The organism is Ottowia sp. SB7-C50, assembly GCF_033110285.1.
GTDB lineage: Bacteria > Pseudomonadota > Gammaproteobacteria > Burkholderiales > Burkholderiaceae_C > Ottowia.
On sequence record NZ_CP136995.1, the window covers coordinates 2,320,087 to 2,769,294 of the forward strand.

General features: G+C 67.6%; 413 protein-coding genes, 8 tRNA genes, 1 other RNA gene, 24 pseudogenes and 2 riboswitches (3 of these 448 running past the window's edge). Of the genes and pseudogenes, 234 read left to right on the plus strand and 212 right to left on the minus strand.

What is annotated here, in order from left to right; genetic code table 11:
* Positions 1-7: the 5' end (the start) of a GTPase/DUF3482 domain-containing protein gene (locus R0D99_RS11020; protein ID WP_317748290.1), read on the minus strand. The gene continues 1,388 nt to the left of window position 1, outside the view; the window shows 7 of its 1,395 coding nt (coding positions 1-7); it begins with the start codon at positions 5-7; its stop codon lies beyond the left edge, outside the window.
* Positions 1-1,439, minus strand: partial view of a DUF2868 domain-containing protein gene (locus R0D99_RS11025; RefSeq protein WP_317748291.1) — the 5' portion only. It extends 1 nt beyond the left edge of the window; only the first 1,439 of its 1,440 coding nucleotides appear in the window; it begins with the start codon at positions 1,437-1,439; only part of the stop codon is in view: it crosses the left edge, with 2 bases visible at positions 1-2. The genes R0D99_RS11020 and R0D99_RS11025 overlap by 8 nt, the downstream gene beginning before the upstream one ends.
* Before the next feature lie 144 nt (positions 1,440-1,583).
* Positions 1,584-2,126, minus strand: a complete 543-nt coding sequence (gene ppa / locus R0D99_RS11030) for an inorganic diphosphatase (protein WP_317748292.1) — start codon at positions 2,124-2,126, stop codon at positions 1,584-1,586.
* Between the two features lie 246 nt (positions 2,127-2,372).
* On the opposite strand from ppa, the gene R0D99_RS11035 reads away from it, so the two are divergent.
* Positions 2,373-5,015: a sodium-translocating pyrophosphatase gene (locus R0D99_RS11035; RefSeq protein WP_317748293.1), complete on the plus strand. Its 2,643-nt coding sequence runs from the start codon at positions 2,373-2,375 to the stop codon at positions 5,013-5,015.
* An 82-nt stretch (positions 5,016-5,097) separates the two neighbouring features.
* On the opposite strand, the gene R0D99_RS11040 is transcribed toward R0D99_RS11035, so the two are convergent.
* Positions 5,098-6,279 (minus strand): MFS transporter, encoded by a 1,182-nt coding sequence (locus R0D99_RS11040; protein ID WP_317748294.1) that lies wholly within the window; start codon positions 6,277-6,279, stop codon positions 5,098-5,100.
* A gap of 120 nt (positions 6,280-6,399) precedes the next feature.
* Here R0D99_RS11040 and R0D99_RS11045 point away from each other — a divergent pair, with 120 nt between their 5' ends.
* Positions 6,400-6,936, plus strand: a complete 537-nt coding sequence (locus R0D99_RS11045; protein WP_317748295.1) for a DUF962 domain-containing protein — start codon at positions 6,400-6,402, stop codon at positions 6,934-6,936.
* Between the two features lie 99 nt (positions 6,937-7,035).
* Complete coding sequence (locus R0D99_RS11050; RefSeq protein WP_317748296.1) at positions 7,036-8,469, plus strand: aldehyde dehydrogenase family protein; 1,434 nt, start codon at positions 7,036-7,038, stop codon at positions 8,467-8,469.
* A 72-nt stretch (positions 8,470-8,541) separates the two neighbouring features.
* Here the strand turns inward: R0D99_RS11050 and R0D99_RS11055 are convergent, their stop codons facing one another.
* A complete protein-coding gene (locus R0D99_RS11055; protein ID WP_317748297.1) occupies positions 8,542-8,925 on the minus strand; it encodes a DUF1924 domain-containing protein in 384 nt (127 codons plus the stop codon).
* Between the two features lie 121 nt (positions 8,926-9,046).
* On the minus strand, positions 9,047-9,229 hold the full coding sequence (locus R0D99_RS11060; RefSeq protein WP_317748298.1) for a rubredoxin: 183 nt from the start codon (positions 9,227-9,229) through the stop codon (positions 9,047-9,049).
* A gap of 127 nt (positions 9,230-9,356) precedes the next feature.
* On the opposite strand from R0D99_RS11060, the gene R0D99_RS11065 reads away from it, so the two are divergent.
* Positions 9,357-10,118 (plus strand): SDR family oxidoreductase, encoded by a 762-nt coding sequence (locus R0D99_RS11065; protein WP_317748299.1) that lies wholly within the window; start codon positions 9,357-9,359, stop codon positions 10,116-10,118.
* 203 nt (positions 10,119-10,321) lie between these two features.
* Here R0D99_RS11065 and R0D99_RS11070 read toward each other — a convergent pair whose 3' ends face one another.
* Complete coding sequence (locus R0D99_RS11070) at positions 10,322-10,840, minus strand: TlpA disulfide reductase family protein (RefSeq protein ID WP_317748300.1); 519 nt, start codon at positions 10,838-10,840, stop codon at positions 10,322-10,324.
* Between the two features lie 103 nt (positions 10,841-10,943).
* On the opposite strand from R0D99_RS11070, the gene moaA reads away from it, so the two are divergent.
* From moaA to glp, 5 genes are all read left to right on the plus strand, one after another.
* Complete coding sequence (gene moaA / locus R0D99_RS11075; RefSeq protein ID WP_317748301.1) at positions 10,944-12,083, plus strand: GTP 3',8-cyclase MoaA; 1,140 nt, start codon at positions 10,944-10,946, stop codon at positions 12,081-12,083.
* 194 nt (positions 12,084-12,277) lie between these two features.
* Entirely contained in the window at positions 12,278-12,820 is a 543-nt protein-coding gene (locus tag R0D99_RS11080; protein ID WP_317748302.1) for an MOSC domain-containing protein, read from the plus strand.
* 7 nt (positions 12,821-12,827) lie between these two features.
* Complete coding sequence (gene mobA / locus R0D99_RS11085; RefSeq protein WP_317748303.1) at positions 12,828-13,466, plus strand: molybdenum cofactor guanylyltransferase MobA; 639 nt, start codon at positions 12,828-12,830, stop codon at positions 13,464-13,466.
* A 14-nt stretch (positions 13,467-13,480) separates the two neighbouring features.
* The gene (locus R0D99_RS11090) at positions 13,481-13,999 is read left to right on the plus strand and encodes an N-acetyltransferase (RefSeq protein WP_317748304.1); all 519 of its coding nucleotides are present in this window, start codon (positions 13,481-13,483) and stop codon (positions 13,997-13,999) included.
* 72 nt (positions 14,000-14,071) lie between these two features.
* Positions 14,072-15,418: a gephyrin-like molybdotransferase Glp gene (gene glp / locus R0D99_RS11095; RefSeq protein WP_317748305.1), complete on the plus strand. Its 1,347-nt coding sequence runs from the start codon at positions 14,072-14,074 to the stop codon at positions 15,416-15,418.
* 150 nt (positions 15,419-15,568) lie between these two features.
* On the opposite strand, the gene R0D99_RS11100 is transcribed toward glp, so the two are convergent.
* Positions 15,569-16,540, minus strand: coding sequence for a tripartite tricarboxylate transporter substrate binding protein (locus R0D99_RS11100; RefSeq protein ID WP_317748306.1), 972 nt, complete (start codon positions 16,538-16,540; stop codon positions 15,569-15,571).
* A gap of 87 nt (positions 16,541-16,627) precedes the next feature.
* On the opposite strand from R0D99_RS11100, the gene R0D99_RS11105 reads away from it, so the two are divergent.
* Positions 16,628-17,437 carry an IclR family transcriptional regulator gene (locus R0D99_RS11105; RefSeq protein WP_317748307.1) on the plus strand — a complete coding sequence of 270 codons (810 nt, stop codon included), beginning with the start codon at positions 16,628-16,630 and terminating at the stop codon, positions 17,435-17,437.
* 126 nt (positions 17,438-17,563) lie between these two features.
* Here the strand turns inward: R0D99_RS11105 and R0D99_RS11110 are convergent, their stop codons facing one another.
* The gene (locus tag R0D99_RS11110; RefSeq protein WP_317748308.1) at positions 17,564-19,891 is read right to left on the minus strand and encodes a cytochrome P450/oxidoreductase; all 2,328 of its coding nucleotides are present in this window, start codon (positions 19,889-19,891) and stop codon (positions 17,564-17,566) included.
* A gap of 121 nt (positions 19,892-20,012) precedes the next feature.
* Here R0D99_RS11110 and R0D99_RS11115 point away from each other — a divergent pair.
* From R0D99_RS11115 to R0D99_RS11125, 3 genes and pseudogenes are all read left to right on the plus strand, one after another.
* Positions 20,013-20,340, plus strand: a pseudogene (locus tag R0D99_RS11115) (thioredoxin family protein).
* A gap of 27 nt (positions 20,341-20,367) precedes the next feature.
* Positions 20,368-20,700 carry a transcriptional regulator gene (locus R0D99_RS11120; RefSeq protein WP_317748309.1) on the plus strand — a complete coding sequence of 111 codons (333 nt, stop codon included), beginning with the start codon at positions 20,368-20,370 and terminating at the stop codon, positions 20,698-20,700.
* The gene (locus R0D99_RS11125; protein ID WP_317748310.1) at positions 20,672-20,974 is read left to right on the plus strand and encodes a BrnA antitoxin family protein; all 303 of its coding nucleotides are present in this window, start codon (positions 20,672-20,674) and stop codon (positions 20,972-20,974) included. The genes R0D99_RS11120 and R0D99_RS11125 overlap by 29 nt, the downstream gene beginning before the upstream one ends.
* Positions 20,975-20,996: 22 nt before the next feature.
* Here R0D99_RS11125 and R0D99_RS11130 read toward each other — a convergent pair whose 3' ends face one another.
* Positions 20,997-21,980, minus strand: a complete 984-nt coding sequence (locus tag R0D99_RS11130; protein ID WP_317748311.1) for a LysR family transcriptional regulator — start codon at positions 21,978-21,980, stop codon at positions 20,997-20,999.
* A gap of 384 nt (positions 21,981-22,364) precedes the next feature.
* Here R0D99_RS11130 and R0D99_RS11135 point away from each other — a divergent pair, with 384 nt between their 5' ends.
* Positions 22,365-23,351, plus strand: a complete 987-nt coding sequence (locus R0D99_RS11135) for an MFS transporter (protein WP_317748312.1) — start codon at positions 22,365-22,367, stop codon at positions 23,349-23,351.
* A 201-nt stretch (positions 23,352-23,552) separates the two neighbouring features.
* On the opposite strand, the gene R0D99_RS11140 is transcribed toward R0D99_RS11135, so the two are convergent.
* The 5 genes from R0D99_RS11140 to R0D99_RS11160 form a co-directional block, all read right to left on the minus strand.
* Positions 23,553-24,965 carry a phenylacetate--CoA ligase family protein gene (locus R0D99_RS11140; RefSeq protein WP_317748313.1) on the minus strand — a complete coding sequence of 471 codons (1,413 nt, stop codon included), beginning with the start codon at positions 24,963-24,965 and terminating at the stop codon, positions 23,553-23,555.
* A 342-nt stretch (positions 24,966-25,307) separates the two neighbouring features.
* Positions 25,308-28,394: an efflux RND transporter permease subunit gene (locus R0D99_RS11145; RefSeq protein WP_317748314.1), complete on the minus strand. Its 3,087-nt coding sequence runs from the start codon at positions 28,392-28,394 to the stop codon at positions 25,308-25,310.
* A gap of 73 nt (positions 28,395-28,467) precedes the next feature.
* Positions 28,468-29,832: an efflux RND transporter periplasmic adaptor subunit gene (locus R0D99_RS11150; protein ID WP_317748315.1), complete on the minus strand. Its 1,365-nt coding sequence runs from the start codon at positions 29,830-29,832 to the stop codon at positions 28,468-28,470.
* A gap of 216 nt (positions 29,833-30,048) precedes the next feature.
* Positions 30,049-30,492, minus strand: coding sequence for a ribonuclease HI (rnhA, locus tag R0D99_RS11155; RefSeq protein ID WP_317748316.1), 444 nt, complete (start codon positions 30,490-30,492; stop codon positions 30,049-30,051).
* Positions 30,489-31,274, minus strand: coding sequence for a class I SAM-dependent methyltransferase (locus R0D99_RS11160; protein ID WP_317748317.1), 786 nt, complete (start codon positions 31,272-31,274; stop codon positions 30,489-30,491). Before R0D99_RS11160 ends, rnhA begins: the two co-directional genes overlap by 4 nt.
* 193 nt (positions 31,275-31,467) lie before the next feature.
* Here R0D99_RS11160 and gloB point away from each other — a divergent pair, with 193 nt between their 5' ends.
* Both gloB and R0D99_RS11170 read left to right on the plus strand, forming a co-directional pair.
* On the plus strand, positions 31,468-32,235 hold the full coding sequence (gene gloB, locus R0D99_RS11165) for a hydroxyacylglutathione hydrolase (RefSeq protein WP_317748318.1): 768 nt from the start codon (positions 31,468-31,470) through the stop codon (positions 32,233-32,235).
* Entirely contained in the window at positions 32,235-33,932 is a 1,698-nt protein-coding gene (locus R0D99_RS11170) for a transglycosylase SLT domain-containing protein (RefSeq protein ID WP_317748319.1), read from the plus strand. The genes gloB and R0D99_RS11170 overlap by 1 nt, the downstream gene beginning before the upstream one ends.
* Before the next feature lie 25 nt (positions 33,933-33,957).
* On the opposite strand, the gene R0D99_RS11175 is transcribed toward R0D99_RS11170, so the two are convergent.
* The 4 genes from R0D99_RS11175 to dnaX form a co-directional block, all read right to left on the minus strand.
* Positions 33,958-35,058 (minus strand): ABC transporter substrate-binding protein, encoded by a 1,101-nt coding sequence (locus tag R0D99_RS11175; protein WP_317748320.1) that lies wholly within the window; start codon positions 35,056-35,058, stop codon positions 33,958-33,960.
* Positions 35,059-35,331: 273 nt separating this feature from the next.
* Complete coding sequence (gene recR / locus R0D99_RS11180; RefSeq protein ID WP_317748321.1) at positions 35,332-35,922, minus strand: recombination mediator RecR; 591 nt, start codon at positions 35,920-35,922, stop codon at positions 35,332-35,334.
* Positions 35,923-36,199: 277 nt separating this feature from the next.
* The gene (locus R0D99_RS11185) at positions 36,200-36,535 is read right to left on the minus strand and encodes a YbaB/EbfC family nucleoid-associated protein (RefSeq protein WP_317748322.1); all 336 of its coding nucleotides are present in this window, start codon (positions 36,533-36,535) and stop codon (positions 36,200-36,202) included.
* Positions 36,536-36,565: 30 nt separating this feature from the next.
* Complete coding sequence (gene dnaX, locus R0D99_RS11190) at positions 36,566-38,527, minus strand: DNA polymerase III subunit gamma/tau (protein ID WP_317748323.1); 1,962 nt, start codon at positions 38,525-38,527, stop codon at positions 36,566-36,568.
* 466 nt (positions 38,528-38,993) lie between these two features.
* Here dnaX and ffs point away from each other — a divergent pair.
* An RNA gene (ffs, locus tag R0D99_RS11195) (signal recognition particle sRNA small type) lies at positions 38,994-39,090 on the plus strand.
* 145 nt (positions 39,091-39,235) lie between these two features.
* Here ffs and R0D99_RS11200 read toward each other — a convergent pair.
* The 10 genes and pseudogenes from R0D99_RS11200 to R0D99_RS11245 form a co-directional block, all read right to left on the minus strand.
* Positions 39,236-39,508: a hypothetical protein gene (locus tag R0D99_RS11200; RefSeq protein WP_317748324.1), complete on the minus strand. Its 273-nt coding sequence runs from the start codon at positions 39,506-39,508 to the stop codon at positions 39,236-39,238.
* A gap of 25 nt (positions 39,509-39,533) precedes the next feature.
* On the minus strand, positions 39,534-39,818 hold the full coding sequence (locus R0D99_RS11205) for a nitrogen fixation protein FixH (protein ID WP_317748325.1): 285 nt from the start codon (positions 39,816-39,818) through the stop codon (positions 39,534-39,536).
* A 20-nt stretch (positions 39,819-39,838) separates the two neighbouring features.
* Entirely contained in the window at positions 39,839-41,269 is a 1,431-nt protein-coding gene (gene ccoG / locus R0D99_RS11210) for a cytochrome c oxidase accessory protein CcoG (protein WP_416365875.1), read from the minus strand.
* 184 nt (positions 41,270-41,453) lie between these two features.
* Entirely contained in the window at positions 41,454-41,810 is a 357-nt protein-coding gene (locus R0D99_RS11215; protein WP_317751078.1) for an OmpA family protein, read from the minus strand.
* Positions 41,805-42,710: pseudogene (gene ccoP / locus R0D99_RS11220) on the minus strand (cytochrome-c oxidase, cbb3-type subunit III); the annotation flags it as partial. The pseudogene ccoP and the gene R0D99_RS11215, both read right to left, overlap by 6 nt.
* A gap of 44 nt (positions 42,711-42,754) precedes the next feature.
* Positions 42,755-42,895, minus strand: coding sequence for a cbb3-type cytochrome c oxidase subunit 3 (locus tag R0D99_RS11225; RefSeq protein ID WP_317748326.1), 141 nt, complete (start codon positions 42,893-42,895; stop codon positions 42,755-42,757).
* Positions 42,896-42,918: 23 nt separating this feature from the next.
* Positions 42,919-43,539, minus strand: a complete 621-nt coding sequence (ccoO, locus tag R0D99_RS11230; RefSeq protein ID WP_317748327.1) for a cytochrome-c oxidase, cbb3-type subunit II — start codon at positions 43,537-43,539, stop codon at positions 42,919-42,921.
* 21 nt (positions 43,540-43,560) lie between these two features.
* Positions 43,561-44,997 (minus strand): cytochrome-c oxidase, cbb3-type subunit I, encoded by a 1,437-nt coding sequence (gene ccoN, locus R0D99_RS11235; RefSeq protein WP_317748328.1) that lies wholly within the window; start codon positions 44,995-44,997, stop codon positions 43,561-43,563.
* Between the two features lie 67 nt (positions 44,998-45,064).
* Entirely contained in the window at positions 45,065-45,202 is a 138-nt protein-coding gene (ccoS, locus tag R0D99_RS11240; protein ID WP_317748329.1) for a cbb3-type cytochrome oxidase assembly protein CcoS, read from the minus strand.
* On the minus strand, positions 45,203-47,518 hold the full coding sequence (locus R0D99_RS11245) for a cation-translocating P-type ATPase (RefSeq protein ID WP_317748330.1): 2,316 nt from the start codon (positions 47,516-47,518) through the stop codon (positions 45,203-45,205).
* A gap of 199 nt (positions 47,519-47,717) precedes the next feature.
* Here R0D99_RS11245 and R0D99_RS11250 point away from each other — a divergent pair, with 199 nt between their 5' ends.
* Complete coding sequence (locus tag R0D99_RS11250; protein WP_317748331.1) at positions 47,718-48,161, plus strand: universal stress protein; 444 nt, start codon at positions 47,718-47,720, stop codon at positions 48,159-48,161.
* Positions 48,162-48,284: 123 nt separating this feature from the next.
* Here R0D99_RS11250 and R0D99_RS11255 read toward each other — a convergent pair whose 3' ends face one another.
* The 8 genes and pseudogenes from R0D99_RS11255 to R0D99_RS11290 form a co-directional block, all read right to left on the minus strand.
* Entirely contained in the window at positions 48,285-48,881 is a 597-nt protein-coding gene (locus tag R0D99_RS11255; protein WP_317748332.1) for a LapA family protein, read from the minus strand.
* A 124-nt stretch (positions 48,882-49,005) separates the two neighbouring features.
* Entirely contained in the window at positions 49,006-50,565 is a 1,560-nt protein-coding gene (locus R0D99_RS11260; RefSeq protein ID WP_317748333.1) for a malonyl-CoA synthase, read from the minus strand.
* Positions 50,566-50,591: 26 nt separating this feature from the next.
* The gene (locus R0D99_RS11265) at positions 50,592-51,392 is read right to left on the minus strand and encodes an enoyl-CoA hydratase/isomerase family protein (protein ID WP_317748334.1); all 801 of its coding nucleotides are present in this window, start codon (positions 51,390-51,392) and stop codon (positions 50,592-50,594) included.
* 17 nt (positions 51,393-51,409) lie between these two features.
* On the minus strand, positions 51,410-52,390 hold the full coding sequence (locus tag R0D99_RS11270; protein WP_317748335.1) for a tripartite tricarboxylate transporter substrate binding protein: 981 nt from the start codon (positions 52,388-52,390) through the stop codon (positions 51,410-51,412).
* 33 nt (positions 52,391-52,423) lie between these two features.
* Positions 52,424-53,818 (minus strand): malonyl-CoA decarboxylase, encoded by a 1,395-nt coding sequence (locus R0D99_RS11275; RefSeq protein WP_317748336.1) that lies wholly within the window; start codon positions 53,816-53,818, stop codon positions 52,424-52,426.
* Between the two features lie 42 nt (positions 53,819-53,860).
* A pseudogene (gene lgt, locus R0D99_RS11280) lies at positions 53,861-54,698 on the minus strand (prolipoprotein diacylglyceryl transferase).
* Positions 54,699-54,871: 173 nt separating this feature from the next.
* Positions 54,872-56,731, minus strand: coding sequence for a dihydroxy-acid dehydratase (gene ilvD / locus R0D99_RS11285; protein WP_317748337.1), 1,860 nt, complete (start codon positions 56,729-56,731; stop codon positions 54,872-54,874).
* Between the two features lie 117 nt (positions 56,732-56,848).
* The gene (locus tag R0D99_RS11290) at positions 56,849-57,103 is read right to left on the minus strand and encodes a TIGR04438 family Trp-rich protein (RefSeq protein ID WP_317748338.1); all 255 of its coding nucleotides are present in this window, start codon (positions 57,101-57,103) and stop codon (positions 56,849-56,851) included.
* A gap of 105 nt (positions 57,104-57,208) precedes the next feature.
* Here R0D99_RS11290 and R0D99_RS11295 point away from each other — a divergent pair.
* Positions 57,209-57,521, plus strand: a pseudogene (locus R0D99_RS11295) (c-type cytochrome).
* A 207-nt stretch (positions 57,522-57,728) separates the two neighbouring features.
* On the opposite strand, the gene acs reads toward R0D99_RS11295, so the two are convergent.
* On the minus strand, positions 57,729-59,711 hold the full coding sequence (gene acs, locus R0D99_RS11300; protein WP_317748339.1) for an acetate--CoA ligase: 1,983 nt from the start codon (positions 59,709-59,711) through the stop codon (positions 57,729-57,731).
* Between the two features lie 274 nt (positions 59,712-59,985).
* Between acs and R0D99_RS11305 the strand changes: the two genes are divergently transcribed.
* Positions 59,986-60,579, plus strand: a complete 594-nt coding sequence (locus tag R0D99_RS11305) for a YqhA family protein (RefSeq protein ID WP_317748340.1) — start codon at positions 59,986-59,988, stop codon at positions 60,577-60,579.
* A gap of 30 nt (positions 60,580-60,609) precedes the next feature.
* Here the strand turns inward: R0D99_RS11305 and fumC are convergent.
* Positions 60,610-62,005: pseudogene (fumC, locus tag R0D99_RS11310) on the minus strand (class II fumarate hydratase).
* Between the two features lie 91 nt (positions 62,006-62,096).
* On the opposite strand from fumC, the gene R0D99_RS11315 reads away from it, so the two are divergent.
* Together R0D99_RS11315 and murI are read left to right on the plus strand one after the other, a co-directional pair.
* Complete coding sequence (locus R0D99_RS11315) at positions 62,097-63,647, plus strand: fumarate hydratase (protein ID WP_317748341.1); 1,551 nt, start codon at positions 62,097-62,099, stop codon at positions 63,645-63,647.
* Entirely contained in the window at positions 63,644-64,528 is an 885-nt protein-coding gene (gene murI, locus R0D99_RS11320) for a glutamate racemase (RefSeq protein WP_317748342.1), read from the plus strand. The genes R0D99_RS11315 and murI overlap by 4 nt, the downstream gene beginning before the upstream one ends.
* A gap of 18 nt (positions 64,529-64,546) precedes the next feature.
* Here murI and R0D99_RS11325 read toward each other — a convergent pair whose 3' ends face one another.
* On the minus strand, positions 64,547-65,176 hold the full coding sequence (locus R0D99_RS11325; RefSeq protein WP_317748343.1) for a DUF6806 family protein: 630 nt from the start codon (positions 65,174-65,176) through the stop codon (positions 64,547-64,549).
* A 255-nt stretch (positions 65,177-65,431) separates the two neighbouring features.
* On the opposite strand from R0D99_RS11325, the gene R0D99_RS11330 reads away from it, so the two are divergent.
* From R0D99_RS11330 to R0D99_RS11365, 8 genes are all read left to right on the plus strand, one after another.
* Positions 65,432-66,637 (plus strand): tyrosine-type recombinase/integrase, encoded by a 1,206-nt coding sequence (locus tag R0D99_RS11330; RefSeq protein WP_279817120.1) that lies wholly within the window; start codon positions 65,432-65,434, stop codon positions 66,635-66,637.
* Entirely contained in the window at positions 66,634-67,797 is a 1,164-nt protein-coding gene (locus R0D99_RS11335) for a PDDEXK nuclease domain-containing protein (RefSeq protein WP_167814581.1), read from the plus strand. The genes R0D99_RS11330 and R0D99_RS11335 overlap by 4 nt, the downstream gene beginning before the upstream one ends.
* Before the next feature lie 325 nt (positions 67,798-68,122).
* Positions 68,123-68,629: a RadC family protein gene (radC, locus tag R0D99_RS11340; RefSeq protein ID WP_241349770.1), complete on the plus strand. Its 507-nt coding sequence runs from the start codon at positions 68,123-68,125 to the stop codon at positions 68,627-68,629.
* Between the two features lie 281 nt (positions 68,630-68,910).
* Positions 68,911-69,261 carry a DUF2958 domain-containing protein gene (locus R0D99_RS11345; RefSeq protein WP_019372677.1) on the plus strand — a complete coding sequence of 117 codons (351 nt, stop codon included), beginning with the start codon at positions 68,911-68,913 and terminating at the stop codon, positions 69,259-69,261.
* Between the two features lie 65 nt (positions 69,262-69,326).
* Positions 69,327-69,605 (plus strand): hypothetical protein, encoded by a 279-nt coding sequence (locus R0D99_RS11350; RefSeq protein WP_019372676.1) that lies wholly within the window; start codon positions 69,327-69,329, stop codon positions 69,603-69,605.
* A gap of 709 nt (positions 69,606-70,314) precedes the next feature.
* Positions 70,315-71,139, plus strand: coding sequence for a DUF932 domain-containing protein (locus R0D99_RS11355; protein WP_040435350.1), 825 nt, complete (start codon positions 70,315-70,317; stop codon positions 71,137-71,139).
* Between the two features lie 79 nt (positions 71,140-71,218).
* The gene (locus R0D99_RS11360; protein ID WP_217960704.1) at positions 71,219-73,291 is read left to right on the plus strand and encodes a ParB/RepB/Spo0J family partition protein; all 2,073 of its coding nucleotides are present in this window, start codon (positions 71,219-71,221) and stop codon (positions 73,289-73,291) included.
* Between the two features lie 61 nt (positions 73,292-73,352).
* Positions 73,353-73,559 carry a hypothetical protein gene (locus tag R0D99_RS11365; RefSeq protein ID WP_019372672.1) on the plus strand — a complete coding sequence of 69 codons (207 nt, stop codon included), beginning with the start codon at positions 73,353-73,355 and terminating at the stop codon, positions 73,557-73,559.
* 132 nt (positions 73,560-73,691) lie between these two features.
* Here R0D99_RS11365 and R0D99_RS11370 read toward each other — a convergent pair whose 3' ends face one another.
* Positions 73,692-73,853: a hypothetical protein gene (locus R0D99_RS11370; RefSeq protein WP_180551041.1), complete on the minus strand. Its 162-nt coding sequence runs from the start codon at positions 73,851-73,853 to the stop codon at positions 73,692-73,694.
* Positions 73,854-74,656: 803 nt separating this feature from the next.
* On the opposite strand from R0D99_RS11370, the gene R0D99_RS11375 reads away from it, so the two are divergent.
* Positions 74,657-74,971, plus strand: coding sequence for a DUF736 domain-containing protein (locus tag R0D99_RS11375; RefSeq protein ID WP_019372671.1), 315 nt, complete (start codon positions 74,657-74,659; stop codon positions 74,969-74,971).
* Between the two features lie 36 nt (positions 74,972-75,007).
* Here R0D99_RS11375 and R0D99_RS11380 read toward each other — a convergent pair whose 3' ends face one another.
* From R0D99_RS11380 to R0D99_RS11390, 3 genes are read right to left on the minus strand one after another with little or no spacing between them, the layout of a single operon-like run.
* Positions 75,008-75,883 (minus strand): DNA adenine methylase, encoded by an 876-nt coding sequence (locus R0D99_RS11380; RefSeq protein ID WP_075806994.1) that lies wholly within the window; start codon positions 75,881-75,883, stop codon positions 75,008-75,010.
* A 2-nt stretch (positions 75,884-75,885) separates the two neighbouring features.
* A complete protein-coding gene (locus tag R0D99_RS11385) occupies positions 75,886-77,574 on the minus strand; it encodes an AAA family ATPase (protein ID WP_082394029.1) in 1,689 nt (562 codons plus the stop codon).
* A gap of 37 nt (positions 77,575-77,611) precedes the next feature.
* Positions 77,612-77,908, minus strand: coding sequence for a helix-turn-helix domain-containing protein (locus R0D99_RS11390; RefSeq protein WP_040435230.1), 297 nt, complete (start codon positions 77,906-77,908; stop codon positions 77,612-77,614).
* Between the two features lie 230 nt (positions 77,909-78,138).
* On the opposite strand from R0D99_RS11390, the pseudogene R0D99_RS11395 reads away from it, so the two are divergent.
* From R0D99_RS11395 to R0D99_RS11435, 9 genes and pseudogenes are all read left to right on the plus strand, one after another.
* A pseudogene (locus tag R0D99_RS11395) lies at positions 78,139-78,489 on the plus strand (DUF2958 domain-containing protein).
* Between the two features lie 308 nt (positions 78,490-78,797).
* A complete protein-coding gene (locus R0D99_RS11400; RefSeq protein ID WP_241349761.1) occupies positions 78,798-79,559 on the plus strand; it encodes a DUF2285 domain-containing protein in 762 nt (253 codons plus the stop codon).
* 83 nt (positions 79,560-79,642) lie between these two features.
* On the plus strand, positions 79,643-79,924 hold the full coding sequence (locus R0D99_RS11405; RefSeq protein ID WP_003107109.1) for a helix-turn-helix transcriptional regulator: 282 nt from the start codon (positions 79,643-79,645) through the stop codon (positions 79,922-79,924).
* A 26-nt stretch (positions 79,925-79,950) separates the two neighbouring features.
* Positions 79,951-80,810: pseudogene (locus tag R0D99_RS11410) on the plus strand (replication initiator protein A).
* A 289-nt stretch (positions 80,811-81,099) separates the two neighbouring features.
* Complete coding sequence (gene parA, locus R0D99_RS11415; protein WP_013517157.1) at positions 81,100-81,738, plus strand: ParA family partition ATPase; 639 nt, start codon at positions 81,100-81,102, stop codon at positions 81,736-81,738.
* Positions 81,735-82,007, plus strand: a complete 273-nt coding sequence (locus R0D99_RS11420) for a hypothetical protein (RefSeq protein WP_003111892.1) — start codon at positions 81,735-81,737, stop codon at positions 82,005-82,007. The genes parA and R0D99_RS11420 overlap by 4 nt, the downstream gene beginning before the upstream one ends.
* The gene (locus R0D99_RS11425; RefSeq protein ID WP_317748344.1) at positions 82,004-82,549 is read left to right on the plus strand and encodes a DUF2840 domain-containing protein; all 546 of its coding nucleotides are present in this window, start codon (positions 82,004-82,006) and stop codon (positions 82,547-82,549) included. The genes R0D99_RS11420 and R0D99_RS11425 overlap by 4 nt, the downstream gene beginning before the upstream one ends.
* The gene (locus R0D99_RS11430; RefSeq protein ID WP_317748345.1) at positions 82,546-83,145 is read left to right on the plus strand and encodes a S26 family signal peptidase; all 600 of its coding nucleotides are present in this window, start codon (positions 82,546-82,548) and stop codon (positions 83,143-83,145) included. Before R0D99_RS11425 ends, R0D99_RS11430 begins: the two co-directional genes overlap by 4 nt.
* Before the next feature lie 449 nt (positions 83,146-83,594).
* Entirely contained in the window at positions 83,595-85,580 is a 1,986-nt protein-coding gene (locus R0D99_RS11435; protein WP_317748346.1) for a relaxase/mobilization nuclease and DUF3363 domain-containing protein, read from the plus strand.
* Positions 85,581-85,650: 70 nt separating this feature from the next.
* Here the strand turns inward: R0D99_RS11435 and R0D99_RS17360 are convergent, their stop codons facing one another.
* Positions 85,651-86,118 carry a DUF4148 domain-containing protein gene (locus R0D99_RS17360; RefSeq protein ID WP_088887062.1) on the minus strand — a complete coding sequence of 156 codons (468 nt, stop codon included), beginning with the start codon at positions 86,116-86,118 and terminating at the stop codon, positions 85,651-85,653.
* A gap of 125 nt (positions 86,119-86,243) precedes the next feature.
* Positions 86,244-86,478: pseudogene (locus R0D99_RS11445) on the minus strand (ATP-binding protein); the annotation flags it as partial.
* 2 nt (positions 86,479-86,480) lie between these two features.
* Between R0D99_RS11445 and R0D99_RS11450 the strand changes: the two are divergent.
* Positions 86,481-86,714: pseudogene (locus R0D99_RS11450) on the plus strand (LysR family transcriptional regulator); the annotation flags it as partial.
* A 178-nt stretch (positions 86,715-86,892) separates the two neighbouring features.
* On the opposite strand, the gene cadR reads toward R0D99_RS11450, so the two are convergent.
* A complete protein-coding gene (cadR, locus tag R0D99_RS11455; RefSeq protein ID WP_019372870.1) occupies positions 86,893-87,336 on the minus strand; it encodes a Cd(II)/Pb(II)-responsive transcriptional regulator in 444 nt (147 codons plus the stop codon).
* A gap of 94 nt (positions 87,337-87,430) precedes the next feature.
* On the opposite strand from cadR, the gene R0D99_RS11460 reads away from it, so the two are divergent.
* On the plus strand, positions 87,431-89,671 hold the full coding sequence (locus R0D99_RS11460; RefSeq protein WP_167372733.1) for a heavy metal translocating P-type ATPase: 2,241 nt from the start codon (positions 87,431-87,433) through the stop codon (positions 89,669-89,671).
* Here the strand turns inward: R0D99_RS11460 and R0D99_RS11465 are convergent.
* Positions 89,631-90,851 (minus strand): heavy metal sensor histidine kinase, encoded by a 1,221-nt coding sequence (locus tag R0D99_RS11465; protein ID WP_051001392.1) that lies wholly within the window; start codon positions 90,849-90,851, stop codon positions 89,631-89,633. The genes R0D99_RS11460 and R0D99_RS11465 overlap by 41 nt on opposite strands.
* A 128-nt stretch (positions 90,852-90,979) precedes the next feature.
* Positions 90,980-91,666 carry a heavy metal response regulator transcription factor gene (locus R0D99_RS11470; RefSeq protein ID WP_019372874.1) on the minus strand — a complete coding sequence of 229 codons (687 nt, stop codon included), beginning with the start codon at positions 91,664-91,666 and terminating at the stop codon, positions 90,980-90,982.
* 144 nt (positions 91,667-91,810) lie between these two features.
* Here R0D99_RS11470 and R0D99_RS11475 point away from each other — a divergent pair, with 144 nt between their 5' ends.
* From R0D99_RS11475 to R0D99_RS11575, 21 genes and pseudogenes are all read left to right on the plus strand, one after another.
* Positions 91,811-92,146 (plus strand): DUF4148 domain-containing protein, encoded by a 336-nt coding sequence (locus R0D99_RS11475; RefSeq protein ID WP_040435567.1) that lies wholly within the window; start codon positions 91,811-91,813, stop codon positions 92,144-92,146.
* 661 nt (positions 92,147-92,807) lie between these two features.
* On the plus strand, positions 92,808-94,061 hold the full coding sequence (locus tag R0D99_RS11480; RefSeq protein ID WP_088887058.1) for a TolC family protein: 1,254 nt from the start codon (positions 92,808-92,810) through the stop codon (positions 94,059-94,061).
* 105 nt (positions 94,062-94,166) lie between these two features.
* Positions 94,167-94,721: a hypothetical protein gene (locus tag R0D99_RS11485; RefSeq protein ID WP_075807007.1), complete on the plus strand. Its 555-nt coding sequence runs from the start codon at positions 94,167-94,169 to the stop codon at positions 94,719-94,721.
* A complete protein-coding gene (locus R0D99_RS11490; RefSeq protein ID WP_051001391.1) occupies positions 94,718-95,830 on the plus strand; it encodes an efflux RND transporter periplasmic adaptor subunit in 1,113 nt (370 codons plus the stop codon). The genes R0D99_RS11485 and R0D99_RS11490 overlap by 4 nt, the downstream gene beginning before the upstream one ends.
* Before the next feature lie 9 nt (positions 95,831-95,839).
* Positions 95,840-98,959, plus strand: a complete 3,120-nt coding sequence (locus R0D99_RS11495) for an efflux RND transporter permease subunit (protein WP_088887057.1) — start codon at positions 95,840-95,842, stop codon at positions 98,957-98,959.
* 44 nt (positions 98,960-99,003) lie between these two features.
* A complete protein-coding gene (locus R0D99_RS11500) occupies positions 99,004-99,390 on the plus strand; it encodes a hypothetical protein (RefSeq protein WP_019372880.1) in 387 nt (128 codons plus the stop codon).
* Positions 99,391-99,738: 348 nt separating this feature from the next.
* Positions 99,739-100,639 (plus strand): annotated as a pseudogene (locus tag R0D99_RS11505) (LysR substrate-binding domain-containing protein).
* A 38-nt stretch (positions 100,640-100,677) separates the two neighbouring features.
* Positions 100,678-100,950, plus strand: a complete 273-nt coding sequence (locus tag R0D99_RS11510) for an EexN family lipoprotein (protein WP_094098086.1) — start codon at positions 100,678-100,680, stop codon at positions 100,948-100,950.
* 207 nt (positions 100,951-101,157) lie between these two features.
* Positions 101,158-103,158, plus strand: a complete 2,001-nt coding sequence (locus tag R0D99_RS11515) for a conjugal transfer protein TraG (RefSeq protein ID WP_094098087.1) — start codon at positions 101,158-101,160, stop codon at positions 103,156-103,158.
* A complete protein-coding gene (locus R0D99_RS11520) occupies positions 103,155-103,619 on the plus strand; it encodes a ribbon-helix-helix protein, CopG family (protein WP_094098088.1) in 465 nt (154 codons plus the stop codon). The genes R0D99_RS11515 and R0D99_RS11520 overlap by 4 nt, the downstream gene beginning before the upstream one ends.
* Positions 103,620-103,627: 8 nt before the next feature.
* Complete coding sequence (trbB, locus tag R0D99_RS11525; RefSeq protein WP_317751079.1) at positions 103,628-104,680, plus strand: P-type conjugative transfer ATPase TrbB; 1,053 nt, start codon at positions 103,628-103,630, stop codon at positions 104,678-104,680.
* Positions 104,677-105,060, plus strand: coding sequence for a TrbC/VirB2 family protein (locus R0D99_RS11530; RefSeq protein ID WP_023087424.1), 384 nt, complete (start codon positions 104,677-104,679; stop codon positions 105,058-105,060). Before trbB ends, R0D99_RS11530 begins: the two co-directional genes overlap by 4 nt.
* A complete protein-coding gene (locus tag R0D99_RS11535) occupies positions 105,057-105,329 on the plus strand; it encodes a VirB3 family type IV secretion system protein (RefSeq protein ID WP_182212479.1) in 273 nt (90 codons plus the stop codon). The genes R0D99_RS11530 and R0D99_RS11535 overlap by 4 nt, the downstream gene beginning before the upstream one ends.
* A 15-nt stretch (positions 105,330-105,344) precedes the next feature.
* On the plus strand, positions 105,345-107,789 hold the full coding sequence (trbE, locus tag R0D99_RS11540) for a conjugal transfer protein TrbE (RefSeq protein ID WP_241349749.1): 2,445 nt from the start codon (positions 105,345-105,347) through the stop codon (positions 107,787-107,789).
* Between the two features lie 11 nt (positions 107,790-107,800).
* Positions 107,801-108,541, plus strand: coding sequence for a P-type conjugative transfer protein TrbJ (gene trbJ, locus R0D99_RS11545; RefSeq protein WP_241349747.1), 741 nt, complete (start codon positions 107,801-107,803; stop codon positions 108,539-108,541).
* Between the two features lie 11 nt (positions 108,542-108,552).
* Positions 108,553-108,885 (plus strand): hypothetical protein, encoded by a 333-nt coding sequence (locus R0D99_RS11550; RefSeq protein WP_241349744.1) that lies wholly within the window; start codon positions 108,553-108,555, stop codon positions 108,883-108,885.
* The gene (gene trbL, locus R0D99_RS11555) at positions 108,882-110,261 is read left to right on the plus strand and encodes a P-type conjugative transfer protein TrbL (protein WP_241349742.1); all 1,380 of its coding nucleotides are present in this window, start codon (positions 108,882-108,884) and stop codon (positions 110,259-110,261) included. Before R0D99_RS11550 ends, trbL begins: the two co-directional genes overlap by 4 nt.
* Before the next feature lie 24 nt (positions 110,262-110,285).
* The gene (trbF, locus tag R0D99_RS11560) at positions 110,286-110,990 is read left to right on the plus strand and encodes a conjugal transfer protein TrbF (RefSeq protein WP_103739203.1); all 705 of its coding nucleotides are present in this window, start codon (positions 110,286-110,288) and stop codon (positions 110,988-110,990) included.
* Positions 110,987-111,979, plus strand: a complete 993-nt coding sequence (gene trbG, locus R0D99_RS11565) for a P-type conjugative transfer protein TrbG (RefSeq protein ID WP_167814618.1) — start codon at positions 110,987-110,989, stop codon at positions 111,977-111,979. The genes trbF and trbG overlap by 4 nt, the downstream gene beginning before the upstream one ends.
* A gap of 2 nt (positions 111,980-111,981) precedes the next feature.
* Positions 111,982-113,259, plus strand: a complete 1,278-nt coding sequence (locus R0D99_RS11570) for a TrbI/VirB10 family protein (RefSeq protein WP_317748347.1) — start codon at positions 111,982-111,984, stop codon at positions 113,257-113,259.
* A complete protein-coding gene (locus tag R0D99_RS11575; protein ID WP_058907016.1) occupies positions 113,256-113,498 on the plus strand; it encodes a DUF2274 domain-containing protein in 243 nt (80 codons plus the stop codon). The genes R0D99_RS11570 and R0D99_RS11575 overlap by 4 nt, the downstream gene beginning before the upstream one ends.
* Positions 113,499-114,104: 606 nt before the next feature.
* On the opposite strand, the gene R0D99_RS11580 is transcribed toward R0D99_RS11575, so the two are convergent.
* From R0D99_RS11580 to R0D99_RS11620, 9 genes are all read right to left on the minus strand, one after another.
* Positions 114,105-114,178 (minus strand) — tRNA-Cys (locus R0D99_RS11580).
* A gap of 72 nt (positions 114,179-114,250) precedes the next feature.
* Positions 114,251-114,326 (minus strand) — tRNA-Gly (locus tag R0D99_RS11585).
* 75 nt (positions 114,327-114,401) lie between these two features.
* A complete protein-coding gene (gene lon / locus R0D99_RS11590; RefSeq protein WP_317748348.1) occupies positions 114,402-116,837 on the minus strand; it encodes an endopeptidase La in 2,436 nt (811 codons plus the stop codon).
* Between the two features lie 263 nt (positions 116,838-117,100).
* Positions 117,101-118,366 carry an ATP-dependent Clp protease ATP-binding subunit ClpX gene (clpX, locus tag R0D99_RS11595; protein ID WP_317748349.1) on the minus strand — a complete coding sequence of 422 codons (1,266 nt, stop codon included), beginning with the start codon at positions 118,364-118,366 and terminating at the stop codon, positions 117,101-117,103.
* Positions 118,367-118,566: 200 nt separating this feature from the next.
* Positions 118,567-119,178 carry an ATP-dependent Clp endopeptidase proteolytic subunit ClpP gene (gene clpP, locus R0D99_RS11600; RefSeq protein WP_317748350.1) on the minus strand — a complete coding sequence of 204 codons (612 nt, stop codon included), beginning with the start codon at positions 119,176-119,178 and terminating at the stop codon, positions 118,567-118,569.
* 161 nt (positions 119,179-119,339) lie between these two features.
* Positions 119,340-120,653 (minus strand): trigger factor, encoded by a 1,314-nt coding sequence (gene tig, locus R0D99_RS11605; RefSeq protein ID WP_317748351.1) that lies wholly within the window; start codon positions 120,651-120,653, stop codon positions 119,340-119,342.
* Positions 120,654-120,682: 29 nt separating this feature from the next.
* Positions 120,683-120,770, minus strand: a tRNA-Leu gene (locus R0D99_RS11610).
* Between the two features lie 65 nt (positions 120,771-120,835).
* The gene (locus R0D99_RS11615) at positions 120,836-124,093 is read right to left on the minus strand and encodes an efflux RND transporter permease subunit (RefSeq protein WP_317748352.1); all 3,258 of its coding nucleotides are present in this window, start codon (positions 124,091-124,093) and stop codon (positions 120,836-120,838) included.
* Positions 124,094-124,102: 9 nt separating this feature from the next.
* Entirely contained in the window at positions 124,103-125,272 is a 1,170-nt protein-coding gene (locus tag R0D99_RS11620; protein WP_317748353.1) for an efflux RND transporter periplasmic adaptor subunit, read from the minus strand.
* A gap of 127 nt (positions 125,273-125,399) precedes the next feature.
* On the opposite strand from R0D99_RS11620, the gene hpnC reads away from it, so the two are divergent.
* The 17 genes from hpnC (at position 125,400) to R0D99_RS11705 (ending at position 138,953) form a co-directional block, all read left to right on the plus strand.
* Entirely contained in the window at positions 125,400-126,263 is an 864-nt protein-coding gene (gene hpnC, locus R0D99_RS11625) for a squalene synthase HpnC (RefSeq protein WP_317748354.1), read from the plus strand.
* Positions 126,264-126,324: 61 nt separating this feature from the next.
* A complete protein-coding gene (locus R0D99_RS11630) occupies positions 126,325-127,503 on the plus strand; it encodes a serine hydrolase domain-containing protein (protein WP_317748355.1) in 1,179 nt (392 codons plus the stop codon).
* 36 nt (positions 127,504-127,539) lie between these two features.
* Entirely contained in the window at positions 127,540-128,397 is an 858-nt protein-coding gene (gene hpnD / locus R0D99_RS11635) for a presqualene diphosphate synthase HpnD (RefSeq protein WP_317748356.1), read from the plus strand.
* Between the two features lie 126 nt (positions 128,398-128,523).
* A complete protein-coding gene (gene hpnE, locus R0D99_RS11640) occupies positions 128,524-129,834 on the plus strand; it encodes a hydroxysqualene dehydroxylase HpnE (protein ID WP_317748357.1) in 1,311 nt (436 codons plus the stop codon).
* 19 nt (positions 129,835-129,853) lie between these two features.
* Positions 129,854-129,927, plus strand: a tRNA-Gly gene (locus R0D99_RS11645).
* Positions 129,928-130,104: 177 nt separating this feature from the next.
* The gene (locus tag R0D99_RS11650) at positions 130,105-131,340 is read left to right on the plus strand and encodes a tyrosine-type recombinase/integrase (RefSeq protein ID WP_317748358.1); all 1,236 of its coding nucleotides are present in this window, start codon (positions 130,105-130,107) and stop codon (positions 131,338-131,340) included.
* Positions 131,341-131,440: 100 nt separating this feature from the next.
* Positions 131,441-131,644 (plus strand): hypothetical protein, encoded by a 204-nt coding sequence (locus R0D99_RS11655; protein WP_317748359.1) that lies wholly within the window; start codon positions 131,441-131,443, stop codon positions 131,642-131,644.
* 3 nt (positions 131,645-131,647) lie between these two features.
* Entirely contained in the window at positions 131,648-132,112 is a 465-nt protein-coding gene (locus tag R0D99_RS11660; RefSeq protein ID WP_317748360.1) for a hypothetical protein, read from the plus strand.
* A 344-nt stretch (positions 132,113-132,456) separates the two neighbouring features.
* Positions 132,457-132,750, plus strand: coding sequence for a helix-turn-helix transcriptional regulator (locus R0D99_RS11665; RefSeq protein ID WP_317748361.1), 294 nt, complete (start codon positions 132,457-132,459; stop codon positions 132,748-132,750).
* Positions 132,750-133,637, plus strand: a complete 888-nt coding sequence (locus R0D99_RS11670) for a hypothetical protein (RefSeq protein WP_317748362.1) — start codon at positions 132,750-132,752, stop codon at positions 133,635-133,637. The genes R0D99_RS11665 and R0D99_RS11670 overlap by 1 nt, the downstream gene beginning before the upstream one ends.
* 1 nt (position 133,638) lies before the next feature.
* Positions 133,639-134,745 (plus strand): hypothetical protein, encoded by a 1,107-nt coding sequence (locus tag R0D99_RS11675; RefSeq protein ID WP_317748363.1) that lies wholly within the window; start codon positions 133,639-133,641, stop codon positions 134,743-134,745.
* Positions 134,742-134,957 carry a hypothetical protein gene (locus R0D99_RS11680; RefSeq protein ID WP_317748364.1) on the plus strand — a complete coding sequence of 72 codons (216 nt, stop codon included), beginning with the start codon at positions 134,742-134,744 and terminating at the stop codon, positions 134,955-134,957. Before R0D99_RS11675 ends, R0D99_RS11680 begins: the two co-directional genes overlap by 4 nt.
* Positions 134,958-135,108: 151 nt before the next feature.
* Positions 135,109-136,350 (plus strand): phage major capsid protein, encoded by a 1,242-nt coding sequence (locus R0D99_RS11685; RefSeq protein ID WP_317748365.1) that lies wholly within the window; start codon positions 135,109-135,111, stop codon positions 136,348-136,350.
* Positions 136,351-136,360: 10 nt separating this feature from the next.
* On the plus strand, positions 136,361-136,894 hold the full coding sequence (locus tag R0D99_RS11690) for an HK97 family phage prohead protease (RefSeq protein ID WP_317748366.1): 534 nt from the start codon (positions 136,361-136,363) through the stop codon (positions 136,892-136,894).
* Positions 136,885-138,063, plus strand: a complete 1,179-nt coding sequence (locus tag R0D99_RS11695; protein ID WP_317748367.1) for a phage portal protein — start codon at positions 136,885-136,887, stop codon at positions 138,061-138,063. The genes R0D99_RS11690 and R0D99_RS11695 overlap by 10 nt, the downstream gene beginning before the upstream one ends.
* Positions 138,060-138,467, plus strand: a complete 408-nt coding sequence (locus tag R0D99_RS11700) for an HNH endonuclease signature motif containing protein (protein ID WP_317748368.1) — start codon at positions 138,060-138,062, stop codon at positions 138,465-138,467. The genes R0D99_RS11695 and R0D99_RS11700 overlap by 4 nt, the downstream gene beginning before the upstream one ends.
* 3 nt (positions 138,468-138,470) lie before the next feature.
* Entirely contained in the window at positions 138,471-138,953 is a 483-nt protein-coding gene (locus R0D99_RS11705; RefSeq protein ID WP_317748369.1) for a phage head closure protein, read from the plus strand.
* Positions 138,954-139,339: 386 nt separating this feature from the next.
* On the opposite strand, the pseudogene R0D99_RS11710 reads toward R0D99_RS11705, so the two are convergent.
* The 8 genes and pseudogenes from R0D99_RS11710 to R0D99_RS11745 all read right to left on the minus strand — a co-directional run.
* Positions 139,340-139,570 (minus strand): annotated as a pseudogene (locus R0D99_RS11710) (long-chain fatty acid--CoA ligase); the annotation flags it as partial.
* Between the two features lie 39 nt (positions 139,571-139,609).
* Complete coding sequence (locus R0D99_RS11715) at positions 139,610-140,896, minus strand: heme biosynthesis protein HemY (RefSeq protein WP_317751080.1); 1,287 nt, start codon at positions 140,894-140,896, stop codon at positions 139,610-139,612.
* Between the two features lie 5 nt (positions 140,897-140,901).
* Entirely contained in the window at positions 140,902-141,327 is a 426-nt protein-coding gene (locus R0D99_RS11720) for a uroporphyrinogen-III C-methyltransferase (protein WP_317748370.1), read from the minus strand.
* Positions 141,302-141,898: a uroporphyrinogen-III C-methyltransferase gene (locus R0D99_RS11725; RefSeq protein ID WP_317748371.1), complete on the minus strand. Its 597-nt coding sequence runs from the start codon at positions 141,896-141,898 to the stop codon at positions 141,302-141,304. The genes R0D99_RS11720 and R0D99_RS11725 overlap by 26 nt, the downstream gene beginning before the upstream one ends.
* 142 nt (positions 141,899-142,040) lie before the next feature.
* The gene (locus R0D99_RS11730; RefSeq protein WP_317748372.1) at positions 142,041-142,832 is read right to left on the minus strand and encodes a uroporphyrinogen-III synthase; all 792 of its coding nucleotides are present in this window, start codon (positions 142,830-142,832) and stop codon (positions 142,041-142,043) included.
* On the minus strand, positions 142,829-143,749 hold the full coding sequence (gene hemC / locus R0D99_RS11735) for a hydroxymethylbilane synthase (protein ID WP_317748373.1): 921 nt from the start codon (positions 143,747-143,749) through the stop codon (positions 142,829-142,831). The genes R0D99_RS11730 and hemC overlap by 4 nt, the downstream gene beginning before the upstream one ends.
* Before the next feature lie 56 nt (positions 143,750-143,805).
* A complete protein-coding gene (locus R0D99_RS11740) occupies positions 143,806-144,549 on the minus strand; it encodes a LytTR family DNA-binding domain-containing protein (protein ID WP_317748374.1) in 744 nt (247 codons plus the stop codon).
* Positions 144,546-145,589, minus strand: a complete 1,044-nt coding sequence (locus R0D99_RS11745; protein WP_416365877.1) for a sensor histidine kinase — start codon at positions 145,587-145,589, stop codon at positions 144,546-144,548. The genes R0D99_RS11740 and R0D99_RS11745 overlap by 4 nt, the downstream gene beginning before the upstream one ends.
* Positions 145,590-145,821: 232 nt before the next feature.
* Here R0D99_RS11745 and argH point away from each other — a divergent pair, with 232 nt between their 5' ends.
* Both argH and R0D99_RS11755 read left to right on the plus strand, forming a co-directional pair.
* Positions 145,822-147,261, plus strand: coding sequence for an argininosuccinate lyase (gene argH / locus R0D99_RS11750; protein WP_317748375.1), 1,440 nt, complete (start codon positions 145,822-145,824; stop codon positions 147,259-147,261).
* A gap of 296 nt (positions 147,262-147,557) precedes the next feature.
* Positions 147,558-153,563, plus strand: coding sequence for an alpha-2-macroglobulin family protein (locus tag R0D99_RS11755; RefSeq protein ID WP_317748376.1), 6,006 nt, complete (start codon positions 147,558-147,560; stop codon positions 153,561-153,563).
* 57 nt (positions 153,564-153,620) lie between these two features.
* Here R0D99_RS11755 and R0D99_RS11760 read toward each other — a convergent pair whose 3' ends face one another.
* A complete protein-coding gene (locus R0D99_RS11760) occupies positions 153,621-154,235 on the minus strand; it encodes a GAF domain-containing protein (protein ID WP_317748377.1) in 615 nt (204 codons plus the stop codon).
* Between the two features lie 136 nt (positions 154,236-154,371).
* On the opposite strand from R0D99_RS11760, the gene pbpC reads away from it, so the two are divergent.
* A complete protein-coding gene (gene pbpC, locus R0D99_RS11765; protein WP_317748378.1) occupies positions 154,372-156,726 on the plus strand; it encodes a penicillin-binding protein 1C in 2,355 nt (784 codons plus the stop codon).
* Positions 156,727-156,815: 89 nt separating this feature from the next.
* Positions 156,816-158,213: a glutathione-disulfide reductase gene (gorA, locus tag R0D99_RS11770; protein WP_317748379.1), complete on the plus strand. Its 1,398-nt coding sequence runs from the start codon at positions 156,816-156,818 to the stop codon at positions 158,211-158,213.
* Positions 158,214-158,334: 121 nt separating this feature from the next.
* Here the strand turns inward: gorA and R0D99_RS11775 are convergent, their stop codons facing one another.
* The gene (locus R0D99_RS11775) at positions 158,335-158,934 is read right to left on the minus strand and encodes a DedA family protein (protein ID WP_317748380.1); all 600 of its coding nucleotides are present in this window, start codon (positions 158,932-158,934) and stop codon (positions 158,335-158,337) included.
* A gap of 309 nt (positions 158,935-159,243) precedes the next feature.
* On the opposite strand from R0D99_RS11775, the gene R0D99_RS11780 reads away from it, so the two are divergent.
* A complete protein-coding gene (locus tag R0D99_RS11780; protein WP_317748381.1) occupies positions 159,244-160,407 on the plus strand; it encodes an alpha-hydroxy acid oxidase in 1,164 nt (387 codons plus the stop codon).
* Between the two features lie 608 nt (positions 160,408-161,015).
* Here the strand turns inward: R0D99_RS11780 and R0D99_RS11785 are convergent.
* The 4 genes from R0D99_RS11785 to R0D99_RS11800 form a co-directional block, all read right to left on the minus strand.
* Positions 161,016-161,513 carry an isoprenylcysteine carboxylmethyltransferase family protein gene (locus tag R0D99_RS11785; protein WP_317748382.1) on the minus strand — a complete coding sequence of 166 codons (498 nt, stop codon included), beginning with the start codon at positions 161,511-161,513 and terminating at the stop codon, positions 161,016-161,018.
* Positions 161,514-161,830: 317 nt separating this feature from the next.
* Positions 161,831-164,527, minus strand: coding sequence for a DUF349 domain-containing protein (locus tag R0D99_RS11790; protein WP_317748383.1), 2,697 nt, complete (start codon positions 164,525-164,527; stop codon positions 161,831-161,833).
* Positions 164,527-165,000, minus strand: a complete 474-nt coding sequence (locus R0D99_RS11795) for a hypothetical protein (protein WP_317748384.1) — start codon at positions 164,998-165,000, stop codon at positions 164,527-164,529. Before R0D99_RS11795 ends, R0D99_RS11790 begins: the two co-directional genes overlap by 1 nt.
* A 168-nt stretch (positions 165,001-165,168) precedes the next feature.
* Entirely contained in the window at positions 165,169-169,455 is a 4,287-nt protein-coding gene (locus R0D99_RS11800) for a DUF748 domain-containing protein (protein WP_317748385.1), read from the minus strand.
* Positions 169,456-170,313: 858 nt separating this feature from the next.
* Here R0D99_RS11800 and R0D99_RS11805 point away from each other — a divergent pair.
* From R0D99_RS11805 to nrdR, 4 genes are all read left to right on the plus strand, one after another.
* Positions 170,314-171,144 (plus strand): transglycosylase SLT domain-containing protein, encoded by an 831-nt coding sequence (locus R0D99_RS11805; protein ID WP_317748386.1) that lies wholly within the window; start codon positions 170,314-170,316, stop codon positions 171,142-171,144.
* A gap of 21 nt (positions 171,145-171,165) precedes the next feature.
* Positions 171,166-171,525: a DUF1304 domain-containing protein gene (locus tag R0D99_RS11810; protein WP_317748387.1), complete on the plus strand. Its 360-nt coding sequence runs from the start codon at positions 171,166-171,168 to the stop codon at positions 171,523-171,525.
* A gap of 33 nt (positions 171,526-171,558) precedes the next feature.
* Positions 171,559-171,675: riboswitch (ZMP/ZTP riboswitch) on the plus strand.
* Between the two features lie 34 nt (positions 171,676-171,709).
* Positions 171,710-172,972, plus strand: coding sequence for a serine hydroxymethyltransferase (gene glyA / locus R0D99_RS11815; RefSeq protein ID WP_317748388.1), 1,263 nt, complete (start codon positions 171,710-171,712; stop codon positions 172,970-172,972).
* 106 nt (positions 172,973-173,078) lie between these two features.
* Entirely contained in the window at positions 173,079-173,528 is a 450-nt protein-coding gene (gene nrdR / locus R0D99_RS11820; protein ID WP_317748389.1) for a transcriptional regulator NrdR, read from the plus strand.
* A gap of 27 nt (positions 173,529-173,555) precedes the next feature.
* On the opposite strand, the gene trxC is transcribed toward nrdR, so the two are convergent.
* From trxC to R0D99_RS11845, 5 genes are all read right to left on the minus strand, one after another.
* Complete coding sequence (gene trxC, locus R0D99_RS11825; protein ID WP_317748390.1) at positions 173,556-174,002, minus strand: thioredoxin TrxC; 447 nt, start codon at positions 174,000-174,002, stop codon at positions 173,556-173,558.
* A gap of 15 nt (positions 174,003-174,017) precedes the next feature.
* Positions 174,018-174,362 (minus strand): hypothetical protein, encoded by a 345-nt coding sequence (locus tag R0D99_RS11830; RefSeq protein ID WP_317748391.1) that lies wholly within the window; start codon positions 174,360-174,362, stop codon positions 174,018-174,020.
* Positions 174,363-174,911: 549 nt separating this feature from the next.
* Positions 174,912-175,085, minus strand: coding sequence for a DUF3820 family protein (locus R0D99_RS11835; protein ID WP_317751082.1), 174 nt, complete (start codon positions 175,083-175,085; stop codon positions 174,912-174,914).
* 73 nt (positions 175,086-175,158) lie between these two features.
* Positions 175,159-176,352 carry a PLP-dependent aminotransferase family protein gene (locus tag R0D99_RS11840; RefSeq protein ID WP_317751083.1) on the minus strand — a complete coding sequence of 398 codons (1,194 nt, stop codon included), beginning with the start codon at positions 176,350-176,352 and terminating at the stop codon, positions 175,159-175,161.
* Between the two features lie 140 nt (positions 176,353-176,492).
* Positions 176,493-178,178: an alkaline phosphatase family protein gene (locus R0D99_RS11845; RefSeq protein ID WP_317748392.1), complete on the minus strand. Its 1,686-nt coding sequence runs from the start codon at positions 178,176-178,178 to the stop codon at positions 176,493-176,495.
* Positions 178,179-178,288: 110 nt separating this feature from the next.
* Here R0D99_RS11845 and R0D99_RS11850 point away from each other — a divergent pair, with 110 nt between their 5' ends.
* Together R0D99_RS11850 and nth are read left to right on the plus strand one after the other, a co-directional pair.
* Positions 178,289-178,588 carry an antibiotic biosynthesis monooxygenase gene (locus R0D99_RS11850; RefSeq protein WP_317748393.1) on the plus strand — a complete coding sequence of 100 codons (300 nt, stop codon included), beginning with the start codon at positions 178,289-178,291 and terminating at the stop codon, positions 178,586-178,588.
* 47 nt (positions 178,589-178,635) lie between these two features.
* Entirely contained in the window at positions 178,636-179,280 is a 645-nt protein-coding gene (nth, locus tag R0D99_RS11855; protein WP_317748394.1) for an endonuclease III, read from the plus strand.
* A gap of 50 nt (positions 179,281-179,330) precedes the next feature.
* On the opposite strand, the gene R0D99_RS11860 is transcribed toward nth, so the two are convergent.
* The 23 genes and pseudogenes from R0D99_RS11860 to R0D99_RS11970 form a co-directional block, all read right to left on the minus strand.
* The gene (locus R0D99_RS11860; RefSeq protein WP_317748395.1) at positions 179,331-179,579 is read right to left on the minus strand and encodes a hypothetical protein; all 249 of its coding nucleotides are present in this window, start codon (positions 179,577-179,579) and stop codon (positions 179,331-179,333) included.
* Positions 179,580-179,596: 17 nt separating this feature from the next.
* Positions 179,597-180,469 carry a DUF2189 domain-containing protein gene (locus tag R0D99_RS11865; RefSeq protein WP_416365878.1) on the minus strand — a complete coding sequence of 291 codons (873 nt, stop codon included), beginning with the start codon at positions 180,467-180,469 and terminating at the stop codon, positions 179,597-179,599.
* A 300-nt stretch (positions 180,470-180,769) separates the two neighbouring features.
* Positions 180,770-181,984, minus strand: coding sequence for a PLP-dependent transferase (locus R0D99_RS11870; RefSeq protein ID WP_317748396.1), 1,215 nt, complete (start codon positions 181,982-181,984; stop codon positions 180,770-180,772).
* A gap of 106 nt (positions 181,985-182,090) precedes the next feature.
* Positions 182,091-182,615, minus strand: coding sequence for a phosphoribosyltransferase (locus R0D99_RS11875; RefSeq protein WP_317748397.1), 525 nt, complete (start codon positions 182,613-182,615; stop codon positions 182,091-182,093).
* Positions 182,616-182,817: 202 nt separating this feature from the next.
* Positions 182,818-184,191, minus strand: a complete 1,374-nt coding sequence (locus R0D99_RS11880) for an adenylosuccinate synthase (RefSeq protein WP_317751085.1) — start codon at positions 184,189-184,191, stop codon at positions 182,818-182,820.
* A 67-nt stretch (positions 184,192-184,258) separates the two neighbouring features.
* Positions 184,259-185,420: pseudogene (locus R0D99_RS11885) on the minus strand (ATP phosphoribosyltransferase regulatory subunit).
* A 285-nt stretch (positions 185,421-185,705) separates the two neighbouring features.
* The gene (locus R0D99_RS11890; RefSeq protein ID WP_317748398.1) at positions 185,706-185,891 is read right to left on the minus strand and encodes a DUF2065 domain-containing protein; all 186 of its coding nucleotides are present in this window, start codon (positions 185,889-185,891) and stop codon (positions 185,706-185,708) included.
* Between the two features lie 4 nt (positions 185,892-185,895).
* Positions 185,896-186,783 (minus strand): protease modulator HflC, encoded by an 888-nt coding sequence (locus tag R0D99_RS11895; RefSeq protein ID WP_317748399.1) that lies wholly within the window; start codon positions 186,781-186,783, stop codon positions 185,896-185,898.
* Positions 186,784-186,815: 32 nt separating this feature from the next.
* Positions 186,816-188,111, minus strand: coding sequence for an FtsH protease activity modulator HflK (gene hflK / locus R0D99_RS11900; RefSeq protein ID WP_317748400.1), 1,296 nt, complete (start codon positions 188,109-188,111; stop codon positions 186,816-186,818).
* A gap of 90 nt (positions 188,112-188,201) precedes the next feature.
* Positions 188,202-189,392 (minus strand): GTPase HflX, encoded by a 1,191-nt coding sequence (hflX, locus tag R0D99_RS11905; protein WP_317748401.1) that lies wholly within the window; start codon positions 189,390-189,392, stop codon positions 188,202-188,204.
* 73 nt (positions 189,393-189,465) lie between these two features.
* Positions 189,466-189,717 carry an RNA chaperone Hfq gene (gene hfq / locus R0D99_RS11910; RefSeq protein WP_317748402.1) on the minus strand — a complete coding sequence of 84 codons (252 nt, stop codon included), beginning with the start codon at positions 189,715-189,717 and terminating at the stop codon, positions 189,466-189,468.
* Between the two features lie 144 nt (positions 189,718-189,861).
* Positions 189,862-191,202, minus strand: a complete 1,341-nt coding sequence (der, locus tag R0D99_RS11915; protein ID WP_317748403.1) for a ribosome biogenesis GTPase Der — start codon at positions 191,200-191,202, stop codon at positions 189,862-189,864.
* A 158-nt stretch (positions 191,203-191,360) separates the two neighbouring features.
* Entirely contained in the window at positions 191,361-192,494 is a 1,134-nt protein-coding gene (gene bamB / locus R0D99_RS11920) for an outer membrane protein assembly factor BamB (protein WP_317748404.1), read from the minus strand.
* Positions 192,491-193,168, minus strand: a complete 678-nt coding sequence (locus R0D99_RS11925; protein ID WP_317748405.1) for a tetratricopeptide repeat protein — start codon at positions 193,166-193,168, stop codon at positions 192,491-192,493. The genes bamB and R0D99_RS11925 overlap by 4 nt, the downstream gene beginning before the upstream one ends.
* A 16-nt stretch (positions 193,169-193,184) precedes the next feature.
* Complete coding sequence (gene hisS / locus R0D99_RS11930; protein WP_317748406.1) at positions 193,185-194,492, minus strand: histidine--tRNA ligase; 1,308 nt, start codon at positions 194,490-194,492, stop codon at positions 193,185-193,187.
* 67 nt (positions 194,493-194,559) lie between these two features.
* Positions 194,560-195,811: pseudogene (ispG, locus tag R0D99_RS11935) on the minus strand (flavodoxin-dependent (E)-4-hydroxy-3-methylbut-2-enyl-diphosphate synthase).
* 185 nt (positions 195,812-195,996) lie between these two features.
* A complete protein-coding gene (locus R0D99_RS11940; protein WP_317748407.1) occupies positions 195,997-196,923 on the minus strand; it encodes a helix-turn-helix domain-containing protein in 927 nt (308 codons plus the stop codon).
* Complete coding sequence (pilW, locus tag R0D99_RS11945; RefSeq protein ID WP_317748408.1) at positions 196,916-197,734, minus strand: type IV pilus biogenesis/stability protein PilW; 819 nt, start codon at positions 197,732-197,734, stop codon at positions 196,916-196,918. The genes R0D99_RS11940 and pilW overlap by 8 nt, the downstream gene beginning before the upstream one ends.
* A 5-nt stretch (positions 197,735-197,739) precedes the next feature.
* Positions 197,740-198,891: a 23S rRNA (adenine(2503)-C(2))-methyltransferase RlmN gene (rlmN, locus tag R0D99_RS11950; RefSeq protein ID WP_317748409.1), complete on the minus strand. Its 1,152-nt coding sequence runs from the start codon at positions 198,889-198,891 to the stop codon at positions 197,740-197,742.
* 25 nt (positions 198,892-198,916) lie between these two features.
* Positions 198,917-199,342: a nucleoside-diphosphate kinase gene (gene ndk / locus R0D99_RS11955; RefSeq protein ID WP_317748410.1), complete on the minus strand. Its 426-nt coding sequence runs from the start codon at positions 199,340-199,342 to the stop codon at positions 198,917-198,919.
* Positions 199,343-199,577: 235 nt separating this feature from the next.
* Positions 199,578-201,125 (minus strand): pseudouridine synthase, encoded by a 1,548-nt coding sequence (locus R0D99_RS11960; RefSeq protein WP_317751087.1) that lies wholly within the window; start codon positions 201,123-201,125, stop codon positions 199,578-199,580.
* Between the two features lie 369 nt (positions 201,126-201,494).
* Positions 201,495-201,956: pseudogene (gene scpB, locus R0D99_RS11965) on the minus strand (SMC-Scp complex subunit ScpB); the annotation flags it as partial.
* Positions 201,957-202,127: 171 nt separating this feature from the next.
* On the minus strand, positions 202,128-203,159 hold the full coding sequence (locus R0D99_RS11970) for an RluA family pseudouridine synthase (RefSeq protein WP_416365880.1): 1,032 nt from the start codon (positions 203,157-203,159) through the stop codon (positions 202,128-202,130).
* A gap of 14 nt (positions 203,160-203,173) precedes the next feature.
* On the opposite strand from R0D99_RS11970, the gene R0D99_RS11975 reads away from it, so the two are divergent.
* The 3 genes from R0D99_RS11975 (at position 203,174) to R0D99_RS11985 (ending at position 207,389) form a co-directional block, all read left to right on the plus strand.
* Positions 203,174-203,977, plus strand: a complete 804-nt coding sequence (locus tag R0D99_RS11975; RefSeq protein WP_317748411.1) for an outer membrane protein assembly factor BamD — start codon at positions 203,174-203,176, stop codon at positions 203,975-203,977.
* Positions 203,978-204,513: 536 nt separating this feature from the next.
* The gene (locus R0D99_RS11980; RefSeq protein ID WP_317748412.1) at positions 204,514-205,473 is read left to right on the plus strand and encodes an IS5 family transposase; all 960 of its coding nucleotides are present in this window, start codon (positions 204,514-204,516) and stop codon (positions 205,471-205,473) included.
* A 269-nt stretch (positions 205,474-205,742) separates the two neighbouring features.
* Positions 205,743-207,389: an IPTL-CTERM sorting domain-containing protein gene (locus R0D99_RS11985; RefSeq protein ID WP_317748413.1), complete on the plus strand. Its 1,647-nt coding sequence runs from the start codon at positions 205,743-205,745 to the stop codon at positions 207,387-207,389.
* Positions 207,390-207,570: 181 nt separating this feature from the next.
* Here R0D99_RS11985 and R0D99_RS11990 read toward each other — a convergent pair whose 3' ends face one another.
* Both R0D99_RS11990 and R0D99_RS11995 read right to left on the minus strand, forming a co-directional pair.
* Complete coding sequence (locus tag R0D99_RS11990) at positions 207,571-209,631, minus strand: ATP-dependent DNA helicase (protein ID WP_317748414.1); 2,061 nt, start codon at positions 209,629-209,631, stop codon at positions 207,571-207,573.
* Positions 209,632-209,665: 34 nt separating this feature from the next.
* Positions 209,666-209,869 (minus strand): YdcH family protein, encoded by a 204-nt coding sequence (locus R0D99_RS11995; RefSeq protein WP_317748415.1) that lies wholly within the window; start codon positions 209,867-209,869, stop codon positions 209,666-209,668.
* A gap of 126 nt (positions 209,870-209,995) precedes the next feature.
* Here R0D99_RS11995 and R0D99_RS12000 point away from each other — a divergent pair, with 126 nt between their 5' ends.
* On the plus strand, positions 209,996-210,808 hold the full coding sequence (locus tag R0D99_RS12000; RefSeq protein WP_317748416.1) for a PP2C family protein-serine/threonine phosphatase: 813 nt from the start codon (positions 209,996-209,998) through the stop codon (positions 210,806-210,808).
* Between the two features lie 186 nt (positions 210,809-210,994).
* On the opposite strand, the gene R0D99_RS12005 is transcribed toward R0D99_RS12000, so the two are convergent.
* The 9 genes from R0D99_RS12005 to R0D99_RS12045 all read right to left on the minus strand — a co-directional run bounded on the left by R0D99_RS12005 (position 210,995) and on the right by R0D99_RS12045 (position 223,305).
* Positions 210,995-211,432, minus strand: coding sequence for a hypothetical protein (locus tag R0D99_RS12005; protein WP_317748417.1), 438 nt, complete (start codon positions 211,430-211,432; stop codon positions 210,995-210,997).
* Entirely contained in the window at positions 211,429-212,532 is a 1,104-nt protein-coding gene (gene zapE, locus R0D99_RS12010; RefSeq protein WP_317748418.1) for a cell division protein ZapE, read from the minus strand. Before zapE ends, R0D99_RS12005 begins: the two co-directional genes overlap by 4 nt.
* A gap of 94 nt (positions 212,533-212,626) precedes the next feature.
* Positions 212,627-214,054, minus strand: a complete 1,428-nt coding sequence (gene lpdA, locus R0D99_RS12015; RefSeq protein ID WP_317748419.1) for a dihydrolipoyl dehydrogenase — start codon at positions 214,052-214,054, stop codon at positions 212,627-212,629.
* An 11-nt stretch (positions 214,055-214,065) separates the two neighbouring features.
* The gene (locus R0D99_RS12020) at positions 214,066-215,061 is read right to left on the minus strand and encodes a hypothetical protein (RefSeq protein WP_317748420.1); all 996 of its coding nucleotides are present in this window, start codon (positions 215,059-215,061) and stop codon (positions 214,066-214,068) included.
* A gap of 295 nt (positions 215,062-215,356) precedes the next feature.
* On the minus strand, positions 215,357-216,634 hold the full coding sequence (odhB, locus tag R0D99_RS12025; RefSeq protein WP_317748421.1) for a 2-oxoglutarate dehydrogenase complex dihydrolipoyllysine-residue succinyltransferase: 1,278 nt from the start codon (positions 216,632-216,634) through the stop codon (positions 215,357-215,359).
* A 100-nt stretch (positions 216,635-216,734) separates the two neighbouring features.
* On the minus strand, positions 216,735-219,611 hold the full coding sequence (locus tag R0D99_RS12030) for a 2-oxoglutarate dehydrogenase E1 component (RefSeq protein ID WP_317748422.1): 2,877 nt from the start codon (positions 219,609-219,611) through the stop codon (positions 216,735-216,737).
* A 199-nt stretch (positions 219,612-219,810) separates the two neighbouring features.
* Positions 219,811-221,715, minus strand: coding sequence for a propionate--CoA ligase (locus R0D99_RS12035; protein WP_317748423.1), 1,905 nt, complete (start codon positions 221,713-221,715; stop codon positions 219,811-219,813).
* Between the two features lie 436 nt (positions 221,716-222,151).
* Positions 222,152-222,571 (minus strand): polyhydroxyalkanoate granule-associated phasin, encoded by a 420-nt coding sequence (locus R0D99_RS12040; protein ID WP_317748424.1) that lies wholly within the window; start codon positions 222,569-222,571, stop codon positions 222,152-222,154.
* A gap of 134 nt (positions 222,572-222,705) precedes the next feature.
* Positions 222,706-223,305 carry an isochorismatase family protein gene (locus tag R0D99_RS12045; RefSeq protein WP_317748425.1) on the minus strand — a complete coding sequence of 200 codons (600 nt, stop codon included), beginning with the start codon at positions 223,303-223,305 and terminating at the stop codon, positions 222,706-222,708.
* 267 nt (positions 223,306-223,572) lie between these two features.
* Here R0D99_RS12045 and R0D99_RS12050 point away from each other — a divergent pair, with 267 nt between their 5' ends.
* The 8 genes from R0D99_RS12050 (at position 223,573) to R0D99_RS12085 (ending at position 228,519) form a co-directional block, all read left to right on the plus strand.
* A complete protein-coding gene (locus tag R0D99_RS12050) occupies positions 223,573-224,769 on the plus strand; it encodes a tyrosine-type recombinase/integrase (protein WP_317748426.1) in 1,197 nt (398 codons plus the stop codon).
* A gap of 93 nt (positions 224,770-224,862) precedes the next feature.
* Positions 224,863-225,543, plus strand: coding sequence for a hypothetical protein (locus R0D99_RS12055; protein ID WP_317748427.1), 681 nt, complete (start codon positions 224,863-224,865; stop codon positions 225,541-225,543).
* Between the two features lie 162 nt (positions 225,544-225,705).
* Positions 225,706-225,981, plus strand: coding sequence for a helix-turn-helix transcriptional regulator (locus tag R0D99_RS12060; RefSeq protein WP_317748428.1), 276 nt, complete (start codon positions 225,706-225,708; stop codon positions 225,979-225,981).
* A gap of 431 nt (positions 225,982-226,412) precedes the next feature.
* Entirely contained in the window at positions 226,413-226,622 is a 210-nt protein-coding gene (locus R0D99_RS12065) for a hypothetical protein (RefSeq protein ID WP_317748429.1), read from the plus strand.
* Complete coding sequence (locus tag R0D99_RS12070; protein WP_317748430.1) at positions 226,619-226,906, plus strand: helix-turn-helix domain-containing protein; 288 nt, start codon at positions 226,619-226,621, stop codon at positions 226,904-226,906. Before R0D99_RS12065 ends, R0D99_RS12070 begins: the two co-directional genes overlap by 4 nt.
* A gap of 67 nt (positions 226,907-226,973) precedes the next feature.
* Positions 226,974-227,453: a hypothetical protein gene (locus R0D99_RS12075; RefSeq protein WP_317748431.1), complete on the plus strand. Its 480-nt coding sequence runs from the start codon at positions 226,974-226,976 to the stop codon at positions 227,451-227,453.
* The gene (locus R0D99_RS17365; RefSeq protein ID WP_416365881.1) at positions 227,450-228,037 is read left to right on the plus strand and encodes a DnaB-like helicase N-terminal domain-containing protein; all 588 of its coding nucleotides are present in this window, start codon (positions 227,450-227,452) and stop codon (positions 228,035-228,037) included. Before R0D99_RS12075 ends, R0D99_RS17365 begins: the two co-directional genes overlap by 4 nt.
* Positions 227,968-228,519 (plus strand): SOS response-associated peptidase, encoded by a 552-nt coding sequence (locus R0D99_RS12085; protein ID WP_317748432.1) that lies wholly within the window; start codon positions 227,968-227,970, stop codon positions 228,517-228,519. Before R0D99_RS17365 ends, R0D99_RS12085 begins: the two co-directional genes overlap by 70 nt.
* Here R0D99_RS12085 and R0D99_RS12090 read toward each other — a convergent pair whose 3' ends face one another.
* Complete coding sequence (locus R0D99_RS12090) at positions 228,520-228,987, minus strand: hypothetical protein (protein WP_317748433.1); 468 nt, start codon at positions 228,985-228,987, stop codon at positions 228,520-228,522.
* A 64-nt stretch (positions 228,988-229,051) separates the two neighbouring features.
* Between R0D99_RS12090 and R0D99_RS12095 the strand changes: the two genes are divergently transcribed.
* Positions 229,052-229,192: a hypothetical protein gene (locus tag R0D99_RS12095; protein WP_317748434.1), complete on the plus strand. Its 141-nt coding sequence runs from the start codon at positions 229,052-229,054 to the stop codon at positions 229,190-229,192.
* 206 nt (positions 229,193-229,398) lie between these two features.
* Here R0D99_RS12095 and R0D99_RS12100 read toward each other — a convergent pair whose 3' ends face one another.
* Positions 229,399-230,265 (minus strand): hypothetical protein, encoded by an 867-nt coding sequence (locus R0D99_RS12100; RefSeq protein WP_317748435.1) that lies wholly within the window; start codon positions 230,263-230,265, stop codon positions 229,399-229,401.
* A 147-nt stretch (positions 230,266-230,412) separates the two neighbouring features.
* Here R0D99_RS12100 and R0D99_RS12105 point away from each other — a divergent pair, with 147 nt between their 5' ends.
* Genes R0D99_RS12105 through R0D99_RS12115 form a run of 3 tightly spaced genes read left to right on the plus strand, consistent with a single transcriptional unit; the run spans position 230,413 to position 231,630 of the window.
* Positions 230,413-230,754 carry a hypothetical protein gene (locus R0D99_RS12105; RefSeq protein ID WP_317748436.1) on the plus strand — a complete coding sequence of 114 codons (342 nt, stop codon included), beginning with the start codon at positions 230,413-230,415 and terminating at the stop codon, positions 230,752-230,754.
* Between the two features lie 3 nt (positions 230,755-230,757).
* Positions 230,758-231,213, plus strand: coding sequence for a hypothetical protein (locus R0D99_RS12110; protein ID WP_317748437.1), 456 nt, complete (start codon positions 230,758-230,760; stop codon positions 231,211-231,213).
* Positions 231,214-231,258: 45 nt separating this feature from the next.
* Positions 231,259-231,630: a hypothetical protein gene (locus tag R0D99_RS12115; protein ID WP_317748438.1), complete on the plus strand. Its 372-nt coding sequence runs from the start codon at positions 231,259-231,261 to the stop codon at positions 231,628-231,630.
* 50 nt (positions 231,631-231,680) lie between these two features.
* On the opposite strand, the gene R0D99_RS12120 is transcribed toward R0D99_RS12115, so the two are convergent.
* From R0D99_RS12120 to iscR, 15 genes are all read right to left on the minus strand, one after another.
* Positions 231,681-232,187, minus strand: coding sequence for a hypothetical protein (locus tag R0D99_RS12120; protein WP_317748439.1), 507 nt, complete (start codon positions 232,185-232,187; stop codon positions 231,681-231,683).
* The gene (locus R0D99_RS12125; RefSeq protein WP_317748440.1) at positions 232,184-237,070 is read right to left on the minus strand and encodes an LPD38 domain-containing protein; all 4,887 of its coding nucleotides are present in this window, start codon (positions 237,068-237,070) and stop codon (positions 232,184-232,186) included. The genes R0D99_RS12120 and R0D99_RS12125 overlap by 4 nt, the downstream gene beginning before the upstream one ends.
* Before the next feature lie 12 nt (positions 237,071-237,082).
* Positions 237,083-238,681 carry a hypothetical protein gene (locus R0D99_RS12130; RefSeq protein WP_317748441.1) on the minus strand — a complete coding sequence of 533 codons (1,599 nt, stop codon included), beginning with the start codon at positions 238,679-238,681 and terminating at the stop codon, positions 237,083-237,085.
* A gap of 12 nt (positions 238,682-238,693) precedes the next feature.
* A complete protein-coding gene (locus tag R0D99_RS12135; protein ID WP_317748442.1) occupies positions 238,694-239,485 on the minus strand; it encodes a class I SAM-dependent methyltransferase in 792 nt (263 codons plus the stop codon).
* 146 nt (positions 239,486-239,631) lie between these two features.
* A tRNA-Val gene (locus tag R0D99_RS12140) sits at positions 239,632-239,706 on the minus strand.
* 34 nt (positions 239,707-239,740) lie between these two features.
* On the minus strand, positions 239,741-240,454 hold the full coding sequence (dnaQ, locus tag R0D99_RS12145) for a DNA polymerase III subunit epsilon (RefSeq protein ID WP_317748443.1): 714 nt from the start codon (positions 240,452-240,454) through the stop codon (positions 239,741-239,743).
* 11 nt (positions 240,455-240,465) lie between these two features.
* The gene (gene fdx, locus R0D99_RS12150; RefSeq protein ID WP_317748444.1) at positions 240,466-240,804 is read right to left on the minus strand and encodes an ISC system 2Fe-2S type ferredoxin; all 339 of its coding nucleotides are present in this window, start codon (positions 240,802-240,804) and stop codon (positions 240,466-240,468) included.
* A 14-nt stretch (positions 240,805-240,818) separates the two neighbouring features.
* Positions 240,819-242,678, minus strand: coding sequence for a Fe-S protein assembly chaperone HscA (gene hscA, locus R0D99_RS12155; protein ID WP_317748445.1), 1,860 nt, complete (start codon positions 242,676-242,678; stop codon positions 240,819-240,821).
* A gap of 76 nt (positions 242,679-242,754) precedes the next feature.
* Positions 242,755-243,279, minus strand: a complete 525-nt coding sequence (gene hscB, locus R0D99_RS12160; RefSeq protein WP_317748446.1) for a Fe-S protein assembly co-chaperone HscB — start codon at positions 243,277-243,279, stop codon at positions 242,755-242,757.
* Positions 243,280-243,292: 13 nt separating this feature from the next.
* A complete protein-coding gene (locus R0D99_RS12165) occupies positions 243,293-243,526 on the minus strand; it encodes a hypothetical protein (RefSeq protein ID WP_317748447.1) in 234 nt (77 codons plus the stop codon).
* Entirely contained in the window at positions 243,526-243,849 is a 324-nt protein-coding gene (iscA, locus tag R0D99_RS12170; RefSeq protein ID WP_317748448.1) for an iron-sulfur cluster assembly protein IscA, read from the minus strand. The genes R0D99_RS12165 and iscA overlap by 1 nt, the downstream gene beginning before the upstream one ends.
* A gap of 20 nt (positions 243,850-243,869) precedes the next feature.
* The gene (locus R0D99_RS12175) at positions 243,870-244,223 is read right to left on the minus strand and encodes a hypothetical protein (RefSeq protein ID WP_317748449.1); all 354 of its coding nucleotides are present in this window, start codon (positions 244,221-244,223) and stop codon (positions 243,870-243,872) included.
* 83 nt (positions 244,224-244,306) lie between these two features.
* Positions 244,307-244,696 (minus strand): Fe-S cluster assembly scaffold IscU, encoded by a 390-nt coding sequence (gene iscU, locus R0D99_RS12180; RefSeq protein ID WP_317748450.1) that lies wholly within the window; start codon positions 244,694-244,696, stop codon positions 244,307-244,309.
* Positions 244,697-244,769: 73 nt separating this feature from the next.
* Entirely contained in the window at positions 244,770-245,990 is a 1,221-nt protein-coding gene (locus R0D99_RS12185; protein WP_317748451.1) for an IscS subfamily cysteine desulfurase, read from the minus strand.
* Positions 245,991-246,064: 74 nt separating this feature from the next.
* Positions 246,065-246,598, minus strand: coding sequence for a Fe-S cluster assembly transcriptional regulator IscR (iscR, locus tag R0D99_RS12190; protein ID WP_317748452.1), 534 nt, complete (start codon positions 246,596-246,598; stop codon positions 246,065-246,067).
* A gap of 309 nt (positions 246,599-246,907) precedes the next feature.
* On the opposite strand from iscR, the gene R0D99_RS12195 reads away from it, so the two are divergent.
* Positions 246,908-247,405 carry a BON domain-containing protein gene (locus R0D99_RS12195; protein ID WP_317748453.1) on the plus strand — a complete coding sequence of 166 codons (498 nt, stop codon included), beginning with the start codon at positions 246,908-246,910 and terminating at the stop codon, positions 247,403-247,405.
* Between the two features lie 27 nt (positions 247,406-247,432).
* Here the strand turns inward: R0D99_RS12195 and uvrB are convergent, their stop codons facing one another.
* Positions 247,433-249,517: an excinuclease ABC subunit UvrB gene (gene uvrB, locus R0D99_RS12200; protein WP_317748454.1), complete on the minus strand. Its 2,085-nt coding sequence runs from the start codon at positions 249,515-249,517 to the stop codon at positions 247,433-247,435.
* A 120-nt stretch (positions 249,518-249,637) separates the two neighbouring features.
* Here uvrB and R0D99_RS12205 point away from each other — a divergent pair, with 120 nt between their 5' ends.
* Positions 249,638-250,834 carry an amino acid aminotransferase gene (locus R0D99_RS12205; protein WP_317748455.1) on the plus strand — a complete coding sequence of 399 codons (1,197 nt, stop codon included), beginning with the start codon at positions 249,638-249,640 and terminating at the stop codon, positions 250,832-250,834.
* A gap of 112 nt (positions 250,835-250,946) precedes the next feature.
* Here the strand turns inward: R0D99_RS12205 and dnaB are convergent, their stop codons facing one another.
* The 8 genes from dnaB to tolB form a co-directional block, all read right to left on the minus strand.
* The gene (gene dnaB, locus R0D99_RS12210; RefSeq protein WP_317748456.1) at positions 250,947-252,359 is read right to left on the minus strand and encodes a replicative DNA helicase; all 1,413 of its coding nucleotides are present in this window, start codon (positions 252,357-252,359) and stop codon (positions 250,947-250,949) included.
* Between the two features lie 202 nt (positions 252,360-252,561).
* Entirely contained in the window at positions 252,562-253,014 is a 453-nt protein-coding gene (gene rplI, locus R0D99_RS12215; RefSeq protein WP_317748457.1) for a 50S ribosomal protein L9, read from the minus strand.
* A gap of 13 nt (positions 253,015-253,027) precedes the next feature.
* Complete coding sequence (gene rpsR / locus R0D99_RS12220; RefSeq protein WP_317748458.1) at positions 253,028-253,309, minus strand: 30S ribosomal protein S18; 282 nt, start codon at positions 253,307-253,309, stop codon at positions 253,028-253,030.
* Entirely contained in the window at positions 253,310-253,564 is a 255-nt protein-coding gene (priB, locus tag R0D99_RS12225) for a primosomal replication protein N (protein WP_317751091.1), read from the minus strand.
* A gap of 80 nt (positions 253,565-253,644) precedes the next feature.
* Complete coding sequence (gene rpsF, locus R0D99_RS12230; protein WP_317748459.1) at positions 253,645-254,010, minus strand: 30S ribosomal protein S6; 366 nt, start codon at positions 254,008-254,010, stop codon at positions 253,645-253,647.
* Positions 254,011-254,237: 227 nt separating this feature from the next.
* Positions 254,238-255,047 carry a tol-pal system protein YbgF gene (gene ybgF, locus R0D99_RS12235; RefSeq protein WP_416366000.1) on the minus strand — a complete coding sequence of 270 codons (810 nt, stop codon included), beginning with the start codon at positions 255,045-255,047 and terminating at the stop codon, positions 254,238-254,240.
* A 4-nt stretch (positions 255,048-255,051) separates the two neighbouring features.
* Positions 255,052-255,597: a peptidoglycan-associated lipoprotein Pal gene (gene pal / locus R0D99_RS12240; RefSeq protein WP_317748461.1), complete on the minus strand. Its 546-nt coding sequence runs from the start codon at positions 255,595-255,597 to the stop codon at positions 255,052-255,054.
* Positions 255,598-255,659: 62 nt separating this feature from the next.
* A complete protein-coding gene (gene tolB / locus R0D99_RS12245; RefSeq protein ID WP_317748462.1) occupies positions 255,660-256,961 on the minus strand; it encodes a Tol-Pal system beta propeller repeat protein TolB in 1,302 nt (433 codons plus the stop codon).
* Between the two features lie 174 nt (positions 256,962-257,135).
* Here tolB and msbA point away from each other — a divergent pair, with 174 nt between their 5' ends.
* Positions 257,136-258,932: a lipid A export permease/ATP-binding protein MsbA gene (msbA, locus tag R0D99_RS12250; RefSeq protein WP_317748463.1), complete on the plus strand. Its 1,797-nt coding sequence runs from the start codon at positions 257,136-257,138 to the stop codon at positions 258,930-258,932.
* A gap of 202 nt (positions 258,933-259,134) precedes the next feature.
* Here the strand turns inward: msbA and rng are convergent, their stop codons facing one another.
* The 10 genes and pseudogenes from rng to R0D99_RS12300 all read right to left on the minus strand — a co-directional run bounded on the left by rng (position 259,135) and on the right by R0D99_RS12300 (position 266,886).
* The gene (rng, locus tag R0D99_RS12255; RefSeq protein ID WP_317748464.1) at positions 259,135-260,625 is read right to left on the minus strand and encodes a ribonuclease G; all 1,491 of its coding nucleotides are present in this window, start codon (positions 260,623-260,625) and stop codon (positions 259,135-259,137) included.
* A gap of 60 nt (positions 260,626-260,685) precedes the next feature.
* Complete coding sequence (locus R0D99_RS12260) at positions 260,686-261,285, minus strand: Maf family protein (RefSeq protein ID WP_317748465.1); 600 nt, start codon at positions 261,283-261,285, stop codon at positions 260,686-260,688.
* A gap of 34 nt (positions 261,286-261,319) precedes the next feature.
* Positions 261,320-261,790 carry a 23S rRNA (pseudouridine(1915)-N(3))-methyltransferase RlmH gene (rlmH, locus tag R0D99_RS12265; protein WP_317748466.1) on the minus strand — a complete coding sequence of 157 codons (471 nt, stop codon included), beginning with the start codon at positions 261,788-261,790 and terminating at the stop codon, positions 261,320-261,322.
* A gap of 9 nt (positions 261,791-261,799) precedes the next feature.
* Complete coding sequence (rsfS, locus tag R0D99_RS12270; protein ID WP_317748467.1) at positions 261,800-262,600, minus strand: ribosome silencing factor; 801 nt, start codon at positions 262,598-262,600, stop codon at positions 261,800-261,802.
* Positions 262,601-262,663: 63 nt separating this feature from the next.
* Positions 262,664-263,165: pseudogene (locus R0D99_RS12275) on the minus strand (nicotinate-nicotinamide nucleotide adenylyltransferase).
* Positions 263,166-263,227: 62 nt separating this feature from the next.
* The gene (gene hemF / locus R0D99_RS12280; protein WP_317748469.1) at positions 263,228-264,148 is read right to left on the minus strand and encodes an oxygen-dependent coproporphyrinogen oxidase; all 921 of its coding nucleotides are present in this window, start codon (positions 264,146-264,148) and stop codon (positions 263,228-263,230) included.
* 151 nt (positions 264,149-264,299) lie between these two features.
* A complete protein-coding gene (gene purD / locus R0D99_RS12285; RefSeq protein ID WP_317748470.1) occupies positions 264,300-265,577 on the minus strand; it encodes a phosphoribosylamine--glycine ligase in 1,278 nt (425 codons plus the stop codon).
* 39 nt (positions 265,578-265,616) lie between these two features.
* Positions 265,617-265,961, minus strand: coding sequence for a GIY-YIG nuclease family protein (locus R0D99_RS12290; RefSeq protein WP_317748471.1), 345 nt, complete (start codon positions 265,959-265,961; stop codon positions 265,617-265,619).
* Complete coding sequence (locus R0D99_RS12295) at positions 265,958-266,161, minus strand: hypothetical protein (protein WP_317748472.1); 204 nt, start codon at positions 266,159-266,161, stop codon at positions 265,958-265,960. Before R0D99_RS12295 ends, R0D99_RS12290 begins: the two co-directional genes overlap by 4 nt.
* Complete coding sequence (locus R0D99_RS12300; RefSeq protein ID WP_317748473.1) at positions 266,158-266,886, minus strand: YebC/PmpR family DNA-binding transcriptional regulator; 729 nt, start codon at positions 266,884-266,886, stop codon at positions 266,158-266,160. The genes R0D99_RS12295 and R0D99_RS12300 overlap by 4 nt, the downstream gene beginning before the upstream one ends.
* 73 nt (positions 266,887-266,959) lie before the next feature.
* On the opposite strand from R0D99_RS12300, the gene R0D99_RS12305 reads away from it, so the two are divergent.
* Both R0D99_RS12305 and upp read left to right on the plus strand, forming a co-directional pair.
* Positions 266,960-268,471, plus strand: coding sequence for a DUF853 domain-containing protein (locus R0D99_RS12305; protein WP_317748474.1), 1,512 nt, complete (start codon positions 266,960-266,962; stop codon positions 268,469-268,471).
* A 61-nt stretch (positions 268,472-268,532) separates the two neighbouring features.
* Positions 268,533-269,165: a uracil phosphoribosyltransferase gene (gene upp / locus R0D99_RS12310; RefSeq protein ID WP_317748475.1), complete on the plus strand. Its 633-nt coding sequence runs from the start codon at positions 268,533-268,535 to the stop codon at positions 269,163-269,165.
* A 499-nt stretch (positions 269,166-269,664) separates the two neighbouring features.
* Here the strand turns inward: upp and R0D99_RS12315 are convergent, their stop codons facing one another.
* The 5 genes from R0D99_RS12315 to R0D99_RS12335 form a co-directional block, all read right to left on the minus strand.
* Positions 269,665-271,530 carry a hypothetical protein gene (locus R0D99_RS12315; RefSeq protein ID WP_317748476.1) on the minus strand — a complete coding sequence of 622 codons (1,866 nt, stop codon included), beginning with the start codon at positions 271,528-271,530 and terminating at the stop codon, positions 269,665-269,667.
* Between the two features lie 159 nt (positions 271,531-271,689).
* The gene (locus tag R0D99_RS12320; RefSeq protein ID WP_317748477.1) at positions 271,690-273,816 is read right to left on the minus strand and encodes a TonB-dependent receptor; all 2,127 of its coding nucleotides are present in this window, start codon (positions 273,814-273,816) and stop codon (positions 271,690-271,692) included.
* 104 nt (positions 273,817-273,920) lie between these two features.
* Positions 273,921-274,313, minus strand: coding sequence for a DUF2607 family protein (locus tag R0D99_RS12325; RefSeq protein ID WP_317748478.1), 393 nt, complete (start codon positions 274,311-274,313; stop codon positions 273,921-273,923).
* A gap of 166 nt (positions 274,314-274,479) precedes the next feature.
* Positions 274,480-275,019 carry a peptide-methionine (S)-S-oxide reductase MsrA gene (msrA, locus tag R0D99_RS12330; protein ID WP_317748479.1) on the minus strand — a complete coding sequence of 180 codons (540 nt, stop codon included), beginning with the start codon at positions 275,017-275,019 and terminating at the stop codon, positions 274,480-274,482.
* 24 nt (positions 275,020-275,043) lie between these two features.
* The gene (locus R0D99_RS12335; protein ID WP_317748480.1) at positions 275,044-275,940 is read right to left on the minus strand and encodes a LysR family transcriptional regulator; all 897 of its coding nucleotides are present in this window, start codon (positions 275,938-275,940) and stop codon (positions 275,044-275,046) included.
* A 111-nt stretch (positions 275,941-276,051) separates the two neighbouring features.
* Here R0D99_RS12335 and R0D99_RS12340 point away from each other — a divergent pair, with 111 nt between their 5' ends.
* A complete protein-coding gene (locus tag R0D99_RS12340; RefSeq protein ID WP_317748481.1) occupies positions 276,052-277,239 on the plus strand; it encodes an acyl-CoA dehydrogenase in 1,188 nt (395 codons plus the stop codon).
* Between the two features lie 150 nt (positions 277,240-277,389).
* Here R0D99_RS12340 and R0D99_RS12345 read toward each other — a convergent pair whose 3' ends face one another.
* Both R0D99_RS12345 and R0D99_RS12350 read right to left on the minus strand, forming a co-directional pair.
* The gene (locus R0D99_RS12345; protein ID WP_317748482.1) at positions 277,390-277,944 is read right to left on the minus strand and encodes a hypothetical protein; all 555 of its coding nucleotides are present in this window, start codon (positions 277,942-277,944) and stop codon (positions 277,390-277,392) included.
* 202 nt (positions 277,945-278,146) lie between these two features.
* Positions 278,147-278,617, minus strand: coding sequence for an EVE domain-containing protein (locus R0D99_RS12350; RefSeq protein ID WP_317748483.1), 471 nt, complete (start codon positions 278,615-278,617; stop codon positions 278,147-278,149).
* Between the two features lie 28 nt (positions 278,618-278,645).
* Between R0D99_RS12350 and R0D99_RS12355 the strand changes: the two genes are divergently transcribed.
* The 7 genes from R0D99_RS12355 to R0D99_RS12385 all read left to right on the plus strand — a co-directional run bounded on the left by R0D99_RS12355 (position 278,646) and on the right by R0D99_RS12385 (position 288,297).
* Positions 278,646-279,704 carry a serine/threonine protein kinase gene (locus tag R0D99_RS12355; RefSeq protein WP_416366001.1) on the plus strand — a complete coding sequence of 353 codons (1,059 nt, stop codon included), beginning with the start codon at positions 278,646-278,648 and terminating at the stop codon, positions 279,702-279,704.
* A 102-nt stretch (positions 279,705-279,806) separates the two neighbouring features.
* Positions 279,807-280,457, plus strand: coding sequence for a TetR/AcrR family transcriptional regulator (locus R0D99_RS12360; RefSeq protein ID WP_317748485.1), 651 nt, complete (start codon positions 279,807-279,809; stop codon positions 280,455-280,457).
* A 146-nt stretch (positions 280,458-280,603) separates the two neighbouring features.
* The gene (locus R0D99_RS12365; protein ID WP_317748486.1) at positions 280,604-281,770 is read left to right on the plus strand and encodes an efflux RND transporter periplasmic adaptor subunit; all 1,167 of its coding nucleotides are present in this window, start codon (positions 280,604-280,606) and stop codon (positions 281,768-281,770) included.
* A 621-nt stretch (positions 281,771-282,391) separates the two neighbouring features.
* Positions 282,392-285,592: an efflux RND transporter permease subunit gene (locus R0D99_RS12370; RefSeq protein ID WP_317748487.1), complete on the plus strand. Its 3,201-nt coding sequence runs from the start codon at positions 282,392-282,394 to the stop codon at positions 285,590-285,592.
* 29 nt (positions 285,593-285,621) lie between these two features.
* Positions 285,622-286,296 (plus strand): protein-L-isoaspartate O-methyltransferase, encoded by a 675-nt coding sequence (locus R0D99_RS12375; RefSeq protein WP_317748488.1) that lies wholly within the window; start codon positions 285,622-285,624, stop codon positions 286,294-286,296.
* Positions 286,297-286,467: 171 nt separating this feature from the next.
* Positions 286,468-286,809, plus strand: a complete 342-nt coding sequence (locus R0D99_RS12380) for a rhodanese-like domain-containing protein (RefSeq protein WP_317748489.1) — start codon at positions 286,468-286,470, stop codon at positions 286,807-286,809.
* A 24-nt stretch (positions 286,810-286,833) separates the two neighbouring features.
* Positions 286,834-288,297 (plus strand): TolC family outer membrane protein, encoded by a 1,464-nt coding sequence (locus R0D99_RS12385; protein WP_317748490.1) that lies wholly within the window; start codon positions 286,834-286,836, stop codon positions 288,295-288,297.
* 109 nt (positions 288,298-288,406) lie between these two features.
* Here the strand turns inward: R0D99_RS12385 and R0D99_RS12390 are convergent, their stop codons facing one another.
* The 4 genes from R0D99_RS12390 to R0D99_RS12405 all read right to left on the minus strand — a co-directional run bounded on the left by R0D99_RS12390 (position 288,407) and on the right by R0D99_RS12405 (position 292,570).
* Positions 288,407-289,039 carry an exosortase H-associated membrane protein gene (locus tag R0D99_RS12390; protein WP_317748491.1) on the minus strand — a complete coding sequence of 211 codons (633 nt, stop codon included), beginning with the start codon at positions 289,037-289,039 and terminating at the stop codon, positions 288,407-288,409.
* 12 nt (positions 289,040-289,051) lie between these two features.
* Positions 289,052-289,567 carry an exosortase H gene (gene xrtH, locus R0D99_RS12395; RefSeq protein WP_317748492.1) on the minus strand — a complete coding sequence of 172 codons (516 nt, stop codon included), beginning with the start codon at positions 289,565-289,567 and terminating at the stop codon, positions 289,052-289,054.
* A 73-nt stretch (positions 289,568-289,640) separates the two neighbouring features.
* Positions 289,641-290,975, minus strand: coding sequence for a 3-deoxy-D-manno-octulosonic acid transferase (locus R0D99_RS12400; RefSeq protein ID WP_317748493.1), 1,335 nt, complete (start codon positions 290,973-290,975; stop codon positions 289,641-289,643).
* 206 nt (positions 290,976-291,181) lie between these two features.
* Entirely contained in the window at positions 291,182-292,570 is a 1,389-nt protein-coding gene (locus tag R0D99_RS12405) for a phosphomannomutase/phosphoglucomutase (RefSeq protein WP_317748494.1), read from the minus strand.
* 242 nt (positions 292,571-292,812) lie between these two features.
* On the opposite strand from R0D99_RS12405, the gene R0D99_RS12410 reads away from it, so the two are divergent.
* From R0D99_RS12410 to R0D99_RS12420, 3 genes are all read left to right on the plus strand, one after another.
* Positions 292,813-294,306, plus strand: coding sequence for an AlkA N-terminal domain-containing protein (locus R0D99_RS12410; RefSeq protein WP_317748495.1), 1,494 nt, complete (start codon positions 292,813-292,815; stop codon positions 294,304-294,306).
* Positions 294,307-294,348: 42 nt separating this feature from the next.
* Positions 294,349-294,915, plus strand: a complete 567-nt coding sequence (locus R0D99_RS12415; protein ID WP_317748496.1) for a methylated-DNA--[protein]-cysteine S-methyltransferase — start codon at positions 294,349-294,351, stop codon at positions 294,913-294,915.
* Positions 294,916-294,987: 72 nt separating this feature from the next.
* Positions 294,988-295,875, plus strand: coding sequence for a DMT family transporter (locus R0D99_RS12420; protein WP_317748497.1), 888 nt, complete (start codon positions 294,988-294,990; stop codon positions 295,873-295,875).
* A gap of 4 nt (positions 295,876-295,879) precedes the next feature.
* Here R0D99_RS12420 and R0D99_RS12425 read toward each other — a convergent pair whose 3' ends face one another.
* A complete protein-coding gene (locus R0D99_RS12425; RefSeq protein ID WP_317748498.1) occupies positions 295,880-296,524 on the minus strand; it encodes a riboflavin synthase in 645 nt (214 codons plus the stop codon).
* A 250-nt stretch (positions 296,525-296,774) separates the two neighbouring features.
* On the opposite strand from R0D99_RS12425, the gene R0D99_RS12430 reads away from it, so the two are divergent.
* On the plus strand, positions 296,775-297,737 hold the full coding sequence (locus tag R0D99_RS12430) for an IPTL-CTERM sorting domain-containing protein (protein WP_317748499.1): 963 nt from the start codon (positions 296,775-296,777) through the stop codon (positions 297,735-297,737).
* 1,145 nt (positions 297,738-298,882) lie between these two features.
* On the opposite strand, the gene R0D99_RS12435 is transcribed toward R0D99_RS12430, so the two are convergent.
* Positions 298,883-299,923 (minus strand): phage portal protein, encoded by a 1,041-nt coding sequence (locus tag R0D99_RS12435; protein WP_317748500.1) that lies wholly within the window; start codon positions 299,921-299,923, stop codon positions 298,883-298,885.
* Positions 299,920-301,675: pseudogene (locus tag R0D99_RS12440) on the minus strand (terminase large subunit domain-containing protein). The gene R0D99_RS12435 and the pseudogene R0D99_RS12440 overlap by 4 nt, the downstream one beginning before the upstream one ends.
* A gap of 256 nt (positions 301,676-301,931) precedes the next feature.
* Between R0D99_RS12440 and R0D99_RS12445 the strand changes: the two are divergent.
* From R0D99_RS12445 to R0D99_RS12625, 37 genes and pseudogenes are all read left to right on the plus strand, one after another.
* On the plus strand, positions 301,932-302,939 hold the full coding sequence (locus R0D99_RS12445) for a GPO family capsid scaffolding protein (protein ID WP_317748501.1): 1,008 nt from the start codon (positions 301,932-301,934) through the stop codon (positions 302,937-302,939).
* Positions 302,940-302,985: 46 nt separating this feature from the next.
* Complete coding sequence (locus R0D99_RS12450; protein WP_317748502.1) at positions 302,986-303,987, plus strand: phage major capsid protein, P2 family; 1,002 nt, start codon at positions 302,986-302,988, stop codon at positions 303,985-303,987.
* A gap of 85 nt (positions 303,988-304,072) precedes the next feature.
* On the plus strand, positions 304,073-304,858 hold the full coding sequence (gpM, locus tag R0D99_RS12455) for a phage terminase small subunit (RefSeq protein ID WP_317748503.1): 786 nt from the start codon (positions 304,073-304,075) through the stop codon (positions 304,856-304,858).
* 34 nt (positions 304,859-304,892) lie between these two features.
* On the plus strand, positions 304,893-305,120 hold the full coding sequence (locus tag R0D99_RS12460) for a hypothetical protein (RefSeq protein ID WP_317748504.1): 228 nt from the start codon (positions 304,893-304,895) through the stop codon (positions 305,118-305,120).
* A 9-nt stretch (positions 305,121-305,129) separates the two neighbouring features.
* Complete coding sequence (locus R0D99_RS12465; RefSeq protein ID WP_317748505.1) at positions 305,130-305,612, plus strand: head completion/stabilization protein; 483 nt, start codon at positions 305,130-305,132, stop codon at positions 305,610-305,612.
* 8 nt (positions 305,613-305,620) lie between these two features.
* Entirely contained in the window at positions 305,621-305,953 is a 333-nt protein-coding gene (locus R0D99_RS12470; RefSeq protein ID WP_317748506.1) for a hypothetical protein, read from the plus strand.
* Complete coding sequence (locus R0D99_RS12475) at positions 305,950-306,165, plus strand: hypothetical protein (protein ID WP_317748507.1); 216 nt, start codon at positions 305,950-305,952, stop codon at positions 306,163-306,165. Before R0D99_RS12470 ends, R0D99_RS12475 begins: the two co-directional genes overlap by 4 nt.
* A 10-nt stretch (positions 306,166-306,175) precedes the next feature.
* Positions 306,176-306,643, plus strand: a complete 468-nt coding sequence (locus R0D99_RS12480) for a hypothetical protein (protein WP_317748508.1) — start codon at positions 306,176-306,178, stop codon at positions 306,641-306,643.
* Positions 306,640-306,891 carry a hypothetical protein gene (locus tag R0D99_RS12485; protein WP_317748509.1) on the plus strand — a complete coding sequence of 84 codons (252 nt, stop codon included), beginning with the start codon at positions 306,640-306,642 and terminating at the stop codon, positions 306,889-306,891. Before R0D99_RS12480 ends, R0D99_RS12485 begins: the two co-directional genes overlap by 4 nt.
* The gene (locus R0D99_RS12490) at positions 306,891-307,916 is read left to right on the plus strand and encodes a hypothetical protein (RefSeq protein ID WP_317748510.1); all 1,026 of its coding nucleotides are present in this window, start codon (positions 306,891-306,893) and stop codon (positions 307,914-307,916) included. The genes R0D99_RS12485 and R0D99_RS12490 overlap by 1 nt, the downstream gene beginning before the upstream one ends.
* Positions 307,916-308,137: a tail protein X gene (locus R0D99_RS12495; RefSeq protein WP_317748511.1), complete on the plus strand. Its 222-nt coding sequence runs from the start codon at positions 307,916-307,918 to the stop codon at positions 308,135-308,137. The genes R0D99_RS12490 and R0D99_RS12495 overlap by 1 nt, the downstream gene beginning before the upstream one ends.
* A 6-nt stretch (positions 308,138-308,143) precedes the next feature.
* The gene (locus R0D99_RS12500) at positions 308,144-308,638 is read left to right on the plus strand and encodes a phage tail protein (RefSeq protein WP_317748512.1); all 495 of its coding nucleotides are present in this window, start codon (positions 308,144-308,146) and stop codon (positions 308,636-308,638) included.
* Positions 308,635-309,117, plus strand: coding sequence for a phage virion morphogenesis protein (locus tag R0D99_RS12505; protein WP_317748513.1), 483 nt, complete (start codon positions 308,635-308,637; stop codon positions 309,115-309,117). The genes R0D99_RS12500 and R0D99_RS12505 overlap by 4 nt, the downstream gene beginning before the upstream one ends.
* Before the next feature lie 61 nt (positions 309,118-309,178).
* Positions 309,179-309,775, plus strand: coding sequence for a phage baseplate assembly protein V (locus R0D99_RS12510; RefSeq protein WP_317748514.1), 597 nt, complete (start codon positions 309,179-309,181; stop codon positions 309,773-309,775).
* A complete protein-coding gene (locus R0D99_RS12515; RefSeq protein WP_317748515.1) occupies positions 309,772-310,131 on the plus strand; it encodes a GPW/gp25 family protein in 360 nt (119 codons plus the stop codon). The genes R0D99_RS12510 and R0D99_RS12515 overlap by 4 nt, the downstream gene beginning before the upstream one ends.
* Positions 310,128-310,988, plus strand: a complete 861-nt coding sequence (locus R0D99_RS12520; protein ID WP_317748516.1) for a baseplate assembly protein — start codon at positions 310,128-310,130, stop codon at positions 310,986-310,988. The genes R0D99_RS12515 and R0D99_RS12520 overlap by 4 nt, the downstream gene beginning before the upstream one ends.
* Positions 310,985-311,932 (plus strand): phage tail protein, encoded by a 948-nt coding sequence (locus R0D99_RS12525; protein ID WP_317748517.1) that lies wholly within the window; start codon positions 310,985-310,987, stop codon positions 311,930-311,932. The genes R0D99_RS12520 and R0D99_RS12525 overlap by 4 nt, the downstream gene beginning before the upstream one ends.
* A 21-nt stretch (positions 311,933-311,953) precedes the next feature.
* A complete protein-coding gene (locus tag R0D99_RS12530) occupies positions 311,954-312,442 on the plus strand; it encodes a hypothetical protein (RefSeq protein WP_317748518.1) in 489 nt (162 codons plus the stop codon).
* An 8-nt stretch (positions 312,443-312,450) separates the two neighbouring features.
* Complete coding sequence (locus tag R0D99_RS12535; protein ID WP_317748519.1) at positions 312,451-315,600, plus strand: DUF4815 domain-containing protein; 3,150 nt, start codon at positions 312,451-312,453, stop codon at positions 315,598-315,600.
* A gap of 15 nt (positions 315,601-315,615) precedes the next feature.
* The gene (locus tag R0D99_RS12540) at positions 315,616-316,518 is read left to right on the plus strand and encodes a pyocin knob domain-containing protein (protein WP_317748520.1); all 903 of its coding nucleotides are present in this window, start codon (positions 315,616-315,618) and stop codon (positions 316,516-316,518) included.
* Positions 316,518-317,798, plus strand: a complete 1,281-nt coding sequence (locus tag R0D99_RS12545; RefSeq protein WP_317748521.1) for a hypothetical protein — start codon at positions 316,518-316,520, stop codon at positions 317,796-317,798. Before R0D99_RS12540 ends, R0D99_RS12545 begins: the two co-directional genes overlap by 1 nt.
* Complete coding sequence (locus R0D99_RS12550; RefSeq protein WP_317748522.1) at positions 317,798-318,397, plus strand: DUF4376 domain-containing protein; 600 nt, start codon at positions 317,798-317,800, stop codon at positions 318,395-318,397. The genes R0D99_RS12545 and R0D99_RS12550 overlap by 1 nt, the downstream gene beginning before the upstream one ends.
* Positions 318,394-318,981 (plus strand): hypothetical protein, encoded by a 588-nt coding sequence (locus tag R0D99_RS12555; protein ID WP_317748523.1) that lies wholly within the window; start codon positions 318,394-318,396, stop codon positions 318,979-318,981. The genes R0D99_RS12550 and R0D99_RS12555 overlap by 4 nt, the downstream gene beginning before the upstream one ends.
* Entirely contained in the window at positions 318,978-319,925 is a 948-nt protein-coding gene (locus R0D99_RS12560; protein WP_317748524.1) for a hypothetical protein, read from the plus strand. The genes R0D99_RS12555 and R0D99_RS12560 overlap by 4 nt, the downstream gene beginning before the upstream one ends.
* On the plus strand, positions 319,903-320,535 hold the full coding sequence (locus tag R0D99_RS12565; protein WP_317748525.1) for a glycoside hydrolase family 19 protein: 633 nt from the start codon (positions 319,903-319,905) through the stop codon (positions 320,533-320,535). Before R0D99_RS12560 ends, R0D99_RS12565 begins: the two co-directional genes overlap by 23 nt.
* On the plus strand, positions 320,520-320,897 hold the full coding sequence (locus R0D99_RS12570; RefSeq protein WP_317748526.1) for a hypothetical protein: 378 nt from the start codon (positions 320,520-320,522) through the stop codon (positions 320,895-320,897). The genes R0D99_RS12565 and R0D99_RS12570 overlap by 16 nt, the downstream gene beginning before the upstream one ends.
* Positions 320,878-321,039 (plus strand): hypothetical protein, encoded by a 162-nt coding sequence (locus R0D99_RS12575; RefSeq protein WP_317748527.1) that lies wholly within the window; start codon positions 320,878-320,880, stop codon positions 321,037-321,039. The genes R0D99_RS12570 and R0D99_RS12575 overlap by 20 nt, the downstream gene beginning before the upstream one ends.
* Before the next feature lie 113 nt (positions 321,040-321,152).
* A complete protein-coding gene (locus R0D99_RS12580; protein ID WP_317748528.1) occupies positions 321,153-322,349 on the plus strand; it encodes a phage tail sheath protein in 1,197 nt (398 codons plus the stop codon).
* 25 nt (positions 322,350-322,374) lie between these two features.
* Positions 322,375-322,884 carry a phage major tail tube protein gene (locus tag R0D99_RS12585; RefSeq protein ID WP_317748529.1) on the plus strand — a complete coding sequence of 170 codons (510 nt, stop codon included), beginning with the start codon at positions 322,375-322,377 and terminating at the stop codon, positions 322,882-322,884.
* Positions 322,885-323,002: 118 nt separating this feature from the next.
* Complete coding sequence (locus R0D99_RS12590; RefSeq protein ID WP_317748530.1) at positions 323,003-323,356, plus strand: phage tail assembly protein; 354 nt, start codon at positions 323,003-323,005, stop codon at positions 323,354-323,356.
* An 8-nt stretch (positions 323,357-323,364) separates the two neighbouring features.
* Positions 323,365-323,481 carry a GpE family phage tail protein gene (locus R0D99_RS12595; protein WP_317748531.1) on the plus strand — a complete coding sequence of 39 codons (117 nt, stop codon included), beginning with the start codon at positions 323,365-323,367 and terminating at the stop codon, positions 323,479-323,481.
* A gap of 1 nt (position 323,482) precedes the next feature.
* Positions 323,483-326,257: a phage tail protein gene (locus tag R0D99_RS12600; protein WP_317748532.1), complete on the plus strand. Its 2,775-nt coding sequence runs from the start codon at positions 323,483-323,485 to the stop codon at positions 326,255-326,257.
* 13 nt (positions 326,258-326,270) lie between these two features.
* Positions 326,271-326,711, plus strand: coding sequence for a phage tail protein (locus tag R0D99_RS12605; protein ID WP_317748533.1), 441 nt, complete (start codon positions 326,271-326,273; stop codon positions 326,709-326,711).
* Positions 326,712-326,858: 147 nt separating this feature from the next.
* On the plus strand, positions 326,859-327,497 hold the full coding sequence (locus tag R0D99_RS12610) for a contractile injection system protein, VgrG/Pvc8 family (RefSeq protein ID WP_317748534.1): 639 nt from the start codon (positions 326,859-326,861) through the stop codon (positions 327,495-327,497).
* Positions 327,457-327,900: pseudogene (locus R0D99_RS12615) on the plus strand (class I SAM-dependent methyltransferase); the annotation flags it as partial. The gene R0D99_RS12610 and the pseudogene R0D99_RS12615, both read left to right, overlap by 41 nt.
* A gap of 119 nt (positions 327,901-328,019) precedes the next feature.
* Positions 328,020-328,394 (plus strand): hypothetical protein, encoded by a 375-nt coding sequence (locus R0D99_RS12620; protein ID WP_317748535.1) that lies wholly within the window; start codon positions 328,020-328,022, stop codon positions 328,392-328,394.
* A 455-nt stretch (positions 328,395-328,849) separates the two neighbouring features.
* Positions 328,850-329,455, plus strand: a complete 606-nt coding sequence (locus R0D99_RS12625) for a tyrosine-type recombinase/integrase (RefSeq protein WP_317751093.1) — start codon at positions 328,850-328,852, stop codon at positions 329,453-329,455.
* A 49-nt stretch (positions 329,456-329,504) separates the two neighbouring features.
* Here the strand turns inward: R0D99_RS12625 and R0D99_RS12630 are convergent.
* The 3 genes from R0D99_RS12630 to hrcA all read right to left on the minus strand — a co-directional run bounded on the left by R0D99_RS12630 (position 329,505) and on the right by hrcA (position 330,715).
* Positions 329,505-329,581 (minus strand) — tRNA-Arg (locus R0D99_RS12630).
* A gap of 29 nt (positions 329,582-329,610) precedes the next feature.
* A tRNA-Ile gene (locus R0D99_RS12635) sits at positions 329,611-329,687 on the minus strand.
* A 17-nt stretch (positions 329,688-329,704) separates the two neighbouring features.
* Positions 329,705-330,715: a heat-inducible transcriptional repressor HrcA gene (hrcA, locus tag R0D99_RS12640; protein WP_317748536.1), complete on the minus strand. Its 1,011-nt coding sequence runs from the start codon at positions 330,713-330,715 to the stop codon at positions 329,705-329,707.
* A 26-nt stretch (positions 330,716-330,741) separates the two neighbouring features.
* On the opposite strand from hrcA, the gene R0D99_RS12645 reads away from it, so the two are divergent.
* The 3 genes and pseudogenes from R0D99_RS12645 to rapZ all read left to right on the plus strand — a co-directional run bounded on the left by R0D99_RS12645 (position 330,742) and on the right by rapZ (position 334,365).
* The gene (locus R0D99_RS12645) at positions 330,742-331,638 is read left to right on the plus strand and encodes an NAD kinase (protein ID WP_317748537.1); all 897 of its coding nucleotides are present in this window, start codon (positions 330,742-330,744) and stop codon (positions 331,636-331,638) included.
* A gap of 144 nt (positions 331,639-331,782) precedes the next feature.
* Positions 331,783-333,459, plus strand: a pseudogene (recN, locus tag R0D99_RS12650) (DNA repair protein RecN); the annotation flags it as partial.
* A gap of 72 nt (positions 333,460-333,531) precedes the next feature.
* Positions 333,532-334,365, plus strand: coding sequence for an RNase adapter RapZ (rapZ, locus tag R0D99_RS12655; protein ID WP_317751095.1), 834 nt, complete (start codon positions 333,532-333,534; stop codon positions 334,363-334,365).
* 66 nt (positions 334,366-334,431) lie between these two features.
* Here rapZ and mutY read toward each other — a convergent pair whose 3' ends face one another.
* From mutY to mutM, 3 genes are all read right to left on the minus strand, one after another.
* Positions 334,432-335,472 (minus strand): A/G-specific adenine glycosylase, encoded by a 1,041-nt coding sequence (mutY, locus tag R0D99_RS12660; protein ID WP_317748538.1) that lies wholly within the window; start codon positions 335,470-335,472, stop codon positions 334,432-334,434.
* Entirely contained in the window at positions 335,469-337,376 is a 1,908-nt protein-coding gene (locus tag R0D99_RS12665) for a dynamin family protein (protein ID WP_416366002.1), read from the minus strand. Before R0D99_RS12665 ends, mutY begins: the two co-directional genes overlap by 4 nt.
* A gap of 119 nt (positions 337,377-337,495) precedes the next feature.
* Positions 337,496-338,311: a bifunctional DNA-formamidopyrimidine glycosylase/DNA-(apurinic or apyrimidinic site) lyase gene (gene mutM, locus R0D99_RS12670; protein WP_317748540.1), complete on the minus strand. Its 816-nt coding sequence runs from the start codon at positions 338,309-338,311 to the stop codon at positions 337,496-337,498.
* Between the two features lie 29 nt (positions 338,312-338,340).
* Here mutM and R0D99_RS12675 point away from each other — a divergent pair, with 29 nt between their 5' ends.
* The 7 genes from R0D99_RS12675 (at position 338,341) to pth (ending at position 344,089) form a co-directional block, all read left to right on the plus strand.
* On the plus strand, positions 338,341-340,113 hold the full coding sequence (locus tag R0D99_RS12675) for a tetratricopeptide repeat protein (protein WP_317748541.1): 1,773 nt from the start codon (positions 338,341-338,343) through the stop codon (positions 340,111-340,113).
* Positions 340,110-340,631 (plus strand): outer membrane lipoprotein LolB, encoded by a 522-nt coding sequence (locus tag R0D99_RS12680; RefSeq protein WP_317748542.1) that lies wholly within the window; start codon positions 340,110-340,112, stop codon positions 340,629-340,631. Before R0D99_RS12675 ends, R0D99_RS12680 begins: the two co-directional genes overlap by 4 nt.
* A gap of 1 nt (position 340,632) precedes the next feature.
* Positions 340,633-341,505, plus strand: coding sequence for a 4-(cytidine 5'-diphospho)-2-C-methyl-D-erythritol kinase (ispE, locus tag R0D99_RS12685; RefSeq protein WP_317748543.1), 873 nt, complete (start codon positions 340,633-340,635; stop codon positions 341,503-341,505).
* Between the two features lie 37 nt (positions 341,506-341,542).
* Positions 341,543-341,619: transfer RNA gene (locus tag R0D99_RS12690), tRNA-Gln, on the plus strand.
* A gap of 66 nt (positions 341,620-341,685) precedes the next feature.
* Positions 341,686-342,663 carry a ribose-phosphate pyrophosphokinase gene (locus R0D99_RS12695; RefSeq protein WP_317748544.1) on the plus strand — a complete coding sequence of 326 codons (978 nt, stop codon included), beginning with the start codon at positions 341,686-341,688 and terminating at the stop codon, positions 342,661-342,663.
* A gap of 91 nt (positions 342,664-342,754) precedes the next feature.
* Positions 342,755-343,387: a 50S ribosomal protein L25/general stress protein Ctc gene (locus tag R0D99_RS12700; RefSeq protein WP_317748545.1), complete on the plus strand. Its 633-nt coding sequence runs from the start codon at positions 342,755-342,757 to the stop codon at positions 343,385-343,387.
* An 81-nt stretch (positions 343,388-343,468) separates the two neighbouring features.
* Positions 343,469-344,089: an aminoacyl-tRNA hydrolase gene (gene pth / locus R0D99_RS12705; RefSeq protein WP_317748546.1), complete on the plus strand. Its 621-nt coding sequence runs from the start codon at positions 343,469-343,471 to the stop codon at positions 344,087-344,089.
* Between the two features lie 76 nt (positions 344,090-344,165).
* Here the strand turns inward: pth and R0D99_RS12710 are convergent, their stop codons facing one another.
* On the minus strand, positions 344,166-344,420 hold the full coding sequence (locus R0D99_RS12710) for a YfhL family 4Fe-4S dicluster ferredoxin (protein WP_317748547.1): 255 nt from the start codon (positions 344,418-344,420) through the stop codon (positions 344,166-344,168).
* Between the two features lie 125 nt (positions 344,421-344,545).
* Between R0D99_RS12710 and R0D99_RS12715 the strand changes: the two genes are divergently transcribed.
* The 13 genes and pseudogenes from R0D99_RS12715 (at position 344,546) to R0D99_RS12775 (ending at position 357,009) form a co-directional block, all read left to right on the plus strand.
* The gene (locus tag R0D99_RS12715; protein WP_317748548.1) at positions 344,546-345,514 is read left to right on the plus strand and encodes an ABC transporter permease; all 969 of its coding nucleotides are present in this window, start codon (positions 344,546-344,548) and stop codon (positions 345,512-345,514) included.
* 262 nt (positions 345,515-345,776) lie between these two features.
* A pseudogene (locus R0D99_RS12720) lies at positions 345,777-346,616 on the plus strand (ABC transporter permease); the annotation flags it as partial.
* Positions 346,617-346,688: 72 nt separating this feature from the next.
* Entirely contained in the window at positions 346,689-346,952 is a 264-nt protein-coding gene (locus R0D99_RS12725; protein WP_317751097.1) for a ribbon-helix-helix domain-containing protein, read from the plus strand.
* Between the two features lie 70 nt (positions 346,953-347,022).
* Complete coding sequence (locus R0D99_RS12730; protein WP_317748549.1) at positions 347,023-347,454, plus strand: type II toxin-antitoxin system VapC family toxin; 432 nt, start codon at positions 347,023-347,025, stop codon at positions 347,452-347,454.
* Positions 347,454-348,464 (plus strand): ABC transporter ATP-binding protein, encoded by a 1,011-nt coding sequence (locus tag R0D99_RS12735; protein ID WP_317748550.1) that lies wholly within the window; start codon positions 347,454-347,456, stop codon positions 348,462-348,464. The genes R0D99_RS12730 and R0D99_RS12735 overlap by 1 nt, the downstream gene beginning before the upstream one ends.
* Complete coding sequence (locus tag R0D99_RS12740) at positions 348,464-349,282, plus strand: ATP-binding cassette domain-containing protein (RefSeq protein ID WP_317748551.1); 819 nt, start codon at positions 348,464-348,466, stop codon at positions 349,280-349,282. Before R0D99_RS12735 ends, R0D99_RS12740 begins: the two co-directional genes overlap by 1 nt.
* Before the next feature lie 68 nt (positions 349,283-349,350).
* Positions 349,351-350,838 (plus strand): ABC transporter substrate-binding protein, encoded by a 1,488-nt coding sequence (locus R0D99_RS12745; RefSeq protein ID WP_317748552.1) that lies wholly within the window; start codon positions 349,351-349,353, stop codon positions 350,836-350,838.
* A gap of 117 nt (positions 350,839-350,955) precedes the next feature.
* The gene (locus tag R0D99_RS12750; protein ID WP_317748553.1) at positions 350,956-352,374 is read left to right on the plus strand and encodes an amidase; all 1,419 of its coding nucleotides are present in this window, start codon (positions 350,956-350,958) and stop codon (positions 352,372-352,374) included.
* 147 nt (positions 352,375-352,521) lie between these two features.
* Entirely contained in the window at positions 352,522-353,376 is an 855-nt protein-coding gene (locus R0D99_RS12755; RefSeq protein WP_317748554.1) for a 3',5'-nucleoside bisphosphate phosphatase, read from the plus strand.
* A 71-nt stretch (positions 353,377-353,447) separates the two neighbouring features.
* Positions 353,448-354,071, plus strand: coding sequence for an L-threonylcarbamoyladenylate synthase (locus tag R0D99_RS12760; RefSeq protein ID WP_317748555.1), 624 nt, complete (start codon positions 353,448-353,450; stop codon positions 354,069-354,071).
* Between the two features lie 226 nt (positions 354,072-354,297).
* A pseudogene (locus R0D99_RS12765) lies at positions 354,298-354,967 on the plus strand (site-2 protease family protein).
* 13 nt (positions 354,968-354,980) lie between these two features.
* Positions 354,981-356,294: a tryptophan--tRNA ligase gene (locus R0D99_RS12770; RefSeq protein WP_317748556.1), complete on the plus strand. Its 1,314-nt coding sequence runs from the start codon at positions 354,981-354,983 to the stop codon at positions 356,292-356,294.
* Positions 356,295-356,400: 106 nt separating this feature from the next.
* Positions 356,401-357,009 carry a response regulator transcription factor gene (locus R0D99_RS12775; RefSeq protein ID WP_317748557.1) on the plus strand — a complete coding sequence of 203 codons (609 nt, stop codon included), beginning with the start codon at positions 356,401-356,403 and terminating at the stop codon, positions 357,007-357,009.
* Here the strand turns inward: R0D99_RS12775 and R0D99_RS12780 are convergent.
* The 4 genes and pseudogenes from R0D99_RS12780 to R0D99_RS12795 form a co-directional block, all read right to left on the minus strand.
* Positions 356,919-358,376, minus strand: a complete 1,458-nt coding sequence (locus R0D99_RS12780) for a HAMP domain-containing sensor histidine kinase (RefSeq protein ID WP_317748558.1) — start codon at positions 358,374-358,376, stop codon at positions 356,919-356,921. The two genes, R0D99_RS12775 and R0D99_RS12780, sit on opposite strands and share 91 nt — an antisense overlap.
* 46 nt (positions 358,377-358,422) lie before the next feature.
* Positions 358,423-359,512: pseudogene (aroC, locus tag R0D99_RS12785) on the minus strand (chorismate synthase).
* A gap of 36 nt (positions 359,513-359,548) precedes the next feature.
* A complete protein-coding gene (locus tag R0D99_RS12790) occupies positions 359,549-360,004 on the minus strand; it encodes a GAF domain-containing protein (RefSeq protein WP_317748559.1) in 456 nt (151 codons plus the stop codon).
* Positions 360,005-360,049: 45 nt separating this feature from the next.
* Positions 360,050-360,514: a CBS domain-containing protein gene (locus R0D99_RS12795; RefSeq protein WP_317748560.1), complete on the minus strand. Its 465-nt coding sequence runs from the start codon at positions 360,512-360,514 to the stop codon at positions 360,050-360,052.
* 109 nt (positions 360,515-360,623) lie between these two features.
* On the opposite strand from R0D99_RS12795, the gene R0D99_RS12800 reads away from it, so the two are divergent.
* Together R0D99_RS12800 and R0D99_RS12805 are read left to right on the plus strand one after the other, a co-directional pair.
* Positions 360,624-361,934 carry an O-acetylhomoserine aminocarboxypropyltransferase gene (locus tag R0D99_RS12800; protein WP_317748561.1) on the plus strand — a complete coding sequence of 437 codons (1,311 nt, stop codon included), beginning with the start codon at positions 360,624-360,626 and terminating at the stop codon, positions 361,932-361,934.
* Positions 361,935-361,936: 2 nt separating this feature from the next.
* Positions 361,937-362,740, plus strand: coding sequence for an alpha/beta hydrolase (locus R0D99_RS12805; RefSeq protein WP_317748562.1), 804 nt, complete (start codon positions 361,937-361,939; stop codon positions 362,738-362,740).
* 42 nt (positions 362,741-362,782) lie between these two features.
* Here the strand turns inward: R0D99_RS12805 and R0D99_RS12810 are convergent, their stop codons facing one another.
* Positions 362,783-364,099 (minus strand): YihY family inner membrane protein, encoded by a 1,317-nt coding sequence (locus tag R0D99_RS12810; RefSeq protein ID WP_317748563.1) that lies wholly within the window; start codon positions 364,097-364,099, stop codon positions 362,783-362,785.
* A gap of 191 nt (positions 364,100-364,290) precedes the next feature.
* Here R0D99_RS12810 and R0D99_RS12815 point away from each other — a divergent pair, with 191 nt between their 5' ends.
* A complete protein-coding gene (locus R0D99_RS12815; protein ID WP_317748564.1) occupies positions 364,291-364,692 on the plus strand; it encodes a DUF2069 domain-containing protein in 402 nt (133 codons plus the stop codon).
* A 100-nt stretch (positions 364,693-364,792) separates the two neighbouring features.
* Positions 364,793-366,211 carry an FAD-binding oxidoreductase gene (locus R0D99_RS12820; RefSeq protein ID WP_317748565.1) on the plus strand — a complete coding sequence of 473 codons (1,419 nt, stop codon included), beginning with the start codon at positions 364,793-364,795 and terminating at the stop codon, positions 366,209-366,211.
* 12 nt (positions 366,212-366,223) lie between these two features.
* On the opposite strand, the gene R0D99_RS12825 is transcribed toward R0D99_RS12820, so the two are convergent.
* Positions 366,224-366,703 carry a hypothetical protein gene (locus R0D99_RS12825; protein ID WP_317748566.1) on the minus strand — a complete coding sequence of 160 codons (480 nt, stop codon included), beginning with the start codon at positions 366,701-366,703 and terminating at the stop codon, positions 366,224-366,226.
* A 237-nt stretch (positions 366,704-366,940) separates the two neighbouring features.
* On the opposite strand from R0D99_RS12825, the gene R0D99_RS12830 reads away from it, so the two are divergent.
* Together R0D99_RS12830 and R0D99_RS12835 are read left to right on the plus strand one after the other, a co-directional pair.
* The gene (locus tag R0D99_RS12830; RefSeq protein WP_317748567.1) at positions 366,941-367,210 is read left to right on the plus strand and encodes a type II toxin-antitoxin system prevent-host-death family antitoxin; all 270 of its coding nucleotides are present in this window, start codon (positions 366,941-366,943) and stop codon (positions 367,208-367,210) included.
* On the plus strand, positions 367,210-367,626 hold the full coding sequence (locus tag R0D99_RS12835) for a putative toxin-antitoxin system toxin component, PIN family (RefSeq protein ID WP_317748568.1): 417 nt from the start codon (positions 367,210-367,212) through the stop codon (positions 367,624-367,626). Before R0D99_RS12830 ends, R0D99_RS12835 begins: the two co-directional genes overlap by 1 nt.
* 32 nt (positions 367,627-367,658) lie before the next feature.
* On the opposite strand, the gene R0D99_RS12840 is transcribed toward R0D99_RS12835, so the two are convergent.
* Together R0D99_RS12840 and R0D99_RS12845 are read right to left on the minus strand one after the other, a co-directional pair.
* On the minus strand, positions 367,659-369,311 hold the full coding sequence (locus tag R0D99_RS12840; RefSeq protein ID WP_317748569.1) for a DEAD/DEAH box helicase: 1,653 nt from the start codon (positions 369,309-369,311) through the stop codon (positions 367,659-367,661).
* Positions 369,312-369,739: 428 nt separating this feature from the next.
* Positions 369,740-370,246 carry a MarR family winged helix-turn-helix transcriptional regulator gene (locus tag R0D99_RS12845; protein WP_317748570.1) on the minus strand — a complete coding sequence of 169 codons (507 nt, stop codon included), beginning with the start codon at positions 370,244-370,246 and terminating at the stop codon, positions 369,740-369,742.
* Between the two features lie 100 nt (positions 370,247-370,346).
* Here R0D99_RS12845 and R0D99_RS12850 point away from each other — a divergent pair, with 100 nt between their 5' ends.
* The 4 genes from R0D99_RS12850 to fahA all read left to right on the plus strand — a co-directional run bounded on the left by R0D99_RS12850 (position 370,347) and on the right by fahA (position 374,274).
* Positions 370,347-372,038, plus strand: a complete 1,692-nt coding sequence (locus R0D99_RS12850) for an FAD-dependent monooxygenase (protein ID WP_317748571.1) — start codon at positions 370,347-370,349, stop codon at positions 372,036-372,038.
* Between the two features lie 17 nt (positions 372,039-372,055).
* Complete coding sequence (locus R0D99_RS12855; protein ID WP_317748572.1) at positions 372,056-372,241, plus strand: DUF2783 domain-containing protein; 186 nt, start codon at positions 372,056-372,058, stop codon at positions 372,239-372,241.
* 21 nt (positions 372,242-372,262) lie between these two features.
* A complete protein-coding gene (locus tag R0D99_RS12860; protein ID WP_317748573.1) occupies positions 372,263-372,808 on the plus strand; it encodes a VOC family protein in 546 nt (181 codons plus the stop codon).
* A 149-nt stretch (positions 372,809-372,957) separates the two neighbouring features.
* A complete protein-coding gene (fahA, locus tag R0D99_RS12865) occupies positions 372,958-374,274 on the plus strand; it encodes a fumarylacetoacetase (protein ID WP_317748574.1) in 1,317 nt (438 codons plus the stop codon).
* An 11-nt stretch (positions 374,275-374,285) separates the two neighbouring features.
* Here fahA and R0D99_RS12870 read toward each other — a convergent pair whose 3' ends face one another.
* Complete coding sequence (locus tag R0D99_RS12870) at positions 374,286-374,912, minus strand: hypothetical protein (protein WP_317748575.1); 627 nt, start codon at positions 374,910-374,912, stop codon at positions 374,286-374,288.
* Between the two features lie 62 nt (positions 374,913-374,974).
* Between R0D99_RS12870 and dinB the strand changes: the two genes are divergently transcribed.
* Together dinB and R0D99_RS12880 are read left to right on the plus strand one after the other, a co-directional pair.
* On the plus strand, positions 374,975-376,186 hold the full coding sequence (gene dinB / locus R0D99_RS12875) for a DNA polymerase IV (RefSeq protein ID WP_317751099.1): 1,212 nt from the start codon (positions 374,975-374,977) through the stop codon (positions 376,184-376,186).
* A gap of 73 nt (positions 376,187-376,259) precedes the next feature.
* Entirely contained in the window at positions 376,260-377,096 is an 837-nt protein-coding gene (locus tag R0D99_RS12880; RefSeq protein WP_317748576.1) for an enoyl-CoA hydratase-related protein, read from the plus strand.
* A gap of 73 nt (positions 377,097-377,169) precedes the next feature.
* Here the strand turns inward: R0D99_RS12880 and R0D99_RS12885 are convergent, their stop codons facing one another.
* Positions 377,170-377,436, minus strand: a complete 267-nt coding sequence (locus tag R0D99_RS12885; protein WP_317748577.1) for a SemiSWEET transporter — start codon at positions 377,434-377,436, stop codon at positions 377,170-377,172.
* 83 nt (positions 377,437-377,519) lie between these two features.
* Here R0D99_RS12885 and R0D99_RS12890 point away from each other — a divergent pair, with 83 nt between their 5' ends.
* Positions 377,520-378,521: a PfkB family carbohydrate kinase gene (locus R0D99_RS12890; RefSeq protein WP_317748578.1), complete on the plus strand. Its 1,002-nt coding sequence runs from the start codon at positions 377,520-377,522 to the stop codon at positions 378,519-378,521.
* 21 nt (positions 378,522-378,542) lie between these two features.
* On the opposite strand, the gene R0D99_RS12895 is transcribed toward R0D99_RS12890, so the two are convergent.
* From R0D99_RS12895 to yaaA, 5 genes are all read right to left on the minus strand, one after another.
* Positions 378,543-379,265 (minus strand): GntR family transcriptional regulator, encoded by a 723-nt coding sequence (locus R0D99_RS12895; protein WP_317748579.1) that lies wholly within the window; start codon positions 379,263-379,265, stop codon positions 378,543-378,545.
* Positions 379,266-379,504: 239 nt separating this feature from the next.
* A complete protein-coding gene (gene queF, locus R0D99_RS12900; RefSeq protein WP_317748580.1) occupies positions 379,505-380,359 on the minus strand; it encodes an NADPH-dependent 7-cyano-7-deazaguanine reductase QueF in 855 nt (284 codons plus the stop codon).
* Between the two features lie 2 nt (positions 380,360-380,361).
* A complete protein-coding gene (locus tag R0D99_RS12905) occupies positions 380,362-381,270 on the minus strand; it encodes an alpha/beta hydrolase (protein WP_317748581.1) in 909 nt (302 codons plus the stop codon).
* Between the two features lie 55 nt (positions 381,271-381,325).
* A complete protein-coding gene (locus tag R0D99_RS12910; RefSeq protein WP_317748582.1) occupies positions 381,326-382,174 on the minus strand; it encodes a 2OG-Fe(II) oxygenase in 849 nt (282 codons plus the stop codon).
* Between the two features lie 6 nt (positions 382,175-382,180).
* Positions 382,181-382,954 carry a peroxide stress protein YaaA gene (yaaA, locus tag R0D99_RS12915; protein WP_317748583.1) on the minus strand — a complete coding sequence of 258 codons (774 nt, stop codon included), beginning with the start codon at positions 382,952-382,954 and terminating at the stop codon, positions 382,181-382,183.
* On the opposite strand from yaaA, the gene R0D99_RS12920 reads away from it, so the two are divergent.
* Complete coding sequence (locus R0D99_RS12920) at positions 382,953-383,654, plus strand: pseudouridine synthase (RefSeq protein WP_317748584.1); 702 nt, start codon at positions 382,953-382,955, stop codon at positions 383,652-383,654. The two genes, yaaA and R0D99_RS12920, sit on opposite strands and share 2 nt — an antisense overlap.
* A gap of 7 nt (positions 383,655-383,661) precedes the next feature.
* Here the strand turns inward: R0D99_RS12920 and R0D99_RS12925 are convergent, their stop codons facing one another.
* The 8 genes and pseudogenes from R0D99_RS12925 to R0D99_RS12960 form a co-directional block, all read right to left on the minus strand.
* Positions 383,662-386,241, minus strand: coding sequence for a TRAP transporter permease (locus tag R0D99_RS12925; protein WP_317748585.1), 2,580 nt, complete (start codon positions 386,239-386,241; stop codon positions 383,662-383,664).
* Between the two features lie 145 nt (positions 386,242-386,386).
* Positions 386,387-387,373, minus strand: a complete 987-nt coding sequence (locus R0D99_RS12930; protein ID WP_317748586.1) for a TAXI family TRAP transporter solute-binding subunit — start codon at positions 387,371-387,373, stop codon at positions 386,387-386,389.
* 44 nt (positions 387,374-387,417) lie between these two features.
* Positions 387,418-388,762: pseudogene (locus tag R0D99_RS12935) on the minus strand (aspartate aminotransferase family protein).
* A 125-nt stretch (positions 388,763-388,887) separates the two neighbouring features.
* Positions 388,888-389,118 carry a hypothetical protein gene (locus tag R0D99_RS12940; RefSeq protein WP_317748587.1) on the minus strand — a complete coding sequence of 77 codons (231 nt, stop codon included), beginning with the start codon at positions 389,116-389,118 and terminating at the stop codon, positions 388,888-388,890.
* 39 nt (positions 389,119-389,157) lie between these two features.
* On the minus strand, positions 389,158-389,382 hold the full coding sequence (locus R0D99_RS17370) for a hypothetical protein (protein WP_416365888.1): 225 nt from the start codon (positions 389,380-389,382) through the stop codon (positions 389,158-389,160).
* Between the two features lie 213 nt (positions 389,383-389,595).
* Positions 389,596-390,367: pseudogene (locus R0D99_RS12950) on the minus strand (3-hydroxybutyrate dehydrogenase).
* 104 nt (positions 390,368-390,471) lie between these two features.
* On the minus strand, positions 390,472-391,113 hold the full coding sequence (locus R0D99_RS12955) for a CoA transferase subunit B (protein WP_317748588.1): 642 nt from the start codon (positions 391,111-391,113) through the stop codon (positions 390,472-390,474).
* A gap of 13 nt (positions 391,114-391,126) precedes the next feature.
* Positions 391,127-391,831, minus strand: coding sequence for a CoA transferase subunit A (locus R0D99_RS12960; protein ID WP_317748589.1), 705 nt, complete (start codon positions 391,829-391,831; stop codon positions 391,127-391,129).
* A gap of 82 nt (positions 391,832-391,913) precedes the next feature.
* Here R0D99_RS12960 and R0D99_RS12965 point away from each other — a divergent pair, with 82 nt between their 5' ends.
* On the plus strand, positions 391,914-392,483 hold the full coding sequence (locus R0D99_RS12965; RefSeq protein WP_317748590.1) for a PAS and helix-turn-helix domain-containing protein: 570 nt from the start codon (positions 391,914-391,916) through the stop codon (positions 392,481-392,483).
* 46 nt (positions 392,484-392,529) lie between these two features.
* On the opposite strand, the gene R0D99_RS12970 is transcribed toward R0D99_RS12965, so the two are convergent.
* Together R0D99_RS12970 and pcaC are read right to left on the minus strand one after the other, a co-directional pair.
* The gene (locus tag R0D99_RS12970) at positions 392,530-393,186 is read right to left on the minus strand and encodes an FABP family protein (RefSeq protein ID WP_317748591.1); all 657 of its coding nucleotides are present in this window, start codon (positions 393,184-393,186) and stop codon (positions 392,530-392,532) included.
* Between the two features lie 91 nt (positions 393,187-393,277).
* Positions 393,278-393,664: a 4-carboxymuconolactone decarboxylase gene (gene pcaC, locus R0D99_RS12975; protein WP_317748592.1), complete on the minus strand. Its 387-nt coding sequence runs from the start codon at positions 393,662-393,664 to the stop codon at positions 393,278-393,280.
* Between the two features lie 59 nt (positions 393,665-393,723).
* Between pcaC and R0D99_RS12980 the strand changes: the two genes are divergently transcribed.
* Entirely contained in the window at positions 393,724-394,320 is a 597-nt protein-coding gene (locus R0D99_RS12980) for a peroxidase-related enzyme (RefSeq protein ID WP_317748593.1), read from the plus strand.
* Positions 394,317-395,231 carry an MBL fold metallo-hydrolase gene (locus tag R0D99_RS12985; protein ID WP_317748594.1) on the plus strand — a complete coding sequence of 305 codons (915 nt, stop codon included), beginning with the start codon at positions 394,317-394,319 and terminating at the stop codon, positions 395,229-395,231. Before R0D99_RS12980 ends, R0D99_RS12985 begins: the two co-directional genes overlap by 4 nt.
* 68 nt (positions 395,232-395,299) lie before the next feature.
* On the opposite strand, the gene R0D99_RS12990 is transcribed toward R0D99_RS12985, so the two are convergent.
* The 3 genes from R0D99_RS12990 to R0D99_RS13000 form a co-directional block, all read right to left on the minus strand.
* The gene (locus tag R0D99_RS12990) at positions 395,300-395,722 is read right to left on the minus strand and encodes a thioesterase family protein (protein ID WP_317748595.1); all 423 of its coding nucleotides are present in this window, start codon (positions 395,720-395,722) and stop codon (positions 395,300-395,302) included.
* Positions 395,723-395,792: 70 nt separating this feature from the next.
* Positions 395,793-396,710, minus strand: coding sequence for a DMT family transporter (locus tag R0D99_RS12995; RefSeq protein WP_317748596.1), 918 nt, complete (start codon positions 396,708-396,710; stop codon positions 395,793-395,795).
* A gap of 57 nt (positions 396,711-396,767) precedes the next feature.
* The gene (locus R0D99_RS13000) at positions 396,768-397,550 is read right to left on the minus strand and encodes an SDR family oxidoreductase (protein ID WP_317748597.1); all 783 of its coding nucleotides are present in this window, start codon (positions 397,548-397,550) and stop codon (positions 396,768-396,770) included.
* A gap of 148 nt (positions 397,551-397,698) precedes the next feature.
* Between R0D99_RS13000 and R0D99_RS13005 the strand changes: the two genes are divergently transcribed.
* The 8 genes from R0D99_RS13005 (at position 397,699) to R0D99_RS13040 (ending at position 408,190) form a co-directional block, all read left to right on the plus strand.
* Positions 397,699-399,402: an electron transfer flavoprotein-ubiquinone oxidoreductase gene (locus R0D99_RS13005; protein ID WP_317748598.1), complete on the plus strand. Its 1,704-nt coding sequence runs from the start codon at positions 397,699-397,701 to the stop codon at positions 399,400-399,402.
* A 318-nt stretch (positions 399,403-399,720) separates the two neighbouring features.
* Positions 399,721-400,692: a TRAP transporter substrate-binding protein gene (locus R0D99_RS13010; RefSeq protein WP_317748599.1), complete on the plus strand. Its 972-nt coding sequence runs from the start codon at positions 399,721-399,723 to the stop codon at positions 400,690-400,692.
* Between the two features lie 92 nt (positions 400,693-400,784).
* The gene (locus tag R0D99_RS13015; RefSeq protein WP_317748600.1) at positions 400,785-401,279 is read left to right on the plus strand and encodes a TRAP transporter small permease; all 495 of its coding nucleotides are present in this window, start codon (positions 400,785-400,787) and stop codon (positions 401,277-401,279) included.
* Between the two features lie 149 nt (positions 401,280-401,428).
* The gene (locus R0D99_RS13020) at positions 401,429-402,703 is read left to right on the plus strand and encodes a TRAP transporter large permease (RefSeq protein ID WP_317748601.1); all 1,275 of its coding nucleotides are present in this window, start codon (positions 401,429-401,431) and stop codon (positions 402,701-402,703) included.
* A gap of 192 nt (positions 402,704-402,895) precedes the next feature.
* Positions 402,896-403,009: riboswitch (glycine riboswitch) on the plus strand.
* Positions 403,010-403,065: 56 nt separating this feature from the next.
* Positions 403,066-404,271 carry a glycine cleavage system aminomethyltransferase GcvT gene (gene gcvT / locus R0D99_RS13025; protein WP_317748602.1) on the plus strand — a complete coding sequence of 402 codons (1,206 nt, stop codon included), beginning with the start codon at positions 403,066-403,068 and terminating at the stop codon, positions 404,269-404,271.
* 67 nt (positions 404,272-404,338) lie between these two features.
* Entirely contained in the window at positions 404,339-404,704 is a 366-nt protein-coding gene (gcvH, locus tag R0D99_RS13030) for a glycine cleavage system protein GcvH (protein ID WP_317748603.1), read from the plus strand.
* A gap of 82 nt (positions 404,705-404,786) precedes the next feature.
* On the plus strand, positions 404,787-407,702 hold the full coding sequence (gene gcvP / locus R0D99_RS13035) for an aminomethyl-transferring glycine dehydrogenase (RefSeq protein ID WP_317748604.1): 2,916 nt from the start codon (positions 404,787-404,789) through the stop codon (positions 407,700-407,702).
* The gene (locus tag R0D99_RS13040) at positions 407,699-408,190 is read left to right on the plus strand and encodes a GNAT family N-acetyltransferase (RefSeq protein WP_317748605.1); all 492 of its coding nucleotides are present in this window, start codon (positions 407,699-407,701) and stop codon (positions 408,188-408,190) included. Before gcvP ends, R0D99_RS13040 begins: the two co-directional genes overlap by 4 nt.
* A gap of 13 nt (positions 408,191-408,203) precedes the next feature.
* Here R0D99_RS13040 and R0D99_RS13045 read toward each other — a convergent pair whose 3' ends face one another.
* Complete coding sequence (locus tag R0D99_RS13045) at positions 408,204-408,767, minus strand: DUF2889 domain-containing protein (protein ID WP_317748606.1); 564 nt, start codon at positions 408,765-408,767, stop codon at positions 408,204-408,206.
* A gap of 138 nt (positions 408,768-408,905) precedes the next feature.
* Here R0D99_RS13045 and R0D99_RS13050 point away from each other — a divergent pair, with 138 nt between their 5' ends.
* Both R0D99_RS13050 and R0D99_RS13055 read left to right on the plus strand, forming a co-directional pair.
* On the plus strand, positions 408,906-409,946 hold the full coding sequence (locus R0D99_RS13050) for a P1 family peptidase (protein WP_317748607.1): 1,041 nt from the start codon (positions 408,906-408,908) through the stop codon (positions 409,944-409,946).
* Positions 409,947-409,975: 29 nt separating this feature from the next.
* Positions 409,976-411,340: a TAXI family TRAP transporter solute-binding subunit gene (locus tag R0D99_RS13055; protein ID WP_317748608.1), complete on the plus strand. Its 1,365-nt coding sequence runs from the start codon at positions 409,976-409,978 to the stop codon at positions 411,338-411,340.
* Between the two features lie 57 nt (positions 411,341-411,397).
* Here R0D99_RS13055 and ttdB read toward each other — a convergent pair whose 3' ends face one another.
* From ttdB to R0D99_RS13070, 3 genes are read right to left on the minus strand one after another with little or no spacing between them, the layout of a single operon-like run.
* A complete protein-coding gene (gene ttdB, locus R0D99_RS13060; protein WP_317748609.1) occupies positions 411,398-412,006 on the minus strand; it encodes a L(+)-tartrate dehydratase subunit beta in 609 nt (202 codons plus the stop codon).
* Complete coding sequence (ttdA, locus tag R0D99_RS13065; protein WP_317748610.1) at positions 412,003-412,902, minus strand: L(+)-tartrate dehydratase subunit alpha; 900 nt, start codon at positions 412,900-412,902, stop codon at positions 412,003-412,005. The genes ttdB and ttdA overlap by 4 nt, the downstream gene beginning before the upstream one ends.
* 20 nt (positions 412,903-412,922) lie before the next feature.
* The gene (locus tag R0D99_RS13070; protein ID WP_416366003.1) at positions 412,923-413,903 is read right to left on the minus strand and encodes a Bug family tripartite tricarboxylate transporter substrate binding protein; all 981 of its coding nucleotides are present in this window, start codon (positions 413,901-413,903) and stop codon (positions 412,923-412,925) included.
* Positions 413,904-414,048: 145 nt separating this feature from the next.
* On the opposite strand from R0D99_RS13070, the gene R0D99_RS13075 reads away from it, so the two are divergent.
* The gene (locus R0D99_RS13075) at positions 414,049-414,969 is read left to right on the plus strand and encodes a LysR family transcriptional regulator (RefSeq protein WP_317748611.1); all 921 of its coding nucleotides are present in this window, start codon (positions 414,049-414,051) and stop codon (positions 414,967-414,969) included.
* A 13-nt stretch (positions 414,970-414,982) separates the two neighbouring features.
* Here R0D99_RS13075 and R0D99_RS13080 read toward each other — a convergent pair whose 3' ends face one another.
* Entirely contained in the window at positions 414,983-415,993 is a 1,011-nt protein-coding gene (locus tag R0D99_RS13080) for an asparaginase (protein WP_317748612.1), read from the minus strand.
* 107 nt (positions 415,994-416,100) lie between these two features.
* On the opposite strand from R0D99_RS13080, the gene R0D99_RS13085 reads away from it, so the two are divergent.
* The 3 genes from R0D99_RS13085 (at position 416,101) to R0D99_RS13095 (ending at position 419,177) form a co-directional block, all read left to right on the plus strand.
* A complete protein-coding gene (locus tag R0D99_RS13085; protein WP_317748613.1) occupies positions 416,101-416,439 on the plus strand; it encodes a hypothetical protein in 339 nt (112 codons plus the stop codon).
* 239 nt (positions 416,440-416,678) lie between these two features.
* Positions 416,679-418,577: an ABC transporter ATP-binding protein/permease gene (locus R0D99_RS13090; RefSeq protein ID WP_317748614.1), complete on the plus strand. Its 1,899-nt coding sequence runs from the start codon at positions 416,679-416,681 to the stop codon at positions 418,575-418,577.
* 63 nt (positions 418,578-418,640) lie between these two features.
* Positions 418,641-419,177 (plus strand): peroxiredoxin, encoded by a 537-nt coding sequence (locus R0D99_RS13095; RefSeq protein ID WP_317748615.1) that lies wholly within the window; start codon positions 418,641-418,643, stop codon positions 419,175-419,177.
* 71 nt (positions 419,178-419,248) lie between these two features.
* Here R0D99_RS13095 and R0D99_RS13100 read toward each other — a convergent pair whose 3' ends face one another.
* Both R0D99_RS13100 and R0D99_RS13105 read right to left on the minus strand, forming a co-directional pair.
* Entirely contained in the window at positions 419,249-419,665 is a 417-nt protein-coding gene (locus tag R0D99_RS13100) for a hypothetical protein (RefSeq protein WP_317748616.1), read from the minus strand.
* 177 nt (positions 419,666-419,842) lie between these two features.
* Complete coding sequence (locus R0D99_RS13105; protein ID WP_317748617.1) at positions 419,843-420,367, minus strand: DUF421 domain-containing protein; 525 nt, start codon at positions 420,365-420,367, stop codon at positions 419,843-419,845.
* Between the two features lie 791 nt (positions 420,368-421,158).
* Here R0D99_RS13105 and R0D99_RS13110 point away from each other — a divergent pair.
* Positions 421,159-421,887 (plus strand): zinc permease, encoded by a 729-nt coding sequence (locus R0D99_RS13110; RefSeq protein ID WP_317748618.1) that lies wholly within the window; start codon positions 421,159-421,161, stop codon positions 421,885-421,887.
* A gap of 104 nt (positions 421,888-421,991) precedes the next feature.
* Here the strand turns inward: R0D99_RS13110 and ettA are convergent, their stop codons facing one another.
* Positions 421,992-423,653: an energy-dependent translational throttle protein EttA gene (gene ettA, locus R0D99_RS13115; protein WP_317748619.1), complete on the minus strand. Its 1,662-nt coding sequence runs from the start codon at positions 423,651-423,653 to the stop codon at positions 421,992-421,994.
* 166 nt (positions 423,654-423,819) lie between these two features.
* On the minus strand, positions 423,820-424,143 hold the full coding sequence (locus R0D99_RS13120) for a hypothetical protein (protein ID WP_317748620.1): 324 nt from the start codon (positions 424,141-424,143) through the stop codon (positions 423,820-423,822).
* 651 nt (positions 424,144-424,794) lie between these two features.
* Between R0D99_RS13120 and R0D99_RS13125 the strand changes: the two genes are divergently transcribed.
* Entirely contained in the window at positions 424,795-426,645 is a 1,851-nt protein-coding gene (locus tag R0D99_RS13125; protein ID WP_317748621.1) for a DEAD/DEAH box helicase, read from the plus strand.
* 38 nt (positions 426,646-426,683) lie between these two features.
* On the plus strand, positions 426,684-427,334 hold the full coding sequence (locus R0D99_RS13130) for an NAD(P)H-binding protein (protein WP_317748622.1): 651 nt from the start codon (positions 426,684-426,686) through the stop codon (positions 427,332-427,334).
* A 21-nt stretch (positions 427,335-427,355) separates the two neighbouring features.
* Here R0D99_RS13130 and R0D99_RS13135 read toward each other — a convergent pair whose 3' ends face one another.
* Positions 427,356-427,754, minus strand: a complete 399-nt coding sequence (locus R0D99_RS13135; protein ID WP_317748623.1) for a hypothetical protein — start codon at positions 427,752-427,754, stop codon at positions 427,356-427,358.
* A gap of 206 nt (positions 427,755-427,960) precedes the next feature.
* Between R0D99_RS13135 and R0D99_RS13140 the strand changes: the two genes are divergently transcribed.
* The 4 genes from R0D99_RS13140 to R0D99_RS13155 all read left to right on the plus strand — a co-directional run bounded on the left by R0D99_RS13140 (position 427,961) and on the right by R0D99_RS13155 (position 431,950).
* A complete protein-coding gene (locus R0D99_RS13140) occupies positions 427,961-428,743 on the plus strand; it encodes an SDR family oxidoreductase (RefSeq protein ID WP_317748624.1) in 783 nt (260 codons plus the stop codon).
* Positions 428,744-428,915: 172 nt separating this feature from the next.
* Entirely contained in the window at positions 428,916-429,740 is an 825-nt protein-coding gene (locus R0D99_RS13145; protein WP_317748625.1) for a metallophosphoesterase, read from the plus strand.
* A gap of 86 nt (positions 429,741-429,826) precedes the next feature.
* Positions 429,827-431,359: a class I adenylate-forming enzyme family protein gene (locus tag R0D99_RS13150; RefSeq protein WP_317748626.1), complete on the plus strand. Its 1,533-nt coding sequence runs from the start codon at positions 429,827-429,829 to the stop codon at positions 431,357-431,359.
* A 51-nt stretch (positions 431,360-431,410) separates the two neighbouring features.
* Positions 431,411-431,950 carry a PaaI family thioesterase gene (locus R0D99_RS13155; RefSeq protein ID WP_317748627.1) on the plus strand — a complete coding sequence of 180 codons (540 nt, stop codon included), beginning with the start codon at positions 431,411-431,413 and terminating at the stop codon, positions 431,948-431,950.
* A 131-nt stretch (positions 431,951-432,081) separates the two neighbouring features.
* On the opposite strand, the gene R0D99_RS13160 is transcribed toward R0D99_RS13155, so the two are convergent.
* The 3 genes from R0D99_RS13160 to R0D99_RS13170 are packed head-to-tail and all read right to left on the minus strand — an operon-like array spanning position 432,082 to position 434,989.
* The gene (locus tag R0D99_RS13160; protein ID WP_317748628.1) at positions 432,082-433,113 is read right to left on the minus strand and encodes a TRAP transporter substrate-binding protein; all 1,032 of its coding nucleotides are present in this window, start codon (positions 433,111-433,113) and stop codon (positions 432,082-432,084) included.
* A 29-nt stretch (positions 433,114-433,142) separates the two neighbouring features.
* A complete protein-coding gene (locus tag R0D99_RS13165) occupies positions 433,143-434,465 on the minus strand; it encodes a TRAP transporter large permease (protein ID WP_317748629.1) in 1,323 nt (440 codons plus the stop codon).
* The gene (locus tag R0D99_RS13170; protein WP_317748630.1) at positions 434,462-434,989 is read right to left on the minus strand and encodes a TRAP transporter small permease; all 528 of its coding nucleotides are present in this window, start codon (positions 434,987-434,989) and stop codon (positions 434,462-434,464) included. The genes R0D99_RS13165 and R0D99_RS13170 overlap by 4 nt, the downstream gene beginning before the upstream one ends.
* Positions 434,990-435,262: 273 nt before the next feature.
* Between R0D99_RS13170 and gloA the strand changes: the two genes are divergently transcribed.
* Complete coding sequence (gene gloA / locus R0D99_RS13175; protein ID WP_317748631.1) at positions 435,263-435,679, plus strand: lactoylglutathione lyase; 417 nt, start codon at positions 435,263-435,265, stop codon at positions 435,677-435,679.
* 21 nt (positions 435,680-435,700) lie between these two features.
* Positions 435,701-437,248 (plus strand): CHAD domain-containing protein, encoded by a 1,548-nt coding sequence (locus tag R0D99_RS13180; RefSeq protein ID WP_317748632.1) that lies wholly within the window; start codon positions 435,701-435,703, stop codon positions 437,246-437,248.
* A gap of 236 nt (positions 437,249-437,484) precedes the next feature.
* Here the strand turns inward: R0D99_RS13180 and R0D99_RS13185 are convergent, their stop codons facing one another.
* The gene (locus R0D99_RS13185) at positions 437,485-438,099 is read right to left on the minus strand and encodes an OmpA family protein (protein ID WP_317748633.1); all 615 of its coding nucleotides are present in this window, start codon (positions 438,097-438,099) and stop codon (positions 437,485-437,487) included.
* A gap of 44 nt (positions 438,100-438,143) precedes the next feature.
* Between R0D99_RS13185 and R0D99_RS13190 the strand changes: the two genes are divergently transcribed.
* Positions 438,144-438,785: a gamma-glutamylcyclotransferase gene (locus tag R0D99_RS13190; protein WP_317748634.1), complete on the plus strand. Its 642-nt coding sequence runs from the start codon at positions 438,144-438,146 to the stop codon at positions 438,783-438,785.
* Between the two features lie 16 nt (positions 438,786-438,801).
* Positions 438,802-439,440: a pyridoxamine 5'-phosphate oxidase gene (gene pdxH / locus R0D99_RS13195; RefSeq protein ID WP_317748635.1), complete on the plus strand. Its 639-nt coding sequence runs from the start codon at positions 438,802-438,804 to the stop codon at positions 439,438-439,440.
* A 435-nt stretch (positions 439,441-439,875) separates the two neighbouring features.
* Here the strand turns inward: pdxH and R0D99_RS13200 are convergent, their stop codons facing one another.
* Positions 439,876-440,823, minus strand: coding sequence for an AEC family transporter (locus R0D99_RS13200; RefSeq protein WP_317748636.1), 948 nt, complete (start codon positions 440,821-440,823; stop codon positions 439,876-439,878).
* 274 nt (positions 440,824-441,097) lie between these two features.
* On the opposite strand from R0D99_RS13200, the gene ribBA reads away from it, so the two are divergent.
* The 8 genes and pseudogenes from ribBA to tolA all read left to right on the plus strand — a co-directional run bounded on the left by ribBA (position 441,098) and on the right by tolA (position 447,376).
* Complete coding sequence (gene ribBA / locus R0D99_RS13205) at positions 441,098-442,249, plus strand: bifunctional 3,4-dihydroxy-2-butanone-4-phosphate synthase/GTP cyclohydrolase II (protein ID WP_317748637.1); 1,152 nt, start codon at positions 441,098-441,100, stop codon at positions 442,247-442,249.
* Positions 442,250-442,297: 48 nt separating this feature from the next.
* The gene (gene ribH, locus R0D99_RS13210) at positions 442,298-442,762 is read left to right on the plus strand and encodes a 6,7-dimethyl-8-ribityllumazine synthase (RefSeq protein ID WP_317748638.1); all 465 of its coding nucleotides are present in this window, start codon (positions 442,298-442,300) and stop codon (positions 442,760-442,762) included.
* Entirely contained in the window at positions 442,759-443,265 is a 507-nt protein-coding gene (gene nusB, locus R0D99_RS13215; protein ID WP_317748639.1) for a transcription antitermination factor NusB, read from the plus strand. Before ribH ends, nusB begins: the two co-directional genes overlap by 4 nt.
* Before the next feature lie 122 nt (positions 443,266-443,387).
* Complete coding sequence (locus R0D99_RS13220; RefSeq protein WP_317748640.1) at positions 443,388-444,617, plus strand: pyridoxal phosphate-dependent aminotransferase; 1,230 nt, start codon at positions 443,388-443,390, stop codon at positions 444,615-444,617.
* Between the two features lie 12 nt (positions 444,618-444,629).
* Positions 444,630-445,034, plus strand: a complete 405-nt coding sequence (gene ybgC, locus R0D99_RS13225) for a tol-pal system-associated acyl-CoA thioesterase (protein WP_317748641.1) — start codon at positions 444,630-444,632, stop codon at positions 445,032-445,034.
* Positions 445,031-445,745 (plus strand): annotated as a pseudogene (tolQ, locus tag R0D99_RS13230) (protein TolQ). The gene ybgC and the pseudogene tolQ overlap by 4 nt, the downstream one beginning before the upstream one ends.
* A 43-nt stretch (positions 445,746-445,788) precedes the next feature.
* Entirely contained in the window at positions 445,789-446,169 is a 381-nt protein-coding gene (locus R0D99_RS13235; RefSeq protein ID WP_317748642.1) for a biopolymer transporter ExbD, read from the plus strand.
* Between the two features lie 16 nt (positions 446,170-446,185).
* Positions 446,186-447,376 (plus strand): cell envelope integrity protein TolA, encoded by a 1,191-nt coding sequence (gene tolA, locus R0D99_RS13240; protein WP_317748643.1) that lies wholly within the window; start codon positions 446,186-446,188, stop codon positions 447,374-447,376.
* Between the two features lie 118 nt (positions 447,377-447,494).
* Here the strand turns inward: tolA and dnaE are convergent, their stop codons facing one another.
* Positions 447,495-449,208: the 3' portion of a DNA polymerase III subunit alpha gene (gene dnaE, locus R0D99_RS13245; RefSeq protein WP_317748644.1), read on the minus strand. It continues 1,784 nt past the right edge of the window; only the last 1,714 of its 3,498 coding nucleotides appear in the window; its start codon lies off the right edge, out of view; the stop codon is at positions 447,495-447,497.

Sequence of the window (449,208 nt, forward strand, 5' to 3'; positions counted from 1 at the left end):
CAGTCATGGGCGGATGCTATCCAATTCGCAGCATCCTGCGCTGATTCGACAAGCGCCAGGGCCGAAAAACCTTCTGATTCCAGCCACTGGCGCCAGCGCGGGGCACCGCCCTCGCCCATCGGCCACAGCGCCAGGCGGCCGGCGTGCGGTTGCAGCTCGCGCACGAAGCGGGCGGTGCCGCGGTCGGGGCTGGACGCGGCGTGCACCGCCAGCAGCAGCGCCACCGGGCGCGCCTCGACCAGCCGCGCCATGACGGCCTGGCGCTCGCGCGCGCTGCCGGCAATGCGTTCGAGCAGCACCGCGTCGGCCAGCACGCCGGGCGGGGGCCAGGCGGCTTCGGGCGGCAGCTCGAACCCGATCAGCGCCAGCGAGCCGGGCGCGCCCGGCGCCGCGTGGCGCACGCGCGGCACGTCCGCGCCGCCGGCGGGGCGCTCGGGGTCGATCACCTGCGGCGGCGGCTCCAGCGCGTCCAGCCGCTGCAGCAGGCGCTGCACATACGGGTCGGCCATGTCGAGTGCGCCCAGCTGGCGCGCGCCGGCCTTGAAGCGCTGCAGGCTCAGCGCCAGCAGCAGCAGGCGCGGCAGCAGCCCGTAGACCGCCACGCAGCCCATCAGCCACCAGGCCCATTGGCGCTGCGAGGTGGCATCGCCCCAGGCGCGCACGCCGGTGTCTGCGGCCATCGCATTGCCGACGCTCTGCACCGCCGCCGCGTCCGGCACCGGAAAGCCCAGCAGCGCCGGCAGCGCGCCGGTCACCTGCACAAAGCGCTGGAAGAACGCCGCGCTGAGAATGGTGCTTTCCCACGTCAGGCGATAGGCGTGAAAGGCAAAGCCGAAGGCCAGCGCCGCCAGCATGATGACGAAGGCCAGCGACCAGATGCCGTGGCTGAGCGCCCCGGTCAACCAGCCCAGCAGGCGCTGCCGCTGCAGCACGGCCGTCAGCGACTGCAGCAGTGTGGGTGCGTGCGGCCCGCGTTCCAGCGGCAGGCGCGCCGTCAGCCACAGCGCCAGCCGCCCCAGCCACGGGCCGGCCCAGCGCCCCTGAAACAGCAGCAGCGCCAGCAGCCAGACCGCCAGCATGGCGGCGTGCAGCCCCAGCAGGCTGACGAAGGCGGCGATGGCGTTGATGCTGCGCCCTTCGCCCAGCACGGCGCGCGCCATGCCCAGGCCGGCCAGCGCCATCGCCACGGCCAGCAGCGCCGCCACGCCCCCGCCCAGGCCGCGCCAGCGCGCCAGCTCGGCCGGCAGGCCCAGCCGCTGGCCCAGCAGCCAGCCGCGCTCGGCGATCTGGTCGGCGCGCGTGGACCGGGTGCGAAAGGCCTGCTGCAGCGCCGCCTGGTCGTCCAGCGGGCCATCGGATTCGATGCGCTGCACGGCGTCCAGCACCACGGCGGTGGCCAGTGGCGTGCGGTCGGGGGCGGAGACAGAAGCGGTGGACATGCGTCTAAACGGCAAGGCCCGCATTATCGGCGGCGCAGCGGGCGGGCGCGATTGGCACTATCAAAAAAAGAGCTGCCCGCGCTTTCTGCAAGCGCGGGCAGCCCGTATTTCAACCAGAAAAGACCGCGCCGGCGCGGCCACGGCTCACTTGCCCTGCTGCGCCTTCTTGTAGGCGGCGATGCCGTCGGTGATTTCCTTGCGGGCGGCGTCGGGGCCTTCCCAACCCAGCAACTTGACCCACTTGCCGGGCTCCAGATCCTTGTAGTGCTCGAAGAAGTGGCCGATGGTGTTCAGGCGCGCCGGGCTCATGTCTTCCGGCTTTTCCCAGCGGCTGTAGAGCGACAGCAGCTTGGGGATGGGCACCGCGAGCACCTTGCCGTCTTCACCCGCCTCGTCCTGCATCTTCAGGATGCCGACCGGGCGGCAGGTGACCACCACGCCGGGAATCAGCGGCACCGGGGTGACCACCAGCACGTCCACCGGATCGCCGTCGCCCGACAGCGTCTGCGGCACGTAGCCGTAGTTGGTGGGGTAGTGCATCGACGTGCTCATGAAGCGGTCGACGAAGATGGCCCCGGTGTCCTTGTCCACCTCGTACTTGATGGGGTCGGCGTTCATCGGGATCTCAATGATGACGTTGAACTCGTCGGGCGCCTTGTCGCCGGGGGTGACTTTGTCGAGGGACATGATGCTTTTGTTTCTCGCGGGTTGATGTGGATTAAGACAAATCGGGATTAACCCTGATTTTACTTTCGTGCCCCTTGCACCTTCCGTAATTGTCATGTTTTCCGGCTAAATTCGCGCTGTTGGCCAATCGACCGCCCGTATACGCACAAGAGGGGGCGAGGAAGCAACGCAGTGGAGGGTTCGACTGCGTGGCATTGCTGGCGGTCTGATCCTCCGAAGCGCAACCGCTTTTGTGAGGAGAAATCAATGACAGGCAACTCGGCGCTGATACTGGCGCTCGTCTGCGGGCTGATCGCCGTCGTGTACGGCTTCTGGGCGCGCGGATGGATTCTTTCGCAGGACGCGGGCAATGCCCGCATGCAGGAAATCTCCGCCGCCATCCAGACCGGCGCAGCCGCCTATCTGGCGCGGCAATACAAGACCATCGCCATCGTCGGCGTGGTGCTGGCGATCCTGATCGCCGTGTTCCTCGACCTGACCACCGCCATCGGCTTTGTCGTCGGCGCGGTGCTGTCGGGCGCCTGCGGCTTCATCGGCATGAACGTGTCGGTGCGCGCCAACGTGCGCACCGCGCAGGCGGCCACCAAGGGCATCGGCCCGGCGCTGGACGTCGCCTTCCGCGGCGGCGCCATCACCGGCATGCTGGTGGTGGGCCTGGGCCTGCTGGGCGTGGCGGGCTTCACCTGGTTTCTGCTGGGCAGCGCCGTGCCCACCGACAAGCCGCTGGCCACGCTGCTCAACCCGCTGATCGGCTTTGCCTTCGGCTCGTCGCTGATCTCGATCTTCGCGCGTCTGGGCGGCGGCATCTTCACCAAGGGCGCCGACGTGGGCGCCGACCTGGTGGGCAAGGTCGAAGCCGGCATCCCTGAAGACGACCCGCGCAACCCCGCCGTGATCGCCGACAACGTGGGCGACAACGTGGGCGACTGCGCCGGCATGGCCGCCGACCTGTTCGAGACCTACGCCGTCACGCTGATCGCCACCATGGTGCTGGGCGCGCTGATGGTGACCAACGGCCAGATGCAGGCGGTGATGTACCCGCTGGCGCTGGGCGCGGTGTCGATCGTGGCCTCGATCATCGGCACCTTCTTCGTCAAGGCCAGCCCGGGCATGAAGAACGTGATGCCGGCGCTGTACAAGGGCCTGGCAATTGCCGGCATCCTGAGCCTGATCGCCTTCTACTTCGTCACCGCCTGGATGATCCCCGACAACGCGGTGGCCGCGGGCGGCAGCGTGATGCGCCTGTTTGGCGCCTGCGTGGTGGGCCTGGTGCTGACCGCGGCGCTGGTGTGGATCACCGAGTACTACACCGGCACGCAGTACAAGCCGGTGCAGCACGTGGCGCAGGCCAGCACGACCGGCCACGCCACCAACATCATCGCGGGCATCGGCATCAGCATGAAATCCACCGCCTGGCCGGTGATCTTCGTGTGTATCGCCATCATCGCGTCGTACTGGCTGGGTGGCCTGTATGGCGTGGCGGTCGCTGCCACGTCGATGTTGAGCATGGCCGGCATCATCGTCGCGCTGGACGCCTACGGCCCCATCACCGACAACGCCGGCGGCATTGCCGAGATGGCCGAAATGCCCTCCAGCGTGCGCGACATCACCGACCCGCTGGACGCCGTGGGCAACACCACCAAGGCGGTGACCAAGGGCTACGCCATCGGCTCGGCCGGCCTCGCCGCGCTGGTGCTGTTTGCCGACTACACGCACAAGCTCGACACCTTCGGTCAGTCGATCAAGTTCGATCTGTCCGACCCGATGGTGATCGTGGGCCTGTTCATCGGCGGCCTGATCCCCTACCTGTTCGGTGCCATGGCCATGGAAGCCGTCGGCCGCGCCGCCGGCAGCGTGGTGGAAGAAGTGCGCCGCCAGTTCCGCGAGATCAAGGGCATCATGGAAGGCAAGGCCAAGCCCGAGTACGGCCGCGCCGTTGACATGCTGACCGGCGCCGCGATCAAGGAAATGATGATCCCGTCGCTGCTGCCGGTGGCCGTGCCGATCGCGGTTGGCCTGCTGCTGGGCCCCAAGGCGCTGGGCGGCCTGCTGATGGGCACCATCGTCACCGGCCTGTTCGTCGCCATCTCCATGTGCACGGGCGGCGGTGCCTGGGACAACGCCAAGAAGTACATCGAGGACGGCAACCACGGCGGCAAGGGCAGTGAAGCGCACAAGGCCGCCGTCACCGGCGACACCGTGGGCGACCCCTACAAGGACACCGCCGGCCCCGCCGTCAATCCGCTGATCAAGATCATCAACATCGTGGCGCTGCTGATCGTGCCGCTGGTGGTGGGCATGCATGGCGGCAAAGGCCAGACGGCGGCCGCGCACGCGCCCGCCGCGGCGCAGGTCGGCATGTCTGGCATGTCGGGAATGAGCGGCATGTCGGGTATGTCCGGCATGAGCGGACAGGCGGGGATGTCGGGCATGTCGGGCATGTCGGGCATGAGTGGCATGTCCGGCATGAGCGGTGACGCAGGCGCCGCCGCGGCAGCCGCTGCCGGCGCCGCGGCCGAGCGCTCCGACAACGCGCAGCTGGCCGCCGCCAAGGCCGCTGCCGACGCCGCGGCCGTGATGGTCGAAGGCGACAAGGTGGTGTTCTACTTCGCCACCGGCAAGACCGACGTCGCCGCCGACGCCGACGGCAAGCTGGCCACCGTCGTCGACGGTGTGAAGGCCGGCAAGAAAGCCATCGTCAGCGGCTATGTCGACGCCACCGGCAACGCCGCGCAGAACGCCGAACTGGCCAAGCAGCGCGCCTTCGCCGTGCGCGACAAGCTGAAGGCCCTGGGCGTGCCCGAAGCCCAGATCGACCTGCAGAAGCCGGCCGACATCCAGGCCGGTGCCGGCGCACAGGCGCGGCGGGTGGAAGTGACGCTGCAGTAAGCGGCTTTACCTGCCAGCACAGGGCGCGGACCTTCGGGGCCGCGCCCTTTTTTCATGGCCGGGCGCTGCGCCCTGCCCCGCGTCAGTCGCGCGTCCGCCTCAGCACCAGCAGCGCCATCGACAGCACGCTGAACACCGCGCCCGCGGCAAACGTCGCCTGCGGCCCGATGGCTTCCCACAGCAGCCCCGCCACAGCGCTGGCCACCAGCATCGCCAGCCCGCTCATCAGGTTGAAGAACCCGAACGCCGTGCCGCGCAGGTCGGCCGGCGCGGCCTGCGCCACCATGGCGGCCAGCAGGCCCTGGGTCATGCCCATGTGCACGCCCCACAGGGCCACGCCCAGCAGCAGCCCGCTCCAGTGCGTTCTGATGCCCAGCACCACGTCGGCCACGACCAGCACCGCCAGACCGGCCAGCAGCAGCCCGCGGTGCGACACGCGGTCAGACAGCTTGCCGAACGGATAGGCGGTGACGGCATAGACCGCGTTCATCGCCACCATCACCAGCGGCACCAGCGCCACGGCCACGCCGATCTGCTGGGCGCGCAGCACCAAAAACGCTTCTGAAAACCGCGCCAACGTGAACACCGCGCCCACGCCCACCACCCACCAGTACGCAGCGGGCAGCCGCTTCAGGCTGGCGCGCGAAATCGGGTTGACGCGCCGCTCGGCCGCCGCGCGCGGCGGCTCGCGCACGCCCCACCACAGCAACCCCACGCACAGCACGGCCGGCACGACGGCGACAGCGAACACGGCGCGGAAATCGTTCGCCCACAGCAGCATCAGGCCCACGGCCAGCAAAGGCCCCAGAAAGGCGCCCACCGTGTCCAGCGACTGGCGCAGCCCGAACGCCGCACCGCGCTGGTCCGGCGGCGCGATGTCGGCCACCAGCGCATCGCGCGGCGCGCCGCGAATGCCCTTGCCCACGCGGTCGAGCAGCCGCGCGGTGAAGATCAGCCCCGGCCCCGTGGCCAGCGCGAACAGCGGCTTGGTGGCCGCCCCCAGCCCGTAACCCAGCAGCGCCAGCGGCTTGCGCCGGCCAAAACAGTCGCTGATGACGCCCGAGAACACCTTCAGGATCAGCGCCGTCGCCTCGGCCAGGCCTTCCAGCAACCCGACCAGTGCCACGCTCATGCCCAGCGTGCCTACCATGAACAGCGGCAGCAGCGCGTGGATCATCTCGCTGGAGATGTCCATCAGCAGGCTGACGAACCCCAGCACCCAGATGCCGGTGGGCAGCGATGGACGGCGGGCGGGGGCGGTCATGGCGATGCGACAAAGTCGATGGCGGCGGGCGGGACGCGGATTGTCGCTCGCGCGGGTTGCCCCGCTTGTAGACGCTTCCACAGCCGCCTACCATCGGCCCATCCAGAGGAGACATTCGCCGTGAAGACCCTGACCGACCAGTTGGCCCAGTACGCCGATTACCACCGCGACAAGCGCAACATCGCCACGCACTTCGTCGGCATCCCGATGATCGTGCTGGCCGTGCAGGTGCTGCTGTCGCGCCCGGCGTGGCCGGTGGGCGACTGGACCCTGTCGCCGGCGGTGCTGGCCACGCTGCTGGCCTGCGTGTATTACCTGGTGCTCGACCGCCCGCTGGGCGTGCTGATGTCGGTGCTGCTGGCCGGCGGCCTGTGGCTGGCCGCCGCGCTGGCCGCGCAGCCAACGTCAGTGTGGCTGGCCTGGGGCATCGGCCTGTTCGTGGTGGGCTGGGTGATCCAGTTCGTCGGCCACATCTACGAAGGGCGCAAGCCGGCCTTCGTGGACGACTTGATCGGCCTCATCATCGGCCCCTTGTTCGTGGTGGCCGAAGTGGTGTTTGCCCTGGGCCTGCGGCGCGAACTGCACGCGGCCATCGAATCGCGCGCCGGCCCGGTGCGCAGTGGCGCGCGCCCGGCAGCGGGCTCGGCACGCGGCTAAAGTCCTTTTTTAATAGCATCAAGCGCTGACTGGGCCAGCGCCAGCAGCCGTTTTGATGCCAAACTCAGCGCGCTGAACGTTTTGCCGGACAATGTCCGGATGCAGCTGAATTTCATCGCCAACCAGTCCGTCGCGTCGCATTCCGGGCGCACCTTGCCGGTCATCGACCCGTCTGACGGCCAGCCGTTCGACGAGATCCAGCGCAGCGACGAGCGCGACATCGACGATGCCGTGCGCGCCGCCCGCCAGGGCTTCGAAGGCGCCTGGGCCCAGCTGTCGGCCGCCGAGCGCGGGCGCCTGTTGATGGCGCTGTCGCGCAAGGTGGCCGAACACGCCGACGAGCTGGCGCGGCTGGAGCAGCGCGACTGCGGCAAGCCCACCACGCAGGCCAGGGCCGACGCCACCGCGCTGGCGCGCTACTTTGAGTACTACGCAGGCGCCTGCGACAAGCTGCATGGCGAGACCATCCCCTACCAGGCCGGCTACAGCGTGCTGACGTGGTACGAGCCGCACGGCGTCACCGGCCACGTGATCCCGTGGAACTACCCCATGCAGATCTTCGGCCGCAGCGTGGGCGGCGCGCTGGCGGCGGGCAATTGCTGCGTGGTCAAGCCGGCCGAGGACGCGTGCCTGTCGCTGATCCGCGTGGCGCAACTGGCGGCCGAATGTGGCTTTCCGCCCGGCGCCATCAACATCGTCACCGGCTATGGGCATGAGGTGGGCGACGCACTGGCGCGCCACCCCGGCATCGACCACATCAGCTTCACCGGCAGCCCCAAGGTGGGCACGATCATCCAGCAGGTGGCCGCCGAGCGGCACTGCCCGGTGACGCTGGAGCTGGGCGGCAAAAGCCCGCAGATCATCTTTGCCGATGCCGACCTGGACGCTGCCGTGCCCGTGGTCATCAACGCCATCGTGCAGAACGCGGGCCAGACCTGCTCGGCCGGCTCGCGCGTGCTGATCGAGCAAGCCATCTACGACAGCCTGCTGGCGCGCCTGGGCGAAGCCTTTGAAGCGCTGCGCGTCGGCCCCGCAACGATGGACCTGCACCTGGGCCCGCTGATCCGGCAGAGCCAGCAGCAGCGGGTGTGGGATTTTCTGAGCGACGCGCAGACGGCGCACATTCCCATCGTGGCGCAGGGCGTGGTGGTGGACGAGGCGCCCGACACCGGCTTCTACCAGGCGCCCGTGCTGCTGGCCGACGTGCCGGTCGCGCACCGCATCGCTCAGGAAGAAGTGTTCGGCCCGGTGCTGTCGGCCATGCCCTTCACCGACGAAGACCACGCCGTGCAACTGGCCAACGCCACGCCGTTCGGCCTGGTGGCCGGCGTGTGGACACGCGACGGCGCGCGGCAGTTCCGCATGGCGCGGCGCGTGAAAAGCGGCCAGGTGTTCATCAACAACTACGGCGCCGGCGGCGGGGTCGAGCTGCCCTTCGGCGGCTACAAGTCCTCAGGCTATGGGCGCGAAAAGGGCTTCGAGGCGTTGTACGGCTTCAGCGTGCTGAAAACGGTGGCGGTGCGGCACGGTTGAGAGTGCTACCTATTAAATAGCATACAGCGCTTGAATGACAAGCGCTGCAGGGCGGTTGAGCGGTCATTCCGCTCAATCGGTGCGCGGGCTCTGCGGGGCTTGCTGGCGCGCCGCGCCGATGAACTGTTCCTTGACCAACCAGGCGGCGACGTCCGCCTTTTCGCGCGCCTGACACTCTCGGCCCAGCGTCGCCTGGCAGCGTGCGGCAAACCACTTGTCAAGCTTGACGTGATCGACCGGGCCGTCCGTGTCCAGCTCGAGCGGCGATGCCCCTGCCTCCAGCCGGCCGAGCAACTCACGCCCCCGCGTCGGGTCTGCGCCTGCGCCCGCGTGACGCGTGTATTCGGCCAGCACCGCGCCGGGCGTGGCGTGGATCGAATCGGCCTGCGCGATGGGCAGCGTGGCGCCGGCAAGCGCGATGCCTGCAGCGGCGATGGCAATGAACGGGCGATACATGTCTTCACTCCTTGGATGGTGAACGCTTGAAACTCAAACTGGCTGGACAGCCGTCATGCCGCAAAGCGTGAATGACGAGGCAGTAGGGCAACTTGAAGTCGATGTCTGTCGGATCAATGGCTCAAAGCACCATGCGCTCGAAGTCCTGCTTGCCCACGTTGCATTCGGGGCAGCGCCAGTCGGACGGCACGGCGTCCCAGGGCGTTCCGGCGGCGATGCCGTGGTCGGGCAGACCCAGGGCCGGGTCGTAGACCAGGCCGCAGACCATGCAGACGTACACGGCGGTGTCGATAGCGGTGTTCATGGCGGTTTCCTTTCAGGTGGAAGTGGATGGCACTGCAGTCAGTGTGGCGCCGCCATCTGAAGGCTGGCTGAGCGCGCGGCGCACGCCCTAAACTCCAGCGTTTTCACCCATCGCAAGAGGCTCCGTCATGCGCGTTCCAGGCAAGTCCATCATCGTTACCGGCGCCGGCGGCGGCATTGGCGAAGGCATCGCGCGGCGGCTGGCGGCCGAGGGCGCGCGGGTCATCGTCAATGACATCAACGTGGGGTTGGGCGAAAAGGTCACGGCCGACATCAACGCCGCCGGCGGCCAGGCGCGCTTTGTGGCGGGCGACGTGACGCGCAGGGCCGACTGGCAGGCGCTGGTCGCCGCCGCGCAGGCCTTTGGCGGCCGGCTCGATGTGGTCGTCAACAACGCCGGCTGGACGCACCGCAACCGCCCGCTGCTGGAAGTGAGCGAGGCCGAATTCGACAAGGTCTACGACGTCAACATGAAGAGCATCTACTGGAGCGCCATCCACGGCGTGCCGGCGATGGCGCAGGCCGGCGGCGGCAGCTTCATCAACATCGCCTCCACCGCGGGCGTGCGCCCGCGCCCGGGCCTGACCTGGTACAACGGCAGCAAGGCGGCGGTCATCGTCACCAGCAAGTCGATGGCGGCCGAACTGGGGCCGCAGAACATCCGCGTCAACTGCATCAACCCGGTGTTCAACCCCGACACCGGCCTGTCGGCCGAATTTGCCGGCGGCCCGGTGGACGAGGAGCGCAAGGCCAGGTTCCGCGCCACCATTCCGCTGGGCCGCTTCTCCACCGCGCTGGACGTGGCCAACGCCGCGCTCTACCTGGCCAGTGACGAGGCAGCCTTCATCAGCGGCGTGTGCATCGAGGTGGACGGCGCGCGCTGCGTGTGAGCGCGCGCCGCACCATTTGCATCAAACCCGGTGTTTGCGCTTGCTGGTAGAGCGCCCGCAGCTATTGTTTTTGAAGCATTCTTGAACGCAAAAGTCGCCAAGGTGGCGCAAAGATCGCAAAAAAAAAATTCCGTCAGAAAAGCTTCTGCGACTTTTGCGCTACCTTTGCGCCCTCTGCGTTCAAAAAATCAAGCGGCAGCCCCTCACGCCCACCGCGCCAAGTCCGCCACATCCTCGGCAAACAACTGCCCTTTTTCAGCCTGCACCACGCGGCCATCCTTGCCGCGCACAACGGTGACGGGCAGGCCGTCGGGCTTGGGGAAGGTGCGCGCCACGTCGGGGCTGGTCCACACGGCGGGAAAGGTGTAGCCCTTCTGGCGCAGGTAGCGGGCGGCGTCTTCGGCGCTCTTGTCGATCGACAGCGCCAGCATGCGCAGGCCGCGATCCTTGTGCGCCGCCCACAGCTTCTGCATCTCGGGGCTTTGCTGGGCGCAGAACGGGCACCAGCTGGCCCACCAGTACAGCACCAGCGCGCGGCCGTCGGCCTGCGCCGGATCGAAGCGGCCGCCGTCCAGCAAGGGCACGGCCGCCAGCGGGTAAGGCGCGCCCAGCGCGGGCAGCGGCACGGCGTTTTTCTGCGCGCCGGCCCAGCGCGCCGGCAGCGCCGCGGCGGCAGCGCTGGCTTGCAGCCAGCGGCGGCGGGTGAAGGCGAAGCGGTTCATGGCGATGTCCCCTGCGGCCCGACAGGCGGCCGATGCGGCCCATGGTAGCGCGGCCGATGGCCTTGCCGTGCGGCGGGCAGCGCCGCTTTGGGATAATTTGGCCATGGGCGAACGTGTCATTCCCTTGGTCGATCACCGCACGGTCGGGCTGGCGGTGCCTGCGGCGTCTGCGCCGGCGCCCACCAGCGGGCTGACCGATGCGCGCGGCCGTCCGCTGCGCGACCTGCGCATCAGCGTCACCGACCGCTGCAACTTCCGCTGCAGCTACTGCATGCCCAAGGAAGTGTTCAACAGCGAATACACCTGGCTGCCGCAAAGCGCCCTGCTCTCGTTCGAGGAAATCACCCGGCTGGCCACGCGCTTTGTCGGCCTGGGCGTGCACAAGCTGCGCCTGACGGGCGGCGAGCCGCTGCTGCGCAAGGGGCTGGAGACGCTGATCGCCCAGCTGGCCGCGCTGCGCACGCCCGATGGCCAGCCGCTCGACATCACGCTGACCACCAATGGCTCGCTGCTGGCGCGCAAGGCGCAGGCGCTGCAAGCGGCGGGCCTCAACCGCGTCACCGTCAGCCTGGACGGGCTGGATGACGCCACCTTCCGCGCCATGAACGACGTCGACTTTCCGGTGGCCGACGTGCTGGCCGGCATCGACGCAGCGCGCGCGGCCGGGCTGGGTCCGATCAAGGTCAACATGGTCGTCAAGCGCGGCACCAACGACGACCAAATCCTGCCCATGGCTCGGCACTTTCGCGGCACAGGCGTGGTGCTGCGCTTCATCGAATACATGGACGTGGGCGCCACCAACGGCTGGCGCATGGACGAGGTGCTGCCCTCGGCCAACGTGGTCAAGCTGCTGCAGGCCGAATTCGCGCTGGTGCCGCTGCAGGCCAGCGCGCCGGGCGAAACCGCCGAGCGCTGGGGCTACGCCGGCGCCAACGGCCGGCACGACCCGGCGCTGGGCGAAGTCGGCTTCATCAGCAGCGTGACGCAAGCCTTCTGCGGCGACTGCAACCGCGCCCGGCTGTCGATGGACGGCAAGCTGTTCCTGTGCCTGTTCGCCGGCCAGGGCTACGACCTGCGCGCGCTGATGCGCGGCGGCGTCGACGATGCCCAACTCGACGCCGCCATCGCCGCCATCTGGCAAGGCCGCAGCGACCGCTACAGCGAACTGCGCGCCAGCCTGCCGGCGGATGTGCAGCAGGCGGTGCGGCGGGTGGAGATGAGTTACATCGGGGGGGTGATGTGATCCCCCTGAGTCGCCTGCGGCACCTCGCCTCAGGGGGACAACGCTGACGCCCGGGTGTACCCCGAGCGCGGCGTGCGCGCTTGGCATGCTCCGCGGCCACTGGCGACTTTGATGGAGACGCAGTGCCGTGCGGAGCCCCTCGAACTTGTCGATTGGCCGTAAATTCTCAGAAATCGCTTTTTCTACGGCCATTCATGTCTGCCACCGTCGTCGCTGTCCACCGACACGCTTCGCATAGCTTTTCCAAACCGACAACCGAGCAAATCATGCTGCTGGCTGGCTTGGGTGTTGAAGGCGATGCCCATTGCGGCACCACCGTGCGGCACCGCTCGCGGGTGCGACAAGACGCCACGCAGCCCAATCTGCGGCAAGTGCACCTGATCCATGCCGAATTGTTGGACGAACTGGCCGCACAGGGCTTTCGCGTGGCGCCAGGCGATTTGGGCGAGAACATCACCCCGCGTGACATTGATTTGCTGGCACTGCCGGTGGGCACGGTGCTGCATTTGGGTGAGCAGGCGCGCGTCACGCTCACTGGGCTGCGCAACCCGTGTGCGCAGATCGATGCGTTTCAGGTTGGCCTGCTGGCCGCTGTGCTGGGTCGCGCGCCGGATGGCAGCCTGATCCGCAAGGCCGGCGTGATGGGGGTCGTCAGCGCCGGCGGCCGGGTGTGCGCCGCTGACGCCATTCGTGTCGTGTTGCCCAGCGGGCCGCACCGTCCGTTGGAGCGGGTATAACCCCCGCATGACCGACCCTCATCTGCCCGACACCAGCGCCATCACCGCCCTCCTCCTCGCCGGCGGGCGCGGCAGCCGCATGGGCGGCGTGGACAAAGGGCTGCAGAACTACCACGGCACGCCGCTGGCGCTGCATGCGCTGATGCGGCTGCAGCAGCAGACGCTGGCCCCTAGCGAGGTGATGATCAACGCCAACCGCAACCTGGCGGCGTATGAATCCTTTGGCGTGGACGTGTGGCCCGATTCGCTGCCCGACTTCGCGGGGCCGCTGGCGGGTTTTCTGACCGGGCTGGAGCGCTGCGAGACGCCGCTGCTGCTGACCCTGCCCTGCGACGTGCCCAACTTTCCGCTATCGCTTTGCGAGCGCCTGGCGCAGGCCCTGCAAGCGCAAGATGCCGATATCGCCATGGCCGCCGCGCCCGAGGACGACGGGCAGCTACGCACGCAGCCGGTGTTCTGCCTGCTGCGCGCCAGCCTGCTGGAAAGCCTGGTGCGCTTCACGCACGAAGGCGGTCGCAAGATCGACGCCTGGACCGCGCAGCACCGCCAGGTCGTGGTGCCCTTCAATCTGCCGGGCGACGACCCGCGCGCCTTTGCCAACGCCAACACGCTGTCCGAGCTGCGTGCGCTCGAGCAGCACCGATAACGAAAGGAGACCCCATGCCCGCTGACGTCACCATCCGCCTGCTGACCGACACCGACCTGCCCGCCTACAAGGCGCTGCGCGACGTGGGGCTGCAGCACGACCCCGAGGCCTTCACCAGCGACTTCGACACCGCCAGCCGCCTGCCGCCCGCCACCTACGCCACGCGGCTGGGCCAGCCGCCGCAGGATCACTTCATCCTGGGCGCTTTCGACGCCAGCGGCGCCATGCTGGGCGCCGTGGTGTGCCAGCGCCACGCGCAGCTGAAGAAGCGCCACGAGGCCGAGCTGGTCGGCATGATCATCGCCCCCACCGCGCGCAGCCAGGGCATCGGCAAGGCGCTGCTAAAGGAGTTCGACACGCTGGTGCGCAAGCTGCCGGGGCTGGAGCAGCTGGTGCTGTCGGTCACCGCCAGCAACGCGCACGCGGTCAAGCTGTACGAGAACGCCGGCTTCGTGCGCTACGGCCTGCAGCCGCGCGCCATCAAGGTCGACAACGCCTACCACGACAAGGCGCTGATGATCAAGGAACTATGATTTTGGTAGCTGCATGCGCCCTACCACCAAGCGCTGCAGCCGTTTTTGATTCATGAAGCGCGCTTGGACACCATGAAAACGATCGCCCAGATCGCCGCCGAACTGCAGGGCTACGACCCGCAGGCCCTGCCCGCCGATGCGGTCAACGCCTTTCTGGCCGAGTTGGTCGACCCTGTCACGCAGGTCGAGCGCGTGCCGCTGTTCAGCGCCCTGGGGCGAGTGCTGGCCGAGGACATCGTCTCGCCCATCAGCGTGCCGCCGCACGACAACTCGGCCATGGACGGCTACGCCTTCGACGGCACGCAAGGGGTCGCCGACCAGCCGCTGCAGTTGAAGATCGTCGGCACCGCGCTGGCCGGCCCCGCCTGGCAAGGCGCCGTGGCGCATGGCGAATGCGTCAAGATCATGACCGGCGCCGTCATGCCCGCCGGGCTGGACACCGTGGTGCCGCAAGAATTCACGCAGGTCAGCGGCGACGTCGTCACCGTGCCGGCCGGCGTGGTGACGTGCGGCGACAACCGCCGCAAGCTGGGCGAAGACCTGCTGGCCGGCCGGCCCGCGCTATTGAAAGGCGAGCTGCTGGGCCCCGCCGCGCTGGGGCTGGTGGCCAGTCTGGGCCTGGCCGACGTGGCGGTGATGCGCCGCCTGCGTGTGGCCTATTTTTCGACCGGCGACGAGATCCTGTCGTTTGGCGAAGCGCCGCGCGACGGCGCGGTGTACGACAGCAACCGCTACACCGTGTTCGGCCTGCTGACGCGCCTGGGGGTCGACGTGATCGACCTGGGCGTGGTCAAGGACGAGCCGGCGCTGCTGGAGGCCGCCTTTCGCGATGCCGCGTCGCGCGCCGACGCCGTCATCACCAGCGGCGGCGTCAGCGTGGGCGAGGCCGACCACACCAAGGCCATGATGAAGAAGCTGGGCGACGTCGCCTTCTGGCGCATCGCCATGCGCCCGGGCCGGCCGATGGCGGTCGGGCGCATTCCGCCCTCAGGGCGCCAGGTGGTGGCCGAATCGGCCGCTGGCGCGCATGCAGAAAGCGCGATCAGCTATTTGAACCATAGCACCGGCGCCGTGCTGTTCGGCCTGCCCGGCAACCCGGTGGCGGTGATGGTGACCTTCCTCGCCTTCGTGCGCCCGGCCCTGCTGCGCATGATGGGCGCGCGCCCGCAGACCGATGTGCTGCTGCGCGCCGCCAGCGAAGAGCCGATGCGCAAGAAGCCCGGCCGCACCGAATACCAGCGCGGCATCGTCACCCGCCATGCCGATGGCACGCTGACGGCGCGCACCACCGGCAACCAGGGCTCGGGCGTGCTGTCCAGCATGGTGCAGGCCAACGGGCTGATCGTGCTGGGCCACGCGCAGGGCAACGTGGCGGTGGGCGAGGCCGTGAACGTGCTGATGTTCGACGGCGCGATCTGAGGCGGCCGTCCGGCAACGCCTCTCGTTCCATCCGTCATTCCCGCGCAGGCGGGAATCCACGGCGTATCTGCAGGCGCAGCCGTAGTGGATGCATGGATTCCCGCCTGCGCGGGACTGACGAAAAGCTCGCGGCTGTGACCGCGATCACGCTCAATCCAGCGTGATCTTCAAGTCCTTGATCAGCTTGTGCCAGCGCGTCACTTCGGACTTGAGCAGCGCGCTGTAGTCGGCCGAACTGTTGCCGATGGGCTCGACGCCGAAATCGATCATCTTCTGCCGCGTCGCGGGGTGCTGGATGGCTGCGGCCACCTGTTTCTGCAGGGTGGCCTGCACGTCGGCGGGCAAGCCGGCGGGCCCGACCAGGCCCACCAGCGCGGCGGTTTCGACGCCCTTGAAGCCCAGTTCGGCAAACGTCGGCACGTCGGGCAGCTGCGGCAGCCGCTTGTCGTTGGCCACGGCCAGCGGGCGCACCTTGCCGGACTTGATGAAGCCGGCGCCGGCGGCCATGTCGACCATCATCACGGGAATCTGCCCGCCCGCCAGGTCGCCCAGCGCGGGCGCGGCGCCGCGGTAGGGGATGTGCACCATGTGCAGCTTGGCGGTGTTCTTCAGCATCTCCATCGCCAGGTGGTGCGGGCTGCCGGCGCCGGCCGAGCCGTAGCTGATCTTGCCGGGCTGCGCCTTGGCCTTGGCGATGAAGTCGCGCGCGTCCTTGGCCTCGGAGCCGGGGCCGACCACCAGGATCATGGGGAAGCGGCCCATCAGCGTGATGGGCGTTAAATCCTTGTCGGGGTTGTAGCTCAGCTTGCTGTACAGCGCCGAGTTGAACACCATGGTGCCGTTGTCGGCCGACAGCACGGTGTAGCCGTCGGCCGGCGCGCGCGCGACTTCAGACGCGGCGATGGCGGTGTTGCCGCCCGGCTTGTTTTCGATCACCACGGGCTGGTTGATCTGCACGGACAGCTGCTGGCCGATGGTGCGGGCCAGAAAGTCGGCCCCGCCGCCGGCCGGGTACGGCACCAGCCAGCGGATGGACTTGGACGGGTACGCCTGCGCCGAAGCGGCAGAAGCGCCCAGGGCGAGCGGAAGGGCCACGAGGGCGGCGGTGATCAGTGACTTCATGACGGATGATGGGTGGGCATCAAAACGCGTAATACTACTTCCCATTGCGCAATCGGCGCTCCGGACTTTCACCCATACCCTGCTGCCATGTCGACCCGCGCCCGCCCTGCCCCGCCGCCCACAGAACCCCGCCGCCGCCGCGTGCAGTCGGCCGAAATGGGCATGGGCATTTTGAAAGCGCTGGCCGCGCTGGGCGGCGCCGCCAGCCTGACGGCGGTGGCGCAGGCGGTGGGCGAAAGCACGGCCAAGGTGCACCGCTACATGGCCAGCCTGGTCGAGCAGGACCTGGTGGCGCAGGAGCCGCTGAGCCAGCGCTACTTTCTGGGCCAGGCCGCGATCCACATCGGCCTGGCAGCGCTGCGCCAGTGCGACCCGATCCGCGCCGGCGAGCCGGCCCTGGTGCGCCTGCAGGCCGAACTGGGCGTGACCTGCTTCATCGCCGTGATGGGCAACCAGGGGCCGACGATCCTGCGCATCGAAGAGCCTGCGCTGCCGGTGGTGGTGAACGTGCGCGCCGGCTCGGTGCTGCCGCTGCTGTGGTCGGCCACGGGCCAGGTGTTTCTGGCGCATGCCGAAGGCGGCACGCTCGACGCGCAGATGCTACAGGAATGGGAGCGCGCGACGCCCGCCCAGAAAGCGCTGGTGCCGCGAAAGACCGCCATCGCGGCCTTGCGCGAGCAGGTGCGCGCCCAAGGCTGCGCCAGCGTGCAGGGCCTGCTGTCGGCCGGCATCAGCGCCGTGGCCGCGCCGATTCGTCAGCACACCGGCCAGGTGGCGGCGGTGCTGACGGCGCTGGGCGCCTCGGGCGGCTTTGACGCGGCGCCTGCAGGCCGCATCGCGACACGGGTGCGGCAGGAGGCAGAGGGGATCAGCGCGGCGCTGGGGTTTGTGGGCTGACAAATTCCGGATACCGGACGCGAAGGACGCGAAAACTACGCGAAGGACGCGAAAAAAACCTTTTTTGAATTTTTTGCGTCCTTCGCGAATCCTTCGCGCCCTTCGCGTCCGGCTGTTGTCAGCGCCTCACAACTCCAGCACCAGCTTCCGGCCCGCCGCGCGCGAGCAGCAGACCATCATGCGGTCTTGCGCGTCGCGCTCGCCGCGCGTCAGCACCACGTCGCGGTGATCGACCGCGCCGCCCAGCACGCGCACTTCACACGAGCCGCACAGGCCTTCGCAGCAATCGCTTTGCACGTCGATGTTGGCGGCTTTCAGCGCTGAGAGGATGGTCTGGTCGGCGCGCACGGGCAGGGTGATGCCGGAGTCTTTCAACTCGATGTCGAACGCATGTTCCTTGGTCGGGTCCAGCGTGGGCGGCTCAGTCTGGAAGTGCTCGATGCGCAGGGCGTCGTCGGGCCAGTGGGCGGTGCAGGTTTCCAGCGCGCTCAGCATCCGCTCGGGGCCGCAGGCGTACAGGCGCACATCGGGTTGCGGCGTGGCCAGCAGCGCGGTCAGGTCGGCGCGCTGGCCCTCGTCCCTGGCGTAGATGTGCAGGCGCTCGCCGTGCTCTTCGACCAGCGCACCCAGCAGCGGCATCAGCTTTCGGCTGCGGCCGCTGTAGTGGATGGCGTAGTCCATGCCCAAAAGCCGTGCGCGGTGCGCCATGGCGGCGATGGGCGTGATGCCGATGCCGCCGGCGATGAAGATGGCCTTCCGCGCGCCTTCATCAAAGCGGAAATGATTGCGCGGGCCGCGGATGCGCAGGCGCTCGCCCTGTTTCAACTGATCGTGCACCCAGGTCGAGCCGCCCCGGCTGGCGGCGTCGCGCAGCACGGCGATTTCGTACGCGCCCGCGTCCGCCGGGTCGCCGCACAGCGAATACTGGCGCGACAGGCCGGTGTCGCCGCACTCGATGTCGATGTGCGCGCCGGGCTGCCATTTGGGCAGTGGATGGCCGTTGGCGGCGACGAGACGCAGCAGCACCGTGTCGTCGGTGATGCGCGTGACGCGCTCGACCACCATAGGGCGCGTCACCGTCTGCTTCGAAGGCTCGCCCAGGCGCACCGGCAATTGCTGTTGCAGGATCTCGGGGTTCGCGCGCTCGGGGTTCTGCTCCGGATCCCATTCGACCCACAAATGCTTGGGGCCACGGAAGGACGTGTTGGGCACGTAGTCAAAGCGCTGCTCGGCCAGGCGCATGTGCGGCAGGCGTTGGGTGAACTCTTCCAGAAACACCTGCAATTCGAGCCGCGCCAGGTTCTTGCCCATGCACTGGTGCGAGCCGTAGCCGAAGGTGAGGTGATCGCTGGCGTTGTCACGGCGGATGTCCACGCGGCCGGCGTCGGCAAAGTGCCGCTCGTCGTGGTTGGCCGACGACATCACGATCAGCAACTTGCTGCCAGCCGGAATGGGCACGCCGCCCACCACCGCATCGCGCGTGGCCAGGCGCCGCCATGCGGCGACGGAGCCGTTGTGGCGGATGCATTCCTCCACGGCGCTCGGGATCAGGCTCGGGTCCTCGCACAGCTCGCGCCACACGTCGGGTTGTTGTAGCAGCGACTTGAGCGCGTTGGCGATGCCGTTGGCCGTGGTCTCGTGCGAGGCGACGATGCCGGCCATCATCATCGAGTGCAAGTAGGAATCGGTGACGACCTCCGGATACTCCTTCTGTTTGCGGATGCCGTACTGCATCCAGCCCGGTGCGTCGGGGTTCTGGCGCATTTTTTCCAGAATCTGGCCCGAAAGCTGCCAGAAGTTGCCCACGGCGTGCGCCACCGCCACCTGCTCCTCGGGTTTGGGGCGGCCCCAGGTGTTGACGGTGTGGGCGATGGAGTAGCGGCGCAACTGGTCCATGTCCTCCTCGGGCACGCCCAGGAAATGCAGGCCGATGGTGAGCGGCGCCTCCCACAGCATTTGATCGACCAGGTCGGCGCGGCCATCGTTGATGAACTTATCGACATACTCGCGCGCCACGCGGCGCACCATGGGCTCGTGTTCTTGCAGCGCCTCGGGCGTGAAGGGCTGGATCAGCACGCGGCGGCGCGCCATGTGGGCGGGCTCTTCCTCGTTCACCAGCGTGCGGTTCATGGCGTAGTCGTAGCTGGCCAGCACGGCGTTGGCTTCGTCGCCGGTGGGCGTGATTTTTTCGAGCGCAATCGAGGCGCTGAAGGTCTGGTGGTCGCGGAACACCGCTTTCACGTCGTCGTAGCGCGTGACGACCCAATAGCCCAGCTTGGGCGAATAAAACACCGGCTCCTGCTCGCGCGACCAGCGCACGTACTCGGGCGGGTTTTGCTGGTAGCCGTCTTCGAACGGGTCGAACTCGGCCGCGCCGGCGCTGATGGGGCAGCCGGTGGGGCCTGTCATGGCGGCATGGTCAACGGGGCAGCGGGCGGCTTCGGTGTGGGACATGGCAACGGCATCCAGCAAAAGCGCAATGCTACTCCGCAAAGCGTAATCAGCCAAACGCGTGGACGGGCGGGTGCGGCGGCGTCCGACAGCGCCGCGCCACCGCCACATCGACAATTGCAGCATGCCCTACGTCGCCCAATTCACCCCCGAAACCCTGACCCGCGCCGATGTGGACGCCTCGCGCGGACCGCTGGTGCTGGAATTCGGCACCCCCCTGGTGCGGCTGGTGCAGCGGCGCCCAGCCGCACGTGCGCGCCGCCTTCGAGCAGGCCGGCGCAGAGGTGCCGCACGTGAAGGTGGAAGACGGGCCCGGCCGGCCGCTGGGCCGCTCGTTCAAGGTCAAGCTGTGGCCGACGCTGGTGTTTCTGCGCGATGGGGTGGAAGTCGACAGGCTGGTGCGGCCGCAAGCGACCGCCGCGATCGCCGACGCATTGCAGCGCCTGGCTTGAAAGTGGCTTTGTATATACAATCAATTCGTGTACACAGTCATCGAGACTGCCATATTCCAGCGCTACAGCGCCAGCGTCTGGAGCGCGGATGAATGCGCTGAATTCGTATCGTGGATTGCCGAGAACCCGGAAGCGGGCGACGTCATCGCACAGACGGGCGGCCTGCGCAAAGTGCGCTGGAGCCGCAACGGAATGGGCAAGCGCGGCGGCGCGCGGGTGATCTATTTCAACCGGCTCGAAAGTGGTTGGATCGCCTTGGTCATCGTGTACGCAAAAGCCAAGTTCGACAACCTGCCCGCCAGCGTTTTGAAAACATGGAAGGACGCCATCGATGAAAGCCTCGACCAAAAAACCCCTTGACGCGGAGCAACTGCAGTTCGCGGCCGATGTGGCCGAATCCATCCGCCAAGCCAGGCGCGGCGAATTCGCGGCTGTCCACACGCCTGAAGACATGCTTGAGCGGCGCAAGCCGGGGCGCCCCACGGGCAGCGTGCAGGCGATTACCAAGAAACCGGTTCAGATTCGCCTCGATGCGGACGTGCTGGAAGCCCTGCGAGCAACGGGCGATGGCTGGCAGACACGGCTCAACAACACCTTGCGCGCCAACCTGGTGATGGCGGGCAAGCTGCCGTAACCCGGCTTTCCTTCAACGCTCTTTACCGCTCCCACGGCGGCACCGGCTCGAACTGCGCGGCCAGCGCGTCCAGCAGCACGCGCACCTTGGGCACGCGCGCGCGGCTGGGGGTGTAGCAGGCATAGACGTGGTCGCCAAACGGCGTGTGCGGCTGGTAGCCGGGCAGCACGGCGCGCAGGCGGCCAGCGGCGACGTGGGGCGCGGTCAGGTAGGTCGGCAGGATGGCCAGGCCGTGGCCGGCCAGCGTCAGGTCGAGCAGGCCGTCGGTGTTGTTGGTGCGTACGCGGCTGGTGACGGGCACGGTGTGCTCCTGCCCGTCGGGGCCTATCAGGCGCCAGCGGTTGCCGTCGGTCAGCAGGTAGCTCAGCGTCTGGTGCGCGACCAGGTCGGCCACGTGCAGCGGCGTGTCCTGCGCCGCCAGGTAGGCGGGCGCGGCGAAGATGCCGCGCGCCAGCGTCACCACGCGGCGCACCACGGCGTCTTCGGGCGGCGAACGGGTCATGCGCAGGGCCAGGTCGATCTGCTCTTCGGCCAGGTCGACCAGCTGGTCGGTCAGGATCAGCTCGCAGCTCAGGCGCGGGTGCTGGGCGGCGAGTTGCGGCAGCAGCGGCGCCACGTAAAGGCGCCCAAACGTCAGCGTGGCGCTGACGCGCAGCACGCCGGCGGGTTCGTCGCCCAGGTTGCCCACGGCCAGTTCGGCGGCGGCCACGCTTTCCAGCGCCGCCAGCGCGTGCTGGTGGAACACCTGGCCCGCCGGCGTCAGCGCCAGGCGGCGTGTGCTGCGCTCCAGCAGACGCACCCCAAAGGCGGCTTCCAGCTCGGCCATCTGCTTGCTGACCTGGGCGCGCGTGCAGTTCAGGGCCCGCGCGGCACCGGCCATGCTGCCCGCCTCGACCACCTTGACGAAGGCCTGCCACGAGCCCAGCCACGGCCCGGCACGTGGGTTCGTCACGCGCAGGGCCGAATGCGCGCCCGGCACGATGAACGGCAGGCCTTTGCGCTGCATTGTCAATGAATGGTTGACATAACTGACCGGATTATGGACTGCTTGTGTCGCCAGAAGCGGCCTATGATCCAAGCCTCCGTGTTCAATGCCTCATAGGCCGCTGGCGCCCGCCCCTTGTGCGGCAGGCGCTACAAAAACAAGAGTTTTCCATGTTCAAGAGTCTGAAGAATCAGGGCGCCTTAGGCATCACGCTGGCGGCAGCGGGCATCCTGATGATCACTATGGGCGCGCGTCAGTCCATCGGCCTGTTCGTCGGGCCGATGAACACCAGCACGGGCCTGGGTATCGCCACCATCAGCTTCGCGCTCGCGATTGCGCAATTCACCTGGGGTGCGGTGCAACCCATCGCCGGCGCGGCGGCCGACCGCTGGGGGGCCGCGCGCCGTGTTGATCGGCGGCGTGCTGATGCTGGCGGCCGGCACCGCGCTGACCCCGCTGATGGGCACCGGGCCGGGCCTGATCTTTGCGCAGGGGCTGCTGGTGGCGGCGGGCGCGGGGGCGGGCAGCTTCTCGGTGCTGATCGGGGCGGCGGCGCAGCGCATGCCGGCGGCGTCGCGTGGCTCGGCGTCGGGCGTCATCAACGCGGGCGGCTCGCTGGGGCAGTTCGTGTTCGCGCCGATCGCGCAGAAGCTGATCCAGTTCGTCGGCTGGATGGGCGCCATGTACACGCTGGCCGTGATGGCGCTGCTGGCGCTGCCGCTGATCGGCCGGGTGACCAACGGCGGCAATACCGCGCACACCGTCGCCGCCGCCGATACGGACGGCGGCCTGCGCCGCGCGCTGAAAGAAGCCATGGGCGACCGCAGCTACCTGCTGCTGCACGCGGGCTTTTTCACCTGCGGCTTTCACATCGCCTTCCTGGTCACGCACCTGCCGACCGAGGTGGATCTGTGCGGGCTGCCGCCTTCGGTGGCCAGCTGGTCGCTGGCGCTGATCGGGCTGGCCAACATCGTGGGCAGCCTGGTCACCGGGCACCTGGTGGGCGTGTACCGCAGCAAGATGATTCTGGCGCTGATGTACGCCAGCCGCGCCCTGCTGGTGCTGTGGTACCTGGCCATGCCGCGCGAGCCGTGGGTGTTCTACGTGTTCGCGGTGGGCCTGGGCCTGACCTGGCTGGCCACGGTGCCGCCGACGGCAGGCATCGTGGGCAAGCTGTTCGGCGTGCGCTACCTGGGCACCCTGTTCGGCCTGACGCTGCTCAGCCACCAGATCGGCGGTTTTCTGGGCGCCTGGCTGGGCGGCCTGGCGATCACGCGCTTTGGCAACTACACGTGGATGTGGTGGGCCGACATCGCCCTGGCACTGCTGGCGGCGGTGGTCAACCTGCCGATCCGTGAAGCGCCGGTGCGACGCGCGCCGGCCGCTGCTTGACAATTCATAGCATCAACCGCTGATCTTTCAACGGCTGCAGCGTGTTTGCGCTGGACTGATCCGCAGACCGAACAGCCGGACGCAGAGGACGCAAAAAACTTTTTTTGGCTGTTTCTTTTGCGTACTCTGCGAATCCTTCGCGTCCTCTGCGTCCGGTATTGTGTATTCGGTATTTACGGCGGCCTCCCCGCCCGCCGCCACCTACATCGCCACCCGAAACGCCTTGCCGCTGCGTCCGCGCGGCACGTCGCAGCCGGGCTCGCCCCGCACTTCGATGGGTGCCGCGCCCTGCATTTGCGCGAAGCGCTGCAGGGCCTCGCGGCAGCGCGCTATGGCGGCGTCGGCGTCGGCCCCGCGCAGCGGCACGCGCAGCACCAGCGTCTGCGGGCCCTGCTGGCGCAGCTGAAAGTCGAACACGCCGCACTCTTCCTCGATCACGGTGCACAGCGCCAGCGGCAGCAGGCTCACGGTCTGGCCCTTGCGCGTGGAAGGCACGCGCAGCACGTCGTCGGCGCGGCCGCGCAATTCGATCACCGGCAGCGCCGACCCGCACGCGCAACGCTGGCCGCTGACGGTGACCTGGTCGCCCAGGTCGTAGCGGATGAGCGGCTGCGCCAGGTTGGCCAGGTTGGTCAGCAGCACCGAATGCGACTGCTGGCCGGGCGGCACGGGGCGGTGCTTTTCGTCCACCGGCTCCAGCAGCACCCAGTCTTCGTTGACGTGCAGGTGGCCGTGCGCGCATTCCCAGGCGATGGGCAGGAATTCGGACGCGCCATAGCTGCCGCGCACGGAGGCGTCGAACACGCGCTTCAGGCGCTCGCGCACCGCCTTGCTGAGAAATTCGCCGCCCAGCATGACGCAGCGCGGACGAATGCGTAGCCGGCCGGCCTCGGCCTCGTCGGCCAGCAGCGCCGCAGCCGTTGGGTAGGTGGCCAGCAGCGTCGGCTGGAACTGGTTGAGCGCGGCCACCAGTTCGTCCACCGGCTGCTGCAGGCTGAAGCTGCGCGAGCCTGCGCCCAGCCACGGGTTGACGCGGCGCAGGCGCTCGAAGCTGACGATGCTGGCGAAATGCCCGCCCGTGGCCGTGACCATCGCCGGGCGCTCGGGGCTGCCGAACATTTCCAGCGGGTTGAAGGCGCTCATCCAGCCGCGGGCGCTGCGCGTGGGCGCGCGGTGGCGCACGGCCTCCAGCGCGTCGTACACGGCCATGGCTTGCGCGTCCTGCACAAAGATGCCGGGCTGCCCGCTGGTGCCGGAGCTCTCCCACACCACGTAGCGGCCCAGCCAGGGTTCGCCGGCGCGTGAGGCGTCGGCGGTGAAGTCGCGCAGTTCGTCCAGCCGCAGCAGCGGATCGGTCACCCATTCTTCGAAGCGCGCCATCAGTTCGCGCCGCGTGACGTGCGGCATGCGACGCAGGTCGGCCGTGCGGGGCCGCTGCCCGGCCGTCATGCGCTCGCGGTACAGCGGCGCGGCCTGCGCGGCTTCGAGCAAGCGCAGCAGCCGCTGCTGCTGGCGCTGCGCGATCAGCGCCGGCGGCGCATGCGTGGCGGCCATCACGTCGAGCATGGCGGCCTGCAGGTGCAGAGGGTCGAAAACGGCGTGAGCCCCGCTCATCGCGCCCCCGCCCCGAAAGCCGCGCCGCGCGCGTGCCTGGGCTGATGGCAAAGCATGCTTGTCTCCTTGATTTTGTTCATTGTCGCGCGCACCCCGCCCCGCTGCTGGCAGAAAAGCGCCCGATGCGGCGTCGTCCGCCAGCCATGGCGTGCGCACGGCCCTGTTTGGACTGATCTTGCCAGTTGGGAGAAAGTTCGCCTTGACGCGGGTCAATCAACAAGGAAGGGGTGCGAGCCGGTGGTGCGCGGCGGCCTGCTTTGCCCTGCCCGCAAATCAGGCCCGAATCGGGCCTCAGCGCTCGCCCATGCGGCGGCTTAAGCTATTCAATATATAGCAAACGATTCAACCACCGTGCGCGGGCTCGACATGCGAGGTGTCCACCAGCGTGGTGCGCGCACCCGGCACGGCCTTGCGGGCCAGCAGCGCGTACATGGTCGGCACGACGAAAATCGTGAGCAACGTGCCGATGCTCATGCCGCCCACGATGACCCAGCCGATCTGCTGGCGGCTTTCGGCGCCCGCGCCGGTGCCCAGGGCCAGCGGCACCGCGCCCAGCACCATGGCGCCGGTGGTCATCAGGATGGGGCGCAGGCGTTGCTGGCTGGCGTGCACCAGCGCAGGCAGCATGGCTTCGCCGCGCTGGCGCAACTGGTTCGTGAATTCCACGATCAGGATGCCGTGCTTGGTCACCAGGCCGACCAGCGTGATCAGGCCGATCTGCGAATACACGTTGATCGAGCCGCCCGTGAACTGCAGCGCCAGCAGCGCGCCGATCATCGACAGCGGCACCGAGAACATGATGATCAGCGGGTCGACGAAGCTCTCGAACTGCGCCGCCAGCACCAGAAAGATGAACAGCAGCGCCAGCACGAACACGATGACCAGCGCGCCCTGGCTGGAGCGGAATTCGCGCGAGATGCCGTTCAGGTCGGTGGTGTAGCCGGTCTTGAGCACCTTGGTGCTGGTCTGGTCCAGGAAGGCCAGCGCCTGGCCCAGCGAATAATCGGGCGCCAGGTTGGCGGTGAGCGTGGCCGAGCGGCGCTGGCCGAAGTGGTTCAGCTCGCGCGGCGCCACGCTTTCGCGCACCGTGACCAGGCTGGACAGCGGGATCATGGCCTCGCCCCGGCCGCGCACCTGGATGCGGTCGATGTCTTCGGGCGTGGCGCGGCCGCTGCCGGCGGTCTGCACGATCACGTCGTACTGCTCGGCGTCGCGCTTGTAGCGTGTGACCACGCGGCCACCCAGCATGGTCTCGATGGCGCGCGCCACGCTTTCGACCGGCACGCCCAGGTCGGCCGCGCGCTCGCGGTCGACGTCGATGCGCAGCTCCGGTTTGGACAGCCGCAGGTCCAGATCGGGCGCCACGAAGCCGGGGTTTTTGCTCACTTCGTCCATCAGCTGGCGCATCACGCGGTTCAGGTTGGCGTAGCTGTCCGACGTCTGCACCACGAAGTTGATCGGCCGCTCGCGAAAGCCCTGGCCCAGCGACGGTGGCGTGATGGGGAACGCCGTCACGCCCGCCAGCTGGTTGAACTTGGGTTGCAGCTCGCGCGCGATCTGCAGCGTGCTGCGGTGGCGCTCGTTCCAGTCCACCGCGCGGTACACCACGCTGCCCTGCGACACGGTCGGGTTGCCGATGTTGGCGAAGATGCGGTCGAACTCGGGGTATTGCTCGCCCATGCGTTCAAGCTGGCGCGCGTAGCGGTCGGTGAACTGCAGCGTCGCGCCGTCGGGCGCATTGATGTTGGCCAGCACCACGCCGCGGTCTTCCAGCGGCGACAGCTCCTGCCGCATCTGCGGGTAGATCCACGCAATCGCCACCGCGCAGGCCACCATCACGCACACGACCAGCCAGCGCCAGCCATGCAGCACGCGGCTGAGCAGACGGCCGTAGGCGTTTTCGAGCGCGGTGAGCGCGCGTTCCATGAAGCGGTCGAACCGGCCCGGCTTGGGGTTGTGCTTGAGCAGCAGCGAACACATCATGGGCGACAGCGTGAGCGCCACGAAGCCCGACACCAGCACGGCACCGGCCAGCGCCAGTGCAAATTCGATGAACAGCCGCCCGGTGCGCCCCGGCGTGAAGGCCAGCGGCGCGTACACCGCCACCAGCGTCAGCGTCATGGCAACGATCGCGAAGCCGATTTCCTTGGCGCCGACGATGGCGGCCGCGAAAGGCTCCATGCCGTCTTCGATGTGGCGGTAGATGTTTTCCAGCATCACGATGGCGTCGTCCACCACCAGGCCGATGGCCAGCACCAGCGCCAGCAGCGTGAGCGTGTTGATCGAAAAGCCCGCCAGCGACATCAGCGCAAAGGCGCCGATCAGGCTGACCGGAATGGTAACGATGGGAATGATCGACGCGCGCACCGTGCGCAGAAAGACGAACACCACCAGCGCCACCAGCACGATGGCCTCGACGATGGTGTGATACACCGCGTTGACCGAGTGCTGGATGAACACCGAGTTGTCGTTGGCGATGTCGATCTTGACGTCGCTGGGCAGGTCTTCCTGCAGGCGCGGCAGCATGGCGCGCACGCCCTTCGACAGTTCCAGCGGGTTGGCGGTGGCCTGGCGGATGATGCCGGTCGAAATCGCCGGGCTGCCGTTCAGGCGCACCGCGCTGCGCTCCTCGGCCGGCCCCTCCTCCACGCGCGCCACGTCGCGCATCCGCACGGCAAAGCCGTTCACGCTCTTGATGACGACCTGCTCGAACTGCGCCGGCTTGACCAGATCGGTCTGCGAGGTGACGGAAAACTCGCGCTGGCGCGATTCGATGCGGCCGGCCGGCACTTCCAGGTTGCTGCGGCGGATGGCGTCTTCGACGTCCTGCGTGGTCAGCTTGTAGGCGGCCAGCCGGTCGGGGTCGAGCCACACGCGCATGGCGTACTTGCGCTCGCCGAAGATGCGCACGTCGGCCACCCCGGTCACGGTCTGCAGGCGCGCCTTGACGACGCGGTTGATCAGGTCGTTGATTTCCAGCGGCGAGCGCTTGTCGCTGGAAAACGCCAGCCAGATGACCGGGAACGCATCGGCCTCGACCTTGGCGATGACCGGCTCGTCGATGGCCTGCGGCAGCTTGTTGCGCACGCGCGAGACGCGGTCGCGCACCTCGGCGGCGGCGGTGTCGGCGTCTTTTTCGAGCCGGAAGCGCACGCTGATCTGCGCCTGCTCGGGCCGGCTGATGGACGTGATCACATCCACCGCGTCGATGCCGGCAATGGAGTCTTCGAGCGGCTTGGTGACCTGCGACTCGATCACCTCGGCCGAAGCGCCGGCGTAGCGCACGCTCACCGTGACCACCGGCTCGTCGATCTTGGGGTATTCGCGCACCGCCAGGCGCTGAAAGCTGACCAGCCCGACCAGCAGGATCAGCAGCGACAGCACGGTGGCGAACACCGGGCGGCGAATGGAGACTTCGGCGAGCTGCACGGCGCGGGCTCTCTTCAGCTATTCAATGTATAGCGCCCGGCGAGCGCAGGCAGGCACGGGGCGGCAGAAAGCATCATGAACGGCGCTGCGGCGCGCCGCCCGGCAGCCCGCACGGGCTGGGGCCGGCCGGCGGTTTGACCAGCGGCAACGCGGCCATCGGCCGGGCGCCTGCGCCGCCCTGGGCCTGGGGCGCCGCAGGTGCGCTCGGCGCCGCGCTGGCGGCGGCCGCGCTGGCGGCACTGGCGCCGCTGGCCGGGGCGCGCGCGCCACCGTCCGGCACGCCGGCGCCCGCCAGCCGCACGGTCTGCCCGTCGCGCTGCACGCGCTGGTGCCCGGCGGTGATCACGCGGTCGCCCACGGCCAGGCCGGTGACGATTTCCACCTGGCCGGGCAGGCGGTGGCCGGTCGTCACCGCCACGCGCTGGGTGGTGAAGACCGGCTTGTCGCCCGCGTCGGCACGCGTCAGCCGCAGCACGCTGAGCGAGCCGCCCTGGCTGACGATGGCTTCTTCCGGCACCATCAGCGCCTCGCGCGGGGCGCCCAGTTCGGTTTCGACGCGCGCGAACATGCCGGGGCGCAGCTGCAGCGCGCGGTTGTCGATGCAGCCGCGCACGTTGAGCGCGCGGCCGTTGGCGTCGATCTGCGGGTCGACCGCCTGCACCTGCGCGGCGAAGGCGCGGTCGGGCAGCGCATCGACCTGCACACGGGCGGTCTGCCCCGGGCGCACGCGCGACTGCAGGCGCTCGGGCAGACGGAAGTCGACGAACATGGCCGACATGTCTTCCAGGTTGACGATGTTGTCGCCTTCCTTCAGGTAGTCGCCCACGCTGATGTTGCGCAGGCCCGCCACGCCGTCGAACGGCGCCAGCACGCGCATGCGCGCGGCGGTGGCGCGGGCCAGGTCGAGCTTGGCGCGCGCCACTTTCTCGGCGGCGGCGCTTTCGTCCACCCCGCGCGGGCTGATGAAGCCGCGGCCGGACAGGTCGACGTTGCGCCGATGGTTGGTCTGCGCAATGCCCAGTTCGGCCTGCGCCTGCTGCACCTGGGCCTGCTGCAGCTTGTCGTCCAACTGCACCAGCAACTGGCCGCGCCGCACGCGCTGGCCGTCGCGGAAATTGATCTGCACCACGCGCCCGCCCACTTCAGAGCGCACCAGCGTGCCCTGCCGCGAGCGCAGCGAACCGACAGCATTGACGTCTTCGGCCACCGGCTGCGCGCGCACCAGCGTGGACTCGACCACCACCGGGCCGCCGCCAGCGCCCGCGCCGCCCCCGCCAGCACCGCCGCCACCGCCCTGCCCCGCCGGCCGCGCCGCAGAGGCCGCGGCCACGGGACGCGCTTCACCGCTCGGCCCGCCGCGCTGGAACCACCACGCGCCCGTGCCCAGCGCCACGAGCGCGCCGATGGCAACCAAGGGCACCCACTTAGACCGGGTCATGACCAGCGGCCCCGCGCAGGGACGAAGAACGGCGACGATGCGACAGCATGGGGTGTCAGTGTGTATGCAAAACCGTGATTTAGCCACATCGCCATGCGCCAAGCTGACTGGCAGCCGACCACGGGGGCAACTTCACCTGCGATTTACAAAAAAAAAGTCGGCCACCGGCAGAAGGTGGCAGCGCCCCGGGCCACCCCAGCGCGATCAGCGCCCCTTTCAGCCGCCGGCGCGCGGCACGCCCCGGTTGGCCAGCTGGTCGGCGCGTTCGTTTTCGGGGTGGCCCGCGTGGCCGCGCACCCAATGCCAGTGGATGCGGTGGCCCGCCCCGGACACCAGGGCGTCGAGCTTCTGCCACAGGTCGACGTTCTTCACCGGCTGCCGGGTGGACGTGAGCCAGCCCCTGGCCTTCCAGCCCGCAATCCATTCGGTGATGCCCTGGCGCACGTACTGGCTGTCCAGGTAAAGGTCGATCTCGCACGGCCGCTTGAGCGCGCTCAGGCCTTCGATGACGGCGGTCAACTCCATGCGGTTGTTGGTGGTCATGGTTTCGCCGCCGAACAATTCCTTTTCGTGGCCAGGCGCGCGCAGCAGCACGCCCCAGCCGCCCGGTCCGGGGTTGCCCTTGCAGGCGCCGTCGGTGTAGATCTCGATGCGATTCACGGTGATGATTCAGTATGCGTTGTCGGGGCGGCGCGGTTAGCTACAGAAGCAGGAGCACCCACGGGCACGGGCGCCGTCTTCCAGGCAGCGCCCACCAGCTTGGCGCCGTGCGTGCGCTTGACGGCCACCAGGCAGTAGGCGGCGCCGAACACCGGCCACCAGCGCGCACCGGCGCGGTCCATCCATTCGAAGCGCGCCAGGCCGCGTTCGCTGCGCGCAGCGGGGCGCCAGCAGCCGAAGCTCAGCGACTCCAGTTCAAACTGCAGCAGCCGCAGCCAGTCGCGCAGCCGCCAATGGCTGATGAATTCGTTGGCCTGCGGCAGAAACGGCTGCGCGCTGCCGACCGGCAGCTTGAGTTGCGCGCGCCATTGCCGCAAGCCCCACAGGCTGGCCGGATTGAGCCCCGCAATCGCCACCCGCCCCTCGTGCACCAGCACGCGGTGCACTTCGCGCAAGGTGGCGTGCGGATCGGGGCTGAATTCGAGCGTGTGCGGCAGCACCACCAGGTCGATGCTGGCTTCGGCAAACGGCAGCGCCGTCGGGTCCATGACCAGCGAGGGGCCGACCACGGCCCCATTCAAGCCGTGCTCATCGCCCGCCGGACGCGGCGACGTCGCGGCCAGCCAGCGGTGCGGCATGCGGTTGGCGGCCAGCGCGTCGATGTCGCCCAATCCGACCTGCAGCGCGTGGTAGCCGAACACGTCGGCCAGCGCAGCCTCGAACTGTGCGCGCTCCCAGTCCAGCAGGTACTGGCCGGGCGGCGACTGGAACCAATCGGTCATGCGCCCCCCCTGTGGGGCTGTGCGCCTTGCCCTGGGAGTCGCGACAACGCGGGCGTCCGTTGCAGGTCCGGCCGCGGCCGCGCACCTGCCCTGCAGGCCTTTTGTGGCGGCGCGCTGGGCTTGGGGCCCTGGGGATGTAAAGATGGGTTGCAAGGCTCGGGATGGTGGCAGCGGTTTTTATAATTCGCCGCTCATGGATTTGATTGCGCTTCCCGCTTTTTCCGACAACTACTTCTGGCTGCTGCACAACGGCGCCGATGCGCTGGTGGTGGACCCGGGCGACGCAGCGCCCGTGCAGGCCGCGCTGGCAACGCACGGTTTGCGGCTGTCGGACATTCTAGTCACGCACCACCACGCCGATCACACGGGCGGCGTAGCCGCCTTGCGCGCGGCCACCGGCGCCCGCGTGTTCGGCCCGGCGCGTGAACGTATTCCCGAGCCGTTCACGCCGCTGGCCGGCGGCGACGTGGTGCAGGCCCTGGGCGTGGGCTGGCGCGTGATCGACGTGCCGGGGCACACGGCGGGGCATATTGCCTACTTCGCGCCGGATGTCGACGGCGCGCCGCTGCTGTTCTGCGGTGACACGCTGTTTTCAGGCGGTTGCGGGCGCCTGTTCGAAGGCACGCCCGCGCAGATGCTGGCCTCGCTCGACGCGCTGGCTGCCTTGCCTGCCGACACGCGGGTGTGCTGCGCGCACGAATACACGCTGTCCAACCTGCGCTTTGCGCGCACGGTCGAACCGGGCAACGCGGCGCTGGCGGACTACGAGCGGCACTGCCAGCAACTGCGTGCCGAAGGCCAGCCGACGCTGCCCTCCACCATCGGCACCGAGCGGGCCATCAATCCCTTCCTGCGCAGCCGCGAACCCGCGGTGACCCGGTCGGTGCGCGAGCGCGCGCCCACCGCAACCGACGAAGTGGCGGTGTTCGCCGCGCTTCGCCAATGGAAAAACGAGTTTTGATGAACAGATTCCTAGGCTTGGCGCTGGCCGTCAGCATCGCCCTGGCCGGCTGCGCCGCGCCGGGCACGTCTTCGCCCGGCGCCGATGGCGCGCCCACCCCGGCCGGCAGCCGCACCACGGCCCGCTCGGGCGAGATGCCCGACGTGGCGGTGTCCGAACTGCGCGGCGCCACCGTAGCCCAGCTGGAAGCGCCGGCCGACCTGTGGGACCGCATCCGCCGCGGCTACGCCATGCCCGAGCTGGAAGGCGATCTGGTGGCGCGGCACGAGCAGTGGTACAGCACGCGGCCGGACTACATCGAGCGCATGGTGAGCCGCTCGCGCCTGTACATCTTCCATATCGTTGAGGAGCTGGAGCTGCGCGGCATGCCGACCGAGCTGGCGCTGCTGCCCTACATCGAATCGGCCTTCAACCCGCAGGCGGTGAGCAGCGCCAAGGCGGCAGGCATGTGGCAGTTCATGCCGGCCACGGGGCGCGACTTCCAGCTGCAGCAGAACATGTTCCGCGACGACCGTCGCAACGTGCTGGATTCGACCCGCGCCGCGCTCGACTACCTGCAGAAGCTGCACGACATGTTCGGCGACTGGCATCTGGCGCTGGCGGCCTACAACTGGGGCCAGGGCAACGTCAAGCGCGCCGTCGAACGCAACCGCGCCGCGGGCCTGCCGGTCGGCTACATGGACCTTAACATGCCGGCCGAGACGCGCAACTACGTGCCCAAGCTGCAGGCGGTCAAGAACATCATCGCCAACCCGCAGCGCCACGGCACCGTGCTGCCGCTGATCGAGAATCACCCGTTCTTCGACACCGTCGACATCAAGCACGACATCGACGTGGAAACCGCGGCGCGCATGGCCGAGGTGCGGGTGGAGGACTTCAAGGCGCTCAACCCGTCGCAGCGCAAGCCGGTGATCTTTGCCGCCGGCACGCCGCAGATCCTGCTGCCGTGGAACAACGCTGCCGTCTTCCAGCAGAAGCTGGCCAAGGCCGACCCCGCATCGCTGGCCTCATGGACGGCCTGGGTGGCGCCGTCCACCCTGCCCTCGCGTGAAGTCGCCAGCCGCTTCGGCATGGACGAGGAAGACTTCCGCGAGATGAACAACATCCCGCGCGGCATGGTGATCAAGGCCGGCTCCACGCTGCTGGTGCGCCGCGCGGGCCAGGCCAGCGCCGTGTCGGAGAGCGTGGTCAACAACGCCCATCTGGCCTACACGCCCGAAATCGTGCTCAAGCGCACCAGCGTGCGCGCCCGCAAGGGCGACTCCATCGCGACGGTGGCCGCGCGCTACGACCTGCCGGCGGCCACGGTGGCGGGCTGGAACCACACCAGCGCCCGCGCCGGCCTCAAGCGCGGCCAGGCGGTGGTGCTGTACCTGCCGGTGCGGGCCGCCGCCGCGGCCGCGCGCGAGGGCGTCGAAGCCGCGCGACGCCAGCAGGCCGAAGACCGCCGCGCCCGCAGCAGCGCCACATCCGACCGGCAGCGCGACGCGCGCGAATCGCGGGCCGCCGGCAAGGGCCGGCACGCCAGCGCCAAGGCCGAACCCGCCAAGGCGAGGTCCGCCAAGGCCGCGCCGGGCAAGGGCGAAGCCAAGGCCAGCCGCGCCAAGCCGGAGCCGAGCGCCAAACCAGCGTCCAAGCAAGCGGACAAGCCCGCTGCCAAGGCGGGGTCGAAGGCTGCCGCCAAGTCCAAGCGCTGAACCCGCGCGGGACGGCGCCGATGGATCAGCCGGGCGGCACCCCGGCGCCGATGCCCGACACCTGGAAGCGCTGCTTGGCGCGGCGCACGAAATCGTTGGTGTAGGTGGCACCCGGCGACTGCGGCCGCACGGTGACGCCGGTCGGCGGGTACAGCGCGACGATGCGGTGCGCCACCGCTACGGCCTCCTCGGACACCATGCCGTCGGGCGACATGGCTTCGCGCGCTTTTTCCAGCGCCGCCAGGTAGATGGCGCGGTCGCCGTACATGTAGGCTTCGGGCACGGCGCGCACGATATCGCTCGGCCCGGCGGTCTGCAGCCATTTCAGTGCCCGCAGGATGGCGTTGGCCAGCGCCTGCACGGTTTGCGAATAGCGCACCACAAAGGCCTGCGGCGCATACAGGCAGGCGCCCGGCATGGGGCCACCGTACACGTCGTGCGTGCCGCGCAGCGAGCGCGTGTCGGCCACCACACGAATGTCGCCCCGGAATTCCAGCATGCTGATGACCGGGTCGATGCTGCAGATGGCGTCGACGCGCCCCTCGCGCACCGCCGTCGCGGCCGCCGTGGAGGTGCCCACGCCCACGTATTCGACATCGTTGGGCGACAGCCCGTGCCGCGCCACCACCATCTGCGCGAACCAGTGCGTGAGCGAATCGGGCGCCGACACACCCACGCGGTGCCCCTTCAACTGGGCCAGCGCCTTGACGTCGGGCTGCACGCGCGGGCTGACACCGAACACCACCTGTGGTGCCCGCCCCAGAAAGGCGAACGCGCGGCAGCTGTAGCCACGCTGGCGCAGAAGAATCGGGTGTTCGAGCCCGCCCACCGCCACGTCGGCCCGTCCCTGCAGCATCGATTGCTGCGCCAGACTGCCGCCAGCATGGTCGAGCAGCTCGACATCCAGGCCTTCGTCGCTGAAGTATTTCAACTGCTCGGCAATGGTCAGCGGCAGACAGAACAGCGCCGTCTTGCCGCCGACGGCGATGGTCACCTTGCGCTTGTCCTGCGGTGCCTGCGCGCGTGACGCGCCTGCCGCCGCCGCCGTGGCGGCCGCCACCGTGCGCAGCCAGTGACGGCGCGTCAGCGAGGGGAACAGCGGGTGATGGAATGCAGGATCGAACATGGCCCAAAGCGAACGTCCGACGGTATCCCAAGCCTAGTCTTCAGGGCATCGGCAGCTACCCGCATGGGGTTTCTGTGTAGGGCTGACCGTGCGGTCAGCTGCAGGTCAGGCACGCGCGATGAATGCGGCATGACAGCGGCGTGACAGCGCTGATGCGGCGCACGTGCCGAAGCGTGTTGCGCGGCGCATCGACACCATGCATACAGGCCGCTGAACCGTGCCTTGCGCTTGACTGGATTGCGCAGTCAGCTATTAAAAATGAAGCAAACAGATTTACCGCCGGTCGGCCAGCGCGTGCGCGATGGTGCCGAGATCGACGTATTCCAGTTCACTGCCCGCGGGCACGCCGCGCGCCAGTCGCGTGACCGAGAGGCCGCGGGCCTTCAGCGCCTGCCCGATGACGTGGGCCGTCGCCTCGCCTTCGGCGGTGAAGTTGGTGGCCAGGATCACTTCCTGCACCGTGCCGTCGAGTGCGCGCTCGATCAGTTTCTGCACGCCGATGTCGCGCGGCCCGATGCCGTCCAGCGGACTCAAGCGCCCCATCAGCACGAAGTAACGGCCGTTGAACGCCGCCGTGCGCTCCAGCGCCGCCTGGTCGGCCGGCGTCTCCACCACCGCCAGCTTGCTGGCATCGCGCCGCGGGTCGCGGCAGGTGGCGCAGACCTCGCGCTCGGTGAAGGTGTGGCACAGCGCGCAATGCCGCACGCTCGCCACCGCGTCCTGCAGCGACCGCGCCAACAGTTGCGCACCGTCGCGGTCGTGCTGCAGCAAATGAAACGCCATCCGCTGCGCCGAACGCACACCCACCCCCGGCAAGCGCCTGAGCGCCTGCACCAGGGTGTCGAGGCTGTGGGTGTCACTCATTCTTCGGGTCGGGCGTTGAGCGTTGAGCGTTGAGCGTTGAGCGTTGAGCGTTGAGCGTTGAGCGTTGAGCGTTGAGCGTTGAGCGTTGAGCGTTGAGCGTTGAGCGTTGGGCGTTGGCAGAACCGGCCGCTGTGAGTGCCCTCAGGCGGCCGCGGAGCAGGCCACGCCAGCGGCCGCCCGAGCCGGGGTTCCCCCGGCGACCAGCGGCGTCCCCCTTCCCGCGCGCAGCGCGGCAAAGAAGGGGGAAGCGGCGTCAGCCGCTCAGGGGGATGTGTCTCTAGAACGGAAACTTCATGCCCGACGGCAGCCCCGGCATGCCCGCCGGCATCAGCTTGCCCATCTTCTCGGCCGACAGTTCCTCGGCCTTGCGCACGGCGGCGTTGAAGGCGGCAGCGACCAGGTCTTCGAGCATGTCCTTGTCGTCGGCCAGCAGGCTGGGGTCGATGGTGACGCGCTTGACGTCGTGCTTGGCGGTCATCAGCACCTTGACCAGGCCGGCGCCGGATTCGCCTTCGACTTCCATCAGCGCGAGTTCGTCCTGCGCCTTCTTCAGGTTGTCCTGCATGGCCTGGGCCTGCTTCATCAGGCCGGCGAGTTGTCCTTTGTTGAACATCGGGTTTCCTTCGGGTTCAGATTCAATACATCAAAGCGGCTTGATGCTTCCGGGCACGATTTTCGCGCCAAAGTCGCGGATCATCTCCTGCACGAACGGGTCGGCCATCAGCAGCGCTTCGGCGGCCTTCAGGCGCTGTTCGGCGGCAATCTTGTTGCGGCGCGCCGGGCTGTCGGCCACGGGGCCGATCTCGACCCGCAGGCGCACCGGGTGGCCTGCGTCGGCCAACGCAGTTTGCAGGCGTTCGCGCGCGGCAGACTGGCCGAGCGACTCGCTTTCGACCTGCAAGGTCCATTGTCCGTCGCCGCGCGACGTCAACTGCGATTGCAGCGCCAGTTCGCGCACCAGCGCAGTGATGGCTTCGCGCGCCACCAGATCCTGCACCACGCCGTGCCAGAAATCGCCCTCGGCGCCAGGCACCAGGGTGGGTGGCGCGGCCATCAGCGGCCGGGGCCGCGGCTCCGGCGCATCGGCTGCCTCGCGCACCGTCACCGCTACTATATTTGTAGCATCCAACGCACTATCAGCAAGCGCTGCCGGCAGATTTTCTTCAGAATTCAAGGGTGGCGGCTGCTGATGGACAGGCAGGGGCTGCAACACCGGGCGACCGCGCGCCGGATGAGCCGTCGAGGCATCGATGTCGCGCCTGGCGAGCGTGGGCTCGTCGGCCCGGTCGGCATCGGGCCACAGCCCCTCGTTGCCCTCGTCCCAGTCGTCGGGCGGACCCGCATCTGCTGCGCGATCTATTTGCGCCGGCGGCGCGGGCTGCGGCGCTGGCGGCGGGCTGAGGGCGGGCGTGGGCTTGGCGGGCGCCTGTACCGGCGCCGCCGCGTCGGGCTCAACCCGCTTCAGAGTTTTTTTTTCAGCCGCGGCGCTGGCCTGGGGGGACGCGCCGGCCTTGAACGGCAGCAAGCGCAACAGCACCATCGTCAGGCCGGCATATTCATCCGGCGCCAGCCCCAGTTCAGCGCGGCCATGAATGCACAGGCTGTACAGCAGCTGCGTTTCGTCGGCGGGCATGGCGGCGGCCAGGCGCGCGATCTCTTGCGCGTCGGGGTCGGTCTCGTCCACGGCCACGTCGCCCACGGCCTGCTGCACGGCCATGCGCTGCAGCACGCTGGCCATGTCCTCCAGCGTGTTGGCGGCCGACTGGCCCGCGGCGCGCAGTTGATCGGCCAATTCGACCACCGTGCGGCCGTCGCCCGCGGCCAGTGCATCGATGAGACGGAACACCACGCCGTGGTCCACGCTGCCCAGCATCTGGCGCACCGCGGCTTCATCGAGCCGGCCGGAGCCGAAGGCGATGGCCTGGTCGGCCAGGCTGAGCGCGTCGCGCATGGAACCACGGGCCGCGCGCGCCAGCAGGCGCAGAGAACCAGGGTCGGCGGGCACTTTTTCGGCGGCCAGCACGCTCGCCAAGTGATCGAGCACCGTTTCAGGCGCCATGGGCCGCAGGTTGAACTGCAGGCAGCGCGACAGCACGGTGACCGGCACTTTCTGCGGGTCGGTGGTGGCCAGCACGAACTTGAGGTAGTCGGGTGGCTCTTCCAGCGTCTTCAATATGGCGTTGAAGGCGGTGTTGGTGAGCATGTGCACTTCGTCGATCATGAAGACCTTGAAGCGCCCTTGCACAGGCTTGTAGACGGCCTGCTCCAGCAGGCCCTGCACTTCGTCCACGCCGCGGTTGCTGGCGGCGTCCAGTTCGGTGTAATCGACAAAGCGCCCGGCGTCGATGTCGGTGCACGCGGCGCACACGCCGCATGGCTCGGCCGTGATGCCGCCCTGCCCGTCGGCGCCGGTGCAGTTGAGCGACTTGGCCAGGATGCGCGACACCGTCGTCTTGCCGACGCCGCGTGTGCCGGTGAACAGGTAGGCGTGGTGCAGGCGCTGCTGCGTCAACGCGTTGGTGAGCGCCTGCACAACGTGCTCCTGACCCACCATTTCGGAGAAATTCCGCGGACGGTACTTGCGGGCCAGAACCAGATACGACATGGCCCGGATTCTACGGGGCGAAAGCGGCCGGGTCGGGATTAGAGGACGCACTCCGAAACCGTGCGCAAAACCGGCGAAGACTATCCCCGGCGCGCAAAACGGGCTATGCTGCACCGCAACAGAACATCCGTCGTCTTGTGCGGTGACACTGCGCGCCGTTGAGGAGCGCAGCGCAGCCGCCCACCCTGCCTCATGTCGTATCTATTCGAAGCAACCGACGAAACGCGCCACCCCGCGGCCCGGCCCGACATGCGCGACCGTGCCGCCGCGCTGAGCCAGGCGCTGGCCGACTGCTGCCACCCCCCGCGCCGCGCGCCTGCAGGCCCGGCTGACAGGCCACCTGGACGCCGATCAGCTGGCCCTGCTGCGTGGCGAGGTGCTGAACCTGCTCGCCCTCAGCTTCGGCGCCGCCGAAGCCCAGCGCCGACTGCAGGACGCCGCCCCCCCACAAGCTACAATAGCCAGCGACGGGCCTTCCCGCATGGTGAAGGAGCCAACCGGGTCAGGTGGGGAACCAAGCAGCCCTAACTTTGGAGCCAGTGCCGGGGAAAAGGCTCGTCACCTTATTTGCCAAAAGTCCTTTGCTGACAATGCCTTGGCATGGTCCTAACGCCAGCTTCCTGGCGTTGTAGCACTTGGCTGTAGCACCCGCAGGTGCTACCCGCTAACGCCAGTGCGAATTTTCAGCTTCGATAAGGCGCCACCGGCTCAGGATGGCGTATCGGATGAATCCTGCGGCTGAAGCTGGTTGAGTTCAAACGGCGGCACGGCCAGCAGCACCGTGAGTGCGCTGGAGATCATCATCATGAACCAGAAGATCAGGAACGTGACGGTGTAGATGGCCTGCCTGGACCAGCCGGCTGGCTTGCCGAACAGGGTCAGCATTTCGGGGTCGAGTACCGCAAAGACCATCAACTCGAGCGCGGCCGCCACCAGAAAGGCCGGCCACGCGATCCAGAACAGGCGTTGCTTGGTGATCATGACGATGTAGGCACGGTGGCAGGAATCATTGTCCGGTGCGCGGATCGGCCGGTGGCTGCTGCGGTGGCACCCCGCCGGTGGCAGCGTGGTTGCGCGCCTGCAGGGCCGGCACTGCGGTGGCACCCACCTCGTCGGCGGGTTGCTGTGCGGTGCGGTTGGCGCGCGGCGCGTCGGTGTAGACGGGGTCGGGGTGGCTCACCGCCAGATACAGCGTGACAAAGCCTGCCACCACGACGACCGCCGGGCCGCCCACCACGAGCCACATGTGCGGATACCGCCACCATGGGCCAGAACGCTTGGGATCGGTCATGACTTGAACTCCTGCGGGATTCATCGCGGCACCAGGAACACGGTTTTTTCGTGCACGGTGCCGACATCGGATGCAATGGTGAGCGTGACCGGGTGCGAGCCCGGGCCGGCGGCGTTGTACGGCAGTTGCAGCTGCACAGGCACCCACAGCGAGCCGGCGGCCTCCACGTTCACCGTCGACTGCGACGTGAGCGCAAGGCCCGGCAGGCCTTCCACGCTAAGGCGATAGTCCTGCGGCTGCTCGGTCGCGTTCATGATCTGCACGCGGTACACGTTCTCGATGTTGCCGCCCTGCACGATGCGGGCCAGCGACGCGCGGTCGCGCACCACATCCACCTTAAAGGGCGTACGCAGGTAGATGCTGGCCAGCAAGCCCATGGTGACAGCGGCCAGGATGGCGGAATACAGCAGCACGCGCGGGCGCAGGATGTGCCGGATGATCTCGGATCGGCCCCAGCGCTGCTCCAGCCCGTGCTGCGTCGTGTAACGGATCAGGCCACGCGGGTAGCCGACCTTGTCCATCACGTCATTGCACACGTCGATGCACGCGGCGCAGCTGATGCATTCGTACTGCAGGCCGTTGCGGATGTCGATGCCTGTGGGACACACCTGCACGCACAGGGTGCAGTTGACGCAGTCGCCCAGGCCCATCGCCTTGGGGTCGGCCTTGCGCGAGCGCGCGCCGCGCGGTTCGCCGCGCTGCTTGTCGTACGAGACAATGAGCGTGTCCTTGTCGAACATGGCGCTCTGGAAGCGCGCATAAGGGCACATGTACTTGCACACCTGCTCGCGCATGTAGCCGGCGTTGCCGTAGGTGGCAAAGCCATAGAAGAAGATCCAGAACGTCTGCCAGGGGCCGAGCGTCCAGGCCGCCACGTGGTGGGCCAGTTCACGAATGGGCGTGAAATAGCCCACGAAGGTGAAGCCGGTCCAGAGCCCGACAGCGATCCACGCCAGCTGCTTGGCCGTCTTGCGCAAAAACTTGTTGCCCGACATGGGCGCGGCATCCAGCCGCATGCGGGCGGATCGGTCGCCTTCGATCTTGCGCTCGATCCACAGATAGATTTCGGTGTAGACGGTTTGCGGGCACGCGTAGCCGCACCACTGCCGGCCGGCCACCGCGGTGAACAGAAACAGCAACAGGGCTGAGATGATCAGGATGCCCGACAGGTAGATGACGTCCTGCGGGTACAGCACCAGCCCAAAGATATAGAAGCGGCGCGCTTCCAGGTCGAACAGCATGGCCTGGCGGCCGTTCCACTGCAGCCACGGCATGCCGTAGAAGAACAGCTGCGTGGCCCACACAAAGAACCAGCGCCATTTGGCGAACAGGCCCGTGACGCTGCGGGAATAGATTTTCTTGTGTGCCTGGTACAGGGACACCATGACCTCGTCGTCGGCCACGGCAGCGGCGGACGCAACGGGTTTTTCGGGAGATGCGGGAGTGTTCAAGACGACTTCTCGGGAACGAACATCGACAAAGGACTGCGGTCTCCTCCGGACTCAGTCGCCGCGCAGTCTCGGCGCTGGCGTCCTGTCTCGATTGTATTACTTAAGCCGTTGCGCATATAACGATTCAGCGACAAAAAAGCCGGGCGCGCAATGCGCAGCCCGGCTTTTGCTCAGTGCGAAGTGGTCACATCAGCTTGACTTCGACGCGACGGGCCTGGGCGCCGGCGCCAGCTTCAACGTTGCCCGGCTTTTGCAGGTCGATGCTGCCTTCGTCCACGCCCAGCGCCTTGAGCTGGTCGCGCACGGCCACGGCGCGCTGCTTGGCCAGTTCTTCGTTCTGCGCGGCGCTGCCGGTCGAATCGACATAGCCGCTGACGATGGCCTTCTTGCCCGCCTTGACGCCCGCCACGATCTCGGCCAGCGCCTTGTCGGCGCCGGCCGCCACATCGGCCTTGCCGGTGGCAAAGAAGAACTTGACGATGCCGTTCTCCACGCTGATGGAGGCTGCGTCGGCGGCCGGCGCTGCGGCCGCGTCGGCCACGCCGCCGCCCTTGCCCCAGACGTAGGCGGTGAGGACCTTGAGCTGCTCAGGCGTGAACTTCGATTCCCACGCGGGCATGACACCGGTCTTGCCGTTGTTGATCATGTTCACGATGTGCGCCTCGACGCCAGGGCCGTGCGTGAACACGCCCGTCGTCAGGTTGGGCGCGCCCAGTGCGGGGTTGCCCTTGCCATCGGCGCCGTGGCAGGCCGCGCAGACGGTGAACTTTTCCTTGCCCAGGTTGGCGCGCACGGAATCGTTCGGCGAACCCGACAGGCTCAGCACATAGTTGGCCACGTTGCGCACGTCGTCCGGCGAACCGACCGCGGCAGCCATCGGCGTCATCACGCCCATGCGGCCCTTGGCGATGGTTTCGTGGATCTTGTCCGGCGTGCCGCCCCAGTTCCAATGCTTGTCGGTCAGGTTGGGGAAGCCCTTGCTACCGCGTGCGTCCGAGCCGTGGCATTGCGCGCAGTTGTTCAGGAACAGGCGGTCGCCGATGGCCATGGCCTCGGGGTCCTTGGCCAGCTGCTGCGGGTTCATGCCGGCGAAGCGCGCATACAGCGGTGCCACCTGCTCGTTGCCGCGCGCCACTTCGGCGTCGAACTGGCCGGCCTGCGACCACTTCAGCGAACCCGGATACGAACCCAGGCCGGGATAGAGGTACAGATAGGCAAATGCGAACAGGCAGGTCAGCACGAACAGGCCCACCCACCAGCGCGGCAGGGGGTTGTTCATTTCGCGCAGGTCGCCGTCCCAGACGTGGCCTGTGGTGTTGTCGGCGGCCGTCATGGCCTTGGTCTTGCCGCTGATGACCAGCAGCGCCAGGCACGCCAGGATGCTCAGGATCGTGACGCCGGCAATGAAGACCGACCAGAAGTTGCTCGTGAAGTCGCTCATTTTGGGTATTCCTTAGGCTGCAACGCGGGTTGCGCGGATTTGCATCAATCCTGCTGCTTGAAGGGCAACTGCGCGGCCTCGTCGAAATCGGCCTGGTTGCGGCGTGACCACGCCCATACCACGATGCCGATGAAGACAACGAAAGCCACCACCGTCACGATGCTTCGGAGCAGGTTGATGTCCATGAAAAACCTCGCGTTGCGTGCGTTTACTTGCGGTGAATGCCCAGCACCTGGAGGTAGGCGATGACGGCATCCATCTCGGTCTTGCCCTTGAGTTCCTCGGGCGCCTTGGCGATTTCTTCGTCGCTGTAGGGCACGCCCACGCGACGCAGGCCGGTCATGTGCGCGGAGATGGTCGCTGCGTTGGCGGCGTTCTTCTCCAGCCACGGATAGGCCGGCATGTTGGACTCGGGCACCACGTCACGCGGGTTGTTCAGGTGCACGCGATGCCAGTCGTCGCTGTAGCGGCCGCCCACGCGCGCCAGGTCGGGACCGGTGCGCTTGCTGCCCCACTGGAACGGGTGGTCGTAGACGAACTCGCCAGCCACCGAGTACGGGCCGTAGCGCAGCGCTTCGGCGCGGAAGGGGCGGATCATCTGCGAGTGGCAGTTGTAGCAGCCTTCTCGCTGGTAGATGTCACGACCGGCCAGCTGCAGCGCGGTGTAGGGCTTGAGGCCTTCGATCGGCTGCGTGGTGGACTTCTGGAAGAACAGCGGGACGATCTCGACGATGCCGCCCACCGCCACGGTGAGCAGGATGAGCACGATCATCAGGAAGTTGCTGGTCTCGATCTTGGCGTGACCCGTGGTGGGATGTGCTTGAGCCATGTTGTTTACTCCTTACTGGCTTCAGGCGTGGGCGGCCACGGCCGGAATCTGCACCGGCGTGGCACGGCCGGCAGCCGCAGTCTTGACGGTGTTCCACAGCATGATGAGCATGCCGCCGAGATACAGCAGGCCGCCCAGCAGACGCAGCACATAGAACGGATAGGTGGCCTTCACCGACTCGACGAAGGTGTAGGTCAGGGTGCCGTCGGCGTTGACGGCGCGCCACATCAGGCCTTGCATCACACCGGCAATCCACATCGCGGCGATGTAGACCACGATACCGATGGTGGCGGTCCAGAAGTGCACCTCAACGGCCTTCATGCTGTACATCTGCTTCTGGCCGAACAGGCGCGGGATCAGGTAGTACATGGAGCCCATGGTGATCAGGCCCACCCAGCCCAGCGCACCGGAGTGCACGTGGCCCACCGTCCAGTCGGTGTAGTGGCTCAGCGCGTTGACGGTCTTGATGGACATCATCGGACCTTCGAACGTGGACATGCCGTAGAACGACAGCGACACGATCAGGAAGCGCAGGATCGGGTCGTCACGCAGCTTGTGCCAGGCGCCCGACAGGGTCATGATGCCGTTGATCATGCCGCCCCAGCTGGGTGCCAGCAGGATCAGCGAAAACAGCATGCCCACGCTCTGCGCCCAGTCCGGCAGGGCCGTGTAGTGCAGGTGGTGCGGGCCGGCCCACATGTAGGTGAAGATCAGCGCCCAGAAGTGGACGATGGACAGGCGATAGCTGTACACCGGACGCTCAGCCTGCTTGGGGATGAAGTAATACATCATGCCCAGGAAGCCAGCGGTCAGGAAGAAGCCCACCGCGTTGTGGCCGTACCACCACTGGACCATGGCGTCCTGCACGCCCGCGTAGGCCGAGTAGGACTTCATCGGGCCAACCGGGATCTCAGCGCTGTTGACCACGTGCAGCAGCGCCACCGCCAGGATGAAGCCGCCGTAGAACCAGTTGGCCACGTAGATGTGCTTGACGCGCCGCGTGCCGACGGTGCCGAAGAACACCACCGCGTACGCCACCCAGACCAGCGTGATCAGGATGTCGATCGGCCACTCCAGCTCGGCGTATTCCTTGCCGGTGGTGAAGCCGAGCGGCAGCGAGACCGCTGCGGCGACGATGATGAGTTGCCAGCCCCAGAAGGTGAAGGCCGCCAGCTTGTCGCTGAACAGGCGCACCTGGCAGGTGCGCTGCACCACGTAGTAGGAGGTGGCGAACAGACCGCAACCGCCAAACGCAAAGATCACCGCATTGGTGTGCAGGGGTCGCAATCGACCGTAGCTCAGCCAGGGAATCCCCAGATTCAGCTCGGGCCAGGCGAGCTGGGCAGCGATGATCACGCCGACCAGCATGCCCACCACGCCCCATACCACCGTCATGATGGCGAATTGTCTGACCACTTTGTCGTTATAGACCGTGGCCCGTGTATTGGCGAATGTCATTTCCACCTCTTCCTGATAAAACCTTCAGCAGTATCCCGACTCGTATTATGGTCGCGGTTGACGTACGTCAATCGTGATCGAGAATCCGCTCGCCTTCCCGGTCGACGTCGTCGAACTGGCCACGGTAGATGGCCCACCACAACGCCCCGAGGATAAAGAAAACCAGCACCACCGACAGCGGGATGAGCAGGTAAAGAATATCCATCTAGTGCACCTCGACCGGCTGCGTATCGGGCTTCGACAGCCGCAGCGCATTCAACACCACCACCAGCGAACTGGCCGCCATGCCCAGCCCGGCGGCCCAGGGCGGCATGTAGCCGGCCATGGCCAGCGGAACGCCGACCGCGTTGTAGGCCGCCGCCCAGCCGAGATTTTCTCTCACGATGCGCATGGTGCGGCGCGCCTTGGCGTGGCACATCGGTATCAGCGACAGGCGGTCGCCCAGCACGACGAAATCGGCCTGGGCGCGCGCCAGCGGCACCGACCGCCCGAAGGCAAACGACACGTCGGCGCCCGCCAGCACGGGGCCGTCGTTCAGGCCATCACCGACCATCGCCACGCTGGCGCCCGCCGCCTGTGCGTCGCGCAGGTCGGCCAGCTTGTCGTCGGGCAGGCAGCCGCCGCGCGCGTCGTCGATGCCGGCCAGCTGCCCCAGGCGCGCGGCCGCCTCCGGCCGGTCGCCAGACAGCAGCCGCACCGTGACGCCTTCGCGCCGCAGGGCCTCCACGCTGGCGCGCGCGTCGGGCCGCAGGTCTTCGCGCAGGTGAAAGCTCGCCAGCCACCCGTTCGAGTCGCTCAGATGGGTCGTCGGCCCCTGCGCCGCCAGGGCAGGCACGCCGCAGAACGCGGCTGAGCCCAGCCGCAAGTCGTTGAAGCTGCCATCTGCCTCGGCCACACGGGCCGTGACGCCCTGCCCCATCACCTCGTGCAGGTCCGTCAGCGCCGTCGCCGGGGCCGCGCCTTCGTCGCGCGCGGCGTCGACCATGGCCCGCGACAGGGGGTGAAGACTGGCCTGCGCCATGGCTGCGGCCAGCCCCAGCGCCTGCGCGCGGCCCACGCCCGGCCGAAGGCGCACCTCCTCCAGCACGAAGGCATCGCGCGTCAGCGTGCCGGTCTTGTCGAACACCACCGTGTCCACGTGCGACAGCGTTTCCAGCGCCTGCATGCGGCGCACCAGCACGCCATCGCGCGCCAGCGCGCCGGCACTGGCCAGCATGGCCGCGGGCGTGGCCAGCGACAGCGCGCACGGGCAGGTGACCACCAAAATCGCCACCGCAATCATCAGTGCGTGGCCCGGGTCGCTTGACCACCACCAGGCGCAAGACAGGCCGGCGGCGATCAGCACGAAGATCAGGAACGGCTTGGCCAGCCGATCGGCCAGCAACGCGATCTGCGGCTTGCTGGTGGACGCCTGCTCCATCAGCGCCACGATCTGCGCATAGCGCGTTTCACCGCCCACCTGTTCGACGCGCATGTCCACGGGCGAGGTCAGGTTGTGGCTTCCGGCCACCACGCGCTGCCCCTCGCCCCGCATCAACGGCGTCGATTCGCCCGTCAGCAGCGCCTCATCGGCCGACGTCTGCCCCTTCACCACCACGCCATCCGCCGGAAAGACTTCGCCGGGCAACACGCGCAGCAGGTCGCCCACGCGGATGCGGCGCACCGACACGCGCTCCCAGGCGCTGGCGGTACTCCACCGCTGCACGCTGTCGGGTAGGCGGTGCATCAGGGCTTCCAGCGCGCCTGCCGTCCGGTCGCGCAGACGCAATTCCAGCCAGCGCCCGGTCAACAGGAAGAACACGAACATCGTCAGCGAATCGAAATACACCTCGCGCCCGAACAGGCCGCCGGGCTCAAAGGTGCCGAGCGAGCTGACGACAAAGGTGATCAGCATGCCCAGTGCCACCGGCAAATCCATGCTGACGCGCCGCAGCTTCAGGTCCAGCAGCGCATTGCGAAAAAACGGCTGGCACGAAAACAGCACCACCGGCACCGACAGCACCCACTGCGCCCAGCGCAGCAGGTTGACCAGATCGGGCTCGATCTCTCCACTGGCGGTGAAGTACGTCGGCGTGGCGTACATCATCACCTGCATCATGCAAAGCCCGGCCACGCCCAGGCGCCACTGCATCTTGCGGGTCTCTGCCTGGCGCCGCTCGGTGGCGAAGGCGTCGTGCGCCGGCAGCGGGCGATAGCCGGTTCGCAGCACCGCCTGCATCCAGTCGGATGGCCGGGTGACACCTTCGTCCCACACCACGCGCCCGCGTTGGCTGGCCGCACTCACCTCGGCCTGGCGCACGCCCGGCGTCGCCCGCAGCGCCTGTTCGATGGTGCCGGCGCAGGCGGCGCAATGCATGCCTTCGAATACGACGCTGGATTCCCACAGCCCGGCGGTCCCCGCGTGGGACGACTTTTCAACCGGCCGGCTGAACTCCAGCCACTCGTCGCGTTCGTCCAGCAGCGTCCAGGCGCCCTCGCCCCGCGCCGGCTCCGCGCCAGGTGGCGACGCGAGTGCATCCAAGGCCCCCGCACCCGAAGAAATGACGCTTACAGCTTGCTTCACGGGGGCGACTGTACGCGTTCAGGCGCGTCGCCCATCTTGACGCGCGTCAATAACCCGACCCAGATGCCCTGTTAACTTAGGGTATCGTTCAGTTCGGTGCGTATCCTGGTCCGCAGGCCCGCCGCGCGCCCGTTAAGAATTTTTGAGGAGAACCACCATGTACACCCGCATTCTCGTTGCCACCGACGGCTCCAAGCTGTCCAAGAAAGCCGTCGACAGCGCCATCCAGCTGGCCGCCCTGTGCGGTGCAGAACTGATCGCGCTGAAGGTCGTGCCGCGCTATCCGCAAAGCTACTTCGAGGGCTCGATCCCGCTGTCGGCCGACGACGTGGCGCGGGTCGAAAAGCAATGGGCCGACGACGGCCAGAGCGTGCTCGACGGCGTCAAGAAAGCCGCCGAATCGAAGGGCGTCAAGGTCAAGGCCGTGCTGGCCAAGTCCGACGTCGTGTCCGACGCCCTGATCGCCGGTGCCAAGAAACACAAGGCCGACATCATCGTCATGGCATCGCATGGCCGCAAGGGCGTGAAGCGCCTGCTGCTTGGCAGCGAAACGCAGCAGGTGCTGACCCACTCCGAAATCCCGGTGCTGGTGCTGCGCTGATCGACAGCGGCCTGCTACTGCATTGATAGCTGGCAGCGCCGCCGTAGCGGCGCTGGAGCAGGTTTTTGGTATTGCGCCGCGGGAGGCGCCCGCGTTCAGCGCGGAACCGCGTCGCCCACCGGATCAGCACCCGGCGCCACCGCGGGCGCCTGTGGGGGGCAGCGCCGCCGTCACCGCAGGGCGCACCGTGGCGGGTGCGGGCACGTAGCCTGCCAGGCCTTCGCGCAGGCCCATTTCCAGCCGGTCCACCCGCGAATGCAGGTCGCGGTTATGGGTTTCCACCGCCTGCGCCAGGCGGGTGATCTCGGCATCCACCGGGCGGTCGCGCAGCCCCATTTCGGCGCGGTCGACGCGCGCCAGCGTTTCACGCGTGTGTGTGCCAATGACGTCCGACAGGCGCGTGATTTCCTTGTCCAGGTGCGCGCGCAAGTCGGTGAAGCGCGACGCCTCTGCCTTGTCGGCGAGTTCGCGCTGGGCCGACAGCTCTTTCGCGTGGCGGCGGGTTTCCATCAGCACGGTGCCCTGGGTGTAGGCGATCAGCGCGACGAACACCACGGACAGCAGCGCCATCAGCCCCAGCAGCACCAGGCCGAGCGGCGCGTGAACGTCGGCAAAGCCCAGTGTCAGGTTGGTGGGCGTGGTCATCGCCACCCAGTTCAGGCCGACAAAAATGACGATCGCCGCGCCGATCAGCAACAGCAGCAGAGATTTCAATGACATGGGAAATCCACTCAGGGTCGATGGCAAGGATCACCGGGGCGCGGCAAACCAGCCCCGGCAGCGTATTCGTCCGCAAGTGTAGCCCGCTGTGCGGCGCCGACCTGTCAGCGAACGTCGCCAACGATCACGGCTTGAACAGGCCCTGATAGCGGTCGCGCAGCAGGTTTTTCTGCACCTTGCCCATGGTGTTGCGCGGCAGTTCGGTTTCGACGAAGCAGCGCTTGGGAATCTTGAAATTGGCCAGTTGCGATTTCAGCTGGCCCATCAACGCGTCGCCGTCGAGCTGCGCGCCCGGTTTGGCGATGATGACCGCCACACCGACCTCGCCAAAGTCCGGGTGCGGCACGCCCACCACCGCACTCTCGGCCACGCCCGGCATGTCGTTCAGATAGCCCTCGATCTCGGCCGGATAGACGTTGTAGCCGCCGCTGATGATCAAGTCCTTGCTGCGGCCCACGATGGTGATGTAGCCGCGTTCGTCCTGCTTGCCGACGTCGCCCGTCTTGAAGAAGCCGTCGTCGGTGAATTCCTCTTGGGTCTTTTCGGGCATGCGCCAGTAGCCGCTGAAGACGTTGGGGCCTGCCACCTGGATGCCGCCGATCTCGCCCGCCGGCATGGTGGCGCCGTCGTCACCGCGCACCCGCACCTCGACACCCGGCAGCGGGAAGCCCACCGTGCCGCCGCGCCGTTCGGCCTGCCCGTTGAAACGGCCATCCGCACGGTAGGGGTTGCTGGTCAGCATGATGGTTTCGCTCATGCCATAGCGCTCCAGGATGGTGTGGCCGGTGCGCTCGCGCCACTCGTTGAAGGTTTCGATCAGCAAGGGCGCCGAGCCACTGATGAACAGCCGCATGCGCGCCGCCTGCGCCTGCGTCAGCGTGCTTTCACCCAGCATGCGCACGTACAGCGTGGGCACGCCCATGAACACGGTGGCGCGCGGCAGGTCGGCAATGACGCGCCTGGGGTCGAACTTGCCGTGCCACAGCATCTTCGATCCGTTCAGCAAGGCGCCATGAATGGCCACGAACAGGCCGTGCACGTGGAAGATGGGCAGCGCGTGGATCAGCACGTCGCCGGGCTGCCAGCCCCAGTAGTCCTTCAGCATGACGGCGTTCGACAGCAGGTTGCCATGCGACAGCATGGCGCCCTTGCTGCGGCCGGTAGTGCCGCTGGTGTACAGGATCGCCGCCAGGTCGTTCTCGCCGCGCTGCACCGGCGTCTGCTGGTCGCTGCAATGCGCCGCGCGCTCCAGCAGGCTGCCGGTGCGGTCGTCGTCCAGCGTGAACACGTGGCGCGTGCCCGCCTTGAAAGCGATCTGGCTGACCCACGAAAAATTCTTGCTGCTGCACACCACCACGGCCGGATCGGCATTGCCGATGAAGTATTCGATCTCGGCGCTTTGGTAAGCCGTGTTCAGCGGTAGAAAGACAAAGCCCGCCCGCAGCGTGGCCAGGTACAGCACCATGGCCTCCACCGATTTTTCGACCTGCACCGCCACACGCGGCGCCACCCCGTCAGCCGACTTGGGAATGTCGAGCGACTGCAGCAGGTTGGCGATCATGGCGGTGGCGCGGTCCAGGTCGCGCCACGAATACGACAGGCCGTTGTCGGTTTCGACGGCCACGGCGTCCAGGTCGGCCGGGAAGGCTTGCCGCAAGGCGACGAAGAGGTTCTGGTTCTGCATGGTCAGAGCTTGTAGAAAGAGTCAAATCAGAAGCGCGCGGGGCGCTTTTCAAGAAAGGCGGCGATGCCTTCGCGATGCTCGGCGCTGTCGGCATAGTCGTAGGCGCCTGATACTATATTTTCGATAGCATTATGCGCCATTCCAGCAAGCGCTGGCGGGCTATTCAATAACCTGAACAGCTGCTTGTGCGCGCGCGCCGCGCCGGGTGCCAGCGCCGCCACGCGCAGGGCGCGTTCGCGCGCGTGGGCCCACAACGCGTCGGCCGGTTCCACGCGGTGCAGAAAGCCGCGCGCGTTCATCTCGGCGGCGCCCAGCACGGCCGCTTCCAGCAGCATTTCGCGTGCGGTGGCTTCACCTGCCACGCGCGCCACCAGTTGCGCCTCGCGCGGGGCCATCGGAAAGCCCAGCTTGGCGATGGGCGCGCCAAAGCGGGCGTCGTCCGCCGCCACGCGGATGTCGCACGCGCTCGCCATCTCCATGCCCGCGCCCATGCAGTTGCCCGCGATGGCGGCCACGATGGGCACGTCGCAGTCCAGCATGGCCTGCAGCCCGCCCCAGACGTCTTGTTCGTGAAAGGCGCGCAGGCTGGCTGCGTCGAAGCGAAAGGCCGGGTATTCGGCGATGTCGCCGCCCGCACAGAAATGCGCCCCGTCGCCGCGCAGCAGCACGCAACGCCAGCCGGGGCTGGCCTGGATGCGGCTGAAGACGTCCTTCAGGTCGCGCCACATGGCGCGCGACATGGCGTTGAACTTGCCGTGATGGGCCAGCGTGACGACCGCCACGCGCGCATCGTCGTCATCGGCGCAAAGAAAAACCTGGCCAGACAAGACGGTCAGGCCTTTCCTCAGTCCAGCTTGGCGCCCGACAGCTTGACCACCTGCCCCCACTTGCGGATCTCATCGTGGATCAGCTTGGCGAACTGCGGGCCGGCCACGTTGGGGAATTCGGCGCCCTGCCCCGCCCACACGGTCTTGGCCTCGGGCTCCTGGCAGGCCTTGCGCACGGCCTCGATGGAGGCGGCCTGCGCGTCGGCGGGCGTGCCCTTGGGCGCCCAAAGGCCGTACCAGGTCTGCACGTCGTAGTCGGGCAGCCCCACCTCGGCGGCGCAGGGCACGTCGGGGAAGGCCGGGCTGCGCTGCTTGCCCGCCACCATCAGCGCCTTGATGCGGCCGCCCTTGATGTGGTTGGCCGACGAGCCCAAGCCGTCGAAGGCCATGTCGACGTTGCCGGCGATCAAGTCCTGCAGCGCCGGGCCTGCGCCCCGGTAAGGGATGTGCGTGATGAAGGTCTTGCTCTGCTGCTTGAACAGCTCGCCCGCCAGGTGGTGCACCGAGCCGGCGCCGGCCGAGGCGTAGTTGAGCTTGCCCGGACTGCGGCGGATCAGCTCCATGAATTCCTTGAAGCTGCCGGCATTGGCGCGCCTGGCATTCACCACCAGCACCTGCGGCACGCTGGCCACCTGGATCAGCGGCACAAAGTCTTTTTCGATGTCGTAGTCCAGCTTGGGGTACATGCTGGGCGCCACCATGTGGTGGGCGCCGCCCATGAACAGGTTGTAGCCGTCGGCCGGCAGCTTGGCCGCGACGGATGCGCCCAGGGTACCGCCCGCGCCGCCCCGGTTGTCGATGACCAGCGTCTTGCCCGTCAGCTTGGAAAATTGCGCCGCCAGCGGCCGTGCAAAGGCATCGGTGCCGCCGCCGGCCGGAAACGGCACGACCAGCGTCACCGGCTTGCTGGGCCAGGCGGACTGCGCGCGCAGAAAGCTCGGCAACGTCAGCGACGCAGCGGCCAGAAGGGCGTGACGGCGGTGAATGAGGGTGGTCATGGGCAATTTGTCTCCTGTCGTGGTTACTTCCAACTAGCCATCTTGCAGGCTTTCGACGGCGCTGGATAGGGGGACTTTTCCCTGTGCCAGCAGCGCGCGGTGGCGGTCCAGGCGCTTCAGGTCGTAGAGGTAGTTCACCATCAGCCCGTAGGACTGCCGCAGTCCCTTGGGCGACGGGTCGCCCAGCCAGTTCAGGCGTTCGACCCGCGCGCCGTTGCCCAGGTGAAAGCGCGCCACGGCGTCCAGCGGGCGGCCGTCCGGCGTCAGCTCGCGCGCCAGGTAGCGCGCCGCGCTCGACAGCAGCCAGCGCCGCACGGCCGATTTTTCGCCCAGTGCGGGGACGTCGTCCAGCGCCTTCAGCAGCACCGGCGCCGTCAGTTCGGCCTCGCCCACTTCGCGCGCCAGCGCCTGGCGCGCGCGCGGCGGCAGGTCCTGCAGCAGCGCGCCGGCCTGCTTGCCCAGCCAGCCGCGCAGGCCGGGAATGGGCGACAGCGTGGCAAACACCTTGAGCTGCGGAAATTCGTGCTGCAGCGCCTCGACCACGCGCTTGATGAGCGAGTCGCCAAAGCTCACGCCCCTGAGGCCCGGTTGCGTGTTGCTGATCGAATAGAAGATGGCGGTGGTGGCCTTGTCCAGGTCGGCCGCCTCGGCCTCCTCGTCCAGCAGCGGGGTGATGCTGCCGGCCATCGACTTGAGCAGCGCCACCTCGACGAAGATCAGCGGCTCGCCCGGCAGGCGGGGGTGAAAGAAGCCGTAGCAGCGCCGGTCTTCGTCGAGCCGGTTCTTGGCGTCGGCCCAGCTGCGCACGTCGTGCACCGCCTCGTACTTGATGAGCTTTTCGATCAGCGATGCGGGCGAATGCCAGTCGATGCGCCGCAGCTCCAGAAAGCCGACGTCGAACCAGGTCGAAAACAGATCTTCCAGTTCGGCGTCCAGCGCCAGCAGGCGCTTTTCCTGCTTCAGCCGTGGCAGCAGTTCGGCCCGCATGTCCACAAGAAAGCGCACCCCGTCAGGGAATGCCGCAAAGCGTTGCAGCAGGCGCGTGCGCGGCGATGCAAACGCCTTGCGAAGTCGCACTTCGGCGCGCGCCTCCTCGTCGGTGTTGCGGGCGGCGTCGTACGCGGCGTGCGCGGCCTGGATGGCGGTGGGGTCGGGCGGAAACTGCTCGCTCATGAGCAGCCAGCAGTCCTGCCGCTGCTCTGGCGTGGCGCTGGCGTACCAGCGAGCCACGCCCGCGGCGCGGCGACCGCCTTCGACGTCGCTCACCGTCGGATCGGCCACGTTCTGCAGCTCGCGCAGGGTGCGCCGCAACACGCGCGGCGGCAGCGCCTCGTCGCTGCGGCCCAGCATGGCGCCCAGGCGCTCGCGGGTGGTGCGCAACTGGCGCGACAGCGTGGCTTCGAGGCTGGTGTCTGCTTCGTTATTCATAGCTGCTGACGCTTGTACTGATTGCGGTAAAGGCCAAAAACATCAATGAACCGGGGTCGTCGACGTGCCCCGGCTGGCCCACATCCACAGCGCCGCGCCGGCCACGATCATCGGTACGCACAGCCACTGCCCCATGCTCATACCCATGGCCAGCAGGCCCAGATGCGCGTCGGGCTGGCGGAAGTATTCGGCGACGAAGCGCAGCAGGCCATAGCCGAACAGGAAGGCGCCGCTCACCTGCCCGGTCTTGCGCGGGTGGCGCGCGTACAGCCACAACAGCACGAACAGCAGCACGCCTTCCAGCAGGAACTGGTAGATCTGCGACGGATGCCGCGGCGGGTTGGTGCCGTCAGGCAACGTTGCGCCCGGAAACACCATCGCCCAGGGCAGCGATGGGTCGGCCACGCGGCCCCACAGCTCGCCGTTGATGAAATTGCCCACGCGGCCCGATGCCAGCCCCAGCGGCACGCAGGGCGCGATCAGGTCGGTCACCTGCAGCCAGGGCCGGCGGCGCGAATGCGCCCAGGCGATCATGGCCACGATGACGCCCAGCATGCCGCCGTGAAAGCTCATGCCGCCCTGCCAGATGGCGAAGATCTCCAGCGGGTGCGCAGCGTAATAGGCCGGCTTGTAGAACAGGCAATAGCCCAGGCGCCCCCCCTGCAATCACGCCCAGCACGCCCCAGAACAGCAGGTCCTCGATGTCGCGCCGCGTCCACGGCGCCGGCTGGGTGATGGAAGCGTAGGGTTGGTGCCGCAGGCGCCGTGTCGCCAGAAAGAAGAACAGCGCGAAGGCGACGAGGTAGGTGATGCCGTACCAGTGCACGGCCAATGGGCCGAGCCGGACGGCGATGGGATCGAATTGCGGGTGCATCAGCATGAGGGGATTATGTACAGCCCGCACGACACGGGCCGGGCGTTCCCCTCAAGGTGCACGCCGATTTGGGGTTAGGCGCTCGCCGTGCGCGCACAAGCGCAGATAGCTACCAAAATAGGAGCATGATGCGCAGTCTGAGCGTGGGCGGCCGACGCCATCGGCACCCACGCAGCGCGTCAATCGTCCAGCAGCGACAGATCGCGCACCGCGCCCTTGTCGGCCGACATGGCCAGCTTGGCGTACGCCTTGAGCGCGGCCGTCACCTTGCGGGGACGGGGCGCCACGGGCTTCCAGCCGATCTTGTCCTGTTCGGCGCGGCGGCGTGCGAGTTCTTCGTCGCTGACCAGCACGTCGATGGTGCGCTTGGGGATGTCGATGCGGATGCGGTCACCGTTGCGCACCAGGCCGATGGCACCGCCCGCCGCGGCCTCGGGCGAGCAATGGCCAATCGACAGCCCCGACGTGCCGCCGGAAAAGCGCCCATCGGTCAGCAGCGCGCAGGCCTTGCCCAGCCCCTTGCTCTTGATGTAGCTGGTGGGGTAGAGCATTTCCTGCATGCCGGGGCCGCCCTTGGGCCCTTCGTAGCGCACCACCACCACGTCGCCAGCCTTGACCTGGTCGTTCAGGATGTGCTCGACCGCCTCGTCCTGCGACTCGACCACGTGGGCCGGGCCTTCAAACACCAGCAGGCTGTCGTCAACGCCCGCGGTCTTGACGACGCAGCCGGCCAGCGCGATGTTGCCGTGCAGCACGGCCAGGCCACCCTCCTTGGAAAAGGCGTGTTCGAACGAGCGGATGCAACCGCCCGCGCGGTCGGTGTCCAGGCTGGGCCAGCGCGCGGACTGGCTGAAGGCGACCTGCGTCGGCACGCCGCCCGGGCCGGCGCGGTAGAAGGTCTGCACCGCTTCGCTGGGGGCGCGCGCCACGTCCCATTCGTCGAGCGCCGCGCCCAGCGACGGCGCGTGCACGGCGGGCACGTCGGTGTGCAGCTTGCCGGCGCGGTCCAGTTCGCCCAGGATGGCCATAATGCCGCCGGCGCGGTGCACGTCCTCGATGTGGTACTTGTTGGTGTTGGGCGCCACCTTGCACAGCTGCGGCACGGTGCGCGACAGGCGGTCGATGTCCTGCATGCTGAAGTCGATACCGGCCTCCTGCGCGATGGCCAGCAGGTGCAGGATGGTGTTGGTGGAGCCGCCCATGGCGATGTCCAGCGTCATGGCGTTTTCGAACGCCTTGAAGCCCACGCTGCGCGGCAGCACGCGCTCGTCGTCCTGCTCGTAGTAGCGGCGCGCCAGCTCCACGATCAACTGGCCGGCGCGCTTGAACAAGGCCTCGCGGTCGGCGTGCGTGGCCACCACGGTGCCGTTGCCAGGCAGCGACAGGCCCAGGGCTTCGGTCAGGCAGTTCATCGAGTTGGCGGTGAACATGCCCGAGCACGAGCCGCACGTGGGGCAGGCAGAGCGCTCCACCTCGGCCACGTCGGCGTCGCTTTGCGACGGATCGGCGGCCATCACCATGGCGTCGATCAGGTCGAGCTTGCGGATCTCGATGGTCTTGGTCTCGGGGTTGGCCAGCTTCGCCTTGCCCGCTTCCATGGGGCCGCCGGACACGAACACGACCGGAATGTTCAGCCGCATCGCGGCCATCAGCATGCCGGGGGTGATCTTGTCGCAGTTGCTGATGCACACCATCGCGTCAGCGCAATGGCCGTTGACCATGTATTCGACGCTGTCGGCGATCAGGTCGCGGCTGGGCAGGCTGTACAGCATGCCGTCGTGGCCCATGGCGATGCCGTCGTCGATGGCGATGGTGTTGAATTCCTTGGCCACGCCGCCTGCCGCCTCGATCTCGCGGGCCACCAGCTGGCCCAGGTCCTTCAGGTGCACGTGGCCGGGCACGAACTGCGTGAAGCTGTTGACGACCGCGATGATCGGCTTCTCGAAATCGCCATCCTTCATGCCGGTGGCGCGCCACAGGGAGCGGGCACCGGCCATGTTGCGGCCGGCGGTGGAAGTTCTGGAACGGTAGATGGGCATGGCTGGGTTCGTCTCTTCGAAAAATGATGCCGCCGCGCCTGCAGCAGGCGCAACGACTGGTTGAATTATGTCCGTGCGCCGGCGCGCCCGCAGGGGCCTGCGCCGGGGACGTCGCGGTCAGCGCCTGCGCGGCGCGGCAGGGCGAGCTTTCTGGCCAATGGCCTCGCGCTGGCGATTGATGCGGTCGAGCTTTCTCTGGTCTTCGCGCTCCATCGCCTTGCGCTTGGTATAGCCCGACCAGTCGGCCCAGCTCCACCACGCGGCAGCCAGGGCAAACGGCGCCAGCACCCACCACCACGGCCAATTGGCCACGGGCCCCATCTCCTGCCATTTCAGCAGCACCAACACGATGCCGAGCCCCAGAAAATACATGACGTGTCCTTGATGTACGCCAGTTTTCCGCACTGCCCACGGTCAACCGGCAGGCGTAGAATGGCGTTGAACGACTGTAGCGCAACTATCCCTATGGAGGAACTGATGAAGCGTGTTCTGTTGACTTTCGCCGCCCTGGCCGCTGTGACCGCTGCCGCTCCCGCGATGGCTGACGAAGCCATGGCCAAGGCCAAGAACTGCATGGCCTGCCATGCCGTCGACAAGAAGCTGGTGGGCCCGGCCTACAAGGACGTCGCCAAGAAATACGCGGCCGACGCCAAGGCGGTTGACCTGCTGGCCGCCAAGATCCAGAAGGGTGGCTCGGGCGTCTGGGGTGCGGTGCCGATGCCCCCCCAACGCCAACGTGAACGCCGACGAGGCCAAGAAGCTGGCCACCTGGGTCATGTCGATGAAGTGATCTGAAGCCGCTTCAGGCGCAAGAAAAGCCCGCGATCTTCGCGGGCTTTTTTGTGGGCGCAGGGTGGGTGATTGCGTGCCATTGTTGGCCTGCACGGCGCACGCCATCGTCACATCAGCGCTCCGACTCGGGATTGACCGTTCGCCATAAAAAAGCCGGACGCTGTCCAAGACAGCGTCCGGCGGCTCCCCCCCTCAGGGAATGCGGTCAATAAGTCTGGTCGAGCTGCGTGAGGATCGCTGGGTTTTCCAGCGTGCTGGTGTCCTGCGTGATCTGCTCGCCCTTGGCCAGGCTGCGCAGCAGGCGGCGCATGATCTTGCCGCTGCGCGTCTTGGGCAGGTTTTCGCCAAAGCGGATGTCCTTGGGCTTGGCGATGGGGCCGATTTCGTGCGCGACCCAGTCGCGCAGCTCCTTGGCGATGGCCTTGGCTTCGTCGCCTTGGGGCAGCGGGCGCTTGAGCACCACGAAGGCACAGATCGCCTCACCCGTGGTGTCGTCGGGACGGCCCACCACGGCGGCTTCGGCCACCAGGTCGGTCTTGGCCACCAGGGCGGATTCGATCTCCATCGTGCCCATGCGGTGGCCGGACACGTTCAGCACGTCGTCGATGCGGCCCGTGATGCGGAAGTAGCCACGCTCGGCATCGCGCACGGCGCCGTCGCCGGCCAGGTAATAGCCCTTCAGTTCTTCGGGGAAGTAGCTCTTCTTGAAGCGCTCGGGGTCGTTCCAGATCGTGCGGATCATGCTGGGCCAGGGCTTCTTCATGACCAGAATGCCGCCCGAGCCGTTGGGCATCTCGTTGCCGGATTCATCCACGATGGCGGCAAAGATACCGGGCAGCGGCAGCGTGCACGAGCCCGGCACCAGCGGCGTGGCGCCCGGCAGCGGGTTGATCATGTGGCCGCCGGTCTCGGTCTGCCAGAAGGTGTCGACGATGGGGCAACGCTCACCGCCGATGTTCCGGTAGTACCACATCCAGGCTTCGGGGTTGATCGGCTCGCCGACACTGCCGAGGATGCGCAGGCTGCTCAGGTTCCAGTTCTGGGGGTGCACCTTCTCGTTGGTTTCCGACGCCTTGATGAGCGAACGGATCGCCGTCGGCGCGGTGTAGAAGATGGTGCACTTGTGGCGCTCGATCATCTGCCAGAAGCGGCCGGCGTCGGGATACGTGGGCACGCCTTCGAACACGATCTCGGTCGCGCCCGCAGCCAGCGGGCCGTAGGCAATGTAGCTGTGACCCGTGACCCAGCCGATGTCGGCCGTGCACCAGAAGATGTCTTCGGGCTTGAGGTCGAACGTCCAGTCCATCGTGAGCTTGGCCCACAGGATGTAGCCGCCCGTGCTGTGCTGCACGCCCTTGGGCTTGCCGGTGGAGCCCGAGGTGTACAGGATGAACAGCGGGTGCTCGGCATCCACCATCTCGGGTGCGCATTCGGTCGACTGGCCTTCCAGCATCTGCTTGAAGGTCTTGTCGCGCCCGGCGATCATGTTCACGGCGGTGGGCGTGCGCTCGTAGACGAACACGTTCTTGATGGATTCGCAGCCGCCCATGCCCAGGGCCTCGTCCACGATGGCCTTCAGCGGCAGTTCCTTGCCGCCGCGCATCTGGTAGTTGGCGGTGATCACGGCCACGGCGCCAGCGTCCTGGATGCGCTCTTGCACCGCCTTGGCCGAGAAGCCGCCGAACACGACGCTGTGCGTGGCGCCGATGCGCGCGCAGGCCTGCATCGCCACCACGCCTTCGATCGTCATGGGCATGTAGATCAGGACGCGGTCGCCCTTCTTGATGCCGTGGGCCTTCAGGCCGTTGGCGAACTGGCTGACGCGCGCCAGCAGTTCCTTGTAGGTGACTTTGGTGACTTCGCCGCCATCGGCCTCGAAGATGATGGCGGTCTTGTTCTCGACCGGCGTGCCCATGTGCTTGTCGAGGCAGTTGGCGCTGGCGTTCAGCTGGCCGTCGGCAAACCACTTGTAGAACGGTTTGTTGGATTCGTCCAGCACCTGCGTGGGCGCCTTGGACCACACCACGTTCTCCTTGGCCAGGCGTGCCCAGAAGCCGCTGAAGTCGCGCTCGGCCTCGTCGCACAGCGCCTGGTACGCGTCCATGCCGCTGATGCGCGCCGCCTTGACGGTGGCTTCGCTCGGGGGGAACACGCGGTTTTCGACCAGGGTCGATTGAATCGCACTCATCTCATCGTCTCCTTTATCTTGGGTTCAGGCGGCCGACGCGGGGCCAAAGACCCGCGCATCCTGCGGCGAAGCTCTTACAAAGCACTGACTGGGCTTCGCGCCCACGCTACTCTAACGCCACGTTCACCGGATAGGGGCTCGGCTCGCAATGCGGCAGCCGCACACCCTAATGCCCAACGGGCGCCAGGTCAGCGGATTTCGTACACTCGCGGCCAGCGCAGGCAGCTGCCTGCACCCTGCCCTCCATCCAGCCGCTGCCGGGGAACCTGTCCGCATGAGCACGCCAACGCCGCCCGACAATCCCTGGTCACCCGGTCGCATCGTCCTGAGCAGCCGATGGCTGCAGGCGCCCATGTACGCGCTGCTGATCGCGGTGCAGCTGATTTTCGTGGTGCGGTTTCTGGGCCAGTTCGTGCACCTTGTCCAGGCCTGGTGGGGAGACGCTTCGGCCCTCGCCCACGTGGTGGAAGACATTGGCTATCACGCCGCGACCCCCGTCACGCGCATGACCGGCTTTCTGTGGGTGCTGGCCGTGCTGGAGCTGATCGAGACGGTGCTGGTCGCCAACCTGCTCCAGATCATGATCGTCGGGGGCTTCAGGGTCTACGTCAGCGATATCCCCGTGGCCCCAGGTCGCGAATCACCGGCCTGGGTGCGCCACGCCAGCGTGACCAACCTGAAACTGAAGCTGGCTTTGGGCATCGTGGGCGTCAGCAGCCTGAACCTGCTGGAAACCTTCATCAACGCCGCCAATTACGCAGACCGCGTCCTGTGGGCGCAGGCCGGCCTGCACGTGGTCTTGCTGGTGTCGGCGCTCGTGGTTGCGTGGATCGACCGCATGCACCACCAGATGCACAGCCCTCACTGACCGCACCAGCCGCCTCGGGACGGACGATGGCTACACCATGTCCTGCGGCCGGACCCAGGCGTCGAACTGCTCAGCCGTGACATGACCCGTGGCCAGCGCGGCGTCGCGCAGGCTGGTGCCCTCCTGGTGCGCCTTCTTGGCGATCTGCGCTGCCTTGTCGTAACCGATATGCGGGTTGAGCGCCGTCACCAGCATCAGCGATCGACTCACCAGCTCGTCGATGCGCGCGCGGTTGGGCTCGATGCCCGCCGCGCAGTGGTCGTTGAAGCTGACCATGCCGTCGGCCAGCAGGCGCACGCTTTGCAGGAAGTTGTGCGCGATCATGGGGCGGAACACGTTCAGTTCGAAGTTGCCCGAGGCGCCGCCGATATTGATCGCCACGTCGTTGCCCATCACCTGGGCACACAGCATGGTCAGTGCCTCGCTCTGCGTGGGGTTGACCTTGCCCGGCATGATGGATGAGCCAGGTTCGTTCTCGGGAATGCGGATTTCGCCAATGCCGCTGCGCGGGCCGCTGGCCAACCAGCGCACGTCGTTGGCGATCTTGGTCAGCGCGGCCGCCAGTCCCTTCAACGTGCCGTGTGCGTAGACCAGCGCGTCGCACGACGCCAGTGCCTCGAACTTGTTGGGGGCGGTGACAAAGGGCAACCCCGTCAGCCGCGCCAGTTCGGCCGCTGTGGCTTCGGCATAGCCCTTGGGCGCATTCAAGCCCGTGCCGACCGCGGTTCCGCCCAGCGCCAGTTCGCACAGGTGCGGCAGCGCGGCGCGCACGTGGCGCTCGGCATGGTCGAACTGCGCCACGTAACCTGAGAACTCTTGCCCCAGCGTCAGCGGCGTGGCGTCCTGCAGGTGGGTTCGGCCGATCTTGACGATGCCATCAAACTGATGCGCCTTGTCCGCCAGCGTGGCGCGCAGTTTGACGATGGCCGGCAGCAGACGGTGGGTCAAGGCTTCGACGGCCGCCACGTGCATGGCGGTGGGAAACACGTCGTTGCTCGACTGGCTCTTGTTGACGTCGTCGTTGGGGTGCACGAGGCGCGCTTCACCGCGCTCGCCGCCCAGCAGTTCGCTGGCGCGGTTGGCGATTACCTCGTTGAGGTTCATGTTGGTCTGCGTACCCGACCCGGTCTGCCAGACGACCAGGGGGAATTCGTCGGGATGCTGTCCTGCCAGCACCTCGTCGGCGGCGGCCACGATGGCATGCATCCTGGTTTCATCCAACAACCCTAGCCGCTGGTTGACCACCGCCGAAGCGCGCTTGACCCGTGCCAGCGCATGGATGATCTCGCGCGGCTGGCGTTCGCCCGAGATGTCGAAATTGAGCAGCGAGCGCTGCGTCTGCGCCCCCCCACAAGCGATCGACAGGCACCTCGATGGGGCCGAAGGTGTCGCGTTCAACGCGGGTAGGTCTGTCAGCAGCGGTCATGGGGCAGCCTGTCAAAATGGAGGGTTGAGGCGACGGTATCAGACCCCTGATGTCCCGCCAGCGCCACAGCATTTCACGATAAGGAGCTTCCATGACCGCCATCAAGCAAGACGATCTGATCGAGTCTGTCGCCGCCGCGCTGCAATACATCAGTTATTACCACCCGGCCGACTACATCGAGCATCTGGCGCGCGCCTATGAGCGCGAGCAGTCGCCCGCCGCCAAGGACGCCATGGCGCAGATCCTCACCAACAGCAAGATGAGCGCCACCGGCCACCGCCCCATCTGCCAGGACACGGGCATCGTCAACGTGTTTTTGAAGGTGGGCATGGACGTGCGCTGGGAAGGTTTCACCGGCAGCCTGGACGACGCCATCAACGAAGGCGTGCGCCGCGGCTACAACCACCCCGACAACACGCTGCGCGCCTCGGTCGTGGCCGACCCGCAGTTCGCGCGCAAGAACACCAAGGACAACACGCCCGCCGTCATCGTGACCGAGATCGTGCCGGGCAATACCGTCGAAGTGACCGTGGCAGCCAAGGGCGGCGGGTCTGAAAACAAGAGCAAGATGGTCATGCTCAACCCCAGCGACAGCGTGGTCGACTGGGTGCTGAAAACCGTGCCGACGATGGGTGCGGGCTGGTGCCCGCCCGGCATGCTGGGCATCGGCATCGGCGGCACGGCCGAAAAAGCCGTGCTGCTCGCCAAGCAGTCGCTGATGGACGACCTGGACATGTACCAGTTGCAGGCCAAGGCCGCCAAGGGCGAGGCGCTGTCCGACGTCGAAAAACTGCGCCTGGAGCTGTTCGAGAAAGTCAACGCGCTCGGCATTGGCGCGCAGGGCTTGGGCGGCCTGACGACGGTGCTGGACGTGAAGGTTGCCATGTACCCGACGCACGCTGCCAGCAAGCCAGTGGCCATGATCCCCAACTGTGCTGCCACGCGCCACGCGCACTTTGTGCTGGATGGCAGCGGGCCGGTCTACCTGGACCCGCCCTCGCTCGATCTGTGGCCCAAGGTCGATTGGACGCCCGATACCGAGAAGAGCCAGCGCGTGAACCTGAACACACTGACCAAGGAACAGGTCGCGTCGTGGAAGCCGGGCCAGACCCTGCTGCTGAACGGCAAGATGCTCACCGGCCGCGACGCCGCCCACAAGCGCATCCAGGACATGCTGGCCAAGGGCGAGAAGCTGCCGGTCGATTTCACCAACCGCGTCATCTACTACGTCGGCCCGGTCGATCCGGTGGGCGATGAAGCTGTCGGCCCCGCCGGCCCCACCACCGCCACGCGCATGGACAAGTTCACCGACATGATGCTGGCGCAAACCGGCCTCATCGCCATGGTCGGCAAGGCCGAGCGCGGCCCGACCGCCATCGAGGCCATCAAGAAGCACAAGTCGGCCTACCTGATGGCCGTGGGCGGCGCCGCCTACCTGGTCAGCAAGGCCATCAAGACCGCCAAGGTGGTCGGCTTTGAAGACCTGGGGATGGAAGCCATCTACGAGTTCGACGTGGTCGACATGCCGGTGACCGTGGCCGTCGATGCCGGCGGCACCAGCGCCCACGTCACCGGCCCGGCCGAGTGGGAAAAGCGCATCGCCTCGGGCGAATTCAAGGGCATCTCGGTCGCGGCCGCTTGAGCTTGCCGCGCCACAGCGTCGACCGCGCCGCGCCCATCGGCGTGTTCGACAGCGGCATCGGCGGGCTGTCGGTGCTGCAGGCGCTGCGCGCGGCCTTGCCGGGCGAAGACCTGGTCTACGTGGCCGACAGCGCGCACACGCCGTATGGCGAACGCAGTGACGCGTTCATCACCGAACGCACCAGTGCTATCGCCCGGCACCTGCGCGACGCGCACGGCGCCAAGCTGCTGGTGATCGCCTGCAACACCGCCAGCGCGGCCGCCGCGCACGTGGTGCGGCAGGACAACCCGGGCTGGCCGGTGGTCGCCATCGAGCCCGCGCTGAAACCTGCGGCACACCACACGCGGACCGGCCACGTGGGCGTGCTGGCCACGCGCAGCACCCTGGCAAGCCGCAAGTTCGCGGCCTTGCGCGCGGCGGTCACGTCAGCTCACCAGGAGGTGCGATTCAGCGAAGTCGCCTGCGACGGCCTGGCAGCTTCCATCGAGCGCTGGGCGCAAGGCGGCGACGGCAGCGCCAGCCGCGACCTGCTGGCGCGCTACCTGGGACAGCTGGGCGAACTGGGCGCCGCCGCCCACGCGATCGACACCTTGGTGCTCGGCTGCACGCACTACCCGCTGATTCGAGAGCAGATCCAGCAGCAGTTGCCGCTGGGTGTCGGCATCGTCGACTCGGGCCTGCCAGTGGCCCGCCATGCCCGGCGCCTGCTGCATTCCACAGGGCTGTTGCGCGCCGAGCCGCTGGGCGATGAAGCACCACTGTCGCCGGCATCGCTGCGTCTGCTGGCCACCGGCTCGGTGCACACGCTTCACGCTGCCGCGCAGCGCTGGCTCAGACCGATGGCCGCGCCGCTGCCCGACGTGGAAACGCTGGCGCTCTGACAGCGCCCTGCTGCGCCGTCAGTGCAGATGGCGTGGCCGACGGCCGCTGCCGTGGCCCGACGAGCCACCGCCACCGGGCCCGCGCGGCGGCTTGCCCAGTTCCAGCGAACTGGTCAGCGCCGAATAGCGGCCCTGGAACAGCTTGTCGATCTCGGCCACCACGCCGCCCAGTTCAGCGCCGTCGAAGTGGCGCTCCATCAGCGCCACCACGTCTTCGACCAGCAGGTTGCGCTGCGCCTGCATGATCGCCTCGGGCGTCGGGCCGACGAAGAGCAGCACGAAGTCGTCGCGCGACTCGCGGTTGTCGTCTTCGTCTTCCTCGTCGTATTCGGCGTCGTAGAACGTCACCTCGATCTGCGTGCCCTGGGCCGACAGTTCGTTGAGGTTCATGCACAGGTCGTCGAGTTGGTGGCGAAAATCTTCGTCGCCCTCGAGCGTCCAGCACATCTGCAGCAGGTGCTGGTGCGGGTCAAAGCGAATGCCCGGCTCGTCGTCGTACAGGCTCGCCGCAGCGTCGGCCAATGACCGGGCGCCGATGTACTTCCAGAGGGGCTTGAGGGCGTCCTGCAGGGCGTCGAACCCCACGTCGGAGCGCAGTGTCACGTCGCCATGCACGTGAATCTCGAAGGGTGCTGCTTCATGGCTCATGGCGGTTCCTTAACTGTCTGGTGCCCCGGGCCGGGATCGAACCGGCACGCCCCTTTTCAGGAAAGCGGCGGATTTTAAGCCAGAGCATGGCATCCGCACCGGGCTAACGCTGGACTTGGATGTGGCTTGCTGTAGCAGGTTTTCCGCCAGACCAATGCCTTCGATCATATCCCGGTGCGCGATGCAAACCGCCCCGGTTCTCCTCCGCCTGGCTCCTAGCCGGCCCCTGGAATCGGGGCCTTTCAGGAGCACCTCATGGCAAAGATCAAACTCACCAAGTCCGTCGTTGACACGGCGCAGGCGCAAACCTGCGACATGGAACTCCGGGATACGCTCGTTCCGGGCTTCTTGTGCAAGGTTACACCAACCGGCCGCAAGGTATTCATGGTTCAGTACCGCACGAACTCCGGCGTGCGGCGCAAGCCGGCAATCGGCCAGTTCGGCGAACTGACGGTCGAACAGGCCCGATCGCTGGCGCAAGACTGGCTGGCCGAAGTCCGGCGCGGGGGCGATCCCGGACTCGACAAGGCCGAAGCCCGCAAGGCGCCGACGGTCAAGGAGCTGTGCGGCCGGTTCATGGACGACCACTCCAAGCCGCACAACAAGCCCAGCACGCAGGCCGGCTACCAGTACCAGATTGACAGCTTCGTCATCCCGGCCTTCGGCAGCAAGAAGGTTCATGAGATCACGCGCAACGACATCACTGCGCTGATGAAGCGCATGGAGAAGTCGCCCACCCAGGCCAACCGCGTGCTGTCGCTCGTCCGAAAGATGTTCAACCTGGCCGAACTGTGGGGCTACCGGCCCGATGGCTCCAATCCCTGCCGCCATGTGCCCAAGTACCCGGAAAAGGGTTCGACCCGGCTCATTACCGACGACCAGATGACCAAGCTGTTCGCCTATCTGGAGAAGGCCGAGGCCGAGGGCTTAGAACATCCCATCCACCTGCTGGCCGTCCGGCTGCAATTCGAGTTCGCGGCGCGCATGTCGGAAATCCTGCTGTTGCAATGGGATTGGCTCGACCTGCCCAACGGCCGGGTGGTCTGGCCGGACAGCAAGACCGGCGATATGTCCAAGCCCCTGAGCGCCGAGGCTCGCCGCCTGTTGGAGAGCGCCCCCCACTATGGCGATTCGCCCTACGTTTGCCCTGCGATCCTCGATCACAAGAAGCCGCTAAGCCCCCACTCCTACTATCAGGCGTGGCGGCGCATCCTTGACCGTGCCGGTGTGCCGAAGGTCGGCACCCACGGCATCCGCCACCGCTCGGCGACGGACATTGCCAATTCGGGCGTGCCGCTCAAGGTCGGCATGGCGCTGACAGCGCACAAGACCGTGGCGATGTTCATGCGCTATGTCCACACCGAGGACGATCCTGTGCGCCAGGCGGCCGAGCTGGTGGCGACCCGGCGCCAGACCATCACGAAGGCGCGGCAACGCCAGCCCCAGGAGGCCACGGCATGAGCGCCCGGACGCCCAAAGCAGTAAAAGGCGCTGCCGTGCCTGCCGGCTACGCCGGCATCCACGGCGGCATCGTGGAACTGCTCGATGCCGCCCGCCAGGCGGCGGCGCGCAGCGTCAATGCGCTGATGACGGCCAGCTATTGGGAGATTGGTCGCCGCATCGTGGAGGCCGAGCAACAGGGCAAACGGCGCGCAGGGTACGGCGAACAGTTGATTGCCCGGCTGTCCGCCGACCTGACCGCGCGCTTCGGGCGCGGGTTCAGCCCGGACAACCTGGAGAACATGCGGCGGTTCTTCGCCGCCTATCCCCGGCCGGTGATTTCCGAGGCACTGTCTCGGAAATCGGGCGACGGGCTGCCCGCCGAGAAATCCGAGACAGTGTCTCGGAAATTGGCCTTGGGCGAGCTGGCGCAGGTGTTCACGCTGCCGTGGTCGGCCTACGTGCGGCTGCTGTCGGTCAAGGACGAGCACGCCCGCCGCTTCTACGAGGCCGAGGCGCTGCGCGGCGGCTGGAGCGTGCGCCAGCTTGACCGGCAGATCGGCAGCCAGTTCTACGAGCGCACCGCTTTGTCGAAGGACAAGGCGGCGATGCTGGTCAAGGGCGCTGCGCCTAGGCCGGAGGATGCCGTCAGGCCGGACGATGCGATCAAAGACCCGTATGTGCTGGAGTTCCTGAACCTCAAGGACGAGTATTCGGAATCCGATCTGGAAGCAGCCCTGATCCAGCGGCTGGAGGATTTTCTGCTGGAGCTGGGCGAAGGGTTCACCTTCGTCGGTCGGCAGCGGCGCTTGCGCATCGACCAGACGTGGTATCGGGTGGATCTGCTGTTCTTCCACCGGCGGCTGCGCTGCCTGGTCATCATCGACTTGAAGCTGGGCAGCCTGACCCATGCGGACGTGGGCCAGATGCACATGTATTGCAACTACGCCAAGGAGCATTGGGCGTATCCCGACGAAAACCCGCCCGTGGGTTTGATCCTCTGCGCCGACAAGGGCCACGCGCTGGCGCGGTATGCCTTGGAGGGCTTGCCGACGAAGGTGATGGCGGCGAACTACCGTACCGTGCTGCCGGATGCCGAACTGTTGCAGAAGGAGCTGGAAACCACGCGGCGACTGCTGGAGTCGCGTGCGGCGAAGCAGCTCAAGAAGCTGCCGCAATAGCCGGGCGTCCCGGCGTGCCGCCGTCGGGTTCGCGGGCTGCGCCCCGCGCTTCGTGCCGAATCGCGGCCATTCGGCTTTGACCCCTGACGCCTCCGGCCCTCTCGGGCCTGCGCGCTCCGCTTGCCCCAAAAGCCGACTGTGTGCAGTGGGCGGGTGTGGGCGGTCTTGCTGTTCCCTTCACCGTATCACGGCGTTCTCGCCGTCAAGGGCGGCGCGCGCCATGCGCGCTTGCGTCCTGGCGGCCGTCTGCGACCCCTGACTGCTTGCGCTGCGCCGTGCTGGCGCCGGTTCCGGGCAATTCCGCCCGAGCAACCGGAGCACGATCATGTCGCAACTTTCCCTCTCTCTCGATACTCCGCTGATGGTGCGCGATGGCCGTGGGCGCTATCGGCCGGCGGACGCCGACCAGATTCTGGAAGCCGCGCGCCAGGTCATCGAACAGAAGATGCAGCGCGGCGCCGAGTTCACTTCGCCAGTTGTGGTCAAGGACTACCTGCGCGCCAAGCTGGCCGGCTTCGAGCACGAAGTCTTCGCGGTGCTGTTCCTCGACACGCGCCATCGGCTGATCGACTACGTGGAGATGTTCCACGGCACGATCGACGCGGCCGAGGTGCATCCGCGCGAGGTGGTGAAGCTGGCGCTGCGGCTCAATGCGGCGGCGGTCATCGTTTCGCACAACCATCCGAGTGGGAACCCCGAGCCGAGCGCGGCCGACAAGGCGATGACCGCGCAGCTTCGGCAGGGGCTGGCGCTGGTGGACGTTCGCACGCTGGATCACGTCATCGTCGCGGGAAGCCGTACCACGTCATTCGCCGAGCGCGGCCTGCTTTGACCCTTGGGGGCTTCGGCCCCCTTTTTGCTGCGCCCGGCCGCGCGACTCCGGCCCTCGCGGGCCTGCGCGTGCTGCGCACTTGCCGAAAACCGGGGTGCGTGGAGGTGCGAGAGAGGCGGTCTTGCTGTTCCCTTCATCGTGCCACGGCGTTCTCGCCGTCAAGGGCTGCGCGCCGATGGCGCTTGCGTCCTGGCGGCCGTCGTTGACCCCTGACTGCTTGCGCTGCGCCGTGCCCCGGAAGGGTCGGGCAATACCGCCCGGCATCCTTTCAGGAGTTCACCGTGAACAACGCACTCATCACTGACGAGCAGCGCATCGTGCTGCTGGCCAACGGCCGCGAATCCTTGGAGAACCCGGACTTCGATCCGGCACCCGTGGTCAAGCTGTTTACGCCGGACGCCGGCGCGACCTGGCTGCTGACCGAGATTGATCCCGATGACCACGACCACGCCTTTGGTCTTTGTGACCTGGGCCTGGGTGCGCCAGAAATCGCCTGGGTCAGCCTGGGCGAGCTGGCGACGGTGCGCGGCGGGCTGGGCCTGCCGATCGAGCGCGACCTGTCTTTCCGCGCCGAGAAGCGGTTGAGCGCCTACGCGCGCGATGCGCGGCTGGCCGGGCGGATCGCTGTCTGAGCCGGCCCTCGGAGCGCCGCAAGGCGCTCCTTGCGCTTTTCCAACCTTCGCAGGAGATCAATGCCATGAGCAGCCATCACGACTACATCATCGAAATCACTGCGCAGCACGATGCGCTCAAGCCGTTCGCGCCGGAGAACGGCCAGCCCCTGCGCTTCAAGATCGGCGACGCGGTGATCTACACCAACGAGTTTGGCGCGCAGTTCCGGCGCCGCGTCACCGGGTTCTACCAGCCCACCGGGCTGTCGGGTCTGTACGCGCGTGGTGCGCGCTACCTGCTGGACTCGTCATCGCCGTGGATGCCGGTATCGGAATCCAGCCTGCGCCCTGACGACTCGGCGTGATGCCTACGCGCCCCTTGTGGGGCGCTGCGCGCTTCGCTTGCCTCCAGGGAAAGCCCTGCGGGCTATCCCCGCCGCGCGGTGCTTGGCGCCCCTCAAAGACCGCCGAACCGGCTGCGCCGGATCGGCCAGACCACAGCAGTCGTTGTCGAACCTGTTTCCCCATGACTGACGCATGAGCTTGTGCATCGAGCATTGAATGCTGTGCGTCCCCGGCCAAGAAACATGGCCGGTCGCGCTGTCGTGCGCGCTGCGCATCGAGCCGCCTGCGGCGTCTCGCCCCTTCCGGGCTTCCATCGTTCCCTCGCTCCGCTCGGCTGACGCCTCAGGCCCGGATTCCTAGATCCGGGCCTGCGCGCTTCGCTTGCCGTGCGGTCGGCGTGTGGGGAAGGCCGTTGCCTTGTCCAGCCGTCTTCCCTGACTCCATCACCTTGTCCGCGACTGTAGCCCGCGGCCGTGTGCCGTCAAGGCGCGCAGGGCCGTGTCCTCGCTTCGCTGCGGGCCGCACCAACCCTGCGCTTGCCTCCTTGACGACCCCCGTCCGCGCGCTCCTGACCGTCGCGGGCGATGAACTCAGGAAAGACGGTGGCAACAGGGCCAACCGGGTTCCTCGTGCCGACCGCACCGAACAGCCGAAAGGCTGGGCTTCCGAATCTAGGAATCCGGTGTGCGGTGAACAGCAAACCCTTTTTTCTTTGTCAGGAGAAATGCCATGCAACTCGCATCCCGCTTCGCTTCCCGTTCCCCGGTGCTGCGTTCGGAACGTCCCTTGTCCGACGACCAAATCCGGGCCGTGGCCCCGTCCATCTTCGCGGACGCGCCGCACGAAAGCCGCTCCGAGCGGTACAGCTACATCCCCACCGCGACCGTGCTGCAAGAACTGCGCGGGGAAGGCTTCGAGCCTTTCATGGTGACGCAAACCCGCGTGCGCAACGACGACCGCCGCGACTACACCAAGCACATGATCCGGCTGCGCCACTCCAGCCAGATCAACGGCCGCGAGGCCAACGAAATCATCCTGCTGAACTCCCATGACGGCACCAGCAGCTATCAGATGCTGGCCGGGATGTTCCGCTTCGTTTGCAGCAATGGCCTTGTCTGCGGCGACACCGTGGCCGACGTGCGCGTGCCGCACAAGGGCGACGTGGCGGCGCATGTGATCGAAGGCGCTTACGAAGTCCTGCACGGCTTCGACCGGGCGCATGAATCCCGCGATGCCATGCGCGCCATCACGCTGGACGCCGGGGAATCGGAAGTGTTCGCCCGCGCTGCGCTGGCGTTGAAGTACGACGAGGACAAGCCCGCGCCCATCACGGAATCGCAAATCCTGATGCCGCGCCGCCACGACGACGACCGCCGCGACCTGTGGAGCGTGTTCAACCGCACGCAGGAGAACTTGACCAAAGGCGGCCTGTCCGCCCGCGCCGCGAATGGCCGCCGCCAGACCACCCGGCCCGTGCAGGGCATCGACCAAAGCGTGCGCCTCAATCGCGCCCTGTGGCTGCTGGCCGATGGCCTGCGCCAGTTGAAAGCCTGAATCCCCACGCGGCAGGGGCAGGCAGCAGCCCTTGCCGCTTCTCTCGCTGCTGCATCCCTAACCGCAAGGAGTTATCACCATGAACGCCGTACTCAAAACCGAAGCCGTCGCCATCGAAGCCGCCGCCCCGCTGGAAATGGCCGACCCGTCCAAGAACCTGATTCTGGTTCCGCTCTCGCAGTTGCTGCCGCGCCGCTCCAAGCGCAACGCCCGCAAGATGCCGCGCCTGTCCATCCCCGAACTGGCCGCGAGCATTGCCCGCATCGGCCTGCTGCAAAACCTGATTGTCATCCTCGCCGCCGATGGCGAGCAATACGAAGTCGTCGCAGGCGACCGCCGCCTGACCGCCTTGAAGCTGCTGGCGAAGAAGAAGCGCATCCCCGCCGACTACGAAGTGCCGTGCCTGCTGGTGGCCGATGCTTCCGCCCGTACCGTCAGCCTCGCGGAGAACGTGCAGCGCGAGAACATGCACCCCGCCGACCAGTTCGCGGCCTTCGCCGCGCTGGTCAAGGAAGGCCGGCCCGTCGAAGACATTGCCGCCGACTTCGGCGTGTCCCCGCTGGTGGTGCAGCGCCGCTTGAAGCTGGCGAACGTCTCGCCGCGCCTGATGGCCGACTACCGGGCCGGTGGCGTGACGCTGGAACAGTTGATGGCCTTGACCATCACCGATGACCACGCCGCGCAGGAAGCCGCGTTCTATGGTGCGCCGGAATGGCAGCGCAGCCCGTCCAAGCTGCGCGAGCGCCTGACCGAGCGTGAAATCGACGCCACGCACGCGCTGGTGCGCTTCGTCGGGCTGGACACCTACCGGCAGGCAGGCGGCGGCGTCCGCCGCGACCTGTTCGCCGAAGGCGATGCCGGAACCTACCTCACCGATACCGCAGTGCTGGAAACGCTGGTGCGCGACAAGCTGGCAACGCTGACCGAGGACGTGCGCGCCGAGGGCTGGGCATGGGTGGAGGCCGTGCCGCATCTGGCCTATGAGGAACGGCAGGCGTTCCAAAACGCCCCGCGCCACCGCCGCGAGCCGACCACCCGCGAGGCCCGCCGCATCGCCTCGCTGGAAACCCGCCTCGAAAAGATCGACGCCGAACTGGAAGAGGCCTACCAAGGTGAAAGCAGCGAGGACGAGGCCAAGGCCGAGAAGCTGGAACAGCGGCGCGATCAGGTGGTCGGGGAACTGCAAGACGCGGAGGACGCCTTGCAAGGCTACGCCCCCGAGGTGCGCGAGGTGGCCGGTGCCATCGTCACCATCGACCGCAACGGCGAGGCCGTCATTCATCGCGGCCTGCTGCGCGAAGCCGAGGCCAAGGCGCTGCGCACGCTGGAAAAGCTGCGGCGCGGTTTCGGCAGTGCCGAAGGCGAAGCCGCCAACGACGAGCACGAGGACGCCGACGACGCGCCCAAGGCCGCGAGCCTGTCCGACCGGCTGGCGCAGCGGTTGAGCGCCCACCGCACGGCGGCGCTGCAAATCGAAGTCGCGCGGCATCCGCACGTCGCGCTGGCCGCGCTGGTGCATGGCATGGTGCAGAGCGTCTTGCAACCCGACGCCTACGGCGACGGCCTGCCGCTGGGCGTGCGCCTCACGGCGCAAGACCGGCTAGAAGGCAGGGCCCCGGACTGGCCGGAATCGCCCGCCGCCGTGGCGCTGCGCGAACTGCAAGAGTTGGCGGGCGAAGCCTTGCCGCAGGACAGCGCCGAACTGTTCGCCGCGCTGCTGGCGAAGTCGCAAGACGAACTGGTGCGGCTGCTGGCCGTGTGCGTGGCTTCCACGGTGGACGTGGTAACGCCCCGCGCCACGCCATACCAGCCCGGCGAGGAACTGGCGCAGGCCGTGGGCCTCGACATGGCCGCATGGTGGAAGCCGACCGCAGAAGGCTACTTCAAGCACGTTTCCAAGGCCGTGATTCTGGATGCCGTGGGCGCATTTGCACCGGAATCCGTCACCCGACTGGCGAAACGCAAGAAGGCCGACATTGCCAGCGAAGCCGAGCGGCTGGCCGATGGTACGGGCTGGATGCCCGCCATCTTCAAGGCCGAAGGCCCGCAGCAGGCAGTACGGGAAAGCGCGCAGGAGGCAGGCCCGGAGCAGGACGCACCGGAGGATGCCGAAGCAAGGGCGGATGAACCCGCCGAGGCGCTGGCCGCTTGACCCGCGCCGAAGGCAAGCGCCCCGGCCTCGACCGGGGCGCTTCGCTGGAAGGAGAGGCCCCATGACCCACATCACCAACAGCCGCCCGCGCATGGCGGCGATCTACGCCCCCGGCAAGGCACGCGCCCGCCGCTGGCACGGCGCAGGCGACGTGCGCGGCTACCGCCCGCCCTCGGGCTGGTCGGCTTGCGCCGACCTCACCGACATTCATCCCATCACGGGCCACGCCTTGCCGCGTGCCGTGTGGTGGCTCATCGAGACGAAGTAATAATCGCGTTCAGCACCGCGTCCAGGCCGTTCCGACCTGGACGCGGTGGACGCAAAATCCGGGCGCGGCAGTGGCCGCGCCCGGTGTTCCAAGCGCACAGCCGAATCGGAACGCCGTCGCCATCACCACAGTTCAGGCGGCGGCGTTGACGTGACCGGGCTTCCCGCCCGGCAATACCAGGCCCGCATGGACCTGCAAGCCGAAGCGCCCGCGGTGCGCAGGAATCACCAGCAGTTTTCGGCTTGCCGCGTGCATACCCCGCAGCGTAGGCCGCGCCCATTTCATCAGAGGCATGTCCGCGTTTCCTGTTTGGAAATCTGGAACTGCCTGGGCGTGTCGGCGCACTGCGCCGCCGGGCTTTCGGGCTGCGCCCCGTGCCGACTTCGCTGTCACGGCCATTCGGCTTCAATCCCTCACGCCTTCGCGCCTGCGGCGCTGCGCTTGCCTCCAAGGGAAAGCCCTGCGGGCTATCCCCGCCGCGCGCAGCTTGGCGCCTCTCGATGCGGCCAAACCGGCTGCGCCGGATCGGCCCGGCCAGCGCCCCGCCGCGATGAACGGAGCGCTGGCGACCACGCTGGCGCTTGCTGCGGCAGGTTGTGCAGGTGCGTGCCGTCCTCAACGCTGGCGGTTCCTGCCCATCACGTCACGATGGACGGTTCACGGACAACCCGCCCGGCATCGCTATGGAACTTCCACGCCACGCCTCAAGACCGGCACCGCAAGATGTGGCGGAGGCGTTCTCGCCTGTCGTTGCGGGGCTGACCTGGCCCGCGTCAGCGGGCGAGCCGGAGAAGCCTTCGGGCGGGGATGCCGAGTTGGCCCCATCTCCTTTCGGAGCGGTTCGGCCCAAGGCGTCCTTGTCTCGTTATGAATCCTGGCGGGGGCGCGGCTGCGCCTCGGGCTTCATGGCTGCAACCGTCCGGCGAAAACAATTTCCCCGCCGCTGCGCGGCTTCCTCGCGCAGCAAATTCTTTTCGCCTCCCGGCTCTCCACTGCGTTTCGACCGCAAGCGGTGCAGCCAGCCCGTCCCCCGCCGGCCGGATCACAACAAGGACGCGATGGGCGCGAACCTTGTTCAACCGAAAGGAGAAATCATCATGGCCAACATCGGCACCTTCACCGCAGACAAAGACGGCTTCACCGGCACGCTTCGCACCCTGACGCTCAACGTCAAGGTCAAGCTGGTTCCCAACGACAAGGGGGACAGCGAGAAAGCCCCGGACTTCCGCGTTCAGGCCGCCAGCCACGATATCGGCGCGGCGTGGAAGAAGACCAGCGAGGCCGGGCGGGACTACCTGTCCGTGACCCTCGATGACCCTTCGTTCCCGGCTCCGGTCTATGCCCGCCTGATTGAAGGCGAGGACGGCACGCACGACCTGATCTGGTCGCGCAGCAAGCCCCAAGCGGCGTGACCGCCGCAGCGCCCCGCCCATTGCGGCGGGGCGTTTTTAGCTCACGGCCCTAGTTTGAGGAATGGCTTCATCAGGCACTGTCAAGTTCTGACTGAAGAACATTACCTCATTACCAACATATCGTCTTTGTGCGGTGTAGTTCAGACCATAGCTCAACGATTGGCTCATGCGATACATGGCACAAATTTCTTCCGCGTTGTCATAAGAAACAACCCAAGGCCATTTGAACTTCTTCTGTTGAATGACTTTGGCAATGGCCGCGTGGTCATCATGCTCGTAGTAATTTCGATACAACCCCTTTCCCTTAACGTAGTATGGGGGGTCGAGGTATATCAGAGATTGTTTTGGCAGAAAATCCGAGCAGCGATTCAGAAGGCGCAATGAATCTTCACGATACACCGATATGTCACTCTGTCGCCGGGCGATTTCACGAATGCGTGAAGCAACAACGTCCTTCTTAAATCTAGCATCCAGCTTGTAGTTCCCGTTCTGACTCTTTCCGCCAATGACGCCTGCCTTGAGAATTCCAGATCGATTCGTCCGATTCATGAATAAAGTCGCAAATCCTTTCTCGACTAGGCTGGCAACGCAATCTTCGCGCAAAATGGTTCGCCATCTAAACCATTCTTCAATGGTAATAGGGGTGGATTCGAGTAAATCAAGAAGCTCAGTTGAATGCTTTGTTACAGCAACCCAAAAAGCGTATACGGCAGGATCAGCATCGTTGATATGGATATGACTTGCGTGCCCATGAAAGAGTAGATCAAGTGCAACGCCTGCCCCGCCAGCGTATGGCTCCAAGTAATGCCCTCCCGTGACACCATTCGTTTCCATTATTTTTGCAATGAATGGAGCAAATGGCGCCTTCCCGCCAGGGTAGCGCAGAGGGCTATACAGTCTGTTTGAGAACATCGTTATACCTTTCTTGGCTTAACTTCCAAGGCGGCCAACTTGGTGACGTCCACAGCATACCCTATGCTCATCACACCGTGAACAGCCGTCTTGAAATTTTCCAAGAATTCGTTAATAAGCACTGGATTGTTATCTGCCCAATGCTTCCAAGGATTGTAGGGCTTGGCTCCAGAGGTGAGCAATTTCTGAAATTCGACACTCTTATAAAAACGCTTAAAAACCTCTCTCGGCTTCTTGGTTCCAGTGTATGCAGCCACCCGCTCCTTCACCTCAACAGAATCCCCGTTGATTGAAAACTCGTTCAAAACCTCGCGAGCTGCATTGGTGAAAACATCTCTTGTGAACTGCAAGTCATTTTTCCAAAATGGATGTGCGGCAGGGAGATTGTACAAGTGCTCGAATACAAGTTGGTCAGGCGGGAGATGCCCGGGCAAGAGAGTCACTGTCTTATAGCTCTTCCCTGTAACTTGAGAGCCTTGATCTGCATCCAGACAGACGATGCTTCTTTCCGAGAACTCAGGGATTTTCTTCTGGATCAACTGAAGATAGTTGGAGCATCCGAGTGACACTTCCGACATCGGGTTTGTGAACTTCTTTATTGGCTGCCTGTACAGCAAAGTTGCAAAAAAGTCTTCAGCCTCTTTATCTTCGAAATAGATATTGATGCGAGGCAGTGAAACTCCAGACGATGTATCGATGGTCTTTGTGTTGATGTCTGCACTAATCTGCGCCCATGACCAGTCTTGCATCACCTGGACATTGCCATAGGTGTTGCTCAAATAAATGGTCTTGTACTTTCTTCTGAACTGGCGACTTTGCTCATATGCATACTCAATCAGAACTGGCGAATGCGAAGTCATGACAACTTGAAGATCCAAGTTCTTGCACTCGCGATCAAGCATCTTCAGTAGATTTACTTGTGCAGTCGGAAATAGCCCAGCATCAGCCTCGTCGATTAAAAGCAAACCGCCTTTATAGTCAGCATAATCTTCCTTCAGCTTTCTGAAAGACATCAAGGCCAATATGATCTGGCCTGCATTGTCCTCACCCGCCGAAACAGAGTCTTGGTCGTAGTTCTCCCCGTGCGCCACCGCAGAACTGATTGTTCCATCAGTCCCTGTTGCAAGCGATGCGTTGCGATTGAGAAGTTCGTTCGTTAGCGCAATGAAATCTTTCTTGTGTTGCTCTAGATAATCAAAGTCGCCTAGCTTGTAGTCTCTGGCCGCGATAGGGTAAAGACGCTTCAAGCTAAGAAAAATCACCGGATGAGTAAAATTCCTGCTCGTGTTGCTGCTTCCGGCCGCTGTACTATTATTCCTAACCACAGGCCTGGGTGACTTCCCTCTTTTCATCAGCTCAAGTTTGGCGGTCGCAGCCTGATTTGTATATCCATCAAGCAAATCAATGTTCACGGACATGGAGCCGGGGACATCAAACTTTTCGGATATCCTGAAATGGTCACTGTATTGAGACTTGAACATCCCTCCTGCAATCTGCCGGAATGCAAGGGACTCATCCTTGACGTAATCTTTTTCAAAGCTAAAAATTTGCGCAGCTATGCCCAGTATCGAGGACTTTGATGTGCCATTTTTCCCGCAAACAACAGTGATGTAATCGCCGAACTCAACCGCCACATCGTTCAATGCGCGGAATTTCTCGATTGTTAGCTTTTTTAGTTGAGTCTTAGGCATGGTGTGCGGAGTTTGTTTTTAAGTCCCTTGAAGAAACCTATCTTTGGCCGGAATCATCCACAGCCAATTCTTTGAGTTCCTGTCGAACTAACATTAAAAGGTGATCGGCTTTCTGTTCGCTGTCGCCGGAGTACGCCAAGGTCAGCAACGTGAGCGGGTGGATCTTCATCACTTCGCACAGTTCGGCCAGCTTGTGCAAGGTCGGGCTTTTCAGGTCGCGCTCCAGGGTACTCATGTAGGTGCGGCTAGACACGTCAGAGAACGCTTCCTGGCTCAAGCCGCGCGCCTTCCTGACCGTCTTCAATGCCTTCGCCAGCGAGTAAGTTGTTGCCACCTTGGGTTCCCCACAAATACCAAGATGACACCCCATTGCATCCTATAGAGCTACAATCTATAGTGTTCATTCAATGCCTGTGCTTTTACGGAAATCCGTATCGGCGGGTTCCTGTAGAGCCACGGAACCGCATCCGTGCTTGCGCACGAAGGCGCAAATCCGGTTTCGCGGTTCTGCGCTTCGACGTGGAACCGCGTTCGTGCACCATTGGATTTGTGGGATTGCCGACCATGCCGCAGCCGCTCACCACCGCCCCGGAACGCGCGCAACTGCTCGCCAACGGCGAGGCCCGCGCCGCTGGCCGGGCCATCGACCCGGTGCCCGTGGTGCGGCTGTTCACGCCGGACGCGCATGTGACCTGGCTGCTGGCCGCACTCGATCCCGCCGATGGCGACACCGCCTAGGGACTCATCGACCTGGGAATCGGGATGCCGGCGCAGGGAACCGTCAAGCTGTCCGAGCTGGCCGGCATCGTCGGGCCGCGCCAGCAGCCCGTGATGCGCGACCTCTATTTCCGCCCCACGCGCACGCTGTCGGAATACACCCGGCTGGCCGAGCGCGACGGAGCGATCCCGGACTGAATACGGCTTACTGTGACTTTTTCAGTCTGGTGTCATACCGGGTAAGTCTCAATCGGGATTCTTGCGGCGTAGCCCCACCAGTCTGACCCAAATAGACAGGATGCTTGGCGCGGGTCGCGGCAGGCTGGCTTGTGCAGTGTCCCCGGTCGGGGCGCTGCCGCCGCAGCATTGAGACGAATACCGCAACACATCGGAGCCAATCGGTCTTGACAGCCCCATCCGCCTTTGTAACCCATGACGTTCCGACGAGGGCGATGTAGCGCGTAGTTCTTCCGTGGCGGCGAGTCCTGTTCGCAGGAGGAGACGTCATGGTCAATCCTCATCACCTCGCGCATTGGTATCCGACTGCCGCATACCTGTATGTCTTTTGGCTGGATGCGCTCGCGCTCGCTTGGGAGTACCTGCGCAGGCATCCCGACTACCGGCTCGACTGGCTGCGCCGTCATGGCCGGCCTGAAGCAGCGCATCGCTGGGGCTTGCGCCTGCTGGAAGATCCGATGCTGGATGCGCGTGACGCGCATCCGGCCTGGCTGCCTGGTCATGCCGCCGTGGTGCAGCTCTACCCCGACGCTGATCCGCCGCAGGATGCCACCGCCTTCGCGTTCTGGCGCATCCCCGGCCACAAGCAACTGTTCCACGACGGCAAGAAGCTGGCGCTGATCGCGCGCAGCCCAGGCCATTGCCTGCGCTTTGCGCTGGCGCCCGGCCTGGAAGACGGCATGGCCGTGGCCTATGCCCAACGGAGCGGCACTGCCGCGCCTGTGCGCGGTCATGCACGCGGCGCGACCTTCGCTGCCACCACGCCCAGGCCAACACCTTCCGCGCTGCTGGAACTGCACACCTTGCAGGCGCTCGACGCGACCCTCGCGGGCGCGTCCTTGCGCGATGTGGGCGAAGGACTGTTCGGTGCCGACGCTGTGGCCGATTGGTACAGCGACGGCGGCCTGCGCTCGAAGGTGCGCCGCCTGGTGCGGCGCGGCGATGCGCTGATGCGCGGCGGCTATCGCCACCTAGCACAGCTTCCGCCGCTTGAGAAGGGTCGTTTTGATGTGGACGCAAAACGACCCTGAGTAGAAGGGCCGCGTTTTCTGAGACTGCCTCCATCCGGTCGCGCTGTGTGGCCGGGCGCTTTCAACCGATGGAGGTTCACACCATGCGTCCCGCTCCCTTGCGGCCTGCCGCCACTGTCTCGACCGCTGCCGCGCAGCCCCAACGCTATCTCACCAACGACGAAGCGGCCGAATACCTGCGCCTGTCGCCGCGCACGCTGGAAAAGCAGCGCGTGATCGGTGGTGGTCCGCGCTTTCGCAAGTTCGGCCGGCGCGTCATGTACGCCGTGGCCGACCTCGATGCCTGGGCCGCCGACCGCAGCTTCGAGACGACTTCCGATCCCGAATACGCCGAGCACCACTCGGCCGACAGCCGTGCGCGCTGATCGGCGGTGCGCGGCAGGCCATCGCCATGTCCAGCACCGCGCTGCCATCCCGGCAGCGGCCGTTGCAAGAGCGCGAACAGCTCGACCTGTTCCGCGCCTTGCCGGGCGAAGGCATGGCACCGCGCGACAGCCAGGACTTGATGGCCTTTCCCTTTTCTCGCTGGCGAAGTCGCGGCGCACGGCGCCGATCGACTTCCGCGCCGGCAACGTCACGATCCGCGTGGAAGGCACGCAGGAGCATGGTATCGCCACCATTTGGGATGCCGACATCTTGATTTGGGCCGCCAGTCAGATCGTGGAAGCACGCGACGCGGGCCTGCGCCCGTCGCGGCTGATGCAGGCCACGCCCTACGAGATCCTGCGCTTCATCGGTCGCGGTACGTCGCTGCGCGACTACCAGCGCCTCAAGGCGGCCCTGGATCGGCTGCAATCGACCACGGTGGCCACGTCGATCCGCGAAACCACGGGAAGGCGGCTGCACCGCTTCTCGTGGATCAACGAATGGAAGGAGCTGGCCGATGCCAGCCGCACGCCGCTGGGCATCGAGCTGATCCTGCCGGACTGGTTCTATGGCGGCGTGCTGGATGCGGCACTGGTGCTGACCATCGACCCGGCGTATTTCCGGCTGACCGGCGGCATCGAGCGGTGGCTGTACCGCGTGGTGAGAAAGCACGGCGGCCGACAGCCGGGCGGCTGGCAGTTCGATTTCCGACACCTGTATCGGAAATCGGGCAGCGCCACGCGCTTCTCGGACTTCGCCTACGACCTGCGCGCGCTCGTCGCGCGGCAGTCGCTGCCCGGCTATGTCCTGGGCATCGAGCGGATGCCGGACAACGAGGCCGAGCTGCTGACCTTCCGGCCCGTGCCGCACACGGCACGGGGATAACTCCGGGAGAACCTGTGGATGGAATCGTGCTATCAGGAGTACGGGGTATCGTGCTATCGGGAGTACGCCTATCGTGCTATCAGGAGTACGAATCGCCCGCAAACCCAATAACGGCGCGGGTTTGCGGCCCCTCTAACTTCCCTAACTTAAATTCTCTAACTTTTAGTAGAGAAACGCCGCTGCGGTGGACAACCACCACGCGGCCACCAACGGCAGACAAAACCAGCCACCAGTTGGCAGGTTTTGCAGGCAGATCAACGCCAGGTTTTCCAAGCAGGGAGGCCAGGCCATGATCGTCGCTCTGCTCAACCAGAAAGGCGGCGTGGGCAAGACCACGCTCGCCACACATATCGCCGGCGAGCTGGCGATGCGCGGTCAACACGTCGTCCTGCTGGACGCCGACCCGCAGGGTTCATCGCTGGACTGGACGCAGCGCAGAAGCCAGCAAGGCTTGCCACGGCTGTTCAGCGCCGTGGGCCTCGCACGCGAAACGCTGCATCAGGAAGCGCCGGAACTCGCCAGACGGGCCGATCACGTCGTCATCGACGGGCCGCCCAGAATCGCCGCCTTGGCGCGCTCCGCGCTGCTGGCGGCCGAGCGCGTGCTGATCCCCGTGCAGCCCAGCCCCTACGACTTGTGGGCCAGCGCCGAGATGGTCGCGCTGATCCGCGAGGCGCAGGTGTTTCGGCCTGCGCTACGCGCGGCCTTCGTCATCAATCGGCGCGTCAGCACCACCGTGATCGGGCGCGAAGCACGCCAGGCGCTCGCCGACCAGCCGCTGCCTGCGCTGCGCGCGGAAGTGCATCAGCGCATCGTGTTCGCCGACAGCGTGGCCGCTGGCCGGCTTGCACGCGAGACGGCGCCCGACAGCGCCGCCGCGCGCGAAATCACCGCGCTGGTGGACGAACTGCTGCGGTGGACGCCATGACAGCGAAGCCGCCGCCCCGCGCAAAGCGCGTCGGCATCGGCGCGCGTCCGCCTGCGAATCCGCACGCCGAGGCGTGGATTCGCCAGGGCGACGCCGATGCGCTGGGCAAAGGCGACCTCTACACGGCTCGCCTGACCCTCGACATCACGCCCGCGATGCGGGCGCGCATCAAGGTCTCGGCCTTCACGCAGGGCGTGACCGTGGCCGACCTGCTGCGCGGCCTGCTGGAGCGCGAGTTTCCAGAACACCGCAGGGAGAACACGCCATGACTGCATCCGCTTCGTCTGCCCTCGCGCCTGTTGCCATCGCGGCCACGGCTGCGCTCGCAGCAGCTTCCGGCCAGCCCGCCAGCACGCCGCTGACGCGCGTGGCGCTGGCCTACATCGAGGCCCGCTTCAAGCTCTACCTGCGCTTCGGCGAACCCGCGCGCACGCACCAGCTCGACCGCTGGCGGCGCAGCGCGGTGTTCCTGCCGGGCGCCGTGTTCTGCCGCATCCGCTGGCAGGCCAACGACTATGGCACCGTGCGCTGGCAGCTCATGGTGATGCAGGCTTGCACGCCGCTGGACGTGGCGCAGCGCATCCCTGGCGTGCAGCCGGGCGCGCGCCTGCTGCTACACGCCGAGGGCGACGGGCAAGTTCGCGCTGTGCTGGAACGCATTGACGCCATCGAGGCGCTGGGCATCGCGCCCGCCGCCGTCTCGCCCGCGTACTGGCGCACGCTGGGCAACCGGCTCGCCGCGCGCCTGCCGCTGCCCGAATACACCGCCGAGCGGCACGCCGCCTGGCTGACCGGGAGGGCGCTGTCATGACGCTTCCATCCGCTGCTGCCGGTGCAACCGGCATTCCGCCGCGTCCTTGCTCGCGCCTGTACGCTCGCCTCGTGCTCGCGGGCCTGTCCGCCTGCGGCCTCGCTGCGGTGGCTTGGGCGTCCTTCGTGCATCCGTTGCCGCGTCTGATCTACAACCCGTCCGACAGTGTGGCGGTCGGCTGGTATCGCGTCGATCCGCTGGGCCACGGTGCCGGCTCGCTGCCACGTCCGTTGTCCGTTGGCAGCATCGTGCTGACCACGCTGCCGCCAGAGGCTGCCGCGCTGGCCGCGCAGCGCGGCTACCTGCCGGCGCGCGTGCCGCTGCTCAAGCGTGTGGGTGCGGTAGCTCCGCAGACTGTGTGCATCTTCGATGCGCTGGTCTGGATCGACGGCGTGCCAATGGCCGCCGTGCTGCCCGCCGACCGGCTGGGCCGTCCGCTGCCAGCGTGGCCGCAGTGCCGTCGCCTTGAACCCGGCGAACTGTTCCTGCTCAGTGAGACCAATCCGGCGTCATTCGACAGCCGGTATTTCGGGCCGGTCAGCGCACCCGCCGTGATCGGCGTCGCGCATCCGATCTGGCTGGAGTCTCGCCCATGATGGCCGCCGATTCGCTGCACGTTGCCGTGCATCTCATCGTGCCATCGGACGTGCCGCTCCGGTGGCTCTCCGCATGTCGTCGCGCGTGCAGTGCCAGCGCATCCGCGCTGCACTTCGCGCTGCCTTCCCATGTGCAGGCGTCTTGCCTCGAACGCGCCCAGCCTGCGGCCCTCATCGCGCTGGTTCGCGCGTTCACCGGCGCGCTGGCTGCAAGCAGCGCAGCGCCGCCGGGCCGCCGCTGCACGGAGCGTCAGCGAGGGGCAAAGGCGGAAGGCAAGACAAAAGGGTGCGGCACCTGTCGGCCCGCAAAGCCAGTCTGCACGTGGGGGGTTGCGCGGCACGGAGCGGCTTCGCCGCCGTGCCGCTTGGGGCGCGAAGCCCGCGCCAATGCAGGCATGTCCGCGTGCTTCGCACGACCGGACACGCCAGAGCTTGCAGGGAGCGCAGCCATGACCGACCGCCGCGACGATGATTTCCGCATCCGCCCCAGTGCCCCGAAGAACCGGGGCCAGGGCTTCGTCTCCAAGGTGCTCAAGCAGGCAGGCAGGGCCAGCAGCGGCAAGTCCTCGGTGCGCCGTCCTGGGGCGGCTGGCGGCGCCGGGAGGGGCACCGGCCAGCGGCCCGGCTCGCGCCTGGGACGCGGCCACACGGCAGCGCGCTTCGCGGGGGCGAAGCTCACGCCCATGTCGCGGCGCGTGGCCATCAAGACGCTGCTGGTCAATCAGCAGCGGGCCAGCCCGCAGTCGCTCGCCAAGCACCTGCGCTACATCGAGCGCGATGGCGCGGGCCGCGATGGCGAGCCGGGGCAAGCCTACGGGCCGCAGACCGATGCCGCCGACCTCGAAGCCTTCAAGGAGCGCTGCGCCGACGACCGGCATCATTTCCGCTTCATCCTCTCGCCCGAGGATGGCGCGGAACTGGAAGACTTGCGCACATATACCAGGCACCTCATGGGCCGCATGGAGGCCGACCTGGGCACGCGGCTGGAATGGGTGGCGGTCGATCATTGGAACACCGACAACCCGCATACCCACCTGATCGTGCGCGGGCGCGACGACACCGGCAAAGACCTCGTCATCGCCGGCGACTACATCGCCGATGGCTTCCGTCATCGCGCCGCCGAACTGGCGACCGAATGGCTGGGGCCGCGCACCGAGCTGGAGATCCAGCAGACCTTGACGCGCGAGGTGGATCAGGAGCGGTGGACGAGCCTGGATCGGACCCTCAAGCGCGAGCTGGGTGACGATGGCCTGGTGCATGTCGAACGCTTCAATGAGCCGAGATTGCAGCGCCAGCGCCTGCTGCTGATCGGTCGTCTGCAACGCTTGCAGCGCCTGGGCCTGGCCGACGAGATGCAGCCCGGCACCTGGGCCGTCCATGCCGACGCGGAGAAAACCTTGCGTGCTCTCGGCGAGCGCGGCGACATCATCCGCACCATGCAGCGGGCCATGCGCGGCGAACCGCGCGAACTGGCGGTATTCGAGCCTGGGGACGATGGTCGAACCATTCTCGGCCGCGTGGCCGCGAAGGGGCTGGCCGACGAACTGCGCGACCGGGGGTATCTGGTCATCGACGGCGTGGACGGCAAAGCCCACTACGTCGCGCTCAATGCCCGTGACGAGCTGGCGAACTATCCGACGGGCGCCGTGGTGGAAGTGAAGGGATCGGCTGACGTGCGCGCAGCCGATCGCAACATCGCCGCGCTGGCGAGCGATGGCCTGTACCGCGCCGACCATCATCTCGCCATCGCGCAAGGTCAGGCCACGCCCGACCGCGACCCGCACGAAGTCGTGGCGGTCCACGTCCGGCGCCTGGAAGCCCTGCGCCGAGCGGGCATCGTGGAGCGCGTGGCCGAGGGGCTATGGAAGGTGCCGGACGACCTGCCCGAGCGTGGCCGCCAGTACGACGCGCAGCGCCTGGGCGGCGTGGCCGTGGAGCTGAAATCGCACATACCCATCGAGCGGCAGGCCCGCGTGATCGGCGCCACCTGGCTCGACCAGCAACTGATCGGCGGCGGCAAGGGCCTAGGCGACCTGGGCTTTGGCGGCGAGGCCAAGCAGGCGATGCAGCAACGCGCCGACTTCCTGGCCGAACAGGGGCTGGCCGAGCGGCGGGGGCAGCGGGTGATCCTGGCACGCAACCTGCTGGGCACGTTGCGCAACCGGGAACTGGCGCAGGTTGCCCAGGACATTGCCGCCGAAACCGGCCTGGCGCACCGCCCCACGGCAGACGGGCAGCGTGTGGCCGGCATCTACCGGCGCTCGGTCATGCTCGCCAGCGGACGCTACGCCGTACTCGATGACGGCATGGGATTTAGCTTGGTGCCGTGGCGGTCGGTGATTGAACAGCGGCTGGGGCGGCAGATCGCCGCGACGGTGCGCAGCGGTGGGGTTTCATGGGAAATTGGGCGGCGGCCTGGGCTGTCCCGAGGCTAGTCAGGCCGACCCCAACGATCCCATAAAATGGATTCAACGCAGTCCACTGCAATCCCAACTGGGGGGGCCATCAACCCCGGGAGTAGAAACGCAGGCGAGCATTGCGTTCGGCAGGCGATTCGTTCTGCAATTCGTTGATCACCTGTGCTCGCGTCTTGCCAGAGCCTGCGTCGGGTGTGGGTGTGCCGATCGGGTAATTACTTTCACCGTAGGAAAGGCGGCCTTGCTGCATGGCAGCCTTGGTTTCCGCAATCACCTGTGCTCGCGTCTTGCCAGAGCCTGCATCGGGTGTGGGCGTGCCGATCGGGTAATTACTTTCACCGTAGGAAAGGCGGCCTTGTTGCATGGCAGCCTTGGTTTCTGCAATCACCTGTGCTCGTGTCTTCTCGCTCTTGAAGTGCTCCGGGTGAACGATGACTCCGGTTTCGTTGTTGGCAGGGTGCTCGTATGCGGCCGAAGCCATCCCCGGAAGGCCCAGGGCGGCCACTGCGGCCGCGGCGGCGATCATGGAGGAGAGGGAGAGGCGTTGTTGGGTCATGGTCAAAGCTCCTGACGAGGTTGGATGAAACTTGCATCTCTAATGCCTTGGGCGGGCGTTGAGGAGATGTGTTCATGGTAGAAACCCCTACCCAACAGAACCCAGACAACCCGATGACATTGTTGTCAGCTTCGGGGCTTGGCAACGCGATGCGGAAACACCAGAGCGAAGCAGGTTCGCCCCCTGGCCCGAGGTCGCCGTGACCTGGCCGGCATGGGCCTCGGCGATGGCCCGCGTGATGGGCACACCCAGCCCGGAGCCGTCGGAATCCGGATGGGCCCTGGAAGCATCGGCGCGGTAGAAGCGGTTGAACAGCCGGGGCAGGGTCTTGGCATCGATGTCGGCGCCGGTGCTTTCCACGGCTATTGGCCTATAGGCGCATTCCGTTGGATGAAGTTCTGCGCTTCCCATTGGCATTGGGTGACCCGGCAAACTGCGAAGGGTACGCGCGCCAAGTGGATCACTTCCAGCGCCAACAGACCGCGCTGGAACCGTTGATCGCGCACCGGGTGGCGACATTCGATGTCATGATGACACTGGTTTCCGTAGGGCTGGCCCTGGGACTGGTAGGCGCTGCGCGCATTGCATCCAGCCGCAGCAGTGAGGCCGGTATGCCGGGCATGGCTTGACAAAATCAACGTCGAGTTTTGACGGTGCCATTTCAAACCCTGAAGTCAACGCAATGTCAAGCAGATGTGCTGCAACCGACTCTAGCCCTTGGCCGAACCGCGATGACTGGCCCAGATGGCGACAGTCTATGCGCCGCTGTACCCCTCAGTGCGCGCCATGCACATGACGTCGCCTAGCTAGCTCCGGCCCCGCCGCAGCCGCGGTGTCGAGGCCACTGAGGATGCCGCATTCGGTGACCGCATGCGGTGCGATGCAGCGCGCGCGCAACGCCTTGAGGTCTGCCTCAAGCGCGCGAAGTTCCCGGATGCGCTGCGCGACGTGGCCGATGTGTTCGTCGAGCAACGTGTTGATGTCGCCACAATCCTGCGCGGGTGATTCCCGCAGCGCGAGCAGCGCGCGGATTTCGTCGAGGGTCATGTCGAGGTTGCGGCACTGCCGGACAAATGCCAGCCGCTCGACATGGACCGGCAAGTACATACGGTAGTTGTTTTCGGCACGCGCCGGAGGCGGCAGCAGACCTTCGCGCTCGTAGAAGCGGATGGTTTCAACGGGCGTTCCCGTGGCTTCGGCCAAGATTCCAATCTTCATCAGCAGCCCCTTTCCGCCTGTCTTCAAGGCAGTATGGGCTTGACTCTACACCGACTACAGGGTTTGCAATATGGGAAAGGTTAAAGGATCGTCCATGAAAAACACTCACACTGACCAAGATTATGCGGACGCTCGCAGCAACGATTGCTGCGGCGCCTGCTCCATCGACACGGCACCTATTTCCCGTGTTCCGACCGCCACGCGCGGCCGCAGTTTTCGTATCGCCACGATGGATTGCGCGGCGGAAGAGTCGGAAATCCGCCGAGCTCTCGACGGAGTTCCAGGTATCCGTGGGCTGCGCTTTCAACTCGGCCAGCGGATGCTGACCGTCGATGCTGACGAACCGTCCATTGCGCCAGCGCTGGAGGCCATTCGCAAGGTGGGGTTTGACCCCCAGCCGGTCGTTGCGGCAGGCGCAGGACAGGTGCATTCGGAGGAAGGCGGCCACGATCACGAAGGCGTCCGAGGCCAATTGCCCAAGCTGGCTGCCGCGCTGATCATGGCCATCGCTGCCGAGTTGATCGGGTATTTCGCACCGGAGACCGCAATCTGGCGCGCCGCTGGCCTCGCCGTGGCGGCGGTAGCGATCTGGCTAGCCGGCTTTGATGTCTACAAGAAGGGACTGACGGCCCTGCGGCATGGTCGCCTGAACATCAATGCGCTGATGACTGTCGCGGTGACAGGCGCGTTTGCGATCGGCCAGTGGCCCGAGGCTGCGATGGTGATGGCGCTGTATGCCATCGCTGAGGCGATCGAGGCGCGGGCAGTCGATCGCGCGCGCAATGCGATCAAGGGCCTGTTGGAGATGGCGCCTGAGCAGGCATCGGTGAGGCAAGTCGATGGCAGTTGGACTACCCTGCCGGTGGCCGAGATCGCCGTCAGTGCAGTGCTGCGCGTGAAACCCGGTGAGCGCGTGCCAATGGATGGTGTGGTGCGCTCCGGTCAGACGAGCATTAACCAGGCCCCTGTCACCGGCGAGAGTATTCCTGTCGACAAGACGGCTGGCGATACCGTCTTTGCAGGCACGATCAACGAGTCGGGCACTTTCGAGTTCGAAGTCACGGCCCTCGCATCGGAATCAACGCTTGCGCGCATCATCCACGCTGTCGAAGTAGCGCAATCGACGCGCGCGCCTACGCAGGGCTTCGTCGACCGGTTCGCGGCTGTCTATACGCCAGCCATCTTCGTGCTCGCGCTGGCGGTCGCGTTGCTCGGACCATGGCTGCTGGACTGGACCTGGATGCAGGCCATCTACAAGGCGCTCGTGCTGCTGGTCATTGCCTGTCCGTGTGCGTTGGTGATCTCGACACCGGTGACTATTGTCAGTGGGCTCGCGGCAGCCGCCCGCCGCGGCATTCTCATCAAAGGAGGTATTTACCTTGAAGAGGCGCGCAAGCTCAAGGCGATTGCGCTGGACAAGACCGGCACGATCACCGAGGGCAAGCCGAGGCTGGTGGACTGGGCCGTCGTCGATTCGCAGACGGAGTCGGCGGACGCGGAACACGTCGCCGTGGTGTTGGCCAGCCATTCCGACCATCCAGTCTCGCGCGCGATCGCGGCCGGACTGAAGCCGAATGGCGTCGAAGCGAAGAATTTCACGGCGCTGGCGGGGCGCGGTGCACAAGCAGAGGTCAGCGGCGTGAGCTATGTGCTCGGCAACCACCGTTTGATCGAAGAGCGCGGACAGTGCTCACCGGCGCTGGAGGAACGGCTGAAGCAGCACGAAGAGGCAGGCCGAACCGTCACGCTGTTGGCCAGTCCGGAGCGGGTCATCGCGTTGTTTGCCGTCGCTGACACCATCAAGCCTTCGTCTCGTGAGGCGGTCGCATCGCTGCAAGCGCTGGGCATCACTCCCGTCATGCTGACAGGCGACAACCAAGCCACGGCCACGGCTGTAGCACACGAAGCCGGCATCGAGCAGGCACGCGGCAATCTACTGCCCGAGGACAAGCTGGAAGCCATCAGGGCCTTGCAGCGAGACCTGGGGCCGACCGCGATGACCGGCGACGGCATCAACGACGCGCCCGCGCTGGCCCAGGCCGACATCGGCGTGGCGATGGGTGCGGCCGGAACCGACACAGCAATGGAAGCAGCCGACGTGGTCGTGATGAACGACGACCTGCGACGCATTGCCGAGACAGTGAAGCTCTCGCGATCGACGCACGCGGTGTTGTGGCAGAACATCACGCTGGCGCTTGGTATCAAGGCCGTCTTCCTCGTGCTTGCCCTTTTTGGCGGAGCAACGATGTGGATGGCCGTCTTCGCCGATATGGGAGCCAGCCTGCTGGTTGTGCTCAACGGGTTGCGGCTTCTGGGTGCGGTGCAGAAGGCTTGAAAGGGTCAGGCACCGTGAGTCCGATGGACGTGACGCCACCGTTTGATTCCGCCACGGTCCGCCCTCCGTGCATGCGAGCGATGGCGGCCACGATGGCCAAGCCCAGTCCGTGATTGCGGGCGGCGTTCGACCGCGCTGCATCCGCCCGGTAGAAGCGGTGGAACAGGTAGGGTAGATGTTCAGTCGGAATGGTGTGACCTTGGTTCACCACCCGTAGGGCCACCTCGTCGTCCAGCCGGTCGATCTGCACCAAGATGGTGCTGCGCTGATGCGCGTGCCGGGTTGCGTTGCCGATCAGGTTGGATAGCGCGCGCTGCAGCAGGCGCACGTCGGCCGTGCATGTGGCATCGCCGTCGATACGGACTTGAAGACCGGCTTCCTCGATGGCCGCCTCGTGCAAGTCCACCACCGCGCCCGCAACATCGGCCAGGCTGTCGACGTGTTCGCGGCGGGCCTCGGCTCCGCGGTCGGCCTGCGACAGGAAGAGCATGTCCTGCACGATCATCGACATGCGCTGGAGGTCTTCGAGATGCGAACCCAGTACATCCCGAAGCGCGTCGGCGTCGCGTGCCTTGCGCAAAGCGATCTCGGTGCCTCCCATCAAGGTTGCTAACGGCGTGAACAGTTCATGGGCAACATCGGCATTGAATGCTTCCAATTGTTCATAGGCCTTGTGCAGACGCTTCAGCAACTCATTGACATGGGCCACCAGCGGAACCAGTTCGTCGGGTTGAGCGGAGCCATCCAGAGGCTGGTGCAGGGTATCGGCCTCCAGTGCTTGGATTTGTGCCGAAAGATCGTGTACTGGACGCAGCCCGATTTGCACCAGCGTGAATCCACCGACGGCAATCACCACTGTCCCAGCAAGCGCCGCCGTGACCAGCGTGCGGGCTAAGCGCTCAAGCACGCGATCGTCCTCGCTGGCGTCCAGGATCAGCACCGCCTGGATGGAGGTGGTGCCGTTCGTGGCCTCGAACCGCATGTCGATCGTGCGGTGATCCATTGGAACGGCTGAACTGGCATAAAGAACACTGCCGTCGGCACCGCTCAGGATCACCATCACGTCCTGCTGGCCGACCATGGCGTCATTGAGCTTGTGCGTAAGCGTGTCGTTGTCCAACTCTCCCGCCTCGGCAATGAGATGGCTCACTTGGAGCTGCTTCTGCCGCAGCGTGTCCATCTGCCGCTCCTTGAAACTCAGTGCGGTGACGGTGTAGACGCCCAAGCAGATCAAGGCGAGTCCGGCCAGCGTAAGAAAGGCGAGCCAGCGGGCAAGCCGCCGTCCTAGTGATCCGGCAGGCCGCAGTCTCACGGCTGACGATCTTCGAGCATGTAGCCCATGCCACGGACTGTGTGCAGCAGCGGACGCTCGAAGGGCAGGTCGAGCTTGTTCCGCAGCCGACGCACAGCAACATCGATCACGTTCGTGCCGTAGTCGAAGTTCACGTCCCACACCTGCTCGGCGATCTCTGTGCGCGACAGTACCTCACCCTTGCGGCGCAAGAGTAGCGTCAGCAGTTGGAACTCCTTTGCCGACAGGTCGATGCGCTGGCCGGCCCGAGTAGCGCGCCGCCGCGCCAGGTCCACCTGCAAGTCCCCCAGGCACAGCACCAGCGCATCGGGTGCGGGCGCAGTGCCAGCAACGCGGCGCAGCAGCACTTCGATGCGGGCCACCAGCTCGGAAAAGGCGAACGGCTTGACGAGGTAGTCATCCGCTCCCGCCTTCAGCCCGCGTACGCGATCCTCGATGCGATGGCGGGCCGTCAACATGATCACCGGCGTCTGCTTGCTCTGCCGCAGTGCAGCCAGCAAGCCGAAGCCATCGATGCCCGGCAGCATGGTGTCGAGAACGATCAGGTCGTAGTGGCCGTCAGAGGCCATGTGGAGGCCATCGATGCCGTTGGCAGCCACATCGATCACATAGCCTTCTTCAGAGAGTCCCTTGCGAAGATAGTCCGCGAGCTTGGCTTCGTCTTCCACGATCAGCAGCTTCATGCGCAGCGTTCCTGCTGCGGTCTCTCGCAACCTGTCCAAATTGTCATCTGCACGTTTTACTCCCGTTCGGTGCCGGTTCTTACATTGTGCTCATGCCTTCGGGCATATCGATTTTCTGCAAATCACACTGGAAAGGACCATGCAATGAAACTGACCCATCTTGTCGCCATGAAAGCCATTATCCTGGCCACGGCACTGCCCATGGCGGCCCAGGCCGATTCGCTCTGGCACCCCGCGTCCAATGAGCAGGGCTTCACGTATCACCCCGATCATTTCAAGAGTACCAAGACCCGTGCCCAGGTGCTGGCCGAGGTCGAGGCAGCCCGCAAGGACGGTACGCTCACGCTGATGCAACGTGGACTGCCGGTGCCCATCAAGAGTTCCGCAGCACCGAAGACGCGCCAGCAGGTTGTCGATGAGATGCGTAGCGAAGCACCGGAAGCACAGCGTGCGCGACTGGAACTGTATTCCGGCGGTTGACACTGCTGACACCCGCGCACTCTGCCAGAGTTTGTTTCCATGCCGCCTCGCCTCATCAAAGCGAGCAGCACCTCGCTGGGCATTGAGGTGGCCGGAGAGACACCCCCTCATCGTTGCTCCTGGACTGACATTGCTACTGCTACACTTTCTCCATGCGCCGCTGGCTCGCCATACTTCTGCTCGTACTACTGCCTACCCAGGCAACCTGGGCGGCGGTGGCTGGCTATTGCGTGCACAAGCTAGGCTCCGCGGTGAGCCATCTCGGACACCATGACCATGCTGCGCACGGCCATGCTTCCACGCTCCTCGATGAATCGGATACGACGGTTTCCAGCAGCGATGCCACGCTCGGCGTGAGTCATGACTGCGGGCACTGCCACGGGCAATACGCTGGCATGCTGCTCCGTGTCGAGTCACTGCGATTCGAACAAATACCCAGTCCATCCATCGCGGTCAACGATGAGCCATGTACTGCGTACCACTCCCTTAGACCCGAGCGCCCCAAGTGGTCTCACCTTGCCTGATCGGCGAAGCGGGGTCTTCCTTTTCTGATTCCCGTTCGCGTCCGAACGCCTGCTGACGTGGGCGTTCAGATGTGGCGCGGCCGTATGGTCGCTATTCGCCGGTCTCCCGTGTATCCCCCTCAACACTGGAGCATCGGATGTATCCGAAGACAAAAACATCAATCCGTCTGCGGCAAGCCGTACTTGCCGCTTTCTTGGCCGGCGTGAACGCCGGCGTATATGCCCAACCGGAAGCGCTCCCAGCCAACCTGAAGGACGTCTTCGACGCAGCCTGGGCGCGGCAGCCCGAATCGCAGGCGCTGCTGATGCGCCGTGATGCCGTCCAAGCGCAGCGGCGTGCGGCGGCGGCATGGACGCCCGAGCCACCCGCGCTCGAAATCAGTAACAAGACGGACCGGCTTACGCGCAACGACGGTGCCCGTGAGCTAGAGGCCGGCATCGCCATCCCTCTGTGGCTGCCAGGTGAGCGAAGCAACAGCGGTGCACTGGCAGATGCGCAGACTGCGGCCGTGGAGAGCCGTGTGGAAGCGGCGCGACTGCGACTCGCCGCCACGGTACGTGAGGCCTGGTGGAATTGGGAACGCACGCGCATCGACGCCGACATCGCACGTGGGCAACTGGACAATGCTCGCCGCATCGCCACCGACGTTGCGCGGCGCGCCAAGGCCGGCGACCTGGCGCAGGCCGACCAACACCAGGCCGACGGTGCTGTGGCCGCAGCCGAAGCGGCCGTGGCGCAGGCCGAGGCAGGAGCGACGACGGCGCAGCAGCAATTGAAGGCGCTGACCGGCAGTGTTGCCCTCGCTGCGCCTACGGGTACATCGCCTGCCGAGGTTGAACCCACCTCGTCAGACATGCCAATACACCCTGCACTCAACGAGTTGCAAGACCGTGCCGCCGTGGCCGAGCGCACCGCGGCCCTGGCCGCCAAGCAGTCGCGGGCGAACCCGGAGTTGACACTGTCCACCACGCGGGAACGTGGGGCATTCGGCGAGCGCTACGACCAAGCCATCACGGTGGGCATTCGAATTCCGTTCGGCGCAGGCCCTCGCCACGACAGCCGCGTGGCGGCTGCTCGGGCCGATGCTGTGGAAGCACAGGCCCAATTCGCGCTGGATCGTGCGCGGTTGCAGTCGGAGAGGGAGGCCGCAGAGGTCCGGGTCAATGCGGCACGCACGCAGCTTGCAGCCGCGGAACGCCGCGCCACCTTGGCTCGTGAGACGCGCGGATTCTTCGACAAATCCTTCCGCCTGGGCGAGACCGATCTTCCGACACGGCTGCGCATCGAAGCCGAAGCCACCGAGGCCGAACGGCAGGCGGCGCGCAGCCGCATAGAGCTGGCCTCGGCGATTTCCACATGGCGCCAGGCACTGGGCCTGCTGCCGCAGTGAACGGCAGGATATGAGTGAAATTGGCACCCAGAGCTTATCCATCAATCGTAAACAGCTATTAATAACGCAGCACATCCATCTGGAATCCCATCTGGAACCTTCACCATGAAACTTTCTCCCCTACTGGCGGTGCTCAGCATCGCCACGGCCCTTCTCCTGTCTCCGCTGGCGCGCGCTAGCGAAGGCCATGACCACGGCGACGCGACCCCGGCCACTACTGGCCCCGCGCTCCCACGGTTCATCGCCGTCTCCGACATCTTCGAACTTGTCGGCGTGCTCAACGGCAAGCACATCACCCTCTATCTTGACCGTACCGCTGACAACACCCCGGTGACAGACGCCCAGATCGAACTCGAAGTTGCCGGTGAAAAGTTCAAGGCCGAGAAGCACGAAGATGTTTACGAGGTCGTTCTGACGGCTGAGCCTGGGCCTGGGGTACTGCCGATCACCGCAACGGTCGCCGCAGGCAATGAGGTGGACTTGCTCGCCGGCGAACTCGATCACCACGAAGAAGCGCATACCGATGCTGCCGGGCCTTCCAAGCCTTGGACACCTTATGCGGCCTGGGCCATTGGCATAGTGGCCGCGCTTGCGGCCCTGTTCACCATTGGCCGCCGCATGGTGTCCTCCCGTCAACGCCATGCTGGAGATGCCGCATGACCTCGAAACGCATTTTTCTTGCCATAGCCATCGCTCTGTCGCTGGGTGCAGCCACTCCAGCTTTCGCCGGCGAAGGCCATGATCATGGCGACGCAGCCGCCGCGCCGAACGCCAATGGCCCACAACGCTTACCTGATGGCAGCGTGTTTCTGCCCAAGCCCGCGCAGCGGCAACTCGGCGTGCGCACCTTGCTCACCGAAGAGGCCGAGTTGCCGCGCTCGTTCGAGCTGAATGGCAAGGTGGTGATGGACCCCAACGCAGGGGGCAAGGTACAGCCACTGAATGCCGGCCGCATCGAACCGGGGCCACGAGGTCTGCCAAATCCCGGACAGGCGGTGCGCAAAGGGGAAGTGCTGGCCTATGTCGTGCCCTCGGCCGCGCCGATCGAGCGATCGAACCAGGCCGCGCAACTGGCCGAGCTGCGCGCAGCCAAGAGCCTGGCGGACAAGCGCGTCGCGCGCTTGCAGGAGCTGGCCGACACCGTGCCGCGCAAGGACATCGAGGCGGCCGAGAGCGAGGCACGCAGCCTGACCGAGCGCATCGCTGCTGTGGGTGGGGGACTTGCGACCCGCGAGGTGCTGATTGCGCCCGTCTCGGGCGTGATTGCCTCCGCCAACGCGGTGGCGGGCCAAGTAGTCGATTCCCGCGAACTCATCTTCGAAGTCATCGATCCGGCGCGGCTGCGCATCGAGGCGCTCGCCTTCGATGCGGCGATCAGCTCGGATGTCGGTAGCGCCACGCTCGCCGTCGGCAAGGAGCGCGTGCCGTTGACTTTCGTCGGTGCGGCGCACAGTCTGCGCGAACAGGCATTGCCGTTGGCCTTCCGCGCTGAAGCTGCCGCGCTGTCGGCGCTGGCGGTAGGCCAACCGGTGCGCGTCTTCGTGCAGAGCAAGAGCAAGGTAAAAGGCATCGCCGTGCCGTTGGCCTCGCTGATGAAGAACCCGGCGAATCAGAGCATTGTCTGGGTGAAGACCGCGCCTGAGCGATTCGAGCCCCGCACCGTCACGGCCGAGCCGCTGGACGGTGTGAACGTGGCGATCACGTCGGGCCTGAAGGCCGGCGACCGCGTGGCCACGCAGGGGGCCACACTGATCAACCAGGTGCGCTGAGGAGTCCGCATGTTCAAGTGGCTTCTCGACAACAGCCTGGCCAACCGGATGCTGGTGATCATCGCCAGCGTCGTGCTGATGGCCTATGGCGCCTTCACGCTGTCCCAAACGCCGGTGGACGTGTTCCCGGACCTCAACAAGCCCACGGTCACGATCATGACCGAGGCCGGCGGCATGGCCGCCGAGGAGGTGGAGCAGCTCATCACCTTCCCGCTGGAGACGACGATGAACGGGCTGCCCGGCGTCGAGTCGGTGCGTTCGACCTCGTCGGCTGGCCTGTCTTTCCTCTACGTCACGTTCAACTGGAGCACGGACATCTTCCGCGCGCGGCAGCTCGTCTCAGAGCGACTGTCGGCCATGGAGGAAGGCCTCGCCGAAGGCGTCGTGCCGCGCATGGGTCCGATCAGCTCGGTCATGGGCGAGATCATGCAGATCGCGATTCCCGTCGATCCGCAGAAGATCAGCCCGATGGCGGTGCGCGAGTACGCCGACTGGGTACTGCGTCCCCGACTGCTGTCGGTGCCGGGCGTGGCGCAGGTGATCCCGATCGGCGGCGAGGTACGGCAGTTCCAGGTACAGCCGAACACGGCCCGCATGGCCGAGCTCGGCATCACGCACGATCAGCTCGAAGCGGCGCTCAAGGGCTTTTCTGCCAACACCTCGGGTGGATTTCTGGAGTTGAACGGCCGGGAGTACCTGATCCGCAACCTCGGGCGCACCTCACGCCTGGATGATCTAAAGAACCTTGCGCTCACCGCCAGCCAGGGTCAGCCCATCCTGTTGCGCCAGATCGCCGAGGTGACCTTTGCCGCTGCCATCAAGCGTGGCGATGCCGGCTTCGAGGGCAAGCCGGCCGTGATTTTGGGCATCCAGAAGCAGCCCACCGCCGACACGATCGCCCTGACCAACGCCATCGAGGACGCGCTGACCGGGTTGAAGGCCTCGCTGCCCGCAGGCATGGAAGCGCCTCGCGTTACCTTTCGCCAGGCAAGCTTCATCGAAGCATCGATCACCACGCTTCAAGGCAAGCTGATCGGCGCGTCGGTCTTCGTCGCGGCTATCCTGTTCTTCTTCCTTGGCACACTGCGACCGACGGTCATCGCGCTGACCGCGATCCCCGTTTCGATCTTCATCACCGCCCTGGTCTTCCGCTATTTCGGCCTATCGATCAACACGATGACGCTCGGTGGCCTGGCCATCGCGATCGGCGGGCTGGTGGACGATGCCGTGGTCGGTGTGGAGAACGTGCTGCGCCGGCTGAAGGAAGACCGCGCGAAACACCCCGACAAGCGGCTACACCCGCTCGAAGTTGTGAGCCGCGCGACGATGGAAGTGCGCTCGGCCATCCTCTATGCCACGGTGATCATCGTGCTGGTCTTCATCCCTCTGTTCGCGCTACCGGGGCTGGAAGGCAAGCTGTTCGTGCCGCTGGGCATCGCCTTCATCGTCTCGACGCTGGCCTCGCTGGTGGTGTCGGTGACGATCACGCCGGTGCTGAGCTTCTTCCTGCTGCCACGTATGAAGAACCTCGACCACGGCGACACCAAGGTGCTCGCCTGGCTGAAGGCGCGCTACCGCAACGGCCTGGAGACCGTGCTGGAACGGCCCAAAGCCGCGATCGTCGCGGCGGGTATCGCGGTCGTGGCGGCCACGGCTGCGGTGCCTTTCTTCCCGACGACCTTTCTGCCGCCCTTCAACGAAGGCACGCTGCTGATCGGCCTGCGACTGAACCCCGGCGTCACCCTATCCGAAAGCTCCGCGGTGGCGCGCCAGGCCGAGGTGCTGGTGAGCCAGGTGCCCGAGGTCACGCACGTCGGGCGGCGTAGTGGCCGCGCCGAACTGGACGAACATGCCGAGGGCGTGCATGTGAGCGAACTCGATGTCGGCCTGAAATCGACCGCCGAGCTGACGCGAAGCATGGACGAGGTTCGGGCCGACATTCGCGCGCGCCTGTCCAACCTGCCGGCTGCCATCGAGATCGGGCAACCTATTTCGCACCGCATCGATCACATGCTCTCGGGTGTGCGCTCGCAGATCGCGATCAAGATCTTCGGCGAGGACCTGGATGCGTTGCGCGGGCAAGCTGAGGCCCTGCGGCAACAGCTGGCGGCCATTCCCGGCATCGCCGACCTGCAGATCGAAAAGCAGGTGCTCGCGCCGCAGATCAAGGTGCATATCGACTACGCCGCCGCCGCGCAGTATGGCGTGCCGGCACCGCAGGTACTGACCACGCTGCAATCGTTGGTCGAGGGCGAGAAGATCACGCAGATCGTCGAGGGCGGTCGGCGCTTTGCGCTGGTGGTGAAGCTACCCGAGACCGCGCGGTCAATTGATGGGCTGAACCAGATCCTGATCGAGACGCCGACGGGACGCATACCCCTGTCAAAGATCGCGACGATCGAGGACGGCGACGGCCCCAACCAGATCAGCCGCGACGATGGCAAGCGCCGCATCGTGCTGTCGGCCAATGCGTCAGGCCGTGCGCTGTCGGAGATCGTGGCGGACATTCGCAAGGTCGTGGCTGAAACCAAGTTGCCCGAGGGGTACTTCATCACGCTGGGCGGACAGTTCCAGGCGCAGGAGGAGGCCTCGCGCCTCGTCGGCCTGCTGTCCATCGTGTCGCTGGTGCTGATGTTCGTGGTGCTGTACAGCCGCTACAAGTCGAGCACGCTTTCGGCACTGATCATGGTCAACATCCCGCTGGCATTGGTCGGCGCGGTGATCGGGTTGTGGCTGTCGGGCCAGCCCCTGTCGGTGGCCGCGCTCGTCGGCTTCATCACGCTGGCCGGCATCTCGGTGCGCAACGGCATCCTGAAGGTCAGTCACTACATCAACCTGATGCGCTTCGAGGGCGAGAGCTTCGACAAGAAGATGATCGTGCGCGGCTCGCTCGAACGGTTGAGCCCGGTGCTGATGACTGCGCTGGTCACGGCTTTCGCGCTGGCGCCGCTGCTGTTCGAGGCCGAGCAGCCTGGTACCGAGGTGCTGCATCCGGTAGCCGTGGTCATCTTCTCCGGCCTGATCAGCTCGACGCTGCTCGACACCTTCCTCACACCCGTCTTGTTCTGGCTATTCGGCCGCAAGGATGCAGAGCGGCTGGAAAACGACAAGGATGCCGAGGCGCTGTGACACCCAAACCATCCAATTTTCTTCACTTGCCCGAAAGGAAACCCATGAAAACGCATGCCACCATCGCTGCCATCAGCCTAACCTTCGCCAGCGCGGCCTTCGCCGCTGGCGGCAAGCATGACCACGCCCACGAGCACCAGCCGATGCACGGCGGCGTCGTGGTCGAGGTCAGGGACATGGACTACGAACTCGTCGCCAAGCCCGAAGCGATCCAGCTCCATGTGCGCGACCACGGCAAGCCTGCCGATGTCTCGAAGGCCAGCGCGAAAGTCACACTGTTGACCGGCGCCGAAAAGCAGGAGGTCGAGCTCCAACCGGCTGGCGATAGGCTGCAGGCCACCGGCAGCTTCAAGGTGGGCCCTGGCACCAAGGCCGTGGCGGTCGTCACGGTCAATGGCAAGGCGGCGACCGCCCGCTTCACGCTGAAGTGAAACACCCCCCTGAGTCGCTTCGCACCATCCCCCCTCTCCTGCGTGAGGGGGGACAACGCCGGTGGCCGGCGCAGATCCGGCCACGGCGTTCGCTGACTTGGCCGGCTCCGCGGCCTGCGGACTCCTCTTATGTTTCATGCCCTGCGGGTGGCGCGCAGCGCCATGGAAAACTGAAATGAGTGTAGTGGCTCTGCCAAGTCTCGTCTCCGGCTGGTAGTGCGCGCTCCGCGACTGGCCAGATCACGGCTCGGCTGACGGTGCTGTCGCGCTTTTGCTGCCTTCAGCGCCATGTGTGACGGCGCGTTGCAGAAAAGCAGCGCGCCGTACACAAACTATGGAGTAGATGTCATGGAATTACGACATCTGCGCTACTTCCTAGCCGTGGCAGAAGAACTCCATTTCGCGCGCGCGGCTGAGCGGTTGCACATCGAGCAATCGCCGCTGTCGCGAGCCATCAAGGAACTGGAGGTGGAATTGGGCGCACAACTGTTCGTGCGCACCAGCCGAAGCACGCGGCTGACGCTGGCGGGAAAGCTGCTGATGGAGAGCGCGCCCCGCGTGTTCCTGGCGCTGGAGCAGGCGCGCGAGAGCGTGAAGGCTGGGGCCAATGGCTTTCACGGCCAGTTGCGCATCGCCCTGTCCGATGGCATCACACCTTCACGCCTGCCGGCGCTGCTGGCGCGCTGCCGCGAGGAAGACCCGGAGACCGAGGTTCGCCTGTTCGAGGTGCCGCTGGCCCAGCAACTCAATGGCTTGCGCGATGACCTGTATGACGCGGGCTTTTCGATGGCAGATGAAGTGGGCGACGGCATCATCGTCGAGCCAGCCTGGGAAGACGAGTTGATGGTGGCGGTGCCCGCGCGCCACCCTCTGCTGGCCTACAAGCGGGTGCCGCCGGAAGAGGTGCTGCGCCACCCGTTGGTGCTGGGCGACCCGGCGATCTGCGAGGGCCATGCCCGGCAGATCGATCGCATCCTGCGCAAGCAGGACAGAGAGCCCTTGATCGTGCAGTACGTTGCCACGTTCGACGTGATGATGACCTTTGTTTCGGCCGGCCTGGCTCTGGGGCTGGCCGGTGCAGCGCACATCGGCTCCAGCCGTGAACCGGGGGGTGTTGGGCCGACCGCTGGCGGGGAAGCCACCCCTGCTGACCACCTATCTGCTGCGCCGCGACGCCGAGCCCTCGCAGCCGCTGGCCCGCTTCATCGAGCGGGTGGAGGCCCTGGGGCCGGAGTTACCTGGCCGTTAGCTCACGCCTTGATGCTTCACACCTTGGAGGAACCCGTCATGAACCTGCTCAGGATCACCGCATCGCTTTCGCTGACGGTACTGTTGGCTGCTTGTAGCCGGTCGGAGGCGCCCAAGCCCGCCGACCTCCCGAGCGTAGAGGAGCTGGCCACCGACCCCGTGCGCCTGAAGGAACTGCGCAAGCAGTGCAAAACGGATCGCCCGACGATGGGCGACGTGCTGTGCAACCGCGTTGGCGAGGCCACGAACCAACGCTTCTTCGGCGATGGCAAAGTGCCCTATACGCCGCCGAAGGAGCCACCCAAGTTCTAATCGTCGGCTGGCCGCAACGCGGCCTGCATTTCTTTCTTGATGCGCCGCAGTGCGTTTGTGCACGCGGTGTTTTGACACTATTCGTTCCTGCCTGAAACGATGCTTTTTGCGTCTTCGACCTGTTGACAACGGTCTTTGACCGGCATGCCCGGCGGCACTGATCCTGATGCCTGCGGCACCTCGCTGTGCCGCGATCGGAGGCGGGCAATGCAAGGGACGAACGTGCTGTTCGGTCAGATCGCCGTGGTATTCGGCATCGTGATAGCCGGCGTGTGGGGCGCCACGCAATGGACAGCAGCGGCCCTTGGCTATCAAGTACGCCTTGGCTCGCCCTGGTTCGACTTTCTTGGCACGCCGATCTACCACCCGTGGAAACTGTTTGAGTGGTGGTTCGTTTTCGATGCCTATGCGCCGCGCGTGTTCGACACCGGCGGCGCCATCGCGGGCGGCAGCGGCCTGCTGGCGCTGGTGGTCGCCATCGGCATGTCGATCTGGCGCTCGCGGCAATCGCGCTTGGTCACGACCTACGGCTCGGCCCGCTGGGCGAATGCGGAGGACATTCGCAAGGCCGGCCTCACGCAGTCGACCGGCGTGTTCCTCGGCCAGCACGATCGCCAGTACCTGCGCCACGAAGGCCCGGAACACGTCCTGACCTTCGCGCCCACGCGCTCGGGCAAGGGCGTCGGCCTCGTAGTGCCGACCTTGTTGAGCTGGCCCGAATCCGCCGTCATCCACGACATCAAAGGGGAGAACTGGAGCATCACCGCCGGCTGGCGTAGCCGTTTCAGCCACTGCCTGTTGTTCAACCCCACGGATAGCCGGTCGGCCGCGTACAACCCGCTGCTGGAAGTGCGGCGCGGCGCGCATGAAGTGCGCGACGTGCAGAACATCGCCGACATCCTGGTCGATCCCGAGGGCGCGCTGGAGAAACGCAACCACTGGGAGAAGACCTCGCACGCGCTGCTGGTCGGCGCCATCCTGCATGTACTTTACGCAGGTGAGGACAAGACGCTACGCGGCGTTGCCAACTTCCTGTCCGATCCGGCCAGCCCCTTCGAGCTGACCCTGCACCGCATGATGACAACGCCCCACCTGGGCGATGGCCCGCATCCGGTGGTGGCCTCGGCGGCGCGCGAAGTGCTCAACAAGAGCGACAACGAACGCTCGGGCGTCCTGTCCACGGCCATGTCGTTCCTCGGCCTGTACCGCGATCCCACGGTGGCCGAAGTCACCTCGCGCTGCGACTGGCGCATCGCTGACCTGATTGCAGCCGAGCATCCGGTGTCGCTGTACCTCGTGGTGCCGCCATCGGACATCAGCCGCACGAAGCCGCTGATCCGGTTGATCCTCAACCAGGTCGGTCGGCGATTGACCGAATCGCTCGACGGCAGCGATGGCATCCAGCGCCGCCACAAGCTGCTGCTGATGCTCGATGAGTTCCCGGCGCTGGGCCGTCTGGACTTCTTCGAGACGGCGCTGGCCTTCATGGCGGGCTACGGCATCCGCAGCTTCCTCATCGCGCAGTCGCTCAACCAGATCGACAAAGCCTATGGCCAAAACCACTCGATCCTGGACAACTGCCATGTGCGCGTGACGTTCGCCACGAACGACGAGCGCACCGCCAAGCGCATCTCCGAGACGCTAGGCACGGCCACCGAACTGCGCGCCCAGCGCAACTATGCCGGCCACCGGCTGGCCCCATGGCTGGGGCACCTGATGGTGTCGCGCCAAGAAACGGCCCGCCCGCTGCTGACGCCGGGCGAAGTCATGCAGCTTCCGCCCGACGAGGCCGTGGTGATGGTGTCCAGCGTGGCACCGATCAAAGCCAAGAAGCTGCGCTACTACGCGGACAGCAATTTCAAGCGCCGCGTGCTGCGGCCGCCTGCGCTTGCGGATGGGCAGTACGCCGACGCGCCGCCGTCGCGGCCCGACGACTGGAGCGAGCTGGCGATTCCTGCCGTACCCGCTGCACCTGCCACGGCATCCGCCGATGGCCTGGGGTCCACCGATGACGGTGGCCCGCGCCGTCAGCCCGAACTCACCGAAACCGTCACCTACGACCCCGAGTTGGCCGCGCCCGCGGCCGACCTGGCGCTGCTCGATGACGACGAGGACCTGCCGCTTCCCCTTCTTCGTCAGCTCGATCCGGCCATGCAGCGAACGGCCCGGCTGGCATCCCTCGACCCCAACGACGGAATCGAGCTATGAGCCAACACCGCCTGAATCTCTTTATCCAGCCGGAGCACGCAAAGCGCTTGGACGAGCTGGCCGCCAAGAAAGGCGTGTCCAAGTCGTCCATCGTCGCGGCGGCGCTCGCATCGTGGCTGTCGCCCGATGCCGCCGACCAGCGCGAGGCGGCCATCGCCAAGCGGTTGGATCGCCTATCGCGCCAAGCCGAGCGTCTGGAGCGCGACCAGAACATCCAGATCGAAACGCTGGCGCTGTTCATTCGCTACTTCCTGACCGTCAGCACGCCGGTTCCCGAAGCGCATCAGGAGGCGGCCCGCGCGCATGGCAAGGCGCGGTTCGAGCAGTTCGTCGAACAGTTGGGCCGCCACCTTATGCGCGGGCGCAGTTTGGTGCGTGACGTGGTGGAGGAACTGCACCCCGACCCGATGCGGATGGATGACGCGGCGGCAGTTGCCGAAGCGCGGGAGCGTGCCTCATGAGCGCCCGCATCTCCACTGAAGGGCAGTCCATGACCGCCACGTCGCTCGACCGGCGCATTCAGATGCTGCGCACGGCAATGGGGCCGCTGATCTCTGCCGCGCTGGAGGACCCGGACGTGGTGGAAGTGATGCTGAATCCCGACCGGACGCTATGGGTAGATCGGTTGTCCTCGGGCCGCGCGCCGATGGGCGTGGAGCTGTCCGAAGCGGACGGCGAACGCATCATCCGGCTGGTCGCGGCCCACGTCGGAGCGGAAGTCCATCGCGGCCAGCCGCTCTTATCCGCCGAGCTGCCCGAAACCGGGGAGCGCTTCGAGGGCATCTTGCCGCCGGCCGCCCCGGGGCCGGCCTTCGCCTTGCGCAAGCGCGCCATCGGCGTGATCCCTCTGGAGCGGTACGTCGTCGACAGAATGATGACCAGCGCCCAGGCGGGCTTTCTGGTTCGGGCCGTGCGCGAGCGGCAGAACGTCCTGATCGCCGGTGCCACCAGCAGCGGCAAGACTACGCTTGCCAACGCGCTGCTGGCCGAGATTGCCGCCACGGGCGATCGCGTGCTGGTGCTCGAAGACACGGTGGAGCTGCAATGCGCGGCCCGTGACCACGTGCCGCTGCGCACGCGCGCGGGCGTGGTGTCCATGACCGAGCTGGTGCGCTCGTCGATGCGCCTGCGCCCGGATCGCGTCGTCGTCGGCGAGGTGCGCGGTGCCGAGGCGCTGGATCTCATCAAGGTGTGGGGCACGGGCCACCCCGGCGGCATCGCCACGATCCATGCCGGCTCCGCGCTCGGCGCGCTGCTGCGCCTGGAGCAACTGATTCTCGAAGTGGCGGTGAACCCGCCGCGTGCGCTGATCGCCGAGGCGGTCAACGTGGTGATCCACATCGCCGGGCGCGGGCGCAAGCGCCGCATCGAGAGCATCGCCCGCGTCGTCGGCTTCGATGGCGTGGGCTACCAACTGGCGGACGCGCTGGAAACGCCGTTTCCCGAGCTGCCGCCACTTCCCGATGCCGCACCCGCTGCGGCGACTTCCCCATCCCCTCACTCACTTGGAGAACTGCCATGACGCAGATGATCGTTCCTGCTTTCCGTTTTTCTGCAAATCCGGCTTTGCGTCTTGCGCGGCTGCGCTGCCTGGCCCGCCCTGCGGGGCAAGGGCTGCTGCTGGCCGCGCTGCTGCTGTTCCTGGCCGGAACCGCGCAGGCCGCCGGTTCCTCGATGCCGTGGGAAGGCCCCTTGCAGTCGATCTTGGAGTCGATTCAAGGGCCGGTGGCGCGCATCGTCGCGGTCATCATCATCATCGCCACGGGCCTCGCGCTCGCCTTCGGCGACACGTCCGGCGGATTCCGCAAGCTGATCCAGATCGTCTTCGGTCTGTCCATCGCCTTCGCGGCTTCGAGCTTCTTCCTGTCGTTCTTCAGCTTCTCCGGCGGGGCCGTCGTATGAGTGCCCCCGACACCTTCGCGGACGGCTTCGAGGTACCGCTGCATCGCTCGCTGACCGAGCCGATTCTGCTGGGCGGTGCGCCGCGAACCGTGGCGATCGCCAACGGCACGCTGGCCGCCGCTGTCGGCCTGGGCCTGCAACTGTGGATTCCCGGCGTGGTGTTCTGGATCGTCGGCCATTCTTTGGCGGTGTGGGGTGCGCGCGTTGATCCGCAGTTCATGCAGGTCTTCGCCCGGCACATCAAGCACCGCCCGCTGCTGGACGTGTGAGGGGAGGACGCCGCGATGCTGAACCTCGCCGAATATCGCCAGCGCCCGGCCTTGCTTGCCGACTGGCTGCCCTGGGCCGGGCTGGTCGCACCGGGCGTCGTCTTGAACAAGGATGGCAGTTTCCAGCGCACGGCCCGGTTTCGCGGGCCTGACCTCGACAGCGCGACGCAAGGCGAGCTGATCGCCACGTCGGCGCGGTTGAACAACGCGCTGCGCCGCATGGGATCGGGCTGGGCGCTGTTCATTGAAGCCGAGCGCCGTCCCGCTGCCGACTATCCGCACTCGGAGTTTCCAGAGCCGCTGTCGTGGCTCGTGGACGAGGAACGCCGCGCCACCTTCGAGGACTCGGGCAATCACTTCGAGAGTGGCTATCACCTGACGCTGCTTTACCTGCCGCCGGAAGAATCCCGCGCCCGCGCAGCCAGGATGCTCTACGAGAACACGCCCACGAATGGCGTGGACTGGCGCGAGCGGCTGCAAGCCTTCGTCGCGGAAACGGATCGCGTCTTTGACCTGCTCGACGGCGTGATGCCGGAAATTGACTGGCTCGATGACGCGCAGACGCTGACCTACCTGCACGCGACCATCTCGACGCGGCGCTATCGCGTGGGCGTGCCCGAGGTGCCGTTCCACATCGACGCGCTGCTGACCGACTCCGTGCTGGTCGGTGGCTTGGCACCCATGCTGGGCGACCAGCACCTGCGCGTGGTGTCGGTGCGGGGCTTCCCGACCTCGACCTGGCCGGGGATTCTGGACGACCTCAACCGCCTCGGATTTGCCTATCGCTGGTCAACCCGGTTCCTGTGCCTCGACAAATCCGAGGCGGAGAAAGAACTTTCCCGCCTGCGCCGCCAGTGGTTTGCGAAAAGGAAGAACGTCATCGCGCTGCTGCGCGAAACGATCTTCCAGCAGGAAAGCCCGCTGGTGGACACCGACGCCAACAACAAGGCGGCCGACGCCGACGCTGCCTTGCAGGAGTTGGGCAGCGACCAAGTCGCCTTCGGCTACTTGACGGCGACCGTCACCGTCTTGGACACGGACGCCGCCGTGGCGGACGAGAAGCTGCGCATGGTGGAGCGTGTCATCCAGGGCCGGGGCTTCGTGACCATCCCCGAAACGCTCAACGCCGTGGATGCGTGGCTGTCTTCGATCCCCGGCAACGCCTACGCGAACGTGCGCCAGCCCATCGTTTCGACGCTGAACCTGGCGCACATGATGCCGGTGTCGGCGGTGTGGGCCGGGCCAGAGAAGAACGACCACCTCGACGGCCCGCCGCTGATCGTCACACGCACCGATGGCGCCACGCCGTTTCGCCTCGTGACGCACATCGGCGACGTGGGCCATACGCTGGTCGCCGGCCCGACCGGCATGGGCAAGTCGGTCTTGCTCGCCACGCTGGCGATGCAGTTCCGCCGCTATCGCGGCTCGCGCATCTTCGCCTTCGACATGGGCCGCTCCATACGGGCCACCATCCTCGGCCTGGGCGGCGAGCACTACGACCTGGGCACGGATGGCGAAATCGCCTTCCAGCCGCTCGCGCGCATCGACCGCGAGGGCTACCGCACCTGGGCTGCTGAATGGATCGAAGGCCGGTTGCTGCACGAAGGCGTGGCGGTCGGCCCCGACGAGAAAGCATCCATCTGGTCGGCGCTGGGCAGTCTCGCCGGTGCGCCGGTGGAGCAGCGCACGATGACAGGGCTTTCCGTGCTGCTGCAATCGAACACGCTGCGGCAGGCGTTGTCGCCTTATGTCCTCGGTGGTGCCCACGGCAAGCTGCTGGATGCCGACCATGACCGTCTCGGCATGGCCGACGTGCAGTGCTTCGAGATGGAGGAACTGATGCACAGCAAGGCCGCCGTCATGGCCGTGCTGCATTACCTCTTTGCGCGTTTCGATGAACGCTTCGACGGGGCGCCCACGCTGCTGATCCTCGATGAAGCGTGGCTGTTCCTGGATGACCCGGTGTTTGCCGCGCGTATCCGGCAGTGGCTCAAGACGCTCAGGAAGAAGAACGTCAGCGTCATCTTCGCCACGCAGAGCCTAGCCGACATCAAGGATTCGAGCATTGCGCCCGCGATCATCGAAAGCTGCGCCAGCCGCATCTTCCTGCCCAACCCGCAGGCCACCGAGCCGCAGATTCGCACGATCTACGAGGGCTTCGGGTTGAACTCGCGCCAGATCGAGATCGTGGCGACCGCGCAGCCCAAGCGCGACTACTACTACCAGTCCCGCCTCGGCAATCGCCTGTTCGACCTCGACCTGGGGCCGGCCACGCTGGCCTTTGCGGGCGCTTCCACGCCGCAGGACCAGCGCGACATGGATCGCGTGCTGCTGGATGCCGGCGTAACCGGCTTCGCGGGCGCCTGGCTGCGCCATCGCAGCCTCGATTGGGCGGCCGACCTGCTGCCCTCACTCCCCGGACTTGCGCCGGGTTCCTCTCGTACCGCTGACCACCCATAGGAGAACCAGCCATGAAGACCCATGCGCTTTCCATTTCGCTCGCCGCCGCGTTGTCGCTCTCGCTGTTGACCTCGTCACCAGCGTTGGCCTGGCGCATCGTCTTTGATCCGACCAACTATGTGCAGAACACGCTGACCGCGATCCGCACGCTGGAGCAGATCAACAACCAGATTCGCCAGCTCCAGAACGAGGCGCAGATGCTGATGAATCAGGCGCGCAACCTCGCCAGCCTGCCGTCCAGCGTGGTCGGCCAGTTGCGCGCCAATCTGGCGACGACCGATCGGCTGATCGCCCAGGCCAGGGGATTAGCCTACGACGTAACGAACCTGGATCGGGAGTTCCGGCGCCTGTATCCGGAGCAGTACGCCGCCACCGTGACCGGCGACCAGATGGTCCGCGATGCGCAGGAGCGTTGGAAGAACACGCTCAACGGCTTGCAGACCACCATGCAGATGCAGGCGCAGGTGTCGCAGAACCTGGGCGAAGACGAAAGCGTGCTGGCCGACCTCGTGGGCAAGAGCCAGTCGGCCGAGGGCGCGCTGCAGGCGATGCAGGCCATGAACCAGTTGCTGGCCTTGCAGGCCAAGCAGTCGATCCAAGCGCAGCGGCTTCAGATCACGCAAGACCGGGCTGCCTCGCTGGAGCTGGCGCGGCAGGCGGCGGCCACGGAGCGCGCCCGCGAGGTGCGGCGGCGCTTCCTGGGTGACGGCACGCCGTACACACCGCAGTCCGTAAACTTCTACGGCAACTGACGGAGGCCGCCATGCGATGCGTCCTCGTCCTATGTACCGCGCTGCTGGCCGCTTGCGGCGAGCAGCCGGTCGGCCACCTTGCAGATGCCCTGGCCGCCGATCCAGTGCGGCTCAAGGCGTTGCGCGAACAATGCACGGCCCATCCACGACAGGTCATGCAGGCCACGGGCGAGGACGCTTGCCGCGCCGCCGCCGAAGCCTTCCGGCGGCGCTTCTTTTCCGGCGAGGCCGGGCCAGACGAATACCGGACGCTGGCCGACCTGCCGCCGATCCCGCCCAGCTTCGAGGAATCGGCCGATGGCATCGCGCCGGCCTTGCCTGCCGCACCGGAGGACACGCCATGAATGACGTGACCATCATCGACCAGTTCCTCGCCACATTCGCCGCCTACATCGACTCGGGTTTCGGACTGCTGCGGGGCGAAGTGGCGTTCCTCACAGCCACGTTGATCGTCATCGACATGACGATCGCCGGCCTGTATTGGGCCATGAGCCACGCTACCGGCCAAGGCGAGGACGTGATCGCCAAGCTGCTGCGCAAGGTGCTCTACGTCGGTGCCTTCGCCTACATCATCAACAACTTCAACTGGCTGGCCAGCATCGTGTTCCGCTCGTTTGCGGGATTGGGCATCACCGCCACCGGCTCGGCCATCACGATGGAGAACTTCTTGCAGCCGGGCCGGCTGGCGAAAACCGGCATCGACGCCGGGGCGCCGATTCTGGAGCAGATCGGCGAGATGGCAGGCTTTCCCGAAGTGTTCGTGAACCTCGACCCCATCGTGGTGATGTTCCTCGCGTGGCTGGTCGTGGTGCTGTGCTTCTTCGTGCTGGCAATCCAGCTTTTCATCACGCTGATCGAGTTCAAGCTGACCACGCTCGCCGGATTCGTGCTGGTGCCGTTCGCGCTCTGGAACAAGACCGCGTTCCTCGCCGAAAAGGTCTTGGGCAACGTGGTGGCCTCCGGCGTCAAGGTTCTGGTACTGGCTGTGATCGTCGGTATCGGCTCGGGCTTGTTCGCTCAGTTCCAAGTCCATCCTGCCGAGCCGTCTATCGACCACGCGCTGGTCATCATGCTGGCCTCGCTCACCTTGCTGGCGCTCGGGATCTTTGGCCCCGGCATCGCCACGGGCCTTGTGTCCGGTGCGCCGCAGCTCGGCGCGGGCGCAATGGCCGGTGCTGCTGTCGGCGCTGCCGGCACGGCCGTTGTCATCGGTGCCGCCGCGACGGGCGTGGGTGGCGCCGTGGCTGCTGGCGCGCGCATGGCCCCGGCTGCCGCAAAGCTGGCCGGTAGCGGTGCGCGCGCCGCAACGTCGGCGGCCAGCAGTGCGAAGTCGACGTTTCAGGCCGGTTCCGCCGCCGCTGGCGGCGGCGCAAAGGGCGCGATGGCGGGCTTGGGCAACGTCGCCAAGACCGGCGCGCAATCCGCCGGACGCGCCGCAGCATCCCGTGCTTCCGCTGCCGGGCAGCGGATGGCCGCTCCGTTCCGTGCTGGCTGGAATGGCTCGACGGCCGACACTGGCGCGTCAGTCGGCCAAGCCTCCGCAGGAGAAGCCCCCGCAGGCGGCGCCGCTGCACAGAAGCCGGAACAACCCGCCTGGGCCAAGCGGCTGCATCGCCGCCAGCAACTCACCCACGCCGCGACCACCGCCGCGCACACGCTGCGCGGCGGCGACGGTGGCGGCTCGGGGCAAGGCCCGAGCCTGCGCGGCTCCGACGACTAAAGCGATTCACAAGGAGAACTGACCATGCGATTCAGAAAACCGCAGGTGCGCTACGCCGACACGCCGCAGCCTGCCACGCCGTACCAAGCTGCCGGCCAGGTGTGGGACGACCGTATCGGAACGCCGCGCGTGCAGGCGAAGAACTGGCGGCTGATGGCCTTCGGCTGCCTCACGCTCGCGCTGTTGATGGCCGGCGGCCTGGTGTGGCGCTCGGCGCAGTCCTTCGTGACGCCCTACGTCGTAGAGGTGGACAACGCGGGCCAAGTGCGCGCCGTGGGCGAAGCCGCCACGCCGTACCGGCCCAGCGATGCGCAGACGGCGCACCACATCGCGCGCTTTGTCACGCTGGTTCGGTCGCTGTCCATCGACCCGATCGTGGTGCGGCAGAACTGGCTGGACGCCTACGACCACACCACAGACAAGGGTGCAGCCGTGCTCAACGACTACGCGCGTGTGAACGATCCGTTCGCGCGCATCGGCAAGGAGTCGGTGACGGTGCAGATCACCAGCGTCGTGCGCGCCAGCGATACGTCTTTCAACGTGCGCTGGACGGAACGCCGCTACGTCAACGGCGCCGCGGCGGGCCTGGAGAGGTGGACGGCCGTGGTGTCCATCGTGCTCCAGCCGCCGCGCACCGAAGAACGCCTGCGCAAGAACCCCCTGGGCATCTACGTCAACGGCCTGTCGTGGAGCCGCGAACTGGATTCTTCCGAAGGAGCCAAGCCATGAATGATCTTTTCCGTAAATCCGCCTTGCCGGTGATCTTGCTTGCCCTGGCGGGCTGCGCCACGCAGGGCAAGCCACCGCCGACCATCTCGCTCGATGAGCCAGTGCAGGCCCAGCAGCTACCCGAGCCACCCGCGCCGGTGGAGGTGGTGGCGGTGCCCGAGGTGCTGCCGATGCCGGCGCAGTTGAAGCCATTGCCCGAAGCCGAGGACGCCAAGCCCACGCCGGAGCCAGCCGACGAGAAGGTGCGCGTCTCTCGGGCCAATGCCGAGGCGCGCGTCGCACCCACGCGCGAGGGATACGTCAACGCGATTCAGGTGTGGCCGTTCACCGATGGCGCGCTCTACCAAGTCTATGCAGCCGTGGGCCGCGTGACCGTGATTTCGCTCCAGTCGGGCGAGGAGCTGGTGACGGTGGCCGCTGGCGATACCGTGCGCTGGATCGTGGGCGATACGTCGAGCGGCAGCGGTGCTGACCTGCGCGTCAATGTGCTGGTCAAGCCGATCCGCTCGGGCCTCAAGACCAATCTCGTCATCACCACCAACCGCAGGACGTACCTGCTGGAGTTGGCTTCGACGGAAAAGACGTGGATGGCGTCGGCTTCTTGGGAGTATCCGCGTGACCGGATACTGGCCTTGCAGCGCCAGGCGCAGGCGGCCAGCGCCGCCGCGCCGGTGGACTCCGGCTTGTCGCTGGAAAACCTGCGCTTCCGCTACGCGGTCAGCGGTAGCAACCCGCCGTGGAAGCCGCTGCGCGCCTTCGACGACGGGCAGAAGGTCTATATCCAGTTCCCCGCCGGCATCGCGCAAGGCGAGCTGCCGCCGCTGTTCGTGATCGGGCCAGAAGGCGACGGGCAACTGGTCAACTACCGCTTCCGCTCGCCGTACTACATCGTGGATCGGCTGTTCGGTGCCGCCGAACTGCGCCTGGGCGGGGACAAGGGCGACGTGGTGCGAATCGAGCGCACGGACGGCGTTGCACGGAGGAACTGACCATGAGCCAGGACGACACCCCCGACCTCGCCACGCCGCAGACGGGCAAGGTAGCGCCCGAGGCGGTGGCGCTGCGCGCCCAGCCGCGCCCGGTCACGCGCCTGAACCGGCGCACGCTGGCCATCCTCGCCGGCGGCCTGTCGGTCGCCGTGCTCGGGGCCACGATCTGGTCATTGCAGCCGCAGCGGCGCGGGACCAGCGAGCAGGCCGAGCTTTACAACGTCGATCGCGTCTCGAAGTCCGAAGGGCTGGATGCGCTGCCGACGGACTACTCGAAGCTGCCACCAGCCTTGCCGCCCGATGTGCCCGAGCTGGGGCCGCCGTTGCCCGGCGACCTTGGCCCGGCCATCGTCGCTTCGCAGCAGCCGGTGACACCGGGCTATTCGCCGCCAGGCCATGATCCTGAAGATGCCTTGCGCAAGGAGGCGGACGCGGCGGCGGCCTCGTCGGTGTTCTTCCGCTCGGGCGGCCAAGGGCAGACCGCCGCCACGGTCGCGCAGGCAGCGCCGGGGACTGCAAGCACGCTTGCGGCCTTCGATCCGCTCGCTGCTGGGCCTGCCTCGACGGCGGCCCAGCCCGCCGACCCGACCGCCGTGCAGAACCGGCAAGACCAGAAGGAGGCGTTCCTGAAAGCCGGTTCTACGGAAACCCGCAATTCCGGCAATCTGGCGCTGCCCGCGTCGCCTTATCAGGTGATGGCCGGAACGGTGATCGCCGGCGCGCTGGTGACAGGCATCAAGTCGGACTTGCCGGGCGACGTGATCGGCACTGTGACGGAGCCGGTCTATGACACGGCCACCGGCAAGTTCCTGCTGATTCCCCAGGGGTCACGCGTCCTCGGGCGCTACAACAGCCAGGTCAGCTACGGACAGAGCCGCGTGCAGGTGGTGTGGAACCGGATCATCCTGCCCGACACGTCCTCGCTAACGCTCGACAACCTTGTCGGCACCGACCCGGCCGGCTACGCGGGCTTGGAGGATGACGTGGACTGGCACTGGAACCGCATCTTTGCCGGTGCGGTGCTGACGACGCTGCTTGGCGTCGGCGCAGAGCTGGCCGCGCCGGAGAACCGCCAGGACGGCAACCGCATCGTCATCGCCGGACGTGACAGCGCCCAGGACAGCATCAATCAGGTCGGGCAGGAGATCACCCGGCGCAATATGAATATCCAGCCGACGCTGACCAGCCGGCCCGGCCTGCCGGTTCGCATCATCGTCAACCGGGATCTGGTGCTGCGACCGTACCAGCCGCTGTTCTTCAATCGGGGAACTTCGCAATGAGCACGACCAAGAAGCTGCGGCTCGGGCCACTGCCCAAGATCGAGAACGTCAAGCTGACATTTGCCTGCCCGGCCAGCTTGAAAGCCGACCTTGACCGCTACGCCGCGCTGCACGCGCAGGCATATGGCGAGGCGATCGATGCCGTGACGCTGATCCCGCACATGCTGGAGGCGTTCATGGCGGGGGATCGGGGATTCAAGCGCACACAGCCCAAGAACGGAAAAGCCGCCCCTGCGTGAACAGGGGCGGCTCTGGATTGGTGCCCGAGGCCGGAATCGAACCGGCACGCCTTTCGGCGAGGGATTTTCTTACCACTTCGACTTTCGCCGCCGCCCTGCTCAACGCAGGGCGTTCGTGGTCTGGAGCACGCCTTCACCATAGCCTTGCGGCCGTAGGTGCCCGCCGTCTGCTCTCTACACCTTCCCAAGCGGCAGCTTGGGCTTGGCTCGGCGTTGGCTCGGGTGCAAGAGCATCCAGGGCGTTCGCCGACTTTGACGGGCTTCACTTCGGGCGTTTCCCCCCGAAGGCTCAAATTGTTCAAGTCCCTTGTGTCTACCGATTTCACCACTCGGGCGTAGTGCTCAACGCACTGAAAACACCTACCTCCATCTACTGGCGCCTAGCTGGCCCCTGGCCGTCAAGCCTAGCTGCAAAGCTACAGCTCGGATGCCCGCAAACTGTTGTCACTATTGACCTTCTGGCTCGGTAGTTCTAGCAGAAAGGACTTGACAAAACAGATTTTAAGTCCGCAGTGTCTACCAGTTTCACCACCGGGGCCAAATCCGCATTCTCGCAGGCTGGCGCCGATGCGGCCGGGCCATGCGCAAATTCGTAGACAGAGGGGGTGGAGGCGCGTGGCGGAGTCGAACCGCCCTAGACGGATTTGCAATCCGTTGCATAACCGCTTTGCTAACGCGCCGTGGTTGATACAAAAAAAGGAAGCATAGCTTCCTTTTCTTGCTGCGGCCGGTTTGGTGACCGGCTGCGAATTTGGAGCGGGAAACGAGGCTCGAACTCGCGACCTCAACCTTGGCAAGGTTGCGCTCTACCAACTGAGCTATTCCCGCGTCGTAAGCCTTGCATTGTAGCCTGAAAAAGCGCTGTTTCGCAAGTGCCTTCGAAAAATTTCGAACCGCGTGCGTTCAGTGCTTCACGGCCGCGCCGCGGGTGGTCTTCTTGGCGGCGGCCGGCGCCGCTGCTGCCTCGGCGGGTGTGACGGCGTCGTCGTCGGTCAAAGGCACTGGCTGGCGCTCCAGCGCCACTTCCAGCACCTTGTCGATCCACTTCACCGGCACGATCTTCAGCCCTTCCTTCACGTTGGCCGGGATTTCCTGCAGGTCCTTGACGTTCTCTTCGGGAATGACCACCGTCTTGATGCCGCCACGCAGCGCGGCCAGCAGCTTTTCCTTCAGGCCGCCAATGGCCGTGACCTCGCCGCGCAGCGTGATCTCGCCCGTCATCGCCACTTCACCGCGCACCGGGATGCCCGTCAGCGCGGACACGATGGCCGTGGTCATCGCAATACCGGCGCTGGGGCCATCCTTGGGCGTGGCGCCATCGGGCACGTGGATGTGGATGTCGCGCTTTTCGAACACCTCGTCCTTGATGCCGAGGCCGCGGGCGCGCGAGCGCACCACGGTGCGCGCGGCTTCAACGGACTCCTTCATCACTTCGCCGAGTTGACCCGTGCGCTGCACGGCACCCTTGCCGGGCATCGTCGCGGCTTCGATCGTCAGCAGGTCGCCGCCAACTTCGGTCCACGCCAGACCGACCACCTGGCCGACCTGGTTCTGCTGCTCGGCGCGGCCATAGGTGAACTTGCGCACGCCCAGGAAATCGTTCAGGTTCTCGGAGGTGACCTTGACCTGCGGCTCCATCTGCTTGAGTTGCAGCGCCTTCACCACCTTGCGGCAGATCTTGGACAGCTCGCGCTCCAGCGAACGCACGCCCGCCTCGCGCGTGTAGTAACGCACGATGTCGCGCACGGCCTCTTCCGTCACCAGAAGCTCGTCGTCCTTGACGCCGTTGTTCTTCATCTGCTTGGGCAGCAGGTACTTGATGGCGATGTTGGTCTTCTCGTCCTCGGTGTAGCCCGACAGGCGAATCACCTCCATCCGGTCCAGCAGCGCCGACGGAATGTTCATCGAGTTGCTGGTGGCCACGAACATCACGTCGCTCAGGTCGAAATCGACCTCGACGTAGTGGTCGCTGAAGGTGTGGTTCTGCTCCGGGTCCAGCACTTCCAGCAACGCGCTCGACGGGTCGCCGCGGAAGTCCATGCCCAATTTGTCGATCTCGTCGAGCAGGAACAGCGGATTGCGCGTGCCGACCTTGTTCAGGCTTTGCAGCACCTTCCCCGGCATGGCGCCGATGTAGGTGCGGCGGTGGCCGCGGATTTCGGCCTCATCGCGCATGCCGCCCAGCGCCATGCGAACGTACTTGCGGCCGGTGGCCTTGGCGACCGACTGGCCGAGCGACGTCTTGCCCACGCCGGGTGGCCCGACCAGGCACAGGATCGGCGCCTTGACCTTGTCCACGCGCTGCTGCACCGCGAGGTATTCGAGGATGCGGTCCTTGACCTTTTCCAGCCCGTAGTGGTCTTCGTTCAGCACTTCTTCGGCATAGGCCAGGTCGTGCTTGATCTTGGTCTTCTTGGCCCAGGGCAGGCCAACCAGCACGTCGATGTAGTTGCGCACCACGGTCGCTTCGGCCGACATGGGCGACATCAGCTTGAGTTTCTTCAACTCGGCGTCGGCCTTCTTTCGCGCCTCCTTGGGCATGCGCGCGGCCTTGATCTTGCGCTCGATCTCTTCAATGTCAGCGCCCTCTTCGCCCTCGCCCAGCTCTTTCTGGATCGCCTTGACCTGCTCGTTCAAGTAGAAGTCGCGCTGGTTCTTCTCCATCTGGCGCTTCACACGGCCACGGATCTTCTTGTCGACGTTGAGGATGTCGACCTCGCGCTCGAGCTGCTCGAACAGGTTTTCCAGCCGCTCCTTTACGCTCGACAGATCCAGCACGGCCTGCTTGTTCTCCAGCTTGAGCGGCAGGTGCGCGGCGATGGTGTCGGCCAGGCGGCCCGGCTCGTCGATGCTGGCGATCGAGGTGAGGATCTCGGGCGGAATTTTCTTGTTCAGCTTGACGTACTGGTCGAACTGCTGCATCACGGCGCGGCGCAGCGCCTCGACTTCGGCGTTGTCCTTGTCAGCGCCGTCGGCCTCCAGCGGCGTGACGGTGGCGGTGAAATGGGCTTCGCCGTCCTCGATGTCGGTCACGGTGGCGCGCTGCTGGCCCTCGACCAGCACCTTCACGGTGCCGTCAGGCAGCTTGAGCATCTGCAGGATCGTCGACACACAGCCTACTTCGAACATGTCGTTGACCGACGGCTCGTCCTTGGCGGCGGCCTTCTGCGCCACCAGCATGATGCGGCGGTCGGCGGCCATGGCGGTTTCCAGGGCCTTGATGCTCTTGGGCCGGCCCACGAACAGCGGGATGACCATGTGAGGAAACACCACCACGTCGCGCAGCGGCAGCAGCGGCAGGTCGATGGGGGTGGCGGGCAAGGGCGTGGTTCCGGACATGAAGAATCCTTGAGGTGATCAGCCTGAAAATGGCTGCTCAATCGCCATTTTCAACCCAGTGGCGGGCCTGGCGTGCAAAGTCGGGGTAAATCACGTGCGCGGCGGCCGGCGTATGCGCAGAATGCTACGTTATTGATAGCTTCAAACGCTTGATCCACCAGCGCTGGGGCAATTTTTTCACCCCATCAAATCATCACAAAAGCGTGACCAGGCAAAACCTGGTCCCGCCAGAAAGGCTGGGCGCATGAGCGCCCCGGCAAGTCTCAAGCCTTTTTAGCCGCTTCGCGGTACACCAGCAGCGGCGGCTGGCTGTCCTCGATGGTGTTTTCGTCGACGACGACCTTGGCCACGTTGGCGGTGTGCGGCAATTCGAACATGGTGTCGATCAGCGCACCTTCCAGGATCGAGCGCAAACCGCGCGCACCGGTCTTGCGAGCCAGCGCCTTGCGGGCAATGGCTTTCAGCGCACTGGTACGAATCTCCAGCTCGACGCCTTCCATCTGCAGCAGGCGGCCGAATTGCTTGACCAGCGCGTTCTTGGGCTGGGTGAGGATCTGCACCAGCGCGTCCTCGGTCAGCTCGGCCAGCGTGGCCACCACGGGCATGCGGCCGACGAGTTCGGGAATGATGCCGTACTTGATCAGGTCTTCCGGCTCCACTTCCTGGAAGGCCTCGCTGATCGAGCGCTGCTGCTTGCTGCGCACGGTGGCGCCAAAGCCGATGCCGCTGGCTTCGGTGCGCGCCTCGATCACTTTCTCGAGCCCCGCAAAGGCGCCGCCGCAGATGAACAGGATGTTGGTAGTATCGATCTGCAGGAAGTCCTGGTTCGGGTGCTTGCGCCCGCCCTGCGGCGGAATGCTGGCCAGGGTGCCCTCGATCATCTTCAGCAGCGCCTGCTGCACGCCCTCGCCCGAGACGTCGCGCGTGATGCTGGGGTTGTCGGCCTTGCGGCTGATCTTGTCGATCTCGTCGATGTAGACGATGCCGCGCTGGGCGCGCTCGACGTCGTAATTGCAGCTTTGCAGCAGCTTGCTGATGATGTTCTCGACGTCCTCGCCCACGTAGCCGGCTTCGGTCAGCGTGGTGGCGTCGGCCATGACGAAGGGCACGTCCAGTTGGCGCGCCAGGGTCTGCGCCAGCAGCGTCTTGCCACTGCCGGTGGGGCCGATCAGCAGGATGTTGCTCTTGGCCAGTTCGACATCGCCGCTCTTGGCCTCTTCCTTGTGCTTGAGGCGCTTGTAGTGGTTGTAGACCGCGACCGACAGCGTGCGCTTGGCCCGCTCCTGGCCGATCACGTAGTTGTCGAGATTGGCCTTGATGTCGGCCGGCGTCGGCAGATCGCCCCGCGCGGCGGCGGTGGCGTCCTCGGCGGGCGCTTCCTCGCGGATGATGTCGTTGCACAGGTCGATGCATTCATCGCAGATGAACACCGACGGTCCGGCGATGAGCTTCTTGACCTCATGCTGGCTCTTGCCACAGAACGAGCAGTAAAGCGTTTTCTCGCTGGAAGAGCCCTTCTTTTCGGCCATTGTGTCTAAGTCTCGTGATGGATCGACGCATGATACCCAATCCCTGCGCAGGCAAGCGCCGCGCCGTGCCCCTCTTCAACGCCCGTAATCCAGGCGCGGAGGGACGCGGAGCAGGCCACCCCAGCGGCCGCCCGAGCCGGGGTCCCCCCGGCGACCAGCGGCGTCCCCCTTGGGGGAAGGCGCGTCAGCGCCACAGGGGGTCAGGGTCGGTTCGCAATCACCTGGTCGATGATGCCGTAGTCCTTGGCTTCGTCGGCGGTCATGTAGTAGTCGCGCTCGGTGTCGTGCTGGATCTTTTCCAGCGGCTGCCCGGTACGTTCGGCCAGGATGCGGTTCATCTGCGCCTTGGTGCGCAGGATGTCGCGCGCCTGGATCTCGATGTCGGTGGCCTGGCCGCGCGCACCGCCCAGCACCTGGTGAATCATGACCTTGCTGTTGGGGAGGCTGTAGCGCTTGCCCTTGGCACCGGCCGCCAGCAGGAACGCGCCCATGCTGGCCGCAAAGCCCAGGCACATGGTCGACACATCCGGCTTGATGAACTGCATGGTGTCGTAGATGGACATGCCCGCCGTCACGCTGCCGCCCGGGCTGTTGATGTAGAGCGAGATGTCCTTGTCGGGGTTTTCACTTTCAAGGAACAGCAACTGGGCCACCACCAGGTTGGCGGTCTGGTCGTTGACCTCGCCCACCAGGAAGACCACGCGCTCGCGCAGCAGGCGCGAATAGATGTCGTAGGAACGTTCGCCCCGGCCGGACTGCTCGATGACCATGGGGATGAGGCCGAGATTCTGGGGAGTGTCGTAGTCGCGCATGTGGAAAGTTCCAAAAGGATTGCTGGAGATGCAAATGGGGCCGGAACCCAACGATTCCAAGCCCCATTGTCGCCGCTGCCCCGGCACCGCCCCGTTATCAAGGAAAAACGGCTTGTGCGCTCTGGCAGCCTGCGTGGCTAGCTATCAAATGAGAAGCAAGCTCAGCCCTGCTGGCCCATCAGCTCATCAAAGCCCAACTTCTTCTCGCTGACTTTCGCCTGCTTGAGGACGTGGTCGGTGACGTTGTTCTCGATCACCATGGCCTCGACGTCGGCCAGGCGGCGGTTGTCGGCGTAGTAGTAGCGCACCACTTCTTCCGGCTTTTCGTAGCTGGCGGCCAGTTCTTCGACCTGTGCCTTCAGCTGCTCAGGCGTGGCCTGCAGGTTGTTGGCCTTGACCAGCTCGGCCACCACCAGGCCCAGGCGCACGCGGCGCTCGGCTTCGGGGCGGAAGGTGTCTTCGGGGATCGGCAGCTTTTCGACGTCCTTGATGCCGCGCGACTTCAGGTCGGCACGGGCGTTGGCGATCATGCGGTCGACTTCGGCCCGCACGCTGGATTTGGGGATGTCCAGTTCGGCCTTGGCCACCAGCGCGTCCATCACCGCCTGCTTGTTGCGCTGGTTCAGGCGGAACTTCACCTCGCGCTCCAGGTTCTTCTTGATGTCGCCGCGCAGGCCTTCGACGGTGGCGTCCTTCACGCCCAGCGACTTGGCCAGCTGCTCGTTCACTTCAGGCAGGTGGGCGGCCTCGATCTTGTTGACGGTGACCATGAAGTCGGCCGTCTTGCCGGCCACGTCCTTGCCGTGGTAGTCCTCTGGGAAGGCCAGCGGGAAGGTCTTGCTTTCGCCCACCTTCATGCCGCGCACCGCGTCCTCGAATTCCTTGAGCATCTGGCCTTCGGCCACGACGAACTGGAAGTCCTCGGCCTTGCCGCCTTCGAACGGCTCGCCGTCGATCTTGCCGGCAAAGTCGACCGTGACGCGGTCGCCATCTTCGGCCGGCGCGTCCTTGGCGCGCTGTGCGAAGCTGCGGCGCTGCTTGCGCAGGATGTCGACGGTGCGGTCGATGGCCTCGTCGCTCACGTCGGCCGTGACTTTTTCGACTTCGGCGCCCGACAGCTCACCGATCTTCACTTCGGGAAACACCTCGAACACGGCGTCAAACGACACCTGGCCTTCGGGCGCGCCCTCCTTCTCGGTGATGGTCGGCTGGCCGGCCACGCGCAGCTTGGCTTCGTTGGCGGCGTTGAAGAAGGCCTCGCCCACCTTGTCGTTCATCACCTCGTACTGCACCGAATAGCCATACTGGCGCGCCACCACGCTCAGCGGCACCTTGCCGGGGCGGAAGCCGTCCATCTTGACGGTGCGCGCCAGCTTGCGCAGGCGGGCCTCGACCTCGCTCTGGATGGTCTCGACCGGCAGCGTCAGCGTCATCTTGCGCTCAAGCTTTTCAAGGGTTTCCACGTTCACGGCCATGGTTTTTTCTCTCAGAAGTTGAAGATTCGTGGTGCGCGGGGGGGGGACTCGAACCCCCACACCATTGCTGGCGTCAGGACCTAAACCTGGTGCGTCTACCAATTTCGCCACCCGCGCGACTGCAAATGAATCGGGCGGTTCGCTGCGCAAACCGCCCGACGGAATTTGGCGAACTGACGATTTTACCCTGCGGCGATGGCCTCCGGCGGTGGCACGGCAGCGGGGTTTTCCTGATCCGGCCGCTTGACGCGGAACCACGCCGCGTACATGGCCGGCAGCGCCAGCAGCGTCAGCGCCGTGGCCACAATCAGCCCGCCCATGATGGCCACCGCCATCGGCCCCCAGAACACGCTGCGCGACAGCGGGATCATGGCCAGCACCGCCGCCGCGGCCGTCAGCACGATGGGACGCAGGCGCCGCACGGCCGATTCGACGATGGCGTCCCACGTGGGCACGCCGCGCGCGCGGTCGCTCTCGATCTGGTCGATCAGGATTACCGAGTTGCGCTGGATCATGCCCATCAGCGCGATCACGCCCAGCAGCGCGACAAAGCCGAACGGCCGGTTCAGCGCCAGCAGCGCCGCCGCCACGCCGGCAATGCCCAGCGGGCCGGTCAGAAACACCAGCATGGCGCGGCTGAAAGAATGCAGTTGCAGCATCAGCAGCGTAAAGGTGATGAACAGCATGACCGGCAGGCCCGCCATGATGGACGACGAGCCCTTGCTGCTCTCCTCGACCGCCCCGGCCACCTCGATGCGGTGGGCGGTGTCGCCCGCCTTCGCCCAGTCGGCCTCGAGCGCGCGCAGCGCGGGCAGCAGTTCCGCCGTCACGGTGGCGCCTTGCAGGCCTTCGGCCACTTCGGCGTTGACGGTGATGGCGTAGTCGCGGTTTTCGCGCCACATCACGCCAGGCTCCCAGCTGAACACGGGCTTGGCCACCTGCATCAGCGGAATCGACTGGCCGCTGGCCGTGGGCAGGTAGGCGTTGGCGATGTCGGTGATGGCGTCGCGCTCGTCCAGCGGCTGGCGCAGCACGATGTCGATCAGCTTGTCGCCTTCGCGGTACTGGCCCACCGTGCTGCCGCTGAGCAGCACGCGGCCCGCCTGCGCGATGGACTGGCTGGTGACACCCAGTGCGCGCGCCTTGTCCTGGTCGACTTCGAGCCGCATGGACTTGACGGATTCGTTCCAGTTGTCGTTGACGCCGCGCGTGTGCGGATTTTTCTGCATGACCTCCCGCATCTCGTCGGCGCGCTGGCGCAGCCGTTCGGGGTCGGCGCCGATCACGCGGAACTGAACCGGATACGGCACCGGCGGCCCGTTGGGCAGCAGCTTGACGCGCGCGCGCACTTCCGGAAATTCCTGCGCCAACATCGCCGGCATGGCCAGCCGCAGCCGGTTGCGCGCCGGCAAGTCCTTCGCCACCACGATCAGCTGCGACACGTTGGACTGCGGAAAGATCTGATCCAGCGGCAGGTAAAAGCGCGGCACGCCGGCGCCCACCCACTGCGTGACGCCGGTCACGCCTTCCAGCGCGCTCAGGCGCGCCTCGACGCGCTTGGCAACGTCTTCGGTGGCGGCGAACGCCGTGCCTTCGGGCGACCACAGGTCGACCAGGATTTCGGGCCGGCTCGAATCCGGGAAGAACTGCTGCTGCACCTTGCCCATGCCCAAAATGCCCAGCGCAAACAGCAGCACGGTGGCGCCAATGGTCAACCAGCGGTGCGCCACGCACCACGTCACGGCGCGGCGAAAGGTGTTATAGAACGGGGTGTCGAACAGCTCGTGCGGTTCTTCGGCAACGGGCACGCCGCGGTTCAGCGCCTCAGCGCGCGCGGCCTGCACGTGCGGGGGCACGCGCAGCAGCCACGCGCCCAGCAGCGGCACGAACACCACCGACGCCACCCAGCTGACCAGCAGCGCGATCACCGTCACCGCGAAGATGGCGAAGGTGTATTCACCCGTCATCGACCGGGCCAGGCCAATCGGCAGAAAGCCCACCGCCGTGATCAGCGTGCCGGTCAGCATGGGGATGGCGGTGATCTCGTAGGCGAAGGTGGCGGCGCGGAACTTGTCGTAGCCCTCCTCCATCTTGCGCACCATCATTTCGACGGCAATGATGGCGTCGTCCACCAGCAGGCCCAGCGCGATGATGAGCGAGCCGAGCGACACCTTGTGCAGCCCGATGCCCCAGTACTGCATGGCCAGAAAGGTCACGGACAATACCAGCGGGATGGTGATGCCCACCACCAGGCCGGGGCGCATGTCCAGCGTCCAGCGGCGCCACAGCGGGTGGCTGCCGGGCCGCTTGTGCAGCCCCAGCGACAGAAAGCTCACCGCCAGCACGATCACCACCGCCTCGATCAGCACCTTGACGAATTCGTTGACCGATTCGGCCACGGCATGCGGCTGATCCTGCACCTGCGCCAGCTTCACGCCCACCGGCAGGGTTTTCTCGATCTGCGCCGAGGCTTCGCGCAGCGCCTTGCCCAGCGCAATGATGTCGCCGCCCTTGGCCATCGACACGCCCAGCGCAATGACTTCCTGGCCGTCGTGCCGCACCTTCACCTGCGGCGGGTCGACGTAGCCGCGCTGGATGTCGGCGATGTCGCCCAGCCGCAGCTGGCGCCCGTCGGGGGCGCGGATGGGCATGGCGCGCAACTGCGCGACGTCGTTGAACTGGCCGCCCACACGCACCTGCACCACGTCCAGCGGCGTCTGCACCGCGCCGGCCGATTCAACCGCGTTCTGCGCGCCCAGCTGGCCCAGCACCTGGTTCATGTCCAGCCCCAGTTTGGCCAGGCGCCGCTGCGACGCTTCGATGTAGATCTTCTCGTCCTGCACGCCGAACAGCTCGACCTTGGCGACGTCCTTCACGCGCAGCAGGCGCTGGCGCGCGTCGTCGGCAAAGGCCTTCATCTCGGCCGGGCTGAAGCCGTCGCCCGACAGCGCGTAGATCACGCCGTACACATCGCCGAAGTCGTCGTTGAAGAACGGCCCCTGCACGCCCTGCGGCAGCGTGTAGCGGATGTCGCCCACCTTCTTGCGCACCGTGTACCAGATCTGCGGCACGTCACGCGGCGGCGACGAATCCTTCAGCTGGAAGATGATCAGCGACTCGCCCGGCTTGGAATAGCTGCGGATCTTGTCCGCGTACGGCACTTCCTGCAGCGTGCGCTCAATCTTGTCGGTGACCTGGTCGGCCACCTGCCGCGCGGTGGCGCCGGGCCAGAAGGTGCGCACCACCATGACGCGGAAGGTAAAGGGCGGGTCTTCGTCCTGCCCCAGCTGGAAGTACGCCGCCACGCCCAGCAGCATCAGCACCACCATCAGGTAGCGCACCAGCGATGCGTGCTGCAGCGCCCAGCGCGACAGGTTGAAACCGGCTTTGGGCTCGCTGCGCGCAGCGGCGCCGGCGACGGGCGATGCGTGTTCGCTCATGCGTGGCCTTCAGCGCGATCCGGGCGCGGCGGGGGCCGCAGCCTTGTCAGCTATGCTTTTAGAAGCATCAGCTGCTGATGCAGCGGGCGCTGGACCGTATTTTGGCTGATACACCGTGACTTTCTGGCCAGGGTTCAGCACGTGCACGCCGGTCGCCACCACGCGCATGCCGGGCTTCAGGCCGGCGGCGATCACGGCGTCGTTGCCGTCGGCGCCGGCCACCTGCACGGCCTGGGCGCGCACGGTGCTGCTGGCCGGGTCATACACCCACACGGCGCTGCCCTGCCCCTGCTGCCACAGCGCGCTGGTCGGCAGCTTGATCACTTCGGCGCCCTGCGCACCGCTTTGCTGCGGCACCACGGTGACGGTGGCGCCCAGCGGCGGCGCAGCGCCCGCCAGCGCCAGCTTGACGGCGTAGGTGCGCGTCACCGGATCGGCGGCGGCCGCCACTTCGCGCACCGTGCCCGACCATTGCTCGTCACTGGCCCAGGCGTGCACCGTGGCCTGCTGGCCCAGCCGCATGGCAGCCACGCGGTCTTCGGGCACGCTGAACACGGCGTCGCGCGGGCCGTCCTGCGCCACGCGCACCACGGGCGTGCCGGCGGCCACCACCTGGCCCACCTCGGCGTCGATGCCCGTGACCACGCCGTTGGCGTCGGCCAGCAGGTGGGTGTAGGCGGCCTGGTTGCCCTGGCTGCTGAGCTGCGCGCGCGCCTGGTCCAGCGTGGCCTGCGCCGCCTTCAGTGTGGCGCTGCGGCGTTCGATCTCGGCCCCGCTGATGAAGCCCTGGTCGCGCAGCGACTGGTAGCGCTTCAGGTCGGCCGCGGCCAGGTCGCGCTGCGTGGTGGCGGCCGTGACCTGCGCACGCGCCGCATCGGCCGCCAGCTGGTAGTCGCGCGCGTCCAGCTGGGCCAGCAGCTGGCCGGCCTGCACACGCTGGCCCGGCTCCACCGCCCGGCGCACGATCTTGCCCGCCACGCGAAAGCCCAGCCGCGACTCGACCCGCGCGCGCACGTCGGCCGCATATTCGTAGCCCGCCTGGTAGCGCCCTTCGCCCACGGTGATGAGCTTGACCGCCCGCACCGGCTCCTCGACCGCGGGCGGCTTGCCGCATGCGGCCAACAACAAGGTGGCGAGCACGACTCCGCCCACCTGGGCAATCCGCAGCGATGGCAGCATGACCCTTATCCCGAAATAATTAATGACTGACTGGTTAGTAATCTAAATGAGGCGCGGTGGGCGTGTCAAGTTCGGATTGAGGAGATGCCGCACTGCCACGCGGCGCCCGGGCACAATCGACGCGCCCATGCCACGCGCCGCACCCTCTGCCGCCATCGACCACTACGAGAACTTTCCGGTGGCGTCGTGGCTGTGCCCGCCCCGCCTGCGCCCGCCCATCGCGGCCATCTACCACTTCGCCCGCACGGCGGACGACCTGGCCGACGAAGGCGATGCCTCGCCCGACCAGCGCCTGGCCGATCTGGCGGCCTACCGCGCCGACCTGCACGCGGTGGCAACTGGCCACGCACCCTCGCGCCGCTGGGCGCCCGTGTTCACGCCGCTGACGGCGCAGATGCGCGCGTTCGACCTGCCGGTGCAGCCGCTGGACGATCTGCTCTCGGCGTTCGGACAGGACGTGCGCAAGACGGCCGTGGGCGGCACCTACGCCGACTGGCCCGAACTGCTGGACTACTGCCGCCGCTCCGCCAACCCGGTCGGCCGCCTGCTGCTGCACCTGTACGGCGTGACGGCCGACGAAGCGCTGACCGAAAGCGACGCCATCTGCACCGCGCTGCAGCTCATCAACTTCTGGCAGGACCTGAGCGTGGACATTCCGCGCGGCCGCTACTACCTGCCCCTGGCCGAATGCGCCGCGCACGGCATCGTCATCACCGATGCCGCCCGCCAGTTCGTCGCCCTGCGGCCAGACCAGAATACTACAAATTTAATAGCTGCCTGCGCACACCACGCCAGCGCCAGCATGCAAAAAGGCTTGAAACTGGTGCACCGCATTCCCGGCCGCGCGGGGTGGGAGCTGCGGGCCGTGGTGCAGGGCGCGCTGCGTGTGCTGGACCAGGTCGACACGCTGGGCGCGGCCGTCTTGCGCCAGCGCCCCACCGTGGGCAAGGCCGACGCGCCACGCATCCTGTGGCGCATGCTGTGGATGTGACAGCCGCGCCGGCACCGCGGCAGCACAATGTCCCGTACGCCGTTTCGTGACCGGATAAGCCATGACATCCAGCGCTTTCGCCCCCTTGCACGCTGCCCTGCAACAGCAGGTGGACGCGGGCTTTCTGCCCGGCGTATCGACGGCCCTGCTGCGCGGCCGCGACGTGGTCGACCGCTTCGTCTGCGGCCATGCCGACATCGAGGCCAACGTGCCACTGCGCGACGACCACCTGTTTCGCGTGTTCTCCAACACCAAGCTGGTGACGTCCTGCGCCATCCTGCTGCTGGTGGAGCAAGGCCAGCTGGGGCTGGACGACCCCATCGAGCGCTACCTGCCCGAACTGGCCCAGCGCCAGGTGCTGCGCCCCGGCGCGACGAGCCTGGGCGACGTGGAGCCGGCGCGGCGGCCCATCACGGTGCGCCACCTGATGACGCACACGGCGGGGCTGTCCTATGGCCTGTTCAACCCCGGCGCGCTGCTGAACGACGCCTACCGGCAGGCGCGCGTGCACCGGCCCAGCTTGTCCAACGCCCAGCTGGTGGCCGAGATGGCCGCCCTGCCGCTGGCGTTTCACCCCGGCGAGCAGTGGGAATATTCGCTGGCCACCGACGTGCTGGGCCGGCTGGTCGAGGTGGTTTCGGGGGCGTCGCTGGGTCGCTTCTTCTCGCGCCACATCTTCGAGCCGCTGGACATGGCCGACACCGCCTTCGTCCTGGACGACCGCCAGGCCGCGCGGCTGGCCGTGTTGTATGTGGGCACCGACCGCACCGACCCCACTGTGCCCGGTCTGATGCGGCTGGACGACGTGCCCTACCCCGGCGCCTACCGCACGCCCGGCCTACGCGAAGCCGGCGGCGGCGGCCTGATCTCGTCGCTGGACGACACGGTGCGGCTGCTGCAGGCGCTGATGCCGGGCGGCCCGACGCTGCTGAAGCCCGAGACCGTGGCCGACATGGGCCGCAACCACCTGCCGCCCGGCCTGTGCGTGCGCTTTCCGGATGCGCCGGTGCACCCGGGCCGCGTGTTCGGCCTCGGCTCTGCGGTGCTCGACCACCCCGGCCCGCTCGATCCACCCACCGCGGCGGGCGAAGTCAGCTGGGGCGGCATGGCCGGCACGATGTGGTGGATCAACCCGCGCCTGGGCACCGCCGGCGTGCTGATGACCCAGCGCTACCTGGGCTTTGGCAACGCCTACACGGTGGCATTCAAGCAGCTCGCGTACCAGGGCCTGGCGGCCTGACCGGCGGCGCCGCGCCCCGATGGGACAATGCAGCCCGTGAGCGCCGTCACCCCCGCATCGCCGCAGGACTACGTCCAGCAGAAAGCCGCCGCCTCGGGCAGCAGCTTTTACTACGCCTTTTTGTTTCTGCCGCCACCGCGCCGCGCCGCCATCACGGCGTTCTACGCCTTCTGCCGCGAGGTAGACGACGTGGTGGACGAAGTCAGCGACCCCGGCGTGGCCGCCACCAAGCTGGCGTGGTGGCACACCGAGGTGGCAAAGGCCTTCCAGGGCCAGCCCAGCCACCCCGTGATGCAGGCGCTGATGCCCTGGGTGCCCGAATTCGGCATCGAGCAGCGACACCTGCAGGACGTGATCGCCGGCTGCCAGATGGACCTGACGCAGACGCGCTACCTCGACTTTGTCGCGCTGGAGAAATACTGCCACCTGGTCGCCGGCGTGGTGGGCGAAGTGTCGGCCCGCATCTTCGGCCAGACGCAGCCGCAAACCACCGAATACGCCCACACGCTGGGCCTGGCGTTTCAGCTGACCAACATCATCCGCGACGTGGGCGAGGACGCGCGGCGCGGCCGCATCTACCTGCCGGTCGACGAACTGAAGCGCTTCGATGTCAAGGCGCACGAAATCCTCGACCGCCAGTACTCCGACCGCTTCGTCCAGTTGATGAAGTTCCAGGCCCAGCGCGCCCAGGACACATACGACAAGGCCCTGGCGCTGCTGCCCGAAGCCGACCGCCGCAGCCAGAAACCGGGGCTGATGATGGCCAGCATCTACCGCACGCTGCTGCGCGAAATCGAGGCCGACAACTTCCAGGTGCTGCACCAGCGCATCGCACTGACGCCGCTGCGCAAGCTGTGGCTGGCGTGGAAGATGCAGGCGCTTGGCCGTTTTTGAGGCTTTTCTTGAACGCAAAGGGCGCAAAAGACGCGCAAAAGTCGCAGAATCAAAAGACATGAAGGCTTGCGTTTTGCGTCTTTTGCGCAGCTTTTGCGTCTTTTGCGTTCAGAAGAAAGTTGTTCGATGAAAGTCGCCATCATCGGCGCGGGCTGGGCCGGCATGGCGGCGGCGGTGCGCGCCACCGAACGGGGGCACGACGTCACCGTGTTCGAAGCCGCCCGCACGCTGGGCGGCCGCGCGCGGGGCGTGCCGCTGGCGCTGCCAGACGGCCGCACGGTGATGGCAGACAACGGCCAGCACGTGCTGATCGGCGCCTACCGCGACAGCCTGGCGCTGATGCGCACCGTGGGCGTCGACCCCGACGCCGCGCTGCTGCGCCTGCCCTTGACGCTGCGCTACCCCGACGGCAGCGGCTTGGCGCTGCCCGACCTGCCGCCGCCGCTGGACGCGCTGGCGGGCATTCTGGCGGCGCGGGGCTGGCCGTGGCGCGACAAGCTGGCGCTGCTGCGCACCGCGCAGGCCTGGCGCGCTGCGGGGTTTGCATGCAATCCGCAGCTCACGGTGGCGCAGTTGTGCCACGCGCTGTCGCCGCGCCTGCTCGGCGAATTCATCGAGCCGCTGTGCATTTCGGCGCTCAACACGCCGATGGCCGAGGCCAGCGCGCAGGTGTTTCTGCGCGTTCTGCACGACGCGATGTTCAGCGAACGCGGCGGCTCGCACCTGCTGATCCCGCGCGTCGATCTGAGCGCCCTGCTGCCCGACGCGGCGGCGCGCTGGCTGGTCGGCCGCGGTGGCCGCGTGCTGACAGGTCGGCGCGTCGAGGCGCTGCGCTGGTCGTCGCCGCATTGGCACGTCGACGGTGAGCCATTCGACCGCGTCATCCTCGCCACGTCGTCGTTCGGTGCCGTACGACTGTTGGCCCAGACAGCCCATGTCGCTACACAAGTCATAGCAACTCAGGCAGACGAGTGGTGCGCCAGCGCCCAATTACCGCACCGTCCCATCACCACGGTGTACGCCCAGGCGGCCGACACCGACGCGCCGCTGCCATCGCCCATGCTGGCCCTGCGCTCCAGCGGCCAAGCGCCGGCCCAGTTCGTGTTCCGGCGCGACGCCATCGCGCCCACCGACGCGCCCACCGACGCGCCCACGCGGCTGTACGCCTTCGTGGTCAGCCACAGCCACGGTGACGCCGCATCGCTCGAAGCCGCCGTCACCGCGCAGGCTGCGCTGCAGCTGGGCCTGCGCGTGACGCCGCTGCTCACCGTGACCGAAAAGCGCGCCACCTTCAGCTGCACCCCCGCCCTGAAGCGCCCGCCGGCCGACGTGGCGCCCGGCCTGTCGGTGTGCGGCGACTACGTCGCCGGCCCCTACCCCGCCACACTGGAAGGCGCCGTGCGCAGCGGCCTGCAGGCCGCAGAAGCGCTCCGCTAGAATCCCTGCTCAACCATCGGCGGGCGTCGTTCAATGGCAGGACCTGAGCTTCCCAAGCTCAAGACGTGGGTTCGATTCCCATCGCCCGCTCCATCGGAACATTTCATGACGCACCATGTTCCGTCAAATCCCCAAATAAATCAACGACTTAGGCGAATTTAGCCGCCAGTGGCGTTCATGATGCGCCATTGAATTGCAGTCCGGTTAGGGGTACAACTAGGGGAACGACCCGATTTTTCGGGGGTTTTCCGAAAGTTGTTCCCCTACGCCATGTTGACGAACATCGAGATTCAGAGGGCCACCTGCCCGCCAGGCAAGCGTGTTGCACGCTTCACCGACAGCGGCGGCATGTACCTGGAAGTTTCGCAAGCCGGCAGCAAGCGCTGGTTCTGGAAGTACTACCACCTGGGCAAAGAAAAGCGGCTCGCGCTGGGCACCTACCCAGACGTTTCGCTGAAGCACGCCCGCTTTGCCCGCGACGACGCCCGCAAGCTGCTATCGACCGGGGTTGACCCTGTTCAGCAGCGCAAGGCCGACAAGGCCGTGGCCCGCGTCAGCAGCGCGAACACCTACGAGGCCGTCGCGCGCGAGCTGCACGCCCTGAAAGAACGCGAGTGGAGCGCCGCCTACGCTGGCAAGTGGCTGCGCATGTCCGAGGCGAACATCTTCCCGTTCATCGGCTCGCTGCCGGTGGACAGCATCACCCCGCCGCTGGTCCTGGACACCCTGCGCCGCGTGGAAAAGCAAGGCAAGCGCGAAACCGCCCATTCGCTGCGCCAGTACGCGGGCCAGACGTTCCGCTACGCCATCGCCACGGGCCGCGCTACCAACGACCCCACCGCGCCCCTGAAAGACGCCCTGCAGGCCGTGCTGGTGCGCCACATGGCTGCCGTGCTGACACCGAAGCAGGCGGGCCAACTGCTGCGCGATATCGACATCTACAACGGCAGCCCGGTGACGCGCGAGGCGCTGCTGCTGTCGGCATTGACGTTCCAGCGCCCTGGCGAAATTCGGCAAATGGAATGGGCAGAACTGGACTTCGACAAGGCCATGTGGACGATCCCCGCCGCGAAGATGAAGCGCACCAAGCAGGCCAAGATGAGCGGGCGCCCGCACTACGTGCCGCTGTCGCCGCAAGCCCTGGCCAGCCTGGAGCGCCTGCGCCCACTGACGGGCCACCACAAGTATGTATTCCCGTCCCTGCTGGGCGAAGGCCGGTGCATGTCCGAGAACACCGTGAATACCGCACTGCGCCGCATGGGCTACGACAACGAAACGATGACGGCGCACGGGTTCCGGGCGATGGCGCGCACGCTGATCGCGGAGGAACTGAACGTCGCAGCGGACGTGATCGAAGCCCAGCTGGCCCACGGCAAGGCTGGGCCGCTGGGCATGGCCTACGACCGGGCGCAGTACATGAATCAGCGCCGCGACATGATGAAGAAGTGGGCCAACTACCTGGACAAGCTGCGCAAGGGCGCCGACGTGGTGAAACTGCGCGCGTGAGAAACCGCGATGCCACCGCGCGGCCTATCGGTGGCGAGTGCGGGGCCGGAAGTGGTTGCAACACGACCGACCCCTGACCATCAATCAAAGGAGTGAAGCAATGGCTGAATTGAAGGATACCGCAGCGCGGGACGTGGAGGCCGGAATAGGCCGCCTGCAAGACGAAATCATGGCGCTGGGCCGCTTGATCGGGGGCGTGACCGATAGCCCACTGCGCGCCGCCCTGGTGCGCCTGGAAGGCAATCTGCTGAACATCGGCATGCGCCTGGATCGGGACTGCATGCGACTGGCGAAGGAGGGCTGAGGAATGGACAACCAGAATTTGCCTCAGACGGTCAAGATCGAACAGAGTGGCCGATTCATTGCCGAAACGGACTTCACCGACATGCCTAAGCCTCAGCCGAAGCCGGACGCGATGGAACTAGCGAACCGAGCGGCAGTTGCGATGCACGGGGCCGTGCTGAAGACGCTCGCGCAGAAAGACGAGCGCACTGGCGACGAAGCCATCGATAACGGACGCTTTTTCTGCTATTTCGATTACACGACATGGGAAGCCCATGCGCGCCCGCTGCGCCGCGCTGCCTTTGTCAGAACAGTGGAGCAGCTCATCAAGGATATTCCGCTTGCACAAGACTTTTGGCTTGACTGCGACCAGCTAGAGCGTCTTCACCAAGCCGTCTTGCAGCGAATGGAAAACCGCCGCCAGGCACAAGCGGAAGTGGCCAAGTGGCGAGCGCGCGGCAAGATGCCCGATCAAGTCAGCACGAACTAATTGAATCGCCAGCCCTAGCGCGACGGCGCGAACACCCGTTTCCCTGACGGGCTGGGCTGGCACCTTTCATATTCCGTCAGTGGGTGCTATATTCCGCACCCAAGAACAGCCGGCGAGGCCGTAGCAGATGTGTTAATGGGGCGGGCGCAGCACCCGTTTAGCTCAGACACATCGTAAGTCGTAGCCCTGCCAAATAGTTCAGAAGCGCGAAAAGTCAGACCGCTTGCAACCAGCTTTGCAAGCGCCTTCACCCGAGGAAGGCCCGAGGTCAACGCAGGTATCTGAGCGGCGAAGCGTGCGACGGGTTCACCCGTTGCGTTTGAAACGCTTGGCTGTCACTTCACATGATCCGATGGCCAAGCCTTTACAAAGGCTTCATCGTGCTATCGACAAATCCTTCCATTGAACGCAAGCGCGCGCAGCATCAACCGCTGCATGCAATCCAGATTGCTACTGCGCTATTGAAGATTCAGACCGTCATTGCAATCACGGGCCTGTCTGAGTCCACCATCCGCCGCAAGGTCGCTGCTGGCGATTTTCCAAACCCGATCAAAGACGGCACACGCTGCACACGATGGATAGCTGCCGACGTGTCGGCGTGGTTGAGTGCGAGGGCTGACAGCAAGGCGGTGCAGTAATGGGACGCGGCAAGTCAGCAAAGACGCTCGCGCTGGTTGAAGCTGCGCGGCGCATTCTTGAGGAAATTCAGCCCGCATCGGTTCGCGCCGTGTGCTATCGCCTGTTCATTGAAAAGCTGATTCCCGACATGGGTAAGAACAGCACCGGCAGCGTCAGCAAGCAACTGGTTTGGGCACGCGAGCAAGGCGTGATTCCCTGGGGCTGGATCGTTGACGAAACCCGCGAAGCCGAGCGCGTCAGCACGTGGGCCAACCCCGAGCAGATCATTCGCGCCGCCGTCAACGGCTACCGCAAAGACTACTGGGCCATGCAGCCGCGCCGCGTGGAAGTGTGGAGCGAGAAAGGCACCATCCGGGGCACCGTGGCGCCCGTGCTGAACGAGCACGGCGTGACGTTCCGCGTCATGCACGGCTACGGCAGCGCGACTTCCCTCTACGGCATAGCGCAAGAGACACTGGACAACACCAAGCCGCTGACCATCCTCTACATCGGCGACTGGGATTGCAGCGGCCTGCACATGTCCGAGGTTGATTTGCCGGCAAGGCTGGGCAGGTACGGCGGCGAGGCCACTATCGAGCGCATTGCCTTGGAAGCACGCGACGTGCACGCGCGCACCGAACTGCCATGGTTCCCTGCATCCGACAAGAAGAATGACACCCGCTACGACTGGTTCACAGGCCGCTACGGCCATCGGTGCTGGGAGGTTGATGCACTATCCCCGGTGATCCTGCGCAAGCGCCTGGAACAGCGGATAGACGCCTTGCTGGACATTGAGGCCTGGAATCACGCCATCGAGATTGAACAGGCTGAAACCCAGTCCATGCAGGACTTCATGGGCAGGTTCAAAAGTATTTTGAGTCCTGCCGCGAAATACTCGGGAGCCTGACATGCTCGCACCCGACTTCGCCGCCATCCCCGGCGAATTGCGTGCCCTGCCCCGCTGGGTTGTTTGGAGGAACGACCCACCCAAGGACAAGGTGCCGTACTGCCCGACCGCCGTCAACAGCAGGGCAAGTTCCACAGACCCGACCACCTGGGCGACGTTCGATCAGGCGCGCACGGCCTATGACGAGGGCGGTTATCTAGGCGTCGGCTTCGCACTGAATGGCGACGGCATTGTCGGTATCGACCTGGATAAGTGCGTGAACGACACCACGCCCGCGCCCGCCGCGCTGGCCTTGCTGGATCGCATCGGCTGCGGATATGTCGAGCTGTCACCCAGCGGCACGGGCCTGCGCGGCTTTGGGTATGCCGACCCGCTACCAAAAGGGAAGCGCGGCATCCTTGACGGCCTGAATGTCGAGTTGTACGCCAGCGCCCGCTATCTGACAGTCACGGGCCACCCGCTCGTGCAAGGGCCATTGAAGCCCCTACCCGGCTTTTCTGCTGTCGCTGCCGAGCTGGGCAGTCACCTACAGAAGAGGGCTGATGCAATCCTCTGTAGTCCTCTGTCTTCTTCTGTAGGTATCCCACCTGACACCTTGCCCACGCAGGCGGGCCAGCGCAACGCCTGCCTGTTCAAGTTGGCCCGCTACATCAAGGCGGCGAACCCGAGCGCGACCCGTGCGGAGTTGCGCGCCATCGCTGAAGAGTGGCACGCGCTTGCACTGCCGGTGATCGAAACCAAGGACTTCGCCGTCACGCTGCAAGACTTCGTTTACGGCTTCGACAACGTACAGCACCCTTTTGGACAAACCATGCAAAACATCATCGACAACATCGACGCCACGCCGCTGCCGGCTGGCATTGCGGCCCTTGGCTACGGCGACCGTGGCCACCACCTGGTGCGCTTGTGCGCGGCCTTGAATGCGCACCATGCGCCGGAACCCTTCTTTCTCGGTGCGCGCCAAGCTGGTGAAGTGATCGGCGTGCACTACACCGACGCGAACAAGATGCTGGCGTCATTGGTTGCCGATGGCGTGCTGACGCTGGTGTCCAAGGGCGCGGGCAATAAGGCCAGCCGCTACCGCTTCGCGTGGGGAATGACCGCATGAACAAAGCAATGCAAGCGGCGGCCGTCGCCGCCATCGAATGGAACCGCGCCCGCCTGGTGCGCATCGCCGTCACCAAGCAACACGCCGAGGCGCTGAAGCACTACAGCGTGCCGGCGGTGAACGACGCGCGGCGCCAGGAAACGAAGGCCAAGGCACGGCTGCGGGCGGCCTGCGCAGTGGCCGACCCCACAAGCGTGGTGATCGACGTGTGACCCCTTCATCCGTGGCGAATGTGCAACGACGCAAAACGGCCGTTCGCACCATAAACCACCATGAGCGCGCACCAAAAAACGCCCTGTTGCTATCGTTTCTGAAGTGCGCTACATCTCAGTTCATCTTCATTCTTTGCAAAGAAAGACCACGATGAAACTGAACGACCTGCGCGAAGCCCGCGCCCTGAAAGTGACCGAGATGCGCGCCGTGCTGGCCAAGGCCCAGGGCGAGAACCGCCCGCTGTCTGCCGACGAAACCGCCGCCTTCGACAAGCTGAAGGGCGAGATTCAGGGCTTGGAGGCGCAAGAGCAACGCGCGCAGTTCCTGGAAGATGCCGAGCGCCGCAGCCTGGGCCAGCCTGCCGACAAGCCGCGCGCCGACATGGAAGGCGCCGTCAACGTCACCGACGCCATCCGCGCGCAGATCGAGCAACGCGCCGTCACGGGCGCACTGGCCGAGTTCCAGCAAGAGGCCAAGCGCCAGGGCATCGAGGCGCGCCACGGTGGCGTGCTGATCCCGTCGAGCGTGTTTGAAAAGCGCGCCACGATGACCACCACGGCAAATGCCGCCATCGTGCCCGACGACAACCGCGCCGACCAATTCATCGGCCTGCTGCGCAATTCGACCATCGTGCGCAGCCTGGGCGCCCGTGTGCTGTCCGGCCTGCGTGGCGACGTGGTGATCCCCAAGGCGGCCAGCGCCAGCACCGCGTACTGGCTGAACGAGGGCGACCCGCTGACGGAAAGCAATCCGGGCTACGCCAGCATCCGCATGGAACCGAAGCACGTAGGTGCGCTGACCGCGTTCAGCCGCCAACTGGCGCTGCAAAGCAATCCGGCCATCGAGCAACTGCTGCGCGACGATATCGCCGCCGTGATCGGCCTGGCCGTGGACAAGGCGCTGATTCACGGCACCGCCGCCGCCAAGCAGCCGGTGGGCATCCTGAACGTGTCGGGCGTGCAGACCGCATCCCTGGCGACGCTCGACTGGGCCGCCGTGCTGGCCGTGTTCGAAAAGCTGGCGCTGGTCAACGTCACGCCCAATGCCATCCTGACGCACGCCAAGGTGGCCACCAAGCTGGGCGCCACGCTCAAGAGCACCACCGCAGGCGCCGAATACATCCTGCAAGGCGGCACCGTCAACGGCCTGGCCGCGCACGTCACCAACCAGCTGGATGCCAAGGCAGGCAGTCCTGCCAAGGGCCGCATGATCGTCGGCGACTTCAGCGAAATGGTGATCGGCGAATGGGGCGCCACCGAAGTGCTGGCCAACCCCTACGCCGCTGGCTACTACGAAAAAGGCGACGTTCAACTGCGCATCCTGCACACGATGGATGCCGTGGTGCGCCGCCCCGAAGCGTTCGTGGTGGTGGAAGACCTGGCCATCGCCTAAGGGGCTGCGAATGTTGGAAGTCCGCTCCACTGGCGAGCTGCGCAGCAACGGCAAGACGCTGACCGGCTACGCCGCGATCTTCAACAGCGAGGCCGTTCTGGGCGACTTCGTCGAGGTGATCCGCAATGGCGCCTTTCGCAATTCCCTGCAAAGCGGCACCAACATTCGCGCCCTGTACCACCATCAGGGCGATGCCCTGCTGGGCACCACGCGCGGGGGCACGCTGCAACTGCGCGAAGACACCAAGGGGCTGGCCTTCGAGCTGGCCCTGCCCGACACCACGCATGGCCGCGACCTGGCCATTCTGGTGGATCGCGGCGACGTGGCGGGCTGTTCATTCGGCTTTCGCGTGCGCGATGGCGGCGACCGCTGGGAACAGCGCGGCGCGCAACTGGTGCGCGAGCTGCTCGACGTTGACCTGGTGGAAATCACCCTGACGGCAGACCCGGCCTATGCCGACACCACGGTCGCCCTGCGCTCGCGCCAGGCCATCCGCAGCAACGACACGCGCGCCCTTTGGCTGGAAACCTGTGTATGGGACTGATCGAACGCACCGCCCGCGCCCTGGGCTTTGAACGCCGGGCCACCAATCCGAACGACACCTGGGCCGCCTTCCAGGCCCTGCGCACGGCCAGCATCACGCCCGAGTCGGCGCAGTCCGTGGCCGCCGTCTATGGTGCCGTCGCCGTCATATCCGAGGCCATCGGCACCCTACCGCTGCGCCTGTACAAGCGCGGCGATGACAGCCGCACGCCCGCCGATGACCACGCCTTGCACAAGTGCCTGCACCGCGAGCCGAACGAGCACCAGAGTTCGCAGGAGTTCATCGAATGGATGACCGCTGCCATGCTGCTGCACGGCAACAGTTACGCGCGCGTGATCCGGGGCAACGATGGCCAGGTGCGTGCGCTGATCCCGCTGGCGCCCGAGCGCGTCAACGTGCTGCGCAAGGGGGACGCCATCGGCGGGTTCGACTACACCGACCGCGACGGCAAGCGCGAGCGCCTGCTGCCTGATGAAGTGTTTCACCTGCGCCACCGCGCTGGGCCTGATCCCCTGATCGGCCAGTCACCTATTCAGGCTGCGCGCAGCGTGATCGAGCTGGCGCTGGCCGAATCGCAGCACGGTGTGGCCAACTTCACCAATGGCACCAAGCTGAGCGGCATCATCAAGATGCCCGGCAAGCTGAAGGCCGAACAGCGCGAGAGCCTGAAGCAATCCTGGCAGACGCAGTACGCGGGCGCATCCAATGCGGGCCGCACGCCCGTGCTTGAGGAAGGCGCCGACTTCGTGCCCTTGAGCATGAGCCTTGAGGATGCCGAGTACATCGCCGCCCGACAGTTCAGCGTGCAGGAAGTGGCCCGCATCTTCAAGGTGCCGCCGCCGCTGCTGGCCGACCTGGGCGAGGCCAACTACAGCAACGCCGTGCAGGTGAATCGCTGGTTCGTCACGCACTGCCTGGGCCGCCACATGGCCGCATGGGAAGGCGCCATCAGCCGCCAGTTGCTGACCGATGCGGGCAAGCGCCTGTATTACCCCGAGTTCAGCGCGGAGGGGCTGCTGCGGGGTGACAGCGAAGTGCGCGCCGCGTTCTACGCATCCGGCATCGGGGCCGGCTGGCTGCTGCCTGCCGAGGCCCGCAAGCTGGAAAACCTGCCCGCCATCAAGGCCACCCACTACCGGCCCAATCCGCCACCCAAGGGCGCGGCATGAGCAAGCGCAGCGGACGCGATGCAGACCCGCGCCGCACGCTGCCCTTGAATGGCGCAGCCTGGCAGCGACTGCGCGCGTCCGTGCTGGCCGATGAACCGCTGTGCAGGCATTGCAAGGCCCGTGGGTTGATCGTGCGGGCGACGGACGTTGACCACATGAATGGCGCCGATGACAACCGGCGCGAGTCACTGCAACCTCTGTGCCACGAATGCCACTCGCGCAAGACCGCCGCCGATGAAGGCAAGCGCGTGCCGATGGGCTGCGACGCGCACGGCATGCCGCTTGACCCGAATCATCCGTGGAACAGCGAGCCGCTGCCCGCGCTGCTGCGAAAAATCACCAGCAACCGCCAGGACCAGACCGCCCCCTGTCCATCGAATCATCGCTACCTGCTTAAAAAATAGGCAATGAAGCCCACGCCCCGCCGTCACCGATCGGACAGCGCCAAGGCCGCTGTTCAGGCGCACCAGAACGCCGCACAAGGCCCGCTGGAGCCGCCGGGCTACGTCACCCTGCCCGAGCCGTGCAAACCGTTCTGGCGGGCCATCGTGACCAGCCGCCCGCGTGACACCTGGACGGACAGCGACCTGGTGCTGGCCGCCAATCTGGCGCGCACCCAGCACGCCATCGAATCGGCGCCCGTCGGCAGCGACGAACACGCCAAGCTGACGCGGCTGGCCATGGCCCTGGCGCGTGCCGTTGCCGTGCATCCGACTGCAACCGTGGCCGCCGTCAGCGAAGTGACTGCGCGCGTGCGGCTGCGGTATCGCCCGGGCGTCACGTCAGCGATGCGCGTGAACCACTCGGGCACGCTCTACGGCATCACGCATGTGGCAGACGTGCGCAGCGCCGGGCGTGAGCTGCACTTGATGTGCAAGCGGGTGCAGTAGGTGCACAGACGGCAGGGTGCCAGACCAAAAAGGTGGAAATATTTCCACCTTTTCAGGGTGCAGTAGGTGCGCAGACGGCAGGGTGCCAGACCAACGTCCGGAAAATTTTCCGGACGTTGGTCTGGGTGCAGTAGGTGCGCAGACGCGAGGTGGCCATACCTCAAAACCGTCCGCTCAAGCGGACACTTTTTGGGTGGCGTGAAGCGCCTAAAAAGACATGGGTTCGTGTCCGTCTTCACAGTCCCAAATGCCGGGGAACGGGCAGGGGAACGCGCGTAAACCACATTGAAAAAGTGAGGTTTCATGCGGGTTCAATAGGTTTCTTCGATTCCCATCGCCCCATCGCAACAGGTGATGGCACGCCCGCCGCCACGGTGCACCGGGCGTCACGCGTAGAGCGCCTCGATCTCCGCCGCGTAAGTCTTGTAGATGCTCGAGCGCCGCACCTTCATGGCGGCGGTGACTTCGCCGTCGTCGTGATCCAGTTCCTTGGTCAGCAGGTGAAAGCGTTTGATCTGCGCGACCTGCGCCAGACGGTCGTTGCCCTTGGACACTTCGGCGGCGACAAGCTCCCGCACCTGCGGTAATTCCACCAGCGCGCGGAAGTGCGTGATAGCGCCAGGGCTTGACGCGGTGCGCAGCCAGCCCCGCGACGCTCAACCCCGCCCCTGCGCCGCCTGCTTCCACGCGGCGCTGGCGGCGGGCTGATCGCCCCGCTGCTCGGCCAGTCGGGCCAGCGCGCGCCAGGCGCTGCGCTGCAGGCGCTCGTCGGTCAATGAACGCGTCGCCTGCGTCAGCAGCAACTGCGCCCGGCCCCAGAGGCCGCGGTGCAGGCAGGCCATGCCGGCCAGGTATTGCAGCGTGGGGTCGCGCGGGTTGGCCTGCGCGGCGGATTCGACGCGCGCCAGCCATTCCTGGTCCGACGATTCGCCCGTGGCCACCATGCCGGACTCCAGCACGTCCGCCAGGCGCGCGCGGTGCGCGGCGCTGAAGGATTCGGGCAGGGCCAGCATCTCGTCCCACACCGGCCGCAGCCACTGCCGCGCCAGCGCATGGTCGCCGCCCAGGGCCAGCAGACGCTGCGCGGCGCGCAGCGCCAGTTCGGGCATGGTGCGTTCGGCCGGGTCCAGCGAATGCCACACCGCCTGCAGCTGCGCCGGGTCGTGCGCCTGGCCGATCAATTCGGCGGCCAGGCCGCGCATCAGGCTGCGCGCGGCGCTGGGCGAAAACGCGCCGTGCTTGGCCAGCAGGCGCGCCGTGTCCAGTGCCTCGGCCACGCGGCCCGCCTGACGGGCGGCCTTCAGCTTGATGCGCAGCGCGGCCGTGCGCCGCGTGGCGCCAGCGGGCAATTGCTCCAGACGGGTCAGCGCACCGGCGGGGTCGCGCTGGTTCAGCGCCCAGCCGGCGGCGCGCAGCAGCACGCCTTCGCGCAGCTCGGGCGGCGCGCCTGCGGTGGCCGCGGTATCGAGCGCGTGCCCCAGGTGGGCGTCGCGCGTGGCCTGGTCCTGCAGCGCATGGGCGCTTTCGGCCACCGTCATGTGGGCCAGCGCGCGCAGCGGCAGGGCGTGGGGCAGCGCGGCCGCACCTTCGGCCAGTGCCTGTTCGCGCGCCAACGCGCCTTCGGCGGCCTTGCGCGCGCGCAGAAAGCGCCCGGCGCCGAATTGCGTCATGGCGTCCAGCAGCAGGGCTTGGGTGGCGCGCTCGCGCTGCAGCGCACGCCAGCGACGCGCCTGGCGCGGCAATTCCAGCACCGCCGCCAAGGCGCGCAGGGCCAGATGCAGCAGCACGAACAGGCCGACCAGCAGCAGCAGCGCCAGGTTGACCGACACATCGATCCGGTGCGGCGGCCAGAACACCGTGACCGTGCCCTGGTTCTCGCCCGCAAACAGCGCCAGCGCCACGGCCATGGCAAACAGGCCGATGAGCCACAGCGCGGCGCGCATGGGCACTACCGGCCCCTCGGCGCGTCGGCGCTGCCCACCGCGTTGGCGGCGGCGATCGCGGTGCCCAGTGCGGTCAGCGTGTCTTCAACGCGCGGCAGATCGGCCGAGCGCGTGCCGGCCTGGATCTGCTGCAGCGTGGTGGCGGCCGACTGGGTGCGGCGCGAGGCCGGGTCGAACCAGGCGCCCAGCTGGGTCGACGCCGCCGACAGGTCGCTGCGCACCGCCTCGTACTGCCGCGCCAGCAGCGCCAGGCGCGCGCCGTGCAGGCGCAGCTTGAGGTTTTCGCGCACGAAAAACGCCTGCTCGGGGCTGAGCATGCTGGCTTCGGGCCGCTCCACGCGGCTGACGCGCACCAGGCCGTGGGCCTGATCCAGCACGCTGTGCCACAGCCGCGCCCAGGCGCTTTCAGGCGCCGGGGGGTGCCGCTGCACCGCGCGGCGCCGTACCCGGGCGGGTGCGGCCCACGTCGTTGGCGACCGGCAGGTCGTCCACCTGCCGCAGCAGCAGGTCGATGCGCGCCAGCAGGCCCGCGGCGTCGGGAATGCTGGCGTTCTTCACATGTTCCAGATCGCGCGCCACCGCGCGGGCCACGGGCGCCAGGCGCGGGTCGCTGGAGCGCGTCAGGCGCCGCTCGGCGGTGCGCAGTGCGGCCAGCAGCGGCTCGACACTGCCGGTCAGCTGGGTCTGGTCCTGCGCCACGCGCAGGGCGGCGTCCAGGTCCACCGCCAGGTTTTCGTCGCGCGCCCGCGCCACGCTTTGCACCAGCGCGTCGAGTTGCGTGCGGTAGACCGCCATGTCGGCGACCTTGGTTTCGAGGGCAGCCACCTTGGCGGCCAGGCCACGCGCATTTTCCTCGGCCTGGCGCGCCAGCGTGCGGGCTTCGACCGACTGCGTGCCGGCGTCGGCGCTTTGCCGGGCCAGCTGCTCCTGCATGCCCGACACCTTCTGCCACAGCGCCACGCTGGCCGTCAGCCCGATGGCGGCCAGCAGCCACGCCACCACCAGCCCCGGCTGCAGCCCGGCAGGCCGAGGCGTGGCGTCAAGGCGCGCTGCCGACTGAGCGCCGTTGGCGGGATCGGCCCCGGCGTCCGGCGCCGGCGGCGCGGGGGGGCGCAGACGGCAACGCGGGGGGTCGGCTCGGGCATCATCGAAGCGATTCTATCGACGCGGCCACCGCCTCCAGCGTGGGCCGGGTGTCGTACACCGCGCCAAAACCGGCGGCGCGCGCCGCTTCGCCAATGCGCGGGTGCGTGACCAGCGCGCGCGCGCCGCGCCAGTCCACGCCCGGCTGGCATTCCAGCAGGTTGCCGATGGCCTCCGAACTGCTGAACAGCCACAGCGTGCCATCGCCCGCCGCAGCGCACGCGCGCGCGCCTTGCACCGCATCCAGCTCCGGCGCCAGCCGCCGGTAGGCCGCCACCTGGTCGACCACGGCGCCCGCCGCCGCCAGCTGTGCCACCAGCCAGTCGCGGCCCGCCGCCACGCCGTCCGCCGCCGAGCCGCGCACGATCAGCACCCGCGTGCCGTGCACGGCCTGCGACGAGACGCGCGCCCACAGCGATTCCGAATCGAACTGCGGCGCGTCGGGCGCAGGCGCGTCGATGCGTTCGGCGGGCCAGCCCGCCTTCGTCAACGCCGCCGTGGTGCCGGGGCCGGGCGACCAAGCTCTTGTTTCGATAGCATCCAGCGCAGGTGCGTCAAGCGCCTGAGGCTCATTCGACCCCAAAAACCCCAGCACCGCATTGCCGCTGACGAACATCGCGGCGTGGTAGTCGCCCAGGCGCTGGCGCGCGCGCAGCAAGTCGCCCTGCAGGGGCGCCGGCACGATGTCGATCAGCGGCAGGGCTTCGGCGTGGATGCCGCGCGCGCCCAGCTCACGCGCCCAGCGCTGCGCCTCGGGCGCCGGGCGGGTCACCAGCACGCGCAGCACCGTCAATGCGCCCCGCCAGCCCGCAGATCGGCCGCCACGCGCTGGCCCAGCGCCTCGGCGTCGGCCCCTTCGGCCACGTCGGCGTGGCCCGACGCGGTAACCAGGCGCGGCGCGCCTTCGGGGTCGCCCCAGGCGGCATCCAGTTGCAGCCGTGCGCCGTCCAGCGTGGCGTGGGCGGCCAGCGGCATCGAGCAACTGCCGCCCATGGCGCGGCTGACGGCGCGCTCGGCCCCCACAGCCAGCCAGGTGGCGCGGTCGGCCAGCGGCGCCAGCGCGGCCAGCAGGTCGGCGCGGCCCGACCGCACCTCGATGCCCAGCGCGCCCTGCCCGGCGGCGGGCAGCATGTCATCGGCACTGAAGATGTGGCGAATGCGCTCACCCAGCCCCAGCCGCTTGAGCCCCGCCGCCGCCAGCACGATGGCGGCGTACTGGCCCTCGTCCAGCTTGCGCAGGCGGGTGTCCAGGTTGCCGCGCAGCGGCTCGATGCGGATGTCGCTGCGATTCATTTTTGATAGCATGCTGCGCAGCAATACCGTGCGCCGCAGGCTCGAAGTGCCAATGACCGCGCCCGCAGGCAAATCGGCCGGTGTGGCGCAGGTCGCCGACACCCAGGCATCGCGCGGGTCTTCGCGCGCCATCACGCAGGCCAGCTCGAAGCCCGGCGGCAGTTCCATCGGCACGTCCTTCAGCGAATGCACGGCGATGTCGGCGCGGCCTTCTTCCAGCGCGGTTTCCAGCTCTTTCACGAACAGGCCCTTGCCGCCCACCTTGCTCAGCGTGCGGTCCAGAATCTGGTCGCCGCGCGTAGTCATGCCCAGCAGAGTGACGGCGTGGCCGCGTTGTTCGAGCAGCGCCTTGACGTGTTCGGCCTGCCACAGGGCCAGGCGGCTTTCGCGGGTGGCGATGGTGATCTTCATGGACATGGGCGCCGATGCTACACGGCCGCTGCCGAAGGGCCGCGCGGGCACAAGTGCCCGCCCTACTCCCCCAGCGCCTCGCGCACCGCCGCCACCTGCCGGCGCGAGACCATCAACAGCTCGTCGATACCGGCCAGGCGCACGGCCCAGCCGTCGCCCTCATCCGCGTCGTGGTGGCGCACCAGCGCACGGATGGCATTGCGGGCCACCAGCGCGTTGCGGTGGATGCGCAGGAAGCGCCCCGCAAATCGCTCTTCCAGCTGGCTCAGGCTGCCGTCCAGCAGGTGGCTGGCGTCGGCGGTGCGGACGGTGACGTACTTCAGCTCGGCCTTCAGGTACAGCACCTCGGACAGCGGCACGCGCAGCGTGCGGCCACGCTCGGCGATCAGCAGCCAGTCGGGTGCCGACGGGGCCGCCAGCCCTTGCTTCAACTGCGCCAGCAGCTGCGTTTTTTTTAGCGCCGCCTGCAGACGCGCCAAGCGCACGGGCTTGGTCAGGTAATCGACGGCATCCAAGTCGAACGCCGCCACCGCGTGTTCGGCGTGGGCCGTCACGAACACCACCAGCGGCGCCTGCGGCGCCTGGCGCAGCGCCGTCGCCAGCTGCAGGCCGTCGGCGCCCGGCATGTGGATGTCGAGCAGCGCCACGTCGAAGCGCTGGCGCGACACCAGTTCCATGGCCTGCGCGGCGCTGCCCGCCTCGCCCGCCGCGATGGCTTCGGGCTGGCTGCAGTCGCCCAGCAGGGTGCGCAGGCGCGCACGGGCCAGCGGCTCGTCGTCGACGATCAGCACGCGCAGCGCCGTCATGGTGACAGGGGCACTTCGATGCGTGCCTGGTACACGTCGTTGACCAGCGCCGTGCGAAAGCCGCCTTGCAGGTCGTGCAGCAGGCGCAGGCGGTCGCGCACGTTGTTCAGGGCGATGCCGTGGCCGGCCTCGCCCTGCCCGGCCGGCACGGTGTTGGTGACCTTGATAAGCGCCATCTGCCCGCGCGCCCGCGTGGATATGCGCACCTGCGCGCCTTGCGCGCTGGGCTCGACGCCGTGCTTGACGGCGTTTTCGACCAGCGGCTGCAGGATCAGCGGCGGCAGGCGCGCCCCGTCGGCGCGCTCGTCCAGCGACCATTCGACGCGCAGGCGCTTGCCAAAGCGCACCTGCTCGATCTCGAGGTAGCGGCGCGCCAGCTCGATTTCCTGCCGCAGCGTGGCGCTGTCCTGCCGGTCGGCCAGCGCGTGGCGGAACAGGTCGGACAGGTCTTCCAGCACCGCCTCGGCCTTGGCCGGCTCGTCACGCACCAGGGCAATGGCGCTGTTGAGCGTGTTGAAAAGAAAGTGCGGACGGATGCGGGACTGCAGTTCGGCCAGCCGCGCGGTGGTGGCGGCCGGGGTGCGCCCGCGCACACGCCACATCAGGCCCGCCACCAGCCCGGTCGCCAGCAGCGCGCCGGTGCAGGCGCAGGCCAGCCAGGGCGGGCGGTCTGCCGCGCCCAGCAGCGCCAGCGTGCCGCACGCGTACAAGCCGGCCAGCGCGCCCAGCACCACGCCGGCGCCCATCTGCACCGGCCAGGCCAGGCGCGCCAGGCGCTGCTTCAGCCCGCAGCCCACCACCAGCCACAGCAGCGTGGCCGGCAGCGCACCGGCGGTGACCAGCGCCACGCGCCAGAGCCAATCGACCGGCGTGGCGGCCACGTACATCAGCCCGACGGCGATCACCGCCTCCACATACAGCACGGCGCGCAGGATCACGCCGGCCTGGCAGGCGTCGAACACCAGCACCGGCGCCGGCTGGCGCGGCACGCGCGGCGCCCGGCGCTCGGCGAAGGTCGATAGAATTTGCGAGTCTTTCACGCCCCTCCCTGAATCGCCTTGGGCGCCTTCCCCCTCCAGGGGGACAACGCTGGTCTCCGGGGGAACCCCGGCCACGGCGTTCGCGCAGGGCCTGCGCCGCGGCCTTTCGTCGGTGTGCGTTTCATGCTCGGCGGGTCGTGGTGAAATCCGGTGCAGTTTAGACCGGCAGTCGGCACGCTCGTCCGTCCTGCGGCGCCGTCCGTCGCGCGGCGTCCCATTATTCTCTTTTGCCATGTCCTCCAACCAACTCGACAAGAAATCCGAAGCCTGGTCGGCGCTGTTCAGCGAGCCGATGAGCGAGCTGGTGCAGCGCTACACCGCCAGCGTGTTCTTCGACAAGCGCCTGGCCGCCGCCGACATCCAGGGCAGCCTGGCGCACGCCGACATGCTGGCCGCGCAGGGCATCATTTCCGGCGACGACCTGGCCGCCATCCAGCGCGGCATGGCGCAGATCAGCGCCGAGATCGAGAGCGGCGCGTTCGACTGGCAACTGGCGCTGGAAGACGTGCACCTGAACATCGAGGCGCGCCTGACGCAACTGGTGGGCGACGCCGGCAAGCGCCTGCACACCGGGCGCAGCCGCAACGACCAGGTGGCCACCGACATCCGGCTGTGGCTGCGCGGCGAGATCGACCTGATCACCGGACTGCTGCGCGAGCTGCAGGGCGCGCTGGTCGACGTGGCCGAAAAAAATGTGGACGTGATCCTGCCCGGCTTCACCCACCTGCAGGTGGCGCAGCCGGTGAGCTTTGCGCACCACCTGCTGGCGTATGTCGAGATGTTTGCGCGCGACGAGTCGCGCATGAACGACGTGCGCCGCCGTGTCAACCAGTTGCCGCTGGGCAGCGCCGCCTTGGCCGGCACCACCTACCCGCTGGATCGTGAACGCGTCGCCAAAACGCTGCGCATGGACGGCGTCTGCCAGAACAGCCTGGACGCGGTGAGCGACCGCGACTTCGCCATCGAATTCGCCGCCGCGGCGTCGCTGGTGATGGTGCATATCAGCCGCCTCTCCGAAGAGCTGATCTTGTGGATGAGCCAGAATTTCGCCTTCATCCGCATCGCCGACCGCTTCACCACTGGCTCGTCGATCATGCCGCAGAAGAAGAACCCCGACGTGCCCGAACTGGCGCGCGGCAAGACCGGCCGCGTGGTCGGTCACCTGATGGGCCTGATCACCCTGATGAAGGGCCAGCCGCTGGCCTACAACAAGGACAACCAGGAAGACAAGGAGCCGCTGTTCGACACCGTCGATACGCTGCGCGACACGCTGCGCATCTTTGTCGAGATGATCGGCGGGCAGGTTAACCCGCAGACCGGCGCCAAGGAAGGCGGCATCAGCGTCAACGCCGCCGCCATGGAAGCCGCGGCGCAAAAAGGCTATGCCACCGCGACCGATCTGGCCGACTACCTGGTGAAGAAGGGACTGCCCTTCCGCGATGCGCACGAAACCGTGGCGCACGCCGTCAAGGCGGCGCAGTCGCACGCGTGCGACCTGTCCGAGTTGCCGCTCAAGGTGCTGCAGGAATTCCACCCCGCCATCGAAAAAGACGTGTTCGATTGCTTGAGCCTGCGCGGCAGCCTGAACGCCCGCCACACGCTGGGCGGCACCGCGCCGGCGCAGGTCAAGGCGCAGATGGCGCGGCATCGGGCGCGGCTGGGCGGCACCTGATTTGCTCTGTTATTGATAGCGCTATGCGCTGATGGGTCAAGCGTCAGGCGCGTTTTTGATTGAATCCGGCGCCTCTTGCGCTGAGCAATACGCGCGCAGGCCCCGAGCCGTGCGGCGGGCCAGGCGCGCCACCCCCGTTGCGGCAGGCACCCGGGAGTGCACCCTACCCAGGCCGCGCCGCCCTGCCCGTCCTGCGCAGGCGGTTACGGGCGGTGAAACATCCGTTTGATACCCTCGCAGCACAGCCGACGCTGCCCGCGCAAGCGGCGGCAGCGGCACCTTGCTCTGGAGTTTGCATGCCTCTGGCCTTTTCCGGCGTTCGCCACGCGCTGCGCTGCCCCGCCCAGCCCTTGCGCCTGAGCGCGCTGGCGGGCCTGCTGCTGGCCACGCCGCTGGCCCATGCCTTCACGGTGACCACCTTCAGCCCGCAGGGCGAAGTGTCCCGCGTGCGGCAGGTCACGGCGCAGTTCAGCGAAGCCATGGTCGCCTTTGGCGACGCCAAGGCCCCCACGCCGTTCAAGCTGAGTTGCGACAACGCCGCCGCATCGCGCGGCCAGGGCCGCTGGACCAGCGCGCGCGAGTGGGTGTACGACTTCGAGGCCGACCTGCCGCCCGGCGTGCGCTGCCGGGCAGACGCGGTGCCGGGCTTTCGCTCCACCAGCGGCGGCACGTGGGCGGGGCCGACCAGCCACGCGTTTCAAACCGGCGGCCCGTTCGTGCAGCGCATCGTGCCCGCACCGTCCGAAGCCATCGAGGAAGAACAGGCCTTCGCGATCCGCCTGAACGGCGATGCGACGCCCGAGAGCCTGGCGGCCCAGCTGTGGTGTGCGGTCGACGGCCTGGGCGAACGCGTGCCGGTGCGGCCGCTGGCCGCCGACGCGCGCGCCGCGCTGTTCAAGCACCTGGGCTGGGACAAGGACGCCGAGCGCGCGCCGCTGCGGCACGCCGCCTTCCAGTGCAACCGTAGGCTGACGGCGGGCAGCCGCTTGCAGGTGGTCTACGGCGCGGGCGTGGTCACACCCAGCGGGGTGGCCAACCGCGTTGAGCGGCGCTTCGCCTACCAGGTGCGCGAGCCGTTCAGCGCCAGTTTTTCGTGCGAGCGTGAGAATGCCCAGGCCGCTTGCATGCCGATCCGGCCGCTTGAGTTGCGCTTCAGCGCGCCGGTGCCGCGCCGCCTGGCCGCGCTGGTGCGGCTGCGCAGCGACCGGGTAGAGCATGAGCCGATCATCGACGCCGGCACCGACGCCGACGCGCTGGTCGAGCACGTGCAGTTTCCGCACCCGCTGCCCGAGCGCAGCAGCTTCACGCTGACGCTGCCGCCCGACCTGAAGGACGCCAGTGGCCGCCCGCCGGTCAACGCGACCAGCTTCCCGATGCGCGTGGCGACCGGGCCGATGCCGCCGCTGGCCAAGTTCGCCGCCGCGCCGTTCGGCATCGTCGAGCGCTTTGCCGAAGGGCCGGGCGGCCCCGCCCTGCTGCCGTTGACGCTGCGCTATGTCGAGCCGTCGCTGCAGACGCGCGCGCTGCCCGTCAGTCACCTGCAGCCGCAGGGCGACGCGGAGATCATTGCCTGGTTCACCCGCGTGCAACGCTACGACCAGGCCCTGCTGCCGCGCGCCTGGGCCGCCAAGGACCTGAAGCGCGCGCTGCCGCCCCCGGTGAACGACGACACCAAGGACATGGTGGAGTCACGCACGCTGTCGCTGCTGCAGGGCCGCACCGACGTCAAGACGATCGACGTGCCGCCCCCGCCCAGCCAGGGCGGTGGCGGCGCCGAGCGGCCGTTCGAGGTGGTCGGCCTTCCGCTGGCGCCGGGCTTTCATGTGCTGGAGCTGAATTCGCCCCGTCTCGGCCAGGCCCTGCTCAACCCGAAGTACGGCGCCGAGCGCGCCATGGTGGTGCGCACCTCGGCGCTGGTCACCAACCTGGGGGTGCATTTCAAGCTGGGGCGTGGCGACGCACTGGCGTGGGTGACCACGCTCGACAACGGCCGGCCGGTGGAAGGCGCGCGCGTGCAGGTGTCGGACTGCCACGGCAAGCCGTTGGCCCAGGCCAGCACCGACGCACAGGGCATCGCGCGCTTCAAGGGCCTGTCGCCCGAGCCGCCGCGCTGCTCGCAGGGCGAAGACTTCTACGCCGACTTCCAGCAGGCGTATTTCGTCAGCGCGCGCGCCGACAGCCGCGGCTCGCCCGACATGGCCTTCACATGGTCGTCGTGGCAGCGCGGCATCGAGCCGTGGCGCTTCAACGTGCCCACCAGCAGCGACCCCCAGCCCGACCTGCGCGCGCACAGCGTGCTCGACCGCGTGCTGCTGCGCGCCGGCGAAACGGTATCGATGAAGCACCTGCTGCGCACCGAGACGCCCGGCGGCTTTGGCCTGCCGGCGGCCAACCCGGCCACGCTGGTCATCACCCACGTCGGCAGCGGGCAGGAATTCACCCAGCCGCTGGCCTGGCGCGCCACCGCCACCGGCGGGCGCAGCGCCGACAGCAGCTTTGCCGTGCCCGCCGCCGCCAAGCTGGGCGTGTACCAGGTGTCGATGCGCCTGCCGCGCCGCGCCGGCGCCACAGGGGCCGAAGAAGGTGGCGAAACGGTGCAGACCGGCCAGTTCCGCGTCGAGGAATTCCGCCTGCCGGTGTACCAGGGCAGCATCGCGCCGCAGTCAAAAGACCCGCTGGTGGCCACCGCCAGTGTGCCGCTGCAGTTGCAGGTGGGCTACGTGTCGGGCGGGCCCGCCGCCGGGCTGCCGGTGCGCGTGTCGGCCTTGACCCGCGCGCGCGTGCCGCGCTTCGACGAATACGCCGAGTTCACCTTCGAGCCGCCGCGCGCCCGCGGCACGACGCAGACCGACGGTGACGGCGAAGAAGAAGCCGCCGCCCGCCAGGACCAGCGCGTGGTGGCCGACAAGCTGCCCGTCACGCTGGACCGGCAGGGCCAGGGCCAGGTGACGGTGCCCGATCTGCCCGCCGCGACCCGCCCGCGCGACCTGGTGCTCGAAGCCACCTACGCCGACCCCAATGGCGAGCTGCAGACGCTGCGCGGCAACACGACGCTGTGGCCAGCCGCCGTCATCGCGGGCGTGCGTGCCGAAGGCTGGGTGTCGGCCAGCCAGTCGATGCAGTTGCAGGCGCTGGCGCTCGACCTGAACGGCAAGCCCCAGGCCGGCGTCCCGCTGGACGTGAAAGCCATCGCCCGCATCACCACCACCAGCCGCAAGCGCATGGTGGGCGGCTTCTACACCTACGACAACCGCACCGAGACCAAGGACCTGGGCACCGTGTGCACCGGCACCAGCGACGCGCGCGGCCTGCTGGTGTGCAACGCCAAGCTCAGCCAGCCGGGCGAGGTCGAGCTGGTGGTGAGCGCGCGCGACGCGCAGGGCCGCGTGGCGCAGGCGGCCACGTCGGTGTGGGTCACGCGCCAGGGCGAGCTGTGGTTCGGCGGTGACAACCACGACCGCATGGACGTGCTGCCCGAGAAGAAGCAATACGCCGTGGGCGACACCGTGCGCCTGCAGGTGCGCATGCCGTTCCGCCGCGCGACGGCGCTGGTGGCGGTCGAGCGCGAGGGCATCGTCGAGACGCAGGTGGTGGAACTGCGCGGCGACGACCCGACCGTGAGCCTGAAGGTCGGCGCCGACTGGTCGCCCAACGTCTACATCAGCGTGCTGGCGCTGCGCGGGCGGCTGATCGACGTGCCGTGGTACAGCTTCTTCACCTGGGGCTACCAGCGCCCGCGCGAATGGTGGGACGCGTTCTGGAACGACCGCAAGGAGTACGTGGCGCCGACGGCCATGGTCGACCTCAGCAAGCCGGCATTCCGCCTCGGCATGGCCGAGATCCGCGTCGGCACCGAAGCGCACCGCATCGACATCGCCGTCAAGCCCGACAAGGACAGCTACCCCGTGCGCGCCACCGCGCACGTGACCATCGAGGCAAAGCTGCCCGACGGCCAGCCCGCCGCCCACGCCGAAGTGGCCGTGGCGGCGGTGGACGAAGCGCTGCTGGAGCTGATGCCCAACCGCAGCTGGGACGTGCTCGACGCCATGCTGCAGCGCCGTGCCTGGGGTGTGCAGACGGCCACGGCGCAGATGGAAATCGTCGGCCGCCGCCACTACGGGCGCAAGGCCGTGCCCGCAGGCGGCGACGGCGGCGGTGGCGCGCCCACGCGCGAACTGCTGGACACCCTGCTGCTGTGGAACCCGCGCGTCGTGCTGGACGCGCAGGGCCGCGCGAGTATCGACGTGCCGCTGAACGACGCGTTGACCCGCTTCCGCGTGGTCGCCATCGGCGACAGCGGCACCGGCCTGTTCGGCACCGGCCGCGCCAGCCTGCGCGCCACGCAGGACTTGCAGATCATCAGCGGCCTGCCGCCGCTGGTGCGCGGCGGCGATGCCTTCCGCGCGCTGCTCACGGTGCGCAACACCACGGCGCAGCCGATGAAGGTGCAGCTGACGCCGCGCGCCACGCTGCTGACGCTGAAACCGCAGACTGCCGACGTGCCGGCCGGCGAAGCGCGCGAGCTCGCCTGGGACGTGACCGTGCCGCCCGAACTGGCGGCGCTGCGGTCGGAGCAGATCCTGTGGGAGATCGAGGCGCGCGACGAAACCCGCGGCGCGCGCGACGCGCTCAAGGTCAGCCAGCGCGTGCTGCCCGCCGTGCCCGTCACCGTGCAGCAGGCCACGCTGGTGCAGCTGGACGGCCCGCTGACGCAGGACGTGGCCGCGCCGACGGGCGCGTTGGCCGGGCGCGGCGGCGTGCGGTTGACGCTGCTGCCCCGCCTGGCCGACGGTCTGCCGGGCGTACGCGACTGGTTTGCGCGCTATCCCTATTCGTGCCTGGAACAGAAGGCCAGCATCGCCATCGGCCTGCGCGACGAAAAGCTGTGGCAGCAGACCGCGGCGCAGTTGCCGGCCTATCTGGACGGCGACGGGCTGGCGTATTACTTTCCGCCGCGCGCAGGCACCGAGGACCGCGGCAGCGACATCCTCACCGCCGCCCTGCTGTCATCGACCCACGAGGCAGCACGCCTCAACCCCGCCTTTGCGCTGCCCGACAGCGTGCGGGCGCGCATGATCGCCGGGCTGACGGCGTTTGTCGAAGGGCGCATCGAGCGCAAGTTCTGGTCGCCGCGCAGCGACCTGGACGTGCGCAAGATCGCCGCGCTGGAAGCGCTGTCGCGCCACGGCGCGGCGCGCGCCGCCATGCTGGGCAGCATCACAGTGGCGCCCCACCAGTGGCCGACCAGCGCCGTCATCGACTGGATCAACGTGCTGAAGCGGGTGCCCGGCGTGGCCGATCAGCGCACCCGCCTGCACGAAGCCGACCAGGTGCTGCGCGCGCGCCTGTCGTACCAGGGCACGCGCCTGGCCTTCAGCACCGAGCGCGAAGACCACTGGTGGTGGCTGATGGCCGGCGGCGACGTCAATAGCGCGCGCCTGCTGCTCGCCGTGCTGGACGACCCGGCGTGGAAGGACGACCTGCCGCGCATCGCCAACGGCTTCATCGCGCGCCAGCAAGGCGGCGCCTGGAACACCACCGCCGCCAACCTGTGGGGCAGCCTGGCGCTGCAGGCCTTCGCGCAGGCGCGCGAGTCGGCAGCCGTGTCGGGCACCACGCGCGCCACGCTGGGTGACGCCAAGGAGCAAATCCACTGGTCGCAGGTCGCGCGCGCCAAGCCCGCCGACCCGCAGGGCGCGGCCTCCGCCGGCCCGCGCCTCGGCGCGCCAAGCCAGTACGTCAACAACACCCTGCTGCTGCCCTGGCCACCCGCCAAGGCGCCGCTGACGGTGACGCACGAGGGCAGCGGCAAGCCCTGGCTCACGCTGCAGTCGCTGGCCGCCGTGCCGCTGACGGCGCCGTTCGCTGCCGGCTACCAGATCCGGAAGACCATCACACCGGTCGAGCAGGCCGACAAGACCCTGCCGGCCGGGCAGTATTCGCGCGGCGACGTGCTGCGCGTGTCACTCGAAGTCACCGCCGCCAGCGACATGACCTGGGTCGCCATCACCGACCCGGTGCCGGGCGGGGCCACCATCCTGGGCAGCGGCCTGGGGCGCGACAGCGAGATCGCCCCGCAGAACGAGCGCCGCGACGGCAGCGGCTGGCCGGCCTACGAGGAGCGCAGCTTCGAAGCCTTCCGCAGCTATTACGAATACCTGCCCAAGGGCACGGTGACGGTGCAGTACACGGTACGTCTGAACAACCCGGGCACCTTCCAGCTGCCGCCGAGCCGCGTCGAAGCCCTGTACGCCCCTGAGATGCACGGAGAGGCACCCAACGCGCGCGTGCAGGTGCGGTGACGATTTGCACCTAAAACCATAGCACCCCGCGCTTGACAGGCAAGCGCTGCGGGCCGATCAGGCCATGGACCGTGCGCGCGCGTCCAGCAGCAGCGCGGTCTGCCGCGCCAGCAGTTGCAGTGTGCGCAACTGCACGGGTGAAAATTCACGCGGCAGGGCATCGGCCACCCACAGCGTGCCCACGGGCACGTCCTGCGCCGTGTCCAGCGCCACCGCGGCGTACGAGCGGATGCCCTGCTGCGCCACCGACTTGAGGCGCCCTTCGCTGTCGCTCATCACGGTGATGGAGGCGCCCGGCAGCGCCGGCCCGCGCCATCCCGAGGCCAGCGCCACGGCGCGCTCGGCGCTGACGCCCACACCGGCTTCAAGCCACCAGCGGCCGCCATCGGACAGCGTGATGGCGGCGATCGGTGTCTGGCAGATGCGGGCGGCGGCTTCGGCCACGTAGCGATAGGCGTCGTCACCCCGCGCGTCCAGCGCCGCCAGCCGGCGTTGCTCGGCGGCAACCGGGTCGGCGGGCGCCGCGTCGCTCTCGGTGAGCGCCCACGGCTGGGCCGCGGGCGTATCCGTGACATGGCCGCCCAGCGCCGCGTCGTGGCGCTCAAAGGGCACGGTATCGACCCAGTCGTCCAACCCGGCTGGCACGGCGAGCCCCGCCTCGGCTGTGGCCACTTTTTTCCTGCTGAACCAGCGCAACATGCTTCTTGCCTGCCCTACATGTAACCATCTGTTCTGATGGTCGCCATATTAGCGCTATTAAGCCCTTTGTGTTGCTTTTTGTATGTAGGCCACGCCCGACAATGGGGGCATGGTGGTGCGATGGTCTCGATGGCTGGTCGCCGCGCTGGTGTTGTGCGCGGTGCTGCCGGCGCGCGCCGTGCCGGGGTTTGCCCAAGTGCGGGCCGACTGGCAGGCGTCTGACACGGTGCTGCTGGACCGCGCCGGCCAGCCCATTCACCGGCTGCGCAGCGACGCCAGCGCCCGCCGCGGCGACTGGGTGGCGCTGGCCGACATCTCGCCCGCCCTGCGGCAGGCGGTGCTGTATTCGGAAGACCGGCGCTTTCACGAACACAGCGGCGTCGACTGGCGCGCCGTGTCGGCCGCAGCCTGGGCCAACCTGTGGAACACCCGCACGCGCGGCGCCAGCACGCTGACCATGCAGCTGGCCGGCCTGCTGGACGACGACCTGCGGCTGGGCAGCGGCGGCCGCAGCCTGCGCCAGAAGATCGGCCAGGCCGTGATGGCTACGCGGCTCGAATCCGCCTGGCGCAAGGACCAGATCCTGGAGGCCTACCTCAATCTGGTGCCCTTCCGCGGCGAACTGGTGGGCATCGACGCGCTGTCGCGCACGCTGTTCGCCAAGGCGCCGCACGGCCTGCAGGACAGCGAGGCCGCCATCGCCGCCGCGCTGGTGCGCGCGCCCAACGCGCGTCCCGCGGCGGTGGCGCGGCGCGCCTGCGACGTGCTGCGCGCCATGCGCCCCGGCGCGCCGGCGGACTGCGTGGCGCTGGACATGCAGGTCGAGGCCGTGCTGACCCGCCGCGCCTTTGCCCCCAGCGAAGGCATCGCGCCGCACGCCGCGCGCCGCCTGCTGGCCGCCGCGCCGGCCGACGTGCCCCCGGCCGCGCTGCGCAGCACGCTGGACGGCACGCTGCAGCGCCTGGCACTGGATACCCTGCAGCGCCAGGTGCGTGAGCTGCATGGCCGCAACGTGGCCGACGGCGCCGTGGTGGTGCTGGACAACGCCAGCGGCGACGTGCTGGCCTGGGTCGGCTCCACCGGCCCGCTGAGCGCGGCGGCCGAGGTGGACGGCGTCACTGCGCTGCGCCAGGCCGGCAGCACGCTGAAGCCGTTTCTGTACGCCCAGGCCATCGCCGAACGGCGCCTGACCGCCGCCAGCCTGCTCGACGATTCGCCCGAACAGCTGCAGACCGCCAGCGGCCTCTACATCCCGCAGAACTACGACCGCCAGTTCAAGGGCCCGGTGTCGGCGCGGGTGGCGCTGGCCGCCTCGCTCAACGTGCCAGCGGTGCGCACGCTGGTCATGGTGTCGCCCGACGCCTTTGCCCGCCAGTTGCGGGCGCTGGGCATCCCGCTGAAAGAAGACGGCGACCACTATGGCTACAGCCTGGCGCTGGGCAGCGCCGAGGTCAGTCTGCTGCAGCTGACCAACGCGTTTCGCGCGCTGGCCCGCGGCGGGCAGCTGTGCCCGGTGCGCTTGCGGCCCGCTGGCGCGGCTTCACTCCCTCTCCCGCTGGCGGGAGAGGGCAGGGGTGAGGGCAAGTCAGCGCCGAATACCGCCGCGCAACCCCTCACCCCAGCCCTCTCCCCAGAGGGGCGAGGGAGCAAGACCCCGGCGCACGCGGGCGCGACCGCCTGCACGCCCGCCCTCGACCCCGCCGCCGCCTTCATCGTGGGCGACATCCTGAGCGACCCGAACGCCCGCTCGCGCACCTTCGGCACCGACTCGGTGCTGGCCACGCGCGTGTGGACCGCCGTCAAGACCGGCACCAGCAAGGACATGCGCGACAACTGGGCGGTGGGCTACAGCGCGCGCTACACCGTCGGCGTCTGGGTCGGCAACGCCAGCGGCGCGGCCATGTGGGACGTGAGCGGCACCAGCGGTGCCGCGCCGGTGTGGGCCACGCTGATGCGCCATCTGCACGCGCGTGCGCGGTCGCGCGCCCCCGCGCCGCCGGCCGGCGTGCAACGCGCGGCCGTGCGCTTTGGCGACGGCCTGGAGGCGGCGCGCGACGAATGGTTTGTGGCCGGCACCGAGCAGCCGCTGTTTGCTATGGATTCGAAAGCAGGAATCGCCCGTCCATCCAGCGCTGGCGCACGATTCAACCCCTCATCCGCCGACCAGGCCGCCGTGCCCGCACGCATCACCGCGCCGCAGGACGGCACCATCCTCGCGCTTGACCCCGACATCCCGCCCGCGCGCCAGCGCCTGACCCTGCTGGCCGATGCCGGCGCCGCCTCGCCCGCCAGCCTGCGCTGGTGGATCGGCACGCGCGAAGTCGGCCGCGGCGCGCAGGCCCAGTGGCTGCCCTGGCCCGGCCGCCACGTGGTGCAGTTGCGCGACGCCGCCGGCCGCGTCTTCGACCAGCGCCGGATTGAAGTGCGCGGCGCCGCCGTCAAGACGACCAAGGCGCCGCGTTGAGCGCTGCGACGCATGGGCTCCACCCCGTCCCGGTGGACACGCTCAACCCCTCGCCAGTCAGACGCCGCGCCCTGCCCCACAATGCCCCCATGAACCCACGGCAGACTCACGACTTCGATCTTTTTGTCATTGGCGGCGGCTCCGGCGGCGTGCGGGCGGCGCGCATGGCGGCCACGCGCGGCGTGCGCGTCGGCATGGTTGAAAGCGGGCGCATGGGCGGCACCTGCGTCAACGTCGGCTGCATCCCCAAGAAGCTCTACAGCTACGCCGCGCATTACGCCGAAGCCTTTGTCGAAGCGCGCGGCTTCGGCTGGGAACTGGCGCACGCGCCCTCGCTCGACTGGCCCACGCTGAAGGCGAACCGCGCGCGCGAGATCGAGCGGCTGAACGGCATCTACGACGGCCTGATGGTCAACGCCGGCGTGCAGCGCCTGCAGGGCCGCGGGCGCATCGTGGACGCCCACACGGTGGAGGTGACGGCCGAAGACGGCGCCACCACGCGCCACAGCGCGCGCCACATCCTGATCGCCACCGGCGGCAAGCCACACGTGCCGGGCATCGAGGGGCGCGAGCTCGTCGTCACGTCCGACGACATGTTCGACCTGCCCACGCTGCCCCGGCGGCTGGTGGTGGTGGGCGGCGGCTACATCGGCTGCGAGATGGCCAGCATCTTCCACGGCCTGGGCGCGCAGACCACGCTGCTGTACCGCGGCGAGCAGATCCTGCGCGGCTTCGACGACGAGGTGCGCAACTTCACGGCCGACGAAATGCGCAAGGCCGGCGTCGACGTGCGCGTGCACTGCGACGTGGCGCGCATCGAAGCCGGCGATGGCGGTGTCCGCCGCCTGCTGCTGAGCGACGGCACGCCGCTCGAAGCCGACGTGGTGCTGTACGCCACCGGCCGCCAGCCCAACGTCGAAGGGCTGGGGCTGGCCGAGGTGGGCGTCAAGCAGGCCGACAACGGCGCCGTGCAGGTCAACGCCCACTTCGCCACCCACGTGCGCAGCATCCACGCGCTGGGCGACGTGGTGGGCCGGCTGGAGCTGACGCCCGTCGCGCTGGCCGAGGCCATGGCGCTGGTCGACCACCTGTTCGGCCCCGCGCCCGGCAAGCCGGTGCGCACCATGGATTACGACACCATCCCCACCGCCGTGTTCACCCACCCGCCCGTGGGCACCGTGGGCCTGACCGAAGCGCAGGCGCGCCAGAAGTTCGACGCCATCCGTGTGTTCCGCGGCGACTTCAAGCCGCTGAAGCACACGCTGTCCGGCCGCAGCGAACGCACGCTGGTCAAGCTCATCGTCGACGCCGCCAGCGACCGCGTGGTCGGCCTGCACATGGTCGGCGCCGACGCCGGCGAGATCGTGCAGGGCTTTGCCGTGGCGCTGAAGTGCGGCGCCACCAAGGCCCAGTTCGACGCCACCATCGGCATCCACCCCACCAGCGCCGAAGAATTCGTGACGCTGCGCGAGGTGGCGCGGACCTGAGTTTCCTTCCCTTTTCATAGCTGCTGGCGCTTGCCAGACAAGCGCCAGCGGCCGGAATAGCTTGAATCAGGTGGGTCCTGTGCCCGCACGGCAGGCAAGCCCCGCCCATCGGTCACCCCCATCAAGCGCCCGAATTCCGCTCCTCATTCCCTTCGGCCGCGCGCCGCACACGCCCCCGCCAGCCGCGCCACGCCGCCAGGCCCAGCGCCAGCGCCACCAGCGCACCCAGCACCCAGCCCTGAACCTCGTGCAGGTCGGCCAGCATGGCCTGGGCGGCGGCGCCGAACATCCAGCCGGCGCCCGCGGCCAGAAAACCCCACAGCGACGCGCCCACCAGGTTGAAGGCCAGAAAGCGCGGCCACGGCATGTCGGACATGCCCAGCAGGATCGGCCCCGCCCAACGCATGCCGTACATGAAGCGCATGCCGATCACCACCAGCATGCCCCAGCGCGCCACCAGCCGGTTGAATCGCTCGCGGTAGCGCAGCACCTGCGGCCAGCGCGCCAGCACCTGCGGCCCGCGCCAGCGCCCCACGCTGAACAGCAGCACGTCGCTCAACGCGCCCATTAACGCGCCGACCGCCATCACTGCCGGCAGGTCCAGGTGGCCCAGCCGCGCCGCAAAGCCGGCCAGGATCAACAGCGTCTCGCCTTCCACCAGGCCGCCAAGCACCACCGCCCAGTAGCCGTACTGCGTCACAAATTGCCAAAGGGTATCCATGCATGCCCTATCAAGATGGGGCTGCATTCTGCCGTGGATCAGCAGCCCGGATGTTTCATCGTGGCGACGTCCAGCGCGCCCGGCCGCGGGATGCATGGGTGTGCGGCGTGGCGCAGCAGGGGCCGGGTGCCCCTGCAAGACAGGCCGCGCGCCCAGGCACCCGCCGCCGGGATGCGATGGACGTCGAGTGTTTTGGCCAGAACGAACTGGATTCGACCATTTCATCCACTTTTCACTGCGAAAAGGCCGGCAAAAACACGGCCACGGCGAAATATCCGGGCTAGCATTCGTGTCAGAGGAGACGCCCCCATGACCGACCTTTCCAAGATCTGCTGCATCGAAGACCTGCGCCTGCTGGCCAAGCAACGCGTGCCGCGCATGTTCTACGACTACGCCGACAGCGGCAGCTGGACCGAGAGCACCTACCGCGCCAACCAGGACGACTTCCAGAAAATCCTGCTGCGCCAGCGCGTGGCCGTCAACATGGAAGGCCGCAGCACCGCCACCACCATGATCGGCCAGCCGGTCAGCATGCCCGTGGCCATTGCGCCCACGGGCCTGACCGGCATGCAGCACGCCGACGGTGAGATCGCCGCCGCGCGCGCCGCGCGCAAGTTCGGCATCCCGTTCACCCTGTCGACCATGAGCATCTGCTCGATCGAAGACGTGGCCGAACACGCCGGCAAGGGCTTCTGGTTTCAGCTGTACGTGATGCGCGACCGCGACTTCATCGAGCGCCTGATCGACCGCGCCAAGGCCGCCGGCTGCGGCGCGCTGGTCATCACGCTGGACCTGCAGATCCTGGGCCAGCGCCACAAGGACATCCGCAACGGCCTGTCCACCCCGCCCAAACCCACGCTGGCCAACCTGATCAACCTGGCTACCAAGCCGCGCTGGATCATGGGCATGGCCGGCACGCCGCGCCGCAAGTTCGGCAACATCCACGGCCACGTCAAGGGCGTCAGCGACATGAGCAACCTGGGCGCCTGGACGGCCGACCAGTTTGACCCCAGCCTGAACTGGGGCGACGTCGAATGGATCAAGAAGCGCTGGGGCGGCAAGATCATCATCAAGGGCATCATGGAGCCCGAAGACGCCCGCCTGGCCGTCGACAGCGGCGCCGACGCGCTGATCGTCAGCAACCACGGCGGCCGCCAGCTGGACGGCGCGCCCTCCGCCATCGCCGCCCTGCCCGCCATCGTCGACGCCGTGGGCAGTCAGATCGAAGTCCACATGGACAGCGGCATCCGCAGCGGCCAGGACGTGCTCAAAGCCTGGGCCCTTGGCGCCCGCGGCACCTACATCGGCCGCGCCTTCCTGTGGGGCCTGGGCGCCGCGGGCGAAGCCGGCGTGACCAAGGCGCTGCAGATCATCCACAAGGAACTCGACCTGACCATGGCGTTCTGCGGGCACACGCGGATCGAGACGGTGGATACGAGCATTTTCAGGGCGGGGACTTATCCGGTGGCGTAGCGATGGACACCGAGTTCGCTTACGCGCGTGTGAGTTGACCCATGCACTCAATGTCAAACATCTTGACACTCTGGAGCATTGGTCTGGTTTCGTCCGAAGCGGTGGTCGCATGGGCAGACGACCAGATTCTCAAGTCGGATCATGCGCCTCAGGGATTAAGTGAGCTATCAATTTACGGACCGAAAGCGTGCCTGAGACGACCAGAATTCGATTTTCCTGCTCGTCCATTGAAACTTCCGTTCGAGACGCATTTCTCTGCATTGGCGATAACCGCTGACACCTCATCCGATTCGGTAGCACTTGGCTTGGTCAGGTGGACGGCATATCAGGCGCTCGGTCAGAGCTTTGATGAGCCACTAGTGTCGTTTGGATATCGGCTATTCCATCTCTTGGACGACTGCAACGATTGCGACGGCGCCGTCAATTTGCTAAGACTCGAACTGCCCAAAATGTTCCCACGGTGCCGACAAGTTGCGGGCCCACTTTTGGATTCAGTTCCACGTGAATGGATCTGTTCGCCATCGTTTGAGGACCACGGCTCGTCAATCTGACCTGACCCAATGCGTGTCAGTCTTCGCGCGGCTTTTGGCGGATTCAAACCAACCATCTCACATCCACCGCCGCACGCGCCCCGCATAGCGCGTGAAATGCTCCCCAAAGCGCTCCCGCAGGATGCGCTCCTCGGGCTTGATCTGCAGGGCGTTCAGTACTGCGACAAACAGCGGCAGTCCGACGAACGCGACGGCGTTGCCCAGGTACACCGCCCATCCCGCCAGCACCAGCAGCATGCCCAGGTACATAGGGTTTCGGGTGAAGCGGTAGATGCCGTTGGTGACCAGGGCGCTGGCGCGGTGGGGCGACAGGGGGTTGACGGTGGTGCGGGCGCGGCGGAAGGCCAGCGCGCCGGCCAGCGCGAACCCGCCGCCGGCCAGGGCGATGGACAGGCCCACCACCGTGGTGACGGACCACGGTTGCGCGGGCCAGAGTTGCGCCGACGGCACGCCGCGCGCCAGCGCCCACATGAGCGCGCCGACGGCGAAGTCGATCACCGGCGGCGGGATCTTGTGTTCGTACCAGCGGGATGGGGGCTTGGGGCTGGCGGGCATGGCCCCCTTATCTTAGAGAAGCGCGGCTACATGCGCGTCGCTGGCCCTCACCCCCGCCCCCCGCCTTCGCGGGGGCAGGCTCTCTCCCAGAGGGAGAGGGGGTTTTCGACGGAATGGATCGTTGTCCGTACCGATCGATTGCTTCAGAAACGATAGCTGTCTGCGCGGTTTCAGCGCGGGATGCGGGCTGAATTCACCTTGAATCGCACCGCCGTCCGGGGCGCGTGGACAGCTTCATCGCCGCTGCTGCGCGCGGCACGGCCATCGCGCTGCCGCCGCGCCGCGCTCTCAACGAGCGGGCGCTGGGCGGCGCACGCTCACTTGCGCATCAGCACCTTCAGCGCGTTCTGCAACCGGCGCGCGGTGACTTCGTCGTGCGCCGTCGCCAACACCTTGCCGGCGTCTTGCGCCCAGGTGTCGGCGGGGGCGGGGTCATTGCGGCGGGTGAGCAACTGCAGTTGCAGGGCGCGGCGGGCGTCGAGGTGCTCGGCGGGGGTGGGCACTTCGGCGGCCATTTCGAGGCGCAGCAGCGATTCGTTGGCGCTGCCTTGCGGGGCGGCCTGCAGGGCCTGTGCCCACGCGCCGCGGGTGCCGCCGCTGACGCCACGGCCCAGATCTTGCGCGCTGGGCAGCTGGTCGGGCTGGCGGTCGGCCCAGGCGCCGAGCAGTTGGGTCAGCGTTTCGCCGTGGGCCTGCGCGGCCAGCTTGCGTAGCTGGGCCTGGGCGGCTTCAACGGCGTCACGCTGGGCGCGGAAGGCGGCGTCGCCCAGGCGTGGGCCGCGCGGTTCGCGGTCGTCGCGCGGCGGACGGTCGCCAAAGCGGCCGCCGCCGGGGCGGTCACCGAAGCGGCCACCGCGGTCGCCGCCGGGGCCGCCGCGTGCATCGCGGCCACCGGGGCGACCGCCCGGCCGGTCGCCGAACTTGCCGCCGCGGCCGGCGGGCGCGGGTTCGGCGCGCTTGGCGCCGGGCCGGTCGTCGCCACGCATCGCGATGAGGGGTTTGGCGGGCTTGGGCGCCGGGGCCGGGGCGGCCGATTCGGCGGCATCGGCGTCACCGCCTTCGCCTTCGGGCGCCGGGCTTGCTTCGGTTTCAGTAGCGGCCGGCGCCGTATCGGCGGGCGCTGCAGCGGGTTTTTCGGCCGATGCCGGTGCGGGCGCGGCGGCAGCGGCGGCCTGACCGCGCGTGGCGGCTTCCAGCTGCGCCATGGCGGCGCGGATCTGCTGCGCGTCGCCGCTGGCGTTGGCGGCTTCCAGCGCCTTGGCGGCTTCGAGCACGGCGCGGTCGTGCGCGCTCATGGCGGCGGCGTGCTGTTCGCGCTCGGCGCTCTTGCGGTTGAAGGCTTCGTCGATGGGCTTGCGGAAGGCGTCCCACAGTTTCTGTTCGTGCTTGCGGTCGAGCGGCACGGCCTGCGCCTCGGCCTGCCAGCGTTGCTGCAGGGCGCGCACGGCGTCGATGCGCAGTTGCGGCGCGGCGCCCAGCGCTTCGGCTTCCTGGATCAGCGCCTGGCGGCGCGCGGTGCTTTGCTTCTGCGCGGCTTCCAGCGGCTGCGCGGCGGTGTGGATGGCTTCCTTCCACTGCGGCTGCAATTCGGCAAACTGCTTTTCAGACAGGTGGCCGGCGTTGCGCCAGCGGTCGGAAAACTGGTGGATGCGGCGGTTGATGGCCTTCCAGTCGGTGCCTTCGCCGGTGTGGGCCTGGGCTGCAATGCCAAAGGCCTTGACCTCTTCGATCAGCGCCAGGCGCTGGGCGCGGTGCTCGGCGGCTTCGGCGCGCACCTTGGCCAGCCATTCGTCGACGTGCTTGTGCGCGGCGTTGACGGCGCGGTCGAAGCGCTTCCACAGCGCGTGGTTGGGCGCGCCGCCCTGGTCGGCGGTCTTCCATTCCTCGCGCAGCTTGCGGATGGTTTCCTGCAGCTTGCGGCCGCCCATGGCGGGCACCAGTTCGCCGTCGTCGTCGGCCGGGGCGGCGCGGGCGGCGGCGGCGGCCGGCGCGGCGCCGATCTGTTCGGTGACGGCGGTGGGTTCGTTGGCCTGGGCGTTGGCGGGCGTGGCGCTTTCGTCGGCGGACGGAGCGTCTTTTTGGGCTTCAGCGCCCGCTGCATCTGCGTCGGCAGCTTCTGATTTGATAGCGTCTTCGGCTACGGCGGCCTGCATCGCGCCAGCCTGTTCGGTGGCGGCGGTGGCTTCGTTGGCCTCGGCGTTCTGGGCCAGGGCGTCGGCCGTTGGCGCGGGCGCGGCCGCGGCCGCGTCGATCACGCCGGCCTGTTCGGTGGCGGCGGCTTCGTTGGCGCGGGCGTTCTCGGCCACGTCGGCCGCGGCGTCACGCGGCGACGGTGCAGGCGCGCCCTTGACCTTGCGGCGCACCAGCAGCGCTTCGGCACGGGCCACCAGTTGCTCGCGCAGCTTGTCGGCGCTCCAGCGCTGCCAGCCTTCGAGTTCGCCGGCGCTGACCAGCGCGGCGTGCACGCGCGCTTCCAGCGCGTCGTCGATCAGCCGGCCGTGGGCCTTGAGCGACTGGCGCAGCGCCTGGGTGGCGCTGTTCATGTTCTTGGTGTGGCCGGCGGCGACGGCCTGCTCCAGCAGCATGGCGCCGGTTTCGACGGCCTTCTGCGCGGCGGCGCGCTGTTCGGGGTCGACCTTGGGGCGCGCGGGCTTGGCGGCCTCGGCGGCGGCGGCGGGCGCTTCACCGCGCGCGGCGCGCAGCTCGTCGGCCCACACGGGCACTGGCGGCAGCGGCGCGGCGGGGTCCTGCGCGGCGGCGGTGGCCTGCGCCAGCACGGCGCCAAAGGCGTCCCACACGGCGGTCAGCTGGCCTTGCGCCGACTCCAGCTGCGGCGCGTGGCGCGCGTCAACGCTGGGCCATTGCGGGTCGGCCAGAAGCTGCGCGGCGTGGCCGCGCCACTGCTCGACGTCGGTCTGCAGGCCGGCCTGCTGGGCCTGGGCGTCGGCCAGCGGCTTGGTGGACAGCAATTCGATGCGCTGGGCCAGCAGCAGCGCGGCTTCGCGCTGCACCATCACCTGCTGCTGCAGGTCTTCGACTTCTTGATGCGTTCGACCAGCTGCGCGCGCAGGCTGCTGAGCGGCTCGCGCGACAGCGGTGCGCCGGCCTTGGCGGCGTCGCGCTGCCAGGCCATGGCGTCGGCAATGTTCAGGCGCGCCGACTGCAGCAGCGCGTCGGCCTTGGCCTGCCATTCGGCGGCGACGGCTTCCTGGCCCTTGGCGCGGCGCAGGTCGTCCAGCCGCTCGCGCAGCGCCTTGGCGGCGCCCTTGTCCTTGGCCGACAGGTCCTTGTAGACCTCCTGCATCTGCTCGGGGCTGGGGTCGGTGGCCAGCCAGTCGCGCACGCGCTGGGCACGTTCGCCCGAGGTCGCGGCCGAGAAGACGCCGCCGGTCACGGCGTCGAGCGGGTGCGCTTCGGGCGCCGCCTTGGGCGCAGCGGCCGGAGTCTCGGGCTGCGGGTCTTGTTTGTCGCGTGAAAAGGGGAACATGCTGTGCTGCAAAGGTCAGAGGGTCGCGCGCGGCAGGCCGCGCGTGGGCAGAAAGACGTATTTTCGCCGGGATTTGGGGTCAGCCCCTGTCAGCCGGGGACTTGCCTGCGCACGGGCGTGCAAAGCGGGCGCCGGGGCCGGCCCAAAACGGCGTGGCATTACCGGCGATCAGCGCGCGGCCAGCGTCAGTTCGGCACGCGGCGACCAGGCGGCCGGCGCGGCGCCGCTGGCGGCGTCGGCGGGTACGCTGGCGGCATCGCCGGCGCGCGGCGCGCCCAGGAACAGGCGCTCGGCCGGCAGCTTGCGCGCCGCCAGGTAGTCCTTCACCGCCACGCCGCGCGCCAGCGCCAGCTGGCGCATGGCGTCTTCGCCGACGTCGATCTGCGCCATCAGCAGCGATTCCATCTCGGGCACGCCGATGTCGCGCTGCACGCCGACGGCGTTGCGCGGCTTGCCCGCCAGGTCGGCGCGGCGGTACAGGCGGCGCAGCAGTTGAGGGTATTCGGCGGCGGAGACGGTGGCCTGCGCATCGGGCGCGGCGTCGGCCACGGCGGTTGCGGGCGCCGCATCGGACGCGCTGGCCGCTGGCGCCGACGCAGCGCCGCCCGGCCCCGTGGCCGCGCCACCGGCGCGCCGCTCGGCCGCCACCATGGCCTTCAGGCGCTCGCGCCGGTAGCCGTCGCGCTCGGCCGCCAGGCGTGCGCTGCCCACCACCGTCAGCTTGAGCTGCGGGCGGTCGGCCAGCGCCTTGGCGATCTTGTCGAGCTGTTCGCGCGCCTTGGGCTGCAGCTGCGCGCTGCCGGGCGCGAAGGCGATGCTGCTCATGTCGTCGCCCGCGCTGCCGCCCAGCGCGCGCGCCAGCAGCGTGAAAGGCGCGGTGATGGCCTTGCCGATGATATTGACGATGGCCTTGACGATGATCGGGCCGACCGAGAACTGCGGGTCGTTCAGCGATCCGCTGATGGGCAGGTCAAGGTCGATCACGCCGCGGCTGTCGGCCAGCAGCGCGGTGGCCAGCTTGACCGGCAGGCTGGCCGGCGCGCCGGGCACCGGCTCGCCAAATTCGAGCTGGTTCAGCACCAGCTTGTTGCTGGCCGTCAGGCGGCCGTCGGGCTGCACGACGTAGGCCACGTCCATGCTGAGCTTGCCGCGCTCGATGCCGTGGCCGGCGTACTTCACCGAATAGGGCGACAGCGGCGGCAGTTCCAGATCGGTCACCTTGGCCTGGATGTCGAGTGCCAGCGGCTTGGCCAGCGGGTTGAGCTTGCCGGTGACGGCCAGCGCGGCGGTGCCTTCGGCGCGGCCGGTCAGGTTGAGCTCGGCCATCTGCGGTGCGCCGGCCGGGGCGACGGAGCTGAACGCACCCAAGCTGCCGTTCAGCTCGGTCAGGTCGGCCGAATAGTTGGGGCGGATGAAGCGGTCGGAAAACGCCACGCGCCCGTTGGCCAGCCGCACCGGGCCGAAGCGGATGACGGGTGCGTTGGGGTCGGCGGGGGTAACGTTTTGGGCGCTGGGCGCTGTGGCCACGGCGTTGCTTGCTATCGAAGCAGAAGCGCCCTCGCCGCTCGATTCGCCCGCGGCGGGCATGGTGGATGGCGCTGCGCGGGCCACCGGCGCGGGCGCGGCAGCGGCGGCCGGCGCATCGCCGCCCTTGGACTTGACCACGTCCTGCAGGTTGATGCGCCCGCTGGGGTGGATGATGAGCCGCGCATAGAAGTCCGACAGCGCGGTGTCCTTCACGTCGACCTGCGTGGGCTTGCCCGGCTCCAGCTGCACGTCCAGCCCGGCCAGGCGCAGCAGCTTCCAGCTCAGCAGTTCTTCGCCCAGGCCGCCGGGGCGGCGCGCCGCGGCGGCGTCGGGCGCGATGGGCGCCTGCGAGCTGGCGCCGCGCGCGCTGGCGGACACCGGGCGCGCGGGCGCGGCGGCGGTGGCCACGGTGGTGCCGTCGGCCGCGCGGCGCACGCTGGGCGCGGACGTGGGGCTGGCAGCGGCCGACGCCGCCGTCTGCGTGTTTTCGTCGGCCGCGGTGCCGGGGCGGCTGTGGGTGCGCAGGTCGTGCACGCTGGCGTCGCCGGTGACGCGGGCGCGCGGGCCCTGCGCGGTCTGTGTAAAGGCCAGTTGCCCCTTGAAGCTGGTGTCGGCGCGCAGGATGTCGATGTTGAGCGCGTCGCCAAAGTAGGGCTCGAACGCGTGCACCGGCAGGCGCTCGGCCTCCAGCTGGCCCTGGGCGGACAGCGCGGGCTGCAAGCCGACGTTGCCGCGCCAGGCCACGCGGCCCGGGTCCGTGCGGCCGGCGCCCAGGCGCGCCGACAGGTTGACCGGCATCGGCGTGCGGCTGTCCAGGTCGATGCGCTGGGCATGGACCTGCAGTTGCGTCAGCTCGGCCTGCACCGGGCGCGGCGTGGCGGCGTCGCGCCAGCCGACGGTGCCGCCGGTCAGGCCGAATTCGTTCAGCACCACCTTCCACGGAAAGTCGGTGCGCGGGCCGCTGCGCGGGCGCGGTTTCGCGTCGGCGGCCTTGTCGGGCGCGGGCGCGGCGCTGTCGGGGCGCAGCCAGTCCTGCGGGCTCAGGCGGCCGTCGGCGCGGCGCTCGACCGCCACGCGCGGCGCCTGCACGCCCAGCTTGCCCACGGTGACGGCGCGCGTGCGCCAGTCGAGCAGCACGTCGGCCACGTCGATGCGGTCGATGCTGGCCAGCGGCCCTTCGGCACGGCGCGGGGTGGCCGCGCCCTTGGCGGGCACGGCGGCGGCCGGCGCGTCGGCGAGCATCAGCTGCCGCAGCGCCAGCGTTTCGACGGCCAGCTTGAATTCGGGCGCCAGGTCGCGCACGGGCGCCGGCGCCCACTGCAGGCCGACGTGCGCGTCCAGGTCGCCCGTCAGGTGCGGCACCAGGTGCGGCGCCAGGTAAGGCCCGGCCAGCGCCAGCGGCACGCCGGCGATGCGGGCGTTCAGCTCGGCCGCCTGGCTGCCCAGGTGGCCCTGGAATTCGATCGACGGCACCGACTCGCGCACCGGCGCAGCGGCGGCCGACGCAGCGGCCAGCGGCGATGGCGCGGCAGGTGGGGCGGCGCGGGGCGCCCGGCGCGGCTGCGCGATTTCGGGAATGGGCGGCGTCAGCCCTTCGGTGCCGACCAGCGCGGCCGAGCCGGAAAAATGCACCGGCCTGGCCAGCGGGTAGCCCAGGGTCTGCGCGTTCAGGTCGACTTCGTTCAGCCGCACGCGGGCCGCCGGCACTTCGCCCTGCGCCGTCGTGTCGTCGGTGAAGTCCACCGTGCCGCCGCGCAGCGCCAGCTTGTCCACCGTGACCTGCCACGGCGCAGCGGCCGCCACCGGCGCAGCGGCGCGCGAGGCCGCTGACGCGGGCCCCGATGCAGGCTTCAATGTAGCTTCAGCGCCCTTCCCTGCTGCGCTGGATGCTCCTGAATTGGAAGCATCGGCGTTGACGTCGACCGGCAGCAGGTTGATGCGACCGTCCTTGTCGCGGTGCACCACCAGTTGCGGACCGACCAGTTCGACCGAGGCCAGGTGCACCTGGCGCTCCAGCGGGCGCACGTCGCCCAGGGCGATCTTCAGCGCGTCCCACGCCAGCGCGTCGGCGCCGCGGCCGTCCACCGACTTCAGCCCCTGCAGCGCCAGCGTGCCGGCCAGCCGCAGCGACGGCCGACCCTGCGACTGCACAAAGCCGAGGCGCACGTCGGCGTCCACCTTGCCGCCCTGCAGCTTGATCGGCAGGCCCGCCGGCACATAGCCCAGGTAGGGCGCCAGATCCAGCCCCGACAGGCGCAGCACGGCGTCGGTCTGGCGCGAGGCGTCGAACGGCAGCGCCTGCGCCTGCGAGTCGAACGCGGTGCCGTTGGCGACGAAGGCCAGGCGCGGCTGCACCTTGATCTGGCGTTCGGACGGCAGGTTGCTGATGAAAGGCAGCGCCAGCCGCACATCTCGCACTTGGTGCTGGCGCCCGACCACACGGTCGTCGAAGTCGATGCTGCCGCCGTCCAGGCTGATGTTGTAGAGCGCAAAGCGCGCCGGCTCGCCGTTGTCGGGCGTGGCCGGGCGGGCCGCCAGCCGGGCCAGGATGTCGTCGATGTCGTAGCGCCCGTCGCCCAGGTGCGACAGGCGCACGGCGGGCGATTCGATGCGGATGGCGTCGATCACCGGCGCCAGGCGCAGCACCGACTGCAGTTCGGCGTCGACATAGGCGCGCTTGACCGCCAGTTGCGCCGGCGCGCCGGGCAGGCCGTCGACCGACACGTCGTCGAGCGTGAGTTCCAGCGTCCAGGGCTTGAAGTCCACCCGGCCGATGTGCACGGCGCGGCCCAGCTGTTCGCTCGCGATCTTCTCGCCCTGCCATTTGAGCAGCGGCGGCACCGCCAGCCAGCCCACGCCCCACAGCGCCGCCAGTCCGCCCACGGCGTACAGCGCACGGCGCGCCCAACGGCGTTGGGGCGAAGCCACAGGCCGCGCCGGCGCAGGCGCCTGGGCGACAGCGGGGGCCGCGGGATGATCGGAAAGGGTATGAGGGGAATCGCCGGACATCACTGGAGGGATTGTGCCTGTCACCGAACAACGCCTGGGGCGGCGCGGCGCCGACACGTGCATGCAACAGCTTGCGCAGCAACGAGAAAGCCCGGCATCGAGGCCTGGAGCCTGCCCGCCGGGCTTTCAAGGCAGCGTGACGGTCGTCGTCTCTGTCTGCCCAAGGGCCGCATCGGAAAGCTTGCTGTTTCCGGCTGCGGGAGAAGGCAAGGGATTGCCTTCAATGAATGGCTGGGAGCGATCCCATTCGGTGTATCGGCTACGACCGACGGGTGCCTTTCCAACCGTTTGTCCGGGCAACCCGGACGGCCCCAATGTAGGCCGTGCCGGGGCACAGGGCCAGCCATAAATTTCAATCGCGGCGCGGGGCTTATTGGGGTTGTCAATCGCGCGGCGGCCACCCAGGCGCTGCGTCAACGGGCGGGCCGGCGGGGTGCTACGAAGCCTTGAGCAGGGGCGCGGCGTAGGACTTGTCTTATATCGATATTAGAATTTCAACTCCAAAAATCAGGGTTGACGAGCAATTAAGACGGCTCCTAGAATCGCTGATCCCGACTAATCTAGTGGGAAACCCTGAAGGCGCCGCGCACCCATGCGGACTTTTTCCTGCCTTACAGCCGTTTGCGCGCCAGCTGTCATGGGCGCGGCAGGAACAGATTTCAGGGCTTCAAAATCAAGCTCGACAGCGTCCATCCCCCTCCACCGCCGCTTGTGATGCCCCTGTGCATCGAAGCCTTGGGTGGCAGGCCGACGCCGAGCGCCATGACAAGGAGTGCCATGACGTCGTCTGGAAAACTCGCCGCCCTGGGAAGCGGCATGCGCACCTTCGCCACTGACGTGGCCGAGGGCTTCTTTGAAATCACGCACAACAGCCTGGCCCTGCTCGGCATCGTGGTGGTGGTGGCCGTGTCCCTGCTGGGCGCGCGGCCCGACCTGCGCGACGAAGGCGAGCAGCGGCTGACCGAGTGGCTGACCGCCCGCAAGGTGGCGGCGCTGGGCATCACGCCCGAGCTGGGCGCCATCGAGCGCGCCACCGCCGCCAACCCCGGCCAGCTGCCGCGCGAGCAGGCCAACGTGGCGTTGTGGATCAGCAAGAAATACCGCGTGGCGCCCGAGCCGGTGGCCGCGCTGGTGGCCGAGGCTTACGACGTGGGCCGCGCCAACAAGATCGACCCGACGCTGATCCTGGCCGTGATGGCGATCGAATCCAGCTTCAACCCCTTCGCCCAGAGCACCGTGGGCGCGCAGGGGCTGATGCAGGTGATGACGCAGATCCATTCGGACAAGTACGCCCACTTCGGCGGCCAGTACGCGGCCTTCGACCCCAAGAGCAACCTGCGCGTGGGCGTGAAGATCCTGCAGGAATACATTGGCCGCGCCGGCTCGGTCGAGGCCGGCCTCAAGTGGTACGTGGGCGCCGCCAACCTGGCGACCGACGGCGGCTATGCCGACAAGGTGCTGGCCGAACATGCCCGCCTGAGCCAGGTGGCGCGCGGCCGCACGGTGTCGCCGTTCGACAACAGCACGCCTTTGCGGGCCGAGAACGCGCCCGCGCCGACGGTGCCGGCCAACGCCGGCACCGGCGTCAAGGTCGCAGCGCTGTCCTGACCGCCAGCCGGCCTGCTTGCCATGCGCACCGCTTTCGACATCGTGGTCGGGCTGATTGCGCTGCTGCACGTCTACATCCTGGTGCTGGAGATGTTCCTGTGGAACACGCCGCGCGGGCGCAAGGCGTTTGGCCTGACGCCTGAATTCGCGGCGGCCACGCGCACGCTGGCGGCCAACCAGGGGCTCTACAACGGCTTTCTGGCCGCCGGGCTGTTCTGGGGCCTGAGCCAGGGCGCGGCGGGCGACGGCGTCAAGCTGTTCTTTCTGGGGTGCGTCCTCGTGGCTGGCCTGTACGGCGCGGCCACCGCCAGCCGGCGCATCCTGTTCGTGCAGGCGCTGCCCGCGGCGGTGGCACTGGCGCTGTGGGCGCTGGCCCGCTAAAAGCGCGGCGGGCCGCGCACGTCGGCTAAACTCCGCACCGTGCGCGACTGGCGATAGGCGTCTTCTTCACGACGCCGACGTGGGCCACCACGGGGAAGCGTGCCGCCCGCTGACGCAGCGGGTGATCAGCCGTTCGCCTGGGCAGCCCTTGCTCATCAAGGGACGACCTTCTCGAAGGACTGCCATGTTCAACCGTTCCACGCACACCATCGCCGCCACCGATCCCGCCGTCTGGGCCGCCATTCAGGACGAGCACCAGCGCCAGGAAGACCACATCGAGCTGATCGCTAGCGAAAACTACGCCTCGCCCGCCGTGCTGGCCGCCGCCGGCACGCAGCTGACCAACAAGTACGCCGAGGGCTACCCCGGCCGCCGCTACTACGGCGGTTGCGAGCACGTCGACGTGGTCGAGCAGCTGGCCATCGACCGTGTCAAGCAATTGTTTGGCGCTGAAGCCGCCAACGTGCAGCCGCACTGCGGCGCCTCAGCCAACATCGCCGCCTTCATGGCATTTTTGAAGCCCGGCGACACCATCATGGGCATGAGCCTGGCCGAAGGCGGCCACCTGACGCACGGCATGCCGCTCAACATGAGCGGCAAGTGGTTCAACGTGGTGTCATACGGGCTGAACGCGCAGGAAGCCATCGATTACGACGCGATGGAAAAAAAGGCGCACGAGACCAAGCCCAAGCTCATCATTGCCGGCGCCTCGGCCTATTCGCTCGAAATCGACTTTGCCCGCTTTGCCAAGGTGGCCAAGGACGTCGGCGCGATCTTCATGGTCGACATGGCGCACTACGCCGGCCTGGTCGCCGGTGGCCAATACCCCAACCCCGTGCCGCACGCCGACGTGGTGACCAGCACCACGCACAAGAGCCTGCGCGGCCCGCGTTCGGGCTTCATCCTGATGAAGGCCGAGCACGAAAAAGCCATCAACAGCGCCGTGTTCCCCGGCCTGCAGGGTGGCCCGCTGATGCACATCATCGCCGCCAAGGCGATTGCCTTCAACGAAGCGCTGCAGCCCGAATTCAAGCAGTACGCGCAGCAGGTCAAGAAAAACGCCAAGGTGGTGGCCGACACACTGACCGAGCGCGGCCTGCGCATCGTCAGCGGCGGCACGCAAAGCCACGTGATGCTGGTCGATCTGCGCCCGAAAGGCATCACCGGCAAGGAAGCCGAAGCGGTGCTGGGCAGCGCGCACATGACGATCAACAAGAACGCCATCCCCAACGACCCCGAAAAGCCGATGGTCACCAGTGGCGTGCGCATCGGCACCCCGGCCATGACCACGCGCGGCTTCAAGGAAGAAGAAGCCCGCGCCACCGCCCACCTGGTGGCCGACGTGCTGGACAACCCGCGCGACGAGGGCAACCTGGCCACCGTGCGCGCCAAGGTGGCCGAGTTGACGAAGAAGTTTCCGGTCTACGGGGGGGTGAGCTTTTCTTGAACGCAAAGGCCGCAAAGACGCCGCAAAAGTCGCCAAAAAAACATCCGTGTCTTCCGCGTCTTTTGCGCAGCCTTTGCGCCTTTTGCGTTCAAAAAATCGCTAAGCCATGCGCTGCCCCTTCTGCGCCCACACCGAAACCAACGTGGTGGACACGCGCGTCTCTGACGACGGCGATTTCATCCGCCGCCGTCGCCAATGCGGGCACTGCGCCAAGCGTTTCACCACCTACGAGCGGCCGGACGTCAGCTTTCCGACCATCGTCAAGAAAGACGGTCGGCGCGTGCCTTATGGTCGCGCCAAGCTGCAGGCCTCACTGGACCTGGCGCTGCGCAAGCGCCCGGTCAGCACCGAGCAGATCGACGCCGCCATCGAGCGCATCGAGGAAAAGCTGCTGAACACCGCGGCGCGCGAAGTGCCTTCCAGCCGCATCGGCGAGCTGGTGATGCGCGAGCTGAAAAAGCTCGACAAGGTGGCCTATGTGCGCTTTGCCAGCGTCTACCGCAGCTTCGAGGACATCGACGAGTTTCGCGCGCTGGTGGACGAAGTGCGGCGCTGACCGGCGCCGCGCGGCTTCAGCGCCGCATCAACGCGGCAGGTGCGCGTTGACCCACTGCACGATCTGCGCCGGGTTGGTCATGGCGCCCGGCTGGCGCGCCACTTCCTTGCCGCCAACGAACAGCACCAGCGTCGGAATGCTGCGGATGTTGTAGCGGCCGCCGAGCGCCTGCGCGGCCTCGGTGTTGACCTTGGCCACGCGCACGCGCGGCTCCAGGGCGGCGGCGGCCTTTTCGTAGGCGGGCGCCATCATGCGGCAGGGGCCGCACCAGGGCGCCCAGAAGTCGACCAGCACCGGCACCTGGCTGCGCGTGACGTGCTTGTCGAACGCGGCCTCGTCGTCCAGCGCCACCGGGTGGCCCGTGAACAGCGGCTGCCTGCATTGCCCGCAATCGGGCGCGCTGCCCAACTGGTCGGCCCTGACCCGGTTGGTGGTGTGGCAATGCGGACAGACGATGTGCAGGGGTTCGCTCATGATCGGCTCCAGGGGTCAGCCAGCGGAGGCGGCGTCGGCCGCCGTGTCGGGCGACGCAGGCCGGCGACGCGCCGCCTCGATGGCATCGCGCGCGCTCATTTCGGCGCGCATGGCGGCATCCAGTGGCGAACGGCACAGGCCGGCATCGGCGTAGTGCAGATTCTCGTACAGCGCCGCCGCGGCGGGGCTTTGCTGCAGCAGGGGCTGCCAGTCGGTGTCGGCATCGGCCAGCATGTCGGCCAGGCGCGCGGCGACGGTGCGGTACTGGTGCGCATCAACAGGCTGCTTGCTGGCATCCAGCCGCTCCAGTAGCTGGGCCAGAACGGCAGCGCTTCGGGTGGGGGCTTGCAATGTCTTCATGAGGTGGCAGGTGGGGGCTGGAGGGGGGAATGCAAGATGTGAACTAGGGCGTCGCCTTGGCGGGTGACTATGGTTTTGATAGCCTTTTTGCGCTGGCTCGGTGCGTGCTGCGTTGAGCTGGGGTGATGGATGCGCTGTTGGCCGGGATGTGCGCCCGGCGGCGCAGTCACTTTCTTTTGCTCCGCCAAAAGAAAGTAACCAAAGAAAAGGCGGCCCCACTGGCCGTGTCCCTTCGCTTCGCTGCGGGCAACCTGCGATGCTCGGGCGCGGTGCGGCGCTGCGGAACTCGCTTCGCGCCGTAGGCGCTGCGCTCAGACAGCCGCAGCGAGTCAGAGCACGAAGCGCGGCATGCTGCGCTGCCGCGCCCGCCCCACGCCCTGCGCTTCTCGGCACGGCCAGAGGGGAGTTGAAATCCGCTCGGGCCATCGCTGCGCTCGGCCTGGTGTCTTTCGCCCTCTGGGAGAGGGCGACGGAAAGGCCGCTCAGTTCAAAAATAATAGCTGCCTGCGCTTTGACCGCAAGCGCTGCCGGCCAAAAAGCTGGTGGAATTCACCGCGCCCGCAGCGGATCCAGCAGGCGCCGCAGGCCCGCCTGGTCGACCTCGTGCATCAAGGCCAGCAGGCGACCCACTTCGCCGCGCGGAAAGCCTTTCTTGGCAAACCAGGTCAGGTAGGCACCCGGCAGGTCGGCGATCAGCTGGCCTTTGTACTTGCCGAACGGCATGGCCAGCGTGACCAGCCGCTGCAATTGCTCGGCGTCGGGCGGAGGCGGGTCGGCCGGCAGGTTCACGCGCTGGTCAGCCGAGCGCCTGGGCCAGCCGCGTGACGCCTTCGCGGATCTTGTCTTCACCCACGGTGGCGAAGGACAGGCGCAGCGTGCTGGGGTCGGGGTTGGCGCAGAAGAACGGCGCGCCGGGCACGAAGGCCACGCCCTGCTCGATGGCGCGCTGGGCCAGCGCGGCGCCGTCGGCCAGCTTGCCGCCCGCGCCGGTCAGCCGCGCCCACACGAACAGCCCGCCCTGCGGCGCCACGAAGTCGATCGCGTCGCCCAGTTCGCGCCGCAGCGCGTCGACCATGACGCCCGCGCGCTGGCCGTACACCTGCCGCACGCGCGCCAGCGTGGCAGGCATGTGGCCCGCCTGCAGGTATTCGGCCGCCGTGGCCTGGGCAAAGGTGCTGGTATGCGCATCACTGAACTGCTTGCACATGGTGGCCTTGCCCAGCAGATCGTGCGGCGCCACCATCCAGCCCACGCGCAGGCCGGGCGACAGCACCTTGCTCAAGCTGCCGCAGTGCACCAGCCAGTCACGGCTGCCGGGCACTTCGTGGCTCAGCGCCAGCAGGCTGGGCGGCGGCGGCGCGTCGAAGTACAGGTCGCCGTAGGGGTCGTCCTCGACGATCAGCGTCTGCGTGCGCACGGCCAGTTCCAGCACGCGCTTGCGCCGCTCCAGCGACAGCAGCGCGCCGCTGGGGTTGCCGAAGGTGGGAATGAGGTAGATGAAGCGCGGCTTGTGCTCGGCAATCAGCTGCTCCAGCCGGTCCACGTCCACGCCCTGCCCGTCGATGGGCGCACTGACCAGGTCGGCGCCGTACAGGCGAAAGCACTGGATGGTGGCCAGGAAGGTCGGCCCTTCGACGATGGCCTTGCTGCCGGGGTCGACCAGCGTCTTGCCCAGCAGGTCCAAGGCCTGCTGGCTGCCGGTGGTGACGATCAACTGGTCGGCCGACACGCCCTGCACGCCCTTGGACTGCATGAAGGCGGCCAACTGCTCGCGCAGCGGCGGGTGGCCCTCGGTCGCGCCATATTGCAGCGCCGCGCCGGGGTTCTGCGCCAGCGCCGCGTTCACCGCCGCCTGAATGCCCGCGACGTCAAACATCGCGCTGTCCGGAAAACCACCGGCAAAACTGATGATGCCGGGCTTACCCAGCAGCTTGAACAACTCGCGGATGGCGGAGGTTTCGACGTTGGACAGGCGTTGGGCGAGCGGCAGGGTCATGGCATCAAGGCTAGGTCAAATGCGAATGGCACATTGTCGCCAATTCGGACTGGCGAAGTTGGGGCCGTGCGCACCAGTGCGTCAGTCGCTCATATTTTTAGAGCACGCCACCCGGCGCCGCGGGCGCAGGCTGTTCAGCGCAACGCGCCCGCCAACACCCGCCCTTCGCTCGCCGCCGGTGCTGCCACCCGCAGCAGGCGTGCCAGGGTCGGCGCAATGTCGACCGGCGCCACGCGCTCGGCGCGTTCGCCGGGTTGGACCCACGGCGGCCCGTACAGCAGGATCGGCACATGCGTGTCGGCAACGTGCGGCGAGCCGTGCGTGGCCACGGTGCTGCCGAACATCCAGCCCGGCTGTAGAGCGAACTGCACTTCGCCGGACACATCCCTGTGCCAGGCGCGCCGCATGGCCTCGAAGAACGGCGCGCCCGCGGGGCTGCCGGTCAGCAGCTCGCGCCGGGTGTAGGCGGCCGCGACGCCGGGCTCAGCCAGCAGCAGGCGACGCGCCTCGTCGGCCACCGCGTCCAGGTCCTGCGCGCGGGCGGCGACGGCGGTCTTGTCGATCAGCAGGCTGCTGCCTGAAATGCCCAGCAGCCAGCGGCCGGGGCCGAAGCGCTGCGACAGGCCCGCCTCCAGCTTCTTCTGCACGTCGCCGCTGGACAGGCGGCCGCCGCCCTGCCCGCGCTGCTGGCTGTATTCGGGTGCGGGCGAGAAGCCGTGGTCGGCCGTCAGCACGGCGACGTAGCGGCCGGCGCCCACAGTCTCGTCCAGGTGCCTGAAGAAGTCCTGCAGCAGGCGGTCAAGCTGGATCAGGTGGTCGTGCGACAGGCGCGATTCGGCGCTGAACGCGTGGTTGACGTAGTCGTGCCCAGAGAGGCTGATGCTCAGGATGTCGGGCGCGTCGTCCTTACCCAACTGCTCGCCGGCGATGGCGGCGCGCGCAAAATCCAGCGCCAGCGCATCGCCAAAAGGGCTGCGCAGCAACGAAGCGAAGTACGGGGCGCCGGGCGCCGCGTCGGCATCGGCGCCAAAGCGCATCGGCAGCTTGCCGCCCTTGGGGCCGTACCAGGGCTGGTCGTCGGGCAGGGAGTGCGCGTACTCCGCCTCGGCCAGCGCCAGCTTCCAGTCGGTCTTGAAATAGCGCGACGCGGGCTTGGCGGCGTTGAAGGCCTTCACCCACGCGGGGTGCTCGGCCATGTAATAGGTGCTGCTGGCGAACTCGCCCGTCTCGCCCATGTACATGTAGGCCGTGCCCGACCAGCCCGCCGGCAGGATGGCGCCGCGGTCCTTGCCGGAGATGGCGATCACGCGCGAGCGCGCATCGGCACGCTTCAGCACATCGCCCAGCGATTCGACCTTGAGCCGGCGCGGGCTGGTGCCGTCCAGCGCCTGCGTCTTGTGACCGATGTACTGCGCGGTGGCGTCGGCCGTGTTGTAGACGCGCTCGCCGGTGACCGGGTCGCGCCACTCGTTGCCGATGATGCCGGTGCGATGCGGGTACGCCCCCGTGAGCAGGGTAGCATGGCCCGCAGCGGTGACGGTGAAGGCATGGGCGTAATGCGCGTCGGAATACCACGCCCCGCGGTTCAGAAAACGTGCAAAGCCGTCCGGCGCCAGTTGATGCCGGTAGCCCGTCACCTGACGCATCGGCAGGCCATCGACGACCAGCATCACCACCAGCGCAGGACGCGTGGCTGCCATGGCTGCGGGGTCGGCGCGGCTGGCCGGATCGCTGCCGAGATGGCCACATCCAGCCAGCGCCAGAACGCCGAGGATGAACGCGCCAAACAGGCGCCGGGTGCGGAGAATGCGCGTTGTCATGCGCGCGAGATTACGCCCCGCACCCCTCCACGACAAGCTGCGGAATTCCCTTGAAATCACGCAGCCACCGTGCAGAATGCGCCAACCCTACCCTGGAAAGACACCCGCCCATGATCATCGAAATCGCCGATATCGCCGTGCAGCCTGAAGACAAGGACGCGTTCGCCGAAGCCATTCAGCGCGCCGCTCGCACCGTGCTGGCGCGCTCGCCCGGCTACCGGCGCCACATCATTTTTGCCAGCCACGAAACGCCGGGCCGCTTCGTGCTGCAGGTGGAATGGGACAACCTGGAAGCGCACACCGTCGGGTTCCGGCAGTCGCCAGCTTTCGCCGAATGGCGCGCCATCATCGGGCCGTACTTTGCGCGGCCGCCGCACGTGGAACACTTCGACGTCGTGGTGTCGGGCTGATCGAAGCGTCGACCGCTGCCGCGCCCCGTCCACGCGACAATGCGCGCATGACGCCCGCCCAGATCGACACCTTCTTCGCCACACTGCAAGCCGTCAATCCGCAGCCCGCCAGCGAGCTGGAATACACCAGCGTGTTCGAACTGCTGACCGCCGTGCTGCTGTCGGCGCAGGCGACCGACGTGGGCGTGAACAAGGCGACGCGGCGGCTGTTTCCGGTGGCCAACACGCCGCAGCAAATCCTAAACCTGGGCATCGAACGGCTGGAAGACCATATCCGCACCATCGGCCTGTACCGCAGCAAGGCCAGGCACCTGCTGCAGACCTGCCGCATCCTGGTCGACAAGCACGGCGGCGAAGTGCCGCGCACCCGCGCCGAGCTGGAAGCGCTGCCTGGCGTGGGGCGCAAAACGGCCAACGTGGTGCTGAATGTGGCCTATGGCGAACCGACGATGGCGGTCGACACGCACATCTTCCGCGTCAGCAACCGCACCGGCCTGGCGCCCGGCAACACGCCGCTGGCGGTGGAAATGAAGCTGCTGGAACGCGTGCCGGCGAAGTACATGAACCATGCGCACCATTGGCTGATCCTGCACGGCCGCTATGTGTGCGTGGCGCGCACGCCGCGCTGCTGGCAGTGTGCCGTGGCGGCGTGCTGCGACTATCCCGACAAGACGCCGAATCCGGCTCATTGAAGAGTATCTACGCGGGCCGCCGCTACAGCGTGGTGGACCGCGGCTGCGCGTCAGTCGCCGCCGCCTCCGCCATCGCCGCCTCCGCCATCACCGCCGCCACCATCGCCCGCGCCATCGGCCCCCTCACCCACGGCATCACCAGCGTCCGCTTCGGGTGCGTCGTTGTCCTGCCATCCGCCCTCGCCGTCGGCGCCGGGGTTGGCCTTGCGTTCGGCTTTCTGGCGGGCCTTTTCTTCTTTCTTGCGTTTCTTTTCCAGTTCGCGCTGGCGTTTTTCGTAACCGTAGTTGGGGGTTGCCAAATCTGTTTCTCCGTCGTTCAGGGCACTGTAGCAGGCGCCGGTGCTTCGGCAGGCGCTTGCCAGCGCACGGCGCCGCGGTAGGCGTGCCAGCTGGCATGGCCGAGCAGCGGGCCGATGACGATCAGGCCCAGCCCCCAGGTGGCCAGGCCGATGGCGATCAGCACGGTGATGAGAAAGCCCCACCACAGCATGGTGATGGGGTTGGCGAACATGACGCGGATGCTGGTGATGGCGGCCGAGATGGCGTCGGTGTCGCGGTCCAGGATCATCGGGATCGACACCACCGCGGTGGAATACACCAGCATGGCGAAGATGCCGCCCACCATCAGGTAGACCAGCACGAACTCGATGTTCTCCGGGTTGAAGATGGCCTGCAGCACACCCGTGGTGGACGGCATGCCGGTGTTGAAGAACACGGCAAACACCACCAGCGACGCGCGGCCCCACAGCAGCTCCAGCACGATCAACACCAGCACCAGCATGCCCATGCTGCGGATGTGCTTGTCCCAGCAGGTGAGCGAGGCGCCCAGTTCGGGCTTTATCCCCAGTTCGCGCCGGCGGCTGACCTCGTACAAACCCATCGCCAGAAACGGCCCGACCAGAAGACAGCCCGAGGCGATCGACATCGCGTATTCGGGATGGTTGCGGAACACCAGCGTCAGTACCGCCGCCATCAGCCAGAAGCAGATGCCGTAGAAGATGCCGATGCCCGGCGCCGCCATGAAGTCGCGCCAGCCCTTGACCAGCCAGCGCAGCGGGTCGCTCAGCCCCAGCGGCACCATGACGGCCTGCGGCACGGTGGAGCGCGGCGGCACGTAGGGCTGGTAGGCGGGTGCTTGCGGCGCGGCGGTGGCCGCACCGGGCGCGGATTCGGGGGCGTGGTCGGTCATGCGGACGGCGGTGGCGGTAATGGTCGGTTCCACAGCCAGCATAAGCCAGCGCGCGGCGACATGGCAAGCCGCGTGAACACCCAGGCCGGATGTGCGAGGGGTGAGGTGGTGGGATCACCGCAGGCCGACTCGGCCGTCGTGTCAGCACCACCATGCGCCAAATGAATATCAAAAAAGGCACCAGCGCTTGTCAATAAAGGACAAGTAGCTACTCATTCAATAGCATCAAGATCAGGAATTTATCCCCGCGTCAGCCAGCGCCCCCAGGCGAGCCTGAATGCTCGCCCCCCGTGTGGCGTTTCAAGCCGGCAACGCCTTGGCCATGGCCTGTGCAATGTCCGCCTGCAAGTCCGCCACCGCCTCCAGCCCCATGGAAAACCGCACCAGCGTGCCGCGCGCGAGGTGCGCCGGCCAGCGCTGGCGCATGGCCGCCAGGTCGTACGGCACGACCAGGCTGACCGGGCCGCCCCAGCTGTAGCCCAGCTTGAACAGCTGCAGCGCATCGCAGAACGCGTCAACCTGCGCGGCCGAATAGCGCTCATCGATCATCACGCTGAACAGGCCGGCGGCCGCACCGTTGCCGCGCGCGTCGGCCGCACCGCACACCTGCTGCCAGTGGGCATGCCCGGGCGCACCGGGCAGCGCCGGGTGCAGCACCTGCGCAAAGGCCGGCTGCTGCGCACACCAGCGGGCCAGCGCACGCGCCGCGTCATCCTGCGCGCGGTAGCGCAGCGCGATGCTGGGCAGCGCGCGCAGCACGGCTTCGGCGTCATTGGCGCCCACGCCCAGGCCCAGCCGCATGTGGGTCAGCTTGATCTTCAGGTGCAAGGCCTCGTCGCGCGTGGTCACGCTGCCCATCAGCACGTCGCCGCCGCCGCTGGGGTATTTGGTCAGCGCGTGCGCCGAAATGTCGACGCCCAGGCCCTGCCCGTCCAGATCGAACGCATTGAAGGCCAGGCCCGCGCCCCAGGTGTTGTCGAGCGCGCTGGTCACACCCCGTTCGCGGCACAGCCGCGCCTGCGCGATGAGGTCGGGGAACTCCATGGTCACCGAGCCCGCGGCCTCCAGCCACACCAGCTTTGTCCGCTCGCCGATGCGCGCGGCCAGATCGGCCACCTCCATCGGGTCGTAGAACTGGTGCGCGATGCCGAACGCGGCCAGTTCGCCTTCGGCCAGCGCCTTGTTGGGGCCGTAGGCGTTGTCGGGGATCAGCACCTCGTCACCGGTCTTGAGCAGCGCCAGCGCCACGTTGGCGATGGCCGCCAGCCCGCTGGGCACCAGCACGCACTGCAGGCCGCCTTCCAGCGTGGCGATGCGCTCTTCCAGCGTAAAGGTGGTCGGCGTGCCGTGCAGGCCGTAGGTGTAGCCCTGCTTGTACTTCCAGTCGCGCGAGCGCATGGCCGCGACATGGGGGAAGACGACGGTGGACGCCTTGAACACGCCCGGCTGCGGGGCGGCAAAGCCTTCGGGCGGTTGGTACGGGTGATGGATGAGTTGCGTGCGCGGATCGGTCATGCGGCAATGGTATTGCACACCATCACCCGACGCGCGACCCGCAAGCGGAGTGACTGCGCCGCCGGGCACACGCGCCGGCCGGCAGCGCCTCAGCCACCTCGAAAAATCAAATCTTCCACTTGGCCAGCAGCTTGTCGGGCGTCAGGCTGTCATACGCCTCGAACGGCTGGTGAATCCAGGGATTCGACGGCAGGTCTTCGACCGAATAGTCGGCATTGAAGCTGGAGCAGCCCTTGGTCCAGATCACCGCCGTGCGCAGTTCGGTGATCGGCTCGTAGTTGTTGCGCAGCCGGTCCACCACCGCCTGCAGCGTGACGCCGGTGTCGGCCAGGTCGTCGACCAGCAGCACCTTGCCGGCGATCTGCCCGCGCGGCGTGGTGATGTAGTGCGCGATGTCGAGGTGGCCCTGCTGCGTGCCGGCCTCGGCGCGGTACGAGCTGGTGGACATGATGGCCAGCGGCACGTTGAAGATGCGGCTGAGGATGTCGCCCGGCCGCATGCCGCCGCGCGCCAGGCACAGGATGGTGTCGAACTGCCAGCCCGACTGATGCACCTTGATCGCCAGCTTCTCGATCAGGTTGTGGTATTCGTCGTAGCTGACGTAAAGGTGCTTGCCGTCTTCGGTCAACATCTCATTGCTCCTGATTAAATAGCTGATTGCGCTTGCCCATCAAGCGCTGGCGACTGAATTGACCACATGAACACACGGGCGGCGCAGCCAGCCCGAAGGGGCCGCGGAGCAGGCCATGCTGGAACGCCGTGGAGCGGGCTTGACCCGGCCACTGGCGTTGTCCCCCTGGGGGGGAAGGCGCCGCAGGCGACTCAGGGGGGGTTCATGCCAGAAACGGGTGGCGGACCATGATGGTGTGGTCGCGGTCCGGGCTGGTGGAGATGACGTGCACGGGCACGCCCGTGACGTGCTCGATGCGCTGCAGGTACAGGCGCGCGTTGATCGGCAGCGCGTCGTAGCGCGTGACGCCGACCGTGCTGTCGCTCCAGCCGGGCATGGTTTCGTACACCGGCTGGCAGCGCGCGATGTCTTCGGCGCTGAGCGGCAGGATGTCGATGTGCTCGCCGTCCAGTTGGTAGCCGGTGCACAGCTGCAACTCGCTCAGGCCGTCCAGGACGTCGAGCTTGGTGATGCACAGGCCGGACAGGCCGTTGACCTGCGCGCTGCGCTTGAGCAGCGCGGCGTCGAACCAGCCGCAACGGCGGCTGCGGCCGGTGGTGACGCCTTTTTCGGCACCGACGGTGCTCATGTGATAACCGGGCGTGCCGGGCGTTTCCCAGTCGAGTTCGGTCGGGAACGGGCCGCCGCCCACACGCGTGCAGTAGGCCTTGGTAATGCCCAGCACGTAGTGCAGCATGCCGGGCCCCACGCCCGAGCCCGCGGCGGCGTTGCCGGCCACGGTGTTGCTGCTGGTGACGAAGGGGTAGGTGCCGTGGTCGACGTCGAGCAGCGTGCCCTGCGCACCTTCAAACAGCAGGTTGGCGCCGTGCGCGTGCGCTTCATTCAGCTCGCGCGAGACGTCGGCCAGCATGGGCTTGATCTGCTCGGCCTGCTGCATGGCTTCGGCGTAGATCGGCTCGAACTGCAGCTCGCCGTTGTTCAGGTAGGGCTTGAGCGTGTCGTTGAAGGGCAGTGTGGCCGAGCCGAGCAGGCCCGTCAGCACGAAGTTGTACAACCGGATCAGCTCGCGCAGCTTTTCGGCAAAGCGCTCGGGGTGTTTCAGGTCCTGCGCGCGCAAGGCGCGGCGGGCAATCTTGTCTTCATACGCCGGGCCGATGCCGCGACCGGTGGTGCCAATCTTCTCGCTGCCGCCGCTTTCGCGCGCGGCTTCGCGCGCCACGTCCAGCACGGCGTGGATGGGCAGGATCAGCGGGCAGGCTTCGCTGACGCGCAGGCGGTCGCGCACCTTCACGCCGGCCTTTTCAAGCCCCTCGATCTCTTCCAGCAGCTTGGCGGGCGACAGCACCACGCCGTTGCCGATGTAGCACGTGACGCCCGGCCGCATGATGCCGCTGGGAATCAGGTGCAGTGCCGTCTTGACGCCGTTGATGACCAGCGTGTGGCCGGCGTTGTGGCCGCCCTGGAAGCGCACCACGCCCTGCGCGCTTTCGGTCAGCCAGTCGACCAGCTTGCCCTTGCCTTCGTCACCCCACTGGGTGCCGACGACGACAACGTTGCGTCCGGTGGTGGGTTTCATCATGTGTCCAGGTTTCCTGTTGATTGCTGTGCCGGCGCGCGCACGGTGCGGCGCACGGGCACGGTGTTCATCCGACGGCTTGCACCACCCACTGGCCGCCCGCGTCGACCAGTTCGCGGTCGCAGTCGAACTCGTCGATCTCGGTCTGGCCGGGCAGCACGCAGACCACGGTTTCGCCGCGGCCGCGCAGGGCGCGCACGGCGGCATCCAGGCCGGGTGCGTCGCCCCACGGCGCGCGGATGGCGGCGCGCAGCGGCCGCGCGTCGGCCACGCGCACCAGCTGCTTCAGATCGAGGCTGAAGCCCACCGCCGGCCGCTCGCGGTCGAGCTTGTGACCAAACACCGCGCCCACGCCGTCGTAGCGCCCGCCGCGCAGCACGGCGTCGCCCGCGCCCTGCGCGTAGACGGCAAAGCGCGCGCCGCTGTAATAGCCCCAGCCGCGCGCGTCGGCCAGGTCGAAGCTGGTGCGCACGCCCTCCAGGCGCGACGCCAGCCACTTCAGATTCGATAGCGCATCGCGCACGGCTGGCATGGGCGGCAGGGCTTTTTCTGCCTCGTCCAGCACGTCGGCGCCGCCATACAGGCCGACCAGCGCGCGCAGCCCCGTGCGGGCCGTATCGGGAAAGGTTCGCGTCACGCGGGCCAGTTCGCTCGCGTCCTTGGCGGCCAGCGCGTCGTGCACCTCGGCCAGCAGTTGCGGGTCGACCATGACGCCGGCCAGCAGCGCCCGAACGATGCGCACGTCGGCCATGTCGACCGACAGGTGGTCGACGCGCGCCGCCTTCAGGCAGTCGAGCGCCAGGGTGAGGATTTCAAGGTCGGCCTCGCGCCCGGCGTGGCCGTAGATTTCGGCGCCGAACTGCAGCGGCTCGCGCGTGGCGTGCGGGCGTTCGGGGCGGGTGTGCAGCACGGGGCCGCAATAGCACAGGCGGGTGACGGCCTGGCGGCCCAGCAGGTGGGCATCGATGCGGGCCACCTGCGGCGTGGTATCAGCGCGCAGGCCCAGCGAGCGGCCCGACAACTGGTCGACCAGCTTGAAGGTCTGCAGCTCCAGCGCTTCACCGGTACCGGTCAGCAGCGAGTGCAGGTGCTCGATCAGCGGGGGGGATGACCAGCTCGTAACCGTAGCTGCGTGCGGTGTCGAGCAGGTCGCGGCGGAGTTCCTCGATATGCCGGGCCTCTGAGGGCAATACATCGGCGATGTGATCCGGCAGAAGCCAGGCGGACATGGCTGGGGCAGCTTTCGCAGGGCTGTTAAAAACGTGATTCTAAAGGGTTCCCCCTGTGGCGCTGCGCGCCTTCCCCCGAAGGGGGACAACGCTGGTGGACGGGACAAGCCCGTCCACGGCGTTCCGGGGTGGCCTGCTCCGCGGCCGCCTGGCGGGCTTGCTGCGCAGCCCTGGTGGGGAGGCAGGGCCGAAGCCGCGCCGCTGATACACCAGCCGAACTGCCCCGCGGCCAGCCGTTGACCTTGCTGCGCAGCCCTAGGAGGGGAAGGACCCGAGCCCCGCCGCTTACACCAACCAGAGCAGCAGCAGGCCTCCGCCCACGGCCAGCAGGCCGAAGAAGCGCAACTGCCCGTCCTGCAATTGCATCAACTGGCTGAATGCCCGGCGCCAGGCGTTGGGCGCGACGAAGGGCATCAGGCCCTCCAGGATCAGCGCCAGCCCGAGCGCGGCCAGCAGCGTGTCGCTGTCCATGGCGTCAGCGGCGAGCGGGGCCGTTGCGCATGTTGCGGAAGAAGTCGGACGACTGCGGGTCGACCACCAGCACGTCGCCCTTGTGGCCGATGCTGGCCTTGTAGGCGTCCAGGCTGCGGTAGAACTCCGCGAATTGCGGGTCGCGGCCGAAGGCCTCGCCGTAGATGCGGTTGGCCTCGCCATCGCCCTGGCCGCGCACCTTCTCGGCGTCGCGGTAGGCATTGGCCACGGTCACTTCGCGCTGGCGGTCGGCGTCGGCGCGGATCTGCTCGCCTTCGGCGGCGCCGGTGGAGCGCAGTTCGTTGGCCACGCGCTTGCGCTCGGCTTCCATGCGGCCGTAGACCGACGCGGTGATCGATTCGACGTAGTCGGCGCGCGTGATGCGCACGTCCACGATGTCGATGCCCCAGGGCTTGGCGCCCTTGACGGACTCGGTCACCTCGCGCTTGACGTCGGCCATCAGCGTTTCGCGGCGGGTGGAGATCAGCTCGCGCACGGTGCGGCGGTTGATCTCTTCCTGGAAGGCGTTGCGCACCACGCGGTTGAGTTGCATGGCGCCGGCGTTCTCGTCCAGGCCCACGTTGCGGATGTAGGCCTGCGGGTCGGTGATGCGCCAGCGCACGTACCAGTCGATGACCACGCGCTGCTTCTCGGCGGTCAGCATCGGCTCGGTGTCCATGCTGTCCAGCGTCAGCAGGCGCTTGTCGATGTAGCTGACGTTCTGCAGCGGCGGCGGCAGCTTGAAGTTGAGCCCCGGCTGCGTGATCACCTTCTGGATCTGCCCGAGCTGATAAACCACGCCGAACTGGCGCTGGTCGACCACGAACATGGTCGATGCCAGCAGCGCCAGCAGGATGAGGACGGTGGTTCCGATGAATCCGATTCTGTTCATGGGTGTACTGACCTGTTCTGCCTCAAGGGCGCTCAGCGGCTCTCGCGCTCGCGGCCGCGGGCGTTTTCACGCGCGCGCGCATCGGCGGCGGGTGCGGGCGCGGCGGGGGCCGGGGCGGGTGCCGCCTGTGCAGGCGCTGCTGCTGTGGCGGCACCCGCGGACTGCATCACCTTGTCGAGCGGCAGGTACATCAGGTTGCCGCCCGCGCGGCTGTCCACGATGACCTTGTTGACGCCGCTGTAGATGGATTGCATGGTGTCCAGGTACATGCGGTCGCGCGTGACCTGGGGCGCCTTCTGGTATTCGGCCAGCACCGAGCTGAAGCGCTGCGCATCACCCTCGGCCTGCGCCACGATGCGCGCCTTGTAGCCTTCGGCCTCCTGCGTCAGCCGCGCCGCGGTACCGGCTGCGCGCGGCACCACGTCGTTGGCATAGGCCTGCGCCTCGTTCTTGACGCGTTCGCGCTCCTGGCCGGCCTTCAGCACGTCGTCGAACGCGGCCTGCACCTGCTCGGGCGGACGCACGCCGCCCTGCTGCATGTTGACCGCCACCACTTCGATGCCGACCTGGTAGCGGTCGAGGATCTTCTGCATCAGGTCGCGTACGCGCGGCGCGATCTGGTCGCGCTCGTCGGCCATGGCGTTGTCCATGGTCATCTTGCCGACCACTTCGCGCACCGCGCTTTCGGCGGCCTGCACCACGGCGTCGTCCGGGCTCTTGCTTTCGAACAGGTAGGCGCGCGCGTCGTTCAGCCGGTACTGCACGGCGAACTTGATCTCGACGATGTTCTCGTCCTGCGTCAGCATGGCCGACTCGCGCAGGCCGGTCGACTTGATGACGCTGTCGCGGCCGACGTCGACCGATCGGATCTGCGTCACGCGCACCGTCTCCTGGCGCTGGATCGGCCAGGGCATGCGCCAGTTCAGGCCGGCGTTGCGCACGCCGTCGAACTTGCCGAAGGTGGTCACCACCGCCTGCTCGCCTTCGCGGACGATGAAGATGCCGCTGGCCAGCCACACCACCAGCGCCGCCGCCGCGATCATGCCGACGCCGATGCCGGCGCCCTTCATGTCGGGCTGGAAGCCCCCGCCGCCCGACGCGCCGTTGCCCGGACCCCGCCCGCGCCCGCCGCCGAACAGGCCGGTCAGCTTGCGGTTGAAGTCGCGCCACAGCTCGTCCAGGTCGGGCGGCCCCTGGTGGGGGCCGCCGCGCGCCGGCTCGGGCGGTGGCGGAGGGGGGCGGCCGCGGCGGGTCGGCCGGGCGCTGGTCGTCGGGGCGCGAAGCGCCCTGCTCCGACGCGTCGTCGCCACGCCCCCAGCGCGGATCATTCAGATTGAACATGCCCCGGATGCGGCGCGGCCAGTGGGCCACCCGCAGGGCGCTCGTGCGGTCTTTCATTCGTTGGCTCGGAAGAAGGCTTAACCCGGATTGTGCCCAATCGGCACCGCCGCCCCGTCCGGCACGGGCCGGGGCACGTCGGCGCGCGCGGCCTGGGCGCGTGCAGCCAGCTCGGCGCGCAACAGCGGCAGGCCTTCGCCCGTGCGTGCGCTGACGAAGATGCGGGCACACTCGCGCCCGTCCAGCGGCAGGGTATCCTGCAGCACATGCGGGCGCCGCGCCGGCTCCAGGCCGTCCAGCTTGTTGAACACCAGCACCTGCGGCACGTGGTCGGCGCCGATTTCGCGCAGCACGCGCTGCACTTCGTCGATCTGTTCGGGATAGGTAGGGTTGGCCGCGTCCACCACGTGCAGCAGCAGGTCGGCGTCGGCGGCCTCGTGCAACGTGGCTTCGAACGCCTCGACCAGCCCGTGCGGCAGGTCGCGGATGAAGCCCACCGTGTCGGACAGCGACACCGAATGGCCGCCGCCCTGGCTGTCGCCCAGATAGAGCTGGCGCGTGGTGGTGTCGAGCGTGGCAAACAGCTGGTCGGCCGCATAGGCGCGCGCCTTGACCAGCGCGTTGAACAGCGTGGACTTGCCGGCGTTGGTGTAGCCCACCAGCGAGATGCTGAACGTTTCGCGCCGCTCGCGCTGGCGCCGCTGCGTCTGCCGCTGGCGCTTGACCTTGTCGAGCCGGTCCTTGGTGCGCTTGATGGCGTCGCCGATCATGCGGCGGTCCAGCTCGATCTGCGTTTCACCCGGGCCGCCGCGCCCGCCGATGCCGCCCTGCTGGCGCTCCAGGTGCGACCAGCGGCGCACCAAGCGCGTGCTGAGGTATTGCAGGCGCGCCAGTTCGACCTGCAGCTTGCCCTCATGGCTGCGCGCGCGCTGCGCGAAGATTTCGAGGATGAGCAGCGTGCGGTCGTTGACCGGAAGGCCGATGGCGCGCTCGAGGTTGCGCTGCTGCACCGGGCTCAGCGCCTGGTCGAACAGCACCTCCTGCGCCCCTTCGGCTTCGGCCAGCAGGCGGATTTCCTCGGCCTTGCCGCTGCCGACGAACAGGGCCGCATCGGGCGCCTGCCGCTTGCAGGTGAGGCGCGCCACCGGCTGCAGCCCGGCGGTTTCGGCCAGTTGGCCCAGTTCGTCCAGCTCGTGGTCGAAATGCGGGGCGCCAAAATTCACGCCCACCAGGACGGCGGCGGTACGGTCAGGGTGGACAGCAGGGGGCAAATCGGTGGGCGTCAGGTGGCTTTATGCTACTTTTTAAATAGCTGGATTGGCAGGCAGGGTATGCGCTGAGGGTTTATTTGCTTTCAGAATCGGCCGCATCGCCAGCGGCGGAGAAATTCACTGCACGGCCCGGAACGATGGTCGAAATGGCGTGCTTGTAGACCATTTGGGTGACGGTGTTGCGCAGCAGCACCACATATTGGTCGAAGGATTCGATCTGACCCTGGAGCTTGATGCCGTTGACCAGGTAAATGGACACCGGGATGTGCTCACGACGCAGGGTATTCAGAAACGGGTCTTGTAGAAGTTGCCCTTTATTGCTCACGATATTCTCCGTGTTTCTCGGATGGTTGAAGGGGGTGGAAGTTACCACATGGGGGTGCCCATGCACCGCTTCAAGGCGCGGAAACCCACCCTACAGGGCAGATTGGCGAAACTGGCCTACAAAAAGGCCTCGCCCGGCAAGGACTTATGACTCTTTGTCGGCGTAAGGGTTCCGCGACGACTTCATTTCGACGCGCAGCGGCGTGCCGGTCAGGTCGAAGGCCTTGCGGAAGCGCCCTTCCAGGTAGCGCTTGTAGGTGTCGGTCACCCCTTCCAGCGAATTGCCGTGCACCACGATGACCGGCGGGTTCATGCCGCCCTGGTGGGCATAACGCAGCTTGGGCCGGTACATGCCGCTGCGCTTGGGCTGCTGGAACTGTACCGCCTCCTGCAGCAGGCGGGTGAGCTGCGGGGTCGGCATCTTGCGCATGGCGGCCTTGTGGGCGCGGCCGATCGAGCCCCACAGCGGGCCCAGGCCCTGGCGCTTGAGCGCCGAGATGAAGTGGATTTCGGCAAACTTCAGGAACGCCAGCCGCGTCTCGATGGAGCGCTGCACCAGCTCGCGCTGGTAGGCATCCACCGCGTCCCACTTGTTGACGGCCAGCACCACGGCGCGCCCGGCGTCCAGGATGAAGCCGGCGATGTGCGCGTCCTGGTCGGTCACGCCCTGCTCGGCGTCCAGCAGCAGCAGCACGACGTTGGCGGTTTCGATGGCCTGCAGCGTCTTGACGACCGAGAATTTCTCGATCGCCTCGAACACCTTGCCCTTGCGGCGCAGCCCGGCGGTGTCGATCAGCTCGAATTTCTGGCCATTGCGCTCGAACTCGACCGAAATGGCGTCGCGCGTGGTGCCCGGCAGGTCGAAGGCGACCAGCCGCTCCTCGCCCAGCCAGGTATTGATGAGGGTGGACTTGCCGACGTTGGGGCGCCCGGCCACGGCCAGGCGGATGGGCGCGTCGGGGTCTGGCTGGGGTTCTTCCTCCGGCTCCGGCAGATGCAGCGTCTCGAGCGCGGCCTCCAGCATGCCGCGCACGCCTTCGCCGTGCGCGGCCGACACGGCAATCACCTCGCCCAGGCCCAGTTCGTAGAACTCGGCCAGCTGTGTGCCAGCGCGCATGCCTTCGGCCTTGTTGGCCACCAGCAGCGTCGGCTTGCCCAGGCGGCGCAGGTAGTTGGCGATGTCGTGGTCCTGCGCCGACAGGCCGTCGCGCGCATCCACCACGAAGATCACCACGTCGGCCTCGGCCACGGCCTGGCGCGTCTGCTTGGCCATCTCCTTGAAGATGCCGCTCTCGGCCGTCGGCTCGAAGCCGCCGGTGTCGATGACGATGTATTCGCGGTTGCCCAGGCGCCCCTGCCCGTAATGGCGGTCGCGCGTCAGCCCGGCGTAGTCGGCCACGATGGCGTCGCGGCTCTTGGTCAGCCGGTTGAACAGCGTGGATTTGCCCACATTGGGCCGCCCCACCAGCGCGATGACAGGTTTCATGGACAGGAGTTTCCCACACCGCAAGGCCGCGAAGCAGGCCGCCCTATATCAGAGGGCCGCGGAGCAGGCCATGCCAGAACGCCGCGGAAGGGCTTGGCCCGCCCGCCAGCGTTGTCCCCCTTCGGGGGAAGCCGGCCACCGGCCGGCACAGGGGGAGCTTAATCTGGCGCGAAGCCGTACACCGCGCCATTGCGCGTGACGACGATCAGCGTATTGGCCGCCATCACCGGCGTCGCGGCGATGCCCGAGCCATCGGTCGCCATGCGGTTGAGCGGGCTGCCGTTCTCGCGCGACAGCAGGTGCACCAGACCGGTGTCGTCGCCCACCACCACCGAGCGGCCCAGCACCAGCGGGCCGGTCAGCCGGCGCCAGCGCAGATGTTCGGCCGACCAGGCGCGGTCGCCGGTGTCAGCGCGCCATGCCAGCACGCGGCCGTCGGATTCGGCGCCGTAAACGCGTTCGCCGTCGCCCGCGACGCCGGTGGCGCCGCTGGCGGATTTGGTCCAGCGCACGTTGCCGCTGGCGGCGTCGACGCAGCCCACGGCGTTCTGGAACGCCCGGGCGCACAGCACATTGCCCTGGCGGCTGACGCCGCCCACCAGGTCCACCAGCCGTTCGACGTCGTTGGTGCCGCGCGCGGCGGCCAGGGGCGCTTCCCAGCGCACGTTGCCGTTGTCGGGGTCAATGCCCACCATGCGGCCGGCCAGGCCCGCCACCAGCGTGTTGCCGACGGCCTGGAGCATGCCGGCCTGACGCAGCACCAGCGGCTCGGCCGGGCGGTCCAAGTGCCACAAGCGCGCGCCGTTGCGGGCGTCGTAGGCGCTGAGCGAGCGGTCGGCCCCCAGCACGAACACGCGCCCACCCGCGACCAGCGGCGCGGTGTAGCTTTGCGTGGCCAGCAGGCGCCGCCAGGTTTCGCGGCCGCCTTCCAGCGCCACCACCTGGTTGTCGCGCGTGACGACCGCGCTGACGCGGCCATCGCTGCCGACGCCGCCGGTCAGCGGCGCGCCCGCGTTGGCGCGGCCCAGTTCACGGCCGCTGGCGGCGTCCAGCGTCACCAGCGTGCCGTCGCTGCCCGCCAGGGTAACTTGCGTGCCCTGCACGTTGACCTGCAGCGGGAAGCCGACGGTCGGCACACGGGCCAGCCAGGCCTGGCGCACGCCGACCAGCGCCACATTGGGCGGCAATTCGGCCGGCTGCGGCCGTGCCGAGCCGGTGGCGCAGCCCGCCACCACCGCCGCGGCCAGCAGCGTCGCGGCCAGCGTCAGGCCTCGCGTGCGGCCGCCCTTCATGACGCGGCCCCCGCCTTGACGCCGCCGGCGTCGGGGTCGATGCCCAGGGCGTTCAGCTTCATGCCCACCAGACGGCGGTAATCGCCACTGTCGGCCGTCAGGCCCTGGTAGGCCTTGCCGAACTCGGCCACGGCCTGGTCGCGCTTGCCCTGCAGCAGCAGCACGTCGCCCCGGCGGTCGGCCGCCAGCGCGGTGAAGGCGGGCGGAAAGCTGTCCGACAGCACCTTCAGCGCCTCGTCGTAGGCCTTTTCGGCCAGCAGCAGCGACGCCAGCCGCAGGCGCGCCACGGCACGCAGGCCGTCGTCGGGCGCCTTGTCGGCCACCCGGCTCAGCGCGGCCTTGGCGTCGGCGGGTTTGCCTTTCTCTTCGAGCACCTTGGCGCCCAGCAGGCCGGCCTGCGCGGCGTAGGCGGTGCCGCCGTACTTGTCCTGCATGTCGGTCAGCGCGCGCTGCACGCGCGTGACGTCGCCCGCCTGCGCGGCGCGGTCGACCTCGTCGTACATCACCGCGGCCAGGGCGGCCTGGCGGCGCTGCCAGTACTGCCAGCCGTTCCAGGCGGCGTAGGCGGCCAGCACGGCAATCAGCACCCAGGTGATGAGGTTGCCCCACTTGTTCCAGAAGTGTTTGAGCGCGTCGAGCTGTTCCTGCTCTTCAAGGTCGAGATGGGTGGCCATGCGTAGTCTGTGTCGGTTAAGCGGTCGATTTTAGGATGTCGCACCAGAGCGCGGGGTTGGCCAGCGCCTGGCGCGTCTGCGCGCCCGCGCCGTCGCGCAGCGATTTGACGGTGACTTCGCCCGCGGCCAGCTCGTCGGCACCAAAGACGAGGGCAAAGCGCGCGCCGCTGGCGTCGGCTTTCTTGAACTGGCTTTTCATGCTGCCCATGCCGTCGCCCGGGCCCGCGTGCATCTGCACCGCCACGCCCAGCGCGCGCAACTGCGTCAGTAGGCGCATGGCCTGCGGCAACGCGGCGGCGTCGGGGATGACGGCATACGCGTCGGGCTGCGGGTCGAGCGTGTGCACGCCCTCTTCCTTCAGCAGCTCCAGCACGCGCTCGACGCCCAGCGCCCAGCCCACGGCCGGCGCGGGCTTGCCGCCGATCTGCTCGATCAGGTAGTCGTAGCGCCCGCCGCCGCAGATGGTGCCCTGTGCGCCCAGGCTGTCGGTGACGAACTCGAACACCGTCAGGTTGTAATAGTCCAGCCCGCGCACCAGCCGCGGGTTGATGCGCCATTCGACGCCGCTCGCAGCCAGGATGGCCTGCACGGCCTCAAAGTGCCGGCGCGACGCTTCGCCCAGGTAGTCGATCAGCTTCGGCGCGCCTTCGACCAGCGCCTGCATGGCCGGGTTCTTGGTGTCCAGGATGCGCAGCGGGTTGCTGTGCAGGCGGCGGCGCGCGTCTTCATCCAGTTGGTCGACGTGCGCCTCCAGGTAGGCGATCAGCGCCGCGCGGTGCTCGCGCCGCTCGTCGGGCTGGCCCAGGCTGTTCAGCTCCAGCCGCCAGTTCTGGATGCCCAGTTCGCGCCACAACGCCACCGCCAGCAGAATCAATTCGGCGTCGACTTCCGGCCCGCCAAAGCCCAGCGCCTCGGCGCCGATCTGGTGAAACTGGCGGTAGCGCCCGCGCTGCGGCCGCTCGCGGCGGAACATCGGGCCCATGTAGTACAGGCGCTTGCCGCCTTCGTACAGCAGGTTGTGCTCGGCCACGGCGCGCACCAGGCCGGCCGTACCCTCGGGGCGCAGCGCCAGGTGGTCGGCGCGGCCGTGCTGGTCGGCGCGGTCTTCAAAGGCGTACATCTCCTTTTCGACGATGTCGGTCACCTCGCCCAGCCCGCGCGTGTACAGCTGCGTCTGCTCCATGATCGGCAGGCGCACGTTGCGATACGCATGCTCGGCCATCACCCGGCGCACGATGGATTCCAGCCATTCCCAGCTCGCCGATTCGGGCGGCAGGATGTCGTTCATGCCCTTGATGGCGGTGATCTGCGGAGCTCTTGACATTCAGCGAATACTATCCATTTGATAGCTGCATGCGCTTGTCCATCAAGCGCTGCAGCGTATTTTTATATCAGATTTGCGTCGCGCCAAAGCGCTCGGCGATGTAGCGCTCGACGATGGCGTGGAACTCTTGCGCAATGTGCTCGCCGCGCAGCGTCATGGCCTTCTGGCCGTCGATGAACACGGGCGCGGCGGGCGCTTCGCCGGTGCCGGGCAGGCTGATGCCGATGTCGGCGTGCTTGCTCTCGCCCGGGCCGTTGACGATGCAGCCCATCACCGCCACCTTCAGCGTTTCGACACCCGGATACTGGCTGCGCCACACCGGCATCTGCGCGCGCAGGTGGTCGTCAATCTGCTTGGCCAGTTCCTGGAAGGTGGTGCTGGTGGTGCGCCCGCAACCAGGGCAAGCGGTGACGCTGGGCACGAAGATGCGCAGGCCGAGCGACTGCAAAATTTCGCTGGCAATCACCACTTCCTGCGTGCGGGCTTCGCCCGGCTGCGGCGTCAGGCTGACGCGGATGGTGTCGCCGATGCCCTCCTGCAGAAGGATCGACAGCGCCGTTGCCGACGCCACCGTCCCCTTGGTGCCCATGCCCGCCTCGGTCAGGCCCAGGTGCAGCGGATAGGTGCAACGGCGCGCCAGTTCTCGGTAGACCGCTATCAAATCCTGCACACCGCTGACCTTGCAGCTGAGGATCACCTGCTCCGGCGCCATGCCCATCTCGACCGCCTGGCGGGCCGAGCCGATGGCGGACTGAATCAGCGCCTCGTACATGACCTGGCGCGCTTCCCACGGCTGGGCGCGCGCGGCGTTCTGGTCCATCAGGCCGGCCAGCAGTTCCTGGTCCAGGCTGCCCCAGTTGACGCCGATCCGCACCGGCTTGTCCCACTTCAGCGCGGCCTCGATCATCTGGCCAAACTGCACGTCCTTCTTGGCGCCCTTGCCCACGTTGCCGGGGTTGATGCGGTACTTGGACAACGCCTGCGCGCAGTCCGGAAAATCGGTCAGCAGCCGGTGGCCGTTGTAATGAAAGTCGCCGATCAGCGGCACGTCGATGCCCATGCGGTCGAGCTGTTCGCGAATGTAGGGCACCTGCGCCGCCGCCTCGGGCGTGTTGACGGTGATGCGCACCATCTCGCTGCCGGCCAGCGCCAGTTCTTTCACCTGAATGGCCGTGCCCACCGCGTCCACCGTGTCGGTGTTGGTCATCGACTGCACCCGCACCGGCGCGTCGCCCCCCCACGGTGACCACACGCTGGCCCCACACCACCCGCCCTTGCAGCGAGCGGCGCGGCGCCGGATGCGCCACGGCGATGGGCATTTCGGCGTCAGACTTCATAACAGACTCCAACTCCACAGCGCCGCGACCACACCACTCAGGGCTGCGCAGCAAGCCCTTTCCCATGGCCGCGGAGCAGGCCACGCCGGAACGCCGTGGAGCGGGCTTGGCCCGGCCACTGGCGTTGTCCCCCTGGGGGGAAGGCGCCGCAGGCGACTCGGGGGGGGTCATTTGACTTGAAAACGAGAAACCGTCGTCCTGCTCAGCGAGCGGTGATCGAACGGCTCGCCGCGCACGGCCACATCGACCGCGTCCTTGCGGCCGATGGTGACGGACAGCGGCACGTCGCCGCTGACACCCAGGGCTTCGCCCGCGGCCAGCGCGCGGTTGATCAGTTGCTTGCCCGCCGCGTCGCGCACCGTGACCCAGGTCTCGGCCTTGGCGGTGAACTGCAGCAAATCCCCCGCGCCGCTGGCGGCCGCCGGGGCAGCAGCCGCCGCCGTTGCGGGTGCGGCGCCCGTTGCCGGGGCGGTCTGCTCGGCCGACGCGGCGCCCGCAGGCATCTCGGCCGGCGTCGGTTCGGCCGCCGGCGCCGGGGGCGCGGCGTCGCGCGACGCTTCTTCGGTGACCGGGGTTTCGGCCGGCGCGGGCGCATTCAGCTGGATCGGCAGCGTCGGCAGCAGCCACAGCGCGGCCGCGCCCAGCACCAGGGCGGCCACGCCGATCAGCAGCGGGCGCGAGAACGGGTTGCCCAGCATCGGCGTCGGCCGGTCGCCGGTGCGGCGGAACGGCTGGTTGATGTTCTGCGTCGGCGGCCGCAGGCCCGGCGCGGACACCGGCATGCGTTCCAGCACCGGGGCGGGGTCGGCCCCGAAGGCGCGGCAGATGGCCGACGCCAGCCCGCGCGCGAAGGTGGTGTCCGGCAGCAGGTCGAGCCGGTCGTTTTCCAGTGCGTCCAGCTTCTGCGGCGACACCTTCATCGCGCTGGCCAGCAGCACGGGGTCGACCCCCGCGGCCTCGCGCATGCGGCGCAGCATGGCGCCGGCGGTCGTCGCCGGTGCAGCGGCGCCGGCGGTCGTCGCCGGTGCAGCGGCGCCGGCGGCCATGGCCGGCGCGGCGTCTGTGGGTTGGACATCGGCGTTGCGTTCACTCATCGAAAGCGCCCCGTTCATAGTTCAGCAATTCGGGCGACTGGGGGAAGCGGCGGCGCAGTTGCGCGGCCAGTTGCTCCATCGCCTGGCGGTTGTTGATGCGCCGTTCCACCTTGATGCCGAGCCACAGCGATTCGGCATTGGCCAGCTCGCTGTTGTTCAGCCGCCGGATGTAGAACTGCGCGCGCGAATAGTCACCCCGGCGGTACAGCAGTTGCGCCAGGTTGAAGCCGGTCACCGGGTTGGCGGCGTCCAGCTCGTAGGACCGCATCAGCGTGGCTTCGGCGCGCTCGGGCTGGCCGGCGCGCGCCTCGCAGATGCCCTGGGTCATCAGCGTGCGGGCGCGGTCGCGGTAGGTGGGCACCGCCACGGCGCGCTGGAACCAGGGCACCGCGTCGGCAAAGCGGCCGGCCTGGCAGTGCAGCCAGCCCACGTTGTGCATGGCCGAGGCATCGCGCGGGTTGAGCGCGATGGCGCGCTGGAAGTGCGACAGCGCCATCGCGTCGTCGCCCAGCGCCATGTAGATCAGGCCGCCCAGGTTGTACGCATCGGCGTAGTTGGGGTCGGCCTGCAGGGCTTTCTTCTGCTCGTCCAGCGCGACCACGTGCTGCCCGTTTTCGTAGTAGCTGGTGGCCAGCATCAGGCGGGTGCGCGCGCGCTTGCGCACCTCGGTCTCGTCGGACGCGGTCTGGAATTCGGGCGGCACCTCGGTCAAGCCAGGGCCGGCGCTGCAACCGGCCAGCCAGGGCGCAAGGCCCAGCGCACCCAGCGCCAGCAGCGCCGACGCCCACCAGACCGGACGGGGAGCAAACATGGTCATCAAGCCCCTTTCGTGGGCGCCAGGGCCGACACGGGATGCAGCACCACCGTGCGCTGGCGCGCAATGCGCTCGTGCACGCGGGTGCGGTCCTGCACGTCGCCCGCCAGCTGGCCGCACGCGGCGTCGATGTCGTCACCGCGCGTCTTGCGCACCGTGGTGACGATACCGGCATCGTTCAGCAGCTTGCCAAAGGCCATCACGCGCGCCATGGGCGAGCGCGTCAGCCCCGACTGCGGGAACGGGTTGAACGGAATCAGGTTGAACTTGCAGCGCAGGCCGTCCTGCCCATGGCGGCGCACCAGCGCGATCAGGGCCTGCGCATGCTCGGGCGAATCGTTGACGCCGTCGAGCATGCAGTATTCAAAGGTGATGAAGTCGCGCGGCGCCGACGCCAGGTAAGCCGTGCAGGTGCGCAGCAGTTCATCGATGGGGTATTTGCGGTTAAGCGGGACCAGGTGGTCGCGCAGCCCGTCGGTGGGTGCATGCAGCGACACCGCCAGCGCCACCGGGCAGTCGCGCGCCAGGCGTTCGATCATGGGCACCACGCCCGAAGTCGACACCGTCACACGCCGGCGCGACAGGCCGTAGCCGTGGTCGTCGAGCATGGTGCGCAGCGCAGGCACCAGCCGGTCATAATTTTGTAGCGGCTCGCCCATGCCCATCATGACGATGTTCGAGATCACGCGTTCGTCGGTCTTGAGGTGCTGCCGCAAGAAGTGCTCGGCAAACCACAGCTGGGCGACGATTTCGGCCGTGGTCAGATTGCGGCTGAAGCCCTGGTGACCAGTGGAGCAAAAGCGGCAGTTGACCGCGCAACCCGCCTGAGACGACACGCACAGCGTGCCGCGGTCGTCCTCGGGGATGAACACGGCCTCGACGGCATCACCGCCGCCGACGTCGAACAGCCACTTGATGGTGCCGTCCTTCGATTCGTGCTGGGTGATGACGGGCAGCGCCGTCACGGTGGCGCGGCCGGCGAGCTTGTCGCGCAAGGACTTGGCCAGATCGGTCATCTGGCCGAAGTCGGCCACGCCGCGCTGGTGAATCCAGCGGAACAGTTGCGTGGCGCGAAAGCGTTTTTCGCCCAGCGATTCGCAGAACGCAGTCAACCCGTCGAGGTCGAAATCGAGCAGGTTGACGGACGTGTTCATGCCAGCGGGCCAGTGCCGCGTGCGATCAACGCGAGTAGATCGCCAGGCCGGGGAAGAAGAAGGCCACTTCCACGGCAGCGGTTTCCGGCGCGTCAGAGCCGTGCACGGCGTTGGCGTCGATGCTGTCGGCAAAGTCGGCGCGGATGGTGCCCTTGTCGGCCTTCTTGGGGTCGGTGGCGCCCATCAGTTCGCGGTTCTTGGCAATGGCGCCCTCGCCTTCCAGCACCTGGATCATCACCGGACCGGAGATCATGAAGCTGACCAGGTCCTTGAAGAAGGGGCGCTCCTTGTGCACGGCGTAGAACTGCTCGGCCTCGCGCTGCGACAGGTGCTGCATGCGGGCGGCGATGACCTTCAGGCCGGCAGCCTCGAAACGGGCGTAGATCTGGCCGATGACGTTCTTGGCGACGGCGTCGGGCTTGATGATGGAGAGGGTGCGTTCGGTAGCCATTTTTGAGGAGTTTCCTGAAGTTTTATGAAACGCGTCTGCCGCGTTGGGCAAAGCCATTGATTTTAACCGGCGGCAGCGGCCGGCGCAGGCCCTTGGCATGACCGGCACCGGGCGCCTGCACGCGGGCCGCGCCGCACGGGCCCGACATGGCGGGCACCCCGCCCACGCCCGGTCTACCAATATTTTCAGCCGCCAGCGCTGGCTGGACCAGCGCATGCAGCTATCAAAAAATGAGTCAGCGGCTGCGCCCGCCGCGCGAGCCGCCGCCCCGCGGGCCGCCGCTGCCGCGGGGTCCGCCCGAGCGCGGACCGCCCGCCGGTCCTGCCCCACCCGGCCCCCCGCGCCGGCCGCCGGGGCCGCCGCGCGCGGCGTTCTGCCGCTGGCGCTGGAAACTGTCGGCGCCGATGTAGCCCTGCGAGGTCTTGAGCGGATCGGGTTGCTGGCTGCCGCCGCTGCCCTGCCCGCCACCGGGGCCACGGCGGCGCGGGGCGCTGCCGAACGGCCGCGGCGCATCGTCCTGCGGGCGGGCGCCGGTCACGTTGGGGCGCGGGCCGCTGCCTTTGCCGCGATCGCTGCGCGCGCGGCGCGGCTTGTCCTGCGGCAGCGGGCGCGGCTCGGGCGCGCCGCGGATCACGCGCTCGGGCGTGCCCGAGGCCTCGCCCAGCGCGCGGATGTCGCGCTCGCCCAGGTCCATCCACATGCCGCGCCGCAGGCCGCGCGGCAGCATCATGGCGCCGTAGCGGATGCGGATGAGCCGGCTGACCGCGTGGCCGACCGATTCGATCATGCGGCGCACCTCGCGGTTGCGGCCTTCGCTGATCGTCACGCGGTACCACTGGTTGGCGCCCTCGCCCAGGCCTTCTTCCTTGATCGAGCTGAACTGCGCCATGCCGTCGTCGAGCGGCACGCCGTCCAGCAGGCGCTGCTTTTCGTCGTCGCTTAAAGGCCCCAGCACGCGCACGGCGTATTCGCGCTCCAGCCCGAAGCGCGGGTGCATCAGGCGGTTGGCCAGCTCGCCCGAGTTGGTGAACAGCAGCAGCCCTTCGGTGTTCAGGTCCAGCCGGCCGACCGACTGCCACTTGCCCTGCCCCGGCTGCAGGCGCGGCAGCTTGCGGAACACGGTGGGGCGGTTCTGCGGGTCGTCCATGGTCACGACTTCGCCCACCGGCTTGTGATAGGCCAGCACGCGCGCCGGCGGCGGGGCGATGCGCACCTTGATCGGCCGGCCATTCACCTTGACCGTGTCACCGAACTGGATGCGCTGGCCCACGTGCGCCGGCTGGTTGTTGACGCTGATGCGGCCTTCGAGGATGAGCTGCTCCATCTCCAGGCGCGAGCCCAGGCCCGCCTGCGCCAGCACCTTGTGCAGCTTGGGCGTGTCGGCCTGCGGCAGCAGCACGCGCTTGGCAAGCCCGGCCGGCGCATCGGCCTCGACGTCGAAGCGGCCGGACAGCACGTCGTCGATGGCGACCGGGGCGTCGGCTTCGGCAGCGTCGGCTTCGGCAGCGTCGGTGACCGTCACATCGGCCGTAGCGTCCGTGGTGTCCGTGGCGTCGGCAGCAGCCTCAGGCAGCCCGGCCGGCTGCGCCACGGCAGGATCTTCGGTCGCGGTGGCGGCGGCCACCTCGGGCGCGGCCTGCACGGACTCATCCGCTATCTTTTCAGAAGCATCCGGCGCAGTATCAGCCTGCGCTGGCGTCGGTTTTTTTCTTGAACGCGCCGGTCGAGCCGGACGGTCTTCGGGTGCGCTGGGCATCGGGTCGATCGGCTCGTCGGTGTTCATGGTGCGGGGCTCTCTGGAGGCACGGCGCCGGGGGGGCGCGTCAGGATCGGTGGTTGATCCGGCGGTTTCGGGGGCGGGCGGCGGGGCTGCGTCCACGTCGTCTTGCGCGGCGGGTGGCAGCGCGTCTGGCGCGTGTTCGATGGCGGGCGTTTCACCCTTGTCGGGCAGCACCTCAGCGGCGTGGGGCGCGGCGTCGGCGACGGCCGCGTCGGCGTACGCCTCGGCAACCGTCACTTCGGCGGCGGTCGCGGTATCCGCGGCCACGGGCGCCTCGTCAGGCGCCGGGCCCAGCGCGTCGAACATGCTGGCGGCCTGCTCGGCGGGCGATTCCAGCATCGGCAGCTGGTCCAGCGATTCCAGCCCCAGGTCGTCCAGAAACTGGCGGGTGGTGGCGTACAGGCCGGGCCGGCCCACCGTCTCGCGGTGGCCGATGACCTCGACCCAGCCGCGGTCTTCCAGTTGCTTGATCAGCTGCGAATTGACCGTGACGCCGCGAATGTCCTCGATGTCGCCGCGCGTCACGGGCTGGCGGTAGGCGATGATGGCCAGCGTCTCCAGCGTGGCGCGGGTGTAGCGCGGCGGCTTCTCGGGGTGCAGGCGGTCCAGGTATTCGCGCAGCTCGGGCCGGCTCTGAAAGCGCCAGCCGGTGGCCACCTGCACCAGTTCGACCCCGCGCAACGCCCAGTCGTCCTGCAGCTCGGCCAGCAGGCCCTTGAGCGTGTCGGGCCCCACTTCGTCGGCAAACAGCACGCGCATGTCGCGCAGCGGCATGGGCAGCTGCGCGCAGATCAGCGCGGTTTCGAGGATGCGTTTGGCTTCGGCGGAAGTCATAAGAAGTCGGTCGCTTCCGAATCAAGAATGAGGGTCGAACGCGCGGGTCAAGGGATCACGCCTGGCCAGCAAGCGGAAAACGGCGTCAAGCCTGGATGAAGCGGCGCCACCAGACGGCGGTGCCGGACGTTTCGGGATCGCCGCGCAGCGGTGGCCGCGCGCGTCACTTCGTCATGCGGGCATTGTAAGGCCCCAGTCCGCCAGCGCCGCCGCCAGGTCGGCGGGCAGCGGCGCCTCGAAAGCCAGCGGCTCGCCGGTGATCGGGTGCTGGAAAGCCAGCCGCCGCGCGTGCAGCGCCTGCCGCTGCAGCCCGGCCGCCGGCGCGCCGCCGTACAGCGCGTCGGCCACCAGCGGATGCCGCAGCTGCGCCAGATGCACCCGGATCTGGTGCGTGCGGCCGGTGCGCAGCGCGCAGCGCAGCAGGCAGCCGTGCTCTGCATTTTGCAGCAACTGAACGCCGGTCTGCGCGGGCTTGCCGGCATTTCTGTCCAAATCGACGACGGCCATGCGCAGCCGGTTGCGCGGGTCGCGGCCGATCGGGGCGTCCACTTCGCGCTCGGCCGGCCCGGTCCATGGCCGGTGGGCCAGCGCCAGGTATTCGCGCGTGACGCGCCGCGCCGCAATGGCCGCCACCAGCGCGTCCATGGCCGGGCGCGAGCGCGCTACCACCATCAGCCCGCTGGTGTCGCGGTCCAGCCGGTGCACGATGCCGGCGCGCGGCAACTGGCGCGCCCGTTCGTCGCGCGCCAGCAGGCCGTTGAGCAGCGTGCCGCTCCAGTGGCCGGGCGCGGGGTGCACCACCAGCCCGGCGGGCTTGTCGATGACGGCCAGGTGCTCGTCCTCATGCACCACGTCCAGCGCCATGGGCTGCGGCACGAAGGCCTGGCTCATGGGCGTGGGGCGCAGTTCAATGTCGATGCGGTCGCCCGCGCGCAGCCGGTGCGCCGGCTTGGCCACGGCGCGGCCGTTGACCTGCGCCGCGCCCGCTTCCACCAGCTGGCCCAGGTAGCTGCGCGAAAACTCGGGCACCAACGCCGCCAGCGCGCGGTCCAGCCGGTCGCCATGGTGGCCCGGGGGCACCTGCAGGGCGCGCGATTCGGCTTCGGCGGCGGTGTCGGCGGTTTCGTCGTCTCCGTCGACCGCGGCAAGGGCCAGCGCCTGCGCAGAAGGGGTGGCCGATATAATGGGTCGAGCTTGATTCAAGAGGACTGCGACTGATGCAACGTGCCCGATTATCAGCCGCCGGCGCTGCCGTTCTGGCGCTTGCCGTGCTGCTGTCGGCGTGCTCGTCCAAGCCGGTGGACAAGACCGCCGGCTGGAGCCCCAACCGCATTCACGCCGAGGCCAAGGACGAACTGAAGTCCGGCGCCTACGACAAGGCGATCCCGCTGTACGAAAAGCTGGAAGGCCGCGCCGCCGGCACGCCGCTGGCGCAGCAGGCCCAGCTGGACAAGGCCTACGCCCAGTTCCGCGACGGCCAGCGCGCCGAGGCGCTGGCCACGCTCGACCGCTTCATGCGCCTGCACCCGGCCAGCCCCGCGCTCGATTACGCCCTGTACATGAAGGGCGTGATCAACTTCAACGACAACCTGGGCCTGTTCTCCTTCCTGTCGCGGCAGGACTTGTCCGAGCGCGACCAGAAGGCCGCCAAGGAAGCCTTCGAGTCGTTCAACGAACTGGTCACGCGCTATCCCGATTCGCGCTACGCACCCGACGCCCGCGCGCGCATGCGCTACACCGTCAATGCGCTGGCGCAGTACGAAGTGCATGTGGCGCGCTACTACTACACGCGCGGTGCCTATGTGGCCGCCGTCAGCCGTGCGCAGCAGGCGCTGGCCGACTACCGCGACGCCCCGGCGCTGGAAGAAGCGCTGTACATCCTCACCCAGTCCTACGACAAGCTCGGCATGACCGAACTGCGCGACGACGCCCGCCGCGTGCTGGACCAGAACTACCCCAACAGCGTCTACTTGGCGCGCGGCCTGCGCGGGCGCGACAAGCCTTGGTGGCAACTCTGGTGACAACCCCCTGAGCGCCTGACGGCGCTTCCCCCTTCTCTCGCTGCGCTGCGCTTCGCGGGAAGAGGGACAACGCCAGCGGGCGGGCCAAGCCCTTCCGCGGCGTTCCGCGCTTGGCGTGCTCCGCGGCCTGTCGACTTGCTACGTATTCAATAGCTTCATGCGCTGACTGGGCAGGCGGTGGAACAGGATTTCCTGTTTCGCTTCAGTCGCCCAACGAAGCTGTTTCTGCCGCCCGACAGCACCGCGCCAGCGGGGTCAGCCGCGTCGTGCGGGCGCTTGGCAACCCCATGGACTACTTCGGCTGCACCCTCCGCCGGCGCCAGGTTGCGCCTGGGTCGCTCGGTCAAGGTATCGCCGCTACTAACCCGTTGCCTGACAAAGACTGCTTGTTGCGGACTTTCTTGGCATGTCGGCGCCAATTGTTCATAGCCCCCTGGTTGGGGCCTTGCCTACCGCACTCACCACCGCTAAGGAAGGTCTGCGTAATTCGTCCTGCGATGTGCTGAGCGTTGCGATTTCGAGCCACAATCGCCGCCATGAAGCAAGCCGAGCTGGGTCTGAACCTGACCACCAAGCGCACGCGCAAGCGCGAGTTCCTGGCGCAGATGGAACGCGTGGTGCCGTGGGCGGCGTTGGTGGAACTGATCGCGCCCTACGCACCTGAAGGCAGACGGGGTCGCCCGCCCTTTGCCGTGCAGACGATGCTGCGCATTCACTTCATGCAGCAATGGTTCGGCTTGAGTGATCCAGCCATGGAAGAAGCGCTGCACGACGTGCCGCTGTTTCGCGAGTTCGCGGGCCTGAACTGGGATACGGCCGTACCCGACGAAACCACGATCCTTCGATTCCGCCGCCTGCTCGAAGACCACAAGCTCAGCGCCCAGATCCTGGCGCTGGTCAATGAACTGCTGGGCGCCAAGGGCCTGCTGCTGCGCGCCGGCACCGTGGTGGACGCCACGCTGATCGCCGCCCCGAGTTCGACCAAGAACGCCTCGGGCCAGCGCGACCCGCAGATGAAGCAAAGCAAGAAGGGCAACCAGTGGTATTTCGGCATGAAGGCCCACATCGGTGTGGACGCCGACTCAGGCCTTGTGCACACCGTGCGCGGCACGGCGGGCAGCGTCAATGATGTGGTTGAGGCCAACACCTTGCTGCACGGCGAGGAAGTGCAAGCCTGGGGTGATGCCGGCTACCTGGGCGCCGACAAGCGGCCCGATGCCAAGGCCGGCGTGCGCTGGAACATCGCCATGCGCCCGGGCAAGCGCAAATTGCTGGATCACGGCCGCCTGAAAGACGAGTTGACCGAGCAACTCGAACGCATCAAGGCCAGCATCCGGGCCAAGGTCGAACACCCGTTTCGGGTGATCAAACGCCAGTTCGGCTATGTGAAGGTGCGCTATCGGGGCCTGGCCAAGAACACGGCGCAACTGCACACGCTGTTTGCGCTGTCCAATCTGTGGATGGCGCGCAAAGCCTTGATGGGCCTGCAGGCATGAGTCCGCCTGCAGGTGGCCGAAAGGCCTCAAAACCGGCCCTCGACGGCCGCGATGTCACTACGCAGCGGCTCGAAGCAGCATCTCAGATCGATTGGACGCCATCAGCACATCTCAATGTGCATTGCGCAGAGCTTCCCTAATATGTAAACCATACGCCTAATTATTTAGACTAAAGCATTAGTTTTGCAGCGTCCCGGCGCTGTTCAACGCCCAGTTTCAAGCTCAGTGCGCCCCGCCGTGGTGCACCAACCGTCATGGAGTCCCAGGTCATGTTCAGCAAGTTTAGATGGATCGCAGGTTGGGTCGTGGGCGCCTGCCTTGCGCTGGCTGGCGCGCAGGCGCAGGCAGCGACCCTGAGTCATGCGGTCTCAACGCCGGTGTCGAGCCACGCCGGCTCACGAACCGAGCCGACGCCGCCTGACTGGTGGACCGGAGGACAACGCGTCTTCATTCCAACCCCCATCAATCAAACCTTGGCCGTGCCGCAATTCAACCCTGCACTGGGCACATTGACAGCGGTGCGCATCAAGACGCGCGCAGCGTTACAAGGCACCATCATCTTGACGCTTGGCTCCACAGGCGGCAATGCAATGGAAACCCTCACCGGAACGTCGACCGGCAGGTTGCTATTCACGCTGCCGTCCATGCCCCAGACGACGTCATCGCCTGTCTTGACCTTTACCGCGGATTTGGCGCCCAACACCGGAGCCACGTCGCCCGATTTGGTGGGCGATGCACCAGACTACCAACTGACCACCGTGCCATCCAGCTCCTTCGCAGCCTACCAAGGGTCTGGAACCTGGAACGCCATTGTGTCCGGCGGCGCTGCACTTCAAGTGGATGACGCCAACCAGACAGGTCAATCAGGAGGCGGCCAGGTAACGCGTGCGTGGGGCGCCGTCGTTGTGGAGTATGACTACACGCCCACACCCATTGACCTGACCCTGGCCAAGACGCTCACTTCCAACGGCCCCTACGTGGCTGGCAGCACCGCCACTTTCAAACTGGTGGCCAGCAACCTGGGCCCCGGCACGGCGCAGCCTGCCATCGTCGTCAAGGACACGCTGCCCACCGGCCTGCAGTTCGTCAGCGCCACCGGCACCGACTGGACTTGCGGCGCCGCCGGCCAGGTCGTGACCTGCACCCGCAGCAGCACGGCGACCGCATTGGCCAGCAGCGCCGAGGCCAGCCCGATCACCGTCACTGCCACCGTGGCCGTGGGCGCCAGCGGCGCGCTGACCAACGTGGCGTACGTAGCCCCGGCCGCCGATGAAACCGCCACCGAATCGAACCAGGCCAACGGCTACGACGACGGCAATCCCGCCACCGGCTCCAACAACGACGCCTCAGCCGCGATCACCGTGACGCCGTCCATCGACCTGACGCTGGCCAAGACCCTGACATCCACCGGCCCCTACGCCGTGGGCAGCACCGCCACCTTTAGCCTGGTGGCCAGCAACCGGGGTCCGGATACGGCGCAGCCGGCCATCGTGGTGCAGGACACACTGCCCACCGGTCTGCAGTTTGTCAGTGCCACCGGCACCGACTGGACCTGCACCAACGCCGGCCAGGTGGTCACCTGCACGCGCAGCGCCACGGCAGCGGCCCTGGCCAACGGCGCAGTTGCCGATGCCATCACGCTCACCACCAAGGTGGCGGCGGGCGCCAGCGGCACCTTGACCAGCACGGCTTATGTGGCACCCGCGGCCAACGAAACGGCCATCGAAACCAATCTGGCCAAAGGCTACGACGACGGCAGCCCGCTGACAGGATCGAACAACGATGCGTCGGCGGGTTTGACGGTGGCCGCCGTGACGCCGCCCGCCCCGGTGCCAACGCTGAACGAATGGGCATTGATGCTGCTGGGCCTGCTGGCCTGGGGCACCGCCGCCCTACGGTTGCGGCGCGGGGTGTGACGACCGGTGCAGTCGCGCCGGGGACGACTTTGACGCGCGACTGAGTCTGGGTGCATGGGGTGTGCCTGGTGGGTTCCCGCGTTCACGGAAATGGCGGGAAGACGCGGGAACGCCGGAGGAGCCATTCAATCGCTGCTCAATCCACCATCCCATTTGCTCCTGAAAAAATAGCTAGCTGCGCTTACCGGACGGGCGCTGCAGGTCGATTTATTGCCGAATCATTGTCGACCGGTGCTGGCGCAGCGCGCAACGCGCCTAGTGCGGCATCGAATTCGGCCTGGCTGGTCAGACGCCGCATCGGGGGCAGCGCGGCCAGCAGGCGGCGGCCGTAGCCCATTTGGGTCAGGCGGGTGTCGCAGATGACCAGCAGGCCGGTGTCGGTTTCGCGGCGGATCAGGCGGCCGGCGCCTTGCTTCAGGGCCACGGCAGCTTCGGGGACCGAATAGTCGGCGAAGGCGCTGCGGCCCTCGGATTCGATGCGGCGGCAGCGCGCCTCGACCAGCGGATCGCCGGGCGGCGGAAAGGGCAGCTTGTCGATGACGACCAGTTGCAGCGCGTCGCCCGGCATGTCGATGCCTTCCCAGAACGAAGCCGAGGCCACCAGCACGCAACCCGGCCGGCCGCCCGCGCTACCGGCGCGAAAACGGTCCATCAGCACGCGCTTGGGCAGCTGGCCCTGCACCAGCACTTCGACGCCCGAACTGGGCGGAAAGCGCTCGGCGAGCGATTCGCCGATGCTGCGCAGCGCGCGCAGCGTGGTGGTCAGCACCAGGGTGCGGCCGCCCAGCCGGGCCGCCGCGTCGCCGGCCAGCCGCGCGACATGCGCGCTGTGGGCGGGGTCGGCCGGGCGCGCGATGTGCGCGGGCACGTACAGCGCGGCCTGGCGCGCGTAGTCGAACGGGCTGCCGATGCGCAGCACCTGGGCCTGCTGCAGCCCGCACGGCTGGGTGAACCACGACAGCCGCTCGTCGTCGCCCAGCGTGGCCGACACGAACACCCAGGCGCGCTGGCGTTCGCCCTCGGCCGGCGCGGCCAGCAGGCGGGTCCGCACGGCGTCGGCGATGTCGAGCGGCGATTCGATCAGGCGCAGCGCCTGGCCGACGTCGACCCAGCGCACCAGCGCGACGTCGCACGGCGCGCCGAAGCGCTCGGCGCGGCCGGCCAGCAGCAGCGCGCGTTCGTGCAGGCGCACGAAGTCGGGCGCCAGTTCGCTCACGGTGTCGAGTGCGTCGCCGGCCTGCAGCAGCGCCTGGTGCAGGCGGCTCAGGCCGGCGCGCCATTCAGTGGGGTCTACGCCGTCGGGCGCCTCGTCGGTCCAGCGCAGGCGGGTGGCGCCGCGCACGCTGCCGGCGGACAGGCGCAGTTGCCGCGCCGCCATTTCGACGCCGCCGGCCAGCGCCGTCCAGTCGCACAGGCCGCGCGCCTGTTGCAGGCCGGCGCCCAGCAGGTCGCGGGCAAAGTCCAGCAATTGCCCGGTGGCTAGCTGCTGGCCCAGAAACTGGATACCGGTCTCATTGAGCTGGTGCGCCTCGTCGAAGATGGCCACGCGCACGGTGGGCAGCAACTCGGCCATGCCGGATTCGCGGATGGCCAGGTCGGCAAAGAACAGGTGGTGGTTGATGACCACGACGTCGGCCGCCATCGCTTCGCGCCGCGCCAGGTTGACGTGGCAGGCGCGAAACTGCGGGCAGTCGGCGCCCAGGCAGTTCTCGCGCGTGCTGGTGACCAGCGGAATGAGGGGCGACCGCTCGTCCAGCCCCGGCATTTCGGCCAGGTCGCCGGTTTTTGTCGTCTTCGACCAGCGCTCTACTTTGGATAGCGCGTGATAAAGGTGTGGCGCGGGCAGGTCGCCGCTGTGGGCCGCCAGATCAAGCCGGTGCAGGCACAGGTAGCTGGCGCGCCCCTTGAGCAGCGCCATGCGCACCGGCACGCCCAGCGCGCGCGCCAGCCGCGGCAGGTCGCGGCCGAACAGCTGGTCCTGCAGCGTCTTGGTGGCAGTGGACAGCAGCACGCGCTCGCCCGACAGCAGCGCCGGCACCAGATAGGCAAAGGTCTTGCCCACGCCGGTGGCGGCTTCGGCCACCAGCACGCCGCCCTGCTCGATGACCTGGGCGACGGCCAGCGCCAGCTGCGTCTGGCCTGCGCGGGCATGAAAGCCCTCGGCCGCCTGGGCCAGCGGGCCGGTGTCGGCAAACTGGGCGCGCACGGCGTCGGCCAGGGCGCCGTGGTCCGGGTCGCTCATGGGCGTGTGCGGCGCAGCGCGGAGGGTGGCCGGTTCATGCGGGCTCGCGCGGGTCGAGCGCGGCTTCCAGCCGGGCGATGTGGTCGCGCAGGGCCAGCCGGCGCTTCTTCATGCGCTGCAGGGTCAGCTGGTCCAGCGGCGTCTGGTCGGCCAGGCGGTCGATGATGGCGTCGAGGTCGGCGTGCTCGATGCGCAGCGCGATGAGCTGGCGCTGGGGAGAGTTGAGATTGGCCGTCACGGATAAGATGCAGAAACTGTGGGCGCGGCACCGCGTTCGTCGCCGGGCGGGGGGATGAATCAGGGCGCGCGCCCGTTCAATAATACGGTGTCGCCGCCTTGCGGCCACCACCACGGGATCCAGCGCATGAAAAACGGCTATCGACTGAGTGCGGCCACCGGCCTGCACAAGGGGGATCGCGCCTATCAGCAGGATCAGGTCGCCCTGTGGGCACACCCGCGCGTGGCCGGCTGCGTGATGGGCGTGGTGGCCGACGGCATGGGCGGCCGCACCGGCGGGCGCAAGGCGTCCGACCAGGTGCTGATGACGGCGCGGCAGCTGTTCGACCACTATGCGCCCGAATCCAACGACGCGCCGCAGCTGCTGCGCCAGATGGGGCTGCAGGCGCACCTGGTGATCAAGCTCACGGCCATCGCCGCCGAGCAGGAGCCGCACAGCACCATGGCGGCCTTCCTGGTGCAGCCCGGCGGGCAGTGCCATTGGGTGCATACCGGCGATTCGCGGCTGTACCACTTCAGGGGCAATACGCTGATGCGTCGGACCAAGGACCAGTCGTTCGTGCAGTCGCTGGTCGACAAGGGCGAGCTGACCGAGGAAGAAGCCGCCGGCAACCCGCGCTCCAACGTGCTGGTGAGCTGCCTGGGCACCGAGGCCGACCCGACGCTGGAAGTGGACGGTACGCCGCGACTGCACGTGGGTGATTCGCTGCTGGCCTGCAGCGACGGCCTGTGGCACTACTTCACCACGCAGGAGCTGGGCATGGTGCTGCACTCGCTGCCGCCGCGCGATGCCAGCCAGTTTCTGGTGGAAAAGGCGCGTTCGCGCGCCATGGGGCACGGCGACAACCTGTCGCTGGCCATCGTCAAGATCGAGCCGCTGGCAGACGGCAAGCCGGCCGGGGCGACGGCGACCGCGGCCGCTGCCACCACGCGCCACTAGGAGTTTGGGCGGCAGAAGGCGTCGAAGCGAAACGTGCGAAAAACGAGGATAGCGTGGTGGTGCCGACAAGCCCATAGCCGAGCTATGGGCGCAGAAGGTAGCACCGCGATGGACCGTTTTCTCGCGCGTTGCAGCCGACGCTCCTTCTGCCGCGCAGACTCCTAGCTGCAGCGCCGCCACGCCCTGTCAGGGCTGCGCGGTCGACTTGGGCGTCTGCTTGTCCTGCAACTGGCGCAGGCGCGCGGCGGTGCGGCGCTGGCGTTCGACTTCGTTCAAGGCCAGTTCTTCCTGGCGCAGGCGGTCCAGCACGCCACGGCGCTGCACGCGCGCCTGGCGCACGCAGGCGTTGACGGCAAAGCGCTGCCAGCAGGCCTTTTCGTCGGCTTCGAAGCGCTGCACGGCAACCCGACGCTCGGCCTCCATGCGCGCGCGCTGGGCGTCCAGCCAGGGCTGCAGCGCGGCGGCGTCGCTGTCGGGCGGTGCGGTGGCGGCCAGCGCGCGTGCGGCGGCGGCATCGGCCGCGCGCACGTCGGCGCGCGGATCGGGCGGCGGGCCGGACTGGCAGGCCGCCAGCACCAGCGCGCAGGCGACGGGCAGGCACAGGCGAAAGGACAGGCGCTTCATGTCAGCTGAGTATCCACCGTGCGGTGCTCCAGCGCCAGGTATTCCATCGAACGCATCTCGTTCAGCCGGCTGACGGTGCGCGGAAACTCGTGCACCAGCGGCCCTTCGGTGTACAGCAGTTCGGGCGCGACTTCGGCCGACAGGATGAGCTTGACGCGCCGGTCGTACAGCACGTCGACCAGCCAGGTGAAGCGGCGCGCCTCGCTGGCCATGCGCACCGGCATGTGCGGCACGTCGGACAGCAGCACGGTGTGGAACTGGCTGGCGATCTCGAGGTAGTCGTTCTGCGAACGCGGGCCGCCGCAGAGCTTGCGGAAGTCGAACCACACCACGCCACCGGCGCGCCGGCGCGCCGTGATTTCGCGCGCCTCGATGTGCAGCACGACGTCGTCGTCGCGCGCGTTGGCGGCCAGGCTGTTGAAGGCCTCGTTCATCGCCGCGTCGGCCTGCGGGCCCAAGGGCGTGTGGTAGAGCTCGACCTGCTCGAGCGCGCGGCGCCGGTAGTCGGTGCCGTTGTCGACGTTGACCACTTCCATGCGCGCGTTCAGCAGGTCGATGGCCGGCAGGATGCGGTCGCGGTGCAGGCCGCCGGGGTACAGGTCGTCGGGCTTGAAGTTGCTGGTGGTGACAAAGCCCACGCCATGGTCGAACAGCGCCTGCAGCAGGCGGTGCAAGATCATGGCGTCGGTGATGTCGGCGACGTGGAATTCGTCGAAGCAGATCAGCTTGAACTTGGCCGCCATGCGCTTGCCCAGTTCGTCCAGCGGGTTGACGGTGCCCTGCAGCCCGGCCAACTCGCGGTGCACCTCGCGCATGAATTCGTGAAAGTGCAGCCTCGTCTTGCGGCGGATCGGCACGGCGTTGAAGAAGCAGTCCATCAGGAAGCTCTTGCCGCGCCCCACCCCGCCGTACATGTACACGCCCTTGGGGACGGGCGGCTTGCGGATCAGCTTCTTGAAGGCGTTGGAGCGCTGGCTCTTGTAGACCGTCCAGTCGTCGGCGCAGCGCTGCAGCGCGGCCACGGCGCGCAACTGCGCCGGGTCGCTCTGATAGCCGCGCGCGGCCAGTTCGGCTTCGTAGGCTTCGCGCACCGCACTCATGCCGCCCGCCATTCGCTATCCAATTGATAGCTTAAAACGCTTTCTAAATAAGCGCCCAGGCCATTTTTCATGCCGAAAACCGCGTCGTCACCGCTCAGAAGTTGAGCGTGCGCTTGTCCACTGCCAGCGCGGCTTCCTTGGTCGATTCGCTCAGGCTCGGGTGGGCGTGGCAGATGCGGGCAATGTCTTCGCTGCTGGCGCGGAAGGCCATCGCCACGCAGGCTTCGGCGATCAGTTCGCTGGCCATGGGGCCGACCATGTGCACGCCCAGGATCTCGTCCGTGGCCGCATCGGCCAGGAACTTGACCATGCCCGTGGTGTCGCCCAGCGCGCGCGCGCGGCCGTTGGCCATGAAGGGGAAGGTGCCGGCCTTGTACTTCACGCCGTCGGCCTTGAGTTGCTGCTCCGTCTTGCCCACCCAGGCGATCTCGGGGCTGGTGTAGATGACCCACGGCACCAGGTTGAAATCGACGTGCCCGTGCTGGCCGGCGATGCGTTCGGCCACGGCCACGCCTTCTTCTTCGGCCTTGTGCGCCAGCATGGGGCCGCGCACCACGTCACCCACCGCCCACACGCCGGGCAGGTTGGTGCGGCAGTCGTCATCGACGATCACGTCGCCGCGCTCGCCCAGCTTCAGGCCCACGGCCTCGGCGTTCAGGCCAGTCGTGTTGGGCACGCGGCCGATGGAGACGACGAGCTTGTCCACGTCGAGCGTCTGCGCCTCGCCTTTGGCGTTGGTCCAGGCCACGCTGACGCCCTTCTTGCCCGACTTGATCTCGCCGACCTTCACGCCCAGTTCGATCTTCAGGCCCTGCTTGTCGAAGGCCTTCTTGGCTTCCTTGGCGATCTGTTCATCGACCGCACCCAGGAAGGTGGGCAGCGCTTCCAGCACGGTCACTTCCGCCCCCAGGCGGCGCCACACGCTGCCCATCTCCAGCCCGATCACGCCGGAGCCGATCAGACCGAGCTTCTTGGGCACCGCGCCCAGGCGCAGCGCACCATCGTTGCTGAGGATGTTTTCCTCGTCGAACGGCGCACCCGGCAGCGCGCGCGCATTGGAGCCGGTGGCGACGATGACCTGCTTGGCCGTCAGCGTCTCGGGCTTGTCGCCGGCGACGGCGATTTCGTAGCCGCCATCCACCGCCTTGACGAACGAGCCGCGGCCGTTGAAATACGTCACCTTGTTCTTCTTGAACAGGTACAGGATGCCGTCGTTGTTCTGCTTCACGACGGCGTCCTTGCGGCCGATCATCTGGCCCACGTCCATCTTCAGGTTGCTCAGGCTGATGCCATGCTCGCCGAAGTGCTTGGCCGCGTGCTCGAAATATTCCGAGCTTTGCAGCAGCGCCTTGGACGGAATGCAGCCCACGTTGGTGCAAGTGCCACCCGGTGCGGGCTTGCCGTCGGCGGTCTTCCATTCGTCGATGCAGGCGACGTTCATGCCCAGCTGGGCTGCGCGGATGGCCGCGATGTAGCCGCCGGGGCCGGCGCCGATGACGATGACGTCGAATTTATTCATCACATTGCTCTCAGTTAATCACATTCAGCTCGCCACTCTTCAATGACGGCCACAGATATAGGATCGTCTGCAGCCATCGACTTTCTTGCATCCAAGATTTTTCGATGAAGACAAACCGCAGCTTTTGGTTCCTTACAGCTCTCCATCGTATCGTCGCGATACCATTTTTCCGAACTCAATGCATTCAATGACTTGTCAGTAGGGTTTGACATTATGAAATTGAAACATGCTGTCTGTGACGCCGACGGATCAGACTGGTGCGAGGCTCCGCTGGAGCCAATATCAACATCTCGCTTTGCATCTTCGTCAACAAGTTCACAATTATTGTAGTCTACAGACTGTTCTTTATTATCTGACAGCATTTTGTAAGATAGCTTCAATGAACCGTCTGCATTTCGAAAAACTTCATAATCTGTATACCAACCGAAATACCGCCGAAATTCATCGAACCGTCGACTCACCAGATAATTATTCCCAAAAAATTTAATCCTTATATTATTTGAATATAACTCCTTCAATGAAGATTGACGCATCGAATTAAGCTCTCGAATTCCCGGGCCGCCTGGTTTTCTAGGGTCAAAGGCATCAACAGCCATCTCAAGCATCGTCTGCTCGTCAAAACCGGACGAAGTTTGAAGGGTTTTCAAACGGCTACCAACCAACTCAACTTTTTGACGCATTAGTAGAAGAGGTTTGCCGGGATCACTATTTTCGGTATAAAAAAGCCCATCCTTGGCGTATAAAAATAATTGCCGACCAGATTCACCAGGGATCGCACAGGCCAGACGCAGCCCTTGAAATAAATGCCAATCGAGAGGGATTTTTTCTTCCTCAACATTTTTCTTCCCCGATGCTTTATGTGACGAATCGCTTGTCAGCGGCGAATCGGCACCGCCTGCAGTCGGAATGTTTGTTGAAAACGTCGACACGCCTTCCTTATCTCTCCCTAAATAAGCAGACAAGATTACAACAACAATCCCAAGCAAGACAGCCTTTTGGCCATTATTCATGAAAGCTCTCCAGGTCATCAGAAACCTGACGGATAGCGGCCATTACGTGAGGGATATCTTGGCAAGCCACATGAACCGGGAGCTTAAACATAAGCTCCCGGCGCGCGTCGTCAAAAGACTCTTCCTGGCCATATTGAAGCAAGATCGTAATAACACGATGTAGCTTATCGTCCTGCCACATTACATCGCCGCCAAATATACGGTAGTTAACGGCACGGTCTCCCAAACCATGGCTCGCTGGTACGAGCCTATGGACGATCTCCCTCACATAAGTGCTTCCAGACATGTCAGACGTTCAGATATCGAACAGCAGGCGCGCCGGGTCTTCCAACGCTTCCTTCATCGCCACCAGCCCCAGCACGGCTTCGCGGCCGTCGATGATGCGGTGGTCGTAGGACATGGCCAGGTAGTTCATCGGGCGCACCACGACCTGGCCGTTTTCGACCACGGCGCGGTCCTTGGTGGCGTGCACGCCCAGGATGGCCGACTGCGGCGGGTTGATGATGGGCGTGGACATCATGGAGCCGAACACGCCGCCGTTGCTGATGGAGAAGGTGCCGCCGGTCATTTCTTCAATGCCCAGCTTGCCGTCGCGCGCCTTGCTGCCGAATTCAGCGATCTTCTTCTCGATGTCGGCAAAGCTCATCTGGTCGGCGTTGCGCAAAATCGGCACCACCAGGCCGCGCGGCGAGCCGACGGCGATGCCGATGTCGAAGTAGCCGTGGTAGACGATGTCGTTGCCGTCCACGCTGGCGTTGAGCACCGGGTATTTCTTGAGCGCGTGCACGGCAGCTTTCACGAAGAAGCTCATGAAGCCGATCTTGACGCCGTGCTCTTTTTCGAACTTGTGCTGGAAGCGCTTGCGCATGTCCATCACCGGCTGCATGTTCACTTCGTTGAACGTGGTGAGGATGGCGTTGGTGCTTTGCGATTGCAGCAGGCGCTCGGCCACGCGGGCGCGCAGGCGGGTCATGGCGACGCGCTGCTCGGGGCGGTTGCCCAGGTCGGGCGCGGCAGGGCTGGCCACTTGCGGCAGTGCGCTGGTGGGCGCGCCGGTGGGGATCTGGGCGGGTTTCGCGGCGGCCGCAGCCTGCGCACCACCGGATTGCAGCGCGCCCAGCACGTCGCCCTTGGTCACGCGGCCGTCCTTGCCGGTGCCGGCCACCGAGCCGGCGGCCAGCTGGTTGTCGGCCATCAGCTTGGCGGCGGCGGGCATGGCGATGTCGCCCTTGCTGCCGCCGGCAGCGGGTGCGGCAGCCGCGGCCGGCGCGGCGGCGGGGGCGGCAGCGGCCGGCGCAGCCGCGGGTGCCGGGGCGGCGGCACCGGCCACGCCCTCGGTGTCGATGCGGGCCAACAGCTGGTCGGCCACCACGGTGGCCCCATCGCCCTGCACGATCTCGGCCAGCACGCCAGAGGCGGGCGCGGGCACTTCGAGCACGACCTTGTCGGTTTCGACTTCGATCAGGATTTCGTCGGCGGTGACGGCTTCACCGGCTTTTTTCTTCCACTGCAGCAGGGTGGCTTCTGCCACGGATTCGGACAGTTGGGGGACCTTGACTTCAACGATGGCCATTTGAGTTCTTCCAATTCTTGTGAGATATGGGTCGGCGTTCGGTGGCGAACGAGGGCGGGACCAGGCGCTGCATGCCAGCGCCGTATGCCCGCCCGCTTGCTTACTTCTGCAGCACGAAGCCCTTGATGCGGGCGAAGGCGGCGTCGATCAGGGCCTTTTGCTGGTCCTGGTGCAGGTGCGCGTAGCCCACGGCCGGCGATGCCGACGCGGCGCGGCCGGCGTAGCCCAGCTTCTGGCCCGGCAGCATGTTTTCGTGGATGTTGTGCTGCACGAAGAACCAGGCACCCTGGTTCTGCGGCTCGTCCTGGCACCACACGATCTCGGTGGCGTTGGAGAAGCGCTTGACCTCGGCCGAGAACGCCTTGTGCGGGAACGGGTAGAGCTGTTCGACGCGGATGATGGCCACGTCCTCCAGGCCTTTTTCCTCGCGCTTCTTGGCCAGGTCGTAATACACCTTGCCCGAGCAGGCGATGATGCGCTTGACCTTGGCGGCGTTCTTCAGCACGGCCTCGTTGTTCTCGGCAATGATGGTCTGGAACTGGCCGCTGGTGAACTCGCTCACGGGCGAGGTGGCGTCCTTGTTGCGCAGCAGGCTCTTGGGCGTGAAGATGATCAGCGGCTTGCGCAGGTTGCGCACCATCTGGCGGCGCAGCACATGGAAGATCTGGCTCGCCGTGGTGGGCTGCACGACCTGCATGTTGGTGTCGGCGGCCAGCTGCATGAAGCGCTCGAGGCGCGCCGACGAGTGCTCGGGCCCCTGCCCTTCGTAGCCGTGCGGCAGCATCAGCGTGATGCCGTTGATGCGGCCCCACTTGACTTCGCCCGAGGCGATGAACTGGTCGATGACCACCTGCGCCCCGTTGGCGAAGTCGCCGAACTGCGCTTCCCACACCACCAGGGTGTTGGGGTCGTTCGAGGCGTAGCCGTATTCGAACGCCAGCACCGCCTCTTCGGACAGGATGGAGTCGATGACGACGAACTGCGCCTGGCCCTCCGACACGTTCTGCAGCGGAATGTAGGTGCCGGTGTCCCACTGCTCGCGCGCCTGGTCGTGGATCACGGCGTGGCGGTGCGTGAAGGTGCCGCGGCCGCAGTCCTCGCCCGACAGGCGCACCGGGTAGCCGCTGGCCACCAGGCTGGCGAAGGCCATGTGCTCGCCCATGCCCCAGTCGACGTTGATCTCGCCGCGGCCCATGGCAGCGCGGTCTTCAATGACCTTCTTGACCAGCGTATGCGGGGTGACGCTGGCGGGCAGCGTGGTGATGCGCTCGGCCAGGCGCTTCCATTCGACCAGCGGAATGTGCGTGTCGGCGGCGTCGGTCCACTTCTTGTTGAGGTACGGCGACCAGTCGACGGCGTACTTGCTCTTGAAGTTGGACAGCACCGGGTCGACCGTATGGCGGCCCGCGTCCATGGCGGCGCGGTAGGTCTTGGCCATGTCGTCGCCCAGCGTGTCGCCCAAACCCTGCGCGGCCAGCTTGTCGGCGTACAGCTTGCGGGTGCCGGGGTGCGCGCCGATCTTGCGGTACATCAGCGGCTGGGTGAGCATGGGGGTGTCTTGCTCGTTGTGGCCCAGCTTGCGGAAGCAGACGATGTCGACCACCACGTCCAGGCCAAAGGTCATGCGGTATTCCAGCGCCAGCTGCGACGCCAGCACGACCGCCTCGGGGTCGTCGCCGTTGACGTGCAGCACGGGCGCCTCGACCATCTTGACCACGTCGGTGCAGTAGGCCGACGAGCGCATGTCGCGCGGGTCGGACGTGGTGAAGCCGATCTGGTTGTTGATGATCAGGTGCACCGTGCCGCCGGTGGTGTAGCCGCGCGTCTGCGCCAGCGCCAGGGTTTCCTGGTTGACGCCCTGGCCGCCGAAGGCGGCGTCGCCGTGCACCAGCACCGGCAGCACCTGCTTGCCCTTGGCGTCGCCGCGGCGGTCCATGCGGGCGCGCACGCTGCCTTCGACCACGGGGTTGACGATTTCGAGGTGCGACGGGTTGAAGGCCAGCGACAGGTGCACCGGGCCGCCGGGGGTGGTGATGTCCGAGCTGAAGCCCTGGTGGTACTTGACGTCGCCCGCCGGCAGGTCTTCGGGCGCAGTGTGGTCGAACTCGGCAAACAGCGTGCCGGGCATCTTGCCCAGCGTGTTGACCAGCACGTTCAGGCGGCCGCGGTGCGCCATGCCGATGACGATTTCCTGCACGCCCTGCGAGCCGGCGCTCTGGATGATCTCGTCGATGGCGGCGATGAAGCTTTCGCCGCCTTCGAGCGAGAAGCGCTTCTGGCCGACGTACTTGGTGTGCAGGAAGCGCTCCAGGCCTTCGGCGGCCGTCAGGCGTTCAAGGATGTGCTTCTTCTTGTCGGCGGCGAAGCTGGGCTTGCTGCGAATGCTTTCCAGCTTCTGCTGCCACCAGCGCTTTTCGGCCATGTCGCTCGTGTACATGAACTCGACCGCCATGGTGCCGCAATAGGTTTCGCGCAGCGCGTTGAGCAGCTCGCGCAACGACATGCGGTCCTTGCCGAAAAAGGTGTTGCTGGTGTCGAAGACGGTCTCGAGATCGGCGTCGGTGAAGCCGTAGTACGCCGGATCCAGCTCGGGGATGTTGGGGCGCTCGCTGCGCTTGAGCGGGTCCAGGTCGGCCCACTGGTGGCCGACGGTGCGGTGCGCGGCGATGAGCTGCTGCACGGCGGTGCGCTTGCGGCCCATCTCGGCGTCGGCGTTGGCCATGACGACCTTGGTGCCGCCCGCCTTGGCGCGCTCGGCAAAGGCGTTGATGACGGGCAGGTGCGGCACGTCGCGTGCGGCGCTGCCGTCCACCGCGGGTACGTGCTGCAGGGCATCGAAATACTCACGCCACGAATCCGGCACGCTGCCGGGATTGGCGAGGTAGTTTTCGTACATCTCCTCGACATACGGCGCGTTGCCGCCGAAGAGGTAGGTGTTGCCCTGGTAGGTTTGATAGACGGATTTCGTCTCGCTCATTGCTTCGCTGACCTTTCACCCCCCCTTAAGGAGGCTCAAGCTGGTGAAAAAACCTTCCGCGTCACGGCTGAACCGGTTGGCGGACGCGACTGGCTGGGAAGGGCCGGGTACTTCGCAAGGTCGGATTGTGCCACCGAACCCTGACACGGGCGTGACCGGGGCGAATGCCCCCGGCCCCGCGCCACGCAAACACAAAGGCTTACGCCTTGCCGGCGACCATGTCCTTGATCTGCTGCAGCGCGGCAGGGTCTTCCATAGTGGTCAGGTCGCCCGGGTCGCGGCCTTCGCACACCGCCTGCACGGCGCGGCGCAGCAGCTTGCCCGAACGCGTCTTGGGCAACACCGACACGAAGCGCACGCGGGCCGGGCGCGCCACGGCGCCCAGGCTGCCGTCAACGATCTTCATCACCTCGCCTTCCAGCTTGAGCATGGCGGCTTCGTCGTCCAGCTGCGTGGCGTCCTTGAGCACCGCGAAGGCCATGGCGACCTGGCCCTTGAGCTGGTCGGCCACGCCCACCACCGCCACTTCGGCAATGTTGGGATGGCTGGCGATACTTTCCTCGATCTCGCGCGTGCCCAGGCGGTGGCCGGCAACGTTGATCACGTCGTCGGTGCGGCCCAGGATGAAGTAGTAGCCGTCTTCGTCGCGGATGGCCCAGTCGAACGTGCTGTAGACCAGCTTGTTGGGCACGCTGGACCAGTAGGTGTTGATGTAGCGCGCGTCGTCGCGCCACACGGTCTGCAGGCAGCCGGGCGGCAGCGGGCCTTCGACGGCCAGCACGCCCTTCTGATTGGCGCCTGTCAGCTCGGCGCCGGTCTGGTCGTCGAGCAGCTTGACGTCGTAGCCATAGACCGGCTTGCCGGGCGAGCCGAACTTGCTGGGCGCCTTTTCGACGCCGTTGCAGATGGTCAGGATCGGCCAGCCGGTTTCGGTCTGCCAGTAGTTGTCGATGATCGGCTTGCCCTTGAGGCCTTCGCTGATCCACTGCGCGGTCGGCTCGTCCAGCGGCTCGCCGGCCAGGAACAGCGCGCGCAGGCTGGACAGGTCGTATTTCGTCAGGTATGCCGGGTCCTGCTTCTTCAGCACGCGGATCGCCGTGGGCGCGCTGAACATCACGGTCACCTTGTATTTTTCGACCAGCTGCCACCAGATGCCGCCGTCCGGCCGCACCGGCGTGCCTTCGTACATCAGCGTGGCCATGCCGCCGATCAGCGGGCCGTAGATGATGTAGCTGTGGCCAACGACCCAGCCAATGTCGCTGGTGGAGAAATAGGTTTCACCCGGGTTGCCGCAGTAGATGTACTTCATCGACGCGGCCAGCGCCACCGCGTAGCCGCCGGTGTCGCGCTGCACGCCCTTGGGCTTGCCGGTGGTGCCGCTGGTGTACAGCGTGTAGCTGGGGTGCGTGGCATCGACCCATTCGCACGGGACCTGGGTGTTCAGGTTCTTTTCGCGCAGCGCGCCCCACAGGTGGTCGCGCCCGTCGACCAGGTTCATCGGCGCCAGGCCGCGGTCGACCAGCAGCACCGCCGCCGGCTTGTGCTTGGCCAGGCCGATGGCCTCGTCCAGCAGGTGCTTGTAGGGCACCGGCTTGCCGCCGCGCGAACCCGCGTCGGCGCTGACGATCACCGTCGGTTCGGCGTCGTCGATGCGGGTCGACAGCGAGCCCGACGCAAAGCCGCCGAACACCACCGAATGCAGCGCGCCGATGCGCGTGCAGGCCAGCATGACAAACGCGGCCTCGGGGATCATCGGCATGTAGATCAGCACCCGGTCGCCCTTCTTGACGCCCAGTTCCTTGAGCGAGGCGGCCATGCGCTGCACTTCGGCGTGCAGGTCGCGGAAGGTGTAGACCTTTTCCTGGTCGGTCTCGGTCGACACGAAGATCAGCGCGGGCTGATCGGCCCGGTCCTTCAGGTGGCGGTCGACCGCGTTGTGGCACAGGTTGGTGGTGCCGCCGACAAACCACCTGGCGAAGGGCGGATTGCTGTAGTCGCACACCGTCTGCGGCGGCGTCTGCCATTCGATGAGCTTGGCCTGCTCGCCCCAGAAGGCGTCACGGTCCTCGATCGAGCGACGGTGGAAATCGGCGTAACTGGTCATCTTTGTCTCCTGAATTCTCGTGCTTGACCGCACCCGCGCCAGCGCGACGCAGGTGATGAACTTGCCTGCGTCGAACTCCTGAATTCATAATTATGGCGAGTACGCCCTTGCGAAAAACTGACTCGCAAGGGCCATCAGCGGCCCAAAGCCCGGCCAGCCCGGATATTTCATCGTGGCGACGACCAGTGCGCCCGGCCGCACGCCCAAGCAACCGCCGCCGGGATGCGATGGGCGTCGGGTGTTTTTGCCAAGGACGGACTGGATTCGACTATTTCATCAGCGTTTTCGCTGGCAAAAGCCGGGCAATCTGTGGATTTGGGCGGTCTGCGGCGTTGCAAATCCTCGCCATAGCCCACGCTATGGCTGCGGTTTGCGCCGTGTGCAGCCCATCCCAAACCACAGCGCCAGCCTCCGCGGCGACTTATTCAGCGTCGTCTTAGCGCGCAGCGCGGCCCAGGCGGCGCGCATTGGCCACCGCGCGCCGGCGCACCGGCGTCATGCCCTGGTGCATGACGTCAAGCATCGACGCCATCAACCGTTGTTGCGCGCCGGACGAAAGGTGCTGCAGGCTGGGCGGATTCATCCAGCCGCCCATGGCCACTTTCCACCAGGTTTGTGTCCACCACAGGGCAAACTGCTGCTGGGCGGCCAGCGCCTGCCAGGACATGGCTGCCCAGCTTTCGTGGAAGGCGGCCACTTTTTCGGCGCCCATCAGGTAAAACTCCTGCTGGTCGCGGCCGCTGGGCATCACGCCGGCGCCCAGCATGCGGCCCACGCGATGCGCGATCACTTGCGGCACCGCGCCGACCATCTGCGCCGTGTCACGGCCCAGGCGCCTCTGTTTGCCAGTCACCATCTCGAAAACTCCCTTGATCGGCGGCGCTCTGGCCGCGATTAGCTACAAATAAAATAGCATTCAGCCCGCTGATGGCGAGCGCCATGGCCTGAAAACACCTGAAAACCGGGAATGGCGAACACGCAGCGCGCCGCCTACTTGATCAGCGCCTGCCAGGCGCGGAATTGCGGGTGTTCACAGTCGCGCAGCCATTCAAAGCCGACCATCTCGGTCGTCACCAGTTCGCAACCCGCGCCGGCCAGGCGGTCGTAAGCGGCGTCGCGGTTGCGTTCGGTGCGCGAGCCGCAGGCGTCCGTCACGACGCACACGTCCCACTCGGCCTCCTGCAGCATCAGCGCCGTCTGCAGCAGGCACACATGCGTTTCGCAGCCTGCGATGACGACGGTGCCGCGCTCCGGCGCGTCCTGGGCGGGTTTCTGCAGATGGCGGGGCAGGCTGCGCGCATTGCCGCGCGGCGCGGGCGCCGGCGGTGCCAGCAGCGGCTGCAGTTCTTCGGCGCCGCTGAAGGCCATCTTGGGGACGATGCGATCGCACAGCGCCGCCAGCGCTGCTTCGGTGCCACCCAGCTTGGCGGGGTTCTGCTCGGTCGCCCACACGGGCACCTGCAGCGCGCGCGCCAGTTGCGCCAGCCGCCGGGCGTTGGCCAGCACGGCAGACGCATCGTGAATGGCGGGCATCAGGCGGGCCTGATAGTCGATCAGCACCAGTTGGCAGTCGTCGGCGTCGAGCAGCATGTGTTCTCCGATGACAGCGGCGCAGACGCCCGAAGCGGGGCCGCGCCGCAATAAAAAAGGCTCCGATGTTTGCAGCACCGGAGCCTCTGGATCTGGTGGGTGATGCAGGGTTTGAACCTGCGACCCCTGCCGTGTGAAGGCCGGGCTACGATGGTTCTTAGCGGATGTTGATGGCGCATTTCCCTCTGAGCACTCCTTCATAGTCCATCAAAATCCACCTATAATTTTCCGTACTCTCTCCGTACTTTCCGTACAAGGAGCAAGCGGATGCCGATCATCAACACAGTCGCCGGTCGCGACAAACTCAAGCCGCGGCGCGAGCCGTATTGGCACAAAGTCAGCACCGGTTGCTTTCTCGGGTTCCGAAAACAGTCGCAGTCTACCGCAGGCACGTGGGTGGCCCGGTGGCGCGACGACACAGGCAAACAGCAATACCGCGCGCTGGGTGCCTTTGACGACCTGCCGCCCAATGCCCGCTTCGATGCCGCGATGCGGTCAGCCAACCAATGGTTGACCCATGTTGCTGGGGGTGGCAGAGCGAAGGAAGTCACCGTCAAGAATGCTTGCGAGCGTTACGTTGCACACCTTCGGGCCGAGAAGACAGCCGATGCCGCCGACGATGCCGACAAGCGGTTTCAGCGCCACGTCTACACCCAGCCGATTGCCGCGATCGCCATGGACAAGCTGCGCCCGATCCACGTCGACACCTGGCGCAAGCGATTGCAGGACGGGCCAAAACTGGTGGCCGGTCGCAAGCCAGCCAACCAATCCGCCAGCCCCAAAGACCCGAATGCCAAGCGATCGGCGGCCACGCTCAACAGGGACATGACCTGTCTGCGCGCGGCCCTCAATCTGGCATATCGCGACCAGATTGTGTTGAGCGATGCCGCTTGGTCGGTGAAGCTGCTGCCGATCAAGAAAGTGGGCGGCCGGCGCACCCTCTACCTTGACCGCGACCAACGCCAATCCCTCATCGACCACATGGACGCCGATCTTGCGCAGTTCGCCCGCGCCATGAGCAATGTGCCGCTGCGACCGGGCGCCCTCGCCGCCCTGACCGTCGGCCGCTACGACAAGCGCCTGCGCGCCCTGCACGTGGGCAGCGACAAGGCCGGCGCTGATCGCTCAATCGTACTGCCCGCAACCACGGCCGCACAGTTCGAGCAGGCGGCAGCCAGCAAACTGCCGGGCGCCCTGCTGTTCACGCGGGGAGACGGCGCGGGATGGGACAAGGACAAGTGGAAATGGCCAGTCAAGGCCGCTGCGGCCGCAGCCGAGCTACCTGCTGAAACCACGCTCTACACGCTGCGGCACTCCGTCATCACAGACCTGGTTGTGGCCGGCGTCGATCTATTCACGGTAGCCAAGCTGGCCGGAACCAGCGTGCGGATGATCGAGGAACACTACGGGCATTTGCGCAGCGATGTCACGGCATCCGCCCTGGAAAAAGTAGCACTCAACTAACCAAATTTGCCGGCCCTAGGCTGATCCCCGAACACCCGTTTCCCCGACGGGCTGGGCCGGCAACCTATCGTTTAAGGGGGCGTGGGGACGCGCATGGACAAGGAAAGTTTGTACCTTCCGTGGAAGTTTGTCGACTTATTCACCGCCGAAGAAGCCGTGGCGTTGGTGGCTGGCGCGGTTGGGGTTCCCGAAGACGAACGGGCAAGGCGCATGTCGCCAGTTCGTCGGAGGATGGAGCAAGACCACACCCTGGGCGTCAGAACCTTTGCCCATGGTTTCCTTTGCGGTCCGAACGACACCCTTATCGACCGTGAAGACTTCGACCCGCCTACTCACCAGTACCTACTCAGTGACAGGCTGATCGAGTTGCTTGTTGCGACACCAACCACATACAGCGCCCTCACTGACCTATGCTGGAAAATTGAAAAATCCTTCGAAAACTGCCGTTTCAGCCGCGACGAGATAGTTCGATGGCTGCAGGCTAACGAGTTGCAGAGTGCATTCGATTTTGGGAAGCACGAACCCGACGCCGAAGCGTCACCGACATCGGCGCTGCCCGATGCAACCGACCTCAAGGCGCAATACGCAGCGGTCGCGTCAAACCGTGAGCAGCGCCGTCAATTCCTGACCGAGCTCAAGAAAACGCTGAAATCAGACGAAAAGGTCGGCAATGCCATCGGCATCACCCGCCAGGCCGTCGCCAAGCAACTGCGTTCCTCTGGTGCAGCCGACCACCACAAGAACGACCCGTTCGCCCGAACCGCACCGCGCTAACGGTTGCGCGGTTGCGGCAACCGGCGCAACCATAACAATCCATAACAGTCACAAGTGCTTCCAGCACTGAATTCACTGCTATCGTTTTCATAGGCAACCAGGTTGCGTATTGCGGCAACCGGACATTGCTTGGTGCAATTGCTCCCACATCAGGAGCACCCAATGTCCACCACCGCCAACAACCCCCGTAAGCCACGCATCCGCACGCAGTCCATTGATGTGCTGCGCATCCCCGACGCGCTGGTGCGCGAGCCGATCGTGATCGAAGCCTCTGGCCTGTCGGGCTCGACCATTTACCGCGAAGTCCTCGCTGGGCGCTTCCCGCCGCCCCGCCGCGTCGGCAACTTGAAGCTGTGGGTAGCGAGTGAACTGACCGACTGGCTCAAGGCTCAGGCGGAAGGCCGGGCTTGGACCCCGACACAGCGCGCCGCGGCTTGAAGGGGCGCCATGTCGCCCACCATCCACTGCGCGGGCCGGTCCCGCCAGCCACGCGAGCTACGCCTGCCCGAACAGGCCGCGCCGATCAACCCCGCCAGCGCGCGGGACTTCCATCACCGTTGCAGCGCAGGACGTGCTTCACGGTGCTACCAATACTGGAGCACCAGAATGAGGCACCAAAAAGAGAAAGCGCCGCGCGGTGGGCAAACCGGCGGCGCTTGGGATAGAACTAAACAGAGCAAGAACAGGGACTCTGCCATGCGCGGCACGCGCCGCGCAAGCGACCAGGACTACCCCGCCGGCCTGCTGGCCGGGGCGTGCACATGCCGGCTGACCGCGCCGCGGCTATGCCCGGAGTGCTCGCACACCGCCAACTATGCGACGGAGGTCACCATTCGCCGCGCTGCATGGCGGGCCTGGGGAGTGCCAGCATGACAGCGCCGACCGAAGCCACCGGTGTCGATAAGGTGTTCGCCACCCTGCGGGCCGAACTCGCCTTGCGCGGTCACCAACTGCTGCGCGTTGACCGTCGCCCCAAGGTAGACACCTTCGTCGTGACGGCTTGGGGTCACTCGCGCGAGTTCAAGACGCTCGATCAGGTCGCCGCCTTCCTCGAAATCGTAGGAGGGCCCCGGCTATGAGCTACAAGGTCGTGAAGCTAGTGTTCGACGGCTACATCGGTCCCGGTGGCAGCGACATGCTGGTGCTCGTGGCCATGGCTGAGTGGTGCAGCGACGATGGGCGCTGCCATCCCAGCATCGAGTCAATCGCCAAGAAAGCCAGGCTCAGCCGGTCACAAGCCCAGCGGGTGGTGCGTCGGCTGGTTGATGCCGGATGGTTGACCGTCATCGGCAACGCGGCCGGTGGCGCCCCCCGGATCGACCTGCCGCTACCAGGTCGCAATCGAACGGCTTGCGACGGGTAGCGTCGGTGCTACCCCTACGGGTCGCACTGATGCGGCCCCTACGGGTAGCGTAGATGCGACGGGTAGCGTGTATGCGACGGGTAGCGCCGGTGCGGCAGAGGGGCCGCATGGGTGCGGCGAGACGGGTAGCGCCGGTGCTACCCAGACCGTCATAGAACCATCAGAGAACCGTCAGAGCAAGGTCGGCCAGGGCAAGCCTGACCGACTGCCGCCGTGTCCGGTTGAAAAAATCAAGGACGCCTACAACGCCATCCTCCCCGAGTTGCCGCAGGCGGAAACGCTGGCAACCGCGCGGCGGCGGATCATCCAGAACCGTTGGAACTGGGTGCTGAGCGATAAGCGCGGGAACGGTACTCGGCGCGCAACCACGGCGGCCGATGCCCTCAGGTGGTTTGAGGGGTTCTTCACTCGCGCCCGCGAAAACGACTTCATCATGGGTCGAACCGCGCGCGGTGCGGGGCACGAGAACTGGCAAGCCGGCATCGACTACCTGCTGAGCGACCGAGGCTTAACGCAGGTCATCGAGAAAACCGGGAGGTCAGCATGACGGACACGGCGCAGCTTCAAGTCCCGCCCAACTCGGTCGAATCGGAAGCCAGCCTGCTCGGCGGCCTGCTGCTCGACAACCGTGCGCTCGAACGGGTCGACGACTTGCTGACGGAAGCCGACTTCTACCGCCACTCACACCGACTGGTTTTCGCGGTGCTTGCCAAGCTGATCCCTGCAGGCAAGCCGGCCGATGTGGTCACGGTGTTCGAGGCGTTGCAGCGCCAAGGCGAGGCGGATGAGGTGGGCGGCCTGGCCTACCTCAACTCGTTGGCCCAGTACCTCCCCAGCGCTCACAACATCCGCCGCTACGCCGAGATCGTGCGCGAGAAATCGATCCTGCGCCAGATCGTCGGCGCGGCCGAGCAGGCGCGCGCGTTGGCGTTCTCTGACACCGTGCCGGCGCATGCCATCGAGCAGGCGTTGAGCCTGTTTGGCGGCATCGAGGTCCGCCACGGCGCGCGCGAGCCGCAGCGCGTCGATAGCCTGAGGTCGTTTTCCCGCGCGGCCGTGGCGTGTTCATCAGGCGTGCCGTCCACGACCCCGGCTATTCGCGCGAGTTGGTCGCCGGGCAATGGGGTCTGATCCCCCACTTCGCCAAGGCGGCCAAGCTGCCATACAGCACCAACAACGCCCGCAGTGAGGAACTGGCGGCCAAGCCGACCTACCGCACGCCGTGGGCCAAGGGCCAGCGCTGCATCATCCCGGCGCGCAGCTTCGACGAACCATGCTGGGAAACCGGCCGCAATGTGTGGTGGCGCTTTCGACGCGCCGACGGCATGCCGTGGGGCTTGGCCGGGCTGTGGGCTACGTGGACGGATCACGCCACTGGCGAGATTCACGAGAGCTACACAATGTTGACCATCAACGCGGACGCACACCCGCTGATGAGCCGCATGCACAAGCCCGATCCGAAACTGCCGCACTACCAGCAGGACAAGCGCAGCGTGATCCCGATCGATCCCGAGAACTGGGATGCATGGCTGACGTGTGCGCCGGCGCAGGCCGTTGACCTGCTGCGCATACCGGCCGATGACGTGTTTGTTGGCGAGCCGGTGTCCGCCTGATCAGGCAGCGCCCAGCGGCAACAGGACCTTGCCGTCGTTCGACGCCGCCATCGGCCGTACCGCGCGAGTGCGCCCTTCCGCAGCCAGCGCCGCCGTGCCAGCGGCAAAGGCGTCCGCGTAGCAGTCAAACACGTCACCGGCCGCGTGCTGGGCATAACCGCCATCGGCCAGGGCGCGCAGCAGCAGCCAGCGATACCGGCGACCATCCGCCTGCACCACGCGCACGGCCAGGTCGGTTACTGGCTGGCTGAAGGCATCTTCCGCGTACTCGGCCACGTCATCCGCCATGGCGGCCAGTTCGTCGGGCGTGAACGCCTGGGCGGCCAGCTCGGTGATCTCGCGCAGCTCATGCACGGGGACGAAGCCATCGCCGCCGCGCAGGTGCTCGCCCGCCATCGTGAACAGAATCAAGCGGCGCGCGGCCTCATGCAGGGCAGTCATTCGGACAGGTTGAGCAACAGCGTTCATGATCGCGATCCTTCAGTGAATACTGTATATTTGCACAGTATTCCATTTGCCGTCAAGACACGTCATGCCCAATCCCGCCATGAAGTCCAGCGCCCCTGCGGATGGGGTTGGCGGGGCTGAAACCAGCGAACAGGAGCCGGTCGATCTGCATCACCTGCAGGGCCGGCTGTGGCAGGTGTATCGGTCCAGAACTGGTGCCAACTAGGTGCTGATCCAGCACGTGACGCTGGCGGATGCCTACCGGACGGCGTACCCGAAGTCGAAGGCATGGTTGGATAAGTCCGCGCACAAGAAGGTTTCCGCCCTGTGCTCCGATGTCAAGGTTCGGTCAAGGGTGGACGTTCTGCGCGAGCGGTCGGAAGTCGCTGCGCCGCGGTGGGGAAGTCGAGTTCAGGCAGGCGTGGTGGTGCCTTAGTCTGATGTCGCGCCCAGAACGAGGGCACGCTCCGTGTACTTGATGTGCAACGCGCGAAGCTCCGCCTCAATTGCGTGAATCCGTGAGAGCTGTGCGAAAAGACCGTCGCTTGACATGTCTGTGTAGTTGTCCGCCTTGGTTGACCTGACTGAGCCAGCAGCAAGAACAATTTCCCTTTGCAAGTCGAAAACGTGGCGACGCAGGTCGGCTGGTGCAGCAACGAATGCGAGGGCGCGTATCGTAAGTTCCAAGTCGTCAAAAATGTCGTCTGGCATGAAAGCTGCGCGACCACTCTCTGTAAAGGTGCGCTCCCTCCGGTAAGAGTTGTTTATCAACGCCCCCATGTGCATGACAGTGCGCTGGCAAAACAACAGGCAAGCTTCAGCGTGAGCTAATTCCTGTTCAGCCCGTTCTTGTTGCTTGAGCAACATTGCCTGCTTGTTCTGATACCAAGCAACGCCGACCGCCACCAGGATGGCGCCGACCGAACCAACTGCCTGAACCCAAGCTGCAGGCTCCTTCGAAAACAAGGACCACACAGCAGGCCAGCCTGGATAAATCGCGAGCACGATCCCGGCAAAGGTGGAAACAAGCAAGAAGGCACCGAGCCATGCAGCGCCATCCCAACCTGTCTTCGCTTTGTTGTCGAGTGCGGTCATCTTGTTGGAAGAAATCATAAAGTGGACTGCGACTAGGCTTGCAAAAGCCCGAATATAGTAATACGATATTGAGCAATGAACAGTGATCGAATCGGCAAGACTCGGGGACGCAAACCTTTGGCGCTTGATGACGATACCGTGATCTTTTCCATGCGTATGACTTCTGGTCAGCGCGAGAAGCTGGACAAACTGGGCGGTGGGCATTGGGTGCGCGATCGCATCGACCGGGCCAGACTGCCGGACGACAAAACCGCCAAGCCCCGCGGCGGACCGAGCGGGGCAAAAAGGCGGGGCCAGTAGGTGTTGCAGCACCGACCAGCCCCTGACCATCATCAAAAAAGGACTTTGAAAATGGCTACCAAGAATGTAACTGCACGAGCGCCTGAGGCCGACAAAGCCACGCTGAGCTTGGACACCTGCCCAGTGGCTAACTGGGGCTCCAAGACTCCGGCATCAGTGCTCAATTCCGAAGCAGGAATGCCGGAAGCGCTGTCCTGGCTGCATACCCAAGTCGGCGAGATCAACAGCCTGTTGTGGGGCTTCATCCAACTGAACGATGCGGACGCCGAGGCCAGCATGGCGCCGCCGCTATGTCACTTCATCGAGGGTCGCACTACGGTAATGCTGAGCGTACTGGAGCGCCTGCGCGAGACGCTCGGGAACAACGCGCGCGGCGCGACGGTGGGAGGCTGAACAATGGACGCCCATGTGAACACGCCCGAGGCTGGGCGCACCACTGCCCAAGACTTTGGCTCATTCGATACGCCGATCAAGTGGATGCCCCTGATCGGCCTGCCCGACGGCACATCGCTCGTGCTGCCGTGCCAGGACTCGCACGCTGCGGCCATCCTCGCCGCCGATAACGAGGCCGACGCGCGGCTGGCCCAAGGCTCACCGGTGGCATGGACGGGTGCCCGGCGCCACATCGAAGCAGGCGACTTTTCCGACCCGCGCGTGATGCTGACACGCCCCGGCGATCCCCGCTGCGGCCGGCTGTGGCGCGAGCACGAAACCGGCTTCGAGCAGGGGAGCGACGGCCCCACGCTCCTGGTCATTGGCCGCCAGGCCGACGATGCTCAACTGGCTCGCATGGCACAGCGCTTTGGCGTGCCACTGACGCAGTTGCAGGCGTTCCGGGGAGCGCAGTCATGAACGCCAATATGGCAATTGCGCCCCCCTCTGACGCCGGTCCAGACCATGCCCGCAGACGGCCTGAAGGGCCGCGCGGTGTTTGAGGGCCGCTACTGCGAATACGGCGAATACATCAGCGCGGACGACGTGGTGCTGGCCAACTTCGACCGGCGGAGCGTGACGACAGGCGGCGGCCTCTACGTGGTCCAGTCGATCAAGGATGGTCAACCCGCATGGACGGGCTGCCGGTACATGATGCGCCAATTGTCCGGCATCGTCGTCAATGAGGATGGGCGCAAGAACTGGCAGCACGCAGCCGACCTGGACGCCACGAAGTGGGTGGTGGTCGGCACGGTGGAGGCGGTCTACCGGCCAAGACATTACGCCGACCATGACGTGTTGTCCGACTCTCGGCAGCGCGTTCCAGCCAAGGTCTGACCGCCACCCCAGCGGCCCGAATTGGTGAAGTCGTTGAGGGTCGGCGGTTCCTACACCGGGACGAACCCGACGCCCTGAGACTCGCCCCGGCGCTCCAGCTCCTGGCGTGCCTTGACGATTTCTGTCCGCTCGCTGCAGTCGTGCGCTGGCAACTCCCTGGCCGCCAGCGCGTGCAGCTTGGCCAGGCGCTCGGCCTGCGCATCCGCGCGGGTGGGCGGCGCCACGCTGGGCGCCGCGGCCGCTGCCGGCTCGGGCAGTTCGCGAGTAAGGCCCAGCACCTTGAGCCCGGTCACGTGCTCGATGCGGCGGGCCAGGTCGTCCTGACTGCGGGTGACGACCACCAGCGGGCGGAACATTTCCTCGAACTTGACGATCATGCGCATGGCGCGCGGCAGGTTGGCGAAGGCATTGCGCTGGCTGGCCTGGCTGAACTCGTAGCCGGCGTCCGCGCCGCTGGAGAACATGTCCGGCCGCAGGGTCGCCGCGATCTCGCCCGACAGGACGGCGAAGCCGCAGGCGGCCATTTGCTGGTTGACGTAGGTAACGGCTTTGCTCATGGTTGGCTCCTTTGCTTCTGAGCGTCGCGGGCTTGCTTTACCGCGTTCTTGATGAAGTCGTTGCGCTGCCGGATCAGATCGTCCAGGCGCTCGCGCTTTTCGTCGGGCGTCAGCACTTCCGAACGCCGGACCTCGCGCATGTCCTTGTTGATGCCCGACAGTTCCTTGTTGGCGTGCTCCAGGGCGCCAGCCTCGCCGGCCAGTGGTCCTTTTTCCTTGGCGTCGGCCATGTGAGACAGCCCCAGCTTGTCCAGCTCGCGCAGGGTGCCGCGCAGGCGCTTGGCCTCGGTCAGCATGTCGTAGAACTCGGTTTCGTAGCGGGTGCCGCGGGGCGGATCGTCGGTGTAGAAACGCCGCAGCACGGGCAGTTCGTCGGTGCGCTTGGTCGGCAGCCGGTCGCCAAAGAAGGCCTTGTCGCTGAGCTGCAGGCCGTACAGCGCCCAGGTGTTGAAAAACCCCCTCAGCAGCGCCTCGCTGCGTGCCGGGTTCACCTGCGCCCACTCGGGCAGGTTGGCCGTGGCCATGCCGGCTGCGCGCAGGGTTTCGCTGGTGGTCGGCTTGGCGCGCAGGAACGGCTGCAAGTCCTCCATGCCGGGCGTCTCGATCGGCGCCTTGGTGAAGGCGTTGCGGTTGGTCGCCTGCTCGTACAGCGGCGCCACAAGCTGAGGCATGTAGTTGAAGTTGAACGTCGCGGCCAGGATGCGCGCGAAGTCCTTGCCGATGCCCTGCGGGTCGGCCTTGATGATCGCTTCAGTCGAGCGTTCGGCCAGCGAGGCCATGGCGCCGATCTCCCAAATTTTGGGGTAGCGGAAGTGTTGGTCGCCGACGAAGAAGTGCCAATGACCGTCGCGGTCCCAGTCCGGCATGTCCTGATACTTCGGGTTGTCCTTGTTGAGCAGGTACAGCGCCGAACTCATGAGCGCGACCATGCCTGACTTGGTGGCAATGGCGCCCCGGTTCGGGTCGTGCGCCAGGCCGCGCACCAGGCGATCCAGCGACGTGATCGCAGGGCGCAGGAACATCACCGTGTCGGTCATGAAGCCCAGTGCGCGGCTGTCTCCCCGCATGGCGAAGTCCGTGCTGATCTCGCGCGCCAGGTAGGCGGCGTGGCGCGGGTGTTCGCCGGCCTGGATGGCCCGGCTGTACTCACCCAGGCGCGTGCTGGTTTCAAAGGCGTCGGCCAGCGTCTCCACGAAGCCCATCAGCTTGTCAGGCGCGTCGAGCACCGTGCGCATGTCGATGCCCTGCTGCTTGTAGAACCGCTCCAGCCGGGTCTTGAAGCGGCCTTCCTCCAGGTAGATGCTGGACAGGCCGCCGCCGTTGGCGATGAAGTCCTTGTACAGCGGGTCGTTGGTCAGCCGCATCCGCATGCCCTTGAGGCTGTCGAGCACCGGACGGAAGCCGGCGCGGCTCATGACGCCCGCCTGGATGGTGTCGCGGGCGATGTTGGCGATCATGAAGTCGGGCGTCAGCGTGATCGTGGTCTGGCCGATGCGCTTGGGCAGGCTCAGCCACTTCATGACCCAAGGCTGGTGCGGCCGGTCGATGCTGTCCAGCGCGCGCAGCAGGATCGGGTCGGCGACCTCGTACCAGACGGGCTTTCCGTTCTTGAGCACGGCCACCACGTTGCTGCCGGCGGGCGGCGTGTTGTTCTGCATGACCTCGATCAGGCCGGGTGCGTCCTCGAAGGTCTTGTGCAGGCTGTCGATCACCGCCTTGGCCTGCGGGTCGGCCTTGTCCAGTCCCATGGCCTTGGCCATGCTGTCGATCACGGCGTCCTTCGGCAGCCGCGTCGGCCGCGACTCGGGCGGGATGCGGGTCATGAAGCGCCCGCCGCCGGCGCCGTCCCGCTCGGCCAGTTCGGCGATCTTCATGCGCGCCTCGTTCTTCACCGCCTTGTCGATCAGCATCGCGGCGTTGCTGGTCATGTTGCCCAGGATGTCGCGCAGGTTCTCGGTGCCGCCGGTCAAGGCCTTCACGCCCGACCAGTCGCCGGGCTTGACGCGGCCCTGGCCAGGCTGGCCGATGCGGTGGAAGGGCAGGTACTGCGTGCGCTGCCACTGCGCGCGCGCCTCGGCGTTGATCACGCCCTGAGCCTCGGCGAAGTCCAGGATGGCGCCGTTCCACTGCTGGTACTTGGTGAACGCGGCGTCGAATTCAGGCGTGCGCAGGCTGAGCATGGCGTCGATCTCGCCGCGCGTGAACAGGTGCTCTCGCCCCTGCTTCATCAGTTCGTCGGCCGACTTGCCCACGAAGTACAGCAGGCCGTCGTCCAGGTTGCCGGCGATGGGCTTGAGGATTTCTTCCAGCCCCTGGCCTTTCCACGAACCCGAGCCGTCGGCGTTCTTCACCGGCGCGCCGTAGCGCAGGGCGCCGTCGGCCATGCTGGCGGATGCGCGCGCCAGGCGGGCGGATTCGTAGGCCCCGGCCGGCGCGATCTTGCCGCCCGACAGTTCCCGCTCCATCCGATAGACGCCGTGCAGGTCGTCGGTAATGGCTTGGCGAAAGGCGTCCCAGCGGCTGTCCATGGCGTCAGACAGCGGGCGGTGATCGCCGATCTTGCTGCGCGCGCGGTCGAGCGCGTCCTGCGCGAACCATTCGCCCATGCCTTGGCGCGCCTTCTGGATCGCCGGGCCGTACTTGTGCGTCTGCACGAAATCATCGAACCAGCGCGAGAAAGTCGGCGCCTTGGCTGCGGCCACGTCGGGCTGCGTCATGTACAGGCGCGTGAACTCGGCAAACCCCTCGTACACCTTGCCGTTGTCGTAGCTGAGTGCGCGCAGTTCCTTGTTGATCATCTTGGCCTGCGGGCCTTTCAGCCACGCCTCGCGCACGGCCGGCACGCGGCTGTCGATCAGGTGCGCCATCTCATGGGTGGCAACCTCAAGGTCGGCGTGCCGCTTGACGCGGACGGTTTCCGTTGCGGTGTTGAAGGTGCCCAGGGTCTTGCGACCACGGACGCGGCCGGTGTAGATGCTGGTTCCCAGCTCCTTGGCGAACGGGACCAGAATGTCCTCGCGTCGAATGGGCTTGGCGCGCGCCTTGCCGCCAGTGCCTGCATCCGCCATGCCGCCGCCTGGCGTGCCTGGGCGGGTCACGCTGTCATCGATCAGGCCGACGTAGTTGGCGCCTGGCCCCATGTTGACGGTGCCGCGCTTCGGCAGCACGTCGCCAGCGTCCGGCACGGAAAGGGCCGCGCGCTCCGGCGCGACCTCCGACGTGACCCTTGGCGCTTGTTCAGGCGGCCAGGCCGGCGCCGACCGCGGGCCGGCGGTTTCATCGGCCAGCGTCAGGCGCGCCAGCGATGGCGTCATGCCCGGCTGCTGCATCAGTTCGGCGTAGCGCGGGTTGCCGTCGAGCAACTGCACGTGCGACGTGCCGGTGATGCCGTCGTGCACGCCGTCGGCGGTGGTGACGGCGCGGCGCTCCAGGGCATCGGCCGCCGCGCGGAAGGACGTGGCCTCGTCGGGCACGCCTTGCGCGGCCATCTCATCCGCTGCTGCGCGGACCCGCGCCGCCTCGCTGCGGTAGCCGTCCACCCTGCGCATGGGGTCGGCGATCACGGTGTCGATGTTGTCGACCAGGTTCTGCGCGATGACGTAGGTTCCGCGCTGCTCGGGCGTGAGCTTGGTTTCCATCAGGTCGATGGGCGGCGCGTCGGGCGCCAGGCCTTCCGGCGCCAGCAGTTCAGGCGCCATCGCGTCGGGCCCGTCGCCCGTCAGGCGCGGCTCGCTGGCGTCACGCGGCGGGCGTGGGATGGGCTGGGCATCGTCCAGCGGCACGAATCCGCCACGCGGTTCGCTGCCGCGCGCGACGGGGCGACCGGCGCGACGATCCCAGTTGGCAATCGTGTCGGCGACGGTCTTGCCCCTGAGGTACTGATTCGCCGCCAGTTGCTTGGCCGTCAGCAGTTCGGCGATGGGCGTGTCCGGCGCGGCGCGCGCGATGCGTACAGCGGCATCGGGACCGAAGTGGTGCGCCGCGTACATCGTCTGGTTGGTGATCTCCACACCGGCCGAGCGCAGCGCCGCGGCGTTGCTGGTGTCCAGGGCGCGTGCCATCTGGCCGGATTTCGCCGGATCGGCGCGCAGGGCCAGCAGTTCCTGGGGCGCCAGGCCAGCGGCCCAATCTGGTTTTGCCTGCTCCACGGTGCGAAGCCAGGTGCCTGCGGTGAACTGATCGGGGCCGTAGGCCGTGCTGCGCGGGTTCTTGGCGGTCGCGCTGCCGCCAGATTCCAGGGTGCGCCGGTAAGCGTGATAGTCGGCAGCGTCGAACCGCGGCGACGGCGGCGCAGCGCGACCGGCCGCCTTCCGGCCCAGCATGCCCGGCGCGACCATCGGCAGCGCCTGAATGGCGGTGTCGACCACCGTGGCAGCCACGGGGCTGCCGGTGGCGTCCAGCGTCTTGCCGCCGGCCCAGTGCGCGCCCTCGGCCAGCTTCTCGAAGGGGTAGGCCACGATGCCGGCGCCTCGCTGGCCCATCTCGCCGCGCGGCTGATAGGTCAACGCCTCGCCAACCGACTGCACCACATCAGCGCCGCGCCTGTCGGTCAGCCCGAGCTGGTGCGCGGCCTCGGTGGCCAGCCCTGCCAGGCCGGCGACCGGCTGCGACACGCCCATGCTGCCCAGGTTCAGCGCGACTTCGCCGAGCGCAGTCAGCGGGTTGTTGAGCAGGATGTTTCGCAGCACGCCGGGTTTGCCGGGTGCCGGAGCGGCGCCGCCGCCTTCGGCGACTGGGACGAAGCCGGGCTGTCTGCCCGTTTCGGCCGCCGGCGCCTGGGGCTCCAGCTCGGCAAGCGGGACGAAGCCGCGGCGTGCAGCCGGCGGAGAGGGTTGCGCCTCGATGGTGTCGCCATCGATCTCGGAGAGAGGAATGAAGCCCATGGCGTTCCCCGATCAGCGGTAGTAGCCCATGAGCTTGCCGCGCGAATCAAGGACTTCCACGCCCCGGTCGGTGGACTGGCCAAGCTTGTATTTGTTCATGCTGGCGTCCGAACTGAACCGCTTGGCCAGTTCCTGCCGGGCGCGGGTGGCCGCGTCTTGCTGCTGGCGCAGCGCGGGGCCGCGCGGCGCGGTGTCGAAGGTGTCGTCCTCGCCGATCTTGCGGCGGTTGGCCAGCGCTGCCTGTCGCGCCAGGCCAGGGTCATAGTTGGGGTTCTCGCGCCCAATGTTCGTGGCCTTGCTAGTGCGGCGCCGGATTTCCTCGAGCGAAAGCCCGTTGATCGCCTCGCGCGCGGCGTCGATTTCAGCATTGCTGCGTTGCTGTGCTGAAGTCAGTGGACGGTCGGCAGGGTTGCCGCGGGCGTCGAGTTGGCGGGTCAGCCGCTGGTCGGCCGCGTCAATGCCGCGCTGCGCGCGCCGGTCGGCGGCTTCGATCTGCTGCGCCGTGCGGGCGTCGCGCCGGTCCTCCATGGCGTCACGGCCGACCTGGCGCTGGGCCTCCAACACCTGCTGCCGCTGCAACTGTGCGGCTTCGGCCGTGCGCTTGGCGCCCTGGTTTGCGTAGAACTTCACGGCCTCATGCGGCGCCAGAAAGACAGCGGCCTGGCTCAGCAGGTCGTCAGTCGGCTGCGTCACCGTCCCGAGTTCCTGACCATCCGCCCCGTACTGCGTCACGGTCATCGTGTTCGGTTCGCGGCCGGGCTGAAGCTTGACCGTGTTGCCGTCCCTATAAAGCTGCCTGTTGTAAAGGTTCTCGAATGACTGCAGCGCGCCTCGCGTGTCGCCAATGGAGAACTTGCGCACGCCGTCGGTCCAGCCCCGTGCGTAGTCGCGGCCCTCTTGGGTATCGAGAAACTTCTGGTATGCCTGAGCCTGATCCACCTTGCCCTGGCGCAGCAGCACGTCGATCACCTTGGGGGTGCTGGTCTTGAGGTAGTAGTCCAGGGACGAGTCATTGGCGACCCGCTTGGCAATCTGGCCGTTTGTGGAAGCGGTGGCTTGCTCAATGCCACCCACAGCGCCTGCGCCGGGCGCCGTCATCTCGGGCGCGCCGCGCAGGGCCTGCTGCAGCTCGCGGCGGTCGGCGTCTTCGCGTTCGGACTTGTCCAGTGCCAGCGAAGCGCTGGCCGCCCGCATCGGATCGGTCAGGGCGCCGGCCTCGATGAGCTTGCGCGCGCGCATGGCGCCGACCTGGCCGGCGGTAAGGGCGCCAGCGGTGCGCTCGCCCAGGAAGTCGGTGACCGTGTGGCGGCTGATGACCTGGCTGGGCATGACGCCCTGGCCCTGGCCGGGGTTCTCCGCAGTCGGCGTTGCCGTGTAGTTGCCTTGGGCGTCGGTGCCGATCTGGTACAGCGGGTTGCCCAGCACGTCCTTGGCGTTGGCCAGTGCCTCCAGCTTCCGGCCGTCCTCGGCGGTGTAGCCCTGCATCTGCTCTGGCTTGGCCTTCAGCGCAGCGTCGATGGCCTGGTCCTGCTGAATCTGCCGGCCGACGCTGTAGCCCTTGATGCCACCGGAAATCAGGCCGGTGATAAAGCTGATGTTCGCTCGCCCCATGGTGTAACTCCTTCAAGTGATTGATTCGTCGCGGCGCAGCACCATGACCATGGGCCGCGTTCCGCCAAAAACTGCATCGAATTCCGCCTGGCTGCACAGCTTCAAGACCGCGTTGCTGACTTGCGCGGGATGCCACCTGAACTGCAGCGTGAGCCCTGCTTGGCGCGCGGTGCGGGCCGTGACCTGCCACGGCCAGGCCGTCGAATGGCAATGCGCCGCCATCAACGCGTTGTCGCCGCTGACGCGCTCCATGTCGAAGATGAAGACCTGGCCGCCCGGTCGGAGCACGCGCGCAGCCTCGCGCAGCGTCTGCAACCAGTCCGCGGTGTGGCAGATCGAGAAATTGAACATGACCACATCGAAGGACTGGTCATGCACCGGGATCGCCTCGAAGCCGGCCAGCAGCTTCGGCATGTCGGCTGGCGCCAAGTCGAGTTGGTACTGGCTGATGTTCAGCAGCGTGAAGCTCAGGTCGGGGCGCTGGTCGCGCATCAGGCGCGCGACCTCGCCGATGCCGCAGCCGGCATCCAGGATGCGGGCGCCCTGCGGCGGGTCCATGTGCTCCAGCAGGATTGCGCAGTGCTCGGCGTCGGTGTCGGCGAGCATCCACATGCTGAGGATGCGCAAGCCGCGCTCGAAAACGGCGACCGACGTGGCCCGGTCGATGGCGTGAACTAGCTGGGAGTTGGGTTGCATGGCGCGGATTGCGCCACATGGGGATCGAAATGCGGAAGGATCGATTGATTCCTCATGCTCGGCGGAATCATGCTCGTGGGCGGTCTGATGATGGCCCTCAACAACCAAGAATCCGCTACAAGGCGATCAGGTACGTGGACTGAAGCGAGGCTGGCGCTGAACGGCTTTTCCGTACTTCTTCCGTACCGGAAACAAAAACGCCCGCTAAGTTAGCGGGCGCTACCGCTGCAAGGCGCAGCGTATATAGGAATTCTTGGTGGGTGATGCAGGGTTTGAACCTGCGACCCCTGCCGTGTGAAGGCAGTGCTCTACCGCTGAGCTAATCACCCGTTCTCGCACTCTGGCGAAGGATGGAATTATATATCAATTCGTCGCTTCGGCCGCGCGCCATACCGTCTTGCCGCCGCTGGCCTTGTCGATCTGCGCCAGCACGTCCTGGTGGGCGGTCAGTTCGCTGGCGTTGGCCTGCAGCACGGGCAGGTCGAACACGCGCAGGTCGATGCGAACGCCTGTGGCGCCCTGCTCGCCCACATGGCCCAGGTCGATCAGCAGCGCTTCCTGCCCGCGCGTGAGGTTGATGTAGACGTCGGCCAGCAGTTCGGCGTCCAGCAGCGCGCCGTGCAGCGTGCGACCGGAGTTGTCGACGCCCAGGCGGTCGCACAGCGCGTCCAGGCTGTTGCGCTTGCCGGGGTACAGCTGCTTGGCCATGGCCAGCGTGTCGGTGACCTCGCCAACCACGCTGGTGAAGGCACCGCGGCCCAGGCGCTCCAGCTCCTTGTCGAGAAAGCCGACGTCGAAGGCCGCGTTGTGGATGATGACTTCGGCGCCTTCCAGGTAGCGCAGGATCTCGTCGGCCACCTCGGCAAACTTGGGCTTGTCGCGCAGGAACTCGTTGCTGATGCCGTGCACCTTCAACGCGTCCTCATGGCTGTCGCGCTCGGGGTTGACATAGAAGTGCAGGTTGTTGCCGGTGAGCTTGCGGTTCACCAGTTCGACGCAGCCGATCTCGATGATGCGGTCGCCGCCCTCGGCGGACAGCCCGGTGGTTTCGGTGTCGAGAACGATCTGGCGCGACATGCGGGGGGCTTTCAGTGGTTTTCGCGGGCGTGGTTGATCGAGTAGCGCGGAATCTCCACCGTCAGGTCTTCCTTGCCCACGATGGCCTGGCACGACAGGCGCGACTGTGGCTCGAGCCCCCAGGCGCGGTCCAGCAGGTCTTCCTCTTCTTCTTCCGGCTCCTCCAGCGAATCGTAGCCTTCGCGCACGATGCAATGGCAGGTGGTGCAGGCGCGGCTCATCTCGCAGGCGTGCTCGATGGAGATGTTGTGGTCGAGCAGTGCCTCGCAGATCGAATCGCCGGTGTTGGCCTGGATCTCGGCACCCTGCGGCGCGTATTCGGGGTGCGGAAGTACTTTGATGATGGGCATGCGGTGTGCGGTCCTCAGATCGATTCGACGGACTTGCCGGACAGGGCCTTCTGGATGCCGGCGTTCATGCGCGCGGCGGCAAAGGCTTCGGTGCCGTGCGCCAGCGCTTCGGTGGCGGCCTCGATCGCCGCGGCTTCGGTGCTGTTGGCGGCAATGCCGCGCAGCGACAGCATCAGCGCGTCAATCTCGGCACGTTCGTGGGCCGACAGCAGCGCGCCATCGGCGTCCAGCGCGCTCTGAGTGGCCATCAGCATGCGGTCGGCGTCCACCCTGGCCTCGACCAGCGCGCGCGCCTTCACGTCGGCGTCGGCCGTGGTGAAGCTGTCCTGCAGCATGCGCGCAATCTGCTCGTCGCTCAGGCCGTAGCTGGGCTTGACGTCGATCTGCGCCTCGACGCCGCTGACCTGTTCGCGCGCCGAGACGTTCAGCAGGCCATCGGCATCGACGGTGAAGGTCACGCGGATGCGCGCCGCGCCCGCCGCCATGGGCGGCATGCCGCGCAGCTCGAAGCGCGCCAGGCTGCGGCAGTCCTGCACCAGGTCGCGCTCGCCCTGCACCACGTGCAGCGCCATCGCGGTCTGGCCGTCCTTGTAGGTGGTGAAGTCCTGCGCCATCGCCACCGGAATGGTCTGGTTGCGCGGCACGATGCGCTCCACCAGCCCACCCATGGTTTCGATGCCGAGCGAGAGCGGAATCACGTCCAGCAGCAGCAGATCGCCCGCGGCGTCATTGCCCGCCAGCTGGTTGGCCTGGATGGCCGCGCCCAGCGCCACCACTTCGTCGGGGTTCAGGTTGATGAGCGGCTCGCGACCGAAGAAGTCGGCCACCGCGCGCCGGATGACGGGCATGCGCGTGCTGCCGCCCACCATGACGATGCCCTGCGTTTCATCGGGCTTCAGGCGCGCGTCTCGAAACACGCGCCGCAGCGTGGCCACGCAGCGCGTGGTCAGCGCCGCGGTGGCGGCCTCGAAGTCGGCCGACCTCAGGTCAAATCGGACTTCGCCGCTCGACAGGCTTGCGTGGAATGCTACGTTTTCTGAAGCGCTCAGTGCTTCCTTGGCGCGCCGGGCGGCTGCCTGCAGCGCGGCACGGTCGGCGGCGGTGGCCACCTGCGCGCCGGTGCGCGCCACCACCCAGTCGGCCAGGGCGGCGTCGTAGTCGTCGCCGCCCAGCGCCGAATCGCCACCGGTGGCGATGACTTCGAACACCCCCTGCGTCAGCCGCAGGATGGAGACATCGAACGTGCCGCCACCCAGGTCGAACACGGCGTAGATGCCCTCGGCCGCGTTGTCCAGCCCGTAGGCGATGGCGGCGGCCGTCGGCTCGTTGATGAGGCGCAGCAGTTGAATGCCGGCCAGTTGCGCCGCGTCCTTGGTGGCTTGGCGCTGTGCGTCGTCGAAGTAGGCCGGTACGGTGATGACGGCACCGTGCACATCATCGCCAAAGGTGTCTTCCGCCCGGTAGCGCAGCGTGGCCAGGATCTCGGCGCTTATCTCGACCGGTGACTTTTCGCCGGCCACGGTCTGCAGCGCCACCATCCCGGGCCGGTCGAGCAGCTGGTACGGCAGCTTGTCGCGCCCGATGATGTCGGCCAGGCCGCGCCCCATCAGGCGCTTGGCCGATGCGATGGTGTTTTCGGCGTCGGCCGGTTCGGCCTGCAGCGCGTCGTAGCCGATGCGCCGCCCGCCGCCCGCCAGGTACCGCACCACCGACGGCAGCAGCACGCGCCCCTGCTCGTCCGGCAGGCATTCGGCCACGCCGTGGCGCACGGCAGCGACCAGCGAATGCGTGGTGCCCAGGTCGATGCCCACCGCGATGCGCCGCTGGTGCGGGTCAGGCGATTGGCCGGGTTCGGAGATTTGAAGCAGCGCCATACGACAGGAAATTCAATCAGCCAGCCCGCGTGTGGCGCGGGCTTCAACCGTCCGGGGTGGTGGGTGAACAAGGCGTCTACGACCCCTGTTCAAGTGTCTCACGCCGGCGGTCGACATCGCCCGCCAGCTTGTCCAGGAACATCAACGCGCGCACCGATTGCGCCGCCGCGGGCCAGGCCTGCTCGGCGTCGATCTGGTGCGCCAACTGCGCCAGCATGTCGCGCTTCAACTGCGCGGCCTGCGCGTCGATGGCGTCCAGCGCCGGCTCGTCGCGCGCGTCTTCCAGCTGCTCGCGCAACTCCATCTGCTGCATCAGAAAGGCGGGCGGCATGGCCGTATTGCTTTCGGCGCCGATGGGCGCGCCGTGCAGCTCGCACAGGTAGGCGGCGCGCCGTTGCGGGTCTTTCAGCCGCCGGTAGGCCTCGTTGACGCGCGCCGACCACTGCGCGGCCACGCGCTGCGCCGCGGCGCCTTCGGCGGCAAAGCGGTCGGGGTGCACCTGGCGCTGCAACTCCTTCCAGCGTGCGTCCAGTTGCGCCGCGTCTTGCGCGAAGCGGGCGGGCACGGCAAACAGTTCGAAGTCGGTGGACTGGAGGTTCATGGTGGGTGGCAGCTCAGGCCGCGTGCAGCGCCGGACGCAACATGCCGCGCGGCAGTTCGGCCAGGGCTTCGGGCGGCGCGTCCACGTCCCAGGCGTCGAGGCAGCAGCCACAGCCCAGGTCATCGAAGCGCCGGATGCGCGGGCCCCAGCGCTGAAACCAGGCGTTCAGCGCGCGCACTTCGCGCTCGTTGTCGATGGTGACGCTCACGCGGGCACGCGCGAGCTCGGCAGCCGGCGCGGGCGCCATCAGACGCGGAAGCTCTCGCCGCAGCCGCAGCGGTCGCGCTCGTTGGGGTTGTTGAACTTGAAGCCCTCGTTCAGGCCTTCGCGCACGTAATCCAGCTCGGTGCCGTCGATGTAGGCCAGGCTCTTGGGGTCGATCATCAGCTTGACGCCATGGCCTTCGAACAGCACGTCCTCGGGCGCCACCTCATCCACGTATTCGAGCTTATAGGCCAGGCCCGAGCAACCGGTGGTCTTGACGCCCAGGCGCACGCCCACGCCCCTGCCCCTTTTGGCGAGGTATTTGGTGACGTGCCGCGCTGCGGCTTCGGAGAGAGTGACGGCCATGGTGTGTTTTCTTCGATCGATCAGTTTCCGCGCAGGGCGATGGTCAGCAGCACGACGGACGCAACCACCGCCAGCAATTGGTGCGGCTCGCCGCCCTTGAGGTACATCAGCTCGCCTTCGGCCAGCCGCATCTTGGGCCGCGGGTCGGGCTCGCCCACTGCGTGCGAGATGACCTGCAGGCAGCCTTTAAGGCACTGCAGCGTGATCTCGCCGTCCACGCGGTGGTCCGACATGCGGTATCCCTCGGGCATCAGCAGCTGGATGACTTCCAGGTCGCGGCTCTTGAACAGGGCGCGTGATTCAAACCCCGACGGAAGCGCCCCTTCGTGCAAGACGGTTTGCGCCTGCCCGGGCAGAAGATGTTGTTGTGCCATGTCCTACAGCCTCCTTGCAAAAAACGCGTTGAACCCTCGGGCGCCGATGCGGACGGCGCCCCCAAAACCTGAAAGACGACGCGTCAGGCGGCGACGTGCTTCTTCTTGTAGTCCTCGACCGCCGCCTTGATGGCGTCTTCGGCCAGGATCGAGCAGTGGATCTTGACAGGTGGCAGCGCCAGCTCTTCGGCGATCTGGCTGTTCTTCAGTTCGGCCGCCTGGTCCAGCGTCTTGCCCTTGACCCATTCGGTCACCAGCGAACTGGAGGCGATGGCCGAGCCGCAGCCGTAGGTCTTGAAGCGCGCGTCCTCAATCACGCCGGTGCTCGGGTTGACGCGGATCTGCAACTTCATCACGTCGCCACAGGCCGGCGCGCCGACCATGCCGGTGCCCACGCTGTCGTCGCCCTTGTCGAAGCTGCCGACGTTGCGGGGGTTTTCGTAGTGGTCTAGAACCTTGTCGGAATAAGCCATGGTGTTTGCTCCTTTTTTGATAGCTGTCTGCGATTGATGGACAAGCGCCAGCGGGCAATTCAATTCAAAAATGTCAGTGGGCGGCCCACTGGATGGTAGACAGGTCGATGCCGTCCTGGTGCATTTCCCACAGGGGGCTGAGCTCGCGCAGCTTGGCGACGTTTTCGCGGATCGTCTGGATCGCGTAGTCGATGTCTTCCTCGGTCGTGAAGCGGCCGATGGTGATGCGCAGGCTGCTGTGGGCCAGTTCGTCGCTGCGGCCCAGCGCCCGCAGCACATAGCTGGGCTCCAGGCTGGCGCTGGTGCAGGCCGAGCCGGACGACACCGCCAGGCCCTTGACGCCCATGATGAGCGATTCGCCTTCGACGAAGTTGAAGCTCATGTTGATGTTCTGCGGCACGCGCTGCGTCGGGTGGCCGTTGAGAAACACTTCCTCGACGTCCTTCAACCCTTCAACAAGCCGGTGGTGCAGCGCCCAAGCCTTTTCGTTGTCCTGCGCCATTTCTTCCTTGGCGATGCGGAAGGCCTCGCCCATGCCGACGATCTGGTGCGTGGCCAGGGTGCCGCTGCGCATGCCGCGCTCGTGTCCGCCGCCGTGCATCTGCGCCTCGAGCCGCACGCGCGGCTTGCGGCGCACGTACAGCGCGCCAATGCCCTTGGGGCCGTAGCTCTTGTGGCTGGCCAGGCTCATCAGGTCGATGGGCTGGCGCGACACGTCAATGGCGACCTTGCCGGTGGCCTGCGCGGCGTCAACGTGGAACAGCACGCCGTGCTCGCGGCAGATCTTGCCGATGGCGTCCACGTCCTGCACCACGCCGATCTCGTTGTTGACCAGCATGACGCTGGCCAGGATGGTGTCGGGGCGGATGGCTGCCTTGAACTTGTCCAGGTCGAGCAGGCCGTCCTGGTTGACGTCGAGGTAGGACACCTCGAAGCCCTGGCGCTCCAGCTCGCGCATGGTGTCGAGCACGGCCTTGTGCTCGGTCTTGACGGTGATCAGGTGCTTGCCCTTGCCCTTGTAGAACTGGGCGGCGCCCTTGATGGCCAGGTTGTCGGACTCGGTCGCGCCGCTGGTCCACACGATCTCGCGCGGGTCGGCGCCGATCAGGTCGGCCACCTGCTCGCGCGCCTTTTCGACCGCCTTTTCGGCTTCCCAGCCCCAGGCGTGGCTGCGGCTGGCCGGGTTGCCGTAGTTTTCGCGCAGCCACGGGATCATCGCGTCGGCCACGCGCGGGTCAACCGGCGTGGTCGCGGCGTAGTCCATGTAGATGGGGAAATGCGGGGTCTGGCTCATGACAAATTCCGAATCGCTGATTTTTCTTTATTAAAAGGGCGCCTGCCGCAAGCGGAGCAAGCGTGCAATGCTATTTATTTGGTGGTAATTCCGCCCAGGGCGAAGACCGAATTGGGCGCGTTCACGCGGATCGGCTTGACCACCGGCGCGGTGGAAATGGCGCGCTTGGCCGCAGGCTTGTCCTCGATCTCGATGCCGTTGGCGTGCTGGTCGTCCACCAGTTTCTGCAGCGTGACGGATTCGAGAAATTCGATCATGCGCGCGTTGAGCGACGTCCACAGGTCGTGCGTCATGCAGCGCCCGCCTTCGCCGTGGCAGTTTTCGCGGCCACCGCAATGGGTGGCGTCCAGCGGCTCGTCGACCGAGGTGATGATGTCGGCCACGGTGATGTCCGCCGCCTTGCGGCCGAGCGAGTAGCCGCCGCCCGGCCCGCGCGTCGATTCGACGAGATCGTTGCGGCGCAGCTTGCCGAACAGCTGTTCCAGGTACGACAGCGAGATCTGCTGGCGCTGGCTGATGGCGGCCAGGGTCACCGGACCGTTGTCCTGGCGCAGGGCCAGATCGATCATGGCGGTGACCGCAAATCGTCCCTTGGTGGTGAGGCGCATGGGGGTAGCTCCTTGCTATGTGGGGGTTCGAAGCCAGGCGGCTGGATGTCTTTTCAGTGCGCCGCCTAATTTCCGAGTGTTTTGATCAAGTATACACCAAAGCCCCCCAAAAGTCAGGGGGCATCGGCCGAAAAGCGCACGCAGGCGCTGGTGTACGGCCGCGGTCTTGCTTGTCCTACAGCGCTTTCAACCACCGCCGACGCACGGCGTGAAACCCGGTGCCTACAGTCACCTCGTGAACCGGCAGTCGCCCCTTTTCAGGCGGCGCCGGCCAACGAGCACTGTCACACTGAAACCGAGGAAATCATCATGAACGCTACCCAACCCACCCTGTTGCGCGCCACCACGCTGGCCGCCGCCATCGCACTGGCCGCCAGCCTGGCCGCCTGCAACAAAAAGGACGAGCGCACGGCCGGCCAGCAGGTCGACTCAGCCATTGCCAAGAGCGAGCAGGCCGCCAAGGACGCCCAGGCCAAGGCCGCCGACGCCGCGCAGGAAGCCAAAGTGGCTGCCAACCGCGCCGGCGCCGAGATCAAGCAGGAAGCCAAGGAAATGAAGGCCGACGCCAGCGCCGCCATCGCGCGTGCCGGTGACGCCGCCAGCGACGCCACCACCACCGCCGCCGTGAAGGCCAAGCTGGTGGCCGACACCGAACTGAGCGCGCTGCAGATCAACGTCGACACCAAGGACGGCGCCGTCACCCTGACCGGCCCGGCCCCCAACGCCACCGCCAAGGCGCGCGCTGAAACGATCGCCAAGTCGGTGAAAGGCGTGGGCACGGTGCACAACAACCTCACAGTCCACTGAAGCGGGTGGCGGGCAGCGCGCGGCGGGTCAGGCCGCCGCGCTGCTTTCGCCAGCGGCGCCGAAGACGCGATTCTTCAGCAGCGCCAACTGGTCACGCACGCGCGCGGCCTGCTCGAATTCGAGATTGCGCGCGTGTTCCAGCATGAGCTTTTCGAGCCGCCGCATTTCCTTGCCGACGTCCTTTTCAGACATGGCGGCCTGATCGCTATGGGCGACGGCACGCGCCCGATCATCTTCGCGTCCTGACTTGTCGCCGTAGACGCCATCGATCAGGTCACGAACTTCCTTCACGATGCCGCGCGGCGTGATGCCGTGCTCGGCGTTGAACGCGATCTGCCTAGCGCGGCGACGCTCGGTTTCGCCGATGGCCTTCTTCATGGACTCTGTGACGCGATCCGCATACAAAATGGCCTTGCCGTTGACGTTGCGTGCGGCGCGACCGATGGTCTGGATCAGGCTGCGTTCAGCGCGCAAAAAGCCTTCCTTGTCCGCATCGAGGATTGCCACCAGCGACACTTCGGGTATGTCCAGTCCCTCGCGCAACAGGTTGATGCCGACCAGCACGTCGAACGCACCCAGCCGCAGGTCGCGGATGATCTCGACCCGCTCGACCGTATCCACGTCGGAGTGCAAATAGCGCACCTTCACGCCGTTGTCGGTCAGGTACTCGGTCAGCTGCTCGGCCATGCGCTTGGTGAGCGTCGTGATCAGCACGCGCTCGCGCTTCTGCACCCGGTCACGAATCTCCTGCAGCACGTCGTCCACCTGGTGCGTCGCGGGGCGGACTTCGACCTCGGGGTCGACCAGACCCGTGGGCCGCACGACCTGCTCGACCACATTGCCGGCGTGCTGCTTTTCGTAGTCGGCCGGCGTGGCGCTGACGAACACCACCTGGCGCATGCGGCGCTCGAATTCATCGAACTTCAGCGGCCGGTTGTCCAGCGCAGACGGCAGGCGAAATCCGTATTCGACCAGCGTGGTCTTGCGCGCCTTGTCGCCGTTGTACATGGCGTTGAGCTGGCCGATCATCTGGTGGCTTTCGTCCAGAAACATGAGGGCGTCGCGCGGCAGGTAGTCGGTCAGCGTGGCCGGCGGATCGCCCGGCTGCGCACCCGACAGGTGGCGTGTGTAGTTCTCGATGCCCTTGCAATGGCCCAGCTCGCTCAGCATCTCCAGATCGAACCGGGTGCGCTGCTCCAGCCGCTGGGCCTCGACCAGCTTGCCTTCGCCAACGAAGAATTTCAGGCGCTCGGCCAGTTCCAGCTTGATCGACTCCACGGCGGACAAGGTCTTTTCGCGCGGCGTGACGTAGTGGCTGCTGGGGTAGATGACGAAGCGCGGCACCTTCTGCTGGATGCGGCCCGTGAGCGGATCGAACAGGCTGATGCTCTCGACCTCGTCGTCGAACAGCTCCATGCGCACCGCCAGCTCGCTGTGTTCGGCCGGAAACACGTCGATGGTGTCGCCGCGCACGCGAAAGCTGCCGCGCGAAAAGTCGGTGTCGTTGCGCTGGTACTGCATGCGCACCAGTTGCGCAATGGCGTCGCGCTGGCCCTGCTTGCCGCCCACCTTCAGGATCATCCGCATCTGCAGGTAGTCGTCGGGCGCACCGATGCCGTAGATGGCCGACACCGTTGCCACGATCACGGTGTCGCGCCGCTCCAGCACGCTCTTGGTGGCCGACAGGCGCATCTGCTCGATGTGCTCGTTGATCGCGCTGTCCTTCTCGATGAACAGATCGCGCTGCGGCACGTAGGCCTCGGGCTGGTAATAGTCGTAATAGCTGACGAAGTACTCGACCGCGTTGCGCGGAAAGAATTCGCGGAACTCGCTGTACAGCTGCGCCGCCAACGTCTTGTTGGGCGCGAACACGATGGCCGGCCGGCCCAGCCGCGCAATGACGTTGGCCATGGTGAAGGTCTTGCCCGACCCTGTGACGCCCAGCAGCGTCTGGAACGATTCACCGTTTTCCACCCCCTCCACCAGCGCATCGATCGCAGCTGGCTGGTCGCCAGCGGGGGGATAGGGCTGGTAAAGCTGGAAGGGCGAGTCAGGAAAGCTCAGGAATTGGCCGGCGGGTGTCGGCGCAGAGGCCGCTGCAAGGGTAGGCATAAAAAAACGGATCGGGGCAGGCCGTTAAAATTCAAGGGTTTGGCCCCAGCGTAGCGCATGCCGAGTGTCTTGCGCCGCTTTCTCCACCTTCACCCCTTTCATCCCACAGGATTGACCGCCATGTCCTTGTTTTCCGCCGTCGAACTGGCCCCACGCGACCCGATTCTGGGCCTGAACGAACAGTTTGCCGCTGATACCCATCCCAACAAGGTCAACCTGGGGGTCGGCGTGTACTTCGACGAAAACGGCAAACTGCCGTTGCTGGCCTGCGTGCAGGCGGCCGAAAAGGCGTTGATGGACACGCCCAAGCCGCGTGGCTATCTGCCCATCGACGGCATTGCGGCCTATGACAATGCCGTCAAGAAGCTGGTCTTTGGCGCCGACTCCGACGTCGTCAAGCAGGGCCGCGTCGCCACCGTGCAGGCACTGGGCGGCACCGGCGGTCTGAAGATCGGCGCCGACTTCCTGAAGAAGCTCAGCCCCCAGGCCAAGGTGCTGATCAGCGACCCGAGCTGGGAAAACCACCGTGCGCTGTTCACGCAGGCCGGCTTTGACGTCGGCACCTACCGCTATTACGACGCCGCCCGCCGCGGCCTCGACTTTGACGGCATGCTGGCCGACCTGAAAGCGGCCGCGCCCGGCACCATCGTCGTGCTGCACGCGTGCTGCCACAACCCCACGGGTTACGACATCACACCCGACCAATGGGCGCAGGTGATCGACACCGTCAAGGCCGGCAGGCTGACCGCCTTCCTCGACATGGCCTACCAGGGCTTCGCCCAGGGCATTGCCGAGGACGGCGCGGTGGTTGGCCAGTTCGTGACGGCGGGGCTGGACGTGTTCGTGTCCACCTCGTTCAGCAAATCGTTCAGCCTGTACGGCGAACGCGTTGGCGCGCTGTCGGTGGTCTGCGCTTCCAAGGAAGAGGCCGACCGCGTGCTGAGCCAGCTCAAGATCATGATCCGCACCAACTACAGCAACCCGCCCACGCACGGCGGCGCGGTGGTGGCGCTGGTGCTGGACGACCCCAAGCTGCGCGCGCAGTGGGAGGACGAACTGGCCGGCATGCGCACCCGCATCAAGGCCATGCGCCAGGCGCTGGTCGATGGCCTGAAGGCCGCAGGGGTGAAGCAGGACATGAGCTTCATTACCACGCAGGTCGGCATGTTCAGCTATTCCGGTCTGTCGAAAGACCAGATGGTGCGCCTGCGCAATGAGTTCGGCGTCTACGGCACCGACACTGGCCGCATGTGCGTGGCAGCGCTGAACGAGAAGAACATCCAGCACGTCTGCCAGTCGATTGCCAAGGTGATGTGACGCCCTTGTGGGCATGAAAAGGCCGCGACGCGTCGCGGCTTTTTTACACCCTGTTTGCTATACAATTTATAGCTTCATACGCTGATCAATCCAGCGCAAACGGCCTTATTGATTAAAAGTCGTCGCCGCTGCCGCCCATCGCCAGGCTCTCGAATCGCGTCAGCGGCTTGAGGAAGGCCAGCTTCACGGTGCCCGTCGGGCCGTTGCGCTGCTTGCCGATGATGATCTCGGCGACGCCCGGCTCGCGCGATTCCTTGTTGTAGTAGTCGTCGCGGTAGATGAACATGATGATGTCGGCGTCCTGCTCGATGGCGCCCGATTCGCGCAGGTCGCTCATCATGGGGCGCTTGTCGGTGCGCGTTTCGACACTGCGGTTGAGCTGCGACAACGCGATCACCGGGCATTGCAGTTCCTTGGCCAGAGCCTTGAGGCCGCGCGAGATTTCGCCCAGCTCGGTGGCGCGGTTCTCGTCGCCGCTGCTGCTGCCGCTCATCAGCTGCAGGTAGTCGACCACGATCAGGCCCAGCTTGCCGCATTGGCGCGCCAGGCGGCGCGCGTTGGCGCGCAGTTCGGAAGGCGTCAGGCCCGGTGTTTCGTCAATATGCAGGCTGACGTTGCGCAGCCGCTCGATGGCCTCGGTCAGGCGCGGCCATTCCTCGTCGGTCAGCTTGCCGGTGCGCAGGTGGCCCTGGTCGATGCGGCCGATGGAGCCGACCACGCGCACCGCCAGCTGGGCGGCGCCCATTTCCATCGAGAACACGGCCACCGGCAGGCCTTCGTTCAGCGCCACGTGTTCGGCGATGTTGATGGCGAACGCCGTCTTGCCCATGGACGGGCGCGCGGCCAGCACCACCAGGTCGCCGGGCTGCAGGCCTGCTGTCATGCGGTCCAGATCGATAAAACCCGTGGGCACGCCCGTCACGTCGTTCGGGTTGTCGGCCATCTCCTGCACACGGTCGAGCAGCTGCACCACCAGGCTGTCCATGGCCTGGAAGCCCTGCTTCATGCGCGAGCCTTCTTCGCCGATCTTGAAGATCTTGCCCTCGGCCTCGTCCAGGATCTTGTCCACCGCCCGCCCCTGCGGGTTGAAGGCGCTGGTGGCGATCTCGTCGCTGGCCGACACCAGCTTGCGCAGGATCGAGCGCTCGCGCACGATCTCGGCATAGCGCCGGATGTTGCTGGCGCTGGGTACGTATTGCGCCAGCGAGTTCAGGTACGCCAGGCCGCCGATCTCGTCGCCCTTGCCCTGGCGCTGCAGTTCCTCATACACCGTGATGACGTCGGCGGGCTTGGTCTCGTTGATCAGCTTGCCGGCCGCAGCGTAGATCAGGCGGTGTTCGTAACGGTAGAAGTCGCTGTCGATCAGCACATCGCCCATGCGGTCCCACGCGCCGTTGTCCAGCAGCAGGCCACCCAGCACGCTGGATTCGGCCTCGAGCGAATGCGGAGGAATGCGAAGCTGCGCAACCTGGCGGTCGACAGGCTCGTCCTCGCGCGCATCGGAAAAGGGATAAACAGCGGCCATGCAATCGGTAGGCTACGTGAGCCTGAGTCAATAGGCAATGTTATGACGAGGATGAGCACACGCCTGTGCACAAGCCTGTGCGCAAACCCTGTACATCCGGTGAGGAACAATCTTTTACGCCGGTCAGCGCCGTGCCAATGCGCGGCGCAAAAAAACCGGCCCAGATGGGCCGGCTTGGCGATACCAGGAAAGACGGAGTCGATCAGGCCGTTTCGCCGTAGACCGACACGGTGATCTCGGTGTCGACGTCGGTGTGCAGCGACACGTGAACCGTGTTGTCGCCCACCATCTTGATCGGGCCGTTGGGCAGGCGAACCTGCGACTTGTGGACGTCAAAGCCCTGCTTCTTCAGCTCGTCGGCGATGTCGTGGTTGGTGACCGAGCCGAACAGGCGGCCGTCAACGCCGGCTTTCTGCGTCAGCTTGATGGTCTGCCCGTTGAGCTTCTCGCCCACGGCTTGCGCGGCGGCCAGCTTTTCGGCGGCCTGCTTTTCCAGTTCGGCGCGGCGGGCTTCGAATTCGGCCTTGGCGGCCTCGGTGGCGCGGCGGGCGCGACCCGAGGGGATCAGGAAGTTGCGGGCGTAGCCGTCCTTGACCTTGACGATCTCACCCAGGTTGCCGAGGTTGACGACCTTGTCCAGAAGAATGACTTGCATGGGGATCTCCTTGTCAGACGCGGTGCTGGTCGGTGTAGGGCAGCAGCGCCAGGAAGCGCGCGCGCTTGATGGCGGTGTTCAGCTGGCGCTGGTAGATGGCGCGCGTGCCGGTCAGGCGCGCGGGCACGATCTTGCCGTTTTCGCTGATGAAGTCGCGCAGCGTGTCGACGTCCTTGTAGTCGATTTCTTCGACGCCGGCGACGGTGAAGCGGCAGAAGCGCTTGCGCTTGAACAGCAGCGACTGGTTGTTGCGCTTGGGGCGCTTGTCCTTGTTGAATTTCTTGAACGTGGCCATTTAAGAGGCTCCTTGAAATTGATCTTGCTGAAAATCCTGGATGTGGAGCACCACATGCTTGCCGTTGCGCGGACTGGCCAGAAAGCCGGTGAAGCACCAAAGTGACCCCACCGCCTGCGAGCCGAGCCTTTCGGCCACCGCGCCGAGAGCCACTGCCCTCAACGCCGCCTTGACCTGCCGGGGGCTTCCGCCCTCCTCGACCTGCGACTCGTGTTCGAGTCTGGCATCGAGCGCCGGTACGCCGGCGGGGGTCATACGCAGGGCGCCGATCTCGACGATGCGGGCCGTCAGGCGAGTCTGGTTCACCTCGGCTCAGGCATGCCGCGCCAACGGCTTCAGTTGGTGGCTTCCGCCTGCTGGGCCTTGCGCGCTTCTTCGCGCTCGACGGTCTTCATCATCGACGACGGGCCGGTGTCGGCCTTTTTCTTCTGCACCGTCAGGTGGCGCAGCACGGCGTCGTTGAACTTGAAGGCATGTTCCAGCTCGGCCATCACGGCCTGATCGGCCTCGATGTTCAGGCACAGGTAGTGCGCCTTGGCCAGCTTGTTGATCTGGTAGGCCAGTTGACGGCGGCCCCAGTCTTCCTGGCGATGGATCTTACCGCCACCGGCGGTGATCATGCCCTTGTAGCGCTCCAGCATGGCCGGAACCTGCTCGCTCTGATCCGGGTGGATCAGCAAAATGATTTCATAGTGACGCATTGACTCTCCTTGTGGATGAGAAAAGCCGCCCCCGGCGTCGGATCGGGGTGCGGCAAGGGAACTTAGCATTATACGGTTTTGAACACCGGCATGGTGGGCCAACGAATCGAACGGCCGCGGAGCAGGCCATGCCAGCGACCGCCCGAGCCGGGGTTGCCCCGGCGACCAGCGGTGTCCCCCTTCCCGCAGAGAGAAGGGGGAAGGCGCGTCAGCGCCTCAGGGGGATGTCACTTCAACCTGCTCAGCCGCTCGCGCCCGGCCTGTGCGGCCTCGGACTGCGGATAGGTCTTGACCAGCGATTCGAGCGTCGCCCGGGCAGCGCGCGTGTCCTTCAGCTCGATCTGGCAGTTGGCAATCGACAGCATGGCCTCGGGCGCGCGCTGGTGGTTGGGCGACGCCGTGAGCAGCGAGCGGAAGTTGGTGATGGCTTCCTTGTAGTCGCGCGTGGCGTACTGCGCATTGCCCAGCCAGAACAGCGCCGACGGCGCCAGGCTGCTGCGCGGATGGCGCTTGATGAAGTTGGCAAAACCCGTCTGCGCACCCTTGAAGTCGCCGGCGCGGAAGACTGCCAGGGCGGCGTCGTAGTCCTGCTTGTCGCCCACGCTGGCGGCCGCATCCGAGCCCGGCAGCGTCGGCGCGGGCGGCGGCGGTGCCGCGGCAGTTTCGGTGGCAGCGCGCGTGCTTTCGGCGGTTTCAAGCCGGCGCACGCGGTCCTCCAGCGCCTGTTGCTGGCCGGTCTGTGCACGCTTCAGTTCGCCGATGTCGCGCGTGAACTGCTCTTCCTGCCCACGGCCGCGCGCCAGTTCGCCCCGCAGCGATTCGATTTGCTGCTGCAGGTCGAGCAGGCTGCGGCGCATCTGCGCGTTTTCCTCGACCAGGCGGTTCTGGGCCGCGACCGACTGGTCGAAGCGCTGGCGCAGATCCAGGATGGCCTGGCGCGCCTGATCGTCACCGAACAACTGGGCCTGCGCGCCCTGCGCGGCCAGGCAGGCCAGCGCAAGGACGGCGCCGCGAAAGAGAGCGGTCGGGTTCACGATGCGATCAGCGGTAACGGATCTCGACACGGCGGTTCTGCGCATAGGCATCTTCGCTGCTGCCGGCCACGGCCGGCTTTTCTTCGCCAAAGCTCACGGCCTCGATCTGCGCGTCGGTCGCGCCCACCAGCGTCAGCGCGCGGCGCACCGCTTCGGCACGCTTCTGGCCCAGGGCCAGGTTGTATTCGCGGCTGCCGCGCTCGTCGGTATGGCCTTCCACCGCCACCGTGCGGCCGCGGTTGGCCTGCAGGAAGCGCGCGTGCTGGTCGACGATGGCCTGATACGTCGGCTTGACGGTAAAGCTGTCGAAGTCAAAGTAAATGACCCGCCCCACGCCCGCCGGGCCAGCCGAATCCACGCCGCCGGAACCGGCCTGCACCTGCGTCACCGTGCTTTGGCCCGCGCCCTGGCCGACCCCGGCCTGACCGGCGCCCTGGCCCGTGGCCGTGGCATCGGTGCCCGTGCCCTGGATCGGCGGATCGAGCTTGACGTTGGATCCGCAACCGGCCAGCACCAGCGACAGTGCGGCCACCATGAAATAACGTTTGACCATGTTATTCACTCCTGATCTAAAAACAAAAACCTGAAGCCGCGGGATGTGCGGCTCCCCTTCATTCAACGCTGGAACGGCCCCCACGAGGGTTCGCGAATATCGCCGCCCCTGCCTGCCAGGCGCGCCTTGATCTTGCCGTCCACCGTGGTCGTCATCAGCGCCTCGCGGCCGCCCTGCCGTGTGGCGTAGACGATGAGACGGCTGTTCGGCGCAAAGCTCGGGTTCTCGTCTTCCGCCGTGTCGGTTACCGCAGTCACGTTGCCGGAAGCCAGTTCCATCACCTGCAGCTTGTAGCCACCGGTGCGCGACACATAGGCCAGATAACGCCCATCGGGACTGACGGACGGCGACACGTTGTAGGCGCCGTTGAAGGTGACGCGCTGCGCCGCGCCGCCGCTGGCCGACATGCGGTAGATCTGCGGCGCACCGCCACGATCGCTGACGAAGTAGATGGTGCCGCCGTCGGGCGAAAAGGTGGGCTCGGTGTCGATGCTCTGCGACTGCGTCAGCCGGCGCGGCTCGCCGCCACTGGCGCTGATGAGGTAGATCTGCGAGCCGCCGTCGCGCGACAGCGTCACGGCCAGGCTGCGCCCGTCCGGCGACCACGCGGGCGCGCTGTTGGAGCCACGGAAGTTGGCCAGCAGGCGGCGGCGGCCGCTGGCCACGTCGTGCAGGTAGATGACCGGCTTGCGCGATTCAAACGACACGTAGGCCAGCTGCGAGCCATTGGGCGACCAGGTGGGCGAAATGATTGGCTCCGGGCTGCCCAGCGCGGCCTGCGCGTTCTCGCCGTCCGAATCAGCCACCCACAGCGTGTAGCGGTCGCCGGCCTTGGTGACGTACGCCAGCCGGGTCGAGAAGATGCCTTTTTCGCCCGTCAGCTTTTCGTAGATGTAGTCGGCGATCTTGTGTGCGGCCAGGCGCAGATCGGCCTGCGGCACCACGTAGCCCTGGCCCCCCAGGTCCTGGCCCTTGACCACGTCCCACAGGCGAAAGCGCACGTCGAAGCGCCCGTCTGCCAGGCGCGTGACGCTGCCACCCGCCAGCGCATCGGCCGCGCGCTGGCGCCAGACGGACATGTCGGGGCGGCTGGTTTCGTCCATCGCCTGTCCAGCGCTGTCCACGGGGCGGAACTGGCCACTGCGCTCCAGGTCAGCGCGAATGATGGCGCTGATCTTCTGCGGTGACGCGTCTTCGCCGCGAAAGGGCACCAGCGCAATGGGCAGTTGCGTCAGGCCAACGCCCGACACCTCCACGCGAAACTGCGCGAACGCCGGTGAAAAAGGGGCGGCGGCCAGGGCGGCTACAAGGCCGCGGCGCTGCCAGCTGGAAGGGGTATTGCGTCGAGGGGAATCAAATTTCATATCGAAGTGCTGGGGGCCAGCCGTGTGCTGCCACCGGGTCGATAGACTCCGGCAATGGTAACAAGCTTGACTGTGGCGCCGTTTCAATCTGTGAATTGGTGGGCGCGCCGGCGCATAAGTTCCCTGAGCCAGGCCGCTTCGTAGAATCGCCCGGCCGCCCGCACCGCCTTGCCGATGAACGCCCCCCGCACCCAGCCGCCCGACTCTCCCTCCGCGCAGAAGCCGCTGCGCATGCGCCTGGCCCGGCTATGGACGTACTTTCGGGAATACCGGCTGGGCTGGGTCATCGCGCTGGCGGGCACGCTGATCAGCGCGTTGACCGAAGCCTCGGTGCCGGCCCTGCTCAAGCCGCTGCTGGACGACGGCTTCACGCAGGGCACGCTGCCGATCTGGGTGGTGCCGGTGGCCATCGTGGGGCTGTTCGCGCTGCGCGGCATTGCGCACTTTGGCAGCCAGTACGCCCTGGCCCGCATCGCCAACGAAGGCATGGTCAAGCTGCGGCGGCAGTTGTTCGACCGCCTGCTCAGCGCCGATTTGTCGCTGTTTGCGCGCCAGAGCGCCAGCCAGTTGGCCAACACCATCGTCTACGAGGTGCAGACCGGCACCACCATGCTGGTGCAGTCGCTGCTGAACCTGGGGCGCGACAGCTTCTCGGTCATTGCGCTCATGGCCTACCTGCTGTACCTTAACTGGTCGCTGACGCTGATCGTGCTGGTGCTGGTGCCCATCGTCGCGCTGATCATGCGCACCATGTCCAAGCGCATGTACCGCTACACCCGCATGTCGCAGAGCACCACCGACGAACTGGCCTACGTGGTGGAAGAAAACGTGCTGGCCCACCGCGTGGTGCGCCTGCACGGCGCGCAGGCGCAGCAGGCCAGCCGGTTCGATGCGCTCAGCCGGTCGCTGCGCAGCCTGTCCATCAAGGCGACCAGCGCCTCGGCGGGGGCCATGCCGCTGGCGCAAATGGCGGCGGCGGTGGCGTTGTCGGTGGTGATCGGCATCGCGCTGCACCAGGGGCAGAGCAGCACCGGGCGCGGCATCACGGTGGGCGGCTTCGTGTCGTTCATCGGCGCCATGCTGATGCTGATCCAGCCGCTGCGCCGGCTGACCGACGTGGTCGGCCCCATCACGCGTGGGCTGGCGGCGCTGGAACGCGGGCTGGACCTGATGGACCAGGTGAAGCCCGAAGCCGGCCCGCCCGACCGCGCCGCGCCGGTGCCGCGCGCGCGCGGCGAACTGGCGCTGCGCGACGTCACCGTCACCTATGCCGAAGGCGCCACGCCGGCCATCGACAACCTGAGCCTGCACGTGGCGGCGGGTGAAACCGTGGCGCTGGTCGGGCCGTCGGGCTCGGGCAAGAGCACGCTGGTCAACCTGTTGCCGCGCTTCGTGCTGCCGACGTCGGGCCAGGTACTGCTGGACGGCACGGACATCGCCACCTGGCCGCTGGCCGCGCTGCGCGCGCAGTTCGCGCTGGTCAGCCAGGACGTGACGATGCTGAACGACACCGTGGCCGCCAACGTGGCGCTGGGCGCGCCGACCATCGACCGCGACCGCGTGCAGCAATGCCTGCAGGACGCCAACCTGGCCGCGCACGTGGCCACGCTGCCGCAAGGCATCGACACCCTGCTGGGCCACAACGCCACGCAGCTGTCGGGCGGCCAGCGCCAGCGCCTGGCGATTGCCCGTGCGCTGTACAAGGACGCGCCCGTGCTGCTGCTGGACGAAGCGACGTCGGCGCTGGACACCGAAAGCGAGCGCCTGGTGCAGCAGGCCATCACGCGCGCCATGGCCGGGCGCACCACACTCGTCATCGCGCACCGCCTGTCCACCATCGAACACGCCGACCGCATCGTCGTGATGGCGCACGGCCGCATCGTCGAGCAGGGGACGCACGCGCAACTGGTGGCGACTGGCGGCCTGTACGCCCGCCTGAACCACACGCCGCCCGCCCCGGCCAGCCACTGAAGCTACAAAATAAATAGCTGCATGCGCTTACCCCAAAAGCGCCAGCGACCGATCTAACAAAAAACCAGTGGCTGCGCAGCAAGCCACCCTAAAAGGCCGCGGAGCAGGCCCCGCCAGAACGCCGCGGAAGGGCTTGGCCCGCCCGCCAGCGTTGTCCCCCCTCCCTCCGGGGGGAAGGCGCCACAGGCGCCACAGGGGGGGATCAAAGCAACACGATGTCGTACTGGTCCGGGCCGAGGGCGCCCTCGGCCTGCAGCGAAATCGGCTTGCCGATGAAGTCCGACAGGCCGGCCAGGTGCGTGCTTTCCTCGTCCAGCAGCATGTCGATCACGGCCGGCGCAGCCACCACGCGGAATTCCTTCGGGTCGAACTGGCGCGCCTCGCGCAGGATCTCGCGCAGCACGTCGTAGGCCACGGTGCGCGCGGTGCGCACGCGTCCGGCGCCCTGGCACTGGTCGCATGGCTCGCACAGCAACTGGGCCAGCGATTCGCGCGTGCGCTTGCGCGTCATCTCCACCAGCCCCAGCGGCGAGAAGCCGCCCACCTGCGTCTTGACGCGGTCGCGCGCCAGCTGCTTGCGGAACTCGGCCAGCACCGCCTGCTGGTGCTCGGCCTGCCCCATGTCGATGAAGTCGACCAGGATGATGCCGCCCAGGTTGCGCAGGCGCAGCTGGCGCGCAATGGCCTGCGCCGCTTCCAGGTTGGTCTTGAACACCGTGTCGTCGAAATTGCGCGCACCGACAAAGGCGCCGGTGTTGACGTCGATGGTGGTCAGCGCCTCGGTCTGGTCGATGATGAGGTAGCCGCCCGATTTCAGGTCGACGCGGCGGCCCAGCGCCTTCGTGATTTCCTCGTCGACCGAATGCAGGTCGAAGATCGGCCGCTCGCCCTTGTAGTGCTGCAGGTGCGCCGCGGCGGCGGGCATGAATTCGCGCCCAAAAGCCATCAGCGCGTGAAACTGCTCGTTCGAATCGATGCGGATGGTCTGCGTGCGCTCGCCCACCAGGTCGCGCAGCACGCGCTGCAGCAGGTTCAGGTCTTCGTGCAGCAGGCTGGCGGGCGGCTGGCGGCTGGCGGCGTCGCGGATGCGCGACCACGCCTTGCGCAGGTAGGCGATGTCCTCGGCCAGTTCCTGGTCGGACGCGTCCTCGGCATTGGTGCGCAGGATGAAGCCGCCCGTCTTGCCGCCTTCCACGCCCACCGCGGCCAGGGCCTGCACCCGCACGCGCAATTCGTCGCGCAACGCGGCCGGAATCTTTTGCGACACGCCGATGTGATCGTCCTGCGGCAGAAACACCAGCATGCGCCCGGCAATGCTGACCTGCGTCGACAGGCGCGCGCCCTTGGTGCCGATGGGGTCCTTGACCACCTGCACCATCAGCGTTTGGCCCTCGAACACCTGCTTTTCGATGGGACGCAGCGGCGTGGCGGCGCGGCTGGCCGACAAGCTTTCGCCTTCCAGCGGCTTCTGCCACAGATCAGCCACGTGCAGGAAGGCGGCGCGCTCCAGCCCGATGTCGATGAATGCCGACTGCATGCCCGGCAGCACGCGCGCCACCTTACCCAGGTAGATGTTGCCGACCAGGCCGCGCTCCAGCGCGCGCTCGACGTGCACTTCCTGCACCGCGCCGTGCTCGACGACCGCCACGCGCGTTTCCTGCGGCGACCAGTTGATGAGAATATCTTGCTGCATTTTCAATAGCTTTCTGCGCAGCATGGGCGTGCGCTGGAGCCCCAAAGGTATCGCAAACGGTCACGCATCGCGCAGCACGCCGGCCTGCCGCAGCAGCCGCGCGGTTTCGAACAGCGGCAGGCCGACGATGCCGCTGTGGCTGCCGCTGATGTGTTCGACAAAGGCCGCCGCCTGGCCCTGAATGGCGTAGGCACCGGCCTTGCCTTCCCATTCGCCACCGGCGATGTAGGCCGCGATGTCGCGCTCGTCCAGCGGCGCAAAGCGCACGCGCGAATCGCTCACGGCCTCGTGCCGCGCATCGCCCGCCTGCACCGCCACCGCGGTGATGACGCGGTGCGTCGCGCCGGCCAGGCGGCGCAGCATGGCCGCGGCGTCGGCGGCGTCGGCCGGCTTGCCCAGGATGTCGCGGCCCAGCGCCACGGTGGTGTCGGCGCACAGCACGGGCGCGGGCGGCCACGCGCGTTCGCGCAGGCGCCGCACGGCGTCGTCGAGCTTGAGGCGCGTGACGCGCCGCACGTAGGCGGCCGGCGCCTCGCCGGGGCGCACGGCTTCCAGCGCTTCGGCGGCGTCGGCATCGTCGGGCAGCAGCAGCGTGTAGCGCACGCCCAGCTGGTCCAGCAACTGGCGACGACGCGGGCTTTGCGAGGCGAGGTAGATCATGGGGCGGGGTGGGACGCGGGCTCGCCCATCGCCCTCATTCTCGGTGATAGGGATGCCCTGCGTTCACCGACCACGCACGGTACAACTGCTCGACCAGCAGCACGCGCACCATGGCGTGCGGCAGCGTCAGGTCGGAAACGCGGATGCGCTCGTCCGACGCCTGCAGCAGGAGCGGATCGAGCCCGTCCGGCCCGCCGATCAGCAGCGCGACGTCGTCGCCCGCCATCTGCCACTGGCGCAGGCGCGCGGCCAGCGCCACCGTGGTCAGCGACGTGCCGTGCTCGTCCAGCGCCACCACGCGGCAGCCGCGCGGCACCGCGGCCTCGATGCGCTGGCGCTCGGCCACGCGCACCTGATCGGTCGTCTTGCCGCCGACGCGCGGCTCGGTCTTGACCGCCTTCAGCTCGATCTTGAGTTCGGGCGGAAAGCGCTTGGCGTAATCGTCCCACGCGGTCTGCGCCCAGTCGGGCACGCGCAGGCCGACGGCGACGACGGCGAGCTTCATGGCCGCCGATCAGCGGCCGGTGCGCGGGGCCGGCTTTCTGGCGGTCTTCGCAGCGGCTTTGGCGGGCGCCTTGGCCGGTGCGCGGGCCGCGCTCCGGGGCGCCGGCGCCGCAGCGCTCTTGGCCGCGCCGCGCGCCGAAGGCTTGTTGACGACCACGGTCTGCAGCGCCTCCGACGTGCTGCGCTTGCGCGGCGTCGCCGGGCGGGCACGCGTGGCACCTGCGCCGGCTGCCGCGCGCGCGGGCGCCTTGGCCACGGCCTTGCGGGCAGCCGTCTTCCTGGCGGGCGTGCCGGCCGTTGACTTCTTCACCGGCGCCTTGGCCGGCGACTTGCGGGCGGCGGACGGCGTGGCGGCGGCCTGCTCGGCGGCGGGCTTGCGGGGTTTGGCGGCGGCCTTGTCGGCAGCGGCCTTGTCCTTGGCCGCGCGCTTGGCGGCCACGCGGGCGGCGGGGCCTTTCAGCCGCACCGGCTTTTCACCCCAGATTTCTTCCAGGTTGTAGTACTGGCGGATCGGCGGCTGCATGATGTGCGCCACGGCCGGGCCGCAGTCGACGATGATCCATTCGCCGTTTTCCTCGCCCTCGATGCGCGGCTTGGCAAAGCCCCCGTCGCGCACCTTGTCGCGCACGCTGGCGGCCAGCGCCTTGGTCTGGCGGTTGCTGCTGCCGCTGGCGACGATCACGCGTTCGAACAGGGGCGACAGGTGCTCGGTGTTGAACACGCGGATGTCCTGGGCTTTGACATCTTCCAGGCCATCGACAATGGCGCGCTGGAGTTTCTGGATGTCTTTCTTGGCGGCGGATTCGCTCATCAGGCTGGGGTTTGGTAGAGGTGGTGGCTGGCAATATACCCGGCGACGGCGGGCGCAACCAGATCATCGATGGGCTGGCCCGCCGCCACGCGGCGCCGCACGTCGGTGGCGCTGTGCGGCATGGGGGGGCAGGCTCAGCACCCGCACACGCGCCGGGTCGGGCGGCAGGCCGGGCAAGGGGTTTTGAGGGTTGAACAAGCCTTCAGCGCCCGACAGACCTGCGCGGACAGCTATTGATACGATAGCAATCTGCACGATATCAACGGCCCGCCGCCAGGTATGAAAGGCCGCGGCCTGATCGGCCCCGATCTGCAGAAACAGCGCGGCGCCGGGGTATTGGGCGCGCAGTTCGGTCAGCGTGTCGATGGTGTAGCTGGGGCCCTGGCGCAACAGTTCGCGGTCGTCGACGAAGGCCTTGGGCACATCGGCAAAGGCCAGCCGGCACATGGCCAGCCGGTCGGCGGCCGGGCTGAGGGCGCGCGTCTTGTGCCAGGCGTCGCCGGTGGGGGGCGATGTGCAGGCGGTCGAGCCGCAGCTCGTCGATGGCGGCGCGCGCCAGCGCCACGTGCGCGTTGTGCGGCGGATCGAATGCGCCGCCGAACAGGCCGATGCGTTGCAGCGGCGCGTTCAAACCCAGTCCCGCGGCTTCAGGAAGCGATCGGTCAACGCCGCCTCGGGCGAGCCCGGCAGCGGTTGATGCTGGTATGCCCAACGTACCAGCGGCGGCATCGACAGCAAGATCGATTCGGTGCGCCCGCCCGACTGCAGGCCGAAATGCGTGCCGCGGTCCCACACCAGGTTGAATTCGACATAGCGGCCGCGCCGGTACAGCTGGTGTTCACGCTCGCGCTCGCCCCAGGTCATGCCGACGCGGCGCTGCACGATGGGGACGTACGCATCCAGAAACGCATCACCCACCGAGCGCATCAGCGCAAAGCCGTTGGCCGCGCCGCCTTCTGAAAAATCGTCGAAGAAGATGCCGCCGATGCCGCGCGGCTCATTGCGGTGTTTGTTGAAGAAATACTCGTCGCACCAGCGCTTGAAGCGCGGGTACTTGTCGTCGCCAAAGGGCGCCAGCGCATCGCGGCACACGCGGTGGAAATGCGTGCAGTCTTCGTCGAAGCCGTAGTACGGCGTCAGGTCCATGCCGCCGCCAAACCAGCACACCGGCTCGGCGCCCGGGTCGCCGGCGGCGATCATGCGCACGTTCATGTGCACCGTGGGCACGTAGGGATTGAGCGGGTGGAACACCAGCGACACGCCCATGGCCTCGAACGGCGCGCCGGCCAGCTCGGGCCGGTGCTGCGTGGCCGAGGGCGGCAGCTTGGGGCCACGCACGTGCGAAAAACCCACGCCCGCGCGCTCAAACACCGCGCCGCCTTCCAGGATCTTGGTGATGCCATCGCCCTGCAGCGCCTCACCCGGCGGCTTGGTCCACGCGTCGGTCAGGAACTTCGCCTGCCCATCGAGCGATTCGAAGGTGTCGGTGATGCGTGCTTGCAGACCGACGAGATAGTCGCGTACAAGGTTCGTCTCAATGTCCGCCATTCACACCCTCATCTCTTGCAAAGGCCGCGCAGCAGGCCACGTGCAATGGCCGCGGAGCAGGCCACGGTGGAACGCCGTGGAGCGGGCTTGGCCCGGCCACTGGCGTTGTCCCCCTCAGGGGGAAGGCGCCGCAGGCGACTCAGGGGGAACGTCATTTCATCGCCCGGTGGCCAATGTCGCGCCGATACTGCATGCCGTCAAAGTGAATGCCGCGCGCCGCGTCGTACGCCTTGACCTGCGCCTGCTTGACCGAATCGGCCAGCGCGGTCACGCACAGCACGCGCCCGCCCGACGTCCTGACTTGATCGCCCTCGGCCACCGTGCCGGCGTGGAACACCACCACCTCGTCGGTCGGCTTGGGCAAGCCGGTGATCAGATCGCCCTTCTTCGGATTCAGCGGATAACCGCCGGCCGCCAGCACCACGCCCAACGCCACGCGGCGGTCCCACTGCAGTTCCACCTCGTCCAGCTTGCCGGACGTGGCGGCCATCATCACGTCCACCAGGTCGGACTTCAGCCGCATCATGATCGGCTGCGTCTCGGGGTCGCCCATGCGGGTGTTGAATTCCAGCGTCTTGGGTTTGCCCTCGCCGTCGATCATCAGGCCGGCGTAGAGAAAACCGGTGAACGGAATGCCGTCCTTGTCCATGCCGCGAATCGTGGGCAGGATGACGTCGCGCATGGCCCGTGCGTGCACCTGCGGCGTAACCACCGGCGCGGGCGAATACGCGCCCATGCCGCCGGTATTGGGGCCCTGGTCGCCGTCCTTCAGGCGCTTGTGGTCCTGGCTGCTGGCCATGGCAACGACGTTCTTGCCGTCGCACATGACGATGAAGCTGGCCTCTTCGCCCTGCAGGAATTCCTCGATCACGACGCGCGCACCACCGGCGTTGTGCGCCACGCCCAGCGTGTTGCCGCCCAGCATGTCGTCGATGGCCGCGTGCGCTTCATCTTTGGTAGCAGCCACCACAACCCCCTTACCGGCTGCCAGGCCATCGGCCTTGACAACGATGGGCGCGCCCATCCTGTCCACGTAGGCGTGCGCGCCCGCCGGATCGCTGAAGGTCTCGTACGCCGCGGTCGGAATGCCGTGGCGCTTCATGAAGTCCTTGCTGAAGGCCTTGGAGCTTTCCAGCTGCGCCGCCGCCCTGGTCGGCCCGAAGATGCGCAGGCCATGGGCGCGAAAGTCGTCCACCACGCCCGCGGCCAGCGGCTGCTCTGGCCCGACCACCGTCAGCGCGATCTTCTCGGCCAGCGCCCAGTCGCGCAGCTTGCCCAAGTCGGTGATGGGCACGTTCTTCAGGTTGGGCGCCGTACCCGTTCCGCCGTTGCCGGGCGCGACATAGACCTGCTGCACCTTGGGCGATTGCGCCAGCTTCCAGGCCAGCGCATGTTCACGGCCGCCACCGCCGATGACGAGAATTTTCATGAGGAGTGTTTTCTACCAAGGGTCAACGCAAAAAAGCCGTCATTCCCGCGAAGGCGGGAATCCATGCGTTTGCGCACCACCCAACGCTTCATCGTATAGGTCCTGCCAGTGCGGGTTGCCGGCCCACTGGGCAGAGGGTTGTTCGATCAACCGGATTTTCCACTCGCGGTTCCACTTCTTAAGCTGCTTTTCGCGCGTGATGGCGTGGGTCATGTCAGCGTGCCGCTCAAAATACACCAACCGATGCAAGGCGTACTTGCGTGTGAAGCCGTCGATAAGATCCTGTTTGTGCTGCCAGATGCGCTGCGCCAGATGAGACGTCACGCCGATGTACAAAGTCCCGTGAAACGCGTTCGCCGGGATGTACACGGCAGGCTGCTTCATGGTTGATGCACATGGATTCCCGCCTTCGCGGGAATGACGTCCGTGTGCCGCTCGACCAGCGCCTTGCTGGCCGCCGGCTGGGGCGCGCATTGGGCGGCGTTGAATCCGGCCGACACCGCCCCGCCGCTGAAGCACCAGGCCACCTCGCTGCCGCCGCCGCAGCCGGCCAGCCACAGCGTGGCCAGCACGGCCAGCTTCACGCTTCCTCCACGTTGGCGTTGTGGAAGACGTTCTGCACGTCGTCCAGGTCTTCCAGCACGTCCAGCAGCTTCTGCATCCGGGCGGCGTCTTCGCCGGCCAGGTCGATGTTGTTTTCGGCGCGCATCGTCACCTCGGCCAGCTCGGGCGTCAGGCCGGCGGCTTCCAGCGCGGCTTTGACGGCTTCGAACTGCGCCGGATCGGTCAGCACTTCGATCGCGCCGTCGTCGTCGGTGATGACGTCGTCGGCGCCGGCTTCCAGCGCGACTTCCATCACTTTTTCTTCATCGGTGCCCGGCGCAAAGAACAGCTGGCCGACGTGCTTGAACTGGAACGCCACCGACCCTTCGGTGCCCAGGTTGCCGCCGTACTTGCTGAAGGCGTGGCGCACCTCGGCCACGGTGCGCACGCGGTTGTCGGTCATGGTGTCGACGATGACGGCGGCGCCGCCGATGCCGTAGCCTTCGTAGCGGATTTCTTCGTAGTTCACGCCTTCGAGGTTGCCGGTGGCCTTGTCGATGTTGCGTTTGACGGTGTCGGCCGGCATGTTGGCGGCCTTGGCCTTTTCAATCGCCAGGCGCAGGCGCGGGTTGGCCGCCGGGTCGCCGCCGCCGGTGCGCGCTGCCACCATGATTTCGCGCACCACGCGGGTCCAGATGCGTTGCCGCTTTTCGTCCTGCCGGCCCTTGCGGTGCTGGATGTTGGCCCATTTGCTGTGACCCGCCATAACTCTCTGCCTCTGACTTGACTATCGGGATAATCAGATCATTCTACTTTTCGCACCCCACGCGCACCCTGACATGGCCGATCCCATCCTCATCGCCCAGCACGGCGACATCCAGTGCTTCATCCTTCCGGGCCTGGCCAACCGCCACGGCCTGATCACCGGCGCCACCGGCACCGGCAAGACGGTGACGCTGCAGAAGCTGGCCGAATCGTTCAGCGCCATCGGCGTGCCGGTGTTCATGAGCGACGTGAAGGGCGACCTGACCGGCATCAGCCAGCCCGGCAGCATCGGCGGCAAGCTGGCCGGCATCCTGAAGGAGCGCGGCCTGCCCACGCCCGAGCCGATGGCCTGCCCCACCACGCTGTGGGACGTGTTCGGCGAGCAGGGCCACCCGGTGCGCGCCACCGTGAGCGACATGGGCCCGCTGCTGCTGTCGCGCATGCTGGACCTGAACGAGACGCAGGCCGGCGTGCTCAACCTGGTCTTCAAGATCGCCGACGACAACGGCCTGCTGCTGCTGGACATGAAGGACCTGCGCGCCATGCTCACCTACGTGGGCGACAACGCGAAGAACTTCACCACGCAGTACGGCAACGTCAGTACCGCCAGCATCGGCGCCATCCAACGCGGGCTGCTGACGCTGGAAAGCCAGGGCGGCGACAAGTTCTTTGGCGAGCCGATGCTGAACCTGGACGACATGATGCAGACCGTGTCGGGCAAGGGCGTCATCAACATCCTGAGTGCCGACAAGCTGCTGCAGTCGCCGCGCCTGTACGCCACCTTTTTGCTGTGGATGCTGTCCGACCTGTACGAGCGGCTGCCCGAAATCGGCGACCCCGAAAAGCCCAAGTTCGCCTTCTTCTTCGACGAGGCGCACCTGCTGTTCAACGACGCGCCCAAGGTGCTGCTGGAGCGCATCGAGCTGGTGGTGCGGCTGATCCGAAGCAAGGGCGTGGGCGTGTACTTCGTGACGCAAAACCCCATCGACGTGCCCGACACCGTGCTGGCGCAGCTGGGCAACCGCGTGCAGCACGCGCTGCGCGCCTTCACCGCGCGCGACCAGAAGGCCGTGAAGGCCACGGCCGAAACCATGCGCGGCAACCCCAACCTGGACATCGAGACCGCCATCACCGAGCTGGCCACCGGCGAGGCGCTGGTCAGCTTCCTCGACGAGAAAGGCCGGCCCGGCGTGACGCAGCGCGTGTACGTCATCCCGCCCGGCAGCCAGATCGGCCCCATCACCGACGCGCAGCGCGCCGACCTCGTCAAGAGCTCGCTGGTGGCCGGCACGTACGAACAGACGGTCGATCGCGAATCGGCCTACGAAATGCTGGCCCAGCGCGGCGCTCAGGGCAGTGCCGGCGCCCCAGGTCAGCCCGGTGGTGCAGCGCCCGCGCCGCAGGACGGTGGCCTGCTGGGCCAGGTCGGCAACGTGGTCAAGGAAGCCATGTTCGGCCGCACCGGCCCGCGCGGGGGCCAGTACGACGGCCTGGTGCAGAACGTGGTCAAGGGCGAGATGCGCCGCATGGGCCGCGAGCTGCTGCGCGGCGCGCTCGGCAGCCTGCTGGGCGGCAAGCGGCGATAAACCTGATTAGCCCCCAGCGCTTGTCCCCATTGCGCAATCAGCTACTTAATCAATAGCAACCATGACACCGCAAGTCCACCACGTCACCCACCCGCTGGTGCAGCACAAGCTGACACTGATGCGCAACAAGAACGCCAGCAGCACCACCTTCCGCACCTTGCTGGGCGAGCTGGCCATGCTGATGGCGTACGAAGTCACGCGCGACATGCCCACGCAGCTGGTCGAGATCGAGACGCCGCTGGAAAAGACGCTGAGCCCCATGATCGACGGCAAGAAGGTGGTGTTTGCCAGCATCCTGCGCGCGGGCAACGGCATGCTGGACGGCCTGCTGCGCGTGGTGCCGAACGCGCGCGTTGGCCACGTCGGCCTGTACCGCGACCCCGAGACGCTGCAGGCCATCGAGTACTACTACAAGATGCCCGCCGACATGGCCGAACGCGACGTGATCGCGGTTGACCCGATGCTGGCCACCGGCCATTCGGCGGTGGCGGCCATCGACAAGCTGAAGGCCGCCGGCCCGCGCTCGATCAAGTTCCTGTGCCTGCTGGCCGCGCCCGAAGGCATTGCCACACTGCACGCCGCGCACCCGGATGTGGCGATCTACACCGCCGCCATCGACCGCCAACTGAACGACCACGGCTACATCCTGCCGGGGCTGGGGGATGCGGGGGACCGCATCTTTGGGACGAAGTAAGTCCCCCCTGAGTCGGCCTGCGGCCGCCATCCCCCAGGGGGACAACGCTGGCGGCCGGGCAAAGCCCGCTCCGCGGCGTTCGCGTGTGGCCTGCTCCGCGGCCGCGGGAAGCGGGCTTGCTGCGCAGCCCGGGGGTGAGGCTCCCGCAGTGGTGGGAGCGAGGTGTGGAAGCTCCTGTTTTTATAGCTGGTTGCGCTTGACCAACGGGCGCTGGCGGCTTTTTGTATTGAAAAGTTGCGCGCTTGCGGCGCCAGAAATTCAGGAACAAGGGTCTTGTCGATCTCAACGCGACCTGACCGCGCTCGTCGTCTCTCATCGTCATTCCCGCGCAGGCGGGAATCCATGCATCCACCGCAGCGCACGTGCCACGCACGTGTGGATTCCCGCCTTCGCGGGAATGACGATTTTTGAAGCCCTTTTTTGGCTGTTCTTTCGCGTCCTTCGCGCACCCTTCGCGTCCTTCGCGTCCGGTTTTTGGACTTGAAGTGAGGCGCCCGGATCACCGCCCCATCACCCGCTGCATCGCGCGATACAGGGCATCCGAACCATGCCGTGCGTTGGCGGGGTCCAGCGCGAAGGGGTTGACGGGCGGCTCGGTGCGTGCGCCGGTCGCTGGCGGTGGGTGGACGAAGAAGGAGAACGTGCGGGCGCCGTGGGCGCGGTGGCGGTCCAGCACGGCGCGCAGTTCGGCGGCGTCCATGGCGCGCAGCGGGTGGAATTCGGTCACGCTGTAGCCGGGCTGGCGCGACCGGGCCAGCCAGTCGAAGAACGAGTCGTCGTAGGTCGCCTCGCCATACAGGTTGATGCCCAGCTGCACCTGGCCGAAGGGCAGCAGCGAGGCGTCGGACGCGAAGCGCGTGCCGTCCCAGCCGGCTTTCTCGGCCGGGTAGATCTGCTGTGTGCGGCGCGGCACATCGGCCAGGCAGGTGCCGGCCAGCAGGCGGTCGAAATGCGCCAGGTAGCGCACCACCTGCTGCCCGCGGAAGGCGTGCCACAGCGGCACCAAGGGGTTGTAGAACACGGCGCGCTGGTCCTGCGGCGCGTCGATCCAGAACTGCACTTGCGCGCCCGGCGCGGCCATCGGCGGCAGCGGCTGGCGCACCGGCACGGGCGTGGGCGTGGCCTGGTCGCGCGCCATGACGGCGACGTGGCGCGTGGCTAGGTGGCGCAGGCGGCCGCCCTCGCCTTCCAGCGCGATGTCGAGGCGGTGCAGGCCCGGCGACTGGTCGGCAAAGCGCAGGTCGTAGCGCCAGCCGACCTTGGCGGTGCCCAGTTCAGGCCGCGCATCGCCCACGTCCTGCCGCACGAAGCGGGCCGGCACGCGGCCGACTTCCTGCCCGTCCAGGTAGACGCGCACCCACGGCGTTGCACCGGCGGGCAGCGCGGCATCGTGCGCCCAGCCGCCCACGGCCAGCGTGCCGGCGGCGGCATCGTCGATGTGCTGCCAGAAATGGTCGAGCCGCTCGCGCCGGATGTCCCTGGACGGCGGTTCGACCGCGTCGAACGACGCAAAGCTGGCACCGCCCAGATAGGCGTTGAGCGCCGCCACGCTGCCGAAGCGCTGGCGCAGAAAGTCGCGGAAGCCCGCGCGCGAGGTGTCTGAGTAGTCGGTCAGCACATACGGCCGGCCGTAGCCCATGCCGGCCTCGAAGTCCGGGTACAGGTGGTGCACTTCGCCCAGCAGGTTGACGCCGGCAATGCGCTGCCGCGCGGCGGCGGGCAGCGCGCACACCCCGTCGACCACGGCGCGAATCGCCTCGTCGCGCCGTTGCGTCACGGCGTTGTCGGTGCGCGCGATGCTCCACGGGTACAGCGGCCAGCCCATGTATTTTTCGACCGGCAGCGGGCCTTGCGGTGTGTGGGCCAGGTTGGCGGCATCCTGCGCCAGCACCGGCTCGATGGGCGCGCTTTCCGAGAAGTGGGTCGAAAACAGGTACAGCACCACCGGCCGCTGCACGCCCTGCACGGTGTTGGCGATGCGGCGCACCGCCTGCGCATCCACCGCCCAGCCGTTGCCCTGCGGCTCGAACAGGTTGAGCAGCGGCACCAGCAGCGTGTAGCCCATCTCGAAGCGCCCGTCGGCGCTGCGCTGCGGCCCCAGCGCCTGCAGCGTCGATTCGACGCGCGCGGCGGCCGAGCCTTGCGCGCCAGTGCAGGCGGCCTCCAGCGGCGCGTGCGGCGGCGCCATTTCCAGGCAGTCGCTCAGTTCGCCGATGGCGGGCGCCAGCAGCAGCGGGCGCTGGCCGCCGCGCCACAGCCAGACGCTCAGCGCGACCGCCGCCAAAAAAATCGCCAGCGCGCAGGCGGCAATCAGACCGTCCAGTCCGCGCCAGTGGCGGGTCGGTGTGGGGGGTTGTGAATTCATGAGGCGGTCACCACGGCAACGGCCACTGGCCACTGAACAGCAGAACAGTGACGGCGCCGTGCAAGGCATTGTCGCCGAACGACCTCGCGTCGAGAGCGTGGTGCAGCGGAAGGCGGCCAGCTATATTATCAATAGCATTTTGCGCTTATCTGTCAAGCGCTACGGCCAGATATCCCTCATTCGCGCCGCCCTCGCCCACGACCGAATCAGAACAACGCCTGCACCCCCCAGGCGCACGCTGCGACCCGGCAGCGGCGCTTTCGGGAACGCCGTGGTCGTCAGCACCGACGTGGCGCTGTAGGCCAGGCGGTCGGTGAGGTTGTCGACGCGCGCGAACCACTGAAGCTGCGCCTGGCCCAGTTTCTGGCGATAGGTGACGGCCGCGTTCCACAGCGTGTACGCGCCCGTGGCCAGGTCGCCCAGCGGTACGCGGTTTTGCGCCGCCGCGTGGTCGACACCGATGCGCGCGCCCCACGGCCCCTGTGCCCAGCGCAAGGTGGCGCCGATGCGCGCGGGCGCGATGCGCGGCAGCGGCTGGCCCGCGCTCAGGTTGGTGGCGCGCAGCAGGTCACCGCGCAGGTCGAGATCCAGCACCGACGCCGTCGAACGGCCTGCCGCACCGGACTCGCCCCACAGGCGCACGGTGCCGCTGGCCTCCATGCCGATGAAGCGCGCCCGCACGCCGGTGTAGGCGAACTCGGGCAGCGCCTTGTCGCCCTCGCCCACGGTACGGCCGGTGCCCATCAGGGCGATGTAGTTGGAGAAATAGGCGGCGAACGCGTTGATGGCGAAGCGATGGGGCCCGTCCTGCCACTTGGCGCCCACCTCCACGCTGGTCGACTTTTCCGGCGACAGCGCCGGGTTGCCGGTTTCCCACGCCGCGGTGGCCACGTGCGGCCCGTTGGCGAACAGTTCGTAGTCCTTGGGCGCGCGCTGGGTGTGGGCCAGGTGGCCGGTCAGGTGCCACTGCGGCGCAACGGGCACCAGCGCGCCCAGCGCCGCACTGGCGGGCGTGAAGACGCGGTCGCCCGGCACAAAGCGGTCTACATCAGGGCTGCCGGGCGAGCTGACGCGAACCCGTTCGGCGCGCGCGGCAAAGCTCAGCTGGCCCCAGCCGGTGGCCAGTTCTTCGTGCGCGAACAGGGCCGCCGCGCGCGTGCGGCTGGGCGGCACGAAGGCTTCTTCGCCCTGGGCGGACAGGCGCGCACCCTCCCACTGCAAGCCCCACACGCCTTTCAGGGCGCCCAGCGGGCGGTGGCGTGCCTCCAGCCGCAAGTCGGTGCCGCGCTTGATGAACACCGTGCCGGGGTCGGCGCCTTCGTATTCGGTGTGGCGGTAGTCGCCATGGCTCAGTTGGCCCTTCAGGCTCTCAACCCAGCCGTCGGGCAGCCGCACCAGGCCTTCCAGCGCCAGCCGTGTCGAACGCATGCCGATGGTGACGGCGTCTTCGGCCACGGTGCCGTAGTCGCTGCGGTAGCTGGCTGCGGACAGGCCCAGGTAACCACGGTCGAAAAACACCGACCCGCCCACGGCGCCGCCCTGCGCGCGGTTGGCCGAATTGCAGATGCGCCACGCCAGCGCAGGCGCGCCGGGCTTGCCGCAGGCCAATGCGCGCGGCACCGCGACGTCGCCGCTGCCGCGCGAAAAAGCGTCGACGTGCAGCGCATAGCGGTCCGTGCCACCTTCCAGCAGCGCCGCGGCGGCGCCTTCGCGGCCGCCGGTGGCGTAGGACGTGTCTGCGCGGCCGGTGAAGCCGTTGATGGGCGCGGTCGGAATGCGGTTGTCGACCAGGTTCACCACGCCGCCCATCGGGTTGCCGCCGTACTGCAGCGCGGCCGGCCCGCGCAGCACGTCGATGCGCTCCACCGCCAGCGGGTCGATGGGCGCGTTGTGGTCGGGGCTGAGCGCCGACACATCGACGCTGGCGCCCGTGTTCTGCAGGATGCGGACGCGATCGCCGTCCAGGCCGCGCATCACGGGTCGCCCCGCATGGGGGCCGAAGTAGCTGCTGGCCACGCCGGGCAAGCCATTCAGCGTGTCGCCCAGGGTGGCATTCGACTTCAGCAGCAGTTGTTCGCCCGCCAGGCGGGCGGCGGGCGGCGCGGCCTGCGCGGCGCCCGGCGATGTGCCGGTGACGGTGACGTCGGCCAGCGTCGGGGTGTCGTCATCATGAGGCGGCGACGCGCCAACCGCGGCCTGGGCCATGGCCAGGGGCGCGACCACGGCGGCGCACAGCGAAATGGCCGCACCACGGGCGGCGCGGCGAGACAACGCAAAGGGGTTCATCGACGAAGAATCCAGTTGGGAAAGCAGCGCGCCCTCGGGCACGCGGGCCGGCCACGCGCTGCCCGGACTGGCCGGGGCAGCACGTGGCGGAAAAGCGTGGGAAGTCAGCCCCGCGCAGGCGGTGCGCGCGCGTCGAAATGCGGCAGCCTGGGGGCGACCCCTGCGCTCGGCACCCAGCGCGGCGGGCTTTGCCGTGCGTCGCAGACGGGTGCTGGCAAGGCGGGCTGCGCCGCGGCTTGATCGCCGTGGCTCGCCTGGTCAAACATCTGGCAGTCGCCGCCGCTGTGGTGGGTGTCAAACAACCCCACCCATGCGCCCGCCCGCGCTGCCCCGTGCACGGCCGGCGCACCCGCAAGGCCCCGCTCGGGCGCGGATGACGCCACGGCCGCCACAGGTGCGCGGGCATGCAGCACCGCGTGCAGCACGCCCAGCCCCTGCGTGCCTAGCAGGGCGATCAGCAGCAGGCCAAACAGCCATCGATGGGGGCGCACGCGCATGGCCGCACTGTAGCGGATGGGGGCCGGCGCGACGCGGCGCGAATGGGCGCCTGAGCGCAACGATCTACCGCACGAGCGCGCCGCCTTGCGCGCCAGTAGCTTCTCTATCTATAGCAATCCACGCGCTTGGATTCAGGGCTGGCGCCCGATCAAGCGCAAAAAAACGTCAGGCCTTGGCCAGGTCGCGAAACGTCTTGCGGAACTTGGCCACCTTGGGCGCCGCCACCGCCATGCAATAGCCCTGGTGCGGGTTCTTCTCGAAGAAGTCCTGATGGTAGTCCTCGGCCGCAAAGTAGTGCTGCAGCGGCAGCACCTCGGTCACGATGGGGGCGCCAAACAACTTGTCCTGGCTCATCTCGCGGATCAGGTCGTCGGCCACCGCCTTCTGTTCGGGCGTGGTGAAGTAGATGCCGCTGCGGTACTGCGTGCCCACGTCGTTGCCCTGGCGGTTGAGCGTGGTGGGGTCGTGTGTGACAAACAGGATTTCGAGCAACTGGCGCGTGCTGACCTGCGCCGGGTCATAGGTCAGCTTGACCACTTCGGCGCAGCCGGTGCGGCCGGTGCAGACCTGCTCGTAGGTGGGCGCGGTTTCCTGGCCGTTGCTGTAGCCGCTTTCCACGTCCAGCACGCCGCGCACTTCCTTGAAGACGCTTTCGGTGCACCAGAAGCAGCCGCCGGCCAGCACGATGGTTTGTGGGTTGCTCATGTTCATGACTCCTTGATCGCCATGCTACCCAGCTTCCGCGACCTGGCGCACCTGGTCCAGAAACAACCCCAACGCCGGCTGGTCGCGCGCGGGGTTCCACAGGCAGCGCGTCTCGTAGCGCGGCAGCGCGCCATGCGGGTCTTGCACCGGCACAAAGGCCGCGCCCGACAGACCCGCCTGTTGCAAGGCCGCGGGCACCAGCGCCACCGCCAGGCCCTGCGCCACCAGCGACACCACGCTCAGCCAGTGCTGCAATTCGTGCAGCGGCTGCGGGTTGAAGCCCGCCGCCTGGCACGCGCCCACGATGCGCGCGTGGTAGTCGGGCGACACGGTGCGCGACACCAGCGCCAGCGGCTCGCCCGCCAGCGCGGCCAGCGGCAAGGCGCGCCGCCGCGCCAGCCGGTGCGACGCCGGCGCGCAGGCGACAAAGGGCTGGCTGGACACCAGCAGCTGCGCCAGCCCGGCCGGCGCGTGCGACACGTGGGCAAAGCCGGCGTCCAGCCGCGCGTGCTGCAACTCAACCACCTGCGCGCTCGAACTCAATTCGCTCAGGCTGAACTGCAGCCGCGGGTATTGCGCCTGAAAGCGCCGCAGCATCTGCGGCAGGCCGCGGTACAGCATGGTGCCGGCAAAGCCGACCGACAGCCGCCCCGCCTGTCCGCTGGCCGCGTCGCGCGCCGCGTGCAGCGCCTGTTCGGCCTGATCGAGCGCGGCCTGCGCCGCCGGCACCAGCGCCTGGCCGGCCGCCGTCAGCTGCACGCCGCGGCTGTTGCGCAGGAACAGCGGCGCGCCCACGTGCGCCTCCAGTTGCTGGATCGCCACCGTCAGCGGCGGCTGGCTGATCGACAGCCGCCGCGCCGCCCGGCCAAAGTGCAATTCAGCCGCCAGGGCCAGGAAGTAGCGCAGGTGTCGCAGCTCCATGTATAGCTATTTCATATCGTCAAATCGTTGATTGATATTAGACAGCGAATCATGGCGGCGGCACAATGGTGCGATTCCCCATTCAACCCTTACGTACACGGAGACACGCACATGGCCACCTCGAAAGCCGGCTTCAACTGGGAAGACCCGTTCCTGCTCAGCCAGCAACTGACCGAAGACGAGCGCCAGGTGCAGGAAGCCGCCCGCGCCTACTGCCAGGAAAAGCTGCTGCCGCGCGTGCAGATGGCCTTCCGCAACGAAACGACCGACGTGTCCATCTTCCGCGAGATGGGCGAACTGGGCCTGCTGGGCCCCACCATCCCCGAGCAGTACGGCGGCGCTGGCCTCAACTACGTCTGCTACGGCCTCGTGGCGCGCGAGGTCGAGCGCGTCGACAGCGGCTACCGCAGCATGATGAGCGTGCAAAGCTCGCTGGTCATGGTGCCCATCAACGAATTCGGCACCGAGGCGCAGAAGCAGAAATACCTGCCCAAGCTGGCCACCGGCGAATGGATCGGCTGCTTTGGCCTGACCGAACCCAACCACGGCAGCGACCCCGGCAGCATGATCACACGCGCCAAAAAGGTCGATGGCGGCTATTCATTGAGCGGCGCCAAGATGTGGATCACCAACAGCCCCATCGCCGACGTGTTCGTGGTGTGGGCCAAAGACGATGGCGGCCAGATCCGCGGCTTCATTCTTGACAAAGGCATGAAGGGCCTGAGCGCCCCCGCCGTGCACGGCAAGGTCGGCCTGCGCGCTTCCATCACGGGCGAGATCGTGATGGACGAAGTGTTCTGCCCCGAAGAAAACGCCTTCCCCGACGTGCGCGGCCTGAAAGGCCCGTTCACCTGCCTGAACAGCGCGCGCTACGGCATCGCCTGGGGCGCGCTGGGCGCGGCCGAAGACTGCTACACCCGCGCGCGCCAGTACACGCTGGACCGCATCCAGTTCGGCCGCCCGCTGGCCGCCAACCAGCTCATCCAGAAAAAGCTGGCCGACATGCTGACCGACATCAGCCTGGGCCTGCAAGGCTGCCTGCGCCTGGGCCGCATGAAGGACGAGGGCATCGCCCCGGTCGAACTGACGTCGATCCTCAAACGCAACAGCTGCGGCAAAGCCCTCGACATCGCCCGCCAGGCACGCGACATGATGGGCGGCAACGGCATCAGCGACGAATTCGGCGTGGCGCGCCACCTGGTCAACCTGGAGGTGGTGAACACCTATGAGGGGACGCATGACGTGCATGCGTTGATTCTGGGCAGGGCGATTACGGGGATTGCGGCGTTTGCGAATTGAGTCGGACAGCTTTCCCTAGGGAAAAGATCTGCGAACGTTTGTTTTATTGATCTGCAGTTAACGTAAGGGTAACCGGCGACTGGCGCCAGGAACTCGCCCGGCGCGCGGACGCCGCACGGCGTCCGTGTTGACCGACCAAGTTAGGATGCTTCACCACTGCGCCTGCGCGATTTGACGATAGTCCCTCAGTGCCATACCGATCAGCCTCTGCGCCTCCTCAGCGCTCTCCGCAATGCTGTTCAAGTCTGCCAAGGTTTCATGATCAAAAGTCGTCGCTACGGCACCCTTCTTGGTCTTGGTCTTCATCCTTGTCATGGTGCCTTCGGGCGCCACGTAACCAGAACCGAGAAACCAGTGGCTATGCACCACTTGGTTCCGCCGCTCCTCGACCTCTCCAGCCATCTTCAGTCCCTTCTCGAGCAAGTCTGCTGTTTCGGCGAATAGCTGGTTAAGACATACTTCAGATTCAGGCTTCACCGGCACGATTTTTTGCAGCGTGAAAACCCCTGGTAGAGCGGCTGCAAGGCGGACTGTCACTCTAAATGGGAGTTCTGCGACCATCGCATACGTGAGCTGCCCTCCCGGCGTTTCCAATTGATTGTTCATCAATAGCGTCAACTCACTTTTCAACGTCGCTTCCAAGCTTTGAAACGCGACAATCATCCTGCCAATTGCCAAGCAATGAGCGTCGTGGGTAGAGCCCATAGGGCGTTTCGTGCGACCTAAATTGGTTTATCTAGCATAAACGCGAGATAACTAGAAGCACTGCACGATCGACAAAAACGACGAATCTCGTTGAGGAAGCTCGCTCAGGAAATTCACGCTGTCTTATCGGATGTCCGCACAGTTTGACGAGCATTCCGTTATGCAGCCGGATAGTCGACAGTACACCTAAAGGGCAACTGCGCTACCGCCCCAGCAAGCCCTTGATCGCCGCCCACTCCTTCTCCGTCACCGGCGTAATCGACAACCTATTTCCCCGCTGCAACACGCGCATCTCGGCCAGTTCCGGCATCTCACGCAGCTCCGCCAACCCCAGCACCCGCGTCTTGCGCAGCGCCTGCACGTCCACCAGCTGCCAGCGCGGTGCCTCGGGCTTTGACTTCGGGTCGTAGTACGGCGAATCGGGATCGAACTGCGTCGGATCGACGCGCGCTGCCGAGGCCACGCGCGCTATCCCCGCAATGCCCGGCTGGGCGCAGCTGGAGTGGTAGAACAACACCCCATCGCCCACGCGCATGTCGTCGCGCATGAAGTTGCGCGCCTGGTAGTTGCGCACGCCGGTCCAGGGCACGGTCTGGTGGGGCGCGGCGAGGGCGTCGTCGATGGAGCACTCGTCGGGCTCGGACTTCATCAGCCAGTATTGCGGGGCGGTCATGCCGAGCATTGTGGCGCGGGCGGCGACAATGCCGCGCATGTCCGCAACGCCACACCCTTTTGACACCCTGACGCCCGACTTCGTGATGGACGCGCTGGCCAGCGTCGACCTGGTGGGCGATGGCCGGCTGATGGCGCTGAATTCGTACGAGAACCGCGTCTACCTCGCGCACCTGGAGCCTGGCACGCCGCTGGCCGACGCGCACGCGGCGGTGGTGCTCAAGTTCTACCGGCCCGGCCGCTGGAGCGCGGCGCAGATCGAGGAAGAACACGCCTTCGCACACGAGCTGATGGCGGCGGAGGTGCCGGTGGTGGGGCCGCTGGTGCTGGACGGGCGCACGCTGCATGCGCACGACGGCGCACTGTTTTCCGTCAGCCCGCGGCGCGGCGGGCGCACGCCCGAGCTGAGCGACGGCGAGACGCTGGAATGGATCGGCCGCTTCATCGCGCGGCTGCACACGGTGGGTGTGCGGCGCGGGTTTGCGCAGCGGCCGGCGGTGGACGTGGCCAGCTACGGCACGGAGCCGCGCGACTGGCTGCTGGCACACGGCGCGCTGCCGCTGGAGGTGGAGCGTGCGTGGGCCGACATCAGCCAGCAAGCTATCGATTGCATAGCTGACTGCGCTGATTGGACAAGCGCTGGAGGCCAAAAACCTTCTGAATCCGGCGCGGTGGCCACGTTGCGCCTGCACGCCGACTGCCACCCCGGCAACATCCTGTGGACGCCGGCCGACCAGCCCGGCGGCGGGCCGCATTTTGTCGACCTGGACGACTGCCGCAGCGGGCCGGCGGTGCAGGATTTGTGGATGCTGCTGCCCGGCGAACGCGCCGAGCGCCAGCGCGCGCTGGTGGCGCTGCTGGACGGCTACGAGCAGATGCGCGAATTCGACCGCCGCGAGCTGGCGCTGATCGAACCGCTGCGCACGCTGCGCCTGATCCACTACAGCGCCTGGGTCGCGCGGCGCTGGGACGACCCGGCGTTTCCGGCGGCGTTTCCGGACTTCGGCACGCCGGACTACTGGCGCGGGCAGATCGACACGCTGGTCGACCAGATCGAAGCCATGCAGGCACCGCCGCTGGTGGCTTGAGCGCCGCGTCGGCCGCGCACCCCGCCGGCCCCGCCCCTTTCAGGGCCACCGACCTTGACGACGCCCACCCGACTGCTTATATTACTAACCAGTCAGTCAGTAATGGATACGATCACGCCCCCGCCCCCCGCCACGCCCGGCAAGCGCGCGCGCCGCAAGGAAGCCCGGCCCGGCGAGCTGCTGGAAGCCGCGCTGGCGCTGTTTGTCGAAAAAGGCTACGCCGCCACGCGGGTGGAGGAAGTCGCCGCGCGCGCGGGGGTTTCCAAGGGCACGCTGTTTCTGTACTTTCCCAGCAAGGAAGCGCTGTTCAAGGCCGTGGTGCATGAAAACGCCAGCCGGCACCTGCAGGACGCCTTCCGCGAAGTGGCCGGCTACACCGGCAGCAGCGCCGAGCTGCTGCGCGAGGTGATCCACCGCTGGTGGAGCCAGTACGGCGGCACGCCCGCCGCCGGCCTGACCAAGCTGCTGATGAGCGAAGCGGCCAACTTTCCCGACCTGGCGCAGTATTACCAGGACGAAGTCGTGCGCCCCAGCCACGAACTGCTGCGCCTGATCGTGCAGCGCGGGGTGGAGCGCGGCGAATGGCGTCCGGTGGACCTGACGCTGGCCGCGCAGCTGATCGTGGCACCGCTGGTGCAGATGGTGACCTGGCGCTTTTCGATGGCGCCGATCTGCCCCGCGGCGCTGATGCCCGAGCCCATGGCCCTGCTGGACATGCACGCCGACATGGTGGTGCGCGGACTGAAGCGATGACGCTGCCGAGCCGCTGTGCGCCGTGCGGCGCGGCCCGCCGATGTCTGCAAGCCTGCGGCGCCAGCGGCGGGTGGGCGGGCAGCGCTTTCCGATACGCTCCGTTCTTTGCGTCGGCGGCAGCGCTCTGCCAGAATTGATTCCTATCCATGAGTTCCACCACCCGCCGCACGCTGACCGTCGTCCTGGTGCTGCTGGCGCTGGCTGCCGCCGTTGCGCTGGGCTGGCGCGGCTACAGCGCTCGCCAGGCCGCCAAGCAGGCGCAGATTGCACCCACCAAAGACCCCGTCATTGAGCTGGGCGCCATCGACCTGGCCACCGCGCAGGTGCGCGAGCTGACCAGCGGGCTGCCCATTACCGGCTCGTTGAAGGCGGTGAACACCGCCGTCGTCAAGGCGCGCGTGCCGGGTGAACTGCAAGGCCTGACGGTGCGCGAAGGCGACACCGTGCAGGCCGGCCAGGTGATCGCCCGCGTCGAAGCCACCGAATACGCCGAACGCCTGCGCCAGGCCCAGCAGCAGGCCGACGCCGCGCGCGCGCAGGTCGACATCGCCCAGCGCCAATACGACAACAACGCCGCGCTGGTCAACCAGGGCTTCATCTCCAGGACGGCGCTCGACAACTCGCTGGCCAGCCTGAACACCGCCCGCGCCAACCTGCGCGCGGCCCAGCACGGCGCCGAAGTCGTGCGCAAGTCGCTGTCCGACACGGTGCTGCGCGCGCCGATTGCAGGGCAGATCTCGCAGCGCCTGGCCCAGCCCGGCGAACGCGTGGCGCCCGAGGCGCGCATCGTCGAAATCGTCGACCTGAGTCGGCTGGAGTTGGAAGTCGCCCTGAGCCCCGCCGACGCCGGCGCAGTGCGCGTCGGCCAGCCCGCGTCGCTCACCATCGAAGGCGTACCGCAGCCCGTGAACGCCAGCGTGGCGCGCATCAACCCCAGCGCCCAGGCCGGCAGCCGCAGCGTGCTGGTCTACCTGAGCGTGGCTACCCAGCCCGGCCTGCGCCAGGGCCTGTTCGCACAAGGCCAGCTGGCCACCGAAACCCAGCGCGCCCTGGCCGTGCCGCTGAACGCCGTGCGCACCGACAAGCCACTGCCCTACATCCAGGTGGTCGACAACGGCCGCATCGCGCACCGCACCGTGCAGATGGGCGCGCGCGGCGAAGTCGACGGCGAAACCTGGGTGGCCGTGCAAGGCGTGACCGACGGCGCGCGCGTGCTGCGCGGTGCCGCCGGCGTGCTGCGCGAAGGCACCCAAGTCAAGCTGGCCAGCCCCGCCGCGCCCGCCAGTGCGGCGCAGAACGGCGCGCGGCCATGAACCTGCCGGTGATGGCATTGGGCGGTGGGTGGGCGTCGGCCGTAGGGCGGGCACTGGTGCCCGCGTGGACGTCCAAGGCGGGCACCAGTGCCCGCCCCGCGGCTTGGTCATCAAAGCGCAGGCAGCGATGCTTTTTGAATTGGGCCGCCCTCACCCCTGCCCTCTCCCAGAGGGAGAGAGAGCAAAGACCACCGCGCGAAGCAGCGGCGCCGATCCATTCAGGGCCGAGCGCAGCGATGGCCCGAGCGGATTTCAACTCCCCTCTGGCCGTGCCGAGAAGCGCAGGGCGTGGGGCGGGCGCGCAGCGAAGCATGCGCGCTTCGTGCTCTGACTCGCTGCGGCTGTCTGAGCGCAGCGCGAAGCGCGAAGCGAGTTCCGCAGCGCCGCCCCGCGACCGAGCATCGCAGGTTGCCCCGCAGGGGACACGGCCAGTGGGGCCGCCTTTTCTTTGGTTACTTTCTTTTGGCGGAGCAAAAGAAAGTGACTGCGCCGCCGGGCGCACATCCCGGCCGACAGCGCCGCCAACGCCCACACACGCTACCACTTTAATAGCTATCAGCGCTCACCCATCAAGCGCTAGCACCCGAATTAGCTTGAAGCTCCAAGCCGCCTGACCCTACCATGTGGTTCACCAAAGTCAGCCTGCACAACCCGGTGTTCGCCACCATGGTGATGCTCGCCTTCGTGGTGCTCGGCCTGTTCTCGCTGCAGCGCCTGCAGGTCGACCAGTTCCCCAACATCGACTTCCCCGTCGTCGTCGTCACCACCGACTACCCCGGCGCCTCGCCCGCCATCGTCGAAAGCGAAGTCACCAAGAAGATCGAGGAAGCCGTCAACTCCATTGCCGGCATCAACGCCCTCACCTCGCGCAGCTACGAGGGCATGTCCCTCGTCATCATCGAATTTCAGCTGCACATCAACGGCCGCAAGGCCGCCGACGACGTGCGCGAAAAAATCGGCCAGGTGCGCCCGCTGCTGCGCGACGAAGTCAAGGAGCCGCGCGTGCTGCGCTTTGACCCGTCCAGCCGCGCCATCTGGTCGCTGGCGGTGCTGCCCGACGAGCGGCCGGGGCAAAAGCCGCTGTCCGCCACCGAACTCACCAACTGGACCGACCAGGTGCTGAAAAAGCGCCTGGAAAACGTGCGCGGCGTCGGCGCCGTCAACCTGGTGGGCGGGTCCAAGCGCGAGATTCACCTCTACCTGCAGCCGCAGGCGCTCGAAGCGCTGGGCGTGACGCCCGACCAGGTCATGCAGGCCGTGCGCGGCGAAAACCAGGACCAGCCGCTCGGCCCCGTGCGCACCCGCGCGCAGGAACTGACGGTGCAGCTCGAAGGCCGCGTGGAGCGGCCCGAGGACTTTGGCCGCATCATCGTTGCCCGCCGCGGAGGCTCGCCCATCTACCTGAACCAGGTCGCCACCGTGCAGGACGGCGCGCAGGAGCAGGAATCGCTGGCGCTGTACAACGGCCAGCGCACGCTGCTGGTCAGCGTGCAGAAGGCGCAGGACGAAAACACCATCCAGGTCGTCGACGGGCTGAACCAGGCCATCACCGCGCTGCGGGCCGAGTTGCCGCCCGGCGTCCGGCTGGAGCCTGTGACCGATCTGTCGCGCCCGATCCGCGTGGCGGTCACCAACGTGCGGCAGACGCTGTTCGAAGGCGCCATCCTCACGGTGCTGATCGTGTTCCTGTTCCTCAATTCGTGGCGCAGCACGGTCATCACGGGGCTGACGCTGCCGATCTCGATCATCGGCACCTTCTTCTTCATGCAGCTGTTCGGCTTCACGGTGAACATGATCACGCTGATGGCGCTCAGCCTCTGCGTGGGGCTGCTGATCGACGATGCCATCGTGGTGCGCGAGAACATCGTGCGGCACGCGCAGATGGGCAAGAGCAGCTTCGCCGCCGCCATGGAAGGCACGCAGGAAATCGGCCTGGCGGTGCTGGCCACCACGCTGTCGATCGTGGCGGTGTTCCTGCCCATCGGCTTCATGGAAGGCATCATCGGCAAGTTCTTCCACGAATTCGGCCTGACCATCGTGGCGGCGGTGCTGATCTCGATGTTTGTCAGCTTCACGCTCGACCCGATGCTGTCGTCGGTGTGGCACGACCCGAGCGTGCACGCCCACGGCCGGCCCGCCGGCCCGCCCGTCACCCTGTACGACAAGACCATCGGCCGCGTCACCGACTGGTTTGACCGCGCGACCGACCGCATGGCCGAAGGCTACCAGCGCATCCTGCGCTGGGCGCTGGCGCACAAGCTGCTGACGCTGCTGATCGCGGGCGCGATCTTCGCGCTGAGCGTGGCGATGGTGCGGCTGCTGGGCACCGAATTTGTGCCGCAGGCCGATTTCTCGGAGACCAACGTCGCCTTCTACACGCCGCAGGGCTCGTCGCTGCAAGCCACCGAAGCCAAGGCGCGGCAGGTCGACGCCGTGATCCGCAGCTTCCCCGAAGTGCGCTACACGGTGACCACCATCAACAGCGGCAACGCCACCGGCAAGACCAACGCCAGCCTGTACATCCGCCTGGTTGACCGGCACGCCCGCACGCGCGATGCGCAGCAACTGGCGTCCGCCATGCGCGAGCGGCTGCGCGCGGTGCCGGGCATCACCGTCACGCAGGCCGGGCTGCTGGAGCCGGTGGGCGGCCAGAAGCAGATCGAGTTTTCGCTGCAGGGGCCGGACCAGACCGAGCTGGAGCGGCTGGCCCGCCCGCTGATGGCGGACCTGCGCGCCATCCCCGGCCTGGTCGACCTGGATTCGAGCAGCAAGCCCGACAAGCCGACGCTGGAAGTGCACGTGCGGCGCGAGGCGGCCTCTGAACTGGGCCTGTCGACCGCGCAGATCGCCGCACCGCTGCGCACGCTGGTGGCCGGCACCACGGTGGGCAACTGGCGCGCGCCGGACGACCAGACCTACGACGTCATCGTGCGGCTGGCGCCCGAATCGCGCACCACGCTGGCCGACCTGGAAAGACTGCCGCTGACCGCCGGCGCCAACGCCGACGGCACGCCGCGCATCGTGCGGCTGAACCAGGTGGCCACGCTGACCGAGGCCACCGGCACCAACCAGATCAACCGCCGCGCCATGCTGCGCGAGATCCAGATCACCGCCAACGTGCAGGGCCGCACCTCGGGCGAGGTATCCGGCGACATCCGCACGCTGCTCGACAAGGTGACCTTTCCGCCCGGCTACGGCTTCACCTTCGGCGGCGCCACCAAGAACATGCAGGAGTCGTTCACCTACGCGCTGCAGGCGCTGGCCATGGCGATCATCTTCATCTACATGATCCTGGCCAGCCAGTTCAAGAGCTTTTTGCAGCCCATGGCGCTGATGACCTCGTTGCCGCTCACGCTGATCGGCGTGGTGCTGGCGCTGCTGATGTTCGGCAGCAGCATGTCGATGTTCTCGATCATCGGCATCGTCATGCTGATGGGCCTGGTGACCAAGAACGCCATCCTGCTGGTCGACTTTGCCATCCGCGCGCGCGAAGGCCGCGCCGGCGAAACCGGCCACAGCGAGCCGCTGGCGCGCGAACCGGCCCTGCTGGCCGCCGCGCGCGTGCGGCTGCGGCCGATTTTGATGACCACGCTGGCCATGGTGTTCGGCATGGTGCCGCTGGCGTTTGCCGTCAGCGAAGGCTCGGAGCAGCGCGCACCCATGGGGCAGGCGGTGATCGGCGGCGTCATTACATCGTCGCTGCTGACGCTGGTGGTGGTGCCCGTGGTGTACTGCTACCTGGACGACCTGGGGCAATGGCTGAAGCGCCGTTTCGGCGTCGCACCTGCGGCGTCAGGGTCGGCCGATAAAATGAAAGGTTGACTGGTGAAGAACCGCCTGGAGAGTCGAGAATGAACGTCGAACAAGCCCGCTTCAACATGATCGAGCAGCAGATCCGCCCCTGGGACGTGCTCGACGCCCACGTGCTGGACCTGCTGGCCGTGGTGCGGCGCGAGGATTTCGTGCCCGCCGCGCACCGCGCCCTGGCCTTTGCCGACCTGGAAATCCCGCTGAAGGCCGGCGATGGCGCGGTGGCCGCCGAGCAAGTCATGCTGGCGCCGCGCGTCGAGGCCCGCATGCTGCAGGACCTGCAGGTCGCCAAGCACGAAAAGGTGCTGGAGATCGGCACCGGCAGCGGCTTCATGGCCGCGCTGCTGGGCCACCGCGCGCAGCGCGTGCTGACGCTGGAGATCGACAACGAACTGGCCCGCACCGCCCACGCCAACCTGCAGCGCGCCGGCGTGCTGAACGTGGAAGTGCGCGCGGCCGACGGCGCCAGCGCCGACCTGTCGGCCGACGGCCCGTTCGACGCCATCGTGCTGTCGGGCTCGGTCGCGCACGTGCCCGAACGCCTGCTGGACCTGCTCAAACCGGGCGGCCGCCTGATGGCCGTGGTGGGCGAAGACCCCGTCATGCGCGCCACCCTGGTGCGCCGCGCCGAGTCGGGTCTGGTGTCGACCCAGGCCTGGGACACCGTCGCCCCGCGCCTGCTGGGTTTTCCTGAGCCGTCCCGCTTCCATTTTTGAAGCACCCTATGGCCGCCACGTCTCGCCGGCGCCCGCAGCGCTTGATCACGGGTGTGGCGCCCCTGGCGATGCTGGCGCGCGACCACGCTGCGTGGTCGTCGATCTGCGGCCAAACGACCGAACGGTCTTGTCCCGTGCCCGCAGCGCAACGCGCCACAGGGAAGCCCACGCATGATTGACCAAGTGTCACCGCGCGACCTGCCCCGCTGGCTGCAGGCCGCCGCCGACGTGGGCACGCCCCTGCTGCTCGACGTGCGCGAGCCCGCCGAGTGGGCGGCCGCCAGCGTGCGCCCGGACGGCACCGAACTGCTGCAATTGCCCATGCACCTTGTCCCGGCGCGGCTGCATGAGCTGGACCCGGACCGTCCCGTCGCCGTGCTGTGCCACCACGGCGGGCGCAGCATGCAGGTCGCCATGTTCCTGGCCCAGCACGGCTTCGACCGCCTGGCCAATGTGGCAGGCGGCATCGACGCCTGGTCGCTGCAGGTCGATCCGACCGTGCCCCGCTACTGACCGATTTTTCCAAAAAGGCTATCCATGTCCCTGCCCGCGCTCCGCCCCCTGGCCTCCCTGGTCGCGGCCCTGGTCCTGACGGCTGCCGCGCCCGTGCGCGCTCAGTCGCTGTTGCAGCTGTACGACGCCGCGCAGGGTTACGACGCGCCCTTTCAGTCGGCGCGCGCCAACGCGCTGGCGGCGCAGGCGCGCGCAGACCAGGCACGCGCTGGCCTGCTGCCGCAGGTGGGCCTGCAGGCCGGGGCGCAGCACAACTGGCTGAACAACAACCTGGCCGGCAACACTTCGAGCAAGTCGTACAACGTGTTGAACGCGTCGGTGGTGGGCTCGCAGCCGCTGTTCCGCCCGGCCAACCGCATCACCTGGGACCAGGGAAAGCGTGCGGCCGAAGCCGCGATGGTCCAGCTGTCGGGCACCGGGCAGGATCTGGTGGTGCGGCTGTCGCAGGCGTATTTCGACGTGCTGGCGGCCCAGGATTCGCTCAGCGTGGTGCGTGCGCTCAAGGCCGCGGTGGCCGAGCAGCTGGAAGCCGCCAAGCGCAATTTCGAAGTGGGCAACGCCACCGTCACCGACAGCCGCGAGGCGCAGGCGCGCTTTGACCTGGCCACGGCGCAGGAGATCGCGGCCGAGAACGACCTGCGCGTCAAGCGGCTGGCGCTGGACCAGCTGGTGGGGCTGGTCGGCACGCGGCCTCAGCCGTTGGCGCAGCCCATCGTGCTGCCCAAGCCCAGCCCGGACGACGTGAATACCTGGGTCAGCTGGGCCATGGACCAGCACCCGGCCGTCCAGCAGGCGCGCATGGCGCTCGACATTGCCCGCATGGAAACCGCCAAGGCCAAGACGGGCCACCTGCCCACGGTCGACCTGCAGGTGAGCGCCGGCCAGAACCGCTACCCCGACGGCAACCCGACCGTCTCCGCGGCGCCCACCACCAGCTTTCGCAGCAACGTCGCTTCGGTGGGCGTGGCGCTCAACTGGCCGCTGTTTGCCGGCTTCGCGGTGCAGAACCGGGTGCGCGAAACCCTGTCGCTGGAGGACAAGGCCACCGCCGATCTGGACAACGCGCAGCGCACCGTGGCGCAGGCCACGCGCGCCGCCTTCTTTGGCGTGCAGTCCGGCCTGGGCCAGGTCGCGGCGCTGGAAGCGGCCGAGCGCTCGAGCCTGACGGCACTGGAAGCCAACCAACTGGGTTATCAGGTCGGTGTGCGCATCAACATCGACGTGCTGAACGCCCAGAGCCAGCTCTATCAGACCCGGCGCGACCTGGCGCGTGCGCGCTACGACGTGCTGGTCGGCCTGCTGCGCCTGAAGCAGGCCGCCGGCATGCTGGTGCCTGCCGACCTGCTGCCCATCAACCAGATGCTGATTGCGGAAAACGCTGTAGTGCCTGCCACGGCCACGACAGTGCCGGCGCCCGCTCCTGCGGCCAGCGCACCGGCAGCTGCCAAGAGCCGCCCGAGCCGCGCCAGCCGCGCCGACCGCCGGTGAAGTGACTCGCGGGCGCGCCGCGCCCGCGCATCGGCAACGCCCAACCTGCGATGAAAGTCCGCTCTTGCCCTTGCCAGAAAAGGGGGCAGACGCTATTGAAAGAGGAGCTTCAGCGCTCCACCGTCGGCGCGTGGGCGCGCTGCTCGGGTGATTCGGCCAGCGCGGCTTCGAGCCACAGCGCGGCCACGAAGCGCTTGTTGAACAGCAGCCACAGCATGATCGGCGCCACCGGTGTCAGCATGAGAAAGCCAAACTGGTAGCCGTACGCGATCAAGTTCTTGGCCCACATGGAATACTGAAGATATGCGGCTCCTGATTGGCCCGACAGCAGCACCACGTCACGCAGCCACTGAAAGCAGATGCCCCAGGCCTGCGCCGGAATCAGCAGCACGCTGCCGATCAGGCCCTTGAGCCACCAGCGTTCGGTGCGCGATGCCAGCAGCATGGCCCACAGCAGCACCAGCCCGTAGCCGTAAGTGGGGTAGCTCACCTCCGGCGCCAGTTCACCAAAAACATCGCCCCGCGGCCCCTGCATGCGCACCTGCACCAGCGTATGCAGCACGCCCTGGACGCCGACCTGTTCGAAGCTTTCAACCCACGGGAAGAACGCCTTCATCAGCGTGCCCGCCAGCCAGATGGGCGGCGTGGCCAGCCAGCGGGCGGCCCAGTACCACAGCGGCAACAGCGCCGCCAGCCAGACAATGGCCAGCAGCAGGAAGCGTCCGATCAGTGTCGCGCGCATGGGTCAGCCACCTTATGAGGCGGGGGCGGCCTGCACCGCCGGCTTGGGATCGTGGCGCGCCACGAAGCGCATCCAGAGCAGCCAGACCACCAGCACGTCCAGCATGATGAGCGCCTGCCACATGTAGAGGTGGGCAAACTCGAACACCTTGAAATTCCACTGGCCCAGGAAGAACAGACTGACCACCCGCAGCAGGTTGACGAACTGCACCGCCAGAAAGCCCAGGCCGATGCCCCACAGCTTCATCTTCCAGCTGGAAGGAAACGCCAGCATCGCCGCCACCAGCACGATCGTGGCTTCGACGCCGTTGCAGCCGGGCTCGATCGAGACGCCGAAGCCGGTCTTGGCGCTTTGCAGCACACGGCCGTACGAAATGACCGAGGGGTCGAAGAAGTGCACCACGCCCGCACTCATCTTGGCCACCAGACCAGTCCACGGATCGACCACGGCCTGTTGCACGGGGTTGAGCATCTCCACCCCGAACAGCACGGCCTGGATGACGAGAAATATGGCAAAGAAGCGGAACATGGGTCGATTCGTGTCAAAGGGCGCGACGGCCTCAAGGCGCCACTCTATCAGGCTCACGCCCGCAATTGGGCTTTCAGTCTACTGATGGCGGCGCGCCGCCTGCCCGCAGCAGCGCTGCCAGCGCATCGGCTGTGCGCCGGGCCGCGCCACGGTGTTCGGCCGCAAACGCCAGCCCGGCGCGCCGCATGGCATCGCGGCGCGGCGCATCGGCCAGCAGCTGGCGCGCAAGCATCAAGCCTTCGGCCAGATGAGCCACCCGGTGCGCGGCGCCCGCCGCCTCGGCCCATTCCGCCGCCTGCGCAAAGTTGAACGTGTGCGGCCCCATCACCACGGGGCAGCCGCAAGCCGCCGCTTCAATCAGGTTCTGGCCGCCGAGTGGCGCAAAGCTGCCGCCCAGCAGGGCCACGTCGGCCAACCCGTAATACAGCGCCATCTCGCCCAGCGAATCGCCAATCCACACGTCGGCCGACAGAGCCTCGTCCGGCGGCACGCCCTGCCAGGCGCTGCGGCGCCCCACTCGCCACCCGCGGTCGGCGGCCAAGCGCGCAACTTCGTCGAAGCGCTGCGGATGGCGCGGCACGATGAGCCACAGCGGCGCCGTGAAAGCTATGGATTGTGTAGCGCCCTGCGCTTTGCTGGCAAGCGGTGGCGTGCCCGTCAGCCCCAAAAACTCTGCCTCTTCGCCCTCGCGCGAACTGGCCAGCATGACGACCGGGCGCGCGCCCAGCGCGGCACGCCAACCGCTGGCCTGCGCCCGTTGGGCCGCGTCGGGTTGCGCGTCGAACTTCAGGTTGCCCTGCACGGCGACATGCTTGACGCCGATGGCGCGAAGCCGCGCCGCGTCGGCCTCGGTCTGCGCGTACGCAGCCGACAGCGCCCCATAAGCCGGCCGCAGCAGCCAGCCGGCCCGCTCGGCACCGCGCAGCGACCGGGCCGACAGGCGCGCGTTGACCAGCGCCAGCGGCACATTGCGCGCCCGGCAGGCCGCGATCAGGTTCGGCCAGATCTCGGTTTCCATCAGCACGCCAAGGTCGGGGCGGAAATAATCGACAAAGCGTTGCGTGGCGCCGCGCGAATCCCAGGGCTGCCAGACCTGCACGTCGCCGGGCTGCAGCAGCTTTTGCCCTTCGGCGCGCCCGGTCGCGGTGCCGTGTGTGAGCAGCAGGCGCATGCCGGGCAGGCGCTCGCGCAGCGCGGTCAGCAGGATGGCGGCCGCGCGGGTTTCGCCCAGCGACACGGCGTGAATCCAGATCAGCGGACCAGCGCCCTCAGGCCGCGGCGTGGCGTAGTGGCCAAAGCGCTCGTCCACCGCATGCAGGTAACCCGGCTCTGCCACGCCGCGCCGCGCCAGCTTGCGCCGCAGCAGGGGTTGGGCGGCCCAGGCGGCCAGGCTGTAGAGCGTGCGCACTGCGTTCGATAAAGAGCTTATGACCGGACCGTCATTCCCGCGCAGGCGGGAATCCAGAGGCGCTTGCTACGGTGGCTGCATGGATTCCCGCCTGCGCGGGAATGACGATGGAGCGGCACAGCTTCAAGCGGATGTCTTTCGGACCAATATACAAAAATGATAGCTGCTGGCGCTTGATGCATCAGCGCTGGCACCTGTTTTTATGCTCAATGCGCCGAAGCGCCCAGTTGCGCATCGGGCTTCACGCGCCGCAGCAGCGCCAGCATGTCGGCCTCGATGCGCTTCAAGGCCGCATCGTCCTGCCCCTCGAAGCGCAGCACCAGCACGGGCGTGGTGTTGCTGGCGCGGATCAGGCCAAAGCCGTCGGGCCAGTCGACGCGCAGGCCGTCGATGGTGCTCACCTGCGCCGGCGCTTTGAAAGCCTCGGCCGCCAGGCCTTGCAACTCAGCCGCCAGCCGGTGCGGCTCGCCCTCGGCGCAGGCCACGTTCAACTCGGGCGTGCTGTGGCTGGTGGGCAGCGCGTTCAGCACGGCGCTGGGGTCGGCGTGGCGGCTCAGGATTTCGAGCAGACGGCAGCCGGCGTAGGTGCCGTCGTCAAAGCCGTACCAGCGCTCCTTGAAGAAGATGTGGCCGCTCATCTCGCCGCCCAAGGGCGAATCGACCTCTTTCATGCGCGCCTTGACCAGCGAGTGGCCAGTCTTGAACATCAGCGGCACGCCGCCCGCGGCTTCAATGGCCGGCGCCAGGCGCTGCGAGCATTTCACGTCGTAGACGATGGTGCCGCCGGGTACGCGGCTTAGCACGTCCTGCGCGAACATCATCATCTGGCGATCAGGGAAGATGTTCTGCCCGTCCTTGGTGACGATGCCCAGCCGGTCGCCATCGCCGTCAAAGGCCAGGCCCAATTCAGCGTCCGTTTCTTGCAGCGCGCGGATCACGTCGCGCAGGTTGTCGGGTTTGCTGGGGTCGGGGTGGTGGTTGGGGAAGTGGCCGTCGACCTCGCTGAACAGCTCGATGACTTCGCAGCCGATGGCACGAAAGATCGATGGCGCGCTGGCTCCGGCCACGCCGTTGCCGCAGTCGACGACGACTTTCATCGGCCGCGCCAGCTTGATATCGCCCACGATACGCTCCCGGTACGCCGGCAGCACGTCGTGCGTGCGTGCGCTGCCGCCCGCGCGGCGCTGCCACGATTCGCCTTCGATGGTGCGGCGCAGCGCCTGAATGTCGTCGCCGTAGATCGCGCGGCCGGCCAGCACCATCTTGAAGCCGTTGTCGTCGCGCGGGTTGTGGCTGCCCGTCACCTGGATGCCGCTGCTGCACAGCGTGTGCGCGGCAAAGTACAGCATCGGCGTGGTGGCCAGGCCGATGTCCATCACCTCAACGCCCGCGGCGACCAGCCCGCGGATCAACGCTGACGAGAGTGACGGGCCGGACAGGCGGCCGTCGCGGCCCACGGCCACCGTCTTTTCGCCCAGCGCCATCGCCTGCGTGCCGAAGGCCAGCCCCACGGCCTCGGCCACCGGCTCGTTCAGCGTGGTCGGCGTGGTGCCGCGGATGTCGTAGGCCTTGAAGATGCTGGGGGTGACTTGCATGGGCAGAGATTGTAGGGATCGCTCTGGATGGCAACGGCCGACGAACAGCCGTACGCGAAGGACGCAAAGGATTCGCGAAGAACGCGAAAGAAAACCTTTTTTTTAGATTTGTCTTTTTCGCGTCCTTCGCGTGATCTTCGCGTCCTTCGCGTCCTTCGCGTCCGGCTGTTGATTCAAGCGCCTCCCGATCACCATGTCCGAAAACGGCGAGTCAACGCACGCCCGAAACCTATCATGGCGCCATGCCCTCGCCCACCGCGCCCCTCGACGCCGACGCCTGCTACCGCGCCGTGGCGGCGCACGACGCGCGCTTTGACGGCGCGTTCTTCATCGGCGTGACCTCCACCGGCATCTACTGCCGCCCGGTGTGCCGCGTGAAGACGCCCCGGCGCGAGAACTGCCGCTTTTTCACCCACGCCTCGCAGGCTGAAGGCGCCGGCTTTCGCCCCTGCCTGCGCTGCCGGCCCGAGTTCGCGCCGCAGACGCTGGCCTGGTCGGCGCAGGACGCGTCCGCCCTGCTCGCCCAGCACGCCGCGCGCCTGCTTGATTCACCCGACGCCTGGGGAGACGACGTGCCCAGCGTGGCCGGGCTGGCCGCGCGCCTGGGCGTGAGCGACCGCCACCTGCGCCGCGTGTTCGAGGCCGAGCTGGGCGTGTCGCCCATGGACTGGCTGCAAACGCGCCGCCTGCTGGCCGCCAAGCAACTGTTGGCCGACACGCGCCTGCCCATCGCCCAGGTGGCGCTGGCGGCGGGTTTTGCCAGCCTGCGCCGCTTCAACGCCGCGTTTGCCGCGCAGTACCGCATGAGCCCGACGGCGTTGCGCCGCGATGGCAGCGCACCGGCGCCGGGCGACGGCATTGTGGTTACTTTGGGCTACCGGCCCCCGTACGATGTGCGCGAGATGCTTCAATTTTTGCAGCAACGCGGCATCGCAGGCGTGGAGCAGATCGATGTCGCAGCCCACACGGTGGCGCGCACGCTGCGCCTCGATGACAACACCTGCGGCTGGGTCGCCTGCCGCTTCGAACCCGATCAGCACCGCGTGCAGGTGCGCGTGGCCGAGGCGCTGGCGCCGCAGCTGCCGCGCGTGCTCGCCCGCGTGCGCGCCTGGCTCGATCTGGACGCCGACCCGGCGGCCATCCACGCCGTGCTGGGCGCGGACTTTCCCACGCTGGCGGGCCTGCGCGTGCCGGGCACGCTGGACGGCTTTGAGCTGGCGGTGCGCGCCGTCATCGGGCAGCAGGTCACGGTGGCGGCGGCGCGCACGCTGACGAGGCGGCTGGTCGAGCGCTTTGGCGCCGCGTTGGCAACGCCCATCGACGGACTCGCGCGGCTGTTCCCCACGCCCGCCGCGCTGGCCGCCGCCAGCGGCGACGAACTGGGCCAACTCGGCCTGGTGCGCCAACGGCAGGCGGCCATCCAGGCGCTGGCGTCGGCGGTGAGCAGCGGCCAATTGAACCTGCACGCGGGCGTCGATGTGGCCGCGACCATGGACGCGCTGAAGACCCTGCCCGGCATCGGCGACTGGACGGCCGACTACATCGCCCTGCGCGCGCTGCGCTGGCCGGATGCCTTTCCGGCCGGTGACGTGGCGCTGCAAAAAGCGCTGTCACCCGATGGCCAGCGCCTGAGCGCCCGCGCCGCCCAGTCGCGCGCCGAACGCTGGCGGCCCTGGCGCGCCTACGCGGTGGTGCGCGCATGGCAATCACCACCCACATCACTATCAACTTCATAGCTGCTCGCGCAATCCAGACAAGCGCTACAGGGGTTTTTCCATATGATCCAACATCTCCACACCGTGCACACCCTCACCGCCACGCAGCTGGGCGACCTGCTGCTGGCCGCCACGCCGCAGGGCCTGTCGGGCGCCTGGTTCACCGAAGGCCAGCGCGGCGTGCCAGCGTGGCACAACTGGGGCGCGCCCACGCACGGCCACTCGCTGCTGGGCCAGGCCGCGCGCGAGGTGGCCGAGTACTTCGCCGGCCAGCGCCAGCGCTTCGACGTGCCGCTGGATCTGTCAAGCGGCACCGCGTTTCAGCAAAGCGTGTGGCGCGCGTTGCTGGACATTGCGGCCGGCGATTCGCAAAGCTATGGCCAGGTGGCCGCGCGCATCGGCCACCCCGCCGCCGTGCGCGCCGTGGGCACCGCCGTGGGCGCCAACCCCATCAGTGTGATCGTGCCCTGCCACCGCGTGCTGGGCAGCACCGGCACGCTGGCCGGCTACGGCGGCGGCCTGGGCCGCAAGGTGGCGCTGCTGCGGCGCGAAGGCTGGCAGGTGAACGCACCCGCCGGCGCCGAGCCCGCATCCACGCTGCGCCCGCAGCGCGTGGTCGTGCGGCGCTGATGTCACGCACGCATCAATCGGCCATCGATTTCTCATCATGCCGCCGACCGCGCGGCCGCATACTCCTCGCCCATGTCCGCCGCCATCGCCGCTGAATTTCTTCTGCTGGCCGCCCTGTGGGGCGCCTCTTTCCTGTTCATGCGCCTGGGCACGCTGGAATTCGGCCCGCTGCCGACGGCCGGCGTGCGCGTGGTGATTGCCTCGCTGGCGCTGCTGCCGGTGATGCTGTCGCGCGGGTTGTGGCCGCAGTTTCGCCAGCACTGGAAGCCGGTGATGTTGTGCGGCCTGATCAACTCCGCCATCCCGTTTGCGCTGTTCAGCTTTGCGCTGCTGTCGATCAGCACCGGCCTGTCGTCGATCCTGAACGCCACCGTGCCGCTGTTCGGCGCGCTGGTGGCCTGGGTTTGGTTGGGCGACAAGCCGGGCACTTCGCGTACCGTGGGGCTGGTCATCGGCTTCATCGGCGTGGCGCTCTTGGCCAGCGGCAAGGCCAGCTTCAAGCCCGACGCGTCGGGCGCCGTCAGCGCGTGGGGCATCCTGGCCTGCCTTTTGGCCACCATCAGCTATGCCTTCGCGGCCAGCTTCACGCGGCGCTACCTGTCGGGGCTGAATTCGCTGATGGTCGCCACGGGCAGCCAGATCGGCGCCGCGCTGGGGCTGGCGCTGCCCACGCTGTGGATGTGGCCGGCGCAGCCGCCCAGCCTGAAAGCCTGGGGGGCCATGCTGGCGCTGGGCATTCTGTGCACCGCCGTCGCCTACGTGCTGTTTTTTCGCCTGATCGAGCGGCTGGGGCCGGCGCGCGCAATCACCGTCACCTTCACCATTCCGGTGTTCGCGGTGTTTTATGGCGTCACGCTGCTGGGCGAAACGGTGACGACGTGGATGGTGTTCTGCGGCGTGATCGTGCTGTGCGGCACGGCGCTGGCGACGGGGTTGGTCAAGCTGCCGCTCGACCGTTGACTCTTTATTTGATAGCTGCCGGCGCCCTGTCCACGCCGACCGACAGCATTCTTTCCACATAACGGGCCATCAGGTCGACCTCCAGGTTGACAGGCGCACCGGCCGCCAGCGCGTGCAGCGCCGTGTTCTGCACGGTGTGCGGAATCAGGTTGATGCTGAATTCGCAGCCCGTGGCGTGATCGGTCACCGAATTCACCGTCAGGCTGACGCCATTGACGGTGATCGAACCCTTGTACGCCAGGTACTTGGCCAGCTCGCGCGGCGCCAGGATGCGCAGCTCGACGCTTTCGCCCACCGGCGCGAAGTGCGTCACCTGGCCAATGCCATCGACGTGGCCCGACACGATGTGCCCGCCCAGGCGATCGTGCGCGCGCAGGGCTTTTTCAAGATTGACCGGCCCCGTGCGATCCAGCCCCGCCGTGCGCGCCAGCGATTCGGCCGAGATGTCGATGGCAAAGCGCCCGGCGGCGGTGTCGATCTGCGTGGCCGTCATGCAGGCGCCATTGAGCGCAATGCTGTCGCCCAGGCCCACATCGTCCAGATAACCGGCAGGCGTCTGGATGACCAGTTGCTTGCCGTGCGCACTGCTGGCGCCCAGATCGCGCACTTCGGCGATGCGGCCAACCGCCGTAATGATGCCGGTGAACATGAAAAAAACCCCGCAAATAAATGGATGCCGAAGTTTCGCATGAAGCCAAGGGTGCGGCGGGCTGGCCAGGCAGTGGGACGAAAGCTTGCACAAGTCCTTGTCGCTATTGATTTTTGTCAGACAGCGCACTGGGTTGTGCTGCAGGGCCACATCACACTGCCCGCCATCCGCCGAAACGGGGTGTGGCTCTGCGCATGCCTCGCCTTCATAATCAGTAAGTTATCTTTTTCGCTTCCCAGGAGGGCCAATCATGAGCTGGTGTATGTCGATGGCAGGCCGCATGAAAGCCGCTGCTTGGGGTGCTGGCCGTCATCTTGGCCTTGCGGGGACGCTGATCTGGGCAGCGCTGACGCCCGCCGAATCGTTCGCGCAGGATGGAACGTCGGCAATTTTTGGCGACGCGGCCATCTCCGTGATGTTCATAGGGGACGTGGATGTCACAGGCAATGGCGATCCACCCGGAGTGCCCTTGAGCGGCGGCCTGGCCCTGACCTGCGCAAACGCGTCGGCCAGCGCGGCCCAGCTCAACTCGGGCCGCATTGATCCTCCAGGTGGGCCATTCTTGCCGGGGCTTCAGGCGACGAATTTTTATGAGGATGTGAACTTTCTGAACACCTACGGTGGCATGGACAACCTGCTGCCGTTCCGCGACTTCGATATCGAAGGTGCCGCTGCGCGCTTGGCCCCCGCCGCATGGACAACCGGCGACACCCGCGTCTGGGCCGATGCGCCCGCCGGATCGCGCTGGATTTACCCGCTGTTCGATGGCGAACCGGCACCCACCGGCCCGGAGACGCTGGCCTCCCTGTACTTCGGTGGCTGGTACATCCCGACCGCGGAAGAGGCCCGCAAGATGCGCGTGCAACTGACCTATCGGGCCGACGATCGATTGGTGGCGGTCTATCTCAACGACCTGCTGAAGCGCAACAACTTGCTGGCGACGCCCATCACGCGCGACACCTCCAGCGTCGGCACCCAACCCGGCGTGGTCGAGCTCAGCGGCTTTGTGCAAGGCGTCAACCTGCTGAGCCTAGTGGTCCACAGCACGCAAGGATCCAACCAGGCCGCCAACTACCAGGGCATTGCCGTGGCGTTTGACGCGTACTGCTACACGCCGCCGGCGACAGTCAATACGATGTCCGAATGGAGCTTGATGCTGCTGGGGCTGCTGGCGGCGGGGCTGGGCATGCGGCACGTGCGGCGACGAATCTGAACAAACGGTCTATCGCGCTTCGGAGAATGGCCGCCGTGTCTTCTAACCGCGCCTCTATGGGACAACCCAAGATCTATGGGACAACGCCAAGAAAAAAGGACTCAGCCTTGTGAGCTAAGTCCTTGATTCATAAGAATAAAATGGCGCGGCTGGCAGGATTCGAACCCACGACCCCTTGGTTCGTAGCTTCGCCGTCGAACCCAAGTCGTTGATTTTTCAGGCCGTCCATCGGCCCGGCGTCACGCTTTGTGCACTGTCCAGCACCGTGCACGAGTGAAGACTCACGCAATTCTCACGCAGGCTGATCCGCGCCTGCCGCCGACGATCCCACCCTGAACACGCCGCGTACAAGCGAGGCTGCGACCTTGAGCCCGCCAACTTGCCTCGATGCGCGAGAAGGCGCCATGGCGCGCCTCGTAAAACGTCAGCGCGCCCAAAACACATGGGGGATCGGGAAAAGCCTAATTTCCCTAATCGACATCACAAAACATCAATTTAGCTTTCTGCGACAACGACTTACGACGCAAACTAAACCCTGATAATTTCCTAATATTGACCTAATTGGATCAGGGTTGTAGTGGCTGATCTGGAGCCCGCTGTAGACCCATACAAATCAACAACTTACGCTCATATCAGGGTTTGCATCAGGAAAAATCAGGGTCTGACCTAATAGAGAAAGCTAGGCTGGGCGCGGCCTGGCGGCCCTTTTGGATGGTCCATCAGGGAAATTAGGCTTTTCCCGACCCCCCACCCATACCTTGACCGCACCTGGCCTGCCCGCACACCCGAGGACAAGCCCGCACCCATGAATACTTTCGACCCCACGAACCCCGCGGGCGCGGCGGGGTCACGACCGCGCGCCGGGGGCTGGGGGTGGGGTGGCGGCGGCGATGGATCGGGGGCTGGGTGCCGGCGGGGGTGGCGCGCAGGGACGTGGCTGGGGCTGCGCAGGCGGGCGCTGGCGGGGTGATCGGGCGCGGAGACGGGGCTGGGTGGCCAGGGGGGTGCTGTCGGGCCGCCACGGGGCTGCTGGCGCGCCTGTGCGGCGCGCAGCAAAAAGGCCCCATCGGGGGCCTTTCGTGCTTTGATTTTTATAGCTGCTTGCGCTTATCCATCAAGCGCTACGGCCTTATTTGTCTAGCCAGTCATCCACCCAGCACGGCGTCTTTCCCTGCGCCGCTGGCCGCCTCGCCGGGTAGGCTGTAGGGCCTGAAGCTGATCACCTCCGCGCCTAGCCAGTCGTTGAGGGCCAGCATGCGCTGCTGGATGGGCTCCACCTCGTTCTTGAAGAAGACCTGCGCCGCCGCCCCGATGCTGCCGAAGCCGCCCGTATTGTTGGGCACGATGCCCAGCAGCTGGGGCGGCACGCGGTGCACTGCCAGCACGTCGTCACGGCTCACGTTCTTGATGTTGAGGAAGTCGTCCTTGGCCGCCACCTCGCCGACCGGGATCAGCTGCACCCCGTCTTTTTTTCCTTCGGGGCTGTAGAGGAACAGGTTCCTGAAATTTCCGACCCCTTTGCTTTCCTTGAGCGCCTTGCGAATCGCATCGATGTCGTCCTGCTGCTGCGCCGGGTCGGTGATGTACAGGATGAAGCCCGCATGGCTGCCGTTGTTGTAGTACCGGCGCCGAAACAGCGTGGCCGACTCGTTCAGCAGCGCCGACTGCAGCGCCGCCAGGTACTCCGGCAGCCCGTACACCTCCTGGTTCACCTCCTCCTGGCGCAGGTGCCACACCGACCCGCGCGCAAATTCGTGCTCCTGCTGCCAGCCGCGCACGAAGTAGTAGCGGTCCAGATCCTGCCCTCGCCGCGTGTATTTGGCCAGGCTGTGGCGCAACGCCAGCGGCCGGCCCAGCCGGTTGTCCACCCGCTCAAGATAGGCGTTGCCAAACACCAGCCAGTCCAGCGTGAAGGCCGCAAAGGCCTCGCGCGACAACAACGGATGCGGCTCGAATGTGCTCACCAGCATGTTGCGCTTGAAGTGGACCGCGCTGGCGTGGTGCCCGTTCGCGCGCAGCGTGCGCGCCAGATCCTCCAGCGGCACAGGCGTCTCATACCAGCGCCCGTTGAACCACGATTCCACGTAGTCCAGCACCTCGCGGCTGTCCAGTACTGGAACCGGGTCACCAAAGGTGAAGCCCTGCAGATTCGCCGGTTGCTTGCTATCAATTTTGTCGTCGTTCATGACATCTCCATGATGTTTGCCTGCCCGCCGGGTTGACCGTCCAGCGGCTCGTTGTCCAATGCATGCATCACCGCCCAGGCCAGGTCGGCGTGCCCCGTTTTCTCGTTGCGCCCCGCGTCGTAGGTCACCCCCCCGGCCGCTGCCCGTCAGCACCCGCTTGATGCTCAGAAACGCGTGCGCCATCTCCACCCAGCCCGCGTCAAACTGCAGGCGCCTGGCCGTGATCACGCTCTTGGCCTTCAGCACCAGGCGCGTCTTCACCTCCACGTTGTAGGTGTAGGCCCGCGCCTGCGGAAAGAACTTGCGCACCAGCTGATACACCCCCTGGCCAATGCCCGTCGTGTCGATGCCCATGTACGCCACGTAATAGCGCTGCGTGATCTTCTTGATCGCCTCCGCCTGCGCCTCGAAGTCCATGCCCTTGAACTGGTGCCGCTCCAGCACCCTGAACACCCCGCCCGGCCGCATCGGCGGCGCCACCACCACGCAGCCCGCCGTGTCGCCCGTGTGGCTCGGGTCATAGCCCAGCCACACCGCGTTGAAGCCGTAGGGCCGCGCCGCGAACGGCTTCACATCGCCCCACTCGTCCCAGCTGTCCACCATGCAAGGGCGCAGCTCGCCCAGCGGAAACACCGAATACGTGTCGTCGATGAACCCGCACATCAGCAGGTTCTCGTACTCGTCCGGCGTGTATTCCAGCCGCAGCTCCTCCAGGTCGAACAAGTCGCACCCACCCGCCACCGCATCCTCGATGGTCACGATGTGCCGCCAGATCCGGTCTGCCCCCGTGTGCCCCGGCGCCAGCCACGTGTGGCTGGTGTCGATCGTCACCTGCTGCTCCTTCGGCCGCCGCCGGTTGAAGCGCTCGCCCGACCACAGCGGGTAAGCCTCGTGCGTGATCGATGACGGCGTGCTGAAGTACGTCTTGCGCCACTTCTTGTGCAGCGCCATCGCGCTCGCCACCTTGTTCAGCTCCTCAAACCGCATCGACCAGAAAAACTCGTCGAAGTAGAAGTCGCCGTGATAGCCCTGCGCCGTCCGCGCGTTGTTACCCAGAAAGTACAGGTGCGCCCCATTCGCCAGCACGATCGGGTCGCCCGACAGCTCCACCCCGCACGCCTCGAAAGCGAACTGCTGGATGTACTGCTTGAAGATGTGCGACTGCGCCTTGCTGGCCGACAAAAAAATCTGGTTGTGCCCCGTCTCGATCGCCTTGGCCAGCGCCTCGCGCGCAAAGTACCAGGTCGCCCCGATCTGGCGACTCTTCAGGATCATCCGCGTGCGCTCATCCCGGTTCTGCCGCCACAAATGCTGGTACTGAAACAGCTCGTCTCGAAAAGCCGTCTGCAGCTGCTCTACCTGCGCATCGGTGAAGTGGTTGCGCTCCTTGTGCCGCACCCCCGGCTTGCCCTTGCCCTTGTTCTCGCGCGCCGGGTTCAGGTCACTCTCGCGCCCCGTCGCCTCGTACTTGTCGATGCGCGCCATGCGCTCCAGCTGCCGCCCCAGCAGATCAATCTCCTTGAAGTCCGTGCCTGATTTCTGGGTCTTGTTGACCAGCTGCACCATCCGTACTTCAATCTGCGCTGCCACCCGGTCAATGGGCCGCGCATCGTCCCACCCATCGCGGCTCTTCCAGCTCTGAACGGTCTGCTTGGCCAGGCCAAACAGGCGGGCGATCTCGGTCACTCGCCAGCCTTGCCAATACAGCGCGCGCGCCTGCACCCGCTGCGCGTCGGCCGGCAGAAGTGGCATGGCGTCCGGCGTCACCTCGGTGGCCGGCGGCGCCTCATCGATGGCGGTGGGCGGTGCGTCCGCGTGCGTACTCACGCCGCGAGTGTCCCGGCCCGCCCCCGCCAGACGCTCCCTTTTTTGCAGCCCCACCCACCCTTTGCACTGTAGAGCCGCGTCACACATACGCAGTGCATTGAGCGTGCGCGTTGGGGCGGCGACCATGCACCCGTCACACATCAGGCGCCGCGGCGCTGGAGCAACCACCGAGACCACCCCGATGAAAAAATCGATCTTCACCGCCCTGGCATTTGCCATCACCCTCGCCATCGGCTTCGGCACCGCCGCCATGGCCGGCCACCCCGTGCCGGGCGACCTGCTCGGCGCCGCGCTCTCGCCCGACGCGCTGCACGGCCTGGGCCTCGCGGGCGCCCTGCCGCTGGCCATCGGCAAAACCAAGGCCTTCCGCGTCGCCACCGAAGGCGCCACCACCGACGGCCGCCGCATCGAGCGCAACTGGATCGAGCAGATGGCCAAGAACTTCGACCCCAAGAAGTACGGCGCCCGCGTCTGGTTGGAGCACTTCCGCGGCATCTTCCCTGACGGCCCCTTCCGCGCCTACGGTGATGTCACCGCTGTCGAAGCCCGCACCGTCGAAGACGGCAAGCTCGCCCTGTTCGCGCAGATCGACCCCTCGCCCGACCTGGTCAAGATCGTCAACGACCAGAAGCAGAAGGTCTACACCAGCATCGAAGTCAACCCCAAGTTCGCCGACTCCGGCGAGGCCTACCTCGTCGGCCTGGCCGTCACCGACAGCCCCGCCAGCCTCGGCACCGAGATGCTGCAGTTCGCCCAGCAGCACCCCAACGCCAACCCGCTCACCAAGCGCAAGCAGGACACCGGCAACCTGTTCACCGAAGCCGTCGAAACCGCCATCGAGCTCGAAGCCGACGACACCACCGGCGCCGATGCGCAAGCCTTCAGCGACCGCATCAAGGGCATCGTCGCCAAAGCCTTCGGCCGCCAGAAGGCCGGCGCCGACCAGCGCTTCACCGACATCGCCCAAGGCCTGGACGAGCTGGCCACCGCCATCACCGAACAGTCGACCAACCAGGCCGCCGCTTTCGCTGAACTGCAAGACGCGCACGACCAGCTGGCCACCGACTTCGCCACGCTGAAGAAGGCCCACGACGACCTGCTGGCCCAGCTCGACCGCATGCCCGCGCAACAGCACACCCAGCGCCCCACCGCCCACGGCGGCGCCGGCAACGTGCTCACCGACTGCTGATCGACCCCGCCAACGCCGCCCACCCCAACACCCCCGAAGGACCACCATGCATCCGCAAACCCGCCAGGCCCTCAACGCCTACTTCACCCAGCTGGCCCAGCTCAACGGCGTCTCCAACGTGCACGAAGCGTTCAACGTCGCCCCCAGCGTGCAGCAGAAGCTGGAAAACAAGATCCAGGAGAGCAGCGCCTTCCTGTCCAAGATCAACATCATCGGCGTGCGCGAAATGTGGGGCGACAAGCTCGGCCTGGGTGTCAGCAGCCCCATCGCCAGCCGCACCGACACCAACACCAAGGACCGCCAGACCCGCGACGTCCACACGCTCGATACGCGCCGCTACACCTGCGTTCAGACCAACTACGACACGCACCTGCGCTACAACACCATCGACAGCTGGGCCAAGTTCCCCGACTTCCAGGCCCGCGTCCGCGATGCCATCGTCAAGCGCCAGGCGCTCGACCGCATGACCATCGGCTTTCACGGCGCCAGCGCTGCCGCCGACACCGACCTGGTCGCCAACCCGCTGCTGCAAGACGTCAACATCGGCTGGCTCAAGCACATCGAGGTCGACGCCCCGGCCCGCGTGCTCACCGGCGGCGCCACCGCCGGCAGCGTCAAGGTCGGCGCCACGGGCGACTACAAGAACCTCGACGCCGCCGTGTACGACAACATCCAGCTGCTCGACCCCTGGTTCCGCGAAGACCCGGGCCTGGTCGCCGTCATGGGCCGCGACCTGCTGCACGACAAGTACTTCCCGCTGGTCAACACCACGCAGCCGCCCACCGAAACGCTGGCCGCCGACCTGGTCATCAGCCAGAAGCGCATCGGCGGCCTGCAGGCCGTCGCCGTGCCGTACTTCCCGGCCAACGCCATCCTGATCACCCGTCTCGACAACCTGTCCATCTACTACCAGGACAGCGCGCGCCGCCGCAACCTCATCGACAACCCCAAGCGCGACCGCATCGAGAACTACGAAAGCTCCAACGACGCCTTCGTGGTCGAAGAGTACGGCGCCTGCGCCCTGGTGAAAAACATCACCCTGGTCTGACCGCAGACCGCCTCGCCGGCACCCTCGTGACCCTCAAAGCGGTGCCGGCGCGCACCGCTTTTGTTTTTTCTCAAGGACCGACCGCATGCCCGACAGCACCCATCCAGCCCGCCCCCTCAGCCCCGCGCGCGCCCACCTGCAGCGCATCGCCGCCAGCCAGGCCGCCGCCCCGGCCCAGGCCAGCGCGGCCGGCAGCGAGCATGAATTGCTCATGGCCCAGCTGTACGAGCACACCCGCCAGCTCAAGGCCATCAAGTCGGTCGAAAAGAAGATCGAAGCCAAGCGCGAATTCGTCGCCGCGTACGACACCTATCTCGGCGGCGTCATCGAAGCCGACCACGGCGGTGCCGACCCCATCGTCACCACCCTGCTGGTCTGGAACATCGACGCCGGCCGCTACGAAAGCGCCCTGGCCATCGCCGAATACGTGCTCCAGCACAACCTGCAGCTGCCCGACCAGTACCAGCGCGACGTGCCCACCCTGCTGGCCGACGAATTCAGCACCGCCGCCCTGACCGGCGCCATGCCTGCCGACCAGCAACAGGCCCTGCTCGCCAGCGTCGGCCAGATCACCGATGCGCGCGACATGCCCGACCAGGCCCGCGCCAAGCTGCACAAGGCCATGGGCTACGCCCTCATCGGCAAGCACGGCAGCGCCGAACCCGACCTCGACCAGGTCAGCGACGACCACGCCCGCACCGCCGAATTCCACCTCTCGCGCGCCCTCACCCTCAACCCCCAGGCCGGCGTGAAAAAAGACCTGGAGCGCCTGGCACGCCGCCTGAAAGGCGTGCCCGCCTCCACCCCTGCGGACCCCCGCCCGGGCGGCCCGGTGGGCGATGGCGCCGGCGCGCAAGCGCCCAAGGCCTGACCCCACCGGCCACCGCCCACCCCGAGGAAACACCGTGATCCACGAAGAGCGCTCCGACCTGTGGCTGGTGCACTGCACCGGGCGCCCCACGCAGAACAGCACGCACGGCAGCGAATTCGCCGCCCACGCCACCGCGCAGCGGCTGGCGCGCCAGTGGCCCGGCCACACCTTCACCGTGTTCAAGGGCGTCACTGCCTACACCGCCGACCGCGGCCCCCGGCCAGAACCGCCCAGCGCGCCCCCCGGCACCCAGCACTTCTGACCCCCGCCCATGTCCTTCATCGCCACCGCCCGCCCGCCCGAGCCCGCCACCGAGCTGTACGTCGACGGTGACGGCTGGTATCCCGCCCTGTCGCCCGACGACATTCGCGCCACCTGCCGGCTCGACGGCACCGTCACGCCCGCGCGGCTGCAGCACGCCACCCTGGCCGCCGTCGCCAGCGTGCAGGCCGAACTGGCCGCCTGGCGCGCCGCGCGCGAGCTCGAAGGCTGCGCCAGCCTGGCCGCCGTCCCCGCGCCCCAGCTCAACGGCGAAAGCATCAAGTGCCACCACTACCGGCGCGCCGTCTACGCCTGCCTGCAGGCCGACCTGGCCGAGGCCTACCGCGAGATCGACACCACCCCCAGCGCCATCGGCAAGACCGAACGCGTCATCGACCACCTGCAGGCGCGCATCGGCGAACACCGCCGCGCCATGCGCTGGGCCATCAGCGACCTGCTGGGCATCCGCCGCACCACCGTCGACCTGATCTAAAGCGCGCCATGCCCCTGTACACCCACAAGCGCGGCACCACCTTCAGCATGGCCAGCCCGCTCGATCTGCAAGTCAACGGCCAGCGCCAGCTTGACTTCACCGGCTGGCAGGCCCACAGCCAGGTGCGCGCCCCCGGCGGCGTGCTGGTGGCCACGCTGGTGGCCAGCATCACCAGCAGCCCCACCGGCCCGCAGATCACCCTCACCTCGCCCGACCACACCGCCAGCTGGCCGCGCGGCCCGGTGCAGATCGACGTCATCTTCACCACCCCCGCCGGCGAACGCATCGCCAGCGCCACCGCCGAATTCGCCGTCATCGACGGCCCCACCCGACTGCCATGACCGCACCCGTGCTGCGCCTCGCGCCCACCCACCAGGCCACGCTGTCGCTGCTCAGCCCCAGCGGTGCGCTGGCCATGTCCGCCGCGCCGCAACCCGCCATCGCCGCCCAGCTCGCCCCGATCTATCGCGGCGACCCCGGCCCCGCCGGCGCACCCGCACCCGAGCCCGACCTGCCCGACCTGACCGTCATCTTTGACAACAAACTCATCTGAGGGACCGACCATGAGCCTCGCCCAGCGCCTGACCGACCTGGCCACCCGCATCGCCACCGAAGCCAAGGCCCTGCGCACCCTGGTCAACGGCAACGCCGCCGACCTGAGCGCGCTGACCACCACCAGCAAGACCAACCTGGTCGCCGCCCTCAACGAGGTCAAGTCGCTCATTCCCAGCGGCACCGCCACCATCGCCGACGGCTCGACCGGCGCCGCCACCACCTGGTCCAGCACCAAGATCAACGCGCAGATCAACCTGGCCATCACCAACCTGATCAACGGCGCCGGCACCAACAGCGACACGCTTAAGGAGCTGGCCGACCAGATCGGCGCATTGGCCCAAGCCGACAACGGCCTGGTCAACTTCACCGCCGCGCAGACACTGAGCGCCGCGCAGAAGACGCAGGCCTGCAGCAACATCGGCATCGGCGAGCCCGAAACCGACTTCGTCGCCACCTTCAACGCGGGCCTGCAATGAGCCTGGCGTCGCGCATCAACGACGGGTTCGCCGCCGTACGCAACAAGCTCAACCTCATGGTGCCGCGCCTGCTGCCCGCGGGCGGCAGCGCTGGCCAGGTGCTGACCAAGTCCTCGGCCGCGGACTACGCCGCCGGCTGGGCCACGCCCGCCAGCGGCAGCGGCGGCACCAGCACCAGCCGCAACGTCGACGGCGGCAGCGCCACGCCCGAGCCGCGCTCCGGCAGCGTGAACGGAGGAACCGCCTGATGGCCGACACCATCCAGCTGCGGCGTGACACCGCCGCCCAGTGGGCCAGCAAGAACCCGGTGCTGGCCGCTGGCGAGCCCGGCCTGGCCACCGACACCGGCGCGCTCAAGTTTGGCAACGGCGTCAACGCCTGGAACACCCTACCCGCCTTCACCGGCGGCAGTACCGGCCTGTCCCTCGCGCTCACCGGCACCACCGATCCCGGCACCTCGCCAGCCGGCACGCTCACCGTGTACGCCAAGGCGGCGGCGCAGCGCATGCTGCTCAAGATCGTCGGCCCCAGCGGCCTCGACACCAGCCTGCAGCCCATCCTGGCGCGCAACAAGGTGGGCATGCTCACCCCGCCAGGTAACGCGGCAACGGTCACAACGATGGGCGCCTACACCGCGCCCACGGCCGTTGGCACCGCCACGGCGCGCAACGTCAGCACGGCCAACCTGTTCGGGCGCATGCGCCGCCTGGGCTACGTGTCTGCCGCCACCGCGGGTTCGCTGACCTCGCTTCGCGTGGCGGTTCCGCAGATCACGGTGGGCGGTGCGCAGGCGGCCGGTTTCTTCAAGATCATCCGCTTCGGCGTCTCCGATGCCGCGGTGGTCAGTGGCGCACGCATGTTCGTCGGGGTGTCGTCCAACACGGGCGCCGCCACCAACGTCGAACCCTCCACGCTCACCAACTCCATCGGCGTAGGCGAAGGCGCGGCCGACACCAACCTGAAGATCTTCTACGGCGGCGCCACGGCCCAGCCGCCCATCGATCTGGGCCCCAGCTTCCCCACCGCCACCACCAACACCGACGTCTACGAACTGGTGCTGTTCGCCCCGCCCAAAACCGCCGACGTGTACTACGAAGTCAACCGCCTCAACACGGGCGACAGTGCATCCGGCCTGCTGCTCAACGGCGGCGGCGTGTCACTGCCCGGCACCACCACGCTGCTGACCTACCTGCAGGCCTGGCGCTGTAACAACACCACGGCCGCCGCCGTGGGTCTGGACATCATGAGCGACTACATCGAGACGGACTATTGATGACCGCCACCACCCGCACACTCACCGTGCGCGCCCTGCAGCACGACACCGTCGACCTGCTGTGCTGGCGGCATCTGGGCCGCAGCGGCGGCGCCACGGAAGCCACCCTGGCCGCCAACCCTGGCCTGGCCGCGCTCGGCCCGCACCTGCCCACCGGCCATGAAGTCGTGCTGGTGGTGCCAGCCCAACGCACCCGCGCGCTGGTGCAACTCTGGGACTGACCCGCCATGCTCAAGCCGCCCCAGCTGCGCCAGCACCTCAGCAGCGCCGTGCCCGATCTGGCGCGCGACCCTGAAAAACTCATCGTCATGGCCAACGCCGGCCGCATCATCAACACCGGCACCCAGGCCCTCAGCTTCGAATACGCCTACACCCTGCAGCTGTTCGTGCTCGACTACGCCGGCCACGCCGACGCCATCATCGTGCCCCTGCTCGACTGGGCGCGCCGCCAGCAACCCGAGCTGTTCGACAACCCCGAGCTGCGCCAGCGCGGCATCCGCTTCAGCGTCGAATACCTCACCACCGACACCGTCGACCTGGCCATCGAACTCGACCTGACCGAACGCGTGCTCGTGCGCCCCCGCGCCAACGCCCCCGAAGGCGCGCTCGACGCCATCCACGTGCCCGAGCCGCCGCCCGCCGGCGCCGTGCTGCAGGCCGAACGCTGGCGCCTGTACCTGCGCGACCAGCAGCTTGCCGAATGGCACATCGAGCCGCGATGAGCGACGACCTGCACGCCCTCGAAACCTGGCTCGCGCCCCTCATCGAGCGCCTGTCCGACCCCCAGCGCCGCAGCCTGGCGCTGCGCATCGCGCGCGAACTGCGCCAGGCGCAATCGGCCACCATCGCCAGCCAGCGCGCCCCCGACGGCACCCCCTTCGAGCCGCGCAAGCGCCCCCACAACCGGCCCGATCCGCGCGCCCGCCGCAACGCCCGCGGCCAGATACGTCGCGCCAGCCAGGGCATGTTCTTGCAGCTGCGCAAACCCAAGCACTTGCGCGCCATCGCCACCCCACTGGAGGCCGTCGTCCAGTTCGCCGCCCGCAGCGAACGCATCGCCCGCGTGCACCACTTCGGCCTGCGCGACGCCGTGCAGCCCGGCGGACCGGTCTACCCCTACCCCGCGCGCCCCCTGCTCGGCCTCACCGACGACCAGCGCCAGCGCATCCGCGCCCTCGCGCTCGACCACCTGCGCCTGTAGTCGCCCGCGCTACAGCCGGCGCCGCTCGCGTTCTCGCGCGCGCGCGGCCACCATCGACCGGGTGGATGCCCCCATCGATCAGCACGAGAGTCCCTACGAGTCGCAACGCCGCGCCGACAACATCGTGCGCGCCGGCGTCATCGCCGAGGTCGAGTTCGACCCCTGGCCTCAGTGCAGGGTGCAAATCGCCGGCAACACCACCGGCTGGATGCCGTGGATGGCCATGCGCGCCGGCGGCGAAGAGGCCAGCTGGTGGGCGCCGATGGAAGGCGAACAAGTCCTCGTCTTCGCGCCCGGCGGCGACCTCAACGCCTGCATCGCCCTGCCCGGCATCTACTCCAACCAGATGGGGCCGCCCGCGCGCCATCCCAACCAGTTCAGGCTCCAGTGGAACGACCTGGAGTACATGGAGCACCACCAGAAAAAGCTCACCATCCAGTTGCGCGACGAGCTCGAAATCATCGTCGGCACCGGCGCGCAGAAATCCATCCTGCGCATCACCGGCTCCACCATCCGGCTGTCCACGCCCGAAGCCTCGCTGGACATCAGCAACATCGTGCGCGTCACCCCCGACGTGATCGCCGGCGCCACCCGCCTGCGCGAACACCTGCACACCGGCGTATCGCCCGGCAACGACTTGAGCGGCCCGCCTCCATGAACCGCGCCACCGGCCAGGCCCTCAGCGGCGTCGCCCACCTTACCCAGAGCGTCGCCGACATCCTGCTCACACCCATCGGCAGCCGCGTCATGCGCCGCGGCTACGGCTCGCTCGTGCCCGAACTGGTCGACCAGCCCGACAACGCCGCCACCCGCCTGCGCCTGCGCGCCGCCGTCGCCGGCGCCCTCATGCGGTGGGAGCCGCGCCTGCGCGTCGAACGCGTGCAGATCAGCCCCGACCCCGCCCGCCCCGGCCGCGCGCTGGTGCTGGTCGAAGCCACCCTGCTCACCCTGCTTGCGCCCGGCGCGCGCCCCCTCACCCTCAGCGTGCCGCTGCAGACCGGAGCCGCGCCGTGACCCTGCCCCTGCCCGATCTCACCCAGCTGCCCGCCCCGCAGGTGCTGGAGCCGATCGATTTCGAATCCATCAACAGCGCGCACCGCGCCGACCTGCTCGCGCGCTACCCCCAGGCCGCCGACGTGCTGGCGCTCGAATCCGAGCCGCTCGCCAAACTCATCGAGGCCCACGCCTACCGTGAGCTGCTCTACCGCCAGCGCGTCAACGAAGCCGCGCGCGCCTACCTGCTGGCCTTTGCCACCGGCGCCGACCTGGACCACAAAGCCGCCTTCTACGGCCTCGCGCGCCTGGGCGGCGAAGACGACGAACACCTGCGCACCCGCATCCAGCTGCGCGTGCGCGCGCTCGCCGGCAACGGCACCGCCGAGCACTACGAACTGCTGGCCCTCAGCACCAGCCCCGACGTGCGCGCCGCCCGTGCACGCCAGCCCGCGCCCGGCCAGGTGCAGCTCATGCTGTGGCTGCACGATCGGCCCGGCATGGTGCCCGAGGCCGTGCGCAGCGCCGTGCAGGCCGTGGTGGACGATGGGCGCCACCGCCCCGTCGGCGTGCCCGTCACGGTCAGCCTGGCGCGGCCCCGGCCCATCGACATCACCGCCCGCCTGCAGCGCGAGCAGGGCGCCCCGGCCAACCTGGTGGCGCAGCTGCAGGCCGCGCTGCCCGCGCTCATCGATGCGCAGGCCGCCATCGGCCGCAGCCTGCCGCGCAGCTGGATCACCGCGCGCCTGCACGTCGCCGGCATCGCCAGCGTGACCTATGTCGGCGCGGCCACACCGCCCGAGATCACCGAACTGGCCTTCGACGAAGTCGCCGCCGCCGGCACCGTGCAGCTCATCGACGCCGGGGTCGCCCCATGAGCACCGCCGAGCTCACCGTGCTGCCCCCCAGCGCCAGCGCGCTCGAGCGCGCCGTGGACCGCAGCGCGCCGCACTGGCAGGCTCTGGCCGAGGCCGTGCGCCCCGGACCGGGCGATCACCCCGCCGCCTTCCTGCCGTGGCTGGCTACCGAGTGGGGCCTGGCCGAATTCGCGCCGTACTTTGAAGACACGCCTGCGCTCGTCAGCGCGGCGCTGCCCTGGCTGTTCGAGCGCGGCGCCGGCGCCGGCGTGCTGCGCGCCCTGGGCTGGGTCGGCTTTCCCGATGCCGCGCTCGACGAAGACGGCGCCTGGCTGCACATCGACCTCGGCCGCACCGCCACCGCCACCGAACTGGCCCGCGCCGTGCACGTGGTGCGCGCCAGCCTGCCGGCGCACGTGCATTTTTATCGGGTGTTCTGGCAGTACGACCTGCGCCATCTGCGGCTCGACCACGGCCGCCCGCTCGACAACGCGCTGCTCGACGACGACTCCGGCGTCTGGGTCCATTTCGAGCGCGGCCAGCCGCTCAAGGCCAGCTTCGGCCACCGCCACATCCAGGCCCCACCACCGGCCGCCGCGCGCCAGCTGCCCGGCCTGCAGGTGCACCTGCGCAGCGTCAAGCTCACGCACGACGACCGCATGCACCTCGACAGCTGGCGGCTCGACAGCCACCTGCTGGTCGACAGCTTTGGCGGCGTCTGCGCCGTGCTGCGCGGCGACGTGCCCACGCCCACTCGCGGCGCGCCGCTGCTCACTTACGGCCTCGCCCACGTGGCGCGCAGCGCACCCGCCAGCGACCACACCCGCGCCACCGGCGGCGCCCAGGCGCTGCGCACCGGCCACGTGCCCTCGGCCCTGCCTCGCTCCGGCCGCTGGCTGGGGCGGTGGGACCAACGCTGCTGGCGCATCAGCATTCCGGGCCGCCGCGCGGCCCTCACCGAGTAACGAAACGGAGAGCCCCACACCATGGCAGCCACCCTGCAAGAATCCGGCCGCATCGGCCTCGCCATCGCTGTTGCCAGCCAGCCGCTGCACCTGGCCTGGGGCCGCGGCAGCCCAGCCTGGGACAGCACGCCCGAAAGCCCGCCCGGCAACGCCAATGCGCTCACCGACGAGATCGGCCGCCGGCTGATTTCCGACATCGGCTACGCCGAGCCATCGCCCACCGGCGAGATCGAGCTGCCCTCGGGCGAACGCTACGCCCGCGTGCCCGGCCCCACGCCCTACGTGCACGTGCGCGTCACCTTCGACTTTGCCGATGCCGAGGGCGAAACCATCCGCGAGCTGGGCCTGACCATGGGCGCGCAGACCGCCGCCGGCTTGCCCGCTGGGCAGCGCTATTTCAGCCCGTCGCAGGTCACCGCGCCGGGCCGCATGTACATGATCGAGCGCGTGGGCTTCTTCGTGCGCAGCGGCGCCGTGCGCCAGTTCTTTGAATACATCCTGCCGTTCTGAGGCCCGCCATGACCTCCCAAATCTACAACCGGTTTGACCCGGCCAAGAACTACAACCGCCACCTGTTCCGCGCCGACAAGGTGCTGCAAAGCGCCGAGCTCAACGAGCTGCAAAGCAGCGTGCACCAGCGCCTGCGCGGCGTGGCAGACGTGCTGTTCAAGGAGGGCGACATCGTTCGCCAGGCCGGCATCAACGTCAACCGCGACACCGGCGCCACCACCTGCGAATCCGGCGCGCTGTACCTCGACGGCGCCGTGCGCGGCGTGCCCCCGGCCAGCTTCACCATTGCCGTGCTCGGCATCGTCCACGTCGGCGTCTACCTGCTGCGCACCACCATCACCGAACTGGAAGACCCCGCGCTGCGCAACCCCGCCGCCGGCACCCGCGGCTATCAGGAAGCCGGCGCTGCGCGCGAGCGCATCGACATCACCTGGGGCTTTCACGGCGACGGCCAGCCGGGCGATTTCTTCCCGGTCTGGACGGTGGAAGACGGCATCGTCCAGCACAAGGACGTGCCGCCCAACCTCGACATGGTCACGCAGGCGATTGCGCGCTACGACCGCGACTCCGCCGGCGGCACCTACATCGTGCGCGGGCTGGAGCTGGTCGCCGCGCCCGACCTGAACAGCGGCGAGCAGGTCTACATCCTGGGCGAAGGCGCCGCGCGCGTGCTCGGCAAAAACCTCGAGCTGTCGGCCTCGCGCCGGCTGGTCTACAACGCCCAGCCGGATCTGGACTTTGTTGACAGCGAGCCGCACCAGTCCGCCGGCACCGCCACCCAGCGCTTCACCTTTGGCCGCACGCCGGTCTCGGGCACGCCCACCGTGCGCTACACCGCGCGCAAGACCGTCACGCTGGCGCACGGCGGCTTCAGCGGCGCCGCCGACCCACTGCCCGACGCGTCCGTCATCGTGGTCGAGCAGGTCAAGCAGGGCGCCACCATCTACGCCGCCCCGGCCGACTACAAGCTCGCCGCCGGCCAGATCGACTGGAGCCCCGAGGGCGCCGAGCCTATCCCCGGAAGCAGCTACGAGGTCACTTACCTCTACATCCGCACCCACGCCGCCGACGATGTGCAGGGCGACAGCTTCGCCGTCACCGGCGCGCTGGCGGCCACGCAGGTGCTGGTGAGCTACCACCACGCGCTGCGCCGCTACGACCGCCTGTGCATCGACGCGCAGGGCCGTGTGGAATGGATTCGCGGCAACCCCTCGGCCTGGTCGCCCACGCGCCCGGCCGTGCCCGGCCACATGCTGGCGCTGGCCAGCGTCATGCAGACCTGGGACCTGCGCCGCCGCGTCATCGCCGACGGCGTGCGCGTGGTGCCCATGAACGAGCTGGCCGACCACCGCGCCACGCTCGACGCCATCCTCGAAGACCAGGCCGAAATCCGCCTGGCCGTCGACATTGCAGGCCGCCACAGCGGCATCAAGAAAGGCCTGTTTGCCGACCCCATGCTCGGCAACGGCATGCGCGACGCCGGCGTGCCGCAAACCGCCGCCGTGCTGGGCCGTGCGCTGCGCCTGCCCATGACGGTCGACGTGACGCAGATCGGCCAGTCCATCAGTGAACGCCAGAGCCCGGCCCACACCCACCTGGTGGTGCTGTCGCAGCCGCTGCGCACCGGCTCGATGAAGGTCAACCCGTACAGCGCCTTCGACCCGCTGCCCGCCGACGTCGTGCTGGCCCCCGCCATCGACCGCTGGGTGCAAACCATCGACCAGTGGGCGCCCACCGTGCAGACCGTGTTCCTGCGCTGGGGCGACGCGCGCGCCGAAACGCTGGGCGACGACGAGGTGATCCGCGAAACCCGCGAAACCGTGCGCGGCACGCGCGCCGCCGAATTCCTGCGCCAGATCGACATCGAATTCACGCTCGGCTTCAAGTCGGGCGAAGCCATCCTGTCGCTCACCTTCGACGGCCTGCCGGTCAACCCCCACCCCATCGGCGGCGGCAGCCTCATCGCCAACACCCAGGGCCGGCTGCGTGGCAAGTTCACCATTCCGGCCAGCGTGCCCGCCGGCACCAAGCTGGTCGAATTCGTGGGCGACAAAGGCAGCCGCGGCACCGCGCTGTTCACCGGCACCGGCACCCTCATCGAGCGCGAGCTGCAGCAGGTGCTGCTGCGCCAGCCACCCCGGCAGCCGGTCGACCCGCTGGCGCAGACCTTCATGGTCGACCGCCCGCGCCACATCACCGGCGCCGACCTGTGGTTCGCCGCGCGCGGCACCACCGACGCCATCGTGCAGCTGCGCGAGGCCGAAGCCGGCTTCCCCACCCAGCGCGTGGTGGCCGAACGCCGCGTCACCCCGGCGCAGATGCTGCTGGGCGGTCAGGCCACGCGCGTCACCTGGCCCCCGGTGCTGCTCACGCCCGAGCGCGAATACGCCCTGGTCGCGCTGTCCGACGACGCCACCACCGCCCTGGCCGTGGCCGAGCTCGGCGCCTGGGACGCCACCGCCCAGCGCTGGGTCACCAGCCAGCCCTACCAGGTCGGCGTGCTGCTGTCGTCCAGCAACGCCAGCACCTGGACGCCGCACCAGGACCGCGACCTGGCCTTCAGCCTGCTCGCCGCCGACTACACCCAGACCGAGCGCAGCATCGATCTGGGCAGCGCCCAGGTCACCGACGCCACCGAGCTGCTGGTGCAGGCCATGGTGCACCAGCCCAGCGCCGCCTGCAGCGCGCTGATGGTGCTCACGCTCGACGACAACAGCCAGTACACCGTCGCCCCCGGCCAGCCCGCCCAGCTGCCACTGCGCTACACCGGCGCGGTGCACGTGCAGGCCCGCCTGCGCGGCGACAGCACCCTGGCCGCCACGCTGGAGCCCGGCATCCAGCTGCTGGCCGCCTCGCTGCAGACCAGCGGCACCTACGTCAGCCCGTTCATCACGGCCGGCGGCAGCGTGCGCGTGCGCGTGCTGTTCCAGGCCGATCTGCCGGCCGGCAGCGCGGTGCAGGTGCACGCGCAAGACGACGCCGGCGGCGCCTGGACGCTGGTGCCGTTCCAGGAAACCCTGGGCGCCACCGTGGGCAGCGTGGAGCTGGCGCACGAGCTGGCCAATTTCAACGCCGCGCGCCTGCGCGTGCGCCTGACCCTCACCGGCAGCCACACCGCGCGCCCGGTGCTGCGCAACCTGCGCGTGGTGGTGCTGTAACCCGAGCCGATTGCCATGCCCACCAACGACACCACCCAACACCTGTCGCTGCCGCTGCCGCATCCGGACAACGAGCTGGAAGACGATGTGCTGCGCCTGCGCGACGCGCTGTCGGCCGTAGACCTGGCATTGAAAAGCCTGATCGATGGCCTGGCGCTGCGCGCCACCAGCGTCGCGCTGGGGCAGGTCAACACCAGCCTGCAGCAGGCCATCACGCTGCTCAGCAACGGCACCACCGATGCGCTGAATGCGCTCGACGGCCGCATCGACACGCTAGAGGCCAGCAGCATCTTCACCGTCAACGGCAAGTCCGCCACCGAACACGCGCTGACGCTGCAGCCCGCCGACATCGGCGCCATGGCCACGGGTCAGGACGGCTGGGGCGGCACCGGCCTGAACACAGTCACCGACTGCAGCGCCGCGCCCGCGCGCAACCTGCGCTTCACCGGCACCGGCCTGGCCAACGCGCCCGGCACCGGCGCCTGGGTCATCGACCAGGTGCTCTACAACACCGACTGGCGCATGCAGCTGGCGGTCGGCGCCAGCGCCGGCAATGCGGGCCGCGTGTTCCTGCGCCAGCGCGTCAACACCACCTGGCGGCCCTGGGTGCGCCTGGGCCAGCAGAGCGAGGACTACGTCGACATCAGCGCCGACGGCGTCATCGACTGCCAGGCCGGATCGGTGTTCTACCTGGCGATGAGCGGCAACCAGACGCTGACCATCATCAACCCGCCGCCCGCCGGCGCCGGCTACCTGGGTTTGCTGGAGATCGCCTACACCAGCGGCGCGCTCACGCGGCCCGCCGGCTCCACGCTGTCGGGCACGGCGCAGATGCTCAGCGGCAAGCGCTACCTCATGCCCTTCAACCGCTCGCAGGCCGGCGTTTGGCAGTTCGTGCTGACGCAGGAGTTCAACTGATGCGCCAGCGCGCCATCTTCATGGCGGCCCGGCAAAGCCCCATCAGCTACGTCACCAGCGTCAACGGTGGCGCGCTGTCCGCCGGCAGCACCAGCGTCACCGTGCCCGCGCACGCCGTGGGCGACCTGCTCATCGCCTTCGGCGCCAGCACCGCCGGCATCCCCGCCACCCCGGCGGGCTGGACGTCGCTGGCCACCGTCAGCAACACCGGCGGCCTGTACGGCCGCGCCGTCTACAAAACCGGCAGCGGCAACAGCGAGACGGCCACCTTCACCTCGGCCGGCGGCAACAGCGCGGGCGCATGGTCGTCGGCCATCGTGCTGCGCGGCGTCACCGGCATCGGCGCCGTGGCCGTCACGCAGAACAACTTCACCACCTCGCAGAGCGTCACGCTGCCCGCGCTGACGCTGCAGGACACGTCGGGCCAGAGCGCCGTGCTGTGCGCGCACGCTGCGTCTCCCCTGACCGGAGCGGGCGGTGAAATGCGTCTGCTGAATGGCTTGGGCCTGCTGCGCGGGCCGACCAGCTGGCCGGCGCTAACGGCATCCATTGCGCCCTACACAGCGCGCCCTATCGGTTACGCCATCGAGCTGCGCGGCGCCGCGCTGCCGGTGTGCGGGCAGGCGGTTTTCACCGCCAGCGGCACTTGGACACCACCCCCGGGCGTCACCAACTTCAGCGCTGTGGCCGTGCAGCGCGGCGGCGCGCAGGGCGAAGCCAATGCCAGCAAGATCACCGTGGGCGGCACCGTGGTGCTGCGCGCGCTCAACGGCAGCCGCGTGGGCCAGGGCGGTGGCGATGGCGGGTTGGGCGGCGCATCGCTGCTGGCCAGCATCGGCTCGTCGGGCGGCTACCCCGGCGGCGGCACCGACACGGACTACGGCGGCGGCGGCGCGGGCGGCTACGCGGGCAACGGCGGGCGCGGCGGGCGCAGCGGGCAGGGCATCGCCCCAACGGCCGGCAGCGGCGGCGGCGGCGGCGGCGGCGACTCGGACGGCACCGGCCCCGGCAGCGGTGGCGGGGTGGGCCTGTACGGCCAGGGCGCCAGTGGCGCGGCGTCCAACGGTAATGGCGGCGACGGCTCTCCCCCCGGCCCTTTTTACGGCGTCGGGCTGGGTGCCGCCTTCGGCGGAGACGGCCGTGGCGGCGCGCTCGCCTGGGCCAACGACATTGCCTGCACGCCCGGCGTGGGCGTGGCGGTGCAGGCCATTGACGGCGGCGCCGTCCGAATCATCTGGGGCGGCGGCCGGTCGTTCCCCTTCAACGCAGGAGACGCCTGATGTTTGTCAAAACCGAAACCGGCGCGGCCATGACCGCCGCGCAGATCATCGCGGCACACCCGCTCACGCTGTTCCCCACGCCCTTCGCGCCGCCCGATGGCTATGCCCCGCTGGCCGACATCGCCCCGCCCGCGCACGACCCCGACACGCAGCGGCTGGAGCCGCTGGCGCCGGTGAAGGTGGGCAGCGTGTGGGAGCCGCGCTGGCAGGTGGTCAACCGCCCGGCGCAGACTGTGGCCGAGGAGCTGGCTGCGGCCAAGGAGGCCAAGAACGCCGAGATCAACGCGGCCCGGCTGGCCGCCAACACCTCGACCTTCGCGCACGCCGGGAAGGTGTTCGCGTGTGACCAACTCAGCCGCTCCGACATCGACGGCACGAATGGATTTGTGACGCTGTACGGCGCACTGCCGCCGGGCTGGCCGGGCGGCTGGAAGGCCGTGGACAACACCTACCTGCCGATCAACGACGTGGCTGCGTGGAAAGATTTCTACACCTCGATGTTCGCCGCCGGCGCCGCCAACTTTGCCAAGGCGCAGACGCTCAAGGCCAGCCTGGACGCCGCCACCACGCTGGCGCAGGTGCGGGGGATCGTCTGGTGAAAGCGGCGTTTTACATCGGCACGCGGTCGGGCCTGAATGGCATCGGCAGCGTGGTCACGCGCTTCCGCCTGTCGGGCTTCGACGGCCTGACCGGCAAGAACGCGCCCATGAGCCAAATCAGCCACTGCGAACTGGTCATCGAGCCCCACGACGGCGTCGACGACTTGATGCCGCGCGATGGCCTGACGATGCTGCCCACCGCCGCGCCCATGGGCGGCGCGCTGTGGCTGGCCGGATCGTCGGCCACCGACGTCATGCCGCCCTGGAGCCCGCGCCGCGCCGGCGCGCGTGGCGGCGTGCGCTTCAAGCGCATCGACGTGTCCGACCGGCGCAAGTGGCTGCTGGTCGAGCTGGACCACCTACCGCCCGAGCGCAAGCGGCGCGCGGTGCAGTGGATGGTCGATCACCAGGGGGCGCTGTACGACTGGTGGCTGATCGGCGGCTTCGTGGTGTTCATGCTGCCCGACGCGCCCGACCGCTATGTGTGCCACGAGGCCCTGGGGGCGGCGCTGGGCATCGCCGAGCCGCGACGGCTGCCGCCGCCGGCGCTGTGCGCCGTGCTGGACTGGAGGGTACGGCCGTGAACGTGCACCAGATCTCGCAGAACGTGCGCATGCACTCACCGATGTGGGCGCTGCGCCTGTTTGTCGGCGTGTCCACCCTGGTCACCTTCTACCAGGCCACCATGGCCGAGTCGTCGCTGAACTACCGCGCGCTGGTGGCGGCCGGACCGGCGGGCTTCTGGGTGGCGGGCGTGTTCGCGGCGCTGTCGTTGACCGTCATCGCCGACGTGCTGGTCAACGACCTGCTGCCCGAGCGCTTTCACCTGCGGCCGGTCATTCGGCGCCGCTGGTGGCTGTTCTTGCTGATGGCCGTTGGTCAGCTGGGCGTGGGCCTGGTGGTGGTGCGCTACGACGACGACGCCCCCCCACCTGCTGGCGCGCCTGCTGGCCGACGCCTGCTTTGCCGCGCTCACCGCCTGGCTCGACGTATTTCGCAGGGGCGATCAATGACGGTGCGCCAGCTGCTGCTGCTGGTCAGCCTGATCACGCTGTGCCTGTTCCCGCCGCTGCTGGTGTCGGCCGCGCAGGCCGCGCACACCTTCGACGAGGTCACGCAGCGCCTCACCTTCAGCTACGTGCTGGTGCTCACCCTCATGGCCACGCTGTCGGGCGCGGCCGCGCTGCTGTACCGGCTGCGGCAGGAGCTGCGCGACGCCGGCGACGGCGTGATCAGCCGGCCCTGGCTGTTCGTCTGCACGAACATGCTCAGCGCCTGGGTGGCCTCTGTGCTGGCGGTGGCGCTGGCGCAGTCGCAAAACGCCGGCGTGTGGACCGAGATCGGCATGGTCATCAGCGCCAGTTTTGGCGGCGCGCGCGTGATCGAGGCGGTGGCCGAGCGCTACTTCGGCCCCATGAGCAACATGGGCCGCGAGCGCCTGGTGCAGCGCGGCATTGAACCCCGGGGCGGCACCGGCCGCTTCACCCGCGACGAGGAGCGAGACGATGACACGACACCTGAGCGCTGAGCAGTGGGCCGAGACGCTGATGGACTGCGGCGTGCGCACCAGCACCGCCGACGACTGGGCCGAGCCCTTCGCCAACGTGATGCGCGCGCTGCACTGGAGCGATGCGCGCGATCTGCCCAACTTCCTGGCCCAGGTGCTGCACGAAAGCGGCATGCTGCAGCGCCTGGAAGAAGGCCTGAGCTACAGCGCCGAGCGCCTGACGCAGGTATGGCCGCGGCGCTTCCCCACACTGGCCAGCGCCATGCCCTATGCACGCAACCCGCGCGCGTTGGCCAACCGGGTGTATGGCGGGCGCATGGGCAACAGCGCGCCCGACGAGGGCTGGCGTTATCGCGGGCGTGGCCTGATCCAGATCACCGGGCGCGACAACTACGCACTGGCCGAGCAACTGACCGGCATGCGCCTGCTCGACGTGCCCGAGCTGCTGTGCGAACCCGAGCCCGCGCTGATCGCCAGCGCCGCCTGGTGGGAACACAGCGTGCCCGACACCGCCCTGGGCGACGTGCGCCGCGTCACGCGCTACGTCAACGGCGGCGACAACGGCCTGGCGCACCGGCAGCAGCTGACCGAGCGCGCCATCGAGGCGCTGCAGTCGTGGGAGCCGGCGTGATCGGCGCCGCCGCACTGGCGTTCGTGACCGGCGGCAGCTGGACGCGGCTGACCGCCACGCTGCTGACCGGCATGGCCATCGGCGGCTGGGGTGCGTGGCAAGTGCAGGGCTGGCGCGCCGCCAGTGCCGAGCTGCAGCGCACGCAGGCCGCGCAAGAGCAGCACAGCAAGAACGAAAAGCGCCGCTACACAGCCAGCGACAGCTATCAAAAGGAGAGCGCCAGTGATCGCATCGTCTACCAGACCCGCACGCGCATCGTGCGCCAGGTGGTTGAGCGCCCTGTGTATCGCCACATCTGCCTGGACGCTGACGGCGTGCAGCAAATCAACGATGCCATTGCCGGTGTCGCCCCCGCCCCCTGACCTGGCCGCGCCGTGCGAGCCGCCGCCGCGGCTGGAGGGGCTGACCGGCGCCGCCGTGATGACCTGGGCGCTGCCCACGGTGCAGGCCTGGCGCGAGTGCGCGCGGCGGCAGCAGGCGCTGGTGCAGGCCTGGCCGCAATAGCCAGGGGCTGCGCGTAGGGCGCCGGGCTACAGCGGGGCGCGCTGGCGTTGCCCGCCCGCGCGTGCGCCAATAGCCCGGACGGCGCCCGCGCGGCGCGCCCCTTCAGGAGCCCCATGACCACCACCAGCTACCACCACGGCGTTCGCGTCATCGAGACGTCGGAGGGCGTGCACCCCATCCGCATCATCAGCACCGCCGTGATCGGGCTGGTGGCCACGGCCACCGACGCCGATGCGACCTACTTCCCGCTCAACACGCCGGTGCTGGTGACCCGCATGAACGAGGCCATCAGCAAGGCCGGCACCAGCGGCACGCTGCACACCGCGCTGAGCATCATTGCCGACCAGGTGCGCCCCATGATGGTGGTGGTGCGCGTGGCCGAAGGCGCCGGCGCCGATCCCGAGGCCAAGCAGGCCGACCAGACCGCCAAGGCCATCGGCTCGGCCGTGGACGGCGTCTACACCGGCCTGCACGCGCTGCTGACGGCGCAGGCCCGCCTGGGGGTGACGCCGCGCATCCTGGGCGCACCGGGTCTGGACACGCAGGACGTGGCCAGCGCGCTGGTCGGCGTGGCGCAGAAGCTGCGCGCCATGGCCTACATCAGCGCGCACGGCGCACTGACCACCAGCGCCGCCATCACCTACCGCGGCCACTTCGGTCAGCGCGAGGCGATGGTGATCTACCCCGACTTCCAGCGCTTCAACGTCACCACCAAGGCCGTCGAGCCGGCGCCCGCCGTGGCCTTTGCCCTGGGCCTGCGCGCGCGCATCGACCAGGAGCAGGGCTGGCACAAGACGCTGTCCAACGTGCCGGTCAACGGCGCGGTGGGCATCACGCTGCCGGTGCACTGGGAGCTGCAGAACGTCGACACCGAAGCCAACATGCTCAACGAGGCCGGCGTCACCACGCTGATCAACCGGCAGGGCTACCGCTTCTGGGGCAGCCGCACCTGCAGCGAGAACAGCGACTTCGCCTTCGAGAGCGCCACGCGCACCGCGCAGGTGCTGGCCGACAGCATTGCCGAGAGCCACTTCTGGGCGGTCGACAAGCCGCTGCACCCCAGCCTGGTCAAGGACATTCTGGAGGGCATCAACGCCAAGTTCCGCGAGCTGCGCAACCTGGGCTACATCCTCGACGCGCGCGCCTGGTACGACGAAACCGTCAACACCACACCCACGCTGAAAGACGGCAAGCTCACCATCGACTACGACTACACACCGATCCCGCCGCTGGAAGACCTGACCTTCCGCCAGCGCATCACCGACCGGTACTTCGCCGACTTCGCCGCGCGGCTGGCCACCGGCAACTGAGACGCACACTTTTTAGGAGCAACCGATGGGCCTGCCACGCAAGCTGAAAAACTTCGCGCTGTTTGTCGACGGCGTCAACTACATGGGCGAAGTGCCCGAAATCACGCTGCCCACCCTCAGCCGCAAGCTGGAGGAGTACCGCGGCGGCGGCATGAACATGCCGGTCGAGCTGGACTTCGGCATGGAGAAGATGGAAATCGAGTGGACCGCCGCCGGCTGGATCAAGGACCTGCTGGCCAGCTGGGGCACGCCCAAGCACGACGCGGTGCTGCTGCGCTTTGCCGGCGCCGTGCAGGCCGACGACCGCGAGGACGTGACCGCGCTGGAGATCGTGGTGCGCGGCCGCCATTCCGAGTTCGACCCCGGCAGTGCCAAGGCGGGCGAAGGCACCGAGATCAAGCTCAAGAGCGCGTGCAGCTACTTCAAGCTCACCGTCGACGGCCGCGTCGAGGTCGAGATCGACGCCGTGGGCATGACCGAAGTGGTGGGCGGCACCGACCGCATGGCGCAGGTGCGCGCCGCGCTGGGTGTCTGACGCATCGTTTGTCTCCGCCGGGGCGATTGCTTCCCTCCTTCCTCCTCACCCCCGGCCTTCGGCGGCGCCGTCGCTCCATGCGGACGCGCCGCCCTTTTTTTGTTGACTGGACATCGCCATGAGCAAGACCGCCGACACCCCTGCCAAGACCGACGCCGCGCCGCCCGCGGCTGACACACCCGCGCCTGACACCGTGACGGTGACGCTCGACGAGCCGATCCCGCGCGGCGATGCCGCCATCACCCGCGTGGCGCTGCGGCGCCCGCGCGCGGGCGAGCTGCGCGGCCTGAACCTGGCGCAGCTGCTGCAGATGCAGACCGACGCGCTGCTGACGCTGCTGCCGCGCATCACCCAGCCCACGCTGCTCAAACACGAGCTGGAGGCCATGAACCCCGCCGACCTGATTCAGCTGGGCGCCGAGGCCACGGGTTTTTTCTTGACGAGGGCGCAGGCGGCATCCCTGCCCGAGTAGAGGCGGCCATGGCCGACATCGCCATCGCCTTTCACTGGCGCCCGGCCGACATGGACGGCATGCACCTGGCCGAGCTGATGGACTGGCGCGAGCTGGCGCGGGCGCGCCTGGAGCCGGAGGCATAGGGTGGCCGACGACCTGCGCCTGCGCGTCATCCTGGACCTGGCCGATCGGGCGCTGGCGCCCCTCAAGCGCCTGAGCCAGGGCGGCAAGGGCCTGGCCGATCAGTTGCGCGTGGCGCGCGGCGAGCTGCGCCAGCTTGAGGCGCAGCAGCAGGCTATCGGCCAGTTTCGCGCGCTGGGCCAACAGTTTCGCGCCAGCGCCGCCAACGCGCAGGTGCTGCGCCAGAAGCTGGCCGCGCTGCGGGCACAGACGCCCGCCAACGCCACCGAGGCCAAGGCCCTGGCCACGCAGATTGGCGCGACCGAGCGCGCGCTGCACAAGGCCAACACCACCGTCGACCAGCAGTCGCAAAAGCTGGCCGGCCTGCGCGAGCGCATGCGCGCGCTGGGCATCCGCAACGTGGCCGCCGAAGAGGCCACGCTGGGCCAGCGCATCGGCGCCACCAACCAGCGGCTGGACGAGCGGCGCAACAAGCTGGCGGCGCTGAACAAGCTGAACGCGCAGTACGGCCGCACGGCCATGAAGGTGGGTGCGGCCGTGGGCACCGGCTACGCGATGCGCACCGCCGGCAGCACGCTGGTGCAGACCGCCGCGACGCCGCTGGCGCAAGGGCGCAAGTACGCCAACGAGATTCTGCAAATCCAGTCGCTGGGGCTGGACGACGCCGCCACCAAGGGGGCCATCAGATACGCCGAGGCGATGAAGACCTACGGCACCAGCACGGTGGACAACCTGGGCCTGATGAAGGACGCGCTGACGGCCTTTGCCGACACGCACCACGCCGAGATGGTGATGCCGCTGCTGACCAAGATGAAGTTCGCGAACGAGGCCGTGTACGGCGCCGACAAGGGCGCCGACAACGACAAGAAGTTCATGGACATGCTGAAGGTGATCGAGATGCGCGGCGGCCTGGCCAACCAGCAGGCGTTCGAAAAGCAGGCCAACATCGTGCAGCAGGTGCTGACGGCCACCGGCGGGCGCGTGGGGCCCGAAGAGTGGCTGAACGTGATCAAGACCGGCGGCCTGGCGGCCAAGGGCATCAACGACGCGGCGTTCTACTACCAGCTGGAGCCGCTGGTGCAGGAGATGGGCGGCCACCGCGTGGGCACGTCGCTGATGAGCGCGTACCAGAACGTCTACCAGGGCAAGACCACCAAGCGCTCGGCCATGATGCTCGATGAGCTGGGCCTGATCGCCGACAAGACCAAGGTCAAGCACGACAAGGTGGGCCAGATTTCGCAGCTGGGCGTGGGCGCCATCAAGGGCAGCGAGCTGTTTCAGACCGACCAGTTCGCGTGGATGGAGCAGGTGCTGCTGCCGGCGCTGGCGGCCAAGGGCAAGACCAGCGACAAGGATGTGCTGGACGCGATGGGCGGCATCTTCAGCAACCGCAACGCGGCCAACCTGTTCGCCACCATGTACCAGCAGCGCGATCAGATCCACAAGAACGCGCGGCTGAACGCCGGCGCGGCCAACGTCGACGCGCTGTACAACCTGGCCAAGGGCAGCAGCGCCGGCGCCGAGCTGGACCTGCTGAAGAAGCGCGACGACCTGTACCAGCGCCTGAGTACGGCGGCCATGCCGGCCTACGTGGCCGCGCTGGAAGCGGCGACGGGCGCCATCGAGCGCATGAACCGCTTCGCGCAGGCCAACCCGGGCCTGACCAAGGCGATGGCGGTGGGCTTCGGCGCGCTGGCCGTCAGCATGCTGGCCATCGGCACGGTGCTGATTCCGCTGGCGCTGGTGGTGGGCAAATTCATGCTGCTGCGCTACGTGCTGGCGCGGCTGAGCATCACGCTGCCGGTGTTCGGCCTGCTGGGGCGCGGCATGGCCTTGCTGGGGCGGCTGGGCACCAGCGCCTTCGGCCTGCTGGCGCGTGGCGCGGCGGTGCTGGCGCCGGCGCTGTGGGCGCTGGCCAAGGCGGCGCTGGCGTTCGTGCTGACGCCCCTGGGCGCGGCGCTGGTGCTGCTGGCCGGCGCGGCCTACCTGGTGTGGCGCAACTGGGACGGCATCAAGGGCGGGCTGGCGATCATCTGGCAGCAGATCAAGGACGGCGCGCAAAGCCTGTGGCAGTCGATCAGCGATGCGGGCACGCGCGCCTGGAGCTTTCTGGTGGACTTGAAGGGCCGCTTCGTGAGCGCCGGCGCGGCGCTGATGCAGGGCCTGGTGTCGGGCATCAGCAATGGGCTGGGCGCGGTGCGCGACACCATTTTCAGCGCTAGCGAACGCGTGGTGAGCTGGTTCAAGGACAAGCTGGGCATCAAAAGCCCCAGCCGCGTGTTCATGGCGCTGGGCGAGTTCATTCCGGCCGGCGCGGCCATCGGCATCGAGCGCGGCAGCCCGCGCCTGCAGGCGGCGGCGCTGACCATGGCCGAGCTGCCGGCGTTGGGCATGGAGCGCCGCGGCTCGCGCCTGCGCGCCGCGGCGGCCGCGCTGATGGCGTTGCCGGCGCTGACGCTGCCCACGCTGGCGCCGGCCGAGCCCGCGCAGGCCCCGGTGCGCGCGGCGGCGGCGCAGGCCGCGGCCCCCGATCGCCCGCTGCCCAGCGTGCAGCCCCTGCGCCCGCTGCGCGCGCCCGCGGCGCAGCCCGACGATGCGCCGGGGCCGGGCGGCGCTGCCGGCGCGCACACCTTCAACGCCGGGCCGATCACCATCACCATCAACGCAGCGCCGGGGCAAGACGCGCACGCCATTGCGCGCGCGGTGGCGGCCGAGCTGGACCGGCGCCAGCGCCGCCGTGGCGCCGACGTGCGGGCGCAGCTGTCGGACATCGATTGAGGAGGGCCGCGCGATGATGATGGCGCTGGGGCAGTTTCTGTTCTCGCTCAACGAGCTGGCCTACCAGGAGCTGCGGCGCCAGAGCGCCTGGCGGCACCCGAGCAATTCGCGCGTGGGCGCGCGCCCGGCGCGGCAGTACGTGGGGCCCGGCGACGAGACCATCACGCTCAGCGGCGTGCAGGCGCCCGAGTTCGCGGGCCGGCGCGAGGCGCTGGCCGACCTGCGCGCCATGGCCGACACCGGCAGCGCGTGGGCGCTGGTGGCCGGGTCGGGCGAGGTGTTTGGCGCCTGGGTGATCGAGTCGGTCAACGAAACCGGCACGCTGTTCATTGCCGAGGGCGTGCCGCGCCGCGTCGAGTTTGATCTGCAACTGGCCCGCGTGGACGACGAGCAGGCCGACCCCGAAGGCGGCGCCGGCGGCGACGATTACGACTTCTGGGACTGGTGGCTGTGACCACGCCCTACCAGCAGCCCGACTACCTGCTGACGCTGGGCGGGCTGGACATCACCCCGCGCGTCGGATCGCGCCTGATCAGCCTGCAACTGGACGAAAGCCGCGGCGACGAGGCCGACCAGCTGGAGCTGTGCCTGGACGATGCCGATGGCCGGCTGGCCCTGCCGCCACTGGGGGGGCGAGCTGCAGCTGCAGCTGGGCTGGCGCGGCGAAGGCCTGGTGGACAAAGGCACCTTCGTGGTCGACGAAGTGGAGCACCTGGGCGCGCCCGACCAGATCATGCTGCGCGCGCGCGCCGCCGAGCTGCGCAGCAGCCTGCGCCAGCGCGGCCAGTACAGCTGGGACAAGAGCACCGTGGGCCAGGTGGTGGCCGAGGTGGCCGCGCGCAGCGGCCTGCGTGCCAAGGTGCACCCGCAGCTGGCCGCGCAGGCGCTGAAGCACATCGACCAGACCAACGAAAGCGACATCCACTTCCTGACGCGGCTGGCGCGGCTGCACGACGCCGTGTGCACAGTGAAGAAGGGCACGCTGGTCTTCATGCCCATCAACAGCGCGCACAGCGCCAGTGGCCAGGCGCTGGACGAGCTGACCGTGACCCGCGCCGCCGGCGACCAGCACCGCTGGCACGCGGCCGACCGCACCGCCTACACCGGCGTGAAGGCGCAGTACTACAACTACCGCGACGCGCGCGTCAACGAAGTGCGCACCGGCGACCGTCCTCGATCCCTGCTGTGGCAGTCGAATGATGTGGTTCGACAAGGCCAATCCAAGCGTGCTGTTTGGTGATCGGCGCAGCGAAGCCATCACCGTCACCGACAACTCGCGCGGCAATGCGAGCGGCACACGCACCATCGTCATTGAGCCGGACACCTTGCTCGACTTTCGTGCGCTGCCGTTCCCCGACGAGAGCTTTCATCTCGTCGCCTTCGACCCGCCCCACTTGATCACGGCCGGCCCCAAGAGCTGGCTGGCCGCGAAGTACGGCAAGTTAGGTAACGACTGGCGGTCCGATCTCCGCGCGGGCTTTGCAGAATGCTTTCGCGTGCTGCGGCCTCACGGCGTGCTGGTGTTCAAGTGGGCCGAAACGCAGGTGAAGGTGCGCGACGTGCTGGCGCTGACACCGCACCAGCCGCTGTTCGGCCACACGGCTGGAAAAAGAGCTGGCACGCACTGGCTGGTGTTTTTGAAGGCGGGGGGGCGCCTCATGCTGACCCCTCAATTCCTCCTGCCCATCCACGGCGAGCTGATCATCGGCCTGTTTGCCGGCGATGCGAACTACATCAAGACGGGGTGTGAAAGGCTGGTGGCATGACCGAGCGCCGCGGCTACAACCATGGCGCCGCCATCAAGTACCTGGGCATCGGCCGGCGCAGCTTTGAGGCGCTGGTGCGGCCGCACCTGACGCCGGTGCGCATCGGCAACAGCCTGATCTTTGACCGTGTGGACCTGGACCAGGTGATGGACCGCTTCAAGTCGGGCGAATTGCCGGACGGGAGCGAGGCCGACCACAATGGGGGCGGAAACGGGTGGCCCACCACTGAGGAAGGAGCATTCAAATGGGCCGAAAAACGCCGGGCATCACGCCCGAAATCAACGGAACCTGGTCGGTCGACAAGATATGGCGGGGTCGCCGACTTCGCCAGCGTGGCTTCGTCAGTCATGAAGAGGCGCAGGGCTGGCTGATTGCCCAGCTGCAGGCGCTGCGCGCGGAGGTGCTGCACGGCGCCCCGCGCGCTTTCACTTTCAGCGAGGCCGCGGCGCGCTATTTGACCGACCACCAGGACAAGGTGTCACTGGAAACGGAGGTCTACATGCTGAATTCGGTCATGCCGTTCATCGGCGGCCTGGACGTGCGGGCCGTGCACGACGACACGCTGCGCGGCTATGTGGCGCATCGGCTGAAGCGGGGGCGCAAGCACAAGACGATCAACCTGGCGCTGGCGGTGGTGCGGCGCATCTTGAACCTGGCGGCGACGAGCTGGCGCGATGACCGTGGCCAGCCGCTGCTGGCCAGCGCGCCGCTCATCACGCTGCTGCCGCTGGTGGGGCACCAGCGCCCGCCTAGGCCCATCACGTGGCCGGAGCAGCGGCGGCTGATGCCGCTGCTGCCCTACCATCTGGCGCGCATGGCGTTGTTCATGCTGAACACGGGGGCGCGCGACGACGTGGTGTGTTCGCTGCGCTGGGCGTGGGAGATCCCGGTGCCCGAGCTGGGGGTGTCGGTGTTCGAGGTGCCGGCGCGCCACGTGAAGGGTCGCCGGCAGGCGCGCGTACTGGTGTGCAACGCGGTGGCGCAATCGGTCATCGAGGCGGCCCGTGGCCAGCACGCGGAATTCGTCTTCGTCTACCGGCGCGAACGGCGCACGAGGCATGACCTGCCGCCGACGATGGCCTATCGGCCGGTGGAGGCGATGCTGAACACGGCCTGGGTCAACGCGCGCAAGAAGGCCGGTCTGGGCGATCTGCACGTGCACGACCTGCGCCACACCGTGGGTATGCGCCTGCGCGAGGCCGGCGTGGGCCCGCAGACCATCAGCGACGTGCTGTGGCACTCGACCACGTCAACGACCGCGCACTACTCGCTGGCGCAGCTGGTCGAGCTGCACGGCGCGCTGACGAAGATCGAGCAGCCTGCCAGCGGCTGGAACAAGACGCTGCTCACCCTGCGCCAGGAGGCCGAACAGGCCCGCCTTCGCCAAGTGAGTCACCCAAAAGTCACCCACCACACCCAGCGCATCGCCTGATCGCGCAAAGAAAAAGCCTTGCAACCCATTGAATTGCAAGGCTTGAAGATGGCGCGGCTGGCAGGATTCGAACCCACGACCCCTTGGTTCGTAGCCAAGTACTCTATCCAACTGAGCTACAGCCGCGCGAAGCCCGTAATTCTAACACACAAAAATGGTAGGGCGTGCTGGGCTCGAACCAGCGACCAAGGGATTATGAGTCCCCTGCTCTAACCAACTGAGCTAACGCCCCGCGCGAAACCGTCGATTCTAGGGCTTGCCCGAGCTCAGCGCGTTGCTGACGAGGCGCGAGGTGATGTCGACGATCTGGATCATGCGGTCGTACGGCATGCGCGTGGGGCCGATGACGCCCAGCGTACCCACCACGTGCCCGTCCACCTCGTAGGGCGCGCTCACGACCGACAGGTCTTCCATCGGCACGGTCTGACTTTCGCCGCCGATGAAGATGCGCACGCCCTCGGCCTGGCTCGACACGTCGAGCAGACGAATGAGCTGCGCCTTTTGTTCGAACAGATCGAACGCGCGGCGCAGCTGGTTCATGTCGCTCGAGAAGTCGGTCACCGCCAGCAGGTTGCGTTCGCCCGAGATGACAACTTCGTCCTGCGCCTGGCTCATGGCCTCGCTACCCAGTTGCACGGCGGCGTTCATCAGCTTGGCGATCTCGCCGCGCAGGCTGTCGACTTCCTGCCGCAGCCGCAGGCGCACCTGCTCGATGTCCATGCCCGAAAAGTGCGCGTTGAGGTAGTTGGACGCCTGCTGCAGATCGGACGCGCTGTAGTCATCGTCGGTGAACAGCACGCGGTTCTGCACGTCGCCGTCGGGCGCGACGATGATGAGCAGCAGGCGCCGCTCGGACAGACGCAAAAATTCAATATGCCGGAATGCCGACGAGCGGCGCGGCGCCATCACCACGCCAACAAACTGCGACAGGTTGGACAGCAACTGCGCGGCGTTGGCGATGACGCGCTGCGGCTGGTCGGCGGCCAGCGCGGGTGTCGCCAGTTCGGGCTGCGGCTGCGCGGTGAGCATGGTGTCGACGAACAGCCGATAGCCGCGCGAGGTGGGGATGCGGCCGGCCGAGGTGTGCGGGCTGACGATCAGGCCCAACTCTTCCAGATCGCTCATCACGTTGCGGATGGTGGCGGGCGAAAGGTCCAGCCCCGATGCCTTGGACAGCGTGCGAGACCCCACAGGCTGCCCATCGGCGATGTAACGCTCGATCAGGGTCTTGAGCAGCAAGCGAGCGCGGTCGTCGAGCATTCAAATCATTATGATGTAATTTGCCGATGAGCCTTCAATTTCGCCGCGTTGCGCTGGTCGGCAAGTTTCACGATGCCGCCTCGGGCGCCATCGCCGAATCCACCCGCGAGTTGATCGCAGAGATCGCTGCCTTTCTGGTGCAGCAGGGGTGCGACGTCACGCTGGCCGAGCGCACGGCGCAGGCCACTGGCATCGACACCTACCCCGTGCGCGATGTGGCCGGCATCGGCAACGAATGCGACCTGGCGGTGGTGGTGGGCGGCGACGGCACCATGCTGGGCATCGGGCGGCAGCTGGCGCGCTACGGCACGCCGCTGATCGGTATCAACCAGGGGCGCCTGGGCTTCATCACCGACATCGCGCTGAACGAATACCGCCAGACGCTGCCGGCCATGCTGACCGGCGAATATGAGGAAGACCACCGCAGCCTGATGCTGGGCCGCGTGATGCGCGACGGCGAAAGCGTGTTCGAGGCCTATGCCATGAACGACGTCGTGGTCAACCGCGGCGCGGTCGCCAGCATGGTCGAGCTGCGGGTCGAGGTCAACGGCCACTTCGTGGCCAACCACCGCGCGGACGGCATCATCGTAGCCACGCCCACGGGCTCGACCGCCTACGCGCTGTCGGCGGGCGGGCCGCTGCTGCATCCGCTGGTGCCTGCGTGGGCGCTGGTGCCGATTGCGCCGCACACGCTGTCCAACCGGCCCATCGTGGTGGCCGATCCGGTCGAAATCGCGATCGAGATCGTGTCCGGCAAAGACGCCAGCGCCAGCTTCGACATGCAATCGATCACGTCGCTGCACCATGGCGACCGCGTGGTGGTGCGCCGGTCGGACTACCGCGTGCGCTTTCTGCACCCCAAGGGCTGGAGCTATTTCGACACCTTGCGGCGCAAGCTGTTGTGGAATGAGGGTGGGGTGTGACACCCCCCCTGAGTCGGCCTGCGGCCGCCTTCCCCCCAGGGGGACAACGCCAGCGGCCGGGCGAAGCCCGCTCCGCGGCGTTCCGGCGTGGCCTGCTCCGCGGCCGTCTGACTTGGATGAGTGCGGCGTGCACTCAAAAATGACATGGCATTGCGACATCTGAACCTGCGGGACTTCGTCATCGTGCCGTCGCTCGAGTTGTCGCTGACCGGCGGCTTCACGGCGCTGACGGGTGAAACCGGCGCTGGCAAGTCGATCCTGATCGACGCGCTGCAACTGGCGCTGGGCGACCGGGGCGACGCGCTGTGGGTGCGCGAAGGGCAGCCGCGTTGCGAGATCGGCGCCGAATTCGACACGCCGGCCGACGCGCGTGCCTGGCTGCTGGACAACGGCTTCATCGAACCCGACACCGATGCCGACACTCTGTTGCTTCGCCGCACCATCGATGCCGCTGGCAGAAGCCGCGCGTGGATCAACGGCTCGCCCGCCACGCTGGCGCAATTGCGCGAGCTGGGTCAGCGGCTGGTCGACATCCACGGCCAGCACGCGTGGCAGAGCCTGACGCGCCCGGCGTCGGTGCGCGCGCTGCTCGATGCCTACGCGGGCGTGGATACGCGCCCGCTGGCCGCCGCCTGGCAGGCGTGGCGCCAGGCCGAAAGCGCACTGAAAAGCGCAAGCGCCGCGCAGGACAGTCTGGCGCAGGAGCAGCAGCGCCTGGCGTGGCAGATTGGCGAACTGGACAAGCTGGCGCCGCTCGACGGCGAGTGGGATGAACTCAACCAGCGCCACGCGCGCCTGTCGCACGCGCAAGCGCTGATCGACGCCGCCCAGGCCGCCAGCGCCGCGCTGGAAGGCGATGACGGCGACGGCGGCGCCCTGCCCGCGCTGGCGCAGGCGCAACAGGCGCTGGAGGCCGAACGCGGCATCGAGCCCGAATTCGCATCGCTGCTCGACGTGCTGGACGGCTGCGTCGCCCAGGCGCGCGACGTGGCGCACAGCCTGCACACCTACCTGCGCCGCGCCGATCCCAACCCCGATCAGCTGGCCGCGCTGGACGAACGCCTGGGCCAATGGATTGCGCTGGCCCGCCGCTACCGGCGGCAGCCGCAGGACCTGTTCGCCACGCTGACCGAATGGCGCGCCGAGCTGGCCCGGCTGGACAGCGCCGCCGACCTGGCTGGCCTGCAGGCTGCGGTCGATGCCACGCACGCCCAGTACCTGAAAGCGGCGCAGGCCGTCTCGCGCCAGCGCGCGCAGGCTGCGCCGCGGCTGGCGGCGTCGGTGACGGCGGCCATGCAGAAGCTGGGCATGCAGGGCAGCCGGTTCGACGTGGCGCTCGACGCCCTGCCCGACGCCGCGCAGCACGGCCTGGAAAACGTGGTGTTTCAGGTTGCAGCGCACGCGGGGTCTACGCCGCGCGCTATCGACCGTGTAGCGTCCGGCGGTGAACTGTCGCGCCTGGCGCTGGCCATTGCGGTCACCACCAGTGAACTGGGCAGCGTCGGCACGCTGGTGTTCGACGAAGTCGATTCCGGCGTGGGCGGCGCGGTGGCGGCCACGGTGGGCCGCATGCTGCATCAACTGGGCCGCGACAGGCAGGTGCTGTGCGTCACGCACCTGCCGCAGGTCGCCGCGTGCGCCGACGCGCACCTGCTGGTCAGCAAGCGCACCGGCGACGATGGCGCGCCCGTCAGCGAACTGCACGCCGTCAGCGGCGAGGCCCGCACGCGCGAAATCGCCCGCATGCTGGGCGGCGAACACATTTCAGACACCACGCTGGCGCACGCGCTGGAAATGCTCAGGCCGCCTGCGTCGCAAGGCGACACCACGCCGCGCGCCGCCCCCCCCGAGAAAGGCGCGCTCGTGAGCGTCGAACTGATCGTCATCACCGGCATGTCGGGCTCCGGCAAGTCGATTGCGCTGGGTGCGCTGGAAGACGCGGGCTACTACTGCATCGACAACCTGCCGCCCGAGTTGCTGGAGCCGTTTGTCGCGCTGGAAAACGAGCGCCGCACGCGCAAGGTGGCCATTGCCATGGACGTGCGCAGCGGCGAGTCGCTGCCGCAGCTGCCCCTGCTGCTGCACCGCCTGCGCGACCGCGGCATCGCGCTGCGCTTGATCTTTCTGGACGCGAACGACGAGACGCTGGTGCGCCGCTTTTCTGAAACGCGCCGGCGGCATCCGCTGTCGCAGCCGGTGGTGGGCGATGCCCAGCGCGCGCTGCTGCAGACCATCCGGCAGGAGCGCGAACTGCTGGCCGACCTGCGCGACCGCTCGCTCGTCATCGACACCAGCTTCCTGCGGCCGTCCAAGCTGCTGGCCACGGTCAAGGATCTCATCGCCGCGCCGGCGTCGCACCTGACACTGGTGTTCGAATCCTTCGCCTTCAAGCGCGGCATCACGCTGGACGCGGACTACGTGTTCGACGTGCGCATGCTGCCCAACCCGCATTACGAAGCCGATCTGCGCCCGCTGACGGGGCGCGACGCGCCGGTCATCGACTACCTGTCACGCCAGCCCGAGGTGCAGCTGATGCTCGACCAGATCGCCGACTTTCTGCGCACTTGGCTGCCCGCACTGGCACGCGACCATCGCAGCTACGTGACGGTGGCCATTGGCTGCACGGGCGGGCAGCACCGGTCGGTGTATCTGGTGGAACAGCTGGCCGCGATGTTCGGCGCCGACTGGGTGACGCTGCGCCGGCATCGCGAACTCGAGGACCGCTAGGAATCTTGACAATTTCGGCCTGCTGCGCTTGCAGGACAAGCGCCGGCAGCTATTTAAATAGTAGCATCATGCGTTCGACTGCAGAAACACCCGTATCGGTGCCGGCAGGCCCAGCGCGCCCCATTCACCGGGCGCGAACCACGCCCCCTCGCCCGCCAGATCGTGCAGACCGACGCGGGCACTGACGACGTGAATGTCCAGATCCCGGTGCGTCAGCACGTGGCGAAAGCCCGCGTGTTCGACCACGGTGCCTTGCGCGGCGGCGTTCAGGCTGCCGAGCAGCTGGTCGCGGTCTTCATGTACCGGCAGGCAGTACAGGCGCGCCCAGAAGCCGCGCTCCGGCCGCTGCTGCAGCCACACGCGGCCCTGCACATCGTGCGCATGCAGCAGCCACAGCGTGGCCTGGCCGCGCACGGTGCGCCGCGTGCGGACCGGATAGCGCGCCGGGTCGCCCTCGCGCGCCGCCACGCATTCGCCTTGCAGCGGGCATATGACGCAGGCGGGCCGGGTGCGCGTACACACGGTGGCCCCCAGATCCATCAGGCCCTGCGTGTAGGCAGGCATCGTGCGGTGCAGGTCGGTGCTGGGCAGCAGGGCTCCGGCGCGCTGCCACAGCTCGCGCTCGTGCGCGGCCACGGCCAGATCGGCATCAAAGCCCAGGGCGCGCGTCAGCACGCGCTTGACGTTGCCGTCCAGGATGGCCGCGCGTTCGCCAAAACAGAACGCCGCAATGGCCGCTGCGGTGGAGCGGCCGATGCCGGGCAGCGTGGCCAGCTCGGCCGCCGTGCGCGGAAACGACCCGCCGAACCGCGCCATCACGTCGCGCGCGCAGCGGTGCAGGTTGCGCGCCCGCGAGTAATAACCCAGGCCGCTCCACAAGCCCAGCACCTGGTCCTCATCGGCCGCTGCCAGGCTGGCGACGTCGGGAAAGCGGTCCAGAAACCGCGGGTAGTAGGCCAGCACCGTGGCCACCTGCGTCTGCTGCAGCATGATCTCGGACAGCCACACCCGATAAGGGTCGCGCGTGCCCTGCCAGGGCAGGTCGTGCCGGCCGTGGCGCTGCTGCCATTCGACGACGCGGCCGGCAAAGCTGCTGCCGCGCGTCACGCCGCCACGGTCTCCGGCCGATCTTCGGCCAGCACCGCCGTGGCGTCTTGCCGCAGGTCGCGGCTCAGCATCTGCAGCCGGTGTTCTGCCACGTCCAGCGCCGCTTTCTGCTCGGTGATTTCGCCGATGCGCCGCTCCAGCCCGCTGGCCGCGTCCTGGATGCGCTGGATGGCCTCGATGCGGCGGCCGTAGGCGCGGCGGCGCTCGCGCATCTGGGTGTCCAGCTGGCCCGACATGGACTTGTTCCACAGCTCGATTTCGCCCAGCGCCGCCTCGAAGATCGACCGCACGCGCGACAGCAGCGCGCGCACCAGCCGTTCGGCAAATTCGGGCCGCGCCAGCTGCACCATGTTGCCCACGCCCAGGTATTGCAGGTGGCTGCGCTCGACCGCGTCCAGATCCTTTTCGAACCGGTCCATGGTGGGCGGCTCGGTCACCTGCAGCGAGAAGCCGAAGTCCGTGTTGATCTGGCGGAACGACGTGGTCAACATGGCGTGGATTTCGCCTTCGAGCCGCTGCACTTCTCGCAGCACCTGGCGCAGGTTGTCGAACCCCTTGCCATACGCCTTGCGCAGGCCGAACTTGACGCCCGGCTCGCGCAGCGCCGCGCCCAGCCCCGCCAGCTCGCGCTTGATCGACGCGCTGCCCAGCATGCGGAACAGCTGTCGCAGCAGCCGCAAATGCACCGACCGCACCGCCAGCACGCTGGCGGCGCTGCGGTCGAATTCGCTCTTTTCGCGCTCGACGCGCAGGCGCATCTGGCGGATCACCTGGTGGTTCTTGCCGCGCAGGCCTTCAAGCTCGAGCACCTGCTCGGCCACCTCGCGCCGGCGTGCGGCCAGGATGCGCTCGGCCTCGGTCTGCACGCGCGCAACGCTGGCGCCGATGGTGCCCACCAGCATGGTCTGCCGCGCGCCCAGCACTTGCTGGCCCAGCAGCTGCTCGAACTGCGGCAGGCGGCTGTGGGCCAGCAGGGCCTCGTCGTCGCGCACCTTGGCCAGCAGGCCCTTCTGCGCCGACAAGGCCAGCACCTGGCGCGGCTCCAGCGCCAGCGTTTGCGCGGTTTCGGCGCACTGGCGGGCGATCTGGCGCTCGACATGCGCAGGCGAACTCAATTCGTCCCACAGCGTGTCGATCTTGTTCAGCACCACGAAGCGGCTGCCCGCGCTGCTTTCCATGGTGGCCAGGTGTTCGCGCCAGATGACGAGGTCGGACTTGGTGACGCCCGTGTCCGCGCCCAGGATGAACACCACCGCCTGTGCCTGCGGGATCAGGTTGACGGTCAGCTCGGGCTCGGCGCCGATGGCGTTCAGCCCCGGCGTGTCCAGTACCACCAGCCCCTGCCGCAACAGCGGATGCGCCATGTTGATGAGCGCGTGGCGCCAGCGCGGCACCTCGACGGCGCCGTGGGCATTCACCGGCGGGTTGTCCCAGGCGCGGTCGTCGTGCCAGAAGCCCAGCGCCCGCGCGTCGTCCTGCGTGACGTGCACCACTTCCGAGACCTTCTGCATCGCCTCGGCCAGTTGGGCCGGGTTGTTCATGTCAAGGTCGACGCGGGTCCACTTCTCGGGCGCCAGCCGCCATTCAAGCAAGGTCTGCGGCTGCAACCGCGTCTCGATGGGCAGCAGGCGCAGGCACGGCGGCAGCGAAGCTTCGTAGCCCAGCTCGGTCGGGCACATGGTGGTGCGGCCGGCACTGGCGGGCATGATGCGGCGGCCATAGCCGGCAAAGAACACGGCGTTGATCAGCTCGGACTTGCCGCGCGAAAACTCGGCCACGAAGGCGACCATGACCTTGTCGGAGCGCAGCAGGTCGGTCAGGCGCTGCATGCGCTCTTCGCCGCCGTCGTCAAGCAATTGCTGTTCGCGCAGCCAGTCGGCCAGCACCTTCACGCGCAGGCGCATCTCGCGGCGCCACGCACTGTGCCAGTCGAACTGCTCGTTGAAACTGTGCCCCGCCACCACGCTGCTCCGTCAATTCGCGGCCATATTACACGCGACGTCCGCCGCGCCAGCCTTCGGCGTCAGGCGCGCTGGCAGACCGGGCAGAAAAACGTCGAGCGCTGGCCCTGGCGGATCTGCCGCAGGGGCGTGGCGCAGCGCAGGCAGGGCTGGCCGGCGCGGCCGTACACCGAGGCTTCGGCCTGGAAGTGCCCGCTTTCGCCCGCGGCGTTGGAAAAATTGCGCAGCGTGCTGCCACCGCGCTCGACCGCGCGCCCCAGCACTTCGCGGATGGCCGCGTGCAGGCGGTCGGCCCGTGCGCGCGACAGGCGGTCGGCGCGCGTCGTGGGGCGGATGCCCGCCAGGAACAGCGCCTCGGACGCATAGATGTTGCCCACGCCCACCACCACGTCGCCCGCCAGCAGCACCTGCTTGATGGGCGCACGCCGCGTGCGCAGCCGCGCATGAAACGCCGCGGGATCGAACGCGTCGCCCAGCGGCTCCGTGCCCAGCGACGCCAGTAATTTTTGCGCCGGGTCGCTCTGCAGGTCGGCAGACCACACCACCGCGCCGAAGCGCCGCGGGTCGTTCAGGCGCAGCGTGCCCTGCGTGGTCACCAGGTCGAAATGGTCGTGCCGGCCGGGCGGCGGCAGGTCGCCACGAAAGCTGAGGCTGCCCGACATGCCCAGGTGCATCAGCAGCACGCCCTGGTCCAACTGCAGCAGCAGGTATTTGCCGCGCCGGTCGACGTCCTGCACGGTCATGCCCGCCAGTTGCCGGGGGTCCAGCCCCAGCGGCCAGCGCAGGGGCAGGCCCGCCCTGGCATCCAGAATACGGGCGCCGCGGATGTGCTGCGCAAAACTGCGCCGCGTGACTTCGACTTCGGGCAATTCAGGCATGGCTGCCCTGCCCTGATGGGTGAACGCGCATGATTTATTATGGGTCGATGAAGATGTTTCACCGCGTGCTGGGGGGTTGGACGCTGGCGCTGGCCGCGTTCCATGTGCCGGCCCAGACGCCGCCCGCGCCCCCAGCGGCCGCCAAGGCTGCCGCTCCTGAGCAGTCGCCGCTGACGGCGCGTCTGCTGTATGAATTGCTGATCGGCGAGATGCTGTTTCGCCAGGGCGACACGCAGAACGGCGCAGCCTATGTGCTGAGCGCGGCCCGGCGCACCGGCGATGCAGAGCTGTTCAAGCGCGCGGCGCAGATGGCCATCCAGTCGCGATCCGGCCCCGCTGCGCTGGAAACGGTGCGCGCCTGGCGCGACGCCCACCCCGACACCGTCGAAGCCGGACAGTACGAGTTGCAGGTGCTGATCGCGCTGGGTCGCGTGGCCGAAACCGAAGTGCCGCTGCGGCAGTTTGTATCCACCTTGCCCGAGTCGGACAGGCTGTCCTTCATCACCGCGCTGCCGGCCCTGTACCAGCGCGTTCCCGACAAGCCCGAAGCCGCCCGCGTGGTCGAGCGTGCGCTGGCCGACGTGATGCGCACGCCCACGCTGGCGCCTGCGGCGTGGACCACCATTGGCCGCCTGCGCCTGCAGGCGGGCGACAAGGCCGGCGCATTGGCGGCAGCCACGCTGGGGCACAACGCCGGCACGCAGTCTGAATGGCCGGCGCTGCTGGCGCTGCAGTTGATGGCCGATGGCGAAACCCGCGCGGACGCGCTGATTCAGCGTTATCTGAGCCAGGCCGACGCCAAGCCGGAAGTACGCATCGGCTACGCACGCGCGCTGGTCGAACGCGGCCGCCCTGCCGACGCGCACCGCCAGCTCGACACGCTGATCCGCCGCTCGCCCGACGCGCCCGAAGCCTGGCTGGTGCGCGGCGCGCTGTACGCCGACGAGCGCAAGGACGCCGAGGCGGAAGCCGACCTCAAGCACTACCTGGCGATGGTGGACAACGCGGGGCGCTCCCCCGGCGGCCAGCCGCCGGAAGGCCGCGACCACGCCCGCATGATGCTGGCGACCATTGCCGAGCGGCGCGGCGACCTGGCCGGTGCCGAACGGCTGCTGGGCTCCATCGACTCGCCCGAGCGCGCGTTGACGGTGCAGGTGCGCCGCGCGCAGTTGCTGGCGCGCCAGGGCAAGCTGGACGAAGGGCGCCAGGCCATCCGCGGCGTGCCCGAGCGCAGCCCCGACGACGCACGCCTGAAGCTGCTGGCCGAAGCCCAGTTGCTGCGCGACAATCAGCAGGCGCAGCAGGCCTACGACCTGCTGAGCGCCGAGCTGAAGAAGAGCCCCGACGAGGAAAGCCTGCTGTACGACGCCTCGATGGCCGCCGAGCGTGCGGGCCACCTCGACATCATGGAAGAGTTGCTGCGGCGGCTCATCCAGCTGAACCCCGACGCCGGGCACGCCTACAACGCGCTGGGCTATTCGATGGCCGATCGCGGCGTGCGCCTGCCCGAAGCCAGGAAGCTGATCGAGAAAGCCGTGCAGCTGTCGCCCGACGACGCCTACATCCAGGACAGCCTGGGCTGGGTGCACTTCCGCATGGGCAACGTGCGCGAGGCGCGCAAGATCCTCGAAGCCGCATACAAGAAGCGGCCCGACGCCGAAATTGCCGCGCACCTGGGCGAGGTGCTGTGGACGCTGGGCGAACGCGAGCCCGCACGCAAGATGTGGCGCGAGGGCCTGCGCCTGGACGCCGACAACGAGACGCTGCAAAAGACGCTCAAGCGCTTTCGGGTGACGCCGTGACGGCATGGCTGTCGGGCACGGGGCGCCGCGCGGCGCTGCATCGGGTCAGCCTGGCCATTGCTGCTTTATTGATAGCTGGATGCGCTACTTCACCCAGGGCTGGCACGGGTTTTGATGCTCAAACCGAGCAGTGGAGGGGACGCCTGGCGCTGCGGGTCGAATCCGAGCCGCCGCAATCGTTTTCGGCCGCGTTCGCGCTCAGCGGCAATCCGCGTGCGGGCGAACTGACCCTCACCTCGCCCATCGGCAGCACGCTGGCCGTCATGCAATGGCAGCCGGGCGAAGCGCTGCTGCGCCAGGGCGAACAGACGCGCCGCTACGACTCGATCGACGAGCTGGCGCAGGAGGTCACCGGCACGCCGCTGCCGGTGCTGGCGCTGTTCGGCTGGCTGCGCGGCGAGCCGCAGTCCGTGCCCGGCTGGCAATCCGACCTGAGCCGCCTGCCCGATGGCCGGTTGTCGGCGCGCCGGCTGATGCCGCTGCCCACGGCGGAACTGCGCGTGGTGCTGGACCGATGAGATGCGCGCGATCCACGACGTGCCCGCGCCGGCCAAGCTGAACCTGTTCCTGCACATCACCGGGCGGCGCGCCGACGGCTATCACCTGCTGCAATCGGCTTTCATGCTGATCGACTGGTGCGACACGCTGCACTTCGAACGACGCGCGGACGGGCAGGTCACGCGGGAAGACCTGGGTGCGCCGCTGCCGCCGGACGACCTGATCGTGCGGGCCGCGCGCGCGCTGCAGCAAGCCACGGGCTGCACCCAGGGCGCCCACATCGGCGTGGACAAGCGCATTCCGGCGCAGGCCGGCATGGGCGGCGGCTCGTCGGACGCAGCCAGCACGCTGATGGCGCTCAACCGCCTGTGGAACCTGCGCCTGCCGCGCGCCGAGCTGGCGCGCATCGGCCTGACGCTAGGGGCCGACGTACCCTTCTTCATCCACGGTCGGCACGGCTGGGTCGAAGGCATCGGCGAGCGCATTCAGCCGTTGATGCTGCCCCCGGCACGCTTTGTCGTCGTGAAACCGCCGCAGGGCCTGGAAACCGTGGCGATTTTTCGCGCGCCGGATTTGAAACGCGACAGTGAGCCTGCTATACTTGCGGGCTTTACTGCAGACCCGTACGGCTTTGGCCACAACGACCTGCAGCCGGTTGCCGAGCGGCTTTGTCCGCAAGTGGCCGAAGCCATTGGGCGCTTGTCGCACCTCGGCCTCGACGCAAGGATGACCGGCTCGGGCAGCGCGGTGTTCGCTCAGTTCAATGAAGCCAAGCACGCCTCTGTGGCCGCCGGACTTCAGGCCCTGATGAACGACGCGCCGGACTGGCAAGTGCGCTTGTGCAGCAATCTGGAACACCATCCGCTGGTCGGCTGGGTTCCAGGCGACGATTGAAGGTGGTCCGCCAGGCAGTAGGGCTGGTCACCGGCGTAGGGGAGTCGCCAAGTTGGTTAAGGCACCGGATTTTGATTCCGGCATGCGAGGGTTCGAGTCCTTCCTCCCCTGCCAAACCTGTTTCGCCGGGTGCGCTGCGCCTGGCACTGAGCCGCACTTCAGTGACACGCCGGAAAGCGCATGCAGCCGTCCCACAACCCCGATTTTCTGGTGTTCACCGGCAATGCCAACCCGGCACTGGCCGCTGAAATCGCAAGCCACCTGAACATTACGCTTGGCGCCGCCGACGTCGGCCGCTTCTCCGACGGCGAAGTCACCGTCGAGATCAAGCAGAACGTGCGCGCCCGCGACGTGTTCGTGGTGCAGTCCACCTGCGCGCCGACCAACGAAAACCTGATGGAACTGCTGATCATGGTCGACGCGCTCAAGCGCTCGTCGGCCGAACGCATCAGCGCCGTCATCCCCTACTTCGGCTATGCCCGGCAGGACCGTCGCCCGCGCTCGACGCGCGTGCCGATCAGCGCCAAGGTGGTGGCCAACATGCTGCAGGCGGTGGGCGTGTCCAGCGTCATCATGATGGACCTGCACGCCGACCAGATCCAGGGGTTCTTCGACATCCCGGTCGACAACATCTACGCCTCGCCGGTGCTGCTGGGCGACTTGCGGCAGAAGAACTACGACGACCTGCTGGTCGTCAGCCCCGACGTGGGCGGCGTGGTGCGCGCCCGCGCGCTGGCCAAGCAGCTCAACTGCGACCTCGCCATCATCGACAAGCGCCGTCCCAAGGCCAACGTTAGCGAAGTCATGCACGTCATCGGCGACATCGACGGTCGCAACTGCGTCATCATGGACGACATGATCGACACGGCCGGCACGCTGGTGAAGGCGGCCGAAGTACTGAAGGAGCGCGGCGCCAAGAAGGTCTATGCGTATTGCACGCACCCGATCTTCAGCGGTCCCGCCATCGAGCGCATTGCCCAGGGCACGGCGCTCGACGAAGTGGTGGTGACCAACACCATTCCGCTGTCCGACGCTGCCATGCAGTGCAGCAAGATTCGCCAGCTTTCCGTGGCGCCGCTGATCGCCCAGACGATCCAGCGCATCGCCCGCGGCGAATCGGTCATGAGTCTGTTCCAGGAGCAGGACAACCTGTTCTGACGGAACACGCGGATCGCCCGGCAATCCGGCCGCGCGGTCTTTTTCAACCGGGGTCGCACTGGTCGCGGTCGGCCCATCAAGGAGTATTGCCATGAAATTCGTCGCCTTCGAGCGCGCCAAGCAGGGTACGGGTGCGAGCCGCCGTCTGCGCAATGCCGGCAAGGTGCCGGGCATTGTCTACGGTGGTGAGGGTGAGCCCCAGCTCATCGAACTGGACCACAACGCCCTGTGGCAGGCCATCAAGAAGGAAGCCTTCCACTCGTCCGTGCTGGACATGGAACTGGCCGGGAAGGTCAGCAAGGTGCTGCTGCGCGATCTGCAGGTTCACCCGTTCAAGCAGCAGGTGCTGCACATCGACTTCCAGCGCGTGTCGGCCAAGCAGAAGATCCAGCTGAAGGTGCCGCTGCACTACAAGGGCGAGGAAGAGTCCAACGCCGTCAAGTTTGACAAGTGCCTAGTCAACCACATCCTCACCGAACTGGAAGTGTCGTGCCTGCCGGCCGACCTGCCGGAATCGATCGAGGTCGACCTGTCCAAGCTGGAAAAAGGCGCCACGCTGACGCTGAAGGACATCACGCTGCCCAAGGACGTCGAGCCCGTGCTGCGCGGCCACACCGCTGAAGACACCGTGCTGGTGTCGGTGGTCAACCCCGCCGCCGAAGAGACTGACACGCCTGCCGACGCCGCCCCTGCGGCCGACGCCAAGCCTGCCGACAAGAAGTAATCCGGCCCGGCCATCCTCTGGCGCTCACGGCCCGCTTCGGCGGGCCGTTTGTTTTTTGTCGACCACGGATAATCCGCACCCATGATCAAGCTCTTCGTCGGCCTGGGCAACCCCGGCGCCGAATACGAAGCCACGCGCCACAACGCGGGCTTCTGGTGGATCGACCAGGTCGCGCGCCAACTGGGCGTGCGGCTGGTCGCCGAACGCAGCTATCACGGGCTGATGGCGCGCACCCAGGTGCGCGGGCAGACCGTGTGGCTGCTCGAGCCACAGACCTTCATGAACCTGTCGGGCAAGTCGGTGGGCGCGCTGGCGCGCTTCTACAAGATCGCGCCCGAGCAGATCCTGGTGGTGCACGATGAACTGGACCTTTCGCCCGGCCAGGCCAAGCTGAAGCGCGGCGGCGGCCACGCCGGGCACAACGGGCTGCGCGACATCCACGCCCAGTTGGGCACCGGCGACTACTGGCGCCTGCGCCTGGGCATCGGGCACCCCGGCGACCGCGCGGAAGTGGTGGGCTGGGTGCTGCGCAAGCCGCCGGCGGACGAACTGGCGCAGATCGAGACGGCCATCACGCGGTCGGCCCAGGCCTTCGAGCAGCTGGTGATGGGTGAAATGGAGCGCGCCACGGTGCAGATCCACACCGACAAGCCGCCGCGCGCCAAGCCGCCCAAGCCTGCCGCGGAACCGCCCGCCGACTGACGCAACGGCAAGCTACAAAAACAATAGCTTCCAAAACAGTCAGCAAGCGCGCAGACGGCCAGAATCCTGTTAAACACTACATCTTGGCCGACTGCAGCAGGCGGTATTTCTGCATCAGCGCGTCCTTGCTTTCGACGCGCTGCGGGTTGACCGGGATGCATTCCACCGGGCACACCTGCACACATTGCGGCTCGTCGAAGTGACCGACGCATTCGGTGCATTTGTTCGGGTCGATCACGTAGATCTCCGGCCCCATCGAGATCGCGTCGTTGGGGCATTCGGGTTCGCAGACGTCGCAGTTGATGCACTCGTCGGTGATCATCAGCGCCATGGCACAGCTCCGGCAGATGGAAACAATGGCACCGATTATCCCGCCCCGCCGCGCAACCGCCCCGTCGCGCCCTCAATGACGTTACCCGATGTGTTGATAATGCCGCGCAGCACCCCGCCCCGCGCATGAGCTACTTTCTCTTCAAACGCATCTTCACGCTGATCGCCACGCTGGCGGCCACCAGCGTGATCGTGTTCGCGGTGCTGGAGGTGTTGCCAGGCAACGCCGCCCAGGTGCTGATGGGACCGGACGCCGACCCCGCCGCCGTGGCCGCCAAGGCGACCGAGCTGGGGCTGGACCAGCCAGCGCTGACGAGATATTTCGGCTGGATCGGCGGCCTGCTGCGCGGTGACATGGGACTGTCGTACACCTACGGCTCGCCGGTGTCTGAGCTGATTCTGGAACGTCTGCAACTGACCGTGCCGCTGGCCGTGCTGGCCATGCTGCTGACCACGGCCATCGCGCTGGCCGTGGGCGTGTACGCCGCGGCGCGCCACAACAGCGCCGTCGACGTCGGCCTGATGTCGATGGCGCAGGTCGGCATCGCCATTCCCAACTTCTGGTTCGCCATCCTGCTGATCCTGCTGTTTTCGGTGAAGCTGCAGTGGTTTTCGGCTGGCGGCTTCGACGGCTGGTACTTTGAAGACGGCGTCTGGCTCGGGCTGTGGGAGGGACTGAAGGCGCTCATCCTGCCGGCCGTGGCGCTGGCGGTGGTGCAGGCGGCGATCCTGGCGCGCTTCACGCGGTCGGCGGTGCTGGAAGTGCTGCGCGAGGACTTCGTGCGCACCGCGCGCGCCAAGGGCCTGAGCCACCGCGCCACGCTGTGGGGCCACGTGCTGCGCAACGCCATGATCCCCGTCATCACGGTGATGGGCCTGCAGTTTGCCGAGCTGTTGGCCGGCACCATCGTGGTCGAAAACGTCTTCTACCTGCCGGGCCTGGGGCGCCTGATCTTCCAGAGCATCGCCAACCGCGACGTGATCGTGGTACGCAACTGCGTGATGCTGCTGGCGGCGATGGTGGTCATCGTCAACTTTGTGGTCGATGTGCTGTATGCGGTGATCGATCCGCGGGTGAAGGCCAGTGAGATATGAGGCGGTCGAAATTCAAAACAGCCGGACGCAGAGGACGCAAAGGTTTCGCAAAGGACGCAAAAGAAATACCCAAAATTTGTTTGAAGCGTGTTGCGATGACCTTGCGGCAAGTCATTGAGCGACAGCGTTTTTTTTGGAGATCGCGCACCGCGGGTCAACAGACCAGGCATGTTCGCCGCCTCCCATTCAAATTGTTGAGGGCTTTCTTCGCGTCCTTCGCGAAACCTTTGCGTCCTTCGCGTCCGGCGGTTGAGTGTTTCTCATGAACAGCCACACCGCCCCCGGCTTCTGGCAGCGCGCGCGGCAGCACCCAGGCTTCGTCATCGGCGGCGTGCTGTCGCTGCTGCTGTTGCTGGCCGCCGCCTTGTCGTATGTGGGGACGCCCTACTCCGTCTACGACGTCGACATGGACGCCAAGCTGCTGGCGCCCGACGCGCGGCACTGGCTGGGCACCGACGCGTTCGGGCGCGACGTGGTGTCGTTGCTGCTGGTGGGCGCGCGGGCGTCGATTCTGGTGGGCGTCATCGCCGTCGGCATCGGGCTGGTGGTGGGCACGGGGCTGGGGCTGCTGGCGTCGGCGCGGCGCGGCTGGGTTGAAGAGACCATCATGCGCGTGTCGGACTTCGGCTTCGCCTTTCCGGCCATCCTGTCGGCCATCATGCTCACGGCCGTGTACGGGCCGGGCATCGTCAACGCCATCATCGCCATCGGCATCTACAACATCCCGACCTTCGCGCGCATCACCCGCGCCGCCGCCAACAGCGTGTGGAGCCGCGACTACGTGCTGGCCGCGCGCGCCAGCGGCAAAGGTCCGTGGGCCATCACCTGGCAGCACGTACTGCCCAACATCCTGCCGGTGCTGATCGTGCAGGCCACCATCCGCTTTGCCATTGCCATCCTGGCCGAGGCCGCGCTGTCGTACCTGGGCCTGGGCACACAGCCCCCACAGCCCAGCTGGGGCCGCATGCTGGCCGAGGCGCAGACGCTGATGTTCCAGGCGCCGCTGCTGGCGGTGTGGCCGGGCCTGGCGATTGCGCTGTCGGTGCTGGGACTCAACCTGCTGGGCGATGGCTTGCGCGACCTGCTCGACCCCCCGGCTTCAGCGGCGGGGCTGATGCTTGAAATGTCCGCCGATCTTGGTAATATCATGCGTATTACCGATGGAGCAATGCCCATGACCGCCACCGTCAAACTTCCGCCCGATCTGGAGCAGGCGCTGCGCCAGCGCTGCGCGGCCGAGGGCCGCAGTCTCAGCGATGTGATGCGCGATGCGCTGGTGGCCTACCTGGCCAGCACGCCGGCCAGCGCGGCATCGGCGTTTGCGCTGGGCGCCGATCTGTTCGGCCGCCACGCCGGCCCGGCCGACCTGGCCACGGCGCGCCGCCAGCATCTGGCCGACGCCTGGGGCGACAAGCACGCCCGCCGCGGCACCCATTGACGCGCCACCACCGCCATGAGCACCCCCCGCGTCCGCCCCGCACGCCGCCGAAGCGCCGGCGCAATACGGCGTGGCGCCGCAGGGCCAGGTGCTGGTGGACAGTGGCCCGTTGCTGGCGCTGTTCAATGCTGCCGACCATTGGCACGCACGCGTCGTCGCCTGGCTGCAGGCGCACCCAGGGCTGGCGCTGGTCAGCACCTGGCCCGTGCTGACCGAGGTGTGCGCCCTGCTGGCGCGCCGCGTACACAACCAGGCCGCGCTGGACTTTCTGCTGTGGGTCGAACGCGGTGGCGTACAGGTCGACGCGCCCGGCGACGGCAGCCTGGCGCAGATGCGCCGCATCGCCCAGCGCTTTGCCAGCCTGCCGCTGGACCTGGCCGACGCCTCCATCGCCGAGGCGGCAGAACGCCGCGGCATTCGCCGCATCGTCAGCATCGACGCCGATTTCGACGTCTACCGTGACGCGCGCGGCAAACCCCTCACCAACCTGCTGCGCGCCTGATGCCCTTGCTCGAAGCCCGCCACCTGCGCGTCGACCTGCACACCCACCGCGGCACGGCGCCGGCCGTGCGCGACATGGGCTTCGCGCTGGAGCGCGGCGACACGCTGGGCCTGATCGGCGAATCGGGCTGCGGCAAGTCCATGACCGCGCTCGCCCTGATGGGCCTGGCGCCCGACAACGCCATCGTCAGCGGCAGCCTGACGCTGGAGGGGCGCGAGCTGATCGGCCTGCCCGACCGCGACTGGCGCGCGATTCGCGGCTTTCGGCTGGCGATGATCTTCCAGGAGCCGATGACCGCGCTCAACCCGGTGCACCGCGTCGGCGCGCAGATCGCCGAGCCGCTGCGCCTGCACCAGCACCTGTCGGCCCATGCCGCGCGCGAAAAGGCCATCGCCCTGCTCGACCGCGTCGGCATTCCCGACGCGGTGCGGCGCGTGGACAGCTTTCCGCACCAGTTCTCGGGCGGCCAGCGCCAGCGCATCATGATTGCCATGGCGCTGGCGTGCGAGCCCGACGTGCTGATCGCCGACGAGCCAACCACCGCGCTCGACGTGACGGTGCAAAAGCAGATCCTGGCGCTGATCCGCGAGCTGGTCGACGAGCGCGGCATGGCGCTCATCCTGATTTCGCACGACCTTGGCCTGATTGCGCAGAACGTGAAGCGCATGCTGGTGATGTACGGCGGCAGCGTGGTTGAAAGCGGCGCCTCGGCCGAGGTCTTTGCCCGCCCGGCACACCCCTACACGCGCGGTCTGCTGGCCGCGCGGCCCAGCCTGGCGAACCGCCTGGTCGCGCACCGCAGCGAGCGGCTGCCCACCATTGCCGGCAGCGTGCCCGACCTGTTCAGCCTGCCGCCCGGCTGCCCGTTTGCGGGCCGCTGTGCCTACACCGAAGCCGCCTGCCGCACCCAGCCGCCGCCCGTGGTGGCGCTGCCCGGCGACCACCGGTTCAGCTGCCGGCGCGCCGACGTGGTGCTGGGCACTCCTGAATCGATAGCTGAAGACTCTTGATGGACCAGCGCGAAGGCCCTTTTTTGCTTGAAATCCGCGACGTCACGCGCCGCTACACGCTGCCGCGTGAATCGCTGTTCAAGCCGCCCGCAGCGGTCGACGCGTTGCGGGGCGTGTCCCTCAACGTCACCGCCGGGCGCAGCATGGGCATCGTCGGCGAATCGGGGTCGGGCAAGAGCACCCTGGCGCGCCTGGTGATGGCGCTGGAGGCGCCCACGTCCGGCACCGTGCTGTTCGAGGGCCGCAACCTGCACGCGCTGCCGCCCGATGAACTGTGCGCGGCGCGGCGCGACTTCCAGATGGTGTTTCAGGACCCCTACGGCTCGCTCGACCCGCGCCGCCCCATCTGGCGCACCGTGGCCGAACCGGCCGCCGCGCTCGAAGGCGCCACGCGCGCCCAGCAACGCGAGCGCGCCGCCGCCACGCTGGAATCCGTGGGACTCTCGGCCGACGCCCTGGACAAGTACCCGCATGAATTTTCCGGCGGCCAGCGGCAGCGCATCGCCATCGCGCGGGCGCTGGTCACCCGCCCCAAGCTCATCGTCGCCGACGAGGCCGTCAGCGCGCTCGATGTCTCGGTGCAGGCGCAGGTGCTCAACCTCATGGCCGACCTGCGCGACGAGTACGGCGTGACCTTTCTCTTCATCAGCCACGATCTGGCCGTGGTCAGCTACCTGTGCGCCGACGTGGCGGTGATGAAGGGCGGCCTCATCGTCGAGCAAGGCCCCGTGCGCCAGGTGCTGAGCGAGCCGGCACACGCGTACACGCGCACCTTGCTGGAATCGGTGCCCCAGCTTGTCGCCCCCACGGCCGCCTGAGGCGTTACGGACGCTGCGCTACCATGCGCAGCGTCCTGTCCCGACCCCCCCCAAGGAGAGCCTTGAAGATGAAACGCCGCGATTTCGCCCTGACCCTGCCCGCGCTGGCTGCCATCAGCCACCTGCCTGCATTCGCCCAATCGCGCAAGGACGCCGTCGTGGTGGGCATGACGCTGGAGCCGCCGGGGCTGGACCCGACGGCCGGCGCCGCGTCGGCCATCGCCGAGGTGACGCAGTACAACATCTTCGAGACGCTGACCAAGATCAACGCCGACGGCAGCGTCACCCCGCTGCTGGCCGAGCGCTGGGAAGTCTCGCCCGACCTGCGCACCTACACCTTCCACCTGCGCCGTGGCGTCAAGTTCAGCAACGGCGAGCCGTTCAACGCGCAGACGGTGAAGTACGCCTTTCAGCGCGCCGCGGGCGAAAAGAGCACCAACAAGGACAAGCGCACCTTTGCCGCCATGGAAAGCGTGCGCCCCATCGACGACCACACGGTGGTCGTCATCAACAAGGAGCCGGACCCGGACTTCCTGTTCTACATGGGCCAGGCCACCGCCATCATGGTCGAGCCCAAGAGCGCCGACGGCAACGCCACCAAGCCGGTGGGCACCGGCCCGTACGTGCTGGACAACTGGTCGAAGGGCTCGTCCATCGTGCTGAAGGCCTCGCCGGCCTACCGCAGCCCGAGCGCCATCAAGATCAAGCGCGCTACCTTCCGCTTCATCAGCGACCCGGCGGCGCAGGTGGCGGCCGTGCTGTCGGGCGACGTGGATGCGTTCGTGCGCGTCACCCCGCGCGGTGCGGCGCAGTTCAAGGCCAACCCGCGGCTGCAGACCATCGTCAGCGGCTCGCGCGCCAAGACGGTGCTGGCCATCAACAACGCCAGGAAGCCGCTGAACGACGTGCGCGTGCGCCGCGCCATCAGCATGGCCATCGACCGCAAGGCCGTCATCGCCGGCGCGGGCGACGGCTTTGGCGTGCCCATCGGCAGCCATTACGTGCCGGGCGCGGCGGGCTACATCGACACCACCGGCGTCAACCCGTATGACGTCGAAAAAGCCAAGGCGCTGCTGAAAGAAGCCGGCGTGACCACGCCGCTGGAACTGTCGCTGGTGCTGCCGCCGCCGCCTTACGCGCGCCAGGGTGGCGAGGTCATCGTGGCGCAGCTGGCCAAGATCGGCATCGTCGCCAAGGTGCAGAACGTCGAATGGGCGCAATGGCTGGCCAACACCTATGGCGGCCCCAAGAACTACGACCTGACCATCATCAGCCACGTCGAGCCGTTCGACCTGAACAACTTCACCAAGCCCGACTACTACTGGGGCTACAACAACCCCAAGTTCAACGAGCTGTTCAGCAAGATCAAGGTCACGCCCAACGTGGCCGAACGCAACAAGCTGCTGGGCGACGCGCAGAAGATGCTGGCCGATGACGCCGCCCTGGCCTGGCTGTACCAGCCGCAATGGGTCACGGTGGCCAACCGCCGGCTCAACGGCCTGTGGAAGGACATGCCGATCTTCGTCAACGACCTGTCGGCGATCAGCTGGAGTTGATCGCATGAAACCGCGTTCACTACAAATTGTGTAGCGAACTTCTCAAACCATAAGCGGGCTACGGGCCGATTTCTTTCGTAGAATCGGCCCGTTGCCATTTGCCGGACCGGACACACCATGAGCACTGCGCTGCACGATCTTTCTGCCCACCAGTTGCTGTCGGGCTACAAGGCACGCGACTTCTCGCCCGTTGACGTGACCCAGTCGGTGCTGGCGCAGATCGAGCGTTGGGAGCCGCACATTGCCGCCACCTACCTGCTGCGCCCCGAGGCCGCACTGGCACAGGCCCGCGCCAGCGAAGCGCGCTGGCTGAAAGGCGCGCCGCAAGGTTCGCTGGACGGCGTGCCCGTCACCATCAAGGACAACATCGCCACCCAGGGCGACCCCACGCCGCTGGGCACCCGCGCGGTCACGCTCACCCCCGCGGCCGCCGACGCACCACCCGCCGCCCGCATGCTGGAAGCCGGCGCCGTGTTCGTCGCCAAGACCACCATGCCCGACTACGGCATGCTGTCGTCGGGCCTGTCCACCTTTCACCCGCTGTCGCGAAACCCATGGGACGTGGCGCTCACGCCCGGCGGCAGCAGCGCCGGCGCAGGGTCTGCCGCCGCGGCGGGTTACGGGCCGCTGCACATCGGCACCGACATCGGCGGCTCCATCCGCCTGCCGGCCGCCTGGTGTGGCGTGGTGGGCCTGAAGCCCAGCCTGGGCCGCGTGCCGATCGACCCGCCCTACATGGGCCGCGCCGCCGGCCCCATGACGCGCACCGTGGCCGACGCCGCACTGATGATGCAGGTGCTGAGCCTGCCCGACGGCCGCGACCACATGAACCTGCCGCCGCAGGCCATCGACTGGTCTGCCGCCTGGACGCAGGACAAACCCCTGAAGGGCGTGCGCATCGGCCTGCTGCTGGCCGCCGGCTGCGGCCTGCCGGTCGAGCCCGCCATCGAAGCCGCGGTGCGCCATGCCGCTCATCTTTTTGAAGCGCAAGGCGCCGTCGTCACGCCGGTCAGCCCGTTCATGACACCTGAACTGCTGGACGGGCTGGACCATTTCTGGCGCATGCGCTCGATGGTCGACATCGACGGCCTGACGCCCCAGGCGCGCGCCGCCGTGCTGCCCTGCATTCGCGAGTGGGCCGACAGCGCGCGCGGCATGAGCGGCGCCGACGTGTTCCGCGCCTACACCGCCACGCAGACGGTGCGCACCGCCACCACGCGCGTCATGCAGGGCTTCGATTACCTGCTGTCGCCCGTGTCGCCCAACGCGCCCGCGCCCGCCGAATGGCCCAGCCCCACCAACGACCCGCTGCGCGGGCTGGACCACATCGGCTTCACCGTGCCCTTCAACATGGGCGAGCAGCCCGCCATTTCGGTCAACTGCGGCTACATGGATTCGCCCGCCACCCCCGGCGCCGTGCTGCCCATCGGCCTGCAGATCGCCGGCCAGCGCTTCGACGACCTGGGCGTGCTGCAGATGGCGCGGGCGTTTGAGCAATTGCGCGGGCCGCAACGAGAGTTTCCACATCCCCCCTGAGTCGCTCACGCGCCTTCCCCCCAGGGGGACAACGCTGGCGGCCGGTGCAAGCCCGGCCGCGGCGTTCCCGCACGGCCTGCTCCGCGGCCTTCCGATGTTGAGAAAGCGCCGCCTGCAAGGTCATGCCGTGCTTCGTAAAATGGCCTGGTGACCTTCCCCCTCAACCCCGACCTGCACTGCCACTCCACCACGTCCGACGGCACGCTGACGCCTGAGGAACTGGCGGCGCGCGCGGCGGCGAATGGCGTGGATTTGTGGGCGCTGACCGATCACGACGAAGTGGGCGGCCAGCAGCGCGCGATGGACGCCGCCCGCGCGCACGGCATCAGGTACCTGACGGGCGTGGAGATTTCCGTCACCTTTGCCGACGTCACCGTGCACATCGTGGGCCTTGGGTTCGACCACACTGACCCGCGCATGATGGAAGGCCTGGCCGACACGCGCGATGGGCGCGGCCCGCGCGCTATCGAAATGGGTGCGCAGCTGGCCAAGGTGGGCATCCCCGGCGCCTACGAAGGCGCGCTCAAGTACGTGGGCAACCCGCGCCTCATCTCGCGCACGCACTTTGCGCGCTTTCTGGTCGATACCGGCGTGTGCCGCGACACGTCGGAGGTGTTTCGCAAGTACCTGACCGAAGGCAAGCCCGGCTACGTACCGCACCGCTGGGCCCGCCTGGGCGATGCGGTGAACTGGATCACGCAAAGCGGCGGCGTGGCGGTCATCGCGCACCCGGCGCGCTACAAATTCACGCCGAATGAGGAGTACGCCCTGTTCTCCGAATTCAGGCAGCACGGCGGCCAAGGTGTCGAAGTGGTCACCGGCAGCCACACCGCCGCCGAAGCGCTGCGCTATGCCGACATGGCGCGCGAATTCGGCCTGGCCGCCTCGCGGGGCAGCGACTTCCACAGCCCGGACGAGAGCTACACCGACCTGGGCAAGCTGCCGCCGCTGCCGCCCGACCTGACACCGGTCTGGTCTATGCTGGCCCAGCGCATACATTGATGTTTTCAGTCTTTTTGGCCGCTCGCGTTGGTCTGTAAAGCGCAGGTTGCTACTTTTTTGATAGTATTTTCATGGCCCAGCATTTCAGCGTCCACCCCGACAACCCGCAGCCACGCCTGTTGAAGCAGGCCGCGGCGCTGCTCGCGCAGGGCGGCGTGCTGGCGGTGCCCACCGATTCGAGCTACGCGCTGGCCTGCCAGCTGGACGACAAGGCCGCAGCCGACCAGTTGCGCCGCATCCGCCAGGTGGACGACAAGCACCACCTGACGCTGCTGTGCCGCGACCTGCGCGAACTGTCCAGCTACGCCCGCGTGGACAACGCGCAGTTTCGCCGCCTGAAAAACGGCACGCCGGGGCCGTTCACCTTCATCCTGGAAGCCAGCAAGGAAGTGCCGCGCCGCGTCAGCCACCCGCAGCGCAAGACGATTGGCCTGCGCGTGCCTGAACATCCCGCGCTGCAGGCGCTGCTGGAGCTGCATGGCGCGCCGCTGCTGGCGACCACGCTGATCCTGCCGGACGACACCGAGCCGCTGAACGACCCCGAGGAAATCCTGACCCGGCTGGACAAGCAGATTGCCGGCGTGATCGACGCTGGCGCCTGCCCGCTGGAGCCCACCACGGTGGTGGACCTGAGCGGCGACGTGCCCGAAGTGCTGCGCCGCGGCCGGGGCGACCCCGCGGCGCTGGGACTTTGAGGCGGCTGCCCTGAAAACCTTTGAACGCAAAGGGCGCAAAGACGGCGCAAAAGTCGCCAAAAAGTCACTTCAAGGTTTCTGCGATTTTTGCGAAGCCTTCGCGCCCTTTGCGTTCAAGAATCTGCATCAAAAACCATAGCGGCTCGCGCTGGATGCACAAGCGCCAACGCCGATTCAACCTGAATTTCGCACGGCCCCAGCCCGTGTCTGAGACAATCCTGCCCTCATGGATTTCGCCAACATCATTCAAACCATCGCCATCTACGCCCTGCCGGTGCTGTTCGCCATCACCGTGCACGAGGCGGCGCACGGCTACGTGGCGCGCCATTTCGGTGACGGCACGGCGGCCTTCATGGGGCGGGTCACGCTCAACCCGCTTAAGCACATTGATCCGATGGGCACCATCGCGATGCCACTGTTTCTGTACCTGGTGACCGGCGGCGCGTTCCTGTTCGGCTACGCCAAGCCGGTGCCGGTCAACTTCGGCGCCCTGCGCAACCCGCGCCGCGACAGCATCTGGGTGGCGCTGGCGGGGCCGGGCTCCAACCTGGTGCAGGCGCTGGGCTGGGGCGCGCTGCTGTACGTGCTGCGCGGCGCGGGGGGTCGAAGAGCGCTTCTTCCTGGAGATGTGCCGCGCCGGCGTGCTGGTCAACGTGATCATGTTCGTGTTCAACCTGTTCCCGCTGCCGCCGCTGGACGGCGGGCGCGTCCTCACCAGCCTGCTGCCGCCGCGCCTGGCCATTCCGTTCAGCCGCATCGAGCCGTGGGGCTTTTTCATCGTCATGGGGCTGATCGTGGCCGGCGTCATCAGCAAGCTGTGGATGCTGCCGCTGATGTCCGTCACCTTCCGTTTCATCGACCTGCTGCTGTCGCCGCTGGCGGCGGTCTTTCGCTAGTTTTCTGGTTTTCATGAGCGCTCAACAACCCCTTCGCGTCCTCACCGGCATCACCACCACGGGCACGCCGCACCTGGGCAACTACGTCGGCTCGATCCGCGCCTCGGTGCGCGCCAGCCAGCAGCCGGGCGTGCAAAGCTTTTACTTCCTGGCCGACTACCACGCCCTCATCAAGTGCGACGAGCCAGCGCGCATCCAGCGCTCGACGCTCGAGATCGCCGCCAGCTGGCTGGCCGCGGGCCTGGATCCGGAGCGCGTGACCTTCTACCGCCAGTCCGACATCCCTGAAATTCCCGAGCTGACGTGGCTGCTGACCTGCGTCACCGGCAAGGGCCTGCTCAACCGCGCCCACGCCTATAAGGCGATGCTGGACAAGAACGCTGCCGCCGGCGCCGACCCCGACAGCGACGTCACCGTCGGCCTGTTCATGTACCCGGTGCTGATGGGCGCCGACATCCTGATGTTCAAGGCGCATCAGGTGCCGGTGGGGCGCGACCAGATCCAGCACATCGAGATGGCGCGCGACATGGCCGCCAGCTTCAATCACCTGTATGGCGAGCATCTGGTGCTGCCCGAGGCACTGATCGACAGCAACGTGGCCCTGCTGCCCGGCCTGGACGGCCGCAAGATGAGCAAGAGCTACGACAACACGATCGCCCTGTTCGGCCCGCGCGAGTTGATGCGCAAGCAGATCATGGGCATCGTGACCGACTCGCGCGCGCCGGGCGAACCCAAGGACACCGAAGGCTCGGCGCTCTACCAGATCTACCGCGCCTTCGCCGACGACGCCGAAGCCGCCGCGTTTGCGCAGGCGTTTGCCGACGGCATTGCCTGGGGCGACGCCAAGCAGCAACTGTTCGAGCGCATCGACCGCGAGATCGGCCCCATGCGCGAGCGTTACCAGCACCTCATCGCCCACCCGCAGGAGGTCGAAGACCTGCTGTTGGCCGGCGCCGCCAAGGCGCGCGCCATCGCCACGCCGCTGATGCGCGAGCTGCGCCACGCCGTCGGTTTGCGGCCTTTGCAGGCCTCTGCGCAGACCCCGAGTGCGCAGGCAGCTACCAAAACTGCAGCATCCAGCTTCAAGCAATACCGCGAGTCGGACGGCCTCTTTTATTTCAAGCTGGTCGACGCCAGCGGCCAGGTGCTGCTGCAAAGCCGCGGCTTCGAATCGCCCCGCGAAGCGGGCCAGGCCGTCAAGCGGCTGCAGACCGAAGGGGCTGCTGCGCTGCCTTCCCTGGCCGCACACATCGACCTGCACGCCAGCCAGCCCGAGGCGCAAATCCAGAATGCGCTGGCGCGCCGGCTGGATGCAACGGAAATGTGACTTTTTTTACAACATTCGTTGAGACGTAGCCCTCGGTTCGCAAGAACCTTGATGGACTTCCGGTCTAACTGCGGCCAAAATATAACCAGTTCTTAGGAGTTGCGTTTTGGCCATCTATGTGATTGACGACCATCCGTTGATGCGGGAGGCCATCGTGATGCTGCTGCGTCGCGTCCGCCCAGAATCGGATCTGGTGGAGCTTTCGAAGCTGTCCGAACTCAACCGCGCGATAACGGCACGAGGAGCGCCGGATCTTTTCTGCCTGGATTTGGGATTGCCAGACACGCTGGGCGTATCGGGGGTCAAGCTGCTGAAGAGCCTTTACCCGGACGTGCCTCTGATGGTCATCTCTGCCGAACCGGCCTCATCCGCTGAAGAGGCCTGCCGCGAAGCCGGCGCCGATATCTATATCGAGAAATCGGCCGGCGCAGGTGAAATCGCTAATGCCATGCGCACCATGCTGCTGCCCGACAACCCGCATGACGAACTCGAAGAAGGTCAAACTGTCGTGGGCATCGCCAAGCTGTCCAAGCGCCAGAAGCAGTTGATCGTGATGCTGGACAAGGGCTTGTCCAACCGCGACATCGCCGAAACCCTGGGCATCAGTGAACACACCGTGAAGGTTCACCTGTGGCGGCTGTTCCGCCGCCTGGGCGTCAAGAGCCGGACGCAGACACTGCACTTCGCCCGGGTGAACGGCCTGCTGACGAGCTGACGGCCGCCGGCAGCGCGAGGGGGGGCGCTCAGGCGAAACACCGAACCGCGCCCCTCGCGGGACTTCAGCGAGACTTCGTAACCCATGCGCTCCGACAGGCGGCGCACAATGGTTAGCCCCAGGCCAAACCCCTCCGCCGACCTGCCATCCGTGGTCACCTGATAAAACTCGTCGAATATGCGCTGCTGCTCCCGCGCCGCGATGCCAGGTCCCGTGTCCCATATCTCGAACACGATCCGGTCGGCCCGCTGGCGCGCCGCCAGCAGCACGCCACCGCGCGCTGTGTAGCGAATGGCGTTGGCCAGCAAGTTGCCGACGATGCGCCGCAGCAGGATCGGGTCGGACTGCAAGGCTGCCTGAACCGGCCGGGCGCGCAAGGTGAGGCCCTTGTCCTCCGCCATCGGAGCGAACTGCGCCATCAGTTCCTCGAACAGTTCCCCCACGTTCACCGTCTGCACCTTGACCAGGTACTGGCCGGTATCGAGTTTGGCCAGTTCGAACATCGAGTCGAACAAGGCGTTGATGGCCCGGGTCGACCGCTGGATCTTGGGCCGCAACTCATCCGCCAGATCGGGCTCGCTGCTCAGCAATTCCGAATAGATACCGAGCGCGCTCACCGGCTGCTTCAGGTCGTGCGCAGCGCCCGCCATGAACCGGTCCTTGAAGCGCAGGGTGTCTTCCACCGCGCGCTTTTGCTCCTGCAGCGACTGGATCAGCATGGCGTTCTGGTAGGTCAGCTCGATGTTCTTGCCATAGACCTCATTCAAGTATTTGGAGATACGCAACAACAGCAGCCAGTAGCCGCCCAGCGTCAGAGGAAACCAGACTTCGACGACGTGGCGACGCGCCTCCGGCCAAATCAACATCGCCAAGGCCACTGAAGCCAGGATCCCGCCCAGATAGGTCAGCAGGAAGATTCGGGTCATGCGCAGGTGTGCCGACATCCACGCAATGGCCACGCCGCCCACGCCGGCAATCAGCATCCAGCACACCACCTCGGACTGCGGTGGCAACCGGCCATAGAACGCCAGTGGCCACACGCCCCAGCCGATCGGATTCACTATCCAGAACCATAGGCGCTCGCGCACATACGTGAGTTGCTCGCCCACCGGGCCGTGCTCCCGCACGCGCGCGTAACCCCGCAGGAAAACCACCCGAAGCAGGGCCACGGTGATCGACACGCACAGCACCCCGAACAGGACCCACGGCGGCACATGGCCCCAGCACAACAACGTAAGCGCCCCCAGCACCACCATCGCGGGCCACTGCGAGGCCTCCATACCCGTCATCAGGTTGGACAGACGCGTGCCCTCCACCCAGTCCGCCTGCGATAGGCCCTTGACTGACTCACACAACCGATCCGGCATAGTACTTATATTCTAGTCGCTCAGACTATACATACGATAACCGCTTTCAGTCGACTCGACGAGTCTCCAGGGCCACATCGCCGCACTGCGCACGCAGGCGCAGCGCGTGCTCCATCACCACCAGCGCCAGCAGCGCTTCCAGGATGGGCGTGGCGCGGATGCCCACGCAGGGGTCGTGCCGCCCCTTGGTGATCACCTCGACCGGTTCGTCCGCCAGGTTGACCGATGCACGCGGCACCAGGATGGAACTGGTGGGCTTGATGGCCACGGCCACTTCCAGGTCCTGCCCGTTGCTGATGCCGCCCAGCACGCCGCCATCGTGGTTGCTGGCAAAGCGGCCGCCCGGCAGCAGGCTGTCGCCATGCTCGCTGCCCTTGCGCGCCACGCTGGCGAAGCCGTCGCCGATCTCCACGCCCTTGACCGCGTTCAGCCCCATCATGGCCTTGGCGATGTCGGCGTCCAGCCGGTCGTACAGCGGCTCGCCCAGACCGACCGGCACGCGCTGCGCCGTCACGCGCAAGCGCGCGCCACAGCTGTCGCCCGACTTGCGCAGCGCGTTCATGTAGTCCTCGATGGCCGAGACGTCGGCGACGGGGGCAAAAAACGGGTTCTGGGCCACGTGCGCCCAGTCCTCGAAGCCGATGGCCAACTCGCCCACCTGCGTCATGCAGCCGCGGAATGTGGTGCCGTACTGCTGGTGCAGCCATTTGCGGGCCACCGCGCCGGCGGCCACCGTGGGGGGCCGTCAGGCGCGCCGACGAGCGCCCGCCGCCGCGCGGATCGCGCAAACCGTACTTGCGGTGATACGTGTAGTCGGCATGGCCTGGGCGAAAGGTCTGGGCGATGTCGCCGTAGTCCTTGCTGCGCTGGTCCTGGTTGCGGATCAGCAGGCAGATGGGCGTGCCGGTGGTGAGGCCCTGGTAGACGCCGGACAGGATTTCGACCTGGTCCGGTTCGTTGCGCTGGGTGACGAACTTGCTGGTGCCAGGACGGCGGCGGTCCAGTTCGGGCTGGATGTCCGCCTCGGACAGCGCCATGCCGGGCGGGCAGCCGTCGATCACGCAGCCAATGGCCGGCCCGTGGGATTCACCAAAATTCGTGACGGCAAACAGGTTGCCAAGGGTATTGCCGCTCATGCGCGCGATTATCGCCACGCGGCATGGCGCACGGTGTCAGGATGACGGAAGAAAGCGCGGCAACAGCAGCGCCGCCTTGTTGAGAAACGCGTACTCGTCCTCCGACACCGGCGCGCGGTCCTCGAAGTCGAAATGGCACAGCGTGCCTTGCAGGTCGTCGCCCCGGTGCGTCAGCGGCAGGCCGATGTAGCTGCCCACCACGCCCTGGTAGACATGTCCGTTCAGGCGCTCATCCTGCGCCGTGCACGCGGTCGAAAAACCGCCGTCGCGCAAGACAAACTGGCAGAAGCTGTCGACCAGCGGCACCGCCTTCAGGCCCTCGGGCAGCACTTCGTTCAGCTTGTCGAACAGGCCGACGCTGTGGAGCGTGCCGTCGCGCAGACGGTACACGCCCGTGAAGCGGTGCGGCACGCGCTCGTTCAGAAAGCGCAGACCATCGGCCAGACCGCCCTGTTCCAGCTGCGCGCGGAAAGTGTGCAACAAGTTGTCCATCGCACCGATTGTCGCAAATGCGGCGCAGATGCCGCGCCGCCGCCGTCAGGGCAGGTTGGGCTCGGCCTTGCCGTCGTCTTCCGGCCAGTCGCGGATGTAGGCCTTGAGCATGCGGTTCTCGAAGTCCTGCCGGTCGACCACCGTCTTGGCGACGTCGTAGAAGCTGATCACGCCCTGCAGCATCTGCTTTTCGATCACCGGCAGGTAGCGCGCGTGGTGGTCGACCATCATGCGGCGCACCTCGTCCAGCTCGGTCTCCAGCGTGCAGATCAGCGGGCCGGGGTTCATGGCGCGGTACACCGACGTGTTGCCGAAGCTGCCGCCGTTGCGTACCGCCGCCTGGATCACTTCGCGGAACGTCAGGATGCCCACCACGCGCTCGTGCGACATGACCACCAGCGAGCCGATGTCCTTCTCGGACATCACCTCTGCGGCGTGCGCCAGGCTGTCCTCCGGGGTGATCGTGTAGAGGACGTTGCCCTTCAGGGCCAGGATATCGCGGACTTTCATGGCGGGGACATTCTCCGATGTCGCTCAGGGCGAATCTGCCGGCGAATATAGCCCACAATAAGATCGGTTCGCGCCCGCGCGGCGCCCTCTTTCACCCCCAGGAGTTCCCATGCCCGGCTACGCCGACCCCGGCTTCGACACGCTCGCCGTCCACGCCGGCGCGCAACCCGACCCCGCCACCGGCGCGCGCGCCGTGCCGATTCACCTGTCGACCTCGTTCGTGTTCGAGTCCAGCGACCACGCCGTGTCGCTGTTCAACCTCGAGCGCTCCGGCCACGTCTACAGCCGCATCAGCAACCCCACCAACGCGGTGCTGGAGCAGCGCGTGGCGGCGCTAGAAGGCGGCATCGGCGCCATTGCCACCGCCAGCGGGCAGGCCGCGCTGCACCTGGCCGTGGCCACGCTGATGGGCGCGGGCGGCCACATCGTCGCCAGCACCGCGCTGTACGGCGGTAGCCAGAATTTGCTGCACTACACGATGCGGCGCTTCGGCATCGAAACCACCTTCGTCAAGCCGGGCGACCTGGACGCCTGGCGCGCCGCCATCCGCCCCAGCACGCGGCTGCTGTTTGGCGAAACGGTGGGCAACCCGGGCCTCGACGTGCTGGACATCCCTGCCGTGGCGCAGATCGCGCACGATGCGGGCGTGCCGCTGCTGGTCGATTCGACCTTCACCACGCCCTACCTGCTCAAACCCTTCGACCACGGCGCCGACCTGATTTATCACTCGGCCACCAAGTTCCTGTCCGGCCACGGCACGGTGATTGGCGGCGTGCTGGTCGACGGCGGCAGCTTCGACTGGGACAAGTCCGGCAAGTTTGCCGAACTGACCGAGCCTTACGACGGCTTCCACGGCATGGTGTTCAGCGAAGAAAGCACCGTCGGCGCCTTTCTGCTGCGCGCACGGCGTGAAGGCCTGCGCGACTTCGGCGCTGCCCTCAGCCCGCACAGCGCGTGGCTGATCCTGCAGGGCATCGAAACGCTGCCGCTGCGCATGGAAAGGCACATCGCCAACACCGAGCGCGTGGTGCGCTTCCTGGCCGAGCAGCCCTTTGTGGCGCGCGTCGGCCACCCGCTGCTCGAATCTCACCCGAGCCACGCGCTGGCGAACAAGCTGCTGAAGCACGGCGCCACGGGTGCCGGCAGCGTGTTCAGCTTCGACCTGAAAGGCAGCCGCGAACAGGGCAAGAAATTCATCGAAACGCTGAAAATTTTCAGCCACCTGGCCAACGTGGGCGACTGCCGCTCGCTCGTCATCCACCCGGCCAGCACCACGCACTTCCGCATGAGCGACGAGGCGCTGGCGGGCGCGGGCATCGGGCCGGGCACGATCCGGCTGTCGATCGGGCTGGAAGACCCCGACGACCTGATCGACGACCTGAAGCGTGCGCTGAAGGCCGCCGAGAAAGCAGGAGCCTGACCATGCGCATCCAAGTCAACGGCCACCCCGTCTACGCCTACACCGGCGGCAAGCCCATCGACCCCGCCAAGCCCACGGTGGTGTTCATCCACGGCGTGCTCAACGACCACAGTGTGTGGATTCTGCAAAGCCGCTGGTTCGCGCACCACGGCTGGAACGTGCTGGCCATCGACCTGCCGGGCCAGGGCAAGAGCGGCGGCCAGCCGCCCCAGACCGTGGAAGAAGCGGCCGACTTCCTGCTCGCCCTGCTGGGCGCGGCCGGCATTGCGCAGGCGGCGCTGGTCGGCCACAGCTTTGGCTCGCTCATCGCGCTCGAGGCCGCGTCGCGCGCGCCCGCCCACGTGAGCCATCTGGCGCTGGTGGGCACGGCGTTTCCGATGCCGGTGTCGCCGGCGCTGCTGGACGCCTCCGTCAAGGCGCCCGAAAAGGCCATTGCCATGGTCAACACCTTTTCGCACAGCACGCTGTGCCCGCCGCCGTCGTCGCTCGGCCCCGGCACCTGGCTGTACGGCGGCTCGCGCGCGCTGATGCGACGCATGCTGGCCAGCAACGCCGAGACCAACGTTTTCTACACCGGCTTCAAGGCCTGTGACAACTACGCAAACGGCACGCAGGCCATGGCGGCGGTGCATTGCCCCACGCTGTTCCTGGTCGGCCGCCACGACCAGATGACGCCGCCCAAGGCCGCCAAGGCGCTGGCGCAGCACGCGCGCCTGGCCAAGGTCGTCGAGGTGGACGCCGGTCACGCGCTGATGACCGAAGCGCCCGACGAAGTGCTGTTTGCGCTGCGCGACTTTCTTGAGTAGGGCGAGCACGGGTGCCCGCCCTGCTTCGACAAGGCGCTGGCTTCAGGCGCCTGGTTTGCTACTTTTATGAGAGCTACTCGCGCTTTCCCTGCCTGCGCTGAAGCCCTTTTTCTCTTGTAGAACTTCGCCCTTGGGCGGCAAGATGTCGGCCACGGTCATGTCGGCCAGCAGCTTGTGCTCCCACCAGCCGGTGAGCGCCTTGTCGGGCTTGAGCAACAGCCTTTCCACCAGCGGCCGCAGCGGCTGATTGGGCGGGTCGAACAGCAGCACGTAGCGCGGCTCCTCGTTCTCGGTCTGCGTGCCCAGCTCGCCAACCCAGTCAAGTTGTTGCAGCGCGCCCATCACGGGCGACAGCTGCAGCGTGTCCACCTTCAGCCAGTGGGCCAGTTGCGGCAGCGTGAGGCCGCGCGTGGCCGTGTCGCGCACGCGGGACAGTGATTGCAGCACCTCGGTGGCCAGCTGAAAGTCCCACCCCGGCCCGCCGCCGCGCCGCGCCACGCCACTCAGCAGGCTGGGCAGGTAGGCGGCGATGACGGCGCCAAACAGCACGATCAGCCACGACATGTAGATCCACAGCAGCAGGATAGGCACCGCCGCAAATGCGCCGTAGATGAGCGAATAGGTGGGAATGCGCGACAGGTACAACCCCATGCCCCACTTGGCCAGCGCCAGGCACACCGCGGCGAACAGGCCGCCGGCCAGCGCGTGCTTCCACTTGACGGGCGTGTTGGGCACGAAGCGGTACAGCAGCGTCAGGCCCACCGTCATCAGCACGAACTGCACCGTGTCCAGCGCCAGGTTGACGCCGCCGCCGATGTCGGGCAGCCAGCCGCGCGAGGCCGTCAGCACGTACGACGAAATGGCCAGGCTGGCACCCAAGACCAGCGGGCCGAGTGTCAGCGCGGCCCAGTAGATCAGCACGCGCTGGCCCAGGGGCCGCTGGGTGGTCACGCGCCAGATGTCGTTGAGCGTGTGGTCGATGGTCAGCACCAGCGACACGGCGGTGAAGGTCAGCACCGCAAAGCCGGCCAGGCCCAATTCGCTGGCCTTGCTGGCGAACTGGGTCAGGTAGTCGAGCACGTTGCGCGAAATGCTTTGCGGAATGAGGCTGTCCAGCAGCCACTGCTCCAGCGCGTCGCGCAGCTGGCCGAAGATGGGGAAAGCGGTGAACACCGACAGCACCACGGCAAAGAACGGCACCAGCGCCAGCGTGGTCGTGAAGGTGAGCGAGCTGGCCGTCAGCCCCAGGCGGTCCTGCTGAAAGCGCTCCCACAGCGTGGCGGCCGTGGACAGCACGGGAAAGTCCGTCACGTCGGTGACGAAGGTCTTGGCGCGCGACTGCAGCTTCTCCAGGTTCATGCTCTTATGATCCTGCAAACGGCGGTCGTATGCCCCGGCGCGATGTGCGTGCCAGCCACGGCGCCACGACACCGCAGGCGGCTGCCTGCCAGCACGCGCAAGGGGCATGGCGCCCTCCAAGCCAGATCATCAGACACCATAAACGCTTGCTGCCATCCTGAATGAAGCGGTCCACCGCCGCCTGCAGGATCATGCCACCGACCATGCCCACCGCCGCCTTGCCCAATACGCCTTCTGCCGCCGCGCTGACCACGCGCGCCATCGCCGTGATCTGCCTGCTGGCGCTGTTCGGCCTGTGCCTGGCGTGGGAGCTGTGGCTGGCGCCGGTGCGTCCGGGCGGATCGTGGCTGGCGATCAAGAGCCTGCCGCTGCTGCTGCCATTGCCGGGTCTGCTGCGGCTGCGCATGCTGACCTACCGCTGGACCTCGCTGTTCGTCTGGCTGTATTTCGTCGAGGGCGTGGTGCGCGCCACCAGCGACCGCGCGCCGTCGTCGTGGTACGCGCTGGGCGAAGCGGTGCTGAGCGTGCTGCTGTTCGCCGCCTGCGCCGCGCACGTGCGGCTGCGCCAGCGGCAGGCGCGTGCGGCCGGGTGAACGGCGGCGCTCCGCATCACCCTGGGCATGTGAACTTCTGAACAAATCGGCCCCCAGCGCTTTGCTGACCTGCGGGAACAGCTATATTTTTAAGAGCAACATGACATCCCAACCCACCCTTCTCGACCGGCTGCGCCAGGCCGTCGGCGCCGACCACGTGCTGACGGGCAACGGCCTGCTCGGCTACGAACAGGACTGGCGCCAGCGCGCGCGCGGCCGGGCGCTGGCGGTGGTGCGGCCGCGCACCACCGAAGAAGTCGCCGCCGTGGTGCGCGCCTGTGCCGCGCACGGCACCGCCATCGTGCCGCAGGGCGGCAACACCGGCCTGGCGGTGGGCTCGGTGCCCGACGACAGCGGCACGCAGGTGCTGCTGAGCCTGCGCCGCATGGACCGCGTGCGCGCCCTCGACGCCGCCAACCTCACCGTCACCGCCGAGGCCGGCTGCATCCTGCAGAACCTGCAGGCGGCGGCCAGCGACGCGGGCTTTCTGTTTCCGCTCAGCCTGGCCGCTGAAGGCAGTTGCACGCTGGGCGGCAACCTGGCCGCCAACGCGGGCGGCACGCAGGTGGTGCGCTATGGCAATGCGCGCGAGCTGTGCCTGGGGCTGGAGGTGGTCACCGCACAGGGCGACATCTGGCACGGCCTGAGCGGCCTGCGCAAGGACAACACGGGCTACGACCTGCGCGACCTGTTCATCGGCAGCGAGGGTACGCTGGGCATCATCACCGCCGCGACGATGAAGCTGTACCCGCAGCCCGCCGCGCAGCTGACCGCCTGGGCCGCCGTGCCATCGATGCAGGCCGCCGTCGATCTGCTGGGGCTGGCGCACCGGCACCTGGGCGCGGGGCTGACGGGCTTTGAGGTGATGAACCAGTTCGCGCTGTCGCTGGTCGACAGGCACTACCCGCAGCAGCGCGTGCCGCTGTGGCGCGAATCGCCCTGGTGCGTGCTGCTGGAAAACTCCGACCACGAAAGCGAGGCGCACGCGCGCGAACAGTTCGAGCGCCTGCTCGAAGCCGCGCTGCAAGCCGGTTGCGTGACCGACGCCGTGGTCGCCGAAAGCCTGTCGCAGGCGCAGGCGCTGTGGCACATCCGCGAGAGCATTCCGCTGGCGCAGGCCGAAGAGGGCCTGAACATCAAGCACGACATCAGCCTGCCGATCTCCCGCATTCCCAGCTTCGTCGAAGCCACCGACGCCGAACTGGCGCGCGCCATTCCCGGCGTTCGCCTGGTCGACTTCGGCCATCTGGGCGACGGCAATCTGCACTACAACGTGCAGGCCCCCGCAGGCGCCGATGCCGCCGCCTTTCTGCGCGACGAAGAAGACCGCATCAACACCCTGGTGTTCGACGCCGTGGCGCGGCATGGCGGATCAATCAGCGCCGAACACGGCATCGGCAGCCTGAAGGCCGCCAAGCTGCCGCACTACAAGTCACCCGTGGCCTTGCAGATGATGCGCGCGATCAAGCAGGCACTGGACCCGCAGGGGATCATGAATCCGGGGCGGGTGCTGGGGTGAGATCAGACAGGGTCAGGACAACAGCGAGGCGAGGCGTTTCTCCAGGTCCGGCAGGTCCTTGCGTCCTTCTCGGGTGAGCACCATCGCCTCTCGCCACGCGTCAAAGTGCTGACGCAGTTGGTCCAGCTGCTCGCATGCATCAATTTGTTCCACAAGGCTTGAACAGGCCGAGCCGAGAAACGTCCGCAGCGTACCGCTCATGAAATTGCGGGCCGTATGGACTCGCTTGACGTCATCCGCGGGCGCTGGCGTTGCGGCGGGTGCTGGCGCTGTCGCGGGCGCCAAGCGCAGAGTGATAAACCCTTCTGCCAGCAGCTTCGCCACCACCTGCGTGTGATCGTCATGGGGGACGAGCCGGGCCACTTCGCCCAGCGTACGCCGTCCGTCCAGCATGATCAAGGTCTGCCGATCGCGGCGCGACAGACCATGAGCGCGCTCGACCATCTCTTCCAGCCCTTTTGGCGTCTTGGCGTAGATATCACCCGCATCCATGCCAGTCTCCTGTGCGTTACGGGAAACATACTACGCTACCAATCCCACGTTACACATGCCTCCAACGCTGGCTGCCGCACAATAAGTCAAATCACCTGGGGCCTTGCTGATGATGCGCGCCATCCAGCAGGTGCTGGACCCGACGGGATCATGAATCCGGGGCGGGTGCTGGCTTGCACCCGAGGCCGGGGCGCTATATCATATCGATCGTTATGGTCAATATGATTTGAGGTTACTATGATCACCGAAGTCAGCGCCGTGACCTTTCGCCAGAATTTGGGCGAAATGCTCAACCAGGTGCAATACCGCAACGACAGCATCGTTGTCAGCAAGGACGGCAAGCCGGTGGCTGCGCTGGTGGACGCCGAACTGTTCGCCCGCATCCGCCGCATGCGCGAGCGCTTTGACGCGCTCAGCCAGCGGGTGGCCGACGCCTACGCCGACGTTCCGCTTGACGCAGGGTTGGCCGAAATCGACCGCGCGGTGGCCGAGGGACGGCAACGCTGATGGCCAACCTGCGGGTGGTGCTGGATACCCATGTGCTGGTGTCCGGGTTGGCCTATCCGGCCAGTACCCCGGGGCGCATCGTCGCCGCCTGGCGACAGGGGCAGCTTGATGTGGCGCTGTCCCATTTCATCCTCGACGAGATGGCGCGCGTGCTGCCTCGCCTGCCGCGCATCCGCCTCAGCCCGGCAGAACTGCGCGATCTGGTCGACAGTTTCATGTTTCTCGCCGACGTGGTCGATGTCGATGAGATCACGCCCGATCCGGCCCTGCGCGACGACTATGACCAGCCCGTGCTGGCCACCCTGCGGGCCGCCAGCGCGAATTACCTCATCACGGGCGACAAGGACTTGCTGGCGTTGGCACCGCGCTACCCGGTCATCACGCCGGCCGAATTCTGGGCACGTCACGTCGGCTGACGCCGGTGTGCGCCGCCTGAGGAACCAAGGCGTCAGCGGCCGCTCTTGGCAGCATAGGGCTTGGCGCGCGGTGCCCCCGCACGCGCCGCCGGGCGCGGGCCGCTGGGGCGGGCAGCAGGCTGGAAGGCGCTCTCTTTTCGATAGCTTTCTGCGCTCTTGGGACGGGCGCCGAAGGCCGATTTTTCCTTGAAACCACCGCCGATCATGCGGGGGCCGCGCGGCTCGCCGAAGTCACGCCGGGGCGCGCCAGGACGGCCACCGGGGCGGCGGCCCGCCCCACCTGCGCCCTTGCGGGCCGGCGAGCGCTGCTCCTGGATCGGCGGGAAGAACTTGGTCGGCTCCAGTCCGTCGATGGTGAGCGGGCGGAAGTGCTGCTGCGTGTAGGCCTCGATGTCGGCCAGGCGGCGGCGGTCGCGAATCTCGGCCAGCGTGACGGCCAGGCCGTCGCGGCCCGCACGGCCGGTGCGGCCGATGCGGTGGGTGTAATCCTCGGCCTTCATCGGCAGGCCGAAGTTGATCACGTGCGTGATGGTCGGCACGTCGATGCCGCGCGCGGCGACGTCGGTGGCCACCAGGATCTGTACGCGGCCGTCGCGCAGCGCGCCCAGGCGGCGGTTGCGCACGGCCTGGCTCAGCGCGCCGTGCAGCGATACGGCGGCAAAGCCGGTTTGCTGCAGTTCCTCGGCCAGCGATTCGCATTCGATCTGCGTGCAGGCAAACACGATGGCCTGGTCGATGCCGGGGTCGCGCAGCCAGTAGTCGAGCAGGCGGCGCTTGTGTTCGGGGCTGTCGGCCCAGTACAGCTCTTGCCGGATGTTGGCGTGGCTTTGCTGCGGCGTATCGACCTGCACCTTCTGCACCTTGCTGCCGCCGTCGTGCATCACGCGCAGCGCCAGTTGCTGGATGCGCGGCGCGAAGGTGGCGCTGAACATCATGGTCTGCTGGCGTTGGGCGGTCAGCTGGTGCACTTCGGCCAGCGCGTCGGCAAAGCCCAGGTCCAGCATGCGGTCGGCCTCGTCCATCACCAGAAAGCGCACCTGGTCGAGCTTGATCTGGCCGCTGCTGGCCAGGTCGAGCAGGCGGCCCGGCGTGGCGACGACCAGGTTGGCGTTCTGCAGCCGGGCGATCTGCATCTGGTACGGCATGCCGCCCACGATGGTGGCGATGCGCAGGCCGCGGCAGTGCTTGACCAGGTCGATGGCGTCGGCCGCCACCTGCTGCGCCAGTTCGCGCGTGGGGCACAGCACCAGCGCGCCGGGCACGGCGGGCTTGAAGTGGCGCGTGTCGAGCGGGCTGCGGCGGCGCGGCTTCTTGGGCGCGGGCTCGCCCGCGGCCAGCGCGGCGGCGACCCTGGCGTCCCAGGCGGCCTGCTCGCGCGCGGCTTCTTCGGCCTGCATGCCCAGCAGCGTGTGCAGCACGGGCAGCAAGAAAGCCGCCGTTTTGCCGCTGCCGGTCTGGCTGCTGACCATCAGGTCGTTGAAGCCTTCGGGATGCGGCTCGAGCGCCAGCGGAATGGTGCGCTGCTGCACGGCCGTGGGCTCGGTAAAGCCCAGGTCGGCAATGGCTGCCAACAGATCGGGCGCCAGGCCCAGGGCGGCGAAGGGGTTGGGGGTTGCTACGGTTTCGGTAGCTGTGGGCGCTTGTGAATCAAGCGCGAACGCGGTATTTTCCTCATAGGAGGCCATACGATCTCTCTGCTTTCCCGGCGCGCAACGCCAACGCCCAATCAACGGCGGCTGGCACGACACGTCAGATGGGGCGTCACATGACGACGCCCGGGTTTCATGAATCGACACCCACCATCTGACTGCTCGGGCGTTCAGCGTGCCGTGAAGTGACGGCGCACGAAACCCGGGAAAAGCAAGGCTGGCCCAACAGGCCGGCCGCGCTAGAGGATCAAGGCCACCGAGGGCGGCAAGTGATCGGAGTGATCTGCCGGTCGCGGTGGCCGCATGCAAGAAGGAAGATGCGGCTGCTTAAATTCACGCGGCAGGCCAAGGCCGTTTCACGTGAACTGCGCATTGTCGCACGTTCGACGTTTTCGCGCAACGACGCGCGACGCGGAACCCGGCAACGACCGCCTCGTATCGACTGGCGAACCCGCCACGCGGCCTCACCCGCCTTGTTGCGCGACGTCGCGCGCATGGGCCACCAGCCGCGTCAGGATGCGGTCGAACTGCGCGCGTTCGGCGTCGCTGAGGCAGGCCACGATCTGCTGGTTGCGCGCCTCGATCACCGCCATCAGCCGCCGCCACAGGCGCTGCCCCTCGGGCGTGAAGCGCAGCACCACCCCACGCGCGTCGGTGGCGCTGGCGGTCTTTTCGACCAGGCCCTTGTCGACCAGCGCCTGCGCGGCGCGGCTGGCCTGCGCCTTGTCCACGTTGGCGCGCTGCGCCAGGTCCTTGACCGACAGCGGCGCGAACGCACCCACCGCCGACAGGCAGCGCCCTTCGCCCAGGGGCAGGCCGGTGGCCGCCAGGTAGGCGTCCTGCGTGACCTTGTCGGTCAGCTTCTGCAGCGTGTGCAGCCGGTGCGTGAACGAGTCGGGCAGCGGCGTGCGCACGCGAGTGCGGCGAGCAGTAAGGGCGTCGGCAGCGGCGGGCCGGTCAATGGGGGGCATGGCATTCCTCGGGCGTCGAAATGGTTGCGCGCGCAACCAATTCAATGAATAATAGCGCAATCACGCGAAGCTGCCGTCGCGGCCACCCTCCGGAGACATCTTGCATCAGCCCACCACCGAACCGCGTCCGTCGATCTACTACGACTACCAGGTGCACGCGCCCTGGCTGCCGTCGCAGCACGGCGCGCAGCCGCGACACAAGGTCGTCATCGCTGGCGCCGGCCCGGCCGGCATGGTGGCGGCGCTGGAGCTGGCCCGCCACGGCGTGCCCAGTGTCATCGTCACGTCCGAACTGCAGGTGTCGCAGGGCAGCCGCGCCATCGTGTTCACACGCCGCTCGATGGAGATCCTGCAGCAGGTGGGCACCGCGCAGCGCATGACCGAGAACGGCCTGCCCTGGCGCTTCGGCAATTCCATCTACCAGGGCCAGACCGTGTTCCGCATGGAGGCGCCTCACGACGCCGACGACCGCTTCTTCCCCATGCTGAACATCCAGCAGCAGTACATGGAGGAATACCTGATCGACGCCTGCGCCGCCAGCCCGCTGATCGACTTCCGCTGGGGCAACAAGGTGACCGGCGTCGAGCAGCGCAGCAACCACGCCCGCGTCACGCTCGACACGCCCGAGGGCGAATACGTGCTCGAGACCGACTGGCTCGTCGCCGCCGACGGCGGGCGCTCGGACATCCGCACCCTGCTGGGGCTGAAGATGGAAGGCGCGTCGTACGAAGGCCTGTTCGTCATCGCCGACATCCGCATCGACCTGCCCTTCCCTACCGAGCGGCTGGCCTTCTTCGACCCGGTGTGGAACCCCGGCAACACCATCCTCATGCACCGCGAGCCGCACGGCATCTGGCGCGTCGACTACCAGCTGCCGCCGGGCGAATCGCCCGAGCAGGCGCTGCGGCCCGAATCGCTCAAGGCCCGCATCGACGCCCAGCTGGACATGATCGGCTTTGGCGGCACGCCGTGGGAGATGGACTGGTCGTCCGTCTATTCGGCCCGCACGCTGACGCTGCCCGACTACGTGGTCGGCCGCGTGCTGTTCACCGGCGACGCCGCGCACCTGCTGCCGATCTTCGGCGTGCGCGGCGCCAACACCGCTTTTCAGGACGCGCAGTCGCTCGGCTGGCATCTGGCCTACGTCGTCAAGGGCCTCGCGGGCCAGCGCCTGCTGGCCAGCCACAGCACCGAACGCGTGGGCGCCGCGCGCGAAATCATCGACGAAGCCGGCAAGAGCACGCGCTTCATGGCCCCGCCCACACGCGGCTTTCGCCTGCTGCGCGACGCGGTGCTGTCGCTGTCGCGCACGCAGGCCTTCGTGCGGCCGCTGTACCACTGGCGCACCTCGCGCCCACATGAATACACGCACTCGGCGCTCAACAGCGCCGGCGACGACAACGCGCTGTTCACCACCGGCCCGGCACACGGCGCGCCGCCGCGCAACGTGCGCCTGGGCGCCGACGACTTTTTGCTCGACCACCTGGGCGGCGGCTTCGACCTGCTGTACTTCACCGACGCCGATGCCCTGCCCCTGCCGCTGCAACAGGTCATCACCGCGCAGCGCGCGCGTGGCGTGGCGGTGCGCGTCACCGCCGTCGGCGCGCCGCATCCGGTGCAGGGCGCCGACCTGACGCTGGCCGACGCCGATGGCCGCCTGCGCGAACGTTATGGCATCGGCGCCAGCGGCGGCGCCTACCTGCTGCGCCCGGACCAGCACGTGTGTGCGCGCTGGCTGACGCTGGACGCCACGCGCCTGCAGGCCGCGTTCACACAGGCCCTGCCGCAATGAGCCCCGGAGACACCCCCATGCCCACCGCCCTCAGCATTCCCGACCTCGAATCCGTCTACGACCTGCTGGCCCGCGCCATCGACCAGGCTGGACCGGAGAAGTCCGAACTGTTCCTGGTCAAGCTCGCCCTGCTCAACGCCGACGCGCTGGGCGCGCACGACACCGTGCAGCGCCACATTCAAGCCGCGCTGCAAGACCTCTGACATCACTCCAAGGAGACACCCATGGCCCTCATCGAAAAAATCCACCACGTCGCCTACCGCTGCAAGAACGCCAAGCAGACCGTGGAGTGGTACCAGAAGTACCTCGACATGGACTTCATCCTGGCGATTGCCGAGAACGAAGTGCCCTCCACCAAGGAGCCGGACCCGTACATGCACATCTTCCTGGATGCGGGAAATGGCAACGTGCTGGCCTTCTTCGAGCTGCCCACCCGCCCCGAAATGGGCCGCGACCCCAACACCCCCGCCTGGACGCAGCACCTGGCGCTGAAGGTGGATTCGGTCGACACCATGATGAAGGTGAAGGCCCGGCTGGAAGCCGATGGCATCGAGGTCATCGGCCCGACCGACCACACCATCTTCCAGTCGATCTACTTCTTCGACCCCTCGGGCCACCGTCTGGAACTGGCAGCCAATACCTCGACGCCCGAAATGGACAAGGAGCTGGACCGCGTCAAGTGGGACATGCTCAACGAGTGGGACCGCACCAAGAAGGCGCCCGAGCACGCGCGCTGGATGCATGATGGGAAGGGGCTCACCACCCCCTGAGTCGCTGACGCGCCTTCCCCCTCTGCTGCGCGAGGGGGACAACGCCGTGCCGTGCACGGCGTTCGCCGGCATGGCCTGCGCCGCGGCCTTTTCGACATGAGGCGCTGGCCGCTGTAGCAACACCACCCGTTTTCGATCAAACTTGACGCATGACACCACTGAACGAAACCCACGATCCGAAACTGACCAGCTGGGTGGCCGCCGCCAACGACGGCCGCACCGACTTTCCTATCCAGAACCTGCCGTTCGCCATCTTCCGCCGTCAGGGCAGCAGCGAAGCCTGGCGCGGCGGCGTGGCCATTGGCGACCAGATCGTCGACATGGCCGCTGCCGTGCAGGCCGGGGTGTTCAGCGGCGACGCGCTGGCGCCGGCGCAGGCGGCGGCCGAATCCACCCTCAACAGCCTGATGGGTTTGGGGCCGCAGCGCTTGTCCCATCTGCGCAAGGCGCTATCAAAAGCATTGCAAACCGGTTCAGCGAAAGAAGCCGCCCTGAAGACCTGCCTGGTGCCGCAGGCCGACGCCGAATACACCGTGCCGGCGCGCATTGGCGACTACACCGATTTCTACACCTCGGTGCACCACGCCACCAACATCGGCAAGCAGTTCCGCCCCGACAACCCGCTGCTGCCCAACTACAAGTGGGTGCCCATCGGCTACCACGGCCGCTCGTCCAGCATCGCCATCTCGGGCCAGTCGTTTCCGCGCCCGCGCGGCCAGACCATGCCGCCGGGCGCTGAGTCGCCCAGCTTCGGCCCCTGCAAGCGGCTCGACATCGAGCTGGAACTGGGGGTGTTCGTCGGCGCCGGCAACGCGTCGGGCGAGCCGATCGACATCGCCGACGCCGAAGACCACGTGTTCGGCATCGTGCTGCTCAACGACTGGTCGGCGCGCGACATCCAGGGCTGGGAATACCAGCCGCTCGGCCCCTTCCTGTCGAAGAACTTCGCCTCCACCATCTCGCCCTGGGTCGTGACGACCGAGGCGCTGGCCCCTTATCGCGTGCCCGCCGTGGTGCGCCCTGAAGGCGACCCGCAGCCGCTGCCCTACCTGGACTCGGCCCACAACCGCGACGCCGGCGCGTTCGACATCCAGCTTGAAGCGCTGATCGAAACCCCCGCGCTGCGCAGCGCCGGCCAGCCGCCCGCGCGCCTGTGCCTGACCAGCTACCGCCACGCCTACTGGACGGTGGCGCAGATGGTCACGCACCACACCGTGAACGGCTGCAACCTGCAGCCCGGCGACATGCTGGGCTCCGGCACGCTGTCCGGCCCCACACTCGACCAGGCCTGCGCGCTGATCGAACTGACCAGCGGCGGCAAGAACCCCGTGCAGCTGCACGGCGGCGAGCAGCGCACCTGGCTGGAAGACGGCGACACCGTCATCCTGCGCGGCTGGTGCGAAAAACCCGGCGCCGCGCGCATCGGGTTTGGGGAGTGCGTGGGGACGGTGCTGCCGGCCAGGTAAAGGCTGGCCGATCAGCCTCTGCGGGCGCGCGCTTCCAGCCACCACAGCCGCGCCAGCATCCCCATCATCCCGATGGAGCCGGTCGCGGCGACCAGGGCCAGCCACAGCCAGACGTTCATGCCTTGTGCGCGCAGCCGCGGCAATGCCAGCGCCCACACCGCGCTGGCGGCCAGCAGCAGGTCGAACCAGATCTGATTGCCCCACAAGCCACGGGCACTGTGCTCGGGCCAGAACCCCAGCGCCCCTTCGCGCGCGCCGGCCACCATCGAAAAGACCAGAAACAGCGCGCTGATGAGGGCGGGAATCACCCATGCCCCGTCGCGAAGGCCGCGATCCGACGTGCGCAGCGTCAGAACCGCCGCCCCCAGCACGAACGCCAACCCGGCAAGCAGCGCCAGCACACCGGTCAGCTGACGGGACGTTTCCATATCGACTCCTCTGTCTGTGGGTTGGAACGCGTCGGATGCTACAACGCGCGTCAAGGCGACGCTGAACAAGTCGCAGCGGAGGCTGGCGCTGCGGTTGGGGACGGAATGCAAGGCGCAAGTCGCACCCATAGCGTGGGCTATGGGCCAGGATTGGCAACGCCGCACACCGCCCAAATCCACCGATGCCAGCGCCGAGAGGGGCGTGTTCATCGCGTTGCCTTAAGCTTTCGCGCGTGTCTGCCCCCGCCCTTCGCCGCATCGCCCACCTCGACATGGACGCCTTCTACGCGTCGGTCGAGTGGCTGCGCTATCCGCAGCTGAAGGGCTTGCCGATGGTGATCGGCGGCGGGCGGCGCAAGGAGGACGACCTGATTGGCCGGCTGAATGTCGAGCGGCCCGAGCGCACCTGGACGGCCGCCGATCTGGCGGAGATTCCGGTCGACTTCTTTCCGCTGCTGCGCGACTACGTGGGCCGGGGCGTGATCACCACCGCCACCTACGCGGCGCGGCCGTTCGGCATCGGCTCGGCCATGGGGTTGATGAAGGCGGCCAGGCTGTGTCCGCAGGCGATTTTGCTGCCGGTGGACTTCGACGAATACCGCCGCTATTCGCGCGCCTTCAAGGCGGTGATCCGCGACATCGCGCCGGTGATGGAAGACCGCGGCGTGGACGAGGTGTACATCGACTTCACCGACGTGCCGGGCGGCCAGCGCGAAGGCGGGCGCGTGCTGGCGCGGCTGATCCAGAAGAGCATTGCCGACGCCACCGGCCTGACCTGCTCGATCGGCGTGGCGCCCAACAAGCTGCTGGCCAAGATGGCGAGCGAATTCAACAAGCCCAACGGCATCAGCATCGTGCACGACGGCGACCTGCAGACGCTGATCTGGCCGCTGCCCTGCCGCAAGATCAATGGCATTGGCCCCAAGGCAGACGCGCGGCTGCAGGCCCACGGCATCCAGACCATCGGCGACCTGGCGGCGCGCGACCAGGCCTGGCTGGTCGAGCACTTTGGCCGCAGCTACGGCGCCTGGCTGCACGACGCCGCCTGGGGGCGCGACGCGCGACCCGTGGTGACCGAGAGCGAGCCGGTCAGCATGAGCCGCGAAACCACCTTCGACCGCGACCTGCACGCCGTGCGTGACCGCGCCGAGCTGGGGCGCATCTTCACACGGCTGTGCGAACAGGTGGCGGGCGATCTGCAGCGCAAGGGCTACGTGGGCAAGACCATCGGCATCAAGCTGCGCTACGACGACTTCAGGATCGCCACGCGCGACCAGACCGTGGCCGAGCCCACGGCCGACGCGCGCCGCATCCGTCAGGTGGCCGGCCAGTGCCTCAAGCGCGTGCCGCTCGACAAGCGGCTGCGGCTGCTGGGCGTGCGGGTGGGCTCACTGGCCAAGGCGGATGCGGCGCGCGCCGAAGATTCCACGTCCCACGCCGATCTGCCGCTTTTCCAGCAAGCGCCGGCAGCTACTGAAAACTGAGCATCCAGGCGCCGCGCGCGCAGCGTCGCCGGCGCGACTGGTGGCCACGGCGGCCAGCCTCTACAGTGCGGGCATGAACACGCCCGCCCTCACCTGCTTTCAGTTTTCCATCACCAACCACGTTGCCCACCTGGTGCTCAGCCGCCCCGAGGCGATGAACACGATGGGCCCGGTCTTCTGGCGCGAGCTGGACGGCGTGCTGGCCTCGCTCCACCAAGGCAACGCCGCGCGCGCGCTGGTCATCTCCAGCACCGGCAAGCATTTCTCGGCCGGCATGGCGCTGGACGTGTTCGGTGGCGCCATCCACCTGGACGACGCCAGCCCCGAAGGCCGCGCCGCCATCGCCGACCTGCTGGCCGGGCTGCAGGCCACCTTCACGCGGCTGGAGACGCTGCGCATTCCGGTGATCGTCGCCATCCAGGGCGGCTGCATCGGCGGCGCGGTGGACATGGTGACCGCCGCCTGCATCCGCTACGCCACGCAGGACGCGTTTTTCTGCATCCAGGAAATCAACATCGGCATGGTGGCCGACGTCGGCACGCTGCAGCGCTTGCCCAAGCTGGTGCCGCTGGCGGTGGTCAAGGAGCTGGCCTACACCGGCCGACGCCTGTCCGCCGAGGCCGCACGCCAGTATGGGTTGGTGAACGCCGTGTTTGATTCGCCCGAAGCGTGCCTGGCGGCCGCCCTGCAGTGCGCGCAGGAAATCGCCGCCAAGCCGCCGGTCGCCATCTGGGGCACCAAGCAGGTCATCCACTACGCGCGCGACCATTCGGTGGACGACGCGCTGCGCCAGATGGGCTGGGTGCAGGGCGCGATCTGGAGCAACGCGCACGTGCGCGAAGCGGTGACGGCGATGAAGGACAAGCGCGAGGGGCGCTTTCCGCCGCTGGCCGAACTGCGGGATTTCTAAGCTTTTTGCAGCGCCAGCGCTTGCTGAGACAGCGCGAGCAGCTATCTTTTTTTGAAGCATTTGCGCCGCGCCGTCAGCCCGCGCCGCGGCCGAAACGCAGCTTCATCACGGTGATGGCGCCGGTCAGCACCACCATCACCGCGTTGGCCACCACCAGCGGCATGTCGCCACGCAGCCAGCCGTACAGCAGCCACAGCGCCAGGCCGATGGTGATGATGACGTAGGTGGGCAGCGAGATGCCCGACACGTCGCGCGTGCGCCAGGTGCGCCACACCTGCGGCACGAATGACGATGTGGTGAAACCCGTGGCCACCAGGCCCAGGATGTCCAGTGCGTTCAAGCGCCTCTCCTCCGTTGTTTGGGTGACGCATTCTGGCGGAAGGCTGGCATGCTTGTCGCATTTCAACGGCATCATTCGGCCACATGCTTTCAGCCTCCGCCCCTCGCGCCTTTGTGCTCGGCAACTTCGTGCTGGCCTGCTGCTGGCACGTCGGGCGGCAGCCGATGCCGGGCGAAACGCTCGAGGCCGACCACTTCCACGCCGAGCCGGGCGGCAAGGGGCTTAACGTCGCCATCGGCCTGCGGCGGCTGGGTGCCGACGTGCAGACACTGATCGGCTGCGGCCAGGACCGGGCGGCTGATGCGCTGCTGGCGCTGCTGACTGCCGAAGGGCTGCCCAACAACCATGTGCACCGGCTTCCGGGCGCATCGGGCTGGGGGTCGGGCCTGATCGGCGCCGACGGCCACAACAGCATCGCGGTGTATCTGGGCGCCAACCGCCTGCTGACGGCAGAGCACGCCCATGCCGCCCGTGGCAGCATTGGCGCATCGCAACTGGTCTACGGGCAGTTCGAAACTTCGCTGGCGGCGGTGGAGGCGGCCTTCGCCATCGCCCACACCCACGGCGTGCCCACGGTGCTGAACCCATCGCCCTGGCGCACACCGCCGCAGGCGCTGGCCGCCACCACGCACACGCTCATCGTCAACGCGGTGGAAGCCGCGGCCCTGCTGAACCTGTCGGGCGACCCCGTGCCGACGGCCGCGCAGGCGACGCAGACGGTAGCCGCGCGCCTGCCGGCGCTGGGCGGCGCGTGGCCGGCGCTGCGCCGGCTGGTGATCACCCTGGGCGCCGAAGGCGCGCTGGGCATGGAGCGCGCGGCGCAGGCAGAACCGTGGCGCGCCTGGCACGCGGCTGCGCCGCGCATCCAGGCGGTGGACACGGTGGGCGCGGGCGATGCCTTTGCCAGCGGCTACTGCACCGCCGTGCTGGCTGGGCAGCCGCTGCCGGTGGCGCTGGCCTGGGGCAACCTGTGCGGCGCGCATGTGGCGGCGCAGCGGGGCGTGCTGACCGCCCTGCCCGGCGCGGCATGGCTGCACCAGGCGCTGGCGGGCACCGTGGACGGCGCCGTACCGCTCTCCATTTAAGAGCGGTTGGCGCTGACTGCGTCAGGGCTGCAGCTGCATGCGGTACACGTACGCGTCGCCGCGGAAGGTACCTTCGACGTATTCGACCAGCGCACCGGCCAAGTCGCGCGTGGTGCGCTTGAACAGCAGGCAGGGCTGCGGCGTGTCAAAGCCGAAGGCAGCGCCCTCGGCGTCGGACGACAGCACCGCTTCGACCGTCTGCTCGGCACCGCCCAGCTGCACGCCGCAGGTCTGGCGCAGGCGCTCGTAGGCCGAGCCGCCGCCGTCCCAGTCGGCCATGGCGGGTGCGACGGTCAGGTCGTACCAGGCCAGTTCGCGCGTCATGGGCACGCCGTCGGCTTCGCGCACACGCTCGATGTGCAGGAACTGCGCGTTGGACGGGCGCTGGAAGATCGACGCAAGGCGGCGGTCCATCACCACTTCGCACACCAGCAGCGTGGTGGAGGCGAACTTGCCCAGCTCCTGCATTTCCTCGGTAAAGCCTTTCAGGCGGCCGAGCAGCGGCTCGACGCGCGCGGCCGGGCGGCGCACCACGCTGCCGGCGCGGCCACGGCCGCCCACGCGCTGGTCCTGGCGCAACTGGTCGTAGCTGCGCTTGACGGTGGAGCGACTGACGCCGAGGGTTTCAGCCAATTCGCGTTCGGGTGGCAGGCTGGCGCCTTCGCGCACCGTCCCCGAAGTCAGCAGCTCGTCGAGCTGCGTGTAAAGCTGGCGCCACAGGGGCTCGGGCGCCCGCGTATCCAATTGGAGTGTCGAAAAACTACTTGACATAAGACTGGGCCTGGCAAGCCTCAAAAAAACTACGAAAGGGCCGCACGACCCGCCCCCCCAAAAAGGGGTTTGCGCGGGAGGCGGGATTATGCGCCAAAGCCCCCTGAAAGCCCATCACCTAGGTTACACCCCGTGCAGGACATCACAGTTTCAAGGTATTTATGCGCTGGCGGGCCAGAAAGCCCGGCGGTGCCGCCCAAGCCGCCTTGGCGTCACTGCCGCGCAGTGCGCACGGGCGCCGGCGCCGGGCCGGGGTGGCTGGTGCGCCAGGGGTTGATGTCGAGCCCCCCACGGCGCGTGTAGCGCGCATACACCGACAGCTTGAACGGCCGACAGCGCTGCCAGAGGTCGGTAAACATGCGCTCAACGCAGTGCTCGTGAAAATCGCTGTGGTTGCGAAAGCTGACGATGTAGCGCAGCAGCCCGGCCTGGTCGATCTGCGGGCCGGTGTAGCGGATCTGCACGCTGCCCCAGTCGGGCTGGCCGGTGACGGGGCAATTGCTTTTCAGCAGGCGGCTGGTCAGTGTTTCTTCAACCGGCTGCTCATCGAACGCGGCGCTCAGGTGCTCGGGCGCGGGTGCGTCGTAGTGGTCGCACTCGATGTCCAGGCGATCGAGGTTCAGGCCGTCCAGTTCGCCCACCGCCTCGCGGTCAAAGTCGTCCGGCGCGATCAGCCGCACCCCCGCCGACGCCTGCAGCGGCCCGCCCTGCCACAGCGCCGCGCTGACGTCCGCCTGCAGGCGGCGGCGCACCTCGTCGGGATCGGCGATGCGCGTGCCGCTAAAGCTGCCCAGGTACAGCTTGAACGACTTGCTTTCGATGATGTGCGTGCTTTCGCACGGCACCACGATGTGCGCAATGGCCACCTGCGGCTTGCCGCGCATGTTGAGCCACGACAGCTCGAACGCCGTCCACAGGTCGGCACCGAAAAAACCCGGCTGGCCGGTAATGCCCAGTTGGGCCCGCTGCGGCGCGCGCGGGATCGGAAACAGCAACGACGGGTCGTACTGGTCGGCGTAAGTGGTGTGGCGGCCGAGGGGAGAGTCGGCGGGCGATGCGAAGGACATGGTCAAGCCTTGGCCACGGGCGAAGCGTGGAGAGGGTGTTCGCGCAGGAACGCAAGCAGGCGCGGCTGCAGGCGGTCGCACACGGCCGGCTCCAGCAGGTGGGCCATGTGGTCGATGGCCTCGAAGCGCGCCCCGCGAATGCGGCGCGCCGTGTCCTGGCCGCACGCCAGGGGCACAAAGGGGTCATCGCGCCCATGCAGCACCAGCGTGGGCGCGCTGATGCGGGCCAGCTCGGCCGCGCGGCCGGTGTCGGCCATCACGGCCGCCAGCTGGCGCAGGTTGCCCACCGGGTGGTAGGCGCGGTCGATGGTGGCTTCGATGAAGGGCCGCAACTCGGCCTCGGGCACGGGATGCGTGGGGCTGCCGACGACGCGAAAGAAATCCAGGTAATAGCGGATCACGGCTTCCCGGTCGCGGCTGCGCGGCTTGGCCAGCAGCACCTTCAGCACCTGCGGCTGCAGGCCCGGCAGGCCGCGCGCGCCGCTGGAGCTCATGATGCTGACCAGCGAGCCGACGCGCTCTGGCCAGCCGATGGCCATGCGCTGCGCGATCATGCCGCCCATGCTCATGCCCACCACGTGGGCGCGCGCCACACCCAGCGCGTCCAGCACGCCGATGGTGTCCTGCGCCATGTCAGCCAGGGTGTACGGGGGTTTGGGGCGGCCGCCCAGCGCCAGCCGCAGGCCATGCCAGGCCAGGTTGGGCCGCCCCAGTTCTGTCAGGTATTGCGACAGGCCCGCGTCGCGGTTGTCGATGCGGATCACGCGGTAGCCGGCCGCCGCCAAAGGCGCTGTGATCTGGGGCGGCCAGTGGATCAGTTGCCCGCCCAGGCCCATGAGCAGCAGCACCGGCTCGCCCGCGCCGCCCGAGTCCTCGACTTCCAGGCGCAAACCGTTGGCGGTTACCTGCATGGCGACAAACCGATGCCTTGGTCCTTCACCCCCGCGCGGGCGGGCGCGGCGCCGCTCACTTGAACTCGCCTTCGCGCAGCCATTTGGTGGCGATCCACTTCTCGCCCGCGATGACGGGGGCGCCGCCATGCAGCGTCTTGGTGCTGGGGTGGGCGCGCTCGTAACTGAAGAACACCGCGTTGCCGCGCTTGGGCGCGACTTCGAACAGCGCGTTCGGGAAGGTGGTGCCGCCGCCTTTTTCGGGCTCGCTCAGGTACATCACCACGGTGCCGACGCGCTGGCCGCCCCGCTTGAGGATGGTCGGCGTGCCCGGCTCATGGGGGTCGAAGTAGTCGTAGTGCGGCTTGTATTCGGTGCCGGGCACGTACTGCAGCACCTGGATGCCCTCGCCGTTCTGCACCGGCCAGTTGACCAGCCGCGCAATGCGCGCCTCGATGGTCTTGACCAGCTCGTTCTCGCCCCGCTGGAAGAACATGCCCTGGCTGGTGCGGTCGGCGTTGACTTCCTCGCCGCCGGTCTTGGTGGCCACCGTCAGCGAGCGGCTCATGCGCGGCCGCGCCGCGGCGATCAGCGCATCGCATTCCTCGTCCGACAGCAGGCCGCCGAACACGACCACGCGCGGCGAGCCCATCACGCTCAGCACGGCCACCTGGCGGTCGCCGCCGTCCAGGTACAGGGGCGATTCGTCGACGTCCGGCTCGGGCACCGGCACGGCGGGCGGCAGGCCCTGCGCGGCGGCCTGTTCGTCCAGATGGCTGCGCAAGGTGGATTCGAGCGCGTCCAGCGCCACGTCCTCGTCCCAGCCGGAGGCCTTCATCGACTCCAGCACGCTTTCGGCGCTGTGGCCGGCCTGCGCCTGGGCGACGATCCACTGCCGCAATTCGGGGGTGATCTTCTGTGTCATGTGCGGTCAGCCCTTTCGGCGGAATACCAGGCGGTCCGGCTCGGACGCGGCCGGCGCGAAAGCGTATCGTTCCAGATCAAAGCCGCGCAGGTCCTCGGGGCGGTCCACGCGGTGCTGCGCGGCGTAGCGCGCCATCAGGCCGCGCGCGCGCTTGGCCAGGAAGCTGATGACCTTGTACTGGCCGCCCTTGTAGTCCTCGAACACGCAGTCGATCACGCGCGCCTTCAGCGCCTTGCGGTCGACCGCCTTGAAGTATTCCTGCGATGCCAGGTTGACGAGGATGGGCACCGGCTGGCCCGCCATCTGCTGGTTCAGGTGGTCGGCGATGCGCGTGCCCCAGAACTGGTACAGGTTGGCGCCGTGGTCGGTCGCCAGGCGCGTGCCCATCTCCAGCCGGTAGGGCTGCATGCGGTCGAGCGGGCGCAGCACGCCATACAGGCCGCTCAGGATGCGCACGTGCGCCTGCAGCCAGTCCTGCTCGGCGGCGCCCAGCGAGCGCACGTCCAGCCCGCCGTACACATCGCCATCGAAGGCGAACACGGCCTGGCGCGAATTGCGCGCCGTGAAGCGTGGGCGCCACGCCTCATAACGCGCCACGTTCAGGCTGGCGAGCGGGTCCGACAGCTTCATCAGCTCGGCGATCTGGCGCGGTGACTTTTCGCGCAGCACCTCGATCAGCGCGGCGGACTGGCGCGCAAAGAGGGGCTGCGTGTGCGGCACGTCGGGCGGTACCGGCGTCTCGTAGTCCAGCGCCTTGGCGGGCGACAATACAAACAGCATGCTGCCGATTTTGTACCAAGACGACGACCTGGTCGCCATCGACAAGCCCGCCGGCCTGCTGGTGCACCGCACCGGGCTGGACGCGGGCGAGACCCGCTTCGCCGTACAGCTGCTGCACGCGCAGATCGGCCGGCCGGTGTGGCCCGTGCACCGGCTCGACAAGGGTACCAGCGGCGTGCTGCTTTTTGCCCTGAGCGCAGGCGCAGCCAGCGCAGCACGCTCTGTTTTTGAGAGCAACCAGGTCACAAAGACCTATCGCGCCATGGTGCGCGGCTGGCCGCCGCCCGCCGGCCTGATCGACCACCCGCTGCGCCGCCTGCCCGACGACGCCCGCGCGTCGGCACGCGCGCTGGACGTGCAGCCCGCGCGCACGCGATTTCGCACCCTGGCGCAACTGACGCTGCCCCTGCCCTACGGCGACCACGCCGAAACGCGCTGCGCGCTGATCGAACTGACGCCGCTGACCGGCCGCCGCCACCAGTTGCGGCGGCATTGCAAGCACATGGCGCACCCCATCGTCGGCGACGCCACGCATGGCAAGGGGCCGCTCAACCGCGCGCTGGCCGGCTGGCTGGGCCTGCAGCGGCTGTGGCTGCACGCGCTGTCGCTTGAGCTGCAGCACCCGCTGACCGGCGCGCCGTTGCGGATCACTGCGCCGCCGGGCAACGAATGGCAGCGCTGGCCGCTGCCGCTACCGTAATAGGGCCTCAGGCGTGCGCGAGGCCCTCGCGCCGCATGCGCTGGCCCTGCAGCCACCACACCAGCGCTGCCAGCAGAAAGCCGGGCAGGAAGAACCAGTACTTGGTGGGCCGGTCGGTGGGCACCTGCACGTGGCTGACTTCCCAGCCCGGCTCGAAGCCCGAGCGCTTGGCCTGCGAGCCGAACTTGACGGTGCCCACCTGCATGTCGCTGCCCAGCGGCACCAGCGCCAGGCCGGCGTCCGACAGGCGCTTGCGGCCGTCCGGGCCCTTGTCGCCCAGTTGCACCGACACCGTCTTTTCGACGTCTTCGCCTTCGAGCGTGGTGCCTTTGATCTGCAGCACCAGCGTGCCGGCATCGGGCAGATCCTTCGCCACGTCATACACCTGCGTGGCGGGCGCGCTGCGGTATTCGGGCGCGATGCGGTCCATGAAGAAGCCGGGGCGAAACAGCATCACCACCGACAGCGTGAGCAGCGCGAATTCCCACCACTTCAGCTTGATGCGGAACCAGTTCATCGTCAGCGCCGCAAACACCAGCATGGCGACCGAACAGGCAGTGACCACCAGGATCAGTTCACCCCAGCCATGCACGTCAATCAGCAGCAGTTGCGGGTTGAAGATCCAGATGAAGGGCAGGATGACGGTGCGCAGCGCGTACAGCGCGCCCTGGATGCCGGTGGCAATCGAATCCTCGCCCGAGATGGCCGACGCGGCAAACGTGGCCAAGCCCACCGGCGGCGTGATGTCGCCCATGATGCCGTAGTAGAAGACGAACAGGTGCACCGCGATGAGCGGAATCACCAGCCCCGCCTGCGCGCCCAGTTCCACCGCCACCGGCGCCATCAGCGTGGCCACCAGCACGTAGTTGGCCGTCGTCGGCACGCCCATGCCCAGCACCAGGCACACGAAGGCGATGAACAGCAGCATCAGCATCACGTTGCCGTGGCTGACGAACTCGACGAACTCCGTCATGCGCAGGCCCAGCCCGGTGAGCGTGATGGCGCCGACGATGATGCCCGCCGTAGCCGTCGCCACGCCAATGCCGATCATGTTGCGCGCGCCATCGTTGAAGCCCTGCACCACCGAATCCGCCCCCTGCAGCCAGGCGCCGGGCGTCTTGACGCCGCGGAAGAAGTCGATCAGCGGACGCTGCGTGAGCATCAGCACGATGAGCGAGGTGACGGCCCAGAAGGCCGACAGCGACGGCGACATCTCCTCCACCATCAGGCACCAGATCAGCACGCCGATGGGAATCAGGTAGTGCAGGCCCGCGCGCACCGTGGGCCAGGTTTCCAGCGGCCGGGGGTTGTTGACGTCGATGTCTTCCGGCAGGTCGGGGCAACGTGCGGCCTCGCGCAGCGCGTACAGGTACATGGCCAGCAGCGTGCCGCCGACGGCCCAGGGTGCCGCGGCGCCCAAGGTGCTCTTGAAGAACTGCAACGCGTAATACAGCACGCCGACGACCATGAGCGTGCCGCTGATGCCGATCAGGTTGCGCAGCACGCGGTCGCGCCAGCTGCGCGCTACGCGTGAGGCGACGGGCTGCATGCCCATCTTCAGCGCCTCCAGGTGCACGATGTACAGCAGGCCCAGGTACGACAGCGATGCGGGCAGAAACGCGTGCTTCACCACGTCGGAATACGGAATGCCGACGTACTCCACCATCAGGAACGCCGCTGCCCCCATCACCGGCGGCATGATCTGGCCGTTGACGGAACTCATGGTCTCAATGGCGCCGGCCTTTACGCCGCCGTAGCCGGCCTTCTTCATCAGCGGAATGGTGAAGATGCCGCCCGACACCACGTTGGACACCGACGAGCCCGAGATCATGCCGTTGAGCGCCGACGACACCACCGCCACCTTGGCCGGCCCGCCGCGCATGTGGCCTAAAGCGGCAAAGCTGACCTGCATCATGTAGTTGCCGCCACCCGCGCGGTCCAGCAGCGCGCCGAACAGCACGTAGACAAAGATGGTGCTGGCCGACACGCCCAGCGCAATGCCGTACACGCCCTCGGTCGTCAGCCACATGTGCGAAAGCAGGCGGTTGAGCGACGCGCCCTTGTGCGACAGCACTTCGGGCAGGTAGGGACCGAAATAGCAGTACGCCAGAAAGCACAGCGCCAGCAGGGCCATGGGCCAGCCGACGGCGCGGCGCGTGGCCTCCAGCAGCAGCAGCAGGCCCGTGGTGGCGACCACGATGTCCATCCCGGTCGGCTGGCCGGGTCGCGTGGCCAGCTCCCGATAAAAGAGCATCAGGTAGGCGCCGGCAAAGGCGCCGACGATGGCCAGCACCCAATCCAGCGCCGGCACGCGGCGGCGCGGCGACGACTTGAACGCCGGCCAGGCCAGGAACGCCAGCGCCAGCGAAAACGCCAGGTGAATCGCCCGCGCCTCGGTGTCGTTGAGGACGCCGAAGCCCAGCGCAAACGGCAGCGGCGACGCGTACCAGTACTGGAACAACGCCCAGGCCAGCGCCAGCGTGAAGATGACCCTGGCCGTGGCGCCGCTCGGCTTGCGGCCGCCGGTGTCGGTGTCGGCCACCAGTTGTTGCAAGGCTTCGGGAGCTTTTTCGATGTCGGTGGCCATGTCGAATCCGTCGTCTACTATCGATTCAATAGCTGCCCGCGCTTTTCCCGATGGCGCTGGCGGGCTTTGGAGCGGGTATCGGCCACCACGAAAAAGGCGAAGTCACCTTCGCCTCTTTTGTGGGTGGCCTGGCGCCATCGCAGGCTTACTTGATCCAGCCCTTTTCCTTGTAGTAGCGCGCGGCGCCGTCATGCAGCGGCGCGCTCAGGCCGTTCTTGACCATGTCCTCGGGCTTGAGGTGCGCCAGCGCCGGGTGCAGCTTCTTGAACTCGTCGAAGTTGTCGAACACCGCCTTGGTCACGGCGTAGATGGTGTCGGCCGGGGTCTTGGCCGAGGCCACCACCGTGGCCAGCACGCCATAGGTGTTGGTGGCCTGCGGGTTGTTGGGGTACAGGCCGGCCGGGATGGTGACCTTGGCGTAGTAAGGCTTGCCTTCGACCAGCTTGTCGACCGCCGGGCCGGACAGCGACACCAGCCTGGCGCCGCAGCTGGTGGTCGGGTCCTGGATGTTGGCGCTGGGGTGGCCCACGCCGTAGAAGAAGCCGTCGATCTTGCCGTCGCACAGCGCGGGGCCGTGCTCGTCGGCCTTCAGTTCCGACGCCAGCGAAAAGTCGCTCAGCTTCCAGCCCATGCCGCCCAGCAGTTCTTCCATCGACGCGCGCGTGCCCGAGCCGGGGTTGCCGACGTTGAAGCGCTTGCCCTTGAAGTCCTCAAACTTGCCGATGTTGGCTTCCTTGCGCGCCACCACGGTGAAGGGCTCGGGGTGCACGGCGAACACGGCGCGCAGATCGCCCACCGCGCCGTCCTTGGCAAACTGGTTCAGGCCCTTGACGGCGTTGAACTGCACGTCGGACTGGGTGAAGCCCAGGTCGAGTTCACCCGCCTTGATGGTGTTGACGTTGAACACCGAGCCGCCGGTCGATTCGACCGAGCAGCGAATGCCGTGCTTGGCGCGGTCCTTGTTGACCAGGCGGCAGATGGCGCCGCCGGCCGCGTAGTACACGCCGGTCACCCCGCCGGTGCCGATGGTGACGAACTTCTGCTGCGCGGCGACCGGCGCCGTCCACAGGGCGGCCGAAGCGGCGGCCACCAGGGCCAGGGTCTTGAAAGCGGGTGCGAAGCTCATGCGCATGTCACTCCTAGATGAAACGGTTGAAAGACACAAAGCCTGCCCGGTCAACCCTGGGCGAGCGCCGTATCCACGGCGTCGGCCAGCCGGTCGACGATCTGCACCAGTTCAGCTTCCCGGGTGATGAACGGCGGCGCCAGCAGGATGTGATCACCATAGCGGCCATCCACCGTGCCGCCCATGGGATAAACCAGCAGCCCGCGCGCAAACGCCGCCGCCTTGACCTTGGCATGCAGGCGCCGTGCCGGGTCGAACGGCGCCTGGGTGGCGCGGTCCTGCACCAGCTCGACACCCCAGAAGAAGCCACGCCCGCGGACGTCGCCCACCTGCGGATGATTGTTGAACTTTTCGGCCAGCAGCGCTTGCAGGACGGGCGCATCGCGCTGCACTTTCTGTAGCAACCCGTCGCGCTCGATGACCTGCTGCACCGCCAGCGCCGCCGCGCACGCCACCGCGTGGCCCAGGTAGGTGTGTCCGTGCTGAAAGAAGCCGCTGCCCTGCGAGAACGCGTCGACGATCTTCTTCTGCGCCAGCACCGCGCCAATCGGCTGAAACCCCCCCACCCAGCCCCTTGGCGATCGTCATCAGGTCGGGCACCACGCCTTCCTGCTCGCACGCGTGCAGCGTGCCGCAGCGGCCCATGCCGCACATCACCTCGTCCAGGATCAGCAGCACGCCGTGCTTGTCGCAGACCTCGCGCACCGCCTTGAAGTAGCCAGTCACCGGCACCAGTACGCCGGCGGTGGCGCCGCCCACGGTTTCGGCGATGAAGGCCAGCACCTTGCCGGGCCCGACGCGCTGGATGGCCTCGTCCAGCTCCTGCGCCAGCCGCTGGCCGTACTGCTCGGGCGTCTCGTCTGCACGCTGGTCGCGGTAGGGGTAGCACGGCGCGACGTGCGTCACGTCCATCAGCAGCGGCGCAAACTGCGCGCGGCGCCAGGCGTTGCCGCCCACCGCCAGCGCGCCCAGCGTGTTGCCGTGGTAGCTCTGGCGCCGGGCGATGAAGTGGCTGCGCTCGGGCTGGCCGATTTCCAGGTAGTACTGGCGCGCCATCTTCAGCGCCGCCTCCACGGCCTCCGAGCCGCCGCTGACAAAGTAGGCATGGCTCATGCCCGCCGGCGCCGTGCGCACCAGCTGGTCGGCCAGTTGTTCCGCGACCTTGGTGGTGAAGAAGCTGGTGTGCGCGTAGGCCAGCCGATCGATCTGCGCATGCATCGCCGCCAGCACGGCCGGGTGGCCATGCCCCAGGCACGACACCGCGGCGCCGCCCGAGGCGTCGATGTAGCGCTGGCCGGCGGCGTCCTGCAGCCACACGCCCTCGCCCTTGACGGCGACCGGCGGGGTGGACAGAAGACTGCGATGAAAAACGTGCGTGCGTGGCGTGCTGCTCATTCGACGGGCCTTCAGCGCCTGCGTCGCCAACCCGCGGGCGAACGCGTCAGACGCCTGGCAAGGCTAGCACGCGACGGCTGGCCGAGGCAGCCGCGAAAACACCCACTGTGGGCGGCAAGGGCGCGTCAGTAGCGGCGCGGCAGCGGCCGCTGCTCCACGTCGACGCGGCCGTCGGCCCATTCGGTGATCACCGTTTCCAACGGCCTTGGGCGCGGGGCCCGCACCGGCACGGCGCGATCCGCCACGGGCGCGCGCTGCCACACCTGCTCGGCATTGGCCGGTGCGACGACGGCGATGTCACGGCCGACCACCGCATAAGGCGTGCGGGCGCTGGCGGCAATGTGCACGTGGGTCAACAGCGGCGCGGTTGACGGGGCTCTCGTCGATGGCGTCACCTACTCGGCGACGGTCACGTCAGAGGCGCAGCCGTCGGGGGTCAGCGTCACGCGGCCGCCGTCCGGCACCGTGACGGCCTGCGCCGCGCTGGCCGGTGCCTCATCGGCCCGATGCACGATCTGGCCCTCGGCGTCGTGGACGGTGTAGCAGGCGGCGCCGGCCTGGGCAGCACCCAGCACCATCGCGGCGATGAACAGCAGGCGGAATGTGGGCGGCGGTGTCATGGTCGGCTCCCCGGCGCCCCGTGGATGGCGATCCAGTGAACAACGCGCCATGCCGCTGATGTTCGTCACGCTGCGCCGCCGCCGATGCCAGCCGCGTTTGCGGCAGCGTGTCGGCCGGCGCCGACAATGGGCGAAAAAAAACGCCGGCAGCTACTATTTTTGTAGCTTCCAGCGCTTTATGGGCCTGCGCAACAGGCCGATTCGGATTGAAATTTACTGCGCCGTCCAGCCACCATCGTTGGCCCAGGCCTGGCCGCGGATGTTGTTCGCCGCATCGCTGCAGAAGAACGCCGCCATGCCGCCCAGCTGCTCGGGCGTGGTGAACTGCTGCGACGGCTCTTTTTTCGCTCAGCAGCTCGCGCGTGGCCTGTTCCACGGTGATCTTGTCCTTCTCGGCGCGCGCGTCGATCTGCTTTTGCACCAGCGGCGTCAGCACCCAGCCGGGGCAGATGGCGTTGGCGGTGACGCCGGTGGTGGCGAGTTCCAGCGCCGTGACCTTGGTCAGGCCCACGATGCCGTGCTTGGCCGCCACGTAGGCCGACTTGTCCTTCGACGCCACCAGGCCGTGCACCGAGGCGATGTTGATGATGCGGCCCCAGTTCTTGTCGACCATGTGCGGGATCGCCAGCCGCGTGGTGTGGAAGGCAGACGTGAGGTTGATCGCGATGATGGCGTCCCAGCGCTCGGTGGGAAAGTCGCGAATGCTGGACGTGTGCTGGATGCCGGCGTTGTTGACCAGGATGTCGACGCCGCCGAACTGCTCGGCCGCGAATTTCATCATGGCCTCGATCTCGGCCGGCTTGCTCATGTCGGCGCCGTGGTATTCGGCCCGCACGCCGTGCGCGGTAATCTGCGACTTGGGGCCTTCCACGTCGCCAAAGCCGTTCATCACGATGTTGGCGCCCTGCTTGGCCAGCTCGATGGCGATGCCAAGGCCAATGCCGCTGGTGGAGCCGGTGACGAGGGCGGTCTTGCCTTTCAGCATGCTCATGGGGTGTTCTCCTGTTGTCTGCACAAATGAAAAAGCAGGGCGACGCGCGTGCGGCGAACCCTGCTTGTGGTGAAACGGTGCCAGTGGCTCCGGTCGGCTTACTTGATCAGCGGCACGCCGGTCTTGGACTGTGCTTCTTCCAAGGTCACGCCATCGGCCAGTTCGGTCACCTTCAACCCGTCGGGCGTAACGTCGAACACGCCCAGGTCGGTGATGATGCGGTCGACCACGCCCACGCCCGTCAGCGGCAGCGTGCACTGCGGCAGGATCTTCATGTCGGTGGTGCCGTCCTTCTTCTTGGCCACGTGCTCCATCAGCACGATGACGCGCGCCACGCCGGCCACCAGGTCCATGGCGCCGCCCATGCCCTTGACCATCTTGCCGGGAATCATCCAGTTGGCGAGATCCCCCTTGTCGGTCACCTGCATGGCACCCAGGATGCTCAGGTTGATCTTGCCGCCACGGATCATGGCGAAGCTGTCGTGGCTGCCGAAGATGCTGCTGCCCTTGATGGTGGTCACGGTCTGCTTGCCGGCGTTGATGAGGTCGGCGTCCACCTCGTCCTCATACGGGAAGGGGCCGATGCCGAGCATGCCGTTTTCGGATTGCAGCCACACCTCGACGTGATCCGGCACATGGTTGGCCACCAGCGTGGGAATGCCGATGCCGAGGTTGACGTAAAAGCCGTCCTGCAGTTCTTTGGCCGCGCGCGCGGCCATCTGGTCTTGGGTCCAGGCCATAGTTCGTGTCTCCTTAAACTTTGCGGTCGCGCGTGGTGAGCTTTTCAATGCGCTTTTCGGGCGTCGGGTTGTGCACGATGCGGTGCACGTAGATGCCCGGCAGGTGCACGTCGTCCGGCGCGATTTCGCCGGTGGCGACAATGCGCTCGACCTCCACGATGCAGATCTTGCCGGCCATGGCGGCGGCGGGGTTGAAGTTGCGCGCCGTCAGGTTGAAGCGCAGGTTGCCGCTCTTGTCGGCCACGTCGGCCTTGACCAGCGCCACGTCGGCCACCAGCGAGCGCTCCATCACATAGGTTTCGCCGTCGAACTCGCGCAGCTCCTTGCCCTCGGCCACCAGCGTGCCGACGCCGGTCTTGGTGAAGAAGGCGGGAATGCCGGCACCACCGGCGCGCAGCTTCTCGGCCAGCGTGCCTTGCGGGGTGAATTCCAGCTCCAGCTCGCCGGCCAGGTACTGGCGCTCGAACTCCTTGTTCTCGCCCACGTAGCTGCTGATCATTTTCTTGATCTGGCGCGTTTCCAGCAGCTTGCCGAGGCCAAAGCCATCGACGCCGGCGTTGTTGCTGATGGCGGTCAGGTTCTTCACGCCCGAATCGCGCAGCGCTTCGATCAGCGCTTCGGGAATGCCGCACAGGCCGAAGCCGCCGACGGCCAGCAGTTGGCCGTCCTTGACGACGCCCTTGAGCGCCTCGGCGGCCGAGGGGTAAATCTTGTTCACAGGCAATGTCTCCTCAAGAAAAAATGGGGGCCACGGGACAACCCTGAACCATACTACGTACCCGATTACGTAGTATTTCGTAATGGACATCCCTGCCGCACCCGACTACCGGCTGGCGTTTCAGCTGGCGCCGGTCGGCCTGATCCTCTCGCGCGAGCGGCACATCGTGGACTGCAACGAGCGCGTGTGCGAGATCTTCGGCGCCGCGCCCGACCAGCTGATCGGCCAGAGCTTTCGCATTCTGTACCCCAGTGCCGACGAATACGAGCGCATCGGCGCGCGCATGGCGCCCATCCTCAACCGCGAGGGCGTGTACGCCGACAACCGGGTGATGAAACGCGTGGGCGGCGCGCAGGCGGGCCAGGCCTTCTGGTGCCACGTGACGGGCCGCGCCATCGACCGCGCCGCGCCGCACGCGGCCGGCATCTGGACGTTCGAAGACCTGAGCGCACAGCGCCCGGTGACGGCCGCGCTGACCCCGCGTGAGCGCGAAGTGGCCGCGCATCTCACGCGCGGGTTGACCAGCAAGGAAATCGGCCGCGCGCTGTCGCTGAGCCACCGCACGGTTGAAGTGCACCGCGCCCGGCTGATGCGCAAGTACCAGGCCAGCACGGCGGCCGAGCTGGTGCAGAAGCTGATGGGCGGCTTGTAAATACAGCTGCAGCAAGGCGGAGCGCAGGCCCCTAGCCCGTTGCCTGCTATGTTTTCTGTTGCGCCGCCGCCAGCGCCAGCGGGTTGGGCGTCGGCTCGGCGATCCTGGTCAGCACGTTGTGGTCGGTGTGCGAAAACGGCGCGGCCTGGCCCGCGATCTGCATCGTCGTTGTCTCGTCGTACCACCAGGTGCCGTCGGCACTGAAGCCGACCTTGATGCGGAACTCGGTGGTCTTGAAGGCGTGGTCGAGAAACGGGTTGGAGCAAATGCCGAAGGTCGGGCTGCCCAGCGTGGCCACCACCTCGAATTCGTTGGCGTCCGCCGCCGCCGTGCCGCCCGCCATCGCCGTCTGCCCGCGCGGAATCGTCAGCGTCTGGATCACGGTGCCCGTCGCCGGCTCCCACAGCCAGTAGCCAACCTGGTCGTGGTAGGTCTTCACCTGGTCTGGCTTGGTGATATGAATGTGATAGCGCAAACCGTAGAACAGCTGCGGGCCGTTGGTCTGCGGGTCAATCGGCTGCAGCTCCACGCGGCCGACGAAGGCCTGCAGCTTGGGGCCGCCCGCCTTGGGCTTGCGGTCCATGCCCTGCGCGCCCTGCCACACGCCGGCCATGCGCGTGAGTGGCCCCAGGTTGGCCAGCGTGTTCGGATCGGCCTGGGGCTCGGTGTAGATGTCGGTGGGGAACGGGTGAGCGGGGTTCACGGTAACGCCTCCTCGCGGCATGGTTAACTACTGATTTGATAGCTGCTCGCGCTTGATGGGCAAGCGCTCGGGGCAAAAATGGTTCAGCACATCAAGCTCTTGCGCCGTCCACCACTTCAGCGGCGCTGCGGTAGGCCTCCACCGCGCACGGCACGCCGCAGTAGATGCTGGCGTGCAGCAGCACCTCCTGGATCTGCTCGGGCGTCACGCCGTTGTTCAGCGCGCCGCGCACGTGGCCCTTCAGCTCGTGCTGGCGGCCCAGTGCAATCAGCATCGACATCGTGATGAGGCTGCGCGTCTTCAAATCCAGCCCCGGCCGCTGCCACACGTCACCCCAGGCGTTGCGGGTGATGTAGTGCTGCATGGGCTCGGTAAAGGGCGTCATGCCGCCCAGGGCGCGGTCGACGAAGTCGTCGCCCATCACCTGGCGGCGGGTCTTGAGGCCGGCTTGGAAGTCGGGGTCGTCGGGCAGGTTCATCGCGGGCTCCTTGAATCGCATAATGGGTTTCAACACCCACCCATTCTGAAGGAGACCGCATGAGCCGCTACCCGATGGCCGACATCCACACGCTGCCCGACGACATCAAGGCCAAGGTGCTCGAAGTGCAGTCCAAGGCGGGCTTCGTGCCCAACGTTTTCCTGGGTCTGGCGCGGCGCCCGGCCGAGTGGCGCGCCTTCTTCGCCTACCACGACGCGCTGATGGACCCCGAGAGCGTGGGCCGCAGCAGCAACCTGACCAAGGGCGACCGCGAAATGATCGTCACCACCACCAGCGCGGCCAACCAGTGCCTGTACTGCGTGGTGGCGCACGGCGCGCTGCTGCGCATCTACGAAAAGAAGCCGCTGGTGGCCGACCAGGTGGCCGTCAACTACCGCAAGGCGCCCGACATCACGCCGCGCCAGAAGGCGATGCTGGACTTCGCCATGAAGGTGTGCGAGCGCTCGCATGAGATCAACGACGACGACTTTGCGCCGCTGCACGCGCACGGCTTCGACGACGAGGACATCTGGGACATCGCGGCCATCACGGCGTTCTTTGGGCTGTCGAACCGCATCGCCAGCTTCAGCGGCATGCAGCCCAATCCCGAGTTCTATCTGATGGGCCGCATCCCCAAGGAGAAAAAGCCCGCATGACGGCCGCCGCCGCCCTGGAGCCGCTGCGCTTCGGCCCGGTGCGCGTGTACCTGGGCGCCAAGTCGGGCAAGTACCCCGACGGCAACCAGGTCATTGTGCAGGGCACCGACACGCGCGTGGCCTTCGACACACCGCTGGTCGCGCAGCACATCGGCACCGACCTGCAGGATGCCGACCTGATCGTGCTGGGCCATGTGCATGAAGACCACATGGTCGCGCTGGGGCGCCTGTCGCACGTGCCGGTGCAGGTGCACCACGCCGACCTGGCCGCCGCCCAGTCGTGGGACGGCCTGGGCCGCCACTACGGCTATGCGCCGGCGGTGCTCGCGCAGGTGCGCGAATTGATCGAACGCGACTTCAGCTACCAGCCACGCCCCGACGCCACCGGCTACGCCGACGGGGCGCTGTGGGATCTGGGTGGCGGCGTGCGCGTGCGCGCGCACCACCTGCCCGGCCACACCGCGGGCCACTGCGCGCTGGTCGAAGAATCCAGCGGCGTGGCCTTCATCGGCGACATCGACCTGACCGGCTTTGGCCCCTATTACGGCGATGCCACTTCAGATCTGACGCAGTTCCAGCACAGCCTGCAGCGCGTGAAAGACCTCGACGCCCAGGTCTGGGTCACCTCGCACCACCGCGGCGCGCTGACCGACCGCGCGGCTTTCCTGCAGGCGCTGGCGCAGTTCAGCGCCAAGATCGACGAACGCAGCGAGCGCCTGCTGGGCTGGCTGCGCGAGCGCCCGCACACGCTGGACGAAATGGCGCAGCGCCGCCTGCTCTACCCGCCCGGCGCCGACCTGCCCTTTGTCGACAGCGCCGAGCGCCGCAGCATCGGCCTGCACCTGGCGCAGTTGCAGCAGGCGGGCGCGGTGCGCGCGCGGGGCGATGGGGCGTACGAAGCGGTGGCTTGATGGGCAGGCATCAGAAACGAATCGCTTGACTGTCGCGCCCCGCGGAAATGGCCGGAGAAAGCGCGCCCTTAGTCGCCCACCACGCGCCGCAGCCAATCCGGCAGCGGCGCCGATTTCTGCTTCGGGAAGTCAACCCACACGATGGTCGCGCCGCCGGTGGAGCAGATCACGCCGGGCTGGTCGGTGCGCTCCAGGGTGTGCCAGCTGTCGATGGAGGTGCGGCCGACGTCGCTGACGAAGGTCTTGATGAGGATGTCACCCGGGTATTCGAACTGCCGCATGAAGTTGCAGAACGCGTTGACGATGACGGGCCCCTCGCCGCCGGGGTTGGGCTCGAAGCCGATCGAGGTGAACCAATCGATGCGCGCGGTTTCCATGTAGCGGAAGTAAACCGCGTTGTTGATGTGACCCATTGCGTCCATGTCGCCCCAGCGGATGGGAATGGTCATCTCGAACACGAGTTTCTTCTGATCAGGGATGTCGATGCGCATGGGGTTTCCGGTGGTGTGATGGCTTGAGCTGCACGCGGACTTTAGCGCGGCCGGCGCTTTCGGCGGCGGCTCATCGGTGCGCCTTGATCGACGCCAGGATGCCCGCGGTGAACAGCGCCACCGCCGCCCACTGCAGCGCGCTGGGCCAGCGGTGGTCCCACAGGAAGGAGTACAGCAGCGCGAACAGCGTTTCGCTCACGATGAGCTGGCCGCACAGGCTGGCGGACAGGCGCTGGCTGGCCAGGTTCCACAGGATGGTGGCGAGCCAGCTGGAGCCGAAACCGATGGCCAGCACGACCAGCGCGAACAGCGGCCAGCCGGGTTGCACCATGAGTTGCGGCAACGGCGTGCCCAGGCCCAGCGCCAGCCCCACGCCGCCCAGGCCCGTGGCCACGCCCAGCCAGTTGGCCCAGTCGGTCGCGCCAATGTCGGGATGGCGCCGCAGCCACGCGGCGTTGAGCAGCGAAAACGCCGTCCAGCACATCATGGCCAGCACGGCCAGCCCGATGCCGCGCCAGTACGTCGACTGGGCTGCTGCATTTTGAATAGCAGCTGACGCTTGATCCACCGGCGCCAGCGAGCCTTTTGCCATGAAGACCAGCCCGGCCAGCGTCAACGCCAGCCCCGGCACCAGCGCGGCCCAGCGCAGGCCGCTCGGCTTGCCCAGCAGCATGACCCAGATCGGGATGGTGCCGACGATGAGCGCGGGCATTTCGGTGCCGGCGTCGCGAATGGCCAGCACCAGAATCCAGTAATACCCCGTGAAGCCCAGCACGGACAGCCACAGCGCCCCCCAGGCCTGGCGCCAGGTGGGCCTGCGGGCGCGCCGCATCGACGCCGCCAGCACGGCGACGGACACTACCCCGTAAACCACGAAGCGCCCCGCCGTGAGGTCGATGCCCGCAAAGCCGCTGACCATGCGCGGCGCCACGAACACCAGGCCCCACAGCGCGCCCGCGGCCAAGCCGGCGAGGATGCCGGTCAGCATGGGCTTGCTACAACAAAAGGAGCTTGCTGCGCTTGCTGGTCAAGCGCTGGCGCCGCATCAGACACCAAATCCGTCGTCCGCCGCGATGATGGCGCCGTTGAGAAAATGGCTCTGGTCGGACGCCAGCATCATCAGCACCGCGTCCAGGTCTTTCGGGTCACCCACGCGCTTGCGCGGCAGCATGTTGACGAGCTTCTGGCCGGCTTCGGTCTGCCAGTGGTGGTGGTTGATCTCGGTGTCGATGTAGCCGGGGCAGATGGCGTTGACGTTGATGCCAAAGCGCCCCCACTCCAGTGCCATGGCCTTGGTCATCTGCACCACGGCGGCCTTGCTCATGCAGTATACGCCGATCTGCGGCAGCACCTTCAGCCCGGCCATCGACGCGATGTTGATGATTCGCCCGCCGGTAAAGCTGCCCGGCGCGGCGCCCTTGGCGCGGGCGATCATGCGCTTGCCGACTTCCTGCGCGACGAAGAAGGCGCCCCGCACGTTGGTGTCGAAGATGAAGTCGTAGTCGTCCTCGGTCACGTCCTGAATGCGCTGGGTGGTCGACACGCCCGAGTTGTTGACCAGGATGTCGATGGAGCCCATCTCGGTCTCGGCATGCGCCACGGCGGCCTTGATCGACTGCACATCGGTCACGTCGCACTCCACCACATGGGCGTCGCCGCCATCGCCTTCGATGCGGGCGCGCAGGTCTTTCAGCTTGTCGAGACGGCGGCTGGCCAGCACCACGCCGGCGCCCGCGCTGGCCAGCGTGCGTGCAAACTGCGCGCCCAGGCCGCCCGAAGCGCCCGTGATGAAGGCCACGCGGCCGGACAGGTCGATGCTGTAAGTCATGGTTCTTTCCTCCGGAAAATTCTGCGGCGCAGGCTGGCGCCAATGATGCGCGGCACGTGCATAAAATCAGTCACGCACCCGACACGCGCGCCTGGCGCGGGCCCCTTGCCATGTCGGCCATTATTTCAAACACGATGAGAGGCAGCCCATGACCCCCGACGAAATCATCCAGCAGTACGGCCCGCGCGAGGCGATGGAGTACGACGTGGTCATCGTCGGCGCCGGCCCGGCGGGGCTGTCGGCCGCCATCCGCATCAAGCAGCTGGCGGCCGAAAAAGGGCAGGACGTCTCGGTCGTGGTGCTTGAAAAAGGCTCCGAGCCGGGCGCGCACATCCTGTCCGGCGCGGTGATGGACCCGAAGGCGCTGACCGAGCTGATCCCCGACTGGCAGGCCAAGGGCGCGCCGCTGAACCAGATCGTCACCGACGACGCCTACGTCTTCCTGCGCGAAGACGGTGGCGGCACGCGCGTGCCCAACATGGCGCTGCCGCCGTTTGCCGACAACCACGGCAACTACATCGTCAGCTTGGGGAATGTGGTGCGCTGGCTGGCCGCGCAGGCCGAAGAACTGGGCGTGGAAATCTTCCCCGGCTTCCCGGCGGCCGAGGTGCTTTACAACGACGATGGCAGCGTGAAGGGCGTGGCCACCGGCAACTTGGGGCTAGGCAAGGACGGCGAGCCGACCGAGAACTTCCAGCTGGGCATGGAACTGCACGGCAAGTACACGCTGTTTGCCGAAGGCTCGCGCGGCCACCTGGGGCGGCGGCTGATCGAGCGCTTCAAGCTAGACGCCAACAGCGACCCGCAAAGCTACGCCATCGGCATCAAGGAACTGTGGGAAATCGACCCCAGCCGCCACACGCCCGGCTTCGTCATGCACACCGCCGGCTGGCCGATGGACGAGCACACCTACGGCGGCGCGTTTCTCTACCACGCCGAGGACAACAAGGTGTTCTGCGGCTACGTGGTCGGCCTGAACTACAAGAACCCGTACATGAGCCCGTTCGAGGAGTTCCAGCGCTGGAAGACCCACCCGCGCGTCAAGTGGTACTTCACCGACGACGCCGGCAACGTCAACGCCAAGCGCATCAGCTATGGCGCGCGCGCCATCACCGCGGGTGGCGTGCTGGCGTTGCCCAAGACGGTGTTCCCGGGCGGCGCGCTGGTCGGCTGCGACGCGGGCTTTCTCAACGTCAGCCGCATCAAGGGCAGCCATGCCGCCATCAAGACCGGCTCGATGGCCGGCGAAGCGGCGTACAACGCCGTGGTGGCGGGCCGCCAGCACGACGAACTGGCCGCCTACCCCGAAGCCTTCAGCAACAGCTGGCTGGCCGCCGAACTGAACAAGGACCGCAACTTCAAGAACTGGTTCAAGAAAGGGCTGACCACGGGCACGCTGATGAACGGGCTGGAGCAGATGGTCTTCCGCGGCCACGCGCCCTGGACGCTGCACCGCACCGAGCCCGATCACGTGCAGCTGAAGCCCGCCGCCGACTGCCAGCCCATCACTTACCCCAAGCCCGACGGCAAGCTGACCTTCGACCGACTGTCGAGCGTGTTCGTCAGCAACACCAACCACGAAGAAAACCAGCCCGCGCACCTGACGCTGAAAGACCCAACGGTGCCGGTCAACATCAATCTGGCCAAGTTCGCCGGCCCCGAAGGCCGCTACTGCCCGGCGGGCGTGTACGAATTCGTGCCCGATGAGTCGAAGGGTGGCAACGCCCAACGCCTGCAGATCAACGCGCAGAACTGCGTGCACTGCAAGACCTGCGACATCAAGGACCCGACGCAGAACATCGTGTGGGTGACGCCAGAAGGCGGCGGCGGACCGAACTATTCGGGCATGTAATCCCGTTCCTCGGGGTAAATGAAGGCGAAGCGCTTGACAGCACTGCGCCTTCAGCTCTTTTTACGATAGCAATCGAGCGACATCCAAGCGCTTGCCACGCCATGCGCCAAAGGCTTTTGCCCCGCCTCGCACACCCTGTAAAAGCGGCACCCAACACGCCTGCGCCCGCACGTGCCAACACGATGACGACGGCACGCACCTGCGCGACTCCCCATGCGCGAAAACCCCGAGGCGCGGGCTTGGACGAACGCCCATAATGGCCCGCTCTCAGGCCTCGACAGGCGGCCTTTCGTTGTCCAAGATTTCAGGAGCTTCACGATGAAATTGCACCAACTTGTGCTCGGCATGGGCCTGGCCTTCGGTCTGATGGCGGGCGCCGCGGCGCAGACCACGATGAAGATCAGCATCTCCACCTCGCAAAGCTCGCACCAGGGCATTGCCATCGACACCTTTGCCAAGGAAGTCGAAAAGCGCACCAACGGCCGCTACAAGGTGCAGACCTTCTACAACGGCGCGCTGGGCGGCGAGCGCGAGTCGATTGAGGCGGTGCAGCTGGGCACGCAGGAACTGGCGTTCAGCTCCACCGGCCCGGTGCCCAACTTCGTGCCCGAGACGAAGATTCTCGACGTGCCCTTCCTGTTCCGCGACAAGGCGCATGCGCGCGCCGTGCTCGACGGCCCGATCGGGCAGGAGCTGCTGACCAAGTTCGACGCCAAGGGCTTCAAGGCGCTGGCCTGGGCCGAGAACGGCTTCCGCCACATGACCAACAGCAAGCGCGACGTGAAAGAGCCCGCCGACCTGAAGGGTCTGAAGATGCGCACCATGGAAAACCCGGTGCACGTGGCGGCCTACAAGGGCTTCGGCATCATCACCACGCCCATGGCCTTCCCCGAAGTGTTCACCGCGCTGCAACAGGGCACGGTGGACGGGCAGGAGAACCCGCTGTCGGTCATCATCTCGGCCAAGTTCGACCAGGTGCAGAAACACCTGTCGCTCACGGGCCACGTGTACTCTCCCTGCATCTTCGTGATGAACAAGGGCGTGTTCGACAAGCTGAGCGCCGCCGACAAGCAGGCCTTCATCGAAGCCGCCCGCGAAGGCACCAAGGCCAACCGCGCCAAGGTGGACGAGGACGACACCAAGGGCGTGGCCGACCTGCGCGGCAAGGGCATGACGGTGATCGACAACATCGACAAGGCCAAGTTCGTGGCCGCACTGTCCAGCGTCAACGCCCAGTTCGAAAAAGACTTCGGCAAGGCCAACCTGGACCGCATCCGCAACTACAAGTAAGGCGGACCGTCCGGATTGCTATTGTTTGAATAGCTGAAAGTGCCCGTCAGCCCAGCGCGACGGGCTTTTTTTATGGAAGCCATCGGTTTGACATGAAAGCCCTGCTCCTGTCCCTTGAAAGCTGGACCACGCGCGTCGCGATGGCCCTGGCCTGCCTGATGCTGGCCATCGCCTCGACGCTCGGCGTGTTCCAGATCATCACCCGCTTCGTGCTGGAGCAACCCGCCGAATGGAGCGAAGTGTTGATTCGCTTCAGCCTGATCTGGATGGTGTTCCTGGGTATTCCGATGGCCTTTCGGCAAGGCGCCATGGTGAGCGTGGACGCGCTGTACCGCGCCGTGCCGACCGGCGCCAAGCGCGTGCTCGACCTGGTGGTGGCGCTGGCGGCGCTGGCGCTGATGCTGGTCATTCTGTGGTGGGGCTACGACTATGCGGTGCGCGGCAGCGTGCAGTCCATGGCGGGACTCGAATCGCTGTCGATGTTCTGGGCCTACGTCGCCATGCCGGTGGGCGCCCTGTTCTCGATCCTGGGCATCGTGGCCAACTACCTCGACCCGCGACGGATGGAACTGGAGACTGCGCAGTGATGACGCCCACCCCCCGAAGCGCGCTTTGCGCGCCTCCCCCTCAAGGGGGCGCACGCAGCGGCCGGGCCAACCCCGCTCCGCGCGTGCACTCGAAAGGCCGCGCGCACCGCGAGCCCTCTGATCGAATTGCAAGTCCGGGAGCGCCGCGCATGACCACAGCCATGCTCATCACCATGATGCTGGGCTTTGCGCTCAGCGTCTCGGTTGCCGTGTCCATCGGGCTGGCGTCCATCGTCGGCATTCAGGTGACCAACGCCAACATGTTGCTCTCCGCCAAGGAGATGTTCAACAGCATCAACAAGTTTCCGCTGGCCGCCATTCCGTTCTTCATCCTGGCCGGCAACCTGATGGAAACCGGTGGCATTTCGCGCCGCCTGGTCGAATTCGCCAAGAGCATCGTCGGCGGCGTGCAGGGCGGCCTGCCGATGACCTGTGTGCTCACCTGCATGATCTTCGCCGCCGTGTCGGGCTCGTCGGTGGCCACCACGTTCGCGATTGGCGCCATCCTGATCCCAGCGCTGATCAAGCACGGCTACCCGACGTCGTGGGCAGCGGCGCTGCAGGCCACCAGCGCCGAACTGGGCGTGATCATCCCGCCGTCGATCCCGATGATTCTTTACGGCGTGGCGGCCGAGGTGTCGATTGGCGAACTGTTCATCGCCGGCTTTGGCCCCGGCATCCTGATCAGCGGCGCGCTGATGCTGTTCGTGTGGGCGTACTGCAAATGGAAGGGCTGGGGCAAGACCGACGGCGACGGGCGCCTGGGCTTTTTTGCCGCCACCCGGCAGGCGGCGTGGGCGCTGCTGATGCCGATCATCATTCTGGGCGGTATCTACGGCGGCATCTTCACGCCGACCGAGGCGTCGGCCGTGGCCGTGTTCTACGCGCTGGTGGTGGGCATGGGGGTGTACCGCGAAATCAGCGTCAAGGATCTGGTCGCCGTGTTGCGCAAGTCGGTGGTGTCGTCGTCGGTGATCATGTTCATCATCGCCAACGCGGGGCTGTTCGCCTTCCTCATTACGCGCGCCGGCGTGCCCGACGCCATCGGCCACTGGCTGGAAGATGTGCTGAAGAACCCCGCCATGTTTTTGCTGGGTGTGAACGCGGCGCTGTTCGTGATCGGCATGTTCATCGAGACCAGCGCCGCCATCATCGTGCTGGCGCCCATCCTGGCGCCGGTGGCGCAACGCTTCGGCATTGACCCGGTGCACTTCGGGCTGGTGATGGTGGTCAACCTGGCGCTGGGCATGATCACCCCGCCGTTCGGCGTGAACCTGTTCGCGGCCTGCACGGTGGCGCGCATCTCGCTCGACAAGATCATCCGGCACCTGGTGCCGTTTGTGTGCGTGGTGCTGGCGTGCCTGATGGTGATCACCTACGTGCCGGCGCTGTCGCTGGGATTGCGCGACCTGGTGTATAGATAAAACTCCCCCCTGTGGCGCTGGGGCGCCTTCCCCCAGGGGACAACGCTGGCGGCCGGGCCAAGCCCGCTCCCCGGCGCTCTCGCGCGGCCTGCTCCGCGGCCATTTGTCATGGCAGAATCGGGTGTCGTCAGGAGAGAGCGCCGTCACACGCGCCGCCGAAGGCTGAACGCTCAGGCAAAAGGACTGGCACAACACAATTCTGCTGGAGAGAGGCCGCGGCATACGCCAGGCGGCCCACCGAAGGGGCAAGGCCGGCGCGGTTGGCGCGGGTTGAATCTCTCAGGTAAAGAGGACAGCAGGGTTCCGCGCCCGGACTTGCTGGCCGGGCAATGCCTTTGACAATGCATTCGAGGAGCCCTGCCATGTCCGCTGCCGACACCGAACTTCAAAAAACCCCGCTGCACGATCTGCACGTCGAACTCGGCGCGCGCATGGTGCCGTTTGCTGGCTATTCGATGCCGGTGCAGTACCCCGCCGGCCTGATGGCCGAGCACAAGCACACGCGCGAAGCGGCCGGCCTGTTCGACGTGTCGCACATGGGGCAGATCAAGCTGGTGGGCGCCGATGCCGCCGCCGCGCTGGAAAGCCTGATGCCGGTGGATGTCATGGGCCTGGGCGTGGACAAGCAGCGCTATGGCCTGCTGCTGACCGACGAAGGCACCATCATCGACGACCTGATGTTCGTGAATTGGGGCGATCCGGCGCAGGCCACGGGCGAAAGCCGCCCGCGCGCCTCGGGCGAGCGCGAGGGGCCGCAGCTGTTCCTGATCGTCAACGGCGCCTGCAAGGCCGGTGACATCGCGCACCTGCAAGCCCGCATCGGCGACCGCTGCCAGGTGCTGCCGATGCCTGAGCGCGCCCTGCTCGCGCTGCAAGGCCCCAAGGCCGTCGATGCGCTGCAGCGCCTGGTGCCCGGCGTCGAGCAACTCGTCTTCATGACGGGCGGCGCCTTTGCCTGGAACGGCACCGACCTGTACATCACCCGCAGCGGCTACACCGGCGAAGACGGCTTCGAGATTTCCATCCACGCATCACAGGCCGACGCCTTTGCGCGCGCACTGCTGGCGCAGCCTGAAGTTGCGCCCATCGGCCTGGGCGCGCGCAACAGCCTGCGCCTGGAAGCGGGCCTGTGCCTGTACGGCAACGACATCGACACCACCACGACCCCCATCGAGGCGGGCCTGAACTGGGCCATCCAGAAGGTGCGCCGCACGGGCGGCGAACGCGCGGGCGGCTTTCCGGGCGCGGACAAAGTGCTGCCCTTCATGCAGGACGCCGCAGGCAACCCGGCCGCGCAAAAGCTCGGCCGCAAGCGCGTGGCGCTGATGGCCCAGGATCGCATCCCTGTGCGTGAACACATCGAACTGCAAGACGCCGCCGGCCAGAAAATCGGCGAAACCACCAGCGGCCTGCTCGGCCCGAGCATCGACCGGCCCATTGCGATGGGCTACGTCACGCCCGAGCATGCCGCCGTCGGCTCGCCCGTGATCGCGCTGGTGCGCGGCAAGCCGGTGCCGATGGAGGTGGTGACCACGCCCTTTGTCCCCAATCGCTATCACCGCGGTTGATTGTTGGCCAAATCGGCTTGCAGCGCCCGCCCCACTTGCGCAATCCACTCTTTTTTTTGGAGCAACCATGACCATCAAATACACCGAAGACCACGAATGGGTCAAAGTCGAGGGCGATATCGCCATCGTCGGCATCACGCAGCACGCGCAGGATGCGCTGGGCGACGTGGTGTTCGTCGAATTGCCCGAAGTGGGCAAGACCTACGGCCAGAAAGACACCGCCGGTGTGGTGGAGTCCGTGAAGGCCGCGGCCGACGTGTACATGCCGGTCAGCGGCGAAGTGGTTGAGGTGAACCAGGCGCTGGCCGACGAGCCGAGCCTGGCCAACAGCGACCCGGAGGGCGCGGGCTGGTTCTTCAAGGTCAGGCTCACCCAACCCGACCAGGTGGCGGCGCTGATGGACGAGGCCGCCTACAAGGCTTTCGCCGCCTGATTTTCTTTCGTCATCGTGCAGGGCTTGGGGGCGCATCGATGCCGGTGCGCCCGGCCCGAGGTTTTGTCTGGAGCAGCTCGACATGTCCCACCCCCTCTCTCTGGCTCAGCTGGAAAACGCCGACGAATTCGTCCGCCGCCACATCGGCATCACGCCCGAGGACGAGCGCAAGATGCTCGCCGTCATCGGTGAAACATCGCGCCAGGCGCTGGTCGAATCCATCGTGCCGCGCAGCATTGCGCGCCAGACGCCGATGGATGTGCCGCTGGCAGCCACAGAGGTCGATGCGCTGGCCGAGCTGAAGGCCATCGCGGCCAAGAACCGCCACGAGATGAAGAGCTTCATCGGCCAGGGCTATTACGGCTGCCACCTGCCGGGCGTGATCCTGCGCAACGTGCTGGAAAACCCCGCCTGGTACACCTCGTACACGCCTTACCAGGCTGAAATCAGCCAGGGCCGCATGGAGGCGCTGGTCAACTTCCAGACCATGGTGGCCGACCTGACGGGCATGGACATTGCCAATGCCTCGATGCTGGATGAAGCCACCGCCGCGGCCGAGGCCATGACGCTGGCGCGCCGCAGCGTCAAGGCCAAGGGCTCGGTGATCGTCGTCAGTGGCGACGCGCACCCGCAGACCATCGAAGTCATGCAGACGCGCGCAGCGCCGCTGGGACTGACGGTCAAGGTCGCCAACTCGCAGCCCGAGTGGGACGCGGCCATCGCCGCCGACGACTACTTCGCCGCGCTCATCCAGTACCCCTGCAGCAGCGGCTGGCTGATGGACTGGAGCGGCGAGTCGGACAAGATCCACGCCAAGGATGCCGCCGTCATCATGGCCAGCGACCTGCTGGCGCTGACGCTGCTGAAGTCGCCCGGCGAAATGGGCGCCGACATCGTGGTCGGCAATTCGCAGCGCTTCGGTATGCCGATGGGCGCGGGCGGCCCGCACGCCGCCTTCATGGCCTGCAAGGACGCGTTCAAGCGCAGCCTCCCGGGGCGCCTGGTGGGGGTCAGCGTGGACGTGCACGGCAAGCCGGCCTACCGCCTGGCGCTGCAGACGCGCGAGCAGCACATCCGCCGCGAAAAAGCCACCAGCAACATCTGCACCGCGCAGGCGCTGCCGGCCATCGTCGCCAGCATGTATGCGGTGTACCACGGGCCGCAAGGCCTGAAGCGCATCGCCGAACGTGTGACGCGCCTGGCCAGCATCTTCACCGCCGGCATGCAGGCGCTGGGCTTCAGCGCCACGCACCACGATTCGGGCTTCGACACGGTCTGCTTCAAGACCGATGGTGCTACCGATAAGATAGCTGCACGCGCAGTCCAGATGGGCGTCAACCTGCGAAAAGCATGGGATTTCTACCTGTGCGTGTCGTTCGACGAGACCAGCACGCGCACCGACGTCGAACGGCTTTGGACGATCTTCGGCGACGGCCAGCCGCAGCCCGACTTCACGCAGCTGGAAGGCAGCGCGCCGGCGCTCATTCCAGCCGCGCTGCGCCGCACGTCTGCCTTCATGACGCACCCGGTGTTCAACAGCCACCACAGCGAAACCGGCATGCTGCGCTACATCCGCCAGCTGTCCGACAAGGACCTGGCGCTTGATCGCAGCATGATTCCGCTGGGCAGCTGCACCATGAAGCTGAACGCCACCAGCGAGATGATTCCCATCACCTGGCCCGAATTCGCCAACGTGCACCCCTTTGCACCGGCCGACCAGTTGCAGGGCTACCGCGAACTGGACGAGCAGCTGCGCCGCTGGCTGAGCGCCATTACCGGCTATGCCGACGTCAGCCTGCAGCCCAACGCCGGCAGCCAGGGCGAATACGCCGGCCTGCTGGCCATCCGCGCGTGGCAGCAGGCGCGCGGCCAGGGCCAGCGCGATGTGTGCCTGATTCCCAGCAGCGCGCATGGCACCAACCCGGCCAGCGCGCAGATGGTGGGCATGAAGGTTGTCGTCACCAAATGCGACGACAACGGCAACGTCGACCTGGCCGACCTGAAGATCAAATGCGAGCAGCACGCCGACAAGTTGGCCTGCATCATGATCACCTACCCCAGCACGCACGGCGTGTTCGAAACGCATGTCAAAGAGGTGTGCCAGCTGGTGCACCAGCACGGCGGCCGCGTGTACCTGGACGGCGCCAATATGAACGCCATGGTCGGCGTGGCCGCGCCGGGCGAGTTCGGCGGCGACGTCAGCCACCTGAACCTGCACAAGACCTTCTGCATCCCGCACGGCGGCGGCGGCCCCGGCGTCGGACCGGTGTGCGTGGTCGAAGACCTGGTGCCCTATCTGCCCGGCCACCAGACGGCGGGAGATGCTCGCAAAATTGGAGCAATCAGCGCAGCCCCGCTGGGCAACGCCGCGGTGTTTCCCATCTCGTGGATGTACATCCGCATGATGGGCGGTGCGGGCCTGACGTACGCCACCGAGGCAGCGATCCTGTCGGCCAACTACATCAGCAAGCGGCTGAAGGACCACTACCCCACGCTGTACGCCAGCGCCAACGGGCATGTGGCGCACGAATGCATCCTGGACCTGCGCGGCCTGAAGGACACCAGCGGCGTGATGGCCGAAGACGTGGCCAAGCGCCTGGCCGACTACGGCTTTCATGCGCCGACGCTCAGCTTCCCGGTCGCCAACACGCTGATGGTGGAGCCGACCGAAAGCGAGACGCTCGAAGAAATCGACCGCTTCATCGACGCTATGATCGCCATCCGCGAGGAGATTCGCCGCGTCGAGCGCAGCGAGTGGCCGCAGGACGACAACCCGCTGAAGAACGCCCCGCACACCGCCGACAGCCTGCTCACCGCCGACTGGCCGCACCCCTATCCGCGCGAAGTCGGCGGCGCGCTGACCGGTCGGCTGCCGGGCAGCGTGAAGTACTGGCCGCCGGTCGGCCGTGTCGACAACGTGTACGGCGACCGCAACCTGTTCTGCAGCTGCGTGCCGGTCGAGGCGTTTGCCGACGAGGCGGTCGACGCCGCCGCATGAGCGTGGCGCCGCCGGTCGTCCGCGCGGTCGACTACCGCGACGAAGCCCATCGCACGGCGCTCGTCGCGCTGCTGGACGCGTATGCGCGCGACCCCATGGGCGGCGGCGTGCCGTTGCCGGACGACGTGCGGTCGCGCCTGTGCGACGACCTGGCGACCCTGCCCGCGGCCGCCAGCTTCATCGCCTGGCAAGGCGATGCGCCCGTTGGCCTGGCCAACACCTTCGAGAGCTATTCCACCTTCAAGGCGCGGCCTCTGCTCAATGTGCACGACCTGGTGGTGCTGCCGGCCCACCGCGCGCGCGGCGTGGGCCAGGCGCTGCTCGCGGCGTGCGAAGCCCACGCGCAGGCGCGCGGCTGCTGCAAGCTCACCCTGGAAGTGCTGAGCGGCAACCAGCGCGCGCTGCGCAGCTACCAGCGCTTCGGTTTCGCGCCCTATGTGCTGGACCCCGCCGAAGGCGAAGCCGTGCTGATGCAGAAGTGGCTGTAGGGCCCCTGCAGCGCTACTTGTCCCGCGGCGGCGCCGGCTGCGGCTGCAGCCGATAAAACCGGGGATAGCGGCGGGCCACCACCGGCCCGTTGAAGTCCCACGTCACGCACTTGCCCAGGTGCGGCGGCGGGTGCTCGGGATCGATTGGCACCACGCTCTGCACCATGGTCTGGAACGCGGCGGTGGCCATGTTGAACAGCAGCTCGCGCAGGTGGGCGCAGCCTTCGATGCCGCCCAGGTGCTGCTCGATTGAACGGCGCCAGCCGCGTGCCAGCTGGCAGCCCACCATGCGCTGCATCGGCGCCATGGCCTTGGGGCACGGGTCGTGCGGCACATGGTCCATGGCCACTTCGATGGCGTGCACCACCGTGTCGTCGTCCACCGTCAGCCGGATCGCCATGCCGTGGATCGGTTCGCCCGCCGCCCAGTCGCCCTCGCCGGCAATGGTGAAGGGTACGGTCTTGCTGTCGTGCAGTTCGGCCTCGATGTCCCACAGGCCGTCGGCACGGCGATAACCGCGGAAGACGGTACGACGATCATGCAGGTGGGTGCGTGGAGCAGGTGAAGAAAGCGGCACGGCGTAAACCCCGCGACGAAACGCGGGCAAGAAGCTGACCCGCCCATTGTCGCGGCTTCGCGCGCCCGTTGCCGGGGCGGGCGCAGGCACCGCGCCAGCGGGCGCTAACATGCCGCATCACCACTTTGCACGACACGCATGCCCCGCCAATCCGCTTCGCCCGCCGCCGCGCGCACCGCCCTGCCCTACCCCGGCAGCATCACCCAAGTGCGCGGCATCGAGGTCGGTCACTTCACCGACACGCGCCGCCCCACCGGCTGTTCCGTGGTGCTCGCCCGCGCCGGGGCATCGGGCGGCGTGGACGTGCGTGGGGCGGCACCCGGCACGCGCGAGACCGATCTGCTCGACCCGGCCAATCTGGTGGGCGTGGTGCACGCGGTGCTGCTGTCGGGCGGCAGCGCATGGGGGCTGGACGCCGCCAGCGGCGTGATGCGCTGGCTTGACGAACAAGGCGTGGGCCTGTACGTCGGCAGCGCGCCGGGCCAGGTGGTGCCCATCGTGCCGGCGGCTGTGCTGTTCGACCTGCACCTGGGCGACGCCCGCATCCGCCCTGGCGACACGGCGGGCTACGCGGCCTGCGACTCCGCCAGCGATGAGCCGCTGCAGGGCAACGTCGGCGCGGGCGCGGGCGCCACGGTGGGCAAGCTGTTCGGCATGCCCTTCGCGATGAAGGGCGGCATCGGCACCGCTTCGGTCACGCTGGACGGCGTGACCGTGGGCGCGCTGATCGCGGTCAACGCGTTGGGCGACGTGGTCGACCCCGCCACGGGCACCCCGATTGCCGGCGCGCGCACCGAAGACGGGCAAGGGCTGCGCGGCAGCGTGTCGGCGGTGCTGGCGGGCGACGCGCCGCTGTCGCTGCTGGCGGGCGTCAACACCACCATCGGCGTGGTTGCCACCGATGCGCCGCTGAGCAAGGCCCAGTGCCAGCGCCTGGCCGGCGCGGGCCACGACGGGCTGGCCAGGGCCATTCGCCCGGTGCACACCATGAGCGACGGCGACACGCTGTTCGCGCTGGCCACCGGCATGTCGGGCGGGCTGGATTTCAATGTGCTGTGCACGATGGCAGGCGAAGCCGTGGCGCGCGCCTGCGTCAATGCGGTGCGCGCGGCGCAGGGCATCCAGACCGACACGCTCAACCTGCCGTCTGCTACTGATTTAATAGCTGCCTGCGCTTGATGTATCAGCGCCAGAAGGGTTTTTGATTCATGATCGGACCGATCCGTCGCACCCTCACGCTGATCGTGCTGTCGGTGCGCGACATGCTGGCTTCGGCCGGCCCGGTGGTGTTGCTGGCCGTGGGCGTGCTGGTGGCCGCGTACTGGTGGCTCGACCCGCAGCCGCCCAAGACAGTGACGCTGGCCACCGGCCCCGAGGGCAGCGCGTATGCCGAATTTGGCCGGCGCTATGCGCAAGCGCCGGCCAGGAACCGCATCGAGGTCAAGCTGACCACCACCGAAGGCTCGCGAGCCAACCTGCAGGCGCTGCGCGCGGGCCAGGCCGACGTGGCCTTCGTGCGCGGCGGCAGCGCCGATGCGGCGGCCGATGGCGAGGCGGGCATCACCTCGCTCGGCGCGCTGTTCTATGAGCCGCTTTGGGTGTTCTATCGGCCTGCAGCGCTTGCTGGACAAGCGCGAGCAGCTCCTAAATCAGAAGCAAACAAGCCCGTGACCACGCTGGGCCAGCTGAAGGGGCTGCGCGTCAACATCGACCAACCCGGCAGCGGCGTGCCCGAAATCGTGCAGCGCCTGCTGCAGGCCAATGGCATGGACGCCAGCGCGCTCGTCACCAGCCAGCTACCGCCCGCCGCAGCGGCCGAGGCGCTCCTGGGCGGCTACCTGGACGCGCTGGTGCTGGTCACCGCGCCCGAATCGCCCGTGGTCGAGCGCCTGCTGCGCGCGCCCGGCGTGGCGCTGATGGACGTGGCGCAGGCCGACGCCTATGCGCGGCGCTTTCCCTTCTTGCAGCCGGTCACGCTGCCGCGCGGCGTGGTCGATCTGGCGGCCGATATTCCGCCGCACGACGTCAGCCTGCTGGCCACCACCACCTCGCTGCTGACGCGCGAGCAGACCCACCCCGCGCTGCGCCAGCTGTTCGCGCAGGCGGCGCAAGGGCTGCACAGCGGCGCCGGCTGGTTCCACCGGGCGCGGGATTTTCCGAACACGCGCACCAGCGAACTGCCCGTCAGCCCCGAGGGCGACCGCGCCATCAACGGCACGCCGCCTTTCTGGCAGCGCTACCTGCCGTTCTGGGCCAGCAATCTGCTGGAGCGCATGTGGCTGGTCATCGGCGGCTTGATCGTGCTGCTGCTGCCCTTGAGCCGCGTCGTGCCGCCGCTCTACACCTTCCGCGTGCGGCGGCGCGTGTTCCGCTGGTACGCCCGGCTGCGCACCATTGAGGCCAAGGTGGACGAAGGCCTGGGCGAGCGCAACGAGCTGCTGGACGAACTGGACGAACTCGACCGCGTGGCCAACGGCATCACGGTGCCACTGGCGCATGCCGAAGAGCTGTTCGCGCTGCGCAACAACATCGACGCCGTGCGGCGCCGCTTGCTGGCCAAGCGGCCGGCGTAGCGCGGCACGCAAAAAAAGCCCCGGCGATGCGGGGCTGGGCGCATCGGCGCGGCGCGCCTATTTGATGAAGCGGATCTGCTGGTTGATGCGCTCCAGGATGGGCTTCTTCTTCTCGTTGAAGATCTTCTTGTTCTCCTCAATCAGGTTGCGGCCCTTGGTGTCGATGGAGATGATGAGCGGACCGAATTCCTTGACCTTGTTGATCCACAGCGTCTCGGGCATGCCCAGGTCCTTCCACTCGGCGCCCTCGATCTTTTCGACCTGCGTGGCCGCCAGCACGGCGCAACCGCCGGGAAAGATGGCGTGCACGGCCTTGTTCTCGACGCAGCCTTCCTGTGTCTCGGCCCCCATGCCGCCCTTGCCGACGATCAGCTTCACGCCGGTCTGGCGGATGAAGTCCTTCTCGAACTTTTCCATGCGCATGCTGGTGGTGGGGCCAATGGACACCATCTCGTATTCGCCGTTGTCCTTCTGCCGCACGATGGGCCCGGCGTGGAAGATCGCCCCGCCCTTCAGATCCACCGGCAGCTCGCGCCCCTGCTCGATCAAGCGGCGGTGCGCCACGTCGCGGCAAGTGACCAGCGTGCCGGTCAGGTAGACCACGTCGCCGGCGTTGAGTGCTTCCAGATCTTCGTCCCGGATGGGTGTGGTGAGAATTTTTTTCACAGCTTGAACCCCTGGTGCGAGATGACTTCCCATGTCATGTCCGATTTGATCTTGATGCGCCCGCGCCGGTGCGCCCAGCAGCCGGTCGATACCGCCACGCCAATGGTCGAAGGGTGGCGCGCCGACGATTCGATGTTGACGCCCATCACGCTGTTGTTGCCGGTCAGGCCCTGCGGGCCCAGACCCAGCTCGTTCAGGCCGTCGGTCAGCAGTTGCTCCATCAGCGCCGCGTTTTCGTTGGGGTGGCTCGACGTGACCGGGCGCAGGATGGCCTTCTTCGACAGGCGCGCCGCGGTCTCGGCCGATGTGGACACACCCACGCCCACCAGCAGCGGCGGGCAGGCGTTGACGCCGCGCGAAGTGATGACGTCGAACACGAATTCGGCCACCCCCTCATAGCCCTGACCCGGCATCAGCACCGTGCCCTTGCCCGGCAGCGTGCAGCCGCCGCCGGCCATGTAGACGTCGATCGTCACGCTGTCGTCGTTCGGCACGATCTCCCAGTCCAGCCACGGAATCTTCGAGCCCGTGTTGGTGCCCGTGTTCTTCTCGACGAAGGTCTCAACGGCGTTGTGGCGCAGCGGGCCGTCGCGCGTGGCTCCGGCCGTGGCTTCCTGCAGGATTTCTTCCAGTTCGCCCAGCAGCGGAAAGTTGGCGCCGGCGGTCAGGAAGTACTGGATGACGCCGGTGTCCTGGCAGCTCGGGCGGTCCAGCTTGTCGGCCGCTTCCTGGTTCTGGCGCATCGATTCATACACCTCCTTGGCCAGGAAGTTGACCTCCTTCTCGCGCAGCTCGCCCAGTTTCTGCGTCACGTCGGTTGGCAGGCGCTTGCCGATGTAGGCGGTGAATTTGGACATGACATTCGTCAGGTCCGCGACGGCTTGTTCCTTGTTCATGCGGGTGCTCCGTGCCAGCGTCATTCAACGGTGATGTTGCCGGCCTTGACCAACGCACCGAACTTGGCGGTTTCGGCCTTGATCTGCGCCGCCATCTCGGCCGGCGTGTTGCCCACCGGCTGCGCGCCGATGTCGTCCATGCGCTTTTGGAAGTCGGGCGAACGGATGATCCGGGTGGCCTCGGCGCTCAGGCGGTCCAGCACCGGCCGGGGCGTGCCCGCGGGCGCCAGCACGCCGAACCAGGTGCCGATGTCGAAATCCTTCAGGCCCGCCTCCTGCAGCGTGGGCACGTCGGGCAACGCGGGAGAGCGCCTGGCCGTGGTCACCGCCAGCGGGCGCAGCTTGCCCGCCTTGATGTGGGGCAGCACCGGCGTGATGGTGTCGAACGACATGAGGATCTGGCCGCCCAGCAGGTCGGTGGCGAGCGGCCCGCTGCCCTTGTAGGGAATGTGCTGCAACCGGGCACCGGTTTGCTGCTGGAACAGCGTGCCGATCATGTGCTGCGCCGTGCCATTGCCGTTGGAGCCGTAGCTGGCATCGTCGGGCCTGGCCTTGATGGCCGCAACCAGTTCGTTCACCGTCTTGGCGGGGGTCCTGGCCGCGTTGACCACCAGCACGTTGGGCACCATGGCGATCACGGTGATCGGCTCAAAGCTCTTCTGGAAGTCGTACGGCAGCTTCTTGTACACGCTGCTGGCGATGGTGTGGTGCACCGCGCCGATCAGCAGCGTGTAGCCGTCCGGCTTGGCCTTGGCCACCGCATCGGCGCCAATGGTGGCGCCCGCACCGGGCTTGTTTTCCACGATCACCGGCTGGCCGATGGCGGGCGACAGGCGTTCGGCCAGCGCGCGCGCCAGCACGTCGGTGGTGCCGCCGGCCGGGAAGGGCACAACCAGACTCACGGGCTTGGTCGGCCAGGCCTGGGCCTGTGCGACAGGGGCCGCGCAGGCCAGTGCCAGCGCCGCCACGTGCAGCGCGGAGCGTCGGTTGAAGGGGGCGATGTCCACTGGCATGTGTCTCCTCGTGAGGTGAATGGCTGGAATGAGCCGACTCTAGGAGAGCGATGCTTGTTCGTATCGGTCAAAATCTCAAACCAGTGTTGACTTCAAGTTAACAATCTGACGCACCCACGATGCAAGGACCAGCATGAACCCCGCCATCCAGCCGGCCGATCTGGGCTTTTTCTCGGCGCTGGCGCGCGCCGGCAGCCTGAGCGCCGCCGCGCGCGATCTGGGCGTGACCACCGCCGCCGTCAGCCGCCACCTGGCGCAGATGGAAAAGCGCCTCGGCGTTCAGCTGGTCAACCGCACCACACGCCGCATGGGCCTGACGCCCGAAGGCGAGGTGTATCTGGAGCATGCACGCCGCATCCTGGGCGACATCGACAGCCTGGGCGAGCTGCTGGGCGGCGCGCAGTCGTCACCGCAGGGGCTGTTGCGTGTCAACGCCACGCTGGGCTTCGGGCGCAGCCACATCGCGCCGCTCATTTCGCGCTTTGCACGGCGCTTTCCGCAGGTGGAAGTGCAGTTGCAGCTGTCGGTCAATCCGCCGCCGATCACGGACGACGCGTTCGACGTCTGCATACGCTTCGGCACGCCGCCCGACGCCCGCGTGATCGCGCGCTACATCGCGCCCAATCGCCGCCTGCTGTGCGCCGCGCCCGCCTACCTGAAGCGCCACGGCATACCGCGCACCCCGAGCGAACTGGCGCGCCACGCCTGCATCGGCATCCGCCAGGGTGAAGAAGCCTACGGCCTGTGGCGCCTGAGTCCCGCCAAGGGACGCGCCGGCCGCGCCGAGTCGGTGAAGACGCGCGGCCCGCTCAGCACCAACGACGGCGAGATCGCCGTCAAATGGGCGCTGGACGGCCACGGCATCCTGCTGCGCGCCGAATGGGACGTGAAGCCGTTCCTGCAAAGCGGCCGGCTGGTGCAGGTGCTGCCGCAGTACGTGACGCCCGACGCCGACATCTACGCCGTGTATCCACAGCGCCACCAACTGGCGGCGCGCGTGCGCGTGTTCGTCGACTTCGTGTCGCAGGCCTTTGAGCAGCTGGCGCCCGCCTGAGGGCGCGGCTTTTTCAATACCGGTCGAAGATCGCCTGCACGCCAGAAGGCGCTGACGTGCGCGTGAGCGCCAGCGCCGCCAGCAGGCGCGCGCGCGGCGGGTTCTGGTCGTCCGTCACCACGCTGCCGCAGGCGTCGTCGTCGAAGTTGGCGTTGCGGATGACGGCCCCGGCGCCCACGCGCGAAGCGCGCACGACCAGCACGCATTGGGCGCACAGCGCGGCCAGCACGGGCTTCAGGTAAGCGGGCACCGTGCCGCCGCCGAAGCCCGCGTGCACGATGGCGCGTGCGCCGGCGGCCACCCACGCGTCGTAGATGTCGCGCCGCATCTGGCCGTGGCTGGTAACCACGCCGACCAGCGGCAACGTGTCGATGGCGGCGATGTCGAATTCACTCGACATGGTGTGCGGCCGCGCCACCGCGCGGTACCACCGCGGCGCGCCCTCCACCACCGCGCCCAGCGGACCGTGCGGCGACGCAAATGCGTCCAGCCGCATGGCGTTCACCTTGGCCACGTCGCGCGCGCTGTGCACCTCTTCGTTCATCACCACCAGCACGCCGCGCCCGGCCGACGAGGCATGCGCCGCCACGGCCATGGCGTGCAGCAGGTTGGCGGGGCCATCGGCGGCCAGCGCGGTGCCGGGCCGCATGGCGCCGGTCAGCACGATGGGCTTGGCGCTTTGCACGGTGAGATGCAGGAAATAGGCGCTTTCCTCCATCGTGTCCGTGCCATGCGCGACCACCACGCCGTCGATGTCGTCGCGTGCACACAGCGCCGACACGCGGCGCGACAGCGCCAGCAGCTGCTCGTCGGTGAAGTCGGCCGAATCGATCTGCATCAGCTGCTCGGCCTGCAGGTCCGCCACCTGCGCCAGGGCGGGAATGCGGTCGATCAGGTCGCGGGCCGTCACCACGGCCGACTGGTAGGCCGCCGACGTGGCGCCCGCCTGCGCCGGGGCCGCGCCGGCAATGGTGCCGCCAGTGCCCACCAGGGCAATGCGCGGGCGTCGTGCATGTGTCGTCATGGGGGTGGATTGTCGGGCACAGTCCGCACGGCCCGTTGGCGACCAGCCTTGCCAGCGGCCGGCGAAGCTCATTACACTCCGATACAGACTTGTCTGGGCCCTTCGAAATGACGCACCCGCTTTCTTCCGTCCTGCTGATCGCCGGCCTGCTGCTGGGCGGCAGCGCGCTGGCCGCGCCCAGTGCGCAAAACTCCGATCTGGTGCCGCCCAACTCGCCCCTGAAGCCGCTGGGCTTCCCCGACGCGGGGCAGTTCAACCCCAACGACGATGGCGCGCTGCAGGGCCTTGCAGCGACCCGCGTGGCGCCGGCCGCCGCCACGTATTACCCGCCGGTCATCGTGCTCGACGTGCCTGCGCCGCGGCCCTATGCGCTGGTGGCCGCGCCCACGCTGCCTTGCGCGCCGGCCTATTGCCCGCGCCTGCGTCCGCGCCGCGACCGCCACTGACAGCTTGCCGATGCAGGCGCCTTGCGTCCGCACGGCCCGCTGACACGCCGCGCCCTTGACGCGTTCGTGTTCTCCCCTCGACCTGACCGCCGCGCTGCTCAACCCGGCGTGAACTGATCCGACTCGGCTTTTCCGCCTACGTGGCGCAAAGGCGGTTTTCCGACAACCGCCGCGGCAGCACCTGCTTAAGCTCAGTGACATTCAGTCACATCGTCACGCGGCCGGGTCCGGTGAACGCCATGAGTCAGATCGAACACAACCCCGACGCCACGCCACAGAACCCCGCAGCGCCCGTGCAGACCGGCACGGTACCGCCCGCACGCGACCGCCAGCGACCCAGCTTCGACTTCTTTTCGCCCCACGTGTGGCGCCGCTTCTGGGCGATTGCGTCGCCGTACTGGCGCGAGGGCGAGCGCCGCAAGGCCTGGGGGTTTCTTATCGTCTTGATCGTCATGCTGCTGGCCGAGACGCAGATCTCGGTCATGCTCAACAACCAGGCGGGCGAGATGACGTCGGCGCTGGCCGCGCGCGATGGCGACCGCTTCTGGCACGCCATCATGATCTGCCTGATCGTGGTGGCGGTGTTCGTGCCCACGCGCTCGCTCTACTACTTTGTGCGCGACACGCTGGGCAACCACTGGCGGCGCTGGCTGTCCGAGCGGCTGCTGGGGCGCTACTTTCACAACCAGCGCTTCTACGAGCTGACGGGCGACAACAGCATCGACAACCCCGACCAGCGCATCGCCGAAGACGTCAACACCTTCACCCAGCGCTCGCTGTACTTCCTGCTGATCGGGCTGGGCTCGCTGATGCAGCTGGTGGCGTTCAGCTGGGTGCTGTGGCAGATCTCGCACATGCTGGTGTACGTGCTGGTGGTGTACACCGCGGTCGGCACGTGGCTCACGGTGAAGGTGTTCGGCGCGCCGCTCATGCGCCTGAACTTCTTTCAGCTCAAGCGCGAGGCGGACTTCCGCTTCAGCCTGGTGCGCGTGCGCGAGAACGCCGAATCCATCGCCTTCTACCGCGGCGAGCAGGCCGAGCTGAAGCAGGTGCGCGGCCGCTTCAAGGGCGCGCTGCGCAATTACCAGCGCCTGCTGCGCCAGCAGCTCAACCTCAACTTCTTCCAGCAAGCGTATAACCAGATCGCCATCATCCTGCCCAACATCCTGATCGCCAACCTGGTGCTGTCGGGCGACCTGGAAGTGGGCCAGGCCATCAAGGCGGCGGGCGCCTTTCTGGCGGTGCTGGGCGCGGTGTCGATCATCATCGACAACTTCGAGGGCCTGTCCCGCTTCACCGCCGGCATCGAACGCATCCACGGCCTGCTGACCGCGCTGCCGCCCAAGCCGGGCGAAGCCAGCGAAGTCGCCGCCGCCGAGCCCGCGCCGCTGCCGCGCCGGCGCCGCCACACCATCCAGACCAGCGAGGCGCCCACGCTCAGCCTGCAGGGCGTCACCCTGAACACGCCCGACGGCAAGCGCGAGCTGGTGCGCGACCTGAGCTTCACGCTGCAAAAGGGCGATGGCCTGCTGATCGTGGGCGAAAGCGGCAGCGGCAAGAGCTCATTGCTGCGCGCCATCGCAGGGCTGTGGCGCGCGGGCCAGGGCAGCATCCGACGCCCGCCGGTGGCCGACAGCATGTTCCTGCCGCAGCGGCCGTACATGCAGGTGGGCAGCCTGCGCAGCCAGCTGCTGTACCCGCAGTTCGACCGCGACATGGACGACGAGACGTTGCTGCAGGCGCTGCGCGACGTGAACCTGCCCGAACTGGCCGAACGCAGCGGCGGGCTGGACGCCGAGGTGGACTGGGCCAAGACGCTGTCGCTGGGCGAACAGCAGCGGCTGGCGTTTGCACGCGTGCTCATCACGCAGCCGCGCTTCGTCATCCTGGATGAAGCCACCAGCGCGCTCGACCGCAGCAACGAGGCGCGGCTGTACCAGCGCCTGCTGGACGCCGACGTGACACTCATCAGCATCGCCCACCGCGCCGCTGTGCTGGACTACCACACGCACGTGCTGGAGCTGACCGGCGGCGGCCGCTGGCAGCTGCACGAGGCCGAGCACTTCAACTTCGATGAGGGCGATGTCGCCGCTCCTGTGCCCGAAGCGGGTCCGCAACCCTTGCCCGCGAGGGCGTGACGCACGTCCCTCGCATGGCAGCGCTAATATCGTGCCGCTGCGCCCACCCGGCCGGAGACTGCCATGACCCGCCTTTCCTTGACGCTCTTGCTCGCCGCCAACTTGTTTCTGCCCGCCGCCGCATGGGCCGCGTTGAAGCCCGGCGATGCCGCGCCCCCGTTCAAGACACCCGCCGCCCTGGGCGGCCAGGCGTTTGACTTCGACCTGGCGGGTGCGTTGAAGAAAGGCCCGGTAGTGCTCTACTTCTTTCCGAAGGCCTTCACGCGCGGCTGCACGGTCGAGGCCAACGCCTTTGCCGAGGCCACGCCCCAATTCGCCGCCGCCGGCGCGACCGTCATCGGCATGTCGCACGACGGCATCGACACGCTCAAGAAGTTCTCTCGCGAGGAATGCCGCGACCGCTTCGCCGTCGCCTCCGACCCGGACGCGCGCACCATCAAGGCCTACGACGCCGGCTCGCTGATGCCCGGCATGGCCAGCCGCATCTCGTACGTCATCGGGCAGGACGGCAAGGTCGCGTTCACGCACGAAGGCAGCAACCCGCTGCGGCATGTTGAAGAAACGCTGAAGGCGGTGCAGCAGCTCAACCGCCGGCGCTGAGCCCGGCTTTGGGAAAAATCTCGCGCGATGCGCTGCAGGCGCTTCGGATGATGCTACCGATTAGATAGCATTCATGCCGTCGGCGCGGCGCCCATCTGGCGCCAGGTGTCGATACAGTGCGCAGCCAGCGCGGTCACCCAGTCCGGCTCGGCCGGCACAAAAGCCAGCCCCAGCCGCGGGCTGACCAGAAAGCCCGCACGCGCGAACACATCGCCGTCGTGCGCCTTCACGTACGTCGCCAGGCGACCGAAGGGCACGTCGGCCACGGTGCCCTGCCCCACCAGGTACAGCATCGGCGCACGGCGCGTCACCTCTTCCAGCCGGCCGGTGCTGTCCTGAAAGCGGAACACCACGTCGCCGTAGTCCAGCGCGGTCAGGCCGATCGGGTCGTGGTCCACCCGCGGCGCCGGGCCGCGCGCACGCTCGATGTCGGCCCGCCGGGCGTCGAACGGCGTGTCGTCCACGCGATGAAACGGCTCCAGCCTCATGCGGTGTCGCTCGCCGCTGGATCGTGGCGCAACGCTCGCCGTTCCAGCGATGCGTGCACGGTCACTCGACCGGCAACGGTGCGAGGGTGAGCGCTGGCACAGCGGGCGATTTCAACAAAAAAACCCTTCCAGCGCTTGTCGATCAAGCGCGTGCAGCTATCCAATAAATAGCATCCTTCAGGTGCCCGCATCGTCCCTCGCCTCCGGCGCAGGCGGCGGCAGGCCGCGCGACGAATCGCGGTTGCGCAGCACCACGGTGATCTGGCCGTTGGTTTCGATGGTGGCGCGTTCCACCTCGTGCGTGTGCAGGCAACCGGCGGCGCGCAGGGCGGCGTGCACGTCGTCGGTCGTCAGGCGCTCGCCGCGCAAGGTGGCTTCGTCCAGCGTGCCGCCGCGGATCAGTACCTGCGGCTTGCCGTCGATCAGCCGCGCCAGCCGGGGGTAGCGCCAGGTCAGGTGCGCCAGCAGCACGTGGCAGCCAATCAGCGTCAGCGCCGACACCAGGCCGCCGAGCAGCGAGTTGTCGCCCGCGTTCATCGAGTTCTGCACCGCGTTGGACAGGATCAGCAGCAGGATCAGGTCGAACGGGTCGTACTGCCCGATCTGCCGCCGCCCCGTGATGCGCAGGAAGAACAGCAGAAACACATACACCACGACGCCGCGAACGACGAATTCCCACCAGGGCACGGACATGGCAAACATACGGGCCGACTCCACACGGATGAAGCCGCCATTGTGGGCCCGCGCCGTGTCGCCGCGGGCCGCGCGGCCCGGCGTCTGACACGCGGCGTGCATGTCCGCCCACACGCCTCACGCGTTGCCGGCGCGCAAGATCAGCGGACCACGGGCGGCCCACCCCGCGCCGCCTTCACCTGAAGGAGTCCGCCATGTCCCTGTCTGCCCGCCCATTGACGTTTGCCCCCGCGCTGATCGTCGCGGCCGCCCTGCTCGGCGCCTGCGGCCAGAAAGACGCCGCCACCCCGTAAACCCCCGCGCCGGCGGGCGAGGCCCTATCCAAGGCCATCGAAGCAGAAGGCGCCGCCAAGGGCGCGGCCGCCGCCACCCAGGCGGCCGCCAGCGCCGCGCAAGACAGCGCCGCCACCGCCGGCGCCGCCAATGCCGATGCCCGAAGCGCCGCCGATGCGGCCGCTACAGCCGCGGCCGCCGCCGCGTCAGCCGCCAGCCACGCCGAGTCGGCGACCGCGGCAACCGCGCCGTCGGCGACCGCGAGCCAGTGACGCTAGAAATCGTCATCTAGGAAAAATCGTGATCTGACCCCGTTTTCCTGGTGTGACCCCGATTGGTGCCGCAAAGGGATTGGTCAGCGTTGACAGTCCGCGGCGACGAGGCCGTAGCGAATTCATCACCCCATCGGCGGCGCTGTGCCGTCGCGCGGTCAGCGCACCGTAATGCAGGTGCCACGGGTGCCTGCACGCAAGCCGGCCTTAAGCCAGGCGGTCTAGATTGCGCCCATCGCTCCCGCCGTTCCATTCATGCTGTCACAAACCCAATTCATGTACATGGCCGTGCCGGCGCTGGTGGCGCTGGGCGGAGGCGTGCTGGCGCTGGTCTGGAATCCTTCGCATCAGGCGCGCAGCCTGGTGCAGCACTTCGCCGCCGGCGTGGTGCTGGCGGCACTGGCCGTCGAACTGCTGCCCGAAATTTCGCGCGAGCACGCGCCGCCCGCCGTGCTCATCGCCTGCTTCGCGCTGGGCAGCCTGTTCATGTACGGGCTCAAGCTGTGGACCGAACACATGGAGCACCAGGACGCGCTGCGAGGTGGCAGCGCCGTCGCGCTACCGCGTGGTCTGCTGGCCGCGACGCTGATCGACATCGCGGTGGACGGTTTCATCATCGGCGCGAGTTTCTCGACCGGCGGCAGCACCGGCCCCATCCTGGCCGTGGGCTTGTCGGTCGAATTGCTGTTTCTGGGGCTGGCGCTCGCGTCCGAGCAATTGCGCGGCTGGCGCATCGTGGCGCTGTGCGCGGTGCTGGGGGCCGAAGTGCTGCTGTTCGCGCTGCTCGGCAACTGGCTGCTGGCGGGCGCATCGCACGCCGTCATCGGCGGCGCGCTGGCCTTCAGCGCCGCTGCCCTGCTCTATCTGGTGACCGAAGAACTGCTGATGGAAGCACACACCGTCAGTGAACGACCCATATCGACGCTGGTGCTGTTCGCGGGCTTTCTGGCGTTCTGGACGATTCAGTTGCTGGGCGGCGAATAGGGCTCGGCCCGGTTGCTACAAAAACGCAAGCGCGCCCGGCGCGATGAATGGGCGCTCGGGGCGTGATTCGCCCACAGCCTCATCCATCGGGCGAGCGATCCGGGTTACTTCAGCGCCTTGTAACGCACCCGGTGCGGCCTTGCGCCGTCTTCGCCCAGGCGCTTGACCTTGTCGGCTTCGTACTCGTGGAAGTTGCCGTCGAAGAAGACCCACTTGCCTTCGTCCTCGGCCGCCAGGATGTGCGTGCAGATGCGGTCGAGGAACCAGCGGTCGTGGCTGATGACCATGACGCTGCCGGCGAATTCGAGCAGCGCGTCTTCCAGCGCGCGCAGGGTTTCGACGTCGAGGTCGTTCGACGGTTCGTCCAGCAGCAGCACGTTGCCGCCCTGCATCAGCGTCTTGGCCAGGTGCAGACGGCCGCGTTCGCCGCCTGACAGCATGCCAACCTTCTTCTGCTGGTCCTGCCCGTTGAAGTTGAAGCGGCCGGCGTAGGCGCGGCTGGGCATCTGGAACTTGCCGACGGTGATGATGTCCAGCCCACCCGAGATGTCTTCCCACACCGTCTTGTCGGACGCCAGCGCGTCGCGGCTCTGGTCGACGAAGGCCATGCGCACGGTCTGGCCGACCTTGATTTCGCCGCTGTCGGGCTGCTCCTTGCCGGCGATCAGCTTGAACAGCGTGGACTTGCCGGCGCCGTTGGGGCCGATGATGCCGACGATGGCACCGGCTGGCACCTTGAAGCTCAGGTCGTCGATGAGCACGCGGTCGCCAAAGCTCTTGCTGACGTTCTTGAACTCGAACACTTCGTGGCCCAGGCGCTCACCGACGGGGATGAAGATCTCCTGCGTCTCGTTGCGCTTCTGGTATTCGTAGTCGCTCAGTTCCTCAAAGCGGGCCAGGCGCGCCTTGCTCTTGGCCTGGCGTCCCTTGGGGTTGGCGCGCGCCCACTCCAGTTCCTTCTTCATGGCCTTGGCGCGGGCGTCTTCGCTCTTCTGTTCCTGCTTCAGGCGCGCCTCTTTCTGCTCCAGCCAGCTTGAATAGTTGCCCTTGTACGGAATGCCGTGGCCGCGGTCCAGTTCCAGAATCCACTCGGCCGCGTTGTCCAGGAAGTAGCGGTCGTGCGTGATGGCGACCACGGTGCCGGTGAAGCGCTTCAGGAAGATTTCCAGCCACTCGACGGATTCGGCATCCAGGTGGTTGGTGGGTTCGTCCAGCAGCAGCATGTCGGGCTTGGACAGCAGCAGCTTGCACAGCGCCACGCGGCGCTTTTCGCCGCCCGACAGCTTGCCGATGACGGCGTCCCACGGCGGCAGGCGCAGCGCGTCGGCGGCAATCTCCAGTTGGTGCTCGCTGTCGGTGCCGGCGGCGGCAATGATGGCTTCGAGCTTGCCCTGCTCTTCGCTCAGGGCGTCGAAGTCGGCGTCTTCTTCGGCATAGGCGGCGTAGATTTCTTCCAGCCGCGACTTGGCGGCGTTGACTTCGCCCATCGCCAGTTCCACTTCCTGGCGCACCGTGTTGTCGGGGTTGAGCTGCGGCTCCTGCGGCAGGTAGCCGATGTCCAGGCCGGGCATGGGGATGGCCTCGCCCTCGATCTCCTTGTCGATGCCGGCCATGATCTTCAGCAGCGTGGATTTGCCCGAGCCGTTGAGGCCCAGCACGCCGATCTTGGCGCCCGGAAAGAAACTGAGCGAAATGTCCTTCAGGATCGCACGCTTGGGCGGCACGATCTTGCTGACATGGTTCATGGAAAAGACGTACTGGGCCATTCGTTTACTCTTGAATTGATAGCTGTCCACGCAGCAGCAACCAGCGCTGCAGGCCGAATAGACATGAAAAACGGGAGCGGTGGCGGCGTCCATGCCCGCGGGGGCGGGCGGCGCGCCGGTCAGCAGCGATTATCGGCGCTTGCCGCGGCGCACGGCGCGCGGCCCTTCAGGCGCCGGGCGGCGGCGCGGGCGCATCGCCCCCATCGCCCGTGGCGGGCGGCACCACCAGCAACGCGCCCAGGGCCGGCGGCAGGTAGCTGCGCGTCAGCCAGTCGGGCAGCGGCGCCCAGTCGGCCCAGTCGGTGGTGCCCAGCACGATGTGCAGCCCGCGCAGCCAGCGGTGCAGGCCCACGCGGCTGAGCAACAACTGGCGCTGCCCCGCCGACGTGTGAAACGCCAGCACCGCCTGCACGCCGTCGTCGCGCAGATCGACCTGCGTGCACAGCACGGCGCTGGCCAGCTCCGGCGCGTCGCTGGCTTCGCGCCCCATCTGCAGCGCACGCGCCGGCTCGCCGGGCTGCGCACGGTTGAGCGACGCGTCGTGGTCGGCCGCGGCCCGCTCGGCGGGCGGGCGCGTGTCGGCGTCGTGCGCGCCGGGGGGGCGCTTTTTCCAGCGCGGTGGCCACCAGCTGCACGATGCCGCGCGCCATGCGCCGGGTGATCCAGATGCGCTGCGGCCAAGCGGTGCAGCTGATCCACACGCGGTCTTCGCCCGCGTGATAGCCGAAAGTGGTCGAAGCGGTCATGGGGCCCATCAAAAAAAGGTGTCGGCGCCCTAAGAGTCTGCGCGGCAGAAGGCGTCGAAGCGAAACGCACGAAAAACGAGGACAGCGTGGTGATACCGACCAGCCCATAGCCAGGCTATGGGCGCCGGAGGTAGCGCCGCGATGGACCGTTTTCTCGCGCGTTGCAGCCGACGCATCTTCTGCCGCGCAGACTCCTAGCCGGCTGCGTGCGATAATAGGCTTGCTTGCGGGCCACCAGTTTTCCGCAAGCCAGCCCTTCCGCTGGGGCGCCGCCGGCCACCCTTGGCCCACACGCCCACCCAAAGAAGAACCCGCTGCAGCCTTCAACTGGCCCGGCCCTTGCCGGATCAGGCCCGCAGCTCAGGCGCCGACGAGAGACCGGCGCATCCACTTTGATGAACTTTGACCAACTGAACCTGGCCCCCGCCATTCTGCGGGCTGTGCAAGAGCAGGGCTACACGACGCCCACCCCCATCCAGGCGCAAGCCATTCCCGTGGTGCTGGAAGGCCACGACCTGCTGGCCGGCGCACAGACCGGCACCGGCAAGACGGCCGGCTTCACGCTGCCGATGCTGCAGCTGCTGTCGGGCCGGCCGGCGCGCCAGCCCGGCGCCATCCGCGCGCTGGTGCTGACGCCCACGCGCGAGCTGGCGGCGCAGGTCGAGGAATCGATCCGCGTCTACGGCAAATACCTCGACCTGACGTCAACCGTGATCTTCGGCGGCGTCGGCATGAACCCGCAGATCAACCGCATCGCGCGCGGCGTCGACATCCTGGTGGCCACGCCGGGCCGCCTGCTGGACCTGGAAGGCCAGAACCACATCGACCTGTCCAACGTCGAGATCCTGGTGCTGGACGAAGCCGACCGCATGCTGGACATGGGCTTCATCCACGACGTGAAGAAAGTGCTGGCCCTGCTGCCCAAGGACAAGCAGAGCCTGCTGTTCAGCGCCACCTTCAGCGACGAAATCCGCGAGCTGGCCAACGGCCTGCTCAAGTCGCCCAAGAGCGTGCAGGTCACGCCGCCCAACACCACGGTCGAGCGCATCGCGCAGGTGATCTACCCCGTGGGCCGCAACCGCAAGAAAGACGTGCTGGCGCACCTCATCGGCGAAAACGACTGGAGCCAGGTGCTGGTGTTCACCCGCACCAAGTTCGGCGCCAACAAGGTCGCCGACTTCCTGAACGACAAGGGCATCAAGTCCATGGCGCTGCACGGCAACAAGAGCCAGAGCGCCCGCACCCAGGCACTGGCCGAGTTCAAGACCGGCGACCTGCGTGCGCTGGTTGCTACGGATATTGCAGCGCGCGGCATCGACATCGACGAGCTGCCGCACGTCGTCAACTTCGACATTCCCAACGTGTCGGAAGACTACGTGCACCGCATCGGCCGCACCGGCCGCGCCGGCGCCAGCGGCGAAGCCGTCAGCCTGGTCTGCATGGACGAGGAAGGCTTCATGCATGAAATCGAGCGCTTCACCAAGCAGCAGATCCCGGTGCGCGTGCTGGACGGCTTCGGCCCCGAGGAGGGCGAGCGCGCCGAGCCCATCGCCATGGGCCGCCAGACGCTGTGGGGCGGCCTGGGCAAGCCGCCCAGCCGCGAAGTAATGGCCGCCGCGGCCCGCGCCGCGCGCCAGGAGATGATGCAGCGCATCCGTGAAAACAAGGCCGGCCAGGGCCCGCGCGGCGCAGGCCGTGGCCCGCAGCCGGCGCGCAAGCCCCAGCCGCAGCGTGCCGCTGCCGATGGCCTGCCGCCGGTGGACGGCGCCGTCGAACTGGGCGCCGACGGCCTGCCGATGAACGGCGGGGCCGCGCAAGGCGATCGCCCGTCCGGCGAACGCAACGGCCGCAACCGCAACCGCCGCCGTGGCCGCGGCAACGGCGCCGGCCCCAACGGACCGGGCGCCGGCCAGCAGCCGCGCCCGCAGGCATCGGCCCAGCCACGGCCCACGCGCGAATTCGGCTTTGACGACGAGGACGAGCGCGACATCGACCATCTGCCGCGCCACATCGACCCGCTGCAGACCAACCTGCACGGCCGCCGCAACCGGCCGCAAGGCCCCAGCCACGGCGCCGTCGGCCAACCCGACCCGATGCGCACCAGCATCGACCTGATGGGCAAGGGAGGCGGCGGTGGCGGACGCAATCGCAACCGCGGCGGTGGCGGTGGCGGCGGTGGCTACGGCGGCAACCGCAGTGGCGGTGGCGGCGGTGGCAACCGGCGCGGCGGCGGCTACGGCCGCTGATGCTGTCCTTCGAGCCTTGATCTGATCGCCGCGCAGCCGTGACGGGCAAGACCGTGCTGCTGGCCGGCGCGACCGGCCTGGTCGGCCGTGAGTTGCTGGCCGCCCTGCTGGCGGACCCGGCCGTCGCGGCCGTGCATGCACTGGGGCGCCGCGCGTTGGACGTGCAGCACCCCAAGCTGACGTCGCACGTGGTGGATTTTGCGGCGCTGCCGTCCTTGCCCCGCATCGACGAAGCCTATGTCGCGCTCGGCACCACCATCAAGGTGGCGGGCAGCCAGGCTGCCTTCCGCGCCGTGGATCTGGATGCCGTCACCGCGGTGGCGCGCGCCGCTCAAAGCGCCGGCGCTACCAAATTAGGAATCGTCAGCGCCATGGGCGCCGACCCGTCGTCGCGCGTGTTCTACAACCGCGTCAAGGGCGAGATGGAGCAGAAGGTGCGTGCGCTGGGCATCGACACCACCGTGTTCGCGCGGCCCTCGCTGCTGGAAGGCGACCGCGCCTCGTTGCAGCAGCCCCGTCGCCCGGCCGAGCGCTGGCTGCAGGCGGCCATGCGGGCGCTGCGTCCCGTCACGCCCGCCAACCTGCGCGCCATTGCCGCACGCGATGTGGCGGTGAGCTTGATCGAAGCCTTGCGCACGCGGGCGCCGGGCGCGCACGTGCTGCTGTCGGGCGCGCTGCAGCGCCGCTGAGCGGCCCCAGAAATCGCGTCGTCAGGCGCGCACGAACAGCGTCACCAGCGGCTCATCGCCCAGCAGGCGGCTGCGGTGGCCGTGCCGCGCGGCGTCGAAGGTCGCGCCCGCCGGCAGCGTGTCGTTGGAATAAAAGCCCTCCCCCGGCCCGAACACGCGCACGCTGTCGTCGCGCAGGCCGATTTCCATGCGCCCCTGCAGCACCAGCAGCCATTGCGGCGTGGTGGTGCAGTGAAAGTCGCTGGCAAAGCCCGGCGGGCTGCGCCGCATCTGCCAGCCGCCGGAAGGCGCCAGCGCCGACAGCCGCGTCATCGGCGTGCCTTCGGTCAAGGCCACCGGCCGGTCGCGAAAGCGCGCCACGCCATCGACGTCGGTGTACAGCTCAGGCAGGGTCAGCGCGGTGTCGGTCGAAGCAATCATGGTGGCCGATGGAGGACGGAAGGCGCCGAGCGTAGCGCACCGCGCGCCCTGTGCGCCGCTCACCATGGCAGCGCATGGGCGGCAAGGGTGCGATGATGGTGGCTCTGCGTCTGTCTGCAGTGCGCCCATCGCTTCAATATTGATAGCTAAAGGCGCTGATGCATAGAGCGCACCGACCGTTTTTGACATTAATTTTCTTTTGCCGAATGAACGCCTCGCCCTCCCCCATCTCCTTCGGCCTGCAGGGCCGTGTCGTCATCGTCACCGGCGGCTCGCAGGGCATCGGTGAAGCCTGCGCACGCCGCTTTGCGCGCGAAGGCGCGCACGTGGTCATCGCCGACGTGGCCGACGAGCGCGGCCGCGCGCTGGCGGGCGAACTGGGCGCCCGCTACGTGCATTGCGACGTGGGCGACAAGGCGCAGGTCAACGCGCTGGTGGCCGACGCGCTGCAGGCCCATGGCCGCATCGACGTGCTGGTGAACAACGCGGGCATCTTCCGCGCGGCGGATTTCCTGGACGTGACCGAGGAAGACTTCGACGCCGTGCTGCGCGTCAACCTGAAGGGTGCCTTCCTGGTGGGCCAGGCGGTGGCGCGCGAAATGGCGCGCACGGGCGGCGGCAGCATCGTCAACATGAGCAGCGTGAACAGCGTGCTGGCCATTCCCAACATCGCCAGCTACAACGTCAGCAAGGGCGGCATCAACCAGCTGACGCGCGCCATGGCGCTGGCCCTGGCGGACCAGGGCGTGCGCGTCAACGCCGTCGGTCCCGGCACCATCGGCACCGAACTGGCGGCCAAGGCCGTGCTGACCAGCGAGGAAGCCCGAAACAAGATCATGATGCGCACGCCCCTCAAGCGGCTGGGCGAGCCGAGCGAGATCGCCGACGTGGTCGGCTTTCTGGCCAGCGACGCGGCCAGCTACATCACGGGCGAGATCATCATGGTGGACGGCGGCCGCATGGCGCTGAACTACACGGTGCCGGTGTAACGCCGGGCGCGCGGCGGCCAGGCGGGCGCCGCGCAACGCCCAAGGCGCGGCCTGGATGACACACCGACCGCCCGCGCCGCGCGGATTCTTCGATGCAGTGAGAACTTTCGCACACTGTGGGCGCGCACAGCGCGGCAGACGGTGTCGAGTCCGCCCACAATGGCGGCTTCTCATGCTGATCGCCCACCTCACCGACCCGCACATCGGCCTGGACCCTGGCCCGCTGGCGGGCCGACTGGCACCGGAAGCGTCGCTGCGCCGCGCGCTGGCGCATGTGCGCAGTCTGGGCACGCCGCCCGATGTGCTGCTGCTGTCGGGCGATCTCACCGAATCGGGCCGCGAGGCAGACTACGGCACGCTGCGTGCGGCCTTCGACGAAGAACTGCCCGGCCATCAACAGGGCCTGCCCCGCGTGCTGGCCGTGGCCGGCAACCACGACCTGCCGGACCGCGCCCGCCATTGGCTGGGCGACTGGATGCCGCTGCCGGCCGATGCGCCTGCCGGGGTGGCCTGCGTGCAGGCCGAGCGCGGCGGCGTGCACTTCATCGGGCTGGACACGGTGGTGCCCCGGCAGCCCCACGGCGAACTGTGCGCCGCCCAGCTGGACTGGCTGGCACGCACGCTGCGCGCGCTGGCGGGGCAGCCGGTGGTGCTGTTTTTGCACCACCCGCCGCTGACGGCCGGCATGGCGGCCATGGACGAATGCGGCCTGCGCACGGGTCGCGACGCGCTGGCGCGGCTGGTAGCCGAGCATGGCGGCGTGCTGCTGATCGCGGGCGGGCATCTGCACCGGCCAATCCTGGGGGCGCTGGGCGGCGCGCCGGTGGTGGTGGCGCCGTCCACCTCGCACCAACTGGCGCTGGACCTGCGGCCGGGCGCGCCGCTGGCGCTGCAGCTGGAGCCGCCGATGATCGGCCTCTACCGCTGGACACCGCAGGACGGCCTGGCCTGCCACTTCAGTCACGTGCAGCCGTTCGACGGGCCGTATCCCATCTGACGTCGCCGCGCGCAGCCCCGCGCGCACCCCCCGCAACCCGATTCCCGCAGAATCGACAGCGCCGCCACATCACACAAGGACACCGCATGAGCCTGGCCCACCTGCTGACGCGCCAAGCCCGCCAACGCCCGGACGCGCCCGCCATCCTGGAAGGCCGCCGCGTGCACGCCACCCACGGCCAATGGGCTGCGCGCTGTGCGGGCATGGCGGCGCGCCTGCGCGACGCGGGGTTGCAGCCGGGTGACCGCGTTCTCATCTTCGCCCGCAACCACCCGCGCTATCTGGAGGCGCTGTGGGGCCTGTGGTGGGCCGGGGTGGTGGCCGTGCCCGTCAACGCCAAGCTGCACCCGCGCGAAGTGGAATGGATCGCCGCCGACTGCGGCGCGCGCTGGGCCTTCGTGACGGCCGACGTGGTGCCCGCACCGCTGGCGGGCATCGAGCGGCAGATCGACCTCGAATCGCACGAAGCAACCGCGCTGCTGGCCGAAGCACCCGACGCCTTCGCCGTGCCGGTGACCGAGCGGACCTTGAGCGACACCGCGTGGCTGTTTTACACCAGCGGCACCACCGGCCGCCCCAAGGGCGTGATGCTGACGCACCGCAACCTGATGACCATGGGCATGGGCTACCACGTGGACGTCGACGCCGTGTCGCGCGACGATGCCATCGTGTACGCCGCGCCGATTTCGCACGGCGCGGGCATCTACGCCATACCGCACCTGATGGCGGGCGCGCGCCACGTGGTGCCCGCATCGGGCGGGGTCGATCCGGCCGAGCTGTTCGCGCTGGGGCGCAAGGTCGGCCCGCTGTCGCTGTTCGCGGCACCCACCATCGTCGGCCGGCTGGTCGACGAGGCAGAGCGGCAAGCCCTGTCGGCTGATGACTGCGCGCAGTCCTTCAAGACCATCGTGTACGGCGGCGCGCCGATGTATGTGGCCGACATCCAGCGCGCGCTGCGCGTGATGGGCCCGCGCTTCGTGCAGATCTACGGCCAGGGCGAAACGCCGATGGTCGGCACCTTCCTGTCGCGCGCCGACCTGGCCGATGCGGCGCACCCGCGCTACCTGCAGCGCATCGCCAGCGTGGGCGTGGCGCAGACCCCCGTGCAAGTGCGCGTGACCGACGCGGAAGGACGGGACATGCCGCTGGGCGAGGTCGGCGAAATCGTCGTCAAGGGCGACAGCGTGATGGCCGGTTACTGGGGCAACCCCGACGCGACCGCGGCAGCGGTGAAGGACGGCTGGCTGTTCACCGGCGACATGGGCGCGCTGGACGCCGACGGCTACCTGACGCTGAAGGACCGCAGCAAGGACCTCATCATCAGCGGTGGCAGCAACATCTACCCGCGCGAGGTGGAAGAAGCCCTGCTGCACGCCCCCGGCGTGGCCGAGGTGGCGGTGGTCGGCGAGCCCGACCCGCAGTGGGGCGAGAACGTGGTCGCCTTCGTCGTCGCGCAACCCGGTGCGGCGCTGACCGAGGCCGCGCTGGATGCACACTGCCTGGCCCAGATCGCCCGTTTCAAGCGCCCCAAGCGCTATCTGTTTGTGAGCGCGCTGCCCAAGAACAACTACGGCAAGGTGCTGAAGACCGAGTTGCGCGCGCGACTGCACGCCGGCTGAAGGCCGCGCACAATGCGCGCTTCGCCAGACCCACCCTTCTCCGAAAACGACATGACCCACAACCACCTCGACCAATGGCTCGCCGACGAAAAGGCCGTGCTGGAGCGCATTGCAAAAGGCCCCGGCCCGGGCGTTGCCCGCATGGACCAGATCGCCGGCATGACCGGGCTCGAACTGATGCAGGCCATATTGGACGGCAAGCTGCCCTACGCCGCCATCGCCAAGACGCTGGATTTCGGGCTGGTGGAGGTCGGCAAGGGCCGGGCGGTGTTCCAGGGCACGCCGGGGCCGCAGCTGTTCAACCCCATGGGCACCGTGCACGGCGGCTGGTTTGCCACGCTGCTGGATTCGGCGCTGGGCTGCGCCGTGCACACCATGATGCCGGCCGGCCGCGCCTACACCACGGCCGAACTGGGCGTGAACCTGGTGAAGGCCCTGACGCCCAAGGTGCCGCGCGTGCGCGCCGAAGGCAAGGTGATCCACTGCGGTCGCCAGCTGGCCACGGCCGAGGCGCGGCTGGTGGGGCCGGATGGCACGCTGTACGCGCACGCCACCACCACCTGCCTGGTGTTCGATCTGCCGACGGCCTGAGCGCGACGCTGTTTTGCTATATTTACGATAGCTGTTCGCGCTTTCCAGGCTTGCGCTGCAGGCCGAAAAATCATAAAAAAAGCCGCTGCACCCGCAGCGGCTTTTTCTTGCGCGGGCACTGGGCCCGCCGGTCACTTGGGCGCGTATTTCTTCAGCAGCGCCTTGGCTTCCTCGATCAGCTTCTTGCCGTCGCCGCCCTTGGCCGCCACGTCCTTCAGCCAGATGTCGTCGACGCCGGCGGTCGCCTTTTCCCAGCGCGCCAGTTCGTCCTTGCTGATGACGGCGATGGTGTTGCCGCGGTCGCGCGCCAGCTTGGAATAGGGCTCGACGATCTTGTCGAAGCCTTCCTCGCCCGCCCAGGCCGAGGCGGCCAGGCCGGAGTTGTCGTCGATCACCTTCTTCAGCTTGGGCGACAGGCCGTCGTACTTGGCCTGGTTCATGCCAAAGATGAAGATGGTGTTGGCAAAGCGCGGCGAGCCGAGCGGCGCATCCAGGTGGTACTTGACGATCTCGTGCAGCTTGGTGGCGGGGATGGCTTCCCACGGCACCAGCACGCCGTCGACCACGCCCTTGGACAGCGCGTCGGCCACCTGCGGCAACGGCATCTGCACCGGCGTGCCGCCCATGGCCGCCATCATGCGAGCGCTGATGCGGGTGGCGGTGCGGATCTTCTTGCCCTTCAGGTCCTCCAGCTTGGTGATGGGCATGTTCGAATGCATCACGTAGCCTTCGGTGGTGTGCATGAACAGGGGCTTGATGCCCTTGAACTCGTCCAGCGCGTGCTTCTGCGTGTATTCCCACAGCGCCTGCGAACCCTGCTTGGCGTTGACGGCCATGAAGGGCAGCTCGAACACCTCGGTCTTGGTGTAGCGGCCGGCTGAATAGGTGGGCACCGACCACACGATGTCGGCCACGCCGTCACGCACCTGGTCCAGCAGCTGCGGCGGCGTGCCGCCCAGCTGCATGGCGGGGTAGATCTGGCATTTCAGCTCGCCGCCGGATTCCTTCTCGACCTTGGCGCACCAGGGCGCGATGATCTTCTGGTGCGAGCTGGAGCCCGAGGGCAGGAAGTGGTGCACCTTGAGAATGGTTTGGGCCGAAGCGGCGCTGCCGGCAAAAGCCAGCGCGGCGGCCACGGTCAGTCGGGTCAGGATGGATTTCATGTCAGTACGTCTCCTAGAAAAAAGCGGAATCAGGTCAACAGCCGCACCAGCCAGAGCGTGATGCCAGGGAACAGGATCAGCAGCGCCAGGCGGATGAAATCCCAGGCCAGGAAGATCATCACGCCCTTGTAGGTCTCGACCATGGGCACGTCCTTGGCCAGCCCGTTCATGATGTACACGTTCAACCCCACGGGCGGAAAGATCATGCCGATGGCGCACACGGTGAGGATCAGCACACCGAACCACAGCGCCTTGTCGGACACATTGAGCCCGTAGAAGTCGAGCCCCATGATGACCGGGAACAGCACCGGCACCGTCAGCAGGATCATCGACATCTCGTCCATCACGCAGCCGAGGATGACGTAGAAGATCATGATCGCCGCCATCACCACCACCGGCGGAATGGCGGCGTGCGCGATCACGTCGGCCAGCTGGTTGGGCAGCTGCGACAGCGCCAGCGAGGCGTTGATCATGTCGGCGCCGATGAAGATCATGAAGATCATGCCACTGGTCACCGCCGTGGTGCGGATCGACTCGATGGTCTTTTGCAGCGTCAGCTGGCGCTTGAGCAGCGAGATGACGAAGGTGAGCGTGGCGCCGATGGCCGCGCCCTCGGTGGGCGTGAAGATGCCGCCGTAGATGCCGCCGAACACCGCCACGAAGATCAGCGCGATGGGCCACACGCCGCCGGCCGCCTGGGCGATCTCGCTGGCGCTGGCGGCACGCGCGTCGGGCGCGTGCTCGGGCCTCAGGCGCACATAGATGGCCACCACCGCGATGTAACCCGCCGCCGCCAGAAAGGCCGGCACGTAGGCGGCCAGAAAGGTCTTGGTGATGTTCTGCTCGGTCAGGATGGCGTACACCATCAGCGTCACCGAAGGCGGCAGCAGCACGCCCATGGTGCCGCCGGTGGCCAGCGCCGCCGTGGCCAGGCGGCCGGAATACGCGATGCGCCGCATTTCGGGATAGGCCACCTGGGCGATGGTGGCGGTGGTGGCCACGGTCGAGCCCGAGATCGCCCCAAACGCCGCGCAGGCCAGGATGGCCGCCATCGCCATGCCGCCCTTGAAGCGCCCGAGCAGCGCGTTGGCAAAGTCGAACAGCGCCTTCGACAGCCCGCCGTTGACGGCAAAAGCGCCCATCAGCATGAACAGTGGGATGACCGACAGGTCGTACACCGACACACGGCCATACACCGCGCCGCGCAGGTGCGCCATCAGCGGGTCCCAGCCCGACAGCAGCACGTAGCCCACGGCGCCGGGCACGAACATGGCGATGGCGATGGGCACGCGAATCGCCATCAGCACCAGCATGGCGCCGAACAATGAAAGGCCGATGGCCATGGTGCTCATGTAGCGCTCCCCGGCTCGGTGTCGCTGGCGGTCCAGTACTTGAAGGCCTGGTAAAGCCCCACCACGGTGCACAGCACGAAGCCCGGCACCATCAGCGCGTACGGAATCCACAGCGGCAGGTTCATCAGCATCGACGCTTCCTGGTTCTCATGGCTCATCACGCTGCCGGCGTAGACCCGCCAGGCGATCAGCGCGGTGCAGCACGCGTACAAAAAGGCGCCCAGCCCGTCCATCCAGCGCTGGGTGCGCGGCGCGGCGTTGGCGGTGAAGAAGTCGACGATGATGTTGGCGCTGCGAAACTGCGTATACGGCAGGAAGGTTGCCACGCACACCGCCAGCCCCAGCTGCACCAGCTCAACGTCGCCCAGGATGGGTGAATTGAAAAACGTGCGGCCGATGACGCTGACCACCGTCATGGCGGCCATGCCGATCAGCACCACGCCGCCGATGACGGCACAGATGTCGCACAGCACGTGCAACAGGCGGCCCACCGGGCCTTCGCGCATTCGCAGATCGGCGCTCATGGACGGCCGCCTTTGCCGAACGCGCGCCCTACGCCCGGTCTGGGCGCGGCCACCTCAATGCCCGTGCCGCTTGGCACCAATGGCTTGTCACCCATGGGGCTGGTCTCCTCAGTTCGCTCATCACGGCCCCGAGTCTGTCAGCGCGCCCGCGCGCCGGCTACAGGAGCTTCCCTCAATGCATCATGATGCATCTTCGGGCTCCATTGTAAGCAATATGCTGCATGAATTGCGGCGCGCACGCCATTGTCACGTGCGGGCGGCACAATGGACCCCATGCGAATCCTTCACACCATGCTGCGCGTGGGCGATCTCCAGCGCTCCATCGACTTCTACACCCAGGTGCTGGGCATGCAACTGCTGCGCCGGTCCGAAAACCCCGAGTACAAGTACTCGCTGGCCTTCCTTGGCTTTGACGGCGGCAACCCCGGCCAGGCGGAGATCGAGCTGACCTACAACTGGGGCACCGACCGCTACGAAATGGGCACCGCCTACGGCCACATCGCCATCGGCGTGCCCGACGCCTACGCCGCGTGCGACCGGATCAAGGCCGCCGGCGGCCAGGTCACGCGCGAAGCCGGCCCGGTCAAGGGCGGCACCACGGTAATCGCCTTCGTGACCGACCCGGACGGCTACAAGATCGAGCTGATCCAGCGCGGTGACGATGCCGGCACCGGCCAGGGCCTGCGCTGACCTGCGTGGCGGGATGAAGCCGTGAGCCGTCGCCCCCGCGCCCCGCTGGCCACGCCGTCCGCCGGCCACGACACCGAAATCGAGCTCAAGCTGGCGCTGCCGGGCGCGGACGCGCGCACCATCGCCGCGCAGGTGGCTGCCCTGCCCCTGCTGGCCAGCCTGCCTGCGACCGAGCAAACGCTGCGCAACATCTACTACGACACCCCGGCGCAGGACTTGCGCCAGCACCAGTCCGCCCTGCGCCTGCGCAGCCAGCGCCAGGGCAAGGGCAAGGCGCGCTGGCTGCAGACTTTCAAGACGGCGGGCGAATCCGCCGGCGCCTTCAGCCAGCGCGGCGAATGGGAAGCCGCGGTGCGCGCCGGCCAGCCCGACCCGATTGCCCTGCAGGCCACGCCCTGGCCCGCGCTGGACCCGGACGGCACGCTGCTGCCGCAGCTGGCGCCCTGCTTTGAAACCGACAGCGCGCGCACCCTGCGCCTGTACACCGCCGACGACGGCAGCCGCATCGAGGTGGTGCTGGACATCGGCGCCGTGCGCGCGGGCGAGGCGCACGCAGCGCTGTGCGAGCTGGAACTGGAGCTGCTCAAGGGCCCGCCCGACGCGCTGTTCGCGCTGGCCGACCACATTGCCCAGCATCTGCCGGTGCTGCCCGCCCCGCTCAGCAAGGCCGAACGCGGCTGGCGCCTGGTCGATGGCACGCTGCAGCAGCCGCGCCGTGCGCGAAAGCTCAATCTGGCACCCGACGCGCCGGTGCTGGACGCAGCGCAGGCGGTGCTGGGCGAGATGCTGGGCCAGTTCGTCGAGAACCTGGGTGGCATCGTCGAATCCGACGGCCCCGAGCTGGTGCACCAGGCGCGCGTGGGCTGGCGGCGCTGGCGCAGCGCGCTGTGGCTGTTCAAGCCGCTGCTGGCCGAACCGCACCCCGCGCCCGACACGGCCGCGCTGCGCCCGCTGCTGAACGCACTGGGCGCCATGCGCGATCTGGACGTGGCCGCACTGGAAACCCTGCCGCCGTGGGCCAACGCCTTCGTCGCCGGCAGCGCCGAGCGCGCGCAAAACTGGCAGACCATGGAGGCCGCCCTCACCGCCGAGCGCCGCATCCGCCGCGCGGGCCTGCTGGCGGCGCTGCAATCCCCCGCCACGGGGCGCGCCCTGCTGGCGCTGGAGCGCTGGTTGCACGCGCTGCCGCAGGCCGCCTGGACGCCGGACCTGGCTGGTCGCGGCATAGGCGACTGGTCGGCCGCCCGCACCCGGCGCCTGCGTGCGCGCCTGGCCGCCGAGGTGCACGAACTGTCCGCCGCCGACCTGGACACCGCCGAAGGCGTGGAGCACCAGCACAACGTGCGCCTGCTGGCCAAGCGCACCCGCTACGTGCTGGAGGCCCTGCGCGCCGTGCTGCCCAAGCAGCGCACCCGCCGCTGGCAGGACGAGGCGACCGATCTGCAAACCCGCATCGGCGCCGCGCGCGACCTGATGCTGCTGGCCACGCTGCTGGAGCCGCTGGGTATCGATCCGTCCATCCTGGGCTTTCTGCGCGGCGTGGCGGCGGCGCGTGCGGCGGATGCGTGAGCGCCTGATTCAGCAATAAAACGCGTGCCTGCGCTGGCCAGACAAGCGCATTCAGCTATCATTAATGAAGCAAAACGACACGCGTCGGCCCGCGGCGTCGCTGCCTGCTTGACGCGCCAGGCGCTGACCTGCGCGCTCAAGCCCGTCGCCGCACACACAAAAAAGCCCGGGCACGCCGGGCTTTGATGCGCTGACAGGGCCGCGGGCGATGCCTCGCCGCGCGGCAGGGGCGGCGCTTATTCCAGCGTCACTTCCACGCGGCGCGCCTCGGCGTTGCTGCCGGTGGCCGTGGTCACCACGGGCTTCTTCAGCTCCATCTTGTCGTCGCCGATACCCAGCGCCGACAGGGCGCCGCGCACGGCCAGCGCGCGCTGCTTGGCCAATTCCTCGTTCTTGGCCGGGTCGCCCGTGGCGTCGTGATAGCCGCTGATGACGGCTTTCTTGCCCGCCGCCACGCCCTTGACCACGTCGCCCAGCGCCTCGGCCGCGCCCGGAGCCAGGTCGGCGCTGCCGCTGCCGAAGTAGAACTTGACCACGCCGTTTTCGACCCGGACGCTCGGGCCGTCCGCCACCACCGCGGCAGACGCCGCACCCGTGGCCGTCGCCGGCACGCCACCCGCCGGGGCCGTGGCACCCGCCGCCAGCCCGGCAGCCGCACCGCCGGCAGCACCGGCCGCGCCCGCCAGGCCTGCCGTACCGGCCGTCGCCCCGCTGGCCGTTGCGCGCGCGCCGGACGCGCCCTTGCTGGTGTGGTGCAGCGCCACGCCAATGCCCAGGCTGATGGCCAGCAGGATGATGCCTGCCAGCACCGCCAACACGATTCCACGTTCTTCGTTGTCTTGATCGCTCATGAGTTCGCTCCAAATGAATGGGTGCAATTGTATAAAGTCCCGCCATGCCGCCCGACCGCGCCTCTGCCTTCGCGCCCTACACCGCCCTGCGCCCGCCCGGACGCGACCCCGAGCGCATGCTGGCGCAGGCCCGCGCCGACTGGCATCGGCACGCGGGCGCGCACCCCGACCTGTGGGTGTTCGGCTATGCGTCGCTCATCTGGCGGCCCGACTTCGACTACACCGAACGCCACGCCACGCGCATCCACGGCTGGCACCGCGCGCTGGCCATGTGGAGCCGCGTCAACCGCGGCACGCCCGAGCGGCCCGGCCTGGTGTTCGCCCTGCTGCCCGGCGGCAGCTGCCAGGGCGTGGTCTACCGCATCCCCCGGCACGACGCCGACGCCGTGTTCGACACCCTGTGGGCGCGCGAAATGCCCAGCGGCGTGTACGACCCGCGCTGGCTGCCCTGCGCCACGCCGCACGGCACGGTGCCGGCGCTGACGTTCACGCTCTCGCGCCGCAGCCCGTCCTTCACCGGCGAGCTGGCGCCGGAGCAATACCGCCACATCTTCCGCCACGCCACGGGCCGCTATGGCACCACGCTGGACTACGCGCGCCAGACGCTGCACACGCTGCGCGAACACGGTATCCACGACCGGCGTCTCAGCGCGCTGCTGGCGCTGGCGGACGACCCCGACGCCTGACCTTCACACTGCACCCATGACCCAAGACATCGCCCACCTGCGCAAAAGCTACGAGCGCGCCGAACTGTCCGAAGACGCCAGCCACGCCGACCCGATGCGTCAGTTTGGCCAGTGGTTTGACGAGGCGCGCCAAAGCGAAGTGCCCGAGCCCAATGCCATGACCCTGGCCACCGTGGCCAGCGACCTGCGGCCCAGCACGCGCATCGTGCTGATCAAGGACTTCGACGAGCGCGGCATCGTCTGGTACACCAACTACCAGGGCCGCAAGGGGCTGGAGCTGGCCGGCAACCCGTACGCGGCGCTGCAGTTTCACTGGGTCGAACTGGAGCGCGTGGTGCGCATCGAGGGCGTGGTCGAGAAGGTGAGCGACGCCGAAAGCGACGAATACTTTGCCAGCCGCCCGCTCGACAGCCGCATAGGCGCCTGGGCCAGCCCGCAAAGCCAGGTCATCCCCGGCCGCGCCTGGCTGGTGGCCGAGGCGGCCAAGTACGGCGCCAAGTTTCTGCTGAACCCGCCGCGGCCGCCGCACTGGGGCGGCTATCGGCTGAAGCCGGATCGGTGGGAGTTCTGGCAGGGACGCAAGAGCCGGTTGCATGACCGGCTGCAGTACCGGCGCGAGGGCGACGGCTGGATTCGAGAGCGCTTGTCGCCTTAAAAATGATAGCTGCATGCGCTTGTCGGGCGGGCGCTGGAGACCGATTGAACGCGGAATTCTTGAACGCAAAGGGCGCAAAGGTTTCGCAAAAGGCGCAAAAGATTTCTTGAGGTGAACGGGCCGAGCGCAGCGATGGCCCGTGCGGATTTCAACTCCCCTCTGGCCGTGCCGAGAAGCGCAGGGCGTGGGGCGGGCGCGCAGCGCAGCATGCGCGCTTCGTGCTCTGACTCGCTGCGGATGTCTGAGCGGCGCGCCGCAGGCGCAAAGCGAGTTCCGCAGCGCCGCCCCGCGCCCGAGCATCGCAGGTTGCCCCGCAGGGGACACGGCCAGTGGGGCCGCCTTTTCTTTGGTTACTTTCTTTTGGCGGAGCAAAAGAAAGTGACTGCGCCGCCGGGCGCACATCCCGGCCAACAGCGCACCCAACCCAAACCCCACCTACCGCAACACCGCCATCACCACCGAAATCGTCCCCACCGCCATCACCGTAGACACCGCCACGCTCGCCGTCACCAAATCCTCCGCCTTCTTGTACCGCTGCGAAAACAAGAACACGTTGGCCCCCACCGGCAGCGCGGCGGCGACCACCATCACCTTCATGGGCACGCCCGACAGACCCAGCGCCCACGCCGCGGCCCACATCAGCAGCGGGTGGATCACCGTCTTCAAGAACGAGATGGCCAGCGCGCCCCTCAGGTGGCGCCCGATCGCCGTCTGCGCCAGCGTCACGCCGACCAGCACCAGCGCCACCGGGCCGAACGCATCGCCCAGCAGCTTCAACGGCCGCTCCACCACCGGCGCCAGCCCCCAGCCGGTCAGCGAATACAGAAAGCCCGCGATGATCGGCAGCGGCACCGGGTGCAGCACGGCGTTCTTCACGGCCTGAGCGACGGTGACGGCGATGTGCCGCGAAGGCGCGGCGCCGCTGGCGACCTGCTCACGCGCCACCAGCAATTCGAGCACGATGGTCGCCAGCGTCAGCAGCACCAGCGCGTGCATCGAGATGAGCGTGAACAGGTGGACCAGCGCGGCTTCGCCATAGGCCAGTTGCACCAGCGGCACGCCAATCATCAGCGTGTTGCTGAAGATGGCCGCCAGCGCGATGACGGCAGAGCGGCTGCGCAGGCCCTGCACCAGCAGCAGGGCAAAGAACATCGCGCCGGCGACCAGGTAGTACAGCGCCACGGAACGCAGGTCCAGCCGCTCCAGGTGCGCGGTCGCCATGGTGCGAAACAGCAGCGCCTGCACCAGCACCAGGAACACCAGGTTGGACAGGTCGCGCACGCCCTCGCCGCGAATCAGCTTGAGCCGCCCGGCCACAAAGCCGATGCCGATCAGCAGCACAACCGGCAGCAGCGATGAAACGACGGGGTGTTCGAGCGTCATGGGCGGGCCGATTATGCGGCGGCGCGGCGGGCGGCGCGGTCGCGTGGTTTTGCAAGTCAAATCGGCCGTTTGCGCTTGACAGACAAGCGCAATCAGCTATCAAAATAAAAGCAATGCGCAAGCCGCCAACCACCGCCCGCCACCCCGCCGGCAGCGGCGGGCGCCGCAAAGCAGGGATAATCCCGCTTTTGCCGACGCGGCCCCCGCGCGGCGCCGTTCTTTACAGGTGTGCCCCTCGGCGCACGGCGGCGCCTTCGCGGCGCCCAGCACTGTGATGAACGCCCTGCCCACCCCCAACGCTCCCGCTTCCTGCGCGATTTCGCCGGTCGAAGAGATCGTGGCCGAGCTGCGCGCCGGCCGCATGGTCATCCTGGTCGACGAGGAAGACCGCGAGAACGAAGGCGACCTGATCCTGGCCGCCGACCACGTGACGCCCGAGGCCATCAACTTCATGGCGCGCTTTGGCCGCGGGCTGATCTGCCTGACGCTGACGCGCGAGCGCTGCGAGCGCCTGCGCCTGCCGCCCATGGTGGCGCGCAACGGCACCAAGATGGGCACGGCCTTCACCGTCAGCATCGAGGCCGCCGAAGGCGTGACCACCGGCATCAGCGCCGCCGACCGCGCCCGCACCGTGCAGGCCGCCGTGGCGCCCAACGCCTGCGCCGAAGACCTGGTGCAGCCGGGCCACATCTTTCCGCTGCAGGCGGTCGATGGCGGCGTGCTGATGCGCGCCGGCCATACCGAGGCCGGGTGCGACCTGGCCGCCATGGCCGGCTGCTCGCCCTCTGCCGTGATCTGCGAGATCATGAAGGACGACGGCACCATGGCGCGCCTGCCCGACCTGCAGCAGTTCGCCGCGCAGCACGGGCTGAAGATCGGCACCATCGCCGACCTGATCGAACACCGCAGCCGCACCGAATCGCTGATCGGCAAGATCGCCTCGCGCCCGCTGCGCACCGTGCACGGCGAATTCGTGGCGCACGCCTACCGCGACCAGCCCAGCGGCGAACTGCACCTGGCGCTGGTGGTGGGTCAATGGCAGCCGCAGGACGTGGTGCCCGTGCGCGTGCACGAGCCGCTGTCGCTGCTGGACGCGCTGGAAGTCGACCGCGGCATGCATTCGTGGAGCGTGGACGCCGCGCTGCGCCGCCTGCAGCAGGAAGGGCGCGGCGTGGCCGTGTTCCTCAACTGCGGCGAAAACGCCGACCAGCTGCTGGCGCAGTTCACCGGCGTTGCGCGCGTGTCGCACGCGCCCGAAAGGGGCCGCATGGACCTGCGCAGCTATGGCGTGGGCGCGCAAATCCTGCGCGACTGCGGCGTGCACCGCATGCAGCTGCTGGGCACGCCGCGCCGCCTGCCCAGCATGGCCGGCGGCTACGGACTGGAAGTGACCGGCTACCTGTCGCCCGCCGAGCCGCGAGCCTGAAGTCGTCCGTCACCCGCAACCACCACCCCTTTCCTGGAAATTCACCCGATGCTCGACGCCGACAAAGGACAAACCCCCACGCTCGATGGCAGCCGGCTGCGCGTCGGCATCGTGCAGGCGCGCTTCAACGAAGGCATCACGAATGCGCTGCACACGGCTTGCCTGGCCGAGTTGACGGCGCTGGGCGTGCGCCCTGAAAACATCACCCACCTCACCGTGCCCGGCGCGCTGGAAGTGCCGTCGGCCCTGCAATGGCTGGCGCGCCGTGGCGACGTCGACGCGCTGGTGGCGCTGGGCTGCATCATCCGCGGCGAAACCTACCACTTCGAGCTGGTCGCCAACGAGTCGGGCGCCGGCGTCACGCGCGTGGCGCTGGACAGCGGCATCCCCATTGCCAACGCCATCCTCACCACCGAAGACATGCCGCAGGCGCTGGCGCGCCAGGTCGACAAAGGCTGCGACGCCGCGCGCGTGGCGGTGGAGATGGCGCTGCTGAAAGCGAGCCTGGCATGAGCACGGCAAAGAAGGCCGCGCCGGGCAGCGCCGGCACGCGCAAGTCGTCCACCAAGTCACCGCGTTCGCGCGCGCGAGAATTCGCGCTGCAAGGCCTGTACCAGCACTTCGTCGGCGACAGCGACGTGGCCGCCATCGACCCGTTCACGCGCGAGCTGCAGGGCTTCGCCAAGGCCGACGCGGTGCATTTCGACGCCCTGCTGCACGGCTGCATCGACCTGAAGGACGACCTGGACGCGCTGATCGTGCCACTGCTCGACCGCGACCTGGGCCAGATCTCGCCCATCGAGCACGGCTGCATGTGGATCGGCGCGTATGAATTTTTGAAATGCCCCGACGTGCCCTGGCGCGTGGTGCTCAACGAATGCATCGAACTGGCCAAGGACTTTGGCGGCACCGACGGCCACAAGTACGTCAACGCCGTGCTCAACGGCCTGGCCCCGAAGCTGCGGCCGCACGAAGTCGAGGCCGACCGCGCCAAGCTGCGCCAGGCCAAGGCCTGACGCCGCTGGCCGCACCACGGGCGGCGCGGCAGCGGCCTGCCCGCAAGATTTCAAGCCTTTCTTGCCGCTGGCGCTTGCCCCATCTGCGCCAGCAGCTATTGAATCAGGAGTATCCTGACGCCATGAGACTCTCCGCACGCGCCCAGCGCATCGAGCCGTTCTACGTCATGGAAATGGCCAAGTCGGCCGCCGCCATTGCGCGCGAAGCCGCTGGCTCCGACAAGCCGATGATCTACCTGAACATCGGCGAGCCCGACTTCACCGCGCCGCCGCTGGTACAGGAAGCGGCCGAAAAAGCCATTCGCGACGGCCGCACCCAGTACACCCAGGCCACCGGCCTGCCCGCGCTGCGCGAGCGCATCAGCGACTGGTACCGCCAGCGTTTCGGGCTGGACGTGCCGGCGCGGCGCATCGTGGTCACCGCCGGCGCGTCGGCCGCGCTGCAGCTGGCTTGCCTGGCGCTGGTCGATGCGGGCGACGAGGTGTTGATGCCCGACCCCAGCTACCCGTGCAACCGCCAGTTCGTCAGCGCCGCCGAAGGCCGCGCGGTGCTGATTCCGTCCACGGCGGCCGAGCGTTTTCAGTTGAGCGCGGGCAAGGTGCACGACGCCTGGGGCGCGCACACGCGCGGCGTGCTGCTGGCCTCGCCGTCCAACCCCACCGGCACCTCGATCCACCCCGACGAGTTGCGGCGCATCCACGACGTGGTGGCCGAACGCGGCGGCATCACCGTGCTGGACGAGATCTACCTGGGCCTCTCTTACGAAGACACCTACAGCCACAGCGCACTGGGCCTGTCGGACCAGATCATCAGCATCAACAGCTTCAGCAAGTACTTCAACATGACCGGCTGGCGCCTGGGCTGGCTGGTGGTGCCTGACAGCATCGTGGATGTGGTCGAGCAGATCGCGCAGCACCTGTTCATCTGCGCCAGCACGGTGTCGCAATACGCGGCGCTGGCCTGCTTCGAGCCGGACAGCCTGGCCGAATACGAGCGCCGCCGCGCCGAGTTCAAGGCGCGGCGCGACTGGTTCGTGCCGCAGCTGAATGCGCTGGGCCTCACGGTGCCCGTCACGCCCGACGGCGCCTTCTACGCCTGGGCCGATTGCAGCGCCGCATGTGACAAACTGTTCGGCCCACACAGTGCCGCCCGCTCCGAATACAATAGCGGCATGCAGACTGCGGGCAGTTGGGATTTCGCGTTCGAGCTGATGAAACGCGCGCACCTGGCGGTGACGCCGGGGCGCGACTTTGGCCATGCCGACACGGCGCGCTACATCCGCTTTTCGACCGCCAACTCGATGCCCCAGTTGCAGACGGCCGTCGGCCGCCTGCGCGAGGTGTTGGCGTAACCGGCCGGGCGGATGGCGTTCGAATTCCCGATCCGCATCTACTGGGAAGACACCGATGCCGGCGGCATCGTGTTCTACGCCAACTACCTGAAGTTCTTCGAGCGCGCGCGCACCGAATGGCTGCGCAGCTTAGGGCTAGACCAGCGCGCGCTGCGCGAGCAGACGGGCGGCATGTTCGTCGTCACCGAATCGGCCGTCAAATACCTGCGTCCGGCGCGGCTGGACGATGAACTTATCGTCACCGCGCGGCTCGAATCCTGCGGTCGTGCGGGCATCTCGATCCTGCAGCAGGCCTTTCTGAAAGGGGCCGATCGCACGCTGCTGTGCGACGGCCGCGTGCGCGCCGGCTGGGTGGATGCCACCGCCATGAAACCGGCGCGCATGCCCGCCGCCATCCTAGAAAAGTTGAATCCATGAACCAGGACATGTCCATCATCCAGCTGGTGCTGCACGCCAGCTTCGTGGTCCAGATCGTCATGCTGATCCTGCTGGCCGGCTCCATCGCCAGCTGGGCGGCCATCTTCCGCAAGCTGCGGGCCATCAAGGGCATCCAGGCGCACAACGAGGAATTCGAGCGCGACTTCTGGTCCGGCACCAGCCTGAACGACCTGTACGCCACCGCGGCGCAGAACGCGCGCCACGGGGGGGCCCATGGAACGCATCTTCGCCAGCGGCATGCGCGAATATCAAAAGCTGCGCGAGCGCCGCATCGCCGACCCGGGCACCCTGCTGGACGGCGCGCGGCGTGCGATGCGGGCCAGCTTTCAGCGCGAGATGGACGCGGCCGAGGTCAACCTGTCGTTCCTGGCGTCGGTGGGCTCGGTCAGCCCTTACGTGGGCCTGTTCGGCACCGTGTGGGGCATCATGCACGCCTTCATCGGCCTGGGCGCGCTGCAGCAGGTGACGCTGGCCACCGTGGCCCCCGGCATTGCCGAGGCGCTGGTCGCCACCGCGCTGGGCCTGTTCGCCGCCATTCCTGCCGTGGTGGCCTACAACCGCTTCGCGCGCGACATCGACCGCATCGCGATCCAGCAGGAGACCTTCATCGAGGAGTTCTCCAACATCCTGCAGCGCAACCTGGGCGTGCAGGCCACCACCCCGCATTCGGCCACCCCCACCGGGTACTGACGCCATGCCCAACGTCTCATCCCGTGGCCGCGGCCGACGCGCCATGAACGAAATCAACATGGTGCCCTTCATCGACGTGATGCTGGTGCTGCTGATCATCTTCATGGTGACCGCCACCGTCATCACGCCGGGCGCCATCAACATCCCGCGCGCCGGCCAGTCCAGCAAGGCGCCCGACCAGCCGGTGACGGTGATGATCGACGCCGCCGGCGCCGTGAGCGCCGATGGCGGCAAGAACGGCCCCGACCTGAAGGGGCGCAGCGAAGGCGACATCTTTGCCGCCATCAGCGACGCCGCCAAGTCCAACCCCGACCTGGCCGTGATGGTGGCGGCCGACAAGGACATCGCCTACCAGAAGGTGATCGACGTCACCACCCGGCTGCGCCAGGCCGGCGTCGGCCGCGTCGGCCTGGCCGTCCGTTGAGGCCCATTCGCCCGGCATGAACGCTGTCGCCATCGAACGCAACGAATTCGCGCCACCGCCAGCCGGTGGCGTGGGGCGCGCCGTGGCGCTGGCGCTGCTGGCGCATCTGTTGCTGATCCTGGCGCTGACCTGGGGCCTCAATTGGCAGCGCGAGGCGCACGACGAAGCGGTCGAGGCCGAGCTGTGGTCGCCCTCGGTGCAGCGTGCCGCGCCCAAGGCCGCGCCGCCACCTCCGCCACCGCCGCCGGCACCAGCCGTCGAACGCACGCCACCGCCGCCGCCCAAGCCACAACCGGCACCCAAGCCCGAACCCGTGGTCAAGGCGCCGCCGCCGCCCCCGCCGCCCAAGCCGCAGGTGGACGAGGAACGCGACGCCGAGATCGCCCTGGCGCAGAAGAAAAAGCAGGAAGAAGCCCGCAAGGCCGCCGTCGCCAAGCGCGAGCAGGAACGCCGCCGCGAACAGGAGCGCCGCGAGGCCGAACTGGAAAAGAAGCGCGAAGCCGAGCTGGAGAAAAAGCGCGAGGCCGAACAGGAACGGCGCGAACTCGCCCAGAAGAAAGCCGCCGAGGAAAAGCAGCGCAAGGCCGACGAGCAACGCAAGCTGGCCGAGAAGAAGAAGGCGGAAGAAGCCGAGCAGCGCAAGCTGGCCGCCGCCGAAGCCAGGAAGAAGGCCGAGGCCGAAAAACGCGCCCTGGCCGAGGCCGAACGCAAGGCCGAAGCCGACGCCCGCGCCAAGGCCACCGCCGACGCCAAGGCCAAGGCCGCCGCAGAAGCGAAGGCCCGCAGTGCGGCCGACGCCCGCGAGTCCAATGAGCGCCGCAAGGCCGAGCTGGCGCGCCTGTCCAAACTGGCAGGCACCGGCGACACGGACGGCGGCAGCGCCGCGGGCAAGGGCAAGGCCGCGGGTGGCGCAGACGGCGGCGCCGAGCGCGAAGCCGGCCCATCGGCCAACTACGCCGGCCGCATCCGCGCCGCAGTGCGGCCCAACATCGTGTTCACCGAAGACGTGCCGGGCAACCCGGTGGCCGAAGTCGAGGTGCGCACTGGCCCCACCGGGCAGATCATCAGCCACCGCATCACCAAATCCAGCGGCGTCAAGAGCTGGGACGACGCCGTGCTGCGCGCGCTCGACCGCACCGAGAAACTGCCGTCGGACAACGGCCGCTACTGGAACCCGATGCTGATCACCTTCCGGCTGCGGGGCTGACGACGTGCCACACCGGCGCGACCGGTCAGCGCCCGATTGCTATAGTTTAGATAGCTTTCTGCGCAATCCCAGAAAGCGCAAGCGGCCTTTTTGATTCAAATTCTGACGCGCGCCGCCATCACTCATAGACGATGGCCGCGCGCCCTTCATCGGCCTGCGCCATCCAGCTGGCCAGGGCCGCATCGCTGGGGAAGAACCGGGCTTCGTCGCCCAGTTGCAACTGGGCCATCACGCCGCCCTTTTCTGCCCGGCGCTCCACCAGCAGGCGCACCGGCAGGCCGCGCAGCAGGTCGCCGTGCTCGGTGTGTTCGACCTGCGGCGGGTATTCGGTCAGCAGTCGGCGCACGTCGGGCGACGGACCGTTCACCGCCACGCGCAGGAACTTGCCGAAGCGGCAGCGTGCGGTGGGCAAGTCCCAGATCTGCGTGATGTTGAGCTGCATGCCGCCCGAAAAGCGATCGGGCATGGCCTTGGCCATGACGACGATGAACTCGTCGTCCTTCAGCAGGTTGCGGTGCTGCTGGATCAGGCCTTCTTCGGCACGGGCGTCGATGCTGGCCGACTTGTCGTCCAGCTTGAACAGCGCCAGCCGGCCGCGCTGGCCGTTGATGACGCGGAAGTCGCCCACGATGCCCGCCAGCAGTTGCGGCTCGCGGCTGTCGACCAGGTCGTCGATGCGCCGCTTGACGAACTGGCGCACCTCGCGCTCGACTTCGTCAAACAAGTGACCCGACAGGTAGAAGCCGATGGCCGTCTTTTCAAGCGACAGGCGTTCCTTGACGCCCCACGGAATGACGTTGGGCAGCGCCGGTTCCTGCGCGCTGGAGCCATGGCCGTCGTCCATCAGGTCGAACAGGCCGCCCTGGTTGGCGTTGGCTTCGTTGGCCGCGGCGTAGTCGAAGGCCAGGTCCAGCGCGGCGGCCAGCGCCGCGCGGTTCATGTGCAGCGCATCAAACGCGCCAGCGCGAATCAGCGCTTCGACCGTGCGCTTGTTCACGCGCGTGCGGTCGATGCGGCGGCAGAAGTCGAACAGGCTGGTGAACGGGCCACGCTCATCGCCCGCCGCACCGCCGCCGCGGCCTTCGCGCGCAGCGACGATGGCTTCGATGGCCTGCTGCCCCGTGCCCTTGATGGCGCCAAGGCCGTAGCGGATCAGCGTGTCGCTGACGGGCTCGAAGCGGTAGCCGCCGCGGTTGACGTCGGGCGGCTCGAACGTCATGCCTTCACGCAACGCGTCCTGGTGCAGCACCTTCAGCTTGTCGGTGTTGTCCATCTCCACCGTCATGTTGGCGCAGAAGAACTCGGCCGTGTAATGCACCTTCAGCCAGGCCGTGTGATAGGCCAGCAGCGAATAGGCGGCGGCGTGCGACTTGTTGAAGCCGTAGCCGGCGAACTTCTCCATCAGGTCGAAGATTTCGTCGGCCTTGCCTTCGCTGATGCCGTTTTTGGCCGCACCCTCGCGGAAGATCAGGCGGTGCTCGGCCATCTCCTCGGGCTTTTTCTTGCCCATGGCGCGGCGCAGCAGGTCGGCGCCCCCCAGGCTGTAGCCGCCCAGGATCTGCGCGGTCTGCATCACCTGTTCCTGATAGACCATGATGCCGTAGGTCTCGCTCAGCATGTCGGCCACCAGCGGGTGCGGGTATTCGACCGGCTCGCGCCCGTGCTTGCGCGCGACGAAGCTGGGAATCAGGTCCATCGGGCCGGGGCGGTACAGCGCGTTGAGGGCGATCAGGTCTTCGAGCCGCGTGGGGCGCGCGTCGCGCAGCATGCCCTGCATGCCGCGGCTTTCAAACTGGAACACGGCTTCGGTGCGGCCGTCCTGGAACAGCTTG

Excerpts from the sequence above, each read along its gene's own strand:
- ppa (WP_317748292.1), bottom strand. The coding sequence starts at position 2,126 with ATGTCCCTCGACAAAGTCACCCCCGGCGACAAGGCGCCCGACGAGTTC.
- R0D99_RS11035 (WP_317748293.1), top strand. The coding sequence starts at position 2,373 with ATGACAGGCAACTCGGCGCTGATACTGGCGCTCGTCTGCGGGCTGATC.
- R0D99_RS11040 (WP_317748294.1), bottom strand. The coding sequence starts at position 6,279 with ATGACCGCCCCCGCCCGCCGTCCATCGCTGCCCACCGGCATCTGGGTG.
- R0D99_RS11050 (WP_317748296.1), top strand. The coding sequence starts at position 7,036 with ATGCAGCTGAATTTCATCGCCAACCAGTCCGTCGCGTCGCATTCCGGG.
- R0D99_RS11055 (WP_317748297.1), bottom strand. The coding sequence starts at position 8,925 with ATGTATCGCCCGTTCATTGCCATCGCCGCTGCAGGCATCGCGCTTGCC.
- R0D99_RS11060 (WP_317748298.1), bottom strand. The coding sequence starts at position 9,229 with ATGAACACCGCTATCGACACCGCCGTGTACGTCTGCATGGTCTGCGGC.
- R0D99_RS11065 (WP_317748299.1), top strand. The coding sequence starts at position 9,357 with ATGCGCGTTCCAGGCAAGTCCATCATCGTTACCGGCGCCGGCGGCGGC.
- R0D99_RS11070 (WP_317748300.1), bottom strand. The coding sequence starts at position 10,840 with ATGAACCGCTTCGCCTTCACCCGCCGCCGCTGGCTGCAAGCCAGCGCT.
- moaA (WP_317748301.1), top strand. The coding sequence starts at position 10,944 with ATGGGCGAACGTGTCATTCCCTTGGTCGATCACCGCACGGTCGGGCTG.
- R0D99_RS11080 (WP_317748302.1), top strand. The coding sequence starts at position 12,278 with ATGTCTGCCACCGTCGTCGCTGTCCACCGACACGCTTCGCATAGCTTT.
- mobA (WP_317748303.1), top strand. The coding sequence starts at position 12,828 with ATGACCGACCCTCATCTGCCCGACACCAGCGCCATCACCGCCCTCCTC.
- R0D99_RS11090 (WP_317748304.1), top strand. The coding sequence starts at position 13,481 with ATGCCCGCTGACGTCACCATCCGCCTGCTGACCGACACCGACCTGCCC.
- glp (WP_317748305.1), top strand. The coding sequence starts at position 14,072 with ATGAAAACGATCGCCCAGATCGCCGCCGAACTGCAGGGCTACGACCCG.
- R0D99_RS11100 (WP_317748306.1), bottom strand. The coding sequence starts at position 16,540 with ATGAAGTCACTGATCACCGCCGCCCTCGTGGCCCTTCCGCTCGCCCTG.
- R0D99_RS11105 (WP_317748307.1), top strand. The coding sequence starts at position 16,628 with ATGTCGACCCGCGCCCGCCCTGCCCCGCCGCCCACAGAACCCCGCCGC.
- R0D99_RS11110 (WP_317748308.1), bottom strand. The coding sequence starts at position 19,891 with ATGTCCCACACCGAAGCCGCCCGCTGCCCCGTTGACCATGCCGCCATG.
- R0D99_RS11125 (WP_317748310.1), top strand. The coding sequence starts at position 20,672 with ATGAAAGCCTCGACCAAAAAACCCCTTGACGCGGAGCAACTGCAGTTC.
- R0D99_RS11130 (WP_317748311.1), bottom strand. The coding sequence starts at position 21,980 with ATGCAGCGCAAAGGCCTGCCGTTCATCGTGCCGGGCGCGCATTCGGCC.
- R0D99_RS11140 (WP_317748313.1), bottom strand. The coding sequence starts at position 24,965 with ATGAGCGGGGCTCACGCCGTTTTCGACCCTCTGCACCTGCAGGCCGCC.
- R0D99_RS11150 (WP_317748315.1), bottom strand. The coding sequence starts at position 29,832 with ATGACCCGGTCTAAGTGGGTGCCCTTGGTTGCCATCGGCGCGCTCGTG.
- R0D99_RS11160 (WP_317748317.1), bottom strand. The coding sequence starts at position 31,274 with ATGACCGATTGGTTCCAGTCGCCGCCCGGCCAGTACCTGCTGGACTGG.
- gloB (WP_317748318.1), top strand. The coding sequence starts at position 31,468 with ATGGATTTGATTGCGCTTCCCGCTTTTTCCGACAACTACTTCTGGCTG.
- R0D99_RS11170 (WP_317748319.1), top strand. The coding sequence starts at position 32,235 with ATGAACAGATTCCTAGGCTTGGCGCTGGCCGTCAGCATCGCCCTGGCC.
- R0D99_RS11175 (WP_317748320.1), bottom strand. The coding sequence starts at position 35,058 with ATGTTCGATCCTGCATTCCATCACCCGCTGTTCCCCTCGCTGACGCGC.
- recR (WP_317748321.1), bottom strand. The coding sequence starts at position 35,922 with ATGAGTGACACCCACAGCCTCGACACCCTGGTGCAGGCGCTCAGGCGC.
- R0D99_RS11185 (WP_317748322.1), bottom strand. The coding sequence starts at position 36,535 with ATGTTCAACAAAGGACAACTCGCCGGCCTGATGAAGCAGGCCCAGGCC.
- dnaX (WP_317748323.1), bottom strand. The coding sequence starts at position 38,527 with ATGTCGTATCTGGTTCTGGCCCGCAAGTACCGTCCGCGGAATTTCTCC.
- R0D99_RS11200 (WP_317748324.1), bottom strand. The coding sequence starts at position 39,508 with ATGATCACCAAGCAACGCCTGTTCTGGATCGCGTGGCCGGCCTTTCTG.
- R0D99_RS11205 (WP_317748325.1), bottom strand. The coding sequence starts at position 39,818 with ATGACCGATCCCAAGCGTTCTGGCCCATGGTGGCGGTATCCGCACATG.
- R0D99_RS11225 (WP_317748326.1), bottom strand. The coding sequence starts at position 42,895 with ATGGACATCAACCTGCTCCGAAGCATCGTGACGGTGGTGGCTTTCGTT.
- ccoO (WP_317748327.1), bottom strand. The coding sequence starts at position 43,539 with ATGGCTCAAGCACATCCCACCACGGGTCACGCCAAGATCGAGACCAGC.
- ccoN (WP_317748328.1), bottom strand. The coding sequence starts at position 44,997 with ATGACATTCGCCAATACACGGGCCACGGTCTATAACGACAAAGTGGTC.
- ccoS (WP_317748329.1), bottom strand. The coding sequence starts at position 45,202 with ATGGATATTCTTTACCTGCTCATCCCGCTGTCGGTGGTGCTGGTTTTC.
- R0D99_RS11250 (WP_317748331.1), top strand. The coding sequence starts at position 47,718 with ATGTACACCCGCATTCTCGTTGCCACCGACGGCTCCAAGCTGTCCAAG.
- R0D99_RS11255 (WP_317748332.1), bottom strand. The coding sequence starts at position 48,881 with ATGTCATTGAAATCTCTGCTGCTGTTGCTGATCGGCGCGGCGATCGTC.
- R0D99_RS11260 (WP_317748333.1), bottom strand. The coding sequence starts at position 50,565 with ATGCAGAACCAGAACCTCTTCGTCGCCTTGCGGCAAGCCTTCCCGGCC.
- R0D99_RS11270 (WP_317748335.1), bottom strand. The coding sequence starts at position 52,390 with ATGACCACCCTCATTCACCGCCGTCACGCCCTTCTGGCCGCTGCGTCG.
- R0D99_RS11275 (WP_317748336.1), bottom strand. The coding sequence starts at position 53,818 with ATGAATAACGAAGCAGACACCAGCCTCGAAGCCACGCTGTCGCGCCAG.
- ilvD (WP_317748337.1), bottom strand. The coding sequence starts at position 56,731 with ATGCCCATCTACCGTTCCAGAACTTCCACCGCCGGCCGCAACATGGCC.
- R0D99_RS11290 (WP_317748338.1), bottom strand. The coding sequence starts at position 57,103 with ATGTATTTTCTGGGGCTCGGCATCGTGTTGGTGCTGCTGAAATGGCAG.
- acs (WP_317748339.1), bottom strand. The coding sequence starts at position 59,711 with ATGAGTGCGATTCAATCGACCCTGGTCGAAAACCGCGTGTTCCCCCCG.
- R0D99_RS11305 (WP_317748340.1), top strand. The coding sequence starts at position 59,986 with ATGAGCACGCCAACGCCGCCCGACAATCCCTGGTCACCCGGTCGCATC.
- R0D99_RS11315 (WP_317748341.1), top strand. The coding sequence starts at position 62,097 with ATGACCGCCATCAAGCAAGACGATCTGATCGAGTCTGTCGCCGCCGCG.
- R0D99_RS11325 (WP_317748343.1), bottom strand. The coding sequence starts at position 65,176 with ATGAGCCATGAAGCAGCACCCTTCGAGATTCACGTGCATGGCGACGTG.
- R0D99_RS11330 (WP_279817120.1), top strand. The coding sequence starts at position 65,432 with ATGGCAAAGATCAAACTCACCAAGTCCGTCGTTGACACGGCGCAGGCG.
- R0D99_RS11335 (WP_167814581.1), top strand. The coding sequence starts at position 66,634 with ATGAGCGCCCGGACGCCCAAAGCAGTAAAAGGCGCTGCCGTGCCTGCC.
- radC (WP_241349770.1), top strand. The coding sequence starts at position 68,123 with ATGTCGCAACTTTCCCTCTCTCTCGATACTCCGCTGATGGTGCGCGAT.
- R0D99_RS11350 (WP_019372676.1), top strand. The coding sequence starts at position 69,327 with ATGAGCAGCCATCACGACTACATCATCGAAATCACTGCGCAGCACGAT.
- R0D99_RS11355 (WP_040435350.1), top strand. The coding sequence starts at position 70,315 with ATGCAACTCGCATCCCGCTTCGCTTCCCGTTCCCCGGTGCTGCGTTCG.
- R0D99_RS11360 (WP_217960704.1), top strand. The coding sequence starts at position 71,219 with ATGAACGCCGTACTCAAAACCGAAGCCGTCGCCATCGAAGCCGCCGCC.
- R0D99_RS11365 (WP_019372672.1), top strand. The coding sequence starts at position 73,353 with ATGACCCACATCACCAACAGCCGCCCGCGCATGGCGGCGATCTACGCC.
- R0D99_RS11370 (WP_180551041.1), bottom strand. The coding sequence starts at position 73,853 with ATGCCTCTGATGAAATGGGCGCGGCCTACGCTGCGGGGTATGCACGCG.
- R0D99_RS11375 (WP_019372671.1), top strand. The coding sequence starts at position 74,657 with ATGGCCAACATCGGCACCTTCACCGCAGACAAAGACGGCTTCACCGGC.
- R0D99_RS11380 (WP_075806994.1), bottom strand. The coding sequence starts at position 75,883 with ATGTTCTCAAACAGACTGTATAGCCCTCTGCGCTACCCTGGCGGGAAG.
- R0D99_RS11385 (WP_082394029.1), bottom strand. The coding sequence starts at position 77,574 with ATGCCTAAGACTCAACTAAAAAAGCTAACAATCGAGAAATTCCGCGCA.
- R0D99_RS11400 (WP_241349761.1), top strand. The coding sequence starts at position 78,798 with ATGGTCAATCCTCATCACCTCGCGCATTGGTATCCGACTGCCGCATAC.
- R0D99_RS11405 (WP_003107109.1), top strand. The coding sequence starts at position 79,643 with ATGCGTCCCGCTCCCTTGCGGCCTGCCGCCACTGTCTCGACCGCTGCC.
- parA (WP_013517157.1), top strand. The coding sequence starts at position 81,100 with ATGATCGTCGCTCTGCTCAACCAGAAAGGCGGCGTGGGCAAGACCACG.
- R0D99_RS11420 (WP_003111892.1), top strand. The coding sequence starts at position 81,735 with ATGACAGCGAAGCCGCCGCCCCGCGCAAAGCGCGTCGGCATCGGCGCG.
- R0D99_RS11425 (WP_317748344.1), top strand. The coding sequence starts at position 82,004 with ATGACTGCATCCGCTTCGTCTGCCCTCGCGCCTGTTGCCATCGCGGCC.
- R0D99_RS11430 (WP_317748345.1), top strand. The coding sequence starts at position 82,546 with ATGACGCTTCCATCCGCTGCTGCCGGTGCAACCGGCATTCCGCCGCGT.
- R0D99_RS11435 (WP_317748346.1), top strand. The coding sequence starts at position 83,595 with ATGACCGACCGCCGCGACGATGATTTCCGCATCCGCCCCAGTGCCCCG.
- R0D99_RS17360 (WP_088887062.1), bottom strand. The coding sequence starts at position 86,118 with ATGACCCAACAACGCCTCTCCCTCTCCTCCATGATCGCCGCCGCGGCC.
- cadR (WP_019372870.1), bottom strand. The coding sequence starts at position 87,336 with ATGAAGATTGGAATCTTGGCCGAAGCCACGGGAACGCCCGTTGAAACC.
- R0D99_RS11460 (WP_167372733.1), top strand. The coding sequence starts at position 87,431 with ATGAAAAACACTCACACTGACCAAGATTATGCGGACGCTCGCAGCAAC.
- R0D99_RS11465 (WP_051001392.1), bottom strand. The coding sequence starts at position 90,851 with ATGGACACGCTGCGGCAGAAGCAGCTCCAAGTGAGCCATCTCATTGCC.
- R0D99_RS11470 (WP_019372874.1), bottom strand. The coding sequence starts at position 91,666 with ATGAAGCTGCTGATCGTGGAAGACGAAGCCAAGCTCGCGGACTATCTT.
- R0D99_RS11475 (WP_040435567.1), top strand. The coding sequence starts at position 91,811 with ATGAAACTGACCCATCTTGTCGCCATGAAAGCCATTATCCTGGCCACG.
- R0D99_RS11480 (WP_088887058.1), top strand. The coding sequence starts at position 92,808 with ATGTATCCGAAGACAAAAACATCAATCCGTCTGCGGCAAGCCGTACTT.
- R0D99_RS11485 (WP_075807007.1), top strand. The coding sequence starts at position 94,167 with ATGAAACTTTCTCCCCTACTGGCGGTGCTCAGCATCGCCACGGCCCTT.
- R0D99_RS11490 (WP_051001391.1), top strand. The coding sequence starts at position 94,718 with ATGACCTCGAAACGCATTTTTCTTGCCATAGCCATCGCTCTGTCGCTG.
- R0D99_RS11495 (WP_088887057.1), top strand. The coding sequence starts at position 95,840 with ATGTTCAAGTGGCTTCTCGACAACAGCCTGGCCAACCGGATGCTGGTG.
- R0D99_RS11500 (WP_019372880.1), top strand. The coding sequence starts at position 99,004 with ATGAAAACGCATGCCACCATCGCTGCCATCAGCCTAACCTTCGCCAGC.
- R0D99_RS11510 (WP_094098086.1), top strand. The coding sequence starts at position 100,678 with ATGAACCTGCTCAGGATCACCGCATCGCTTTCGCTGACGGTACTGTTG.
- R0D99_RS11515 (WP_094098087.1), top strand. The coding sequence starts at position 101,158 with ATGCAAGGGACGAACGTGCTGTTCGGTCAGATCGCCGTGGTATTCGGC.
- R0D99_RS11520 (WP_094098088.1), top strand. The coding sequence starts at position 103,155 with ATGAGCCAACACCGCCTGAATCTCTTTATCCAGCCGGAGCACGCAAAG.
- R0D99_RS11530 (WP_023087424.1), top strand. The coding sequence starts at position 104,677 with ATGACGCAGATGATCGTTCCTGCTTTCCGTTTTTCTGCAAATCCGGCT.
- R0D99_RS11535 (WP_182212479.1), top strand. The coding sequence starts at position 105,057 with ATGAGTGCCCCCGACACCTTCGCGGACGGCTTCGAGGTACCGCTGCAT.
- trbE (WP_241349749.1), top strand. The coding sequence starts at position 105,345 with ATGCTGAACCTCGCCGAATATCGCCAGCGCCCGGCCTTGCTTGCCGAC.
- trbJ (WP_241349747.1), top strand. The coding sequence starts at position 107,801 with ATGAAGACCCATGCGCTTTCCATTTCGCTCGCCGCCGCGTTGTCGCTC.
- R0D99_RS11550 (WP_241349744.1), top strand. The coding sequence starts at position 108,553 with ATGCGATGCGTCCTCGTCCTATGTACCGCGCTGCTGGCCGCTTGCGGC.
- trbL (WP_241349742.1), top strand. The coding sequence starts at position 108,882 with ATGAATGACGTGACCATCATCGACCAGTTCCTCGCCACATTCGCCGCC.
- trbF (WP_103739203.1), top strand. The coding sequence starts at position 110,286 with ATGCGATTCAGAAAACCGCAGGTGCGCTACGCCGACACGCCGCAGCCT.
- trbG (WP_167814618.1), top strand. The coding sequence starts at position 110,987 with ATGAATGATCTTTTCCGTAAATCCGCCTTGCCGGTGATCTTGCTTGCC.
- R0D99_RS11570 (WP_317748347.1), top strand. The coding sequence starts at position 111,982 with ATGAGCCAGGACGACACCCCCGACCTCGCCACGCCGCAGACGGGCAAG.
- R0D99_RS11575 (WP_058907016.1), top strand. The coding sequence starts at position 113,256 with ATGAGCACGACCAAGAAGCTGCGGCTCGGGCCACTGCCCAAGATCGAG.
- lon (WP_317748348.1), bottom strand. The coding sequence starts at position 116,837 with ATGTCCGGAACCACGCCCTTGCCCGCCACCCCCATCGACCTGCCGCTG.
- clpX (WP_317748349.1), bottom strand. The coding sequence starts at position 118,366 with ATGGCCGAAAAGAAGGGCTCTTCCAGCGAGAAAACGCTTTACTGCTCG.
- clpP (WP_317748350.1), bottom strand. The coding sequence starts at position 119,178 with ATGCGCGACTACGACACTCCCCAGAATCTCGGCCTCATCCCCATGGTC.
- tig (WP_317748351.1), bottom strand. The coding sequence starts at position 120,653 with ATGGCCGTGAACGTGGAAACCCTTGAAAAGCTTGAGCGCAAGATGACG.
- R0D99_RS11615 (WP_317748352.1), bottom strand. The coding sequence starts at position 124,093 with ATGAGCGAACACGCATCGCCCGTCGCCGGCGCCGCTGCGCGCAGCGAG.
- R0D99_RS11620 (WP_317748353.1), bottom strand. The coding sequence starts at position 125,272 with ATGCTGCCATCGCTGCGGATTGCCCAGGTGGGCGGAGTCGTGCTCGCC.
- hpnC (WP_317748354.1), top strand. The coding sequence starts at position 125,400 with ATGCCACGCGCCGCACCCTCTGCCGCCATCGACCACTACGAGAACTTT.
- R0D99_RS11630 (WP_317748355.1), top strand. The coding sequence starts at position 126,325 with ATGACATCCAGCGCTTTCGCCCCCTTGCACGCTGCCCTGCAACAGCAG.
- hpnE (WP_317748357.1), top strand. The coding sequence starts at position 128,524 with ATGAAAGTCGCCATCATCGGCGCGGGCTGGGCCGGCATGGCGGCGGCG.
- R0D99_RS11650 (WP_317748358.1), top strand. The coding sequence starts at position 130,105 with ATGTTGACGAACATCGAGATTCAGAGGGCCACCTGCCCGCCAGGCAAG.
- R0D99_RS11655 (WP_317748359.1), top strand. The coding sequence starts at position 131,441 with ATGGCTGAATTGAAGGATACCGCAGCGCGGGACGTGGAGGCCGGAATA.
- R0D99_RS11660 (WP_317748360.1), top strand. The coding sequence starts at position 131,648 with ATGGACAACCAGAATTTGCCTCAGACGGTCAAGATCGAACAGAGTGGC.
- R0D99_RS11665 (WP_317748361.1), top strand. The coding sequence starts at position 132,457 with ATGATCCGATGGCCAAGCCTTTACAAAGGCTTCATCGTGCTATCGACA.
- R0D99_RS11670 (WP_317748362.1), top strand. The coding sequence starts at position 132,750 with ATGGGACGCGGCAAGTCAGCAAAGACGCTCGCGCTGGTTGAAGCTGCG.
- R0D99_RS11675 (WP_317748363.1), top strand. The coding sequence starts at position 133,639 with ATGCTCGCACCCGACTTCGCCGCCATCCCCGGCGAATTGCGTGCCCTG.
- R0D99_RS11680 (WP_317748364.1), top strand. The coding sequence starts at position 134,742 with ATGAACAAAGCAATGCAAGCGGCGGCCGTCGCCGCCATCGAATGGAAC.
- R0D99_RS11685 (WP_317748365.1), top strand. The coding sequence starts at position 135,109 with ATGAAACTGAACGACCTGCGCGAAGCCCGCGCCCTGAAAGTGACCGAG.
- R0D99_RS11690 (WP_317748366.1), top strand. The coding sequence starts at position 136,361 with ATGTTGGAAGTCCGCTCCACTGGCGAGCTGCGCAGCAACGGCAAGACG.
- R0D99_RS11695 (WP_317748367.1), top strand. The coding sequence starts at position 136,885 with ATGGGACTGATCGAACGCACCGCCCGCGCCCTGGGCTTTGAACGCCGG.
- R0D99_RS11700 (WP_317748368.1), top strand. The coding sequence starts at position 138,060 with ATGAGCAAGCGCAGCGGACGCGATGCAGACCCGCGCCGCACGCTGCCC.
- R0D99_RS11705 (WP_317748369.1), top strand. The coding sequence starts at position 138,471 with ATGAAGCCCACGCCCCGCCGTCACCGATCGGACAGCGCCAAGGCCGCT.
- R0D99_RS11715 (WP_317751080.1), bottom strand. The coding sequence starts at position 140,896 with ATGCGCGCCGCGCTGTGGCTCATCGGCCTGTTTGCCATGGCCGTGGCG.
- hemC (WP_317748373.1), bottom strand. The coding sequence starts at position 143,749 with ATGTCCATGAAGATCACCATCGCCACCCGCGAAAGCCGCCTGGCCCTG.
- R0D99_RS11740 (WP_317748374.1), bottom strand. The coding sequence starts at position 144,549 with ATGACGGCGCTGCGCGTGCTGATCGTCGACGACGAGCCGCTGGCCCGT.
- argH (WP_317748375.1), top strand. The coding sequence starts at position 145,822 with ATGTCCTCCAACCAACTCGACAAGAAATCCGAAGCCTGGTCGGCGCTG.
- R0D99_RS11755 (WP_317748376.1), top strand. The coding sequence starts at position 147,558 with ATGCCTCTGGCCTTTTCCGGCGTTCGCCACGCGCTGCGCTGCCCCGCC.
- pbpC (WP_317748378.1), top strand. The coding sequence starts at position 154,372 with ATGGTGGTGCGATGGTCTCGATGGCTGGTCGCCGCGCTGGTGTTGTGC.
- gorA (WP_317748379.1), top strand. The coding sequence starts at position 156,816 with ATGAACCCACGGCAGACTCACGACTTCGATCTTTTTGTCATTGGCGGC.
- R0D99_RS11775 (WP_317748380.1), bottom strand. The coding sequence starts at position 158,934 with ATGGATACCCTTTGGCAATTTGTGACGCAGTACGGCTACTGGGCGGTG.
- R0D99_RS11780 (WP_317748381.1), top strand. The coding sequence starts at position 159,244 with ATGACCGACCTTTCCAAGATCTGCTGCATCGAAGACCTGCGCCTGCTG.
- R0D99_RS11785 (WP_317748382.1), bottom strand. The coding sequence starts at position 161,513 with ATGCCCGCCAGCCCCAAGCCCCCATCCCGCTGGTACGAACACAAGATC.
- R0D99_RS11790 (WP_317748383.1), bottom strand. The coding sequence starts at position 164,527 with ATGGTGCAGCGCGAAGCCGCGCTGCTGCTGGCCCAGCGCATCGAATTG.
- R0D99_RS11795 (WP_317748384.1), bottom strand. The coding sequence starts at position 165,000 with ATGTTCCCCTTTTCACGCGACAAACAAGACCCGCAGCCCGAGACTCCG.
- R0D99_RS11805 (WP_317748386.1), top strand. The coding sequence starts at position 170,314 with ATGACGTCGTCTGGAAAACTCGCCGCCCTGGGAAGCGGCATGCGCACC.
- R0D99_RS11810 (WP_317748387.1), top strand. The coding sequence starts at position 171,166 with ATGCGCACCGCTTTCGACATCGTGGTCGGGCTGATTGCGCTGCTGCAC.
- glyA (WP_317748388.1), top strand. The coding sequence starts at position 171,710 with ATGTTCAACCGTTCCACGCACACCATCGCCGCCACCGATCCCGCCGTC.
- nrdR (WP_317748389.1), top strand. The coding sequence starts at position 173,079 with ATGCGCTGCCCCTTCTGCGCCCACACCGAAACCAACGTGGTGGACACG.
- trxC (WP_317748390.1), bottom strand. The coding sequence starts at position 174,002 with ATGAGCGAACCCCTGCACATCGTCTGTCCGCATTGCCACACCACCAAC.
- R0D99_RS11830 (WP_317748391.1), bottom strand. The coding sequence starts at position 174,362 with ATGAAGACATTGCAAGCCCCCACCCGAAGCGCTGCCGTTCTGGCCCAG.
- R0D99_RS11835 (WP_317751082.1), bottom strand. The coding sequence starts at position 175,085 with ATGCCGTTCGGCAAGTACAAAGGCCAGCTGATCGCCGACCTGCCGGGT.
- R0D99_RS11845 (WP_317748392.1), bottom strand. The coding sequence starts at position 178,178 with ATGACAACGCGCATTCTCCGCACCCGGCGCCTGTTTGGCGCGTTCATC.
- R0D99_RS11850 (WP_317748393.1), top strand. The coding sequence starts at position 178,289 with ATGATCATCGAAATCGCCGATATCGCCGTGCAGCCTGAAGACAAGGAC.
- nth (WP_317748394.1), top strand. The coding sequence starts at position 178,636 with ATGACGCCCGCCCAGATCGACACCTTCTTCGCCACACTGCAAGCCGTC.
- R0D99_RS11865 (WP_416365878.1), bottom strand. The coding sequence starts at position 180,469 with ATGACCGACCACGCCCCCGAATCCGCGCCCGGTGCGGCCACCGCCGCG.
- R0D99_RS11870 (WP_317748396.1), bottom strand. The coding sequence starts at position 181,984 with ATGACCGATCCGCGCACGCAACTCATCCATCACCCGTACCAACCGCCC.
- R0D99_RS11875 (WP_317748397.1), bottom strand. The coding sequence starts at position 182,615 with ATGTTGACCGAAGACGGCAAGCACCTTTACGTCAGCTACGACGAATAC.
- R0D99_RS11880 (WP_317751085.1), bottom strand. The coding sequence starts at position 184,191 with ATGAAACCCACCACCGGACGCAACGTTGTCGTCGTCGGCACCCAGTGG.
- R0D99_RS11890 (WP_317748398.1), bottom strand. The coding sequence starts at position 185,891 with ATGGACAGCGACACGCTGCTGGCCGCGCTCGGGCTGGCGCTGATCCTG.
- R0D99_RS11895 (WP_317748399.1), bottom strand. The coding sequence starts at position 186,783 with ATGAACAGAATCGGATTCATCGGAACCACCGTCCTCATCCTGCTGGCG.
- hflK (WP_317748400.1), bottom strand. The coding sequence starts at position 188,111 with ATGATCCGCGCTGGGGGCGTGGCGACGACGCGTCGGAGCAGGGCGCTT.
- der (WP_317748403.1), bottom strand. The coding sequence starts at position 191,202 with ATGAAACCTGTCATCGCGCTGGTGGGGCGGCCCAATGTGGGCAAATCC.
- bamB (WP_317748404.1), bottom strand. The coding sequence starts at position 192,494 with ATGAAGGGCGGCCGCACGCGAGGCCTGACGCTGGCCGCGACGCTGCTG.
- R0D99_RS11925 (WP_317748405.1), bottom strand. The coding sequence starts at position 193,168 with ATGGCCACCCATCTCGACCTTGAAGAGCAGGAACAGCTCGACGCGCTC.
- hisS (WP_317748406.1), bottom strand. The coding sequence starts at position 194,492 with ATGTCAAGAGCTCCGCAGATCACCGCCATCAAGGGCATGAACGACATC.
- R0D99_RS11940 (WP_317748407.1), bottom strand. The coding sequence starts at position 196,923 with ATGAGTGAACGCAACGCCGATGTCCAACCCACAGACGCCGCGCCGGCC.
- pilW (WP_317748408.1), bottom strand. The coding sequence starts at position 197,734 with ATGTTTGCTCCCCGTCCGGTCTGGTGGGCGTCGGCGCTGCTGGCGCTG.
- rlmN (WP_317748409.1), bottom strand. The coding sequence starts at position 198,891 with ATGAACACGTCCGTCAACCTGCTCGATTTCGACCTCGACGGGTTGACT.
- ndk (WP_317748410.1), bottom strand. The coding sequence starts at position 199,342 with ATGGCTACCGAACGCACCCTCTCCATCATCAAGCCCGACGCCGTCGCC.
- R0D99_RS11960 (WP_317751087.1), bottom strand. The coding sequence starts at position 201,125 with ATGAACACCGACGAGCCGATCGACCCGATGCCCAGCGCACCCGAAGAC.
- R0D99_RS11975 (WP_317748411.1), top strand. The coding sequence starts at position 203,174 with ATGCAACGTGCCCGATTATCAGCCGCCGGCGCTGCCGTTCTGGCGCTT.
- R0D99_RS11980 (WP_317748412.1), top strand. The coding sequence starts at position 204,514 with ATGAAGCAAGCCGAGCTGGGTCTGAACCTGACCACCAAGCGCACGCGC.
- R0D99_RS11985 (WP_317748413.1), top strand. The coding sequence starts at position 205,743 with ATGTTCAGCAAGTTTAGATGGATCGCAGGTTGGGTCGTGGGCGCCTGC.
- R0D99_RS11990 (WP_317748414.1), bottom strand. The coding sequence starts at position 209,631 with ATGAGCGACCCGGACCACGGCGCCCTGGCCGACGCCGTGCGCGCCCAG.
- R0D99_RS12000 (WP_317748416.1), top strand. The coding sequence starts at position 209,996 with ATGAAAAACGGCTATCGACTGAGTGCGGCCACCGGCCTGCACAAGGGG.
- R0D99_RS12005 (WP_317748417.1), bottom strand. The coding sequence starts at position 211,432 with ATGAAGCGCCTGTCCTTTCGCCTGTGCCTGCCCGTCGCCTGCGCGCTG.
- zapE (WP_317748418.1), bottom strand. The coding sequence starts at position 212,532 with ATGAGTGCGGTGCGCGAAGCCTACGAAGCCGAACTGGCCGCGCGCGGC.
- R0D99_RS12020 (WP_317748420.1), bottom strand. The coding sequence starts at position 215,061 with ATGAATAATGGCCAAAAGGCTGTCTTGCTTGGGATTGTTGTTGTAATC.
- odhB (WP_317748421.1), bottom strand. The coding sequence starts at position 216,634 with ATGGCCATCGTTGAAGTCAAGGTCCCCCAACTGTCCGAATCCGTGGCA.
- R0D99_RS12030 (WP_317748422.1), bottom strand. The coding sequence starts at position 219,611 with ATGAGCGAGACGAAATCCGTCTATCAAACCTACCAGGGCAACACCTAC.
- R0D99_RS12035 (WP_317748423.1), bottom strand. The coding sequence starts at position 221,715 with ATGACCAGTTACGCCGATTTCCACCGTCGCTCGATCGAGGACCGTGAC.
- R0D99_RS12040 (WP_317748424.1), bottom strand. The coding sequence starts at position 222,571 with ATGGTGACTGGCAAACAGAGGCGCCTGGGCCGTGACACGGCGCAGATG.
- R0D99_RS12045 (WP_317748425.1), bottom strand. The coding sequence starts at position 223,305 with ATGCTGCTCGACGCCGACGACTGCCAACTGGTGCTGATCGACTATCAG.
- R0D99_RS12050 (WP_317748426.1), top strand. The coding sequence starts at position 223,573 with ATGCCGATCATCAACACAGTCGCCGGTCGCGACAAACTCAAGCCGCGG.
- R0D99_RS12055 (WP_317748427.1), top strand. The coding sequence starts at position 224,863 with ATGGACAAGGAAAGTTTGTACCTTCCGTGGAAGTTTGTCGACTTATTC.
- R0D99_RS12060 (WP_317748428.1), top strand. The coding sequence starts at position 225,706 with ATGTCCACCACCGCCAACAACCCCCGTAAGCCACGCATCCGCACGCAG.
- R0D99_RS12065 (WP_317748429.1), top strand. The coding sequence starts at position 226,413 with ATGACAGCGCCGACCGAAGCCACCGGTGTCGATAAGGTGTTCGCCACC.
- R0D99_RS12070 (WP_317748430.1), top strand. The coding sequence starts at position 226,619 with ATGAGCTACAAGGTCGTGAAGCTAGTGTTCGACGGCTACATCGGTCCC.
- R0D99_RS17365 (WP_416365881.1), top strand. The coding sequence starts at position 227,450 with ATGACGGACACGGCGCAGCTTCAAGTCCCGCCCAACTCGGTCGAATCG.
- R0D99_RS12090 (WP_317748433.1), bottom strand. The coding sequence starts at position 228,987 with ATGAACGCTGTTGCTCAACCTGTCCGAATGACTGCCCTGCATGAGGCC.
- R0D99_RS12095 (WP_317748434.1), top strand. The coding sequence starts at position 229,052 with ATGCCCAATCCCGCCATGAAGTCCAGCGCCCCTGCGGATGGGGTTGGC.
- R0D99_RS12100 (WP_317748435.1), bottom strand. The coding sequence starts at position 230,265 with ATGCCCACCGCCCAGTTTGTCCAGCTTCTCGCGCTGACCAGAAGTCAT.
- R0D99_RS12105 (WP_317748436.1), top strand. The coding sequence starts at position 230,413 with ATGGCTACCAAGAATGTAACTGCACGAGCGCCTGAGGCCGACAAAGCC.
- R0D99_RS12110 (WP_317748437.1), top strand. The coding sequence starts at position 230,758 with ATGGACGCCCATGTGAACACGCCCGAGGCTGGGCGCACCACTGCCCAA.
- R0D99_RS12115 (WP_317748438.1), top strand. The coding sequence starts at position 231,259 with ATGCCCGCAGACGGCCTGAAGGGCCGCGCGGTGTTTGAGGGCCGCTAC.
- R0D99_RS12120 (WP_317748439.1), bottom strand. The coding sequence starts at position 232,187 with ATGAGCAAAGCCGTTACCTACGTCAACCAGCAAATGGCCGCCTGCGGC.
- R0D99_RS12125 (WP_317748440.1), bottom strand. The coding sequence starts at position 237,070 with ATGGGCTTCATTCCTCTCTCCGAGATCGATGGCGACACCATCGAGGCG.
- R0D99_RS12130 (WP_317748441.1), bottom strand. The coding sequence starts at position 238,681 with ATGGGGCGAGCGAACATCAGCTTTATCACCGGCCTGATTTCCGGTGGC.
- dnaQ (WP_317748443.1), bottom strand. The coding sequence starts at position 240,454 with ATGTCGCGCCAGATCGTTCTCGACACCGAAACCACCGGGCTGTCCGCC.
- fdx (WP_317748444.1), bottom strand. The coding sequence starts at position 240,804 with ATGCCCATCATCAAAGTACTTCCGCACCCCGAATACGCGCCGCAGGGT.
- hscA (WP_317748445.1), bottom strand. The coding sequence starts at position 242,678 with ATGGCGCTGCTTCAAATCTCCGAACCCGGCCAATCGCCTGACCCGCAC.
- hscB (WP_317748446.1), bottom strand. The coding sequence starts at position 243,279 with ATGAACCTCCAGTCCACCGACTTCGAACTGTTTGCCGTGCCCGCCCGC.
- R0D99_RS12165 (WP_317748447.1), bottom strand. The coding sequence starts at position 243,526 with ATGGCGCCCGCGCCGGCTGCCGAGCTCGCGCGTGCCCGCGTGAGCGTC.
- iscA (WP_317748448.1), bottom strand. The coding sequence starts at position 243,849 with ATGGCCGTCACTCTCTCCGAAGCCGCAGCGCGGCACGTCACCAAATAC.
- R0D99_RS12175 (WP_317748449.1), bottom strand. The coding sequence starts at position 244,223 with ATGGCACAACAACATCTTCTGCCCGGGCAGGCGCAAACCGTCTTGCAC.
- iscU (WP_317748450.1), bottom strand. The coding sequence starts at position 244,696 with ATGGCTTATTCCGACAAGGTTCTAGACCACTACGAAAACCCCCGCAAC.
- R0D99_RS12185 (WP_317748451.1), bottom strand. The coding sequence starts at position 245,990 with ATGAGCCAGACCCCGCATTTCCCCATCTACATGGACTACGCCGCGACC.
- iscR (WP_317748452.1), bottom strand. The coding sequence starts at position 246,598 with ATGCGCCTCACCACCAAGGGACGATTTGCGGTCACCGCCATGATCGAT.
- R0D99_RS12195 (WP_317748453.1), top strand. The coding sequence starts at position 246,908 with ATGAACGCTACCCAACCCACCCTGTTGCGCGCCACCACGCTGGCCGCC.
- uvrB (WP_317748454.1), bottom strand. The coding sequence starts at position 249,517 with ATGCCTACCCTTGCAGCGGCCTCTGCGCCGACACCCGCCGGCCAATTC.
- R0D99_RS12205 (WP_317748455.1), top strand. The coding sequence starts at position 249,638 with ATGTCCTTGTTTTCCGCCGTCGAACTGGCCCCACGCGACCCGATTCTG.
- dnaB (WP_317748456.1), bottom strand. The coding sequence starts at position 252,359 with ATGGCCGCTGTTTATCCCTTTTCCGATGCGCGCGAGGACGAGCCTGTC.
- rplI (WP_317748457.1), bottom strand. The coding sequence starts at position 253,014 with ATGCAAGTCATTCTTCTGGACAAGGTCGTCAACCTCGGCAACCTGGGT.
- rpsR (WP_317748458.1), bottom strand. The coding sequence starts at position 253,309 with ATGGCCACGTTCAAGAAATTCAACAAGGACAAGCGCCCCAAGCGCAAC.
- priB (WP_317751091.1), bottom strand. The coding sequence starts at position 253,564 with ATGACCCCCGCCGGCGTACCGGCGCTCGATGCCAGACTCGAACACGAG.
- rpsF (WP_317748459.1), bottom strand. The coding sequence starts at position 254,010 with ATGCGTCACTATGAAATCATTTTGCTGATCCACCCGGATCAGAGCGAG.
- pal (WP_317748461.1), bottom strand. The coding sequence starts at position 255,597 with ATGGTCAAACGTTATTTCATGGTGGCCGCACTGTCGCTGGTGCTGGCC.
- tolB (WP_317748462.1), bottom strand. The coding sequence starts at position 256,961 with ATGAAATTTGATTCCCCTCGACGCAATACCCCTTCCAGCTGGCAGCGC.
- msbA (WP_317748463.1), top strand. The coding sequence starts at position 257,136 with ATGAACGCCCCCCGCACCCAGCCGCCCGACTCTCCCTCCGCGCAGAAG.
- rng (WP_317748464.1), bottom strand. The coding sequence starts at position 260,625 with ATGCAGCAAGATATTCTCATCAACTGGTCGCCGCAGGAAACGCGCGTG.
- R0D99_RS12260 (WP_317748465.1), bottom strand. The coding sequence starts at position 261,285 with ATGATCTACCTCGCCTCGCAAAGCCCGCGTCGTCGCCAGTTGCTGGAC.
- rlmH (WP_317748466.1), bottom strand. The coding sequence starts at position 261,790 with ATGAAGCTCGCCGTCGTCGCCGTCGGCCTGCGCGTGCCCGACTGGGCG.
- rsfS (WP_317748467.1), bottom strand. The coding sequence starts at position 262,600 with ATGAGCGAATCCGCCGCCAAGAAAGACATCCAGAAACTCCAGCGCGCC.
- hemF (WP_317748469.1), bottom strand. The coding sequence starts at position 264,148 with ATGGCGGACATTGAGACGAACCTTGTACGCGACTATCTCGTCGGTCTG.
- purD (WP_317748470.1), bottom strand. The coding sequence starts at position 265,577 with ATGAAAATTCTCGTCATCGGCGGTGGCGGCCGTGAACATGCGCTGGCC.
- R0D99_RS12290 (WP_317748471.1), bottom strand. The coding sequence starts at position 265,961 with ATGAAGCAGCCTGCCGTGTACATCCCGGCGAACGCGTTTCACGGGACT.
- R0D99_RS12300 (WP_317748473.1), bottom strand. The coding sequence starts at position 266,886 with ATGGCGGGTCACAGCAAATGGGCCAACATCCAGCACCGCAAGGGCCGG.
- R0D99_RS12305 (WP_317748474.1), top strand. The coding sequence starts at position 266,960 with ATGGCCGATCCCATCCTCATCGCCCAGCACGGCGACATCCAGTGCTTC.
- upp (WP_317748475.1), top strand. The coding sequence starts at position 268,533 with ATGACACCGCAAGTCCACCACGTCACCCACCCGCTGGTGCAGCACAAG.
- R0D99_RS12315 (WP_317748476.1), bottom strand. The coding sequence starts at position 271,530 with ATGAATTCACAACCCCCCACACCGACCCGCCACTGGCGCGGACTGGAC.
- R0D99_RS12320 (WP_317748477.1), bottom strand. The coding sequence starts at position 273,816 with ATGAACCCCTTTGCGTTGTCTCGCCGCGCCGCCCGTGGTGCGGCCATT.
- R0D99_RS12325 (WP_317748478.1), bottom strand. The coding sequence starts at position 274,313 with ATGCGCGTGCGCCCCCATCGATGGCTGTTTGGCCTGCTGCTGATCGCC.
- msrA (WP_317748479.1), bottom strand. The coding sequence starts at position 275,019 with ATGAGCAACCCACAAACCATCGTGCTGGCCGGCGGCTGCTTCTGGTGC.
- R0D99_RS12335 (WP_317748480.1), bottom strand. The coding sequence starts at position 275,940 with ATGGAGCTGCGACACCTGCGCTACTTCCTGGCCCTGGCGGCTGAATTG.
- R0D99_RS12340 (WP_317748481.1), top strand. The coding sequence starts at position 276,052 with ATGGCCACCTCGAAAGCCGGCTTCAACTGGGAAGACCCGTTCCTGCTC.
- R0D99_RS12345 (WP_317748482.1), bottom strand. The coding sequence starts at position 277,944 with ATGGGCTCTACCCACGACGCTCATTGCTTGGCAATTGGCAGGATGATT.
- R0D99_RS12350 (WP_317748483.1), bottom strand. The coding sequence starts at position 278,617 with ATGACCGCCCCGCAATACTGGCTGATGAAGTCCGAGCCCGACGAGTGC.
- R0D99_RS12355 (WP_416366001.1), top strand. The coding sequence starts at position 278,646 with ATGCCGCGCATGTCCGCAACGCCACACCCTTTTGACACCCTGACGCCC.
- R0D99_RS12360 (WP_317748485.1), top strand. The coding sequence starts at position 279,807 with ATGGATACGATCACGCCCCCGCCCCCCGCCACGCCCGGCAAGCGCGCG.
- R0D99_RS12365 (WP_317748486.1), top strand. The coding sequence starts at position 280,604 with ATGAGTTCCACCACCCGCCGCACGCTGACCGTCGTCCTGGTGCTGCTG.
- R0D99_RS12370 (WP_317748487.1), top strand. The coding sequence starts at position 282,392 with ATGTGGTTCACCAAAGTCAGCCTGCACAACCCGGTGTTCGCCACCATG.
- R0D99_RS12375 (WP_317748488.1), top strand. The coding sequence starts at position 285,622 with ATGAACGTCGAACAAGCCCGCTTCAACATGATCGAGCAGCAGATCCGC.
- R0D99_RS12380 (WP_317748489.1), top strand. The coding sequence starts at position 286,468 with ATGATTGACCAAGTGTCACCGCGCGACCTGCCCCGCTGGCTGCAGGCC.
- R0D99_RS12385 (WP_317748490.1), top strand. The coding sequence starts at position 286,834 with ATGTCCCTGCCCGCGCTCCGCCCCCTGGCCTCCCTGGTCGCGGCCCTG.
- R0D99_RS12390 (WP_317748491.1), bottom strand. The coding sequence starts at position 289,039 with ATGCGCGCGACACTGATCGGACGCTTCCTGCTGCTGGCCATTGTCTGG.
- xrtH (WP_317748492.1), bottom strand. The coding sequence starts at position 289,567 with ATGTTCCGCTTCTTTGCCATATTTCTCGTCATCCAGGCCGTGCTGTTC.
- R0D99_RS12405 (WP_317748494.1), bottom strand. The coding sequence starts at position 292,570 with ATGCAAGTCACCCCCAGCATCTTCAAGGCCTACGACATCCGCGGCACC.
- R0D99_RS12410 (WP_317748495.1), top strand. The coding sequence starts at position 292,813 with ATGCCCTCGCCCACCGCGCCCCTCGACGCCGACGCCTGCTACCGCGCC.
- R0D99_RS12415 (WP_317748496.1), top strand. The coding sequence starts at position 294,349 with ATGATCCAACATCTCCACACCGTGCACACCCTCACCGCCACGCAGCTG.
- R0D99_RS12420 (WP_317748497.1), top strand. The coding sequence starts at position 294,988 with ATGTCCGCCGCCATCGCCGCTGAATTTCTTCTGCTGGCCGCCCTGTGG.
- R0D99_RS12425 (WP_317748498.1), bottom strand. The coding sequence starts at position 296,524 with ATGTTCACCGGCATCATTACGGCGGTTGGCCGCATCGCCGAAGTGCGC.
- R0D99_RS12430 (WP_317748499.1), top strand. The coding sequence starts at position 296,775 with ATGAGCTGGTGTATGTCGATGGCAGGCCGCATGAAAGCCGCTGCTTGG.
- R0D99_RS12435 (WP_317748500.1), bottom strand. The coding sequence starts at position 299,923 with ATGAACGACGACAAAATTGATAGCAAGCAACCGGCGAATCTGCAGGGC.
- R0D99_RS12445 (WP_317748501.1), top strand. The coding sequence starts at position 301,932 with ATGAAAAAATCGATCTTCACCGCCCTGGCATTTGCCATCACCCTCGCC.
- R0D99_RS12450 (WP_317748502.1), top strand. The coding sequence starts at position 302,986 with ATGCATCCGCAAACCCGCCAGGCCCTCAACGCCTACTTCACCCAGCTG.
- gpM (WP_317748503.1), top strand. The coding sequence starts at position 304,073 with ATGCCCGACAGCACCCATCCAGCCCGCCCCCTCAGCCCCGCGCGCGCC.
- R0D99_RS12465 (WP_317748505.1), top strand. The coding sequence starts at position 305,130 with ATGTCCTTCATCGCCACCGCCCGCCCGCCCGAGCCCGCCACCGAGCTG.
- R0D99_RS12470 (WP_317748506.1), top strand. The coding sequence starts at position 305,621 with ATGCCCCTGTACACCCACAAGCGCGGCACCACCTTCAGCATGGCCAGC.
- R0D99_RS12475 (WP_317748507.1), top strand. The coding sequence starts at position 305,950 with ATGACCGCACCCGTGCTGCGCCTCGCGCCCACCCACCAGGCCACGCTG.
- R0D99_RS12480 (WP_317748508.1), top strand. The coding sequence starts at position 306,176 with ATGAGCCTCGCCCAGCGCCTGACCGACCTGGCCACCCGCATCGCCACC.
- R0D99_RS12485 (WP_317748509.1), top strand. The coding sequence starts at position 306,640 with ATGAGCCTGGCGTCGCGCATCAACGACGGGTTCGCCGCCGTACGCAAC.
- R0D99_RS12490 (WP_317748510.1), top strand. The coding sequence starts at position 306,891 with ATGGCCGACACCATCCAGCTGCGGCGTGACACCGCCGCCCAGTGGGCC.
- R0D99_RS12495 (WP_317748511.1), top strand. The coding sequence starts at position 307,916 with ATGACCGCCACCACCCGCACACTCACCGTGCGCGCCCTGCAGCACGAC.
- R0D99_RS12500 (WP_317748512.1), top strand. The coding sequence starts at position 308,144 with ATGCTCAAGCCGCCCCAGCTGCGCCAGCACCTCAGCAGCGCCGTGCCC.
- R0D99_RS12505 (WP_317748513.1), top strand. The coding sequence starts at position 308,635 with ATGAGCGACGACCTGCACGCCCTCGAAACCTGGCTCGCGCCCCTCATC.
- R0D99_RS12515 (WP_317748515.1), top strand. The coding sequence starts at position 309,772 with ATGAACCGCGCCACCGGCCAGGCCCTCAGCGGCGTCGCCCACCTTACC.
- R0D99_RS12525 (WP_317748517.1), top strand. The coding sequence starts at position 310,985 with ATGAGCACCGCCGAGCTCACCGTGCTGCCCCCCAGCGCCAGCGCGCTC.
- R0D99_RS12530 (WP_317748518.1), top strand. The coding sequence starts at position 311,954 with ATGGCAGCCACCCTGCAAGAATCCGGCCGCATCGGCCTCGCCATCGCT.
- R0D99_RS12535 (WP_317748519.1), top strand. The coding sequence starts at position 312,451 with ATGACCTCCCAAATCTACAACCGGTTTGACCCGGCCAAGAACTACAAC.
- R0D99_RS12540 (WP_317748520.1), top strand. The coding sequence starts at position 315,616 with ATGCCCACCAACGACACCACCCAACACCTGTCGCTGCCGCTGCCGCAT.
- R0D99_RS12545 (WP_317748521.1), top strand. The coding sequence starts at position 316,518 with ATGCGCCAGCGCGCCATCTTCATGGCGGCCCGGCAAAGCCCCATCAGC.
- R0D99_RS12550 (WP_317748522.1), top strand. The coding sequence starts at position 317,798 with ATGTTTGTCAAAACCGAAACCGGCGCGGCCATGACCGCCGCGCAGATC.
- R0D99_RS12565 (WP_317748525.1), top strand. The coding sequence starts at position 319,903 with ATGACACGACACCTGAGCGCTGAGCAGTGGGCCGAGACGCTGATGGAC.
- R0D99_RS12580 (WP_317748528.1), top strand. The coding sequence starts at position 321,153 with ATGACCACCACCAGCTACCACCACGGCGTTCGCGTCATCGAGACGTCG.
- R0D99_RS12585 (WP_317748529.1), top strand. The coding sequence starts at position 322,375 with ATGGGCCTGCCACGCAAGCTGAAAAACTTCGCGCTGTTTGTCGACGGC.
- R0D99_RS12590 (WP_317748530.1), top strand. The coding sequence starts at position 323,003 with ATGAGCAAGACCGCCGACACCCCTGCCAAGACCGACGCCGCGCCGCCC.
- R0D99_RS12595 (WP_317748531.1), top strand. The coding sequence starts at position 323,365 with ATGGCCGACATCGCCATCGCCTTTCACTGGCGCCCGGCCGACATGGAC.
- R0D99_RS12605 (WP_317748533.1), top strand. The coding sequence starts at position 326,271 with ATGATGATGGCGCTGGGGCAGTTTCTGTTCTCGCTCAACGAGCTGGCC.
- R0D99_RS12610 (WP_317748534.1), top strand. The coding sequence starts at position 326,859 with ATGGCCGGCTGGCCCTGCCGCCACTGGGGGGGCGAGCTGCAGCTGCAG.
- R0D99_RS12620 (WP_317748535.1), top strand. The coding sequence starts at position 328,020 with ATGACCGAGCGCCGCGGCTACAACCATGGCGCCGCCATCAAGTACCTG.
- R0D99_RS12625 (WP_317751093.1), top strand. The coding sequence starts at position 328,850 with ATGCTGAACACGGGGGCGCGCGACGACGTGGTGTGTTCGCTGCGCTGG.
- hrcA (WP_317748536.1), bottom strand. The coding sequence starts at position 330,715 with ATGCTCGACGACCGCGCTCGCTTGCTGCTCAAGACCCTGATCGAGCGT.
- R0D99_RS12645 (WP_317748537.1), top strand. The coding sequence starts at position 330,742 with ATGAGCCTTCAATTTCGCCGCGTTGCGCTGGTCGGCAAGTTTCACGAT.
- rapZ (WP_317751095.1), top strand. The coding sequence starts at position 333,532 with ATGTCGGGCTCCGGCAAGTCGATTGCGCTGGGTGCGCTGGAAGACGCG.
- R0D99_RS12665 (WP_416366002.1), bottom strand. The coding sequence starts at position 337,376 with ATGCGCCTGCGCGTGAAGGTGCTGGCCGACTGGCTGCGCGAACAGCAA.
- mutM (WP_317748540.1), bottom strand. The coding sequence starts at position 338,311 with ATGCCTGAATTGCCCGAAGTCGAAGTCACGCGGCGCAGTTTTGCGCAG.
- R0D99_RS12675 (WP_317748541.1), top strand. The coding sequence starts at position 338,341 with ATGATTTATTATGGGTCGATGAAGATGTTTCACCGCGTGCTGGGGGGT.
- ispE (WP_317748543.1), top strand. The coding sequence starts at position 340,633 with ATGCGCGCGATCCACGACGTGCCCGCGCCGGCCAAGCTGAACCTGTTC.
- R0D99_RS12695 (WP_317748544.1), top strand. The coding sequence starts at position 341,686 with ATGCAGCCGTCCCACAACCCCGATTTTCTGGTGTTCACCGGCAATGCC.
- R0D99_RS12700 (WP_317748545.1), top strand. The coding sequence starts at position 342,755 with ATGAAATTCGTCGCCTTCGAGCGCGCCAAGCAGGGTACGGGTGCGAGC.
- pth (WP_317748546.1), top strand. The coding sequence starts at position 343,469 with ATGATCAAGCTCTTCGTCGGCCTGGGCAACCCCGGCGCCGAATACGAA.
- R0D99_RS12710 (WP_317748547.1), bottom strand. The coding sequence starts at position 344,420 with ATGGCGCTGATGATCACCGACGAGTGCATCAACTGCGACGTCTGCGAA.
- R0D99_RS12715 (WP_317748548.1), top strand. The coding sequence starts at position 344,546 with ATGAGCTACTTTCTCTTCAAACGCATCTTCACGCTGATCGCCACGCTG.
- R0D99_RS12725 (WP_317751097.1), top strand. The coding sequence starts at position 346,689 with ATGACCGCCACCGTCAAACTTCCGCCCGATCTGGAGCAGGCGCTGCGC.
- R0D99_RS12735 (WP_317748550.1), top strand. The coding sequence starts at position 347,454 with ATGCCCTTGCTCGAAGCCCGCCACCTGCGCGTCGACCTGCACACCCAC.
- R0D99_RS12740 (WP_317748551.1), top strand. The coding sequence starts at position 348,464 with ATGGACCAGCGCGAAGGCCCTTTTTTGCTTGAAATCCGCGACGTCACG.
- R0D99_RS12745 (WP_317748552.1), top strand. The coding sequence starts at position 349,351 with ATGAAACGCCGCGATTTCGCCCTGACCCTGCCCGCGCTGGCTGCCATC.
- R0D99_RS12750 (WP_317748553.1), top strand. The coding sequence starts at position 350,956 with ATGAGCACTGCGCTGCACGATCTTTCTGCCCACCAGTTGCTGTCGGGC.
- R0D99_RS12760 (WP_317748555.1), top strand. The coding sequence starts at position 353,448 with ATGGCCCAGCATTTCAGCGTCCACCCCGACAACCCGCAGCCACGCCTG.
- R0D99_RS12770 (WP_317748556.1), top strand. The coding sequence starts at position 354,981 with ATGAGCGCTCAACAACCCCTTCGCGTCCTCACCGGCATCACCACCACG.
- R0D99_RS12780 (WP_317748558.1), bottom strand. The coding sequence starts at position 358,376 with ATGCCGGATCGGTTGTGTGAGTCAGTCAAGGGCCTATCGCAGGCGGAC.
- R0D99_RS12790 (WP_317748559.1), bottom strand. The coding sequence starts at position 360,004 with ATGGACAACTTGTTGCACACTTTCCGCGCGCAGCTGGAACAGGGCGGT.
- R0D99_RS12795 (WP_317748560.1), bottom strand. The coding sequence starts at position 360,514 with ATGAAAGTCCGCGATATCCTGGCCCTGAAGGGCAACGTCCTCTACACG.
- R0D99_RS12800 (WP_317748561.1), top strand. The coding sequence starts at position 360,624 with ATGCCCGGCTACGCCGACCCCGGCTTCGACACGCTCGCCGTCCACGCC.
- R0D99_RS12805 (WP_317748562.1), top strand. The coding sequence starts at position 361,937 with ATGCGCATCCAAGTCAACGGCCACCCCGTCTACGCCTACACCGGCGGC.
- R0D99_RS12810 (WP_317748563.1), bottom strand. The coding sequence starts at position 364,099 with ATGAACCTGGAGAAGCTGCAGTCGCGCGCCAAGACCTTCGTCACCGAC.
- R0D99_RS12815 (WP_317748564.1), top strand. The coding sequence starts at position 364,291 with ATGCCACCGACCATGCCCACCGCCGCCTTGCCCAATACGCCTTCTGCC.
- R0D99_RS12820 (WP_317748565.1), top strand. The coding sequence starts at position 364,793 with ATGACATCCCAACCCACCCTTCTCGACCGGCTGCGCCAGGCCGTCGGC.
- R0D99_RS12825 (WP_317748566.1), bottom strand. The coding sequence starts at position 366,703 with ATGGATGCGGGTGATATCTACGCCAAGACGCCAAAAGGGCTGGAAGAG.
- R0D99_RS12830 (WP_317748567.1), top strand. The coding sequence starts at position 366,941 with ATGATCACCGAAGTCAGCGCCGTGACCTTTCGCCAGAATTTGGGCGAA.
- R0D99_RS12835 (WP_317748568.1), top strand. The coding sequence starts at position 367,210 with ATGGCCAACCTGCGGGTGGTGCTGGATACCCATGTGCTGGTGTCCGGG.
- R0D99_RS12840 (WP_317748569.1), bottom strand. The coding sequence starts at position 369,311 with ATGGCCTCCTATGAGGAAAATACCGCGTTCGCGCTTGATTCACAAGCG.
- R0D99_RS12845 (WP_317748570.1), bottom strand. The coding sequence starts at position 370,246 with ATGCCCCCCATTGACCGGCCCGCCGCTGCCGACGCCCTTACTGCTCGC.
- R0D99_RS12855 (WP_317748572.1), top strand. The coding sequence starts at position 372,056 with ATGCCCACCGCCCTCAGCATTCCCGACCTCGAATCCGTCTACGACCTG.
- R0D99_RS12860 (WP_317748573.1), top strand. The coding sequence starts at position 372,263 with ATGGCCCTCATCGAAAAAATCCACCACGTCGCCTACCGCTGCAAGAAC.
- fahA (WP_317748574.1), top strand. The coding sequence starts at position 372,958 with ATGACACCACTGAACGAAACCCACGATCCGAAACTGACCAGCTGGGTG.
- R0D99_RS12870 (WP_317748575.1), bottom strand. The coding sequence starts at position 374,912 with ATGAACACGCCCCTCTCGGCGCTGGCATCGGTGGATTTGGGCGGTGTG.
- dinB (WP_317751099.1), top strand. The coding sequence starts at position 374,975 with ATGGACGCCTTCTACGCGTCGGTCGAGTGGCTGCGCTATCCGCAGCTG.
- R0D99_RS12880 (WP_317748576.1), top strand. The coding sequence starts at position 376,260 with ATGAACACGCCCGCCCTCACCTGCTTTCAGTTTTCCATCACCAACCAC.
- R0D99_RS12890 (WP_317748578.1), top strand. The coding sequence starts at position 377,520 with ATGCTTTCAGCCTCCGCCCCTCGCGCCTTTGTGCTCGGCAACTTCGTG.
- queF (WP_317748580.1), bottom strand. The coding sequence starts at position 380,359 with ATGTCCTTCGCATCGCCCGCCGACTCTCCCCTCGGCCGCCACACCACT.
- R0D99_RS12905 (WP_317748581.1), bottom strand. The coding sequence starts at position 381,270 with ATGCAGGTAACCGCCAACGGTTTGCGCCTGGAAGTCGAGGACTCGGGC.
- R0D99_RS12910 (WP_317748582.1), bottom strand. The coding sequence starts at position 382,174 with ATGACACAGAAGATCACCCCCGAATTGCGGCAGTGGATCGTCGCCCAG.
- R0D99_RS12920 (WP_317748584.1), top strand. The coding sequence starts at position 382,953 with ATGCTGCCGATTTTGTACCAAGACGACGACCTGGTCGCCATCGACAAG.
- yaaA (WP_317748583.1), bottom strand. The coding sequence starts at position 382,954 with ATGCTGTTTGTATTGTCGCCCGCCAAGGCGCTGGACTACGAGACGCCG.
- R0D99_RS12925 (WP_317748585.1), bottom strand. The coding sequence starts at position 386,241 with ATGGCCACCGACATCGAAAAAGCTCCCGAAGCCTTGCAACAACTGGTG.
- R0D99_RS12930 (WP_317748586.1), bottom strand. The coding sequence starts at position 387,373 with ATGCGCATGAGCTTCGCACCCGCTTTCAAGACCCTGGCCCTGGTGGCC.
- R0D99_RS17370 (WP_416365888.1), bottom strand. The coding sequence starts at position 389,382 with ATGACACCGCCGCCCACATTCCGCCTGCTGTTCATCGCCGCGATGGTG.
- R0D99_RS12955 (WP_317748588.1), bottom strand. The coding sequence starts at position 391,113 with ATGGCCTGGACCCAAGACCAGATGGCCGCGCGCGCGGCCAAAGAACTG.
- R0D99_RS12965 (WP_317748590.1), top strand. The coding sequence starts at position 391,914 with ATGGACATCCCTGCCGCACCCGACTACCGGCTGGCGTTTCAGCTGGCG.
- pcaC (WP_317748592.1), bottom strand. The coding sequence starts at position 393,664 with ATGAACCTGCCCGACGACCCCGACTTCCAAGCCGGCCTCAAGACCCGC.
- R0D99_RS12980 (WP_317748593.1), top strand. The coding sequence starts at position 393,724 with ATGAGCCGCTACCCGATGGCCGACATCCACACGCTGCCCGACGACATC.
- R0D99_RS12985 (WP_317748594.1), top strand. The coding sequence starts at position 394,317 with ATGACGGCCGCCGCCGCCCTGGAGCCGCTGCGCTTCGGCCCGGTGCGC.
- R0D99_RS12990 (WP_317748595.1), bottom strand. The coding sequence starts at position 395,722 with ATGCGCATCGACATCCCTGATCAGAAGAAACTCGTGTTCGAGATGACC.
- R0D99_RS12995 (WP_317748596.1), bottom strand. The coding sequence starts at position 396,710 with ATGCTGACCGGCATCCTCGCCGGCTTGGCCGCGGGCGCGCTGTGGGGC.
- R0D99_RS13000 (WP_317748597.1), bottom strand. The coding sequence starts at position 397,550 with ATGACTTACAGCATCGACCTGTCCGGCCGCGTGGCCTTCATCACGGGC.
- R0D99_RS13005 (WP_317748598.1), top strand. The coding sequence starts at position 397,699 with ATGACCCCCGACGAAATCATCCAGCAGTACGGCCCGCGCGAGGCGATG.
- R0D99_RS13010 (WP_317748599.1), top strand. The coding sequence starts at position 399,721 with ATGAAATTGCACCAACTTGTGCTCGGCATGGGCCTGGCCTTCGGTCTG.
- R0D99_RS13015 (WP_317748600.1), top strand. The coding sequence starts at position 400,785 with ATGAAAGCCCTGCTCCTGTCCCTTGAAAGCTGGACCACGCGCGTCGCG.
- R0D99_RS13020 (WP_317748601.1), top strand. The coding sequence starts at position 401,429 with ATGACCACAGCCATGCTCATCACCATGATGCTGGGCTTTGCGCTCAGC.
- gcvT (WP_317748602.1), top strand. The coding sequence starts at position 403,066 with ATGTCCGCTGCCGACACCGAACTTCAAAAAACCCCGCTGCACGATCTG.
- gcvH (WP_317748603.1), top strand. The coding sequence starts at position 404,339 with ATGACCATCAAATACACCGAAGACCACGAATGGGTCAAAGTCGAGGGC.
- gcvP (WP_317748604.1), top strand. The coding sequence starts at position 404,787 with ATGTCCCACCCCCTCTCTCTGGCTCAGCTGGAAAACGCCGACGAATTC.
- R0D99_RS13040 (WP_317748605.1), top strand. The coding sequence starts at position 407,699 with ATGAGCGTGGCGCCGCCGGTCGTCCGCGCGGTCGACTACCGCGACGAA.
- R0D99_RS13050 (WP_317748607.1), top strand. The coding sequence starts at position 408,906 with ATGCCCCGCCAATCCGCTTCGCCCGCCGCCGCGCGCACCGCCCTGCCC.
- R0D99_RS13055 (WP_317748608.1), top strand. The coding sequence starts at position 409,976 with ATGATCGGACCGATCCGTCGCACCCTCACGCTGATCGTGCTGTCGGTG.
- ttdA (WP_317748610.1), bottom strand. The coding sequence starts at position 412,902 with ATGAACAAGGAACAAGCCGTCGCGGACCTGACGAATGTCATGTCCAAA.
- R0D99_RS13075 (WP_317748611.1), top strand. The coding sequence starts at position 414,049 with ATGAACCCCGCCATCCAGCCGGCCGATCTGGGCTTTTTCTCGGCGCTG.
- R0D99_RS13080 (WP_317748612.1), bottom strand. The coding sequence starts at position 415,993 with ATGACGACACATGCACGACGCCCGCGCATTGCCCTGGTGGGCACTGGC.
- R0D99_RS13085 (WP_317748613.1), top strand. The coding sequence starts at position 416,101 with ATGACGCACCCGCTTTCTTCCGTCCTGCTGATCGCCGGCCTGCTGCTG.
- R0D99_RS13090 (WP_317748614.1), top strand. The coding sequence starts at position 416,679 with ATGAGTCAGATCGAACACAACCCCGACGCCACGCCACAGAACCCCGCA.
- R0D99_RS13095 (WP_317748615.1), top strand. The coding sequence starts at position 418,641 with ATGACCCGCCTTTCCTTGACGCTCTTGCTCGCCGCCAACTTGTTTCTG.
- R0D99_RS13100 (WP_317748616.1), bottom strand. The coding sequence starts at position 419,665 with ATGAGGCTGGAGCCGTTTCATCGCGTGGACGACACGCCGTTCGACGCC.
- R0D99_RS13105 (WP_317748617.1), bottom strand. The coding sequence starts at position 420,367 with ATGTTTGCCATGTCCGTGCCCTGGTGGGAATTCGTCGTTCGCGGCGTC.
- R0D99_RS13110 (WP_317748618.1), top strand. The coding sequence starts at position 421,159 with ATGCTGTCACAAACCCAATTCATGTACATGGCCGTGCCGGCGCTGGTG.
- ettA (WP_317748619.1), bottom strand. The coding sequence starts at position 423,653 with ATGGCCCAGTACGTCTTTTCCATGAACCATGTCAGCAAGATCGTGCCG.
- R0D99_RS13120 (WP_317748620.1), bottom strand. The coding sequence starts at position 424,143 with ATGGGGCGCGAAGCCAGCGACGCGCCGGAGCTGGCCAGCGCCGTGCTG.
- R0D99_RS13125 (WP_317748621.1), top strand. The coding sequence starts at position 424,795 with ATGAACTTTGACCAACTGAACCTGGCCCCCGCCATTCTGCGGGCTGTG.
- R0D99_RS13135 (WP_317748623.1), bottom strand. The coding sequence starts at position 427,754 with ATGATTGCTTCGACCGACACCGCGCTGACCCTGCCTGAGCTGTACACC.
- R0D99_RS13140 (WP_317748624.1), top strand. The coding sequence starts at position 427,961 with ATGAACGCCTCGCCCTCCCCCATCTCCTTCGGCCTGCAGGGCCGTGTC.
- R0D99_RS13145 (WP_317748625.1), top strand. The coding sequence starts at position 428,916 with ATGCTGATCGCCCACCTCACCGACCCGCACATCGGCCTGGACCCTGGC.
- R0D99_RS13150 (WP_317748626.1), top strand. The coding sequence starts at position 429,827 with ATGAGCCTGGCCCACCTGCTGACGCGCCAAGCCCGCCAACGCCCGGAC.
- R0D99_RS13155 (WP_317748627.1), top strand. The coding sequence starts at position 431,411 with ATGACCCACAACCACCTCGACCAATGGCTCGCCGACGAAAAGGCCGTG.
- R0D99_RS13160 (WP_317748628.1), bottom strand. The coding sequence starts at position 433,113 with ATGAAATCCATCCTGACCCGACTGACCGTGGCCGCCGCGCTGGCTTTT.
- R0D99_RS13165 (WP_317748629.1), bottom strand. The coding sequence starts at position 434,465 with ATGAGCACCATGGCCATCGGCCTTTCATTGTTCGGCGCCATGCTGGTG.
- R0D99_RS13170 (WP_317748630.1), bottom strand. The coding sequence starts at position 434,989 with ATGAGCGCCGATCTGCGAATGCGCGAAGGCCCGGTGGGCCGCCTGTTG.
- gloA (WP_317748631.1), top strand. The coding sequence starts at position 435,263 with ATGCGAATCCTTCACACCATGCTGCGCGTGGGCGATCTCCAGCGCTCC.
- R0D99_RS13185 (WP_317748633.1), bottom strand. The coding sequence starts at position 438,099 with ATGAGCGATCAAGACAACGAAGAACGTGGAATCGTGTTGGCGGTGCTG.
- R0D99_RS13190 (WP_317748634.1), top strand. The coding sequence starts at position 438,144 with ATGCCGCCCGACCGCGCCTCTGCCTTCGCGCCCTACACCGCCCTGCGC.
- pdxH (WP_317748635.1), top strand. The coding sequence starts at position 438,802 with ATGACCCAAGACATCGCCCACCTGCGCAAAAGCTACGAGCGCGCCGAA.
- R0D99_RS13200 (WP_317748636.1), bottom strand. The coding sequence starts at position 440,823 with ATGACGCTCGAACACCCCGTCGTTTCATCGCTGCTGCCGGTTGTGCTG.
- ribBA (WP_317748637.1), top strand. The coding sequence starts at position 441,098 with ATGAACGCCCTGCCCACCCCCAACGCTCCCGCTTCCTGCGCGATTTCG.
- ribH (WP_317748638.1), top strand. The coding sequence starts at position 442,298 with ATGCTCGACGCCGACAAAGGACAAACCCCCACGCTCGATGGCAGCCGG.
- nusB (WP_317748639.1), top strand. The coding sequence starts at position 442,759 with ATGAGCACGGCAAAGAAGGCCGCGCCGGGCAGCGCCGGCACGCGCAAG.
- R0D99_RS13220 (WP_317748640.1), top strand. The coding sequence starts at position 443,388 with ATGAGACTCTCCGCACGCGCCCAGCGCATCGAGCCGTTCTACGTCATG.
- ybgC (WP_317748641.1), top strand. The coding sequence starts at position 444,630 with ATGGCGTTCGAATTCCCGATCCGCATCTACTGGGAAGACACCGATGCC.
- R0D99_RS13235 (WP_317748642.1), top strand. The coding sequence starts at position 445,789 with ATGAACGAAATCAACATGGTGCCCTTCATCGACGTGATGCTGGTGCTG.
- tolA (WP_317748643.1), top strand. The coding sequence starts at position 446,186 with ATGAACGCTGTCGCCATCGAACGCAACGAATTCGCGCCACCGCCAGCC.